The organism is Pseudarthrobacter oxydans (genome assembly GCF_034258515.1).
Classification (GTDB): domain Bacteria; phylum Actinomycetota; class Actinomycetes; order Actinomycetales; family Micrococcaceae; genus Arthrobacter.
Window position 1 is genome coordinate 1,769,986 of the sequence record NZ_CP139438.1, and the last position, 461,373, is coordinate 2,231,358.

A 461,373-nucleotide genomic window follows, 5' to 3' on the forward strand; every position below is an offset into this window, starting at 1 on the left:
CACTTTTGATCGGCGCCGGACTGGCGCTCCTCTTCGCCCTGGTGGGCACGCCGCTGTTCATCCGGCTCCTGGTCCGCCGCGGCTACGGCCAGTTCATCCGAGACGACGGCCCGACCTCCCACCACACCAAACGCGGAACACCCACCATGGGCGGGACCGTCGTGGTGGCAGCGGTCCTTTTGAGTTACGGCCTGACGCACCTCATCATGCTCATGGTGAATCCGGATTCGCCTGGCCCGTCCGCCTCCGCCCTGATCCTGCTGTTCCTCATGGTGGGGATGGGGCTTGTCGGATTCCTGGATGACTTCATCAAGATTTCGCGGCAGCGCAGCCTGGGGCTCAACGCCAAGGCGAAGCTGATCCTGCAGGCAGCAGTGGGCGTCATCTTCGCTGTGCTGGCCCTCAACTTTCCGGATGAAGACGGCCTCGCGCCGGCCTCCACCAAGATCTCCCTGGTCCGGGACCTGCCCTGGCTGGACCTCGCCTTCGGCGGAACCGTGCTGGGCGCCATCCTTTTCGTCATCTGGTCCAATCTGATCGTCACTGCCGCCACCAACGGCGTAAACCTCACGGACGGCCTTGACGGACTGGCAGCCGGGGCCTCGGTCATGGTCTTCGGCGCCTATACGCTGATGGGCATTTGGCAGAGCAACCAGGCCTGCGGCTCGCCCCGGGAAGCCGGCAGCGGGTGCTACCAGGTCCGGGACCCCCTGGACTTGGCCCTGCTGGCCGCCATCATGAGCGCTGCCCTGGTGGGATTCCTTTGGTGGAACACCTCGCCGGCCAAGATCTTCATGGGGGATACCGGCTCCCTCGCCATTGGCGGTGCGATCGCAGGTTTTGCCATCCTTTCCAGGACGGAGCTGTTGCTGGGGATCATTGGCGGACTGTTCGTCCTGATCACGCTTTCGGTGATCATCCAGGTGGGTTATTTCAAAGCCACAGGCGGTAAACGCGTCTTCAAGATGGCGCCGCTGCAGCACCACTTCGAACTGAAGGGGTGGGCTGAAGTGACCGTGGTGGTCCGGTTCTGGATCCTCGGCGGGCTCTTCGTCGCCGTAGGCCTGGGAATTTTCTACGCTGAATGGGTTGTGCTGCTGTGACCGTTTCCCCACGCCTCCAGGAGCTCGTGAGCTGGGATTCAGACTGGGCCGGGCTGCGGGTGGCAGTCACCGGCATCGGCGTGTCAGGGTTCGCCGCCGCTGACACGCTGATTGAACTCGGTGCCCGCGTGGTGGTGGTTGACGCCGCCACCAGCGATACAGCGAAAGCCCACGCTGAAACCCTGAAGATCGTCGGCGCCGCCGACGTCCTGCTCGGCGATGATGCAGTGACGCGCCTGCCAAAGATCGACGGCAAACTTCCGGAGCTGATCGTGACATCGCCGGGCTGGCGTCCGGACCAGGCCCTGCTGGCCGCTGCTGCGCGGGCGCACATCCCGGTATGGGGCGACGTTGAACTCGCCTGGCGGGTGCGCGTGCGGGAGGGCCGCAAGACAGCGGACTGGCTGGCCATCACCGGAACCAACGGAAAGACCACCACGGTGGGACTTACCGAATCCATGCTGCGCGCCGCCGGACTGAAGGCCATCGCCGTGGGCAACGTGGGTACGCCGATTCTGGATGCCATTCGGGACCCGGTCGAGTACGACGTTTTCGCCGTCGAACTCTCCAGCTTCCAGCTGCACTGGTCGGAATCCCTCTCGCCGGTGGCCAGCGTGTGCCTCAACGTCGCCGAGGACCACGTTGACTGGCACGGCTCCTACGACTCCTACCTTGCGGACAAGGCCAAGGTCTACGAACGCACCCAAAAAGCCTGCCTCTACAACGCCGAGCAGATTGAAACCGAGCGGATGGTGGAAAACGCCGACGTGGTGGAGGGCTGCCGGGCCGTCGGTTTCACTACCCTCACCCCCGCCATCAGCATGCTGGGCGTGGTGGAAGGCCTGCTGGTGGACAGGGCATTCATCGAAGAGCGAAGGGACAGCGCCGCGGAACTTGCCTCGATGGCCGACCTTGGCGCCATTGCACCCCGGCACATGGTGGCCAACGCACTGGCGGCCGCAGGCCTGGTACGCGCCTACGGCGTGGAGCCCAGGGCCGTGCGGCAGGGGATCCAGGACTACGTGCCCGGGAACCACCGCATCCAGCCGGTGGCCCGCCACAACGGAGTCCTGTGGATCAATGATTCCAAGGCCACCAACCCGCATGCGGCCGCCGCTTCGCTCGCTGCATTCAGCAACGTCATCTGGATCGCGGGAGGACTCTCCAAGGGTGTCACCTACGACGACCTTGTGCGGGAGCACGCGCACCGGCTCAAGGCGGTGGTCCTGATCGGAACCGACACTTCCGCGCTGGCCGGCGCCCTCTCGCGACACGCGCCCGATGTCCCGGTGATCCAGCCGGCGGCGGGTGACACTGAACAGGTGCAGACTGCTGCAACAGACGGCATCCAGGCCGGTTCCCCCCTGGCCGGGAAACCGGTGATGGCCCGGGCGGTTGCGTCAGCAGCCCAGCTGGCCGGTTCCGGCGATACTGTGCTGATGGCCCCGGCAGCTGCTTCCATGGATCAGTTCTCTTCCTACGCTCACCGCGGTGACACTTTCATCGAAGCTGTCCGCGAGCTGGTGGAAGGGCAGGCCCAGACCGGCGAGGAGTAACAATGGTCAGCACGCCAACACGCCCGCCTGCCCGGCAGCAGGCCGGCAAGCCGCGTCCCGGCTCCTCGGCATCGCCGGCCAGCCGTCCCGCCACTGCCGTAACCCGGCTGCGGGCCGGCTACCGGAAGTTCTGGTCGGCGCTGGAAGGAACCGGAACTTCCCGGAACGGCTCCACCTACTACCTCATCCTGGGATCCACCCTGGCGCTGACGGCGATCGGCATCATGATGGTGCTCTCTGCGTCCAGCGTCGAGTCGATCGCCGCCGGCAAGTCACCCTACGGCGATGCCCTAAAGCAGGGGATGTTCGCCGCAATCGGCATCTTCACCATGTTCGTGCTGTCCCGCATCAATGTGGTGTGGCTCAAGCGGCTCGCATGGCCCGCCATCATCGGCGCCGTGGTCCTCCTGGGACTGGTGCAGCTTGTGGGTGCGGAGGTCAACGGCAACAAGAACTGGATCGACCTCGGCGGCATCACCTTCCAGCCGTCCGAAGCGTCCAAGCTGGCCCTCGCCCTGTGGATGGCTACCGTTTTGGCCAGGAAGGGAAAGCTCCTCAGCCTCTGGCAGCACGTCGCGGTCCCTGCCGTCCCGATGGCCATCATCATCGTGGTGCTGGTCCTGGTGGGCAATGACCTCGGAACGGCCATGATCATCATGATGATCACGGCTGCCGCACTCTTCTTTGCCGGGGCACCCCTGTATCTCTTCGGTATCGCAGGCCTGGTGGCCGCCGCCGGAACGGCCGTCATGGCTGTGACCAGTTCGAACCGCATGTGCCGGATCACTTCGTGGTGGACCGGCGAGTCCTGCGCCGACGGCATCGACGCCAACTACCAGGCCACCAACGGGCTCTACGGGCTGGCGTCGGGTGGCTGGTTCGGCGTTGGGCTGGGGCAGAGCCGGCAAAAGTACAGCTGGATCCCCGAAGCCCACAACGACTTCATCTTTGCCATCATCGGCGAGGAACTCGGCCTGGTGGGGACCGTCGTCGTCCTCATCCTCTTCGCCATCCTGGGCGCCGCGATCTACCGTGTGGTAGTGGCGCAGGCGGACATGTTCCACCGCGTGCTGGCCGGCACCATCATGGTGTGGCTGCTGGGCCAGGCCACTGTCAACATGTCCGTGGTGACCGGTCTGATGCCCGTCATCGGTGTGCCCCTGCCGTTCATCTCCTATGGCGGCTCGGCGCTGCTGATGTCGCTCTGCGCCATCGGCGTGGTGCTCTCCCTGGCCAGGGAGCAGATGGCCCCGTCCATCCGGCCCAAGCGGATGCTCAAGTTCAAGGCCAAGCCGGCGCGGAAAGACGCGGCCCGGAAGAAGACTGCAAGAAAGCGTGCCTAGCCCTCCATGACCTCCAAAACCCCTTCCATCGTCCTGGCAGGCGGCGGCACCGCCGGGCACATCAGCCCGCTGCTGGCCATCGCCGCCGCCCTCCGGAGCGCGTCTCCCGCTGCCGCCATCCTTGCCGTCGGCACGCCGTCCGGGATGGAAACCAGGCTTGTTCCGGCTGCAGGAGTGGAGCTGGCGACCATCGACAGGGTTCCGTTCCCACGGAAACCTTCGGCTGACCTGGTGCGGCTTCCCGCCCGGCTCGCCGGCGCCGTGCGCCAGGCCGGAGCCATCCTGGACAAAGCGGCTGCGGACGTCCTGGTGGGCGTCGGCGGCTACGTGTGCACGCCCATGTACCTGGCTGCCCGCAAACGGCGCATCCCCATCGTCATCCACGAGGCAAATGCCCGGCCGGGCCTCGCAAACCGGGTGGGTGCCCTGATGACCCACAGGGTGGCCGTCGCCTTCGCCAACACCCCTCTGCGCCATGCCACCCACGTGGGAATGCCGATGCGTTCCGAGATTTCCGGGCTGGACAGGGCCGCGGCGCGCACCGCCGCCCGGGAGGCCCTGGGCCTGGACCCGGCACAGCCGGCGCTGATCGTCACCGGGGGATCCTCCGGGGCGCAGAGCATCAACAGGACCATCGCCGCCGCAGTGGACCGCCTTGCCGGCGCGGGCATCCAGACCCTGCACATCACCGGGCGCGGCAAGACCGTCCTGGACGCCGCCGGCAACCCCCTCGCGGCTGACGGCTACCGGCAGGTGGAATACATCGACGGCATGGAGCTTGCCTATGCCGCGGCGGACGTACTGCTGGCCCGTTCAGGTGCGGCCACGGTATGCGAGGTTGCTGCGGTGGGGGTACCGGCAGTCCTGGTGCCGCTGCCCATTGGCAACGGCGAGCAGGCCCTGAACGCTGCAGGACTGGTGGCTGCCGGGGGCGCGCTCCTGGTCAGCGACCGGGACTTCACGGCCGAATGGGTGGACAAGGAACTGGTTCCGCTGGTCACGGACCGGCCACGGCTTGCCGCAATGTCAGCCAGTTCCTACCGGCTTGGCATCCGGAACGCCGATCAGCGGATGGCTGATCTCATCCTGGAAGCGGTGAAAGCATGAACCACGCCAAAATTCCGGCCCTTGAATCGCTGGGCAGGGTCCACTTCGTGGGCATCGGGGGCGTCGGCATGTCAGCCGTGGCCAGGATCATGGTGGCCCGCGGCGTTCCGGTCAGCGGCTCCGACGCCAAGGACCTGCCGGTCATGGCCGACCTCGCAGCGGCCGGTGCCCGCATCGCCGTCGGATATGCCGCCGCGAACCTTGGTGACGCCCAGACGGTTGTGGCCGGCTCGGCCATCCGCCCGGACAACCCGGAGCTTGTTGCGGCGAGGGAAGCCGGCCTGCCGGTGCTGCACCGGTCCGAGGCGTTGGCGGCCACCATGGGCGGCGACACGGTGGTTACCGTGGCGGGAACCCACGGCAAGTCCACCACCACCTCCATGGTCACCGTCCTGCTCCAGAGCGCGGGCCTGGACCCCTCGTTCGCCATCGGCGCCAATGTCCCCGCGCTCGGCGTCAACGCCGCCCACGGAAGCTCCGGGATCTTCGTGGCGGAGGCCGACGAGTCCGACGGATCCTTCCTCAACTACCGGCCCAGGATCGCCGTGGTCACCAACGTGGAGCCGGACCACCTGGACCACTACGGAACGGCTGAAGCGGTCTACGAATCCTTTGACCGGTTCACCGCGCTGCTGCCCGCCGACGGGGTGCTGGTTGCCTGCGCGGACGACGCCGGCGCGCTGGCCCTCGCCGAAAGGACCCGGCAGCGGGGCACCACGCGCGTGGTGCTTTACGGAACCGGAGAGAGTGCGGACCTCCTGCTGCACGACGGCGGTCCCGGCGACACAGCCGTCTCCACACCGTCGGGCCGCTATCCGCTTGACCTGCAGGTGCCAGGGCGGCACAACGCGCTGAACGCGGCGGCCGCCTTCGCTGTCGCCCTTGAACTGGGAGTTGACCCTGGCATTGCGGCCGCCGCCCTGGCGCACTTTTCCGGTGCCTCCCGTCGCTTTGAGCTCAAGGGCGAGGCGAGGGGAGTGCGGGTGTTCGACGACTACGCCCACCACCCGACGGAAGTCCGCGCTGCCCTCGCCGCAGCCCGCTCCGTTGCGGGGGACCACAAGGTACACGTCCTCTTCCAGCCGCACCTGTTTTCCCGCACCCGGGAGTTCGCGCAGGAGTTCGCCGATGCCCTCAACCTGGCCGACACCGCCTTGGTCCTGGACATCTATCCCGCCCGTGAGGATCCCATCCCGGGTGTAACCAGCCAGCTCATAGCCGACCACCTGGATGAGGGTGGCCGGCTGGTGGCGGCCGGGGACGCCGTCGCACTCCTGGCGGCTTCCGCCGCGGACGGGGACATCGTGTTGACCGCGGGCGCCGGTGATGTCACCGCGTATGGACCGCAGATCGTAGAGGCCCTGCGTGGCTAGCACCCGCCGGCCCACCTACACCTCCACCGGCCGGTCCGGCGGAGGCGGTGGAGGTGGCGGGGACGATGTCATTTCGGCGTCCCGGAGTGTCCCCGAGCCTGCTCCCGAAAAACCGCAGAAGCCGAAGAAGCCCCGGCAACCCGCAAAAGCGGTCATCCGCGGTTTCGGCCGTGGCAACGGTAAGGGGAACAAGGCGGAGGCCCCGGCGCCGTCCGGGACAGCCGGGGCGAACGTGGTGGCTTTCCCCGAGCCGAAAGGGAAGCGGCGGAAACGGAATCTCCTGACGGCGGCGGGCATCCTCGTTGCGGTTGTGGCGGGGCTGCTGGCAACGGCCATTTTTTCCCCGGTCCTGGCTGTCCACACCATCTCCGTGTCCGGGACGCGCCTGCTGACGCCTGCCCAGGTGCAGGCCGCGCTGGAGCCATTGCAGGGGAAGCCATTACCGCAGGTCACCGACGAAGAGGTGGCCCGGCTGCTGGAACCGCTGGTCCAGGTCAAGTCCGTGTCCGCGCAGGCGAGGCCGCCGTCCGGCCTTGCCGTGGCTGTGCGGGAAAGGGTGCCGGTGGCGCTGGTCAAGCAGGGGGAGCAGTACCAGCTGGTGGACGTCGACGGCGTGCAGTTGGCTGCCACGGCCGATCCTGCCTCGGTGTCGCTGCCGGTGATCGACGGCGGCGCGGGCACCATCGGCCAGGATCTCTTCCGTGCCACGGCCGCAGTCCTTGGCGCCTTGCCGGCAGACGTGCTGGCGAAGCTGTCCAACGCCTCCGCCCAATCGGTGGACGCGGTGGAGCTCAAGCTCGTGGACGGCCAGACCATCATCTGGGGCAACGCCGGCGAAAGGGAACTCAAGGCCAAAGTGCTGGCCGCGCTCCTGAAGGTTCCGGCCGACCCCAAGAATCCCGTGAGGGTCTACGACGTGAGCGTGCCCCGGCACCCGGTGACCCGCTAACGCTTTATTTTCCGGTATTAATCCGACACGCGGAGCCGGTTATTGAATGTGGCAACCAGAGGAAATACCGTCACAGACATGAGTTACTTGACATAACTATAACCTTCAACTCGAAGGTTAAGGTTGCAGGCTTCAAGCTCTCCATCAGTTTTCGCAATAAGACACGAACAAGGGACACGTAACGTGGCAGCTCCGCAGAATTACTTGGCCGTCATCAAAGTCGTCGGCATCGGCGGCGGTGGCGTGAACGCAGTCAACCGCATGATCGAGGTCGGCCTTCGAGGTGTTGAATTCATCGCCATCAATACCGACGCCCAGGCCCTGCTCATGAGCGACGCGGACGTGAAGCTCGACGTCGGACGCGAGCTGACCCGCGGGCTGGGAGCAGGCGCCAACCCCGAGGTGGGGAAGCAGGCCGCCGAGGACCATGCGGACGAGATCGAGGAAGTCCTGCGCGGCGCCGACATGGTCTTCGTGACGGCCGGCGAAGGAGGCGGCACCGGCACCGGCGGCGCTCCCGTCGTCGCCCGCATCGCCCGTTCCCTGGGTGCGCTGACCATTGGCGTGGTCACCCGCCCCTTCACGTTCGAAGGCCGCCGCCGTGCGGGTTCCGCAGAAGCAGGCATCGACGCCCTGCGTGACGAAGTCGACACGCTGATCGTGATTCCCAACGATCGACTCCTGTCCATCAGCGACCGCAACGTTTCCGTGCTGGACGCCTTCCGGTCTGCCGACCAGGTGCTGCTGTCGGGCGTCCAGGGCATTACGGACCTCATCACCACCCCGGGCCTGATCAACCTCGACTTCGCGGACGTCAAGTCCGTTATGCAGGGTGCGGGCTCCGCGCTCATGGGCATCGGCTCCGCGCGCGGTGAGGACCGGGCGGTCAAGGCTGCCGAACTCGCCATCGCGTCCCCGCTGCTGGAGGCCTCGATCGACGGTGCCCACGGCGTCCTGCTGTCCATCCAGGGCGGTTCCGACCTCGGCCTGTTCGAGATCAACGAGGCCGCGCGGCTGGTGCAGGAAGTTGCCCACCCGGAGGCAAACATCATTTTCGGCGCAGTGATCGACGACGCCCTGGGTGACGAGGCCCGGGTGACGGTCATCGCTGCCGGCTTCGACGACGTCAAGGCCACTTCGCCCTCCATGGACCAGTCCCAGCCGCAGGTGGCGCCCCAGCGGCCCGCCGCTCCGGCCGCTGCTCCCGCCCCGTCCCAGGCGCCGTCCGCCGGCAGCCACCAGGCGCACGTCCAGCCTGTCCATGCAGGGGTAGGTGCAGGCCTCAGCAACTGGGGGCAGCAGCGCCCGTCCGCCGTTCCGGCTGACTCCGGCTTCGATGTGGACCTTCCCTCCGTGGTGGAACCTGACCTGACCGGCAGCCACTCGGATGACCTGGATGTCCCCGACTTCCTGAAGTAGGCCGCGGCTTGTTCCATTGGCGCGCCGAGATCCTGCCCGGGGTGTCTGCGGCGTTCACTGACACCGGTGCCGGAAACCTCGCACTCCACGTGGGCGACGACCCCCTGGCAGTGCGGCGGCGCCGTGAACAGCTGGAGGCTGCCACGGGTATCGGGCCTGACGGCCTGCGGTTCATGAACCAGGTTCACGGAACTGCCGTTGCCGTGATGGAGCGCGCCAGCGTGGCTCCGCAGGCCGACGCCATGGTTTCGCGCGGGCTGCCGCTCGCGGTGATGGTGGCCGACTGCATTCCGGTCCTCCTCGCCGGCGAGTCCGCCGACGGTCCCGTCCTGGCCGCCGTGCACGCGGGGCGGCCAGGCGTGGCCAACGGCGTTATCCCCGCGGCCGTGGACAGCATGAGGTCCTTGGGAGCTTCGGGCATAAAAGCCTGGCTTGGGCCATCCATCTGCGGCAGCTGCTACGAGGTTCCTACGGCACTGCGGGATGAGGTGGCCGCCCTTGTGCCCGCGACGCGGTCCACCACGTCCTGGGGTACGCCGGCACTGGACCTGCCGGCCGGCGCCCGGAGCCAGCTGGGGCGCGCCGGGGTAGACGTGGAGTACGCCGGTCCGTGCACCTTAGAGACGAACTCACTCTATTCATACCGCCGCGACAGGAACACGGGGCGTTTCGCCGGCTTGGTCTGGTGCCATGGGTGAGCCCTCCGCGAACGGCGGCGAGGCTGGCGGCCGGGATGCGCCCGGCAGGGATCCACGCACCGCCGAGCTGGCCGGCCGGCTGGAAGCGGTCCGCGGCCGGATCGGTGCTGCCGCCGCGGCGGCCGGACGCGGGGACCGGCTGCCCACACTGATCGTTGTCACCAAGTTCCATCCGGTGGAGGATATCCGGCGGCTCGCGTCCCTCGGCGTCACCGACGTCGGGGAAAACCGCGACCAGGAGGCAGCCGGCAAAGCGGAACTCCTGGCCGACTGCGGGCTCACCTGGCACTTTGTGGGACAGCTGCAGACCAAGAAAGCCAAGTCGGTGGTCCGCTATGCCGCCGCCGTCCATTCGGTGGACCGGCCCCAGCTTGTGGATGCCCTGGCCAAGGCCATGCGGATCCAGCAGGACAGCACGGGACGGGCGCCCCTGGACTGCTTCATCCAGGTCAGCCTGGAAGAGGACGCCGGTGCCCACCGGGGCGGCGCCGCCCCGTCCGAGGTGCCGCTGCTGGCCGACCGGATAGCAGCAGGGGAGGGCCTTCGCCTGGCAGGCCTGATGGCCGTTGCCCCGCTTGGCGCTCCGCCCGGGCCCGCCTTCGAGAAGCTTGCCGGGCTTTCGGCCCTGCTGGTTGCACAGCATCCCGGTGCCACCGCCATCTCCGCCGGCATGAGCCAGGATCTTGAAGCCGCCATAGCCTTCGGGGCGACACACCTGCGAATCGGTTCCGATATTCTCGGATCGCGTCCCCCGGTGGGGTAGCGTCGGTCCTATTGGAAGTGATGGGCGGGGGACTCCAGTGCTGTCAAGTCATTGGGCGGCCCGCATACGGGACACGATTAGGAGTCGACCATGGCCGGCGCTCTGCGCAAGACAATGATCTATCTTGGGCTCGCCGACGGCGATGAGCATTACGAGTCCGAGCACCAGTCAACACGTAAGGATGAGGACGAAACTATGGAAGCTGACCGCGAGGAGCGCCGTGCACCTGCACCCGTCCGCGAGGTCAGCCGCGAAGCGTCCTACACCCCCGAAGAGGAATACCGCGCCCCAGTGACTCCCATTAAGCGAGCGGCCTCGAGCCGCGAAGAAACCAGCGGACTTCGCCAGATCACCACAATCCACCCCCGTTCATACAACGATGCCAAGCTCATCGGCGAGAGCTTCCGGGACGGCATTCCGGTGATCATGAACGTTACCGACATGGGCGAGGCCGATGCGAAGCGCCTGGTGGACTTCTCCGCCGGCCTGGTCTTTGGACTCCGCGGGAGCATCGAGCGGGTCACCAACAAGGTCTTCCTGCTGTCGCCGTCATACGTTGAGGTCATCGGCGATGACAAGAAAGCCAGCGAAACACAGGCAAGCTTCTTCAACCAAAGCTGAGCACCAGGCGGTGCGTGGATGCCAGACAGGGACACCTGTCTGGCATCTGTGCTGAAATAGAACGGACACATCGGCAGCACGCCGCGGTGCACATATGGACATGGAGATATGAGTTAAGTCATGGGAATCGCTTTCGGACTTGTCTATCTCGCGCTGCTTCTGTTCTTTGTTGCACTGATCATCCGGCTGGTCTTTGACTGGGTGCAGATGTTTGCGCGGGAGTGGCGCCCGCGGGGCGTAGCCCTGGTGGTGGCCCACGCCGTGTATTCAATCACCGATCCGCCCCTGAAAGTGCTTCGCCGGCTGATCCCGCCCCTGCGTTTGGGCGGCATCTCCCTGGACCTTGGTTTCCTGATCCTCTTCATTGCCGTCAGCATTGCGATGGGGATCACCAGGGGACTTGCCTGATTTACCCGAAATAGACCTAGCAGCGCAGGTGGACCCGTCCGGGAACAGCTACTGTGAAGCGAAGAAAACTCGTGTTTGACACCGCAGTGTTGAATTAGAGTAACCAGACCAAATTTAGGTACCGTAGTTTTGACGGCCGGAAGGCCTACTGACTAACTAGACCAGTGAGGTGACCAGATGGCTTTGACGCCAGAAGACGTTGTCAACAAGCGCTTTCAGCCGACCAAGTTCCGCGAGGGCTACGACCAGGACGAAGTTGATGACTTCCTGGACGAGATCGTTGTTGAGCTCCGCCGCCTGAACCAGGAGAACGACGAACTTCGCAAGAAGCTCGCCGAAGCCGGGTCCAGCGTTCCGGCCAGCTCGGCCGCTTCCCCCGTTGTGGAGAAGGTCCCCGCGCCCGTCAAGGCCGACAAGGATGAGGCACGCGAAAAGGCGGAAGCCGAAGCCAAGGCTGCCGAAGCAGCGAAGAAGAAGGACGTTCAGCCGTCCGCTCCTGCCGCGGCAGCCCCCGCAGTCTCCACCGCGGTCGGAACCCCCTCCGCTGAGTCCGCAGCCGGCCTGCTGGCCATGGCCCAGCAGATGCACGATCGGCACGTCGCCGACGGCCAGGCCCAGAAGGACAAGATCATCGCCGAAGCGCAGATCGAAGCCAGCAGCCTGGTCAACGACGCACAGGAGAAGTCCCGCAAGATCCTTGGCGCCCTCGAGCAGCAGCGCTCCGTCCTGGAGCGCAAGGTTGAACAGCTCCGCGGCTTCGAACGCGACTACCGTTCACGCCTCAAGGCCTACATCGAAGGCCAGCTGCGCGACCTGGATGCCCGCGGTTCCGTTGCTACGCCGGAAGTCAGCGAAGCCAACTAATCCGTCAAGCACGTATTCTGAAAGCCGGTGGCTGAGGATTCCTCGGCCACCGGCTTTTGGCATTGACACCGGTTTTATGAATGAAAGCACCATGACTGACGAACTTGCTGCGGACCCCGCACGCCCTGTCCCACCTGCCCCGCGTCCAGGCCGCGGGGTGCTGCTCTCCGTCTTCGCGGGGTTTGCACTTTTCGCCTACATCCTGGACCAGCTCACCAAGCTGTGGGTGACGTCCAGCATGGTGGAAGGCGAACGGATCCCGGTGCTCCCGCCGCTGCTGCACTGGTACTTCATTCGGAATTCCGGCGCGGCGTTTTCCATCGGAGAGAACGTCACCTGGGTGTTTTCCATCATCATGGCCGGTGTGGCCGTGGCGATTCTCTTCCAGATCCGGAAACTGGGGTCGCTCTGGTGGTCCCTCGCGCTGGGCCTGCTCCTGGGCGGTGCACTGGGCAACCTTACCGACCGGCTCTTCCGGGAACCGTCCTTCGGCATGGGACACGTGGTGGACTTCATCCAGCTTCCCAACTTCGCGATCTTCAACATCGCCGACTCGGCGGTGGTTTCCGCCGTGGCCATCATCTGCATCCTGACACTGCGCGGCATAGCCCTGGACGGCAGCCGGCTCACCGCTGAACGCAAGGACAAGTCCGGCGATGCCTGAAACGATGCCTGAGCGGATTGTCGTTGCCGACGAATACGGAGGAACGCGGGCCGATGCCGGCCTTGCCGGACTCCTGGGCATCTCGCGTTCCCTTGCCGCGTCCCTCCTTGCCGAGGGCCATGTGCAGAGCAAGGGCAAAACGCTGGGCAAGTCGGAAAAGCTGGTTGCGGGCGACGTGCTGCACGTCAGCAGGCCGGAACGGCGTGACCCCCTGGAAGTCGTGGAGGAAGTTGTGGAAGGCCTGAAGATCCTGCTGGATGACGAGGATTTCGTCGTCGTCGACAAGCCGGTGGGCGTTGCCGCCCATCCGTCGCCCGGGTGGGTCGGGCCCACGGTGGTGGGTGGCCTGGCCGGGGCCGGCTACCGCATCTCCACCTCCGGATCGCCGGAGCGGGCGGGCATCGTGCACCGGCTGGACGTCGGAACGTCAGGTGTCATGGTGGTGGCAAAGTCCGAGCGCGCCTACACGGCCCTGAAGCGGGCCTTCAAGGAACGAACGGTGGACAAGGTCTACCACGCCGTTGTCCAGGGCCTTCCGGACCCGCTGGCGGGAACCATTGATGCACCCATCGGCCGGCATCCGGGGCATGACTGGCGCTTCGCGGTCATCGAGGACGGACGCCACTCCGTCACGCACTATGAAGTGATTGAAGCCTTCGGCAAAGCCAGCCTGGTGGAAGTCCACCTGGAAACCGGCCGCACCCACCAGATCCGCGTGCACTTTTCCGCGCTGCGGCATCCCTGTGCCGGAGACCTGACCTACGGTGCCGATCCGCGGCTTGCTGCCACCCTTGGCCTGACGCGGCAGTGGCTGCATGCCCGCGAACTGGGATTCGAGCACCCGGTGACGGGGGAGCCCGTCCGGGTCACCAGTGATTATCCGCAGGACCTCGCGTTTGCCCTGGAAGTGCTCGCGTCCGGGCAGGCCTGACGCAGGCCAGCCACACCCGGCGCATAGAATAGTGCGGTGACTTCCAGCAACGACTCGTTTGTCCATCTCCACAACCACACCGAGTATTCGATGCTGGACGGCGCCGCCAGGCTCGGCGAGCTGTTCGATGAGACGGAGCGGCTGGGCATGCCGGCCCTCGCCACCACGGACCACGGCTATCTCTTCGGGGCCTTCGACTTCTGGAAGAAGGCCACCGACAAAGGGATCAAGCCGATCATCGGCGTCGAAGCCTACGTGACTCCGGGAACTGCCCGCGGCGACAAGAGCCGCGTGCGCTGGGGTGAGGAACACCAGCGCAAGGACGATATTTCCGGCGGCGGCTCCTACACCCACATGACCCTGCTCAGCTACAACAACGCAGGCATGCGGAACCTGTTCCGGGCGTCCTCCATCGCCTCGCTGGATGCAGTCTTCGGCAAATGGCCGCGCCTGGACCGGGAGCTGCTGAACACCTACTCGGAGGGCCTGATCGCCACCACGGGCTGCCCGTCCGGTGAGATCCAGACGCGGCTGCGGCTGGGCCAGTACCGCGAGGCGCTCGAGGCCGCAGCCGAGTTCCGGGACATTTTCGGGGCGGAGAACTACTTCTGCGAACTCATGGACCACGGGCTGGACATCGAGCGGCGCGTCACCGGGGACCTGCTGCGGCTCGCCAAGGAGCTGAACCTCCCCCTGGTGGCCACGAACGACCTCCACTACACCCACGAGCACGATGCCAAGGCCCACGAGGCCCTGCTGGCCATCCAGTCCGGTTCAACCCTCCTGGAACCCACGTACGACAACGGCGGGTCCCGCTTCGCCTTCTCCGGCAGCGGCTACTACCTGAAGTCGCCCCGGGAAATGCGGGAACTGTTCCGCGACCACCCCGACGCATGCGACAACACCCTCCTGATCGCCGAACGCTGCGAAGTGTCCTTCAACACCGGGGCCAACTACATGCCGCGGTTCCCCTGCCCGCCGGGCGAGGATGAAACGTCCTGGCTGGTCAAGGAAGTGGCCAAGGGACTTGAGTACCGGTATCCGTGCGGCGTCCCCGACAACGTCCGCGCCCAGGCCGACTACGAACTGGGCGTCATCACCTCCATGGGTTTCCCCGGCTACTTCCTGGTGGTGGCGGACTTCATCAACTGGGCCAAGAACAACGGCATCAGGGTTGGCCCCGGCCGTGGTTCCGGCGCCGGCTCGATGGTGGCCTACGCCATGCGCATCACCGACCTGGACCCCCTGCGCCACGGCCTGATCTTCGAACGGTTCCTGAACCCGGACCGCGTCTCCATGCCCGACTTCGACGTCGACTTCGATGACCGGCGCCGCTCCGAAGTCATCGACTACGTGACCCGGAAGTACGGCGACGAACGCGTGGCCATGATCGTCACGTACGGCACCATCAAGACCAAGCAGGCGCTGAAGGACTCCTCGCGCGTGCTGGGCTACCCGTTCAGCATGGGTGAAACGCTCACCAAGGCCCTGCCGCCGGCGGTGATGGCCAAGGACATCCCGCTGGCGGATATCCAGAACCCGGAGGCCAAGCGCTACGGCGAAGCGGGCGACTTCCGCCAGCTCATCAGCACGGACCCCGAAGCTGCGAAAGTCTTTGAGACCGCGCTGGGCATCGAGGGCCTGAAACGGCAGTGGGGCGTGCACGCAGCCGGCGTCATCATGTCCTCGGATCCGATCATCGACGTCATTCCCATCATGCGCCGGATCCAGGACGGCCAGGTCATTACCCAGTTCGACTACCCCACATGTGAGGGCCTCGGCCTGATCAAGATGGACTTCCTGGGCCTGCGGAACCTGACGATCATTTCCGACGCCCTGGAAAACATCAAGATGAACCGCGGCATCGACCTGGACCTGGAAAACCTGGAACTCGACGACGCCCCTTCCTATGAGCTGCTGGCCCGCGGCGACACCCTGGGCGTCTTCCAGCTCGACGGCGGACCCATGCGGTCCCTGCTCAAGCTGATGAAGCCTGACAACTTCGAAGACATTTCCGCCGTGCTCGCCCTGTACCGGCCGGGCCCCATGGGCGCGAACGCCCACACGGACTATGCGCTGCGGAAGAACGGGATCCAGGAAGTCATTCCCATCCACCCGGAACTGAAGGAACCCCTTGCGGAGATCCTGGGCGGAACGTACGGCTTGATCGTGTACCAGGAACAGGTTATGGCGGTCGCCCAGAAGCTGGCCGGCTACTCGCTGGGCCAGGCAGACATCCTCCGCCGCGCCATGGGCAAGAAGAAGAAATCGGAACTGGACAAGCAGTTCGCCGGTTTCTCCCAGGGCATGCAGGACAACGGGTACTCCATGGAAGCCGTGAAAACCCTCTGGGACATCCTGCTTCCCTTCTCCGACTACGCCTTCAACAAGGCACACTCGGCCGCCTACGGCGTCATTTCCTACTGGACCGCTTACCTCAAGGCGCACTACGCGCCGGAGTACATGGCCGCGCTCCTGACCTCCGTGGGTGATGACAAGGACAAGTCGGCGATCTACCTCAACGAATGCCGGCGCATGGGCATCACCGTGCTGCCGCCGGACGTGAACGAGTCCGCGCTGAACTTCACCCCGGTGGGCAACGACATCCGCTTCGGCATGGGCGCCATCCGCAACGTCGGCGTCAACGTGGTGGAGGCCATGGTGGCTGCCCGCGAAAGCGAGGGCGCGTTTACGTCGTTCAAGGACTATCTGATGAAGGTCCCCGCCGTGGTCTGCAACAAGCGGACCATTGAATCGCTGATCAAGTCCGGCGCCTTCGACTCGCTGGGCCACCACCGCCGGGCCCTGGCCATGATCCACGAAGAGGCCATCGACTCCGTCATCACGCTCAAGCGGAACGAAGCGATCGGACAGTTCGACCTCTTCGCAGGGTTCGACGAAGCCGAATCCGAGTCATCCCTGAGCATCGAGATCCCGGACCTGCCGGAGTGGGAGAAGAAGGACAAACTCTCCTTCGAACGGGACATGCTGGGACTCTACGTTTCGGACCACCCCCTGCAGGGCCTCGAAGGGCTGCTGAGCCAGCATGCGGAGATGAGCATCACCTCCGTCCTGGGCGAAGACGGACCGCAGGATGGCGCGATCATCACCATCGCCGGCATGATCACGTCGCTGAGCAGGCGCATTGCCAAGGCCAGCGGCAACGCCTACGCCAGGGCCGAAGTGGAGGACCTGGGCGGCTCGATGGAAGTCATGTTCTTCGGCCAGGTCTACGGCCCCATCGCATCTGTCCTCGCCGAGGACCTGATCGTGGTGGTGAAGGGGCGCCTGCAAAAGCGCGACGACGGCGCCATCACCCTGAACTGCATGGAACTGTCCGTTCCGGACCTCAGCGAGGGGCTCAACGGCCCGCTGGTGATCACCATGCCCACCTACAAGGCCACGGAAGCGGTGGTCACCGAACTGGGCGACGTCCTCCGTACCCACCGCGGGAACTCCGAAGTGCGGCTGCACCTGCAGGGTGACACCCGGACGGAGATCATGGGCCTGCCGGTCCACCTGCGCGTGAACCCCAGCCCGTCCCTGTTCGGCGACCTGAAAGTGCTCCTCGGGCCCGCCTGCCTGGACGCCTGACGGAGGCACGGACGACGGCGGGCGGCAAGTACCGCCGTCGTCGTTCGGAGCTAGTGCCTCAGATCTCGTAATCCAGCGGGACCGGCTGGCCGTACGCCCCGCCGTGGTACAACAGGGGAGAGCCGTCCCCGCCCACCTGCCCGTCCACCACCTGGACCACAACAACGGCGTTGTTTTCGAAGGACAGGCGCATCTGCACTTCGCCGATCAGCCAACCGGCTACGCCCTTAAGCACCGGCACGCCGTGCGGACCCACCTCCCAGTGGTCCCCCTCAAAGCGGTTGCCGGCACCGGCAAACCTGTCAGCGAGCTGCTGGTTCTCCAGGCCCAGCATATGGACCCCCAGGTAGGTGGTGTTTGCCACGGCCGGCCACGACCGTGAGCTGCGGGCCATGTTGAAGGTGAAGCGCGGCGGCTGCGCGGAAAGCGAGGCAACGGAGGTGGCGGTGAAACCGTAGGGCTGGTCCTGGTAGTTCACCGTGATGATGGCGACGCCCGCGGCATGGCGCCGGAACATCTCCTTGAACGTCCGTTCGAACGGAACGTCAGCTGTTGTCACGGAAACTCCTGGTGGGCTGGATGGTTTGGTATTTATGTTCTCCTTCAAGGGTATGGGTCCGGCGCGCCGGTGGAGAATCCCCTGGAGCCCGCGCACGGCGGCTATCCTGCCGAAACATTTGTTAAGGTTTGTTGCATGACGAAAGCCACCCGCCGCACGCGCCCGCGGCTGTCCTGGGCGTTGTTCGCGGTCCCTGCAGCGGCGGGTGTCCCGGTGGGCATCCTGTGGTGGCTCCTGGCTCCTGGCGGCCTCAACCTGGTCACCCGGGATCCGGCCCTCTCCAGCGGCACCAATCCGGTTGTCTGGCTCCCGCGGGACCTGACGCTGGCCGGCCTGCTGGTCCTTGCCGGGTGCCTCCTGGCCGTTTTCCTGGCGGACCGGAAGCGCGCGGATCCGCAGGCGGACCTCCTGATGGGCCTGGCTGGTGCCCTGTGCGGCGCAGTGGTCGCCTGGCAGGCGGGGCTCCTCAGCGCGCAGTTATGGGCGCCCGCCGTCGATGCCTCGGCGAATGCCAGCATCGCTTTTTCGCTGCGCGCCTGGCCGGTGCTGCTCCTGTGGCCCGCCGCCACGGCCGTGTCCGTTTTCGCGCTGGAGCTTCTTAACCTCTTGGGCGGGAAGTCCGACGACGGCACCCACCAGTCGCGGCACGCTGCGGCGGGGCCCGTAAAATAGACCAGTGACCATTTCTTCGGAGAATCCCGCCAGCCCAGCCGCCGCCGTCGTAAACTTCCGCACCGTTGACCTGCGCGGCCAAAGCCTGACCCTCGCCGGCTTGCGCGCCGCTGTCCCGCGCGCCCAGGGCCAGACCGTGGCGGACGCTGAAGAAAAGGTCCTGGACATCATTGCGGCCGTCCGGCGGGGCGGCTTCGAGGCACTGGGAGAACTGGCCCTTCGCTTCGACGGCGTGCAGCAGCGCCACCCGCTGGTTCCGCAGGAGGCCCTGGCCGCCGCGCTCGAGGAACTCGAGCCGTCCGTCCGCAGCGCACTGGAGGAGTCCATCAGCCGCGCACGGCGCTTCGCCGACGGCCAGCGTCCCCGGAACATCGAGGTCCGGCTCGGCGACGGGGCCGTGGTGGCGCAGAACTGGGTGCCGGTTGCGAGGGTGGGACTCTACGTCCCCGGCGGCCTCGCCGTCTACCCGTCCTCTGTGATCATGAACGTTGTTCCGGCCCTCGCTGCAGGGGTGCGCTCGATTGCCCTGGCCTCGCCTCCGCAGAAGGAGTTCGCAGGACTGCCGCACCCCACCATCCTTGCCGCCGCCGCACTGCTGGGGATCACCGAGGTGTATGCCATCGGCGGCGCCCAGGCCATCGCCGCGTTCGCCTACGGTGTTGAGGCAACGGATGCCGGCCCGGCGCTGGAGCCGGTGGATGTGGTGACCGGGCCGGGCAATATTTTCGTTGCCACCGCCAAGCGCCTGGTCAAGGGCGTCGTGGGGATCGATTCGGAGGCCGGCACTACGGAGATCGCCATCCTGGCAGACTCCACGGCCCGGCCGGCCCTCGTGGCCGCCGACCTCATCAGCCAGGCTGAGCACGACCCCAAGGCGGCCTCGGTGCTGATCACCGATTCCGAGGACCTCGCCACGGCGGTCCGCGCCGAACTCGGCCGCCAGGCGGCGGCAACCAAGCACTCGGCGCGCGTCCTCGAAGCGCTGTCCGGCCCGCAGTCCGGGGTGGTGCTGGTGGACAACCTGGAGCAGGGCATCGCCGCCTGCGACGCCTATGCGGCCGAGCACCTGGAGATCATGACCCGGGACGCCGCCGGCGTCGCCGCCAGGATCCGGAACGCCGGCGCCATCTTTGTGGGCGACTACAGCCCCGTCAGCCTGGGGGACTACTGCGCGGGGTCCAACCACGTCCTGCCCACCAGCGGCACCGCCGCTTTCTCATCCGGCCTGAACGTCACCACGTTCCTGCGGGCCATCCAGGTGGTCAACTACAGCCGGGAAGCGCTTGCCGAGGTCAGCGGGCACATCGTCAGCCTGTCCGGCGCGGAGGACCTTCCCGCGCACGGGGAAGCAGTGACGGCCAGGTTCGCCTGAAAACCCCCAGGAACCGATATCTAGTAGCCCCAACCACAACATGTAGTATTACACGCTTGTTATTAGCGGTGCCCAGGACATAAAATGGAGGCGCTGAAGTTGCGCCTGCACTGGCGCCTGGGAAGGAGGGTGGCACTATGTACTGTCCGTTCTGCCGCAACCCGGACTCCCGGGTAGTGGACAGCCGCATGGCGGATGACGGCTCAGCCATCCGCCGGCGCCGCCAGTGCCCGGAATGCGGCCGGAGATTCACCACGGTGGAAACCACCAGCCTTTCCGTGATCAAGCGGTCCGGCGTGGGGGAGCCCTTCAGCCGCAGCAAGGTGATCAACGGAGTACGGAAGGCCTGCCAAGGGCGGCCCGTCAGCGAAGACGACCTCGCGCTGCTGGCGCAGGAGGTCGAAGAGCAGATCCGTTCCTCTGGCGCTGCCGAGATCGACGCCCACGAGGTGGGCCTGGTCATCCTCGGTCCGCTGCAGAAGCTTGACAAGGTCGCCTACCTGCGGTTTGCTAGCGTCTACCAGGCTTTCGAATCCCTTGAGGACTTCGAAACTGCTATCGCCCTGCTCCGGCAGGAAGAGGATGGCGCCCCGGGAATTGCCGCGAAGGGCGCGAAGAGCTCCGAGAAGAGCCCCCTGTAGTCTCCGGTGGCGGCAGCGGAGGGGAAGCCGCAGCCGCCACCGAAAGACTGAGCCGTGCCGCCGTCGACTGCCGGGCAGTTGGCGGCGGCACGGCTTTTGCTACTTTGCGAGCTTGTGCTTCAGGGCGATTTCGATGGCGGCACCTACGATGCCGGCCTCGTTGCGAAGGACCGCCGGCACGATGGGGGTCCGGAGTCGAAGGTTGGGCAGGTACTCGTCGGCACGCTTGGAGATGCCGCCGCCCACAATGAACAGTTCGGGCGAGAACAGGAATTCGACGTGGGAGAAGTAGCGCTGCAGCAGGACGCTGTATTCGTCCCAGGACAGCCCGTCGCGTTCCCGTGCCACCGCCGAGGCTTTGGATTCGGCGTCGTGGCCGTCGATTTCCAGGTGTCCCAGTTCAGCATTGGGGACCAGCTTGCCATCGAAGATAAAGGCCGAACCGATTCCCGTGCCCAGGGTGATCACCAGGACGGTGCCCTTGACGCCGGCCCCGGCGCCGTAGCGGGCTTCCGCCAGCCCGGCAGCGTCGGCGTCGTTGATGACCTCCACCGGCCGGCCCAGCCGGGCGGTCAGGAGGGCGTCGATGTCCGTGTTGAGCCAGCTCTTGTCCACGTTGGCCGCGGAGTGCACCACGCCGTGCTGGATGATGCCGGGGAAGGTCACGCCCACGGGCGAGCCGGCGGCCGGGGCCTCGGGCCGGGCAGAAAGCTCGGAAACCACCAGCGCCACGGCCTCGGCAACGGATTCCGGGGTAGCCGGCTGGGGGGTGGGGACCCGGAACCGTTCACCCAGCAGTTTGCCCTTCTTCAAGTCGACGATGCCGCCCTTGATTCCGGTGCCACCGATGTCGATGCCGATCAGGGGGGCGTTCTTGTTCGACTTTTCGTCATTCTTGGCCAATGGGTATCCGTTCGTGGCAGAGGCGGGCAGGGTAGGAGCGGCCGGAAAGCCGCCTGGGATTGGTGTCCGGTCAGGAACCGGGGAGGGCGTGCAGCGATCAGTACATCAGGCTGGAGGCCAGGTGAACAGGCTACGGCAGGGTCAGGATCTCCGCGCCGGAGTCCGTCACCAGCAGGGTGTGCTCGAATTGGGCAGTGCGCTTCCGGTCCTTCGTGACCACTGTCCAGTCATCCGCCCACATGTCCCACTCCACGGTGCCGAGCGTCAGCATCGGCTCGATGGTGAAGACCATGCCGGCCTCGATCACCGTGTTGTAGGCCGGGGCGGCGTCGTAGTGCGGAATGATGAGCCCTGTGTGGAAGGCTTCACCCACGCCGTGGCCGGTGAAATCCCGCACAACACCGTAGCCGAAGCGCTTGGCGTAGGACTGGATGGCGCGGCCGATCACGTTGATTTCCCGGCCCGGTGCCACTGCCTTGATGGCCCGGTTCAGCGACTCCTGTGTCCGTTCCACCAGCAGCCGGGATTCCTCGTCCACATCGCCCACCAGGAAGGTGTAGTTGGTGTCTCCGTGGACACCGTTGATGAAGGCGGTGATGTCGATGTTGAGGATGTCGCCGTCGTGGACCACGGTGCTGTCCGGGATGCCGTGGCAAATGACCTCGTTCAGGGACGCGCACAGCGACTTGGGGAAGCCCCGGTAGCCCAGGGTGGAAGGGTAGGCGTGGTGGTCAAGGAGGAACTCGTGGCCCACCTTGTCCAGCTGGTCCGTGGTGACGCCCGGCTGGATGTGTTTGCCCACTTCCACGATGGCCTGGGCGGCGATCTTCGAAGCTACCCGGATCTTTTCGATCGTTTCGGGGGATTTGACCTCGGAGCCGGTGAACTTTGCCGGGGCAGGCTTGCCCACGTACTCCGGCCGGGGGATGGACGCCGGGACGGGACGCTGCGGACCTATGGTCCCCGGGGTGAGGGTGCCGATGGGTGCAGTCGAGGCAAGGGAAGGCATAGATTGATCATATAAGGCACTGCAGAACGCCAAACAACCGGAAGCCGCGCGGGACCTGCGAAAGAATCTACGTTACGCGGATCACGCCGCTGCTTCCCCGCCGCCGGAACGAGGAGCAACGATGACTGAGTACTGGTACAACGTCAGGACGCATGAGATCGAAGAGGACCGGCTGTCCGACTGGAGCCAGCTGATCGGGCCCTACAAGACGCGGGAAGAAGCCGAACACGCCCTTGAAAAGGTCCATGCCCGCAACGAGGCGTGGGAAAAGGACGACGACGACTGACCGCGGGGATGGCAGGCCCGCCTGGTGCGGGCGTGCGTTGCCGGCGGCCAGCCGCCCGGCGGTGGAACCTGTCCGGCGCTAGAAGGAGTGCTCAGGACCGGGGAACCGGCCGGACCTGACGTCCTCGGCGTAGGCAGTGGCCGCATCCATCAGCGTGCTCCGCAGGTCCGCGTACTGCTTGACGAACTTGGCCATCCGGCCGCCCCGAAGCCCCGCCATGTCCTGCCAGACGAGCACCTGCCCGGTTGTTTCCTTGCCGGCGCCTATCCCTACGGTGGGAACGGAGACCGCCGCATCCACTGCGGCCGCAGTTTCGGCCGGAACCATTTCCATCAGCACGCTGAAGGCCCCCGCATCAGCCAGCGCGACGGCGTCGTCAATCAACCGCTGTGCGTCGCCGCCGCGGCCCTGGACGCGATACCCGCCCAGTGCGTGCTCGCTCTGGGGGGTGAAGCCGATGTGCGCCATCACCGGAATGCCGGCCTGCACCATGGCTTTTACGGTGGGGGCATAGTATTTGCCGCCCTCGATCTTCACGGCGTGCGCCAGGCCTTCCTTGAGGAACCGGACACCCGCGGCCACGGCCTGCTCAGGGGAAACCTCGTAGCTTCCAAACGGCAGGTCGGCCACGATCAGCGCGCGCTTGGCGGACCGCGCCACCGCCCGGCACAGCGGGAGCAGTTCGTCCACGGTCACCGGAAGGCTTGTTTCGTTGCCGAAGACGTTGTTCGACGCCGAGTCGCCCACGAGGAGCACCTCGATGCCGGCAGCGTCGAAGATCTCCGCCGTGTACTGCTCATAGGCGGTCAGCATCGCGAACCTGGTCCCGTCCCTCTTGGCCTGCTGGAGGTGGTGGATGCGGACCTTGGCGGGCTTCCGTTCCGAAGCGGACGCAGCCGCCTGCCCGGGCCCGCTGCCGTAGGGGGCGGGGACGTCGGCGGACATGCTGGAGTCGGAGCTGTTGCTTGAGGCCATGGCACGAGCGTAGTGCGGTACCGGCCGTCCTAGCTACCGGCGGTCATCGCCCCCGGTGGTGATAAGCGTCATAGAAAGGCGCCGGAGCAGGTCCCCGGAACCGGGCGAGGGGTGCACTCCGGAGGCAAAATCGGGCGGGGAGGTGTTAACGCTGTGTTACGCGCGGGGCAGGCTCCAGCATCCGGGCCGAATGCTTAGTACAGTGTTGGTGAACTGCTGCCGGCTTTTCCCCTCTGCGGACCCGGAGCATGGACGTTGACCGGAGAAGAGGCCATCATGGACCGCCAGCAAGAGTTTGTCCTGCGCACAATCGAAGAGCGCGACGTACGGTTCGTACGCCTGTGGTTCACCGACGTCGTGGGCTCGCTCAAGTCCGTGGCACTTGCCCCCGCTGAAGTTGAGGGCGCCTTCGAGGAAGGCCTGGGGTTCGACGGTTCCGCGATCGAAGGCCTGGCCCGGGTGTTCGAATCCGACATGCTGGCCCAGCCTGATCCCTCCACGTTCCAGATCCTGCCGTGGCGCGGCGAAACGGAGCAGACCTCCAGGATGTTCTGCGACATCCTCACGCCCGACGGCGAGCCGTCCGCGGCGGATCCGCGCAACGTGCTGAAGCGGACCCTCGCGAAGGCGGCGGACATGGGCTTCACCTGCTACACCCACCCGGAAATCGAGTTCTACCTCCTCAAGTCGCAGGAACCCGGGCCGGACGGTGCACCCGTGCCGGTGGACGAGGGCGGCTATTTCGACCACGTTCCCGGCGGCGTGGCACAGGACTTCCGCCGCACGGCAGTGACAATGCTCGAATCCGTGGGCATCTCGGTGGAGTTCAGCCACCATGAGGCAGGCCCCGGCCAGAACGAAATCGACCTCCGCTATGCGGATGCACTTCAGACGGCGGACAACATCATGACGTTCCGCACCGTGATCAAGGAAGTGGCACTCCAGCAGGGCACCTACGCCACCTTCATGCCCAAGCCGTTCACCGCCCATCCCGGATCCGGCATGCACACACACTTCTCCCTGTTCGAGGGGGACACCAACGCCTTCTATGAGGCCGGCGCGGAGTTCCAGCTGTCCAAGACCGCCCGCCAGTTCATCGCAGGCATCCTCAAGCACGCCCCCGAATTCACTGCGGTGACCAACCAGTTCGTCAACTCCTACAAGCGGCTCTGGGGCGGCGGGGAAGCTCCCAGCTACCTGAGCTGGGGGCACAACAACCGCTCGGCGCTGGTCCGGGTTCCGCTGTACAAGCCGGGCAAGGGCCAGTCCGCCCGGATCGAGTACCGCGGCATCGATTCCGCGGCCAATCCCTACCTGGCCTACGCCGTCCTGCTGGGCGCCGGCCTGAAGGGCATCGAGGAAGGCTACGACCTTCCCGCCGCCGCCGAGGACGACGTCTGGTCGCTCAGCTCGGCGGAACGCCGCGCCATGGGCCACGATCCGCTTCCCGCAAGCCTCCATGACGCCATCCGGACCATGGAAGAGTCCGAACTGATGCCGCAGATCCTGGGAGAGCAGGTTTTTGAGCACTTCCTGCGCAACAAGCGCGCCGAGTGGCAGGACTACCGCCTGCAGGTGACGCCCTACGAGCTGCAGCGCAACCTCGGCATCCTCTAGGCGGCGGGCGTGAGCCTGGCACGCCGCCTCATTGCGGCCGGTTTCAGCGACCTTGAAAAGGGTGAGCGGTTCCTGGCTGCCCCGGAGCTGGAAGGACTGGACCAGGACAGGCTGTTCGCGGGCCTGCACATGGCAGCCAGCCCGGACACTGCCCTCCAGTCCCTGGTCCGCCTGATCGAAAAGCACCCGGACCTCCGGGACCTGGCCGCCGCCGACCCCGACACCAGCGAACCGATGTACAGGGTGCTCGGTGCGTCCGAGGCGCTGGGGGAGTTCCTGATCCGCCACCCGGAACACCTGGAGGCCTTCCGGGTCCGGGCGAGCCCCGAGCCGCTGCAGTCCGATCCTGTCACCCTGCGCGAAGTCCTCCTGCAGTCCGTGGGCGCCGACCCGCGTGCCGAGCGCCCGGTGGCAACCAGCACCGGAGCCGACGCCTATGCCGCCCTGCGCACGGCCTACCGCAGGGGGGTGGTGGACCTCGCCGTCAAGGACCTGTGCGCCGCCGATCCGTTGGACTTCCTGCCGGCCGTGGGCGGCGAACTCGCAGACCTCGCCGGGGCAGCCATCGAGGCGGCCCTCGCGGTCTCGCGTGCCGAAGCCGCCGGCCAGTACGGCGCGGACGCCGTCGCCGGCGTCGGACTGGCCGTCATCGGCATGGGCAAATGCGGCGCCCGGGAGCTGAACTACATTTCCGATGTCGACGTCATTTACGTCGTGGACCCCGGCGCCCTTGAGGACGCGCAGGCGAGCACCATCGGCTCTGCCCTTGCCAGCGGCATATCCCGTGCCATTTCCTCCGTGGCGCGCGAACCGGGTCTGTGGGAGGTGGACGCCAACCTGCGGCCGGAAGGTAAGTCGGGGCCCCTGGTGCGCACCTTGGCCTCGCACGAGACGTACTATGCCCGCTGGGCCGAAAGCTGGGAGTTCCAGGCACTGCTGAAAGCGAGGACCATTGCCGGTGACGCCGCCCTGGGCCGCCGCTACGAGGAAGCCGTCGCGCCGCTGATCTGGAGTTCGGCAAGCCGTGACGGTTTCGTGGAATCCGTCCAGGCGATGCGGCGCCGGGTCACCGAGCACATTCCGGCCGCGGAGGAGCAGCGGCAGATCAAACTGGGCCGCGGCGGGCTCCGCGACGTTGAGTTCACCGTCCAACTCCTTCAGCTTGTGCATGGAAAGGCAGATGAAACGCTGCGACGGCGTGACACCACCTCTGCCATCGCCGCGCTGTCCGCCGGAGGGTACATCGGGCGCGCCGACGCTGCTGCGTTCGACAACGCCTACAGGTACCTGCGGCTGCTGGAGCACCGCATCCAGCTTTTCCAGCTGCGCAGGACCCATCTCATGCCGGTGGCTGAACCGGCCCTCCGGTCGCTGGCCAAGGCCGTGCTGGGGCCCTTCTCAAACGAGCGGCCCCATCCTGACGCACTGCTGGCCACGTGGCAGAAAACCAAGCGTTCGGTACGGGAACTGCACGAGCGTATCTTCTACCGGCCCCTGCTCAACACGGCGGCCAAGCTCAGCAGCGAGGACGCGAAGCTGACCCCGGAAGCCGCCCAGGGCAGGCTGGCAGCCCTCGGATATCGGGATCCGCAGGGCGCCATGCGCCACATCGAGGCACTCACGGCGGGGGTCAGCAGGCGCGCCGCCCTGCAGCGGCAGCTGCTGCCAATCCTGCTGGACTGGCTGGCCGAGGGCGTGGACCCGGATGCCGGGCTGCTTGCGTTCCGGCGCGTCAGTGAAGCCCTGGGAACCACGCACTGGTACCTGGGAATGCTCCGGGACTCCAGCGCCGCAGCAGAACGCCTGTGCCACGTGCTCTCGAATTCCAGGCTGATAGCCGATCTCCTGGAGGTCTCGCCAGAGTCCGTGGCCTGGCTGGGCCACGACAAGGACCTGGTCCCCTTGAGCTTCGAAGCGCAGTGGCAGGAGATCACCTCCAAGATGTCCCGGCATGCGGATCCGGAGAGTGCCATGCGGCTGATCCGGCTGATTCGGCGGCGGGAAATCCTCCGGATCGCCGTGGCAGATTCAGCCGGGCTACTGGCCCAGGACCGGGTGGGGACGGCGCTGGCGGACACCGACCGTGCTGCCGTCCTGGGTGCCCTGCGGGTGGCCGAAGGCATCGTCTCCGCCGGCGGGCCGCTTAAGACGGCCGTCCTGGTGGTGGCCATGGGCAGGCAGGGCGGCCGCGAGATCGGCTACGGTTCGGATGCGGACGTTATGTATGTGCACAGGGCCCTGCCCGGTTTCAGCCAGGAGGAAGCGCAGGAGCAGGCCGCACGGATCGTCGCGAAGGTCTCCACCCTGCTGACGCAGCCCCTTAAGCCGGCCATTATGGCCGAGCGCGTCCTGCAAATGGACGCGGACCTGCGGCCGGAGGGAAAGAACGGGGCCATGGTCCGCTCCTTGGACTCCTTTGCCGAGTACTACCGGAGATGGTCCCTGATCTGGGAAGCCCAAGCGCTCCTGAGGGCACGCCCCATGGCCGGTAACGACGATCTTGCCAAGGATTTCATCGAGCTCATTGACCCCATCAGGTACCCGGAAAGCATTGCGGATACCGACGTGCGGGAGATCAGGCGGATCAAGGCGCGCGTGGAGGCAGAACGGCTTCCCCGCGGGGCAGATCCCGCACGGCACCTGAAACTGGGCCGCGGCGGGCTGAGCGACGTCGAATGGCTGGTGCAGCTACTCCAGCTTCGGCACGCCGGCCGGCACCCCGAACTGCGGACAACCTCGACGCTTGCGGCGCTGGAAGCCGCCGCCCAGCTGGGCTTGCTGGCCCGGGCGGATGCCGACCTCCTGGCCCGTGCGTGGCGCCTGGCCAGCCGCATCCGGTCCGCCAACGTGATCTGGAGCGGCAAGGCCTCGGACCTGCTGCCCTCTTCCCGCCGCGACCTGGAAGCCGTGGCGCGGTGGTGCGGGTACGAGCCCGGCCAGGCAGCCGTCCTTGAAGAGGACTACCTGCGGGTCAGCAGGCGGGCCCGGGCAGTCTTCGAGCGGGTTTTTTACGGACAGTAGCCGCCCCAGGCAGCCGGACGCCTCCCTGGCGATGGCTGCGAGTGGCTGACACCCGCCCTGGCCGGTGCTACTTTGAGCCCATGGCAACCCAAATCTATTTCAACCTGCCCGTCAAAGACCTGAAACGCTCGGTGGACTTTTTTGCGGCCCTTGGCTTCTCCTTCAACCCGGACTATACCGACGAGAATGCCACCTGCATGATCGTCAACGAGAACGCCTACGTCATGCTGCTGGTGGAGTCCTTCTTCAAGACCTTCACCTCCAAGGACGTTGCGGACAGCAAGGGCTCCGCGGAGGCGATCATCGCCTACTCCGTGGACAGCCGGGAGGCCGTGGACCAGGCCGTCAGGACCGCCCTGTCCTCCGGCGGGTCACCGTCCGAGAAACCCCAGGACTACGGATTCATGTATAACCACAGCTTCCAGGATCCGGACGGCCACCTCTGGGAAGTGATGTGGATGGATCCGGCCGGTCCGCCGGCCGAGTCCGCAGCCGGCGGCAATTCCGCCGGGCCGCAGGCCTGAGCGGCATGGGCCGGAGCGTATGGCTCATCCCGCTCCAGGACCTCGACGCCGACGCCCGGGCTGTCCAGCTGGGAGCCGTGGCAACCCTGGAGCCGGGCCCCGGGCAGGAGCGGTTCGTCGGTGACCCGCTCCGGATGGCCCTGGCAGGACTGGCTGAGGAATCGCGGCGGCCCTACGTCATTGAGTGCGCCGGCAGGGCCGTCGGCGTGCTGACCCTGCAGGCCGGGGCAGCACGCCTGGCAGGATGGCCGGACGAGGCGTCTGCGTGGCTGCTGAGGGGTTTCCTGATCGACCGGCGGGAACAAGGCCGCGGGCTCGGCGGCCTCGCCGCAGCCGCCGCTGTGGCGGCCGCTGAAAAACTCACCGCCCGGCACCAAACCCGGGAGGCCGGCGTCGTCCTTTCAGTCAACGAAGCCAATCCTGCGGGCGTGTCCGCCTACCGCCGGGCCGGGTTCGAGGACCGGGGCCAGTACACCGGAGGGGCGGCAGGACCCCAACGCATCATGTTCCGAAGTTTTCGGCCACAATAGCGTCTCGGCGCCGGGGCGCCGTTTGCACTGAGAAAGCGATTGCCCGATCATGTGGATTGGCGGTGTTCTCCAACCTTGTTGGGGGGAAGGCTGGAACGGTCTTCATCCCGGGGGGCATTCGTCAGGGGGTCCGGTTCCCGGTCTCAGCACGTCTGGAACCGGGCCCCCACCTCCATTTCCGTCCCGGGTGCGACTTTCCCGGGCACGCAAAAGGCGGCCATCGGATAACCGGTGGCCGCCTTCGCTGCCTTAGGAGTCCTGGAGACCAGGTCCGGGACTAGACGCCGTAGTAGAGCTCGAACTCGTAGGGGTTCGGGCGCAGGGACAGCGGGCGGATCTCGTTCTCGTACTTGTACTCGATCCAGGTATCGATCAGGTCCTGGGTGAAGACACCGCCGGCCTGCAGGAACTCGTTGTCCTCGCGCAGGGCCTCCAGTGCTTCTTCAAGCGTGCCCGGAGCCTTGGGGATGTCCTTGGCCTCTTCGGCGGGGAGCTCGTAGAGGTCCTTGTCGATCGGGGCCGGGGGCTCGATGCGGTTGCGGATACCGTCAATGCCGGCCATCAGCTGGGCAGCGAACGCCAGGTACGGGTTGGAGGAGGGGTCCGGCGCGCGGAACTCGATGCGCTTGGCCTTCGGGTTGGTGCCCGTGATGGGGATACGGATACCGGCGGAGCGGTTGCCCTGCGAGTAGACCATGTTGACCGGAGCTTCGAAGCCCTTGACCAGGCGGCGGTAGGAGTTCACCGTCGGGTTGGTGAAGGCCAGGACGGCGGAGGCGTGCTTGAGCAGGCCGCCGATGTACCAGCGGGCGGTGTCGGACAGGCCGGCGTAGCCCTTCTCGTCGTAGAACAGCGGCTCGCCACCGTTCCAGAGCGACTGGTGGCAGTGCATGCCGGATCCGTTGTCGCCGAAGACCGGCTTGGGCATGAAGGTTACGGACTTGCCCCAGGCGTCTGCGGTGTTCTTGATGACGTACTTGAACTTCTGCAGGTCATCGGCAGCGTGGGTCAGCGTGGTGAACTTGTAGTTGATCTCAGCCTGGCCGGCGGAGCCAACTTCGTGGTGGCTGCGCTCGACCTCGAGGCCGGCTTCGTCCAGTGCAACACACATGGCGTCGCGGAGGTCAGCCTGCTTGTCGGTGGGGGAGACCGGGAAGTAACCGCCCTTGACGGGGGTCTTGTAGCCGAGGTTTCCGCCCTCTTCCTCGCGGCCGGTGTTCCAGTGGGCTTCCTCGGAATCGATCTTGTAGAAGCTGCCCTGCGGGGAGGACTGGTACTGGACGTTGTCGAACACGAAGAACTCGGCTTCGGGAGCGAAGAACGCGGTGTCCGCGATGCCGGTGGATGCCAGGTACGCCTCAGCCTTCTCGGCAACGCCGCGGGGGTCGCGGTGGTACGGATCGCCGGTGCGCGGGTTGACGATGGAGAAGTTCAGCGCGAGGGTCTTCTCCATGCGGAAGGTGTCCAGGAACGCCGTGGTGACGTCGGGGATGAGCTGCATGTCAGACTCAGCGATGCCCTGGAAGCCGCGGATGGAGGATCCGTCGAAGAGCTGGCCGTTGATGAAGAAGTCGGCGTCAACACTCTTCGCGGGGACGTTGAAGTGCTGCTGGACGCCCGGAAGATCGGTGAAACGGATGTCGACGAACTTAATATCTTCGTCCTTGATGAACTTGAGGACTTCGTCCGCAGTCTTGAACATCTATGCTCCTTACGCATATGTAAATATCTGGCGTGCAAGCCAGCTGATCCAGCGCAATCCGAAGGCAGGGAAACAACGCGGTGTTCCCCTGCCTTCAGTACCCTGCCGCAATAGCCTGCCGTGTACTACCTGCTGTGTCTTGCCTTCCGGCGGATTGCTTGAAACTGGTAACAGCCTATGGACGCGGCATTTCCCGTCCATGTCCGCATTGTTTCGGGCAGGTTACAGAATGCCCTGATATGGCAACGCTATCCTCTGTCCACACTGTGGTCTAACCCCATCCACAGTGTGGTCGGCAGGAAGTCGCTAAACTTGGACGGTGGTAGATCGCAAAGACATCGGCTCCTGGCTCTCCGGCCCCGACACCTCGGGCATATCCAAGTATCCGGGGGAGCGGCTGGGACTGCCGGAGTCAGGGCCGGGCTCCATTGCGCGGGCGGGCCGCAGGATCGCCGCGATCACGATCGACTGGACCGTTGCGCTGCTGATCAGCAACTTCGCCTTCGCGGGCGACGCCTGGGCCACCCTCGCAATCTTCGCCGTAGAACAGGCCCTGCTGGTAGGGACCCTCGGCTACAGCATTGGACACCGTGCGGTGGGCATCCACGTGGTGAGGGCCGGGGGTGGTGCGCCGGGTCCGCTGGCCGCACTGGTGAGGTCCCTGCTGCTTTGCCTGGTGATTCCCGCGGTGATTTTCGATCCTGACCACCGCGGCCTCCACGACAAGGCAATGAATACGCTGCTGCTCCGCCGCTAGGGGCTCGAAGCCCCGGCGGCGCGGCGCGCACCCGGCAGGCTAGACCGAACTTGGTTCCCGGACAGTGGCTGCGCCGGAAGGTGCCCCGGCAACGCTGAGGTACCGGCGCTGTCCTGCCCACCGTTCGAACAGGATGGTGGCGAACGGGAACACGGCGGACAGGCCTGCGAACAGGGCCACCACAAAGGGCCAACGCTGCAGCCGCCAGAGTCCCAGGGCGCAGACGCCATACCCCACGAACAGGGCTCCGTGAATGGGGCCCGCCACCTGGACGCCAATTTCCGTGGTGCCGGCGATCCACTTGAAGTACATGCCGATGAGGAGGGCCGCCCAGCTGAAGGCTTCCGCGACGGCCAGGATCCGGAACGCGCGGATCACTGCTTTGGTGAGGGTCATGGTGTTGTCCTGTCCTGCCTTGGGGGCTGCAAAGAAAACGCCCCGGCTGCCGGCCTAAGCCGGAACCGGGGCGGGTTCAAAACCTAGCGTCCGCGGTTGGGACGCGCCTTGTAGGGGTCAATGCCCTTGGGAATCGGGAGGCGGTTGCCCAGGGATGCAATCCGCTTCGACACGGCATTCACCTCAAGCTTGGTCAGTTCCTTCTTGAGCTTGCCCATCTTCTTGGCTACTTCGCTGAGGGGCACCTGGCCCTCGCCGCGGCCGCTTTCAATGACGTGCACGGTGACGTTGGGCAGGATGCGCGCGAGGCGCTTGCGTTCGGCCTCCAGCAGCGGCTTTACGCGGTGCGTGGGGCCTTCGCTGACGAGCACGACGCCGGGACGGCCAATTGCGCGGAAGACGGCGTCCTGCGTGCGGGGGTTGACGGCAACGGGCTGTTCCTCGGTGATCCAGCCGCGCCGCAGGGTGCCCAGGGCAGCGCCGGAGGCGCCGGGCTGATCCTCGATCTGCGCGAAGGCGGCACGCTCGGCCCGGCGCGACAAGATGAACGTGGCACCGAGCAGGCCCAGCGGGATGCCGATGATCAGGCCGGTGATCCAGTTGTCCAGCCAGAAGCCGACCAGGAAGCTGACAGCCACAACGCCAAGGAAGACCAGCAGCATAAGCCACGGAACCATGGGGTCATGACGGCGCGTCATGGTGAAGACTTCGCCGATCTGCTTGAGCCGGCTGGGCTTCTTGACCTTGGCCTCTTTGGGCTTCCGCGAGAAGAGGCCACGCTTGACTGCGCTGGAGCCAGACGGAGTGGAGTTGCTGGAATCAGGGGATTTCGCCATAGTTCCTCAATTCTACGTGACCAAAGCCCAAGGGCCGGCACCGGAGTCTTCCGGTGCCGGCCCTTGGGTGGCGCTGTGATTTTGTGGCGGTGCGCAGCTCAGGAACGGGCGGCGAGCAGTGAGCTGGCTTCCTGGCGGGTGGTGCCGGAGTCCTGGATGCCGTCGGCGATGTGGGCGAGTTCGGCGGGGATGTCGCGGCCCTTCTTCCGCATCGCGGTGGCCCAGAGCCGGCCGGCGCGGTAGGAGGAGCGGACCAGCGGCCCGGACATGACGCCCAGGAAGCCGATCTCGTTGGCCTCGTCCTGGAGGTCCACGAATTCCTGCGGCTTGACCCAGCGGTCCACCGGCAGGTGCCGCTCGGACGGGCGCAGGTACTGGGTGATGGTGATCAGGTCGCAGCCGGCCTCGTGCAGGTCCCGCAGCGCCTCGGAGATCTCTTCCCGGGTTTCGCCCATGCCCAGGATCAGGTTGGACTTGGTCACCATGCCCAGGTTCCGGCCCTGCGTGATCACGTCCAGGGACCGCTCATAGCGGAACGCGGGCCGGATCCGCTTGAAAATCCTCGGCACCGTCTCCACGTTGTGCGCGAAGACCTCGGGCCTGGAGTCGCAGATCGCTTCGATGTGTTCGGGTTTGCCGGAGAAGTCCGGGATCAGCAGCTCCACCCCGGTGCCGGGGTTCAGTTCGTGGATCTTGCGGACCGTTTCGGCGTACAGCCACACGCCCTCGTCCTCGAGGTCGTCGCGGGCCACCCCGGTGACGGTGGCGTAGCGCAGCTGCATGGCCTGGACGGAGCGGGCCACCTTGGTGGGTTCGAACCTGTCCACCGGGGAGGGCTTGCCGGTATCGATCTGGCAGAAGTCACACCGCCGGGTGCACTCGGACCCGCCGATCAGGAAAGTGGCTTCCTTGTCCTCCCAGCACTCGAAGATGTTGGGGCAGCCGGCCTCCTCACACACCGTGTGCAGGCCTTCCTTCTTGACCAGGTTCTTGAGCTGGACGAACTCCGGGCCCATCTGGACCTTGGCCTTGATCCAGTCCGGCTTCCGCTCCACCGGGACAGCCGAGTTGCGCTGTTCAACGCGCAAAAGCTTCCGGCCTTCAGGTGCCAATGTCACAGTAGAGCTCCTTCGGGGGTAGCGACCAGGGCGTCTTCATTCTTGCGCAGTTCTTCGGTGATCCGGGAAACAAGGTCAGCGGGGGCAACGTCATGGCCGGTTTCCCGGGCAATGGTTGTCACGCCGGCATCCGTGATTCCGCAGGCGATGATCTGCGAGTACGGTGCAAGATCGTTGTTGCAGTTGATGGCGAAGCCGTGCATGGTCACGCCCTCGTGCACCCGGATGCCGATGGCGGCGATCTTCCGGTCCGGGCCCTTGCTGTCCGCGGTGATCCACACCCCGGCCCTGCCCTTGATGCGCACGGCGTTGATCCCGTAGTCAGCGAGGACCGCGATGATCACGGATTCCAGGCGTTCGACGTAATCGCGGATGCCTGCCCGGTTCTTCAGTTTGATAATGGGGTATCCCACCAGCTGGCCCGGACCGTGCCAGGTCAGTTTCCCGCCGCGGTCCACCGGGACCACCGGGGTGCCGTCGAACGGCCGTTCGTGGTCCTCGGTCCGTTTTCCGGCGGTATACACCGGTGCGTGTTCCAGGAGGAGGACAGTGCTGGGTGCCATCCCCGCGACCACTTTGTCATGGAGTTCGCTCTGGATTTCCCAACCACGTGTGTAATCGACAAAATCCGGAGCAAGACCCAGCTGTGAAAACTCAAGAGTCATGGCATCCAGCTTAGACCCCGCGGCGTCCCGCGCCCGGTTTAGTGCTTAAGCTCACCCACCTGCAGGGGGCACGTCACAGGGGCTCCGGCACCAGCGCGGAGCCGGGTTGGCATGCCTGTGGATAACTTCTGCAGGCCCGGCCGGATTCGGCTAGACATGAGCTATGGAAGATTTGCAGGCACCCGAGGTGCCGGGCTTCGCCGTCGAACGCCTGCTAGGGCAGGGCGGGAGCGCGGTTGTGTGGCTGGCCAGGGAGCAGAAGACGGGGCGGAACTTCGCGGTGAAATGCTTCCGCTCAGGCCCGGCCCGGTCAATCCGCCCGGAGACGGTGACGGAAGACGCCGTGCGGCGTGAGATCCGGATCCTGTCCGTCCTGGACCACCAGCACCTGGTCAAAGCGCGTGACGCCGTCCGGCTGGGAGGACAGCCGGACGGCGGGACGGCGCTGGTCATGGACTACGCTTCCGGCGGGTCCCTGGCCGCCCTGGTGTCCAGCCGCGGCCGGCTCACTGTTGGCGAAACAGTGACGGTACTGACGCCCCTGGCCCAGGTCCTGGGCTACCTGCACAGCAAGGGATTCACCCACTCGGACGTCTCCCCGGGAAACGTCCTGTTCACCGGACAGGGCAAACCGCTCCTGTCCGATCTCGGCATAGCGCGGATGCTGGGTGACCCGGGCAGTACCGCGCTTTCCGGGACGCCCGGCTTCGTGGACCCGGCCCCGGTGGACGCAGTGCGGGGCCTCCAACCGGAACGGGACGTCTATGCGACGGCGGCACTCGGCTGGTTTTGCCTGACCGGCCAGGCTCCGCCCCGTACGGTTGACCGGCCGCCGCTTTCCCTCCTGGTTCCGGATGTTCCACGGGAGCTGGCGGCCGCCCTGGAGGCCGGGCTCAATGAAGACCGGAGGCGCCGGCCCACGGCGGCTGCCCTGGCCACGGCCGTCTACCGCAGTGCCTCGCCCCGGCCGCTGGACCTCGCGGCCTCGGTCCATCCCACGGTGATCCCGGAATTGATGACCCGCCGGCACATCCCGGCGCCGTCCCGGCGCGGAGCAGTCAAGGACAGGGCCGCGGCCGCCGGCAGGCGGTTCGCCGCTGCGAAGTGGGGGGCGCTGCCGCTTTCCAGGCGACGCATGCCCTTCCCGAATGCCACGGGCGAGGTTCGTCCTTCCCGAGGAAGGCACGCTCTCGCAGCGCCGGGCAGGGGGCGGCGCCGTTCTCCGGTGTTGCGGCGAGTGCTGCCGGCGGCCGCGGCGGTGGCTGCCGCAGGCGTGTGGTGGCTCGCTGGAACCGGTGGTACGGCCGCCGAAACTGCCCCCGCCGCCCGGGGATCAGCTGCCGCCGCTGCGCCGCCGCCCGTGGCTGCCGGTACGGCAGCCGCTGGAACAGGGAGCGGCACTGAGGGCGGGGCAGGCCCTGCCGATGCCGCCAGGCAGCAGGCCGGGGACTCCGATCCCGTCCAGGCGGTGGAGGGACTTGCCCTCCTGCGGGACCTGGCTTTCAGCAGGGGCTATTGGGAACTGCTGGCAGAAGTCAATGCCAAGGATTCGCCGGCAGCGGCCTCGGACCAGCAGGCGGTGGAGCGCCTGCGCAGCTCCGGCCACATCCTCGACGGGTTCGCCAGCAACCTTGCGGAGCTTCGCACCGAGGACGGCGCAACAGCCGAGCGCGCCGTGGTGCGTGTCCTGTCCAGTTCCTCCGCCTATGAGGAGAAGGACGCCCAGGGCGTGGTCGTTGGGGCCGGGCCGGCCGCCGGAGCGCGCCAGCTCAGGCTGGTCCTCGTAGCCGGGGACGGCAGGTGGCGGATCAGCGAGATCCTGCCGGGCTCCTGATCTTGCCGGGCTCCTGATCCTGCCGCAGCGGCCGGCTGCCTTAGCCCAGGCCGGCCCCTTCTTTGCCTGCAACCTTGTCCTGGCCCGCAACCCACTGCGCGGCCTGTGCCAGCGTGGGGTGCTGCCACTGGAATCCGGCCGCCCGAAGCACGGCAGGCTCCATGCGCTGGCTGGACAGCAGGAGTTCGTCCGCCAGCGCACGCATCACCAGCCGGAGGACCGGGGCAGGTACCCGCAGGGCCGCTGGGCGGTGCACGGCGCGGGCAAGCGCCGACACCAGGGCATTGACGTCGGCGTCCTCGGGAGCACACAGGTTGACCGGCCCGCTAATGCCGGACTCCAGCAAAAAGAGGAACGCCGCGGAAACATCCGGAAGGGTAATCCAGGGCCAGTACTGGCGGCCGTTTCCCAGCGGGCCGCCCACGCCCAGCCGGATCAGCGGCATCAGCCTGCCCAGGGCGCCTCCCTTCCGGCTGAGTACCACGCCCGTCCGGGTCACCACCACCCGCACACCCGGGGGAGCGGTGGCAGCGGCGTCCTCCCACTCCCCGCAGATCGCGGCCAACGTTCCGGAACCCCGCGGCGCATCTTCACGGAGCACAGTATTTCCCGCGTTGCCGTAGTAGTTGGAGCCGGACTGGCTCAGCAGGACATGCGGCGGGGAATCCATCTGCTGCATCGCCCGGGTGAGGGTGCGCGTTGAATCCACCCGCGAGCGGAAGAGCTCCTCAACGCGCCTGCGGGTCCATGGCCGGTCACCGATGCCCGCGCCGGAGAGATTGACGACGGCGTCAGCCCCGGCCAGGGCCTGCGGGTCCAGTTCCCCCGCGGCAGGGTTCCACCGGACTTCCGCCGCCGTGCCGGGCTTCCGCCTGACCAAGGACACGACGTCGTGTCCGGCGTTCCGGAAGGTTGCTGACATGGATTTGCCGATCAGCCCGGAGGCCCCGGCCATGACGATACGCATGGTCCATCTCACCACGCCACGTGCGCGGCGGCACCTCCCGACAGGCCGCAGGGGGGTTGACTATGATCGAACGATGACCTTTTCGAGCTACTTCCGTTTCCCGCATCTGCATGGTGATCTGGTCACTTTCGTGGCCGAGGATGACGTGTGGATTGCGCCCCTGGGCGGCGGCCGCGCCTGGCGCGTCTCGGCACTCCAGCTGCCCGCCCGCAATCCCCGCTTCACTCCCGACGGGAAGCGGCTGGTGTGGACAGTGGTCCAGGGAACGGCGCCTGAGGTGGTATCGGCAGAGGTCGACGGCGGGGGATACCGCCAGCTGACGTACTTCGGCCACAGCACCACGAGGGTAAAGGGCTTCACCGCCGGCGGTGCGGTAGTGGTCACAAGTGCCTTCCGCCAGGCCGAAAGCAGGCACACGCACGCGTACAGTGTCCCGCTGGAGGGCGGCTGGGCCGAGGAACTCCCGTACGGGCCGGTTGAGTCCGTGGCCTTTGGCCCGGAGGTGGGTGACGAGCGGCCAGTGGTGGTGGGCAGCGTGCTGTCCCGCGAACCCGCCTGGTGGAAGCGCTACCGCGGCGGCACGGCAGGGAAGCTGTGGATCGACACCGACGGCAACGGGGAGTTCGAGCGCCTCCTTCCGGAGCTTGAGGGCAACCTCGCTGATCCAATGTGGGTGGATGGCCGCATCGCGTTCCTTTCCGACCACGAGGGTTACGGCAACCTGTATTCGGTCCTGCCGGGCGGAAAGGACCTGCGCCGGCATACGGACCACGAGGACTTCTATGTCCGGCACGCCTCCACAGACGGCAAACGCGTGATCTTCGAGTCCGCCGGTGAGCTCTGGGTGCTGCACGACCTCGGTTCCGACGCCGTCCGGCTGGACATCAGCCTGGGCTCCGCATCGCAGTCCAGGCGCCCTGTACTGCTGAAGGCGGCCAAACACCTCGGCGCGGTGGTACCGGAAACCAGCGGCACTGCAAGTGCGGTCGAGGCCCACGGCACCATCCACTGGCTCCGCCACAAGGATGGTCCGTCCCGCATCATTGAGGCAACGCCGGGTGTCCGCGCCCGCCTGCCCCGGCCCCTTGGCGACGGCCGGCTTGCCTACCTGGCGGACCACGATGGCGTGGAGGCGCTGTACATCAAGGACATCGCGGCCCCTGTGCCGCACCCTGCCGCTGCAGCCGGCACAGCTGCAGCGGGCACAAAGGGGACCAGCGCGGCATTGGACAACGGCGCGCCGCCGGAGGACGCCGTGGTGCTGCCGCAGCCCGTCCCTGCTGCCGGCGCTGTCGTGCTCGCCGGGAACACGCCGGCCGCCCATGCCTCGGACGAGCAGGCCGACGTCGCGCCTGAATCCGGCGCCCCGGCTGCGGAGGCACCGGCAGGGCCGGCCGCAACCCGCATCGCCTTCCCCAAGCCGTCGCGTGCCAGTGCCCTCGAGGCGAGCCCGGACGGTCGCCGGATAGCCCTGGGCACGTCCTTCGGTGAGGTCTACGTGGCAGACACGCGCACGGGCGAGCTGACACTGGTGTCCAGCATCGGCGAGGGCACGGTTGCGGACCTCGCATGGTCAGGGGACTCGCAGTGGCTCGTATGGTCGGAGCCGGTCACGTCCTTTGGTTCGCGCAGCCGGCTGCGGCTGGCCAACGTGGCAAAGCCCGGCGCCGCCCCGGTGGAAGTCACCGACGGGCGCTTCTGTGACCAGTCGCCGGCCTTCACCCCCGACGGCAGGTTCCTGGCCTTCCTCTCCAACCGCAGCTTCGATCCGGTGTACGACGGACACTCCTTCGACCTCTCCTTCCCCAGCCCCATCAAGCCGTACCTTGTAGCACTCGCCTCGGATACGCCGTCGCCCTTCGGCCCCGCCGTGGACTCCGACGGTGCAGGCACGCCGTCCGCCGAGGCAGCCGGGCAGCAGGACGGCACGGGCCCGGAGCAGCCGGAGGTCCGGGTGGATCCCGAGGGCCTGGCGCACCGGGTCATCACCGTGCCCGTGCCGCAGGGCAACTACACGTCCCTGAAGGCCGCCGAGGGGGCGCTGCTGTGGCTCGACTGGGCCCTGGCCGGCGTGACCGGTGATGGAAAAGCCAGCCAGGAGGACAAGGATTCCCGGCCCAGCCTGGTCCGGTACGACCTTGGCCGGCGCAAGCAGGCCACCCTCGTGGACGCGCTGGACAGCTACCGGCTGTCAGGGGACCGCAGCAAGGTGGTGCTGATCTCGGACAAGCAGGTGACAGTGGTCCCGGCCGACGCCAAGGTGGACGAGGAGTCCGGGAAGCTGGTCAAGGTTGACCTCGGCCGGATCAGGGTCATGATGGACCCGCTCAGTGTCTGGGGGCAGGCTTTTGACGAGGCCTGGCGGCTGCAGCGCGATTTCTTCTGGACCGAGGACATGGCGGGGCAGGACTGGGATTCCATCCACCGGCGTTACCGTCCCCTGGTGGAGCGCCTCGGCTCGCACGATGATTTGGTGGACCTCCTGTGGGAGCTGCACGGCGAGCTGGGGACGTCGCATGCCTACGTCCGGCCGGCGCCCGTCACCGAAAACGGCAGCCACGGCCAGGGCAGGCTCGGCGCGGACCTGGCGTACGTCTCCGGCGGGTGGGAGATCACCCGGATCCTTGCCGGCGAGTCCTCCGATCCGCTGGCCACTTCACCCCTGACCAGACCGGGAGTCGGCGCAAAGGCCGGCGACTTCCTGCTGGCTGTCGACGGCGTGCCGTTGTCCGAAGGCATCACCCCGGCCATGCAGCTGGTGGGAGCAGCCGGGCGGGCTGTGGAGCTCACCCTCCTGAATGGTCCGGAACACGGGGCCGCAGCAGGCACCCAGCGCCGCGTCGCCGTCGTTCCCGTCAAGGACGAGGAGCGCCTGCGGTACCAGGAATGGGTGGCCTCAAACCGGCGCACCGTCCGCGAAGCCTCCGGGGGCAAGTTCGGCTACCTGCACATTCCGGACATGATGGCCAACGGCTGGGCACAGCTGCACCGGGACCTTGACACGGAAACTGCGCTTGACGGCCTCATTGTCGATGTCCGCCGCAACCGTGGCGGGCACACCTCGCAACTGGTCGCAGAACTGATCGGCCGCAAGGTGACCGGTTGGAGCATGCCACGCGGGGAAAAGCCGCGAACCTACCCGCACCACGCACCGCGCGGACCCGTGATCATTCTGGCCGACGAATTCGCTGGCTCGGACGGCGACATCATCACCCAGGTGTCCAAGCTCAGGGGGATCGGACCGGTCATCGGCACCCGCACCTGGGGCGGCGTGGTGGGCATCGACAACCGCTTCTCCCTTGCCGACGGCACCGGCGTGACGCAGCCGCGGTACGCCACCTGGTTCGGCGGCGGCGTGGGCTGGGGCGTGGAGAACTACGGCGTCGACCCGGACATCGAGGTCACCTACCCGCCGCATGCCTATGCGGCGGGCCGGGACCCACAGCTGGAGTACGGCATTGGGGCGCTGAAGGAAATGGTCCAGGAGCTGCCCACGGACCGTCCGCCGGCCCGGGAAGGGTACCGCCGGCTGCGTCCGGCTCCGCTCCCGGCGCGCCGACAAGGCAACTGACCGGGGCCGCGCGGAAAGCAGAAAAAGGCCCCGCCTGTCCGGAACATTCCGGACAGGCGGGGCCTTTTGCCATCAGCGCCGGATCAGGACTCCAGCGTTGCATCCAGGGTGATGTCGATGCTGGCCAGGGCGCCCGAAACGGGGCAGCCCACCTTGGCCTCGCCCGCGATCTTCTGGAACTCCTCCTCGGAGATGCCGGGGACCCGTGCCGACATGGTCAGGTGGCTGCCGGTGATTCCGGTACCGGGGACAAACGTCACGTCAGCCTTGGTGCGGACTTCCTCAGGCGCGTGGCCCGCCTTATCGAGTTCGTTGCTGAACGCCATCGAGAAGCACGCGGCATGGGCTGCGGCGATGAGTTCCTCCGGGCTGGTCTTGCCGTTGGCCGCTTCGGTACGGGCCTTCCAGGTGACATCGAACGTGCCCAGGCCTGAGGTGGCCAGGCTGGTGGTACCGGCGCCTTCCGTCAGGTTGCCGTTCCATACTGCGTTTGCTGAACGCGTTGCTGCCATGTTCACTCCTCAGATTGATCGAATCCGGGGCAGGCCGCTGCCTAGACCCCGCCGTGTCCCATCCTAGGGACTTCAGCGGCTGCTTGCACCGGGTGTCCGCTGTCAGTGGATTATGACCCGGCGGCGGGCTGCCGCCGGCGGGACCATCACTTCCAGATGGTGGCGATGGCGATGTTCAGCAGCGCGAGTCCGCCCACGGCGTGCGCCAGGCCGGTGCTGATTGGCTCGTTGTTCTTGTACTTGCGGCGGCCGATGAACGCCAGTACGCCGACGGCGAGGGCGATGACGAACTTGATGCCCAGCTTGGCGTAGTTGGCGTCCATGTCCAGGGCCGGGATCAGCCCCATCAGCGCGACCCCGGTCAGCAGCTGGAGCATGGCGCCGTCGAACTGGCGGGGGTGGACCGTGGGCTTCTTCATTTGGCCGATCCAGATGCCGACGATCATGGCGGCGCCGACGATGTGCAGGAAAACCACGATGTTATAGACGATGTTCATGGGACCAGTGTAGCCAAGGGTTCTACGGCTTGTAGTAGTCAGGTTCCGTAGCAGTTAAATGACGACGGCGGTGCAGGCCGCCCAGTGGATCCCCACCGGTGCCTGCACCGCCGTCGTGCGTTCCGGCCTGTTACAGCCCCAGGTCAGCCTCGAAGGCGCCTTCTTCAAGGCGTGCCTTCAGGGTCTGGAGGAACCGGCCGGCGTCCGCGCCGTCCACCAGGCGGTGGTCGTACGTCAGGGACAGGTACATCATGGAGCGGATGGCGATCGAGTCGTCGCCGTTCTCGTCGGCAACAACGACGGCGCGCTTGACGATGGCGCCGGTGCCGAGGATGCCCACCTGCGGCTGGTTGATGATCGGGGTATCAAACAGCGCACCGACCGAGCCGATGTTGGTGATGCTGAAGGTGCCGCCGGACAGTTCGTCCGGACCGATCTTGCCGTCGCGGGTGCGGCCGGCAACGTCGGCGATCTTGCCCGCCAGTCCGGCGAGGTTCAGGCTGCCGGCGTCGGAGATAACAGGGACCAGCAGGCCCTTGTCGGTGTCGACGGCGATCGCCAGGTGCTCGGCGTTGTGGTAGGTGATTTCCTGCTTGTCCTCGTCGTACGCAGCGTTGAGCTTGGGGTGCTGCTTGAGGGCCTCGGCCACCGCCTTGGCGATGAACGGCAGGAAGGTCAGCTTGACGCCGTTCTGCGCCTGGAAGGAGTTCTTGGCGCGGGCACGGAGCTTGGCAACCTTGGTCATGTCCACTTCGTGGACCTGCGTGAGCTGCGTGGAGACCTCAAGGGATTCGCGCATGCGGCGGGCAATGACCTGGCGGATGCGCGGCGCTTTCTGCGTGGTTCCGCGCAGTGAGGAGACTGCGCCGTTGGATGCTGCAGCGGCGGATGCTGCCGGCGCGGACGCGGCCGGAGGTGCTGCCGGTGCAGCCTTTGCCTCGGCTGCGGCAATGACATCCTGCTTGCGGATGCGGCCGCCGACGCCGGTGCCGGAGAGGGAGGTGATGTCCACGCCGTGCTGGTTTGCCAGCTTTCGGACCAGGGGAGTGACGTAGCCGGACTCGCCGCCGGCGGCGGGTGCCTCGGCTGCGGCCGGAGCGGCCTGCGGTGCCGGTGCCGGAGCTGCCGCGGGGGCCGGAGCTGCTGCCGGTGCAGGTGCTGCTGCGGGGGCTTCCTGCTTCGGCTCTTCCTGCTTGGGGGCTTCCTGGGCGGGGGCGGCCTGCGGTGCTGCGGGTGCGGGCGCTGCTGCCGCGCCTGAGCCGATGACGGCCAGGACGGAGCCCACCTCTGCGGTCTCGTCCTCGTTGACGCGGATCTCCTGGAGGGTGCCGGCCACGGGGGAGGGGATTTCGGTGTCTACCTTGTCCGTGGACACCTCCAGCAGGGGCTCGTCCACCTCGACGGCGTCGCCGACGGCTTTCAGCCAGCGGGTGACCGTGCCCTCGGTGACGCTCTCGCCGAGGGCCGGGAGGGTGACCTCGTGGCTCTCGCCGCCGCCGGCGGCCGGAGCCTCAGGCGCGGAAGCTTCCTGGGCGGGGGCCTCCTGTGCAGGGGCTTCGTCCGGTGCGGGGGCTTCAGTGGACGGGGCCTCGGCCGGTGCGGCCTGCTCAGCGGCAGGGGCCTCTTCGGCGGGGGCGCCGGCGCCGGAGCCGTCGCCGATGCGGACCAAGGGAGCGCCGACCTCGGCGGTCTCGTCCTCGGCAACCAGGATTTCCTCAATCACGCCAGCTACAGGAGAGGGGATTTCAGTGTCTACTTTGTCGGTGGAGACTTCGAGCAGCGGCTCGTCCACCTCTACCCGGTCACCTACCTGCTTGAGCCAGCGGGTGACGGTTCCTTCGGTGACGCTCTCACCGAGGGCGGGCAAGTTAACGGATTCAGACATGTCGTCCCCGTTCTCCTTATTGATCTTTAGTGCGGATGGTTGCTGCCTGTTGGCCAGCCTAGTGCACCCGGCATTCCGTGCCGGGTGCACCAGGCCCTTTGGTGCTGAGGGAAACTAGCCGTGAAGCGGCTTGCCCGCGAGTGCCAGGTGGGCTTCGCCCAGGGACTCGTTCTGCGTGGGGTGGGCGTGCACCAGCTGGGCCACATCCTCCGGGTAGGCTTCCCAGTTGACGATCAGCTGGGCTTCGCCGACCTGCTCGCCCATGCGGGCGCCGATCATGTGGACGCCCACCACGGGGCCGTCCTTCTGGCGGACCAGTTTGACCAGGCCGGACGTGCCCAGGATGGAGCTCTTGCCGTTGCCGGCGAGGTTGTATTCCTGGGTCTGCACCTGGTCCTCACCAAACTTTTCCTTGGCAGCCTTTTCGGTGTAGCCGACGGTGGCGATTTCGGGGTCGGAGTAGGTGACCTTCGGGATGTTGATGTCCTCGACGACCACCGGCTTCAGGCCGGCGATTTCCTCGGCCACGAAAATGCCCTGCTGGTAGCCGCGGTGGGCCAGCTGCACGCCCGGCACGATGTCGCCGACGGCGTAGATGTTGCCGACGCCGGTGTGCAGGCGTTCGTTGGTGATGACGAAGCCGCGGTCGATTGTGACGCCCGCTTCCTCGTAGCCAAGGTTGGCGGTGACGGGGCCGCGGCCTACGGCAACGAGGAGGAGGTCGGCTTCGAAGGTCTTGCCGTCCACCAGGGTGACCTTGACGCCGTCGTCATTCTGCTCGACGCCCTGGAAGAACACGCCGGTGGAGAACTTGATGCCGCGCTTCTTGAAGGCCCGTTCGAAGTTCTTCACGATGGTGGCGTCCTCGTTGGGAACCAGCGAGGGCAGGCCCTCGACGATCGTGACGTCCACGCCGAAGGACTTCCAGACGGAGGCGAATTCGACGCCGATCACGCCGCCGCCCAGGATGATGGCGCTCTTGGGAATGGAATCCATGGTGAGGGCCTGGTCCGAGGTGATGACCTTGCCGCCGATTTCCAGGCCCGGGAGGGTGCGGGAGTAGGAGCCGGTGGCCAGGACGATGTTCTTGCCCTTGTAGGCCGTGCCGTTAACCACCACCGTGTCGGTGCCCTGGAGCTTGCCTTCACCCTCGATGACGGTGATGCCCTTGGACTTGATGAGGCCCTGGAGGCCCTTGTACTTGCCGGCGATGATGCCGTCCTTGTACGCGTTGACGGCGTTGATGTCGATGCCGTCGAGGGTGACGTTCACGCCGTACTTTGCGGAGTCCCGGGCGTGGTCGGCCAGCTCCGCGGAGTGCAGGAGGGCCTTGGTGGGGATGCAGCCGTTGTGGAGGCAGGTGCCGCCCAGCTTGGCTTTCTCCACGAGGCCGACGGTGAGGCCAAGCTGTACTGCCCGGAGCGCGGCGGCGTATCCGCCGCTGCCGCCACCGAGTACCAGGATGTCGAATTCTTGCGCAGTTGCCTGATCGGCCACTTAGACGCTCCCTCGCGTGAACGATGACGCGGTCCTGCGCATCATCTGGTCTTGGAACCTGCACTGCTGTGATTATTCCAGCAGGCCAATTCTCTTGCATTTGTGACTACCGTGGTTCACCTTAGCGAACCACTTATCCATGCTCCACCCTGGCACCGCGATTGTGGAGCGCTTGTGTCGAGTGTCACGCGGCTTTGTGGCATAGGGATCACCGGTCCCGCAAAGCCGCGTGCCAGTCCGCTGCGGGCCGCCGGATGTCAGGCGGCAGCAGCCAGGATGTCCTCCACATAGGCCACCAGGGTCCGGACGGTGCAGCCCGTTCCCTGCTTGTGGGTGTAGCCATAGGGGCTCCCGTTGTTGAAGGACGGCCCGGCGATGTCGATATGGGCCCAGGGGATCTGTTCCCCGTCCTTGCCCTTACCCACGAATTCACGGAGGAAAACAGCTGCGGTCATCATGCCGCCATGGCGTTCGCCGATGTTCGCGAGGTCGGCGACCTGTGAGTCAAGGCTGGGACGCAGTTCCTCGGGAAGCGGCATCGGCCACACGAGCTCTCCGGCCCGGTCCGCTGCGGCCTTGAGCGGGCCGGTCACGCTGTCCGATCCCATGACACCCGCTGTCCGGTTTCCCAGGGCGATCAGCTGTGCCCCGGTGAGGGTTGCGACGTCGATGATGGCGTCCGGGTACTCGGCGCTGGCAGCGACGATGCCGTCGGCCATCACCAGCCTGCCCTCGGCATCGGTGTTCAGGACCTCAACGGTCTTTCCGCCGAACATCGTCAGGACATCGGCCGGACGTGAAGCGGCGCCGGAGGGCATGTTCTCGGCGATGCAGAGCCAGGCGGTTGCCTTCACCGGCAGGCCAAGTCCCGCCAGGGCCAGGACAGTGTTAAGGACGACGGCGGCGCCCGCCATGTCGCTCTTCATGTCACCCATGCCGAGGGCCGGCTTGATGGAGATTCCGCCAGTGTCAAAGGTGATGCCCTTGCCGACGAGCGCGATCTTTGACGTTGCCTTGGCGGGAGAGTATTCCACCTTGACCAGGCGCGGCTGGCGGGCGGAGCCCTTGCCCACGCCCATGATGCCGCCGAAGCCTTCCTTCTCGAGGCGCTTCTCGTCCCACACGGTGACCTTCACGGGCAGGCCCTTGGCCAGCTCCTTCGCGGCCTCGGCGAAGGACTCGGGGTAGAGGTGGCTGGGCGGCTGGTTCACCAGCGAACGGGTGGCGTTGACCGCCCTGCCGATCAGTGCAGCCCTTTTAAGGACCGGGGCAAGTTCCTTCTGGTCGGTCAGGTCAGTGAAAATGACCGCATTGCGGACAGGATCCTTCAGGCCTTCCCTGGAAGTGCGGAACTCGGTGAAGGAATAGGCCCCCAGGGCGGCACCTTCGGCCACGGCTGCGACGTCGGCGGCGGTCGCCGTCGGGAACGCCAAGGCAACCGTGGCGAAACCGGCGAGTTGGCGGATGGCGGAACCGGCCGCCCTGCGCAGTGTTTCCCCGGCCAGGGGCTGCGCAGCCGATACCTTGCCCACGCCGGCCAAAACCAGGACACCCGCGCCGGTCTCGGGGAGGCCCGGCAGGCGCACCAGCTGATCCGCCGCGCCCGTGACGCCGAGCGCCTTAAGGGAATCGGCCAGCGCCTCGGCGGACCTTGCCGTCAGCGGGTTCTCCAGGAGGACGGGACCGTCTGCACCCTGCCCCACGCCTATGACCACGGCGTCGCTGGGGCTCTTCTTCAGGTCCCGCGAGAGGGTACTAAGGTTGATTTCAGTATTCTTGACCACGGGGTCAGTCCTCGATTCTCGAAAGATGTTCGGGCAGGGGAGCATGTTCGGCGCTCTGCCATGGTTCCCCGGGTACGGCCGTTCGGAACGCAGCCCGGGAGTTGCAGGCCCGTCTGGCAGGCCAGTTCCGATCGTAGCCCGTGGCCGCAGCGCGCGGGGTATTTCGTGAGAGGTGCGCCACACCGGGCGCCGGAATGCGAGGCCGTCCCGGGGCGTTGTAAAAAAAGAATGTCCACCCGCACCTATGAAAGGAACATGCCGTGCTTGAACGGATCTCCGGCTCCCTGCTGGACCCCGGTGCGCTCTATGCGAGCAACATTGAGCTGTTCCACAGCCCCGGGCTTCGCGGGCTGAACCTGGTGATGGGCTTCACCGGATTCGCCGATGCCGGCCACGTGGTGAAGCAGATCAATGCGGAGCTGCTGGATTCCCTTGACGCCGAGCCGGTGGCGGTGTTCGACGCCGACCAGCTGATCGACTACCGCTCACGCAGGCCGCACCTGACCTTCGTGGAGGACCACCTCCAGGACTACCAGGAGCCGAAGCTGGCCCTGTACCGCCTGGTGGACGGGCTCGGAAAGCCTTTCCTCCTGCTGGCAGGCTTCGAACCGGACCTGCAGTGGGAACGCTTTGCCCGCGCCGTGGTGGGCATCGTGGAGCAACTGGACGTCAACCTGGTTACCTGGATCCACTCCATTCCAATGCCGGTTCCGCACACCCGCCCGGTGGGCGTCACGGTGCACGGCAACCGGCCGGAGCTGATCGAGGGCATCTCGGTGTGGAAGCCCACAGTGGAGGTTCCCGCAGCTGTGGGCCACATCCTGGAACTCCGCCTGGTGGAGGCAGGACGCAATGTTGCCGGTTATGTCATCCACGTGCCCCACTACCTGGCCGAGGCCGAATACCCCACGGCAGCCGTCGCCGGCCTTGAATACCTGGGGGCGGCCACCTCGCTGATGCTGCCCTCGGACAGGCTCCGCGAAGCCGGCCGCGAGGTCAGCCGCCAGATTGCCGAACAGATTGACGCCTCCGAGGAAGTCCAGCAGGTGGTGTCGCGGCTGGAGACCCGCTACGACGAGAAGGCCGAGGGCACGGTCCGCCGATCGCTCCTCGCCGACGAGAATGACGAGCTGCCCAACGCCGACGTCCTGGGCGCCGCGGTGGAAGCGTACCTGGCGCGGGAGAACCCGGGGCAATAAAGGCCTGCAGTGTTGTCCCCGGGCATAATGAAGTGGTGACTGCACCCCGCGCCTGGCTTATCTGGACCATCGGAATCTTTGGGTACCTGGTAGCCGTGGCGCAGCGCACGTCCTTTGGCGTGGTGGGGCTGGAAGCCACTGAGCGGTTCCATGCCAGCGCGTCGGCGATCTCGTTCTTCACTGTCCTCCAGCTCCTTGTCTACGCCGGACTCCAGATCCCGGTCGGCCTGCTGGTGGACAGGTTCGGCTCGCGCGCCATGATCGCCGGCGGCGCCGCCCTGATGGGCCTGGGCCAGCTCCAACTCGCTTTTGCCGACACAATTCCCGGGGGAGTGGCCGGCCGCGTGCTGGTGGGCGCCGGGGACGCCATGACCTTCATCTCCGTGATCCGGCTGATTCCCCTGTGGTTCGCTCCAGCCCGGGTTCCCCTGGTGACCCAGCTGACGGGCATGTCCGGCCAGCTGGGCCAGCTGTTCAGCGTCATCCCGTTCGCCTTCGTCCTCCATCTCTCAGGCTGGACCACCGCGTTCCTGATGCTGGCAGGCCTGTCCGCGCTCGCCGTCGTCCTGGTCCTGCTGCTCCTGCAGGACGCCCCGCCGGGCACGGAACGGCCGCACGCGAAACAGGGCCTGCGGGCAACCGGCGCCTCCCTGGCCCGGGCCTGGCGCCAGCCGGGGACACGGCTAGGGTTGTGGAGCCACTTCACCATCCAGTTCAGCGGCACGGTGTTTGCCATGACCTGGGGCTACCCCTTCCTCATTTCCGGCCAGGGACTGGATGCCGGAACAGTTGCCGCCCTCATGGCGCTGTACGTCGCCGCCGCAATGGCGGTAGGGCCGTTCATCGGACGCTTCGTGTCAAGGCATCCGCTGCGGCGTTCCACCATGGTCCTGCTGATTGCCGGCGCTACAGCGGGGGCATGGGCTGCCGTCCTGCTGACTCCCGGACGGGCCCCCCTCTGGCTGCTGGCCGGCCTTGTCGTGGTGCTCGCCGTCGGCGGCCCCGGCTCGATGATCGGCTTCGACTTCGCACGGACGTTCAATCCGGCGCACCGGATCGGAACGGCGACGGGCATCGTCAACGTCGGCGGGTTCATCGCAGCCCTTGTCGCGATCTTCCTGATCGGGCTGATGCTGGACGTCCTGTATGCCAGCGGTTTCTCCAACGGCGTCCTGTACGGGCTGGATCCGTTCCGTATTGCCCTGAGCGTCCAGCTCCTGCTGATCGGATCCGGTGCGGCTGCGATGCTGGTATGCCGGCGCAAGGTGCGGCGCCAAATGGCCGCGCAGGGCGTCATTGTTCCACCCCTGCGCAGCGCCCTTGCCCGCCAGCGGCGGGAAAGCCTCGCCCGGCGCCGGCAGCCGACGCCTACGGACGGCGCCGACTAGTCCTGCACAGCGCAGGGTTCCCCACATAGCCGGACCAGGTCCTTACCCGGTGCAGGCGGTCCATGAAGGCTGGAGGCATGACACCTCCAGAACACCTGACAATCCGCAGCCCGGAAGACGTCCTGGGCTTCATTCCCCACTCGCTGGGCTACTGGCCGTCCGCAAGCCTGGTTGCCATGACGTTGCAGGGCAAACGGCTGGGCGCCACACTTCGTCTGGATCTGCCCGGCCCGGACGTCCTGGCGCAACCCGCCGCCTTTGCCCGGACGGTCTGCACCTACCTTGAAGCGGACCGTAATGCCGACGGGTCGCTGCTGGCACTCTTCACCAACAATGGCTGGCTGGCAGGGCCGGACCGCTATGGCAGCCTGCTCGCGGGGCTGCAATGGGCGCTGGGCGGAGCAGGAATGCCGGTCCGGGATGCCTGGTATGTCGGCAGCGAGTATTGGCGGGACGCGTTGTGTGCTGATCCTGCGTGCTGCCCTTTTCCCGGACGTCCGGTGCAGGAGATCCGGGACAGCACCCTGAACGCAGAAATGGTGTACCGCGGAAGCAGCGTGGGCCCGGCGCCGCAGGAACAGGCGGCCGCGGTCCTGCCTGGTTCCAGTCTCCATTTTGCTGCTGTCAGGGAGGCCGAAGAGGCGTGGTTGGCACAACTGGACCTGCGCCGCGGAAGCAGGCAGCAGTTTGACGCTGTCCTGGAGGTCTGGGCGGCCCTGCTTAACCGTCCGCGGGGTGAACCGTGGCTGCCCGAGGCTGAACGCGACGGCTTCCTGCGGGCAACCCTGCTGGTACCGCGATGGCGGGATGCCGTCCTGATGATGGCTGCCGCCGGACGGGCGGCAGCGGAAGCCGGGGCCGGGCAGTTCGCCATATTTCGCGAATGCCGCCTTGAACCTGTGGCTCCGCCGGCAGAAGCCTTTGGCGCCGGCCCTGGCCGTGAAGCGGCCCCGCCCGGTGGAACTCCGAACAGCCGGGCGACGGAAACGGGTGTTCCCCGCTATGGCGATGTCCTGATGGGGATCCAGCCTGCCGCCCCGGACTGGGAGAGGCTCGACGCCTTGGATCTCGTTTTCCAGCAACTCGCACCGTCCGGAGGAAAGGCTGCGGCAGCATCGCTCACGGGAAGGGGCTGGATCGCGTGGTGCCGGGGCCGCGGCTCCTTCTCCGCGGCCTACCTCGCCCAGGCCCTGGATCTGGAACCCGGGTACCGGCTCGCGGAACTGCTGCTGGAACTGGTCCACAGGGGAACCGTCTGCGGCTGGGCGGCACGGAAGGAGGCAGCCTGGCAGAAATTCGGCCCCGACGCGGCGTGAGTGGCGGGCGAAGGGGTGGCGTGAGCGTGCAGCGGGCACGGGCCGGCGGGCTTGCCGGACGATGAGAACAGCGGAGAGGCCGTTAACCGGGAAAACATGAGACAATGGTTGCCGAGACCCGGTTGGGTCCGTGTATCGAGCGCCCAGGATTGTGCCCTTCGGGGAACATTACAGCGGCTCCGGCAGTTGTCTTAATAGACTCTGCCGGCCGTGGTAGCGCTTGGTTTTCACCACGGACTTGACAGGGTCATAGTGGTGTTGCCCGTATGGTGATTCCACAGACCACCGCTAGAAAGGTTTTCTGTGACCCCGTCTTCCACGAAGAAGGACCCCGCCGCCCAGGACGAACTGTCCGCCGAGGAGAAGCAGGCTGCGACCAACGCCAAGCGGGCAGCTACGCGGGCAGCCAACAAAGCATCTGCCGGTGAGGCCGCGGACGGCAAGCGCGAGCCCAAGAAGCGCGGGCCCAAGCCAGGCGCAAAGGCAGCTGCCGAGGCCGCCGGTAAGTCTGCGGCCGGTGGCGCGGACGATGTAGAAGAAGTCGACGAAGATCTCGACGACATCATCCTCGAAGGACCCGAGGTCATCGAGGACGACGCCGAGGCAGATCCCGCCAAGGGTGCCGCCGGCTCCGGCAAGGGCTTCGTCTACTCGGACGCCGATGACGACGACGCACCCGTGCAGCAGGTCATGTCCGCCGGAGCTACCGCCGACCCCGTCAAGGACTACCTGAAGCAGATCGGTAAGGTCGCGCTGCTCAACGCCGAGCAGGAAGTTGACCTGGCGCTCCGGATCGAAGCCGGACTGTTTGCCGAGGAAAAGATCAACGCTGACGACGGCTCCATGGATCCGAAGTACAAGCGGGAGCTTGAATTCATCATCCATGACGGCAAGCGCGCCAAGAACCACCTCCTGGAAGCGAACCTCCGCCTGGTGGTCTCGCTGGCCAAGCGCTACACCGGCCGCGGCATGCTGTTCCTGGACCTCATCCAGGAAGGCAACCTGGGCCTCATCCGTGCGGTGGAGAAGTTCGACTACACCAAGGGCTTCAAGTTCTCCACCTACGCCACCTGGTGGATCCGCCAGGCAATCACCCGCGCCATGGCCGACCAGGCACGCACCATCCGTATTCCGGTGCACATGGTCGAGGTCATCAACAAGCTGGCCCGCGTGCAGCGCCAGATGCTGCAGGACCTGGGCCGTGAACCCACGCCCGAAGAGCTGGCCCTCGAACTGGACATGACGCCCGAGAAGGTCGTTGAAGTCCAGAAGTACGGCCGCGAGCCCATTTCGCTGCACACGCCCCTGGGCGAGGACGGCGACTCCGAGTTCGGCGACCTGATCGAGGACTCCGAAGCCGTGGTTCCTGCGGACGCCGTGAGCTTCACGCTCCTGCAGGAGCAGCTGCACTCCGTCCTGGACACGCTGTCCGAACGCGAGGCCGGCGTTGTGGCCATGCGCTTCGGCCTGACTGATGGACAGCCGAAGACTTTAGACGAAATCGGAAAGGTCTACGGAGTCACGCGTGAGCGCATCCGCCAGATCGAATCGAAGACCATGTCCAAGCTCCGCCACCCGTCGCGGTCGCAGGTGCTCCGGGACTACCTGGACTAGGTCAGGACCGGTCAACAACGCGGCCCGCCGGCCGCCGCGCCCCAGGTGCGGCAGCCGGCGGGCCGCGTTGTTTCCGCCAGGTCGTGCACGACCGCTGCGGCCGGGGGAGTGCTTTGACTCTTTACTGCTTAAAAGGATTGGGACCCCACCTTGCGGTGGGGTCCCAACAGCTTCTGGAACCTAGTCGATTTCTACGACTGCCTTTTCGTGAAGCTTGCCCGTCTCGTCGTGCCAGTCGGAGCTCAACGGCTTGAGGGTCGCCTCCACTGCACGGGCGTGGTGGCCGCAGAACAGCAGTTCACCGCCGGAGGACTCCAATACAACCCGGACGTAAGCCTGAGCTCCGCAACGATCGCACCGGTCCAGTGCGTTGAGTGTGCGGTCTGCCACTGCTGTTGTCATGTCGGCCTCCTTAGTAGATCAGTACGTCTATATAACCAGCATTCGTAACAAAACCATCGCAAGGATGGGGCAAGTTCGCTGTGCGCGTATCCGCAAAGTTGGCTCAAGTTCGCCGCAGGGGCTGGCCGGCACAGTCCCGCGTGGCGCGGTCCACACCCCCGGCCAGGTGTGGCAGCCGGTCTGCCGGTACCCGGCCGACTACCCTAGAGGAAGCGATCCACGCCTGCTGTTCCCGTCCCTGAAGGAGTTCATCACCAGTGGCACCAAGTTCTGATTACACTGCCCGGCACCTGTCTGTACTGGAGGGCCTCGAGGCTGTCCGCAAGCGCCCGGGCATGTACATCGGTTCCACCGACTCCCGCGGACTCATGCACTGCCTCTGGGAGATCATCGACAACTCCGTGGATGAGGCCCTGGCCGGCTTCGGCCACGACATCAAGATCATCCTCCACGCCGACAACTCCGTGGAGATCCACGATGACGGCCGCGGCATCCCCATCGACAAGGAACCCAAGACCGGCCTGACGGGCGTCGAAGTGGTTTTCACGAAACTGCACGCCGGCGGCAAGTTCGGCGGCGGCTCCTACACCGCCTCCGGCGGCCTGCACGGCGTCGGCGCGTCCGTGGTCAACGCACTGTCCTCCCGCCTCGACGTTGAGGTGGACCGCGGCGGCAAGACCTACAAGATGTCCTTCCGGCGCGGCGAGCCCGGGCGCTTCAAGGACGTCGGCTCCAAGGTCGACCCGGCCGCACCCTTCACCCCGTTCGTGGACGATTCCGTCCTGGACGTGGTGGGCAAAGCGAAGCGCGGGGTCACGGGCACCCGGATCCGGTACTGGGCCGACCGGCAGATCTTCACCCCGGACGCAAAGTTCTCCTATGACGAACTGGCCGCCCGCGCGCGCCAGACCTCCTTCCTGGTGCCCGGCCTCAAACTGACCGTGCGCGATGAGCGGAGGTTCCCGGGAACGCCCGGCGAGGCAGGAGTGCACGAAGAGGTCTTCCACCACGACGGCGGGATCTCCGAATTCGCGGAGTTCCTCGCCGCCGATCCCGCCGTCACTGACGTCTGGCGGCTGCACGGCTCCGGAAAGTTCAAGGAGACGGTTCCCGTCCTGGACGAGCGCGGGCACAGCCAGCTGGCCGAGGTGGAGCGGGACTGTGAGGTGGATGTCGCGCTGCGCTGGGGCATTGGCTACGACAGCACCGTCCGGAGCTTCGTCAACATCATCTCCACCCCCAAGGGCGGAACCCACCAGTCAGGCTTTGAGCAGGCCCTGGTCAAGACCTTCCGCAAAGCGGTGGAAACCAACGCCCGTAAGCTCAAGGCGGGCAACGACAAGATCGAAAAGGATGACATCTTCGCGGGCCTGACCGCCGTCCTGACCGTGCGGCTGGCGGAGCCGCAGTTCGAAGGCCAGACCAAGGAGATCCTGGGCACCTCGGCGGTGCGCGCCATCGTGTCAAAGGTGGTGGAGCGCGAGATCAGTGCCAAACTCGGCTCCGCGAACCGAAACGACAAGGCCCAGTCGGCCCTGCTGCTGGAAAAAATCGTCAACGAAATGAAGTCGCGGATCTCGGCACGCGTCCACAAGGAAACCCAGCGGCGCAAGAACGCCCTGGAAACTTCCTCGATGCCCACCAAGCTTGCCGACTGCCGTACGGACGACGTCGACCGCTCCGAACTTTTCATCGTGGAAGGCGATTCAGCGCTGGGAACCGCCAAACTGGCACGGTCCTCGGACTTCCAGGCCCTGCTGCCCATCCGCGGCAAGATCCTCAACGTCCAGAAGGCATCGGTAGGGGACATGCTTTCCAACGCCGAATGCGCAGCCCTCATCCAGGTGGTGGGTGCGGGTTCCGGGCGCAGCTTCGATATCAGTGCCGCCCGCTACGGCAAAGTAATCCTGATGACGGACGCCGATGTTGACGGTGCCCACATCCGCACGCTGCTCCTGACGCTCTTCTTCCGCTACATGCGCCCCATGATCGAAGATGGCCGCGTTTTCGCCGCTGTCCCGCCGCTGCACCGGGTGGAGGTCATAAACGCCGGCCAGAAGGCGAACGAAATGATCTACACGTACTCGGAGGCGGAACTCCATGTCCTCCTGGCCCGCCTGGCCAAGGAAGGCAAGCGGTACAAGGAGCCCATCCAGCGCTACAAGGGCCTGGGCGAGATGGATGCCGAGCAGCTGGCCGAGACCACCATGGACCCGCGGCACCGCACGCTGCGCAAGGTGGGCATCGAGAACGCCAAGCAGGCAGAGGAGATCTTTGACCTGCTGATGGGCTCGGACGTGTCGCCGCGCAAGGACTTTATTATCGCCGGCGCCGCCAGCCTGGACCGGGAGCGCATCGACGCCTGACGGGGCGGTGGAGCCGCCCGGAGGTACGACGCCGGGGCTCAGCCCGGCAGCCCCGGCACCACCAGCAGGGCGGTGGGCAGCGCCAGCAGCAGTACGGATCCGGCCATCACCATGTTGCGGACCGGAGCCGGCAGCTCAGGCTGGGGTGAGAGCAGCCTGCTGACCCTGGTGGCCGTGGTGCGGGCCGGGTCCGGGCCGGGCGTGCCGGCGGCCGCCTCGAGCCCGGACAGCGCCAGGCTGGAAGCTGAGGGGCGGAGTTCCGCTCCGCCGGTGTTCCCGGCCGATCCGCTGGCCACGATGGCGATTGCCTTGATCAGCGTGGCCTTGCTCTCGGTTTTGAGGGCGACGTCGTCGGCCAGCATTTCGATCAGCGAATTCACCGACTCCTGGGCCAGGCGGGTGGTGGGCAGCCACGGCAGTGCTTGCCGCCAGGCGGCAAAAGCCCACAGCAGCAGGTGGTGCCGTTGGTTCAGGTGGGCGTTCTCATGGATCAGTACCGCCCGGAGTTCAGCCGGTTCAAGGGCCGCCATCAGGCCATCCGAGAGGACCGTCACCGAGCGGGCGCCGCCGGGAAGGCAGTAGGCCACGGGGGAGTCATGGCTGATAACGAGCGTTCCCGTTCCTTCACCGGACGGTGAGGCCAGGAGGGCCAGCAGTTCGCGGTGCCGCCGGCGCTGGCGCTCGATCTTGTAGTAGGTCAGCAACAGTGTGAACACGAGGTGGGCGGTGAGCAGGGCTGCGGCGGACAGGGCAAAGATGTGCCAGAACCCCAAAGCCGTGGTGGGGGCATTGAAGAGCACCATTCCGGCCAGCGCCCGAAGCCCCGCAATCAGGTTGTCGCCGATCGGCTCCAGGCCGTAGACCAGCATGGCGCCGATCATCGACAGCCCGCCGGCCAGGGCGATCGCCTGCCACAGGATCATGGCAGTGAACGGCGAGCGGGCAGGCCACTTCGCCCGCGAGAGGAGGATAGGCACCGGCCACGCCAGGACTATCGCAAGGACCGCCAGCAGGTATGAGGCCCAGAACATGGTGCGTTACAGGTGGCCAAGCAGTTTGCGCAGCGTCTCGGCCTCGCCCTCGGAAACGGACCCAATGAAGCGTGCCAGCACGGCCTCGCGGTCCGGCGCCGACCCCAGCACTTCATGCATCAGCTCAGCGGTGTGGTCCGCACGGCTGGACACCGCCTGGTACCGGTGCGGGCGGGTGCCGCGTTCGCGCTCCACCAGGCCCTTCTTTTCCAGCCGGGACAGCACGGTAAGAACGGTGGTCACGGCAAGTTCCTTGCCTTCATGGGCTGCCGTGCCGTCCTGTCCGGCCGACGTCTGCGCCAGCCGGTCCCGCAGGGTATTAGCGGTGGCTGCTCCCTGGCCCGCCCAGAGCAGATCCATCACTGCCCGTTCCAGTTCACCAAGACTAGCCATTGCACTTTTCCTTTGTTCCCCGCGCCACCGCGTCGAAGCGGCGGTGGCTGCATGCTTTGCTTCAACTACAAGTTCTAATTTACCCGGTTTTCACGAGACTTTCTACGTTGGGTAGAACAGTTCGCCTGCCGCCTCCCTTGCCTGCGGCTCCAGGGGAGTGGAAGCTGGTTTTTACACCGCTGCCGACGTTGTTCTACACTCGGTAGAAGTTCAGTTCTACAAAACGTAGAAGATCTGCATTTCGCTGACACGAGGGACCGCCTTGGACGCTATGGACGCGCTGGAAATCGCACGCTGGCAATTCGGCATCACCACCGTTTACCACTTCATGATGGTTCCGCTGACCATCGGCCTTGGCCTGGTCGTGGCCGTCATCCAGACCGCCTGGCACCGCACGGGCAACCCCGAGTACCTACGGATGACCAAGTTCTGGGGCAAGCTGTTCCTCATCAACTTCATCATGGGCGTGGCTACCGGCATCGTCCAGGAGTTCCAGTTCGGCATGGCCTGGAGCGAGTACAGCCGGTTCGTGGGCGATGTTTTCGGCGCGCCGCTGGCACTGGAGGCGCTCCTCGCCTTCTTCGTTGAATCCACGTTCCTGGGCTTGTGGATCTTCGGCTGGAAACAGCTCAAGCCGGGCATCCACCTGGCCTGCCTGTGGATTGCCGTCATCGGTTCCGTCTTCTCCGCTTACTTCATCATCGTGGCCAACAGCTGGATGCAGCACCCGGTGGGTGTGGAGATGATCGACGGCCGGCCCGTCATGACTGACGCCTGGGCCGTCTTCACCAACAACACCGCCCTCGTTGCAGTGCCCCACACGCTGTTCGGCGCACTGGCGGTGGCGGGCGGCTTCCTCCTCGGCATCGCCTGGTACCACCTGTGGCGGAGGCGGCGCGACGGCGTCGACACCGTGGGCGCCGACGGCAAGGTGGTCCCCGGCGAAGCAGCGGACATCCCCGGCCGTGACCTGAACGACCACAAGGTCTGGCTCCGGTCCCTGCGCATCGGCGCCGTGGTTGCCATGATTTCCTTCGCCGGCACAGCCCTCACCGGCGACCTCCAGGGCAAGCTGATGTTCGAGCAGCAGCCCATGAAGATGGCCGCGGCGGAAGCTGCCTGCCACGACGGCACCGGCTTCTCGGTCCTCAGCATCGGCAACATCGGCTCGCAGAACTGTGACGACATCGTGGCGCTGATCGAGGTTCCGGGCATCCTCTCCTACCTGGCCAAGGGGGACTTCACCACCGAAGTCCAGGGGGTCAACACCCTGCTGCCCGAATACCAGGAGAAGTACGGCACGAACCTGCCGGACAACCCGATCTACGGTGAACGCGCCGGGCAGGAGATCGACTACCTGCCGGTCATGGAGGTGACCTACTGGGGCTTCCGCATGATGATCGGCTTCGGCGGGCTTGCCGCACTGGCAGCGCTGGTGGCGCTGTGGATCACCCGGAAGGGAACCGTTCCAGAGTCCCCGTGGCTCATGCGGCTGGCGGTCTTCGGCATCCTGGCCCCGTTCGGTGCCAATGCTGCCGGCTGGATCTTCACGGAAATGGGACGCCAGCCTTTTGTGGTGGCCCCCAATCCCGACCCCAGCGGCATCGACCAGGTGTTCATGTTCACCGCCGCCGCGGTTTCGCCGGGGGTGTCGGCGGGAGAGTTGCTGGCATCACTGGTAACGCTGACGGCGGTGTACGCGGTCCTGCTGGTGGTTGAGGTCAAGCTGCTGGTCAAGTACATCCGGGGCGGAGTAGTTTCCGCCATGCCGGAACTGGCGCACGCACCCGTGGACGAGAACGAGGACGCCACCCCGGGACCGGGCGGCCCAGGCGGCGGGAAACCCGCCGACGACGTCCTGGCCTTCGCCTACTAGCCCGTACCAAGCAGAGGAAACACAGAATGGAACTGCTCCCGACCATCTGGTTCATCGCCATCGCCGTGCTGTGGACCGGGTACCTCTTCCTTGAGGGCTTCGATCTCGGCGTCGGAATGCTCATGAAGCTTTTCGCCCGCAACAACACCGAACGCCGGGTACTGCTCAACACCATCGGCCCGGTCTGGGACGGCAACGAGGTCTGGCTCCTGACCGCCGGCGGCGCCACCTTCGCTGCCTTCCCGCTGTGGTATGCCTCCCTGTTTTCGGCCCTTTACCTGCCGCTCCTGGTGGTGCTCGTTGCCCTGATCTTCCGCGCAGTGGCCTTCGAATACCGCGGCAAGGTGGACACCGATGAGTGGCGTGCCCGCTGGGACTGGGCCATCGCCCTCGGTTCCTTCTTCGCCGCTTTCGGAGTGGGCGCCGCGCTGGCCCTCACCACCACCGGGCTTCCCCTGAATGCGAACGGCGACCGTGAGGGCGGTCCGCTGGCCTGGTTCAGCGGCTACGCCGTGCTGGGCGGGCTCGCCGTAGCGGGTTTCTCACTGCTGCATGCGCTGGCTTTCCTGGCCCTGAAGACCGACGGCGACGTCCGGCACCGGGCCCGCCAGTGGTTCGTGCGGCTGCTGCCGGTGCTGTTGCTGCCCATCGCCGCGTGGGCCCTCAGCATCCAGTTCCTCGACGGCAAGCCGTGGACCTGGGCCCTGGTCATCCTCGCCGTTGCCGCGGCAGCCGCAGCCTGGTTCCTGGCCCGCAAGGCATCCGAAGGCAAGGCCTTCCTGGCCCTGGGCGCCTTCCTGGTACTCGGAACCGCGTCCATCTTCGCCGCAGTATTCCCTGTGGTGCTGCCCTCCACCCTGGACAGCGCCTTTGACCTGACCATTTCAAACGCTTCCTCCTCGGATTACACTCTTGGCCTTATGAGTGTCGTGGCCGCCTTCGGCCTCCCCCTGGTCATCGCCTACCAGGCCTGGACCTACTGGGTCTTCCGGCGGCGTGTCAGCGCGGCGCACATCCCGGAGGCGCACAGCTTCCTGCCGGCCATCGCCGCCAGGGCCTTCACCACGAAGGGCTGACATGCGGCCAAGTTTCCCGCCCGGTCCCGCCACCCGCTCCGCCCTCTACCTCCTGGGACTGCTGGCTGCGCTCAAGGCGTTGTCCCTGGTGCTCATGGGCCAGGCGGTGGCATCAGCCCTCGCCGGAATGGTGGCGGGGGACCCGGGCTGGGACGGCCAGGTTCCCCTGGGACTGGCCGGCGCGGTCCTGCGGTCCCTGACGGTCTGGGGACAAGCCGTTGCATCCCGCCGGGCCGCCCTTAGCATCAAGGAGGAGCTCCGCGCCGGGCTCCTTGAACGGGCTCTGCGCAATGGCGTAAGGGAGGCCGGACCGGCCGACGGCGGACTCGCCGTTTTGGCAACCCGCGGCCTGGACGCCCTGGACAACTACTACACCCAGTTCCTGCCCGCGCTGGTGAACTGCGCCACGATTCCGCTGCTGCTGGGAGCGCGGATCCTTTTCGCCGACTGGCTCAGCGCAGTGGTGATTGTCCTGACGGTGCCGCTCGTGCCGTTGTTCATGGTGCTGATCGGCCGGTATACCGAGGACAGCGTCCGCGAGGCGCAGGCCTCCCTCGCAAGGCTCTCCGCCCACATGCTGGAGCTCGCCAAAGGCCTGCCCGTCCTGGTGGGACTCGGCCGGGCCACGGCGCAGCGCAAGGCGCTGGAGGAGATCTCGGAGGAATACCGCGCCCGCACCATGGGAACCCTGCGCACGGCGTTCCTGTCGGCCCTGGCGCTGGAACTGATCGCAACCATCTCCGTCGCTGTGGTGGCGGTGTTCATCGGTGTCCGCCTGGTGCACGGCGACATGCCGCTCGAAGCAGGCCTGCTTGCCCTGATCCTGGCGCCGGACTGCTACCTTCCGCTGCGGGAACTGGGCACCGCCCACCACGCCAGCGACGACGGCCGGGTTGCCCTCGCCGCAGCCGCCGCTGTCACGGATGCTCCCGAGCCCCGCCCGCTTCCTGCAGCCAAGGCAGGAAGGCCCGGGGCGCCGGTCACCGTCACGGACCTTGCCGTGAGCTACGGCGGAAGGTCAGGGCCCGCCGTCGGCCCGCTCACCTTCTCGGCACCCCAAGGCAGGATCACCGCCCTGGACGGCGCCAGCGGCGCAGGAAAGAGCACGGTCCTCGGCGTCCTGGCCGGGACCATCGGCGACGGCGGCGGCACCACGGTAACCGGCACGGTCCAGGGCCTGGACCGGACCGCCCTGGCCTGGGTGCCGCAGCACCCCGCGATGCTCGCGGAAACCGTCCTGGATGAGGTGGTGCTCTACGTTTCCGGGGACATCCCTGGCGCCCGCGGCCAGGCAGGCGCGGAAGCCGCCGCACGCGCCTGCCTGGACCGCGCTGCCGCCGGCCACCTGGCCCAGCAGCACCCGGCCGAACTGAGCCCGGGCGAGCTGCGGAGGGTCGCCCTGGCCCGGGGGCTGGCGAAGATCGAGGCCGGAGCCACCGTCCTGCTGCTCGACGAGCCCACCGCCCACCTCGACGACGCCTCGGCGATGGCCGTCGAGGAGGCCATCAGGAAGCTCCGCGGCCGGGTGACGGTGATCCTGGTGGCGCACAATGAACGCACCCGCAGCCTCGCGGACCACGTGGTGGCCGTGGGACGGCCGGGCCGGACAGTACCCGCCGCCGCGCACCCGGCGGATGCATTCCGGGCACAACCTGCTGCCGCGGCCGGCTCCGCCGCCGGCGAAACGGCCGACGACTCAGCCAGCACAGCCGGCACGGCTGCCGGCGCCACAAACCCCGCCGCGGCCGAACGAGCCGGCAGCCGCGCCACCGCCCGGCTGCTCGCAGTGCTCCTTGCGCCGGTCCGCGGCAAGTTCGCGGCCGCCGCGGTGGTGGGCACGCTGGCCGCAGTCTTCGCCGTGGCGCTTTCCGGCCTGTCCGGCTGGCTGATCATCCGGGCCAGCGGGCAGCCGCCCATCCTGTACCTGCTGACCGCCATCGTGGGGGTGCGGTTCTTCGGAATCGGGCGGGCGGTGCTCCGTTACTGGGAACGGCTCCTCCTGCATGATGCGGTGTTTGCCGCCCTCACCCGGCTCCGCGGACAGCTGTGGGAGTCGCTGAGCCGCAGGGCGCTCGCACTCCGCCGCCTGCTCCAGGGCGGCAACGTCCTGGGATCGGTGATTGACGACGTCGATACCGTCCGCGACCTCCTGCCCCGCGTTGTGCTGCCGCCAGTTACCGCCCTAGCCGTCTCCGCGCTGGCGCTGGCCACTACCGGCCTGCTGGTGCCGGCCGCGCTGCCGGCCGTCCTGGCCGCCGCCGCGGCCAGCCTGTTCATGGCGCCGGCCCTGGCACTGTGGGCTGACCGGAAATCTGCCAGCGCCGAACAGGTGCTGAGGTCCGGAGTGCTGCGGCGCATTTCCGCAGCCCTTGATGCCAGGGCCGAGCTGCACGCCAACGGCGTTGCCTCCGCTGTCCTTGCAGGACTGCGGGCGCAGGACCGCAGTGCCACCCGGGCGTCCCGGCGCTCGGCCTGGGCGGACGGACTGGGCCACGCCATCACCACCGCTTCGTGCTGCGCCGCGGCTTTCGCTGCCGCCCTGCTGGCGGCTCCCGCGGTGTTCGAGGGCCGCCTCGAGCCCGCCACTGCGGCGGTGGTGGTGCTGCTGCTCCTCGCGCTGGTGGAACCTTACGCGGCGATGACGACGGCGGTACGCCAGTTCCCGGCGCTCCGGACGGTCATGCGGCGCGTCGCCGCCTCGGGCGCGCTGGACCGCGCCGCCCCCGATTCCGTGGGCAGCGCTGCCGACGGCCTGCAGGAGGTGCCTCCCCGGCACAACGGTGCTCCGGGCGTCGAACTCGAAAACCTTGCCGCGGCCTGGCCGGGCGGTGCGCCGGTGTTTGCCGGGCTGGACGCGGTTGCGGAACCGGGGCGTTGGCTGGCAGTCACCGGGCCCTCGGGCTCCGGAAAGTCCACCCTGCTCTCGGTCCTGCTGGGTTTCCTTCCAGCCGTCGCGGGGACTGCCCGGGTGACCGGCCGGGCCGCGTGGTGCCCGCAGGAGGCCCACCTCTTTGACTCGACCATCCGCGGCAACCTGCTGCTTGGCAAGCGTTCCTCCGGGGACCGGGCTGCCGGCGGCGACGCCGAACTTCGGGATGTGCTTGCGTCCGTTGGGCTGTCCGGCCTGGTGGAGGGGCTGCCGGCGGGCCTGGACACCCGGATCGGTCCCGGCGGTGCGTTCCTGAGCGGAGGGGAGCGCCAGCGCCTGGCGGTGGCCCGCACGCTGATGACGGGCGCGGAGGTGATCCTGTTGGACGAGCCGACGGCCCACCTGGATGCGGAATCGGCACAGGCCATGCTGGCGGACCTGCGCGCGGGGCTGCGGAACCGCACTGTGGTGCTGGTGACCCACAACCCCGCTGACATCGCCCCCGGCGACGCCCGCCTGGTGCTGGCCGCCGGGTCAGGGAACACAGGACGCGCACCCGCGCCTGCGTATGCCCGGACCCGTGCCTCGACGGCGTATGCGCTTACCGCGGCAGAGGGGGATCAGCCGTCCACATCGTGAAGGTGATGGACGACGTCGTGCAGGAAGTACTGGGCGAGGGTCAGGACGGTGAATTCAGAACCGTTGCTGCGCAGCCCTTTCCGTGCCCACTCCGCTTCGCGGACGCCGGCAAAGGACTCCGCCACCTGCTTACCCTCTGCGGCCAGTTCAGCGCTCACCACGGCGGGATCGGCGTTGGCGTAGTCCTTGTCCAGCGCTGTCCGGTCCTGGTCCCAGTTCTCGAACCTGGCGTCGTCCGAATCCAGCATGAGGTTCAGCCTCTGGTCAAAGAGGCTGAAGACGTCCCGGACGTGGCAGGCGTACTCCAGCGCCGACCAGGTGTGCTCGTTCGGGCGCTCGGCGGCGTCCGGCCTGCGCAGGACGGCCCGCCAGCGGGGGAGCATGTTTTCGATGGTCCCGGGGACCGTTGACGGCGTCACCGTGGAAGCGTCAAAAGAGCATTCCGGGCAGGGACGGGTCAGGACCCAGGTCCAGTCCTTCTCATCAGGAACGATAGGCATGGAAGCAGTCTAGGCTGGATCAGGCAGTCTGGGCGGGATCAGGCCAGGCCATGGCGGGACCCACCACATCCACCGGCTGGGAGAGCGGGACGCCGGATCCGTCACGCCGGCCATGCTCCTGAGGCAGGGACCTGGCGACCCCGGCTGCCGAGGACGCCTTGGCCGGGCCGTGGCCTGCCCAGGCGAGCAGCAGCGTGTCCTCGCCCTTCAGGAAGCGGTGGGCCCGCACTCCGGCTGTCGCACGCCCCTTCACCGGATACTCGGAGAACGCGGTCACCTTGGCTGTGCCGGGGGCGGTGCCGGGAAGCGCGCCGGTGGTTCCCGCGATGGTCACCACAACGGCGGCCTCGTCCTTGGGCTGGATGGCGCCGAAGTACAGTACACGGTCCCCGGACGCCAGCTTGATGCCTGCCATGCCGCCGGCCGTACGGCCCTGCGGCCGCACGCTTGCGGCACCAAACTTCAGCAGCTGCGCCTGGCTGGTCAGGAACACCAGCTCGGCATCATCGGCTCCCGCAGGCACCACGTTGACCACAAAGTCCTTGTCCTTCAGGGAAATGACGTCCCAGTCTTCCCGGTTCAGCGGATAGTCCGGCTGCACCCGCTTCACCACTCCCTGGGCAGTGCCAATGGCCAGCACTTCGTCCAGCGGGACGAACGCCACCAGGGTCTCCCCCTTCAGGAGGGTCAGGAAATCCTTGGCGGGAACCCCGCCGGCGAGGTTCGGCAGGCCCGAGACCGGGGGCAGGACCGGCATGTCCATCACCTGGAGGCGCAGCATGCGCCCCTGCGAGGTAACCGCAGCGATTTCGCCCCGCGCCGAGGTCTTGACCACGGACGTGTATACATCGTGCTTGGCCCGGGGGCCGGCCTCCGCCAGCGGCTCCTGGTTGCTGGTGCGGGCCACCTGCCCGGACGCGGTCAGGATTGCCCAGCAGGGGTCGTCGGCGATTTCCAGGGCCAGCGGCGCGGCCTTGCCCTTCTTTCCCGCGGCCAGGGCGAGGTCGGCGGCAACGGTGGGGGCCACAGCCTCTGATTCCAGCAGGACCGTCCGCCGCGGCGTGCCGTGCTCTTCGGCGATGGCGCCCAGTTCGTCGGACACCAGCGTGCGCAGCCGTTCCTCTGAGCCCAGGATGGCCTCCAGCTCCGCGATCTCGCGGCGGAGCTCGTCCTGTTCCTTCTCGAGCTCGATCCGGGAGTACTTGGTCAGCTGGCGGAGGCGCAGTTCCAGGATGTAGTTCGCCTGGATTTCCGTGAGGTCGTAGATGGACATCAGCCGGGCCCGGGCGGCGGCGGCCTCATCCGAGGACCGGATGATCTGGATGACTTCGTCGATGTCCACAATGGCGATGAGGAGGCCCTCCACCAGGTGGAGGCGGTCCTTCTTCTTTCCCAGCCGGAAGACGGTCCGGCGGCGCACCACGTCGATCCGGTGGTTCACGTAGACGGTGAGCAGCTGCACCAGGCCCAGGGTCTGCGGCTGCCCGTCCACCAGGGTGACATTGTTGATGCCGAAGGAGTCCTCCATCGGCGAGTAGCGGTAGAGCTGCTGGAGGACGGCGTTGGGGTTGAAGCCGTTCTTCAGTTCGATGACCAGCCGCAGGCCGTGCTTCCGGTCCGTCAGGTCGACGATGTCGCTGATGCCGGTCAGCTTCTTGGCATTGACGGCGTCCTTGATCTTCTCGATGACCTTCTCCGGGCCCACCATGTAGGGGAGCTCGGTGACCACCAGGCCAGTCCGGCGCGCGGAAAGCTGCTCGATTTCCACCTTGGCCCGGGTCTTGAAGGACCCCCGCCCGGTGGCGTAGGCGTCGCGGATGCCGTCCAGGCCCACGATGCGCCCGCCGCTGGGCAGGTCCGGGCCGGGCACGAAGCGCATGATGTCATCCAGCGTCGCGTCCGGGTTGGCAATCAGGTGCCGCGCGGCCGCGATGACTTCCACGAGGTTGTGCGGGGCCATGTTGGTGGCCATGCCGACGGCGATGCCGGTGGCACCGTTGACCAGCAGGTTGGGGAACGCTGCCGGCAGGACGTCCGGCTGGGTCAGCTGGTTGTCGTAGTTGGGGACAAAGTCCACCACGTCTTCATCGAGGTGGTCGGTGAGGGTGAGGGCGGCGGCGGCCAGCCGTGCTTCCGTATACCGCGGAGCCGCAGGGCCGTCGTCGAGCGAGCCGAAGTTGCCGTGCCCGTCAATGAGGGGCAGCCGCAGCGAGAAGTCCTGCGCCATGCGCACCATGGCGTCGTAGATGGCGGTATCGCCGTGCGGGTGCAGCTTTCCCATGACCTCGCCCACCACGCGGGCGCTCTTCACGTGGCCGCGGTCGGGGCGCAGGCCCATATCGCTCATCATGTAGAGGATGCGGCGCTGCACCGGCTTGAGCCCGTCGCGGGCGTCGGGAAGGGCCCGCGAGTAAATCACCGAATACGCGTACTCCAGGAAGGACCCCTCCATTTCGGAGGTGACATCGATGTCCACGATGTTTTCCGTGTAGGGGGTGCTGTCTTCCACGGTGGGGGCTGGGCTTTGGCGGCGGGCCATGGGTGGGTAAATCCTTCTGGAGTGCTGTGCAAACGGTTTATTGTGCGCGAGCGGCGGTGCTGCGGGAGTTTTTGGCTAGGCTAAGCCTATGGTGGATCAGCCCGTGGACGGCGAATATCCGGAACATTGGGAAGCCGATGTCGTCCTGCGCGACGGCGGAACCGCGCATCTGCGGCCAATCCATCCCTCGGACTCGGACGCCGTCCAGGCATTCCACATGGGACAGTCGCAGAATTCAATCTACATGCGCTTCTTCGCGTTCAAGGCCAGGCTCTCCAGCAAGGAGCTCAAGCGGTTCACCGAGGTGGATTACCGGGACCGGGTGGCGTTCGTCATCACCATCGGCGGTGAAATCGTCGGCATCGGCCGGTATGACCGGCTCGACGACCCCGCCGAGGCGGAAGTGGCGTTCAACATCGCGGACGCCCACCAGGGGAGGGGCATTGGTTCCATCCTGCTGGAACACCTTGCCGCCGCCGCCCACGAAAACGGCATCCGCCGCTTCAGCGCCGAAGTGCTGCCGGAGAACCGCAAGATGCTGATGGTCTTTTCCGATGCCGGGTATGACGTCAAACGGCATTTTGACGACGGCGTCGTGAGCCTGGAGTTCAACATCGACCCCACCGAGAGGTCCCGGGCGGTGATGGAATCCCGTGAGCACCGCGCAGAGGCGAGGAGCGTCCGCGACCTGCTGACGCCGTCGTCCGTTGCCGTCATCGGTGCCAGCCGAAAATGGGGGACCGTGGGGTACCAGCTGCTGGAGCACATCATCGAGGGCGGCTTCCGCGGCAGCGTGTACGCCATCAACCCCGAGGCGCTGGAACTGGCGGGCATGATGTCCTTCGGCAGGCTCTCCGAAGTCCCCGAGCCCGTCCAGCTTGCGGTGGTGGCCGTCCCCTACGAGGAAGTCGCCGCCGTCGTGGCCGACTGCGCCGCGGCCGGGGTGAAGGGACTGGTGGTTGCTTCGGCAGGCTTCGCGGACGACGGCGAACGCGGCCTCGCGAGGCAGCGGGACCTCGTGCGGCAGGCCCGGGCCAACGGCATGCGGGTGATAGGACCGGCGTCCCTGGGAATTGTGAACACCCACCCCGACGTGTCGCTGAACGCTTCCATGGCGCCCGCGATGCCGCTGCGGGGCAGCCTGGGGCTGTTCTCCCAGTCGGCCGCCATCGGCGTCTCGCTCTATGCCGCCTCCAGCAGGCGCCGGCTGGGCCTGTCCACCTTCCTCTCCGCCGGCAACCGCGCCGATGTTTCCGGCAACGACATGATGCAGTACTGGGAGGACGACGCCGACACCTCGGCAGTCGGCCTGTACCTGGAATCCATCGGCAACCCGCGCAAGTTCTCCCGGCTGGCCCGCCGGCTGGCGCGCATCAAGCCGGTGATCGTGGCCAAGTCCGACGCCATGGGGCTGCGCCTGCCGCCCGGGCACGCCGTCCGCACCACCCAGGCGCCGGCGGGCGCCCTGGACGCCATGCTGCGCCAGTCCGGCGTCATCCGGGTGGAAACCATAGAGCAGCTGGTGGATGTTGCCCAGGTCGTCTCCGGCCAGCCGCTCCCGGCCGGGCCCGGCCTGGCCATCTTCAGCAACTCCCAGGCGCTGGGCAAGGTGGTGGCAGACAGTGCCGCCTCGCACGGCCTGGGCATTGGCCAGGTAGTGGCCGGGGTGGACCTCGACGCCGGCCAGTCGGTGGCCCTTCCCGCCCTGCGTTCGGCCCTGCTCGCGGCGCTGGAGTCGGACGCCGTCCACGCAGCCGTCGCTGCCCTGCTTCCGGCCCGCGGGCTCACCGTGGACAGCATCGCCGAGGTGCTGGCCGAATGCTCCGTGAAGTCCGGAAAGCCCGTGGTGGCCGCGTTCACGGGGATCCTGGATCCCTCTGTCTACGTTGAGGGGATGGTGGGGGCCGGGGAGCGCGCCGTGCCCTGCTTTTCCAACCCCGGCGCCGCCGTGGCAGCGCTCGCGGCCGTGGTGCGGTATGCCGAGTGGGTCTCCCGCGACCATGGACACTTCGTTGAACCCGAAGGCTGCGATCCCCAGGCCGCCCGGGCAGAACTCGAGGCCCACCTCCGGGACGTAAAAGGCGAGCAGCTCAAACAGCTGGACCCGGCGGCCACGCGTTCCCTCCTGGGCCACTACGGCATCACCGTACTGCCCTCTGCCGGTTTTGACAGCCCCGACGAGGCGGTGGAGGCCGCGGAGGCCCTCGGCTGGCCGGTAGCGCTGAAAACCACCGACCCCTCGCTGCGCCACCGGCTGGACCTCGGGGGAGTGCGGCTGGACATCCAGGACGCCGAGTCCCTGCGCCTGAACGTGCTGCAGATGCGCCGCATCCTGTCCCGTTACGGCGACCCCGCCCTGGAGGTGCAGACCATGGCGCCCGTTGGCCAGGCCTGCACGTTCCGGGCCATCGAAGACCCGCTCCTGGGGCCGGTCATCTCCTTCGGCCTGGCGGGCGACGCCGTCAACCTGCTGGACGACTGGGCCCACCGGGTGCCGCCCCTGTCCGCGGCGGACGTGCACGATTTCATCCGCGGACCGCGGGCGGCCCGGAAGCTGTTCGGCTACCAGGGCCTGCCCGCAGTGGACGTCGCCGCACTCGAGGACCTTGCCGGCAGGCTCGCGTGGCTGAAGGACAGCCACCCCGAGATCGCGCTGCTGGAATTCAATCCGGTGCTTTGCGGCGCCTCCGGGGCGGTTATCCTGGCGGCGGACGTCCGGATCGGCAACGCGGCCCAGCGCACGGACAGCGCCCGCCGGGCCATGCTCGGCTGACGCGGTTAGCAATGTGACCGGCCCATCTGTGAAAATGGGGGAATGAGCTCACAGCCTCCCGCGTCGGCGCCCGAAACGCCCGGCAATGAAAACCAGGCAGTCCGCCACAGCTCACATAACCACGGTGCCCAGGGCCAAAGCCTGGACGGCGCACTGCAGAAGGCCGGTTTCTACCCGCGCCTTGTTGCCGACGTGGTGGACGACGCCCTGGACGGCCGCGACTGTGTTGCCCACCTGGTGCACCTGGAAACCCACTTTGACCGGGCCGAGGTCCGGCGCCACATCACCGTTCTGGTGCTGACCGCGGACATGCTGGTGATTACCCACGTGGACGACCAGCAGCTGGACGAGGCCGGTGAACAGATCGTGGCCCAGATCTCCACGGAATCCGTCCCCGTGGCGCAGATCCGCTCCGTGGTGCTCAGCTACATGTACGCCCAGCCGCAGAACTATAAGCCATCGGATCCCGTGCGCGAGGTGACGCTGTCCATCGCCTGGTCCGGCGGCCAGCGGCTGGACATGGGCCCTGCCAGCTGCGGGGATCCCCAGTGCGAAGCCGACCACGGCTATAGCGGCACCATTGCGCAGGAAGACATCGTCCTCCGGATCAGCGCTGAGGCTGACGGGCTGCAGGCAGTCCAGGACGCCAAGTTGTTTGCCCGCGCGCTGCGCGCGGTCAACACGGGCTCCGCCGCCCCGGTGCCGCACATCCAGTCCCTCCCTCCGCGTCCGCGTCCGGGCGTGTTCGGCAACCGGCTGAGCCGCGGGCACCAGCAGCGCTGAGATGCCGGAAGAACGCCGCCTGACCATCCCCGCCGCAGTTACCCCGTCGCATGCCGCTCCAGTCCAGGCCGGCCGGACGGCCGACCTTCCGCCCGCCCCCGCCTACGGCCGGCGCTCCGTCGCGGATGTGCTGACCAGTGCCGCGGCCAGCCTGGGCCTCGATGGCTTTACCAATACGCTTGGCCTTCCTGCCGCGTCGCGTGTCTGCGTCGTGGTGGCCGACGGCCTGGGCCGGAACCTCCTGAAGCAGAAGTCCGCGCACACACCCTTCCTCAGGTCGGTCATCCAGGCCGGTCAGGGGGAAGTTCCCGTGTGGCTGGATTCGGCATTCCCCTCAACGACGGCCGCCGCTCTGGCATGTTTCGGTACCGGGCTGCCCCCCGGCCAGCACGGCATGGTGGGCTACGACGTGCTTGACCCGGAGCAGGACAAAGTGGTCAACATGCTCGGCAACTGGGACGCCGGGGTGGACCCCCTCGCCTGGCAGCCGTTCCCCACCGTGCTGGAACGGGCTGCAGGCCAGGCCGCCGTCACCACGGTCAGCCTTCCCCAGTTCGGCGATTCGCCCATGACCAGGGCTGCCCTGCGCGGCGGGACCTTCGTGGCCGGCACCACTTCCCACGCCCGGACTGAGGCCGCCGCCGAAGCCCTCGCCGCCCCCGGCCCGGCCCTGTTGTACTTCTACCTCAACGAGCTGGACAAGGCCGGGCACCGCTACGGCTGCCAGTCCGAATCCTGGGAGCACCAGCTTGAGGAGCTGGATGCCACCATGAAGCGGTTGAATGCCTCCCTGCCTGCCGGCACCACCATCCTGCTGACCGCGGACCACGGCATGCTGGATGTGCCGGAACAACAGCGCATCGACTTTTCAGCCGACCCGGCGCTGGTGGAAGGCGTCCGGCACACCGCCGGCGAACCGCGCATGGTGCACCTCTACCTGGAAACCGGAGCGGACGGCACAGGGCCCGACGCCGGCGCACGCGAAAGGCTTCTCGCAGCCTGGCGCACCCGCTTCGGTACCCGCATCTGGGCCTTCACCAGGGAGGACGCCATTGCGGCGGGGCTCTTCGGCCCGGTTCGGCCCGCCGTCGAGGGCAGGATCGGCGACGTAATGATTGCAGCCCGCGATGAGCTGGCACTGTATGACACAAGACGCGTCCGCCCCACGGCGATGGAAGTCGTGGGCCAGCACGGATCCCTGACCAAGGCTGAGCGGGAGGTCCCGCTGCTGTGCTTCACGGCAGGCGGCAGGAGCGTCCGCCGTGGCTGAACTCGTCTTCTTTTCGGGCACCATGGACTGCGGCAAATCCACCCTCGCGCTGCAGATGGATCACAACCACCGTGCCCGGGGCCGGGGCGGTGTGCGCTTCAGCCGCAACGACCGTGCCGGCGCATCCCGCATCTCCAGCCGGCTCGGCCTCGAAACCGACGCAGTGGAGGTGGCGGACGGCACGGACTTCTGGGAGGAAGTCATGCTGCGGCGCACCCAGGGCCAGCGCGTGGACTACCTGATTTGCGATGAGGCGCAGTTCTATACGCCGGAGCAGGTGGAACAGCTGGCGAAGGTCGTGGACGAGATCGACGTCGACGTTTTTGCCTTCGGTATTACCGCCGACTTCCGCACCAGGCTCTTCCCCGGCTCGCAGCGGCTGATCGAACTGGCGGACCGGGTGCAGGTTTTACAGGTGGAGGCCCTGTGCTGGTGCGGCCGCCGGGCTACGCACAATGCAAGGACGGTGGACGGCGTCATGGTCACCGAAGGCGCCCAGGTAGTGGTGGGTGACGTCGACATGGCCGTTGACGGATCAGCGGCTCCGGCCGCAGGCCGCATTCCCGTGGTGGGCTACGAAACCCTCTGCCGGCGCCACTTCATGCGGCGGGTCACGGCCCATGGTGCCAACCTCATGGCTGAGCAGGACCAGCTGCTGCCGTTCGAGGTGGATGCGTGCCTGTGGCGCGGCACCGGCGGAACCGGGGCAGGCGCCTAAGCGTCCGGTGTCCGGTGTCCGGTGTCCGGCCGGCGCGCAGGCCGTGTACCTAGTCTCCGCGGGTCCCGAAGACAATCTCGTCCCAGGACGGAACGCTGGAGCGCTTGGGCCTCGAGGGCTGCCTTTCCGGTGCGCCCGTTTCCGGGAGCTGGCCGGTGGCAGGGGAGTTATCGTCAGTGCGCGGTGCCGGCCGGCGCGGGTTGCCGCCCAGCAGTTCGTCCAGTCCTGCTCCGCTGCCTGACGCGCCGGTGCCGCGTGCCGCGTCAGGATCCGCTGAACCGGAGGGGCGCTGAGGGGAGGCCACGATTGTTATCTCCCGGGTGTCTGTACTGACACCGTTGTGCAGCCGGAGGTTGTCTTCCACCGGGTCCGCGTGCGGGGGGATGAGGCTCAGCCGGGAAAGCATCGACGGGCGGGCATCCCGGCGCCGGATGAAGGAATCACCCTGGGCAGCCGGGGCACTGCCGGCATCTTCCTCCGGCTCTGCCTCCTGTTCGTCTGCTTCCGGCGTGACCTCGGAGGGCCGGGGATGGGCAGCCGGCACGCCGTGCGTGAGGAGCAGGGCCAGGGCGTCGTCGGAATCCTCATCCACGCCAAGCCGCTGGCCCCGGCGCGAGCGCAGCATGTCCAGGAGGCCGTCGGATTCCTTTTCCTTGCCCGGCGCGTGGCCGGCATTGCCTGCCTGGCTTCCGGGAACGGCGTCGGCATCGGTCTCAAAGTCAAAGGGCCGGTCGGAAACGGCCGACAGCCGGCGGGCAGGAACGGGCCCGTCCAGGGGCTCCAGTTCGCTCAGTTGCTGGGCCCAGCGGTTGGCGTTCTGCAGCGACTTCCGTGCCGGGCTGAAGGTCCACAGTGCCGGGGGCTCCTCGCCTATGCCCGGAGTGGTGCCGTTCTTGGCTTCGAAAGTGGCCGAGACAGTCCAGGTCCCATCCTGGCGACGCCAGGAATCCCACTCCACCGTGGCCGGGTCGATGCCATGGGCGGCGAGCCGGTGCCCCACCATGTCATTCAGCGTGGCAGGGTTGTCGCCGAACGCCGACCGGTAGACGTCATGGCCGGGGGAAGGCGAGGCCACTTCCACTTTGCGGGCCTGCTGGGCCACGTACTCCCGTTCAGCAAGGACCGGCCCCTCGTACCGTTCAACCTTGGCCAGCGGAAGCCCGGAAAGCTCGGCGACGTCGGCCGCAGTGGCACCGGCGCGTATCCGAGCCTGGATGTCCCGCGGGGACATCGGAACAGCTGGCCGCTCGGCCCGCGGCTTAACCGCAGGCCGGCTGGCCGTCCTCAGCGCTTCGTCGATCGGCAGCTGGAACATCTCGCCGCCGGCCCCGCTCAACAGGAGGTGAGTCCCGTCGTCGTGTACGCCTACAAGCCGTAGATCCTGCATACAAATCCTCCACCCTGGCATTACTATCACTCGAAACTTTGCCACCCGGGGGACGGGTTTTCCGTCAAGGGGCAGGGCGCGCCGCGATTTTCCGGGACAACGCTCGCAAATCCTCCGCCAGGCCCGGCCTTCACCGGGCACCAACCCGGCGCATCCCGCGTTATGAAGGGTGTTGTCCCAGACAATCGCACAGGAAGAAGGCCAGGGCCACGATGTCCACCGATTACGATGCGCCGCGCAAGTCCGAGGAGGACGCCACCGCGGACTCGCTGGAAGAGCTGAAGACGCGCCGGTCTGACAAACCGGTTGCGGTGGTGGATGAGGACGAAAGCGAGCTTGCCGCCGGCTTTGAACTGCCGGGCGCGGACCTCTCCGGCGAGGAGCTGGTGGTCCAGGTGGTTCCGGCCCAGGCTGACGAATTCACCTGCTCCTCGTGCTTCCTGGTACGGCACCGCTCCCAGATCGCCAGGGAGAAGGACGGCCGGTTCTACTGCAGGGACTGTGAGGGCTGAAGGGCTGCCGCCAGTTTGTCCGGGCGGCGGGTGGACGCCAGCCAGTACGGCGTCGGATCCGAGGGATCGGTGATGCCGATCTTGACGACGGGATCGATCCAGCCCCGGATGCAAAGGTAGGCCAGGCCGTTCAGCCGGGTGCCGCGTTCCGCCGTCGCTTCTTCACCGCGGAAGGGCTGGGCGGCACCCACGAAGCGGCGTTCAATGGTGGCCCGCCCCACGGTCAGGGTGTTTTCCGTGACCAGGATGGTGGGGGTGGAAAGGATCAGGAGGATGGCGATAATCGTGAAGAGAACCACCGCAGCCGTGTAGCCCGCAGCCGCGCTGATAGGTGCAAACACCAGGATTCCTGCACCTGAGATGCCCGCTGCGATGATCCAGATCCAGGCATTGGGCCACAGCTTTTCCCGGTAGACCACTGCGGCTTCGGATGATGGTGTGCCGGGAACGGGCGCGGCGGAACTGGATTCGGGCATGACGCAAGCTTTCCATCTTTCCCTGGCTATTTCATCCCGGCCGCTTCTGTCCCGGCGCCGGCGGCACCTTCCCCGCAGCACAGTGCCTGCCCCCGGCAGGTGCCTGCGCCTAGGTGCGCGCGGCGGGCGCGGGTTAGAGTGAGTGACTGTGACTGATCATTCCGCAGCCGTAGACACCTTCACCGCAGAACCTGCCGGCCTGGCGCCGTCGGCCACAGCCCCCACACTGCAGGTCCAGCTGAAGATGCTGGATCCAGGCCTCGAGGCGCCCTCCTACGCGCACCCGGGCGACGCCGGCGCTGACCTTCGTGCCAGGGAGGACGTTGTCCTGCAGCCGGGGGAGCGCAAGCTGGTTCCCACGGGAGTGGCAATTGCCCTCCCTGACGGCTTCGTCGCCCTGATCCATCCGCGGTCGGGGCTTGCCACCAAACACGGGCTGACCATTGTCAACGCCCCCGGAACGGTGGATGCCGGATACCGGGGGGAAATAGCCGTCACCCTGCTGAACACCGACGCGAGCCAGTCCATTGAGCTGCACCGCGGCGATAGAATTGCGCAAATGGTTATCCAGCGTGTGGAGCACGCGCAGTTCATCCCCGTCAATGAATTGAGCGGGTCCGTGCGCGGTACGGGAGGCTTCGGATCCACCGGCGGTTTCAACCCGCCGGGGGCCTAAAGAACGATTTCCGTTCCCGCAGTATTGCTGCCGGGCGCGTACAGCAGGACGGCGGGACCCCAACGGGCCGGACCGGCACATTTCACAACTAAGGAGACACCCCCATGGTCTTTGGGCTCGGCAGGAAAGCCAAGAAGGAACAGACAGCCGAACCGGACGACTCCCTGACCGCCGCGGAGGCTTCGGCCGACGCGGCGACCGCCACGGGCATCCGGGCAAACGGCCCGCTTGATGAATCCGAAATCACCAGCCGCGACGGCTACGTGGATCTGGGCGCGCTGCTGATCACGCCCAGCGAGGGTCTCCAGCTGCGCCTCGAGGTCGAGGAAGCCACCCAGCGCGTCGTGGCGGTCACGCTGGACCTCAATGGCTCCAGCCTGCAGCTGCAGGCTTTCGCCGCTCCCAAGACCGAGGGCCTGTGGGACGAGATCCGCGAGCAGATTGGCCAGTCCGTGGGTGCGCAGGGTGGCCAGGTGGAAGAGATCGACGGCAGCTTTGGAACCGAACTCGTGGCCAAGTTGCCTGCGGGGCTGCCTGACGGCAGCCAGGGCTACCGCGTGGCCCGCTTTGTGGGCGTTGATGGTCCGCGCTGGTTCCTTCGCGGAGTCCTGGGCGGACCGGCGGCCCTTGAACGTGAGGCAGCCGAGCCGCTGGAGGCGCTGTTCCGGCAGGTTGTGGTGATCCGCGGGGGCAGCCCCATGCCGCCCCGTGACCTGCTTCAGCTGCGCCTGCCCAAGGACACGGCCACCACGCCTCCTCCGCCTGCCCCCTCTCTTGGGGAACCGGAACGTGGTCCGGAAACCACACAGATTGGCTGACGCGGCCCCGGGGGACGGGCTCCAGCCCCGCCCTGACGTTCTCTCCCTGGACGAGCTTCCGGACAAGGGCCGCGTCGTCTGCCAGGGACGCATTGAATCGGTGACGTACCTCCCGGCGGACCAGGCACCTGCGTTCACCGCCATTGTTTCCGACGCCGAGCCGGGCCGGGCCGAACCAGGCAGGAGAGTCTCCGGCCAGGCCGGCCAGTCCAAGGCACATGGCAGGCTCCGGGTTGTATGGCTGGGGCGCCGCCGCGTGCCGGGCATCGAAGCCGGCGCCCGGCTCCGGCTTGAAGGAATGCTTTCCCGCAGCCAAGGCCTGCCCACCATGTTCAACCCACGCTACGAAATACTGTCCCGCCAGGAGAACGAATGACCGAGCCCCAGCCCGACCCGTCCTCCGGGCCCCCAAACCACGGCACCCCTGAGCGTGATGGAAGGCAGGGACCGGCCCGGGAGCCGTCACCGGTGGCCGGCCTTGCGGCGGAGTACGCGGCCAAGGCCGGGCTGCACCGGACACACGACGGCCGGGTGGACGTCCTGCGCAGCGCCGGCGGTGTCCAGGGCATTGCCGAAAGCATCGTGCCCGGGCTTATGTTCCTGGTGGCCTTCACCATCACCCGGGAGCTGACGCTGTCCCTGGTGGCGGCACTGGCTTCCGCCGCGGTGTTCACCGTGGTCCGGCTGGTCCAGCGGCGCCCGCTCACCCAGGCGCTGGCCGGTGTGGTGGGCGTAGGCATCTCGGCCTGGCTCGCAAACAGCACCGGCAAGGCGGAGGACTTCTACCTCCCCGGTTTCTTCACCAACGCCGGCTACATCCTGGCGATGGTGCTGTCCATCTTCCTCAAATGGCCGGTGGCCGGCCTGCTCTTCGGATTCATCCGGAACGAGGGCCTTGACTGGCGCAAGGACGCGGTCCGGGTCAGGGCCTACCAGCTTGGCACCTGGATCATCGTTGCGGTCCTGGCGCTTCGGCTCGTGGTGCAGGTTCCGCTCTACCTCATGGGTCCGGACGGGCTTGCGGCGCTGGCCACCACCCGGCTGATCATGGGCGCGCCCCTGTACATCCTGGGTGTCTGGATTGCCTGGCTGGTGACCCGGCCGGCCGCCGTCGACGCCGGCACGGACTCCAACGGGGAGGACGCGGGCCTGAAAGCCTGACGCATCGACGGCCGGATCGTCCTAGCCGTCGAAGCCGTCGTCCTCGGGCGCCTGCTGGGCGGTCCTGGCGCCGGCCGGCAGCGGAGCGTCCGCCTCGCCGGCCGTATCAAGGGCGTCAGGCGCCAACAGGGCGCGCAGGTGGTCCTCAGCTGCAATGGTGGTGACGAAGAACAACTCGTCTCCGCCGTCGATCACGTCGTCCCGGCTCGGCGTGATGGGTGCATGATCACGCAGGATGGCCACGAGGGTTGAATCCTCCGGCCACCGGATGTCGCCGACCGTCTGGCCGATCACGTGCGAGTCGTGCGGCACGGTGAACTCCACGAGGGAAGAAACGCCGGTCTGAAGGGTGAGCAGCCGGACCAGGTCGCCGATCTCCACGGCTTCCTCGACGAGGGCGGTCATGAGCTGCGGAGTGTTGACGGCGACGTCAACGCCCCAGGAATCGTTGAACATCCAGTCGTTCTTGGGGTTGTTCACCCGCCCCACGGTGCGGCCCACCCCGAATTCGGTCTTGGCCAGCAGGGAAACCACCAGGTTGACCTTGTCATCGCCGGTGGCTGACACCACCACGTCTGCGTCTTCCACTTTGGCTCCCTGCAGCGTGCTCAGCTCACAGGCGTCGCCCACCAGCCAGTGTGCGCCGCGGAGGCCGCTGCGTCCAATGACCTCCGGCTTGAGGTCGATCAGGAGGATCTCATGCTTGTGCGCCAGCAGTTCCCTGGCGATGGACGAGCCGACGCTGCCGGCACCCACAATCACGACTTTCACTGGTACTCCTTGGCGGGTGCTTTGGCGAGGATATGGGCTACCTGGGCGCTGCGGTCAACCTGCAGCATCGCGTGCACGGTATCGCCGTCCTGGTAGGCGGTGGCAGCGTCCGGCAGGAGTCCCTCACCAAAACGGGTCAGGTACGCCACCCGGATGGCGGCGGCTTTCTCAATGGTGCTCACCCGTTGTCCGATCCAGCTGGAGTCGAGATCGAGTTCGGCGAGCACCAGCCGTCCGGACGGCTCGCGGAAATCGCCTGCGAGGTGCTGTTCGGGCAGGATACGCCGCAGTACCTGGTCCGCGCTCCAGCGCACGGCCGCAACGGTGGGAATCCCAAGGCGCTGGTAGATCTCGGCACGGCCGGGATCATAGATGCGGGCCACAACGTGGGGGACGTGGAACGTTTCCCTGGCCACCCGGGTGGCCAGGATGTTGGAGTTGTCGCCGCTGGAAACGGCGGCGAACGCGTACGCTTCAGCCACGCCGGCCTGTTTCAGGGTGTCCCGGTCGAAGCCGACGCCCGTGACTTTGCGTCCGGTGAATCCTTGCCGGAGCCTGCGGAAGGCGCGGTCGTCCTGGTCGATGATGGCCACGGAATGCCCGGCGTCCTCCAGCGTGTGCGCCAGCGTTGCCCCTACCCGGCCACATCCCATGATCACGAAATGCGCCACGGTCTCTCCTCTGTATTCCTGTCAAGGTCCTGCTGCTAGAACTCTACCGCCAGCGTGCCGGCTCCCGTTGTCCCCGGTCCGTCATGACATCGTCCGGGAATCAGACTAGCTTTGTGGGGTGTTGACAATATTGAACGCCGTCAAGCGTGTGCTGGTGGGCCGGCCATTTCGAAATGACCGGCTGGCCCATACGCTGCTTCCCAAGCGGATCGCACTTCCGGTCTTCGCCTCCGACGCACTTTCCTCCGTAGCCTATGCCCCGGACGAGATCCTGCTGACGCTGGCGCTGGCGGGCGTCAGTGCGGTGGCGTTCTCGCCGTGGGTGGGCGTGGCGGTGATGGTGGTCCTGCTGACGGTGGTGGCCTCCTACCGGCAGAACGTGCACGCCTATCCTTCCGGCGGCGGCGACTACGAGATCGCCGGTGAGAACCTGGGCAGGTACGCAGGCCTCACCGTGGCCTCTGCGCTGCTGGTTGACTACGTCCTGACCGTCGCGGTGTCCATCTCCTCCGCCGCCACGTACCTCACCACCGCCGTCCCGTCGCTGCACGGCAACCAGGCCGCAATAGCCACTGTCGGCGTCGTCATCCTTGCCCTGGTGAACCTGCGCGGAATCAAAGAGGCCGGCACCCTCTTCGCCATCCCCACCTACATTTTTATGGCATCCATCCTGGGCATGACGGCGGTGGGACTGTTCCAGGCGGCAACCGGGCAGCTGGGCCAGGCGCCCTCCGCTGCCTTCACGATCGTCCCGGCCCCCGGTTTCGACGAGGGCCTTGTGGGCCTCGCCGGCGCCTTCCTGCTGCTGCGGGCCTTTTCCTCGGGCGCCGCGGCGCTCACCGGCGTCGAAGCCATCAGCAACGGAGTGCCCAACTTCCGCCCGCCGAAGAGCAAGAACGCCGCCACCACCCTGCTGCTGCTGGGCGTCATCGGCGCCACCATGCTGGCGGGCATCATCTACCTGGCCAACGCCACCAAGGTGCACATCGTCCTGGACCCGGCCACCGAGTTCCTGCTCAACGGCAACCCCCTGCCGGAGGGGTACATCCAGAACCCTGCCATCAGCCAGATCGCCCAGACCATCTTCGGCCCGGGATCCATACCGTTCTACATCGTGGTGGCCGCCACCGGCGTGATCCTGGTGTTTGCCGCCAACACCGCCTTCAACGGCTTTCCGGTGCTGGGCTCCATCCTCGCCCAGGACGGCTACCTGCCGCGGCAGCTGCGCACCAGGGGTGACAGGCTGGCCTTCAGCAATGGCGTCCTGGCCCTCGCCGCAGGCGCGCTGGTACTGATCATCGCCTTCAACGCGGACGTCACCAAGCTCATCCAGCTCTACATCGTGGGTGTCTTCATCTCATTCACCGCCAGCCAGCTGGGGATGATCCGGCACTGGGGCCGGCAGCTCAAGCTGGCCAAGGACAAGGCAGTCCGGCGCCGGATGGCCAAGTCCCGCGTCATCAACAGCATCGGCTTCGGCATGACGGCCACGGTCCTGGTCATCGTGCTGGTCACCAAATTCGAGCAGGGCGCCTGGATTGCCCTGCTCGCCATGGTCATCCTGTTCCTCATCATGTGGAGCATCAGGGCGCACTACGACAACGTGGCCAGGGAACTGGCCGTGGACGAGGACTCTTCGCCGCGCGCCCTTCCCACCAGGGTGCACGCCGTCCTGCTGGTGTCCCATGTGCGCAAGCCCGTGCTGCGGGCGCTGGCGTACGCCAGGGCCTCCCGGCCGTCCCGGCTTGATGCGGTGACAGTGGACATCGATGCCGAAGAAACCGCGCAGACCGTGGCTGACTGGGAAAAGCTCGAGATTCCGGTGCCGCTGACCGTGCTGGCCAGTCCGTACCGGGAGACGGTCACGCCCATCATGGAGTACGTCAAACACATGCGGAAGGATTCCCCCCGCGACCTGATCGTGGTCTACATCCCCGAATACGTTGTAGGCAAGTGGTGGGAGCAATTGGTCCACAACCAGACGGCCCTGCGCATCAAGACCCGGCTGCACTTTGAACCCGGCGTCATGGTGGCGAGCGTCCCCTGGCAGTTGAAATCATCCGAAGAAGCGAAAAACCTGCAGGACGTCCAATAATGGCAAACACCGAAACACAGCCGCCCCTGACCGGAGAAGCAGGCAGGGAAGTAGTGCTCGACGTCGGCCCGGTGGCCCACGGCGGCCACTGCGTTGCCAGGCACGAGGGCCGGGTGATTTTCGTCAGGCACGGCATTCCGGGGGAAAAGGTGCGGGTGCGGCTGACGGATGCGGAGGAAAAGGCCAAATTCTGGCGGGCGGACGTCGTCGAGGTCCTTGAAGCCTCTCCGGACCGCGCGGACCACTTCTGGCACCTGGCCGACTCAGCGCGGGCCTGGAGCCACGGACACCCCCCGGTGGGCGGAGCCGAGTTCGGCCACATCACCCTTGCCCGCCAGCGCAGCCTCAAAGCGGAAGTGCTTGCCGAACAGCTCAGGCGGCTCGCCGGCGTCGACCAGCTGCCCGCGGACGCCGGGAGCGTGGAAGCCGTGGGCGGAACGGCCGACGGCGGGGACGGCCTTGGGTGGCGCACGCGCGCGGGCTTTTCGGTCACCCCCGGCGGCAAGCTGGGCATGCACGCACACCGTTCCACGCACATCGTTCCGGTCCGGGAGATGCCGCTCGCTTCGGAGGCAATCAACAACCTGCGCCTCTGGGACATCGATTTGCAGGGCATCGAGCGCGTGGAAGTGGCAGCCCCGGCCAACGGTTCCCGTCCGCTGGTGCTGCTGGCGCCAGGTCCGGGAACCAAGCCCAAGCGGCTTAGCGCCATCGCAGCCCAGTTGCCCGGCGAGGTGTCCGTAGCCACTTTCGACCCCGCTACCGAGGCCGTGCAGCAGCTTCGCGGCCGCACGTGGGTGCAGGAATCAGCGGCCGGGCACGACTACCGGGTCACCGGCGCAGGGTTCTGGCAGATCCACCGCGACGCGCCCGGGACCCTTGTGGGGGCTGTCACAGAATTCCTCCGCGGCGGGGGCTTCCTCCACCCCGGGGCCGTTGTTGCCGACCTCTACGCGGGAGCCGGGCTCTTCACCGCAGTCCTGGCTGACGCGGTGGGGGAGACAGGATCCGTCCTGTCCGTGGAAGGTGCCGCCGGAACCAGCCGGGATGCACGGAAGAGCCTGCACGGGGCGCCCCAGGTGGAGATCGTCCAGGGCAGGGTGGAGCGCGTGCTCCGCCAGAAACCGCGGAGTTTTGACGCCCTGGTCCTGGACCCGCCACGGGCGGGGGCAGGGAAGGCAGTGGTGAGCCAGCTTGTTGAGGCCAGCCCCCGCGCCATTGCCTACGTGTCCTGTGATCCGGCGTCGTTCGCCCGGGACGTGGGGTACTTCCGCCAGGCGGGATGGGGGCTGTCAGGCCTCCGGGCCTTCGATCTCTACCCCCATACCCACCACCTGGAGACAGTGGCGCTGCTGGCGCCCCTTCCGTGATGCCACTGCGGTTTTCGACTACGATGGCCGTAGTAGTCCCACGTCGCGCTCCGTAATCACGGCCGGCCGTGTGCAATTTTCGGGCCCGAAACTAATTAGGGCTTCCTAACTAGCAGGCGGTCAACCGCGCGACAAAGATGAAACTGTTGCGAGAGGAGTCCTGCGATGAGCACTGTGGACAGCTTCGGTTCAAAAGGCAAACTTAATGTAGCCGGAACCGAATACGAAATTTTCCGGTTGAACTCCGTTGAAGGTGCAGAAAACCTTCCGTTCAGCCTCAAGGTATTGCTTGAAAACCTGTTGAGGACCGAGGACGGCGCGAACATCACTGCCGATCACGTCCGCGCCTTGGCAGGCTGGGATCCCAACGCCCAGCCCGATACAGAAATCCAGTTCACGCCTGCACGCGTGATCATGCAGGACTTCACCGGCGTCCCCTGCGTGGTGGACCTGGCGACAATGCGTGAAGCGGTCAAGGAACTGGGCGGCGACCCCAAGCGGGTGAACCCCCTGGCGCCCGCCGAGATGGTCATTGACCACTCGGTCCAGATCGATGCCTTCGGCAACTCCGGCGCACTGGAGCGCAACATGGAGATCGAATACCAGCGCAACGGGGAGCGTTACCAGTTCCTGCGCTGGGGCCAGACCGCATTCGACGACTTCAAGGTGGTTCCCCCGGGAACCGGCATCGTCCACCAGGTCAACATCGAATACCTGGCACGCACCGTCATGACCCGCGAAGTGGACGGCGCGCTCCGTGCGTACCCGGATACCTGCGTGGGCACCGACTCGCACACCACCATGGTCAACGGCCTGGGCGTGCTCGGCTGGGGCGTCGGCGGCATCGAAGCCGAGGCCGCCATGCTGGGCCAGCCCGTCTCCATGCTGATCCCGCGTGTTGTGGGCTTCAAGCTGAGCGGATCCATCCCGGCGGGCGCCACGGCTACCGACGTGGTGCTGACCATCACCGAGATGCTCCGCAAGCACGGCGTGGTGGGCAAGTTCGTGGAGTTCTACGGCGAAGGCGTGGCCGCTGTGCCGCTGGCCAACCGCGCCACCATCGGCAACATGAGCCCCGAGTTCGGTTCCACCGCGGCCATGTTCCCGATCGACGACGTCACCCTGGACTACCTGCGCCTTACCGGCCGCTCGGAGCAGAACGTTGCCCTCGTGGAGGCTTACGCGAAGGAACAGGGCCTCTGGCACGATCCTTCCCGCGACATCAAGTTCTCCGAGTACCTGGAACTGGACCTGTCCACGGTTGTTCCGTCCATCGCAGGCCCCAAGCGCCCGCAGGACCGCATCGAACTGACCGAGGCCAAGGACGAGTTCCGCCACGACCTCAAGAACTACGTTTCCCACGATGCCAACGCCGGTACCCTGGACGAATCGCTGGAGGAGTCCTTCCCGGCCTCCGATTCGCCCTCCTTCACGGCCGGCGCCACTCACATCTCCGACACCGACCGGGAGCCCCCGAAGTACTCGGCAGGCCACGGGGCAGCGGGCCGCATCTCCCAGCCTGTACCGGTCAAGACGGCTGACGGCCGCGAGTTCGAGCTGGACCACGGTGCAGTCACCATCGCCTCCATCACGTCCTGCACCAACACGTCCAACCCGTCGGTCATGCTGGCCGCCGCGGTACTGGCGCGCAACGCCGTGGACAAGGGCCTGACCTCCAAGCCGTGGGTCAAGACCTCCGTCGCCCCCGGCTCGAAGGTTGTCACCGACTACTACGAGAAGTCCGGCCTGACGCCCTACCTGGAGAAGCTCGGCTTCTACATCGTGGGCTACGGCTGTGCTACCTGCATCGGCAACTCCGGCCCGCTGGAAGCTGAAGTGTCGGAAGCCATCCAGGCCAACGACCTCGCCGTTGCTGCTGTCCTCTCGGGCAACCGCAACTTCGAAGGCCGCATCAACCCGGACGTCAAGATGAACTACCTGGCCTCCCCGCCGCTGGTCATCGCCTACGCCCTGGCCGGTTCCATGGACTTCGACTTCGAAACCGACGCCCTGGGCAAGGACCAGGCCGGCAACGACGTCTTCCTCAGGGACATCTGGCCCAACCCGGTTGAGGTCCAGCAGGTCATCGATTCCTCGATCGACAAGGACATGTTCGCCAGGGGCTACGAAGGCGTATTCGAAGGCGACCACCGCTGGAAGGCGCTCGACACTCCCGCCGGCGATACCTTCGCCTGGGATCCGAACTCCACTTACGTCCGGAAGCCCCCGTACTTCGAGGGCATGCAGGCGAAGCCGGAGCCGGTCAAGGACATCACGGGCGCCCGCGTGCTCCTGAAGCTGGGCGATTCGGTCACCACCGACCACATCTCCCCGGCCGGATCGTTCAAGTCCGACACCCCTGCCGGCCAGTACCTGCTGGCCAACGGCGTGGAGCGCAAGGACTTCAACTCCTACGGTTCCCGCCGCGGCAACCACGAGGTGATGATCCGCGGAACGTTCGCAAACATCCGCATCAAGAACCAGATCCTGGACGGCGTCGAGGGTGGCTTCACCCGCGACTTCACCCAGGAGGGCGGCCCGCAGGCCTACGTCTATGACGCCGCGCAGAACTACCAGGCGGCCGGCACCCCGCTGGTGGTCCTGGCCGGCAAGGAATACGGTTCCGGTTCCTCCCGCGACTGGGCTGCAAAGGGTACCGCCCTGCTGGGCGTCAAGGCCGTCATCGCCGAGAGCTACGAGCGCATCCACCGCTCCAACCTCATCGGCATGGGCGTCCTGCCGCTGCAGTTCCCGGCCGGCGAGTCCGCTGCAACCCTGGGCCTTTCCGGTACGGAGACGTTCTCGGTTGAGGGCGTCACCGCCCTGAACGAGGGCACCACGCCCAAGACCCTCAAGGTCACCGCAACTGCCGAGGACGGCACCTCGACGTCGTTCGACGCCGTCCTGCGCATCGATACCCCGGGTGAAGCGGACTACTACCGCAACGGCGGCATCCTGCAGTACGTGCTGCGCCAGATCTCCGCCAACTAGCGGGTTCCGCCAGCAGGCACCACCTCCCGAAGCCCCGGCCGGTCACCGACCAGCCGGGGCTTCGGCTTTGCATTTGAGCCGACGCGTTAGAGTTAAACGGCACGTCTACCATCCGAAGGAGGGGTCATTGGGAATCTTGGACACCATCCGGAATCCGCAGGACCTGAACGAGTTGTCCGAAGAACAGCTAAAAGAGTTGGCTTCGGAGATCAGGGAGTTCCTGATCACGAACGTCTCCCAGACAGGCGGCCACCTCGGACCAAACCTCGGCGTGGTGGAACTGACGCTGGCCGTGCACCGCATCTTCGATTCGCCGCGTGACAGCATCGTTTTTGACACCGGCCACCAGTCGTACGTCCACAAGCTCCTGACGGGGCGCCAGGACTTCAGCACCCTGCGCCAGGAGGGCGGCCTCTCCGGCTACCCGTCCCGCGCGGAGTCCGCACATGACATCGTGGAGAGCTCGCACGCCTCCTCCTCGCTGTCCTGGGCCGACGGCATCTCGCGCGCCCGGCAGCTGACCGGCGAAGGCGACCGGCACGTCGTCGCCGTCGTGGGCGACGGTGCCCTGACCGGCGGCATGGCCTGGGAAGCCATCAACAACATCGCCGCAGACAAGAAGCGCCGCGTTGTCATTGTGGTCAATGACAACGGCAGGTCCTATGCTCCCACCGTGGGCGGCTTCGCGGACTACCTGGCCTCGCTGCGCCCCACCATTGACTCCTTCCGCGCCACCCCCGCCTACGAACGGGCGCTGGACTGGTGGAAGAAGAAGCTGCAGAGCGGTGGACCCGTGGGCCAGTTCACCTACAAGAGCCTGCACGCCATGAAGAAGGGCATCAAGGACTGGTGGGCGCCGCAGGGGATGTTCGAGGACCTGGGCATGAAGTACATCGGCCCGGTGGACGGCCACAACCTTCAGGCGATGGAGCACGCCCTCGCCACGGCCAGGCACTACGCCGGCCCGGTGATTGTCCATGCCATGACCGAAAAGGGCCACGGCTACGCCCCGGCACGAGCCCACGAGGCTGACCAGTTCCACGCCGTCGGCATCATCGACCCCGAAACCGGCGAGCCCACCGGAACTGCCGGGGCACAGTCCTGGACGTCTGTATTTGCCGACGAGATCGCCGCCATCGCGGATGAGCGGAAGGACGTCGTGGGCATTACCGGCGCGATGCTCATCCCCGTGGGGCTGCACAAGTTCGCTGCCCGGCACCCGGACCGGGTGATCGACGTCGGAATCGCCGAACAGCATGCCCTCACCTCCGCCGCCGGCATGGCGTTCGGCGGCCTGCATCCGGTGGTCGCCGTCTACGCCACCTTCCTCAACCGCGCCTTCGACCAGCTCCTGATGGACGTTGCCCTTCACAAGGCAGGCGTCACGATCGTCCTGGACCGCGCCGGGGTCACCGGGCCGGACGGCGCCAGCCACCACGGCATGTGGGACATGGCCATGGTCCAGATCGTTCCCGGCCTCCACCTGGCCGCGCCTCGCGACTCCACCAGGCTGCGCGAGGAACTCCGCGAGGCAGTGGCGGTCAGCGACGCCCCCACGGTGGTCCGCTTCTCCAAAGGCTCCGTTGGCGCCGAAGTGGAAGCGCTGGAACGCCTCAGCGACGGCGTGGACGTGCTGGCCCGCAGGCCCAGCGGCTCAACCGAGAACGATGTCCTGATCATCAGTGTGGGCGCCATGTCCGAACTCGCGCTGGATGTGGCCAACCGGCTTGGCGCGCAAGGCATCAGCACCACGGTGGTGGACCCGCGCTGGGTCCTGCCCGTGCCGCGCTCCATTGTTGCACTGGCGTCCCACCACCGCCTGGTCATCTGCATCGAGGACGGCGTCCGTGCCGGCGGCGTCGGCTCACGGATCCGCCAGGAAATGCGCGCATCAGGCGTGGACACCGCCCTGAACGAGGTGGGCCTGCCGGTCGAATTCCTGGACCACGGCACCCGCGGGCAGATCCTCGAACGCGTGGGCCTGACGGCCCAGCAGATCACGCACGACGTCGTCGCGCAGGTTCTCGGGACAAAGGTCCCGTTTGCCCGTCCGTTGCCCGGCCAGCAGCACCCCACCACCGGCAGCCTTCCGATTCTGTGAGGGAAGAAGACGCACTGAAGTACCCGGGTGCAGTGGGGGAGTCCGGGCGGCCCATGCACACCACCACCACCCGGGTTCCCGCCGGGCTGAAGCCTGGCCAGCTGGTAGTGGCCAGGAACAGGAAATGGAACGGCAAGGCGCACTGGGTGGTGCCGGGGCGCTACCTGGGCGAAGACGAACATGGGTGGTGGATCTTCCAGGGAACCAATGAGTTCTGCTCCAGGCCCGGTGCGGCGTTCTACACCAAATCCGACGCCGTGCTGCTGGTTCCGCGCTCCGGCGACTGGGTTGCCACGTTCTACGATGACGTACACCCGAACCAGGTCCGGGTGTACGTGGACTTGGCTGTGGGCCACGAGTGGACAGTCATCCGGCCCGCCGTCACCGAGTTCCATGTGATCGACATGGACCTGGATGTCATCCGCACCGAAGACCGCGGCGTGTTCATCGACGACCAGGACGAGTTCGCCGAGCACAGTATCTCCATGCATTACCCGGACCGGCTGGTGGCGGACATCCAGAATGCCGCAGACCAGCTTTACCATGCCGTCAAGGCGCAACAGGCTCCGTTCGACGGCACTGACGTCGCATGGTTCACAGAGGGACGAAAATGAGCGGAATTGTCAGGGTCTACAAGCGCGACGACGAGGGCACCCTCCACTTCCGGGAGGCCTGGTATGACGGGGACTACAGCCAGTTCGTCATGAACTACGGCGCGGTGGGGCACCAGAGCAAAACGGAAGAGACCGACGTGCCCGATGCGGAGGCAGCCGAGGGGCTCCTGGACGCCTTCGCGGCCCAGTGCGCCGAGGACGGCTACGCCGAAATCCCCGACGAGGAGCAGTTCTGGGTGGTAGCCCAGTTCGCACTCAAAACCAGGGAAGGCACAGACCGGGACCGCTACCTCGAAGAGAAGGCAACGGACGCCCTCATCAGCCACCTCGCCTGGCGTGGACTGGGAACCGTGGAGCGTTCCGGGTTCACGGATTACAAGCTGAACATCTTCTGCCTCTGCCCCGACGTGAACAAGGCCGTCAACGCCATCAAGGTCTGCACCCGCGGCGAGGACCTGGACTTCACCAAGCTGAGCATCGGGGCCGCCCCGTACAACGAACCCGAGCACTTCAAGCTCAAGCACTCAGCCAAACCCGCCACCGGCTTCAGCCTTTAGGAGCATCCCGTGACCGCGTACCGCCGCGTCGGCAAATCCGGCCTGACCGTCTCCACCGTGGGCCTGGGCTGCAACAACCTTGGCCGCGCCAACACCGTCACCGAATCCCAGGAAGCCACGGACGCCGTCGTCCACGCCGCACTCGACGCCGGAATCACCCTGTTCGACGTCGCAGACACCTATGGCCGGGAACCCGGCCTCAGCGAAACGATGCTGGGCAGGGCCCTCGGCAGCCGGCGCCCCGACGTCGTCCTTGCCACCAAGTTCGGCATGGACATGAAAGGCGCCAGCGGGCCGGACTTCGGCGCCCGAGGCTCCCGCCGCTACATCATCCAGGCAGTGGAGGCGTCGCTGCGGCGGCTGGGCACCGACTGGATCGACCTCTACCAGTTCCACACCCCGGATCCGCTGACCCCCATTGACGAAACCCTGTCCGCGCTGGACACGCTCGTCACCAGCGGCAAGGTCCGCTACCTCGGGCACTCCAACCGCGCCGGCTGGCAGATCGCCCAGGCCGAGTACGTCGCCCGCGAACTCGGCGGCGCGCGGTTCATCTCCACCCAGAACCACTACAATCTCCTGGACCGCCGGGCCGAACTCGAGGTGACCCCGGCCGCCGAGGAGTTCGGACTGGGCGTCCTGCCCTACTTCCCCCTCGCCAACGGCCTGCTGACCGGCAAGTACTCGCCCGGCCATGCTCCGGAGGGCTCCAGGCTCAGCCACACCCGCACGCACCTCGTCCACGACGCCGACTGGGACCAGCTGGACAGGTTCAGCCGCTTCGCCGGGGACCGCGGCCTGAACGAAGTCCAGGTTGCGTTCTCCTGGCTGGCCGCCCAGCCCTCGGTGGCCAGCGTCATCGCCGGGGCCACCCGGCCTGAGCAGGTGCGCCAGAACGCGGAAGCAGCGGACTGGGTTCCTTCTGACAAGGACCTTGCCGAGCTGGACGATATCTTCCCCGCAGCGCCCAAGGTGGCGCTCTTCTAGGAAACGACATGGCCGCCTTCCTGCTGGATGTGGACACCGGCATCGACGACGCCCTGGCACTCGCGTACCTTGCCGCCCTCCCGGACACCGAGTTCGTCTCGGTCACGGCCACCCCTGGAAATGTGGACGCGGACCAGGTGGCCCGCAACACCCTGGCACTGCTGGAACTCTGCGGACGCCCCGGTGTGGAAGTGGCCGTCGGCGCGCGCGGACCACTGGCCATACCGCTGCTGACCACCCCGGAAACGCACGGCCCGCAGGGCATCGGGTACGCGGTCCTGCCGGAACCGGCCGGCGCTGTGTCGGCGCGCCACGCCGTCGATCTGTGGGTTGACCACGCACGCAAGCGGCCGGGGGAGCTCACGGCCCTGATCACCGCGCCCCTGACCAACTTCGCGCTGGCCCTGCGACAGGAACCCAGGCTGCCCGAGCTGTTGGCAAAGGTTGTGATCATGGGCGGAAGCTTCTACCACCAGGGCAACACCACGCCCACGGCGGAGTGGAACACGCACGTGGATCCCCACGCGGCCAAGGAAGTCTATGCCGCCTTCCGCGGGCAGCCGCCGGAGAAACTGCCGGTGGTCTGCTCGCTGGACACCACTGAGCGGATCGAGCTGCACCCGGCGCACGTCCAGCAGCTGGCCGAGGCGGCCGGCGCGACAGTTCCCGAGCTGGTGCTGCCCGGCCAGCCCGAAGGACAGCGCAGCACCTCGGACAACAAGCTCATCAGGCACCTGTCCGATGCCCTGCGGTTCTACTTCGAATTCCACCGCCACTATGACCAGGGATATCTGGCCCATGTCCACGACTTCTTTGCCGCTGGCGTGGCCGCGGGCACCCTGGAGTTCCAGGCACTGCCCGCCACCGTCGACGTCGAGACCGGGTCTCCGCTCCTGATGGGCACCACCGTGGCGGACTTCCGGGGACTGTGGGGCATTCCGCCCAATGCCAGGGTGGTGACGGCAAATCAGCCCGAAGCCGCCTTCCGGGAACTGGTGTCCGCCGTCGGGAGCATGGCCCGGCGACTGGGCTGAGCGCCCCCGAAACCTCGCTGGGCCGCGCAAAACTGCCGCGGTAGAATGGTTCGCGTCCGGCCCGGCCACACGCCGCCGGCTGCTGCCGAGGTGACATAGGCGGCGCTCCGCCCGGCCCGGGAACTCCGGGTCACCCGCGCCCCGCACCCTGAAGGAACCTCCATGTCATCGCACTCCCTGACGTTGCCGTCCCCGGCGCCCGCCGCTGCCCGCAGGCGCCGGCTGCTGGAAATCCTCGGCGCCCTGGCCATCGCCGGCACCTACGTCTACCTGGTGCTGAACCAGCCTGCAGACATCACCGGGGGACCAGGCAGCGCGTCCGCCCTGATCGCCCTTTCCGGCTTCCTCGTCGGCGCCGTGCTGCTGATTGTCGCCGTCCTGCCCACGCTGCCGGCCTCCACCGTGGTGCTGATCCCCGTGGCGCTGGTGCTGAACATTGTGTTGGGCCAGTTCGTAGGCAGCACCCTGGTCCCGTTCTACCTTGACACCATCGGCACGGTCCTCATCGCGGTGCTGGCCGGCCCGGCGGCAGGCGCGGCGACCGGTGCACTGAGCAGCATTGTCTGGTCCTTCTTCAATCCCACCGTGCTGCCGTTCGCCGCCGGGGCCGCACTGATCGGCTGCCTTGCCGGCCTCGCCGCCCGCCATGGAATGTTCCGCCGCTTCTACCTCGCCCCCGTGGCAGGGTTCGTCACCGGCATCATCGGCGGCGTGGTGTCCGCGCCGGTGGCGGCCTTCGTCTTTGGCGGCACGTCCGGCGTGGCCACCGGTGCCATCGTCAGTGCCTTCCGCGCCATGGGCGACACCCTCCTGGCCGCCATCACCAAACAGGCGCTCATCTCCGACCCCATGGACAAAGCGATTGTGTTCACCGTGGTGGCCATCCTGGCGTACGCGCTTCCGCGCCGCGCGCGGCTGCAGTTCCCGTTCATCCGCCGGCACCGCGTGCTGGCCGGCAAGATGCCGGAACAGGGTTCCTGACCAGTCTGATGCGCCTCCACCCGCTCACCTCGCTGGCAGCCGCCGGCAGTACGGCGGCCATTACGACGGCGGCAGCCAGTTTGCCGCTGTCCCTCGCCGTCGTGGCGGCGGCCGCCGTCGTGTCGGCCCGCGCGGGTACGGCGCGCAGGATGCTCCCGGCCGCCGCGGCTGTCCTGCTCCCGCTGGGGCTGTCCCTGCTGGTCCTGCATGGGCTGTTCTTTCCCGAGGGCCGGACCGTCCTGGCGCAGTGGGGGCCGGCCCGCGTCACCGCGGAGGGGCTTTCCTTCGCCGTGGAACGGGCGGCACAGCTGGGAGCGGTAATCCTTGCGCTCCTGGTGTTCTCCTTTAGTGTCAGTGTTCCGGACCTGGTGGCGGCGTTGTCCGCACGCGGCGTCCAGGGCCGGTTCGCTTTCGTGCTGGCGTCCACCCTCACCCTGCTGCCGGCCATCACCTCCAGGGCGGAGGGGATCCGGCAGGCCCAGGAATCCCGCGGCCTGGTGATCCGGCGCGGACTCCTGCACCGCGTGGCGGCCTTCCGCCGCCAGGCGGTCCCGCTGGTCCTGTCCCTGGTCGAGGACGCCGGAACCCGTGCAGCGGCGCTGGAGTCCCGCGGCTTCAGCAACCCGGGACCCCGGACCAGCTACCGCGTTGTACCGGATTCCCGACTCCAGCGCGTGCTCCGGGTTGTCCTGCTGGTGGCCGCCGCAGCGGCGGTCGGTGCCCGGCTCTGGCTTGCCGCGGAGGGGACCTAGGACATGGCTGGCGGCCGGAACGCCCTTGAAACCGCCGGACCGATACTCTCGGCCGGCATCAGGACCTTCACTTTCCATGACGACGCCGCCCCGGTCCTGCACGGGGTGGAGCTCGCCTTCGTCCCCGGAACGTTCACCGCTGTGCTTGGACCGTCGGGAAGCGGGAAATCCACCCTGGGCCGGGTGCTGGCCGGCTGGCTTCCGCCCGGAAGCGGGGGAACCCTCCATGGCTTCCTGGAGCTCGCGGGTACCCGCCTGCAGTTCGGCGGCGGCGGGGATCCACGCATCAATCCCGCGGAATGGGGACGCCAGGTCGGGTTTGTTCCCCAGGATCCAGCCGCCGTCCTGTCCACGGTGCGGGCCACGGTGGCCGAAGAACTCGCGTTCGGCCTCGAGAACAGGGCGGTGGAGCGCGCCGCCATGAAGTCCACGGTGGAACGTACCGCCGCGCTCCTGGGACTCACGGACCTCCTGGACCATCACCCCGCCCGGCTTTCCGGCGGCCAGCTGCGCCGGCTTGCCATTGGCTGCGCCATCGTCACGGAACCTCGGGTGCTGATCATGGACGAGCCCTTCGCTTCGCTGGACAGCGCCGGCACCGCCGGACTGGCACAGCTGGTGCGGGACCTCGTCAGGCGAGGCACCGCCGTCGTGATCCTCAGCCAGGTGGTCGATACGCCGCTCCTTGACGCCGGGACGTGGCATGTTGTGGTGGACGGCAGGGTAACGGCCAGCGGCACCCCTGCCGAACTGCATCCGGGCTCCGGCCTGCTGCCGTCGGGCATCCGGCGCCCCGGCAGCCTGCCGGAAGGAAAGGAGGCGGCGCGGCCCCGCGGAGCAGCGCGCCCGGCCGTGCCAGCCAGTGTGCCGCCTGGCACGGCACCAACCGTCCCGGTGCTGGAACTCCGCGGCGTCTCCTTCGACTACCCGGATGGCGGGAGGAAGACCCCTCGCCGCACGCGGCCGGGAGGCGGTCCCGGCCCCGCCAGGCAACCGCGGGTGCTGCGGGACGTCAACCTGGCGGTCAACCCCGGGGAGATCGTGGCAGTGACCGGCCCCAATGGTGCAGGGAAATCAACGCTGCTGCGCCACCTCAACGGACTGCTGCGGCCCGCCTCCGGGCAAGTCCTCGTCCGTGGCTCGGACATAGCCGGGACGCCGGCCGGCGTGGTGGCCCGATCAGTGGGCCTGCTGTTCCAGCAACCCCGGGACCAGCTGTTCGAGCGGACCGTACTCCGGGAGGTGCGCTTCGGCCTGGACAGCCTCTTCCACCCCGGTGAGGCGCCGGGCCGGGCCCTCGAGGCGCTGGCCGCCGTCGGCCTGGCAGGGGCTGCCGGTGAGCACCCCGCCGAACTGCCCGCGTCCAGCCAGCGCCTCCTTGCCCTGGCCACGGTCCTTGCCCGCAAACCCGCGGTCCTGGCCCTCGACGAACCCACCGTGGCGCTCGACGGCGACGGCCTGGCCCTGCTGGACGCTGCGGTGCGTGCCGCGGCAGGGGAGGGCGCCGCCGTCGTGCTGGTCACGCATGACCTCGCCTATGCCCGGTCAATGGCACACCGCGGTGTGGAGCTCGACGGCGGCCTGCTGGCCGGGTGATCCGGCCGGCTGATCAGGCCGGGCGGGACGCCGCTCCCGGCGGCAGGAAGCGCCTGCCGTTGACGCGTTCGGAGGCACCCACCCGGTCAAGGTACGGGGTGATGCCGCCGAGGAACATGGGCCATCCGGCGCCCAGGATCATGCAGAGGTCAATGTCCTCCGGCCCTGCAACCACGCCTTCTGCGAGCATGAGGCCGATTTCCTCCGCGAGGGCGTCCTGGGTACGCCGCAGCACCTGCTCCGCCGTGGAAGGGGAGGTGCCGAAGGACATCAGCGCCAGCGTGGACTGCGGGATTTCCTTCGAGCCGTCCGGGCCGGCCGCCCAGAGGCCCTTCACGCCGTTGTCGATGAGCTTTTGCAGGTTGGCGGATACCGTGAACCGTTCGCCGAAGGCGGCGTGGAGCGATTCCTGCACGTGCTGGGCCACGGGAAGCCCCACCATGGCGCCCAGTGTGAAGGGCGTCATCGGCAGGCCCATGGGCCGCAGGGCGTTGTCGGCCACTTCAGCCGGGGTGCCTTCGTCAAAGGCGGCCGTCACTTCACCCATCAGCCGCAGCAGGATCCGGTTAACCACGAACGCCGCGGCATCCTTGACCAGCACGGCAGTCTTTTTGAGGCCCTTGGCCAGCTCAAACGCGGTGGCGAGGACGGCGTCGTCGGTCCGCGGGGCACGGACGATTTCCAGCAGCGGCATGACGGCCACGGGGTTGAAGAAATGGAAGCCCACCACGCGCTCCGGGTGCTTCAGGTCTTCCGCCATGGCCGTGACGGACAAGGAAGAGGTGTTGGTTGCCAGGATGCAGTCCGGGGTAACGATCTCTTCCAGTTCCGCGAAGACCTGTTTCTTGACGTTGAGTTCTTCGAAGACCGCTTCGATCACAAAGTCGGCATCCGCGAAAACCTCCTTGGACACCGAGCCCGTGACCAGTGCCTTCGTCCGGTTGGCGGCGTCCTGGCTGATGCGTGCCTTGCCCAGCAGCTTGTCCACCTCAGCATGGACATAACCCACGCCCTTGTCCACCCTGGCCTGGTCGATGTCCGTCATCACCACGGGGACCTTGAGCTGGCGGGCGAACAGCAGGGCCAGCTGGCTGGCCATCAGGCCGGCGCCAACAACTCCCACTTTTGTGACCGGGCGGGCCAGCTTGCGGTCCGGGGCCCCGGCCGGCCGCTTGGAGCGCTTCTGGACCAGGTCAAGGAACGCGTAGACGGTGGCGCGGAATTCATCGGTCTGCATGAGTCCGGCCAGCGTTTCGCATTCAAGCGCGGCGGATTCGGCCTGGGTCATGGTGCGGTTCGCCTCGAGGAGGTCCAGGACCTTTTCGGGGGCGGGCGCTGCATTGGAGGTCTTGGCCTCCACGAAGGCCCGCCCGGCCGCGACCGCACCGGCCCACCTGGCGGCAGTTTCGGGTTCGGAAGGGTCGACGGCGTTGGCTCGTTCCGGGATGACGTCGCCGGAGATGACTCCCGCCGCCCAGGCCAGGGACTGCTCCAGGAAATCGGCCGGTTCGAAGATGGCGTCGGCCATGCCGAGGCTGAATGCCTGGGGGCCGGTCAGCGTCCGGTTGTTGCTGAGCGGGTTTTCGATCATCACCTTCACGGCGTTTTCCGGCCCGATGAGGCGGGGCAGGATGTAGACACCGCCCCAGCCCGGGACCAGTCCGAGGAAGGCTTCCGGCAATGCCAGTGCCCCGGCTCCGGTGGACACGGTGCGGTAGGTGGACTGCAGCGCGATTTCGAGGCCGCCGCCCAGGGCTGCGCCGTTGATGAAGGCGAAGCTGGGGACTCCAAGGTTGGCCAGGGTTGCGTAAACGTCGTGGCCCAGCTGCGCCATCCACAGCCCGTGCTCGCGTTCTTCGAGGTTCTTGACGGCGGAAAGGTCGGCGCCGGCCACGAGGTAGTAGGGCTTGCCCGTTATTCCGACGCCGACGATCTCACCGCGGCCGGCGCGCTCGCGAAGGCCCTCCAGCACCGTGCCGAGCTCAACCAGGGTGTTGGGTCCCAGCGTGGTGGGCTTGGCGTGGTCCAGGCCGTTGTCCAGGGTGATGAGCGCGAACGTGCCGGGGCTGGGTTTGCCCGCCGGAGCGGGCAGTTCGATGTCCTGGACGTAGGAGTGCGTGACGGTCTCGTTCGGGAACATTTCTGCAAGCTTGGTGAAATCTGCGGCGCTCATGCGGCTCCTTCGGAAGCGGTTTCGGTGGCGGCGGAGCCCCCGGGCCGGGCTCCGCTGTTGTCTGTGTATTCCGGGTGATGCGGGTTTTCCCAGATCACGGTGGCTCCCATGCCGAGGCCGACGCACATGGTGGTGATGCCGTACCGGACGGAGTGGTCCTCCTCGAACTGCCGGGCGAGCTGGGTCATCAGCCGAACACCGGACGAGGCCAGGGGGTGGCCCACGGCGATGGCGCCGCCGTAGCGGTTGACCCGGGGGTCGTCGTCGGGAATGCCGAAATGGTCCAGGAAGCTGAGCACCTGCACGGCAAAAGCTTCGTTGATTTCAAAGAGGCCGATGTCCGCGATGGTGAGCCCGGCATTCTTCAGCGCCTTCTCGGTGGCCGGCACGGGCCCGATGCCCATGACTTCTGGTTCAACACCGGCGTACGCGTAGCTGACCAGCCGCATTTTGACCGCCAGTCCCAGCTCTGCGGCAGCCTCGGCGGACGCCAGGACCGCTGCGGTGGCGCCGTCGTTCAGGCCTGCGGCGTTTCCGGCGGTGACGCGGCCGTGGGCCCGGAACGGGGTGCGGAGGCTGGCGAGGTCGGCCAGCGAGGTGCCTGGACGTGGCGGTTCATCCGCGGTGTTCAGCGTCCAGCCCTGGCCGGGCTTCAGGGCCGCAACGGGAACCAGGTCCGGCTGGATGCGGCCGTTGAGGCGGGCATTCTCGAACTTGGCCTGCGAGGCGACGGCGTAGGCATCTGTTCGTTCCTTGGTGATCGCCGGGAAGCGGTCGTGCAGGTTCTCGGCCGTGTTCCCCATATTGAGCGCGGCCGGGTCCACCAGCCGCTCTGACATGAACCGCGGATTCGGGTCGGTGCCTGAGCCCATGGGGTGGTTGCCCATGTGTTCCACGCCCCCGGCCACCACAACGTCGTACGCGCCGAAGCTGATCCCTCCGGCCACGGCGGTCACCGCGGTCATGGCTCCGGCGCACATGCGGTCAACGGCAAAGCCGGGAACCGTCCTGGGCAGTCCGGCAAGCAGGGCAGCCGTCCGGCCAAGGGTGAGGCCCTGGTCTCCGGTCTGGGTGGTGGCCGCAATGGCCACTTCATCGATCCGCGCGGGCGGCAGGGACGGATTCCGCCGCAGCAGCTCGCGGATGCACTTAACTATCAGGTCGTCAGCCCGGGTGCCGGCGTAGATGCCCTTGTCCCCGGCCCTGCCGAATGGTGTGCGGAGGCCGTCCACAAAGACGACGTCCCGGACAGTGCGCATGGATGCGCCGCTTCCCTGGTGGCTCACGTATAACTCCTCATCGAGACGTAGGCGCCGGTGCATGCCTTTGCTGGCAATGGCCCGGCGGCAATACGTTCGATGTTACTCGTGAGTAACTTAGCCCGCAAGGTCCCCGGATTGAATGGACCCTCTCTCACTTAATGCCCATTTTTGGCCAACGTCCTATCACTCTCTTCAAGAAAGTGAGAGAGCGTTGGCGGTTTTCACGCATCAAGTGAGAGAGCGTCTGGGGAATCGGTTTGGGAGCCGGTGGCGGTGCAGACGGCTGCGCCTACTTGCCCGCTGCGGTGGCGTCCGCCTTGGCTTCCTTGGCTTCCTTGGCGGGCAGCGGCTGCGGGTGCAGGAACGCTTCAACGATGAGGGGCGTTGCCAGTTCCACCTGCCACTCACGTGCGCCCAGGGCGCGGAGTTCGGTGGCGACTGCTGCTTCGGTGATCTCCGCCGGCGGCCGCCAGGCCACGCGCCGCAGGTAATCCGGGGTGAGCAGGTTCTCCAGCGGGAGGCTCAGCGACTCTGCCTTCGCCTGCAGCAGCGGCCGGGCGGTGGCCAGGCGGGCGGCCGCCTCCGGGTCCCGGTCCACCCAGACACGGGGCGGAGGCGGCGCGTTGGTGGGCAGGTGCAGCGGCGGGAGTTCTTCGAGATCCCGGGCAGCTGCGATGCAGCGCAGCCAGCGGGGCGCTTCACGTTGCGCCGCCCGGCCGTGGAAGCCCTTGGTGCCCAGCAGCTGCGGCACGGTGGTCGGCATGGCTTTGGCAGCCGCCACCAGGGCGGAGTCGGGAATCAGCCGTCCCGGTGCCACGTCCCGTTTCTGTGCCAGGGAGTCGCGCTCCAGCCACAGCTCACGTACTGCTGCCAGCTGCCGGCGGTCCCTGATCTGGTGCAGGCCGGAGGTCTTCCGCCACGGGTCCACGCGGGCTGGAGGCAATCCGGCGGCCAGGATCGCCGCAAATTCCTGCTCGGCGTACTCCAGCTTTCCGTCGGCCTGGAGGAGCTCGATGAGTTCCTCCCGCAGTTCCGTGAGGACTTCGACGTCCAGTGCGGCATACCGCAGCCAGGGTTCAGGCAGGGGCCGGGTGGACCAGTCCGCTGCCGAGTGCTCCTTGGCGAGTCCGAAGCCGAGCAGCTGTTCGATGACGGCGGCCAGGCCCACGCGGGGCAGCCCGGCCAGCCGGGCGGCAAGTTCAGTGTCGAAGAGCTTGTCCGGCCACATGCCCAGCTCTGAGAGGCAGGGCAGGTCCTGGCTGGCGGCGTGCAGGATCCATTCGACGCCGCGGAGGGCATCGTTGATGATGTCCAGGTTCTCGAAGGGTTCGGGGTCGATCAGCCAGGTCCCGGCGCCCTCGCGCCGGATCTGGACCAGGAAAGCGCGCTGCCCGTAACGGAAGCCGGAAGCCCTCTCGGCGTCCACCCCTGCCGGTCCGGTTCCGGCGGCGATGGCCGCAGCGCAGCGCTCCAGGCCGGACTGCGTCTGGATGACCAGCGGAACGCCCTCCCGGGGAGCAGCCAGCTCAACGATTTCGGGGACGGGGCTGTCAAAGCCTTCCACCGTGATGTGGGGTGCGGCATCAGCGGCCGGGACGCCGGCCGTGGTGTTTTCCGGAATGTTAGGGGTCATGATGCCTCCAGTTTACCGGCCGGCCGGTAAACGCCTGCCTGCCGGGCCGGTGCCTTGCCCGGCCATCCCGTCCGCGGCCCTGCGCCATCGGTCCGCCTTCGGTCCGCCACTGACAAACGGTCTCAGTTCCGGCGGCGCAGCGTCAGCGGCGTCACGCCGTCCGGCAGGGGCGGCAGGCCGGCGAAGGTGCAGACCATGTCGGACCAGGCCTCAAGATGGGCCTGGACGTCGGACGTGGCGGGTGTCCAGGACGCGCGCAGTTCGATGTCGATGGATCCGGGCCTTTCGGACAGGGTGCCGAAACTCTCCGAGAGGACCCTGGTGGCAGTGCCGCCGGCGGCCCGGTACGCCGCCTTGTGGTTCTCCAGTGCCTCCACCAGCCAGGTCCAGGCGACTGTTCCGAGCATTTCGTCGTTGCCCATCTCGGGTTCCAGCTCCGCACGGATATAGGTGACAATGCGGAATTCCCCGTCCCAGACCTCGGAGCCTTGGGGGTCGTGGAGGAGGATGAACCGCCCCGTCGCCAGTTCCAGCCCGTCCTCGTCTTCCGTTCCGGACGCCGCAGCGAGTGCCATGGCGGCGGGGCCGTGAAGCGGGGTTCCGGGAGTACCGGAGCCGGGGGCAAAAACTTCTGCGCCCAGGGCCACGGCAAAGGGCGCCAGCCGGGCCGGCGCCGGGATCTCCGCCAGGCGCAGTTCCCGGCGGCACTGGGCTTTCCTGAGGGTTCCCAGAGCGTGGAGAAACTCCGGGGGAACCTGGTCAAGTGCGTTCACCTTCGCAGGTTACGCAACTGGGCGGGGCAGGGCGGTTAGGCTCGCCGCCGGCTTCCGGCGCGGACCGTCAGTTCCCGCCATTGTGCAGTTCCCGGCGGAGTGCGGCAACGAAGGCATCCACATCCTCTTCGGTGGTATCGAAGGAACACATCCAGCGCACCTCGCGCGTGGCTTCATTCCAGTCATAGAAGCGGAACGACGCGCGCAGCCTGTCGGCCACGCCTTCGGGGAGGACGGCGAAGACGCCGTTGGATTCGGTCTCCTGGGTGGGCCGGACGCCGTCGATGGTGTCGACGGCGGCGCGGAGCCGGGCGGCCATGGCGTTGGCGTGGGCGGCGGACCGCAACCACAGGTCACCTTCCAGGAGCGCGATGAACTGCGCCGACAGGAAGCGCATCTTGGAGGCCAGCTGCATGTCCATCTTGCGCAGGTAGAGGAGCCCGTGGGCTGCTTCCGGATTCAGTGCCACCACCACTTCGCCGAACAGCAGGCCGTTCTTGGTGCCGCCAAAGGACAGGATGTCCACCCCGGCGTCGCGCGTGAAGTCCCGCAGCGGAACCTGGAGGTGGGCTGCGGCGTTGGCCAGCCGGGCACCGTCCATGTGCAGCTTCATCCCCTTGGCATGGGCATGCCCGGCAATGGACCGGACTTCCTCCGGCGTGTAGCAGGTGCCAAGTTCCGTTGTCTGGGTGATGGACACGGCCAGCGGCTGGGCGCGGTGCTCGTCCCCCCAGCCCCAGGCCTCCCGGTCAATCAGTTCGGGCGTGAGCTTGCCGTCCGGCGTGGGGACGTGCAGCAGCTTGATGCCGCCGACGCGTTCCGGCGCGCCGTTCTCGTCCATGTTGATGTGGGCGGTGGAGGCGCAGACCACGGCGCCCCAGCGGGGGAGCAGCGACTGCAGTGAAAGGACGTTCGCGCCGGTGCCGTTGAAGACCGGAAAGCACTCGATGCCTGGGCCGAAGTGGCCCTCCATCAGTTGCTGCAGCCGGGCGGTGTAGTCGTCCTCGCCGTAGGAGACCTGGTGGCCTTCGTTGGCGGCCGCCAGTGCCGCCAGCACCTCGGGGTGGACGCCAGAGTAGTTGTCCGAGGCGAAACCCCGCACGTTCGGATCATGGAGGCGGATACCGGCGGCGGTTTCAGCGGTTGTTGTCATGGCTTTGCTCACGCTTTCAGTGTAGGTAAAGTCCGGGCCGGGGACAGTGACGCCGCCAGCTGCAGCCGCCGGCCGTTCAGTTCGGCGGCCGGGGCATCAAAGAGTCCGACGACGGCGCGCGCCAGGTCCTCGACGTCGGTGGCGCCCGAGAAGGACCGTTCGGGGTGGCGGCGGCGCAGTTCCTCATCGACCAGCGCCTTGACCACCAGCACGACGGCGGCTGCCGCGCTGCCGCCGTTCCTGCCGGCGGCGCGCCTGAAGCCATCAGCGATGGCAAGGGTCCAGGCTTCGGCCGCTGCCTTCGCGGCGGCGTAACTGGCCGTTGCCGCGGTGGGCTCGGCGGCGGTGGTGGAGGACACCATGGCGAACCGCCCGCACGCGGAGGCGGCGACGTCGTCGTAGAAAACCCGTGAGACGTTGCGGAGCGTGGTAATTGCTCCGCGCTCAAGGAAGTCCCAGTCCTCGTCGGTCTGGTCCGCGATCCCCTGTGCGCCCCGCCAGCCGCCCACCAGGTGGATCACAGCATCCATCGGCCCGGCAGCGGCGGTGACATCAGCCCGCAGCTGCCGCACCTCCTCCATGCGTGCAAGGTCGCACACGAAGGGGGCAACGCCGTCGCCCGCCCGTCCTGCCGCGGACCTGATCCGCTCCGGGTCTGAGCCCACGGTGAACACACGGTGCCCGGCCTCGCGCAGTGCCCGGGCCACGGCGACGCCGGACGCGCCGCTGCCGCCCGAAACCAGGACGTTCAGCGGCGGTTTTGCCGGCTCCATAGCAGCTGTCACAGCGCGGATGCTCCAGTGATGCCGGCAGTGGATTCAATGACCGGGCGCATCTTCTTTTCCAGTGCTTCGTAGAACATGGACAGCGGGAATTCGTCATCGAGCACCTGGTCGGTGAGGCCGCGCGGCGGCCCCGCCAAGGGCAGCGCTTCCGGCCCCTTGGCCCAAACAGATGCCGGGTGGGGCGTGACGGTGGCGGAGATCAGCTGGTATGCAGCCAGCCAGTGGGCGGTTTTGGGGCGGTCGATGGAGCGCCAGTACAGGTCGTCGATGCGGGCGCCGAGGGCGATGACAGCATTGGCTACTTCATCCCAGTCGATGGTCAGCCGGGTGTCCGTCCAGTGCAGGACGCGCTGCTGGTGCAGCCACGCGAACAGCAGCTGGCCGCCCAGGCCGTCGTAGTTCCGCACGCGGCTGCCGGTGATCGCGAACCGGAAGATGCGGTCAAAGATGATGGCGTACTGCACCAGTTTGGCGTGGCGCCGGGCTTCCGGATCGGCGTCCTCGTCTTTTTCTATCCGCACGGATTCGCGGAACGCGGTCAGGTCGCAGCGCAGTTCTTCAAGGGAGTACAGGAAGAAGGGCATCCGCTGCTTGATCATGAACGGATCGAACGGCAGGTCGCCGCGCATGTGCGTCCGGTCGTGGATCAGGTCCCACATGACAAACGTGGCCTCGGTCAGGTCCTGGTCGGCGAGCATCTCCGCTGCCCCTTCCGGCAGTTCCAGGCAGGTGGTCTCGGCTGCGGCCTTGAGGACGCGGCGGAACCTGGCCGCCTCCCGGTCTGCGAAGATGGCCCCCCAGGTGAAGGTGGGGGTCTTGCTGACAGCGACGGTCTCAGGGAACAGCACGGCGGAATTGGTGTCATAGCCGGCGGTGAAGTCCACGAAGCGGATGGGAACGAACAGCTTGTTCGAGTAGTCTCCCGCCTCAAGGCCGGCAATGAACTCCGGCCAGATCACTTCGACCAGGACTGCCTCCACCAGACGGTTGCTGCTGCCGTTTTGGGTGTACATGGGGAAGACAACCAGGTGCTGCAGGCCGTCCCGGCGCTGTTTTTGGGGCTGGAATGCCAGGAGGGAGGAAAGGAAGTCGGGGGTGGCAAACCCGGCCTGGGCCCACCGCGAGAAGTCGGTGCAGGCAGCTTCCAGGTACGCCGCATCATGCGGGAAGGCTGGGCTGAGGGCACGAAGCGCATCGATGATCTCATTTACCAGGGCAGCAGCCGCTGCGTGGTGTGCGGGATCCGGAATGGAGCCGTCCTGGACCTGGAAGGCCTGGATGGCGGTGGCGGCTGCCTTGAGCCGGAGCCAGTCATTGTTTTCGGCTGAAATCCCGGTGACGGCGGTGGTCAGGGTTTCGGTCATCGTCGGCTGCCTTTCTGGTTGCTTGCTATCTATGGCGAGCGTAGCAAGCAACCAGCAGAGCTAATTGAAAAAGTAGCCAAACATAAGAATTACTTTGGCTCAGAGCCCTTTCCAGTGCCCGGAGCAGGTCTTTCCCTGCGGGATCAGGACTCCTGTTCCGGGCCTTTGACCTGCGGTTCCTCGGCGGGAACCAGCCGGATGGAGATGGAGTTGATGCAGTAGCGCTGGTCGGTGGGGGTCCCGTAGCCCTCGCCTTCAAACACGTGCCCCAGATGGGAGTCGCATGTGGCGCAGCGGACCTCCACCCGGTCCATTCCCAGCGTGCGGTCGTGGATGTAGCGGACGTTTCCTTCGGCAAGCGGGGCCCAGAAGGACGGCCAGCCGCAGTGGGAATCAAACTTTTCGTTGCTGGTGAACAGTTCCGCTCCGCAGGCGCGGCACTGGTACACGCCGGCAGTGTGGGTGTCCCAGTATTCGCCCGTGTACGGACGCTCGGTTCCCGCCTGGCGGAGCACGTGGTATTCCTCCGGCGTGAGCTCCTCGCGCCATTGCGCGTCGGTTTTTTCCACGCCGTTGCCCGGGACGCCGGCCCCGGCCGGACGCGCCTCCGTGGCCGGCGGTTCCGTGGCTTTGTTTCCGAAGATGCTGTTTCCGAAGATGCTCATAGACTTGTCAACGCTTACGAGTCGCCGATAAATCCCGAGCCTGCATACAGGTGGAGTACCGGCACGCCCAGTTGGTCCTGTGCCTTGTTGGCCCAGTCCGTATGGAAGGTGTCAGCGACGGCATGCGGCCGGGTGATCACCACGGCCTGCCCGGCGCCGGTTTCACGGACCTTGGCGACCAGCCCGTTGACGGCCCCGCCATCCACTATTTCCCCGGTGACGCCTGTGCCCAGTCCCTCCAGGGCGGCCAGGGATACGGCCAGGGTCTCCGCTGCCTGTGCCCGCTCCTGCGTGGGATCGGGGGTGTGGGCAGTGAGCTCCCTGAATGCCTTGGCAATGTCCAGCATCGAAAGGTTTTCAAGGAAGTCCACCAGCAGGTGCCGCTCGGTGTTTGCGGGCACGAGCACCACCAGGCGCGTTTCCGCTCCGTCCACCAGGCGCTCGATGTTCAGGCGGTCGTCCGCCCCCAGGGGTTCTTCGGTCAGGATGACGATCGGTTCACTCATGGCCCTAGCCTAGTCCCGGAGCCGGTCCATGCGCAGGGGGCGCCGCACCGGCGACGGGCAGGGGCAGGCCTGACGGTCCGCGGCGAAATGCGGGCTTCGGTGCCCGGGCGGTAAGAATAGTTCCATGGCACCTTTCCAGCGAACCCGCCCCGCCCCCGTTCATGGCCCCGAAACCGGTGGAATGTCGTTGCGGGCAAAATGGGCAATCGGGGGAGCGATCGGCGGGGGCGGCCTGGCCGGACTCCTGGGCGCCGGTTCGTCGGCGCTGGCGGTGTACTTCGCACGCCGGGTCATTACTCCCGCCCGGCAGCGGACGTCGGACCAGGAGATGCTTGCCGTCATCAGGGACGGCCAGGGGCAGCGGGCCATCTTTGCCGCGACTGACGACACCACGGTTGACGGCGTCTACGGATTCTTCTTCGACGGCGGCAAGGGGCACGCACGGATCGGCCGCATCGTCTCCTACTCGCCCGCCGACAGGACCGTGCTGCGCGAGGTTGAGGCGGTATACGCCGGCGATCTTTCCGCGGCGCGCCGCGGCTGGTGGAGCGGGGCCGTCTATCCGGACCCTGCTGCCGCCGGAATTCCCTATGAGGATGTAAGCATCGACGTAGAGCGCGGGCAGGCTCCCGCCTGGCTGGTCCGCGCCGGCGGCACGGCCCGAACCTGGGCGGTGATGGTGCATGGACGCGGCGCCACCCGGCAGGAGGCGCTGCGCGCGGTCGGTCCCGCGCTGGAGCTGGGGCTCACCAGCCTCCTGGTTTCCTACCGGAATGACGGCCTGGCGCCATCCGCCGACGACGGCCGCTACGGCCTGGGCTCCACGGAATGGCGTGACATTGAAGCTGCCATCGAGTACGCGCTGGCCAACGGGGCGGAAGAAATCGTGCTGTTCGGCTGGTCCATGGGAGGCGCCATCTGCCTGCAGACCGCCGACCTGTCCCGCTACCGGCACCTGATCCGGGCCATGGTGCTCGATGCGCCGGTCACCGACTGGGTCAATGTGCTGGCCCACCACGCACAGCTGAACAGGATCCCCTCCCTGGTGGGGCGGTATGGCCAGCTTATGCTGGGGCACCCCCTGGGCAGGCGGCTCACCGGACTGTCCGCGCCCGTGGACCTGAAGGTGATGGACTGGGTGTCCCGCGCAGTTGAGCTGCGGACGCCCACCCTGATCCTCCACAGCGTGGACGACGAATATGTGCCCTACGAGCCTTCGGCCCTGCTTGCGGAGCGGAACCCGGAGATGGTGACCTTCGAGCCCTTCCACCAGGCCCGGCACACCAAGGAATGGAATGTCGACCCCGACCGCTGGGAAGGCCAGGTCAAGGCCTGGCTGCGGCAGCAGCTGGCTCCCAGGCTCAACCCGGGCGCCTTGAGCTCAATGGCTTCCGGGGGCGAGTGAGCTGATGGAGGCCGTGACGGCGTCCGTGAGGCGGACCAGGTCCGCCGGTGCCAGCTCGATGTCCAGCCCGCGCCTGCCACCGGAGACCAGCAGGGTGTCCAGCGCCAGGGCGCTGGCGTCCAGCACAGTGGGGGACGGCAGCCGCTGGCCCAGCGGTGAAATGCCGCCGAGCACGTAGCCGGTGCGCCGTTGGGCCGCCGCGGGATCTGCCATTGCCGCCTTCTTGGCTCCCAGTGCTGCGGCGAACGCCTTCAGGTCAAGGGTTCCGCTGACCGGTACGATTCCCACGGCCAGCCGCCCCTCCACTTCCACCATGAGGGTCTTGAAGACCCTCGATGGATCGACGCCCAGGACCTCGGCCGCTTCCGCACCGTAGCTAGCGGCTGCGGGATCGTGGGTATACGGGTGGAGCACAAAGGGAACCCCGGCCGCGGCCAGAGCCGCTGTTGCCGGGGTTCCCTGTGCTGCGCTCTTGCGTGCCATGGGTGCTTTCCGCCGCGGGTGCTAGGAACGTCCGGCAGTAGCCGCAGCGACCCTGCGCTTGATCCTCCCCAGCATCGCGGTCATGCCCCGCATGCGCAGGGGCGTGATGGCCCTGGTGAGCCCCAGGAGCTCGGGCATGTCGTCCGGAACCGAGAGGATCTCCTCGGCGGACAGCCCGTCCAGGCCCTCATGGAGCACGCCGGCGAAGCCGCGTGTTGTGGGAGCCTCCGCAGGGGCCTTGAAGAACAGCCGCACGGCGGCGCCGGGCCCGCCCTCACTCTCCGTCTCGATGGTCAGGAAGAGCGGAGACTGGCACTCCACGACCTGTTCCAGCAGTTCGGGGTGGTCCTTGAGCCGGTCCGGCAGTTCCGGGAGGCCCTGGGAGAATTCCAGCAGCAACTGGAGCCGCTCGGGTTCAGTGAGGGCCTGGAAGTCATCCACGATTGCCGCCAGGGCGGAAGGCAAGGCTTGAGTAGTCATCAGTCCAAGTCTACGCAATTACGCCGCCGCAGGCCGCGTCAGGCGCCGACGGCGGCAGGGACGGAACCGCGTTCCGCACCCTTGGCGATCGGTACGCGCACGGCGTTGCCCCATTCGGTCCAGGAGCCGTCGTAGTTACGGACGGTGTCGAAGCCGAGGAGGTATTTGAGGGCGAACCAGGTGTGGCTGGAACGTTCGCCGATACGGCAGTAGGCCACGACGTCGTCGCCTGCCTTCAGGCCTGCTTCGCCAAGATAGAGGGCTTCAAGTTCCTCCCGGCTGCGGTAGGTGCCGTCCGCGGCGGCAGCGCGTGCCCACGGGATCGACGCAGCAGTGGGAATGTGGCCGCCGCGCAGGGCGCCTTCTTCCGGGTACGCCGGCATGTGGGTGCGCTGGCCGGTGTATTCCTCGGGGGAGCGGACATCGATGAGCGGCTTGCCGAAGTGCGCAAGGACGTCTTCCTTGAAGGCGCGGATGGGAGCGTCGTTGCGCTCAACAACCGGGTAGTCGGCCCTGCCAGGTGCCGGCTTCTCCGTGGTGAGTTCGCGTCCTTCGGCAATCCACTTGTCCCGGCCGCCGTCGAGGAGCCGCACATCCTCGTGGCCGAAAAGGGTGAAGACCCACAGGGCGTAGGCGGCCCACCAGTTGGACTTGTCTCCGTAGATGACCACGGTGCTGTCACGGGAAATCCCCTTCGACGCCGCCAGTTCCGCGAACGCGGCCCCGTCCACGTAGTCGCGGGTCACTTCGTCATTGAGGTCCGTATGCCAGTCGATCTTTACGGCGCCGGGGATGTGGCCGGTTTCGTACAGGAGCACGTCCTCGTCGGATTCCACTACCACCAGCTCTCCGTTGGCGGCAGCGCCACTTTCCAGGGCGGCAGCAAGCCACTCCGTGGAAACCAGCCGCTCCGGGTGGGCGTAGGCGGCAAACTTCTCATTCTGTTCAACGGGATAGGGCATTTTTCCTGGCCTTTCATTGAGGACACGGGCGGCCTGCTGGACCTGAAGGGGACCTGGTTCCACCCTAGCCAGCGCCCCGGGCCATGTCCGCATTCCGTTAACAGGGCGCAATGTTGCCTTCATCACGCCGGCCGCCACAGGGACCTGCGGCATTAAAAGCCCGGGCGCAATGCCGGTATCCTTTCTGGGGACCACCCACCAGCAGAACGGACCACCTTGGTACAGATCGAACAGCTTGCCGCCCGCACTCCGGCAGTTTCGGTGGATGAACTCCTTAAAGGGTTTTACCCGTCACCGCGATTCGGCCAGGTTTCCTTTGCCAGCTACCGCCCCGATCCCAAGCAGCCCAGCCAGTCCGCCGCCGTGCGGGCGTTGGAGGGCTTTGCCGACGGCGTCGGTTCCAACGGCGGTGGGGGGCTGTTCAAGAAACTGTTCGCGAAGAAGGACGGTTCCCGCGCCGGCATCTACCTTGACGGCGGGTTCGGCGTCGGCAAGACCCACCTTCTGGCCTCGTTGTGGCACGCGGCGCCCGGCCCGAAGGCCTTCGGCACGTTCGTGGAGTACACCAACCTGGTGGGTGCCCTGTCCTTTCGCAAGACCGTTGAGGCGCTCAGCAGCTACAAACTTGTCTGCATCGATGAGTTCGAGCTCGACGATCCGGGCGACACTGTCCTGATGTCCCGGCTGATGCGCGAGCTGGCCGACGCCGGGGTGAAACTGGCAGCCACCTCCAACACGCTGCCAGGATCGCTGGGCGACGGCAGGTTCGCGGCGGTGGACTTCCAGCGCGAGATCCAGGTGCTGGCGGACCAGTTCGACGTCATCCGGATTGACGGGGAAGACTTCCGCCACCGGGGCCTGCCCGCGGCGCCGGCCCCGCTGAAGAACAGCGAACTGTCCTCCCACATGAAGGCGGAGTTCGACGGAAAGACGGTTGCGCAGGACGAGTTCAGCACCCTGATTGCGCACTTGGCCGGGGTGCACCCCAGCCGCTACCGCCAGCTGATCGACGGCATTGACGGGGTGGTGTGGCGCAACGTGCACACCATCACGGAGCAGGCTGTGGCGCTCAGGTTCGTGGTGCTTGCCGACAGGCTGTACGACAAGGACGTGCCCATCCTTGCCAGCGGCGTGCCGTTCGACCAGCTCTTCACCGAGGACATGATGACCGGCGGCTACATGAAGAAGTACTTCCGCGCTGTCTCCCGCCTCACCGCGCTGGCCCGCGAGGGCCAGAACCACGAGCCGTCCTAGGCCTCAGGCGGCTGCCGGCCACCCGCCGTCGTCCTTGAATGCCGGCAGTCCTTAAACGCCAAAGGTGCAGGTGCCGCCTCCCGGCGGCACCTGCACCCCCTTGACGTGCTAGGGCAAGACCCTGGCCAAATCCTTGTTACGGAGTCCTGTCAGCCGGCGGAACCGGGTTGACGGGAGTGACCGGCGGAACCTGCTCAGCGGCAGGTGCCTGGCCCGGGGTTCCGTTCTTGTCAATGAGCTTGGAAGCGCCATTCTGGACTTTGTCGACGTGGCCCGAGTACTTTCCTCCGGTCTTGGTGTCGACGAAATCACCGGCCTTGTTGATGCCGTTCTTGATGGCCTGCTCGTTGCCGCGGATGAGACCCTGAGCCTTGCCCTTTAGGTCGTCAATCAGTCCCACGAGCACCTCCCTTCAATCGCGGAGCCAGGTCGCTCCTCCGCGTTCGATCCTAGCCCCGCGGGGAACACCCAACAAGGAAATCGGGGGCTTTGGCCGTTCGCCCGTAGCGGATGCCGGCTACCGGGCAAGAAAAAAGCAGCTCCGGGGAGCTGCTGCATGTGGGCGATACTGGGATCGAACCAGTGACCTCTTCCGTGTCAGGGAAGCGCGCTACCGCTGCGCCAATCGCCCGGAACCGGAAGCCCGGTCTTATGGGATTTTAGAGTAAGAGAGCGGACGACGAGATTCGAACTCGCGACATCCACCTTGGCAAGGTGGTGCTCTACCAGCTGAGCTACGTCCGCGTATGAAGTGCGTTCCGGCCGGAGCCGTTGCGTACTGCACGAAGCAAGTTTCCTTGCTTGGTGGGCGATACTGGGATCGAACCAGTGACCTCTTCCGTGTCAGGGAAGCGCGCTACCGCTGCGCCAATCGCCCATTGCATCCGGTTCAATTCCGGAAACCATGGTTTTCACCGAGGTGGGTACGGGATTCGAACCCGTGTATACGGCTTTGCAGGCCGCTGCCTCGCCTCTCGGCCAACCCACCGTGTAAGCGTCGGTTCCGGAGAACTTTTGCTGTGACAGTGTCCTGCGAGCGGACGACGAGATTCGAACTCGCGACATCCACCTTGGCAAGGTGGTGCTCTACCAGCTGAGCTACGTCCGCATTTTGGAGGGTTGATTCCTTGCCGTTCCCGGCATTTCCTCGCGTTCCAACGAGTAAAAACAATATAGGAGGTTCAGGGATTCTCCAAATCGCCGCCGCCAGGTGCGCGCGGCGTGACCGTGTTTCCCAGTGCTGGCGCGGAAGCAGGTGAGTTACAGGGGTGTAATTCACGACGGCGGACGGGGACCTTTTGGCTCTTCCCTTGCCCTGTTGCGGGGCCGCAGCAGGGCGGCCCGGGCGGGTCGAGGCCGGCGATTTTTGAATTACGTAAACGTCGGCTAGCATTCAAATGCATCAGGGCGATTGGCGCAGTGGTAGCGCGCTTCGTTCACACCGAAGAGGTCACTGGTTCGAACCCAGTATCGCCCACCGCACAGAGGTCCGTTTCCGCTCGTTCGCAGCGGAAACGGGCCTTTTTGTTTGCGGATCCTGCCTGCAGATTTTGTCGGCCCCCTGTGAAAGAGTTTTTCTATGACAGCTCCACTCCTCGCCCATGCCACCGAATACGGCCGGATGTACGCCCGCTCCACGTCGGAGCAGTTCTCGGTTCCCTCCATCACCACGGTCATCAGCCAGCAGCCGCACGGACTGGACGGCTGGTTCGGGTACATGGGAGCGAGCAGCCTGGCCAAGGATCCGCTGCTGGCGGACTGCCTGGGGAGCCCGGCCAAAATTAAGCAGGCCGTCAACCGTGCGGCCAAGGCTGCCGAAAACTACCGCGATGACGCGGCGAAGCGCGGGGACCGGGTACATAACTATTGCGAGCAGGTGGCGCTTCGTGCGTTGGGGCGTCCCCACGCCATGAAGGAGGCCCGCGAGGCCTTGGCCGCCAACGGGGAAGAGGCCTTCGCTGTCCGGTTCGATGAATGGTGGGAGCTGTTCCGGGTGGAACCCATCGCCCCGGAAATCACCGTCTGGAACAACGCCGTGGGGTACGCCGGCACCCTGGACCTGGTGGCCCGCATCAACGGCCGCGTCTGCCTGATCGATTACAAGACCAAGGGCACCACGCGGGACGGCCTGGTCAAGCCGCTCGATGACAAAGTGGTGATGCAGCTGGTGGCCGGCATGAAGGCCGAAGAAAGCCTGGTGGACCCCGAGGCAGGGACGTGGGAGCCCTGGCAGTACGGTGAAAACCCTGTCCTGCTGGCGGTGGCCATCGGGGAGACGGAGGTCCGTCCCGTGCGCGCCAACCCGGAAGTCCTGAAGCATCACTGGTGGAAGTTCTGCGCCCTGCGGCGGGTCTGGGAGCTGTCCGCGGACACCATCAGCGCCGGCGCGGCGCTGCTTCCCATCGCCCCGCCGCCGCTGGCGCAGGTGCAAACGGCCTAGCAGTTTCTCTGCGCCTAAACTGGATTGGTCCCCTTTGCCGTCAATCGTGAGGAACTACAGCGCATGGCTATCCTGAATATCCGCATCATTGGTGACCCTGTGCTGCGCACAGTTGCCGATCCCGTGACGGAATTCGGGCCGGAGCTGGCCAAGCTGGTCGCGGACATGACCGAAACCATGGAGGACGTGGACGGTGCAGGCCTGGCCGCGCCGCAGGTGGGCGTAAGCCAGCGCGTTTTTACCTACCGCATCGACGGCGTCGAGGGCCACATCATCAATCCTGTGCTGGAAAACAGCGAGGACTACCAGCCCGACCATGTGGAAGGCTGCCTGTCCATCCCCGGCCTCAGCTTTCCGGTGCGGCGTTTCCGCGCCACCCGCGTCACCGGCGTCGACATGCACGGCAACCCTGTCACGGTGGAGGGGGAGGGGCTCCTGGCCCGCTGCTTCCAGCACGAGAACGACCATCTGGACGGCATCCTCTACACGGACCGGCTTGAGGGTGCGGACCGGAAGACCGCCCTGCGGTCCATCCGCAACGCCAACTACGACTCCATCGCCGAACGTACGACGACGAAACGCGCCAGGACTGTCGGGTCCAGTTTCGGCGGCCCCGCCCAAGGCTCCCCGCGGGGCTCGAGCTTCGGCGCCGGGGCAGCCGGCGGCGCAGGGTGAGGGTCCTGTTTGCGGGAACCCCCGCCGTCGCCGTCCCTTCGCTGGATGCGCTCGTAAAAGCCGGCTTCGAGGTTGCTGCTGTCCTGACGCGCCCGGATGCCCCCGTGGGCCGCAAGCGCGTGCTCACGCCGTCCCCCGTCGCTGCGCGCGCGGCTGACCTGGGAATCGAGATCATCCACGCCGCCCGCGTGGACGCGGAGGCAACGGCCAGGATTTCCGGGGTAAACCCTGACGTCGCCGCCATCGTGGCCTACGGCGGACTGGTTCCGCCGGCCGCCCTCGGGATCCCGCGGCACGGCTGGATCAACCTGCACTTTTCCCTGCTGCCGGCCTGGCGCGGCGCGGCCCCGGTACAGCGCGCCATCATGGCAGGGGACGACGTCACCGGAGCGGTGACCTTCCAGCTGGAGGAAGGACTGGATACGGGACCCGTGTTCGGCACCCTCACGGAATCAGTGGGGCCGGAGGACACGGCGGGAGAGCTCCTTGAGCGGCTGTCCCACAGCGGCGCCGTGCTCCTGGCCCAGACATTGTCCGCCATCGAGGCAGGGAAGGCCTTCCCGCAACCCCAGGCGGGCGAGGTTTCCCACGCGCCGAAGTTGACCCTTGAAGATGGCCACCTTCAGTGGAACCATCCGGCGCTGGCGATCGGGCGGCAGGCCCGGGGCGTAACCCCCGAACCCGGTGCGTGGACCTTCCTGGACGGACAGCGCGTCAAGCTGGAACCGGTCCGGCTGCGGCCCGATGTCACCGGCCTTGCCCCCGGGACCCTGTTCCTCGAAGGCAAGAGCGTGCTGGTCGGCACGGGATCGCACGCCGTGGAACTGACCCGCATCCAGCCTGCGGGCAAAAAAATGATGGCCGCTGCCGACTGGGCACGCGGCATGGCTTCCCTTGAAAGTGTGGTGTTCGAATGAGCGCGTCCGGCGGCAATCCAGGCGGAGGCGGCAACGCCGGGCGCGGCGCCGCGGGCGGCGGCCGCGGCAAGGGGGGACCCCGGGACAGCAGCCGGCGGAATGCCCAGGGCCGTGAACGCAACCGCGGTCCGCAGCGCAGCTTCACGGAAAACGCGCCCTCCCAACGGACCCGCCGGGCCGATCCCGCGCGGCTGGTGGCCTTCGAAGTCCTGCGCGCCGTCGCTGCCGAGGACGCCTACGCCAACCTCGTGCTGCCGGCACGGATCCGCCACCACGGGCTGGACAAGCGCGACGCCGGCTTCGCCACCGAACTTACGTACGGTGCCCTGCGGGGCCAAGGCACCTACGACGCCATCCTGACGCGCTGCGTGGACCGCCCGCTTGACCAGCTTGACCCGGCAGTCCTGGACGCGCTGCGAATCGGAACCCACCAGCTGCTGGCCATGCGCGTCCCTGCACACGCCGCCCTCGACCAGACCGTCGGCCTGGCGCGTGCTGTAATCGGAGCAGGGCCCTCAGCGCTCATTAACGCTGTCCTCCGCAAGGTTGCCGCGCGCACCCTTGAGGAGTGGCTGGACGTGCTGGTGGCCGGAGAGACCGACGAAACAAAAATCGCTGCACTCCGCTACGCCCACCCGGAATGGATCGTCCGCGCCATGCGCCAGTCCCTGGTGGCGCATGGCCGGCAGGCCAGCGAAGTGAACGACCTCCTGGAAGCGGACAACGCCGCCCCCGTGGTCAACCTGGTGGCCCTGCCAGGCCTGGGCAACCTGGACGAGGTGCTGGAGAACGGTGCCATTCCGGGCGAGCTCGTCCAGGGTTCTGCCCTTTCCAGCGGCGGTGACCTGGGGCGGTACTCCTCCGTCCGGGAAGGAACCACCCGGGTCCAGGACGTTGGCTCGCAGCTGGTGGCCCGCGCCATGGCTGCCGTTCAACTCGACATGCCGGCAGGCGGGACAGGCGATTCGAAGGCGGAGGCGTGGCTGGACCTCTGCGCCGGCCCCGGCGGAAAGGCAGCCCTGCTGGGCGCCCTGGCCAGGCAGCGGGGCGCAACGCTGCTGGCCAACGAACCCGCTCCCCACCGCGCCAAGCTCGTCAGCCAGGCGCTCTCGGCCGTGCCGCCGGAAACCTGGCAGGTCCGGACCGGAGACGGCCGCGAGGTCGGATCCGAAGCGCCCGAATCATTCGACCGTGTCCTCGTGGACGTCCCCTGCAGCGGCCTCGGCGCATTGCGGCGCCGGCCGGAATCCCGGTGGCGCCGTTCACCCAAGGACCTCGCGGACCTCGGTCCACTGCAGCGCGAGCTGCTGGCCTCCGCCCTGGCAGCAGTTCGTCCGGGGGGAGTGGTGGCCTATGTGACCTGTTCACCGCATCCGGCGGAGACGACGGCCGTCGTGGCTGATGCCCTCCGCAAACGCGATGACCTGGAACTCCTTGACGCCGGAGCGGCGCTGGACGCCGTCAGCCTCCCCGGAAAGCTGGACGCCGGGCATGACTCCACGGCCCAGCTTTGGCCGCATGTCCACGGCACAGACGCCATGTTCCTCGCGCTCATCCATAAGAAGCCCTGACCCGTGAAAGGTTCCCCCGTGACGCAATGCTGCATCAATCCGAGCATCCTCTCGGCCGACTTCGTCAACCTGGAGGCCGAGCTGCAGCGCATCAGCACCGCTGACGCCGTGCACGTGGACGTCATGGACAACCACTTCGTCCCCAACCTGACCATCGGACTGCCTGTGGTGCAGCGCATCCAGGAGGTGAGCCCCATACCCCTGGACGCGCACCTGATGATCGCTGACGCAGATCGTTGGGCGCCGGGCTTCGCCGACGCCGGCCTGGCGTCCGTCACGTTTCACGCGGAGGCGTCGATCGCGCCCGTGAAGCTGGCGCGCGAACTTCGCAGCAGGGGGTCGAAAGCCGGCATGGCAATCCGGCCGGCTACCCCCGTGGAGCCCTACCTGGACATGCTGTCCGAGCTGGACATGCTGCTCATCATGACGGTGGAGCCCGGATTCGGCGGCCAGGCCTTCCTGGACCTCACCCTGCCCAAGATCCGGCGGGCCAGGGCTGCCATCGACGGCTCCGGGATCGGGGTGGCCATCCAGGTTGACGGCGGCATCACTGAAGAAACAATCGTCCGGGCCGCGGAAGCAGGCGCCAACGTATTCGTTGCCGGCTCCGCCGTCTACGGCGCCGGAGACCCCGCGGCGGCCATCGAGAGGCTGCGCCGGGAGGCAGGCAGGACGTTACACGCGGTGACGGGGGAATAGCCGGGAGCCGGTGCCGGTTATGGCACAATAGCAACACACATACGTGCTCCGGGGTCGGTGTAAGTCCGAACCGGCGGTGACAGTCCGCGACCCGCGAGCCGGTGGTTTCCGCAAGGAAATCCCGGCGGACGGTTGAACCGGTGAAATTCCGGTACCGACAGTTAAAGTCTGGATGAGAGAAGCACGTACAGCTGTATCTGTGGGGCCATTCCGGCGCCGCAGCCTTCTGCTGTCGTAAACCCCCGGAGCCATCGCGGTTCGAGAGGGAAGGAACGACACGGAATGAACCCCAAGCGATGGCTCTTCGATGCCAAACACCCTGCCGCTTCACCGGAGGGCGCAGCCGCCGCGCCGGTCGCCGCATGACGGCGGGCAACCCGGCCACGGCTGACGCAATCAGCACGGAGCCGCATCCGGGCCACCCCCCGGGGCACGCTGACGGGGTGGTTACCGCCTTCAGTGCTGCCGAGTCCGGAGCCATGGGGGCTGCCCTCGAGGCAGCCCTGCGGGGTCCGCGGGGGGCGAACCCGTTGGTGGGCGCCGTCGTCGTGGATCCTGCAGGCCGCCACCTCGTCACCGGTTTCCACCGCGGCGCCGGCACCGCGCATGCAGAGGCGGATGCGATCAGCCAGGCAACAGCCGCGGGCCTGGATCTCTCCGGCTGCACCATGGTGGTTACCCTGGAACCCTGCAACCACGTGGGACGCACAGGCCCTTGCGCCGAGGCCATCATTGCCGCCGGAATAACGGACGTGGTGTACGCGGTGGATGATCCGCATGACCCGGCAGCAGGCGGAGCTGCAACGCTGAGGGCCGCGGGCGTCCGCGTCCGCAGCGGGCTCGGGGCCGCGGAGTCCCTGGACCTGAACCGCCAATGGTTTGAGGCTGTGACGGCGAAACGGCCTTTCGTCACCCTCCACATCGCCCAGACGCTGGACAGCCGCATCGCGGCCGAGGACGGCACCAGCCAATGGATTTCCAGCCCGGAATCCCTGGCCGACAACCATGCCATCCGCAGCCGGATCGATGCCATCCTGGTGGGCACCCAGACCGTCCTGGTGGACAATCCGCGGCTCACCGCCCGGAACGCATCGGGAGCATTGGCAGCGAGCCAGCCGGTGCGGGCCGTTATGGGGCTGCGGGACTTCCCCGCCGGCGCCGCCGTACGCGGAACAGACGGACTGGTGGCGCATCTCCGCACCCGGGACCCGCGCGAGGCACTGACCATGCTGTACCGATCCGGGACACGCCACGTCATGGTGGAGGGAGGCTCGCGCATCCTGAGCGCGTTCCTCTCTACCGGGCTGGTCGATGAACTCATCGTGTATTTGGCGCCCACCCTGCTGGGCTCCGGTACGCCGGCCCTCGGGAGCCTGGGGATCACCACCCTCGCCGATGCCCAGCAATGGGACTGGGACGGGTCCGACGGCGGTGCCGTGCGAAAGCTGGGCCGGGACCTGCGACTTCACCTTAGACCGCAACGGACCGTTGCACTGGATCCTCAACCAACCCGCGACAGCGCGGAGCCAGCCCAGGGAGGCTACTGATGTTTACCGGAATTATTGCCGAACAAGGGCACGTCCTGTCCGTGGAGCGGGACGGGAACGCCAGCGCTACCGTGCGGCTGCACGCGCCCGGCACCACCGAAGGGCTCGCGCTCGGCGGCTCCATCGCCGTCAACGGGGTGTGCCTCACGGCCACGGAGATCAACGGCAAGGAATTCAGCGTTGACGTGATGGGGGAAACCCTGGTCCGCAGCACCATTGGCGAACTTGCTCCGGGTGATTCGGTCAACCTTGAACGCTGCGTTCCGGCCGGCGGCCGGCTTGACGGGCATGTGGTGCAGGGGCACGTGGACGGCGTCGGGGTGCTGCTGGAACGCGAGGCCCTCGGCAACTGGGAGCGGCTTCGGTTCGGCGTGCCCGCCAACCTGGCGCGCTACATAGCGGAAAAGGGCTCCATCGCCATCGACGGCGTCTCGCTCACGGTGACCGCAGTCAGTGAGGCCAGTGAGCAGGCTCCCTGGTTTGAGGTGGGGCTCATTCCCACAACCCTGGCTGAAACCGGCCTCGGCGCCAAGAGCACCGGCAGCCGGGTGAACCTGGAAGTGGACGTCCTGGCCAAGTACACCGAACGCCTGCTGGCGTTCAATGCCCCGTCGCCCGCCGCCGTTGAGGGAGGGACCCGATGAACGCCGCAGTAAAGCTGGAACAGGCAGGGCCGGCCGGATCCGCCGCCCCTGCTGCCCGAACCGGCGGGCCAGCGGCTGCCCTTGGACTCGACACCATCGAAGAAGCCGTACGGGCCATCGCCGCCGGCAGGCCTGTGCTGGTGGTGGACAACGAGGACCGGGAGAACGAGGGCGACATCATCTTCGCCGCCCAGCATGCCACCCCGGCCCTGATGGGGTGGACCATCCGCTACAGCTCCGGTGTTATCTGTGTTCCGCTGTCCGGGGACCGGGCGGACGCCCTGGCACTGCCGCCGATGGTGGCGGTCAACGAGGACGCCAAAGGTACGGCCTACACGGTGTCCTGTGATGCCGCCTTGGGTGTGAGCACCGGGATCTCCGCAACTGACCGGGCCCTGACGGCCCGCGTCCTCGCGGATCCGCAGGCCGGGCCGGCGGCCGTGACCCGTCCGGGGCATATTTTCCCGCTGCGGGCCGTTAAAGGGGGAGTGCGGGAACGCCCCGGCCACACCGAAGCGGCCGTGGACCTGTGCCGGCTCGCCGGACTGGAAGCTGTGGGCGTAATCGCCGAAGTTGTCTACGACGACGGTGAGATGATGCGGCTGGACGGGCTTCGCGCCTTCGCTGCCGAACACGGGTGCCCACTGATCTCGATTGAAGACCTGGTGGCCTACCTCGAGGCAGCGGGCACATCGGTTGGCAGCAATACCCGGGCAGGACGCGCGGGCGGAGAAGAGGAGATACGATGACGGCTTCCGGAGCTTCGGGCAACGGCCACCACCTGTCAGGGTCGGGCAACGGCCACCACCTGGAGGCGGGCAACGGCCAGATGCCCCATCCCGTCAGCGGCGGACCCATCGTGCAGCTGCCGACGGCTTTCGGCGACTTCATTGCCCAGGCGTGGACGGACCTGGTCACCGGCCACGAGCACCTTGCCGTCAGCTCCCCCAACCCGCCCAAGGACGGGAAAGCACCCCTGGTCCGGCTGCACTCCGAGTGCCTGACCGGGGATGTCTTCGGCTCCTACCGCTGCGACTGCGGGGAACAGCTTGCCTACGCCCTGGAGATGATCGGCGAGCAGGGCGGCACCCTGCTGTACCTGCGCGGCCAGGAGGGCCGTGGCATCGGCCTCGCCAACAAGATCAAGGCCTACGCGCTGCAGGAGGCCGGCTTCGACACCGTCGAGGCCAACGAGCAGCTGGGCCTGCCGGTGGATGCCCGCTGCTACAAGGCTGCCGCCCAGGTGCTCGCGGAAATGGGGCTGCACGAGGTGCGGCTCCTGAGCAACAATCCGGACAAGCAGAACAGGCTGGCGAAGGCCGGTGTCAGGGTGGTGGAGATGGTCCCCACGGAGGTGCCCTCCCGCGACCAGAACATCCGGTACCTGCAGACCAAGAAGGACCGCATGGAGCACCGGCTGACGCTCGATACCCACGTGGCCGCCGTCCCCGCCGCCGCTGATTCCTTTGACCACGAACAAGACTGACCACGAACAAGACTCACCACACCACAAGACTGACTACGAGACTGAACGGAACAGAACTGACTTATGAGCGGACACGGCGCCCCCGACATCGACCTCACCACCCTCAACCCCGCGGAAACCTCGCAGCTGCGGCTGGCCATCGTGGCAGCAAGCTGGCACACGCAGATCATGGATGGCCTCCTGGACGGCGCCCTGCGGGCCGCCAAGGACGCCGGGATTGCCGAGCCCACTGTCCTGCGCGTCCCCGGCAGCTTTGAGCTTCCCGTGGCTGCCGCGCGGCTGGCGCCGCACTTTGACGCCGTGGTTGCCCTCGGCGTCGTCATCCGTGGCGGAACCCCGCACTTTGACTACGTGTGCCAGGCCGCGACGTCGGGCCTCACTGATGTCAGTGTGCGCACCGGGGTCCCGGTGGGCTTCGGCGTCCTGACGTGCGATACAGAACAGCAGGGCCTGGACCGTGCGGGCCTGCCGGGCTCCAAGGAAGACAAAGGCCACGAGGCCGTCACCGCGGCCCTCGCCACTGCCGTTGTGCTCAAGCAGTACGGCAAGTAGCACGCCCCGCATGGCGGGCGCGTGTGTATTCGCTCACATCGCGCCCGTCATGCAACGGCCCGGGAAGCGCCCTTTGGGCCGCAGCAAGTAGGCTGTAGGGCGTGAAGAATTTCGAGACGCTGTTCGCTGAGCTCAGCGAGAAGGCAGCCACCCGCCCGGAAGGCTCCCGCACCGTCGCTGAATTGGAGTCCGGTGTTCACGGCATCGGCAAGAAAGTCGTTGAGGAAGCAGCCGAAGTGTGGATGGCTGCCGAATATGAATCCGATGAAGCCGCGGCCGAGGAAATCTCCCAGCTGCTGTACCACCTGCAGGTCCTGATGCTCGCCAAAGGCCTCACCCTGGAAGACGTCTACAAGCATCTGTAGCCACCGGCCCGGCGCGCCCCACGCCGCCGGTGCCCGCCGTGGCCTGCATTGCCTGAACACCTAGACCTCCCTCCACCCAGAAAGACCTTCCATGCTGCGAGTAGCCGTCCCCAACAAGGGCTCCCTGTCCGAAGCCGCATCCGCCATGCTGTCCGAGGCGGGGTACCGCCAGCGCCGTGATTCCCGCGAGCTGGTTATGGTGGACCCGGACAACGAGATTGAGTTCTTCTTCCTCCGTCCCCGCGACATCGCCGTGTACGTCGGCCAGGGAACGCTCGACGTCGGCATCACCGGCCGCGACCTGCTCCTGGACGCCGAGGTGGAGGCTGAAGAGCTCCTTCCGCTTGGTTTTGCTGCCTCCACGTTCCGTTTTGCGGGTCCCGTGGGAGACTTCGCCAAGGTTGAGGAACTGGAAGGGAAGCGGCTTGCCACGAGCTACGACGGCCTCCTCCGCGGCTACCTGGCCGGGCGCGGCATCAAGGCCAAGGTGGTCCGCCTGGACGGCGCCGTGGAATCCTCGGTCCGGCTGGGCGTCGCGGACGCCATCGCGGACGTCGTCGAAACCGGCAACACCCTCAAGGCTGCCGGGATGGAGATCTTCGGCGAACCCATCCTGAAGTCCGAAGCCGTCCTGATCCGCCGGACCGGCGAAGGCGGTGCCGCGAACGGCACGGCCAAGGAGATCGAGGTCCTGATCCGCCGGCTCCAGGGCGTGCTGGTGGCCCGCCAGTACGTGCTGATGGACTACGACATCCGCAAGGAGCTCGTGGAACAGGCCGCTGCCCTCACTCCCGGCCTGGAATCGCCCACGGTCTCGCCGCTGCGCGACTCGGACTGGGTTGCCGTCCGGTCCATGGTGCCCAAGAAGGAAACCAATCGGATCATGGACGAGCTGTACGATCTCGGCGCCCGCGCCATCCTGGTCAGCAGCATCCACGCCTGCCGCATCTGATTTCCAGGAGAATCCCATGGCTGTAGCTGTACGAGTCATTCCCTGCCTCGACGTGGACGCCGGGCGCGTCGTCAAAGGCGTCAACTTCGAGGGCCTGCGCGACGCCGGCGACCCCGTGGAGCTCGCCCACCGCTACGACAACGCCGGGGCGGATGAACTGACCTTCCTGGACGTGACGGCGTCCTCCGGCAACCGCGAAACCACGTTCGATGTAGTCCGCAGGACGGCCGAAGAGGTCTTCATCCCGCTGTGCGTTGGGGGCGGCGTGCGGGGAGTCGCGGAGGTGGACAAGCTGCTGCGCTACGGCGCGGACAAGGCGTCCATCAACACGGCGGCGGTGGCGCGGCCGGATGTCATCAACGAGATTACCCGGCACTTCGGTTCCCAGGTCCTCGTCCTGTCCGTGGACGCCCGCCGCACCCGCCCGGGATCCCGGCCAACGCCGTCGGGATTTGAAGTGACTACCCACGGCGGACGCACGGGCACCGGGATCGACGCCATTGAATGGGCCAGGGAAGCCGCGGACCGCGGCGTGGGGGAGATCCTGCTGAACTCCATTGATGCCGACGGCACCAAGGACGGGTTCGACCTCGAACTGATCAAGCTGGTCCGGGCCGCCGTCAAGGTGCCCATCATCGCCTCCGGCGGCGCGGGAGAGCCTGCGCACTTTCCGCCCGCCGTCGCGGCCGGAGCTGACGCCGTCCTGGCAGCATCCATCTTCCACTGGGGCCCGGACAACATGATGTCGCAGGTCAAGGACGCCATCCGGGACGCGGGTTTCGAAGTCCGCTGACCAACAGCAACGCGGGGTCACTTCCAGCCCAAAAACCTTGGTTTATTGAGCCGGATGTGACCCCGCGTTGCTTTTAGAGCCCGACTTCCGCTGACTGGAGCAGCGCGACGGCGTCCGGCTGGCCTTCGAAGGTCACCAGCGCGTGGCGGGTCCGGCCGTGGGCATGCATCAGCAGTTCGCCCGGCTCGCCCACGATGGCCACCGAAACAGGGGCCCGCTTGGCCACATGGCGCGGCCCGGACGGGCGCACCAGGACGATGCCCAGGTCCACACCGCGGTACAGGATCGCGGCGCGTTTGACGAGTTCGTCCCACAGGGCTTCCGAGTAGGCCTCGTCCAGTGCCCGGGGCGCCCAGCGGTCAACCGCCCGGCGGATATCCTCCGTGTGGACGAAGTACTCGATGAGGTTGGAGCTTTCGTCCAGCGCCTTGATGTTCATCGGCGACAGTGCCGGGGGCCCCGCGCGGAAGGTGTTGACGAGTTTCGCGTACTCCTCGGGCGTGGTGAGCTTCGCGGCGAGCCTGGCAGTCGCCTGGTCCGAGGCCTTGGCGAGGCGCTTGATGATCAGGCCCAGCCCCACGGCCGCCTTGCGTTCGCGCAGGTAAAGGTGGGCGGCAAGGTCCCTGGTACGCCAGCCCTTGCAGAGCGTGGGCGCGTCAGGTCCCGCCGCAAGCAGGGTCTCGGCAAGGACTTCTCGGGACGGTTCGACGAAATGCATCACTTGTGAAACTAGCACGACACGCGCAGGGTTGGGCAGCACGTCCGCCCCTGCTGGCGTGCCGTCGTTCACACACAATCGGGGGCCGGGTGGAGGCACTAGACTTGACCTGATGTCTGAGCAGCCCGCCCCCGTCCTGAACCCCGGTATTGCCGCGCCCGCAGCCACTTCGCCCGGCCAGTCCCCGGCTCCGCTGGCGAGCCCGCTTCCCGCGGAGCTGGCAGCCGCGCTGAAGCGTGACAGCGCCGGCCTGATGGCCGCCGTCGTCCAGCAGTACGACACCAACGAGGTCCTGATGCTGGGCTGGATGGATGACGAAGCCCTGCACCGGACCATGACCACCGGCCGCGTTACCTTCTACTCGCGCTCCCGCCAGGAGTACTGGCGCAAGGGGGACACCTCCGGGCATGTGCAGTGGGTCAAATCGGTGGCGATGGACTGCGACGGCGACGCGCTGCTTGTGCGCGTTGACCAGGTGGGGGCCGCGTGCCACACCGGCACACGCACGTGCTTCGACGGCCGGGACCTGGCTGTTGCCACAGGCCAGGCAGGCTGACCCTTTTTCTGACCGCAGCCCGCTGCGGAAGGGGGCCGGGCCACCCCCTCCAAGCACAACCACCGCCGGGATTCCCGGCCCCAGGCACCTGGCCCTTCCAGAACCGGCCCCTACCAGAACAGGCGGAACAGCATAGCCATGCAGGACCTTGGAATCATCAGCCCCGGCCTTGAGGAGTTCCGGGAACTGGCCGGCCACAGCCGCGTCATCCCCGTCCGGCTCAAGGTGCTCGCGGACGCCGAGACGCCCATCGGCCTTTACCGCAAGCTGGCGCAGGGGCAGCCTGGCACCTTCCTGATGGAATCCGCTGCGGTGGGCGGCGCCTGGTCCCGTTACTCGTTCATCGGCGCCAAATCCCGGGCAACATTGACCACCAAGGACGGCCAGGCGCACTGGCTGGGTGAACCGCCCGCGGGTGTCCCCGTGGACGGCAGCCCCGTCGACGCCATCCGCGACACCATCGAAGCCCTCCGCACCGACAGGTTCGAGGGGCTGCCGCCGTTCACCTCCGGCCTGGTGGGATTCCTGGGCTGGGAGACCGTCCGGCACTGGGAACGCCTGGTGAGCCCGCCGGAGGACGACCTGCACCTGCCGGAGATGGCGCTGAACCTGGTGACCGACATGGCCGTCCACGACAACGTTGACGGCACGGTGCTGCTCATTGCCAACGCCATCAACTTCGACAACAGCTCCGAACGGGTGGATGAGGCCTGGCACGATGCCGTGGCCAGGGTCAAGGCGCTCCTTGCCAAGGTCAGCAGCCCCGTTGCGCAGCCCGTGTCCGTCCTCGCTCCGGCGGCACTGGACTTCGCCTCCAGCGTCCAGGAACGCTGGGACGAAGCCGAGTACCTGGCGGCCCTGGACCGTGGCAAGGAAGCCATCGTTGATGGTGAGGTGTTCCAAGTGGTCATCTCGCGCCGCTTCGAGATGGAATGCAAGGCGTCCGCCTTGGACGTCTACCGGGTCCTGCGGAACACCAACCCCAGCCCGTACATGTACATTTTCAGCCTCGAGGACGCCGACGGCCGGGAGTACTCGATTGTGGGTTCCTCGCCGGAGGCCCTCGTCACGGTGACCGGTGAAGAAGTCATAACCCACCCCATCGCCGGCTCGCGCCCGCGCGGCAAGACGGTGGAGGCGGACAAAGCCCTCGCCGACGAGTTGCTGGCGGACCAGAAGGAACGCGCCGAACACCTGATGCTCGTGGACCTCTCACGCAACGATCTCTCCAAGGTCTGCGTAGCGGGAACCGTGGACGTCACGCAGTTCATGGAGGTGGAACGCTTCAGCCACATCATGCACCTGGTGTCCACCGTCGTTGGCCGGCTCTCGCCCAAGGCCAAGGCCTATGACGTGCTCAAGGCCACGTTCCCGGCCGGCACCCTGTCCGGGGCCCCGAAACCCCGCGCCCTGCGCCTCCTGGACGAACTCGAGCCGCACCGCCGGGGTATCTACGGCGGCGTGGTTGGCTACCTGGACTTCGCCGGCGACATGGACATGGCCATTGCCATCCGTTCGGCGCTGATCCGGGACGGGCGTGCGTACGTCCAGGCCGGAGGCGGGATCGTTGCTGATTCGGTCAACCCGACGGAGGCCCTGGAAACGGTCAACAAGGCAGCGGCACCGCTCCGGGCGGTCCACACGGCCGGTTCCCTGCAGAACATTTCGGCGGACTCGCTGCCCGGGGCGGACTCCCGGTGACTGACAGCGGACCGGCGGCAGCGCAAACGGGGACTGCCGGCAGGCGCACGCCGGCGTGGGCACGCAAGTCCACGCTGGTGCTGCTTATTGCGGTCCTGGCGCTGGCGGTCTTCGGCACCACCACCCAAACCTGGATGACCGTCACGCTCGATCCGAACCAGGTGGGCCAGGCAGGGGCCGCACAGGACGCGCTTGAGGTCCAGGGAAGCAAGGCTGCCACCACCGTCACTGCGCTGGCGCTGGTGGCCCTCGCCGGCGGCCTGGCGGCAGCCATAGCGGGCAGGATTGCGCGGTGGATCATCACCGCCATCATTGTCCTTGCCTCCGCTGGAATTGTTGCCGCAGCAGCAACAGTCCTGGCCAACCCGCTGGCGGCCGCCCAGGGCTCCATTGCGGAAGCGACCGGCATCACCGGAAGCCAGGCGCTTGTTGCCGTCACCGCCTTTCCCGTCCTCGCCGTCGTGGCAGGCTGCCTGCTGGCCCTCGCCGCGCTGGTTATTCCCTTCGCCGCGCGGCACTGGAAGGCGCGGACGAAATATGACGTGCCGGCCACGGGCAGCGTTGCCGCCTCCGGTCCCGTGGATGAAATCGACAGCTGGGACCGGCTGTCACGGGGCGACGATCCCACCTGACCCGGCGGGTACGCACCGCTGCTCCCGGCAGGGTCCCGGCGGATAACCGGTCACCGGCCAAAAAATGGCAGAATGTAAGCAGTATTCACCCTGAGGAGATTTCCATGAGCAAAGCACCTGCGTCCGTTTCCAAGTCCGGCACCCGAACGGTGGCCCCCGGCGCCATCGACCACAGCCAGGAACTCGGCCACGGCAACAGCCCCGCAGCCTGGACCTGCGTCATCGTCATGCTGGTGGGCGCCCTCATCGCATCCATTGCCTTCGTGATCGCCAGCACGCCCATCTTCATCGCCGGCGCCGGCGTCATGGTGCTGGGCCTGATCCTCGGATACGTCATGCGCAAGGCAGGCTACGGCGTCGAAGGCAGCAAGCTGAAGAACTCCGGCCACTGATGTCCACTGTTCTCGATGACATCAATGCTGGTGTCAGGGAGGATATGGAGGCCCGGAAGCAGCTCGTTTCGCTGGCCGAACTGAAGGACCTGGCGGAGGCGGCGGCACCTGCCCGCGACGCGTGGGCAGCCCTTGGCGGAACCTCCCCGTCACGGAACGAGCTCAAGGTCATCGCGGAAATCAAACGCCGCAGCCCCTCCAAGGGAGACCTCGCCGCCATCGGCGATCCCGCGTCCCTCGCCCGGCAGTACGCCGACGGCGGTGCCTCCGTCATCAGCGTCCTCACCGAGCAGCGCCGCTTCAACGGGTCCCTGGCCGACCTCGATGCGGTGCGCGCCGCCGTCGACGTGCCGCTGCTGCGGAAAGACTTCACGCTGGACGAGTACCAGATCTGGGAGGCCCGCGCCCACGGCGCGGACCTGATCCTGCTCATCGTTGCTGCACTCTCGGACGCCCAGCTCGCCGAATTCAGCGGCCTCAGCCACGAACTTGGGATGAACGTCCTTGTGGAGACGCACACGGAAGAGGAAATCGAGCGGGCAGTGGCCGCGCAGGCGCGCATCATCGGCGTCAACGTGCGGAACCTGAAGACGCTCGACGTCGACCGTTCAGTTTTCGCTTCCCTGGCCGGACGGATCCCGGCCGGCGCAGTCGTGGTGGCCGAGTCCGGCGTCCGCGACGCCGGCGACGTCACCCACTACGCCGCCAGCGGCGCTAACGCCGTGCTTGTGGGCGAGGCGCTGGTCAGCCACTCGACGCCGCGGGAGCGGATCGCCGAGTTCAAGGCAGCCGGCGCCGCCGCGATAGCAGCCCGGGGCTGAGGCCAACGCACCTGCGCACAGGCGGGCGGGATGGATCCCGCCCGCCGAACACGCCCGGCAGGCTGCCCTGCCGGGACGACACACTTTTGCACCACTAACTCGAACAGGACGGGACTGATGGCTGAAGCACCCTCAGGAAACGCTGACAACAACGCCGCAGAAGCATTCCTGCAGGGCGGCTCTCTCAAGCACGCCCCGGGACCCTACTTCGGAAGCTACGGCGGACGCTGGATGCCTGAATCCCTGATCGCCGCCCTGGACGAACTCGAGGAGACGTTCAACAAGGCCAAGGACGACCCCGAATTCCGGGCGCAGATCGCGGACCTCAACAAGAACTATTCCGGCCGGCCGTCGCTGCTGACCGAAGCAAAGCGCTTTTCCCAGCATGCCGGCGGCGTCCGGGTCTTCCTCAAGCGCGAGGACCTGAACCACACCGGTTCGCACAAGATCAACAACGTGCTGGGCCAGGCGCTGCTCGCCAAGCGCATGGGCAAGACCCGCGTCATCGCCGAGACCGGCGCCGGCCAGCACGGCGTGGCCAGCGCAACCGCTGCCGCCCTGATGGGCCTTGAGTGCGTTGTCTACATGGGCGCAGAGGACTGCCGCCGCCAGGCCCTCAACGTGGCCCGCATGGAGCTCCTGGGCGCGACCGTGATCCCTGTGACCAGCGGATCGCAGACCCTCAAGGACGCCATCAACGACGCCCTGCGCGACTGGGTGGCCAACGTGGACAACACCCACTACCTCCTGGGCACCGCCGCCGGCGCGCACCCGTTCCCGGCCATGGTCCGCTACTTCCATGAGGTCATCGGCGAAGAAGCCCGCGCCCAGATCCTTGAACAGGCCGGACGGCTGCCCGACGCCGTCTGCGCCTGCATCGGCGGCGGCTCCAACGCCATCGGCATTTTCCACGGCTTCCTGGACGATCCGTCCGTCAGGATCTACGGCTTCGAAGCCGGCGGCGACGGCGTGGACACCGGACGGCACGCGGCCACCATCACGCTGGGCAAGCCCGGCGTCCTCCACGGTGCGCGCTCCTACCTCATGCAGGACGACGACGGCCAGACCATCGAGTCCCACTCGATCTCCGCCGGCCTCGACTACCCCGGCGTAGGCCCGGAGCACTCCTACCTCGCCGACATCGGCCGGGTGAGCTACGAGCCCATCACGGACAGCGAGGCCATGGATTCCTTCCGGCTGCTGTGCCGCACGGAGGGCATTATTCCCGCCATTGAGTCCTCGCACGCCCTGGCCGGTGCCATCAAGGTAGGGCAGCGGCTGGCTGCCGAAGCCGCCGAGGCCGGCGGTTCCGCGGAGGACAAAATCATCATCGTGAACCTTTCCGGGCGCGGCGACAAGGACGTGGCCACCGCAGCCGAATGGTTCGACCTGTTGGACAAGGATTCCGCCGAGTCGGAAATCGGCAAAGAGGGGGAGCAGCTGTGAGCACCGCACAGACCACCAGCAAGTCAGCCGCGGCCATTGACAAGGCCCGTGCTGAAGGCCGCGCCGCGCTGATCGGCTACCTGCCCGCCGGCTACCCCAGCGTGGAGGAGACCATCGCCGCAGGCATTGCCCTGGCTGAGAATGGTGCCGACCTGATCGAGATCGGTATTCCCTACTCCGACCCCGTCATGGACGGCCAGGTCATCCAGGCCGCCACCACCGAGGCACTTGCCAAGGGCTTCTCCGTGCGCCAGGTCTTTGATGTGGTTGCCGGCATCACCAGCAAGACGGACGCCGCCGTCCTGGTGATGACCTACTGGAATCCCGTGGTCCGGATGGGCGTGGACGAGTTCTCCCGCCGCCTGTCCGAAGCCGGGGGAGCAGGGCTCATCACCCCTGACCTCATCCCCGATGAGGCAGCGGAGTGGATGGAAGCATCGGATAAATACGGGCTGGACCGGGTGTTCCTCGTGGCGCCGTCGTCCACGGCCGAGCGCATGCAGCGCACCGTGGACGCGAGCCGCGGCTTCGTCTACGCAGTGTCCATCATGGGGGTCACCGGCGCCCGGACGTCCGTCAGCACCGCAGCCAAGGACGTGGTGGCGGCGGCACACGCCGCAGGCGCCGAACGCGTGTGCGTCGGACTGGGCGTCTCCACTGCGGACCAGGTCCGCGAGATCGCCGCCTACGCCGAAGGCGTCATTGTGGGCACCGCCCTGGTGGCCGCAATCCGCGACGGCGGGGTGGACGCAGTAGCCGCCCTCACCAAGGACCTCAGCACCGGACTGAGCCGCACCGGACTGACCAGGGAAGAAGCCTAGGCCATGCAGACCCTCCTCCAGGCAGCAGCAATGGTGCCGGCCAGCATTCCGAGCCCGGACTGGTCCGGCTTCGACATTCCCCTGCCGTGGGGAACGCTGCGCATCCACGCCTACGCCCTGTGCATCCTGGCAGGCATTGTGGCGGGCCTGTGGCTCACCTCCATCCGCTGGGCCAAGCGCGGAGCACCTGAAGGAAGCGTCTGGGACATCGTGGTCTGGGCCATTCCCTTCGGCATCATCGGCGGCCGCCTGTACCATGTGGTCTCGTCGCCGGACGCCTACTTCGGCCCCGGTTTTGACGGCACAGGCGACCTTTCCCTGATCCCGCAGATCCAGCGCGGCGGCCTCGGCATCTGGGGTGCCGTGGTCCTCGGCGTCGTGGGCGCGTGGATCGGTTGCCGCCGCAGCGGCGTCAAGCTCAGCGCCTTCCTGGACGCGGCGGCGCCCGGACTGCTGCTGGCCCAGGCCGTGGGCCGCTGGGGCAACTACTTCAACCAGGAACTCTTCGGCGGGCCCACCACCCTGCCGTGGGGCCTGCAGATTGACGCAGACAACCCGAACTTTCCGGCCGGAACCCCGGCGGACACCCTGTTCCACCCCACGTTCCTGTACGAATCACTGTGGAACGTGGCCGGCGTCGTCATCCTGCTCGCTCTGGACCGGAAGTTCAACTTCCGCCGCAGCCGGCTGTTCTGGCTTTATGCCATGTACTACACCCTGGGCCGGGTCTGGATCGAGGCGATGCGCATCGACGACGCCGAGCAGATCTCCCTGTTCGGCATCACCACCCGCCTGAACGTGTGGACCAGCATTTTCGTGTTCCTGGCCGCGCTCGTGGCGTTCATCCTGCTGGGCATGAAGAAGCGGACAGAGCCGGACAGCCCCTATCTTCCGGGCCGGGAGCCCGCCAGGGACGATGATCGGACGGCGGCCGTGGAGGGCGGCGACGAGGTCCGGGATCCGGACCCTGTTGTCTCAGATAGTGAATCGCGTGATAATCTCCCTGATAACCAAAGCGGTTCCCGGCATGCTTCCGTCCCAACGGAAGAGGCCGCGGCTGCGCCGGCGGGCCCCACGCCCGGACCGGACGCAACAGTTGCCGGAAAGTCCGGCAGCACAGCCACAGGAAGCGCGCCGGAAGCCGGCACTACCAAGTAGCGCGCGGGCCAGGCAGGGCAGCAGAGCCACCGCTCGAAGCGCCCAATCACCACAGCGTCGTGGCAGCGGGGCCGCCCCGGACAGCATGGAAATGCTGTCAGGTGTTGCCCGGGGCAGGGGCCTGCGTAACTGTTAGTTCAGCAGGCCATGCTGACCTACAATTTCCAGTAAATAACACTTTGTTGTGCCCATGTGAGCGGCGCCCGACGAGTGGGGCCAACGGTGTCCCTTCCATACGCACGATCAGGAGGAAGGACGTCTCCCATGACCCAAACTCTTCACACTCCCAGCTGGTCTGAACCAGATCAGCCTGAGACTGCCATGTCGCCGTTCAAGCGCTTCGCGGCCCTTCCGGAGGCACGCGGGCTCTACAACCCGGAGCAGGAGAAGGACGCCTGCGGTCTTGCGATCATCGCCACCCTCCGCGGAGAGCCCGGCTATGACATCGTGGACGCCGCCCTCACCGCCCTGCGCAACCTTGAGCACCGCGGTGCGGTGGGTGCGGACGAGGGCACCGGTGACGGCGCCGGCCTCCTCATGCAGATCCCGGACGAATTCTTCCGTGCAGTTACGGACTTCGAACTTCCCGCCCCCGGCCAGTACGTGGCCGGCACCGCTTTCCTTCCCGCCGAACAGCGCGAGGCCGACGCCGCCAAGGCCGGGATCGAGGGCCTCGCGGCTGACGAGGGCCTGAAGGTCCTCGGCTGGCGCGAAGTGCCTATCGTCGCCGACCTGGTGGGTGCCATGGCACGCGCCTGCATGCCCTACTTCTCCCAGCCGTTCCTGGCCTCCGCCACCGGCGAGGAGCTTGACCGCAACGAACTGGACTCCCGCGCGTGGCGGATCCGCAAACGGGCCCAGAACAAGTTCGGCGTGTACTTCCCGTCGCTGTCCTCGCGCACCATTGTCTACAAGGGCATGCTCACCACTGCACAGCTTGAGCCGTTCTACCCGGACCTTTCGGACAAGCGCTTCAAGACCAAGCTGGCGATCGTCCACTCGCGCTTCTCCACCAACACGTTCCCCTCCTGGCCCCTGGCCCAGCCGTTCCGCACCATCGCCCACAACGGTGAAATCAACACCGTCAAGGGCAACCGGAACTGGATGCGCGCCCGCCAGTCCCAGCTCGCCAACCCGCTGCTGGGCGATACGCCGGAAGAGCTGTACCCGATCTGCACCCCGGGTGCCTCGGACTCCGCGTCCTTCGACGAGGTGGCCGAGCTGCTGTGGCTCTCCGGCCGCCCCATCACGCACTCCATCATGATGATGATCCCCGAGGCCTGGGAAAACCACGCCACCATGGATCCGGCCCGCCGCGCGTTCTACGAGTACCACTCCCTCCTGATGGAACCGTGGGACGGCCCGGCGGCCGTCTCCTTCACCGACGGCAACCTCGTGGGCGCCACCCTGGACCGCAACGGCCTGCGCCCTGGCCGCTTCTGGATCACCGAGGACGGCCTGATCGTCTTCGCGTCCGAAGTGGGCGTCATCGACGTCGAACCCTCCAAGGTGGTCAAGAAGGGCCGCGTCTCCCCGGGCAAGATGTTCCTGGTGGACACCGACGCCGGCCGCATCATCGACGACGAAGAGGTCAAGGCCGAAGTCGCCGCCGCCAACCCGTGGGCGGAGTGGGTCAAGGATAACCTGATCGACCTCAACGATCTTCCCGAGCGCGAGCACGTGGTCCACACCGCCGCGTCGGTGAACATTCGCCAGCGCACCTTCGGCTACACCACCGAGGAACTGAAGATTCTGCTCGGCCCGATGGCCCGCACCGGCGCAGAGCCGCTGGGCGCCATGGGCTCGGACACCCCGGTGGCCGTGCTGTCCAAGCGCCCGCGCCTGCTTTTCGACTACTTCGTGCAGTCCTTCGCGCAGGTGACCAACCCGCCGCTGGATGCCATCCGCGAAGAACTTGTCACATCGCTGACCTGTGCCATCGGCCCCAACGGCAACCTCCTGGATACCAAGCAGGTGCGCCAGCCGCAGGTCCAGCTTCCGTTCCCGGTCATCAACAACGACCAGCTTGCCAAGATCGCCAACATCGAGAACGCCGACGGCGACAAGGTGGCCATGAAGGTCCGCGGGCTCTACCGCCCGGAGGGCGGCGAGAACGCGCTCCGTGCCCGGCTCACCGAGATCTGCGAGCAGGTCTCCGGCGCCATCAACCGCGGAGTCCAGTACGTGGTGCTGTCCGACCGCGACTCCAACGCGCAGTGGGCGCCCATCCCGTCGCTGCTGCTTGTCAGCGCCGTGCACCACCACCTGCTCCGCAGCGCCAACCGCACCAAGACCGCACTGGTGGTCGAGGCCGGCGACGTCCGCGAGACGCACCATGTGGCTGTCCTGATCGGTTACGGCGCTTCCGCGGTCAACCCGTACCTGGCCATGGAATCCGTGGAGCAGCTCATCGCTGCCGGCGACGTCACCGGTGTCACCCCGCAGGACGGCGTCTATAACCTGATCAAGGGCCTCGGCAAGGGCGTCCTGAAGATCATGTCCAAGATGGGCATCTCCACGGTGGCCTCCTACACCGGCGCCCAGACATTCGAAGCGCTTGGCCTGGGCCAGGACCTCGTGGACGAATTCTTCGCCGGCACCCACTCGCAGCTGGGCGGCGTGGGCCTGGACGTCATCGCCGCGGAAGTTTCGGCCCGCCACCAGATGGCCTACCCCGAGGGCGGCATCGAGCAGCCCCACCGCCCGCTGCTGGGCGGCGGCGAATACCAGTGGCGCCGCGACGGCGAGCCCCACCTGTTCAACCCGGAGACCGTCTTCCGGCTGCAGCACGCAACCCGTGAGCGCCGCTACGACATCTTCAAGGCCTACACTCGCGGCGTGGACGACCAGTCGCAGAACCTGATGACCCTCCGCGGCCTCCTCAAGTTCAAGAACGAGCGCCCCGCTGTTCCGCTTGAGGAAGTTGAGCCGGTGTCCAGCATCGTCAAACGGTTCTCCACGGGTGCCATGAGCTACGGCTCCATCTCCCAGGAGGCCCACGAAACGCTGGCCATCGCCATGAACCAGCTGGGCGGCAAGTCCAACACCGGCGAAGGCGGCGAGGACGTGGACCGCCTGCTTGACCCGAAGCGCCGTTCCGCGGTCAAGCAGATCGCGTCCGGCCGTTTCGGCGTGACCAGCCTGTACCTGACCAACGCCGACGATATCCAGATCAAGATGGCCCAGGGCGCCAAGCCCGGCGAGGGCGGCCAGCTGATGGCGCAGAAGGTCTACCCGTGGGTGGCCCGCACCCGCCACTCGACCCCCGGCGTCGGGCTCATTTCCCCGCCCCCGCACCACGACATCTACTCGATCGAGGACCTCGCGCAGCTGATTTATGACGCTAAGCGCGCCAACCCCTCGGCCCGGGTGCACGTCAAGCTCGTCTCCGAGGTGGGCATCGGCACAGTTGCCGCCGGTGTCACCAAGGCGAAGGCCGACGTCGTCCTGGTCTCCGGCCACGACGGCGGAACCGGCGCCTCGCCGCTGAACTCGCTCAAGCATGCCGGTGTCCCGTGGGAGCTCGGCCTGGCCGAGACCCAGCAGACCCTGATGCTCAACGGCCTGCGCGACCGCGTGGTGGTGCAGGTGGACGGCCAGCTCAAGACCGGACGCGACGTTGTGATCGCCGCGCTGCTGGGCGGCGAGGAGTTCGGCTTCGCCACCGCCCCGCTGGTGGTTGAAGGCTGCATCATGATGCGCGTCTGCCACCTGGACACCTGCCCGGTGGGCGTCGCGACGCAGAATCCTGAGCTGCGCGCCCGCTTCACCGGCAAGCCGGAGTTCGTGGTCAACTTCTTCGAGTTCCTGGCCGAGGAAGTCCGCGAGATCCTGGCGGAGCTGGGCTTCCGCAGCCTGGAGGAGGCAATCGGCCACGCCGAGGTGCTGGACGCCCGGGACGCCGTCAACCACTGGAAGGCCGACGGCCTGGACCTGGACCCCATCCTGCACGGGCTGGAGTTCGACGACGACGCTCCGCTGCGGAACCTGACCGGCCAGAACCACGAGCTGGACAAGCACTTCGACCAGCGCCTGATCACCATGGCCACGGAGGCGCTGACCGACCGCAGCCCGGTGAAGATCGCCGTCGACGTCATCAACACCGACCGCTCGGTGGGCACCATGCTGGGCCACGTCGTGACCAAGACGTTCGGCACGGATGTCCTGGCGACGGACACGATCGACATCACCCTTAGCGGCACCGCCGGCCAGTCGCTGGGCGCCTTCCTGCCCGCAGGCATCACGCTGCGGCTGTACGGCGACTCGAACGACTATGTGGGCAAGGGCCTCTCCGGCGGCCGCATCATCGTCCGCCCGGACCGGACCAACGTGTTCAAGGCGGAGACGAATGTCATCGCGGGCAACGTGATTGGCTACGGCGCCACCAGCGGCGAGATGTTCCTCCGCGGCCAGGTGGGCGAACGCTTCCTGGTCCGCAACTCGGGTGCCACCGCCGTCGTCGAAGGCATCGGTGACCACGGCTGCGAGTACATGACCGGCGGCCAGACGCTGATCATCGGCCGCACGGGCCGGAACTTCGGCGCCGGCATGTCCGGCGGAACCGCCTACGTCCTGGACCTGGACACCGCCCGGGTCAACAAGGAAGCCCTGCAGTCCGGCGAACTCCAGCTCCGCGAGCTGGATGCCGAGGACCGCGACATTGTGCACGGCCTGCTGGTCAAGCACGTTGAAGAAACTGATTCCCAGCTGGCTGCGCGCCTCCTCGAGAATTTCGATGACACCGCAGCCCGCATTACCAAGGTGCTGCCGCGCGACTACGCGGCCGTGCTGCAAACCCGTCTCGACGCCATCGAAGAGGGCCTGGACCCCGACGGCGAAGAAGTATGGTCTCGAATCCTGGAGGTGACCGGTGGCTGATCCACGCGGATTTCTGAAAGTACGCCAGCGGGAAACCCAGCCGCGCCGTCCCGTTTCCGTCCGCATCATGGACTGGAAGGAAGTGTACGAGGCGCAGGAAAAGGGCACGCTGAAGGCGCAGGCCGGCCGCTGCATGGACTGCGGCGTCCCGTTCTGCCACCAGGGCTGCCCGCTGGGCAACCTGATTCCCGAGTGGAACGACCTCATGTGGCGGGACAAGGGCGAGGAAGCGATCGAGCGCCTGCACGCCACGAACAACTTCCCGGAATTCACCGGCCGCCTGTGCCCCGCTCCGTGCGAGGCGTCCTGCGTCCTGGGGATCAACCAGCCTGCCGTCACCATCAAGCAGGTGGAAGTCTCCATCATCGACGAGGCCTGGGACAACGGCTGGGTGGAGCCGCTGCCTCCCGCCCGGTTGACCGGCAAGACGGTGGCCGTCGTTGGCTCCGGACCCGCCGGCCTGGCGGTGGCCCAGCAGCTGACTCGCGTGGGCCACACCGTCGCGGTGTACGAACGCGACGACAAGATCGGCGGCCTGCTGCGCTACGGGATCCCCGACTTCAAGATGGAGAAGGAGCAGGTGGACCGCCGCGTCGAGCAGATGAAGGCGGAAGGCACCCGCTTCCGGACCGGCGTCGCCGTGGGCACCGACGTGACGTGGGAGCAGCTGCGCCGGCGCTATGACGCCGTCGTGGTCTGCACGGGCGCCACCGTGCCGCGCGACCTGCCCATCCCGGGCCGGGACCTTGACGGCGTGCACTTCGCCATGGACTACCTGGTCCCGGCAAACCGCGCCGTCGCGGGGGAGCACATCGAAAACCAGATCCACGCCCAGGGCAAGCATGTTGTGATCCTCGGCGGCGGTGACACCGGGGCGGACTGCCTGGGCACCGCGCACCGCCACGGTGCGGCATCGGTGACCACCCTCGCCATCGGCAAGCAGCCGCCGGCCGAGCGTGCCAGCCACCAGCCGTGGCCCACGTTCCCCAACCTCTTCGAGGTAGCCAGCGCCCACGAGGAAGGCGGTGAGCGCACGTACCTTGCCTCCACCGTCGAGTTCGTGGGCGAGAACGGCAAGCTGACCGGCGTCAAGGTTGCCGAGACTGAATTCGTGGACGGCAAGCGCCTGCCCAAGGCCGGCACCGAGCGGATCATCCCCGCGGACCTGGTGTTCCTGTCGCTGGGATTCACCGGCGCCGAGCCCGCCGGGATCACCGAACAGGTCAAGGCTGAGTTCGACGGCCGCGGCAATGTGTCCCGCGACGGCTACTACATGACCAACACCGAGGGCGTCTTCGTGGCCGGCGACGCGGGCCGCGGACAGTCCCTCATTGTGTGGGCCATCGCCGAAGGCCGCGCCGCGGCTGCAGCAGTGGACAAGTTCCTGATGGGGAGCACCATCCTTCCCGCCCCCGTGGCCCCCACGGACCGCGCCATCGCCGTGCTCTAGGCATGCATCGGGGGTTCACCTCCACGACAACTAACCAATGCAAGAGACCAATAGGGTAGGTATATGAGACGCGCAAAAATTGTGGCTACGTTCGGCCCGGCAATCGCCAGCTACGAGAACACCCTCGCGGTGCTGGAAGCCGGCGTTGACGTCGCCCGCATGAACATGAGCCACGGCGACTACTCCGTGCATGACAACACTTATGAGAACGTCCGGAAGGCAGCTGCAGACCTCGGCAAGGCCGTGGCCATCATGGCTGACCTGCAGGGTCCCAAGATCCGCCTGGGCCGTTTCGTTGACGGACCGCACTTGCTGGCTGTTGGAGACACCTTCACGATCACCACCGAGGACGTTCCCGGCACCAAGGAAATCTGCTCCACCACGCTGAAGAGCCTCACCGAGGACGTCAACGTGGGCGATGCCCTGCTGATCGACGACGGCAAGGTGGCACTGCGTGCCATCGCCGTCGACGACGTCAAGGTGGTCGCCGAGGTGACCGTTGGCGGCATGGTGTCCAACAACAAGGGCATCAACCTTCCCGGCGTGGCCGTCAACGTGCCCGCGCTGAGCGAAAAGGACGAGGACGACCTGCGCTGGGCCATGCGCCGCGGCGTTGACCTGGTGGCCCTGTCCTTCGTCCGCGATGCGTCCGACATCACCCGCGTGCACGAGATCATGGACGAGGAAGGCCGCCGCGTGCCGGTCATCGCCAAGATCGAAAAGCCGCAGGCAGTGGAGCAGCTGCCCGAGATCATCGACGCGTTCGACGCCATCATGGTGGCCCGTGGCGACCTCGGTGTGGAGCTTCCGCTGGAGGAAGTGCCGATCGTGCAGAAGCGTGCCATTGAGCTGGCCCGCCGCTGGGCCAAGCCGGTCATCGTGGCCACCCAGGTCCTCGAATCCATGATCGACAACCCGCGCCCCACCCGCGCCGAGGCCTCCGACTGCGCCAACGCAGTGCTGGACGGTGCCGACGCGGTCATGCTCTCCGGTGAGACTAGCGTGGGCAAGTACCCGATCGAAACCGTCAAGGTCATGGCCCGGATCATCGAGTCCACCGAGGTCCACGGCCTGGAGCGCGTCCCCCCGCTGGGCACCAAGCCCAAGACCCGCGGCGGCGCCATCACCCGTGCCGCCGTCGAAATCGCCGACCAGCTGGACGCCAAGTACATCTGTGCGTTCACCCAGTCCGGTGACTCCGCACGCCGGCTCTCCCGCCTGCGCCCCATCAAGCCGGTCTTCGCCTTCACCCCGGTGGAGCAGGTCTGGAACCAGCTTGCGCTGACCTGGGGCATCCAGCCGGTGCTGGTCCAGATGGTGGACCACACCGACGAGATGACCGCGCAGGTGGACCGCAGCCTGCTGGAGATGGACCTCGTTGAGGACGGTGACCTGGTGGTCATCGCCGCCGGTTCGCCTCCCGGAAAAGCCGGCTCCACGAACTCGCTGAAGGTGCACAAGGTGGGCGACCTCGCCGACTCCACCCGCGTTGGCGAAGCAGTCAGCAACAGGGAAAAGCTCGGCCCCTGGCCGGAAAAGAAGAAGAAGGCCTAGGCTTTCGGACCCCGAAAAGGACCCCTGCCGGTTGGCAGGGGTCCTTTTCGGTTTGCTCTGTGCTTTGCGGCTGGACCTGCCGGCCTTGCGGCAGGCCCAGCCGGCGGCAGTCAGTTGACCTGGTTGATGATGGTCTCGGCGACTTCGCGCATGCTCAGGCGGCGGTCCATGGACGTCTTCTGGATCCACCGGAAGGCTTCCGGCTCCGTGAGGCCCATCTTGGTGGTGAGCAGGCTCTTGGCGCGCTCCACAAGCTTGCGGGTGGCGAACTGCTCCTGGAGGTCCGAGACCTCGCTTTCGAGGGCCTTGATCTCCTCGTGGCGGGAGAGGGCGATCTCCAGCGCGGGGATGAGGTCCGCGGGGGTGAATGGCTTCACGACGTATGCCATGGCGCCGGCGTCGCGGGCACGCTCCACGAGTTCCTTCTGGCTGAATGCGGTCAGCAGCACGACGGGGGCAATGCGGGCCTTGACGATCTTCTCGGCTGCCGAGATGCCGTCCATGACGGGCATCTTGACGTCCATCAGGACCAGGTCCGGCTTCAGTTCCTCGGCGAGCTGGACAGCCTTCTCGCCGTTGTCTGCCTCGCCCACAACGTCATAGCCTTCGCCGCGCAGGATTTCGATGATGTCGAGGCGGATGAGGGTTTCATCCTCCGCCACAATGACGCGGCGCGCCGGCTGGGACGTGGGTTTTGACTCCGTCTGTTCAGTCACGGGATCTCCTTGGAAAGGTACGGCGGGGACATCACTATCTTAGGTGCGCCCGGTCCGGTACTTGATCTGCATGGTCGGTTGCGGCGTCAGCGGCGCGATTCTGGAATTCAGCCTATCTGGATGTAGAGTAATTCCGCGTACGTGAAGCGATCGCGTTGCTCACAATCAGCTGTGGGCGTACCGGTTTGCGTCATGTATTCCGCGCCCGAGTGGCGGAATTGGCAGACGCGCCGCACTCAAAATGCGGTATCGAAAGGTGTGTGGGTTCGAGTCCCACCTCGGGCACGGCATATCCCCTCGTCAGAGGGGTTTTTGCTTTAACGTGTTGACATGGCTTGTGGGGGCGTCCCTCTGACGCCAGGTTTGCGGGCTGTGGCCTGGCTGCCGCTGAGCCTATTTAGGTGTGTGGGTGGCGGGTTCAAGACCCTGGCTGGTGGGCCCTCCGCCTGCTGTGGCTGCGGTTATGCGGTACCTCGTCCTGGTTGTCTCGGGTTGGCCGGGGGTGGCCGACACCTATTCATGGTTCACGGTTACGGGCACGACATGACCTTGCCGAACTGACGAGGAAATTCTCGGAAAGCTTCTTCCGGCGGTCAGCGAGGGGCCGCGTTTACCCCTATTTGTCCTGCCAAATTGGATGTGGACAGTGTCCACACTTAAGTCTGCTTTTTCGTGCTATAGGGCGGTCGCCCAATTATGCGCTTCGTGCCTAGTTTGGAGTGGGGGCGTTGTTCGCCTTGTTGATGTGCTCGAAACTCGCGCGCGCGGTTGAGATAAGGACCTCTGGGCCTGGGATGTGTCGGGCAGCGTCGTCCGGCTGTGTTTGGTTTAGGGAGCCTTAGGAGCGGGAGAGGGTCGCAGCGTGAGTGTGGAGCTGATGCGTTCGGTGCTGGTGAACCAGGAGAGTAGTTGAGGGTCGATGGCGCCGATGACGGTTCGCATGTTGGTGAGTTGTGCACGAACATTGCTGTTGATGATGGGTTCCAGGTGGGCCACCCGGTTCCTTAGCTGGTAGACACCCTCTACTGCACGCTCCAGTTCGCGTGGTGCTCGACGCAGGTGGGGAAATGCTTTATGAACTGCTTCGTCCCACAGGCGTTGTTTGCCAGCGTCATGGCGGCCGGGAAGGATGAAGCGCCAGGTGCCAAGTGACATTGCTGCGAGGATGTCTTCGTGGAGCGGTTCTCGTTGGCCATGAGGTCTGCGCGTGGTTGATTTGAGCGCGCGGCGCCGGGCATCGGGGATGTCACGGCCGGCGACGCGGAGGAGCAGGGCGCTGGGCTCGATGAGCCAGTCGGATGAATGCAAGCGGCCGGTGTCAGGATTTGTCTGTGAGGCGTTCCAGCGGCAGAGCTGCTCGTCCATGGCGTTCCGCAGGACGACTTCGAAGACGTGCAGGGCCTCGTACACGGCACCGGAAAGGTCGATGTTCCACCTGTAGAGTCGGATGGCCTCGTGCAGGGTTGGTGTTTCGCGGATGTAGGGTGCAAGGCGCTCGGGGCTGATCCTGTGTTGGAGGACCAGTTCGATGGGTTTTTGGTGCGCTGCGGGCATAGGACTAAACTGTAGAGGAAGACAGGGGCAGGTTCCCTGTTATGGATTACTGAGGGTCCCGCGGCCAGGTGCTGCGGGGCCCTCAGCCGTTATGGGCGAACGCAAGCATCTCGCGGAATAGATCAACCCTGCGAGTCATCCGGAAGGATCGGATCACTCGGCCGAGCCCAGTTATCCGGGGACGATGTGTCACCCTACGACCCGGTTGGTGTCACTGGTCCGCTGTTGTCAGAACTCCCCTGTACGCTAACGGCGTGAGTACACTCAGTGCCGCCTACGCCGCCGAGCGCCTGATTAGGGACAGCCCGGCGTGGTCACTTTTGCGCGGACGCAATGCGGCGGCGGCCGTCGCGCTCCTTGGCAGCCATCTGGCTGGCGAAGAACGCCGACTCTCCGCGCCCGTCCTATTCGATCTCGTTGACGGCGACCTCCAGGACTTGCGGGACAACGGCTTTGACCTGCCGCAGACTGCGCAGGCGTACTGCACCGAATGGCGTACCGAGGGCATACTGATCCGCCGCGCGTCAGGGGAAGCCCGCGAGGAAACCTTCGAGCTGTCCCCAGGTGCGTTGGCAGCAATCCAGTTCGTGTCTCAGCTTGCCGAGCCCCGACAAACAGTCACGGAGTCCCGGCTATCGAACATCTTCGCAGCGCTGCGGCAGCTGGCGCAGGACACGGACCCCAACGTCACGTCACGGCTGGCGGCACTGCGGGTTGAGCAGGACCGTATCACCGCAGAAATCGAGCGCGTCCAAGCCGGGGATTTCGAAGTCCTCAGCCCGGATAGGGCGCTCGAACGGGCCAGAGAACTGCTCGCACTTGCGGACGAGATCCCCAGCGATTTCGCCAGAGTACGCGCTGAGCTGGAGTTGATCAACAGAGATCTGCGCGAGCGGCTCATCAGCCAGGAGGGTTCAAGGGGCACGGTTCTGGAGGACATATTTCGCGGCGTGGATCATCTCTCGGAGTCCGAGGCCGGCCGCAGTTTCAATGCTTTTTATTCCATGATCTTGGATGCCGAACAGAGCGCCGAGTTTGAGGAATCCGTTGGCAGCGTCTTGGAACGGGACTTCGCAGGGAAACTCACTGCGCGGCAAACCCGTTTCCTGCGCCGGATGCTGCCACAGCTGCAAGATCTCAGTGGTGAAATCCACGAAGTCATGACCAACTTGTCCCGAAGCCTGCGCCGATTTGTACAGAGCCAGGAATTCCAAGAGGACCGGCGAATCAACGAACTGCTTCGTGCCACTTTGAAAGAGGGCGTTGAGCTCAGCAGCCAAGTTCGCGTCTGGCAGTCGACGCGGCTTAGCCTCGATCTGACGTCGCTGCCGCTGGGATCCGTGTCTGCCTTCAACCTGCACAACCCGGCCGATTTGGAAACCGTGACACTCGTGCAGACCCAGCAGCCGGAGACCGTGGACCTCAGGGATCTGCGTGAGCTCGCACGGGCCTCGGAGATCGATATGAAGGAAATCATCGTCAACGTTAACGAGTCCTTGCGGCGTCGCGGCGCCGTCACCATCTCTGAGGTCCTGGCCGAGCATCCAGCCACGCAGGGCGTGGCCAGCGTGGTCGGTCTGCTGGTGTTGGCGGAAACCCACGCGAGGTCGCTTGCGGGCGACGAGCCAGTCAGCTGGTTCTCCTCCCAGGGCGTGGCCCGGCACGGGTTGGTGCCCAGGTTTATGTTCACGAAAGAGGTGTCATGACAACCTCCGCGAATGAACCCGAGCTGGATAGCAGCCCACTATGGGACTCGGATACCGGCAGGCTGCGGGCTGACTCGAGGCGCGCTTTGGTGCAGCTGTTGAGGGGACCATTCCTGTCGGCGGCCCGGCATGGTCATCTGTGGGCTGCCCTGTTGAACGATGAAACAGAAATCAGGTCGCGACTGGCCGACTCGTACCTGGAGCTGGTAATCGATGCCGAAAGCCAACTGGCGTTCGCCAAAAACGTCAGCGCACCGGATTCAGACGCGCCTAAAGTCATGCGAAGCCATCCGCTGACATTCATGGACACGGCCATGCTCCTCCATCTGAGGCAACAGCTGCTGCACAGCAACGGCAGCGAGCGGGTGATCGTCGGCAAAGACGAAGTTGCCGACCAAATGCAGGTATATAGGGGAGCGGATGACTCGGATCCAGCTGGTTTCGCCAAGCGAATCAACGGCTCGTGGACCAAAATGATCAGCCACGGCATTCTTGCCTCCACCACCACCGAAGACCGTTTTGAAATTTCCCCCGTTCTAAGACTGATCTTCGGTGCTGACGAGATCGCCGCGGTGCAGGCCGAGTACCGGCGACTCGCCGGTCGCTGACAATGCTGGCAAATACTGAGCACGCGCGCGACGCGTGGATGGAAGGAGGGGCACCATGACTGCTGAGGCGCTCCCGGGCCTTGAGTTCGACGACGATGCAACGGCTGTTCGTGCATCCGGTTTACCGCCAGCCGAATCAACTCACGCCGGCCAGTGGCGGCTGGACAGCCTGGAACTTGTCAACTGGGGTACGTTCCAGGGCCACCACAAGGTGGACCTTTCCCGCCAGGGCTTCCTGATCACGGGGCACTCCGGCTCCGGAAAATCATCAATGCTGGACGGGATCGCCGCTGTGCTTACTCCCAGAAAGTGGCTCAGATTCAATGCTGCCGCCCAGGATGCGTCGAGCCGCGGGGAAGATCGATCAATAGTTAGCTATATCCGTGGTGCCTGGCGGCGCCAGGCGGATGAGGTCACGGGGGAGGTAGCCAGCGACCACTTACGTCCTGGTGCCACTTGGAGCGGTATCCTCCTCCGTTACAAGAACGGATTGTCCCAGGAGCCTGTCGTGTTGGTGAAGCTCTACCACCTCAAGCGCGGTAGCAACTCCCCGGCCGAGGTCAGCGAACTGCACGTGGTGCTGCAGGAGGAAGCCTTACTGACCGACTTCCAGGAGTTCGCCCGCAACGGCCTGGAGACCCGGAAAATCAAGTCCAGTTGGCCAAAAGCCGCCGTGGTGACTGACCAGCATTCAGCCTTCTCCCGCAGGTTCCGCGGCCTACTGGGAATCTCCAGCGACAACGCTCTGCTTCTGCTTCACAAGACTCAGTCAGCGAAGAGCCTGGGCAACCTGGACGAACTGTTCCGTAATTTCATGCTGGATGAACCGGCCACCTTCAAACTCGCCAAAACCGCGGTCGACCAGTTCTCCGAGTTGGCTGAGGCCCATCGTTTGGTAGTTGAAGCGCGTCAACAGGTGGAACGCCTCGAACCCCTCGTTGCTCACTGCACGGAATACGAGGAGGGCAGAAAAACTATCGCCCGAGCCGCAGGGCTACGCCAAGCCTTGGAGCCCTTCAAAGACGAATGGAAGCTCAGGCTCGCCCGGCAGGAAACGGATGCCGCAGAGCTGAAGCTGAAAATCGCGGTGGGTGAGCTCGCAGCCGCCACGGCCGCAATCGAAGAAGCCGATAAGGCGCACGCGCTTGCCCGGGCGCAGGTGGATAGCAGCGGCGGCCAGGCTCTGGCCCAGCAGCGCGAGTGGCTAAATCTGGCCGAAGCCAAAGAGCAGGACGTACGGGACCGGCAGACCGAGTTAGCCCGGGATCTTGCTGCTGTTGGTATAGAGTTTCCCGCCACCCTTGAGGAGTTCGAGGAGTTGCGGTCCACGGCGCGGCGCGAGCGTGAGCAACTGGAAACGGCTCGAGCGGAGGGCAGCGACCTGCTGATGGGCCTGCAGGACAAACGTGCAGACCTGAACCGCCGGCGGGAGACGTTGACCGCTGATATCCGCACGCTCAGCAAGCAGTCCTCCAACATGGACAGCCGCTACCTGACCGCACGGCAAAAGATTTCATCCGCAACAGGATTGCCGGTTTCTGCACTTCCCTTCGTAGCGGAGCTGCTAGAGGTCAAAGTCGAGTATGCGGACTGGACTGGTGCCCTCGAGCGTGTTCTGCGTCCGTTGGCCACCATCATGTTGGTGCCGGCTGCGCATGAATCCGCCGTGTCGGAAGCCATGGATAGACACGACTTGGGAACTCGGCTCGTTGTTGAAGCTATCGGGCGGATGGAAGCACCGCGGACGGCACGGTCGGAGCGATCCCTGATCCACCGCGTGCATGTCCAGAAGGGCGCCATGGCTGAGTGGGTCCACAGTCAGCTGTCCCGGCTGTATGACTATGAATGCGTCGACGAACCTTCCGAGCTGAAACCCTTAGAGCGGGGAGTTACCAAGGCCGGGCAGGTGAAGCGATCGAGGACGCGGTACGAGAAAGATGACCGCCGGCGAATAGATGACCGCGAATTCTGGATCCTAGGCTTCGACAACCAGGCCAAGGTGGATCATCTCCTGGGCTTGCTGAACGCAGCCAACACGGACCTGGTCGCCGTCACGGCCAGGATCTCTAATGCCGAGCGCATGCGTGAAGCGGCAAGGCGGCGGGTTGACGCGCTCGAGGTTCTGTCCCGTCGCACTTGGGTGGACTTGGATGTTGCCGCCGCGGAGGACGCCCGGACGCATCAGCAGCAACGTCTTGACGCCCTGCGCGCTGCGAGCAGTGACCTCCGTCTGGCCGAGAAAGCTGAGAAAGATGCGGCTGCAGCCCTAGAGGCGGCAAAGGAGCGTGAGACAGCAAAACGGACCGCCGTTGCCGGTCATCAGAGCCATGTCGATGGACTTTCAGCACTCATCAACGAGCTCAAAGCGGAGAAACGCAGGCCCGTCAGCGGCGCTGACGCCGCTGCGCTGGAAGATCGCTTCCACTCAATCCGTCGCAGCATCACGCACTCGGTGATTGACGACGTCGCGCTCAAAGTCAGCGGCCAGCTCAGCACGGAGGAGAACTCGGCCCGAGGGGAAGCCCAGGCTGCGGAGCGACACATCGTGTCCATCCAGAACGCCTTTCTTACGTCATGGGCCGTCGCGGCCGGGGACCTGACTGCAGACATCGGAGACCGCAGCGGTTACCTTGCCATTCTGACTAAGCTTCGCGCGGACCGGCTGCCCGATTTCGAGGAGAAGTTCTTTGAGCTGCTCCAGAACCAGGCGCAGCGGAACATAGGCCAGCTGCATAACGAGATCCGGCGGGCGCCGGCCCAGATCCGGGAGAGAATCGACCCCGTCAACCGGTCCTTGCAGCGCTCCCCCTTTGACCAGGGCCGTTTCCTAAAAATTATGGTCAAGGACAATGCCTCCTCGGCCAAGGCGCAGTTTATGCAGGACCTTCAGACTATTTCCGCCGGTTCCTGGGCTGACGAGGACCGAACGGTGGCTGAGCGGAGGTTCGATGTCATGAACCGGGTGATGAAGCGGCTGTCCTCCAGCGAAGCTGGGGACCTGAGCTGGCAGAGACTATGCCTCGACACCCGTCTACATGTGCGCTTCACCGGAATCGAGCTCGACGAATCCGGAACCACGGTGAACATCCACGATTCCAGTGCGGGCCTTTCCGGCGGCCAGCGGCAGAAACTGGTGATCTTCTGCCTCGCCGCGGCCCTCCGTTATCAGCTAGCCGAGGACGAGGACGACACTCCGCGCTTCGGAACCGTGATACTGGATGAGGCCTTTGACAAGGCGGACAGTGCCTTCACCAAGATGGCCATGAACGTGTTTCTCGAGTTCGGCTTCCACATGATCCTGGCCACACCGCTGAAACTCCTCCAGACCCTGGAAGACTATGTGGGCGGCATTGCCCTCGTCGTGTGCCGGGACTTCAAGGAATCCCGCGTCGGCGTCGTCTCCATTAACGACGGCGAGTTGCTGACGGCTATAGATGAGGATCAGAGCTGATGGCCCGCGATGTGGCTTCAACTGAGTCCTCGAACAAATGGGTCTCCGTTGACGCGGCACGTTCGGCTGCGGCAGCCAAGTACGAGCGGAACTTTGGTGACTGGGCCGTCGGCGCCGCCAATGCCATTGTTGACGTGCCCTTGCATCCTCCCACGGAGGCGGCGGCTCTTGCTGACCAGGCCAAGGCGATTGCCTGGGTGAAATCCTGGCGCGAGGCCGGCATTAGCCGTGCCGGCCGCAGTGATTTTGTGGTGTGGGTGGAGCGCCGATGGGCAAGCCTGGGCACGCAGCAGGTTCCCGAACGACTGCGGCTTGAGGGTGCTCCGGCGGTTGCTGCATTTGCCCGCAAGGGCCAGCACTGGGCCAGGATCCGGCAGCGGGCCCAGGCACTCGTATCTTCTTTCGGTGTCGGCGAGGTACTGGCGGACTGTGTACGTCGGAATGCCGGGGCGGTCTCCGAGTTGGCCGAACAGGATTTCGATCGGTTGCTGCTGGTGCTGCAATGGCTTGAAAGGAATCCGGATTCCGGGCTGTATATCCGCCAGCTGCCTGTGCGTGGAGTGGATACAAAATGGGTATCCAAGCACCGTCGGCTGGTGGAACGACTTTTTTCGGCCATCACCGGCCGTGAATCATTTGGCCTCGCCAAGCCGCCCGTGCTGGTGCGAGTCAGATTTCTTGACCCGGCTTTGAGTCCGGACGGCCTGGTGGATGTCTCGGTCCCCGTGGCGGAACTTGCCGCAATGGAACTGTCGCCGCAGACGGTCTTTGTATTTGAGAATTTGGAGTCGGTGGTCGCCATGCCTCCGGTACCGGGTGCTGTAGTGATCCACGGCTCCGGCTACGCTGTGGACAGGCTGGGCCGGATCCCGTGGGTGCGCGAAGGCAGGGTTGTTTATTGGGGAGACCTTGATTCGCACGGCTTCGGAATTCTCAATCGTGTCAGGGCAACTTGCGGCGACGTTTCCACCGCGCTGATGGATCTCGCGACACTGGCTGATTTCGAGGATCTGTGGGTGAATGAACCCTCTCCCAATCCCGGTTCCTTGAACCACCTTCTGCCCGCTGACCTTGCCGTTCTCGATGAGCTACGGATGCAGGGCAACATACGGCTTGAGCAGGAAAGAATTAGTTGGGGTTACGCCCTGCAGAAGTTGCTGAAAGTGGCACGTCTCTAGGCTCCGGAGCTGACTCCAGCGCTGGAGGCAAACTCCGTGCGGAGCAGGGCTTCAGCCTTGCTCCTTGGAGGCACTGGCATCGTTGGATGGTGAATCCCTGAGCATGGAAACCGAAGGGAAAGTGCCGTTATCGGCGCCGGCGGCTCATGTTCAGTCGGCATAGATCGGTTTCTTGGTTCGAACGAACGCGAGAATTCAGAGCTGCCGCGTGCTTGCTTGGGGCGCCACTGCCATTCAGAGTTTACTTGGAAAATGCCAGATAGGGCTGTGGATAATGTCCACACTTTTCGTCTCGGACTGCCTTGTAAAGCATTCGAACTGCCCCGGATTCCGTATGTTCTCGCGGCTTCCCATTGTTTGCAAGGTCGGGAATGCAGTTCGAGTCCCACCTCGGGCACAGTGTTTTCGCAGGTCAGAGGCTATTTACCCTATTGAGGGTGTACAAAAACTTGCCATATTGGCAGTTTCAGGCGTATACGCAGCCCGACTCTATGTGATGGCAACGTGGCTATGGCCCTATCCAGGTCCGCTTCATAGCCCTGCAGGAACAATCTTATTTCCAGGTCCGTAAGATGCGTACGCTAGGTGAAAGGACGTCCTGGCGATTTAGTCACCTCCAGCTACACGGTCGGCAACGCAGGGTCGTCGCACGAACTCACGCCGCCTTTGGGGGACAGCGAACAGCGTTCCGCCTGGAAGGCCGATAATGAAGATTCCATCAAGTTATGGCGACGTGGAGATATGGCATGATGTCGGCGCAAGCAGGGGAGTGGCTCAGGCGATGACCTTGTGACAGCCCTGCGTTCACTCATTGAAAGCTCCATGGCTCACAGGGCCGAAGCGGAAGATACCGCCCAAGCGGACATGCCGCCCCGCGGGCATTCTCAAATGATTCTTCGATACCCTCTACGCGGGCGTCTTTCATGAGTCAACGCGGACTCTTGATTCCCCCGACACAAGGGATCATAGTGCTGACTACGGGGTCCGACTGAACTCGTCCACAGTAAATGTTTGGGCGCTTTCGATGGATGTTCTAGGAGGCGCATGATGTCGGGTTGGAACGCCGACAACGGTGCAGGTCCGGCAGGCGCCGGAGCTGTCACAGTCCTTGATGGCTCCTCGTTTTGTTTGACATCGTCCAATGGTGACATGCACCCGGGCAGTCCCCACGGCGCGTTTTTCCACGATACCCGGTACATAGCTGAATGGAACGTCAGCGTTGATGACGCTCCGGTCGAAGCTCTCGCGGCGACCGCATTGGAACCCTTTCGGGCCCTGTTCATCGGCAGGGTAGGCGGCCACGCCGGCAGCGCTGACGTGCCGTCGCTGATTGAACGGGAAAGGATTATTGGGGCCGGCCTGACCGAAACCATCACCATTGAGAATCATCTGGCCGTGCCGAACACGTTCAAGCTTGCCCTGACCGTAAGAGCGGACTTCGCCGATCTCTTCGAGGTCAAGGATGGGACGCCAGCCAGTCCGGGGAAGCAGCAGGTTCTCATTGAGGGCGATAGCCTTATTCTCGAATGTGTCGGGGCCGGTCGGCGCTATGGGCTGGTCATCCGTGCACCAGGGGCGGCCGTCGAGGCGCATCGGCTTGTCTTCACTCCAACAATTCCTGCACACGGAAAATGGACTCAAAGGTTTACAGCCACGCCCTATCTTGACGGGCAGGAAGTGATTTCGACTGCCTCATACGGCACGACTGAGGTTTCCGCCATGGCCCGGAAACGCCTCTCCTCCTGGCGGATGTCAATGCCCATACCCAATCTCGGCGACACGTCCGTCCAAACTACAATCCTTCGAAGCCAGGAAGATCTCGGTTCACTCCGGATCTTTGACCCAAACCATCCCGACCGCATCGTGGCCGCGGCCGGAGCTCCGTGGTTCATGGCCCTGTTCGGACGGGACAGCCTGCTCTCATCCCTCATGTCCCTCCTACTCGACCCCTCCCTGGCACTTGGCACCCTTCAGACACTGGCCGACCACCAAGGCAAGGAAGTGAACCCCGCCACGGAAGAGGAGCCCGGCCGAATACTCCACGAGGTGCGTCTGGGTAACACCACGGAGTCCGTCCTCGGTGGCAGCAGTATCTACTACGGAACCGCTGATGCAACCCCGCTGTTCGTAGGGATCCTCAGCGAACTGGGACGGTGGGGTCTGGAACCGGAAGCTGTTCACGCGTTGCTGCCGGCCGCGGACCGTGCTCTGGCCTGGATTGAGAATTACGGAGACCGTGACGGAGACGGCTTTGTCGAATACCAGCGTCAGACTGAACACGGGCTGATAAACCAGGGCTGGAAGGATTCGTGGGACGGCATCAATTTCGCTGATGGTTCCCTCGCCCGAGGGCCCATTGCGCTGTGCGAGGTACAGGCCTACACCTATGGCGCCTATGTGGGGCGCGCCCTCATGGCACTCGACGAAGGCGACACCGAAACCGCTGATCTCTGCAGCGCCAAGGCCGTCCGCCTGAAGGAGGCGTTCAATGAGCGGTTCTGGCTGCCGGACCGGGGATACTTTGCCATCGCCTTGGACGGTGACAAGGAACCTGTAGATGCACTTGCCTCCAACATGGGTCATTGCCTGTGGATGGGAATCGTTGACACAGACAAGGCAAAACAGGTAGCCGAACGGCTGATGTCCCCGGACATGTTTTCCGGCTGGGGCATCCGCACTCTGGCAAGTAACATGGGCGCCTACAATCCGCTGAGTTATCACAACGGCTCTGTCTGGCCGCATGACAGCACTCTCGCAGCGCATGGGCTGATGCGATACGGCTTTATCGAAGAGGCCCAGCGAATCGCCTACGGACTCTTCGAAGCAGCCGAACACTTTGGCGGCAGACTTCCGGAACTGTTCTGCGGACTGGACAGGACGCGATTCCCAAGCCCGGTACCGTATCCCGCAGCCTGTTCACCCCAGGCGTGGGCCGCGGCGGCACCGATCCACCTGATCCGTATGCTGATGCGGTTCGACCCGGTCCTTCCCTGGCATGAGCTGTGGCTGGCACCGGAACTGCCACAGGGCTTTGGCCAGTTCAGGGTTGATAACGTGCCGCTGGCAGGCCACAGGCTGGCCATTGATATCACCCAGGACACCATCAGGGTCGATGGCCTTCCGGACTCCATAAAACTGCGGCTCGAAGCCCGGCCTGCTCTTCGCGAAATCCTGAACCTGACCCGGATGAAGTGACTGCACATGAGCAATTAGCGCCGCTGCCTGGCCTGGGAAGGATACCTGCGAGGACCGGTGGCCTCCGATCGGATGATTCAGTTGCAACATACGCGGACGATGCGGAGGGCTACGTCCGGAGCGTTTCTGAAATGAGGGGAACATACAACCGGAACAAGGCACAGCTACCACCGTGCTGAGCTGTTCTGATCCCCGGAGTTTGCGGCAAGGCGACCGGTGCTGGCGGGGAGCAGTTCTGTTTTGGCCGCCCCTGGTTCTCTGAAGCTACTGCGGCTGCTTTCCACCAGCCCTGCTGGACTCGTATTCTCAACGGGTGCTCGCTCGACACGTGCCCAAGCCATGCATTGCCAAGTTTCACTGATGTCACTGCTCCGAAGGAACGAGCAGGACGGTGTAGAGTCCCAGTCCGGCAAGGACGACGACGCTGGCCGCGACGGCGGCGGCTGAAACCAGATCGGGAGTAATGGCTTCCTGGTTGATGCCGCTGATTGCGCGATGGAAGCGTCGCTTGCGGGAACTGTGGATGGCGAGTGCTGTGATGAGTGTTGCCGCGACAAGGGTGCCGGCAAACCAGCCGTGGTGCGGCATCCAGCGAAGGAAAACGGCGGCCGCAACCACCATGGACAGGGTGGTGCGCCCCCATGCCAGGTCCGTGCGTTCCGGCTGCAGCCCTGGGTCACCATGGGTTGGTGTTTGACGCATCGAGGTCACGGGTCAGAGGGGGCGCGCGAGGAAGAAGACCATCATCGTCGCGGCGACGAGGGCACCGCCGATCGCCAGGATCGGGGCGGTCCAGGGCAGCGGGAGCGGCTCCTGTCGGCGCATGGAGCGTTCAACGTTGAGCCAGCGGAAGAACGACCCGCCGCCAATCAGGAGTGCGAGCACGAGGAGTAAAACGGCGACCGATTGACGCAGTCCGTCGTTGAAAAGGTCGGCCGTGAAGGCTTCGATAGCTACACCTCCGGCAAGCAATGCCAACGACGTTCGGATCCAGGCCAGAAACGTGCGTTCATTTGCGAGCGTGAACCTGGGGTCAGGTTCGGTGCCGCCGCGCAGGACTCGTTCCGAGAAGCCGGATCGTCCGCCGTCGGCCTTTAGGTCCTCCATGATTGTCCTTCCGGGTCCGTCGTGTGTTATGCAGTGGGCGTTGATGCGGAGGCCTCAGTGCCGGTGACCGGTTCATGTTTCCGAGGCGTGCGGTCACCGCCCGGTCTCCAAATCCATGCCGGCGACAGGAGGGCAGGTAAGCGGAAGAGGGGCTGTTGGCCTCTCTTCGGCTTACCTGCCCTCGGACTTATGCCCGGGTGCCCGCTTCCAAGGAGCCAGGCTCCGCGACGACAGGGGTGGCGGAACCAGTGGGCAGTGAAGCGGCCGCGGGGACGGCAGTTGTATCAAGGCCGAGCCGGCGGCGGTCGCGCTGTTGGTTGACGAAGATTAGGGCAAGGACGCCGGATGTCAGCAAGAGGCCGCCAGCCAGGGCGAAAGCTGCACGGTAGCCTTCAGCGGGGGTGGCCGCGCCGCCGATCAGAAAACCCGACACTGCCGGTGCGAACACACCGCCGGTGGTGAGGACTGCATTGGCGATTGAAAGGTTGGCGCCGCGCTGGCCGATGGTGGTTAGCTCTGCGACCACGAGGTAGGTGATGGCGAAGAGTGCCGGGGCGGTGCCGAAGCCGAAGACCATGAGGACGATGGACAGCACGGGGGAGGCGGTCATGGTGGCTGCGACCAGGCAGGCTCCGGCGAAGGTTCCGGCGCCGCCGAGTACCCAGCCGCGTGCCTTCCTGGTCGGGATTCCCTTCAGGTGCAGGCGCTGGGTCAGCGCGCTCAACCCTACTGTGGCAATGGTTCCCCAGGCCGCGGGGAGGGCGATCATGGCGCCGGACTGCTGTCCGCTGAAGCCCAGGACATTCTGGAAGTAGGCCGGTCCCCAGGACATGGCCAGGGTAAACGTCCAGTAGCCGAAGAACGAGGCAAGGACCGCGAAGATCCAGCTGGGGGAAAGAATGGTACGCCAGTACCGGACCTTGGCCTCTGCCACGACAGGAGCTTCCTTCGGAGCGATACCGTCGATCTCCTGCTCGGCCTTCCGGCTTGTGTACGGGCCTTCCTTGCCGACAATGACCCAAAAAACAGACCAGATCAGCCCTACGATTGCCAGTACCGCGAACGCGGTCTGCCATCCGAATTGCCCGATGACCCAGGCCAGGACGGGGGCGAATGCCACAATGCCCAAGGTCACGCCGGATGATGCCAGGGCCGCCGGGGTGGCACCCTTCTTCTCGGGGAACCACTTGTAGATGCCATGCATCAGAACCGGTGCGAGCGGGCCCTCGCCGGCTCCAAGCAGCAGGCGACTTGCCCAGAGCGCAGGCAGCGACGCGAACAGAAGGATGGGGACCTGTGCCACAGACCACAGCAGGCACAGGACCAGCAGGATCCACTTGCTGGAGACCCTGTTGGCGATGGGAGCCGCCACGAGCTGGGCCACGCCGAAGGTCAGGAACATGGCGCTGCCCACCAGGCCGAACTGTTCGGGCGTGATGCCCAGCTCTTTCATCAGCGGCACGGCGGCAATGCCGAGCACCGCCTTGTCAGCCCAGCTGAGCATCATGAGGAAGAGGAGGCTGAAGGTCATGAACCAGCCGTAGCGGTTGCGCTTGGCCCGCGACCAGGTGCGGGGATCGCGCGACGTTGCGGAGCCCGGCGTTATGGTGAGGGGAGTTTCAAACACGGTATGCCCAATCGTTGAAGGGGAGATCTTGCCGTTGGAGCGGCATTTCCTTGACTCTAAGCTTGTGTGATCCGCCTTACAGTTCAGCTTTCCGTTGGGTGGAAAGCGGCTTTCCGGAACGCCGCGCGACTCCGTGAATGTTGGCATCACCTTTTCCCATGAACGCCAACAAGGCCATTCCCGCAGTGCTCAGAGCGCAGGTCAGCCACCACGTGGTGCCCCAGCCGCCGGTGCTGGTGGCGAGCAGAGCAAACAGCATGGGGCCCAAGAAGTTTCCCACGTTGAAGATCTGCTGCGTCAGGCCCAGTACGGCGGTGACAGAACCGTCTGCGGGGGCAATGCGGACAGAGTACCTGGTCACCGCGGCAGGGATGAGGCCGCCGACGGCGGAGAACACAGCGATGAACGCGAACTGGAAAAGGACGCCATTTCCGACGGTCTCCCAGCCCACGGCGAACGTCGCAACGGACGCTGCAGACATAGCCAGGAAGGTCCAGAACATGATTGTCCGCTCGGAGAGGCCGCGCTGGATTAGAGGTCCTGCGCTGAGTGCGCCGACCGCGTTGACCCCGCCCACAATAGCGCTGAGGATGCCAGGCAACGGGCCTTCCAATCCGGCTGACCGGTAAATTGACGGCAGGAAACCGAGCACAGCAATCCACTGCGCGGTATAGCAGGCGAATACCACCCCAGTGATCCATGGTTGGCGAGTGACCACTGTTCGCCCCACCTTGCGGAGCGCGGACTGCAGTCCGGGGACGGCAGGGGGCATATCCCTTGGTACCCGGCGCAGCAGCAGAGGCACCGGCAAAAGCGTGAGGACGGCCATTACCAGCCACCACTCGCGCCAGCCCGCGGCCTGCAGGAAGAGGGCCCCAGCGGACAGGCCTATCAGCGTTGCCACACCTTGAAATGCGCCCCAGCTTGCCAGCGCAACGTTCAACTGCTTGGGCGGAGTCACCTTGCGGATAAGTGCAGGGGCGACGACGACGGCCAGCAGGAATCCCACGCCTTCCACGGTCCGCGATGCCATCAACAGCTCGGTGGTGGGGGCAAGCGCTCCGAGCACAGAGGCGACACTGAGCAGGGCCAACCCGGTAAGCAGAAGCCTGCGCAGTCCTACCAGTTCACCACAAACGGCCGTTGCCAGCCCTCCGACGACGCTGGCAAGCTGGATGATGCCAAGCAGCAGGCCGGCCTGGATCAGCGTTGTACCTAGATCGGCTTGGATGCCGACCAAGGCGGCAGGGAGCTTCCAGATATGCATGGCAGCAGTGATGCCCGCCGCGAGGACGGCAAGCCAGGCGCTGCCCGCCGTCGTCCTTTTGTTATCTGGTGTCATTGCGGGCGGCGGCAGTCTCAAGAGTTGTCCTTGCGGCAGGTGACAGGGCGGGAGTCCTTGTTCGCCCTCCTCAGGCCGGCGCCAGCACCGGGGTGCCGATGGGAAATCGCTGGCCGCTGACTGCGACGTCCACGGGGCCGTCAAATGCTGAGGCGGCGCGGCTGCGCCACCATTGCGGCTCCGCGCGGCCCGCCAGGTGGGACAGGACAAGGCGGCCCACCCCTGCGGCGGACGCTATCCGGCCTGCCCCTTCCGGCGGGGTGTGTGCGATCTGCTGGTGGTTGAGGAATTCCGGCGAAAAGCCTTTGTCCGCATAGAAGCCAAGATTTACCGCTTCATGCACCAGGACGTCCGCGTCCTTGGCGAGCACCACCATGGCCTCGCATTCTGCTGTGTCGCCGGAGAACACCACTGAGCCGGCGTCGGTTTCGAAGCGGAAGGCCAGCGCGGGTCGCACGGGAGGGTGCTCCACCAGGATGCCGGTGACTTTGAGCCTGTCATCCTCGTAGACGTCAAAGGGGCGGTCCGCTTCAGGTGACCTGTGCGCGGGGGTGGCCAGGTCCACGGTGCGCACCAGAGACGTCAGGTCCGGGCGGGCCTCGTCGTGGACCCGGATGTCGATGTCATAGGAGAAGGCCTTCAAAGAGTGGGACACCAGCTCACCCGTCCCGGAAAGCCCTGCACCGCCGGTGCGGGTGGCATCCTTGCCCGGACCCACAATGGAGACGGGTCCGGTGAAGCCCTCCACCGGATTGCCCCAGTTCCACAGCAGAAAACCGGGCAGTTCCACCACATGGTCGGAGTGCAGGTGGGTGACAAAACCTGCCACGAAATCCTTGCCCCGGAGTCCCGCCTCGTGGGCTGCGCGGGAGCAGCCCAGACCGAAGTCCACCATGTAGAAGGCATCGCCCACTACCAGTGCGCTGGAGATACCGTTTTCCGGCCCGCGGATGGCCGGTCCGGCGGCGGTGCCAAGAGTGATCAGTTCGACGCTCACGGGAAGTCCTTCTGCAGTGTTGCGGGGTCAGGAGTGGGGGCGGGCATTGATGACGCGGGTTTCCAGGTATTCCTCCAGGCCCCAGCGGCCACGTTCACGGCCGACGCCGGACGCCTTCCAGCCGCCGAACGGGGCGTCCGGTTCCACCAGGGTGTGCTGGTTGACCCACACGGTTCCGGCCTCAATCCGCGAGGCGGTTGCATAGGCACGCTCCTGGTCGGGGCTCCAGACGGAAGCGCCCAGGCCGAATTCCCCGGCGTTCAGGCCGGAAATGGTCTCTTCGAGGTTGTCGTAGGCCACGATCGGCAGGGCCGCACCGAACTGTTCCTTTTCCACCAGATCCATGCCCGGCTCGGCATCAATGACCACCGTGGGGGAGAGGAAGTAGCCGGGCAGGTCGCAGCCGGCGCTGCCGCCGGTGATGACACGGGCGCCGGCACCAACTGCGGAGTCCACCAGGGCGCGGACGAGTTTAAGCTGTGACTCGTTGTGCATCGGTCCCAGGGTGGTGCCGTCCGCGATGCCGTGGCCCAGTACGTGACGGGAAGCCTCGGCGGCGACGGCCTCGGCCAGTTCCGCGCTGCGGCTGCGGGGAACATAGACACGCTTGACCGCCATGCAGACCTGGCCGGCGTTGCGGAAGGCGCTGGCGACGATTCCGCGGGCAGTAACAGCTATATCAGCATCATCCAGCACGATGGCAGGATCGTTTCCGCCGAGCTCCATGGTGACGCGCTTGACCGTGGAGGCGGCCTGCTGGGCGATGGAGATGCCCACATCCGTGGAGCCGGTGAAGGAAATCTTGCGGATGCCCGGAGAAGTGCTCAGGGCAACATTAACGGTCCGCCGCGAACTCGTCCGGACTTGCAGCACCCCTGCGGGGAGGACCTCATTGAGCAGGTCCACCAGCGCAATGGTGGACAGGGGAGTGGAGGGGGAGGGCTTGGCGATAACGGTGCAGCCGGCTACCAGGGCGGGGGCGAGTTTCACACTGAGCAGGGAGATGGGGAAGTTCCACGGTGTGATGGTGCCAACGACCCCCACCGGCCGGTACTGGACCTCCAGGCTGCGGTCGGCGCGCGGTTCAAGCTGCTGGGCTTCGTCCCATTTGAGATCCGCATAATATTCGAAAAGGCCAGCAGCCACGGAGAATTCACCCTCAGCGTCCGCCTTGGGCTTGCCCTGCTCCCGGGAGAGCAGGGTGGCCAGGGAATCCAGATCGCGGCGGATCAGGGCAGCGCCTGTGCGAAGGGCAGCACGGCGGGCTTCGCGGTCGGCAGCCCAGCGGGGCGCGGCCCGGCGGGCGGCGGCAACCGCCTGCTCGACATCCTGGCCGGTGTTTTCCGGAGCGTGCCCCACGAGCTCAAGCGTGGCAGGGTCCAAAACCTGATAATGGGCTGCCGTCATGGCCTGTCCTTTCGGCGGAATGGGATTTCTCATCCCAGTCTCATGGCACCGATCACACTCTGCCCGGACCTTTCCGTCCAACGGAAAGGCTGCGAGAATGGATTGGTTCCCGTTGTCACTATGGAGTGAATCACGTCACGCACTAACGAGGAGTCTCCATGTTCCAAGAGCAGCTGCCCATCGTCCTTACGGGGGTTTCGTCCGGCATCGGCGCCCGGACAGCACAGATTCTCAGCAAGCGAGGTGTCCCGCTGATCGGCATTGACCGCAACGCTCCCACCGAATTCAGCGGCACATTCGTGCAGGCGGACCTGTCGAGCCAGGCCGGCATCGAGGCGGCCGCCGCAGCTGTCACGGCTGCCGCTCCCAACGGCATCGCGGGCCTGGCAAACATTGCCGGAGTCCCGGGCACCGCCCCGTGGCGCACTGTGCTCTCGGTCAACGTCTTCGGCGTCCGCGGGCTGGTCCGTGCGCTTGCCCCGCTGCTTGGCGAGGGTGCCGCCGTCGTGAACCTTGCCTCCAGCGTTGCCGTGAACTGGCGGGACGTGAAGGCGAAATGTTCCGCTTTCGCGCTCGCGGACGATCAGGCGGCCGCCCTGGAAGCGGTTGCGGACGATGACGAGATCACGCGCGAGTCCTATCTCTTCTCCAAGCAGTGCGTGCGGGTGCTCACCGAGCACCTCGCAGCTGAACTGCTCCCGCAGCGCATCCGCGTCAACAGCGTCAGTCCGGGACCCGTGGCCACCCCCATCCTGGAGGACTTCAAGAAAGACCACGGCCGCGACAAGGTGGAAGGTGCCGGCGCCCTGCTGGGCCGTTTCGGTGACCCGGGGGACATTGCGCCGGTCATCGACTTCCTGCTCCGTCCGGAGTCGGGATGGGTGAACGGCTCCGACATCCGCGTGGACGGCGGCCTGGGTGCGTACCGCGGCTCCGGCCTCGCCTCTGTGCCCGGCTGAGTTCCCTCTACCGGAGCATGCATTAGATCACGACGACGGTGTCTCACCGTTCGCGCTAGGGGGCGCCGGCGTCGGGCCTTAAAATGGCAGGTGCGGCGTCGCACCCAATACGGCGCCGAGCTCGCCAGTACTCAGAAGGGTGACTCATGGCAAACCCTGCCCCGGCCGGCCGGTCCACCCGCCGCCCGGGTACGACGGCGGCCCACAGACGTCCGGCTGACGACGGCGATGCTGCCGCCCATCAGGCAGCCAGTGTCACCTCACGGGCCCTGGCCTTGTTGGGCACCTTCGACACCGAACACTCGGTTCAAAGCCTGAGCGCAATGGCCCGGCGGGCAGGGCTGCCGGTGGCCACCGCGCACCGCCTTGCCGGTGATTTGGTTGCCTGGGGCGGCCTGGAGAAGCTGAACGCCGAGTACCGGGTGGGGCAACGGATCTGGCGGCTTGGCCTGCTGGCCCCCGCACAGCAGAACATCGCGGAGGTGGCTGCCCCGTTCATGCAGGACGTCCTCTTCGTCACCCACAACGTGGTGAACCTGTTCATCCTGGAGGGGCACGAGGTTCTGCTGGTGGAGCGGATGTCCGGCACTGGCGCCGGCCAGCCCTTCCGACGGGTGGGCGCGCGCCTGCCACTGCATGCCAGTGCCGCCGGAAAGATCATGCTGGCCTACGGGCCCGAGGACCTGTTTTCCGCGGCCGTCCAGCACCTGGAGCCGCACGCGCCCCGCACCATTACCAAGCCCGCAGCGCTGGCGACCGAAATCGAACGTGTCCGGGCCAACGGCTACGCCACCACTGCCGAAGAAGCCGGGCCGGACAACTACGGCCTGGCCGTTCCGGTGTTCCTGCCCAACAAGCAGGTGGTGGCCGCCTTGGGCATCGTGACCCGGGGCCGGCCCGCTCCGGTGGGGAGCGTGGTTCCCGTGCTCAACATCGCGGCGCGGGGCATTGCCCGGCGGCTCGGCGTGGAGCATCTCCCGAAGTAGCTCGGGCTTGCGACAGCTTCCAGCAGACACCCTTTCCGTTGGATGGAAAGCTTCCGGCGGCATGTGTCGTGGAACACCTAACCTCAAGTAAGCGCATAGTCCGGCCGGAGATCCGGCCTAAACCTGCATTGCCAGGCGAGCCGTTCCAAAGGAAGTGAAGACTGATGACTGCATCTGCAGGAGCCACCATCGACGCTGTTGTCGACCAGGTGGACATTGTGGCGGACCAGGTGGTTTCCCTGGTGCTGCGGCGCGAGGACGGCCAGCCGTTCCAGCCCTGGCAGCCCGGCGCGCACATTGACGTCCATGTGGGCGACGGTTTGGTGCGTCAGTACTCCCTGTGTTCCTCACCGCAGGAGCTGGACCATCTGCGGATCGGCGTGCTACATGTGCCTGAATCCCGCGGCGGGTCAAAAGCGGTGCATGCCCTGCTCGCCGGTACCCCGATCACCATCTCTGAGCCGCGCAACAACTTCCCCATGCGCGAATCGCGGCGCTACCTTTTCCTCGCAGGCGGCATCGGTATTACGCCGCTGATCCCGATGCTGGAGGCAGCCGAGGCCGTCGGCAAGGAATGGACGCTGATCTATGGTGGCCGAAGCCGGAACACGATGGCGTTCGCGCAGCAGTTGGAGGACCGGTACGGCACTGACCGTATCCGTATCGTCGCCGAGGACGAGGTTGGCCGCCTGGACCTCGACCAGATACTCGGCATGCCCCGGGCTCACATGCTGGTGTACGCGTGCGGTCCCGGGGGACTGCTCGGCGCGGTGGAAGAGCGCTGCATGGGCTGGCCTCCGGGCGCACTGCACACCGAACGCTTCGTCGCCTCCACGCTTGGTGCTGCGGCGGCCAACGCGCCGTTCGAGGTGGAATTGGCCAGGACCGGAACAACCGTGACAGTGCCGAACGACAAAACTATCCTCGAGTCCGTTGAAGAGGTGGGCGTGCGCGTCCTGTCCTCCTGCCGCGGCGGGTTGTGCGGCACCTGCGAAACCCAGATCATTTCCGGTGAGCCCGAGCACCGCGACGCTGTGCTTTCGGAAGAGGACCGCGAGGCCGGTGAGGTCATGCTGGTCTGCGTCTCGCGCGCTGCCGCCGGCTGTCCGCGCCTCGTTCTGGATTTGTAGAAAAGCTCTGCCTTTTCGCGGTAGCCCACCTGTGGTCCAGTCGCTGACTGGACCATCCCAGCCAAGTTTCGTCACCAGGAGTGATTCCAATGACCGTAACCACCCATGAAGCCAATGTATTGGGCGAGGACCCCTTCGAGACCGCAAATCTCCTTGATCCGTACCCGTTCCTGGGGCGGCTTCGCGATGCCGGCGCCGTCTCCTATCTGGAGAGCACCGGCAGCTACGCTGTGGCCGGCTACCAGGAGGTATACGAGGTCCTCACAGACTTCGAAACCTACATATCTTCCGGTGGCCTGGGTCCGCGGGACATCCGGAAAGACACGGGTTGGCGCCCGCCGAGCATCCTCGAATCGGATCCGCCCATCCACACGGTGATGCGCCGCGCCCTGACCGGTGTCATCAACCCCTCCACAGTCCGTGCTCTCAGGGAACCGTTTACGCCACCGGCCGTTGAGCTGACGGAGCAGTTGGCCCGCAGCGAGCGCTTTGACGCCATCACCGACCTCGCCGAGAAGTATCCCCTGCGTGTCTTCCCGGACGCTGTGGGAATTCCCGACGTCGGACGTGAACATCTACTGCCGTACGGCAACATGGTGTTCAACGCTTTCGGTCCGGAAAATTACATCTTCAAGCAGGCTTTCGCCCAGGGCGATGAGCACGCTGCCGCTGTAATGCGGAACTGCCAGCGCGAGAACCTCGACGACATCGGCTTTGGTGCCCAGATCTGGAAGCGCGTGGAGGACGGCCTGATCACCGAGCAGCAGGCCACGCTGCTGGTCCGGGCACTGCTGTCCGCCGGCGTGGACACCACGATCTTCGGCATAGGCAATACATTGTCGGTGCTGGCCCGTTACCCTGAGGCGTGGGCCCGGCTGCGGGAAAACCCCAAAATGGCGAAATTCGCCGTCGATGAAGCTTTGCGTCTGGAATCTCCGTTCCAAAAGTTCCACCGAACCGTCGCTGTGGACACCGTCCTGGGAGGCGTGCATCTCCCGGCCGGAGCGAAAGTGCTGGTCTTCCTGGGCGCCGCGAACCGGGACCCACGCAAATGGGGGGACAATGCCGACGAGTTCGACCTCGACCGCAATGCCTCCGGCCACGTCGCCTTCGGCATGGGCCTTCACCAGTGCGTGGGGCAGCCGATCGCCCGACTCGAAATGGAAATAGTGCTCCAGCAGCTGCTCCAACGGGTAGCAGCAATCGAACCGGACGGCGCGCCCGTGCCGATCCTGCACAACGTTCTCCGAGGGTTCGAGTCCCTGCCGGTGCGGATCACGGCGGCTTAGGCTTCGATTCGGGGCAGAGCATGGGCCTGCTCTTTCTGGCGTCGTTTGCCATCAGGGATTGAAGTTCAGCATCAGTCCGGCTAACAACAGGGCAGCTTGAAGTCGACGCAGCCGCAGTGCTGGCACCAACGTCAATCGCCAAGATTCCGGGGAAAAGATACGCGAGGCCATATCTTCCATATCGAGCCTTCTGCCACTGCCAACTCCGCCCAATGTGGATGGGGCGGAGACGGAACGGCTTGCGACTCGGACGGAAAGGAAAACCATGAATTGCCTGGTTCGCTACCTGGGACTGATGTTCCAGCTGTCCCGCATCCAGGACTTGGCGTTGTGGGAGACGGAGATGACGGAACCCACGAAGGCATTGACCTCGTCCGCTTGGATCGGCTGGTACGAGGAGGACGCTGCGGTCTGACCTGCCTCAGAGATCGAGATTGTCCCTGTGCGCAAGCGTCTCGGAAGAGCATCAGCACGTCCAGGTACCGTTGGTCCCTTCGTCTGCAAAGCCCACACATATCATCGTTGAAACGAATCTTCGGTGAGATGCTCCGACAACACCACGCCCGACTACTCACATCGTTGACGACGTAAGTTCTTCCACTTCGGCCGCACCAACAGTGTCCGCCAAGGGTCGACATACGGCTGTGGACATTGTCCACACTTTCAGCTTCAGATTGTGTCGTACTTCCGTCGAACTGCTTCGGATTCCGCATGATTCCGCGGGTTCGAGTGTTATCAAGGGCGGGGATGCAGTTCGAGTCCCACCTCGGGCACGACGTTTTCCCTCGTCAGAGGTTTTTTTGCTTTGACGTGTGTACAAAACTTGATTCGCGTCGCTCTGACGGGTTGGGTCGCGGGCTGTGGCCTGGCCGCCGCGGGGCCTGTGCAGGTGTGTGGGGTGGCGGTGTCAGTGCCTTGGCTGGTTGGCACTCCGCTTTGCTGAGCTGGAGTTATATGGTTCCTCGTTCCGGTTTTGTCGGGTGGGCCCGGGGTGGCCTACACCTATTCATGGGCCGTTGGAGCGGGGACGACATGATGAACCGGTTTTAGTGCCGAGAATTGTTCTTGGAAGGTGCCTTTACCCGGTGCGTGGAGCCCACTCCGCGAGTTTGTCCTGCCAAAGAGGGTGTGGACACTGTCCACACTTACGTCTGTCTTTATCGAACGCTGGTAACGGCCATTGGCATGTCCGGCTTGGGGTAAGAGGGTCTCCTCCGGCGGTGGCACGGAAAGGTAGGTACTGAACCCGACGGCTGACAGCCCTGCCTTGACGTCAGGTTGGGGTGTGCTTCAACTTGTTTAGAACGTAATCGTCCCGCGGCACCGAGCCATTCAGCTGCTGCACCGTTTGGGTATGGATTAGGAGGGTTTGATAGTGGACACTGTGTGTCATCCGTTTGGTGAGCTCTTTTCCGAACCGTAGGAGGTTGCTTTGGGTAGAGAGCAGGAAGATCTCAGTTTGGGCCAGCTGATTTGGGTGGTGCGCCGCGAGTTGGAGTGGGCCCGGCAGGTGGACGAGGGACATGCGCTGCGATTCGACGTCGATTCGGTAGAACTCGACGTAGAGGTGGAAGTCGGAAGGACCACCGTCGGTAAGGGTGGATTGGAGGCGAAAGTGCTGGGCGTGGGCGCCTCAGGTGATATCTCACATGAGCGGTTAAAGGGATCTACTACGAGAGTGCATTTAGTCTTGAACGCCAGGGAGACCACAGGCGGCAAGTATGATGTATCGGCGCACGACAGCGAGCCCCCTCCGTCATGGGCGACAGGCATGGGCGGACCCGATCAAATGACGGGAGATTCCGGGCAACCGCAATGACCGACGACCGCCATGAGTGCAGTGTACGAGGAACCAAGATTAGTTGAGCGCCGTTTGGTGAAGGTCCGGTCGGCAGGAGCATCCGGGGACAGCAAACGCGGCTCCGGGTGGGCCATCGGTTCACGCGGAGTCCTCACGGCGCGGCATGTGGTGACCCCGTATCTCAGCAGTTCCGGGCAAGTCGGGTACTGCGCGGCTGTGCCAAGCCCACACCCCGATGCCGCAGCATTCAAGTGCAGTGTGGTGTGGCAAGACGAGGAATCAGATATCGCGCTACTGGCAATCGATCCGGCACAGGCAGCATCGTGGGTCGCTGCCGTGGGAAGCGGCCCCGGACCTCGGCTGAGCGCACCGGGCACGGCCACGCTGAACGTCGTGGTCGTCGGTTACCCGGACGCCACTGTCAACGATAATTTTCCCCACCCCGAACTAGCCCCGGCGCTGCTGCTGCCAGCTGGTGGCGCGGTCAACGGCCACATGCCGGTGGACATCGAAGACGTCAGCGTACCCGAGGACTCCAAGCTCTGGGAGGGCGCATCGGGAGCTGCCGTGCGAGAACGTGGGCCTGAAGGACGTATCGTCGGGGTCATCTGCAGAGCGGACACGACACGCCAGCAGCGACGGCTCTACGCCAGCCCGCTGCCCAACCCTGGAACTAATACTGAGTTTGCCAAAGCCCTCGCCGAAGTAGGGGCTCAACCTGTGCTCGAAGCAACCAACGCCCCGCAGGTGCGGCGACTGCTCGCGCATTGGGACGAGACCGGCCGTCCTTTTAGTGTGGGAAATGTTCCAAAGTTGAGCTACTTCGGTGCCCGGATAGCCCGCACTGATGTTGACACAGGTGGCAACCCTTACTTTCCTTACGTATACCGCCCTTTGGACCAGGACCTCGCGATCACCTTGGGGCGCAGGGCGGCCGGGACCGAGCGGCGCATGCTGCTACTCCTGGGTGATGCTATGAGCGGCAAATCCCGGACCGGGGCCAACGCACTCGCTGCGGACCCGGTACTGTCAAACTGGCCCCTCTTGATACCGGACACCCATGCGGACCTGCGCGAAGTCGCTGACCTGGCCACCGGGGAAGGCGCTGTGCTGTGGCTTGACGACGTAAACAGGTACCGCGCCGGCATTAGCGAAGGGCTGCTGCGCTACTTTGCCGATCGAACCGGACTCGTCGTTGTCGCCACCCTTCGCTCCGACGTCCTCACTGACGCATTGGCAGACCGGGATCTCACGTCTGTTTGGGAGTGGGTCGACAAGAAAGAGTTTGTAGAGCAGTTCGTGCTGCCGAACGAATGGTCCCCGCAGGAGCAGCAGGCGTTGGCCGGTACTGCGGACGTGATCCGGGAAAAGGTCGCCGCCGGCCTCACGCTGGGCGAGGTCCTCGGCTCCGCCGAAGAACTACACAAGCGTCTTGTGCACGCCGACTCCCACAGCAAGGCCGTTGCCTTTGCCGTCATCGACTGGGCACGCACCGGGCTGACAGGCGGAATCCCGGTGGAAACCGCCGAGCAGCTCTGGACTGGCTACCTGACCAAGAAGGACATCTTGGTGGCGAGGACCAAGGACGTCGCCGAATTGCATGAGGACTTTCAACGGGCTGTAAATTGGGCACGTCAGGCGATTCCCCAAACCACCACGACGCTGATTACAGCCCACGGAGGGCTCCTACAACCGGAAGACTACCTCGTCGCTCATCCCCTCCCGGAACAGACCAGTGTACCCCTGCATGTTTGGGAAGCAGCATTGCAGTACGCCACGGCGTGCGAGACCCCGACAACGATTAACTGGTTCGCATACAACGCAGTCAACGCCGATCAAGTCGACATCGCAAAGAGGGGATGGGAACGTCTCGCCTATGGCACTGGCAATGGAGACCCCTTGGCCTTGCTCAACCTCGGGATCATGTACAAGAAGAAGGGGGACTGGAAGGAAGCCGAGAAGGCCTACCTGTGCGCTGTCGCCAGCCGTCACCCAGCCTACGCCCCTGAGGCAGAGCTCCGTCTCGGGGACGTGTACAACGAGTCGGGGGACTGGGAGGGAGCTTTGACCGCCTACAGGAATGTCATCGCCAGTCGTGACCCCGAAGTAAGCCCTGTGGCGCTGCTCAACCTCGGAGTTCTACTCGAGAAGAAGGGGAACTGGGATGAAGCGGCTGCGGCGTATCGAAGCGCCATCGATAGCCACTATCCGGAAACCGCCGCCCGGGCCGCATTCAACCTCGGACTCGCGCTAAAGTCACGCGGATTCTTTGAGGGCGCGGCCGAGGCCTACCAGATCGCCATCGATAGCCACCACCCAACAGCATCTCCCTCAGCCGCACTCAATCTTGGGCTCCTCCTCGACGAAAAGGGGGAGTGGAAGGAGGCCGAGGAAGCCTACCGGATAGCGGTCGATAGCAATCTTTCAAGCGATGCCCCTGCCGCCGCACTCCGCCTCGGATTCCTGCTCAAGAACAGGGGTGACCTTGCTGGGGCGGCCGAAGTCTGGCAGGCCGCCGCTGACAGCCAGCACCCTGACTACGCACCCCAGGCCGCGCTCCGCCTTGGCAACCTACTTAAAGACAAGGGCAATCTTGAAGAGGCGATCGCCGTCATGCAGACCGTTATCGACAGCCATCACCCCGACGCTTCACCCGTTGCATCGCTTGGCCTCGGGATGCTGCTAGAAAAGCTAGGAAACACTGAGGGGGCGATCATCGCCTGGCAAGAGGCTGTTGACAGCCACCATCCCGAGGCCGCGCCGGCAGCATCGGTCCCTCTCGGGTTCCTGCTCAAGGAAAAAGGAGACTCTGAGGGAGCGGCTGCCGCTTGGCGGGCCGCAATCGCAAGTGGTAACCCCGAAGCCGCTCGTTTAGCCTCGATCAACCTAGAAAGCCTGACCGAGAAGGGGCGGTCACGACCAGCCAAAGAGGTGCCAACGGCTGCCAACTTGCCGAGGCAGTTCAACACGAAGTCTCGCCCTGAGGTATGAGCGTCTAATCGCCGGCGTCTCATGTGTAATTCCCTCACATAACGACGGCACAGATCGACCGCCGATAACAGATCTGTCGTCAAGCTACGGAACTATCAGAAGTGTCGGGCCTAGCTGCTCGTTGATTTCCAGCGGCGCGATGCACAGGTGCGCCCGCGGCCCCGCTCCTGATGGAATGAGCAGCTCTTTACAGTAACCTCATGCAGATGGCTCTTCGTTAGACCGCTCAGCGCCCACTGCGTCGTAAAGGTCAGTAAGCTGCCGCTCGGAAAGGTCGACAAAGAGTGGTATAGAGTTGATCGCCATTTCCGAGAGAAAATATTTGGCATTTGAATTGCCATGGCTGGTGGACGTTTGCAAATTGCAGCTCAAACGCCTATCAGCTGCGCCGATTGCTGCGGTTACCGAGACAACTTCTGCAGCGCTTCCCAGGGCAGAGGCGACGTTCCCAAGTTGAGGATCGGAGCTTATATCGATATCGGCAACTGCCGCATAATCAATCCTGCTCTCACGAGCCGCGATACTTAAAGCAACAATCCGGATGTCAGCGGCCTGGGCTCGCATGCTAACGGAGGATACGGGCTGAATCGAACTAATGCCTTCCTCTGTAATATCCGCAATCTTACTGTTCGTAAAAATTGCCGAGGATGAGCCGAGGGTCAACCCAAGGCCGCCATCGCCCAAAAACCACTCATTTTCGCGGAATTTTCCGGCGTCAGATGGAACTACCCGGCAAACTCGAGCGCGAAGTCGACCAGCGTTCATTCTCATCAGACGCTGCAGGTTGGGCGTAGCGCCAGTCAGGTTAAGCGACAAGATCTTTTCGATTTCGATGTTGCGACCAATCCGCAGCCAGAACTCGTCATCGTCTAGTTCTGGCATGTCCAAAAGAAACGAAAGTGCAGCCGTGTCCAGTGAAGGCTGCGAAGCCACGAGGACTGGAAAGGTGTCCGCTCTTTCGCCGGAGGCAATCCAGAGAGCTTGCATGAAGCTGCTGATCGCGTTCGAGCGAGGTGTATCAAGAACACCCTGGGCAGCTTCCACAGCTTCGGGGATGTGTTGTGTCCGAGAGTGGCTTGCGTCCTGAAAACCGTCAGAGACAGAACCGACGACGTGCTCCGCGCGTTCTCTGCGTACGAGTCCCTTCCCGCCCTGCAGTAATGCTCGAGACACCAGGGTGGCATAGGGGGATGCCTTAGCCTGTTGTATCAGTGCTGACACGCTATCTGCATTGGCTATCAGAACGCTTTGCTTGGCGGAATCCCTTTGCAAAGTTTCATCGAGCTTCGGATCTTCCGATGGGCGCGACTGAGCCAGGGGCATCAAAATGGACTGCTCATCGCCGACGATCTCGATGTCTTCTGCAAGATACCGAGGATTGCTGTCCGCACGAAGAAAAACACGTCGGGTTTCCTTTTCGCCGGGCCATTTTAGAATGAAGTCGGGGGAGTAGGTGTTGTTGAAATACTCCGTATCACGGACTTCTATGCCTGGATCTGCTTCTTGAAGCCTTCCTCGGACTTCATTCTTTATCCCTGCAACGGATGCACTCTGGGTCTCGATCGACATGTCAGCCGCCGTTCTGTTCGTTGAACTCACGCAGAAGCATAATTTTGGCTAATTCGGAACGATCTTCACCTGATATGACCAATTGCTCTTGCTTGGGTGAGAGGACAATCATCCAAATGCTGTCGGTGATATAATCCACGATTTCCGGATCAATCAGCGCGTCGACCTTTTCTGGTTCTGTCACATCGAAGATCTTCTTGGCATGAACGTGTATTGCTTCGCGGATCTTCTCAGCGGATGCAAGCTTGGACCAAGTCTTAATCCGGAAGGGCGACCAAGTAATCCACATGAAATGGTCTGCCATGCGCGAGTAGTTGTCTAGGGTGCAGTAAGTCTGGGCCAAGAACTTATCAAAGTGCGTTCCTTGATCGCCGGAGTCGGTGTAATTCTTGGACTCCGCAACAAAAGTCTGGTTGTTAAAGGGTGCTCCGCGAAATACGCCCCCGAGGTCGTATGAATACGGCTCACCGCCATAGGGCCACGTGAAGGCGAGCTTACTTGGCCCGTTGTCGTCCATGTTGGTGTAGGAATGCCTGACCCGCATGGTTGAGTCCAACCAGAGCTTGGCTCGGCGCGTTCCGTCCTCGCCGGCCTTATGCTTTTGTTCTCCAGGCGCGGGCGGTTTATCGATCGGCATGCCTCATAGTAGTCACAGCCCCCAGACAACTCGATATTTGGGCACTCGGCTGTTTCTTCACACCTTTATTGCCTCACTCTTGCGCAACTAACAGGAGAAGCCGCTACCCCGGCTGCGCACAGTCGCTTCCAGCGGGACCAGAAGGCTTTGACATCCCGTAGCCGCCTGAATCAGGCCGCCTCCCGCGGCCTCTCTCCCGGGGATTCCGGACTGGCAGCCGATAATTGCGATTCCGTCAGCCTGCGCGGGCCACGGCTTTAGCGGAAAAAGGAGTGTGGACATTGTCCCCACTCTTGGCGTCGGATCCAGTCTTACTTCCTTCTTACTGCCTCGGTTTCCGGATGTTTTCGCGAGTTCCCCGTGTTTTCAAGGGCTGGAATGTAGTTCGAGTCCCACCTCGGGCACAGTGTTTTCCCCTCGTCAGAGGCGATCTTGCTTTGACGTGTGTACAAAGCTTGTGGTCGCGTCGCTCTGACGGCTGGTTCGCGGGCTTTGGCCTAGCCGCCGCGGTGGCCTATTCAGGTGTGTGGGGTGGCGGGTTCAAGACCCTGGCTAGTGGGCCTTCCGTCTGCTGTGGGCTGGGTTTTGCGGTTCCTCGTTCCGGTTCTGTCGGGTTGGTCGGGGGTGGCCAACACCAGTTCATGGTCCGGGGGAGCGGGCGCGACATGACGTCGCTGATGTTGATACGAAAGTTCCTTGGAAAGCTCCTTCCTTTACGGCACGGAAGTTTCGGGGCGCTCGGTTTGTCCTGCCAAAGGGGGCGTGGACAGTGTCCACACATATATCTGCTTTTTAAGGCAGTGGAGCCGGACCCCCAGCGTCAGTTGTTAGCGCCCATGAAAAACCGCCCGTGGGCGGCCATGATCGCCCATTGACGGCCAGTAGGACTGCCCATCGGCGGCCATGAGATCTGCTGAATTCCTCGGCGGTCTTTTCCACGCCTCGCATCGACTGTCTGACACAATGGATCCAGCGGTGGTCGAGTCACCACCAGCGCAAAGCTGAGTAGCGAGTGACGTCCAAGCGGAACAGTATTACGCTTTCAAATTACTCACTTTCGTGAACTCGTATGGATACATTCGGTGTTATGTCGCCAGTCAGGATTGAAGTCGTGGAAATGAAATCGAGAGGAACCGCAAGGGCAGCAGGTGCTCGGATTGCAGACCAGCTCCGGACCATGATTATCAGCGGCGAGCTGGCTCCGGGAGACAGGATCGGTCAGGAGATGCTCGCTGAAAAATTCGGCGCGAGCCGCATTCCCGTGAGGGAAAGCTTGAAACTCCTCGAGGCTGAGGGGTTGGTTAGCATTGTTCCGAACAGCGGAGCTTGGGTCTCAAAGCTTGAGGCATTCGAGTTCGACCAGATCTACAAGCTCCGTGAACAGGTTGAATCCCTGGCTATTAGGGAGAGTATTGATGGCCTCTCCGAGGCGCAGGTGCGGCGCCTAGACGAATTGGTGGAGGAGATCGCCCAAGCTCCGGACATTGAAACATTTTTGAGGGTTGACCGGGAATTTCACCTCTTGACCTATGCGGGAGGCAGCTTCTCGCTCCTCCGTGAGCTCATTGAGCGATTCTGGAATTCAACCCAGCACTACCGGCGGGTGTTTGCTCAGGGCTTCAGCGCCGAGCGGCAGTGGGCCACCGACGCCGAACACCGATTGATTGTTGACAGCATCAAACGGCGCGATCACGACGTAGCAGCTAGCCTCGTCAGGGGCCATATCCGGAGGACACGTCTCGATCTGGCTGCTAGGGGGGATATTTTTTCCTAGTATCCACGGTCGCCACTCTTAAATTCGGATGCGGGTCGGGACACTGCAGTATCGGACGTTGTGTTGCCGTTCGTCGTCAACTTGAGTGGACGGCGCTGGCCGCCGTCGGAGCCTAGAAGTGGTGAGGATATGTCGGCGGGCTGGGCATCAACTCAACCAGTTAGACTCGGGGGTCCTCGGCAGGTGTGGTAAGTCAGATGTCTCGGCTCCCTTTAAGGAGCTACTGGACCTGCGGCCGCCTTTCCCTCGGCGAACATTGAAGCTCCGAAAATATGTGGTTTCCCCCGCGTGCCGGCGGCCGACAAAGCAGCACGCCCGGGACAGGAACCACTACGCGGCCGCCGACTTTCGCGGCCAGGCCCGGACCAACGGTCCGCGGAAGCGGGGCCATACGGCTGCCGGGGTCATGATGTTCATAAGTCATAGAAAGACGTCAGTACGTGGCGTAAAAGCTTGGCTTGGAGTGGGGCAACAAGTCATATTACTGCTTGTAGCTCGCGCTGGCCGCGGCCTAATGAGGGGGTGCCGGTCTACGGCAGTTTGGCGATCATCCTCTCAGGCAACTTGGGGGCTAACGTCGAACTTGCCACTCTTGGGAACCCGACCGAGGACAGCGCATGCCAGCCAAAGGTCGCAGTGCAGGTTTTCGGCAAGACAGACGCCCAGGGGCGAAGCAGCCTGCTACTTTTGGAGTGACTCTTCATCAAAAAGCGGCCTCTGACTGTGTAACCCCCGTTGTTCGTGCTGAGCTCGAATAAACAAACTTGCCCCCGAGCAGTCCGCCCACCAGTCCGCCCATCCTTAAGGACGTTCGGCCTCGACGAGGGTTACTACCAGCGGTTAGCCGCTCTCACGCAACCTCCTTCAGCGCGGGTTGATTCTGTCGCCGCTAGACGGGCAAGACCGGGTTCAAGCTTGCATCGGATCCATTATGACGCTCACGTGCGGACTATATCTCTGTGGCGGGTGGTACTTTGACGGCCGCCAAGCGATGGTCTACTCGCCCGCAGTCAACCAAGTTCCTTGATATCTAGCCCAAATTCGCGCTGCTGTTCACTTTGTGCGGCCAATGTTTCGAGCTTGCCCGATCAATCTCGTGTATTGACGTGCATCACACTCTGTGATTATGTTCTACCAATTGTATCCAATCTGAAGGTGACGAAGATGTCGAAACATTGGTGGCCGGGCACGGATTCTGCCTCGGCGTTCCTTGCCCCAGCCGTGGTTATTGGTGGCCGCGGAAGCTTGAGCAAGATCGCGTCTGTTCTGCAATCCCACCTAAAGATCACCTCCGGAAGTGTTCTGGTGGCGGTCGATGATGCTGTGCTCAACACGGGCCTTGCAGATGAACTCATTCGGGATCTTGAAGACACTGGCTACGAGGTGACGGTTGCAAGCGGTTTCGGCAGCGAGCCCTCCAGCGAGATCGTCGATGCCGCTGCAGAGATGGCCCGCAATGCCAATGCGCGGGTGGTCATTGGCTTGGGCGGCGGATCGGTACTCGATTCGTCAAAAATCATTTCGCTTCTTCTTTGCAATGAAGGAAAATCTGCCGATTGGCTGGGCGTTGTTGAACCGCCCAACGGCGTCGCTCCACTAGTGCTCATTCCGACGACCTGTGGCACCGGTGCTGAGGCGACAAGGGTTGCGATGGTAACCGTTGCAGGCTCCAAGAGGGTCTCCTCATGCGCTCTCTATGTTCCTTCTGTTGCCCTTATTGATCCAAACCTTGTTGCTTCACTGCCCACGAGCGTCATAGCTGCCACCGGCATGGATGCCCTTGCCCATGCGGTTGAATCACTCATGGCGACGACGGCATCCGTCCTGTCCGCCCACCATGCACTCCGGGCTATCGAGCTGCTCGCGGGGAATCTTGAGAACGCTTTCAATGGGGATCAGGAGGCATTGGCGAACTGTCTATGGGGATCGCATCTAGCCGGCCAAGCACTCAACGCTGGCGTCGTGGTGGGCCATTCGTTGGCCTACTGTCTGGCCCATGAGCGGCCCATGCCGCACGGGATGTCGTGCGCACTCGCGCTACCGTACTGCATTGCCTACAACCGGACTATGGATCCAGGACTTGCTTCGACCCTGGCATCCGTTATCACGAGGGGAAACAGCAGTGAGCTCTCTGATGCGGCACGGTGGATACAGGACCTGACGAAGCGGCTAGGCCTGCCCACAACGTTGGACGAAGCCATGATTGCCACGGGCACGGAAACAGCCATGGCGGCCCGCTGCGTTGCGGAATACCCCCGTCCAACAAATCCTGTTCCGCTCGACGAAACGAAACTGGCAGAACTTCTGATAGCAATGCGAACTGGCGATTTGCCCGCTGCGTTTGGATTTGTAGCTTCAACTGCCCACAGCAACCAGTAGGTCCCACGCCGGAAATCGCGCCAAGAGGAACCGAATAAGGAGTATTTAGAAATGACATACGGACTGGTCAAGAACCTGGTAAATGGCGGTTTTGCTGACGCTTCAGACGGCGGGACTATTGACGTTACGAACCCCGCAACCAATGATGCGCTCATTGCCCAAGTGCCTGCAATGACTCGTAACGACCTCGACGCTGTCTTCGCGGCTGCAGAGACGGGAGCGAAGGTTTGGAAGGGCACCGGCCATCTTGAGCGCGGACGCATCCTCATTGAGGCATCAAGGCTCATCCGCGTTCGCTGTAGCGAGCTCGTGGATGTGATCGTGGCGGAAATGGGTAAGACCCAGGCGGAAGCAATTGGAGAAGTCGGAAAGTCCGCTGAATTCTTTGAATATTATGGAGGACTCGCGCGGGCATCGTTCGGAGAATACCTTCCCGACGGAAGGCCCGGCACATTCGCCAGCCAGATCCGGGAGCCCGTCGGTGTCGTCCTGCTGATCACGCCTTGGAATGATCCCCTTCTGACCCCGGCCCGCAAGATGGCGCCAGCCCTCCTGGCAGGCAACGCAGTCGTGGTCAAGCCGGCAACGGTAACACCCATCATCGCACTGAAACTGGCTGAAATCCTGCACGACGCGGGGGTGCCGGCGGGCGTTCTTGGAACCGTAACAGGTCGTGGTTCAGACATCGGCGATGCATTACTTTCCTATGGCGCGATCAAAGCCGTTTCCTTCACCGGGTCCACGGATGTCGGCCTTGGACTGCAGCGCAGACTCGCTGGGACAGGGGTTCGATTGCAGACAGAAATGGGCGGAAAAAATGCAGCAGTGGTGCTGGAAGACGCTGACCTTGACCTCGCAGTGCCCGCGATCGTTGCCGGTGCGTTCGCCCAAGCCGGTCAACGCTGTACAGCGACAAGCCGGCTGATCGTTCAACGAGGCGTTGAGGCCGAGGTTGTAGAGAAAGTCAACGCGGCGGTTCGGGCTCTGCGTGTGGCGGCGGGCAACATTCCGGGAGCGGATCTGGGACCGGTTGTTTCACGGGAAGCCCAACGGGACGTTCAGGAACATGTAGCTAAGGCGTTAGCGGAGGGTGCGCAAGTGCTGGCCGTGGCCGACGCGGCGCATGAGCTTGAATCCGAGGGGTCGTTCGTGGAGCCTACGTTTTTACGGATCGCCAGGGATAGCTCCATCTGGCGCGAGGAAGTTTTCGGGCCGGTGCTTTCGATGGTTGTCGTGGATACGCCCGAGGAGGCCATCGAAGCCGTCAATGATTCTTCATACGGCCTTTCCAGCGCGGTCTTCACCAAAAATCTCTCCAAGGCTTTTCAGTTCGTGGAGGGCGTCGACACGGGACAGGTATCAGTAAATCAGCCAACGACGGGATGGGATATTCATCATCCGTTTGGTGGCTTCAAAGAATCCGGCTCTGCGTTCAAGGAGCAGGGCACCGAGGCACTGAATTTCTACAGCCGAACCAAAACCGTCGCCATCAGAACGCACTAGCGAACTAACAAAAGGATCAACGTGACAGAGGTAAACATGTTCTCGCTGGGGGGAAAGCGTGCCCTCGTGACCGGCGCCGGCAGGGGCTTGGGACAGGCCATCGCCCGCGGCTTGACTGCCGCGGGAGCCCACACCGCACTCATCTCCAGGACTCGCGGGGAAGTGACGGCCGCGGCGGCGGAGATCGGTCCTAATGCCTTTCCCTTTGAAGCCGACGTTGCAGACACCGACGCCCTTCCTAAATTGCTCGACGACGTGGAAATGCGCCTCGGCGGTTCAGTGGACATAGTTGTGCATGCAGCGGGCGTACAGCACCGGCAGAGCGCAGAAGCTTTTCCGATAGCTGAATGGGACCGGATAATCAGCGTGAATCTCACAGCTCCGTTCATGCTGAGCCAGGAGATTGGTCGGCGCCAGCTCCAACGTGGGCAGCACGGCAACCACATATTTATCGGTTCTCTAACGAGCCACCTCTCGGTGCCAGACGTGGTGGCCTACACAGCCAGTAAGTCCGGCGTTTATGGCGTTGTGCGGAGTCTAAGCAGCGAATGGTCGGCGAGGGGGATCCGCGTCAACGGAATTGGTCCCGGATATTTCCGTACCCGATTGACGGAATCCGCGTTCCAGGATGTCTCGAGGAAGCAGAAAATGCTTGACCGGATACCGATGAACAGGTTCGGGGACCCGGAAGACTTGGTGGGTGCCGCAGTTTTCTTGGCGTCGGCGGCATCCAGTTACATCACCGGTCAACTGCTCATGGTAGATGGCGGATGGACAGCCAGTTAATAAGAGCAACAGCAATCCCACGCATGGTTATTGGCAATCGTCTGTAAAACTGGAGGAAAAATGGTAAGAGATATGAACGTGGACCGCAGGCAGTTCCTGAGGTTGTCTGGAATCGGGGTCATCGGCATTGCCGCGGTTCCAACGCTTGCAGCCTGTGGAACAGCGGCTGCAGGAGGCGAAAAACTGAAAATTGGGGCGTTTTTCCCCGTTTCAGGGCCTCTGGCTCTCCTCGGGGAAGAATCCTGGCGGGGAGTACAAATCGCAACCGACCTGCGCAACAAGGCCGGCGGCGTCGCAGGTAAGAATATCGAACTGATGTTCGCAGACATTCCGGATGTCAACGCTGCTACTTCAGAGTCACGCCGTCTGGCATCGAGCCCGGACGTCAAGCTTGCGATCGGGTCCTATTCGTCGGCTCTTTCCCTGGCTGCTTCCGAAGTATTTGCCCGGGGCGGGCGCAGCTTCGTTGAACTGGGCGCGGTGTCCGAAGAAATCACGGCCCGCGGCTATGAGAACGTGTATCGCTTCAACCCGTCCGCCGGTGACTTCACCAAGATGCAGATGAGGTTCATCAGCGAGTACTTGTCGAAAAAACTGGGTAAGCCGGTGTCAGAGCTCCGGGTGATCCTTGCCCATGAAGACTCGGCCTACGGGCAGTCGGTTGCCGAGAACGCCAAGAAGGACGCGGCCGCCGCAGGTATTGCGAATTTTTCCACGGAACCTTACAACGCCAAGTCCACGGACCTTTCGTCGACTGTCTTGAGGATGAAGGATAAGGCCCCCGACATCGTCATGGCCGTTTCTTACGCGGCCGACGCCGTCCTGCTCGGCCGGCAGATCCGAGACAACGGACTCAAACTTGGTGCGTTCATTGGAACCGGCGGCGGCCACAGCCTGATGAGTTTCCGCGAAGCGCTGGGGGACGCAGCAGACGGTATCTTCGATGTCGATTTCACCCAGATCTATGTCAACGAAAAATTCACTCCCGGCATTCAGGACTTCACATCCCAATACAAGGAGCGGTACAACGGACTCCCGGCCTCAGGGCACGCCCTTGCGAACTTTACTGGCGCCAACCTGCTCTTTGACCTCCTGGAGAAATCAGGTGGAAAGGACGCTCCGGCCGAATTCCGCAAAGCTGCAACATCTTTCAAGCTGGACCAGGGTAAGACCGCAGCAGGATGGGGTTTTGAACTTAACGACAAAAACCAGAACGAGCGTTCGGACGTATACATCATGCAGTGGAAGGGCCCAAGGCTCGAAACTGTTTGGCCACCGGAAGCCGCAGTTCGTGAACCGGAAATCGTCACGCCGTTCGGCGTTTGAACGCTCCCGAAGGACAAAATGAGTCTCATTATGCAAGCGCTAGTGGCGGGGCTACTGCTAGGTGGCGTGTATGCACTGATAGCGGTCGGCCTGAATCTAATCTTTGGCGTTGTCAAGATCATCAATTTTGCCCACGGTGAATTTGTGATGATGGCAATGTACGCCACATTCTGGATGTGGACGGCTTGGAACTTAAGCCCCTATCTTTCCATCTTTATCATCACGCCGTTGATGTTCGTGTTCGGTATGGTGTTGCAGAGATTCATTCTGCAGCCCATGCAGAATTCGTCTCCGACAATGAAGATCTTCGTCACGCTGGGCCTGTCGATCCTGCTGCAGAACCTGGCACTTGTCCTCTTCGGTGGGCAATTCCGTAGCACCCAGTTTCCGTGGGCGGAGAAAAATGTGACGGTGATCGGCATCAGTGCAACGTATGGTCGTGTCGCCGCATTTGTGGTGGCGCTGGTACTGGTTGCTGTCCTGTTTTACGTCATGAAAAAAACCCTGATAGGCAAGGTTCTGCGAGCCCTGGCCGAAGACCGCGAGACCTCCGGACTTATCGGGATCCCGGTGAAGAAGTACTACCTGGTGGCAATGGGACTGGGAACAGCTATTACTGCCATCGCCGGTGTTCTAATCGCGCCATTTCATTCTGTATTCCCGCTGGCGGGTGCACATATCACTTTGTTGGCCTTCGTCGTCGTTGTACTCGGCGGCCTCGGGAACATGGTCGGATCGTTGGTTGGGGGGCTGCTCTTGGGCGCGGTTGAGACCGTGGTGGGTACGTTCATTGATCCGGCACTGCAGCTGGTGGCTGTTTTCGCGGTGTTCATTATCGTGCTGCTCGCGCGTCCGCAGGGCATCTTTGGCGGCTCTGCAAGCAATGCGGAAGTTGGTTTGAAGTGAAAAAGAACCATTACATCTGGTCTCTCGGCGCAGTCGCTATCGCTGCACTGTTGCCCTTGGTCACCGCGGACCAATTCTTCCTTCACATTTGCGTCATGATCCTTATATACGTAGGGATTACTGTCGCATGGAACATTCTCGCATTCGGTGGCATCCTTTCACTCGGCCATGCCGCTTTCTTCGGGATCGGTTCATACACCGTCGCCCTACTTTACGTAAACCTGAATATCAATCCTTGGCTGGGGATTCTTGCCGCAATGGTTACAGCAGGCATCGGTGCGTTGTGCCTGGCGATTCCCTTGTTGCGCTTACGCGGGCCGTTCTTCACGCTTTCCACGTTGGCCTTTGTGGAGGTGCTGCGTCTGATTGCAATCTACTGGGTCGGCCTAACGAACGGTTCGGTGGGCATTACGACTCCTCCTGCCGAGGGCTTCGCGCTTCTCTCTTTCCAGGACCGTCAGCCGTACTACTACATTGTGCTCGTCATGACACTAATCGCCATCTGCATCTCCGTCTGGATCTATCATTCGAAAATGGGCTACCACCTGCGGGCTGTAGCCTCCGATGAAGATGCCGTTCGCGCCCTGGGCGTTCGGACCCCACGTCTGAAATTGACCGCCCTGGTCATCAGCGCGGCGCTAACGGGCGCATTCGGCGCATTTACCGCAATGTACTTCTTCGTAATCGAGCCAGAGACCAACTTCTCAGCAACGCTGTATTCGATTCAGCCGGCGTTGAACGGGATCATCGGCGGTATGGGCACGCTGCTCGGGCCGGTAGTCGGTGCTCTCATCATGACGCCCCTGGGTGAATGGCTGCGGACCACATTCTCCGGCGCTACTCAAGGTCTGAACTTTGTGATCTACGGCATTGTGCTCATCGTTATCGTACGGGTGATGCCCGGTGGGATTGTTACGGGTGCCAACAAACTATACAGCCGGTTCCGCCCGGCGGAAGGAACCTCTGGCGGCGGGGACAGCCAAAAGAGGTCCGCGGAGGAGACGGTGGACGATGACCATACTGCCAACACTGCAGGGAGGCGCAGCTAATGGGCAACACCCTCTTGAAGGTGGATAAAGTATCGAAACGGTTCGGCGGCGTTCAGGCAGTCGGGGGAGTCTCCCTGGAACTGAAACACGGTGAAATTATCGGCCTCATCGGAGCGAACGGAGCGGGTAAGACATCCTTCTTCAATCTAGTCTCCGGGATGCATTTCCCCGACGCCGGGAGAGTCGAATTCGACGGCGATGACATCACTAAGCTGGACACGGCCAGCCGCGCGCGCTGCGGTATTGGCCGTACCTTCCAAGTGGTTCGGCCGTTCAAGGGCATGACAGTCGCGGAAAATGTCATGGTGCCGTTGTTGGTCAATGATGCGAGCGTCAAGACGGCGAGGAAACGGGCGGCCGAGCTGCTGGAAGAACTTAGCATTCCCGGCCTGGCGCACAAGCCGGCGGAAAGCCTGACTCTCGCCCAACGCAAACGTGTCGAGGTGGCGCGTGCACTGGCAACGGGTCCGAAACTTCTGCTTCTGGACGAGGTTCTTGCAGGGTTGAACAGTCGCGAGGTTATCGACGTCCTTCCGTTTGTTGCGAAAGTCAGGGAACGCGGCGTATCCATCTTGATGATTGAGCACCTCGTATCGGCAGTCATGGAGGTTTCCGACCGGATTCTCGTCCTTGACCACGGTGTGGTGATCTCGGAGGGGCTGCCCAGTGAAGTTGTGAACGATCCGAAGGTCATCGCGGCCTATCTGGGTAAGGAAGACTAATGCTTGAGGTAAAAAACATTTCCGCCTTTTACGGCGACGCGCAGGCTCTGGAAAACGTAAATCTCACACTCGGAAAATCCGGCATCGTGGCACTGCTCGGACCCAACGCGGCCGGCAAGTCCACCACCCTTCGGGTAATTAGCGGAATTGTGCCGGCCGCGAGCGGAACTGTGCACTTCGAAGGGGAGGACATTACTGCGGCGTCGCCCCAAGACCGTGTTGGCCTGGGCATCGTCCACGTTCCGGAAGGGCGGAAGCTGTTCGGGACTCTCAGCGTGGAGGACAACCTCATCCTCGGCGGCTACAGCAGGCGCAAGGACCGAAAAACAACAGCCAGGCTGGACGGGATCTATGACCGGTTTCCAAGGCTACGGGAGCGCCGCTTTCAGGACGCAGGGCTGCTTTCCGGTGGAGAGCAACAAATGGTAGCCGTCGGGCGCGGTCTCATGTCGGAGCCCAAGTTGCTAATGATCGACGAAATGTCCCTGGGATTGGCGCCGATGATCGTGAAACAGATGTTTTCGCTGGTCCAGGAGATTGCGACGGGCAACATGTGCGTGCTCCTAGTTGAGCAGCATGTGCAGAATGCGCTGGCCGTCGCAGACCACGGGTTCATCATCGATGGCGGCGTGACGCGTGTATCAGGACCTGTCCACGAACTGCTCAGCAGTACTCTGGTTCGCGAATCGTACCTAGGCCAGTGACACGCCTCTCGGAAGTTAAGGTCCGCGGCAGCATGAGCGCACAAATGACGGCGTTCCTGAAGCAAAGTCGGAAGAAGGGAGACATAGCACTTAGGCAGGTTCCAGTTCCCATACCGGGGCCGGGTCAGGTTCTTATCCGGACGGAGGCTGTAGGACTGTGCGGAAGCGATATCCATGCGGTTAACAGTCATGCGGGATATGAGTGGCTACCGGAACAGGTGGTATTGGGACACGAAGCTGTTGGCACAATCCATGCGGTAGGACCGGATGTCAGCAGTACACGGATCGGCGAACGCGTCGTTCCGTTGGCCATAGACGGTTGCCGCAACTGCTCCGTCTGTGCTGGCGGAACGCCACAGCTCTGTCCGCAGCGGGACTGCCTCGGGCTGTCCTTCGACGGTGCTCTCGCGGACTTTTTTGTTCTCGATGCTGGCAGGACGGTGACCATTGACAATGAACTTTCCGCGTCCATGGCTGCCCTTATTGAACCCACCGGCGTCGCCGTACATGCCGTCCGGCAGCTGGGCGAAAATCTGCAGGGACAACGGATCGTTGTTTCGGGGCCAGGCCCCGTTGGGCTTCTCTGCGGCCTGTTCGCCGAAGAGCGAGGCGCCGACGTCGAGTTCGTAGGGCCGCTGGAAGGCTCCCAGGCGAGACTGGACTTTGCGTCGCAACTGGGCTTCGCTACTGTCCGCGGCCACGAAGGTATCGAGAGGACAAGAAACGGACGCCCCATCGATGCCTGGATAGAGGCCAGTGGCGGCGCCGTTGTTCTTGAAGACGCTGTTACAGGAGTCCGCCGGGGTGGCACGATTGTCATTCCCGGACTCTTCGGCGTACTTCCGCACCTTGACGTGAACGAATTAGTGCGAAGGGAGGTGCGGCTTCAGGGGACCTACGGCTACACACGCGATGACTACAGGGCTGCAACAGACCTTCTGCTGGGCAACCAGGAACGGCTGGCCTCGATGGTTACAGAATTCCGGCTGGAAAGAGTACTGGCGGCTGTAGAAGCTACGGAGCAAACAAAGGTGATCAAGGCTGTGGTTGTCGCCGAATGGCCGGCCATAGAAAAACGATTTTAGGGGTTACAGCATGATTTTTTTATCAGAACACGATGTTTCCGAATTGGTGGACATGGACGATGCTCTCCGAGCCGTCGAAACCGCCTTGGCAGGCCAGAGCCGTGGAACGGTGCATAACGCCATTCGCTCGCGGGCAACCCTGAACGGAATGAACCTGAACCTTTTGGGCGGCGCGGTCGGCCCGGTGAACAGCCTGGCTGCGAAAATCTACGTCACCGGTGGGGGAGCGGCCAAATTCTGGCTGCTGCTGTTTGCCGCTGATGGGGACTGCGACGCCCTCATGGAAGCCGACCGCATCGGTCAACTGCGTACCGGGGCCGCCTCCGGAATCTCTGCGCGTTACCTTGCCCGAAAGGACGCGACGGTACTGGGCTTGATCGGTTCCGGGTATCAAGCTTGGACCCAAGCCGAAGCGATTGTCCGGTCCACAGGGATTAAAACCATCCAGGTATTCAGCCGGAACTATTCGAAGGCTGAGGATTTCGCGAAGCGTTTCGCAGAAAAGTTTCCTGTCGAGGTCCTGGCTAAGCACACAATTGACGACGCACTTGATGGGGCGGACATCATCGCCACTATGACGTCGTCCAAAGAGTCTTTGGTTGAACAACGGCACATCAAAGCCGGAACCCACTACGTTTTCGCAGGGTCAAATAACCCGCATAACCGCGAAGCGTCTGGAGATGTATTGGCGGCGGCGGACCTCCTTGTCACCGATGACCGGGGGCAGGCAAAGATCGAAGGTGGAACGCTGCGGCGGGCCGTCGCAGAAGACGCAATCACATGGGACAACGTGGGGCTCCTAGGCGACATTGTCTCGGGCGAGCAGTCCGGGCGTACCTCCGATGCTCAGATTACCGTCTTTGTGTCCCAGGGGGCGGGCTCCTGGGACACAGCTCTCGCACGCACCGTTTTCGAGAAGGCCGCGGCAAAGAACACTGGGACCCTGCTGCCGATTGCTGGCGGCATTACAGAAGGACGACGGTAGTTGTGACAGACCACATTGGCATCATCGGGGGAGGCATCGTCGGGGTTGCCATAGCCCGGGCCCTCGCGGAGCGTGGCCTGATGGTTACTGTGGTGGAGAAGGAACACCGCGTGGCCATGCATCAAACCGGCCGCAATTCGGGAGTGGTGCACGCGGGTCTTTACTACGCACCGGGTTCCCTGAAAGCGACTCTTTGTTCCACCGGGCGGGAGCTGACCAAAGAGTATTGCCAGGACAAGAAGCTCCCCTACCGCGAGGTAGGGAAGTTGGTCGTTGCCGTCACGGACAAGGAGACTCCCTATCTCGACGCCATCGAAGCCCGTTCCGTTGCAAACGGAGTTCCCGGGCTTCGGCGGTTGAGCGCTACTGAGATGAAGGATGTCGAACCTCACGTGGCAGGGGTTGCCGCCATCCACTCTCCCCGGACCGCAGTCGTCGACTATGCCTCTATCACTGAGGCGATGGCCGAGGACGTGCGGAAGGGAGGGGGCACCATCCTTCTGGGACACGAGGTCACCGGCATTGTCAGTCAATCAGGCAAGGTCAGGGTTATCACTACCGCCGCGGAACTTACCTTTGATCGGCTTATCGTTTGCGCGGGCCTGCAGTCTGACGTGGTTGCCCGCCTGATCGGTGCTCCGGCCAGCCCCAAGATTCTGCCATTCCGTGGCGAATACTGGGGTCTGGCAAACGCAAAGCAACATCTGGTTCGCGGAATGATCTATCCAGTGCCGGATCCACGGTTTCCCTTTCTTGGCGTGCACTTCACCCGCGGGGTGTATGATGACGTCCACGTTGGCCCGAACGCTGTGCCGGCGATGGCGCGCGAAGGCTACAGTTGGGCAAAAGTTTCCCTGAAAGACACCTGGGATTCCCTCTCATGGCCAGGCGCACCGGCGCTCGCAAAGCAGCACTGGCGGATGGGGCTAAAGGAAATCGCTTCGTCCCTACTCAAGCCTCTCTACTACAAGGAGGCGCAAAGGTTCATCCCAGAACTTCAGCTGTCCGACCTTACGTCCAAGACAGCCGCCGGAGTTCGGGCGCAGGCCTGGAGTGCGGACGGTTCCCTGTTGGATGACTTTGCGGTGGACCAGGTAGGACCGGTCACGCTGCTGAGGAATGCGCCCTCCCCCGCAGCGACGGCCGCAATGTCCATAGCTGACTACGTGCTAGCTAAGTACATCTTTATTAGGTCCTAGCGTTGGGTGCCGCATCGGCCCCGACCCCGGCGAATTGAAGGTAACCATATGTCAAAGGAAAATTCCAGTCTGGCCGGCAAGCGCATTCTTGTGACCGGTGCCGGACGCGGTCTAGGACGGAACTATGCATTGCACCTCGCCAAAGCCGGCGCGGATGTTGCCGTCACGGACATTAATCTGCACTCCTATCGAGACTTTAGGCCTGAAGCAGATGACATGAAGAACGACACCGTCGTCCGGGAAATCCAGGACCTGGGCAGGGCTGCCTTGGGCTATGAGCTTGATGCCACTGACCAAGACGGCATGAGCGACGTGATGGAGTCCATCCGCTCTGAATGGGGCGGGATTGATGTCCTGGTCAACAACGTGGGTGGTGGCAGTTATTCGGCGGGTGCGAACACCCTGCCCAGCACCCTCCCGATCAGCGATCTGAGGGAGAACATGGAGCGGAATTTCGTCACCACGGTCCTGGCCTGTCAGCTTGCGCTTCCGATCATGGAACAAGGAGCCAGCATTATCAATGTCGGGTCCCAAGCGGGGGAAGCCGCGGTGGAACCTATGTTTTCGGCGTATGGAAGCGCAAAAGCAGCGGTTGCCCACTACTCACGCTACCTCGCTAACGAACTAGGGCCACGGGGAATCCGGGTCAACGTCGTGGCGCCCGGCTACATAGCCACGGAACGTCTGAATACCGTTTTCGCTGAGATGGGCGAAGAACGAATACACAAAAATGTGGCGCTGGGCCGGATTGGGAGCCCGGCGGAATGCGCCAGTGTCATCGAATTCCTCGCCGGCGCTGCGTCTCGCTACGTCACCGGTCAGATCCTCGTTGTCGACGGCGGCGCCCTGAATTTTGCTACTTCACGACCATAAGTTTTTCTACACTCTAAAGGAGCACGTCATGCCCACAGTTGCCGAAATAATGGTCGCCGCTTTCCGCAGGCATGGAGTGACCGACGTCTTCGGCCAGTCCCTGCCATCGGCATTCTTTCTTGCCGCCGAGAAGGCCGGTATCCGCCAGATCCCGTACCGGACCGAGAACGCAGGCGGAGCCATGGCAGATGCCTTCGCGCGGGTGTCAAACAGGATTGCACTGGTGGGAGCTCAAAACGGGCCCGCCGCAACGCTGCTCGTACCTCCATTAGCGGAGGCCATAAAAGCGTCCTCACCGGTCATCGCCATTGTCCAAGAGGTACCTGTCAGCCAGCGCGGTCGAAATGCGTTCCAGGAATTCGACCACGTAGCACTCTTCGCCTCGTGCACCAAATGGGTGAAGCAGCTGGATGATCCGACGCGGATCAACGACTACGTTGACATGGCTGTGACGATAGCGACGACCGGACGCCCCGGTCCAGTGGCGTTACTGGTCCCGCGGGACGTACTTCTGATGGAAGTCGAACAGACTGAGGTTACCCCCCGGACTTCCGAGCTGGGCGGTTTTCCTCTGGACCGCTCCCGTCCCGACGGCGCCCGTGTCGCTGAGGCAGCCAAGCTGCTGGCAGACGCCGTTTCGCCTCTCATTGTCGCCGGCGGAGGCGTACACCTGTCCGGCGCGGTCAAAGCCCTTGAACAGCTTCAGGAGCTCAGCGGCATCCCGGTGGCAACCACCAATATGGGGAAGGGCGCTGTAAGCGAAATACACGAGCTCTCCCTAGGCGTCATCGGCAACGCGCTGGGCGCGAAGGCACCCAACTACCTGACCCGCCCGCTCGTGGAAGATGCCGACGTCGTGCTGTTCGTCGGGACGCGCACCAACGAAAACGGGACGGACGCCTGGAAGTTGTTTCCTCGTGATGCGACCTACATCCATCTCGATGTTGATGGCATAGAGATCGGCCGCAACTACCAAGCCCTACGTCTTGTCGGTGATGCACGCCTCGGGCTGGAGGACATCAACGCCGAGTTGGGCAAGCTCGACCTTTCGAGGCGGGTTGAAAGCCGGGCCAGCGCTTCGGCCCGGATTGCATTGGCCAAGACAGCAGCAGCGGCAGACGTGCAGCAGCTGGGCGTTAATCAGCCCCCAAACAAACTCACGCCGCAGTACGTGATGTCGGTCTTGGACGGGCATCTGGAAGCCGATGATATCGCGGTAGCTGATGCCAGTTACTCGACTCTGTGGATGTCCAACTACTTGACAGCTAAATCCGCCGGGCAAAGATTTATCTCTCCGCGCGGCCTTGCCGGACTGGGGTGGGGCCTTCCCATGGCTATGGGAGCGCAGGCAGCGTTCCCGGACAAGCGTGTTGTTTGTATCAGCGGCGACGGCGGCTACGGCCACGTGTGGGCAGAGATGGAGGCAGCGGTCCGAAACAACCAGCCCATCGTGTCCGTACTGTTAAACAACTCCATCCTGGGGTTCCAAAAACACGCCGAGTTGAACTCATTTGCTGAATACACAACGGCCATTCCATTCTCGACGGTGGACCATGCGGCCATTGCCCGCGCAGTTGGTGCGGAGGCAACCCGCGTGACAACGCCCGCCGAACTCGAGACCGCCCTAAAAGCGGCCTTCAGCGGGAACCAATTCTTCCTCATTGAAGTCATCACGGACGCAGACTCCTACCCGGCGATTGCGGCCTGGGACTCCAACCCTCCGGAAAGCATCAGATAGAGCCCGCTGGCTGTACTGACCACGGTCGTTGAGGACGCTCGGGCGGTGGTTTGGTGACACGAAGAAGACCTCCGGGTGGAGTGGGGCTTGTCTAGAGTCCAATTCCACGTACGGAGGTCTTCGTGTGCCACCCTAACGCTTTTCTAACGGCTCGTGGCAGGCTGCGGCTCGCGGAATGTGCCGTTGATCAGTGCTGGAGCCTGCGGCGGGCCGCGGAACGGTTCCTGGTCTCGGTCCCGACTGCTGCACGCTGGACAGAGCGCTGCCGCGAGCACGGCCCGCGGAATGGAGGACCGTTTCAGCCGCTCGCACTCGCTGGCGAAACTAACCTGGCTCCATCGTGGTGATCTGACCTTACGAACACAACAGGCCCGGGACCTGGAGCATGTCGACATCACGAAGCTCTGTGAGTCTTATCAGCGGCTGGTCTGGGACTGGCTGGCAGGATGGTAACGGTCCTCCGCCTCGTGGTTGTGACTCAAAGAAACAATGACCATTAGTGTCTTGCGCCCGCCCTGTCCTTCCGTAGGGGTGGTCTGCCGGTACCTGTCCGGCCACTTCGGGGACTTAGATCAGAACATTGTCCGCGTCTTGGGCGCGTGACTCTTCACAGTGCTGTTCCGATGTGATTGCTACCCGGACCGAGACCAGGGAGCGCGGTGCATTCGACAAGGCTTCGTTTGCGGCAAGAAACAGCGGTGGAAGCCATTGATTTTTCTGTGTGGTTCGGCGCCCTAATCGGTTCAGAAATGCTAAAACTGCAGATCAGATAAGTATGGACAGGGGGTTTTCCATACGCTGCTTGAATGCAGCCATCAGGCGAGCAGCGACTGCCCCATCCACCACCCGGTGGTCAGCAGAGAGGGTGCAGGTCATGAGAGTGGCGACGCCCAGTTCTCTGTTGACGACGACGGGTCGTAGTTCAGCAGAGCCGATGGCCAGAATACCGGCCTGTGGGGGGTTGAGGATCGCCGTGAATTCCTTCGTCCCGAACATTCCCAGGTTGCTGACGGTGAACGTTCCTCCCGACAGCTCGCCAGGGCGGATCTTTCCAGCCTGGGCCCGTGCGGCGTAGTCGGCGATGGTGGAGCTGATCTCGGTGATCGACGCGGTGTCGACACTGCGGACTACGGGGGTAATTAGGCCGCCGTCGGTGGCGATGGCGACGGAGACGTCGGCGTGGTTGTACCTGATCATACTGTTCCCGTTGAAAGTTACGTTGGCGTCGGGTTCATCACACAAAGCCAGACCGATGGCCTTCACGACGAGGTCGTTGACCGTGATTTTGCGCTGTGCTGTGGCATTGACCTGCTTACGGAGGGCGAGCAGGTCATCCATGCGCACGTCCGCAGTGAGGTAGAAGTGCGGGACTCTTGTTTTGGATTCGGTCAGCCGGCGTGCGATGGCTTGGCGCATACGGGTGAGGGGGACAGTTTCGCCGACCGGCTGAACAAACCCCCGTGCAAAGGCCGGGGCGCCGGACAGGGGAGTTGTCAGCGCTGCCGGGACGGGGGCCGCGGCAGTCGCTGCGAGTTGCGCCGCGATTGCTTCTTCGACGTCTTTGCGAATGAGTCGTCCGTCGGGTCCGGAACCGTTCAGCGCGGCCACGTCCAGCCCGTGCTCACGGGCGAGCCGCCGGGCCAGAGGGGAGCTAAACACCCGCGGGGTGTCGGCGGCAGGCACGGAAGCGGCGTCGTCGTGCTGTTTCGACGTTCCGGCGGGTTGGGAGAGCGCGGTGGCCAGGATAGCGTCGATGTCCTTCTCGGCGTCGCCGACGGCAGCGATGACGGCGATCGGCGCGCCCACGGCAACGGTGTCACCGGGCTGGGCGATGAGCCGGGCGAGGATGCCGTCCCCTTCGGCCTCCATTTCCACATTGGCCTTTTCGGTTTCGATTTCCGCTATGGGCTCGCCTGCGGTGACGGAATCACCGGCGGCTTTGAACCAGGCGTAAAGCACAGCCTCGGTTGCGTCAGCGAGGATGGCTGGCATGTTCAGCAATGTTGCCATAAGAGTTTCTCCAGAAACGGGTAGCCGGGGATCGGCGGGAGGTAGGGGAGCGGTGAAGGGGAGGCCTCAACGGGCAAGGTTATGGGCGGCAGCGGCCAGACCCCTGTCAATTTCGGCACGGCCGGCGAAGGCTGCCCGTTCCAAGACCCTGGAGATGCTCGGCGAGGCTTCCGCCCCGGTGACGCGTTGGACGGGCTGGTCCAGGTAGTCGAAGAACCGCCGTTGGATTTCGTCACTGAGCCAGTTGCCGTAAGAGGTGCCGCGGGCGCCTTGCTCCGCGATCAGGACGTTGTTGGTCTTCTTGATGGATTCGCCGACAGTCTCCCAGTCGATGCTTGCCGCGTCCAGCCAGCGCAGGTCGATGACCTCAGCGTCCAGCTCGGCGTCCGCGGCTGCGTCGAGTGCAGGCTGGACCATGGCCAGGTAGGTCAGCACCGTGATGTCTCTGCCCGCCCGTCGCACGGCGGCCTTGCCGAACGGAATCTGATAGTTAAAATCATTGACGGGGGCCGGGCCACTCGTGGCATAGAGGTCCACATGCTCGATGACTACCACCGGGTCGTCAAGGTCGAGCGCGGCGTTCATCAGGCCGACGTAGTCAAAAGGGGTCGACGGTGCCACAATGCGCCAGCCAGGCTGGGTCGCGAAGATGCCGGCCGGGTCCATGGAGTGTTGGGAGCCGTAGCCGGTTCCCACGGCCACCTTTGACCGCAGGACCAGTGGCATCCTGCCCCTGCCGCCGAACATGTGGCGTGCCTTGCCGATCTGGTTAAACAATTGGTCGGCGGCGACCCACATGAAGTCCGCGTACATGAACTCGACGACGGGCTTGTAGCGGCCGTCCATGGCCATACCGCCAGCGAGCCCGGCGAACGCATTTTCGCTGATCGGTGTGCCCAGAATGCGTTCAGGGTGAGCGTCCATGAGCCCGCGGGTAGCACCGTTCGTGCCACCCTTGAGCCGGTGGACGTCCTCGCCCATCACCACGACCGATTTGTCGGCGTCCATACGCGCGTGCATCACATCAGCGACGGCGTCAATAAACTTACGCTGGGTCAGCGACCCTGTGAACGTGGCTTCCTCCTCGGTGCGGGCCCCATCCAGTTCGGAAAGGTCCCCGCGGATGCCCACGTCCACGAATCCGGGATCGGGCCACAGCTCGGGTCGGATCCGGCGAGTTCCCTGCTTCGCTCCGGGGTCCTGCTCGGTGAGGGCCTCGACCGCGTCTTGGCAAGCCTTTCTGATCTCGACAGTCATGTCCTTGATTGCAGTGGCATCCATGAGTCCGAGGTTCTGCAGCTCCGAACCGACACGAAGGATGGGGTCACGGTCCCGCCAAGCCTTCTCCTCTGCCTTGCTTCGGTAACCGAAAGCGCTGCCGGGGAACGGGCCGTTCTGATGGAAATAGCGGTAGACCTCTGCTTCGATCAGTGCGGGGCCCTGCCCAGTTCGAATGTGATCAGCGGCCTGTTCCATTGCCAGGTGCACGGCCAGCGGGTCCATGCCGTCAACCCGCCAGGACCGGATCCCAAAACCGGGGCCCCGACCGGACAGGCGGGACTCCCCGGTCACGTCTGCTATGTGCGTGGAGACGGCATAAAGGTTGTTCTCGATGAAGAAACACAGTGGAAGCTTCCATGCTGCGGCGAGGTTCATCGTCTCCAGAGCCGAACCTATGTTCGTTGCCCCGTCTCCGAAATACGTCACGGTGAGGTCAGTGTCTCCGCCGGTGCGGGCACCATCGTGCTTCTGCGCCCAGGCATTGCCAGCGGCCAGCGGCACACCGCCGCCGACGATTGCGTTCGTGCCCAGAGCGCCGGCCTCCATCCACTGAAGGTGCATCGATCCCCCGCGGCCACGGCTGAAACCCTGCTCCAGCCCCAGGATCTCCGCCAGCGTCCGCTGCAGCAACGATCGGACATCTTCTCTGAGAGGAGAAACCGGATCCATACGCCCGTCCGTCTGTCGCGCCAGATAGGCAAGCGCCTTGGCCAGGAACTGATGATGGCCTCGATGAGTTCCGTTGACACCATCGCCGGGACGCAGATCAACCGCAGAACCCACGGCGCCGCCCTCCTGCCCGATGCTTGAGTGCGCCGGCCCATGCACCAGACCCTCACCGGCAAGCTCAAGGACGCTCTCCTCGAAGGAACGAATGATCTGCATCTGCACCAACATGGTCTTCAGCAGCGAAGGGTCTGCCTTCCTCCAATCATCTTCAGTAGTGCGCAACTCGACCCATTCGACGTTGGGTGTGAGCGGTGTTGTTTCAGCCATCGGAAATCTCCACGGAAGGTATTTGGGACCCCGACGGACTATGAATCCGGCAGGGTGACTTAGGCCACTAGGTCCTAAGATACTGAGTCTTCGGATCCAAAGCAAACAACTAGCCGAGGAAAATATCCCGAAATTGGGCCGAGTGGCCTATTATTGGATCCAATTCGGCGATGCGTAACGGCAAGCCTCACTCGAACAGGAGTTTGATCAATGAAGAACAATCCGCAACTCCCTGTTGCTGCTATCACGGGAGGGGCTTCCGGCATCGGCCTAGAGTCCGCCAGGCGCTGGATTGCCGACGGAGGAAGGGCTGTGCTGTTGGACCTTTCGCGGTCGGCCCTGAATAAGGCGCTGGCAGAGCTTGGGGGTGGCGCCCGGGGAGCCGTTGTGGACGTCACTGACAACGCCAGCGTCCTCGCCGGCTTTCAGGGCATCCGCGAAACCGAAGGCCGACTGGACGCTGTCGTCAACTCGGCTGGGATCGCCCGACCAGGCCCGAGCAGCGAGGTCAGCGACGAGGATTTCACGCGCATGCTGGACATCCACCTAACTGGTGCCATGCGTTCGTGTCGGGCGGCATATCCGCTGCTGAAGGAAAACGGGCGCGGTACTATCGTCAATCTGGCATCCGTTGCGGCGCTGACAGGCATGCCGGGCAGGGCCAGCTACACCACTGCTAAGGCTGGCATAGCCGGGCTGACAAGGACCCTTGCTGTGGAGTGGGCACCCTTGGGAATTCGTGTGAACGCGGTAGGGCCCGGCTACGTGCGTACGGCGCTGACAGACGCATTGGTTACGGAGGGGAAGCTTGACGACGCCCCGATCAAGGCGCGTACCCCCTTGGGCCGTTTTGCCGAACCCGCCGAAGTCGCCGAGGTTATTCACTTTCTCTCCACACAGGCATCGTCGTACGTTAACGGGCACCTCCTGATGGTCGACGGCGGCATGACAGTGGACGGGAACTGGTACTCATGACAAGGATCGTTTTTAACTTCATGGGCAAGACCGCACTGATTACAGGCGCGTCAGGCGGCATCGGCAGGGAGGTGGCGCGCGTGTTTCATAACGCTGGGGCCAGCCTGGTGCTAATGGACCTGCACGAAGGCCCGCTGCTGGAGCTCACTGCGGACCTCGGCGATGCCCATCGAGTGGTTGTGGCCGCTGGCGACGCGTCCAACCCTGCCGGAATCGCGGCTGCGCTGGAACTTGCACGTACGCAGTTCGGCGGACTGGACTTTGTCATTCCCGTCGCAGGGATCTACCCGGAGTCTCCGGTCATCGATACGACCGATGACGAATGGCGGCGGGTGATGTCAGTGAATCTCGACGGCGTGTTCCAGTTGTTACGCGCGGCTATTCCGGTTGTGCGCCAAGGCGGGGCGGTGGTGAATTTCGCGTCCGTGGCGGGACACCGCGGAAGCAAGAATCACGGCCATTATGCGGCCAGCAAAGCCGGAGTCATCGCTCTGACCCGAAGTTTGGCCCATGAGGTCGGACCGAAGGTCCGGGTCAACGCGATTTCGCCCGGCACTATAGAGACCCCTATGGTTACGGACCTAGTTAAAGCGCGGGGCGCTGAAATGCTTGCGGAGACCCCACTCGGGCGGCACGGAAAGCCGGAGGAGGTGGCGGCTGTAGCCGCCTTTCTTTGCAGCGATGCGGCCAGCTTTATCACAGGGGAGACTATCCATGTCAACGGTGGCCTCTTCATGGCTGGCTAAGAGGAATGCAGACTCTTCCGGCGCCAACACCCTAAGGCTGAGTGACATAGCTTTGAACCTAAGAACAGTCCGGTGAAAGAAATTATCAGTCCCCGAATCCCTGACACTCCGCGTGCGGAGATCCTCAACGGCCGTCTCCAACCCGGTCAGCGCATCCGGCAGGAGATCTTCGCTGAGGAATCCGGCGGAACCGGTCTGCCTGTCGGGCCTATACGCAACTAATTAGCTGGGACGGGTTACGGTTGACGCGCCGGCTGTTGGGGGATGAGGTCAGGCACCGAAACGGTGAAGGGGCCGAACGACGACTTGCGGCCACACGACTGGAACTTGGCCATCCCGACAGTTTTTACGGAATGACTAACGGATCTTCAGTCGCGGGTGTCCCACAGTCGGACAATGGCTTCTCCTTCATAGGCCTTGCCCTCGGGGAAACTGACGAGTTCACATTGCATTCCCCAAGGGGATAGGAAATACACCCAACGCTGGCCCGAGCTGGGTCCGGTGCTGGCAGTCGGATTGCCCAGCACACGAATGCCTTTAGACTTCAGATAGCTTACTGCTGCCTCCAAGTCGTCTACATAGAACGCCAAGTGGTGTCCGCCGACGTCGCTGTTGCGAGGCAGCACGGTGTTCTGCACAGCCGTCTCGTATTGGAAGACCTCAAAGTTGGAGCCGTTGGCGCATCGGTAGAATCGGAGCTCCCGCATGGTGGTGTTGGGGTCGACATTGAGATGCTCGGCCATCCAGTTTCCATTAGGCAGGAATGGGCCGAGTGTATAGACGTGGTCACAACCCAGAACGCCGACGAAGAACTCGTGTGCCTGTGCCATGTTCGGAACGGTTAGCCCGATGTGGTCTGTGCCTCGAAGGCCAGGCAATCCTAAGTCGCTCATGTCTCTCTCCCTCATGGAATCCTCAGCACAGGGTATCTCGATTGGATCCATGTTTCGTGTAACTTGCAGACGAATTGGGTCAATTTCGGCTCCTCTGATTGTTGATGGATCCAAATCGTGGAAGTCTAGTTCAATGTAACGCCCGTCACCAGTGTCGGTGACCATCCCGAGGAGCCTTGATGTCAGACTTCCCGTCTTCAACGACGATCCAAGACCGTCCCCGCGTTCTTCTCGCGCGGCCCGCCCGCGGATCCAAAGTCAGGTCCCTCGTCGCCACCACGGTTGGCAACATCCTTGAATGGTACGAGTGGAGCGCGTATGCAGTATTCGCGCCGTTCATCGCCCAGATAATGTTCGAGCCGTCCAACACGGCGTCCGGCATCCTGGCCACGCTCGGCGTCTTTGCCGTCAGCTTCCTGTTCCGTCCCCTTGGCGGCGTCGTTTTCGGCTGGATTGCCGACCGCAAGGGACGCAAATTTGTCCTCGTAACCACGATGCTCATGATGGCTGCAGGAAGCCTTATCATTGGGGTCATGCCTACCCACGACAGTGTGGGCGTGTGGGCCGCGGTCATCCTTCTTCTTGCCCGGGTCATCCAGGGCTTCGCCCACGGCGGCGAGTCGGCAACCTCCACCACCTATATCGCGGAAATCGCGCCGAATCACCGCCGCGGACTGTGGTCCTCGGTCATTCACATCGCGATCGTCGGCGGATCCATCCTGGCCTACCTTCTAGGCGCGGTCATCACCGATGTGCTGGGCAAAGACGCCGTCATGGACTGGGGTTGGCGCATCCCCTTCCTGCTTGGCGCAGTCCTAGCCGTTGTAGCCTTGCTGCTGCGACGCAACATGGACGAGTCAGACGTGTTCGAAGAAGGAGTCGCTTCCCAAGATCAAGTTCAATCCGAAATCAGGCCATGGCCGAGGCCTCGCATTGTCAAGACGGCCGCCCGGATGGTCCTTTTCACCGCAGGCATCACGGCCGTGCACTACACGTGGAGCAGCTACATCTCCACCTATGCCATCACTAGCCGCGGTATGGACCCGTCCTTGGCATACTGGATGAGCCTGTCCGCGCAGGCCGTGGCTCTGGTCAGCCTTCCGCTCTTCGGTCTGTTGTCGGACCGAATCGGACGTAAGCGCCAAGTGCTGGTCTTCGCCGTCGCCTCCTCCGTGCTGGTCTTCCCGCTTTCGGCCATGGTCTCCGACACTTGGTGGTCCCTATTCATCCCGCAGGCTATCGCACTGACCCTGTGGGCGCTGGCCTCGTCCATCTTCGCGGCAATGCAGGCCGAAAATTTCCCCACAAGTATGCGCACACGAGGGATAGGCTTCGCCTACTCGCTCGGTGTTGCGCTCTTCGGCGGCACGGCACCGTACCTGAACCAGCTCTTCGTAGGCTGGGGCCTAGGCTGGATCTTCAGCATCTACATCATCCTGCTGTGCGTTTGCACGCTGGTGGCAACACTGACGATGAAGGAAACGCGCGGCATAGACCTTCGCGAACTGGACGCCGCTGAATAGTCCGAGCGACCCCGGCAGCGGTACATTGGTCGGACTCTGACATCGTTGGGCCTCGGCGCGGGGGAAAAAACACTCACTCGCGCCAGGGCCGACAGTTCCAGGTGAGTCTGGGCTCTTGAACACGGGGCGCGAACCAGCAATTGAATGAGAAGGATTTTCTAATCCTAAGCTCCCATTGCGGAACCCGAAGGGCTGGCCGCCGGCGTGGCCTTCCTCGCCAGCGATGACTTTTCCTTCATAACCGCCTCCACCTTCCTAGTCGAATGTGGTATCTCTGGCGCGTTCGTCACTCGAGAGTGATTCAACTCGAGCCGCCAACCGGATGCCCGATTCCACCTGATGTATGCCACCAGGCAGAAGAGGGCGCGTGGATACACAAGCGCCGGTTAATCGATGAGGCTCGGTCCATAGCGTTCAGCGCGGAGTATCATGCGGGCCGTCGATTTTCGAGTATGTATTCGAGTGCTACCTGTCTACGGCTCTATCTATAGGCCTTACGGCCTGATGTCAGGCCCTATGGCTAGAGTGGGGAGGCCAGATAGTTAGCAAGTCTTAGGGGATCACGTGTCCATAGTTGAATCGCTGATTCAGTCACAATCCGGACTGCGTCAGTTGCGCCTCGTTGAAGTCCTGTCAGGTCTTGCACCAGTGGACGACCATCACCAGGTCGACATTGAGGCGCTCGAGAATGACCCCGGTCAGTATGGATTTTCGACCGCCTCACTTGAGAGCGACCTAGAAGTTATGAAGGGTTGGGGTTGGGTGGACTTCTGGGCCTCCTTCGGTGGCATCGGCTCGGTCATCTTGAAGCAGGATGGTCTGGATGTGGCCAAGGAATACCGGACCTTCATGAAGAACAAGGTTCGTCGAAACAAAGCCTGTCGTGACGCTTACCTCCGCTGGCTCTACGAGGGCGACGACGCTCCTGGTGATTTCCACAGCGAGTGCACGTTTTACGGCTCGCCGTACAGCGAGCAGGAACTCAAGGACGCCAAGAACTGGCTGGATGAAGAGGGCTTTATCGTCGGCAAGAAGACCGCCGATAACGACATCTACTACGCAGAAATCACCTCAAAAGGTACTCGCGCCGTTGAAAGCGGTCGCTCCGTGAATGACTGGCACCTAGGAGGAATCTCAATGACAGACCGCAGCATCAACATCACCGGCTCCAACAATGTCAACGTAGCGCAAGACAGCTCCAACGTAACTCAGAGCAATACCCTGACTCAGGAGCAGCTGGGCAAGATCACTGATGTGATTGAGTCCTACCGGGCCTTGAGCGGCGCTCTCAATTTGCCGGAAGAGCAGTTGGAGGCGGCTGAAACCCTCGTGGGCGAGATTGAGGAAGAGACTGCCGATGTCAACGCTGACCCCGGAAAGATTCGCAAAGCGTTGGAACGGTTGACGGGGATAGTGGCCGAATATGGCGCGAAGGGTGTATCAACCGCTGTCATCGGTGTCATTGAACAGGCGATGCAGTTCCTAGGGTAATGCCGTGAGGAAGTTGCCAGAGTGCGAGCAACGGTTTCTTATCGCTGCCGCCAAGGATGGTGTGACTTTAGTGCCGGCTCCTCATTACGAGTGGATCGGCACTAGATGGCCGTTTGTCTGGCGACTCAATCCGGACCGCTCTTTGACAAGGTCCGAGAGATGGCGATGGCTCTTGATGGCTACCTGGACGTCATGCGGTCACCAAGACACGTTAAGCGCGCTGACTTCGATCTAATGCACTGGTTCATGGAAATCCCGTTGAATTTCAGGTCGTTCAATCCGTGGCGCAGATGGCCAGCTATTTCAGCCGCAAAGCCTTACACGATGGATTGGAGTCCTTCGTGAGCGGTGTGGGTGTGGAAAAAATCCTCAGCGACGAGCAACAAGCCTCGCTGCCCCTCCTCAATGGCACGTCTGTCGCGGACCACTGGCGAGCAAGGGCCGCCCACCTCGTCGACGGACCCGTCACTAAAGCCTAGCCCTTCCAAAGCCACGTCCATCGGCGAAAGGCCACATCACGTGGACCCTTGTTGTCGACATGAACCGGAACGGATGGCAGCAACTCCGAGCAGATCGGCTAGGCGGAGAAGGTTATGACGGAGGAAATGCCGCGCCTTCAGTCCCCGGGTTTATCGGTGAGCAGGCTGGACTCTTTCCCCAGCACGAGTGGCAGAACCGTCGATTGGGCAGGAAAAATGAGACTGCAAATCTTGATGACTTCATGAATCACTCCCTCGGCGAGCCCGCCTAATCCCAGGACACTTTCGCCGCATGATTGACTTAGTGCTGATCGGGGGAGATAAAACATGACGGTGCGTGGGGATGACCCGATCAGTGGGCCCAATGAGGATCTACTGAATCGTCATGAAGTAGCGCGTCATTTTGTCGCCCAGATCATGGCTTTGGATCAGACGCAAGGGTTGGTCGTCGGGGTTATGGGACCCTGGGGGAGCGGTAAGACGTCTTTTCTCAACATGGTGCGGCCGCAGTTGGAAGAAAGCGGCGCCGTGATCCTCCGGTTCAACCCGTGGATGTTTAGTGGTGCCCAACAGCTTGTGGACGCCTTCTTCGTTGAACTCGCCTCTCAGCTGAAGACCCGAAGGGGAATGGCGGAGATCGGCCAACTTATCGAAGACTATGGGGAGATATTCTCCGGCCTAAGCTGGATCCCGTTCGCCGGCCCCTGGATCAATCGCAGCCGGGATGCGACCAAGGTAGTTGGGCGCCTTCTTCAGCGGAGGAAGGAGGGAATATCTGGCCGTTCGGCTCGACTTCGCAAGGCCCTTAGAGAAGCTGGCCAGCCTATTGCCGTTATTTTGGACGATATCGATAGGCTCTCCTCAGCCGAAATCCGCGACGTTTTCAAGCTTGTACGGCTTACGGCTAGTTTTCCAAACATTGTGTACGTCCTGGCCTTCGATCGGGAACGGGTTGAGGCAGCATTGGGCGAAGAGAAGGTGCCGGGGCGGGACTACCTCGAGAAGATTTTGCAGGTAAGCATGGATCTTCCCTTCGTTCCCGCCGAAGTCTTGCTGAGGCAGACCACGATGGCTCTCGACACTGTGCTGGGAGAGGTTGAATGGGTCAACGACGAGGACAGTGCAGCATGGCCAGATGTGCTTGCTGAAGTCATACTTCCTCTTATCCGCCACATGCGGGACGTGCGTCGATATACCGTGTCGGTGCGGGGAGTCGTCGGGGCACTCGGTGGTCGGGTAGCACTCTCGGACCTTCTCGCGCTGGATGCGATTCGGCTGTTTATGCCAGAGGTTTTTAGCAAGCTCCATTCAAGCGCTCACGCCCTGACTGCCGTTAGTACCCGCTACGGGTCGGACTCCGAAGATCCTTCCATTAGTGCGCTTCGCGCTGCAGGTCACGAGAAGCCTGATGTTGTTAAGGCCCTTATCTTGCGGCTTTTTCCAGCTGCGGCAAGGCACATGGGAGGCACGAATTACGGATCCGATTGGCTGCCGCTGTGGTTACGTGGCAAGCGCGTCGCGCACCGGGACATCCTCCTGCTTTATCTGGAGCGGGTGGCGGGTCCTTCCTTGACTGTTCACGACAGGGCAGAAATCGCTTGGGGTTTAATGACCGACCTCGTTGCTTTCGACGACTATCTACGCCGGGTTGAGCCGGAGCATCTTCAAGAGGTCATTGCGGGCCTCGAGACTTTTGAGCGCGACTACCGACCGGAGCAGGTGGTTCCGGGCAGCATTGTGCTACTTAACCTCGGACCCGACATTCAGGAAAAGCCGCTGGGGATGTTCGAAGTCGGCAAGTCGATGGTTGTCCGACGGGTTGTTCTTCGGTTGATGAAGTCCCTGGAAGATGAATCTGAAGTCGAGAGGGCAGCCGAACAAGTGCTCCCCGAGTTGACGTCATTGGCCGCACAGTGGTCGTTGATCTCCCTTTTAGGACATCGCGAAGAGGAGGGCCATAGTCTTGTCTCCAAATCTTCAGCCCAGCTTTACGAGTGGTCGTGGCGGAAACAAGTTATTGCGGCGGAGCCCAAGGATCTAGCACGGGAAGAAGAGCTGCTGAGGATTCTCATCGTCGCCAGTCGTGGCGTGGCTGACGAGGGAGGTCAGCTTCTCGTAGCGGACGATCGAGACCTTACAATCGCACTGGTGCGATCGGCACGAAGTGAAATTCGGCGCCAAAGTGTGGGCAGCCGCACCGTGAATCGAACGCCCACGTTGGCTTGGGATGCGCTCGTAAGTCTTGTGGGCGACGAAGCAGAGCTGGTTCGACGCGCTACCGTGGCACTCGAGGAAGTGGGCGATGCGGAGCATCTAACGCTTCTCCACAAGTACGCGGACGGTTGGCGTCCGGACAGCTTTGAGTAGGTCCGCTGGGCGCTATTCGAGTACTACCGAGGAAGGCAACTTTGGCCAGACTTTCAGAAATCACATGGGCTTCTGTAGAACAAGCCACGGAGGCGTTCAGGGTCTCTATGGCGAACCTTTAGGCGGAGGCCGTTATGTCGAATCCAGCAAGCTGCATTTCTGGGGTGTTGACGGTCATGTTTCTGATACTAAGCTCCATTTGCGAAAGGAAAAGTACGGTTTCTAGCGGACGGGTAGCTATGGTGGTGATCGCAACTGGAGCACCCAGGGTCGGTCTGTGGATTCACACTCTCTGGACTGAGGAAAACTCGTCTGAGCATGTCTATGAGCGTCGCTTATTAATGGGCGAGCGAGACCGCGATCCTACCGCCCGGGAAATCCGTCCCATAAAAGCTCCACTTTCGAGAGGCAGTCGCATTTCGATGTCATCGAGAAGGGAACTCTCGAAGGGCCTTGCGGCGGTTTGCTGGAGACGGGTGTACACGTCGTGGGCTGCGGCAGCATCGTCAATGACGGAGAGAGCGACTCCTTCGCCGATCGGCGTACCAAGTGCGACCTTATCGTTGACGACAAGCGCGCATGCTACAGATCCAGACTCAGGGAACCCATAATGCAGCCGCCCGTTATAGCTTCCAGAATCATACGCACGAAACTCATCAAGAGTGTGGTGGCGTGCATAGTCATGCGCTCGGCTAAGCGCCTCCTGCCGCGTCAAATGTGCGTCATAAATGTGGGTGAATTCGAGCTTCGACTTTGATTTTCGAACGTTGCCGACAAACTCCTTTAGCCTCTCAAAGCATTTTTGTTCCGGTCGGGAGTTGCGCCGGGGGCCGAGCAATAGCATTGATGTCCTCTGCCCAAGACCAATTCGATCGATTCGGCCCTCGTCTAACCACTCCAAGAAGAACTGGTAGACTTCAGGGCCGTCGCGGAAAGAGAACCTCTTAGTTGTCCGGGTCAGGAAGTGCGCTAAGGACTTCCACACTTCGTGCTGGAGTTCGGTGATGCTGCTTACGGCCTTCACAAAGCCGTTTGCTTCCCTCAAAAGGTTTTCTTCTCGAGTCGTCTTCCAGGGAACGTCTCCGTTGAAGGGAGGGTAGTCGAGCCGAAAGCCAGCGATATGAGCCCCGGCCTTCATGCCGGCCTGAAGCTCCTCGAATACCGCTGGCCTTGTATCTTGAGTCAGCAGTGCAACAATAAAATTAGAAGCGCGTGCATCTTGTAAGTATGCGGTCGCTTGAGAGCCGCCCGCAGACTCCTCGGGCGCGCGAGTGACGCGATCGAAAACGTTCAAGAGCTGCTGTGCAACAAGCAGGCGCTCGGCGTGGACACTGGCCGCCGAACTAACCATCGCTCGGGTTTCCATAGACGCTACCCCCAAATGCTAATTAAATGATGTTAAAGTAAGCGCCTCGTCAAGGCTTCTCTTGCGCAGATCGTCCGAGAACCCGGTGATCCATGCCACGATTCGCGAAGTAACACCCTGTTCCATTCCATTGCCTGGCTGGACTTGTCGCACGATGTTCAGCGACCCATCAAGGTAATCATGTGCAGCTTGTTTCGATTGTTCCAACGAGTCGCGCCACACCTTTTCGTTTGATATCTGCATCGGGTTCATCACATCAGGTGAAGTTGCAAGTGCCAAAATCACCGGGAGCGTATAATTGCCGGTCTTAATGTCAAGGTCAGACTCTTTAGACTGATGGAGGTTGTGATGACTCAACCAGGAAGTCACGTCCTCGATGTCATCGAGGATCTGAAAGCCGAGGCCCAGGGCCGTGATGGCGTGGCGCAGTTCTTTCGTCTGCCAAGGCTTTGCCCCTGCGAAGTACATCCCTATTTCAAGCGACAGTTGCATCATTGCCACCGTCTTATCTTCAACCACGGACAGGTAGTTATCAATTGTCCGCTTTGTGTTGAAGCGAGACGATATCTCACACGCTTGCCCGCGACTAACTTGATAGTATGTTTTGAAGAATATCCTCTGAAGATATTTTGGCATACATTCCACTGCAACCTGAGCAGATCTTGCTGCAATCATGTCGCCTATCATCATCGCCGAGGCGTCACCGTGTAGTGCGGATATTGTTCTGTGGCCACGCCGTGTGGATGAATTGTCGGCAATATCATCATGTACTAGGGTTGACGTATGCAGGAGCTCCATAGCCAGGCATGCTTCGACGAGCTTTGGTGATAAGAGGCCAGCTGCGGCGCGAATGAGGTCTGAGCGCATGAGTCGGCCCGACGTTAAAACTTGGAGTCCTGCCAAGAGATGCGCTTCTTGCAGAACGCTGCTGCATTCTTCTTCCAGGCGCTTTTTTAGTGCAGAGTAGAAAGTCTGCCACTCGTCTTGAGGCCAGGATTGGTCATTCATGCCCGAATTCTAGCACCGGACCTAAAAAGCTGCGGGGCTCAGCGAGGTGGCGAGTTGTCGTGCATATCAACCAGGAAGTAATTGCGAACTATCACCTGGCGCCCTGCCGGAGGTGTACCGAAGCGCTTCCGCTCACGTAAAGTACGTCCGGCTCAATATGCATGACCGGCTGCGCTAGGAATCGCTCGTGGTCATCTATATCAGCGATGCGGACAAGCGTCTTTTTCTTCTTGCCGCCTGATTTAACGATGGCATCTATGGTCCATCCGTACTTGCCCACCAATGTAGTGAGAACCTTGACTTCCACGGCCAGCAGGAGGCCAATCATGTACGCGAGAAAGCTGAGCACGATCACTACGACGGTGCCGGAGAGGTACTCTGTCAGCGCGTTGACAATGCCTAAGAGACCGTCCTTGCGCGCTTTGCTTGACAGCAGCTTGCCGATCAAGATCCAGGTGGGCCAGCAGCCACAGGTACCCGGTGACGAGGGGAGTTCGGAAATCGCGGAATCCCGGGAGAATCTGGGCAAGCTCGGAGGTATCACTTTAGGTGGGCTGAGAAGAACGCCTGATCGTAACACTGGAAGCAGTGCTGGGAAGAAGCCTGTCAGACTGCTCCGGCGCGGCGGGAGCAGAAAGCCGATTACATCGAAGCGGTCTTCTTGGGGTAGTTGTCTTCTGGAATGGCATCAAGCCGGGTGGTCATCTGCGACTCGATAGTCCCTATCTCCAGAGCTGTCACGACGACGTTGACGGAGCTGAAGCGCTTCTGAAATCCCTTGACGATAAGTGCGACGACGGCGATCAGTCCGACGTACCCTGCCCATGGCCACAAGAGGAACGACCTATCCAATCCCAGCACCACGAATTGAACCGAGAGGAATGCGAGTGGAGGAGCGATGCTAAGGCGAAACTCCGACTCAGATTTGTCCCGGTCATAACTGCCGAATAGCACGGCATTCTTATCTTGGAGCTTGATGGCCAAGGAGGGTATTGACTTGATGATTTCCTCGACCATTGGTTCCTTTAGCTGCCTGAGGGCATATTTACGCCACTCCTCGTTCATCGACGGCTCGTCTTCTTGATGGTCGATACGGAAGTCGTTGTAGGCTTCTTCCGTCGTGAGCATCGGTTCTAGTCGGAACTCGCGCTGTATTTTGTACCCGTCGGCAGCCCGTATACGTGCCCTGTGAAGCGCCGCTTCGACGTGGCCCTCGACGACGGCGCGATCAGTCCTGGAAACGTAGGGAAGCTTGAGCCTGGAACCCAGTCGGATAGTAGAACCTTGCTTGATGTCGACCATCAGCAGCATCCCGATTACATACGCAAGAAAACTCAAAGCGGCTATATAGACCGTTGGAGTGAAGAACTCTCCAATGGAGTTGATGGCGCCCATGACCCCGTCCTTCGTGTTCTTGTCAGGTAGGGGCATACCGATGAGGATCCAGAGCACGACGATCCACAGATAGCCGGTGACGAGCGGCGTCCTGAAGTCCCTGAAGCCGGGCAAAATCTGAGCGAGCAAGAGTCCCCCTAGTGATACAAACAACTTCCTCGTAGCCTAGCTGCCCAGGGCACAGCCACTAAGGTAGGCATTTGTTCTCGTCCTTCGCGGCAAGCGCCTTTCAATTGGCGACGGCGCTGAAACCATAACTTCGTCGCTCAACGATACTGGCTTGGCCTGCTCAAACGTATCCTCAGCGAACAGGTCTATGGTGGCGGGGAAAAGAGCGACAACGCGACGCTACACCTAAGTGCCCACGCCTCCAAAGAGCGTGGGACAGATCCAAGGCCCAGCTTTGCAGTGTTACTGGCGGATCGAACGGGAAATTAAGGCACCATGGGCAGGCCGCAGGTAAACACGCAGCGGTATGTGGAGGAGCCACTGCAATATCCATTTCGGACCGTTCTACTCAAGCGTTCCGCTGGCGCGGTCTAGAGCCCGGTCGGCATCCGGCTATTGACCTCGTGCGCTCCTGCCATGTCCCCGGACCTCGCCCACCCGCGGGGCATGCACCCGGGATTGACGCCCGGATAGTCGAACGGAGCTACTCAAGATTTCCAGGGCTAGGTGTTGACAATGTCAACAGATTTCTCCTCGGTCCGGATCGTACAGCTCTCGGACTGCTTCGGATTCCGTATGTTTTCGCTGGTACAGAGTGGTTTCAAGGGTGGGAATGTAGTTCGAGTCCCACCTCGGGCACAGTGTTTCCGCAGGTCAGTGGCTTTTTAGCTTTCGAGTGTTGACAAACCTTGACGTGACTCTGCATGAGTCGTATAAGCGGGTGTCCAACCGGTCGCGTTTTGCATGACAGTTCTGCCGTGCCGTCCTCGCCCCAAGGCAAAGTGCCAACACCATTCGGCAGTTATGGTTTTGGTTTAGGCTTCGTTTTCCTGGCAGTCTCATAGTCCTCGGCAAGTGTCGAGGGGATATTGGCCTCGTCTGCAATACGTTGAACCTCGAAGAGACGGTTAGGTTCCTCTCGGAGGCTTTCAATGATCCAGCAGGCCATGGCTGTCGCCATGCCAAGGTCCAGCAGGTTCACCACTGGAAAGCGGTCGACGGCCTGTTGAAGAAGCGAGGTTTCCCCTGTCAATTCATCGACGGCGAGGTAGCCCGTAATCGTGCTACTGGTGACGTGGGTAGCTTGAGAGAGTCGAACGAATTCAAAGCGCAGCAGCCCACTTTTCGGTTCCCGGGTGTTAGCGGCCAATGCCGAATTCCAGGCACAGCTCACGTTCCGGCGGCAGCAGGGACTAAGGCATGAGTTCACCGGAATTGATGTAGATTCGCCAGCACCCAAGACCGCCCGGCTTCGGTGTTGAGTCCGGTTTTGCTCCGGTCCACGAGGCCGCTTTGGATGCGTCGTATCAGAAGGGGACCTGACCGAGGAACAGCGCTTTTGACAACGAGCGTTCGGCGCCAGGCCGCCTGGATACATGTCGGGGAAGCTGTGATCGATTCCCCGATCGTCCGCGATCTGGTGCGGTGTAGCTGGCGGGATGTACCGCATCAATGCCAGCGGCGACTTCCCAGGACGGTCACCGCGGCGGTGATGGCGATGCCGAGGCCGATCGGGACGCTGAAATGTGTCTGGAGCAGGATCGCTCCGATGGCGGCCCCGGCGAACATAGCGAGGACAGCGCCCAGCCGTCGGTTGAATAACCGGGGCCGTTGCTTGCCCACAAGTGACTCCCCGGCGAGGGTAGTCATGGTGGAAGTAATGACCACGGTGGTCATGTCTCGTACGCCCAAATGCCGCGCAATCAGGGCCTGGGAGCCCATGTGCATGGCGATAACGGCGGCAACAATGACACCAATGGACTGCCGGCCGACGTCTTCCACGATGAGAGAGATGGCGGCGGTTCCCGTCAACGCGATACAACCCGCTGTGAGAAGGAGCGTCACCCGGCGGTTCCAGCCTTTCGGGCTTGACTGGAGCGTAGATCCGGCAACTGCCGCGCCAAGGAGAAAGGCGCCAAGTGCTACCAGTGGGCCCAAAGTTGGCAGGTTCGCCGCCCCGGCCAACGCCATCGCAAGAATCACCACGTTGCCGGTCATGTTTCCGGTGAAGACGCGGTCAAGTCCAAGGTAGCCGACCGCGTCAACGACACCTGTAACGAGCGTGAGGGCCATCATGAGCATCAGTCGGAACTTTTCCGGAGACGACGCATTTTCTTGTGGGGTAGAGGCGGTTTTGGTACCTGGGCTGGCTACGGCTGATGTCATGGTTTACGGGATCTTTCATCGTGAGGGATGGTCTCTATGACCCCCCCGACATGCTTATGGGTGGTTTTAGGCGGACCGGCTGGCAACTACGGCGATGCCGTCGCTCCGGGGATCTGCGCCGGCGGCTAGGGCGCTCAGCCTTCAAGCTTGGAATGCTCGCCCAGACGGTGCCATGAACGGTTGTGGTAGACCAGTGCGTCGCCGGGTTCGCCCGCCTGGACGTCACGCATCACGCGGGACTCCAAGGCGTGAACGGCGATGATTGTGGAGGTCCCCACCTCCATGCGATTGATGACGGCGCAGCGCACCCAGGCGCGGACGTCGTCATACACTGCTTCGCCGGTTGCAAGGGGCGACCAGCGGTGCGTCTGGTCAAACCGGTCGGCTCCAGGGGTCGCTCCAAACTTCGCCAGGTCGACGTCGTGTGCGTCCAGCAGGTGCACGACGACGGTATCGGCGCGCGAAAGCACTTCGGACGCAGAGGACAGTGCCGAGACCGAGAAAATCAGCAATGGAGGTTCCGCACTCACTGACACGACCGACGATACCGTCAGGGCCACCGGTCCTTCGCCGGCATCCGCCGTGACGACGGCGACACCTCCCGGGTGCCCACGGAACAGTGCCTTGAATTCGTCAGCCGAGAGGGAGGACGGGAAGCTTTGCTTGGGAGCCTCGAGCCAAGTCTCTGCGGGGTAGGCGTGAAACATCGCTAGGACACGCTGGGGGCGGAGCGGGCCAGTTCCTCGCGAATGATGTTCGTCCCTGCGCTGAGAGCACTCAGCTTGGCCAGTGCGACGTCCCGGGGGAACGGTGCCATGCCGCAGTTCGAGCTGGGGAGGAGCTTGTCCGCATCGACGAACTGCAGGGCCGCACGGAGGGTGTTGGCGACCTCCTCCGGGGTCTCGATGGTCTCGCTTGCGACGTCGATTGCCCCGAGCATGACTTTCTTGCCGCGGAGGAGCTCGATGAGGTCCATGGGCACTTGGGAGTTCTGGGATTCCAGCGAGATGATGTCGATGCTGGAGCTTTGCAGCAGCGGGAACGTTTCCTCGTACTGCCGCCACTGTGAGCCGAGCGTCGCCTTCCAGTCATTGTTCGCCTTGATCCCATAGCCGTAGCAGATATGCACGGCGGTCTCAGCGCGCAGTCCTTCTGCGGCTCTCTCAAGCGCAGCCACTCCCCAATCCTTGACCTCATCGAGGAAGACATTGAACGCGGGCTCGTCGAACTGGATGATGTCAACGCCGGCCGCCTCGAGTTCTTTCGCCTCCTGGTTCAGGATCGTGGCGAACTCCCAGGCCAGCTTCTCGCGGCTCTTGTAGTGGTCATCGTAGAGCGTATCCACCATCGTCATTGGACCGGGAAGAGTCCATTTGATCGGCCGGTCAGTGGTTGCGCGGAGGAATTTTGCGTCGTCGACGAATACCGGCCGCTCACGGCGCACTGGTCCGACGACGGTCGGTACGCTCGCGTCGTAGCGGTCGCGGATGCGCACGGTCTTGCGTTGTTCAAAGTCGACCCCGCTGAGATTCTCGATGAAGGTCGTGACGAAGTGCTGGCGGGTTTGCTCGCCGTCGCTGACGATGTCGATGCCGCGCCGGCTCTGCTCGTGGATGGCGATGCGCAGCGCATCCTGTTTGCCCTCGAGCAGCGCATCTCCCTCCAGCTTCCACGGGGACCAAAGAGTCTCCGGCTGTGCGAGCCACGATGGTTTCGGCAGGCTACCGACGACTGTGGTGGGCAACAGTGTGTTCATGATTGACGATTCTCCGTGGGTCAGTTGACGAGGGCAGGGTAGTTGGCGGTCCACTGGTCCAACAGATCCCTGTGGGGCGTGATGAAGTGCTCCTCCGTGTACTTCGCCTGCGTGATCGCGAGCTGACCGCGCTCGACGCGGTCGTAAGCGATCTGGGTCCGCGAGTAGTCCTGCTCGCCCAGGCTCGGCTGGTAGACGGCGGCGGCGGCGGAGTTCGCATTGTAGACCTCCGGGCGGTAGATCTTCTGGAACGTCTCCATGGTGCTGATGGTGCCGATGAGCTGCAGGTTGGAGTAGTCGTTGAGCAGGTCGCCCCGGAAATAGAAGGCGAGCGGCGCAACGCTGCCGCGTGGCATGAAGTAGCGCACCCGCAGTCCCATCTTTCCGAAGTACGCGTCCGTCAGGGAGTAATCGTCCTGCTGGTACTCGACGCCCAGGACCGGGTGGCGGTTCCCGGTTTGCCGGTATGTGTTGCTCGTGGAGACGCTGATGCAGACCACTGGCGGTTGCGGGAAGCGTTCCTGACCTACCGGGGAATCGAGGAAGTGCTGGAACAGCTTGCCGTGAAGATCGCCGAAGTCTTCGGGAACGGTGGGCTTGCCTGAGTCCCCTGCTGCCGCCGGCAGTACGACGCTGAAGTCGAAGTCACGGACGTAGGAGGAGAAGTTGTTCCCGACGATTCCTTGGTGGCGCATCCCGTTCAGCAGGTCGACGATCTGGATATCGAGAACCTCGAACAGGGGGAACTGCTGATCCGTACCATTCGCAGTGAACTGAATCTGCACGGAAACGATCTCAAGCTCGAGCGCGTAGCGGTCCCGGTCCGGGTTGTCCCAGTCTGCGAGATCGTTGAAACGGCGCCGAATCATGGTCAGGGCGTTGCGGAGGTTCTCCTGGCGGTGCTCGCCCCGTGCCAGGTTGGCGAAGTTCGTGGTGATTCGGGAGTCTTCCGACGGGGAGTAGTCCTCGTCGAAGCGGGTGGTGGTGATGCTGAAGGTGAAGTCGTCTGCCATGGGCTGCCAATCCGTTGATGATGGCCGGAGACGGCCTTTCAGAAGGGGTTGTATCCATGGTGCTAACTTAAGGCAGATATCGGGTAACTAGGCGTTGCTATGCATTCATATAGTATTTTCCTATGCCACAGCTTTCCAGCGGATTGACCCTGCAGCAGCTGCGCTACTTCATTGAAGTTGCAGCTGAGGGGTCGATCTCCGCGGCTGCCGACCTTCTTTATGTAGCGCAGCCCACAATGTCCGCAGCGATGAAGGACCTGGAGTCACGGGTGGGCCGTGCACTCCTGGTTCGCTCCGCCCGCGGGGTCACTCTCACCGCCGACGGGGCAGAGTTCCTCGGCTATGCGAGGCAGGTCGTCGAGCAGTTCGCTCTCCTCGAGCAGCGCTACCTTGGTAGGCCACCGATGAGACGTCTGCTGGGGGTGTCAACGCAGCACTACTCGTTCGCGGTGGACGCCTTCGTCCGGATGGTCAAGGCCACTGAGGTGGCCGAATACGAGTTCTCGCTCCGTGAAAGCCGCACCTGGGACATCATCGAGGATGTCCGGACGCTCCGCAGCGAGATAGGCATCCTCTACCGGAACGATTTCAACCGGAAGATCATCGACAAGCTGCTCCGCGAATCCGGGCTCGCGTTCACTCCGCTTTTCCTCGCCGATCCGCACATCTTCATTTCACGGAACAACCCGCTCGCCTCAAAAGAGCGAGCGACTCTAGAAGATCTTGCCGGCTTGCCGCGGCTGACCTTCGATCAAGGTGCGAACAACTCTTTTTACTTCGCCGAGGAGATTCTCTCCACCTTGTCCAGTAAGCAGGAGATCCGGGTCTCTGACCGTGCGACGATCTTCAACCTCATGATCGGGCTCCACGGCTACACGATTTCGACGGGAATCATCAGTGGGCAGCTCGACCCGGAGATCGTCGCCATCCCGCTCGACGTTGACGAACGCATCGAAATCGGCTGGATCGGCCACGCCGCGATTCCGCTCACCGACCAAGCGCAGCGCTACCTCAGTGAATTGCGGGCCGTCGTCGCTGAATTCGGCGTAGCGCTACTCGGCTGACTGCAGTTGAGCGGGCGGTCTACCCCTTCGGTGATTGGACGTGTTTGTTGCAGCCGGGCGGGTTGCTGGTATCGCACATGCCCGTCGCCGTCGCCGTCGTTGGCATGGCCGGGGCGGACGTCAGCTAGGAAACCGGCCTGTTCCAGGTGGTGACGATCCAGCCCGGGGACATCACGCAGGGCTTGTAAGGCCGCGGTGCCGTACTGGCCGCCACCTGTGGAGGCCGTTGAGCCGCAAACTGATGTTGGCGCGATTCTCTGGTCACCAAAGTTGATCAGTTTGCGGCTTCGCTGAACCTTCCCCCGCAGGCCTCACAAAACTACGGTGGCAGTTATCACGCTCTGATGAGATGTATCGGCCGAGTTATGACTGCGTTTGTTCAACTGCGCAAACACTAAAAGACTGACTGGGACGTACCAAACACATCCGCTACGACAATCTCACCAGCGCGGTCACCGCCGTGGTGTTCGGGCAGGGCCGGCAGGGCTGGGAGAACGACCGGTGGGTGTTGTTCCGTTCGTTCTATGGCTTCGATCCCATGCAAGCACTCCGAATCTAGGCGCCACCGTGATCTCCTTAGTCATCGTCCGAACCGGTAAGCTGCCGGCCTGACCGGAGTATAGGCTTGCGCCTGCCGAGCAGGCAACGATCCCTCCGCCAAGCTTCCTGGCCGTTGGAATTGCGGGCGCCCGGCTGGTTTGGGGGCTAGATTGTTCCAGATCGGTAGAGCTCGGTGGAGAGGTAACGGAGTCCGGAGTCGCAGAGGATGGTGACGATTGTTGATCCGGGGCCCATTCGTTCCGCGGTCCGAAGAGCGGCGACAACATTCGCCCCTGAGGAAGTGCCGGCAAAGAGCCCCTCTTGCCGGGCCAGGCGCCGCGCCATATCCATTGCCTCGTCGGCGGATACGGTGAGGATGCCGTCGACGGCATCCGGTTCCCACAGCGGGGGAACAAAACCGATACCGATGCCTTCGATCCGGTTGGGGCCGGTCGGTTGACCGGACAGGACAGCGGATTCGGCCGGTTCGACTGCAAAGACGCTGATGTCTGGATTGTGCGCGCGGAGCGAGCGCGTGACCCCGTGAATGGAGTGAGCGGTTCCGACCGTGTGCACGAACGCGTCGATCCGGCCTTTTGTCTGTGTCCAGATTTCTTCCCCTAGGGGCAGATACCCGGTGACCGCGTCATGGTTATTCAACTGGTCACACCACCACATGCCCGGTTGTTTCGATACTTCAGCGGCCCGGGCGATCATCCGCTTGATCAGCGTTTCGGTGATTGCGCCATTGTCACTTGGAACATCCTCGACGGTGGCGCCAAAGGCAAGCATCGTCCGGCGTTTTTCGTCACTGAACGCGTCGGAGAAGACGACGTGGAGGCCGAAACCAAGCACAGCGCAAGCAAACGCAAGCGAAATGCCGGTCGTGCCAGCGGTGTATTCGACGACAGTTCCTCCCGGGATAAGGCGACCGTCGCGCACGGCGCCTTCGACCGCCGTGCGTGCCATCCGGTCTTTCATACTCCCTGTCGGGTTGGCCCACTCCAACTTGACGAAAATCCGGGCACCGTTGGCCGGCGCCACCCTCCGCAGCTCCACGAGGGGCGTGTTCCCAATTCCCGCGAACGCACCCATTGAATCGTTCATCTCCGAAGACCCTCTGCTCGTGTGGCGGCTGATAGAAGATATCGTGGCACCCTGGTAAGCCCACTACAACAGAACACGGAAGGGACCGCGACCATGCGCTCTGAACGATGAGAGCGAGCGCATTTTCAACCGCAGCGACCCGGCGAAGAGATCTATGGAAACACCCCATCGAGATCAGACTTACACCCCTAGCGCTGCCGGATTCATCCTGTATTGCCAATGCTCTTCGGAATGCCTCCGCTACTCACAGCCGGGGACAAATCCTCATGAGTTATCCACCGCTACCGCTGCCGAGGGAGCTCTCCAAACGGCTCCCAAAAGAATCAGCCATGGATAATCCGAATTGACCCCAGCCACGGATAGCTTTAGGGGCACCTTGGGTGCCGCGCAGCACTGCTGGAAACGATGATTGTCCTTGACAATCCCTATTGAGATTCCTTACGGCCGTCGCCGTCCTTGAAACCCTCGACAGCGGGCGTGTGATGCTGGACGGACAGGATCTTGCCGCGGTCCGCCCTGAACGGCGCGGCATGGCGATGGTCTTTCAGCGTCCGCTGTTGTTCCCGCACCTGAACGTGCTCGACAACGTGGCCTTCGCAGCGACCGTGAGCGGCGCGCCACGCAAGCAGGCCCGAGACGATGCGCCGGCCTTCCTGGATCTGGTCCAGATGCAAGGAACGGGCACGAGGACGGTGACAGAACTTTCCGGCGGGCAGCAGCAGCGGGTAGCTATCGCCCGGGCACTGGGCGCGGGCCCTGCGGTGCTGCTGCTCGATGAACCCTTCAGCGCCCTGGACCCCGAACTGCGGGACACCATGCGCGAGCTGCTGGCGCAGGTCCGGGAGAAACTGCACCCGACCATCCTGATGGTCACCCACGACCGTGACGAAGCCGCGGCCGTCGCCGATCACATCGCCCTGGTCAGCGACGGCAGGCTGCTCCAGCACAGCACCGTGGAAGCGATGTATTCCCGGCCCGCCTCACTGCAGGTCAGCCGCCTGATGGGCGGGACCAACGAAGTCCCCGGGACCGTGCGCGATGGGGTCCACTGGGGTCCTCGGCGGGCACCGGCTGCCCGAAGACCACCCCTGGCCGGAAGGACCTGCCACATTGGTGATCCGCCAGGAACGCATCATCCTCCTTGAGGAACACGGCGCGGGCGTGCCCGCGGTGGTCACCAGGATCCGCGTCCGGGGACCACGTCGCCTGATCAGCATGGACGCCAACGGTGCAGTCCTGCACGCCGAAGCGTCCGGAAGCCAGAGCCTGACCGTCGGCGGTATGGTCCGGATCCAGCTGCCCACCCCGGCTTTGGCGGTCATCGCCGACGCAGCAGAACCCTCAGCCCGGCCCTTGTCTTCCCCCAACTGGAAGGTTTTAGCGTGAGAAGTGTCGGAACCGACAAAGGACTGAGAGGAAGGAAACCAGCCACGGCACTGCAGGAAGGCGAGACCTACCGCTGCCCGGACGAGGCATGCGGTTGTGAAATCACGGTCACCAAAGGGGCGGCCCCCGGCCACGGCGGGGACCAGGACGCGAAGTGCTGCTGCGGACACAGCATGGAAAAAGTGACCTAAAAGAGGGGTCAGCGCGCCACCCCGGCCTTCACTCCGGCAGGGAAGACGCCCGTTATGTGTCCCGGTTTACAGTGCAGAGCGGGACATAGGGCCTACCTTTCGAAGGTAAGCAGTTCCGATTTGTAAGAAAGGCAGCACACGATGTCCGCTACATCTCCGGTGGCACGGCCGCCACACGCCTTTACCCTTCATCTGGGCCGCCGCGTAGCGGCCGGCGCTGCCGGTGGCGTCGCCGGGGGCCTGGTCTTCGGAGTCCTGAAGGCCATGATGGGGATGCTGCCCATGATCGCCATGATGGTCGACTCCGACTCTGCCGTGGTGGGGTTCGGGGTCCACATGGTGATTTCGGTCCTGATCGGCCTTGGCCTGGCCGTTCCTTTCGCCGGGCTCCTGACCTCCTATGGACGCGGCGTGCTGATCGGGCTGGCCTACGGTGCGCTCTGGTGGGTCCTGGGTCCGCTGGTTATCATGCCCACCATGCTGGGCATTCCGATGTTCATGATCGATACCGCCGCGATGTGGTCCCTGATGGGCCACCTGGTCTATGGGGCCGTCCTGGCCCTTGCCGCCGTTCGGGTCCTGAAGCCGGCTCATGAGCGATAACTGGGAGAAGGGGCTGGAGGCCGCCGCTGGTGGCCTCCAGCCTTGGTCGCCGCGGCAACGTGAACAGGATCCCCTTACCGCCGGTCCCGATGATCCGTTCAACTGCCTGGACGAAGTTGAGCTGTTCGCAGACCTGACGGCCGAGGAAGTGGCGGCCATGCACATGATGGCGCCCGGCCGGGTCTTCCGCCGCGGCGAGCTGGTCTTCAGCCAGGCCCAGCCCGTCACGGCGCTGTTCATTCTCAAATCCGGCAGGATCCGGATTTTCCGGGTCGCCGAAGACGGCAAGGCCTTGACCATGGCCATCCTGGAACCCGGAGCCGTTTTCGGGGAAATGCTGCTGGTGGGCCAGCGCATGTATGACAACTATGCAGAAGCCATCGAAGACTCCGACGTGTGCCAGCTCGGGGTCGAGGACGTTGAGCGTTACCTGATTTCGGACCCCCGGATCGCGATCCGCATCTCGCGCCTGCTGGGGGAACAGGTGGCACGGCTGGAAGAGCGATTGACGGACCTGGCGCTGCGGCCGCTCTCGGCCAGGGCTGCCTCCATCCTGCTCAGCCTTGATGCCGCCGCACCCAGTGGCCGTTTCGGACAAGGCAAATCGATCCGGCTGACCCACGAACAGATTGCCGGGCTTTTGGGCGCCACCCGGGAAGCCACCAGCAAAGCCCTGGCCGACTTCGCTGCCAAAGGATTCATCAGGCAGGGCCGCGGGCGTATCACCATCCAGAACCCGGCTGCTTTGCGGGCCGCGGCGGGCAGTACCGTCCTATGACCGGCCAACAGACACCGGCGCCGCCCGTGCGGGCCTGCCGGGGCCCGCCCCGGCACGCAGAAGCCCCGACCGACCTGAACATTTCACGAAAACAAGGAGCCACCATGCCCCGCATCCCAGCACACACCCTCGACAGCGCCCCTGAAGGCTCGAAGGAAATAGCCGGCAATCTTCAGCGCCGGATGGGTAAGTTCCTGAACATCCACGCCGGGATGGCCCACTCACCGGCCGTCCTGGGCGCCTATGACGGGATTTCGCAGGCGATTACCGCCCATGGATCCTTTGATGCGCGGACCAAGGAAGCCATCGCCCTGGCGGTGGGAAACCAGAACGGCTGCGATTACTGCCAGGCCGCCCACACCCTGTCTGCCCGCAAGGCAGGCCTGGACGATGACCAGATCCTCGCCGTGCGCGCCGGCGAGGTGGACTTTGATCCGAAGCTCGCCGCAATCACCGAGGTTGCACGCGAAGCGGCAGCCCGGACCGGACACGTCTCCGACACCGTCTGGCAGGCAGCCTTGGACGCGGGCTGGACCGATCAGGAGCTGACCGAAGCTTTCGCGCACATCGCAGCGAACCTCTTCACGAACTACTTCAACCACTATGCCCGGACAGACCTCGACGTCCCCGCCGCGCCGGCCCTGGCCCTGTGATATGTAGGTTTGGTTGTCAATAGCGCGTAGGTGAGCGGCTCCTGGATTGTGGTTCCGGGGGCCGCTCATTTGGTGCCCGGTCCGGTGCTGGTGTTTGTGCTGGGCGGGTCGATTTCGACTGGCAGTGTCAGGCTGATATGCGCGGGTTGGTTACCGTATGACGATGTATTCGGCTGGAGGCGTTTCGGTGTCTAACATCGAGCGTCCAACGGGGTGATCCGTGTGCTCATAGAGGGCGTCCCGAGTTGGCTCCGCGTGCTGCCCATCGCAGTTGCACCGTGTTCGGGGGAGGGCACGTTCAGGTCAGGCCGCGTTCATGCCTTCTCCTTGTTGAAGTGGGGCGGCCAGCGACCAGCACCAGCCGGCTAGTTCCCGGGCGATCGCGGTTTTGGCTTTGACTGACATTTTGTGGCGGTCATCGAAGTGTTCCCACTTGTGATGAAGCCTGTGGTTTCCTTCCAGGGCGCGGATGCGGGTTGCCGGGCTGACGCGATCAAGTTGACGCAGCAGCCGTTGGCCGGGCCGGGCGTAGGGGCGGCGGTGCTGCCAGGCGGCTTCGATCAGCAGCTTACGGGCGTAGGTGTTCCCGGCCTTGGTGATCGGGCCCTGGTGCCGGGACTGGCCGGAGGAGTTCTCACTCGGTACGAGTCCGAGGTAGGAGCCGATGGTAGAGCCGGTGAAGCGGGTCCAGTCCCCTATTTCGACGGCCAGCCCGAACGCCGTGGTCATCTGGATCCCGCGCAGACACATCAATGCCTCGATCACCGGTGAGTAGCGGCAGCCCGCGGCGGTGGCAGTGACTTGTTTGTCGATGCGGGCCAGATGCGCGGCGAGTAGTTCGGCCTGCTCAACGTTGGCTTGATAGGTGAATTGCAGCGCCGGTTCGCCAAGATGTTGGCGATGTAGCCACTGGATGTGTTCCTTTGTCCACCGGGTGTCCTTGGGATAGCGGATGCCGTGCCGCAGCAGGATGGCGTTCACGTGCTGCCGGGTGTGGGCAAGGTCATTTGTCGTGCCGGAGCGCAGCCGGGACAGGTCCCGCAACGCTTCTTCCTCAGGATCCGGGATGCGCACCTCGGTGACCGATTCCACGGCAAGCATCTCAGCCAATATCCGGGCATCCCGCCGGTCAGTTTTAATGCGGTCCCCAGGAGCACGCAATTGTTTCGAGGACGCTGTGACCACACAGTTGACGCCCGCACCCTGAAGGTAACGGGCCAGGACGAAACCGGTAGGGCCGGACTCGTAGACGACCTTAATGCCCGGTTCAAACCGACGTATCCACTCCAGCACGATGGCCGGGTCGGCAGCCATAGTGTGGGTGCTGATTTCACCGGTGGCCGGGTTCAGCGCGTGGCCGACAACGTTGACCGCGTGAACATCCAGACCAATGAAAGTATGCTCAAACATAGCCGGGACCTCCCAAACTTCACATGTGGCACTACCATTGCACTCCCCGCCGAGCCGTCAGGCCAAGGAAGGCGTTAATGGCAACCCACGACCCTGTGAAACAGAAGGCCCCGGCCCTCTCCTGCCCGTCCGGGATAGAGGACATTACCGCCGGGTACGAGGTTCCGGCCAGCGCCACCCTTTCCAGCAAGAGCCAAACGCGACACCCTAGGCCCGGCGCTGGCGGGACCGCCCGGCGACAATGGCCGGCCCGGACGCGCAGCACCACGACCCGGTTGTCACTTCATATCGTCTAAGCCCTGACAGGCTCGCTGCTGCCCTCGGCCCTCAGGCCAGGGCGGCAGCCAGCCGGTCCAGCCCGGGAACGGTGTAATCCGGAGCCTGAAAATATCCGGGGTACTGCCCGCCGGACCGGTTGATCCACGCCGTGCCCAGACCGGCCCTCGCCGCCCCGTGAATATCCCACGGATGAACGGCCACCAGCAGCAACTCCCCGGGCGCTGCGCCGCACGCCGACGCTGCGTACTCATACGCGGCCCGTCCAGGTTTCCAGGACTGGGCGCCCTCCACGGAAAGCAGCAGTTCAAAGCTGTCCCTGATCCCGGCCTCCGTGAACAGTTTTTCGGCAACGCCGGTTGAGCCGTTGGTCAGGGTCACCAGCCGGAAACCCGCAGCCTTGAGTGCCTTCACTCCTTCCGGGACGTCCGCATGCAGTCCCAGTCCCGTCAGGCCGGTCATGACATGGTCCACGGCGGCGTCCGGCGTCCTGTCCACATCCATGCCGGCGAACAGGCCGCGGAGGGCTTCGGCGCCGATCCCGGCGAACGATCCATTGTCTCCGGCAGCTGTGAGGGCGAACCCGTCGCGCAGCAGCGTGGCGAACCACAGCTTCGCCAGTGATGCCGGGGCACCTACCTCTTCGAACCGTTCGGCCAAGGGCGACATATCCGACAGGGTTTCGTTGACATCAAAAACAATGATCGAGGGTTTCATGCAAGGTTTCCCTTCATCCGTGGGTGGACGTTCAGGCACCGCCCGTCCACCCTGTTTCCTGCTTCCGTGCAACCGCGCAGTTGGCGGTGGTCAGCGCAAATATTCGGCAAACTCTTTTTCCAGGTAGTGCTTGGGCCGGGCGCCGACCACTGAGGACTTCAGGGCGCCGTCCTTGAACAGGTAGATGGCCGGGATGGAGGTGATGCCGTATTCTGCCGCTACCCGTGGATTTTCGTCGATGTTGACCTTCACGACGTCGACCGTTCCGGCGTGCTCGACCGCAATCTGATTCAGGACGGGGGAGACCATCCTGCAGGGCCCGCACCAATCCGCCCAGAAATCCACGATAACCGGTTTGTCCGATTGCAGGACCTCCTGCTCAAACGTGCCATCGGTGACATCTTTTGTGGTGCTCATAGCGTTTCCTTTCTGTATTTGAGGTTGTCGAGGGCCATTTGGAAAGCCTCGCTGTAGCTGGGAAACTGCGCGACCTGGTCGTGAAGGACGGCAATGGGTATTTTGGCGCGGATCGCGAGGGAGGCCTGGTGGATCCATTCCCCGGCCAGGGGCGAGACAGCCCAGGCACCGATGAGAATCCCCTCATCGGTGTCCGTGAGCAGTCCAAGATGCCCGCGGGGTTCCTGCTCATAGGTCCAGGGCGGGCGAGCGATTTGGCCAGGTCCAGTTCAGCGAACGCAGTTGACCGTCCCTGCTCATCGGCTTGGGCCTGGGTGAGTCCTGCAGCCGCGATCTCCGGGTCCCCGAAAACCACCCTGGGAATGCCCTCGTAGGTGGCCGGGCGTGGCCGGTCCAGGATGGCGTCTGCGACGATGCGCCCCTGGTACTTGGCAACGTGGGTGAAGGGCATGACGCCGGTGACATCGCCGATCGCCCAAACGTTGTCCCCGGCCCGGCAATGGTCGTCGATCTGCACCGCGCCGCGGGCATCGAGGGACACTCCTGCCGTTTCGAAGCCCAAATCGCTGCTTCGTGGCCGGCGGCCGGTGGCGAAAATGACGACGTCGGTACCCACCGATGTGCCGTCGTCGAGATCCAGAAAGCTGGTGTTTCCTTCCCGTCTGGCCCAGACGGCGCTGGCGCCCAGCCGCACGTCGACCGCTGTCTCTTTGAGATAGAGGCGCGCCAATTCACCGATCCGGGGTTCTTCGCGTTCCATCAGGTTCTTGCCGCGGTGTACCAGGGTGACGGCGACGCCGAAGCGGGCCAGGAACGTGGCGGTTTCGATGCCCACTGCGCTGCCGCCAATCACCACTGCCCGTTCGGGCAATTCGGTGGTTGTGAATGTTTCCCGGTTTGTCCAGGTGGTGACGTTCTCCGCGCCTTCCAGTTCGGGGACGACCGCTTCTGAGCCGGTGGCGATGATGATGTGCTCGGCAGTGATGGTCCTGTCGCCGGCCTGGAGGGTGCCCGGCCCGGTGATCCTGGCCTCGGTTTTGATGACTGTCGCGCCCTGGCCCGTGTAGCCGTCAACCTGCGCTGTGTCGTCCCGGTGCCGGATCATGTAGTCGCGGTAGTCGCTGGCCGCTGCCCAGTCCAGTTCGGCGCCGGTGACGCCTGCGGTGCGGCCGGCAGCCGTCCTGGCCTCCGGGGCCCGGAGCAGTGTCTTGGACGGGACGCAGGCCCAGTAGGCGCATTCGCCGCCGATCAGTTCGCGTTCGATCACGACGACCTTCTTGCGGGCTTTCAGCAGCCGGTCCGCTGCCACTTCACCCCCGGGGCCCATGCCCAAGGCAGCTACATCGAAGTGTTCCTCCATCAGTTCCTGCCTTTCGCGTTGTGTCGGCCTGCCTGGAGCGTGGTCATGTTGCACAACAGGAGAGCCGGGAGACGTCGGTGGTGTAGGACTGTGCCGCGATCCTGATGCCCTCAGCCATGGTCAGGTAAGGGCTCCAGAGGTTCGCGACCTGGTCAACGGTCATGCCTGCTTCCAGGATGTAGACCCCGGCGGCAGCCAGGTCGCCGGCTTCCTTGCCGACAGCGGTAAGTCCCAGGATCTTCCCGGTCCCATTCTCGGCCACAAGCTTGATGAAGCCCCGGGTGTCCCGGTTCACGAGGGCGCGCGGAACGTACTCCAGCGGCAGGACTCGGCATTCACAGCTGATGCCCGCACCGTTGGCCTCCCTATCGGTCAGCCCGACGGCGGCCACGGCCGGGCTGGTAAAGGCCACCCGGGGAAGGTACCGGTAATCAACTTCCCGGCGGGCGCCGCTGAAAGCGTTGTCGACGGCGAGGGCGCCGTGGGCTGACGCCACATAGACGAACTCACGGTGCCCGGTGACATCGCCCGCGGCCCAGATCCGCGGATTGGTGCTGGCCAGTGTCTTTTGGACCAGGACTTCACCGCGGTCCCCGGTCTTCACGCCGACCGTATCCAGCTTCAGTCCCTCGGTGACCGGACGGCGCCCGGTGGCCATCAGCAGCCGGGCGGCACGGAAATCCTCCCGGCTGCCGGCGACCTCGGCCACCACCGTCACATCGCCCGTGCTTTCATCACGGCTTACCGAGGACAAGATGGCGCGGCGGATGACACGGATGCCTTCATCGGTGAAGACACTCATCAGGGCCAGTGACACTTCAGGTTCCTCCGCCGAGGCGAGCCGGGAGCGGACCAGCATGGTCACCTTGGACCCAAGACGAGCGAACAGCTGGGCCTGCTCCAGGGCCACATAGCCGCCGCCGACCACCAGCAGCGAATCCGGGACCTCCTCCAGCTCCATGGCAGTGGTGGAGGTCAGATAGCCGGTATCCGAAAGTCCGGAAACCGGCGGAGCCCATGGCGTGGAACCCGTGGCCACAAGATAATGTCCGGCGATCACTGACTCCCGGGCACCGTCGGCCGAAGTGATGTCCAGCACTGGTTCCTCCGGCGTGCCCGAAAAAGCGGCAGTGCCATGGCGGAGATCCCAACCGTAGTCCTCAATCAGGTCGACATACTTGTCCGAGCGCATCCCTTCCACCAGGTCACGCTTCCCGCCGATCAACGCTGGCATGTCCACCGGCCCGGCGCCCGCCGCGATCCCCGGAAACCGACTTCCGGCGTCCAGGGCCACGTGGCGGGCCTCGGCCGCGGCGAGCAGCGCCTTGGAGGGAACGCACCCGGTGTTCACGCAGGTCCCGCCAATTGTCGACCGCTCAACCATCAGGACACTCTTGCCCAGGTTGCTGGCGCGGATGGCCGCAGCGAAGGCACCCCCGCCAGAACCGATGATTGCCAAATCAAAGTCAAAATGTGGTGCGGCAGACATGAAACCTCCAAGTACGGCATTTGACAACGCCCCCGGCCCGCAGATCTCTACCGGCGACTCCTCGTCCTTCCTGGTCCCACCCTGCACCTTCCCCTGTGGGGGAAGGTCAAGAAAAACCGGGATCCCCTGACGGCAGACGGTTCGGCCGGCCAGGAGAACCTTCACCTATGCTGGAATGTAGAGGTCGTCCAGAAGCCCCAAACGGGCCGGCCCAGGATCGTAGAAAAGAGGACAATACATGCGTATCGGTGAAGTTGCCGACGTTGTGGGCATGACGCCCAAGACCCTTCGGTTCTACGAGGAGCAGGGCCTTCTCCCGCCTGCGCGACGGGGTACCAACGGGTACCGGCAATACGACCACGACAGCGTGGACCGGCTTGATTTCATCGCCCGGGGCAGGACGGCCGGGCTGTCCGTAAACCAGATCCGCAACATCCTCGCTGTCCGGGAGCCCGGAAGCGCCCCGTGTGCCCACGTCAGGGACATTCTGGCTGGCCAACTGGCTGAACTGGACCAGAAGATTGCGGAGTTGACTGCACTGCGGGCCGGGGTGGCCGCCTCCTATCAGGCCGTGGCGGCCGGAGACCCGGCAGCATGTGACCAGTCCAGGATCTGCAGCTACCTCTGACCGCCCCGGCAAGTCATTCCTCGATCCGCACGCCCCGGCAGAAAGCAACACGGTCTTTAATCGGGGCAGCGCGCTTCTTGGGATCGCTGTAGAACCAGGCCGCATCCGCGTTAACCTGCCCGTCAACCTCCAGCGTGTGATAGCTGGCTTGCCCCTTCCACGGGCAGACGGAATACATGTCGCTGTCTTTCAGATACAGCGGATTCACCGCCTCACGCGGAAAGTAGTGGTTGCCCTCAACGATCACCGTGTCCTCCGACTCGGCAATGACTTTTCCGTTCCAGATTGCCCTCACCATGTTCTTTACCTTTCACCGTTCTCTCGGCCGTCCGGAAACGCAGGAACAACGGCCCCTATCGCCCCGGCATGCAGATGCTTCAGTTCTGTAGCGCCACCATAGGCGGACTGCGGCCGGGACTCTGCGATCTCGAACACACACCCCACCGGGCCTTGCTGTTGAGCCTGTGGCACGCCGACAACAGTCCAACACCTTGTTGGGCAGGCTAACGTGGTCCCTCAAAGGATCCGCTTCATTACGCTCAATGAGATGGCCATGACCGAACGTCAGCCCATGCTGGAAAACGCTCAGGGCCGGTGGACCGAACAAGGGACCGGCGCCCCGGTCATCCTCGTTCACGGCATCCCCACCTCACCGCGCCTCTGGCGCCACGTCATGCCTCTGGTGCAGGGCCGATGCCTGGCATGGGAAATGCCCGGCTACGGCACAAGCATCCCTCAAGATGCCAACAAGGATCTCAGCCTTTCCGCCCAGGCAGGCTACCTCCTGGAGTGGCTCGACTCCCTGGACCTTGGCCAGAAGCCTGTGCTTGTTGGCCATGACCTGGGCGGGGGAGTGGCCCAAATCGCCGCCCTGCGACAGCCGGATGCTTTCGCCGGGCTTATGCTGACAAACTCCGTGGCCTACGATTCCTGGCCGGTCCCCAGCGTTAAGATGATGCAGCGCCTTGCCCCTGTAATGGCCCGCCTTCCTGCATCCCTGATCTATCCCACCATGGTCCAGCTCCTTCACCGCGGTCACGACAACCGGCAGCGGGCACTGGAATCCATCCGCGAACATTGGGCGCCATACAGTACCCATGGAGCTGCGCGTGCCCTGATGAGCCAGGTCCTTCCGCTGACAGCCTCGGATACGAAGGAAATTTCCGCCCAGCTGCACACACTTGGATTGCCCGCACGCGTAGTTTGGGGCGCGGCCGACCGGTTCCAAAAAATCAGGTTTGGTGAACGGCTGGCAGCGGAACTGGGCTGTGACATCATCACAATCCCCGAAGGGAAACACTTCACACCCGAAGACCACGCGGAAACGGTCGCAGCCGCCATCAACTCGCTGCTCGCCGAAGCCCAGAAGCACTAGCTCCGCGCGGCTACTGGCGCTGTCGCACGGGGCATTCCGGGGTTGTTACCGGCTTCGTCCTGACCGGCCCGGTCTGTCCCGTCGAACGTGTTGGTCAGGAGTGTCCACCGCGCCCCGTGTCAGGGGCCGCGGTTGTGGCCATGGACGGGGATGCCGCCCGGGGCTCAACACAAACCGATAGCACCGGGGCCTTCCACCTGACGCTGCCTGACGGTCGCTACGTGCTCAGAGCGACCAACATCGGCGGTTACGCATCGACGGCTACCGAGTTGGTGGTCATCTCAGACACGCCCGTTCACGTCACGCTGGTTGTCGACACCGGGATTCGCTAAGCCTGATCCACGCAGGGCTGGTAGATTTTGCCGTCACTCAATGCCATGAGTGATCACAGGCATCCTCGTTTCTGTGGCGGCTAGGTGAGCGTAGGCCCGCGGAGCCTGTTAACAGAGCCCACGAGTGCGCTGTCTAGTCTGTGAGCCTACTGCTCGGTGAAGGGGCGGATCAGTCTTCGGGCTTGAGGGTGGCGGCCGCGTCGAGGGCGGCGTCGACAACGATGAGGTAATTGTCGCGTCCGGCGGCGAGCGGAATGGAGTGTTCGCCGTATTTGTCGTAGGCGAGGTCTACGGCGTCGGCGGCGCTGGTGACGTTGAGTCGGCGCAGGAGCCGGGCGATGTCGAGGGTGTCTTTGTCGCGTTCGGCGGCTATTTTCATGGCAAGGAGCGTTTCGGTGTCTGCGGCCTGGATGGTGAGGCGTCGAGCTGTTCGAGGGCGACCCAGGTGGCGTTGTCTGGGACGAAGGCTGCGGCGTTGGTGTTGAGCCAGTCGGGGGAGAGGTCGTAGTCTGCTGCCATGTCGGCGACGACGGCGTGGATAGTGGTTGGGTCGGCGTAGCTGGCGTCGATGTCTGCGGTGGGGCGGTTGCCGATGCCTTGGAGGATGAGGGCGGCCCCGCCGACGAGTTTGACGTCGCCGTGGGCGCCGGCGGTCTGCAGGCGCCTGCCGAGTTCGTGGAGGAGTGCCCTGATTTGTGTGGCGGTGAGTTCTCCGCCGGTCATGCGGTGGCCAGGCTGCGTTCGCGGATGAAGACGTTCAGGTCGGCGAGTTCTTGGGGTGTTTCGGACATGGTGAGTTTCTTCATGGGTTCTCGGATTGTGCGGTAGGACTGGGCTGGCATCCATGCCTCGTCGAGGGGCTTGATTCGTCGCGTCCATGGTGGTGCGGCTTGGCCGAGTCGGTGTGCGGTGTAGTTGGTGATTCCGGCGAGGGCCGCTGACCAGTGCGGGTCTTTGAGGCGGGGGCTGCGCTGGAGGAGCGGCATGCCGGCAGTGAGGGATGCGCTGGCATAATCGGCGAGCATTTTGATCGCGAACTCAAAGTCCCGTTCGGCGATAAGGCGCGTGAAGGTTGTCGCGTAGTCGCGCCGTGCCGGGTCGAAGTCTCTGCCGCGGGGGATGGGATCTGTGGCGGCCAAGGACAGGCCGAGGGCGGCCATGACGGCCAGGGTTTTACCGAGTTCGGCGCGGTCGTGGCCGGCTTCCAGATCGATGAGGAACTTCCGTGACACCCCGGCCATGTCGGCAAGGGTTCGCTGGGACAGCCCGCGGGCTGTGCGGTGGGCGCGGATGAAGGCGCCGGCTGCCGCCGGGGTCTCGATGGTGCTTTCCAGTGTCATGGTATCCCCTCCTACCGTCGATTATGTCACCGAATGGTGACACTTGCATTTCCTGCTGCAGGGTTCGGCGGTTAGCTGACATTCCTTCGGTTTGTACCGCGGTGCCTCTCTGATGGTGCAGGCCCGCTGGAGCCTCGGACTCTTGTCAGCACAACGAAGAACAGCATCTCCAGATGACGCGCGGTGGGTGGCAGGAAGGCTTGAAGCGGAAAATTTGGGGGTGTGGACAATGTCCACACTTTGCTCCTCGGACTGGGTGGTATGGGGGTCGGACCGGGCCGGATTCCGCATGTTTCCGCGGGTTCCCAGTGTTCGCACGGGCTGGAATGCAGTTCGAGTCCCACCTCGGGCACAGCAGATCCCCTCGTCGGAGGGGCTTTTTGCTTTAACGTGCTGACGTGGCTTGTGGTGGTGTCCCCCTGAGGGCTGGTTCGCGGGCTTTTGGCCAAGCTGCCGCTTTGCCAATTCAGGTGTGTGGGGTGGCGGGTTCAGGTCCCTGGCTGGTGGGCCTTCCGCATGCCGGGGCTGGGTTATGTGGTTCCTCGTTCCGGTTCTGTCGGGGGTGGCCAACACCTATTCATGGGCCGGTGGAGCGGGGACGACATGCGGCATCCTGGTCAGGGTGCGCGGCGCCGGCAGCGTCAGCGACGTCACCGAGCGCGTGCTCGAATCCCTAAGCGACGTGGTGGGCGCCGCCTGAGCCATCGTCGCGTCGGCGATGACCTACGGTCCGCGTAGGGGAATGCATACTCCATGGTTCTGCCAACCCGAGCCTAGAGTGGGGCATTCGTGCCGGCAAGGGCGGCGGCGACCACAACCTGATCCGTTCCTTGGGCCTGGTCATGGTGTTCTTCGGGCTTCTCTTTGGCGTCGCAATGGTCCAGGGATACTTCAACGTCACTGAAGAGTGACGGGGGCGCAAGGCCCGGAAAGGCAGCGGGCTGCCGAAGCCCTGGTGGGAGACCGACGATGACCGCGCCAACGAGTAGTTCCTGGAGCACTCCGATCCATGCCCTGCCGGCGGACCTGAGTTCACGGAGCTCTTCCAGCCGCTGCTGCCAGCGTGCCGCGTCGTCAGCCTTGCGCGTCGAGAACTTATCCCAGTCAGGAATGGACTCACGGGAGTCTCCGTAGGCGGGGAGAGGGCCCCGGCCGCAACCTCGCGGCGGCGCCTATATAGCCACGCGCCCAGCGCCCTCTCCCGTGGCGTCTTCCCGCCAGGGCTGTGGAGCCGCCCCTTGGCCTCGTGGAAAGCGATGACGTCGGCAAGGTTCCGCAGACCCGACTTTGAGGGCCTCGTAACTGGGTCTACCTTCGCGGATCGGTGTTGGGCCAGCAGCCCGGCGTCTGCCCGTTTTGCGATGGAGCTTCTTCCAGCGCGGCAATCCTGGCCGCAAAAAGGCCCCGGTGGTACATCTCCACCCATTCAGCCCGCGGTGCTGGCTGCCGTGCGGGTCTCCCTGGCGCCTGGAGTCTCCTGCAGGAGGGGCGGCACGGCGCATTTCGGCGATGCGCAGCCGCAGGAACGTGATGACCAGGATCAGGACGTAGATGGCCAGGCCCGTCAGCACCGCCATGAACACGAAGTAGAGGCCACCATGAAGTCGAATCGCGGAGGGTAGTTCAAGGGTCCCCCAATGGTTGCGTCCTACGAGCCTAGCGCGGCTCTCCGTACTCTTGGGGCAGCGCGACCGGGGGAGTGGTGAACGACGGACGTTGACCACGACGACATACTGGGGATCGTCCACTGGGGCTATGCCCACGAGCGAGGCGGTGTACCCGTCCAACACGATGCCATCGTCGGCGACGGCTTTCGCGGTCCCGGTCTTCCTGCCGACCCGGTAGCCGGGGACCTCGATGTCTTTGGTTCCGCCGGCGGTGACGACGCTTTCCAAAATATCCACGTGCCTGTCGTGCTTGGTGTCGCTGACGGCCCGGGCCTCCGGTTGCACTGGATGCTTGCGTCATCGGGGTCGGTACAGGACTTGTCGCACTTGACTTGCACATCATTTTTAAAGCCCCTAGGTTGTCCCGGACAGGGTTCCTAACAGACTTGTGGGCCCTGACGCCTGCTCAGCAGGGCGGGTGATATCTAGTTATTTGGGGGTTTCTAGAGTGGTTTATTTATCTACGTCTTGGTCGAGAGTTTCTTGGATATTAACGACCATTGTTGCGGTAATTGGGCTCGTTTTTGTTTCGGTGGCGCCCGCTGACGCTTCGGGGAGTAAAACGATAAGCGCGGGTGGATCTGGAGTTGTGTTGCACGAGCCCACGGCAGCTTAAAAGGCAGAGGCCATGCGGCGTTTGGATCAGGCGCAAAAAGCAGACCCCGAGGGCTTCGACGAGCGGCTCCGCCTGATCAAGAATTCCAAGGAGCTTATGACTTACCTCTCCTCGGATAGTCGTTTCGACGCCGGACTCCAACAGAAGTTCCTTGCTGCTTCCATGCCTACTGAAGTTCTTCAGTCGCTGGTTTCATTGACAGAAACAGGGTACTTAACTCTTGAGGTAAAAGACGGTCCTAACAACACCAAGGTGGCCAAGTTCAGCAAGGCTGAGCCGACCCTGGTAGGCGGCGGTAAGGGAAGCATGGCCATGAAGCCCATGTTCCCACAGTGTCCCTCGGCCTGGGCCGCTATGTGGGCTTGGTGGGGAACAAATGCAGCTTTCTGTGGCGCCATGGGCTTCTTCGGGCCGGGTGCCGCTATCGCCTGCTCCGGCTTCATGATGCTTGCCGGCTCCGCTATCGATTTCAACAAAGGGTGCTAATGACGACTACTTCTAAATCAACCGAGCGCAACTACTGGCTGGCGTTGTCGGCCCTGTTCGGAGTGACGGTTAGTGTTGTGGCCATGACGGACCCGCCATGGTCCGTGGCGATGGTCCTAGCCTTCGTTCTGTTCGTGGTTCTGCAAAGCATCCACTACAGACAAATCGGTCACCACGTACAAGGGAAACTTGCTACCGCCAACCCAGGGGTTGGCATCCTCGGGGCTGTCTTCGGAGGCGCAGCAGTTCTCATCCATGGCAGCCCGATAGCTCTATGGGCAGGGCCCGTCCTCGGCCTCGTGACCTTTGTCGGTCTGTTCCTGTTCCTCCAGCGGTTTGGTCGATTCCACCACAGTCACAACACGAACTCCATCTGGACCAATTAGCCTGTGTTGAGGGCCGTACGAGCGGGCATTATCAGCCCCGTACGGCCCTCAACTCGTTTCCCGTTGAAGTGGCAGTTCATTCCTATCACCGTGAAACCTGCTGGTTAAAGAAAGAGAGCCTTCCAAGACTGAGCAGCAGCGGCTCGTGGACGTACGCCACAGATGCCCAGTACAGGGTGGCCGGGTCCACCAACGTCTGGACCCGCAAAGCACCCAGGCCAGCGTCTACTGCTGAGTGTTGCCCTGAAATGTCCGCTTCACTCGGACGGGCCTGTCGATATGGAAAGGAGCCGGAGCTGCCCCGGCCGTCACCAACGCTGCATCGCCCCAGTGGAACGGTTCCCGGATCTGCCTGGATTCGGTCACACCGAGGTCCGGACGGGTTCGTCTAGCCGGGTCAACGGCAACGTCTATTAACAACTGGTGAAGTCGGGTGGCCTTGGAGAGTAATTCAAAGGTGGCGTTCCTAAGCACCAGCTCGGGGGAAAAGGAGTGTGGACAATGTGCACACTCCTGGCCTCGGAGTAGCCCGTAAAGCCGCCGGACTGCTTCGGATTCCGCATGTCTTCGCGGGTTCCCAGTGTTTTCAAGGGTGGGAATGTAGTTCGAGTCCCACCTCGGGCACGACATATCGCCTCGTCAGAGGCGATCTTGCTTTGACGTGTGTACAAAGCTTGATTCTCGTCGCTCTGACGGGTTGGTTCGCGGGCTGTGGCCTGGCTGCCGCTGAGCCTATTTAGGTGTGTGGGTGGCGGGTTCAAGGCCCTTGCTGGTGGGCCTTCCGCCTGCTGTGGCTGCGGTTATGCGGTACCTCGTGTTGGTTGTCTCGGGTTGGCCGGGGGTGGCCTACACCTGTTCATGGACCGGGGGAGCGGGCACAACATGACTTCGCCGATTGCGGTGCGAAACTTCCTTGGACGGCCCCGCTTTTTGGGCGCGGGAACTGGGGAACCGCTGTTTTGTCCTGCCAAAGGAGGTGTGGACAGTGTCAACACTTACTTCTGCCTTAAGGGCCGCTGGGGCCGACTTGTGGGCGTTGCAGCAGATTCCAGATTGCCGGCCGAGCATACCGCCTCGATTCCGCAGGGGAGTGGCCCCATCCAGGTGCTGGAAATGACAGACAGCGACGCTGGATCTGGTTGTACAAAAAGTGCAGGGAGGGGCCTGGCCGCTCTGAGTTCTTGGGGCACTAGCTGGCGGCGCGGCAGCCCTGGCAGTGTGAATTTGTTTGCCTTCCTATGTGCCCATTGACCGGCTGCAGTACGTCCGGACGGGCATGAAACCGACGAATGACCTGGCCGTGTCCTTTTGAGTGGCGTGGCGGTTTGAGCGGAGTCAGAAGTGTCCGGTTTGGGTCTACGAGTTTCTTGAGCCATCGCCACAAAAATGGAGGAGGGGCCCTACTCTGACACCTGGCACACGCCAGCCTGACGTGTGCCTCATCATGGAGCCGGCCCCGGCCGGGAAGGGGAAAGCCCTCGACCGGAGCGGGTCGAGGGCCTTCTTCATGTGCAGTGCTGGGGAGGAGATGGAGGTCTACGCCTTGGAACTGTTCGCCTGGGTCCCGCCGTGTGGAGTCTCGAAGAGCAGGTGCTCTCCTTCGAGCACTTCGGGGTCTGCCGGTGCGACGGTGGCACGTGGGCCCTTGCTGCCGGTCTCGGGGAGCGTGAAGTAGACGAGGAGGGAGAGGGTGACAATGGCGATCATGTAGTACGCAACGAACATGGGCTGTCCGGCGCCGACGAATGCAGCGGCGATAAGTGGTGCGGTGCCACCGAAGACGGCGATGACGATCTGGTGCGCGAAGCCGATGCCTGCTACCCGGACTGAGGCCGGAAAGAGCTCGGCCTGGATTGTCGGGTAAACGGCCTGCCAAATACCGAGAACTACCCACCCGGATGCCGAAACTAGAACGTATACCCAGAAGCCTGGCTGGTTCAGCAGCAGAAGCAGTGGGTAGAAGAGCACGATCATGCCGATGGCACCGATGATGGGGAAGATCTTGCGTCGGCCGAGGCGGTCGGAAAGGTATCCGCAGACCGGCACGATGACCACGAGCAATACCAGCCCGATAACGCTCCCGGCCAGGGTGGAGGACAGGTCCCGGCCGGTGGTCAGCTTGGCATAGGTGGGGAGGAAGGTGGCCCAGGTGTAGTAGGCCACTGCCGGGGCAGAGAGTGCCGCTGCCTGGAGCAGAGCCTTCGGGTGTTCGCGGATAAGGTCTTTCAGGCGCGCCCAGGCGGACTTTTGATCGACGAGGGCAGCTGCCTCAAACTCAGGGGTCTCATCCGAGCGGGCCCGCAGGATGAGACCGGCGACGCCGAGAACGCCGCCGATGACGAACGGGATTCGCCAACCCCAGGCTGCGAGTTCGGCGGGAGCAAAGGATGATGTCACGATTGCGGCGGAACCGGTCGCTGCGAGGGTTGCGAGGCCGCTTGCCATGTTGGAGAACGAGCCGAACAGGCCCCTCCGGTTCGCGGGAGCGTGTTCGACCATGAACGCGATGGCGCTTTGCTGCTCGGTGCCGGCCGAGATTCCCTGGAGGATGCGTGCAACCAGGAAGAGAACAGGTGCTGCGTAGCCGATCGTCGCGAATGAGGGGGTGAGGCCGATGATGAGAGAGCCGAGCGCCATTCCGGAGATGGACAGCGTCAGGATGAGCCGGCGGCCGTAACGGTCGGCCAGCGGCGAGATGATGATTCCGCTGAGCGGGCGTATAACAAAACCGACGGCGTAGGTGAGCAGCGCTGCGACAAGGGACGCGAAGGGGTTCTCGCTTGGGAATATCTGTCCCGCGAACACCGCTGCCAGCAGCCCGTAGATGTACCAGTCGTACCACTCCACAAAGTGGCCGATCGTGCCTGCCACCATGTTGACGGAGCGCCGGGGCGGCTCCGGCACTTCCAAAAATTCAGAAGGGCCCGAGCTGTCGAGCGCATCTTTTGAGGTCTTCATTGAACTCTCCATACTTTCACGTTTGCTGAGGAGGGGTTAGGGATTGCACCGGAGGCAATCGGTCCTCCGGCTTTTCACCGGAACCAATAAGATCGATTGCTGAGATCGGTTGCAGAGATCGGTTGCAACAACACTAAGGGTGGCAAAAGAGACTTGTCAACGTCTTTTTGTGAGTCGCGTCGCAGATTCTGGCATTGCCGCCTCCGGAGGAGAGCAACCACTTTGTGCACTGGAGGCCTGCCTCGGTCGATTTAGGGGTGGTGTGGCCAATTCATGCTGCAGGCTGAAAGAGCGGCCCGCGTAGAACTGGCCGAAATGAGCGGCTCTGGCGGCTGAGCCGTCACCCCTCTGCCGGAAGGGGTGTCTCGTTGTTGAAGTCCAGGTACTGCACGCCTGACCACGTGCATTCCAAACTCCCATAGACGGACCAGTACTCATCCCAATGGGAAAGCTTCCACTGGTCCCGTTCCAGGCCGCGGCGGGTCAGCCGGTCCCGCAGAAGGTCCTGGGGGACCCTTACCCGCACCACCGTGGTCTCAGAAGGTGGCCAATGGAACTTTTCTGCCGCGCGCGTCAGAAAATCCGGATCGTCAAAGTAGGCTCCGAAAGGGGCATCGAGCACGACGGACCGGCCCAGACGCAGGTTGGCTCCGGCCACGTCCATGAGTGTCTCGTACTCGAGGGGCAGCAGGTTGTCGCGATAGTAGTCGTTGGATTCCCGGTCGGTGGGGTCGTGTCCAGTTGCCTTCAGCGCGAACTCGACGAAGCGTCCGCATATCCGGTCTTTGTCCAGGTATGCCGCGTTGTTTTCTTGTGCTGTTCTCTGCGCGATCGTGGTTTTCCCGGAGCCCGCCGGGCCGATGACAATAAAGACGCTGGGGACTGTCATCGGCGGGCCTCTGCCACTGCGGAAAGGAACTCTTCGGCGGCTTTGGTGACGCGGCCAAAGTCGCCATCGGGCTGCCAGGCTTTGGTCACATAGCTGCCGACGCCGACACCTGCAACGCCCGCGGCAAACCATTCGCTGACGTTCTCCAGCGTTACGCCGCCTGCCGGCATGATCGGCAGGTGTGCCAGCGGAGCGAGCACGGACTTGGCGTAGGGGATGCCGCCAGCCTCGGTGGGGAAGAGCTTGAGGATGTCAGCGCCCGCCTCTGCGGAGTTAACAAGCTCGGTCGGCGTGTAGGCCCCGCTAATAGTGGGTATCTGGTAGCGGTTCGCTGTCCGGATCATCGCCGGGTTCAGCTGGGGACTGACCAGGAATTCAGCCCCGGCGCGGATGCACTCGTAGGCCGAGTGCTCGTCCAGTACCGTTCCGGCGCCGATCGCGACTCCATTGGACCCATGTTTGGCGGAGAGCCGGCGGATTACCTCGACGGCGCCCGGGATCGACAGTGTGATTTCAAGGGCGCGGAAGCCTCCGGCGATGGCAGCTTCCGCAACGCGTTCTGCCACGTCGGCGTTCTCCAGGCGGACGATGAGGACGGCGCCTGATTCGTCGATGGTCTGCAGGGTGCGAAGTTTCTTATACATGGTGGCCTTTCTTGGGCCCAAGCGGGTTTGGTTTTGCTTATCGTCTGGGCCGCTGTTGTGGTGTCGTTGACAAACTCTCCCACCATCCATAGTGTTATTGCAACCGATCTCAGCAACCGATCTCATACAAGGGGGTATCGCGGTTGACTCACGAACGCACAATCATTCTTGGTGCTTCCCACTGGCACGTTCCGCTGTACGCACAGGCGATTGCCGAAATGCATCAGGTCGTCGGCGTCAGTGACGACGACGTGTCCCTCGTCCAGGGCCTGGCCGATGGCTGGGGAGCACCGGTGGAAGCTGACTGGCGGAAGCTGGTTGACCTTCCCGACATTGGGCTCGCCTACGTTTTTGGCCCCCATTCCGACATGGCGGAGAAGTGTCACGCCCTGATCGAACGCGGTATTCCCTTCGTGGTGGAGAAGCCGCTGGGAACTTCCCTTGCCGAACTCTCTGCTGTGCGCAAGGCCGCCGATGCAGCCGGCGTCCCTGCCACCGTCCCGCTGGTCCAGCGGGACGGTCCAACCGACCGATGGCTTGCTAAGGCAGGGCGGCCGACGTACCAGCGAACGTCATTCATTGCCGGACCGCCGTCCCGCTACCTCGACAACGCCAATCCCTGGATGCTCGATCCTGTCAGCGCAGGCGGGGGATGCCTGGCGAACCTGGGCCCCCACTTTGTCGACCTGTTCCTGCAGAGCTGCGCAGAACCGGCGGCACATGTCGACTCGCGGCTTTCGTCGGTTCTGCACGGCGGAGCCGTTGAGGACCACGCCAGCCTCATCATCTCCACGCCGGAGGGGCGGGAAGCCATCGTGGAGGTCGGTTACGCATTTCCCGGCTCCCCGCTTAAGCGCTACTGCAGCTACACCTCGGTCGGTGAAGCAGGATTCGCCTCCGTTGACTCCGATGGCTCTGCTACCTTCACCGCCGTGGACGGGACCACGGAGTCCGCCAAAATCGACGTGGACAGCGACCCGTTGTACGGTCCGTTCGTACGGCGTGTGGCTCAGACACTGGAAGATGGATTCCGGGGCCTGCCGACGCTGGCCCAGCTCGAAAACGTCATGCGCCCCATTTGGCAGGCATATGACGACCAGCACGGAGGAAAAGAACATGCCTGACCTGAGTATTGACGTTGTCGCGAAAGCCGCCGGTGTCCACCGGTCCACCGTCTCCCGGGCATTCTCCCGCCCGGAAGCTGTGAAAAGCGAAACACGCGAGCACATCCTCCGGGTCGCCGAGGGGCTGGGCTACACGATGAGTCCACTCGCCCAGGCGCTTCGACGAAAAACCAGCACCTTCATCCCGCTGATCGTCCCTGACATCACCAACCCGTTCTTTGCAGAACTTGCCAAGACGATGACGCAGGCGGCGGACGAGCGCGGCTACCAGCTGCTGCTCTGCGTAACCAATGGTGACCCTGCCAAAACTGAGGGTTACTTCACCGCCATGCAGGCCATGTATGCCCCGTTCGGGATTGTCGCGCCCTCCACCAAGGTCGATACCGAGGCCTTGAAACGCTTCGACTTCGGACACAAGGTGGTCGTGATCGACCGGGTGGAAGGCGACGATGCGGTCCCAACGGTCACCGTCGACAGCCGCCGCGGAATCATGCTCGCCCTGGACCATCTGCATTCACTGGGGCACACCTCGATCGGCTACGTCTCCGGTATCGCCGGTACACACACCGCCCAGGACCGGATAGAGGCGTACCTGGAGCTGTCAGCGGAGAGCGGCAGCACGCCCGTCGTTTTGGACAGTGGATCGGACTTGGATGCTGGCACGCGTGGGGCAGAGCATTTCCTCGAAATGGACAACCCGCCGACGGCGATCATCGCGGCCAATGACATGGTGGCCTTTGCGGTCATCTCGGCCCTCGGCAAGAGCGGCGTGCGTGTTCCGGAGGACGTGTCGGTCATCGGTTTCGATGGTCTGGCCCTAGGAGCCCGGTTCAACCCTCCTCTGACAACGGTGCGGCAGCCGATCGCCGACATGGGCCACATCGCCATCGAACTGGCTGAGAAGCAGAATATCGACGGCTCCGTGGGCCACATCGTCCTCGAGCCTGAGCTTCTGGTCCGTGGCTCCACCTCGGGACCGCGCGCATGACCGCGCAAATGGATGGCGCCCCGGCAGAAACACTGCGGCGGCTGCCGGGGCTCCAGCACACGGACCACGTCGGCCTGACCGTCCCCAACCTTGAGGAAGGTATCCGGTTCTTCGTCGACGTGCTCGGGGCCGAGGAACTGTACCGCTCAGAGCGGGGTCCCGACGAAGAATTCATGCCCACAAACTTTGACGTCCCGGCAGACGCGAAACTCACGCTGGCCATGCTGCGACTGCCCCCGAACCTCAATATTGAACTCTTCGAATGGAGCAGTGCTGAGCGGCGCGAAACCCCGCCGCGGCATTGTGATGCCGGCGGACACCACCTGTGCTTCGTCGTGGGCGACGTCGATGAAGCGCTCGCCGTGCTCCGGGAAATACCTGGGGTACGGGTGCTCGGTGAGCGCAAAGAAGTCGCAGGCGACAGCCCGCGCGTAGCCGGCAACCGCTGGACTTACTTCCTTACCCCCTGGGGCCTGCTGATGGAGATCGTCGACCGGTCCCGCGTCGCAGCCCCACCGAGGCTGGTCGGTCCCGCGGACTGGGCAGCGGCTCCAAACACTTCCAGAAAGGACACTCAATGATGCGGCTTGCAGGTCACACCCTCGGAACCCCGGACCACACGGTTCCCCAGGCACTGGCGCTCTTCAAAGCTGCCGGCCTCGACGCCGCGGAGGTTATCTACCAAGACGACTACCTGTCAGGGCTGCCTCTGGGAGATCGGCGCGCCGCGATGGAGGCATTGAAGGCTTCCGATAGTGAAGGCGTGCCGATCGTAGGCCTGACGCCATACACGACAGCCATCAACTCCCTTGAGGACGTGGAGTGGCGCGGCGCGGTCGATGAATTTCGGGGTGCCATTGAAACCGCGCATATGGTCGGGGCCGATCGGGTCCGTGTCTACGCCGGGTCCTGGCATGCCGGGGACTCCGACCTTGCCCGGCGGTGGGCAAAGCTCGTGCATGCGTTGCAGACCCTTGCGCCTGAAGCTGAACAGGCAGGCGTACGGCTGTGCGTTGAGAACCACTTCGGCACAATGACCCAGTCCGCGGCCGAAACCGCAGCCCTGGTCCGCGAAGTCGCGCACCCGGCCATCCGCGTTCTGTACGATCAGGCGAACCTGACGTTCACCCACGACGAAAAGTTCGAGCAGGCCCTCGCCGTCCAGGGCGACTTGATCGGCCACGTGCACGTGAAGGACCTTGTCTTCACCGATCCCAACGCAGCATTCCGCGCAACCGAAACAGCGCGTGTCAACGCTTCCGAGCGGGCCGTACGGTCCCGCGTCGTAGGAAGCGGCGTCGTTCCCTGGCCCCAAATCCTCTCCGGGCTGGTGCAGCACGGCTACAACGACGTGCTCAGCATCGAACTTGAATACCGCTGGCACCGGCAAGACCTTCCCAAGCCCGAGGACGGATTCAGGGAATCAGCCGACGTCCTGCGCGCCATGCTCTCCGATCCCGCCCATGTAAGGAACGCCCGATGAACACCAACCGCCTCCGCGTCGGCGTCATCGGCGCCGGAAACATCGCCACCATTGCCCAATTGCCCACACTCGTACAGCGGCATGACGTTGAGCTTGCCGCCCTGGTATCACGCCGTGAGGATCCGAGCAGCCTGGTCCGACGCTGGGGCTTCGACTCCGCCTACAAGTCGGTCGAGGACATGCTGGACTCACAGGATCTGGACGCAGTGTTCGTCCTCACACCCCGGTCCGAACACGCACACGCGGTCCAACTGTGCCTGAACCGCGACGTCGACGTGTTCTGCGAAAAGCCTCTGGCCCCGGCAACCGAGGAGGCAGAACGTCTGGCAGACCTCGCCGACGAGCGCGGCCGCATCCTGATGGTCGACTTCAACCGCCGCTATGCCCCCGTTTACACCGCCGGCCGGGAGCTGTTTGGCACGAAGGGCGCTACCTTCTGCGTGGCCCAGAAGAACCGCCCCGGATCGGAATACCGCGCAACCTTCGAGAACGCCATCCACATGGTCGATCTGCTCCGCTGGTACTGCGGTGGCGAACCTGTTGACGTGGCGGCGCACGCAGCGGGCGACGACCCGTGGGAGGAAGACGGCGTCGCGGCCATGATCCGCTTCAGCACCGGCAACACCGGAGTGCTCATGGCAGCCCGGACAGCCGGTGCCTGGAGCGAAAAACTCGATGCCTACGGCGACGGCAAGACCGTAGAAGTGAGGGCCCCGGAAACCGTCTCGACCACTGTCCAGGGAGTCACCACATCACGCGAGCTCAGCGCCGAGGCGTACGGCTGGGCAACGGCCACCGACACGCTCGGATTCTCCGCCGCCGTCCATCACTTCCTGGACCGCGTCGCCGACAGGGCCCAGCCACTGACCTCCGGCCGGGAAGCTGTCCATACCCAGAGGCTGCTTGACCAAGTCCTCGCCGCCTCGGGACTGCCCACAGAAGAACAAGCAGGCCGGGAATGGGCCAGCCACGCCACCAGCGGCAACAGCTAGGCAGCACGGGCACCTGCGCCATTCTGGACCGGGGTCGGCAGAGAACCTGGGCTTCAACAGTGCGGCAGCAGGTCAGGGCGCGGAGCGGCGCTCACTGAAGCAGCCGCGCCCGGAGCGGGGACACCCTTTGAAACACCTCAACTAAGGAGCTGGAAAGATGAAACGAGCAGCCCACCAGCCAGTCGCTGGGCAGCAACGGACAAGCGGAGTTATCAGATGAGCCTTAAAGACCAAGTCGTTCTGGTAACCGGATCAAGCGGCGGAATCGGCGACGCAGTCGTCGACGCCCTCACAGCCGAAGGGGCCATCGTCATAGGTGCCGACCGCGGCGCGAAGGAGGGCCAAGAACTAGCCGGCTTCTTCACGCTCGACATCACCTCCGAAGAACAATGCGCCACCGTCGTCCGTGATGTCACAACCAGGTACGGGCGCATCGACGCGCTTGTCCATGCAGCTGGAGTCCTGGGTGCCACGCCGGACATCATGAAAACAACGACCGAAGAATTCGACTCCATCATGCGGATCAACGGTTCGGGCACCTTCTCCATGGTCCGGGAAACCGCGCAATCAATGATTGGGACCGGAACTGCCGGCGCGATCGTGATCCTCTCCTCCGTTGCAGCCAAAGAGGCCCGACTCAACTATCTGCCGTACAACGCAAGCAAACTCGCAGTGCTCCACATCATGTGGTCCTTCGCCGAGCTGCTCGGCCCCAACGGCATCTCGGTCAACGCCATCGCGCCGGGCCCGGTAAACACTCCCATGTGGGCACAATTCGCGAAGGACTCGGGCCCGGATGCAGCCGCCAACCGGGCCAAGCGCGCCGCCCAGCTTCCCATGCGCCGGTTCGCCGAACCCGACGAAGTCGCCCGCGCCATCCTTTTCCTCGCCGACCCGGACAACCGCTACATCACCGGCGTATCCCTCGATGTGGCAGGCGGAGCACACTTGGGAATGGGAACCTAATCCAGGAATCCACCGAAGGACGATGCAGGGCTCCAGGCTGGCTTTGCCTGGCGCAGGAACTGGTAGCGTCTCCCTGCTAATCCCGGAGACCTGAGTGAAGCAACCTTTGATACTCCGTTGCGTGCTTTCTGGACGAACCTCGGTGCCGGTTCCCGCCCGTTGTTAGCGCCGCGCTGTTTTGCAGATGCGATGTCGCCCAAGGACCCCCGCGCTCTTCTCGACCTGATTTACGAACGGACCAAAGGCGCCGGCAAGACCCCCGACAGTGAAGCCTTCGTGACCATTGCGGACGGCCTGCGGACCGGTGCCGTTCCAGCCGAACTTCGCGCCGCCCTCTACAAGGTCGCCGCCCTCATTCCAGGTGTCACACTCAGTGACCGGCAAGCAACCATTGACGGCAGGACGGGCACCGCTATCGGCATTCCATCACCTGATGGTGCGGCAAGGACCGACATCATCATCGACCCGGATTCGGGTCTGGTCATCGGCGAACAAAATGTTCTCCTGAAGGACTACCCAGGCTCTCCTGCTGGCACCGTCACCGGCTGGACCTCGGTACGCACATCCGTGGTGGACTCCGCGCCCTAGCGAACTGGGCGCATGAACACCCCGGAACGGTCGGTCATCATTGGGGGTGACCGGCCGTTCCGGCATCTCCTCGGCTCTTCATTGCGTCTAATGCATCAGAGTACGCACTAAAAGGCCACGCTCAGATCGCGTTCCGGTGAAGGATCCTTTACCCGGCTCCCCACGTGGGGAAGCCGGGTGCTAGGACTCATTGAGGAGTGGTCGTCCCGTCTTAGTAGTAAAGGAACGGTTTCTGAGACAGCCTAAGCGGCCTTGGCCGGAAGGACGGTTCCTTTGATATGTGGAGTTTCCCGATAAATGGCGGCGTTTTGTGATCCCTCTTGTCGCACCATTGCGCGCCGGCTCTCTTGAATCTCTAGGGATTCGAGGCGCAGAGGTTTCGAGACAGATCCTTAGTGTGCTGCAAACCTCAGGCGTTATCCCATGTTGGGAAGATGAACTGTTGCCTCGATCTGCACCTTCGCACCCAGCGGCAAACCAGCCGCTTGGACGGTGGTCCTGGCCGGAAACGGTGGGGTCAGTCGTTGGGCATAGACGGTATTGATGGCGTCGAAATCCTGGTAGTCAGTGAGGTAGATCGTCATGCGGATAATGTGGCTCATCCCCAGTCCCAGTTCATTGAGCAGCGACTCCAGATTGGCCAGCATTGCTGCGCATTGTTCGGTGACGTCACTGGAGACCAAGGCACCGCTTGAAGGGTCTTGGCCGATGATGCCCGCCGTGTAGCCGGTGTCTCCATGCCGTACGAAGTGCGAGAACGGCGCAGTGGACTGATATAGCTGGCTGCTGAAGTGGTGACTGATCGCTGTATCAGACTGCCTGATCAAAATGCGCTCCTTCCCGCGCAAGGGTCAGGGACGGCCGCTGGAGGCGGGCCAGGGCTGTGGCAGTTTCGCTTCCCGGTTCTGCGGTGTAGGTGAGGACGCGGTGGCCGGAATCGTCCGGCATGGTCAGGACCTCGAACCCCAGCTCCAGTGATCCGATCTGGGGGTGGTTGAGTGTCTTGTGTCCCGACATGCAGTTCTCCACGGGGTGTTCGGCCCACATGTTCGCGAAATCCGGGCTTTTGAGGGTCAGTTCTCCAACGAGGGCAGCCAGCTCGGTGTCATCGGCGAACCGTCCGGAGAGCAGCCGCAGGGATGCCACCGCACGCCCGGCTTCGGTGCGCCAGTGCGGGTACAGGCTGCGTGTGGCCTCGTCGAGGAAGAGCATCCGGGTCATGTTCGGGCGTTCAGATGGCGTGTCCGGGGCGTCGAAGCCCAGGTGGGAGGCGACCAGCCGGTGTCCGGCCCGGTTCCAGGCCAGGACTTCAGTGCGCTTGCCCAGCACCACCGACGGGACATTGCCCATGGACTCAACCAGGCGCTTAGTTCCGGGCCGGACGCGATCCGGCCTGCTCCGCGTGGTCTTGGCTGTGCGGCGCTTGGCCCCGGACAGATCCACAAGGTGTTTCCGTTCGACCTCCGTCATAGCCAGGGCGCGGGCCAGCGAGTCGATGACAGCGTCGGAGGCGTTGACGTGCTGGCCCTGTTCCAGCCGGGCGTAGTACGTCACGCTCATGCCCGCCAGCATGGCCACTTCTTCCCGGCGCAGCCCCGGCACCCGGCGCGTGCCGTAATCCATCAGGCCCACATCCGCCGGCGTCAGAGCCGCCCGGCGCTTGCGCAGGAAGTCGCCCATCGCTGATTCGTTCATATCCCCCGAGTATTCACGATCAATCGAGAACCTGGGTAGCACTGCCCGTGCTACCCACAACACGGCGTAGCTGTTACTGCCGGCCGTCGGCAAGGTGGAGAGGAAAACCCGCTCACGCCCCCCACGGATTGGATACTCGCGCGATGACAACCAAAGACACCACGCCCCTCCCTCAATTCACCGCACCACCGGAACCACCGATCCAAGACACCCCTGTCCGGATGACGGGGCGGCAACGGCTGATCATGGTCCTGCTGCTGACCGCGAGCTTCACCCTCGCAGTGGACTTCTCTATTCTCAATGTCGCCCTGCCGCGGATCGGGGCAGACGTGGGGTTCTCCCTGGAGCACCTGCAATGGATCGCCACGTCCTTCGCGCTGTGCGCCGCAGGGTTCACCCTGTTCTTCGGTCGGGTCGCTGACCTGTTCGGCCGCAAACGGCTCTTCATCGCCGGCATGGCCCTGCTCGGCATCGGATCACTGGTCGGCGGCCTCGCCACCGACCTCGGCCTCCTGCTCGCCGCCCGCGTCGCCCAGGGCCTCGCGACCGCAGCTGTCACGCCGGCTGCACTATCGCTGCTGACCACGTCCTTCCCGGAAGGCCCGCTGCGGGACAAGGCCCTGGGCCTGAATGGGTCACTGATGGCTGCCGGGTTCACCGCCGGTGCGATCCTCGGCGGGCTCCTGACTGATCTACTGTCGTGGCGGTGGGCGTTCTTCATCAACGTCCCCATCGCCGTCTTCGTCCTAGTGCTTGCAGCCAAGCTTCTCACCGAGTCGGCCCGCGGCAACAGAACGAAGCTCGACGTCCCTGGAGCGGTCACTGTGACACTGGCGCTGCTGCTGCTCGTCTTCGGCCTGACCACTGCCGGCGAAAAGGGCTGGGCCAACAGCCTGGCCTGGGGACCCCTCGCCGGGGGCCTGTTCCTGTTCGTCGTGTTCTTCTTCATCGAGAAAAACACAGCACACGCGCTGGTGCCCGTGGCCATCCTGCGGAGGAACAACATCGCCTGGGGCAACATCGCCGGAATCCTGGCGTTCGCGACTGAAACGTCCCTGGTGTTTGTCCTGACCCTCTACCTTCAACAGGTCCTCGGCTACACACCGCTCGGCGCCGGGCTGGCGTTCGCCGTCCTCGGGGTCGGCACCGTGGTGGGTGGCGTCATCGCCCCGAAACTGATCGGCAAACTCGGCAACAAGAACACCATCATCACCGGCCTGACCATCCAGGCTGCAGCCACCGGCTCACTGCTCTTCATCAACACCGACCAGGCTTCGCTAGTGATCGTGCTGATCGCCACGTTCGTCGGCGGCGTCGCGAACCTTGCAGCGATCGTCGGGTTCATGGTCACCGCCACCACCGGGCTCCCCGACACTGAACAGGGCCTCGCCACGGGGCTGACGACCATGAGCCAGCAGATCGGCATCACGATGGGCATCCCCGTCATGAGCACCATCATCGCCGCGTCCCTGCTCCAGCACGGTACCAGCGACGCCGCCCCGGGACGGGTCCTGAGCGCCCTGCTCCCGGCGATTGGCATCAATGCCGCCCTCTGCCTGGCAGCGGCCGTGATGGTTGCCCTGTTCCTCCGGAAGCCCGCACCCGTCACGGCTTAAACCCCCATCCCGGCGTCCGGCTGGTTGAGGCTTTCGCCTGGCCGGCCGGGCACCACTACCCGGCAGAAAGAAGCGACACAATGCCCCTAGGCTTGATAGCCCTCGCAGCCGGCGGATTCGGGATCGGGCTCACCGAATTCGTCATCCTCGGGCTCCTTCCCGAAGTCGCCTCTGACTTCAATGTCAGCATCCCGGTCGCGGGCTACCTCGTGTCCGTCTACGCGCTCAGCGTCGCCTTCGGCGGAATCTTCGTCACAGCGGTCGCGGCCGGACGGAATCCGAAAAATACCCTCGCCTTGCTCATGGTCTTGTTCATCACGGGGAACCTCATCTCGGCACTCTCCCCCGACTACACCGTGATGCTCATCGGCCGGATCGTGGCCGCGCTGTGCCACGGGGCGTTCTTCGGGGTCGGGGCCGTGCTTGCAGCGAACCTCGTGGAACCGCACCGGAAGGCCGCCGCGGTCTCCATTATGTTTGCCGGGCTCACTACCGCGAACGTCCTCGGCGTCCCGTTCGGTACCTTCCTCGGGCAGAACTTCGGCTGGCGGTCCACGTTCTGGGCCATTACCGGCATCGGGATCATCGCCCTGATCGGGATGCTCGCGTTCATCAGAACCCAGCCCGCCAACCAACCGGCTAATCTCCGGCTGGAGCTCAGTGCGTTCACCAACGTCCAGGTGTGGCTGTCCATCCTTGTCACCGTTTTTGGTTTCGTCTCGGAAAACAAAAGCTATTCAACACCCTGCCTCCGCTCTAAATAGCCCAGTTGGAGTGGCGTCTGGACAGGTGTCTTGATGTCTTGGAAAGTTGTCTCGCCGTGTCTTGTCTTAAATAGATGCCCGAGAGGGTTTTCTGAGGCACGATGCCTCCAGGCGAGGTCCGATCCGTATCGGCCACTGAGGTCCAAGGTCTGTCTACCCGACATGGCGTCCAGCAGCGACGTGGGTACCGGTTTGGTACCATAGGGGATGGCTATGAATCTCCGTGTCCCTGAAGACCTCGATCGGCGGCTGGAGAAGTTGGCTGCTGAGGAACATACGTCCAAGTCCGCGCTTCTGTTGCAGGGGGCAGAGTTGGTTCTGCAGCGCCACGCGCGCCGGCGTGAAATCAGCGCAGGTCTTGATTTTGTTATGGGTCATGACGCTGATCTGCTGAAGCGCCTTGAAGACGCGTGACGGCGTACCTGGACATTGAGGATGCCCTTCAGGTAGTTGATCGGTACGGCTTCCATATCCGTGATGTCGGGTTGTTGGCCTCAGCATTGGTCAGGCCGGCTACGACTGTCCTGGGCGCGGAAGCCTATCCGGAGCTCGTGGTGAAGGCGGCAGCCTTGTTGGAGTCGGTCGCCCGGTTCCGTCCACTCGTTGACGGCAACAAACGGACGGCTTGGACGCTCATGGTGCTGCTGCTGTGGATCAACGGTCACCGGCATGACTTCACCACGGATGAAGGCTTCGACCTCGTCGTCGGAGTCGCCGCGGGCGCTATCGACCTGCCGAACGCTGCCGCCGAGATTTCCAGGCATCTGGTGCCCCGATAGGCAGATTGCTCGCCTGTTCCCCGGGTATCCCGGGGGGGGCTATGGCTATGAGCAGGCCCAATTTCCGCCGAGACGCGTTGTATGGGTGTTCCGCTTGGCCACGTGGCATTGTGACCAGCTTGGCCAGGCGCCCCGAACAGCTTTGAGGTATGTAATGGCTATCTCGAATCGAAGGTGATTGTGAGCGTGTCCTGGCAGGTCTTTCTGCGGACCATGAGCGCGGTCTACGGAAAGACCTGCCGGACAGTCAGGACCTGGACTAATGCGTTGCCTTGATTTCGTGAATGGTCAGGTCCCGGAAAGTGGCGGCTCCTTCGTGGGCGTAGAGGCGGATTGCGTTGTCGCCTTTAAGGGGGAACACCCGGTGCGAGTGCACCAGCCGTCCTTCTCCGAGGAACATCTCCACGCTTGTGCTGTCCACGAGGATGCGGATTGTGAGCCGTCCTGCCGAGGGGTCGATCGGGGTCTGGGTTTCGCCTCCTGTTGGGTTGATCGTTGGACGCCTGTTGAGGTAGGCGAAGGGGCCCCGCAGGAATGCACCGGCGGCAACGTGCCTGCCGCCGCCCTCTGCCCGGCATACTTCAAGGCCAACGTTGGCAGGTGGGGAAGCGGGGTCCCAGACGAGCTCGCAGGTGAGGTCGTAAGCGGTCGCACGGACGTCGAGGTCACGGGTGCCCTTTACAACTATGTCGCCCAGGAGGTGGGTGCGCTTCACGTGGTTTTCCAGTGCTGACGTGGGCGCGGAGACCAGGTAGTACCCACCGTCCGCCTGTTTGAGGCGGATGTCGCGCACAATCATGTCATCGCCGTTGTACGCGTCCGTCTCAAGGGTCGGTGTGTTGTGGGGGTAGTCCCAGAAGTTCGCCCACCCGATTGCCCGGCGGAGCGTCTCATCTTCCGCACCCGAGGCGTCGTGATGTGGATAGGTGACTGCCCCGTAAAAGTCGTAGCCGTGGTCGAGCCATTCGGGCTCGGGCTGATCAGGCTTGAACGATGTTCCGTCGAAGGCGCCAGTCCAGTACGCGTAGGTGGCGGGCAGGCCACGGGCTTTGCCGTTGGCACTCGTACCGAGGATCCAGCGGGAGGTGCCGTCGTCAGCGGTCATGCGGAAGATGTCAGGGCATTCCAGAAGCCCAAGATCGGTGCGTACAAACTCGCCAACGCGCCGCCAGGAGCGCAGGTCGGCGGATGTGTAGAAGCCGAGCTTCTGCCCCTCGGCGTTCGCCATGAACCAGCGTCCGCGGTCATCGTCCCAGATGACTTTGGGATCGCGGAAGTCGTGCACTCCGGGGTTGGGCAGCACCGGGGCCGGACCGGCGGCCCGGAACGAGCGCCCCCGGTCCGTCGAGTACCAGAGGTACTGGGCCTGGCGGCCTTCGGGCGCCTGCGTCACGAGGGCAATCACCGCACCCTCGCCGTATCCGGCGGTATTCCGCTCGTCCACCACCAGAGACCCTGACCAGCAGTCGCCGTTGCCATCGCTGAACTTCGGGATCGCGACGCCGTGGTCAGTGAACGCGACGTGATCCGTAGTGGTCGCGCGGCGCCACGACGTGCCTCCGCCGCCGCGCAGATAGTCGGCATTGTACAGGTAGTAGTAGTGGTATTCCCCGTCTATGTAGACGGGGCGCTGGGGGTCGTTCTTCCAGTTGTCCGGGACGCTGAAGTGAAAGGCGGGACGCATCCGGCGTGATCCTTTCGAAATTGAGCCGTTTGATGCTGGATCTTGTGTCCTGGCCGGTGCGGCTGCGGCGGGTCCGGCGAACGCCGCAGACAGTGCGAGTGATCCGCTGAGTGCAGCCGCCCCGCTTCCGGTGAGGAGTGACCGACGGGAGACCGCGGGTGAATCTTGCATGGGTTCCTTCTTCTTGCTGGGCAGCTTCGATGCTGCTGTAAAAGTTGGTGGTGGTGTATGGCCCCGGTTCAGGGAAGGAGGCTCCGAGCACCGTCAAAAATGTCGGCCATGGTCCATGCGTCGAGGGAGACTACCTGTGTCGTGCCCTCGGCGGCAAGGCTGACATGGTCCCCGCCCAGCGTGGGGTAGACGCGGGCGGTGAGCGGCATTCCGTTGGCAAAAATTTCGACGGCGGACCGGTCCAGGAGGACACGAAGGTGCACCCGTCCTTCGGGCATGGGGACGGGTCCTGACTTGTCTTCCGCATCAACGGCTGGATCAAGGCTGCTGTGGGTGCGGTCCAGGCGGAGCGTGCCATTGACGGTGTCGTCAGCCGCCCTGCGCAGCTCGATGACCGTCTCCTCGCTGGGGCCTCCGGGACTGCCAGGGACAGTGGAGCCCAGTACACCGAGCCGCACCACTGCGCCAGGTGCCAGCTGAAGGTCCAGTTCGAGGTCGAGTTGCCTGCCCGAGACACCGGTTTCCAGGGGCACCAGGTCACCGGTCAGCACCTGCCCGCGCAGACCGGCGTGGTCCCGGCGCAGCTTCTTGATTTCCGGTACGGGTGCGAAGCGGAGGGTCCCGTCCTCGGCCGCCGTGACGGTACGCGGCAGGCTCATCACCCCGGACCAGCCGGCCTCCACCATCGCGAGATCACTTCGGCCTTCCTGCAGCCAGCCGAACATGACACGCCGGCCGGACTCATCCTGGAACGACTGCGGTGCGTAGAAGAAACGGCCGCCGTAATCGAGCCGATGCAGCGCCGCGGGTTCGAAGCTGTCCCCGGCGTACCGGCCGGTCCAGTACAGCGGGTGGCGGGTGTCGCCGTCGTTCCATGCCGAGAAAACCAGCACGTCCGGCGAGCCGGCGGAGGGTGCGGACCCCAGCGAACCCTGTCCCGCCCGGAAAAGGTCCACGCATTCCCACATGGTCCCCGTCCAGTCAGCGTCCGCAGGATCGCCCTGCGAGGCGTCGCCGATGAACAGCGGCCCGATGTAGTCCCATCGCCGCAGGTCCGCTGACTCGTACAGGAACGCTGTACCGCCGCGCTGGCTGATGCCCGAACCCACCAGCTGCCGCCACTTTGTTCCTTCCCGCCAGACGCAGTGATCGCGGTACGCCGTGATGTCTACTCCAGCCGGCGGCGCTGCGATCACGGGATTTCCGGTGTCCTTGGTCCAGTTCAGGAGGTCCGGGGATCCGACGGCGACGCAGGGCAGCTCCTTGCCCTCGGACCGCCCCGAATACACCAGGGTGGGCTTGCCGCCGTCGTTCACCAGGACCCCGGACCAGCAGCCCTCGGCGTCCGGTCCTGGGGACGGTTCCAGGGCAACGGGCTGGTCCTTCCACGTGACCAGGTCCGTGCTGGTGGCGTGGCCCCACTGGATGCGGTGGTGGAACGCGCCCTCCGGGTTGTACTGGTAGAAGAGGTGGTACGTGCCGTCCCATTGGCTGACGCCGTTGGGATCGTTGAGCCAGCCGGCCGGTGAGACGAAATGGAAGCGGGGCCGGAGGGGGTCGGCTTCGGCCCGGGCCACCAGTTCATCCTGTGGAACCGTTGCGAGCGGGTGGGTCAGTTCAGTCATGCGGAAGCCCCTTCGTGAGCGTTCGACGCCGGACGGCTGGGCTGGGTTGGTTCGCCCGCCAGGGCATGGCCGGCGGCGCCGGCCCACGGCCGGTAGAGGTGGCAGCGCACCCAGTGGCGGTTTTCGGGGTCTCCAACCTGGTGGCGCACGGGTTCTTCGGCTGAACAGGCCTGGTTCGGGTCGCCGTCAAAAGCGCACGTGGTCGAAGCCATCACCGCCTGCCGTAGTTCGGCCCGGCGGACGGGATCGTAGGAGCCTGCCCGGGCCGGGTCCGGGACAGCCGAAACGAGGAGTTGGGTGTAAGGGTGTGCGGGGTTGGACAGCAGGTCCAGGGACTCGCCTTCCTCAACGAGTTCACCGGCGAACATGACGGCCGTCCGGTCCGCCAGGTATCGGGCGGATGCGAGGTCGTGGGTGATGTAGAGCATGGAGATTCCCTGCTCGTCGCGGAGCTTCCGCATCAGGTTCAGCACACCGATCCGGACGGAAACGTCAAGCATGGAGGTGGGCTCGTCGGCGAGGATGACTTTGGGTTCCACAGCGAGGGCCCGGGCAATCGCAACGCGCTGGCGCTGGCCGCCGGAGAGCTCGTGCGGGTAGGAGTTCAGCATGTCGGCCTGCAGTCCCACGGTGGTCATGAGTTCTTCGAGCCGCCGCACGGTCTCCTCCGCGGAACCGCCGCCTTTGCCGTGGATCGCCAGCGACCTCCGCAGGAAGTGCTCGATCCGGTGGGCCGGGTTCAGTGAACCGAAGGGGTCCTGGAAGACCATCTGCAGTTGGGACCGGAACGCACGCGACGCCTGGAACCGGTCGCGCTTGAGGATGTCGACGCCGTCGATCAGGATCGCGCCGCTGCTTGGCTTCTCGAGCCGGGCAACGCAGCGGGCCAGGGTGCTTTTGCCGGAACCGGACTCTCCCACAAGCGCGACGATTTCGCCGCGGTTGATTGTCAGATCCACGCCGTGCAGGGCGCGGACTGAGTCGCGGGAGAACAGCCGTCCAATGGGGAACGATTTGCCGAGGCCACGGATTTCAAGGGCGGGGGTGCGTGTGGAGGCCGCAGCCACCGGGGATGTCAGGGAGTGGCTCATCGTGCGGCTCCTGCCAGGTCTGCGGAATCAATCACTGGAGCGTCGGCACCAAGCGGAGCCACGAAATGGCCGGGTGCCGCCTCGGTGAGGTCGGGGATGTTACGGAACTTCATGCCGTCGGGCAGTCCCGTCAGCAGTACCCGCGGGCCGGTGAGCGGCGGGAATGCGCCCATCAGCGCCTGGGTGTAGGGGTGGCAGGGGTTGGTGTAGACGTCCTGCGCTTTTGCAGTCTCCACGATCCTGCCGCCGTACATCACGGCCATGCGGTGCGAGAGTTCCACCATGAGTGACATGTCGTGGGTGATAAAGAGGACAGAGAAGCCGAGCTCGCGCTGGAGGTCTTTGATCTGGGCCATGATCTCCTGCTGCACCACCACGTCCAGCGCGGTGGTGGGTTCGTCCAGGATCAGGAGGGATGGCTTGAGCGCCACGGCCATCGCTATCACTGCACGCTGACGCATGCCGCCGGAGAGCTGGTGCGGGTAGGACTTGAGGCGTGCGGGGTCTATCCTCACCAGTTCCAGCAGTTCGCCGGCCCTCCGGAGGGACTCCTTGCGGGAGTAGCCGGCGTGGGTGGTGAAGATGTCCACGATCTGTTCGCCGATGGTCAGCACGGGGTTGAGTGAGTTCATGGCTGACTGGAACACCATGGCCACGTCCTGCCAGCGGAAGCGCCGCAGCTCCTCCGGGCTCATGGCCAGGACGTCCTTGCCGCCGAAGGAAATGCTGCCGCCTGCGATCTTCGCGGGATCCTTGAGCAGCCGCATGATCGAGTTGGCAATGGTCGATTTTCCGCAGCCTGATTCCCCTGCGAGCCCGAACACCTCACCGGTGCCGATGCTGAAGGAAACGCGGTCCACGGCGGTGGTGGAGCGGGTGTCGCCGATGTACTTGACGGTGAGATCCTTGACGTCCAGGACGGGTTCGTGGGAGCCGAAGGACACTTGGGAGATGGTCATTTGGAGGCGCTCCTTTCGGTATCTTTCGGGGTTTTGATCTTCCGCAGGCGCGGGTTGGTGACCTCGTCCACGGCGTAGTTGATGAGGGCCAGGGCGAAGGCGACCAGTGCGATGCAGACGCCCGAGGGAACGAACACCCACCAGCTGCCGGTCAACAGGGCGCCTTCGTTGCCTGCCCAGAAGAGGTTGTTGCCCCACGAGACCGTGCTGGCGTCGCCCAGGCCCAGGAACTCCAGGCCTGCTTGGGCACCGATGCCGTAGATGACGCAGGCAAGCAGGGTGCCCATCACGATCGAGGCCATGTTGGGCAGGATTTCGCGGAACATGATCCGGCCGGCCCGTTCGCCGGAAACCACGGCCGCGGCCACAAAGTCCTTCGAGCGGATGGACAGGGCCTGGGAGCGCAGTACACGTGCCGACCCAGCCCAGCCCGTCACAACGAGGACCAGGATCACGGTTCCCAAACCCGGCGGCAGGAACGCGGCAAGAATGACAAGGAGCGGAAGCCCGGGCAGGAGCAGGAAGACGTTGGTCACCAGAGACAGGGCTTCGTCAATGAACTTGCCAAAGTACGCCGAGGCAAGGCCCACCAGAATGCCGATGAACGTGGATGCGAAGCCCACGGTGAGCCCCACGAAGAGGGAACTCCGGGAGCCGTGGACGGTCAGGGCGAGCACGTCCTGTCCCTTGGCTGTAGTTCCCAGCCAGTGCTCGGGAGACGGTTCCAGCGACGCCATCGCGGTGATCCGGGACGGGTCGCCGGGGAACAGCACGGGGGCCAGCAACGCAAGCACGATGAACACGACCATCACGGCCATGCCTGCCAGGGCCTTCTTGTTGGTGAGGATGCCGTGGACGAAGCTGCGGTTGGGCTTGCGGGCCGCCGGGGTTTTGGCGGCCGTTGTGCCGGGTTGCTTCAGGATTGCGGTTGTCATGATCGCTCCCTCTAGTTGCTGCGCACGCGCGGGTCGAGGCGGACGTAGAGGATGTCCACCAGGAAGTTGGCCAGCAGCACGGCGGCGGTGATGGTCAGGAACAGGCCTTGCATGAGCGGGTAGTCGAGGCCCTGGACGGCGTTGAGGAGCTGGTATCCGACGCCGGGGTAGGCGAAGACCACTTCGGTGAGCAACGCACCGCCCACCACGAACCCCAGTCCCATGCCGAAGCTTGTGACCGACGGGAGCATGGCGTTGCGGGCTGCGTAGCGGAGCATGATGCGGCTTGGGCGGAGCCCCTTGGCTTCGGCCATGGTGATGTAGTCCTCGGAGTTGGTGGCGATCATGGTGTTCCGCATGCCCAGCATCCAGCCGCCGATGGAGACCAGCACGATGGTGAGTGCCGGAAGCACCAGGTGGGCGCCCACGTCGCCGATGAACTCCCACGTGAACCCGGGCTCCAGGCCGGCGGTGAAGGCGTGGCGGATGGGGAACCAGTTCAGTACTACGCCGAAAAGGTACAGGGCGCCCATTGCGAGCCAGAAGTACGGGAACGAGCCGATGAATACGAGCAGAGGTGGAAGCGCGGAGTCGATCGCGCCGCCGCGCCGCCAGGCGGCGAGGACGCCCAGCAGGTTACCCACGACGGCGGCAATCACCAGTGCGGTTCCGCCGAGCAGGAGGGTCCAGCCGATCTGGGACGAGATGACCTCGGTGACCGGGGTGGGGAACCGGGAGATGGAGACGCCCATCTGCCCGGTGAAGATGTTGGTCATGTAGCCGATGTACTGCTCCCAGAGGGGCCGGTCGTCAACACCCAGCAGCTTGCGCAGGGCCTCAATCTGTTCGGGCTGCATTCTGTCCTGGGAGCGGGCGAACATGCGGGAGACGGGGTCCCCGGGCATGAATCGGGGGAGCAGGAAATTCAGGGTGATGGATGCCCAGAAGGCGATCAGGTAGAAACCCAGGCGGCGCAGGATGAAGCGCACGGTTTCCCTCCATTCGGGAATTACGGAAAAGTTTGGGGGCTGGCCGCCGGATGATCCGGCGGCCAGCAGTGGTGCGTGATGGGCCCACGCCGCCCGGGTTCCCTGGCCGAAGCGGAGCGAGGCTAGGGAGGCGGTGGGGAGTTACCTGCGCGGTTCCAGCGTGGTCAGCACAAGCACCGTAGAAGGTGAGCGGACCGAAAGGGTTGCGTAAGGGTTGTCCTCGGTGGGCCAGCCGGTGAAGCGGGTGTCATTGAAGGCGCCCCACTCCGGACCGGAGAACAGCGGCACCAGCGGTGCGGCGTCGTCGTATTCTTCCTGCAGCTTGTTGGCGATGTCCTTCTGCTTGGACTCGTCGGACTCTGCAGCGAACTCTGCCAGCAGGGCGTCAGCCTCGGCGTCGCCGAAGCGGTGGTAGTTGTCGAACGTCTTGGTGCCCACAGGCTTGACGGTCGACGTGCCCATTGCGGCGTTGAAATACTTGTACGGGCTGGGGTCGTTGGCGCTCCAGACGATGCCGGAGTCAAAATCGCCCGTCTCGTAGCCGGCAACCACGGCAGCCCAGTCCGGGGACTCCACCTTTGCCGTGACGCCGACTTCTGCCAGGTTCTGTGCGATCACGTTGGCCACGGACAGCCAGTCGGAAGAGGATGCGCCCACGGAGATCTTGAACTCGAACGGCTTGCCGTCCTTGAGCGTGCGCTTGCCGTCGGCACCCTTCGGGTAGCCCGCCTTGTCCAGCAGCTCATTGGCCTTCTGGACGTCCAGCTTGGTCCAGGTGCAATTCTCCTTGACCTCGTTGTTCTTCCAGGTCTCGTAGTTGCCGGAAAGCCCGGTGCAGTCCGCAGGCTCGGCGTAGCCGCTCATGCCGATCGTGGTGACCTGCTCCCGGTCAACGGCCATGCTCAGGGCCTTGCGGACGTCGACATCGTTGAAGGGTGCCTTGGTGGTGTTGAGCTGCCAGTTGATCATGGCGCCGGTGGCCGGGAACCAGTAGTGGCGGTGTTCCTTGTCCTTGGAAACGAACGTCTTTTCGATGTTCGGAATGTATTGCGGGGCCCAGTCCACATCGCCGTTCGCGGCGGCGAGGTTGGCGCCGTCGTTTCCCGCAAAAGCGAGCATCTTGATACCGGCGATCTTCTGCTTGTCCGGCTGCCAGTAGTTGGGGTTCTTTTTCAGCACGAACGACTGGGCCTGGAAACTGTCAACCTCGGTGTAGGGGCCTGTGCCGACGGGTTTGGCGTTGGCGTCCTTCTCCGGATCGGCGAGGGCGGACCAGATGTGCTTGGGCAGGATGGTGAGGTGCCCGACGTCGTACAGGGCCGGCGACCACGGCTTGTTGAAGGTGAAGGTCACCTTGTTGGTGCCTTCGGCGCTCACGGAGTCCAGGTACTCGAAGCCACCCTTGATCTTCTTCTGGAGCTCGAAGGTGTAGGCGACGTCCTCGGCCACGAAGGGCTGGCCGTCGGACCACTTAACGCCGTCGCGCAGGGTGAAGGTGATGGACTTGCCGTCGTCGGCGGCCTTCCATTCAGTGGCCAGCCACGGCACGGTGTCACCCTTGGCCGGGTTGAAGATCAGCAGCGACTCGTAGATGGACTGCTGGACCATCGGGTTGACGGTGGGGGCGAACGGGTTGAAGTTCTGCACGAACGTGCCCATGTCTTCACGCGGAATGGTGAGGAAGGCGCTGGCGTTTGCTGCGGCGTCGGTGCCGGCGGCCTTGTTGCCGTTGGCCGCACAGCCGGTCAGCAGCAGTGCGCCCACCGCCAGCCCGGCCGCCGTGGTGCGGGCAGCCCTCAGGAATCGGGGTTGTGTCATGATGGTTATCTCTTTCCTATCTTCATCAGCAAGGTGAAGGGGTGGGGGAGGGGTTGCTCTTCGAAAGTGATTTCGCGGTCAGACCGAAGAGCGTTCTAGCAGCGGACAGCCGACCAATTGCTGGTCGGCAATAATCGGCTGTCCTGCTGTCAGAGCTGCGAGCGTCTGGACTCCCAGGGCGCCCATTTTTTCAAACGGCAACGCAACCGTGGTCAGCTTGGGCCTGAGGTAGGCCGCAATCAGTTCCTGGTTGTCGAAGCCGATCACGGCGATGTCTCCGGGGATGGTCAGGCCCCGTTCCTTGATGGCGTCGTAAGCGCCCATCGCCATGCGGTCGTTGAGGCAGAACAGCGCGGTTGGCCTGTCCTCCTGCGGGTAGCGGTCCAGGATGCAGCACGCGGCCTCATACCCGCCGTCGGCCGTTGCATATCCGGGCACCACGAGCTCGGGGTCCAGCTCGAGTCCGGCATCGGCGAGTGCTTCGCGTGCACCCTCCAAACGCCCGATTGCTGCGGGAATGGCCGGGTCCAGGTTGATGACTCCGATCCGGCGGTGGCCGGCCCGGAGCAAGCGTTCGACGGCGGTGCGGCCGCCGGCGCGTTCGTCCGGGACGATCGAGGGCAGCTTCCCGTCGGCGTCGAAGCAGTTGATCAGTACGGTGGGTACTTCCTTGGCGGTTTCGGGCACGTGCACGCCACGGTGGAATGTGGCTGCGTACAGAAGTCCTTCCACGCGCTGCTCCAGCAGCTTTTCGGTTGCTGCGTCCTCCAGGCCCTGGTTGGGTCCTACGGCATCGGCCTGGTCGGAGGGCGCGATGAGCAGGAACTTGCGGTCGAGCCAGGCTTGGTCTTGTGCACCTTTGATGATGTCGACGGCGAACGGTGCCGTGACGATCTCGGTGACAATCCCGTACCAGTCACTGCGCTGGGATGCCAGTGCACGTGCTCCGGCGTTCGGGCGGTAGCCCAAGGCCTGGACAGCTTCGTTGATCCGGGTGCGGGTCTCTTCGGAGATGCTGGCATTTTCGCGGTTGCTCAGCACGAACGAAACCGCAGTCCGGGAAACCCCCGCGTGCTTGGCAACATCATTCATGGTGACACCCCGCTGCCGCGCGGCCCCGGCATGGTTCGAGGTGGTGGTTTTCGCCATTGAATGCTCCGGTGATAATCGGTGGTGCTGCCAGGTGGGTAACGCGCGTTACTTGCGCATAGATAGAGGTTACGCGCGTTACTAGATCTGTGTCAAGGGTTACATTTTCGCGTGCGAGGTGACCGCTGCCGACGCTCAGAGCAGCCGCACCGAGGGCTCGTGCTAGGCGTGCGAATGCAGCTGGGACTGATGCTGATGCTGGAGCTGTGTGCGGAGTTCGTCTTCGGTGGGGGGCCGGGCGCCGGCCCGGGATACGGTGATCGCGGCCGCGGCGGCCGCCGTGCATCCCAGCTGGTCGAGGACGGAAGGGGCCAGGCCGCCGGTTCCGCGGGTGAGGAGTCCCAGGATCAGGGCCGACATATAGGAGTCGCCGGCGCCGATGGTGTCGACCACGGGGGTCTTCACTGCAGGAATGCTGAGGGCGGTGGTGGATGTGGCAAGCAACGAGCCTGATGAGCCCCGGGTGATGACAGCCAGCTCTGCTCCGAGACCCAGGAGGTGTGTGGCGGTTTCCTCCAGGGCCTTCCTCGGGTAAAGCCATGCGGCGTCCTCGTCGCTTAGTTTGACGACGCTGGTGAGCTGCACCAGTTCCTCGAAAGTGTGCCGTGCTTCGGCTTGGGTTCCGAGCAGGGCCGGCCTGATGTTGGGATCGTAGGTGATGATGCACTCGCCGCGGAGTTCCTGGAGGATGGCTTTGACGCAGTTGGCGCCCGGTGGCAGGAAGCTTGCGATCGAACCGGTGTGGACGATTCTGGGCGGAGTAAGGGCAGGATCCAGCGGCGCCACATCCCAGTCGATGTCGAAGGCGTAGCTCGCCGAGCCGTCGCGGGCAAGTGTGGCGGTCGCCGTCGACGTTCTCTCCAGTGACCGGGAGCCTGGCAAGAGCGTCACCCCGGCGCCCGTGAGGCGCTCCTCAAGTGCGTCACCGCGGCGGTCCGCGCCGATTGAGGTGAGCAGTCCGGTGCTCACCCCCAGGCGGGCCAGGCCGTAGGCGACATTGGCCGGTGATCCGCCGGGGTGTTCTGTGGTGCCGTCGGGGGTGGTGACGACGTCGATCAGGGCTTCGCCGATGACGACGACGTCCGGCACCTGCCCGGGAGGGTGGGGCTTGCCGTTGTTGTGCATGTCTTGTTCCTTGAATTGGGTGCTGCCTTACGCGAGCTGCGTGACCTGAAGGCTGTTGATGGTTGCCGCGCCGCCGACGGCGTAGATTGCGAGGTCGGTGCTGGTCTCGGCCGGGAAGATCAGTTCGGTCATGGTGACCTGGCCGTCCTGGGCGAAGACTTCAACGGAGCAGCGGTCCACGTAGATGGTGAGGGTGTAGGACCCGTGCGTTTCCTGGATGGGGGCGGTGTCGATGGAGGGGAAGGATTCGTGGAATCCTGTCTGTCCTGATTCGCGCCGGTCCACGAGGAGTGTGGCTTGCTCTGGCCGGATGCCCACACGGGTTCCCTTCGTGCCGTCCCCACGCAGGATGAGGCCGAATTCCTCTGCGCCTCCGGGCGTGAAGCTGACGTCAATCCGCTGGACGGTGCCGGCCGCGTCCGCCAGGACCTGGGCGCCGTCGTGGATGGTGGTTCCGGAAAGGTGGAACGACTCCGTGCCGGCCAGGGCAGTCCAGTCGCCCGCGGGCTGCTGGGCCAGGCACAGTTCTCCGTCGCGGGCCTGGAGTGAAATTTCCCGGGCGAGGCTCATGGGGCTGCGCCAGGGCGTGGTGGGGATGTGGTTGGCGTATTCCCAGTTGTTCATCCAGGCGATCATCAGGCGGCGGTTGTCCGGGACGTCGCTGAAGGAAACGGCGGCGTAGTAGTCCCGGCCCCAGTCCAGCCAACGGTAATCGCCCAGTCGGGCCGGGTCCTGCGGGCCTTCGGTCACGGTGCTGGCGGAGGTGAAGGTGGTTCCGTCGAAGTCACCGATGAAGTACTGGCCGGCTGAGCCGTTGTTGGGCCCGCCGGGATTGAGGTTGACGGTGAGGACCCATTTGAGGTTGTCCGGGTCGCCGTCCACGGGCAGGGGAAACAGGTCCGGGCATTCCCAGACCCCGCCGGTGGCATTAGCCGGCCCGAAGGTGCTCAGCAGTTCCCAGTTCTTCAGGTCTCGGGACTTGTAGAGGACCACCTGGAAGTCTGTGGCTTCGACGGCGACCATCACCCAGTAACTGTCCGCGCCGCCGTCGTACCAGATGACCTTGGGGTCACGGAACTCGGCGGAGCCGCGGTTAAGAACAGGGTTGCCTCCGTGTTTTGTCCAGCTGTAGCCCCCGTCCAGGCTGTAGGCCAGGGACTGGGCCTGGACGCCCTCGTGCAAGGAGCCCGGTTTGAAGGCGCTGGTATAGATCGCCACCAGGGGCGCAGGGGATCCGTTGCCGAATCCGCTGGTGTTGTGACGGTCATGGACGATGCTTCCGGAAAAGATGTCTTCGTATTCGTCGCAGGCGATGGCGACGGGGTGCTCGGTCCAGGTCAGCAGGTCGGTAGAGGTTGCGTGTCCCCAGGACATGTTGCCCCAGACGTTTCCCAGCGGGTTGTTCTGGTAGTAGAGGTGGTAAACGCCGTTGTGAAAGATCAGGCCGTTGGGGTCATTGAGCCAGGTGTCCTTCGCCGTGTAGTGCAGGGCCGGGCGGTAGCTGTCTGTTGTGGCTGCCGTACTGGCCGAGGTGAGTGTATCCATGAGGTTCCTTTTGGAAGTGCGTGCTATTTGCTCGCGCCGGCTGTGAGGCCTTCGCGCAGGGTGCGTTGGCCGAAGATAAAGACGACCAGTGCGGGCAGCATGGACAGGATCACTCCAGCGAGGACCACCGATATGCTCCCGGTGCCGAGGTTGCCTTGGAGTGTGACCAGGCCGAGGGGGAGGGTGAAATTCTGTTCGCTGATAGTGAGGATCAGTGGCCGGAAGAACTCGTTCCAGTGGAAGTTGAAGGCAAGGATCCCGACGATGGCCATGCCCGGAACGGCCAGCGGCACGTAGACGGAACGGAAGATCCGCCACGGTCCGGCACCATCCAGGGCGGCCGCTTCCGCAAAATCATTTGGCAGGCCAAGGAAATACTGACGCATCAGGAACGTGCCGAAGGCGGTGGGAATGGCCGGCAGGATCAGTGCCAGCAAGGTATCGGACAGACCCATCCCACGGATGAGCATAAAGACGGGGACGATGGTGACCTGCACTGGAACCATCATCGTGGCCAGCACCAGCGAGAAGATGGCGTTCTTGCCCCGGAAGTCCAGGCGGGCGAAGGCGTAGCCGGCCAGAGTGGCGGAGGCCATCTGGCCAAGCGCGATCAGCCCGGTCACCAGGGCGCTGTTCAGGACCAGGAGGCCGACATTGATCTGCTTGAACACCTCCCGGTAGGCGGTGAAGTCAGGGTTGATGGGCAGGAAGGACGGGGGCAAATTGAAGGATTCCGAGGGTGTTCGCAACGAGGTGGACAGGGTCCACAGGACAGGGCCGAGGGTCAGCGCCGCAGCCACCGCCAGCGCGGCGTATCTGCCGACGGTTCCTGGAGCCGGCAGGCGGCGGTTGCGGTAGGGCTGTGGGGTGGCCGGTGTGCCGGCGGTGGAACCCGGATGCTCGTTGGTCCCGGTGTTCAGGGTCTGGCTGGACATAAGGGACCTCACTGGTAGAAGACGAAGCGGCGGCTGAGGCGGAATTGCAGGGCGGTGACGGCAAGGATCAGCACGGTCAGTACGAGGCCGATGGCCGAGGCTTCGCCGAATTCCAGTTGCTGGAAGGCGGATTCAAAGATCACCATGACTGCGGTGCGGGTGGAATCCCCTGGACCGCCGTTGGTCAGTACGTAGGGCTGGTCGAAGACCTGCAGTGCGCTGATGATCGCCATGACGGAGGCGACGAGCACGGTGGGGCTGATCAGCGGAAGGGTGACGTTGCTGAACTGTTTCCAGCCCGTGGCGCCGTCCAGGTTTGCTGCTTCGTGCAGTTCTTTCGGGATGTTGCTCAGGGCGCCGAGGAAGAGGAGGAAGGAGAACCCGAAGTTCTGCCAGACGTACACCAGGACGACGACGGCGGCGGAGGCCACGGGACTGGTCAGCCAGGGTACTGCGGGAATGCCGATGAGTGACAGGAGCCAGTTCACCACGCCAAACTGTTCGTTGAACATATACCGCATGAAGATGGACACCGACGCGGCAGACAGCACCAGGGGAAAGAAGAAGGTGGAACGGAGGAATACCCTGAGCCAGGACGGCATCCTGCCCTGGAGCATGGAAGCCAGGCTGAGTGCAATGCCGAGTTGAAGGATTACTGCGACGACCACGAACACGATGGTGTTAAGGAAGGACACGCGGACGGTGGGGTCCTGTGCCAGGGAAGCGAAGTTGGCGAAACCGACGAATTGGGGTGCCGAAATGATGTCCCAGCGGAAGAAGGCCAGGACCAGCGAGCCGATGATCGGCAGGAAGGTGAACAGGGCCATCCCCAGCAGCGTCGGGGCAAGGAAAATCATCGCCAACCGTCGCTCGACGAACGAGCGGCGCGTGGCCGGTGGTTTTACGGTGTGGCGTGGGGTAGTAGAAGTGGTGGTCATGCGTTCCTCCTGAGGGCCAGTTCGAGATCGCGCTGCAGGGTGCCCATCGCTGTCCGTACGCCGGCGGAGCTGCCGCTGACAGCGGTGGAAACGTTTTTCATCAGGGCAGTTTCGACGGCGGCCTGCTGCGGCGGCGCGGGTATCGGGCCGGACGTGGGGAACCTGTCGAGGGTGTCGTAAAAGACCTTCCAATGCCGGGGCCCGGTGGCGGCGTAAAAGGACTCATTTACCATCGAACGGCGGGTTGGAGTGGTGTTCGGCTTGGGAATGGCCAGCTGCATCGCTTCGCGGCTGGAGCAGAACTTCACCCATTCCCAGGCTGCGTCCTTATCCTTCGCCGTACGCATGATCGCATAGCCGGCAGCGCCGAACTGGTGCCGCTGCGTCCGCCAGCGGGGGAAGAACTGCACATCGAACTGATCGGCCGTCATGCCTGCATCGTGCAGACCTTGCGCCCAGTAGCCACCCGCTGGCGTGGTGCCGATGCGGTTGTTCCCGAACAAGCCAACGAGGGCGTTGCCGCCCCCCGATTCAGGCCGCACGCCCAGTCCTTCGGACACGAGTTCGCGCAGGTAGTCGAAGGTCTCGATAACCCGGCCGTCCTCGGCGTTGGGAGCCAGCCATTGATACCCGCCGCCGCGGGTCGCCCGGGCAGGGTCCTTGGGATAAAAGCGGTCCCAGAGCCACTCCCCGCCGGGGGCCTTGCTCTCGGTTAGGAAGCTGGTGTCGTTGGCGTACAGCCATGGCACGACTCCGCCAAAAAGCCGGTTGGTCCAGTAGTACGGGGTGAAGTCGGCCGGGCGCGCTTTCCGCAGGGCGCGGAGCGTGGCGCTGAAGTCATCCTGTGTCCAGTCGTCCTTTGGCCGGTCAAGGCCGGCCTGGGCGAAGGTGGTGGTATTCAAATACATGTTCGCCGCGTTCCAGTCCAGCGGAAGCTGGTACAGGCTTCCCTGGTACATGAAGGCTTCCAGCAGGCTCGGATGAACATCATCGAAGTAGTCGCTCATGTCCCCAGCGTCCCGGCGGACATAATCATCCAGCGGCTCGGCGAGCTTGTCGGCGAACAGCTGGGCGCCCTCGGTGGCTACGTAGACGACGTCCGGCGGTGTTCCGGCGGCTGCCATGGTGAGGATCTTGGAAAAGAAATCCTTCCAGTCCGCGCCTTGGATCGCCTGCAAGCGGACCGGAATATCTGGGTGGGCGGCGGTAAAGGCGTTAACCAGGCCCTGCCGGGCCGCGGCATCTGCTGCCGTTCCAAGGATGGCGATGTTCAGTGCCTTGCTCCCGCGGCCCGGAATGTCACTCCCGGTCAGTCGGGGCCAGGCGCCCACCGTGGCTCCCGCAACAGCGAGGCCAGTAAGGCCCAGCACGGAACGACGCGTGAGCTGCGAAAGTCCGCTGCCGGACCGCGGCGCATACGAGGGGGGTGTGTTCCCCGGTGTCTTTTCAGACGTCATTGTCGGCTCCTCCTAACACGTGTTAAGTAGGGTAAATAGAGCACCTAACACGTGTCAAGTGAGACTTTTGCTGGAGCTTAGATGAACTTGAATTACGAGCGTGAGCTGCTTGACGAAGCGCGGACAGTGGGCTCCCGCGGAGGCTGGGCGAGTCATCCCTGGCATAACTTTTCCGCAGCCAGGCGCTGCGGAAACGGTCCGCCAGGTTAGCCGGCCGGGACCGCTGCAGTGGACGCCCGCGGTATGATCCGGCAGGGCATGTAAAGAGTGCCTGCTTCAACTTGCTCAGCTGCCGGGGCTTTTCCTTCGACCGCATCCAACAGCAGGGACATGGCCGCTGCTCCGATTTCGGCGTGCGGAAGTGCCACCGTGGTAAGGGCGGGAACAAGGTTGGCAGCGAGGTTCTGCTGGTCGTCGTAGCCCACTACGGACAGATCCTGCGGTACGCGCAGTCCTGCGGTCGCCGCGTAGAGCAAAACGCCGGTGGCAACCCGGTCGTTGGAGCAAATGATCGCCGTCGGCCGGTCTCTGCCGCCCAGGACGGAGGAAGCGGCCCGGTAGCCCTCGTCGATGTCCCATCCGGTCGCGTGGACATGCTGTTGTTCGAGGCCCAGCCCCGCTTCGGCCATAGCCTCACGGTAACCCTGTTCACGCTGCGGGGCGGCGGGGGAGCTGAGAGTTCCGGTCAACAAGGTGATGCGGCGGTGGCCCAGGTCAAGCAGCAACTGCGCCGCCGCGCGTCCGCCGTCGATCTCTGCCGGTATCACCGAATGGAGCTGCGAGCCGGTATCAGTGCAATTGGCCAGAACGGCGGGCACGGTGAGCATCGCCGGCGGGGCCGTAATTTCGCGCAGGCTGCCGGTGGCGTACATGATCCCGTCGACCTGTCGGTGCACGAGTTGCTGCGCCGCAGCGCCATCACGGGCCGTGTCATGTTCTGTGTCGACCACCAGGACCATGTATCCGCGGGCCAAGGCCGTGCGTGAGGCGCCGCTGATCAAACGACCGGCGAAAGGGCTGGTAACGATGTCATCCGTGATGATGCCGATCGTCGATGTCTGCTGGTTACGCAGGCTGACGGCAACGGAGTTGGGCGTGTAATTTAGCTCCGCCGCAGCGCGGAGCACCCTCTCCTGGCGTTCGGCGGTGACGTTGCCGTCTGCCCTGCCGTTTAGTACCAGTGACACTGCACTGCGGGACACCCCCGCCCGTCGTGCCACATCCAGTGCTGTTGCTTTACGTTTGGCCATGCCGATCCATCCCCTGCCTTTCGGCCCAGCATACCTAACTCGTGTGAGGTTGAGAGATGCCGTGTTTGGGTCTGCTTTCTGGCGAAGACGAAACGGATGAACGTCTTGTTCGGAGGAGCCGCCGGTAATGGAATTCGATGCGCACTGGAGGAGTAGGTGCTGCGGAACTTAGAAGTACTGCTCCGCTCGTGCCCCAGAGTCGCATCCCTGACCAGGTCACTGTCGTCTTAGCGGCCATGATCTCCTTTAGGTGCCTTCGTCGTAGACGTATGGCAGGGGGCCGAAATTGGGTGTGGACATTGTCCACAGTCTTCGTCTCGGATCGGGTTGTACACTGGTCCGGGGTAACGTGGGAACGCCGCGGCAAGTTTTCGAAGTTCCGACCGAGCGTACGATTTGGTTGCGCAGGGGAGCGACGCCAGGACCGAGAAGTACTGACGAGCGACCGGGTCGATGAACGTTGAAGTGGCGCTGAGTTTGAGCAAATCATGAGTCGCATTTCCGAACTTAAAGCTGCTCCGACTTCTCAGTAGTGGAGGATAAGCGAACCTCAGTCTGACTATCCCCGGCGGTTTCGTGACGTCAGGTTTGGGTGTTTCAGCCTCATACCAGCCATTCGGGTTCCGGTTGCTCGGATCACGTCTTCGCGGATTCCCAGTGTTTGGTAGGACTCGAGTGCAGTTCCATGCTTCCGCTGCGTTTATGGAGAAGTGTCCGAAGCCGCCGCCGCCAATGGTGTCGGCGCCGGCCAACCTCCCGAATCGGGACTCCCAAGGGGTAGGGTATGCCCTAGCCGACGAAGGAGTCACGATGAGCTACAAATATCGAACTGTTCGGATTCGTGGTACCGAGCTGGTTGGAACAATTGCCAGGAAGCACGGGAGTTCGGCTGAAATCTACGAAACGTCCAAAGACCTGAGCACATCAGTAGTTCCGGTGTTCTTCGAGGCAACGGGCGAGATCCGTTTCTTCGACAGGTCAGTGTTGGAGGACGTTGTGGCACCAGCTAATTAAGCCGTCTGGGCATACCGGGGCAGTCCCTGGCGGGTGGACCCCTTCTAGGGCAAACGGGGGTGTGGACAATGATGCTCCTATTGGTGTCAATGGTCCTGAGCGCCCCCGTGCCGCGAAGGTTACCGGGGCCGGCCACTCCGGCCTCAAGGGTCTGCGATCGCTGCGCGACGGCCTGCGGCCGCCCTTGACCCGGAAGCCTCTGCCGCCCCCCGGTCGGGTATGCATAGGCCTGGGCGCGACCGAACAGACGGTCGCCCCCGTGGTGGGTGGCCGCTGGGCCGAAGCTTGGGGTCTACCCGCGGGGCGTAGCTTGAGTTGTAGGGGATTGCCTGTCGAGCCAGGTTTCGTAGCGGTGGTGGGAAGTCTTCGCCGAGATGAAGGCCCTCGGGTATGCGGCCGTGTCCAGCCCAGTTACGCCAACGTCCGGCCCTAACGCAGGGGGCCTGCTGGTCTACCTACTCGATCCGGACGGCAACCGTTGGAAGGATGCCTCCTGCGCCCAGAAGTGCCCGCAGGTCCTGGCGGACACTGTCCACGCCGCTTCGAACTTCACCGGCTCCGCGTCAGTGCCAAAGGCCGGGATGAAGGCCATGCGGGGGGAGTTCGCCGATGGCGCGGTCGATGACTACCTCCTTCAGCTCTGGCTGGCACCTTGGAAGCCCGATGCCATACTCCGGACCGGGACTCCAGGTACTGGCACCAGTCGGTCGGCAACCATCGTCGAGTGTGCGATCCGATGTCTTGGATCGTGGGCACCAAGGTTCACCGGTGCGTCGCCGAACGTATTGCTACCGGGCGACCTCAGGACGAAGGCTAGACCGGGGAACCGGAGTAGCTAGTCCGGGGCCATGCGGGCCCTGATGTTCAGGCCGACTTTCTGAGGTTCCCCCGGGCCGGGGCTGGCGACAGGGAGCCAGTAGGTGAATTCGCCGTCCTTTCCCGTGAAGATGCAGATGGTGCTGTTCCCGATGACGTTGGACTCTCGCTTGCACGGTCCGTCGGCAGTCATCGCGACACCAACCCCCGAGACTACTGCCGCGACGTCGTTATCGGTGAGCTCTTTTCCGGTCTCCCAGCGGCGCGACAGACTCGGGCACGGGTTGGTGCTGATGCACATGAACCGCTCGGGGCGGACAATCTCGTCGGCCGGTTTCCAGTCGGCCGGGATGGCGAATCGCCCGGCGCGGGAAAGCATGTCGGCGGTGACCTTGTCCTCGGCGGAGCGGACCATGAAGTGCGCCGTGACCCCCAGCGCCAGGACCACGGCGAAGACCAACCAGATCCTGCGTTTCACTGGATCCCCCAATCCGCGCCTGTTCCGGTCAGCCTAACCCGCGACTGCCCCCGCTCCCAGGACACGCCCGCCGTCGTCCACCATACTGTCGGTGCCCGGGAGCACCATGGTCCTATGACGGCTCCAACAGTTGAGGCGGCGATCCACGAACTGATGGATCTCGCCTGGAATGTTGTCTACGACCTGCTCGAGGGGGCGGGGCCTGCTCGGTGACGGGTTGTTCGTCGAGGAGTACACCGGGATCCGTTCCTGGGTCGAAGACCTGACTCGCTACACCGTGGTCCACTACAGGGATGTGGCGATTCTGTTCGTTGACACCCGGCCCGTGGACGCCATTGCCTTCCATCATGACCTGCTGGGTACCGATGATCCGAAGGCCTATTTCAGGCTCCCACGGGCTTAGTGCCGGTATGCCGTAGTCTTGCTTGCCCATGCAATGAGTCGGCGCCACAGGCGGGATCGCCTATCGCATCAGCTGGTCACTTGCCGGACCTGAACACGATGGAGTCGAAGACGGCGCGTGCCTCTCTCGTCAGCTCCGGGTTGATCGATTCGTGGAGTTGGCTCACCGCGATCACAGCGCGCTGGCCGTTCAAGTCGACCACCCGGTAGGTTTCGCGTTCAGCCACGCTTGAGTACCAGCGTGAGCATTCGTATGAGGATCCTGAGTGGATGCATAACTTGCCGCCGTCGCAGGCTGTGATGTCCGCGTCGCCCTCGACGGAGTGGTCGAACTCGAAGCCGGAGTAATTGCCCACCATGACCTCGACGGCAGGGGTGCTTGCCGTTGACGCCTGCGACGCCATCGCATCGACGAAGGCCTTAGGCGACGAGTCGACCTCGGCGAGCTTGCCCACCCACGTGCATGCGTCCGTCGCCACATAGTCGGCGGGCCAAAAAGTGAGGTAAACGGCCCATTCATCCGGGTGATCCGGGTCGTCCTTGATCACGCTGTCGCCGTCGAAGGACTTCCAGCCGTCTGGGACGGTGATCTCGAAAGGCTCCGTGTAGCCGGGGACGAGGACGAGGTATGTGCCGGCGTCGATGTCGCCATTCTTCGGCAGAGGTGGGACCGTGCGAGTGTCGCCGCCGTTCGGCAGCGGTGGGACCGTGCGAACCTCCGTAGTCGGAGTACTCGCGGACGGGAGAGAGACGTCGTCGGACTCATACTGGCACCCGCCGAGACATCCAATCAGTGCGATAGCCACCAAGGGCAAGAGATGGCGCGGCCGCTGAGCGGCCAGTTCGAGGGGTGTCATGGAACTCATCGATCCACCAAGCCGCTGCAGGGGTACTGTGAGGCCCTGCAGCCGGGTGGCCCCCGCGGGCGGTCCGGGATGGGATGCCGTCGCCTCAAGTCTCCTCCGGCACAGAACCCGTGACAATGAAGAGTTGCACGGAGATCAGTTTCGACTCAAGTAATCCCCGAAATGACAGGAACGCGCTGAGGCAGTGTTGAGGAAACGCCAAATATTGGGCAGCTTTTCGCTGCGCGGGTCTAAGTAGCCCGAGACGTCTAGGCGCGGAAGCAAACAGAATCTCTCCTGTGGCCGAAAACCCAGGGTGTGCCCCATAAAGCTGAGGACCTCTGATGGTGTTCTAATCGTAAGCTTTTCCATAATCCCGTTGATTCCCCTCACCTGGTGTTGCCGGGCTTTTCTCCGGTTATTGGTTGTGGGTGTCGTTCTGGTAGGGGGACCACCCGCTGGGCTAAGGGGCCGAAGTACAACTTGGGAAACCTGTGTCGGGAGCGAAACTTCGTTTCGAAGCCATTCCCCTCCGGTCTGGCAAGTTTTCGGTCTTGGGGTCGGCGCGGTAGCGCCCTGGTTGCGCGGAGGACCCGCCCAGCGATCGTGGGGGCATATCAGAATGACAAGCAGTTCGTACTTCTGCTCATTCATCTGGGTGCGGAGAACAGGCAGCATGACTTCTACGGTGGTTTGATTGGTTGGTGCTTCGTCTCGGACGCCTCGTGGTTCTAATCGTGTTTGCAGTTTGTGTCACAACCGCTTCATTGTCCTGGGCGCTTGGGCAAGCTGGCGTTGAAGCGCGGCGTGCCTTTTCTCCACCGCCGCGAGCGGAGGCTGAGCTCGAGATGCTGCCTGGCGGCATGACCACCGCCGTGAATGTCACCAGAAACCCGGATGCTGACTGGGTTGTCCGGGCTGCTGGGCAGACCGGGATCCCTGAACGCGCGCTGCGGGCGTATGTTGCCGCGGCCGTGGATGTTGCTGCTCCGACGTGCGGGATCGGTTGGAACACTGTGGCGGCCGTTGGTTTCGTCGAAACAGCACACGGGACGTACGGCGGCGGCAGCCTGACCGCCGCGGGGGAGGTGAGCCGACCGGTTGTGGGCCCGGTTCTCGACGGTGCCGGTTTCGCCGCTATCGCCGACACAGATGCGGGTGCCCTGGACGGGGATTCCCGTTGGGACCGTGCTGTGGGACCGATGCAGTTCATTCCCTCCACGTGGCAGCTCGTCGGGCGGGACGGGAACGGGGATGGCACGGCGGATCCATTCAATATCGATGATGCCGCCCTCAGTGCGGCGACGTATCTGTGTTCCGGTGGCCGTGACCTCACCACTACGGACGGGTGGACCGAGGCGATCTACGCCTACAACCAGTCCGACGCCTACATCCGTCAAGTACGTCACCAAGCGACTGAATACGCCTCGAAGACTGGCACCAGGGGATGAGCAGGAGTGTGGAGAGCCCATCCCCTCCTTCGTATGAAGAAAACGTCGGACGTGCCTATATGGCGTCCTGGCGGGACCCGAAGAGTCGCGAGCAGCAGGGCCTAACAGTTGCCTCCGAAACTGAGGCTGAAACGCTCAAACGGCTGCTGGACGCGAATGGTCAGTCCTACGAGGTCGCCCAGCATGCGATCCTGCCAAACGAGACCCGCGTTCCCACAGTTGCCGAGGTCGTCCAGGAACACATCGATCTTTTGACCCGTCCGTCCAGTGGAACCACCAGGACGTACCAGGTAATGCTGGACCTGCACATCCGGAACATCATTGGTCGACAAAATCGACTACCGGCTCCTCAATCACTGGGCCAAATCGATGATGGCCAAGGAAAAGGCGCCCAAGACTATCCCCAGCGTTCACGGCCTGATTTCGGCAGCCATGAATACCGCGGAGATGCTCGGCTATATCGCGCGGAACCCTTGCCATGAGGTGCAGCTTCCGGGCCACTGTGGCGGACGGTGATCTGCTGCCTTGTCCAGTGTCCTAGCGGACGATCTTGAAGTTGAAGGCAGGTGTGCCGAGTGCGCCCCAAAGGCGGAGCCAGACGGGGAGGAGCATTTCGGTGCCCCGCGCTGTCGTGATGTCGCCGAGGTCGATGACATCCTGGTGGCCGAACTCCTTTAGCAGTTCCGTGACGGTTTGCTTGGCGGCAGAATCATTCCCGGAGACAAAGACCGTGCTGGCTTCGGGAAGGTTACCCGGACGGGCCATGAGATCGGCGTTGAGGGTGTTGAGCGACTTCACGACTCGGGCGGCGGGGAAAGCGCGCTGGATCTGCTCGCCGAGTGAATCAGTGTCCTTGACGAACAGGGTCGGCGGCATGCCCTGGCTGAAGTCGAGGGGGTTGGCGATGTCCAGAATGACCTTGCCGTCGAGGTGTTCCACCCCGGCCTGGGCCAGGACGTCCAGGGAAGCGGCGCCATTCGTGGCGTTGACAATGAGTTCAGCCCCTGCTGCGGCGTCCGCGAAGCCGGCCAGGGCGACGCCGGGGTTCTCCGCTGCCCAGTCGGCGAAAGGTGCGTTGCCCATGGCGTCGGCCTCCGTGCGAGCAAGTGTGGCCTCACGATCGCGGGTGCCGATAGTGACACCGTGTCCGAGTTCGACCAGCCGTGCGGCGATAATGCGGCCTACGGTGCCGGTTCCGAGAATGGCGGTCTTCATGGGCTGTCTCCCGTTGTCGATGACTGGATCCGATGTGACGGATCGTTCTCCCACAGTTTGTGACGGATCGATCCGTCTGTCAAACTTGAAGCAGCAAGTCCTCTGGTGAGAGTTCAAATAGGAGTGGGATTTCCGTGGCACGCAAGACCGGCGAAGAGAACCGGCGCAACGTTCTCGAAGTGGCGACCCGCCTGTTCTACCAGCGCGGCATCCGGGCCGTCGGGATGGACACGGTGGTCAAGGAATGCGGCGTCGGCAACGCCACCATTTACCGCCAGTTTCCCACCAAGGACGCTCTCGCCACCGCCTACGTGCAGAGCCGCGCGGAAGCCTGGTTCGAACGGATGCGGCAGGCTGCCGAGGAATTCCCGGACCCCCGCGACAAGCTCGTAGCCGTCTTTGAGGTACTCGCCGGTGACACAGCCGGAGCCTCCTATCGCGGGTGCCCGATGCTGAACACGAACACCGAGTTCCCGGAGGGGGAGCACCCGGCGCATTTGGTGGCCGTGGAGCACAAGCAGAAGGTACGGGACTGGTTCCATTCCCTCGCCGCCGAGGCCGACGCCAACGACTCCGACCAGCTCGCGGATGAACTTCTTCTTATCCTCAACGGCGCCTATGCCACAGGCTCCGTACTCGACGGCGCTGCCTACGGGACACGCGCCCTGGGCCTGGCCCGACGCATCGTCCACGATGCCTGTCCCCGCCCCTAAATCCCGGACTGCTGCTCTGCTGGCCACCCCGGTCGACGCTGGCCGTCTCCAGCAAATCGGCACGGATTGCGTAGCTTTGAACCTGATTGTGAAAGAACACAACCCTTCATGAACCCCGCATCGCACCCTCGTCGTCGTTGCCCGCCCTGATCTGGAAAATTCGCGGATCACCGCACAGCTCACCGCAGCCACCACGGAAATGGATCACGTCACCGTCTGTGTTCTCTCCGCTGCCTATCCGGCGACTGCGTGAAGTGAAATCAGAATGATCCAGGACGAAAGTATGGTCCGGAGCCTAGCGGAAAGTGCCGCAGAGGGTTCCGCTAACGGGCACGAACGGTGCGGTGATCCATGGGCGTGTGACTCGCAGCGAATTGGAAATCCCTCGATCAGGCATGTGGGGCGGGTTCCGCGCCGTGGAACCGGGCCGCTTAGGGTCGGGGGTCATGAGGCGCATGCCCCGGCCGGGATGCTAGCAGAGCGGAGCCATTTCAAAGCCTCCTGCTCGTCTGTGAAATACCTGCTCGGGCACTTTGGCAGGGGCAGTCCGCGCCGCCCGTGGGCGATGACCCGGTCCACCGACGTGCTGCCGAGGATTGCAAAGGCTGTGACGGTTACGGCTTCACTGAAGACACGGACGGCATCGCGGCTGACATGCTCAACGCCCGTGACCTGCAGTAAGACCGCGCAGCCCGCGCCTCCGGTCAGGGTCAGGAAGCGCTCCCGCACGGAGGTTCCGTCCGCGGCAGTAATCTGACTTCCGGGACGCAACGTAATCCGGAGAATCCGTTCGCTTTCAACGGTGAGGGTGAAGTTCGTCGAGCCGGGCTCTGAGGTTGCGGGTCCGTCCCCGGAGCTTTCGTCTGCCAGAGAACGCTGTTCGTCTTCGGCACGGACCGGTGTGGTCATCGAATCCCCCCGGATGCGGTTCAACGGCGTCCCCGCCGGCGCAGTGAGCCCCGTTTTACCCCAGAGCTTTGCAGGCCAGAGTACCTCGGGGCGGGCCCAGGGTCCATGAAAGACCGGATACTGGTCCGAAGCCGCGATCTGGGACCTTGCTCACGGCGACGTCGTGCTGCTCATCGGCTCGCTCCTGGCAATCTGCCCTATGCGGGCGACGGCGCGTGCGTTGGGGGAGTTCCTGGCCGGGTTGGCGGGGGATGTCGATGCGCGGGGTCGGTCCGATGCTGTTGTCCTTCATGGTGATGCGGACGAGGCTTTCCTGGGGCCAGAAGCCAACTGATGCATGTCCCCGTTGGATCCCTTCACCCTTTGTGTTGTTGTGGTTTTCTGCGGTTGTTGATTGTGGGCGTCGTTCTGGTAGGGGACCACCCGTGGGCTGAGGGGCCGGAGTGCAACTTGGGGACCGGCGCCGGGGGAAACTTCATCTGCAGGCAATGCTTCGCTGTTTGTGTGATGAAGTTTCGGTTCGGGGTCGGCGCGGTAGCGCCCTGCTTGCGCGGAGGACGCGCCCGGCGATTATGGGGGCTTATCAGAATGACAAGCAGCGATGGAACTTCTGCTCATTCATCGGGGCACTGAGATCAGGCAGCATGACTTCGGGGGGAATTATCACGCGTCAAGCATCCTGGCGGAACTTCGCGCCCTGGTACGGACAGAAAGATACAGTCCCGGCTGGCAACTTGCGGGAAATGGACGCAAGCTGAGTAGGGGGTAATGAGGGTGTGCCTGATCGCACTCCCGTTGCACAGGAAGGACCTGGGATTCCACAGTCAAAAAGGCAACGCAGTCCGTTGTTGCGCAAGTACCTTAATGCGGGCCGCCCCGCCGATGCGAGAGCCGGTGACCTCGGCGTGCCCAAGCCGATCGAGCCGGCCGCCTGGCGGGAGGGGATGCCCCTCCTCGGCGATGATCAGGTCTACGTGATGAAGTACGGGAACGAGTACCACCCGGCGTGGTGCCACGTTGTGGCCGACAAGTGGGCTCACGCACCCAGGGGACTGCTGGTGACCATGGTGGCCGACGTCGGGAGGCGCACCCGTTGCCCGGAATGCGACCGGGTATTGAAGGCAGCCAGGACGTCGTCTGCCCGGCACTATCAGGTGCAAGCTCCGCCCTCTCCCGCACACCCGCCGCGTGACATGGTGATTCCCCTGCGCGTCGTTGGGGCCGCCCATGGAATCCTCTTCCTGGCGGCCACGGCGGAATTTCAGAACCGCCTGAGGGAGACCGCGGTAGAGCCGGCCACACCGCTGCTCGTGGACGGCCGGCGTGAGGGAATAGTGTTGAGGGTGGACGCGGCCCGCGAAGAGCCCCTCTTGGTTGTCCAGTTGGATCCCCGCGTCACGTTCAGGGATGGTTTGTACCAGGTCCGCCTTCGTCGTCCCCTGCAGCGCTCGGCGGCCAAGCCATTCGCGGTGGACTCGGTTGAATCGGTCCCGTGGGCGTAGCAGGCGCACACCTGTGTCAGTGCTGAGGACTGACAGGATCTTTCTGTCTTTTGGTGTAGTACACGGTGGTCCACTCCAGGAGGTCGCGGTCCTGTTCGTTGACGCCCGGCCCGTGGACGCTATTGCCTTCCACCACGCCCTGCTGGGCGCCGACGACCCGAAGAGCTTCTTTCGGCTCCCGCGGTAGCAGTCAGTCCATTGCGGTAGTGGCCGAGTCCGGCTGCACTGATTCCGTGTTCTATTGTGGAGACGCGACGGCCAGTATTGGATCATGGCGCGCTGCCAATCAGATCGGAGTCGACAAGGATGGGGGGCGGCGCCAGAGATGGCTGGGCGCTCTCCCAGTGGTGGTAAGCCAATCGTCCTCTCAGGGCAGCGCAAGGATGGCAGGCGACGAAGGCTCGGATCCGTGTGCGGTTACTTCTGAACCTGGATTAGTGCCAAGGGCCTGGCGCGCGGGTTCCCGGCGACGGGTCAGCCGATCGGATGACCCTGGCTGCAGGTTGTCTCTCCCGGCAGAAGCTCGTGTCCCTGAATGCAGGTAGCCGACGGAGGAAGCGGAGTATCGTGGGCCAGGAAGAAAAGGCTGCTGTGGCCGTGGGCTATTGCTGAGTCTTCGCGCTTAAGCCAGGATGATCGATGGCCATCCGGCTTCATCCTGTCACCGTGTGCATGGTGGGTGTTCCTGAATGGGTTTCTGACCACGGCTGTCAGCGACCTTCCTGCGTGCCCTGCGGTGCAGTGATTTTCGGTACAACAATTATAGGCTCGCGTTCCTCGTGGCGACAGGAAAACGTCACCCGCGGGAGGCTCAACGTGAGTCCGTTCCCCGCGAGTGGTGCGCCAGGTGATCGGAGCTGTCACGTAGGCGTCGACGGGATCAAGAGAACTTCACGGCTGATCTCTATCCCGTTTGCCCCGCCGGCTCGAAATCAACCGGGGGCTCATCGCCCTCTACGCCGATGCCGACGCCATCCTACTGAAGCAGTTCATCATCGACTGCCAGCTAGAGTGTTGAGTCGCAAGTAGATTCCTACGTGTTCCACGGGATTTCCTGCGTGGCATCACCCGGGTCATCTGTGAGGACCGTGAGGTGCTCTTTACTATGCCGTCCTGGAGCGCCCGCCGGCTGGAAGAATGGGCAATTGCCTACCTTGAGGGAAACGTCCGGGACGGGGTCATCAGGTTGGTCAGCGGCGTTCCAGTTACCGAGCGTAGAGCGGAGCGGACTATCCGTCCCTTAGGGGCCGCCGAAGGCGTCTCTCCTCGGTTACCTTCTAGTAACCTTCGAGCGCAAGGCTGGGAGCATGGACGACAATTCCGACCTGACCGATTCCCGCGGCGCAATCATTCGCTCCAACAGTGAGCTCACCTCCGGTGACTACCTAGAGGCCTACTACAAGGGCACCCTTGTCCACCGCGGTGAGGTGACGGAGATTGCCCCCAATCATGAGTTGTTTTGGATGATGGACGTGCTCACCGGGAGCCGGCGGCTTGTGGACATTGCTGAGCTTGAGGTCCTCCGCGCCGAGGCCTCAGTGCATCATCCAGACGGTTCCCAGAGCTTCTTCACTCTGCCCAAGTAGCTGCCAAGTGTTCCTGAGCGGGCAACCCTCTAGCCGGCCGATGCTACGCTGCCTCGCCATCAGTCGTTTGGGCCTCCACGTGGACTTCGTGCCTGATTTCAGCCGGAGGCTGGCGCCGGGGTTTGGCCAGGGCAATCAACAAGGCCAGGGTGGTGACCATCCAGGCAAGCCCGGTAAGGAACACCAGGCCAATTGCCGCTAAGGGGTGCATGGCGAAAGTCTAGGACGGCATGACCGGAGACCCGGGCGCAACTCCGTAACGCTTGCGCACGAAAAAAAGCGCGCCCCGTTCGCTGAGCGCGCCCTCCTCGATTCTCCGTGCCGTTCGCATTTGGCTGCACCTATCATAAGCATGCTTACGATATGGTTCGCAAATGGTGGCCTTGACTCGTAGCGCAAGCCCTACCCGCAATCCATGACTACCCGGCGTTGCGTGGATCTAGATGCTGGCCCCGAGGACATTGAGCTGCGGGCGTTGAGAGCGGTGGGGAGGCCCCGGGCCCAGAACTCGAACATCAGCCCGGCCGTGGCGGTCCCGCCGGCGAACGTCCAAGATGAGGACCATGAGCCTTCCGGGGTGGGAACAGTGAAGGCAGCCACGACGGCGGTCACGGCCAGAATAACTTCCACGGCCGTCTGTAGTGGCTTGGCCCTGTAATCGGGGGTAGGCGGCCCGGATAGGGCTGGCCGGCGGCGAAACCGTCCTGGACCTGCAGCCGGCGCGCCCGGAAACCATTCCGGCGCTGACCGTGCAGGACCTTGAGGAACAGCTTCCGCCGTTCGATCTGGGCACCGCGGAGAAATACCGCAACGGCCAGAAAGTGGTCCTCAACGGCCTCGAATACGGCCAGTGGTACTACGTCTACCTCAACAAGCACAGCCACCGCATCGGTTGGTTCTTCCCCACCACTCACAACACTGTGGAGTTCATCCTGCCGGCTGACGTCCAGAACGGACGCGACGACGTCGTGGTCCTCGACCAGGACGGCAAACAGGCCTCCTTCGACAGGCTGCAGGTGACCCCGAAGGGATAACCGGCCAGAATTCAAGGAGAGCAGAGTGGACAGGAACGGCCGGCGGTCACGCCGGCCGTTCCTGTCCAGAACGATGAGAAAAGATGGGACAACCGACACAACAACCCGGACCTTCGGCTGGAAATGTAGCCGGATTGTCGATCCTCCTGGCCCTATTCGTCAGGTTCTGCGGTCTCGGCTGGCTTGTTCTACGAGCTCGGTGATCCAGGGACGGTGCCCTCGGTGGAAGGTTATTCCTTCGGGTAGGCCCTCCATGCTGGGGACTGCGTTTGTGATGTTGATGGTGACGTGGTTGCTGCCCAGCGGCGCGTTGGTGATCTGAAGGTCGCCGTAGGATTTCGGCAGTACGGGGTCCAGCCAGACTCCGCCGCGGGAGACGTGGGCGTCGTAGCGCATCAGGCTGGTTAGCAGCAGGATCGGTGAGGTCGCTGCCCATGCCTGGGGCGAGCACGCGGTGGGATAGGGGACGGGTTCGGTGAACTGGTCGCGGCTGAACCCGCAGAAAAGTTCCGGCAATCGGCCGCCGGAAAAGTCGGCAGCTTCCAGGAGCGCCGTGGAGATCCGCTGTGCCTCCTCCACGAACCCGTACCGGACCAGGCCCGCCTGGATGATCGCGTTGTCGTGCGGCCACACGGAACCGTTGTGGTAGCTGGCGGGGTTATAGGCGCCCATGTCGCTTGCGAGCGTGCGGATACCCCAGCCACTGAACATCTCCGGGGACATCAGGTGCCCGGCCACCTGCGCGGCCTTGTCGTCGTCCACTAGTCCCAACCACAGGCAATGGCCCATGTTGGAGGCACATGCGTCGACTTTTTGCTTTTTCCCGTCGAGGGCGACGGCGTAGTAGCCGCGTTCGGGTATCCAAAACTCCTCGTTGAACCGCTTCTTCAGGACGGCTGCGCGGTCAGCGTAAGTGTCTCCGACCTCATAGTCGCCAGCGTCGTATGCCATCCATGCTCGGGCCAAGTATGCAGCGAAGACATAGGCCTGGACTTCGCAGAGCGCGATAGGCGGCTCCGCCAGCCGCCCGTCGGCGAAATTTATGCCGTCCCACGAGTCTTTCCACCCTTGGTTGATCAGGCCATTGGGGTTGAGCCGCTGGTATTCGACGAAACCGTCGCCGTCTTTGTCGCCGTAGTCGCGGATCCATTCCAGTGCCCGGTCCGCATGGGGCAGCAATGCGTTGATGGTTTCCTTGGCAAATCCCCAGCGGCTGACGGCCCCCAGGACGTCAACGAACAAAGGGGTGGCGTCCACGCTGCCGTAGTAGGTGGATTTTCCGCCCAGGGAGAGCCCGCTTGAGACATCGAGCCTTACTTCGTGGAGGATTTTGCCAGGTTCCTCTTCGCTGACGGGATCAACGACGGTTCCCTGGCGGTCGGCCAATGTCTGCAGCGTGCCCAGCGCCAGGGAGGGGTCCACCGGAAGCGCCATTTCAGAGGCCCAGAGCGAATCTCGGCCGAAAATGGTCATGAACCAGGGCGCTCCGGCGGCCACCACCACGCGGTCCGGATGGTCTGGGTCCTCGATTCGCAGCGCTCCCAGGTCGTCGTAGCTGCGCTGGAGGGTCCGTTCGATTGCGGGATTTCCCATCCGCAGCATCGGGATTCTGGCTACCCATTCCCGGTGGCGCCGATCGCTGGGAGACAACTCCCCGCCCGTGTGGCTGAAGGCTGGCTGGCCGGCCTTTCCCGTGGCCGGCACGGCGATGACAGTCGTGGACCATTCCGACCTTGGCTGGATTATGACCCGGCAGGTAATGGCGTCGGTGGTCACGTCAGCATCGGGAGCATTGATGACGATGTCCTTTTCGACGTCCCTCCACCGGCCGTGGATTCTCAGCACTCCAACGTCAGCGCGCCGGTGCTCCTCCCATTGCCTCTGGTTCCTGGCTTCCTTGACCTCAAACAAATCGGCAAAGTCCGACCCAACCACCAGCTGGATGACGCACTCCATGGGTATCAGGGAAAAATTCCGGACCGTGAGTTGTTCCCGGATGCCCGCACGCACTTCGCGCAGCCGTTCGACAATAAGGGGACTGTCCGCATAACCATCAGAACGCGGGACGCGTCCTGCAAAAAGGGCGCGGTAGGGCTCCTTTACCTCGGCCGCGAGCGGCTCCAGCGGCTGCCCATTAACCGTCAGGGCCCAAGTGGAAACATACCGGGTGTCCTGGACGAAAAGGCCGTGGGGATGCTCCGGATGGATGTCTCCATTCGGCATGGAGATACAGAAGGACGAGCCCTCCACCAATGTGACTGTTCCAGCCCCTAAGGGCCCGGCCGCAGTGTCGGCGTTCCACCCTGCCATGCCTGCCTCCTTGGGAAAATCCCATGCTGCCGGAACTGGCCAACAGGCCTTGCCCACCGGCCCGGCTGCCTTTGTGATCGACGCTACGCCTCCTGCCCTTTGGCCGCCAGAGCCTCAAACGGGAATTCTGGCTTGAGCCGTCAATGCGAGAACCGGCCCACAAGCGCCAGAGGGCGATGCCCGACACCGTTGAATGCGGGCATCTCTAACTCTTGAGGCCGTCAGGCCTTAAGGACGGTGCTTGAGGCGGCGGAAATGGAAAGGGCAGCTGGCCATGACTCGATTGGAGTGTTCAGCAATCCGGTCTTGTCCCGTGCGTGAGCGCGGCGCGGGCATCCCGGCATAGATAGCATCGTGGGTTCGACGAACGCGAGAACCTGGAGCTGCTCGCCCTTGCTTCGGCGGCGCCGCTGCCATTCGGAGTAACCTGAAAATGCCGGAAAAGGGGAGTAGCCAATGTCCATACTGTTCGTCTTGGACGGCCTTGTGTAGCAGTCACAGTGCTCCGGATTCCGCATGTTTCGCGGGTTCCCAGTGTTGGCACGGCCAGGACGACAGTTTCGAGTCCTACCTCGCGCACAATGTTTTCCCTCGTCAGAGGCGATTTTGCTTTGAGGTGTGCAGAGCTTGGGGTGGCGTCCCTCTGACGCCAGGGCGCGGGCTCGGGCCTGGCCGCCGCAGCGGCCTATTGAGGTGTGTGAGATGGCGGGTTCAAGACCCTGGCTTGTGGGCCTTCCGCCTGCTGTGGCTGGCGTTCCGCGGTTCCTCGTTTTGGTTCTGTCGGGTTGGGCGGGGGTGGCCAACACCTGTTCAGGGTCCGGGGCTGCTGACTCCATATGACGTCGCCGATGTTGGCGCGAAAGTTCCTCGGAAAGCTCTTTCCTCTAAGGCACGGGAGCTTCGGGGTGCGCCGTTTGTCCTGCCAAAGGGGGTGCGGACAGTCTGAAGTCGTCTGCACGAATGTCCAAAGCCATCGGCACTGCTAACTGCGGTCGTAGATGGAGCGGCCGACGACGCCGTCGCAGACCGTCAGCCGATGCTGCTGTTGACGATGAGCTGGTCGGAGTTCTCGCAGCCGGGCTTAATGTCGGCGATCACTTCACCCGTTTAGGCGACGACGTTCGGAAGTCCCTCGGGGAAGTAGCCATGATGGCGAACAGCTTGTGCTCTTCGATGCTGCCGACAATGTACTTGTCGGCCCGCTTGCTGGTCCTCGGATCCCGGGACGTGGTCAGGCCGCAGGGCACGATGGTCTGCCTGGCTTACCCGGCCGTTCTTCACCGCCACGAGAGTTCCTTGAGGATCACGGACGCGGAACTGAGTACCTCGGAACCCTTAGCACGTTTAGATGGGTGAGCCCTCGACGACGAGGGTGCCGATGGTCTCGGCCGAGAGCAGGTCGACAAACCATGCATTAAATTGCCCGTGATGCTCAATCCTGACTTGGCGGGCTAATGGTGACGCTTGACACCGCTGCAAAAACTGAACATGCTAGATAATGCATTATTACGGTTGATGATGCATTACTTTTCGGGGCGGCATCAGGGCCGAAGCGCTTTGCACAACGATGCTCCGGAGCGGTTCAAAGGAGAAACGATGAAAGGCATGACCACGGTCCTGGCGGCTCCGGACGAAGTGGATCAGCGGGAGTACGAGCTTTCGGATCCGGTTGCAGGCGGCATGTTGATGAAGATGATCCGCGCGAACGTTTGCGGATCGGAGGTGCACATCCTGCACGGGCACCATCCGATTGTCCGCTCTGGCTGCGTCCTGGGCCATGAGGGCGTGGGGAGGGTTGAACGCCTCGGTCTCGGAGTCACGCGGGATTTCGCAGGCAATGAACTCCACGAGGGCGACAGGGTGGTTGCCACCTATTTTCAGGCATGCCGACGCTGCCGAGAGTGCAACGCGGGACAAGGAAACCTCTGCCGTAACGCGTACGACGGGTGGGCCACCCAGGCCGACGTTGCGCCGCATTTTCATGGCACGTTCGGCACCCATTACAGTGTCGGTCCGGACCAATACGTGTACAAGGTTCCCGACAGCATATCGAGCAAGGCCGTCTCCTCTGCGAACTGCGCACTGTCTCAGGTGTACGCGGGCTGCGAAACCGGAGAAATCAGGCGTGGACAAAAAGTCATCGTTCTCGGCGCCGGAGGCCTGGGAGTCTGCGCAGCAGCTGTCGCGAGCCAAATCGGCGCAGAGGTTTTCGTGGCAGAAATGGCACCCCAGCGCCTGGAAAAGGCCCGCGAATTCGGTGCCCACCACACCATTGACCTGTCATTTCCCGACGATGGAAACGGCCGTGTTGAACTGATGAGGGAAACTACCCACGGCGGCGCGGATGTCGTCATTGATCTCACCGGCGTTCCCGGCGCATTCTCCGAAGCAGTGAAATCCGTAAGGCCTGGCGGCATCATGGTTTCCATCGGCAACATCAGCCCGAACAAGTTCACCGAATTCGACCCGGGCCTGTTCACCCGTTCCGGCGTCCAGATCCGGGCATCCATTCGTTACCCCGCCAATGTCCTCGGCAAGGCTGTGTCCTTCATCGAATCCACACCGCAGTTCCCCTGGGAAGACCTGGTGGATGCGGACTTTGCCATCACCAATGTCCGGGAAGCGCTGAAAGCCGCCGAGGCGCGCGAAGTGACGCGCGCCGGCCTGGTCATAGACGAGAACTAGTAGATTTCGAGCCAGAAAGAACCATTCATGTCGCACACCAAGAGCTTCATCAACGGCGAGTTTGTAGATTCTCCCGAGTCCTACCTGAACATCGATCCTTCTACCGGACAGTCGCTGGGCGCCGTGGCCCGGGGAACGGACGCCGAGGTGGATAGGGCTGTCCAAGCGGCCCGAGGTGCGCAGAAGGCGTGGTCACGCACCTCCCCAGAAGAACGCGCTAACCTGCTGACTCGGCTCAGTGAACTGATTCTGCAAAATCAGGACGAACTGGCCAGGATGGAGTCCGAGGACGCGGGCAAGCCGCTGAGCCAGGCCCGGGCCGATGCTGCGATTGCCGCCCGGTACTTCCAGTTCTACGGTCGTGCCATCGACTCCTACTACGGCCTGACAATCCCGCTGCAGTCCGACATGCATGTCTACACGCGCCGCGAGCCCTTTGGCGTCACAGGCCACGTTCTTGCGTGGAACTACCCGATGCAGCTCTTCTCCCGCGCGGTTGCGCCGGCCATCGCGACGGGTAACTGCTCAGTGGTCAAGCCAGCTGACGAGACGCCCCGCACCGCCGTACGGATCGCTGAACTGGCCATTCAGGCAGGGGTCCCGCGCGGGGTACTTAACGTCGTCACCGGAATCGGATCCGAGGCCGGTGCAGCCCTAAGTGCGCATGCTGATGTGGATCACATCGGGTTTGTCGGCTCCACACAGATCGGCTCGGTAATCGCCGCAGCCGCCGCAGAACGTGTCGTCCCCGCCATGCTGGAACTGGGCGGCAAGTCGGCACATCTGGTCTTTCCAGACGCTGACCTGAACGCTTCAGCCTTCTATGCCACCAAGGGCATTCTGGCGAATGCCGGACAAACCTGCAGTGCCGGGTCGCGCCTCCTGGTTCACTCCAGCATCTATGACCAGATGCTGGAGAAGATCGCCGACAACTTCCGCAAGACCTCCATTGGACCCGGACTGGAAGACAAAGACCTCGGCCCGCTGGTGTCGCTCAAGCAACAGGGAAGGGTTCGCGGTATGGTCGACGCGGCTGACGGTGAAATCGTCTTCGGCGGTGGCATTCCCGAGAATCTTGGGGAGGGGGCCTTCTTCCAGCCCACTCTCATTTCCGGGGTTGATCCATTGTCCAAGATCGCCCAGGAAGAGGTTTTCGGTCCGGTGCTGGTTGCCATGGCCTTTGACACGGAAGAAGAAGCCGTCGCCCTGGCCAACGGAACCGAGTACGGGCTCATGTCCGCCGTCTGGACCCGCGACCTCGCCCGCGCCCACCGGCTGTCGGCCGACATCCACGCTGGTCAGGTCTACGTCAATGCCTACGGCGCCGGCGGTGGAGTTGAACTGCCATTCGGCGGATTCAAAAAGTCCGGGTACGGTCGGGAAAAGGGCTACGAGGCCCTCGACGCCTACACCGAAACCAAGACCGTCATCATGAAACTCTAGGACGGGGCATGCCTGAAACACAGTCCACAGTTATACCCGGCTGGACAGGCCGGCTGTATGAGGACTTCAATCCAGGGGAGATCTATTACCACCCCTTTGGTAAGACAATCACCGAGTCAGACAACCAATGGTTCACCTTGGTCACCCAGAACGTATCCAAGACCCACGTGGACAGCCACTTCGCCAAGGAGACGGAATTCGGCAGACCCTTGGTCAACTCGGCCTTCGTCCTGGCATTGGTGACCGGCCAATCCACCATCGACCTTTCCATGAACGTCTTCGCCAACATGGGCTGGGATGAGGTTCGCATGCCCAACCCCGTATTTGCGGGCGACACCATCTATTCACGGTCCAAGGTGCTCGCGACAAGGGAATCGCGCTCACGGCCGAGCCTTGGTCTGGTGTCGGTCGCGACGGAAGGTTTCAACCACGAAGGGTCGATCGTCATCTCCTACCGGCGTACGTTCATGGTCTACAAGCGTGGGCACCTGCCTGACGTTTCCCAGGCCCGCCCCTCAGAGACCACGCTGCCGGCGATCGAGGATCCGCGATGAGCGGGCGGAACGTCTTGTCTGCGGCGGTGGCACCGGCAGACGTGACCGCCTCCGGGATCACGGCATTGTTCGTTCCCGGGGACAGGCCGGAAAGATTCAAAAAGGCGGCGGCCGCCGGTCCAGACATGGTCATCATCGACCTTGAAGATGCCGTGGCTCCGGCCGCCAAACCCGCAGCCCTGTCGGCAGCGGTGACAGTATTGACGCCGGACCAGGGGACACCGTTTCGCTCGTTGGTACGCGTCAACGCCGCAGACTCGTGCTACTACTCCGATGACATCGACCAGTTGCTCGATCTGGCGAGGGAGCCGGGCCACGGATTGTTGGGGGTGATGCTTCCAAAGGCTGAGGAGCCGGAAGTCATTGAGCACCTCGCGAAGCGTCTGCAGAGTGCAAGCGCCCCCTCGCTGGCCCTGGTTCCGCTGGTTGAGTCGGCCCGTGGCGTCGTCAACGCGCTGAGCATTGCCCGGATACCGGGCGTTACGCGCCTTGCCTTCGGCGCCATTGACTACGCTCTTGACATCAACGCATCCGGACAGGAGCGGGTACTGGATTACGCCCGTGCCGCTCTTGTGAATGCGTCACGAGCCGCAGGTATCGCCGGGCCCCTGGATTCTCCTTCAATGAACATCAAGGACCTCGTCAAGGTGGCGGGATCCACGCGTTTGGGACGTGATTTCGGCTTCGCGGGCAAGCTATGCATTCACCCGGCACAGGTGCCGGTAGTGAGGGCCGAGTTCACCCCAAATGACGCCGATGTGGCATGGGCGAAGTCTGTGCTCGATGCAGAAGGCGGCGCTGCCCAGGTTGATGGGCAGATGGTCGACCGGCCGGTCACTGAGCGTGCCCACCGGATCCTCCGGCGCGCAGGTCACGACCGCTAATTCCCGTTGTCCGGCCCCGCCCGCCGTCCTGTGGGTCAGGGCCGCATCTCCCACTGGAGTCCATCATGAGCAATGAGAGCATTTCGAGGTTGTTGGCGAGGCATATTGTCTTTAACCGGCGGCTGTCGCCGGAGATCAGGCAGCGTATGCAACTGCTCCTCCTCGACTACTACGCCGTTACGGCTGGAGGAGCCCAGCGTGACTCGGCAGCAGTAGCCCGTTCTGCGGTCACCTGGGCCACCGGGCCGGTTGACCCGAGGACCTCTGAGCTCCACGGCTTGGCGTCATGGGCAACGGCTGAAGACGCAGCCCTTGTCAACGGGATCACCGCACACGGCTTGGAACTGGACGACACCCACGAAGAAGGTTCACTGCATCCGGCCGTGGCAGTGTTTCCTGCGGCGCTTGCGCTGGCCGATGCCAACCGCTGCAGCGCAGGCGCCGTCCTGGTCGCTGCCGCCATCGGATATGACGTTATGTGCTCTGTTGGCGTCCTGCTGGGCGCAAGCGAAAGTTACGGACGCGGATTTCACCCGACCGGGGTTTCCGGCGCCGTGGGCGCCGCAGCCGCCGTGTCCTCGCTGTTGGCACTGGATGAAAACAAGACAGTTAACGCCCTCGGCCTCGCAGCAAACATGGCCTCCGGCAGCCTGGAGTTCCTCTCCGATGGATCATGGACAAAACGCCTAAACGCAGGGCAGGCGGCTGCGAACGGGCTGCGTGCGGCCAGGCTTGCTGCGGCAGGTTTCACCGCGCCCGAGCGGGCCTTCGAAGGGCGGGATGGATTCCTGAGGCAATACGGCGCCGGAGAAGTGCCAGGGCGACGCCTTGAACTGACCCTTGGTCAGGGAGCGGCAGAGACGAGTATTAAGTTCTATCCCTGCTGCCGCTACATGCACGGAAACATCGACCTGCTACGGGAAATACATAAGGAGCTGGGACCGTTGCAGTCCGGCGCCATTGCATCCGTAGATCTTGCAGTCATCGGGGCAGGAGCGGCGCTGGTCTCAGAACCTGCCGAACGCAAACTCCTCGTCCATACCACCGTCGATGCACAGTTCAGCATGCCGTTCGGGGCGGCAGTTGCCCTCACCACCGGTGAGGCCACCGTTGCCCAGTTCGACGATGCCCCGGTACTGGCGCAAAACGTGCGGCCCCTCATGGACAAGGTCAGGTGCTACACCTCCGATGAACTTGAGGCCGCGTACCCTGCACGGTGGAAGGCCGAAGTAACGGTGCAGCTGACCGATGGCCGGACAATCCGGAAAACAGCGGACTCCTTCAAGGGCTCACTCCATAAACCGGCCACATACGAGGACGTCGCACACAAAGCGGCCGGCCTGGTCGGTGCCGTGGCGGCCGAAGAATTGGCCCACAGCATCCTGCATCTGGATTTGGACCTTCCGATCGGAGGACAGATCAAAATCCCGGTCCTGCCGCAAACCAGCTAGCAGCGGCCGCAAGCCAAGGCGGGTAGCCACGCAGAAGCGCTGGCACCCGCCTTAGTCGTTGTTAATATCGAACGGATCCGCGGAACGTCCGCCCGTGAAACGCGCGGTTAGGTCTGAAAAACTGCGGGCCAGATGCGACTCGAGGGCTGAGGCAGCCTGCTCTGCGTCCCCCGCCCGGACCGCCTCAAGGATGGCCCGGTGCTCCGCCTCGGACGCGCCAGCGGGCTCAGGGTGTGCTAGGAGAAGATCCCAGGGAAAGGCCCGCCACAGGGTGTCGATTTCTTCAAGCAACGTTGGGATTCCACAGCGCTCGTAGAAGAAGAAGTGAAACTTCTTGTTGAGGTCACGGACCAGATCCGGGTCTTTGAGCCTGGCCGCCTCATTGAGGTCCTCCAGCAGGCGCTCGGCGCGCCTCAGCTCGTGGGGAGAAAGCCTGATGGCAGCCCGACGCATGGCGTAGCTTTCGGTGAGCCTGCGCACTATGTAGGTGGCCTTCACGCGCTCGAAATCGACGCCGGCAACGCGTACGCCACGGTGCGGCTCGGAGATAACCAGGCTTTCGGCCTCCAGTGCACGCAGGGCTTCCCGGACCGGGGTGATGCTGCTGCTGAACCTTTTGGCGAGCTCATCCTGTGGAAGGCGAGAGCCGCGGGGCAGATCGCCGGACAGGATGAGTGCCCTAAGTTCTTCAACAATCTGATCCCGCTTAGTCGGCGTGCTCGCCTGCATGGCTGTCCCTCCTCGAGGAAATCCTACATATTGTGTTTGATTTTACATGAAAAGTGCATTTTTTATGTAAAAACGTAAGAGGGCAGCTGCCGTCGGCAACTGCCCTCTTACGTTTTTGCGCTTACATGCTCTCGGAGGCGCCGTTCTTGGAATGGTCTCGGGCAATCAGAGCACTGACGAGGGTGACCAGGCCTGCGACGATGACCATGAGGGCGACCGGCCAGTAGGCACCGCCGTTGATGGACAGCAGGTAAGTGGCCAGAAGCGGCGTGGGTGCGCCTGCAATGAGCGATCCCATCTGGAAGCCCACGGAGACGCCGCTGTATCTGACGCCGGCACCAAAGAGCTCAGAGAACCACGCGGACAGGGGAGCGAAGACCATGGAGTGGGCGCCGGCGATAGTGATCGTGCAGGCGATGATGATGGCCAGGCTGCTTCCGGTGCCGACGAGCCAGAAGAAGGGAAACGCCATGGCCACCATAATGACGGCACCCATCAGGACTACGGGGCGGCGACCGATTCGGTCCGACAGCGCTCCAAACAGAGGCATCGTTATCAGCTCGATGGCGGACGCAACCAAGACCCCGGCCAGGGCCATGCTCTTGGGGAGCCCGAGTTCGGCTGTCATGTACGTCAGCCCGAAGGTGGCAAAAACGTAGTAGAGGACGTTGTCGGCAAAACGGATACCTGCGGAAAGGGCGACTTCTTTGGGATAGTTACGGAGCACTTCCATGATGGGGTGCTTGACCTGCGTCTTGGACTCAAGAATCTTCTTGAAGGCGGGCGGTTCACTGATTTTGGCACGGATGATCAGTCCGACGATTACCAGGACGGCGCTAGCGAGGAAGGGTACGCGCCAGCCCCAGCTGAGGAAATCGCCCTCGGGCAGGGCCGTGACCAGGGCGAAGGCGCCTGATGAGAGAAGGAGGCCGGCAGGGATGCCCATCTGCGGCCAGCTGCCGTAGAAACCGCGCTTGGAGGCCGGTGCGTGTTCAACGGCGAGCAGGGCAGCGCCCCCCCACTCTCCACCGACACCCAGGCCCTGGCAAAGCCTCAGCGCGACGAGGAGGATCGGCGCCCAGGCGCCCACAGCGGCGTAGCTCGGAAGAATGCCGACTGCTGCCGTGGCTGCGCCCATGAGCAAGAGCGTGCCGACCAGCGTCTTCTTTCGCCCGATTCGGTCACCGAGATGACCGGCAATGATGCCACCGAGGGGGCGGGCAAAGAATCCGACGCCGAAGGTGGCGAACGCCAGAAGCGTGCCTGAGAGTGGATCCGCGCCGGGGAAGAACAGTTTGCCGAACACGAGCGCGGCAGCCGTCCCGAAGAGGAAGAAGTCGTACCACTCGATAGCAGAGCCGATGAAGCTGGCCGCGGCGATCTTTGCCATGCCATCGCGCTTCACCGCCCGGGTGGTGCTGGAAGTTTCTACGCTCATGATGCTGATTCCTTTCACAGGTCCACTAGGCTGCACTGCCTCGGGATGGTGGGGAGATGAAGTTGGGTTCTTTGTCGGCCTGCGCTCTTAACTGTGCCGTGAGTCACAGGATCACTGTCGTCCAGAATAAACGACACCATGCCTGAAGTAAAGAAATAATGCATACTTTGAGAGTGAATGCATCTTTATGGCACGCGAGCTGCTTGCATATGGTTCCGCAAATCATGCATTACCCTTGCTGATTAGGCATTATTCAGTATCATTGAACTAGTGACGAGCTGGCGGTTGCCGGCAGTCCCATCCCGAATCGCGTCGTCAAGACGTGAGCGGCCATGACGAAGGACAAAGAATGCAGACCGAACTTCCGCTTGCGGGGCTGACCATCGTTTCCTGCGAGCAAGCCGTGGCGGCGCCATTTGCAACCCGGCAGCTCGCCGACATGGGCGCACGGGTTATTAAGGTAGAGCGTCCCGGCGATGGCGATTTCGCACGAGGCTACGACGAAACAGTCAATGGACTGTCCAGCCACTTCGTTTGGCTGAACCGCTCGAAGGAGAGCCTGACTCTTGACCTAAAGCAGCAGGCTGCCCTGGATGTCATGCATGAGCTCCTCGCCGATGCTGACGTTTTCGTCCAAAACTTTGCGCCAGGGGCAGCTGAAAGGCTAGGACTTGGCGCAGAAGAGCTTCGGAAGCGGTACCCCAGGCTCATCACGTGCTCCATCAGCGGTTATGGCAGCAGCGGCCCCTACCGCGATGCCAAGGCCTACGACCTGTTGATCCAGTCTGAGGCCGGCTTGGTGTCAGTTACCGGCTCGGAAGCCGAGCCTGCCAAGAGCGGCATACCAGCCGCCGACATCGCTGCAGGTATGTACGCCTTCTCGGGAATCCTGTCCGCCCTGTACAGCCGTGAACGCACAGGAGCTGGCTCAGCGCTGGAAATCAGTTTGTTTGACTCCCTTATCGAGTGGATGGGGTACCCCATGTACTACACGGAGTACGGCGGAACTGCTCCTGTCCGGGCGGGCACCAGCCACGCTGCGATCGCACCATACGGAACATTCACTGCAGGCGACGGAGTGGACCTCGTGCTCTCCATCCAGAACTCCCGTGAGTGGGTGGCTTTCTGCACGCAAGTCCTTGGAAACCCGGCGTATGCTGAGGATCCGAGGTTTGACACCGGAAGCAAACGGGTGCAAAACCGGGGAGAGCTTAACGACGTTATCAACGCTGTCTTCGCGGCCCACACCGGGTCAGTGATGGAAAAGCGCCTGGCCAACGCCAAGATCGCGCATGCACGCCAGCGCGAAGTCGCTGACGTCCTGGAACATCCTCAGCTGGTGGCAAGGAACAGGTGGCAGAAGGTGGACACCTCGGCAGGACCTGTCCGGGCAGTGTTGCCGGCGATTACCACCGTCGGCGTAACTCCACGGATGGGCTCCGTTCCCGACGTGGGGGAGCACACGGTGCGGATCCTCGAAGACCTCGGCTACGGTGCTGATGCCATCAGCAGCATGCGCAGCGCGGGTGTCTTCTAAGACTGCCCGACGATGACGAGAGAGAAATTCATGAACACGAAAATCTTCCAGTACGTCGACCAGCTTCCTGTTGGCGCGGATGAAACCCCCATGCGGTTGATAGCACGGGAGGGCATCCGCCTCCGGGGCGCCGGCGAGGAAGTCGTTCTGGAAATCGACCCTGCCGTACTCACGCAAATGGCTTACGAAGCATTTAGGGACGTGTCCCATTACCTGCGCCCCGCTCACCTGGCCCAGCTGCGGCGAATCCTTGAGGACCCCGAAGCGTCACCCAATGACAGGTATGTAGCCTTGGACCTTCTAAAAAACGCCAACGTCGCCTCCGGCGGTGTCCTGCCCATGTGCCAGGACACGGGGACTGCCATCATCTCCGCCAAGCGGGGGCACCGGGTGATGACAGACGGCGATGACGCCAGGCACCTGTCCCGTGGAATCTATGACGTCTTTCAGGAACTGAACCTTCGTTATTCGCAGATGTCGCCGGTGACGATGTGGAAAGAAGCCAACACGGGCACAAATCTTCCCGCACAGATTGAGATTTCGCTCGCCAAGGGTCTGGAGTACGAGCTTTTGTTCATGGCCAAGGGCGGCGGCAGTGCGAATAAGTCCTTCTTGTTCCAGGAGACAAAATCGATCCTGGACGAGGACAGGATGCTGGAATTCCTTCGGGAAAAAATCGAGAGCCTTGGCACCGCAGCTTGCCCGCCTTACCATCTGGCCATCGTTGTTGGCGGTACGTCCGCCGAGTATGCACTCAAGACCGCCAAGCTGGCATCAGCCCACTATCTTGACACCCTGCCGTCCGAAGGCAGCGGCGCAGGCCATGGCTACCGCGATCTGGATTTCGAGCAGAAGGTATTTGATCTGACCACGAAGATCGGATTTGGTGCCCAGTTCGGGGGAAAGTACTTCTGCCATGATGTGAGGGTTATTAGGCTTCCTCGCCATGGAGGATCCCTGCCGATCGCCCTGGCCGTATCCTGTTCGGCTGACCGGCAGGTCCTTGGCAGAATCACGCCCGAAGGCGCCTTCCTTGAAGAACTCGAAAGGGACCCGGCCCGCTACATACCCAGTACAGGCCTTGAAGACATCACCGACTCCGGTGCCGCCATTGCAATTGATTTGAATGCGCCCATGGATCAGATCCGGCAGCAGCTGAGTCTGTGCCAGGTCAGCACAAGGGTGTCGCTTACGGGGACAATGATTGTGGCCCGTGACATCGCCCATGCCGAATTCCGCAACCGTGTCGAACGGGGCGAGGGCCTACCGCAGTATCTGCTCGACCACCCGGTCTACTATGCCGGGCCCGCAAAAACGCCGGAAGGCTTCCCGTCCGGCTCCTTTGGGCCGACAACTGCAGGGCGGATGGATGGCTACGTAGCGGACTTCCAGGCTTTGGGGGGTTCCCTGGTGATGCTGGCCAAGGGCAACCGTTCGCGCGCAGTAGTCGAATCATGCCGTGCCTATGGCGGGTTCTATCTCGGTTCAGTAGGGGGGCCGGCTGCACGGCTGGCCCAGGATTGCATCCGGTCGGTGAAAGTTATCGATTACCCGGAACTCGGGATGGAAGCTGTCTTCAAAATCGAAGTCGAGGATTTCCCGGCCTTTGTGGTCATCGACGACAAGGGCAACGACTTCTTCAACAAGGACGACAAGAAGCTCGTCGGGCTCGGGGCCACGCGGCTGATCGGGGATGCATCGTAGGTTGGGGGGAAAGCGTGGCAAGGCCCACTGGCTCGCCGCCTCCCGGTGAGGGCCGGGAACGGAACTAATCCTCAATTCAAAAAGCGGGGCCTCTGACTTGGGCGTCTCACGTTACAAGTTTGGTGCCGTGGCCGCCTGCTTCGCCGCGACAGGTGGTAGCCCGGCCGTTCCCGTCTATCAGCCCCGCGGAGGGCAGTCGCGTCTTTCATCGCACCTTGCCATTGTGAACATCTTCCGCCCCCGGTGCCCGTGTAAAGGCTTCGAGGGTCCCGCCCACAACTAAGGCGCTTGTCATCCCACCTCTCGTCATCGAGTCTGAGCGCCGCACGCCGGGCAAAAGACGAGGGCTGGCTGTATTGTTTGTGGTCCCGGCGCCGATCCCGACTTTCGGGTGGCCTGTTGCGGAAGGAAGGGTGCCGGCGCCGGAATTCTGCAACGTCAGTAGGAGCGGGGCATGCCGAGGACTTTGGTGGCGACAAAAGCCTTGATCATGTTGTTGTTCACCGGTGCGACCTGGAACATGCGCGTTTCCCGGAACTTTCGCTCGACGTCGTACTCGTCAACAAAGCCGTAGCCGCCATGGGTATCGAGGCAGGCATTGGCAGCAGCCCAGCTGGCCTCGGAAGCAAGGTGCTTGGCCATGTTGGCTTCGGCGCCGCACGGCTCCCCGGCGTCGAAGAGCCGGGCTGCGTCCCAGCGCATCAGGTCCGCGGCCCGGAGCTTCATGTAAGCATCCGCTATGGGGAACTGGACGCCCTGGTTAGTCCCTATTTTCCGGCCGAAGACTTCGCGCTTGTTCGCGTAGTCAGTGGCCCGCTGCGTGAACCAGTAGCCGTCGCCGATGGCTTCCGAAGCCAACAGAATCCGTTCCGCGTTCCAGCCATCCAGCACGTACCGGAAGCCCTTTCCTACTTGGCCGATGACAGTCGATGCTGGCACGCGAAGTCCTTGATAATGGATCTGGTTGGTGGCGTAGTTGAACATTGTGCGGACTTTAATGACCTTGAGTGCATCCGGCTGTTCTTCCCTCACTTGCCGTAGATCTACCAGGAACAAGGTGAGCCCGTGTGTCTTGTCCTTGCCCTTCTGGGAGGTTCGGGCCAGGACAAACGCGAGATCGGATTCATCGATCCTGCTCGTCCAGCTCTTGTGCCCGCTGATGATGAAGTCCTCGCCCTGCCGCACTGCCTGGGTCTCAATGCTGGTGGTATCAGAACCGGCCTTGTCTTCTGTAATGGAGAAGGCCTGCAGGCGTAGCTTTCCGGCTGCGATCTGGGGGAGGTAGGCGTCTTTTTGCGCCTCGTTTCCGTGCCGAAGCAGTGCGCCCATTGTGTACATCTGGGCGTGGCAGGCAGCCGAGTGGCCACCGGATTTGTTGATTTCTTCCATGATAATGCTGGCCTCGGACAGCCCCAGGCCCAGCCCGCCATAGTACTGGGGAATCAGCGCCGAGAGCAGGCCTGCCTGCGTAAGCGTGTCGACAAACTCCTGCGGGTAGCGGCGGTTTCGATCAGTCTCCCGCCAGTATTCATCAGGAAATGAGGAGCACAGCTCCTGCGTCTGCTGGCGAAGCCGGTCAAGGTCAAAAGCGGAGGAGATCATCGTTGGTCCCTAGTGTCAGGGCTACATCCCGAGGACGTAACTGAACAGTATAATCCATTATAATGCATTATACTGCATTGTAAAATTTTAGTTGTTGAATCATGCATTTTCAAGGGGAGTGCCTGGTGAACCGGCTTCTGCCCACGCAGGCCACTGTCAAATAAGCAGCTACTACTAATGGGCAAGGCGAGGCTGGTGCCGGGTTCCCCGTCGCAGGGAGGGAAGGTCTCGTCTCGGACGAAGGGTCCGTCCTGAATTCCGGCGCAGCGCATTCGGGGAGAATCTCAAGATAGGCAGGGGGATTCGTAGGGCCGCATTTGTCCTGCCAAAAAGGGTGTGGACAGTTTCCACACTTACGTCTGCTTTTATTGCATGGCAGTAGCGACCCCGTCCAGTGTCAGGTTTGGCTCTGTCAGGTTTCAGCGAGGGTGCCGGAAAACGAAGAAACCGAGCCCAACCTGTCGCTCTGGCACCATAGCCACATCCAGTTGGCAAGCGCCATCCTCGTGCTACCGGGCGGGGGACACAAGCGGAGGTTTGTGGCATTGCCGGCCCCTTAATTTGAACCGGGCCGTGATTCGTTGGGGCGGAGCGCCTGGCCCTCCGCATATGCTCTTTAAACACCACGAACGATTGGATGCGCATGAGCCGCCGTTATGTCATCGATGCGATTCCCGGCGACGGCATTGGCGTGGATGTCACCGACGTCGCGATGCAGTGCGTCGACGCCGTCGCCGGAATGTACGGCTTCGACGTCCAGTGGCGGGTCCGCGACTGGAACAGCCACTTTTACCGCAAGGCGGGCCGCATGATGCCTGTTGACGGAATAGAGCAGCTGAGCAGCGGTGATGGCATCTACCTGGGAGCCGTCGGGACACCGGACGTGCCCGACGATGTCACTCTTTGGGGGCTCCTCATCCCTATCCGCCGGGAGTTCGACCAGTACATCAACCTCCGGCCCATGCGGTTGCTGCCCGGCATCGTCGGTGCCATGCCCGGCATCGAGGACCTGGACATCGTGGTGGTACGGGAGAACGTTGAAGGCGAGTATTCCCAGATCGGAGGAAGGTTCGGCGCCGGAACCGAAGGCGAGTTCGCGGTTCAGGAGAGCGTCTTCACCAGGCGCGGTATCGCCCGGGCGGCGCGCTATGCCGCTAACGTCGCCACCGAACGCGGCGGCCGGCTCGTCTCCGCAACAAAGTCCAACGGCATCATCCACACCATGCCGTTCTGGGATGAGGTGGTGGCGGAGACAATCACGGCGTTCCCCGGCGTCGTCGTCGAAAAGGTGCTCATTGATGCGCTGGCGGCACGGCTGGTGATGAAGCCGACGAGTATCCGGACCATCGTTGCGTCGAACCTGTTCGGGGACATTCTTTCGGACCTGGTAGCTGGTATTGCCGGGTCCATCGGCATTGCACCCAGCGCCAACCTCAACCCGGAGCGGCGGCACCCGTCGATGTTCGAGCCCGTGCACGGCTCTGCTCCGGATATCGCAGGCAAGGGTATCGCCAACCCGGTGGGCGCTCTGTGGGCCGCTGCAATGATGCTCGACCATCTCGGTGAGGCGGAGGCCGCCCGGTCCCTGACCTCTGCCTTTGAGGGAACGCTCGCGGACGGCACTGCGACGCCGGACCTGAAGGGCACCGCCACCACCGTGGAGTTCGCCGCCGAAGTGCTGTCGCGCCTGTCCTAACCAACTAGCTGGTGCGCAATCGCTTCTCCAAACGGAACGCGACCAGCGAGGCAGCCGCCCCGGCACCTGCGACCAGCGCTGCAAGCGTCCATCCAACGGCGGGACTGAAATGGGAGAAAACGATCCCGAACAGCAACGGCCCCAGCGTTCCGCCGATGTAGGTACCGCTCTGAGTGATCCCGGTGGCCCGGATGGTGAACGGATGCGCCGTGCGTGAGACCACGTAATGGGCCAGGCCGTTCCAGCCCCAGCCCAGACCGAACGCGACGACGGCTCCGGCTGCATAGGCGATCGGGAAACCGGACGCCATGCCGAGCAGCCCCAGGCTCCCGGCCCCCATCATCAGGGCCACCGTGGCCATCGAGCCGCCGATCCCCCGGTCCGCGGCAATACCCACCAGCGGGCGGGCCAGAATCCCGGCCACACTGGCGGCGCCCAGCAATAGGCCCGCACCGGCGGCATCGAATCCCGCCTGCACAGCCATGGTCACAGTGAAAGCACCCACTACATTGGCCTGCCCGGCTCCCAGGGCACTGGCCACGGCGGTGGCAAAAAGGAATGGTTTCAGCCTCCGGGGGAGCGGTTCCCTGGCGGCTTTACCGGAGCGCCCTTGGAACGGGGCAGTGCGTGGGAGGGTGCGGAGCAGCGCCGGGATCAGGGCCGCCGCCAGCAGTGCTGCCAGCGCAAAGGTCCAGTTCCACCCCACGGTAAGAGCGAATAGCGGGACGGACAGGCCGGCGGTGAGCGTCGCCGTCGGAATGGCGGCCTGCTTGAGGCCAAACGAGAAGGCGCGGTTGCGTACCGCCACCTGGTCCACGATCAGGCCGTTGGACAGCGGGTGGATCAGGGCGTTTGCGGTACCGGCGAAACTGAGCCAGACGATCAGCCACGCCCAGTGCGGAGTGACAAAGGCGATGCCGGCCAGTGCAACAAAGCCCAGCCCGACGGCGAGCGGGACTCCGCGGCGGAGCCCCAGTCCGCTCGCCACATACCCGGCCGGGGCGGACAGCAGTGCTGAGACAGCCCAGAAGGTGGAGACCGCGACTCCGAGTGCTGACGCCGTCATGCCCAGGTCCTGCTCAAGCTGGACAGCCAGCCCGCCGACGAGGAAGACCGGCAGCACCGCCACCACCGTTGTCAGCGCCGCGATGGCCGTGGCGCGCTGTCCCGGTCGACGCGCCGGTGTTCGAACGGGGCCGACGGCGGCTGGCCTCACCGTGGAGATCGGCTCTGCGAAACGACTGCCGCGTTGTCCTGTACGACGGCGTCGCCGGCCAGCATGGAGCGCCCGCCGGTCCGCACCTGGGCCAGCAGGCCGCCGGCAGTGAGGACGGCACGTTCGGCCGGCGAGAAGTCGAGCCCGAGCGTCAACTCGGTGCCTCCGTCCACTCGGGCAGTGACGGAGCGGCGACCATCGGCCAGGGCGTCAGCAAGCCCTTCGATGACCCACCGCTGCCCGGTTGAGCTTTGCGCGTCGGAGGGCAAGATCAGCGGCACGATGCCGGCGGCGATGAGGTTGCGGCGATGGATCCGCGCGTAGCTGCGGGCAGCGACCACCCGGACCCCCAAGTACAACGGGATCAGGGCGGCATGCTCCCGCGACGAACCCTGCCCGTAGTTTTCCCCGCCCGCAATGATTCCGCCGCCCCATTCGAGGGCGCGATCGTGAAAACCGGGGTCCAGGCGGCGGAACATGAAGCGCGCGCAGACGGCGATGTTGGACCATACAGACATGGCGATGGCGCCGTCGGGAGCCATGTCACCAGTGGAGATGTCATCACCGACGGCGATCAGCACCCGGGCGTCCAGGTCAGCCGGCAGCGGTGTGGGCTGTGGCGGCGGGACGAGGTTGCTGCCCCGCTCGATCTCGATGTTGCGACGTGCCTCAAGGGGCAGGACACCGGCAATATGCAGGTCATGGACTTCCGGATGCGGAGGAGTGGCAGGGCGGAGCTCGCCGCGGCTGACGGTGGAGGCGTCGACGATGGCGCCTTCCAGCGCGCTGGCAGCAGCGGTCGACGGCGAACACAGGTACACGGAGTCCTCGGCTGTACCGCTGCGGCCCGGGAAGTTGCGGTTGAACGTGCGCAACGACGGCGCACCCTCCGTGGGTGCCTGCCCGATGCCCACGCAGGGGCCGCATACCGGCTCGAGCATCCGCGCCCCGGCCCCCATAAGATCCTCATAGACGCCGGAGGCGATGATCGTCTGCAGGATCTGGCGTGATCCCGGCGTCACCGTGAGCTGGACGGACGGATGGACGGTATGTCCCTTGAGGATGGCAGCCACAGTGGCCAGGTCCTCGTACGAACTGTTCACAGAGGAACCCACGCAGACCTGGACCACCTCAGTGCGCGGCAGTTCGGACACGGGACGGACGTTGCCTGGTGAGTGGGGCAGCGCCACGAGCGGAACGAGGCTTGATAGATCAATCTGCTCGTCGTCGTCGTAGCCTGCGCCGGCGTCGGCCGCCAGGGGGACGAACTGATCCTCGCGGCGCTGGGCCCGGAGCCACGCGCGGGTCTGGTCATCGGAGGGAAAGATGGCTGTGGCGGCACCTGTTTCGATGATCATGTTGCAGATGGTCGCGCGCGCCGAGACTGACAGGGAAGCCACACCCTCCCCGTAGAACTCGAACACCTTCCCGCGGCCGCCCCGCACGCCATGGCGGCGCAGCAGCTCCAGCACCACGTCCTTCCCTTCGGCATTGGGTCCGAGCGTGCCCGTCAGTTCCACCCCCACGACGGCGGGGCACACAAAGTCGAACCCGTAGCCCGCCATCGCCACGGCGACCTCCAGCCCGCCGGCGCCGAGGGCGAACATGCCGAGGGCACCCGCCGTTGAGGTGTGGGAGTCCGCGCCCACCAGGACCTGGCCCGGCCTGGAGAATTTCTCAAGGTGGATGTAGTGGGAGATGCCGTGCCCGGCGGGGGAGTAGCGCAGCCCGTAGCGGGCGGAGAAGGTGCGGAGGTAGTGGTGGTCCTGCATGTTCTTTTCATCGATCTGCAGGACGTTGTGATCGACGTACATGACCGCCAGCGGCACGGCGACGGAGTCCATGCCGAGCATTTCGAACTGCATGGCGGTCATGGTTCCGGTTGCGTCCTCGATGAGGATCTGGTCAACGGCGATGGTGATGTCGGCGCCGTGAGTCAGGCCGCCGGACGCGAGATGGCTGGCCAGGATTTTGTGGGTCAGTGTCTCGGGCATTCAGAGCTCTCCTCAAGCAGGAAGGCGGTGATGGCGGCAGAGGCACGCCATCTCTTGCGGATGGCGTGCCTCTGCCGGTTGGTGCTACTTCAGGAATTCGTTCGTGTAGGTGTCCGCCAGCTTGATGTCCTTATCCCCGACCTCCGGGTTGGCCACCCGCTGTGTCTTCAGGACCGCCTGAACGCCGTCCTCGGTAAAGGATCCGTCCTTGCTGAGCGTCTTCTTCAGGTCCTCAATGACCTTGGCGTAGAGCTGCTTGTCTCCGCCGGCGAACTTCTCAGGCATTTTCGCGGCAATCTCCTCGCCGGAGTGGCCGTCGATGAATTCGAGGGTGCGCTTGATCGCCTTGGCGAGCTTGCCTGCGGTTTCCTTGTTCTTGTCCAGCCATTCAGTCTTGGCGTAGAGGGAGGAGGACGGCCAGGAGTCGGTGTCGAATACTTCCTTCAGACCCTCCACGGTCCGGACGTCTTCCAGCAGCACCGGATCGTGGCCTATCCGCTTTGCGAGTACGGAGATGTCAGGTTCGAGCATCACTGCGGCGTCCACCTGGTTCTGCTCCACGGCGGCAACGGCAGAGGACCCGGCGCCGATCGCTGAAACTGCGGCATCCGCCTGCTGCATGCCATTCTTGGCCAGCAGGAACTTTACGAACATGTCGGTGGAGGACCCCGGTGAGGTCACTCCGACGTTCTTGCCCTTGAGGTCCGCAATGGACTTGATCTGGCCCTCATTCTTGGGCGCCACGATGAGGGCAAGCCCCGACGACTCGCCCATGTCGACGAACGCCTTGATGGGCTGGTTCTTGGCCTGCATCTGGATGGTGTGCTCGTAGTATCCGCTGGTGACATTTGTGCTGCCGCCCACCATCGCAGTGAGCGCTTTCGAGCCGCCCTGCAGGTCCTGGAGTTCGACGTTCAGGCCCTCTTCCTTGTAGTAGCCCAGTTCCTGGGCCAGCGTGGTGGGAAGGTAGGTCAGGAGAGTCTGGCCGCCGACGCCGATGATCACCTTGGTGCCTTCCCCGCCGCCGGCAGCACCGGTCCCGCCCTGGCCGGGAGGTGCAGCCGAAGGGGCGCCGCAGGCGGAGAGAGCCAGGGCAACGGAGGCAAGCAGGGTCAGGGGGCGGAAGAGCCTACGGCGCCGGGTTTCTTTCTGGGTCATGAGAGTTCCCTTTCAGGCGGTGATGGTAATAGTTACGAGGACCGGGCCGGGCGCCACCTGAGGAGGTGCCGTTCGAGGCGGTTGACGAGGAGGTCGATGATCAGGACCACGAACATCAGGATGAACATGCCGGCGAAGACTCCCTTGGTATCGAAGACACCCTGGGCCTGGGCTATGGCGTAGCCCACACCGGCGGAAGCTCCGAGGTATTCACCCACCACTGCGCCGGTGATGGCAAAACCTACGCTGATATGCAGGCTGGAGAAGATCCAGGTCAGGGCGCTGGGGATGAAGACGTGGCGGAGGAGCTGCTTCTCCGACGCCCCCAGCATGCGTGCGTTGTCCACGAGGACCCGGTCCACGCTCTTGACGCCCTCGAGGGTGTTGAAGAAGACGATGAAGAACACCAAGGTGAAACCGAAGGCGACCTTTGACCAGATCCCCAGGCCGAACCACAGCAGGAAGATCGGGGCCAGCACCACGCGGGGAAGGGCATTGAACATCTGCAGGAACGGGTCCAGGAGCCGCTCCAGGAAACGGACCCTCGCCAGGAGGAAGCCCAGGACCAGGCCGGCCGCCGCGCCCGTCAGGAAGGCGAGGATCGATTCCTGCAGGGTGATCCACAGGTGCGGGAAGACGAAGCCGCTGGAGATCCAGACCCATACCGTCATCAGGATGTCGGAGGGGAGGGGGAAGAAGAATGGGTCGATAACGCCAACGCGTCCCAACAATTCCCACGCGCCGAGGACAATGACGGCGAGGGCCAGTTGTCCCATCCGGATGGAGAAGTTGGACGCTTCACCCCGTTTGCGCCGGGGGCGCTCAACCATGGCCGGACCCCGCTCCTTCCGGAGGGGAAAGCGCTGTGTCTTCTTGGAAACTGGTGCCACCGTCATGCTGCGTCGCTCTCTTCCTCTTCCCGCGCTGATTCGTAGGTCTTGGATACCTCAACCTTGAGGCGCCCCCAGATTTCTCTGTGGAGCTCGACGAACTTGGGATCGTCCCGGATGTCCAGGAGGTCACGGGGGCGGGGGATGTCGATCTCGTAGCTGCCGACGACGGTGCTTCCCGGCCCGGCCCCGAGGATGACCACCTCGTCGGACAGGGCAATTGCCTCATCCAGGTCGTGGGTGATGAACACGACGGCCTTGTCCGATTCCTGCCAGAGCTGGAGGAGTTCGTTCTCCATGATCTGACGGGTCTGTACGTCGAGTGCGGAGAAAGGCTCGTCCATCAGCAGGATGTCGGGGTTGACGATCCAGGCCTGGGCGACTGCGGTGCGCTTGCGCATGCCGCCGGAGAGCTGGTGGGGGTACCGGTCAGCGAAGTTCTTCAATCCCACCTTCTCGAGCCAGCGGCGTGACTCGTCGTAGGCCTCGGCCTTGGAGACCCCGGCCATGGTGAGCCCGAGGCTGACGTTGTCGATGACCGACTTCCAAGGCAGCAGGGCGTCCTGCTGGAACATGTAGGAGGCGCGGCGGTTCACCCCATATACGGGCTCACCGAAGCTGTGGACAGTGCCCGAGGAAGGATTCAGGAGTCCCGCTGCCATGTTGAGGATCGTGGACTTACCCGATCCCGTCGGCCCAACGATGGAGACAAACCGTCCGGGCTCCACCTTGAGGTCGATGTCCCGGACAGCGAAGTACGATCCACCGCCGGGAGTTGCAAACTCCTTGGTGCATCCGTTGAGCTCAACCGCAAAATTCGATGATTCAGGCTGTGAGGGCTGCGTCATTGCTATTCTCCCGCTAACCACATTGTGAGTTGTTGGCCATATAGTGGGCACTACGCTAACAGTAACGTCTGTCACACTACAAGGGGGCTTCAAATAGGCGCCACCCCGCCCTGACCGAGAAGAAGGAACCTGGAATCGAGCCATGAGCGCAACCGAAAACGCCGCCGCCCCGTTGCTGGTGCTGAAGAAGATCACGGCCATCCTTGATGCCTTCTCCCTGGTGCGGCCAGAATTGAGCCTCGCCGAAATACGCGCGGAGACCGGGTTGCCGCACTCCACGGTGCAGCGCCTGGTCGCGAATATGGTGCATGAGGGAATGCTCGATCGGCGTGATGACCAATTCCGGGTCGGGTTGCGTATGACCCACTGGGCGGCGCCCGCCCGGCAGGGCCTGGACTTCCTGGAATTGCTGACACCGGTAATACGGCGATTGCGGGATGAGCTGGGCGAGACGGTCTGCATCTTCAGGGAATCGCAGGGAAGCAGGGTTTGCGTCGCGTTGGCCGAGACCCGACGGGTTCTTCGAAGGGCGGTCGAGGTCGGCGATATCATGCCGCTCCACGCCGGTTCGGCGGGCCGCGTATTGCTCGCCTGGAACCCCGACCTGGCGGAGAAGGTCTACGGGTCAGGGCTCCGGTCCATCACCGACCAGACCATCACGGACGCAGCAAGCCTTGATGCCGCCGTCTCGAAGACTCGTGCGGACGGTTTTGCCATCACTACCGGGGAGCGGGTTTCCGGGGCCAGCGGCTTGTCTGTTCCGATCTTCGGCCCGCAGGCTGAGCTCTACGGTGCACTCACCGTCATGGGGCCCACCATGAGGATGCCTTACGACGTGTGTGCTTCCTGGATAGAGCCGGTCATCGCCGCGGCAGCTGAAGGTACCCGGCTGATCGGCGGAAGTCTTCCCTCCGAGGTGGAGCCCATATCGTGATTTCATGTTCACAATATGAGGACAGGAGTGCATACTGGTTCCTGTACGACGGGGAGCTCATGAACCTCCGTCCGTGTGTACGTCGCCCACTGGGTCCGCATCAGGAATCAGGAGTTGAGATTTGATGAAGGTTGTCGAAACCGGCACAGCGAAGCTTGGCAAGGACGCAGAGGACGGGGCCGGCCACGGGATCGCTGAAGAAACGCCACCAGCCGTCGCAGGCAGGCCCAAAATCGCGGGCGATGGTGCGGGTCCTCTGTCCGGCGTGCGCGTCCTCGAACTGGGATCCCTGATCGCCGGCCCTTTCGCGGGACGGCAGATGGCAGACTTCGGTGCCGAAGTCATCAAGGTCGAATCCCCAAACAGGCCGGATCCCATGCGCGAATGGGGCCGCGCGCGCGTTAATGACCACACCCTGTGGTGGTCGGTGCAGTCCCGCGGCAAAAAGTGCGTCACTATGGACCTGAAAGCCCCCCGCGGCCGGGAGCTCTTTCTTGAGCTCTGCAAGGACGCCGACGTCATCCTCGAGAACTTCCGCCCGGGCACTATGGAAAAGCTTGGCCTCGGCCCTGAAGAGCTGTGGAAGATCAATCCCGGCCTCATCATCGCCCGGGTCTCGGGATACGGACAGACTGGTCCGGAAGCATCAAAGCCGGGTTATGCCTCCGTCGCCGAAGCGCGGAGCGGATTGCGGCACCTGAACGGCTATCCCGACCAGCCGCCACCCCGCACAGGTATTTCACTGGGGGACAGCCTCGGCTCGCTGTATGCCCTGCAGGGGATCCTGCTGGCGTTGTACTGGCGGGATGCCCGCGGGGGGACCGGCCAGGTGGTCGATGTGTCGCTCGTTGAGGCGTGCTTTTCACTACTGGAGAGCGCGGTGCCGGACTACGCCGCCACCGGTATTGTTCCCGGACCCAGCGGCTCGGGACTGAAGGGGATCGCGCCGTCGAACATCTTCCGCTCCAGCGACGGCAAGTGGGTTGTCATAGCGGCCAACCAGGATTCGGTCTTCGTGCGCCTGGCCACAGCGATGGGCATGCCCGGGCTCGCGGAGGACCCGAAATACCGTGATCATGCGCAGCGGGGCCGCAACCAGGAGGAGCTTGAAAGCATCATCGCCGATTGGGCGGTGCACTACTCCGCCGGCGAGCTGGTCAGCCTGCTCGATAAACACGCTGTTCCGAACAGCACCGTGAGTACCGTTGAAGATATCTTCGAGGATCCGCAGCTCAAAGCCAGGGACATGCTCGTGGAAGTGGCTGACGACGAGCTGGGCGCCGTGGTCCAGCCGGGAATCGTTCCCAAGCTCACGCGCTCCGCCGGCCGGATTAGCTGGAACGGGCCTTTGGTGCATGGATCCCACAATGCCGATGTGTACCAGGGCCTCCTGAACCTCACCGAAGAAGAGTTTCAGAATGCACGTAGCGAAGGAGCAATCTGATGGCGTTTGCCCACGGAACCAGGCCGGTCTCGATCGTGGACGTCAGCCCGCGCGACGGGCTGCAGAACGAGAAGACCCCCGTGAGCACGGAAGATAAGGTCCGGCTCATCGAAGAGCTGATCCGGATGGGTGCGCGGCGGATCGAAGCCGTCAGCTTTGTGAATCCCAAAGCCGTACCCCAGATGGCTGATGCCGACGCCGTGATGGCGTCGGTCCCGCGCACCGACGCCGTGAGCTATATCGGCCTGGTGCTGAACACCAGGGGTGCCCTCCGGGCTGTCGATGCCGGGGTGGACGAGATGAACTATGTACTGCCGGTGACCGACGCATTCGCCTCAGCCAACCAGAACACCACAGTTGCTGCAGCGCTTAGGGCTCTGGAGGAAGTGTCGGACATCGCTGCCGCCGCATCCATTCCACTCAGCGTCACCGCAGCTGTCGCTTTTGGCTGCCCCTACCAGGGAGACGTCCCGATCGAGCAGACCCTCGAGGTCGTCCGCAGTGCAATTGGCCGCGCGAACCTGGCTGAAGTGGCGTTGGCCGACACGATTGGTTGCGCCGTGCCGTGGCAGGTGGGCGAGACTTTCGCCACGCTGCGCCAGGAAACCGACCTGCAGTTGAGGGCCCACCTTCACGAGACCCGCCACACTGCGCTGGCCAATACTTATGCGGCGATGGCGTCGGGTGTCGATGTGTTCGACAGTAGCGTCGGTGGTCTCGGAGGATGCCCCTTCGCTCCCGGCGCGGCCGGAAATATCTCCACGGAGGATCTCGCGTGGATGCTCGGGCGTGCAGGCTTCCCGACAGGCATCGACGTGCACAAAGCAACGGAACTGGGCCGCTGGATTTGCGGCCTCGTCGGTACCAATCCGCGTTCCGGACTGGCAGGGGCAGGAGTGTTCCCGGCGGCAGCGTAAGGCGCAGTACTTCGGCTGCACCTCGCGTCGCCTGGTTTGAGTTCAAACATAATGCCCGGCGATTCGAACGGCGGCGCTTTTAAGTCGAAAGCTATGGGCTAGATGTCAATGTGGGAATAAATCGCCCTTGTTCGCGGCCTGGGTGCCAGGTACCTACCGCGTCAAGCGATGGGATAAGGCACACATGATGTTCTGGAACTTGCATCCCCAGCGCAAGACACTAATAAAAAATCTTCCCTGAGTGGACGAAGATGAACCACAGGAGGAGGGGTGCGCCGTCCCGGTGTAAATGGCGTGGTAACGGTCGCGGGTTTCCGTGAGCGTTGTCGAGCTTCATGGCTTGAGCCGTCTTCACTGCCGGGCAACTGGCAGTGAAGACGGCTATCTTGCTTTCCGGGCCTAGGGGGTTGGCCTTATGGCTGTATCGGCGCTGTAGGAAGTGACCTTTGAAGCGGGGCCGCTGTCAAGCACTTTTGATCGGACTGTGGAAGCATCCAAAACGACGTGCTGTGTTTCGACGTTGCTCACAACATGGTTGGTGGCCACTACGTTGCTGTCACCCCCGGCGACAAGGATCATTGTCGGCTGGGCGTTCGGCGGTACGATCCTGTCGGGCGAGACGTCGTAAGCGATGAGGTTGTTGGCGAAAAAGTTGTTGTCTCCCGCGATGTGAACCACGCCGTAAAGATCGTCCAGGCCGTTGGATGTTCCGAGGAACGGCGGGAAGCCTTCCATACCGCGCCGGAAGTGGTTGCCAGTGATCAGGTTTTCCTTGCAGTTGTTAATGAGGCGCATTATGCCGGGGAAGAAACCCTGGAACCTGTTCGAGGTCACCGAGCATCTGTTGCAGCCGGTCAGCTCGACCAGGCTCCTGCCCCGGGGGAACAGGTTGTTACCGGTGATGAGAAGACCTTCGTGATTCTCCGCCAGCAGGGTGGCCCCCTCCGGCCCGGCCCCCATGAGGTTGTTGCTGACGATCGTCGCCTGTCCGGCGCCGGTGAGTTCTACGCAGTTGCCGCATTCGGCGATCATGTTGTCGTGGACACGCAGGGCGTCGGCGCCACGGACTATGAGTGCGTGTTCGAGATACACAAAACCCATGCCGGTGATGTGGAAGGAGTCGTTGTCTGAGGCGACTTCAATGCCGGTTCTGCCGTTTCGGTAGCTGTTGCCGTCTGGCGGGAACTCCACGCCATCAAGGCAGAAGTCGCGGAAAACAACTCCGGACAGGCGGGGGCTCCCCGCCCGACGTACCAGGAAGGCCTGCGGAGCTGTTGAAGGAGTAAGGACACGGATGTGGCTGCCGCCGGGCTGCAGTTCGAGCCAGCCGGACGTGTCCACATTGTCCTTTATGCTGCGGGAGAAGAACCCGTGGCCAAAGCCTGCAATGGTCAGATAGCTGACGTCCACGACAACTTGAGTCCGAAGGTCGTAGTCGCCCGGGGGGATGGTGATGACGGCGCCCGGCCGGGCGTCTGCCGTGGTCTGGCGCTTTTTGACGTCCGCGATGATGTCATTGATCACCGCACCAATGTCTATCTGGGCCGTCACCTCGGGCCGGCCCTTGATCTTCCAGGACGTGACGTCGTATCTGTTTGTTTCTTCCGTGCTGTCCGCGGCCTGCGCCGGTGCTGCAGCGCCAAGAGCCAGCGCTCCGGTAAGCGTGGCAACAGCGCCAGCGCCTAATAGTCTGCGTCGGCTCGGGTCCATCATCAGCGAATTTTTGTCAGTCAACGCTTGTCTCCTCAATGCACTGTGGAATGTGTGGGCTATCCGGGACCGCAAAGCATCGGTTTTCGCAGCACAGGGCGGCAGGTTTCAACGAGAGCTCCGCATACGCGTGGAAGATGTCCCGACCGCCATGGAGTCGGGAGTCCCAAGTGGTGCCAAAACGATTTGGTTGGCCGGATACATTGAGGCTAGGAGGGCGGAGCAACAGCTGTCAACGCCAAAATGTCCCACGGTTTTTGGCAAAGCAGCGACCCTTGACACCTGAACCTGCCCAGTCCTATCGTGGATGCCAAATCGTTTTGGCAAAACGATTTTTCAGTCCAAGTCACTCTCACCATTCCGTTCAAGAGAAAGTGAGTCGACAGCGATGTCCACTCGTAAATTCATCGGCAGGCTCGCCATCGGCGGCATCTGCAGCGCCGTCGCACTGGCCGCCTCGGCCTGCGGCGCAGGTGGCCCGGCCCCGTCTACAGGAACTGCCGGAACCAACACCGTCAACGTCCTGGTCGAAGCCGGCGGCCACGCCGAACTGACCGGCGTCGCCGCACAATGCAAGAAGGACGCCGGCGTAGACGTCAACTTCGTTGAACTGCCCTACGACGGCATGTTCAACCGGCTTTCCAGCGAATTCTCCTCCGGCAACGTCTCCTTCGACGTGGCCGCCCTGGACTCCGTGTGGCTGCCCAGCTTCAAGGACGCCCTCCAGCCCATTGACGAGATCTTCACTGACGAGGCGAAAAAGGACATCTTCCCGGCCCTGGTCAAGGAAGCCAACGTCGACGGGCACTTCGTGGGCCTGCCCGCCTGGACCAACGCCGAAATTATCCTGTACCGCAAGGACCTGTTCGAGGACGCCAAGAATAAGGCCGACTTCCAGACAAGGTACGGCTATGAGCTGGCTGCCCCCACCACGTGGAAGCAGTACCAGGACATCTCCGAGTTCTTCACCAAGGACGGCATGTACGGTACGGATGTCAAGGGCGGCGTGGAAACCGAATGGCTGGCCCACGTCCTGCAGGCCGGCTCGCCCATGGTTCTGGACGGCGACAAGGTGGTCATTGACAACGCCGCGCATAAGGAAGCCCTTGACTTCTACGTGGGCCTCGCCAAGTACGCTCCGTCCGGCGCAGCGCAGGTGGACTGGGCTGCAGCCCAGAACCTGTTCAACCAAGGCCAGACCGCCATGACCAGGTTCTGGGCCCACGCCTACCGGCAGATTCCCAAAGACTCCCCGGTGGCGGGCAAGGTGGGCGCAGCCCCCATGATCGCCGGTTCCGCCGGCGTCGGCGGCGTTCCGGGCCCCTGGTACCTCACGGTGCCGAAGGCCACCAAGAACACCGAGGCGGCCAAGAAGTTCGTGAAGTGCTCCTACGACTACAACGACAGGGGCATCGAATCCAGCCTGGGCCTGGCCTCCCGCATCTCCGCGTTCGAGAAGTACCAGGACAAGGAAGGCTACGAGAGCTTCAAGCCGCTGATCGAAACTCTCAACGGTGAAGCCACCGCCACCCGTCCGGCCACCGAGAAGTGGCAGCAGATCGTGGACACCGTCCTGGTTCCCATGCTGCAGAAGGCCGTTGCCGGCGGTGACTCCGCCGCCCTCCTCGCCGACGCCAAGAAGCAGATCGAGGACCTCCTCAAGTAAGAGCCCCCGCGGCCGGCATCTGCCGAAGAGGCACAGCAACTCCGGTGCCGGCCGCGGCCCCAACCAGCGGAAGAGAAAACCGTGCGCATCTCCGATCGCCGCTTCGCATTGTTCCTGATGACACCAGCGGCGCTGTTCCTGGCAATATTCGTGGCATTCCCGCTGTTCCGCCTGGTGGCGGACAGCTTCTACAAGATCTCCCCAATCGCTGGCGGCCCCCGCGACTTCGTCGGCATGGACAACTACTTCCGCGCCTTCGCATCCGAGGCCTTCACGGGAGCGGGCTGGCGGACCCTGGCCTACACCCTGGTGGTGGTCACCCTTGAGTTCGCGCTGGGCCTGGGCATGGCCCTGCTGTTCACCATGCTGGGCCGCAGTTCCCAGATCTGGCGGACGGTGTTCATGTACCCGCTCATGATCGCCCCAATTGTGGCAGGCCTGCTCTGGAAGTTCCTGATGATCGACAACTTCGGCCTCATCGGAACGCTCCTGCACCAGGCAGGCATCCTGGACAACCCTAACCAGATCGGCTGGCTGTCCGACCCCGGCATCGTGCTCTACTCGGTGGCCATACCGGACATCTGGCTGACCACCTCGTTCATGTGCCTGGTACTGTTCGCCGGGCTGCAGAACATTCCCGGCGACCTCATCGAAGCCGCACGGCTGGATGGTGCCCGCGCACCGGCCCTGCTGTTCCGGATCATCCTTCCGCTGCTCCGCCCCGTCATCGCCGTCGCGTTGGTGGTCCGCGGCATCGACGCAGCCAGGGCATTTGACACCATCCTCATCCAAACCAACGGCGGCCCTCAGTCCGCCTCGGAAACCATGAGCCTGCTGATCTACCGCACCATGATCCGCTTCGGCGATCCGGGCCTCGCCAGCGCCATGGGCACCATCTACCTGCTGGCGATGCTCGCGGTCGCATTCTTCGCAGTGGCTACCATCTGGCGGCCAGGAAAGGACAGCTGATGCGCGTCGCCGAAAATACCAAGCACCGCTCCGGGACTCCGGCTTTGACGTCCGCGGAACCTGCCGTCCGGGCGAGGTCACCACGTCCCCGCAAGCGCCGCAGCGTCAACCGGGAAGGGCTGGAGGCCGGCCGGCGCAGCACCAGGACGCTGCTGTGGATCCTCCTCGCAGCAGCCATGGTGCTCTACGGATTCCCGTTCCTCTACCTGCTGTTCACGTCCTTCAAAACCCCGATCGATACCATCGCCGTGCCGCCCACAATCCTTCCCAGGGAATGGACGCTGGAAAACTATGCCAACGCGCTGGGCCGCAGCGGTGTACCGGCCTCGTTCATCAACAGCATCCAGACGGCAATCATCAGCACGGTGCTGTCCCTGGTGCTGGCGGTGCCGGCGGCCTACGGCATCACCCGGTACAAGACCCTCAGCGGCCGGATCTTCATCATGGCCGCATTGGTGACCCGCATGGTCCCGCCGGTGGCAATCGGCATTCCGCTGGCTTCCATGATGGCGTCGATGGGCCTATCCGATACCCCCATCGCGCTGTCCATTGCCCACACCACCATCTCGCTGCCGCTCTCGATCTGGCTGATGTCCAGCTTCTTCGAGGCCGTGCCGAAAGACCTGGAGGAGGCTGCAACGGTGGATGGCTGCAGCAGGCTGGGGGCCCTGTGGCGGGTGGTGATCCCGGTGGTTTCCGGCGGCATCGCCGTCACCGCAATCTTCGCCTTCCTGGCCTCCTGGAACGAATTCCTGTTCGCCCTGCTGATGACGGCCATCCGTTCCCAGACAACGCCAGTGGTGATCGCCAACTTCCAGACCCAATTCGGCTTGGATTGGGGATCCATGACGGCGCTGGCCGCCGTCTACTCCATCCCGGTTATCCTCCTCACCCTCCTGCTGCAGCGCAGGATCGTGGCAGGTATGACGCTCGGCGCCGTCAAGGGCTAGGCCACCAAGCAACGAGTAGCCTACTGGTAACCCCCAGGGGCATCACCGACCAAAGGACGTGGGACGCAGATGAGTAACAGGAACATCGGAATCAAGGACGTGGCCGTCGCCGCCGGCGTGTCCGTGACCACCGTGTCCCACGTCCTCAACGAGGTCTCCTATGCGCGGATCAGCCCCGAAACCCGGGACAAGGTCAGGTCCGTGGCGGAGCAGCTGGGGTACGGCCCCAACCGCCTCGCCCAGGCCCTCCGCACGCAAAGGACCGGAATGCTGGGCCTCGTCAGCGAGGACATCGCCACCACCCCCCACGCGGGCAGGATCATCCTGGGTGCCGACGAGGCCGCCAAAGCCCGGGGCTATGGCCTCATGATCATCAACACCTCAGGCTCGGCCAGCCTGGAGTCCCGGCAGGCCGACGTCGAGGCCCTCCTGGAGCGCAGGGTTGACGGGATCCTTTACGCCACCATGTACCACCGCACCGTGAAGCTCCCGGCCAACCTCGGCAGCGTGCCCTCCATCCTGGTGGACTCGGTGGCTACCGACGGAAACATCACCGCCGTGATCCCGGACGAAGACGGTGGTGCACGTGCCGCCGTGGGCGCGCTCCTCGGAGCGGGCCACACCCGGGTGGGATTCATCAACAACACCGATGATGTGCCTGCGACCCGGCAGCGGCTCCGGGCCTTCCGGGCCATGCTGACTGAGGCAGGGCTCGACGGCGGCGCGGCACCTGTGGAGTCGGCAGTCTCAGAGGTGCATGGCGGCTATGAGGCCGCCCTGCGGATGCTGGCCAGCGAGGACCGGCCTTCGGCATTGTTCTGCTACAACGACCGGATGGCGATGGGCGCCTATCGGGCCGCCGCGGAACTGGGACTCTCCATTCCGGCAGACCTTTCAGTGGTGGGCTTTGACGACCAGGAACTGATCGCCGCCAACCTTTACCCGGGCCTCACCACCGTGGCCCTGCCCCACTACGAGATGGGTGCGTGGGCCACCGAACACCTGATTGACGCCGTCGAAGGGAAGACAGACCTGACCCTCATGGCACTTCACCCGACCATCCTGGGCTGCCCGCTGGTGCGCCGCGATTCAATCGCGGCCCCCCGCCACTAAGCAGCCAACCCCTTCCAATTCCCAAGAGGATCGCACAAAACATGTCCACCTTCCTTAGTGCCGCACGCCCGGAAACACCTCCGGCCGCAACCACTAGGTTCCGGCCTGCCATCCACTTCACGGCCAGGGACACCTGGCTGAACGACCCCAATGGCCTGGTCTTCCATGACGGCCTTTACCACCTCTTCTTCCAGAACAACCCGTACGGCAACGTGTGGGGCAATATGTCCTGGGGCCACGCCACCTCCCGGGACCTGCTCCACTGGACCGAACACCCTGTAGCCATTGCCTGCGACGAAACCGAGGACATCTACTCCGGCAGCGTGGTGGTGGACCACGGAAACACGTCCGGCTTCGGCACCGCGGACGCACCTGCCCTCGTGGCCATCTACACCAGCGCCTACAAGGCCGCGTCCGAACACCACGGCACGCAGGCGCAGTCCCTGGCCTACAGCACCGACGCCGGCATGACCTGGCACAAGTACGGCGCCAACCCTGTCCTTGCCCGGAGCTCCGCGCACTTCCGCGACCCCAAGGTCTTCCGCTACCAGGGCGAACATGGTGACTTCTGGGTCATGGTCGCCGTCGAAGCGCAGCACCAGAAGGTGGTCTTCTACCGTTCGGAAGACCTTAAGACCTGGGACTTCCTGAGCGACTTCGGCCCCATGAACGCGGACCAGGGCGAATGGGAGTGCCCCGATCTTTTTCCCCTGGCCGTGGACGGGGACCCGGACAACGTCAAATGGGTCCTGATCGTCAACGTCAACCCGGGCGCGGTGGCGGGAGGTTCCGGCGGCCAGTACTTCGTGGGCCAGTTCGACGGCGCCCGGTTTGTCCCGGACGCCTCTTCAGTTGCAGCGCCGGCCGGGGTGAGCGCCCTGGGTGACTCCGCGGCGGCCGATGCGGCCCTGCAGCAATGCCTGTGGCTGGACTGGGGGCGCGACTGCTACGCCTCCGTCTCTTTCGGCAACGTCCCGGATGGGCGGCGGATCATCATCGGCTGGATGAACAACTGGGACTACGCCAACCTGCTGCCCACCGCCCCCTGGCGGTCCTCCATGACCCTGGCCCGCGAAGTGCGCCTCACCGCAGCCAACGGCTCCGCCCGCCTGGTCCAGCAGCCCGTCCTGCCCGGCCGCCCTGCAGGAGAAGAGCCGCCTGCCGCCGCCGTGCAGATTATCGCGGAACCGTCCGAACTGCAGGATTCGGTCCTCCGGCTGCCGGCTGCGGCACGTGGCAGCGCCCAGGTCATCGAGGCGGAGATCCTGCCCGGGAGCGCTGGACACGTGGCCTTCCATTTCTTCGCCAGCGAGGACGGAAGCACGGGCACGGTGCTGGGCTACAACGCCGCCACCGGCCGGCTCGTCCTTGACCGCAGCCGGTCAGGGGACACGGGCTTCCACGAAAAGTTCTCCTCCGCGGAGTCAGCCCCGCTGGTCCTTGAGGACGGCGTGCTCAAGCTGCAGATCGTCGTCGACCATTGCTCGGTGGAGGTCTTCGCACAGGGCGGCGTGGTGGTCATGACAGACCTCGTCTTCCCCGGCGCGGAAAGCCAGGAGAACTGGCTGGCGGCCGGGGGAGGGCCGGCAACAGTCCAGAAACTTACGGTCTCAACCCTTACCTGACGGCAGGTTGGGTAATCCAAGAAAGGTCCGAAAAGAATGCACACGAACGATGACCCCCAGCCGGGCCTTGACGTCGTCGTAGTCGGCGAAGCCCTTGTGGACATTGTTGTCTCGTCCGGGGGCTCTGTGGAGCACCCCGGCGGGTCACCGGCCAACGTGGCCTACGGGCTCGGGCGGCTGGGCGCGGCCACCGCCCTGCTCACCTCGATCGGCGACGACCCGCGCGGCGCGGCCATCGAGCAGCACCTGCGCAGCGCCGGCGTCGAACTCCTGCCCGGTTCCAAGGGGCCCGGCCGTACCGCCACGGCGACGGCGACGCTGGCGTCCGACGGGTCGGCGCACTATGACTTCGACATCCGCTGGGACCTTCCGCGGATCGCCCCGGCCACGCTGCCCAAGGTCCTGCACACCGGCTCCCTCGCCACCTTCCTGGCGCCGGGGGCGGCAGCGATCAGGGATCTCCTCGAACAGTCACACGAGCGATGCCTTGTCACCTACGACCCCAACATCCGTCCCGCCCTGCTCGGCAGCCACTTTGAGGCGAAGACCAACTTCGAGCAACTTGTCCCGTTCACCGAGGTGGTCAAACTCAGCGACGAGGACGCACTCTGGCTCTATCCGCGGTTGTCACTGGAGGACATCTCACAGCACATCCTGGACCTTGGGGCCGGACTCGTCGCCGTCACCATGGGAGCGAAGGGATCCCTGCTCACCACGGCGGGCGCGCAGGTGGCCGTCCCACCGGTCACGGCCGAGGTGGCGGACACCATTGGTGCCGGCGACTCCTACATGTCAGCCCTGATCTGCGGACTCCTCATGCGCGGGTCGGACGGGCTGGCGCCGTCCGTGCTGGAGTCGCTGGGCCGGATGGCCTCCCGGGCAGCGGCCATCACGGTCAGCCGCCCCGGCGCCAACCCGCCGACGGCAGAGGAGCTGCAGGCCGAGCTCCCGCAGCATCAAACAGTGGCACCATGAGAAACAGGACACAAAGGGAAGAGCCCATGCCAAGCAACAACTGCTACGACGTCACCACGTGGCCGGTCGGCAATCCGGCCAAGGACGTCGGTGAAGTCATCAACAGCATCATCGCCGACGTCAAGGAACGGCAGGCCGCCACCGATGTGAACGACGGCGGAAAGCCGGGCGCAGTGATCTACATTCCGCCGGGGGACTACCACCTTCGCACCCAGGTGGTGATCGACGTCAGCTTCCTCCGGATCGAGGGCTCCGGGCACGGTTTCACGTCGTCGAGCATCCGCCATAACGTGCCCGAAGACGAATGGCCGGACCTGCACGAGTTGTGGCCCGGCGGGAGCCGGATCATTGTGGACCTTCCCCCTGCCGAAAACGGGGAGGAGGCCAAGGGCGCAGCCTTCTACATTGAGCGGAGCGGGAGCCCGCGGATCAGCTCGGTGGAGTTCTCCAACTTCTGCATCGACGGGCTGCACTTCGTTCCGGACGGCTCCGGACTAAAGGCGGAGAACACCTACGTCAACGGCAAGACCGGCATCTACGCCGCGACTGCCAACGACTCGTTCCGCGTCACCGGCATGGGGTTCGTCTACCTGGAGAACGCCCTCACCATCTACAACGCCGACGCGCTTTCCATCCACGACAACTTCATCGCCGAATGCGGAAGCTGCATCGAGCTGCGCGGCTGGGGACAGGCATCAAAAATTACCGACAACTTGGTGGGAGCTGGCCCCAAGGGCCACTCGATCTACGCTGAGAACCATGGTGGCCTCCTGATCACCGCGAACAACGTGTTCCCCCGTGGCGCGAGCAGCGTCCACCTTAACGGTGTGACGCGGTCAAGCGTCACCAACAACCGCTTGCACTCGTTCTACCCCGGGATGGTGGTTCTCGCGGAGAGTTCGGAAAACCTCGTGGCCACAAACCACTTCCTGCGTGACCATGAGCCGTGGACGCCCTTTGTGGGAGTGGACAATGGACTGGACGACCTCAACGGGCTTCTCCGGGTCAGCGGCAGCAACAACACTGTTGTCAACAACCACTTTTCGGAGGTCATCGACTCGGAGAGCATCCGCCCGGCAGGGGCGACGCCCGTCATCATCCGGCTTACGGCGGGGGTGGGCAACTTCGTCTCCAACAACCATGTGGTGGCGAAAGACGTTCACTCCACGTCAAGTGATTCCTGCTTCGAGGCTCAAGTGGACGCCCTGCTGACCACCGAAGAGTCGGAAGGATTCGCCGTTACGGCCGTCATGGTCGATCCCGCATCATCTCGGAATACCATCCTTGATTCCGGAAGCGACGCCCAAGTCATTGCAGACAGGGCTGTTAATGCCTTTAGGGCTACACCCTCGATCGGATTCTAGGCGGCACGCAGTAAATGAGGTCTCCTCGTCCGAGGCGGTTTTGCTTTGTGGTCGGTTGAGTTCTCTCGCCGCGGTTAGAGGAGGTCGTGTTTGAGTAGCGTCAGCGCCGCTCGGGGAACCCGCCTCGTTCAGTTTGTGTTGCCTGCACACGTGGCCGGGCTCCACAGGCCCCGTTCTGCAGTACGGGCGGCCTGTTCGGCCTCACGGAACCTGTCCTGGTATTTGTAGGGGGTCTCATAGGTGTATTCGTGGGCGAACCCTTCGGCCACCATTTTTTCGTTGACGAGTACGCCTGCAGATTGCCAGACGTAAGCCAGCGTCCGGCCGTAACGGTCGCGGCGACTCTGGCTGGGATCGTATTCCAGCCAGACCTGGGTTTCGTCCATGAGTTCGGTGGCTCGCCGGGATGCTTCGAGTCCGAAGCACTGGACCGTCTTCCTTGGATCGCTGACTTCCGGGGTGTCAATGCCGATGAGGCGGACGCGGGTCGATTTTCCATCGATGGTGACTCGGACCGTGTCCCCGTCAGTGACAGAGGTCACGGGAAAGGGTCCTTCCGCCCGTGTTGGCAGGGTCCGGTCAGGCGCCGGCGTGGTTGGATTCGGGCCGTTTCCCGGTAGGGAGCACCCGGCCAGCGAAACGGCGAAGAGGGCAGCTGTCGCCGTCGTGCGCCAGGCGGCCCGTATTCGGGTGGCCATCGGATGGCACTTTCAGTCGCAACAGTCGGGCCAGATTTGGTCTGCCTCTTGAAGGCCGTTGCCGGAGGTCCATGTCGGCGGAACAGCGGATGGAGCCCGCCGCCCCGTAACGGGGTAACTGATGCGGGTCGACGCATTGGCTTCGCCAGTGCGCGAGGGGCTGCCGAGGGCATTCAGCGGTGCGATTCGTTTCACGTCAGGCTCCCGCGGTGAACCGTGCCGCTACCGCCGACGACGGAGGCGACGTCCGGTGTGGGTGCTTGATTCATGGCTACTCCTGTTCCGCGCATCCAGCTGGGTGCCTGCTGGACCAGTGGCTCGGTGCGGCTGGTGCTGCTGCTGGGTTAACCATGCCGCGGCTGGATCAAGACTTCCCATGGTTTTGCCCAGCTCAGGTGAAATTCTTGGGCAGGGACACCCTAGGGGCGCCTTCGCCGGGTACTCGCCGGTCCGCTTTTATGATCCTGCATGGTCCGGACGCTCCAGCAGCCGTGAGGCGGAGTATCCGATGACCAGGCCCCAGAAGGCTGCGTGGATGTTGAACAGATCCAGGCCGGAGATGGTCACCACGAAGGTCACCAGCGCTCCCAGGGTGAAGGTGGTGGAGAAGGCGGTCACGAACGCCTGCTGGAGTGCCCGCAGCATCGCGATTCCGCCCAGGACCAGGACGAATTCCTTGGGCGTGGCCAGCATCAGCCGGGTCAGGGTGGGAGCCAGCGCTGCGCAGCCCAGTGCGAGGCAACCGTAGGTCACCGCCGCTGTGTACTGCCGTTCCTTAACTCCCGACGACGTCAACAGGGCGTTCGTAGGGCCCGTCACGCATGCTGATACCGCGCCTAAGCCGGCGTTCAGCAAGGAGAACGCGCCGGACACGATGGCGAAAGCGTTGACGGGCGGCCGGTGTCCTGCGGCCCGAAGCACGGCGATGCCCTGGCCGTTCTGGACGAACAACACCGTCAAGGCCAGGGGAACCAACAGTTCCAGCTGCGACGCCCACGTGAACACCGGAGGGGTGAAGGCCGGGACGGCCAGGAGCGGTCCCGGCTCCCCGGGAACATACTGCCCGCTGACCGCCACCGCCAGGCAACCGGCCACCAACGTCCCCAGGACCGGGGGAAGGAATTTCCCCAGGGCCGGCACGGCGGTCAGGAGCAGGAAGGCGCCCACCATCGGGGCGGCGACGGCCGGATTGGCCTGGCTTGCGGAGATGATGTCCGTGCCGAAGCGGAGGAACACGGCGGCGACCATGGCCATGACGATCGGCATGGGGATCATCGCCATGATCCGACGGACCACTCCGGTGGCGCCCAGGGCCAGGACGAGCAGGCCGGCTGTGAAGAACGTGCCCACCACTTCCGCGAAGGAAAGATGGTGCAGCGACGGCCCGAGCAGAACCGTGCCTGGAATCGACCAGGCGAACCCCAGCGGCTGCCGGTACAGCAGCGACATGATCAGTGTCGCTGCTCCGCCGGAGAACAGGATGCCGAAAACCCACGAGGCGAGCTGTTCCTGGCTCAGCCCGCCTGCTGCCCCGACGGCGAGGGTGACGGCGATGGGCCCGGAGGCGGTGAAGACCAGGCCAATGGCACCGTTGGACAGGTAGGTCGGCGCCACGTCCCGAAGGAAACGGCGTGGTCCGGCGGGGCGGCGTCCGGGCCGTTCCAGCAGCGGTTGCCGCGCGGGCGGCATCTCCGCGGCCGACAGTCCGGGAGCCGGCCCTCCAGTGACGGGTTCTGCTGCGGCTTCCGGCTGGGCCGCCGGGTCCTGGCGGAAAGTGGGCATCCTGGCTCCTGGCTGCGTGGTTGGAACAGGCAGGCGCCCCGAAGATGCAGCTCCGGGGCGCCATGTGGCCGGGTCCTGGCGCCCGGCCTCAGACAGTAGGGGCAAAGGCCTACTTGGTCTCGCCTTCCTTGGCGAGGACGTAGTTGTACACGGCGTCCTCTCCGGCCCCGCCGTCCGTGCGGGGTTTGGGGTCCAGCATCAGTTCAGGCTTGACGGCCGAGGCGATGTCGTCAGCGTTGTGCGGGTCGCCCGGGAAGTAGAGCTGCTGGGTGACGGGCTGGTAGCCGGGTGCCGATACCTTGATGTGGATGTGGGCCGGACGCCAGGCGTGCCAGCCGGCCGCCTCAATGAGCTGGCCGCAGGCGCCGTCCGTGGGGATCTGGTACGGCGCCGGACGCATGGTGTTGATTTCAAAACGGCCTTCGTCGTCGGCTTTGACCGTGGCCCGGAAGAGCCACTCCGGCAGGCCCGGGGCGTACTGCGAGTAGAAGCCGGCGGCGTCCGCGTGCCAGATCTCCACCTGTGCGCCCTGCAGGGCATTGCCGTTGGTGTCCGTGAACTGGCCGGTGAAACGCAGGGGGGTGCCCTCTTCGCCGTCGCGCATGAGGACGGTGGCCGGCGTCGCAAGCTCCGGCGATCCGGGCACGTAGTACGGGCCTTCAATGGTGCCCCTGGTGCCGGGGCGGTCCTGGGAGTTGACGTCCTCGACCGTGTGCTCGAGCCACACGTCAAGGAACAGCGGCCACTCACCGTCGGTACCCACCTTGATCAGCCAAGCCTTCAGCGCGTTGTACTCCTCGTAAGTGACCTGGTGCTCAACGACGATGTCGTTGGCGGCCTTGATGAGCGCGCCGGCCAGCAGGCTCACGCGCTCCTTGGGCACGCGCAGTTCCGAAAGCTTGCCGGAAGCGGCGAAGCGTTCGGTGGCCTTCGAGCCGGCTTCAACGGCTGTGCCCTCGTTCTCGTTCCTGGTATCCACTTGGGTCTCAGTCATGGCGGTCTCCACCTTCGTCTTTGAAATTGGGGCCCAGAAAGGTCTCCTGGACCCGCCGCAGGACGCCGGTGCAGAGTGCCTGCCGATCGTGGCGTCGCGTGATGTCTGTCTCATCGTAGGTCCGAAGATAATGACGAAACAAATATTGATAATGCTGCTTTTTAGTCATGATCGATACATAAAGACACCCTTGGTCGACCCTAGGTGTTTGCCTGATGTGAGACCAGTCACGAGGGGGAAGAATTGCCTCTAACGTCCACCGCCGGCAACGACGCCAGCCCGGACCTCCCGCCCATCCGTCCAGCAATCTCCAATGAGGGAGCACGCCATGACCGAGAACCTGATCCATGCCCGCGAGGTCCTTGCCGACGCCGTGATCGACGACCGTGAGAACGGCATCATCCGGGCCAAGCGCGAAATCTTCACCGACCAGGAGATCTTCGAACTTGAGATGAAGCATATTTTTGAAGGCAACTGGGTGTACCTGGCCCACGAGTCCCAGATTCCCAACGTAGGCGATTACTTCACCACGTACATAGGCCGCACCCCGGTGATGATCACCCGGGACAAGGACGAGAAGCTCAACTGCATCGTCAACGCCTGTTCCCATCGCGGCGCCATGCTGTGCCGCCGCAAGACGGACAACCGCACCACCTTCACCTGCCCGTTCCACGGCTGGACGTTCAAGAACTCCGGCGAGCTGCTGAAGGTCAAGGATTCCCGGAACGCCGGCTACCCCGAGACCTTCAACAAGGAAGGATCGCACGACCTCACCAAGGTGGCCCGCTTCGAGTCCTACCGCGGCTTCCTGTTCGGCTCGCTGAAGGCCGACGTGCTGCCGCTCGAGCAGCACCTGGGGGATGCCACCAAGGTGATCGACTCGATCGTGGACCAGTCACCCGAAGGCCTGGAAGTGCTGCGCGGCTCCTCCACCTACACCTACGACGGCAACTGGAAGGTCCAGGCCGAAAACGGCGCCGACGGCTACCACGTCACGGCCGTGCACTGGAACTACGCCGCCACCACGGCCCGCCGCAGCGCCGGTGACTCGGCCAACAAAACCAAGGCCATGGATGCCGGCAAGTGGGGCAAGGTCAAGGGCGGCTTCTACTCCTACGACCACGGGCACCTGCTGCTGTGGCAGGAGTGGACCAACCCCGAGGACCGTCCGCTCTGGGACCGCCGGGAGGAACTGGTCCAGAAGTACGGCGAGGAGATGGCCAACTTCATGATCAACATCTCGCGCAACCTGTGCCTGTACCCGAACGTCTACATCATGGACCAGTTCTCCTCGCAGATCCGCCACTTCCGGCCGATTTCCGCGGACCAGACCGAGGTGACGATCTACTGCATCGCACCCAAGGGCGAGTCCCAGGAGAACCGTTCCAAGCGCATCCGCCAGTACGAGGACTTCTTCAACGCCACCGGCATGGCCACCCCGGACGACCTGGAGGAATTCCGCTCCTGCAACAAGACCTACTGGGCCACCAGCGCCCCCTGGAACGACATGACCCGCGGCTCCACCCACGAGATCGCCGGCCCGGACGAGCAGGCCCAGGCCCTGGGCATGACCAAGGTCATCGCCTCCGGAGTGCGCACCGAAGATGAAGGGCTCTACCCCATCCAGCACGGGTACTGGAAGGAAGTCATGGACCGTGCCCTGGCGGAGGAAGAGGAGCGTTCCGCGCTGGCCTCCGTCCCCGCCTCCGCCTGACAGAGCCCACCGGAACCACAGAGAGCGCAGACACAATGACCAGCCTGACCCAAACCGCCCCGGTCCTCAAGGCCGCGGAGGACATTGCAATCCTCGAAACCGTCCGTGCCTTCCTTTACCGGGAAGCCCGCCTGCTGGACGACCGCCAGTTCGATGAGTGGCTCGAGTGCTACCACCCCGACTCCGAATTCTGGATGCCGGCCTGGGACGTGGATGACCAGCTGACGCAGGACCCGCAGAACGAGATCTCCCTGATCTACTACGACAACCGCGGCGGCATCGAGGACCGGGTGTTCCGGATCAAGACCGACAGGTCATCGGCCACCTCCCTCCCCGAGCCGCGCACGGGGCACAACATCACGGACGTTGAGGTTTTGGCGAACGACGGCGGCCGGGTCGAGGTGCGCTTCAACTGGTTCACGCTCTACTTCCGCTACAACACGACGGACACATATTTCGGCACCAGCTACTACACGATCGACCTTTCCGGCCCGGAACCGGTGATCCTGAAGAAGAAGGTAGTCCTGAAGAACGACTACATCCACCACGTGGTGGACGTCTACATGATCTGACCTGCCCGAACCGGCGCCCGGAAGTCCCGGGTGCCGTACGGCAGTTCCCATCCCGTGCCCGCCGGGCACGCCAGAACTTTCCCGGGACGCGACGACGCGCCCGCCCAGCCAGGAGGACACCATGGGCCATAAAGTAGCCCTCAGCTTCGAAGACGGCGTCACCAAAGTCATCAAGGTCGGCGACTATGAGACCGTCATGGACGCGGCCTACAAGGCGCGCATCAACATTCCGTCCGACTGCCGCGACGGCGCCTGCGGCACCTGCAAGGCGTTCTGCGATTCCGGCACCTTCGACCCGGGCGACTACATTGACGACGCCATGACCGAAGAGGAACTCGAAAAGGGCTACCTGCTGACCTGCCAGGCCGTCCCCGAGTCCGACCTTGCCATCCAGATCCCGGCCACGTCGGAGTCGGCCAAGACGGCGGCGGCCACCTTCAGCTCCACCATCAAGGAGCTCAACCGGCACACGGACACCACGGTGTCCTTCACCCTCGAGGTGGATAACCGGGACGCACTGGCCTTCCTTCCCGGCCAGTACGTCAACCTCAGGGTCCCCGGCACCGACGCCGAGCGCTCCTACTCCTTCAGCAGCGGACCCGAGGTGCAGGACGCGTCCTTCATGGTCCGCGTAACCCCGCAGGGCGCCATGTCCGAGTACCTGCGGGACCGCGCCGCAGTAGGCGACTCCATCGAGTTCACCGGCCCCTACGGATCGTTCTTCCTGCGCGAGCCCAAGCGGCCCTTGCTGCTCCTGGCCGGCGGCACCGGCCTGGCCCCGCTCCTGTCCATCCTGGAAAAGCTGTCCGAAAACCCGCCGTCCACCCCGGTCCACCTCATTTACGGGCTCACCCGCGAAGCGGACATCGTGGGCCTGGACTGGCTGCGGGCCTACGAAGCGAAGCTGCCCGGTTTCACCTGGGATTACATCGCCTCCGAGCCCGGCACCTCCGCCCCGCACACCGGCTACGTCACACAGATCATCGAACCGAAGCACCTTAACGAAGGCGACGTGGACATCTACCTCTGCGGCCCGCCCCCCATGGTCAACGCCGTCTCGAAGTGGCTGGACGCTGAAGGCATCCAGCCCGCCAACTTCTACTTCGAGCGGTTCGCGCCGAAGGAGACTACCGGAGGCGACGCCGAGACGGGAGCCCCGGCGCCGGCCGGGAAGATCCAGGCCGAAGGTGACACGATGAGCCGCAGCGAGGCCGTGTCCTCGCTGGAGACCGGCCGGCTGGACTTCCGCAAGGAGGACAGCTTCGCCCAGCTCGACGCCCGCATGGGCCTGGAGCTGGCGGTCAGCGAACTGCTGCTGGGCAGGCTCAGCGAGGAACAGCTGCGGCAGTTCCGCCGGCTCGCCCAAGCCACCACGGCGTCAGTGGAAGGCGGGAACATTACGGACCCCGAGGAGTTCGCGCGTACCAACGAGGAATTCCATGAGTACCTCTTCATGATCTGCGACAACCCCATGCTGCTGGAGTCCTACCGCCGCCTGGACGTGCACGCCCAAATGGCCGCGGCGTTCGAAACCGGAACGCCGATCTTCGAGCGGGTCACCCAGGACCACCTGGACATCGTGGACGCCTTTGAGCGCGGGGACAAGGACCGCCTCCGCGCCGTCATCACCGCGCACGCCCACGATGCGAAGGACACCATGGCCGGCGCCATCGACGCGAAGGCCGCCCTCTGATGGCTGAACCGTACGCCGGGCAATTCGTGACCCCAGGCAGGTTCGGCGGCAAGGTCGCCGTCGTCACCGGTGCCGCCCAGGGGATCGGCCGGAAAGTGGCCGAACGCATCGGCGCCGAAGGCGGGGCAGTGGTCCTGGTGGACCGCGCGGAACTGGTTCACGATGTGGCCCGCAGCATCGAAGAGGCCGCCAAGTCCTCCGGTTCCGGAGGGTCGGCCACATCCGTTACTGCGGACCTGGAGACCTTCGCCGGCGCCACCCAGGCCGTCAAAGCTGCGCTTGCCGCACACGGACGCGTGGATGTCCTGGTCAACAATGTAGGCGGCACCATCTGGGCACGCCCCTACGAGGAGTACGACGAGGACAAGATCGAAAAGGAGATCCGCCGCTCGCTCTTCCCCACCCTCTGGAGCTGCCGGGCGGTACTGCCGGCGATGCTGGAACAGGAGTCGGGGACCATCGTCAATGTGTCCTCGGTGGCCACCCGCGGCATGCACCGCGTCCCGTATGCCGCTGCGAAGGGCGGCGTCAACGCACTGACCCAGGCCCTCGCCATGGAGGTGGCCGGGCGCGGAATCCGCGTAGTTGCCACGGCGCCAGGCGGTACCGAGGCGCCGCCGCGGAAGGTCAAACGTGGCCCGGAAGCCGAGTCCGCCACCGAGAAGGCCTGGTACCAGGTGATCGTGGACCAGACCGTGGAATCCTCCTTCATGAAGCGCTACGGCACCCTTGACGAGCAGGCAGCCCCCATTGTCTTCCTCGCCTCCGACGAAGCGTCCTACCTCACCGGCAGCATCCTTCCGGTGGCCGGCGGGGACCTGGGATAGAGCTTGGACACCGCCGCAAAGGGCGGGCAGGCCGCTCCGGTAGACTGGCGGCCATGACTGCGGGGTCCGTCCAAGGCGATATCGGTGCGGATTCGCCGCTGGTGGGCCGCGACGCGGTGTTCGAGGAGCTCCTGGACATCCTCCGCGCCGTCCGCAAGGGCAAGGTGGTCACGGCCGTCCTCACCGGACCGGCCGGCTCCGGGAAAACGGCGGTGCTCGAGTCCTTCCTGGAACATTGCCGCACGGGCGTCCGCGGCGTCCGCGTCCTCTCCGCCATGGGCGATGACTGGGAAGCTCAGTTCGCGCTCGCCGGCTACTCCCAGCTCATGCTCACCTCGCCGTTGCGTTCGGCAAAGGCGTACGACGGCGGCCCGCACCTTCCGGCGGGTCCCCTCGCCTCCCTGAGCACGGACCAGGTGGTCAACTACGCTTCGACGCTGGGCACCCACCTCGAAGGGCTGCAGTCGCACGGGAGCGTCGTGGTCGCCGTCGACGACGTCCACAAATTCGACGTGGAAAGCCTGCGCATCCTTACGTTCGTCATGCGCCGGCTGCACGGAAAGCGGATCCTTTTCCTGCTCACCTTGAACCCCGCCGACGCGCCGCGCATCCCCGCCGGCGTCCTGGACTACCTGACCGGGCACCAGGTGGTCCGCATTCCCATGGAGCCGCTCACCCCGCAACAGGTCCAGGAAGTGGCCCGGCGCCTGCACGGCATCGACCTCAGCGTCACCGCGGCGCACGGGCTGGTCCGGCACACGGGCGGCCTGCCGCAGCCAGTGGTGGAGCTGTTGCGCGAGCTGCCCCCGGAAACCTGGCTGGCCTGGTTCCCCTCGCTGCCGCCCACCTCCCGGCTGCGCGCCAGGGTGCACAGCGTCCTGGATGCCGCCTCGTCCGGACTCGTTGCCGTCGCCGAAGCCGCGTCCGTGCTGGGCCGCAGCGCGGGCCTGTCGGAAGTAGCCTCCGTCAGCGGAGTGGAGTCCGTCCTCGAAGCCCTGGATGAAGGACACCGCGCCGGCCTCCTGCGGCTGTCCGTCGACCAGGCGCGTTCCGCCGTCGTGTTCGTTGAGCCCGGTACTGCCGAGGCGATTTACGAACAGATTGTTCCCAGCCGCCGCATCGCGCTGCACCGCCTGGCTGCGGAGGCCGTGGAGCCTGAGGGCGAAAAGCTGGGGCATCGGGTCTCGGCAACGCCCGCCGCGGACCAGGCGCTCGCCGAAGAACTCGAGGATTTCGCCGGCCGCCAGGCGGCCGTGGGTGCATGGCAGGACGTGGCGACGGCGTTGTTTTCCGCGTCGCGCCTGTCGTTGGATATCCGGGCCCGCAACGACCGGCTCCTGCGCGCCGTAGACGCACTGGTGGGGGCCGGCAATGTTGCCGAGGCGCAGACCTGGTCCGCCGCCGTGGACGCCCTGCCGCCCTCGCCGCTGCGCTCCTCAGTGCTGGGCTACCTGTCCACCGTGTCCGGCCAGAACGACAGCGCCCAAAGCCAGCTGGAAATGGCGTGGCGCACCAGCAACCCGGACCGCGATCCCAAGGCCGCCGCCCAGGTTGCGCAGCGTTTCGTCCTGCACGGGGTTGCATCCTGGGACGGGCCGATGATCACCGGCTGGGCGGAGCGCGCGATGGCCCTGACTGAACCCGGGACGCCGGCGCACGTCGAGTCGGAAGCCATCTACGGCCTGGGCCTGTACGCGCGGGGCCGGCTGGGGGAGGCGGAGGTTTCCTACCAGCGGGCGTTCGCGCACGCCGCCGAGAACGCGCAGAAGCAGCGTGTGCAAATGGGGGCAGGCTGGCTGGCGCTGCGGATGGACAACGTGGAAGCGGCCCTGGTGAACTTCGAGTCCGCCGCCCCCACCGAGTACCGCGGCGGGTCCCTGCGGATCTCGCTGTGGGCCGAGGCATGGCTGGCCCGCACCCATCTGGTGCTGGGGAACTGGGATGCCGCGGCGGCCACCATCGCCCGCTCCAGCGTCCGCCTGGAAACCTCCCGGATGCCCCTGATCCGGCCCCTGCTGTACTGGACCGCCGCGGAGCTCTGGTCCATGCGCGGCGACTGGGACCGCGCCCGCTATTACGTGTCCCAGGCCGCGGTCCAGCCGGGAACCTACCGGGCCATGCAGGTGCCGGCCAGCCTTGCCCGGGCCCGGTTCCACGAGGCGCGGGCTGATTATGAAAGCGCCCTCGCCGTGCTGCAGCCGCTGACCGAACTGGACCCGTGGACCGAGGACCGGGTGTCCTTCTGGCCCTGGCAGGACACGTACGTTAATGCGCTGGTGATGACTGATCAGCTGGATACCGCTGACGCTTTCCTGACCTCTTTCGAGGGGTTGCGGCGCGAACGCGAAGTCCCTTCCGACATGGCACGGATGGCCTGGGCCCGGGGCCGGCTGCTGGCGGCCCAGGGAGATCCCGACGCTGCCAGGGAGCATTTCGAGGCCGCCTTGGGCCACCTCCGCGGGCTCAACCGGCCTTACCTGCGGGCCCGGATCAGTTTTGCGTTCGGGCAGAGCATGCGCCGCGCCGGCAAGCGGCGGCTGGCGTCCTCGGTGCTGCGTGCGGCGCGGGACCTCTACGACTCATTGGGCGCGGCCACCTATGTGGAGCGCTGCGACAGGGAGCTCAAGGCAACCGGCCTCGACGTCGGCAATCTCCCTGACCCTGCCGATTCGGTACTCACCGCCGCCCGGGACCACCACGTCCAGCTCACCGCGCAGGAGCAGGCGGTGGCCGAACTCGTGGCCGGCGGGGCGACCAACAAGGAGGCGGCCCGGGCCCTGTTCCTCGCCGAGAAGACGGTGCAGTACCACCTCACGCGGCTCTACCGGAAGATGGGCATCCGGTCCCGCAGCGAGCTCGCCGCCGCGTTCCGGGCCAGCGACTGACCCGGAACGGCGGGCTGGTACCTACTTAACGTCGGAGGGGTGCTTGGCCAGCGGCACCACCGAGATCTCCATGTACGGGAACAGCGGAAGGTTCTGCAGGATGTCGTGGAGTTCGTCGTTTGAACCCACATCAAAGACCGAGTAATTGGCGTATTCACCCACCACGCGCCAGATTTCCGGCCATTTCCCCGAGCGCTGCAGCTCCTGCGAGTAGGCCTTCTCCTTGGCCTTGATCTCAGCAGCCTCGGATGCCGGCAGGTCTGCGGGCAGTTTGACGTCCATATGGACCAGGTACTTCATTGATGTTCCTTTCGTGGAAGGGGTGGCTTAGCGGTCGCTGCGGTAGCGTTCGAGCTTCTCCTCGTTGACCCCGGCGCCCACGCCGGGGCCCTCGGGGACGCGGATGCGCCCTTCGATGATCTGCAAGGGTTCGGCCAGCAGGTCGTCCGCCATGTCCAGGTAGTTGGACAGTTCGGCGGCGCGCTTGGCAGTGTGGGCGAACGCGGCGCCGAACACCACCGAAGCCACCGTGCCCACCTGGGTGTCGATCTGGTTGCCGATGTACACGTCGATGCCCATGCCCTCGGCCATCCCCACGATCTTGGCCGCCTCGGTAAATCCGGAGCGGGCGGTCTTGACCGCCAGCAGGTTGGCCCCGCCGTTGAGGATTTCCCGGGCGGCCTCGCCGAGATTCGGGGCGGATTCGTCCGCCGCGATGGGGATGGGGGAGTTGGCAACGAGCCGACGGCGGCCCAGGACTTCGCGGGCGTCGTCCGGCTCCTCGAGGAACTGCAGGCCCAGGTCCGCGGTGCGGCGCAGCACCTCCGCAGCTTCATTCGCGGACCAGCCCCGGTTGGCGTCCATGTACAGTTCGGCGTCCCCGCCGAGGCCCTCACGCAGCGCGCGGGCCGCCTCGATGTCCAGGTGCAGCGGGCGCCGGCCGGTCTTGAGCTTGAACGTGTTGATGCCGTAGGTCTCGCGGAACTCCAATGCCAGGTCGAGCAGCTCCTGGGCGGGCTTGAAGCCAAGCATGTGGGAGACCCGCAGCGAGTCGGTGTAGCCGCCCAGCAGCTTGGTCACCGGCTGCCCCAGCGTCTTGCCGATGACGTCCCACAGGGCGATGTCCACGGCACCCTTGGCGGTCTGGTTGTGGATGGTGCGGTAAAGGATCTCCTGGATCTTCTCGCGGTCAAAAATGTCGACGCCGATCAGTTGCGGAGCGAACACGTCCTGCACCACCGCGGCGATGGACTTTTGCGTCTCACCGTAGGTGTACGGGCGCGGCGGGGTGTCCGCGAGGCCCACCACGCCGTCGTCCGTGCGGAGGCGGACCAGCACGTGGTCAGCCTCGTGGACGGATCCGGAGGCGAAATGCAGCGGGTGGCGGTAGGGGATCGAGTAAGGAATCGCCTCAATAGCTGCGATTTTCATGACGGGGAAGGCCTTTCATCGGTAGGAAGCGGGACGGGCCCGGAGGCCGGGTCGGGCAGCGGCTGTGCGGCTGTAGCGGCGCCGACGATGTCCAGGAAGTTATGCAGCAGGGTGGAGTGGTTGCCCCGCAGCCAGGCGACAGCGAGTTCCACGGAAGGGACGTTTTCGATCTCCCGGTAGGCAACGCCGTCGAGCTGGAAAGCCCGCACCCGGGACGGCATGACCGCCACGCCGCCGCCGGCGGCAACGAATGCCAGCATGGTGGAGGTCTCGCCGACAACTTGGGTGATGCGCGGTTGAAAGCCGGCCTGCCGGCACAGGTCGGCGGTGATGCGGTAGAGCACGGACTCGGGCGCATATGCGATGAAGTCCTGATCCTGCAGTTCATGCATCGCCACGGACCTGTCCTCCGCCAGCGCGCTGAAGGAGGGAACAGCGACGACGAGCGGCTCCCGGGCGACGACGCGGTAGTCAATCTCCTGGGATGAGACGGGGGGACGCAGCAGTGCTGCGTCCAAAGTTCCGTCGCGGAGACCCGCTTCCATGGACGGGGTGAGCATTTCGCCGTTCAACGCCAAGGACAGGCCGGGAAGGACCTGTTTGGCAAGGCGCGCGATCTGGGGCATGACGCCATAAGTTGCGGACCCTGAAAACCCCACCCGGAGGACGCCGGTGGCGCCCTTGCCGACCTGGTACACGTCCGCCTCCAGCGTTCCTATTTCGTTGACGATCTGCCGTCCCCGATCAAGCAGGAGCTGCCCCGCGGCCGTGAGGTCCACGCGCCGTGTGGTGCGGTTGAGCAGGCGCACCCCCAGCTGCTCCTCAAGCTGGCGGATCTGCTGGGAGAGGGGCGGCTGGGCCATATGGAGGCGCTTGGCCGCCCGGCCGAAATGCCGCTCCTCCGCAACAGCGATGAAGTAGTTCAGCTGCCGGAGCTCCACAGTGTGCCCGCCCTTCCGTTGGCGCACGCCGGGGCTGCCCTGGCCGCGCGATTGATTCACAGAATAACCCTAAAACGCTCTACTGGTTTATTAATGTGACTCAATTACGCCAGAACAGCCTCCGCCGGCTACTTGGGCTGAGGGGCCGCCAGCTTTTCCTCCGTCCGGCTCCCGGCCAACTCCTCCACCTTGTGCCCGGCCTCCTCAAGCTTCCGCTGACGGGGGACCAGCACGGTGACCAGGGCGCCCAGGAGCGCCACTGTGCCGTAAATGTAGAACGCCGTGGAGCCGCCGATGCCCGCGGCGGCAAGCCAGCCGCCGATGATCGGACCCAGCACGCCGCCCAGCCGCCCTACGCTGGCGCACCACGCGACGCCCGCTGCGCGGGCGTTGGTAGTGAAGTAGTTGGATTGGAACCCGTACACCAAGACCTGGGTGCCGAGGGTTCCCACGCCGGCAACCGCGATGAAGGCAAAGAGCATGGGCAGCGGAAAGCTGAAGGTCATGAGCACGAGCGAGACGGTGGCAAGTCCGAACGTGGAGGCGATGATGCGCTGCGGGGCGCTCTTGTCCGCCAGGCGGGAGGCGACCAGGCCGCCCACGACGGCGCCAAGGTTCAGTGCAAGGGGGAAGAACAGGGCGTAGGTCCGTCCATAGCCGTAACCCTCCATGATCTTGGGCAGCCAGGTGTTGAGGCCGTAGGTCAGCAGCAGGCCGCAGAAGGACATGAGGCCCAGCAGGATGGAAGCCGCGGCGAACTGCCGGGAGAAGACGGCGGCAAAGCCGGACTTCCGGGGCGCTGCGCCCACCTCAAGGATCACGCGTTCCTCGAGGAGGGGTACGCCAGTGCGCTCCGCGACGGCCATGGCGTCCTGGTCGCGACCGCGGGCCAGCAGCCAGCGCGGGGACTCGGGGAGCTTGCGCCATGCAACAGGCAGCAGGATAACCAGCGGCAGGGAACCGATGATGAACAGTCCGCGCCAGCCGAGGCTGTCGTGGAACAGGATGCCCATTATGGACGCGAGGACGCCGCCTGCCGGGACGCCGGAATAGACAATCGCGTTGTAGAACTGGCGCCTTCCTGACGGCGCGAACTCAGCCATGGTGGCTCCTGCAGTGGCGATAACCACGCCCAAGCCGAGCCCCGTTACGAACCGCATGGCCCCAAATGCAGGCACGCTTGCCGTCAGGGCCGTGACGAACATGCCCATTGAGAACCAGGCGATGCCCAGGAGCATCAGCCGGCGCCTGCCGAAGAAGTCGCCCACGGCGCCGCAGACCAGCGAGCCCACGAGTACCCCGATCAACGCCCAGGAACCGAGGAGGCCCGCTGTGGCCACGTCGAACTTCCCGATCTGGGAGGGATCGGCGAGCAGCCCCGGCAGGACGGTGCCGTAAATGACCAGATCGTAGCCATCGAACACAAGGGCCGCGCAGATGATGAAGGCCACCCAATTGGCGGTGCGTTTTTCTTTTCCTGGATTTTCGGCGATAACGGCATGCGGTTGTGTCATGGTCCCCAAGTTCCTCTCTAGGTGATGGCGGGGGTGGGCATGCGCGTAAAGATGGCATCCGACCCGGTTGTTTCAGCCTGACAGAGGTGTGATGCAGGACATATGAGGCAAATCCCCGGGATTCTGCCCGGGGGGTATTAGGAGCGCAGAACTACTGAAAGGTGCGCTTTAGGTAATAGATCCTACAAATCCGCACGAACGTAGGGACCCTCTGCCGCGCTGCCCTGATCCGCGTGGATACGCCTATCAGTCCAGACGATTCCGGTATGGAAGAGAGCCCTTAAACGGTGGTGTTACTGAGAAGGCCGCGGCTAGGCTGGCCGGATGATCAATACCGCCCGCCTATATTCGGACCTGTCCCGCCTGGGCAGGGAAACCGACATGTTTCTGGCCACAGTAGCGTCCCTCTCCGATGCTGAGATGGCGGCTCCGTCACTGTGCGAAGGGTGGAGCCGGGCTGACGTCATCGCCCACGTGGCATCAAGCGGCCGCGCCTTGGTGAACCTCATCGACGGCGCTGCCTCCGGCGTGGAACGGCAGCTTTATGCCTCACCCGAGGCGCGCTCCCAAGAAATTTCCGCCCTGGCCGCACTGCCGCGCGAGGAGCTCCTGGACGAACTGCGGGAGTCGGCCCGGAGCTTCGCGGAGCAGGCCCAACGGCTCAACGCGGAGCTGGCTGCCCCGGATGTCAACGTGAACGGCAAGGTCATCCCTGCGACGTCCATCGTTGCACTTCGCATCGCTGAAGTTGTCGTGCACCACCATGACCTTGACACGGCGTGGACCATCGAGGAAGCCGACCCTGATTCACTCCTGAACGCCATCGAAGCCGTGGTTCGTTCGCTGCGCGCCAAGGGCGTTCCGGGAATTACCGCGGTCACCGAAGAACGGGATGAATGGGTGATTGGTGACGGCGCCCTGCACGTTAGGTCGGACCGGGAAGGCCTGCTCTTATGGCTTGCCCGGGGGGACAGTGAGCATATAGAGGCCGACGGACTCTTGCCTGCCCTGCCAGCTTGGTAGCCGGGCCGAGAATCAGCAGTGCGGCAAGCCCGGGACGCGGAAGCCATCGGTGCGGGACCACTAGGCGGACGGCTCCAGATTCCTCGGGTTTCGCGGGTTGGCACTGTTTTCACACGCCGCACGCCCTGTTCGGGGAGGGGCGGAAGGAGTATTTCTGCCCGAAGCCCAAGTGGCGCACCTGCATGTCGTGCGCAGGTGCGCGCACGACGGCAGGCCTCTCCCATAGGATTTCATCAACTATGCTCGGGTTGGCCGGCCGGACTTTGCTTCCGGTAGTTCCGGGCTTTGGGGGGGGATTGTTATGGTGAAAATCGGCGACACTGTCGTGGCACGGAAGCATGGAGGGAAAGCCCGTTGGGCAGTTGCGTGCATGACGCTATTAGCGGTGGGGCTGTCCGCATGCACGCAAACTGAACCCCCCGCCGCATTACACCCGACCACCGCCGCGCCGGAAGTGACAACGGCCAGCGACGAAAAGCCTTCCCTGCGTGGGGAAGCGGTGACCGACTCGTTCGGCAATGTGGATTACTACACCACCGTCTCTGGTGACACCCTTGCTAGCGTGGCTGCCGCTTACAACCTTTCAGAGGCAAAGGTCGCTGAATTCAATGAAATCCAGCCAAGTTCACCGGTGAGTCCGGGTACAAGACTCCGGTTGATTCCAGCTAACCCAGTAACGGGGGCAAAGGGAACGGCCACCATTGACGCCAACGGGATCCCGACCAGTTACAAGGTGGAAACCGGTGACACCTTGAGTGGCATTACGTACCGGTTCAATCTAACCCAGGAGCAATTAGCCGAAGCGAACAAGGTCCCGTTCACCTACGAAAAAGGTGGCACCTACTTCATCCGGTCTGGACACGTTATCCAGCTGCAGAAAAAACCGGTGGACAGCCGATCAGGCACGGGAAAAACAGTCAACAACTCGTTTGGCCAAGCCGTCTATTACACCACCGTGGACGGTGACTCGTTCGACGGCCTCGGATACAAATTCCGCTCCACTACCGAACAGATCCTGCTTTACAACCCGTCACTCGCCGCAAACGAGCCGATCCCGGCGGGAAGCAAACTGCGGTTGATACCCGGCGAACTCAAGATCGAGGGTGCGCAGGGCACGTCCACTGCCGATGCTGAAGGGATTCCACTCACCTACACCACAGCCCCCGGTGACACGGAGCGCCAAGTCTCGTTCCGATTCAGCATCACCGACCTGCGAGCAGCGAACCGCCCGACCACCGGAACAGGCGGAGCATGGTACGAATTTGCTGACCTGCCAACTGTCGAACTAGCGCCCGGACAGACCATAAGCCTCGCGCTGGACAAGCCGATCAACAAACCGGGCCTTTAGGCTGCGGCGGGCATTCACTGCCCGGCAGGTGGCGTATGAGACGGCAAGAAGCACTGCAGCATCCTCGCGGAACCAGGCGGGACGCCGGTCCCTAAGCTTCGCGACCTGGAACGCCAGGACCCGCTTGCCGTTGGGAAGGAGGTTACCCGCGAAGACAATTGCACCGTAGAGGTAGAACAGCGCGATGCTGCGGGCATTCTTTCGACCTCCAGCGGTAGTGCCGTAGTGTCCGTACATCACGAGTCGTCCGCGTCGACGGAGGGCACGGTAGGATCCGATCGAGACCTTCCCGCCGATGCCGTCGAGCACGACGTCCACCCCATCGCCTGTGAGTTCGCGGATCCGCTGGACAAAACTTCCACCCGTGTAGTCGATGGGCGTCGCGCCGAGACCTGAGATCACGCCCGTCTGGCTTTTGGAGCCCGTGCCGAACAGCTCCAGACGCGCGATACGTCCGAGCTGGAGGACGGCCGTACCCACACCTCCTGCTGCGCCGTGGACGAGTAGTCGTTCTCCCTTCCTGACCCAGGCGCAGCGGTGCAGCATCTGGTGTGCAGTGACATAGTTAAAGATCACAACCGCCACCCCGGCGGGGTCCAGGCCTGCCGGTACCGGCACCAGCCACCAGGACGGAACACACAGATAGGTGGCATGGCTGCCGTACACGGAAATCGCTGCTACGCTCTCGCCCAGCTCAAAACCAATGACTCCTTCACCTATCTTGTCGACAGTTCCGACGAACTCGTAGCCTGGCGTAAAGGGAGGTTTTGGCCCTCCTGGATAGGTTCCTTCGCGGATGAGAACATCAGGGTAGCCGACGCCCGATACGGCGATCCGCACGCGGATCTCTCCCGGGCGCGGTTCGGGGACTGGTTCTTCGACAAGTGTCATGACCTCAGGTCCGCCGTAGCGGGGCACGACGATCCGTCGGTTGTATTGAGACGCCTGCATTGCCCGTCACTTCGCGTTGTCGGTCCGGATGCCAGGATCCGAGGATATTTTGATGCGAGACGAACGAGTAGAGGCAAACGGCACCCCAGCCAGGCTGTCTAGTCTGGAGCCGAACGCTCGATTTGGATCCATGTCCCCTGGGAAGGACGGAAGAACGAACGAGGAGGCGGCGGTGCCGCCTGGTCTGTAACTTGCTGACACTTGCATGACTTTCGGCACTGGGCCGCGGGATCCTGTGGTGTGCAGCATGGAGGCATGCACGGCGCCGTGACCCTCGCATTTCACCCTGGGGTTGGTCTGGCAGGGCGCCCCGGGGATGGCCTCGGCCTGGATCGGCATCGCAGCGCACAGCGTTCAGGGCCTGTTTTTTGCTGTTCTGATGCTCCCTCTCGTACGTGGATGAGCCGGAAGGAGCTGTCATGACTGCTTCGACAAGGCAGATGTTTCCAGTGGCGCGTATTCTCGCTCTCGCGCTCATCGCGGTTATGACAGCCGGCCTGGTATACGTCGGTCTCGCCTCCCGCGACGAGCGGATCTCTCCGCCGCCCGGTGCAGCGGCTGGTGATCTGACCCTGGAACCTTGCAGCTACGACACTGAAAGTGGCCCCGTGGCCGCCGACTGCGGCACTCTGGTCATTCCCGAGAACCCCACCGATCCCGAGGCACGACTGATCGCACTACCCGTAACCCGCATCCACGCCCGCTCGGAGCAGCCCGGCGAACCGATCTTCTGGTTGGACGGCGGCCCCGGCGGCACGAACATGGAGTTCAAGCAGGCGAACCGGCTCACAGATAAACACGATCTTGTCCTGGTGGGCTATCGCGGCATCGACGGCTCGGTCCGCCTGGACTGCCCCGAGGTGGAGGCAGCGCTCGGCGGCTCCGACGACCTCCTTGGCGAAGAGTTCCTCCGGGCGTACGCCGAAGCGTTCGGGAGGTGTGCGGACCGGCTGACCAACGAGGGCGTCGACCTCACTCAGTACGGGCTCGTGCAGCAGGTCGATGATATGGAAGCCGCCCGCGCGGCACTCGGCTACGACCGGATCGATTTGCTGAGTCAGAGCGCCGGCACGCGGACCGCGATGATCTACGCCTGGCGCTATCCCGACAGCATCCATCGCTCGGTCATGATCGCGGTCAACCCACCCGGTCACCTGCTTTACGACGTCCATATGACAGACGAGCTGATGGACCGGCTCTCGGCCTACTGCACCAAGGATGTTGCGTGCCGGGCGCGTACCGACGACCTCGCTGCAGCGATTCGGCAGACCGCGGCTGACATGCCAGACCGGTGGGGGTTGCTGCCGGTCAAGGGTGGCATTGTGCGGGCCTCGTCGTTCGTCGGCATGACGCAGCCGAACTCGGCGTTACCGCCGGGACGCGACGCGACGCTCGAAGCATGGATGACGGCTGCCGCAGGTGATCAAAGCGGGTTCTGGCTGATCTCGCTGCTCAGCGAAACGATGTACCCGAAGTTCTTCGTCTGGGGCCAGTATGCCGCGGCCGCCAGCCTCGACACCGTGGCGGCGCGGGAATACTTCGCCTCCACGGACCGGGACTACTCGAACCTCGGCTACGCCGCCAGTGCGAGTAGCTGGGGTGAGGGCCGTTGGCTGGACCTATGGCCCGTCGCAGCAGAGAAGGACGAGTACCGCCAGGTGCGCACCTCGGAGGTGCAGACCCTGCTCATCAACGGCGAGCTCGACATGGCCACGCCACCGCAGGCGGCAACGACCCAGTTGCTGCCGTCGCTACCCAACGGGCAGGAGGTCGTGCTTACCGGGTTCGGACACTCACCCACCTTCTGGGCCGACCAGCCTGAGGCCGGCACCCGATTGATCACGACGTTCCTCGACAGCAGCCGGGTCGACGACTCCCTTTACGAGCCACAACCGGTCAACTTCACTCCGTCGACGACGCTTGGCTGGACCGCGAAGAGCGTGCTGGGCGTGATGGTCGCCGTGGCGGTGCTCACTATCGGGTCGCTGGTCTGGATGGCCCGACGGACCCTTAAGGGTGGCATCGGACCCAGGGCCAGCGCCGCACTGCGATCGGTGTATCCGATCGTGCTTGGCCTCGGCGGATGGTTCCTCGCCATACTGTCTTTCCAGGTTGCCCGGATGAACGTGCCACTCGACAGCGAGCCGCTCGTCGTTCTCGCGGCGGGCTCGCCGATCGGTTTGGGGGTCTTCCTGGCCTGGACCAGCCGGACCCGGTCAGCAAAGACTACGCAGACCGGGTTCGCCGTGGCCGTGCCGGGTGCCCTCGTTGGCGCCTGGCTTGGCTTCAACGCCTCGACGGCCCCGTTCGTCGGGATCGGGTTCGCAATCGTGGGTTCCATCGCAGCTGCCAACCTCGCCCTGATTTTCCTCGACATAGCCACCGTCCCCTCCACGGGGTCGATCCCAAGTAAGCTGCGGGGCCCTGCGGACCATTCAGGGAGTGCAAAACGGATCTCTACGAACCGGAGCCCGAAATAGACGATGCACCGATGTGTATCACCCGCGCGTCGGCTACGCCAGCGGAAGCTCCAGGCACCCTTCGCCGGCATTCCAGCTGCTTCCGGTGCCCAAGTCGCTGCAGAGGCGGGCCATCCGGTCCGCGGTATCGCGGGCGCTCCGGACTGCCAGCCGGACCCGGAAGCCGGCGATGATGGTGGGAAACAAGCGCAGGGCCCGCGGCGTTCCGCCGTCGGTTTCCATCAGGAAGATGAAGGACAGGTCGTTGCGTTCCTCAGGGTCCACGGCGTAGTCATCGACGAAGTCCCCGGCGCTGTAGATGATGGGCCGGCCCCGGTAGACCTCGACGCCGCGGAAGACATGCGGTGAATGGCCGAAGACGACGTCGGCGCCCGCCTCGACCAGCTGCCGCGCCAGTGCCCGGTGCTCTGGTGGGGCGTCGGAGCCCCAGTTGCCACCCCAGTGGGCCGATACGATGAGCAGTTGCACACGTGCCTTGGTCCGTCGGAGCAGCGCCAGCAGTTGGTCGACGCGCTGCCCGTGGGTTGTCACGGGGACGTAGTACACGCCGGGGGTGCCGGGAGCCGCCTCCCATTCCGGCTGGTTGTCCGTGAACGCCACGAACCCGACGGCGGTGCCTCCCACGCGGCAGACGGCTGGCCGAGCGGCTGAGGTCAGGTCCGTACCCGCGCCCGCATGCAGGATTCCGTGCCGGTCCAGTGTGGGAAGCATTTCCTGCAGCGCGTCCGTTCCGTAATCGAGCACGTGGTTGTTCGCCAGGGAGACCAGGTCGATCTGCGCCAGGAGCAGGCTGCGTACGTTCTTCAGGTCGGTGCGGAACGTGAAGACCTTGCCCGGGGCGGGTTTGCCGCCGTCGGCCAGCACGCATTCGAGGTTGGCGATCCTCAGGTCCGCCCGCCGCAGGACCGGAAGGATGTCACCCCAGGGATAGGCGGGGGCAACGGTCTGCAGGTGGTCGTTCACCAGCCGGCCGAGCATGACGTCGCCGAGGAATGCGATCTGCATGGCACCAGCATGGACTGCCTGTCCGGGAAGCGAAAGAGCGACCGTTGGAGCGTCCCGCCCGGCGCGCGGCGGGAATTTTCGGTCGGGGCCGGCGTTAGGTCTGAGTATGAAAGCTATCGTGTACCGTGCCACCGGCGATCCGTCTGTTCTCGAGCTCGTAGACCGCGAGATCCGCGACCCGGGGACCGGGGAGGTGCGCGTGCGGATCATGGTGTCCGCGGTGAACCCGACCGACTGGAAGTCGCGCCGCGGCTCCAAACCGGGCGAACCCTTGCCTTTCGCGGAGGTCGTCCCGAACCAGGACGGCGCCGGAGTGGTGGACGCCGTGGGACCCGGCGTCGAGCGTTTCCATGTGGGTGACAGGGTTTGGCTGGCGTTGGCCGCCTATCAACGCGCCGACGGCGGGACGGCGCAGGAGTTCACCGTCCTGCCGGCCGAGCGGGTCTTTCCGCTGCCGGAGAACACCGGGTTCGACGTCGGCGCGAGCCTGGGCGTTCCCGCGGTCACCGCCCATCGGGCCCTGACCATCGCCGAAGACGGCCCGCTGCGGCTGCACCCGGGAGCCCTGGACGGCAAAGTGATTCTCGTCGCGGGAGGGGCCGGCGCCGTGGGCCATGCGGCGATCCAGCTGGCCAAGTGGGCCGGCGCCGTCGTGATCACGACCGTGAGCGGACCGGCGAAGGCTGCGCTGGCCACGGCCGCGGGCGCCGATCACGTGATCAATTACCGGGAAACCGACGCGGCCGCGGAGATCCGCCGGATTGCTCCCAACGGCGTCGACCAGATCGTGGAGGTGGCACCGGCGCGGAACGCCGAACTCGACCTGGCAGTGATCCGCAACCGCGGCTCCATCGCCGTCTACGCCAACAACGGCGGCGATCAGATGACCCTGGACGTACGCAGGCATTTCAGCCTCAATGTCCGCTACCAGTTCTTGCTGCTCTACACCGTTGGCACGGCGGCGGTGCAGGTCGCCGCCGAGGACATCAATGCGGCCATCGCCGACGGCGCCCTTCCGGTGGGAGAGGCCGCAGGCCTGCCGCTGCATCGCTTTGACCTGGCTGACACGGCTGCGGCCCACTCCGCGGTGGAAGAGAGCATCGTCGGCAAGGTCCTGATCGATATGTCAGCGGGCTAACAAATGACGCATCGGGAGCCTCGCGCGGGAGTCATCACCCTGCAGCCGGGACCGGGCGGGGTGGCTCTCAGCATGCGACGGTTGTACCGGGCAGGGGCTGCCCGATCCAGGTGTTCCCTCCCACTGTGGGATAAAGTCCTCGAACGTTATAGGGCCTGGGCGCCCTTCCCCCTGAGACTCTCACGGTGATCGGGCTGAGGTCATTTTGGGCCCTGTCCACCACAAACTGCGGCGCCGTGTCGGTGGGGTCACGAAAGATCTCGACACGGAACGCGCTGGCGCGGGGTACGTAACCATAGTTGGTGAAGGTGATCGTCAGGTCCCTGCCGTTGCAGTTGGAGGCAGCCACGGTACCGACAGGCTGGGCCAGGCTTAACGTCGCTGCATTCATCTGGCCCGTGGCCCCGGCTGTAAACGCTGCTTCCGCAATCCCGGGTGCGAGGAGCAGTACCGCGGCCGTTGCCAGGACCCCGGCGGAACGCGCGAAACCGGAGGGCCGGCCTGACTCGGTCTTTCCGCTGGTGCGCACGGCCTGGGCTCTCCTTGTCAGTCTCGGGGTCGGGATCCATTCTTGCCTGTCCACGGCGTCTGGGCCCGCGGGACCCGTTTCGGGCTCAGGGCCTAGACCAGTACCGCACGTACGGTACTCATCGCCGGTGGTCCGTGACGGGCGGGGAATTCACTCCAGGTTCTTTCTTCCAAATCGACACCAGGACCATGCAGACCAGGACGGCGGGAGCGCCATACATCAAGCCCTGCAGGAGCACCGGTTCGCGCAGGACCCGGATGGCCGCGCCGAGGTAGGGGATGGTGGCGGCGTGGACATGGACGGTGCCGCCCTGCAGGGCGGCGGTCCAGGGGTCGGCACCACTGTTTGCGTCGCCCTTTGTGCGGATGACCGTGGTGCCGTTGTCGTTCCGGCTAATCTCGACGATCCGATGGGTTTCGACGCGGTGGTCCTCGACGGGGATCCCGTAGGTGATGACGTCCCGGTTTTTCAGCTCGCTGACAGGCTTCGGGACCGATACCACGACGTCGCCGGCGTTGATCATGGGGGCCATGGATCCGGTGAGCATCGTGCTGGTCTGGTACCCAAGAACCCTGGGCCCAACGGCCAGGAACAGGAAGAGGGCCGCGGCGCCGATCATCACGGACGTGGTGGCAGCCCTGGTGATGCCCCGGAATGCCTTGGCCCATCGTGTGGTCCGCGCAGTGGTGGGGGAGACCGCCGTCGTTGACCGGGTGCATTGGGTTGGTGATGCCGTCATGGCAGTGTCCGTTCCGGGTGGTATTCCTCCGCCGCCCGGTTTCGGCAGGCGGCGGAGGAAGCTGTGGTTACTTGCTGGCGCCGGAGCGCTGGGTTCCGGTGAAGGACAGGTCGATGGAGCTGCTCTTGGCCTGGAAGCTGTTGTCCGCTGCACCTGGCAGGGACAGGGTCACCCGGAGGTTATCGGTGTTGCCGGCCGCGGTGGAGCTCAGGCCGGCCAGGGCGAGGTCCGCGCCGATGACGGAGCGGGAGGCCAGGACCTGGGTGACGGAGCCCCCCGAGCACGTGTAGGTGTAGGCCGGGGCGGTGCCGGCCTCGGTCCACGGCACGGAGCACTTGTCGATCGCGAGTTGCAGGCCCAATGCCAGGTCCGTGTCCAGCTTGGATGTGGCGGTCGCCAGCGTAGTCAGCGTGATGGCGGACACCGACTGGTTGCCTGTGGCATTGGTGAGCGTTACGGCTCGCTGCACCGTGTCCCCTGGGACAAGACCGGTGGCGGCGACGCTGAGCCGGTTGGCTGCGCCCGAGGCGCCCAGCGAGATTGCCACGGTACCGGAGGCAACATCGGTGGAGGCGGAGGTGCTGGAGGTGAACGCGCCGTACGTGCCCAGGCCTGCGACGCCGGCGGCGGTGCCGACCAGGGCCAGGGAGGCGACGACTTTACCGGTGGTGGTGTTCAGGCTGAGACCCATGATGACGAACTCCCATTTCTTTGACGGCGGCCCGCCTTCTTGCGGACCTTGTGGCTGCCGGTTCTCCTGCCGACAACGCCAACAATGCCGGTCCCGTATCAAGTTGCTGGGTCGAATACGGCCAAGATCCCATCAAAAAACGGCCCGCATGCACAAGGTTCGATCAAGGTCCACACTCTGAACCTTCGCGAGGGAGCCGCGATGCTCGCGGGCGGCATGCGGGTGGGGCTCGCACTATGCTCTGAAGATGGCGGTTCGAGATCCGGAAGCTACAACCAGGAACATCAATCAAGAGCTCACTCAACGGCGCGGGTGGATTCTGACCATCGCGGTCGGGTTCGCGCTGCAACTGCTGAGTTTTGTCATCGGCCTGAAACCAGTGGGGCCGCTGTGCGGCAGCCCGCTGCTTCCGAATAGCCGTGCGGCTGAAATTTCCGACGCGCAGGGACAGACTGTCGGGCTGGCGACAGAGTGCTACCGGCAGATCGACTCCGCGTCGGTTTCGGTCTGGATTGTGATGGCGCTGGGGATCGGCCTGGTCCTGACGGGAGTCGCGGTCAGAATAGTCGGAATCCGCCGGTCCGTTGCCCGAGCCGGGAACCTTGGGGAGCCTGTGCAGGGTTAGCGGCGCTGCTGCTTTCCGGCCCACTGGTGCTGGCTGAACACCCCGCCGCTGACGCCCCCTGGCAGCGGGGGGATCGCCGATGGCGCGGGCTCTTCCTTCGCTGGCGCTGCCGCCCGCCGGGCCGGCTAAAGCGTTTCGGGGATCGGCCGTCCCGGGAAGAGTGCCGCGTATTGCCTGCGGTACATCCTGCGGCCGATGAGTCGGTAGCCGAGGCGGGCGAGGGCCGGGATCTCCTCGAAGAAGATCGCCCTTCGGTCCTCGGGCGGGTTGGTGGCCAGAATCAGTCCGAGGTACGTGACCAGGAACTTCTTGTCGTGCTGCCTGACGCCGTGCTGCACCATTGCGTTCAATTCCTCCTCCGTCATTACGCGATCGACGGCGGGCATCACCTCGGTGACTTCGCGGCGCAGATGCTCGCTGAGAACGGAGTGAACGTCTTCGTAGCCTTTTGCGAGTTCGTCCCTGGTGCCTGCCTCTGCAGTCTGCATCCAGCGCTTGCGAACGGGCCCGATGCTCTCCACTCGGTCTTTGATCCCTCGGTGTTGTTGGAGCATCTGCTCCACGTGTGACGCGCATGCCGGAGCCCGTTCGGCGAGTTGCGGGTACATGAACTGGTTCTGGCCTTCCTGGTGGACTAGGAGCACCTTGTCGAAGTTGCCGAGCACTTCCCCCACGCGCGCGGCGCGGGCGGTGTCTCCCGCCGCGGTCGAGCGCACCAGGTTGGGCGCCTCCCGGTATGCCCAGAGGAGGAAACGGTGAACGCGCCGGATGCCGGTAGAGCCCGAACTCAGGACCGGTCCCGGGGGCACGGGAGCTGCGGTTTCGCCGGGCAGCATCGTGAAGAAGTCAGTCATTTGGATTGCCTCCATTTCGGGAATCGGGCGGGACCGCCCGGGTTGCGGCTGGTGTTTGTCGGCGGGCCCGGTTGCGTTGGGTCCAATCGGCGTAGAGGACGCCGATGTGCACGGCGGCTTCCGCGCCTGAAGGGGAGGGCGTCGCAAGGCGCTCGCTGGTTGTTGCCCTGGGGCGATTGCAGGAATGGGCGCCCAAGTCCGCGGGGATGACGGCTGTGCCGGTCATGCAAATAATTTACTACAAAAGTAGTGGGATGTCACTACTTTTGTAGTAACGAGGCGCCGGAGCGCCTCTTACAGCTGCAGGTCCTCGAACGTATGGAGTTCCCTGGCCGGGGTTGGAGTGGCAAGGGCTTCCTGGGCCTTGGGGAGGGGCGTGAACTGGTCGTTCATCGGGTCCCAATCGAACAGGTGGGCAAAGTCCAGGCCCGTGAGTTCGCTGACCCTGCGGACTGGAACCTGGAAGGTTGCCGGGGTGAACGCTTCCCGGAGTATTTCCTCCACGAGTTCATGCTGGCTGATCATGTAGGCACTGGCTGAGTGGCTCCCGTCCGGGCGCCGGAACACCGGAATTTTCCAGAAGGCCAGCGGGATGGGGGTTCCCTGGAAGTCCGGATCGCGCGCGGTGAAGACCGGACCGGTAAACACCGTGAGCCGGAGCCCTTCGGCCTTCGCGGTATCCAGCAGGTAATCTTCCAGGCCGGCCCACAGCGACGCACCCTGGTTGAACTTCTTGTGCTGGGGTGAGCAGTTGGTGAAATGGAAGGTATCGTCATTGGCCGCGCGGGCAACGTCGGCCGGGCCCCAGGCCGGATCGAGGCGGCGGACCAGGTGCCCCCGGTCGAAGTCATTGTCCGTATAGAGCTCGTCGCCCGTCTGCTCAGACCGGTCCAGGCGTGGGTCGAAGTACCACTTGTCCCGCTCACGCTTGGGTGACTGGCTGAGCTGGCCGTCGACGTTCACGGCCGTGTAGAGAGCCAGGCGCCTTGTCCGCTGCATGACGAGGCTGAAATGGTGATAGTTGAGCACCGCTGGATCCTGCCCGGCGGCTGCGCCACGGTTCAGGGCAGCATCGGCACGCTGCCCGGCCGTGAGGACCGGCAAAGGCACAGCCGTGCCCAGGAAGCCGGGATCGTACCCCTTCCTCCCGGAATAGTCCGGATCTATCGCCACTGCCTCTTCAGCGACTGCACTTCCGGTACCCGGAACCGCGCGGCTCGGGTCCGCGGACGTCTGGGCCACTCCCTGAGCTGCCTGCACCGCGCCGAGCCGCACTGTGATGTGCAGGGGAATGGTGAGGGAAACCGCTCCGCCTTCGACTGTGGCGGGCTGTTGCGCTGCGGGTTGCGTCCGGACCTCAGCCCGTTGTTCCGCAGCTGGGACTTGGGGGAGTGCGGGCGGCGGCGGATTGAGCGCCTCCCCGAGCAGGGCGCGTTCGCCCTCGTTCATGCCTTCAGCGCCCTTCTCCAGCCACGTCAGGATGCTGCTGATCCTGACGCCCTCGTTGGCTATCCACCGGATCTTCAGCTCATCCTGCGTTCTGTCCCACACCGTGCCGTCGACGGTCAGGATCTCTCCTGCTTCGTTCCGCGCGGGGACACCGGAGTGGTGGAGGCCCAGGACCTCCCACTGGTTGTTGAAGAGCGGTGACCCGGAAGAACCCGGCGATGTGTCGGTGTGGTAGTGCAGGAACTGGTCGAACCGGTCGAGGAGTTCGTTTTGCTGCAGGGCAAGCTGCTTCTCCTGGCCTTCGGGGTGCTGGATGATGTTGATGGATTCGCCGAGCAGGATTTTGCCCTGCTCCTTGGTGGTGCGGTTGAAGCCGAAACCCGCCAGCGGCACCGGCGGCGAAGTTCCGTCGGGCCGGGACTGCGCCGCCACCGCCACCACGGTGACGTCAAGGCCGGTATCAGTGCGGAAAAAGGTGTCCGGTTCCAGGTCGAACTGTGATGTTGCCAGGGGAAGGCCGCTGATGCCGTTCTGGAAATTGAACTCCAGCCGGGAGAACCGGGCGGACTGGGCGTCGGGCAGGACGTGGTTGTTCGTCAGGGCAAGGCGGGGCGAGATCATAAAGCCGGTGCCGAAGGAACGGACCTGGAACCGGTCGCGGACGATAACCCTGCCCACAGTGCGTGAGACCGCCGTACCCAGTTCCAGGAAGGCGATGCCAAGCAGGTTGCTTCCGCCGATGATCCGTTCCAGCACCAGGTCTCCCAGCACCTGGTCTTCCCGGACCTGGCCCGGTTGGACGGGGGAGGTATCCGCCGTCGCCTTCAGCGCGTCCATGACCACCGGCTGGCGCAGGACCCGCCGGCTGCGCAGCTCCACCCGTTCGGGGGCATCGACGTCGAGGATACTTCCCTGCGGAGTTTGGGCCGCCGCAATCTTTTCTTCGGTTCCCGCGCGGGGAACCTCCCGCGCTTCGAACCGGGCCTGGGTGGCCGTGAGCACATCTTCCGGTATTACCATCAGTCCGCTCCTTTAGCGCTGTTCGGGCGTGGCATCAACTGCGGTTTCGCCAAGAACGCGGAATCACTTAGTTGGCGTTCGTGGGTGCCTGGACCAAGCCTGCGCCCACGTCCACTGGATCCGTTCCGGCCGCAAGGGGCCGGAACGTTCCCGAAGCGATCAGTTTGGCCTGCAGGAGTACCGGACTGAGGGGGCCTTGAGCAAGGAGCTTTTCAGCCCATAGCGCCGCCACGCCGGCCACGTGGGGTGTTGCCATGCTGGTTCCGCTGATGGTTTTGGTGCCGCCGTTGAGCCAGGCGCTGAAAACCCCGACGCCGGGACCGGCCACGGTCGCCATCGTATTGGAGAAGGGGGCTACGGTGAGCCCGCTGGCGCCGTCAGCGAGGGCGGCCACGGACGTGATTCCGTAGGCCGCGGCCGGCGGGGCAACGTTGATCTCGTACGCGGGATTGCCATTGCGTTCGCTTTCGTTCCCGGCCGCTGCGACCACCACTGTGGTCTGGGCGACGGAGGCGCGGGCGTTGAGAAGGTTGGCGAGCTGCTCGAAAAGCCTGACGTTGGCGCGGTAGCCCTCAAGGGCTATTGATGTGGCGGCGGGGATGGTCAAGCCGTTCACTTTGACCAGTTCGTCCACCCACCCGGGAAAGTCCATTCCCAGGGACATTGAGATGACCTGGGCACCGTTGTCGGCCGCCCACAGCATCGCCGAGGCAAGTATGTCGCTGCTGCCGCCGTTCGGGCCTCCAAGGACTTTGCCGATTACCGCCTTCTGAACGCCGGGTGCGACGCCGATCCGCTGGCCTGAGAGGTCGCGGCCAAAGATGGTGCCTGCGCAGTGGGTGCCGTGGCCGTTGTCGTCGTCAGCGCTGCCCGCCCCCGTGAAGTCCTTCGTGACCAGGTTGACGCCGGCGAAGGCCGGATGGGTGGCGTCGATGCCGGTGTCCAGGACCGAGACGGTCACACCGGCGCCTGTGAACGGCGATTTATCCGCGCCCACGGCCTTGACGCCCCACGTGGCGGCAGCGGCGGGTGCAGCATCGGCCGCGAGGGGCTCAATGAGTTTCATTGGCATGGCAGGGGCGAAGCCAAGGACAGTGGGATCGTTCCGCAGTGCGGTGAGGGTGGCATTTGAGGGGTTCTCCTCCCGATCCACCGTCAGCCCCACGGCGCGTTCAGCGATGTTCTGGGCGGTGCTTTCGAGTCCCGGGGCTGCTCCCGGTCCATCGAAAGGGTCACGGGTAGCGCCCAGGGACGGGGCGCGCAAAATGACGATCTTCTGGTTGGGTAGCTGTGACATCTTGGGCTCCTTGGCCTTTCCACGGACGGGGTTGCGCTTGGGCGCATCGGCTGCAGCAGTTGTGTTGGCAGTGCCGGGCGGGGAACCGCGCTCCACATGGCGCTAGGTTTACGTCTGGTGGCGTTACTCCGGCGTTACCGGATCGAACCCAGTGCCTTCGGGACGGCAGCCAGGTTCACGATGAGGACATGGAGGTCTCCCGCGTGGATGTTCCCCTCTGCCGGGGACTCGCCGCGCTATCGTTTCCCGTAATGCCTGACGCCCGCCGGCCGGATCGCCCCGGACGAGGGCACGGGCGTGCGAAGGCTGGAATGCGAAGGGGCTCAAAAATGGCTGAGGGACTGACAGTAGGCCAGTTGGAATGCCTGTTTACCGGCTCGGTGTGGGCCGAGGGGCCCGTTTGGGTGCCCCGCTCACGCACTGTGCGCTGGAGCGATATCCCCAATAACCGCATCCTCGAATTCAACGCAGCCACGGGCACCACCAGGGAGTACGCGGTGGGGGTCGAGTTCACCAACGGACGGACGCTCGACGCCGACGGCAGCGTAGTGCAGTGCAGCCATGGCCGCCGCCGGGTCGAGCGCGACCAGGAGGGCACCGTGACTGGCCTGGTGGATTCCTTCCGCGGCCGTCGCCTGAACTCACCCAACGACGTCGTGATTTCGCGTGACTCCAGCATCTGGTTCACCGACCCGCCGTACGGAATTCTTCCGGGCACCACGGAGGGACATGAAGGTGAGCAGGAGTACGGAGGCTGCCATGTGTTCCGCTTCGAGCCTGCTGCCGGCACACTCACGGCCGTGATCACGGACCTCGTGTACCCGAACGGCCTGGCCTTCTCGCCGGACGAGTCGGTGCTTTACGTTTCCGACACCGCAGGGCCAAGCCATGGAGTACCGCTGAGGATCGTCGCCTATGACGTGAGCGGCAGCGTATGCAGCCGCCGGAAGACCGCCGTCGAGCTTGAAGACGGCCACGCCGCTGACGGCCTGCGCGTTGACGTCCAGGGGAGGATCTGGACCTCTGCCGGACCCGAAGTCCGGGTCTATTCCCCGGACTTCGAACTCCTGGGGACCCTTGCCGTACCCGAGACGGTATCGAACCTGTGCTTCGGGGGCCCGGACGGCCAGGACCTTTACATCACCGCGACCACAAGCCTTTACCGGATCCGCACCACCACCCGGGATGCGGCCGCCTTCACGTTTGATGCCACCGCCAACTGATCACGAGGATAACCATGCACTACAGAACCCTGGGCCGCAGCGGCACCGTCGTTTCCAGCTACGCGCTGGGAACCATGACCTTCGGTGCGGAGGCCACCGAAGAGTCGTCCTACGCAATCCTGGACAGCTACTTCGCTGCGGGCGGCAATTTCATCGACACCGCCGACGTCTACAGCAAGGGCGTTTCCGAGGAGATCATCGGCCGCTGGCTTGCCAAGCGGCCGGAGGAGAGGGACAGCGCGGTGGTGGCCACCAAAGGTCGCTTTCCAATGGGGACGTCACCGAACGACGTCGGAACGTCCCGCCGGCGCCTGACCCGCGCCCTGGACGATTCCCTCCGCCGCCTGGGAGTGGAGCAGATCGACCTGTACCAGATGCACGCCTGGGACCCGATCACACCGCTGGAGGAGACGCTGCGCTTCCTGGAAGACTCTGTCAGCCGCGGCAAGATTGCCTACTACGGCTTCTCCAACTTCCTGGGGTGGCAGCTGACCAAAGCCGTCCACGTTGCCAGTGCCCACGGCTGGAACCCGCCGGTCACCCTGCAGCCCCAATACAGCCTCCTGGTCCGTGAGATCGAATCCGAGATTGTTCCGGCTGCGCTTGACGCCGGGGTTGGCCTGCTTCCGTGGTCTCCGCTCGGCGGCGGGTGGTTGTCCGGCAAGTACAGGAAGGACCAGGCACCCCAAGGTGCCACGCGCCTTGGGGAGAACCCCGAACGCGGCATGGAGGCCTGGAAGGCGCGCAATGACAATCCCCGTACCTGGGCCGTCATTGATGCCGTGGAAGGCATCGCCGCCGCCCGCGGCATCAGCCCTTCCCAGGTGGCGTTGGCCTGGCTGGCGGACAGGCCGGCCGTCACGTCGGTGATCCTGGGTGCGAGGACCACCGAACAGCTCGCGGACAACCTTGCTGCCGCCGACGTGCAGCTCACCCCTGACGAAACCAGCCGGCTGACGCAGGCCAGCGAGCCCCAGGCCGGCGTCTATCCCTACGGCCCGCTGGCGCAGGAGCAGCGGAGCCGCAGGATTGAAGGGGGAAGGTAGCGCCTAGCGGATCATGCGGTAACGCACGTGAGTAACTAACCGGGTTCCCAGCACTTCCGTCGGTTCCAGCTTCAGGTTCCCGACGCGGTCCAGGAGCCGCTCGCCCGCGCCGAGGGTCAGCGGCGCGATGTGCAGTCGCAATTCGTCGATCAGGCCGGCCGAAAGGTATTGGCGGGCAGTCTCCGCGCCGCCGGCAACGGCGACGTCCTTGCCGGCCGCGGCCTCGCGTGCCTGGGCCAGCGCCGCTTCGATGCCGTCACTGATGAAGTTGAAGGTGGTGCCACCCTCCATTTCCAGGGGAGCACGCGGATGGTGCGTGAGGACAAAGACAGGAGCGTGGTAGGGCGGCTCCTCGCCCCACCAGCCGCGCCAGTCCTTACCCCACGGTCCGGCTCCGGGACCGGCGAACATGTTGCGGCCCATGATGTAGGCACCCGCGTAGAGGATGCCCTTCAGCGCTTCGGCATTGGCCTCGGCTTCTTCGAACTGCCACCGGTGCAGGTCCTCGCCACCCTCGCCCAACGGGTTGTCCGGGGTCTGGTTCGGACCGGCAAGGAATCCGTCGAGGGATACGGTCAGATCGCACGTGACGCTGCTCATGGTTTCCTTAGGGCACTGGGGGCTTGCGGGGGGTTTTATCGAAAGAGGGCGGCAACTGCACTGATCCCGATCAACGTGCCGGGCACGGTGAGCCCCTCGGGACGGAGCCGGTGAAGGCGTTCCATCCGCACATGATCTCACGCCGGCCGGCGGAGGGGGAGTCCGGGGAGTCCGCCCGAAATGGGGTGGCCGGCAAACCGCCCTGGCGCAGGCCCTTGAAGGCCCGATTGCAGCAGGGATAGCATGGCCGGCACCTGCCATCAAAGGAGACGGCCATGGGCGAAGCAACCCCGGAGGCGCCATCAGCAGAGCTGATGGTTGACTTCATCATTTCCCTGGACGGGTATGCCTCTGCGGAGGGCTGGCCCGGCTGGTGGGGACTGGAGGGGCCGGAATACCTGGCCTGGCTGGACCAGGAGGGGAAGGAAGACCGTACGTATCTGCTCGGTGCCAATACCTACCGGCTGATGTCCGGCATGTCCGAGGAGGCGGCTGCCGGCGGCTCAGCGTTTTCGGAGGAAGAAGGGGCCAGCCTCACGGGGCTTGCCGCGGTGCCGAAGGTGGTCTTCTCCTCCACGCTCCAGGGGCCGCTGAGCTGGCCGAATTCGGAGTTGGTCAACGGCGACGCCGTCGCGGCAGTGAAGGAGCTGAAACGGACCGGGACCCGGCCCCTGAGCACGCTCGGCAGCCTGCGGCTCTGCCGGTCGCTGCTCGCGGCGGGCCTGGTGGACAGGTTCCGGCTGGTGGTTTTCCCGGTGATTACCGGGCGCACCGGCCGGGAGCGGATCTACGACGGCTATCCCGACATCGCCCTGAAGCTGGTGGAGAGCCGGACGTTTGACGGCAGGCTGCAGCTGCTCGAGTACATTCCCACCGTGCTGGACGGACCGCCGGAGTGAATGACGACGGCGGGACGGTCATAGGTCCTGGCGGTGTCGCCGGCCGCGGCATACCTGCCGGGGACAGGGCACACTTGATGGCATGACTGATTCGGCTGCTGTGACCACCCAAGGCTCAACTGTTGAGCAGTGGACGCGTGCCCTGGCGGAGTCAAAGGGCTCGCCCGGCGGAGGGGCAGGGACGGGAGTTATGCTGGCCATCGCAGCGTCGCTGGCGTCAATGGTCGCCGGCTACACGGAACCCAAGGAGCACCAGGGGCCGGAACTCGCTGCCCTGCACGAGCGGGCCTGCGCCCTTCGCACCGATGCCCTCAAGTTGGCCGACGACGATGCTGCCGCCTCCGAAGCGTTCGGCGCCGCCTTCCGGCTTGAACGCGGCCCGGAACGGGACCGGGCTATACACCGGGCCTCCGTTGACGCAGCCAAGGCCTCCGCCGTGCTGGGCGAAAGGGCCGTTGCTGCCATTGATGACCTTGGCTGGCTCACCTCCAACGGGAACCCGGCGCTCATAGCCGATGTCGTCGTCGGATTCGGCGCCTTAAGGGCAGCGGTTGCGGGGGCACGCACGAACGTCAGTTTCGACCTCGCCACCCTGAGGTCTGCCGGTGCCACGCTGGACCAGGTCAGGGAAGAGCATCCGGCGCTGTGGGCGGCAGTGGAGCAGCTTACCTCGGCGCTCGAACGCATCGACCAGCTCACGGCCGCGGTGGATCACCGTGCCGCCCCCACCGACGCCGGCTGAACCGCCGCACTTCCCGCCGCCGTCGTACCTGCAAACGGTCCAGGCGGCGCCGCAGCGGCGCTTCTTCCCGGAACTCAACGCGGCACGTGGTCAGTGTCATGGCCCCGTGGCGGCGGAAGGATGCCCAGCTGGTAAGCGGCCGGGACGAGACGCCTACGGTGAGGGCGGGGTCGTAGATGACCGTCATCCCGGGGCGGAGGCGGTAGGAGATATCGACGTCGTCATGGACATCCGCGTTGTCCCGCACCACGCTGCGGCTGATCTCCCGCCACACTTCCCGCCGCAGTGCGAAGTTTGAACCGAAGACCGGGGGATGGCCCAGCAGTAGCCGGAAGACCCTGAAATAGCCGCTCAGGAACACATGCCTTCCGGCCCAGCGGACCCACGGGCTTCCGCCATAGAAATCGGCCGGCCCGGTCACAAGGGTCATGGGGCCCGCCGCCGCCAGGTCGGCCTCCACCCGTTCCAGCCAGTCGGCCGGGGGCCTGGAGTCCGTGTCCAGCCGGGCGATGATGTCCCCTGCCGCCGCATCAAAGCCGGCGGCGGCCGTGGCAGGAATGCCCTGCAGATCCACGGGGATGCGGCGTACCCCGGCGGCGGTGCAGACGGCGGGCGTGTCGTCGCTGCTGGCGTTGTCCACCACGATGATTTCGTGGGCCGGCCTGGTTTGCCGGGAGAGCAGGTGCAGGCACGTCCTCAGCATTTCCGCGTCGTTCCGGGTGGGGATCACCACCGAAACGGCCGGGGCGTCACCGCCCGCATACCCGCTGTCCACTGCAGCCCCCTCGACCTTCAGCACCCTGTGCATTCGTGGCCTTCGCCCTTGCCCCAATGCTGGCGCAAGAAGGCCCCGGGGGTCCAACTGCCCTACCGCACTGCCTGCGCAACCTACTAGCGTGGCTGGCGTGGCAGGGACTCTGGAAAGGGTAACGGCGTGGCTGCTTGAGGGCGATCCGGCGATCAGGTGGCAGGTGCTGCAGGACCTGCGCGGCGCCGGAGACGACGAGGTCCTCACCGAACGCCGCCGCGTGGCAACGGAAGGATGGGGCGCCCGGCTCCTGGGCGAACAGGACGGGGCCGGCACCTGGTCCCGGGGGCTCTACCTGCCCAAGTGGACTTCCACCACCTACACGCTCCTGCTTTTGCACCGGCTGGGCCTTCCGGAGGAAAACCCGCAGGCGGTCCGCGGCTGCCACTGCCTGTGGGACGGCGCCAGGTATTACGACGGCGGACCCAGCCTGTGGCGCGGGCCCCCGGACACGTGCGTCGTAAGAATGCTTGTCCTCCTGGCCTCCTACTTCCGTTACGGGGAGCCGCGGCTGGACGCGGCCGTGTCCTGGCTGCTCCAGGAACAGCTTCCCGACGGCGGGTGGAACTGCCAGACCAGGCGGACAGGCTCCCGCCACGGTTCTTTCCACACCAGCATCACCGTCCTCGAGGCACTCGATGCCTACGGGCGGTTCGGCGGACCGGCCGAGGTGCGGGCGGCAGCCGCGAAGGGACGCGAATTCTTCCTGGCCCATCACCTGTACCGCTCACACACCACCGGCGAGGTGGCCGACGGGGCATTCACCCGGTTCCCGTTTCCGCCGCAATGGCACTTCGATATCCTCCGGGGGCTCGAGTACTTCCGGGCGAGCGGAGCAGCGCCCGATCCCCGGCTCGCGGATGCCGTGGAAAGGGTCCGCGCGGCCCGGAATCCTGATGGCAGCTGGAAGCGGTACGCGCCATATCCGGGCAGGCAGTGGTTCCCGCCAGAACCGCCGGGCCCCAGCCGCATGACCACCCTGCGGTGCCTTCGCGTGCTCCGCTGGTGGGACAGTACCGGCGGGGCGGGATGAAATTGGCCTCAGAGCAGCGGCCACGGGCGGCGCATCCCGGTCCCGTCCACCGGCATGACGCGGCCCCGCCCGGGTTCCCGGGGGAAGGGGCAGCCGCCGTGGAACGGGTGTTTGGCGAAAGTCCTCGATTCACGGCAAGGGAGGGGGCTACCGTGGAGGGGTGACTGATCGTCCCGATATCTTCACAGTTGGCGAGCTGCGCGCCGCCGGCCACGCCCGCAAGGACCTCCGCCAGGAAATCCGAGACAACCTCCTCGCCGCGCTCGCCGCCGGCAGGGATCCGTGGCCAGGTTTGTACGGGTTCAGCCGCACGGTCATTCCCCAGCTGGAGCGCGCCCTGATTGCCGGCCACGACGTGGTGCTGCTCGGCGAGCGCGGGCAGGGCAAGACCCGCCTCCTCCGCACCCTGGCGGGGTTGCTGGATGAATGGTCGCCGGTCATCGAGGGCTCGGAACTGAACGAACACCCCTTCGAGCCCATCACCGAGCACTACCGTGCCCTCGCCCTCACCGAGGGTGACCGGCTGCGGGTGGCGTGGCGCCACCGGTCGGAGCGGTACGTGGAGAAGCTGGCCACGCCGGACACGTCCGTCGCTGACCTGATTGGCGACGTGGACCCGATGCGCGTGGCGGAGGGCCGCCGCCTCGGGGATCCGGAGACCATCCACTACGGCCTGGTTCCGCGTTCCAACCGGGGCATCATCGCCATTAACGAACTGCCGGACCTTGCGGAACGGATCCAGGTGTCCATGCTGAACGTGATGGAGGAGCGCGACATCCAGATCCGGGGCTACGTGCTCCGCCTGCCGCTGGACGTGCTGGTGGTCGCGTCCGCCAACCCGGAGGACTACACCAACCGGGGCCGGATCATCACGCCGCTGAAGGACCGCTTCGGCGCCGAGATCCGGACGCACTACCCAATCGAGCTCGACGACGAGGTGGCCGTCATACGGCAGGAGGGGCAGCTGGTGGCCAACGTCCCGCCGGTCATCCTTGAGATCCTGGCGCGTTACACCCGCGCGCTGCGGCAATCCCCGGCGATCAACCAGACCTCGGGGGTTTCGGCGCGGTTCGCCATCGCGGGAGCCGAAACAGTGGCTGCCGCGGCGCTCCGCCGGGCGAGTGTGCGCGGCGAGGCCGAGGCTGTGGCCCGGATAGTGGACCTTGGGACAGCGGTGGAAGTCCTGACCGGCAAGATCGAGTTCGAGTCGGGTGAGGAAGGCCGCGAGCAAGCCGTCCTTGACCACCTCCTGCGCACAGCCACTGCCGAGGCGGTGCGCGCGCACTACCAGGGCCTCGATCTCGGCCCGCTCGTGGCAGCGCTCGACGGGCACACCACAGTCACCACCGGAGAGCACGTCACGGCGCAGGAGTTCCTGGAGAACCTGCCGTCCCTGAATGGATCGGGCCTTTACGACGAAATCGGCATCCGCCTCGGCGCAAAGACCAAGGGCGAGCGCGCCGCCGCGATCGAACTCGCCCTGGAAGGCCTTTACCTTGCCCGCCGGATCTCCAAGGAGTCCGACGACGAGGAAACGGTCTACGGCTAGGGGCACCATGGACAGCCACCACCACTCCGCCAGGTACGGCCGGTACACGGGCGGACCCGATCCCCTTGCCCCGCCCGTCGACCTGGCGGAGGCGTTGGACGCCGTCGCCGACGACGTGATGGCAGGTTACTCACCCCGCCACGCCCTGCAGGAATTCCTCCGGCGCGGCGGCCGGAGCCGGGAAGGCCTGGACGACCTCGCCCGGCGCGTCCAGCAGCGCCGCAGTGAACTGCTTGGCAGGCACCGGCTGGACGGAACCCTCAGCGAGGTCAGGCAGCTCCTGGATACCGCCCTCCTGGAGGAACGCAAACAACTCGCCCGCGACGCGATGATGGACAACACGGACCGTGCCTTCCGGGAGATGCAGCTCCAGAACCTGCCCCAATCCACCGCGGCGGCCGTCAACGGGCTCGCTTCCTATGATTGGCAGTCCGGCGCCGCCAGGGAAGCCTACGAGCGGATCAAGGACCTGCTGGGCCGCGAGGCCCTGGACCAGCGCTTCGCCGGGATGAAGCAGGCGCTTGAGAACGCCACGGAAGAGGACCGGGCAGCCGTCAGCGGTATGCTCCGGGACCTGAACACGCTGCTGGACAAACACCGCCGCGGGCAGGACACGGAGGCTGACTTCCAGGAGTTCATGGCGCGGCACGGCCACCACTTCCCGGAAGATCCGCAGTCCGTGGAGGAGCTGATTGACGCACTGGCCAAGCGGGCAGCTGCGGCCCAGCGGCTCCTGCAGTCCATGTCGCCGGAGCAGCGGGAGGAGCTGATGCGCCTGTCCGCACAGGCTTTCGGGTCGCCGGAACTGATGGCCCAGCTCGACCGGCTCGACGACACCCTTCGGGCACTGCGTCCCGGAGAGGACTGGACCGGGTCGGAGCGGTTCGAGGGGCAGGAGGGGCTGGGCCTCGGCGACGGCACCGGCGTCCTCCAGGACATCGCGGAACTGGACGAACTCGCCGAGCAGCTTTCCCAGTCCTACAACGGATCAACCCTCGGTGACCTGGACCTGGATGCCCTGGCCCGCCAGCTTGGGCAGAACGCCGCCGTCACCGCACGCACGCTGGCGGAGATCGAGCGGGCCATGCAGGACGGCGGGTACCTGCGCCGTGGCGCGGACGGGGACCTCCGGCTTTCGCCCCAGGCCATGCGGCGGCTCGGGAAGTCACTCCTGCGGGATACCGCGAAACAGTTGTCCGGCAGGCAGGGGCGCAGGGACACCCGCGTGGCGGGAGCTGCCGGCGAGCAGACCGGCTCCAGCCGCCAATGGGAGTTCGGGGACGCCGAGCCCTGGGACGTCACGCGCACGCTGACCAACGCGATCAGCCGTACCGCGGCCGACGGCGGGACCCCGGGCGCCGGACTCCGCCTCACCCCCGCGGACATCGAGGTGAGCGAGACAGAGGCCCGCACCCAGGCCGCCGTCGTCCTCCTTGTGGACGTTTCATTCTCGATGGCCGCCGAGGGGCGGTGGGTGCCCATGAAGCGCACTGCCCTGGCGCTGCACCACCTCGTGTCCACGCGCTTCCGCGGGGACAGGCTGGAGCTGATCACGTTCGGCCGCTATGCCCAGGCGATGGATATAGGCGAGCTCACGGCCATGCCTCCCCGGCGTGAACAAGGAACAAACCTGCACCACGGATTGCTGCTGGCCGGCCGGTTCTTCCGCAAGCATCCCTCCATGCAGCCCGTCCTCCTGGTGGTGACCGACGGCGAGCCCACCGCCCACCTGCTTGCGGAAGGCGAACCGTGGTTCTGCTGGCCACCGGACCCGGAGACCATCCGGGTGACGGTGGCGGAACTGGACCGGCTGGGCCGTGCCGGCACGCAGGCCACGTTCTTCAGGCTGGGCAACGACCCCAGCCTGGAACGGTTCGTGCAGCGCATGGTGCGCCGGGTGGACGGCCGGGTGGTGGCCCCCGAGGCCGGGGACCTCGGAGCCGCTGTGGTGGGGGAGTACTTGCGTGCGCACTTCCGCGGACGCGCGTTCGGAGACTCCGACTGGGCCTCCTAGTTACAGCACGGGATGGGTGCCCGGTCGTGGACGCCGGGCGTGGAGAACCGCGGAATCGTGGCCCGGGCTGATGGCCGCGCAGGGCTGATCCGTGTGAGGATCGGAGTATGCCTGACCGCCTGATGCTGCTGGACACTGCCTCGCTGTACTTCCGCGCCTTCTACGGAATGCCGGATACGATCCGGCGCGGGGACGGCACACCGGTCAACGCCGTCCGGGGACTGCTGGACATGATTGCGCGGCTGACCACTGATTATCAGGCAACGCACCTGATCGCCTGCTGGGACGATGAGTGGCGCCCGCAATGGAGGGTGGACCTTCTCCCCACCTACAAGGCCCACCGGGTGGCGGAGGCCGTCGCGGGCGCACCGGACGTCGAGGTGGTCCCGGATGCGCTGGAGGCGCAGCTTCCGATGATCCGCCGGGTTCTTGGGCTCGCCGGCATCGCCATCGTGGGCGCGCCTGACCACGAGGCCGACGACGTCGTGGGCACCTACGCGAGCCACGCGGACCTGCCCGTGGACGTGGTGACCGGAGACCGTGACCTCTTCCAGGTCTGCGACGACGAACGGCAGGTCCGTGTGATCTACACCGCCCGCGGCATGAAGAACCTCGAAGTCATCACTGAAGAAGTGGTGGTGGCCAAGTACCGGGTGCTGCCCCGGCAATACGCCGACTATGCGACCCTGCGCGGCGACGCCTCTGACGGGTTGCCGGGCGTCGCAGGTATCGGCGAAAAGACCGCAGCGTCGCTGCTGCTCAAGCACGGCACCCTGGAGGGACTCCTGGAAGCGGCCGGGCATTCCGGCAGCGGACTCTCCGCACCGGTGCGGGCCAGGTTGGCCGCCGCCGCGGACTACCTCTCGGTTGCCCCCGCCGTCGTCAGGCTCGTGCGGGACCTTGACCTGCCCAGCCCCGATCAGGCTGGCGCCAAGCTAAGCCCCGTTGCGGGGGAGCCGCGCACCGAACTGGAGCGCCTCGCCACCGAGTGGAACCTGGGCGGCTCGGTCCGGCGGCTCCTGGCGGCCCTCGACCTGCGGCAGTAGGGACTGCAGTTCCTTTTTGTGGCGCTCCCTCAACGCACCACGCCGCACACTCTCCCTTGCGTCCCGCTTGCGTAGCCCGGATCGGGTAGTAAGCTTGCTGACCATTAGTAGTAAGCTTGCTGATTAGTCGGAGAAGCGGGAGCAGGTCGAACACATGAGTGCAGTTATTGGTGCCATCTGGTCCCTGGTGGCCGCCGCCGGAGCGGCGCTGGCGGCCAGCGCGCCATTCGGTGCTGCAGGTCATGGCGCCCAGTACCTCGCCGGTCACGTGCTCTTGGGCGTGGGTCTGGGCCAGCTGCTCGCCGCAGTACTTCGCGCAGCCGTGCGCCGGGTTCTCCGGAATGCCCCCCGGACAACGCCGGTACCCCTGGCAGCAGGTCCTGAAGCATCACCTGCTGCGGCCCTGACACTAGCAGCGGCTGTCCCTGCACCGGCAATTGACGCAATCGAAACCACTGCCGTGACGGTCCTGTACCCCCGGCCGGCCGCAGTCCTGCCCCTGCAGGGCAAGCATGCCGCCTGAGATTCCAGGGCCCCGCAACTCGGGGAAGGCTCTCCCGAAGCCCCAGCGGCGGACGGTTTGGCCCGCGCTGGCCGCCGTACTCGCAGCTGCCGCCCTGGTGGCCGGAGCATTCCTTGCCTCCGCAGGTCTTCGCGGCTCCGACTCGGATGAGGCAACCCTTCAGGGCTTGCAGATCCGCGTGCTCAACGTGAGCCAGGCCGCCGCGGAGAACAGGCTGGACGGCGCCCTCGCTGCCTTGGACGCGCTCGAAAATGACCTGGAGGCTGCCGCCGCAGGGGGCCTGGTCTCGGCGTCCAGGTATCGTGGCATCGAAGCCGCATTGTCGTCGGTCCGGGCCGAGATCACCCGCCACATCGAAGCCCAGGCCGCTGCGGCTTCCGCAGCCAAAGCAACGGCTGTCGCAGCCGAAACCCCCACCACGGACGCTTCCGCCACGCAGTCGCAGCCCGTCCCGCCCCAACCGGAATCGCCCGCCGCCGCCCCGGCGCCCGAATCCGCACCCCAGGGACCGGGACTGCCCGAAGCCGCCAAAGATTCCAGGGGCAGGACCAAAGGTACGGGAAAGCCCTGATCCCGGTGTCAGGCCGGGCCTCCGTCACGGCGGCAGCGAAGTTCCGGGCAAAATGGAGGGATGACTTCTCCGAGCGGCCTGAAGGTGCCGCCAGCCGGCAAGGCCTTCAACCTGGCGGCCATCGGCGCCGGACTGCCCTTCGCTGACTCGCTCGCGGCTTTGGCTGAAGCCCTGGACCGCAGCGGTGCCGGAGGAACGGCAGTAGTGCAGGCGCCGCCCGGAACAGGCAAGACCACCCTGGTGCCGCCGCTCCTCGCAAACCTCCTTGCGTCCGCCACCGGCCAGCCGGGCCGGGTGGTCGTGACCCAGCCCCGCCGCGTCGCCGCCCGTGCCGCCGCCCGCAGGCTGTCCGCCCTGGACGGCAGCCGGCTGGGAAGCCGCATCGGGTACACCGTCCGCGGCGAACGCCAGGCAGGACCCGAAACCCTCATCGAGTTCGTCACGCCCGGCATCCTGCTGCGCCGCCTGCTGGCCGCTCCGGACCTCCCCACGGCCGGCGCAGTGGTCCTGGACGAGGTCCACGAACGCGGGCTGGAAACGGATCTGCTCGTCGGCATGCTCGCTGACGTCCGCCAGCTGCGCGGCGACCTGGCCGTCGTCGCAATGTCCGCCACCCTCGATGCGCCCCGGTTTGCCGCCCTGCTGGGATACCACGACGGCGGCGGGCCGGCACCCGTCGTTGACTGCCCTTCCGCGCTCCATCCCTTGGGCATAGAGTGGCGGCCGGCTCCCGCCGCCAGGCTGGACGGCCGGGGAGTAACGCCCGCGTTCCTGGAGTTCGTGGCCGGGACGGCCGCGGAAGCCCACCGGCGTGAACTGGCACAGAACAGCGCCGCAGATGCCCTGGTCTTCCTCCCCGGGGCGAGGGAGGTTTCCCAGGTCGCGGCGAGGCTCCGCAGCCTGCTTGGCCCAGGGACGGACGTGCTGGAACTCCATGGCCAGGCAGCGCCGGCGGAACAGGACCGCGCGGTATCCGGCCGTCGCCCGGGCGACAACGCCAGGATCATCGTCTCCACAGACCTCGCCGAGTCCTCACTGACCGTCCCCGGCGTCCGGCTGGTGGTGGATTCAGGGCTTGCCCGTGAGCCGCGGCGTGACGCTGCCCGCGGGATGAACGGACTGGTCACAGTCTCCTGCTCCCGGGCCTCGGCGGACCAGCGTGCCGGGCGGGCAGCCCGCCAGGGGCCGGGGACCGTAGTCCGCTGCTACAGCCAGCAAGCCTTTGGCGCCGCGCCGGCCCACGTGACCCCGGAAATCAACGTGGCGGACCTGACGGGCGCCGCCCTGCTGATGGCGTGCTGGGGGTCCCCCAGGGGGAAGGGCCTCCCCTTGCCTGACGCGCCGCCGCAGCAGGCCATGGATGATGCGATGGAAGTTCTGGCGGAGCTCGGGGCCGTGTCCGGCAGCGGCCAGGCCACCCGCGCAGGCAGGACCCTCGCCGGCATTCCCGCCGATCCGCGGCTGGCCCGTGCCCTGCTCGACGGCGCGGCAGCGGCCGGCTCCAGCGCGGCGGCTGAGGTGGTGGCTGCCGTGGCCGGTGATGGCCGCGCTCCCGGCGCAGACCTGGTGCGGCTCATGTCCCAGTTGCGCAGTGACAGCGGGCCGGCCGGGCGGCGTTGGACGGAGGAGAGCCGCCGCCTCCAGGCGCTGGCCGGGCAGGCAGGCCCGCTGTCCGAAGCTCCCGCGCTTCCTGCCCTCACCGGCGGCACTGAGGTGGTGGGCGCCGTCGTCGCCCTCGCTTTTCCCGACCGCGTGGCACGCAGGGTCCCCGGCGACGGGCCGGAGCGCTATCTGCTGTCATCCGGGACCCGGGCAGGCTTGCCGGCCGGAAGCAGCCTGGCAGGGCAGGAATGGCTGGCCGTTGCCGAGGTGTCCCGCGCCGAAGGCAGGGACTCCGCCGGCACCGGTGCCGTGATCCGCGCCGCGGCTCCGCTCTCGGCCGGCCTTGCCGAGGCGGCGGCGTCACACCTTCTGGCTGAGGCCGTTGAGGCGGCCTTCACGCAGGGCCGCGTCACCGCCCGCAGGGTCCGGCGATTGGGCGCCATTGGGCTCGCGTCCACTCCCGTGCGTCCGTCGCCCGCGGAGGGAAGGGCTGCGGTAGCAGCAGTGCTGCAAAAGGACGGACTTTCCGTCCTCAAATGGTCGACGCCGGCAGCATCCTTGCGCAGCCGCCTCGCCTTCCTGCACCGTGAGCTGGGCGGACCGTGGCCGGACGTGTCGGAGGCCGGGCTCCTTGTCCGGCTGCAGGACTGGCTGGGACCCGAGCTCGAGGCGCTTGCAGGGGGCGCGGACGCCAACACCATTGACCTCACCGGGCCCCTCCGGCGGCTGCTTCCCTGGCCGGAGGCAGCCAGGATGGATGAGCTCGCCCCGGAATGGCTGGAGGTCCCCAGCGGCTCCAGGGTGCGGATTGAGTATCCGGAACCTTCAGCGGGGACGGAACGGCCCGTGGTTGCCGTCAAACTCCAGGAGTGCTTTGGGCTGGCAGAGACGCCCCGCCTGGTCCATGGCCGGGTGCCGGTCCTGTTCCACCTGTTGTCACCGGCCCGGCGGCCGCTCGCCGTCACCGACGACCTGACATCCTTCTGGTCCGGACCCTACGCACAGGTCCGCGCCGAGATGAGGGGGCGCTATCCCAAGCATCCGTGGCCGGAAGATCCCTGGACCGCACCGGCCACCGCACGGACCAAGCAGCGGAAATAGCCCGCTGCCGCGTTCGCCTCCCCGGGCCCGCGGCCCCGCGTGAGATCTCCGATACACGCCCGTTACGTACCGTCGACGCGCTGAAACATGCACCGCATAGGCTCGTTTCCACTTGGACAGTGTTGTCCTCAACAGGAAACGGAAGGACGTAAAGATGTTTCTCTTCACCAGCCTTAACCTCTTGCTCGACGGCCGGCGCAGTGATGACAGCCGGTCACACGGCGGCGGCAGCGGACAAACCGAATTCCCTGAAGGCCAGCTCAGTTCCGCAGCCTGGGAAGGCTGGTGGCACGAGGAAGCCGCCTGACACCCGGACTCCCTGGCGCCTGGTTCCGGGCAGCGGCCCCGTCAAAGGCCGCTGCGAATCAGCCGGAGGCGCGGATGAAGCCAGCCACCGGCTCGGCAAGGGACGCGCCCACTTCCGCGGCTGAACGCTTCACGCCGGCCACCGCAAACGAATGGTCGCCGCCCTCCACCCACTGCAGGACAGCTGAGGGTCCTATCCGGCGCACCACGTCCTCCAGGATGCCGGGAGTAGCGAACGTGTCGCGGCTGCCCTGCAGGAACAGCATCGGTGAAGTAATGCCGTAGAGGTGTTCGTCCCGGACTTTGTCGGGCTTTCCCGGCGGATGCAGGGGATACCCCAGGTAGACCAGTCCTGCAGCGTCCATCCCGTCCGCCACGGCCATCGAGGCCATCCGTCCGCCGAAGGATTTGCCCGCCGCCCAGATGCGGCCGGTGGCGCCATGTTCCGCCGCCTTGCCTGCCGCCGCAGCCATGGCTGCCCGCCAGGCTGCGATCGCCGTGGGTGGGCGGTCCGGGAACTTCCTGCCGGCCTCCCGGTAGGGGAAGTTGAAGCGGAGGGTGGCGAGGCCGAGGGAGTTCAGCGCGTCGGTGAACCCGCGCAGGAAGGGATGCTCCATGCCCGCACCCGCACCGTGCGCCAGCACCACCGTGGCGGACGGGCTGTCAGGGCACGCGTAGGTGCCGGAGACCATGACTTCGCCCACCGGGATGCTGAGGGCGGTTTCAGAAGCTGACATGCGTCCATCATGCCGGACCGGCCGCCAAAATCTGCCCGCCTCCTGTTGCAGGGGTGTACGTTGTCCCCATGGCGAGCGAACAGACCACCATCACAGTCCAGGGGCCGAACGGCGAGCGGGAAATGCGCATTTCGAGCCCCAGCCGGGTCATTTGGCCTGAGCCGGGAATCACCAAACTCGACCTGGCGAAGTACATCTGCGATGTCGGGGAAGCGTTCATCGCTGCCAACGGTGGCAGGCCTGTGGCCCTGCAGAGGTTCTCGGGCACCATCGACGGCGAGATGTTCTTCTCCAAGAACCCGCCGAAGGGCGCGCCGGCGTTCGTCCGGTCCACCAAGGTGGTCTTTCCGAGCGCACGCTCCCATCCCATGCTGATCCTCGATGAACCCGCAGCTGCCGTATGGGCGGTGCAGATGAACACCATCGTTTTCCACCCCTGGCCCTCCCGTGCGGAAAACACGGACAATCCCGACCAGCTGCGCATCGACCTCGACCCCCAGCCGGGAACCGATTTCGACGACGCCATCCCTGCCGCGCTGGCGCTGAAGGAGGTCCTGGCCGAGGCGGGCCTAGACTGCTTCATCAAGACCTCGGGGAACCGTGGACTGCACGTTTACGCGCCAGTGGAGCCCACGCGGGAATTCCTTGACGTCCGGCACGCTGTCATCGCTGCGGCCCGGGAACTGGAGCGCCGGATGCCGGAAAAGGTCACCACCGCCTGGTGGAAGGAAGAACGCGGCGAGCGGGTATTCGTGGACTTCAACCAAGCCAACCGGGACCGCACCATCGCCGGCGCCTACAGCCCCCGGCCGCTGCCCCACGCCCCGGTGTCCTGCCCGATCACCTGGGATGAACTGGAAAACGTGGATCCGAAGAACTTCACCATCCTCACCGTCCCGGACCGGCTCAAGACGCTCGGTGACCCCTGGGCGGACATGGGCAGGAAACCCGGAACCATCGACACGCTCCTTGGGTGGTGGGAGCGTGACATCAAGGCCGGGCTGGGCGAGCTTCCGTTCCCGCCGGACTACCCCAAGATGCCGGGCGAGCCGCCCAGGGTGCAGCCAAGCCGGGCGCGCAAGCAGGAGTAGCGGAAGCGGAAGGCAACCTCCGCCGTCGCCCCAAGTCCTTACCCGCGCGCACTTTGCCAGCAGCTATTCGAACCGGGAGGGATCCCCGGTACCGCGCCGGACAACCTCCGCCACGCCGCTGGAAAAGTCCACCACTGTGGTGGGTTCTGATCCGCAGTCGCCCGCGTCGATTACGGCGTCCACCTGGTGGTCCAGGCGCTCCTTGATCTCCCACCCCTGGGTCAGCGGGTCCTCCTCGTCAGGGAGCAGCAGGGTGCTCGAAAGCAACGGCTCACCGAGCTCCGCGAGCAGTGCCTGAACCACCCGGTTGTCCGGAATCCTCACGCCAACCGTTTTCTTCTTCGGATGCAGCAGGCGCTTCGGAACCTCCTTGGTGGCCGGCAGGATGAAGGTATAGCCGCCCGGGGTTACGGCCTTGATGCTGCGAAAGACATCGTTCCCGATGTGCACAAACTGGCCCAGCTGCGCGAAGTCACGGCAGACCAGCGTGAAGTGGTGCTTGTCGTCCAGCCGGCGGATGGTCCTGATCCGGTCCAGGGCGTCCCTGTTGCCTATCTGCGCGCCCAGCGCGTAGCAGGAGTCCGTGGGATAGGCGATCAGCCCGCCGTCGAGCACTATCTTGACTGCCTGGGTGATGGCGCGGGGCTGGGGGTCCTGGGGGTGAACGTCAAAGTATCTGGCCATGACCCTGAGCCTACGGCCCAGGCGGTCCCTTGCGCACCACCGTTCGGCATCCCCTACCACCCGCCCTTCGTTTGAGGCAGGATGTTGTCTGGTTCCACCATGTTCCGTCCCCATTCAAGGAGATCCACCATGCCGACCACTCTCAACCCCTACATCAGCTTCCGCGACAACGCCCGCGAGGCGATGACCTTCTACCAGGCGGTCTTCGGCGGCGACCTGGCCCTCAGCACTTTCGGCGAGTTCCAGGCCAGCGACGATCCGGCCGAATCGGACAAGATTATGCACGGCATGCTGACCACCACCCAGGGGATGGTGCTGATGGGGGCGGACACGCCGAACAGCATGGGGTACGCGCCGGGATCATCCATTTCGATCTCGCTCAGCGGTGACGATGAAGCGGAACTGCGCGGGTACTACGAGAAACTCAGTGGCGATGGCGGAACGGTGACCGTTCCAATGGAGCAGGCGCCCTGGGGTGACATCTTCGGCATGTGCACCGACCGGTTCGGTGTGGCCTGGCTGGTCAACGTCAACAACCCCCAAGTTGCCACGGGAACACCCTAGGACGGTAGCTTCTTTCGGGCCGGGAGGCAGGCGCGCTGAACGGTCCTCGCCCAGGCCCAGCAGCCCCGGGTCATTGAGGAGAATCCGGGCCGGTGCGAGGATGTAGGCGTGGAGCCAGACGTCAGATTCACCGGCCCGGAACATGAGCGGCCCGCCACTGCCAGGCCACCGGGCCTCCGGCAGGGCTAGGTTCCCGGTTCGGATCAGGAATGACCCGCACGCTCTATCTCGACGTCGACGGCGTCGTTTGTCCGTTCGGGCCAACCGGAGCCAGCGCTTGGGGATCCGGCTGGAAGTACGCCGATGCGGGCCTCCTGCCCGTGGCCTATGCGCCGGAACTCGTGGACGGGCTGAACGGCATTGCCGCGATGCCGGGGGTGCGCTGCGTCTGGCTCACCAGCTGGGAGGAACTTGCCCCGCAGTACCTGTGCCCGGCCATTGGCCTGGACGGGGCACGGTGGCCTTACCTGACTTCAGGCGGGACAGCCGCGGGGGAGGGCTGGTGGAAGCTTCGCGCCATCCAGGAGGACGTGGAAGCCGCCGGCCTTGAGGCTGTTGCCTGGATCGACGACCAGTTGGCATTCGAGGCGGCGGCCCAGGCCTGGGCCAGGCTCCTCGGCCGGCGCATCCTGGCCGTTTCCCCCGATCCGAGACGCGGCATCTCGCCCATGGAACTGGAGCGGATACGGTCGTTTCTCGGACAGCCGTTGTTTTGACCTGTTGTTGGGTACGCGTACGATCGATAAGGTTTCACGCCGGTCTGGTTACCGCCACAAGTCATTCCAAGCGAACAGCTGGTGAATTATCTGTGCAGGGCAGCCGGCGGAAAAGAAACTGCTGGACGTCGACTCTGCAGATTGGGCAACAGGTGGATATCACCTTCATGGTGGCGCTGGTTATCGCACTGGCACTATTTTTCGATTTCACTAACGGTTTCCACGACACCGCGAATGCCATGGCCACGCCCATCGCAACCGGCGCCATCAAACCAAAAACCGCGGTGGCGCTGGCAGCCATCCTGAACCTCGTGGGCGCATTCCTTTCCACGGAGGTGGCCAAAACGGTGTCCGGCGGAATCATCCGTGAGGGATCGGACGGCGTCCAGATCACGCCGGACATCATCTTTGCCGGACTCATGGGTGCCATCCTTTGGAACATGATCACCTGGCTAAAAGGCCTTCCCTCAAGTTCTTCGCATGCCTTGTTCGGCGGGCTCATCGGTGCAGCCATTGCCGGCATCGGCTTCAACTCCATCAACCTTGAAGGCCTCCTCCAGAAGGTCATCCTCCCGGCGATCTTCGCACCGCTTATTGCCGGCGTCGTTGCCTACATCTGCACGCGCCTCGCCTACGCGCTGACCTCGCGCCACGATCCCGAGACCGGCAGCAAGCTCACCCAGAAGCGCGGCGGCTTCCGGACCGGCCAGATCTTCACGTCCAGCCTGGTTGCACTGGCCCACGGCACCAATGACGCCCAGAAGACCATGGGCATCATCACGCTGGTCCTGATTGCCGCCGGAACCCAGGAGGCCGGCTCAGGACCCCAGTTCTGGGTTATTGCAGCCTGCGCCCTGGCCATCGCCATCGGCACGTACGCCGGCGGGTGGCGCATCATCCGCACCATGGGTGCCGGTCTCACCGAGGTTAAGCCCGCCCAGGGCTTCGCGGCCGAGACCAGCACGGCGTCTGCCATCCTTGCGTCCTCACACCTCGGCTTTGCGCTCTCCACCACCCAGGTTGCTTCCGGTTCCGTCATCGGCTCCGGCATGGGCCGCAAGGGAACCAGCGTGCGCTGGAACATGGTGGGCAAGATCGCCCTGGGCTGGCTGTTCACCCTTCCCGCCGCCGGAATTGTGGGGGCATTGACCGCCCTCCTGGTCAAGACGGGCGTGGTTGGCGTTTTGATTGCCGCCGTTGCCGGCACCGCAGCCGTGCTGCTGATGTTCTTCTACTCACGCAAGTCCGCCGTCGGCCATCACAACGCCATCGAGGTGGAAGAAGCCGGACAAGCCGTCCGTTTTGCCAAGAAGAAGGCCCTGGCACGTGCCCGTGCGCGCGCCAAATCCAAGGCAAACGCCCAGACCGAGCCAAACACCCAGCCCACTAACAAAACCGAAGCCGGCACCCAGGCGGAAGCCGAAGCCGTCGACACGAAGGATGCCCAACGATGAAGTGGTTGGAACTGCTGACCGTAGCCGGTGCCACCCTGGCGGCCGCTGTGACTGTGGTGGTCCTCTACTCCCTGGGCGTCAGGCTGACCGCCATCGCCGGTGACCCGCAGCAGGTGTCCCCAGGAACCAAGCGTGCGTTCGCATACGTCTGCTTCGGCCTGTGCGGCCTGGCAGTGCTCTTCGGGCTGTACCTGATCATTCCGTACTTTTCCGGCTGACCTGCCTCTGGCAGGCGCTGATGCCGTTGGCTAGGCTGGCTCCATGCCACGTATCCAGTACTTCGTCGCCGCGTCCCTGGACGGCTTTATTGCCACGCCCACCGATGACCTGGGCTGGCTGCTGCAGTTCGACGGTTTTGAGGGCGGCAAGGAAAGCTACGAGTCGTTCATGGCAGATGTCGGCTGCATCGTCATGGGCGGCGGAACCTACGCCTGGCTCCTGGAACACGAGCCGGGCAACTGGCCTTACCCGGGCACACCCTCCTACGTGTTCACCCGGCATGAGTACACGGCTCCGGCAGGTTCCGACATCACCTTCGTCCGCGGCGAAGTCACCGAGTTCCTCGCAGACTTCGAACGGGCCGCCGGCGGCAAGAACATCTGGGTGGTGGGCGGCGGGAACCTCGCCGCCCAGTTCGCTTCGGCCGGACTGCTCGACGAACTTATCCTCTCCGTCATCCCGGTGGTACTGGGGGATGGCAAGCGGCTGCTTCCGCTGGCAGGCCCGACGCCGCCACTCGAGTTGGTGGCCTCGCGCACCATGGGCAGGGGAATCGTGGAGCTGCGGTACCGGCTGGACGGAATTGCCGGCTCCTGAGCGGAAGGCCAACCAACATTCATCCGTCGCGGGCGTGCAGGAACTGCTCGAGGGCTTCTTCTCCCGGGGAGAGCCCGATGTAGGCGAAGTCCGTACAGCCTGCGATTGATCCTTCCAGGCGTTTCACTTCCGCAGCCCGATCCGGCCACTTGGGTGGTTCCCAGTCCTGGTGTTCGGTTGTGTAGTGGCGGCCGGTGGGTGAGGTCCAGCCGGGTGGTTCGGTTTTTGTTGCCGGGGTGGGTTTCCAGCCGCTGGTGTGGCGGAGTTTGTGGTGTTTCGGGCACGGCTGTCCGAGGTTCGAGACTCCTGTGGTGCCGCCGTTGTGCCAGGCGAGGAGGTGGTCGGCTTCGTTGTCGAGGGAGTGGTTGTTGCAGCCGGGGAAGGGGCATTTTCCGTCGCGCAGCCTGAGCCAGTTCCGCATGGCTTTGGTGACCCGGTAGCTGGTGCGGCCGATTTCCAGCGGCGCCCCGTCCCGCGGGTCCACGAGGACGCGGTGGAACGAATCCGCGCCCGTCGCGACGAGGTCCCGGGCCATGGAGGGCGGGACGGGTCCGTACCCGTCCAGCAACGCCGGCTCGTCCGTCAAGCCCAGCAGGGCGAACACTGGCACGGTGACCAGCACCTCGGCCCGGGGCAAGGCGGTCCCGCTGCTCCCGCTGGTGTTGCTTCCTGGCTTGAGGACCGCTTCGGTGAAGGTGTCGGCCCGGAGCTGGGTGAGGGTGCGGTGCTCGTTCGGTCCCTGCATGGTCCGGGAGAGGGCGGTGAGCTTGTTCCAGAGGGCCGTGGCCTGGTGGGCGGGCAGGTAGGCGGATAGCCAGACCATCCCGTCCTGGTCGGGCCGGTATTCGACCCGCCGGTCCGAAACTCCTTGGGCGTGGCGTTGTTCGATGGAGTCGGCGTGGTGGCGTTCGCGCCAGGTGCGCGCCTTGGCCCGGAACCTGTACGCGGGGATCTCCCCGATCGGGGCGGCGGTGGCGGGTTTTGGTGTGTCCGGGTCCAGGAAGTGGGCTTCCAGGGCGGCGGCGCCGGCGGGGTCAAGGGTGGCGGCCTCGTCCACCATGACGGTGGCGTGCTGCCAGGAGATGGTTCCGTTGTGCAGGGCTGCGAGGGTCCGGGGCAGGGAGGTGGTCAGGGCGTGGGAGCGGGCCAGCAGGGCTCCGGCTGCCCGGTCACCGATGGCCATGACACAGCTGATCTCGGCGGCGATAGCCCTTTCGAGCGCCTGCACGGGCGGGTCCGGCGGGGCGGCCGCCCGTGCGGTGACGGCGTATGTCCCTGCAGCGCTGACCACCAGCCCAGCAATTCTGGCCTGGACCCCGGCGGCCCCGGCAAGGATGTCCAGGCACCCGTCGGCCAGCCCGGCCAGCGGATCAGCAGCGGAAAACGGCTCCGAACCGCACCCGTCCGCCTCGGCAATGAGCACGGCAAGAGCGGCATTCATGTCCGCAAACGCCTTCGCCACCGCCGCTTTTCCCATACCAAAATCATCGCGGGAGGGTACGACATTATTGGGGCCGGGAAGGGCACAGGATCGAAAAGGGGACTCGCCCTACTCCTGCCGGGCCGGGACGTTGTCCCGGATCATGTTCGTTATACGGGCGGTGGACAGCCGGCGGCCCTGCTCGTCCGTAATCAAAATTTCGTGGGTGGCCAGGGTCCTGCCCAGGTGGATGGCGGTGCAGGTTCCAGTTACAGTGCCCGCCGCAATGGAGCGGTGATGCGTGGCATTCACCTCGATGCCGACGGCGTGGCGGTCCGGTCCCGCGTGCATCCCCGCGGCAAACGAACCAAGGGTCTCCGCCAGCACTACGTGGGCGCCGCCATGCAGAATGCCCGCAACCTGGGTGTTGCCCTCCACGGGCATGGTGGCAACGCTCCGCTCGGGACTCATTTCCAGGAAGTGAATCCCCATTTTCACCACCAGGGCGCCGATCCCGAACCGGCCCAGCCAACCGTGCAGGTGCTCAGGGATTCCGGCGGCCGCAAGCTCCCCGGCGAAAGGGCCGGGCGTGAAATTGTCCATCATGGCAACTAGGCTGGCACCTGTGAGTGAAACAACCAAACCGGCCCCTTTCCCGTCCCAAACCTTGCAGGAGGACAAAGCACCGCAGGGTTCCGCCACCCTTGAGGACGCGCCAGTCGGGGAAGGCGCAGGCCGGGGCAATGTCCCGGCACAGGCCAGTGGCTCGGTTTCTGCGACGGAAGCCCCGGTGGTTCCCATGACGGGACAGCCGCGCCTTTTGGTGCTGGACGGACATTCCATGGCATTCCGCGCGTTTTTTGCGCTGCCCGCGGACAAGTTCTCAACCACGAACGGGCAGCACACCAACGCCATTCACGGATTCACCTCCATGCTGATCAACCTCATCAAGGAGCAGCAGCCCACCCACATCGCGGTGGCCTTCGACGTTTCGGACGAGTCCACCCACCGCAAGACGGAGTACAGCGAATACAAGGGTGGCCGCAACGAGACTCCGCGGGAGATGAACAACCAGATCGACCTCATTGCGCAGGTCATGAAGGCCTGGGGCATCAAGACCATCACAATGCCCGGCTACGAGGCAGATGACATTCTTGCCACCCTCGCCACCATGGGAGAAAAAGCAGGGTACGAAGTGCTGCTGGTCTCGGGGGACCGCGATGCGTTCCAGCTCATCACCGACAACGTTTTTGTGCTGTACCCCAGGAAGGGCGTCAGCGACATTCCGCGGATGGATGCCGCTGCCATTGAGGCGAAGTACTTCGTCAGCCCCAGCCGGTACTCGGATCTTGCTGCGCTGGTGGGCGAAACGGCGGACAACCTTCCCGGCGTGCCCGGGGTCGGGCCCAAGACGGCCGCCAAGTGGATCAATCTTTACGGCGGGCTCGACGGCGTCCTGGAGCACCTGGATGCGATTGGCGGGAAGGTGGGCGATGCGCTGCGCGAAAACGTCGAGGCCGTCAAGCGGAACCGCCGCCTGAACCAGCTGCACACGGACCTTGAGCTTCCCGTCACGCTGGATGACCTTTACCAGCCGCGGCCGGACCAGGCCGCCCTGGAGGACCTGTTCGACAAGCTTGAGTTCAAGACCATCCGCAGCCGGCTCTTTGCGCTCTACGGCGATGCGGACAAGCCTGCCGCGGAACGGGAAAGCATCGACACGCCGCAGTACGTCGTGCCGGGCAGTGCCGCGGAGCTGTCAGCGTTCCTCGACGCCGGCGCGGGGCAGCGCTCCGCCGTCTCCGTCGACCTTGTCCCCGGCCGCATCGGCGAGGACGCCGCGGCGCTGGCGATTGTCCGGGACGGCGCTGCCGCCTATGTCGACCTGTCAAGCCAGGACGCCGAGTCGGAGAACGTCCTGGCCGGCTGGCTGCGGGACCCGGAAGCGCCGAAGGTCCTGCACGGTTTCAAGGCCGCACTGAAAGCCCTGACGTCCCGTGGACTGGAGCTGGAAGGCGTGGTGGATGACACGTCCATCTCCGGTTACCTCATCCAGCCGGACCGGCGCACCTACGAACTCGCGGAGCTGGCCCAGCACCACCTCAACGTGGGGATCCCTGCCGCCACGGCCAAGGCAGGCCAGCTAGAGCTCTCCTTCGACGGCGAGGACGACGCCGCAGCCGACGCGCTGGTCCAGGCGGCCGCCGTCGTGCTGGCCCTGAGCCGCTACTTCGAGGACGAACTCAAGGAGCGCAAGGCGGAGGAACTGCTCTCCACCCTCGAGCTGCCGGTCAGCCGTGTCCTCGCCGACATGGAGCTCGCCGGCATTGCCATTGACATGGCGCGCATGGATGACCAGATCGCCGATCTGGCCCGGGTCATCGACCAGGCGCAGGAGCAAGCGTTCGCGGCGATCGGGCATGAGGTGAACCTGGGCTCTCCCAAACAGCTCCAGACTGTCCTGTTCGAGGAACTCCAGTTGCCCAAGACCAAGAAGATCAAGTCGGGCTACACCACGGACGCCGCATCTTTGAAGAACCTGCTGGAAAAGACGGGGCACGAGTTCCTGGTGCAGCTGATGGCGCACCGGGAGGCCGCCAAGCTGAGCCAGATGCTCGAATCCCTGAAGAAGTCCGTGGCCGAGGACGGCCGCATCCACACCACCTACGCCCAGAATGTGGCAGCGACAGGCCGGATCTCCTCCAACAACCCGAACCTGCAGAACATCCCTATCCGCAGCGAGGAAGGCCGGCGGGTCCGCGGGATCTTCGTGGTGGGGGAGGGCTATGAGTGCCTGCTGTCCGCCGATTATTCCCAGATCGAAATGCGCATCATGGCCCACCTGTCCGGTGACCAGGGCCTGATCCAGGCCTACAGGGACGGTGAGGACCTGCACCGGTTCGTCGGCTCGAACATCTTCCATGTGCCCACCGAAGAGGTCACCAGCGCCATGCGCTCCAAGGTGAAGGCAATGTCCTATGGCCTGGCCTATGGCCTGACATCGTTCGGCCTGTCCAAGCAGCTGGAGATCTCCGTCGATGAGGCACGGACCCTCATGAAGGACTACTTCGACCGGTTCGGCGCTGTCCGCGACTACCTCCGCGGCGTGGTGGACCAGGCCCGCATTGACGGGTACACCGCAACCATCGAGGGACGCCGGCGCTACCTGCCGGACCTCACCAGCACGGACAGGCAACTCCGGGAGAACGCCGAGCGGATTGCCCTGAACAGTCCCATCCAGGGCTCGGCCGCGGACATCATCAAGCGCGCCATGCTGGGAGTCCACGCCGAGTTGAAAGCCCAAGGGCTGAAATCACGGATGCTGCTCCAGGTCCACGACGAACTGGTCCTGGAAGTGGCAGCCGGTGAGCGCGCGGCCGTGGAGAAGCTGGTTACCGAGCAGATGGCCGCCGCCGCGGACCTGAGCGTCCCGCTGGAGGTCCAGATCGGCGTCGGCCCCAGCTGGTACGACGCCGGCCACTAGCGGGTGTTGATGCTGGCCAGGCGCCGGGGATCTTGACTAGGCTCAGGTGCGTGGCTGATCTGAGTGGAAACTATGAAATCCGGCGCTTTGACGCTGTGTCCAAGGGCAAGGACGGTTACGCCGAGGCCGAAACCTGGAGCCGCGCCGTGTCCTTCGGCTTCCACGAATCCACCCGGACGCCGGAACACCTCGCCAAGACCCTTGAGACGTATGAGGCCGACCGGCGCGTCCTCACCGGCGCCTACCAAACCGGCCCGGTAGCGCCGTCGTCGCTGCCCGCCGACGTGCCGGTGGCCACCTTCGGCACCATGCGCAACACGCTCAACGTCGGCTTCGGGCACCTGGTGGAAGCCCACCTGGTCACCGCTGTCACCGTCCGCACCTCGCACCGGCGGCGCGGCCTGCTGCGGCGGATGATGAGCGAGGACCTGCAGCTCGCGAAAGACGACGGGGTTGCGGTGGCGGCGCTGACCGCGTCAGAGGGAACCATATATGGCCGGTTCGGCTACGGCGTGGCCAGCTTTGAACGCAACATCAAGGTTGACACCACCGCGCGGTTCAGCCTGCCGCACCAGCCCGCCGGCACCGTGGAGGTCACCGATCCCAAGGCATTGCTGCAGCTGGCTCCGGAAGTCTTCGACCGGGTGCACCGGCTGACCCCGGGGTCCGTAGGGCGGCAGGACTGGTACCGGCAGCTTGCGTCGGGCTCGCTCGGCCGCGACGGCAAGGAGGACCCCGCCATCAAGGTGGCGCTCCATTACGGGCCCGCCGGAACCGTCGACGGCTACGTCTCCTACAAGTTCCTCGGCTGGGACACCGAGCCCTACACCGTGGAAGTGGTGGACCTGCTGGCCGGCACCAATGATGCCTACCTGGAACTCTGGCAGTTCCTTGGCGCCATCGATCTGGTGGAGCGCGTGTCCTGGACGGAAGCCCCGTTGGACGACCCGCTGGCCTGGGCCCTGGACGATCCGCGCTGCATCGACTCCTCGGACAGCCGGGACATGCTCTGGCTGCGCATCCTCGATGTCCCGAAGGCACTGGCCGGGCGGCACTACCCGGCAGGAGGCCGCCTGGCGCTGAAAGTCCTGGATCCGCTCGGCCTAACGGCCGGAACGTACGTTCTTTCCGCCGACGGCGGCCAGGCCGCCGTCGAGCGCCTGCCGGAGACGGCGGAGGCGGACCTGACCCTGGACGTCTCCGCGCTGTCCTCGATGTACGTCGGCGGGGTCAGTCCGGTCACGCTGGCGGCAGCGGGCAAGGTCCGGGAGCACACGGCCGGATCCGCGCTGAAGGCCAGGCAGATGTTCGCCGTCGAGCGCTCGACGCATTGCCTTACCCACTTCTGAGGTCACTGGCAGCCTGGGGTCCCCTTCCCGGGTGGCCGCGTCATGCGCGTGCCCTGCCTCGCCGCTTTTGACCCGTGTTGCGGGCAGCGACTAGAATAAACGGGCGTGTACTACGTGCACGTATTTGCAGTTAAATATTTTCTCAGCAATCCACAAAATCAGGATGACCCGGAGGATCCGTCGGATTCACCGCAAATCGCGCCTGCGTTCCATAACGCGGGCGCGCCGGTTTGCCTGACCGACTAACTATCCACAACGGAGCCCCTACTACATGACCATCACCTCCACCGAGAAGCCCGGTACCCCCGTAGTCGCCATTAACGACATCGGTACCGCTGAGGACTTCCTCGCAGCAGTCGACGCGACCATCAAGTACTTCAATGACGGAGACCTCGTCGAAGGTACCGTCGTCAAGGTCGACCGCGACGAAGTCCTGCTCGACATCGGTTACAAGACCGAAGGTGTCATCCCCTCCCGCGAGCTTTCCATCAAGCACGACGTTGACCCCGGAGACGTCGTCTCCGTTGGCGATCAGGTCGAAGCCCTGGTGCTCACCAAGGAAGACAAAGAAGGCCGCCTGATCCTCTCCAAGAAGCGCGCGCAGTACGAGCGTGCCTGGGGCGACATCGAGAAGGTCAAGGAAGAAGACGGTGTCGTCACCGGTACCGTCATCGAGGTCGTCAAGGGTGGTCTTATCCTCGACATCGGCCTGCGCGGCTTCCTGCCCGCATCCCTCGTCGAGATGCGCCGTGTGCGCGACCTTGCTCCGTACATCGGTCAGCAGATCGAAGCCAAGATCATCGAGCTGGACAAGAACCGCAACAACGTTGTGCTGTCCCGCCGTGCATGGCTCGAGCAGACCCAGTCCGAGGTCCGCTCCACCTTCCTCAACAAGCTGGAAAAGGGCCAGGTCCGTCCCGGCGTCGTTTCCTCCATCGTCAACTTCGGTGCATTCGTGGACCTGGGCGGCGTAGACGGCCTGGTTCACGTTTCCGAGCTGTCCTGGAAGCACATCGACCACCCGTCCGAGGTTGTCGAAGTTGGCCAGGAAGTCACCGTCGAGGTTCTCGAGGTCGACCTGGACCGCGAGCGCGTCTCCCTGTCGCTCAAGGCTACGCAGGAAGATCCGTGGCAGACCTTCGCCCGCACCCACGCCCTGGGCCAGGTTGTCCCGGGTAAGGTCACGAAGCTCGTTCCGTTCGGTGCGTTCGTCCGCGTCGAAGACGGCATCGAAGGCCTGGTCCACATCTCCGAGCTGGCTGTCCGCCACGTGGAGCTGGCAGAGCAGGTTGTCTCCGTTGGTGACGAGCTGTTCGTCAAGGTCATCGACATCGACCTGGAACGCCGCCGCATCTCGCTGTCCCTCAAGCAGGCCAACGAGGGCGTCGACGCCGACAGCACCGAGTTCGATCCCGCTCTGTACGGCATGGCCGCAGAGTACGACGAAGAGGGCAACTACAAGTACCCCGAGGGCTTCGATCCCGAGTCCAACGAGTGGCTTGAAGGCTACGAGAACCAGCGCGCCGCCTGGGAGCAGCAGTACGCTGACGCCCAGACCCGCTGGGAAGCACACAAGAAGCAGGTTGCCCAGCACGCTGCCGACGACGCTGCAGCTGCAACGTCCGGTGAGAGCGACTCCGGCACCACCAGCTACTCCTCGGAGCCGGCTGCTGAGTCCAACACCGGTGCAGGTACGCTTGCATCCGACGAGGCTCTCGCCGCCCTGCGTGAGAAGCTGACCGGCAACTAAGTGCCAACGGTCCGGACTTTTCCGGGCTGACACAACGGGCCCCCGCAAACGCGGGGGCCCGTTGTCGTTAAAGCAGCAACTGACTGGCACTTAGCGCTGCCAAACGCGATTTTCGGTGCGCTTGCTGCTAGTCAGTTGGGAGTGCGACGACGGCGCGGACAGTTCCGTCGTCGTCAGGCGTGAGAGTGGCGCCGGCGCCGGCAAGGATCCGCTGGGCGGCGGGGTTTCCGGCCAGGGTGCGGGCCGTCACCTCGGCGATTCCGGCGTTGCGGGCCTCAGCCAGGACCAGGCGAAGTGCCGCGCTTCCGATGCCGCGGCCCCGAAACCTCCTGCCGAGCCAGATCCCGGTCTCCGCGGTGTCCCGTCCGGTGCCGGCATCCACGCGCTTGAGCCGGATGGAGCCGGCGAGGGCGCCATCGGCAAGGATCCCCCAGGATTTCTCGCCGGCCGTCCCGTTGAGGCCTTCCGCGGCGGCGCGGTGGTAAGTGAAGAACCAGGCTGTCCGTTCAAGGTTCCAGCCCGGGCCGCCAAGCGGGGGAGCCACCTCATCCGGCGAAGCGTCCCGCTTGGCCAGGTCCAGGAGCTGTTCCAGCAGCTGTTCGTCGACGTCCAGCAGGGACACGTCAGGCAAGCGGGACATCCACCCACTCCGTTCCTTCCATCGTCAGGGCGGCGCTGCCGGCGGTGAGGAGCTGCACGCGCCCGGCCGCAGCGGCAATGGCTGCGGGCTCGTCCGGCACGGCCACGCGCAGGACGGTGTGCCCGGCGGCGTAGCTGGTCCCGGCCATCACGAATCCCGCGGAGCGCAGGTCGTTTTCCAGCCGGCCGGCAGCAGCGTGCGGCACTTCGGCGGCACCGATGCGCAACCTGCTCCGGCGCACCATGGGCACCAGGGACAGCGCCGAGGAGACGGACTCCGAGTAGGCGCGCACCAGGCCTCCGGCACCCAACAGGACGCCACCGAAATAGCGCACGACGACGGCACTGACGTCGCTGAGGTCGGCCACCCCGGGGAGTGTCTCCCTTTTGGCGAGGGCCTCAAGCATCGGAAGGCCTGCCGTCCCCGAGGGCTCACCGTCGTCATTGGAGCGCTGGATGTTCCGGTCCGGGCCGATGATGAACGCTGAGCAGTGGTGGCGTGCGTCATGGAATTCGCGGCGCAGGCCGGTGACCAGGTCACGTGCCAGTTCTTCGGTGCCGGTGCGGCGCAGGACGGTGATGAACCGGGAGCGCTTGATCTCGATCTCGTGGCGGAAATCGGGTCCGGCCGCCAGGGTGGTGTAACTCGTGGCCCTGCTGTCTTCCTCTTGCACCCGGCCCAGTCTAGGCCCAAGTTCCCCTGGCCCGGCAACGGCTGGAGTAGGGGTTGCGGCTCGTGATTAAGGATCGATTAAGGCGTCAGCGGGAATCTGGGAACACCAGGAAACGGAACCAGCAGAGTATTCCGAACAGGAAGGGTGGGCCTGACCATGAAGCGGGTAGAAGCCTCAAGCCGCAGCACGCATCAAACAGGTCTTTTCCGGATTGAATCGCCGGAAATCCTTCCGCAGCCTGGCCGGCGCGGCACGCCAGGTTCCGCCTACGGCAACAACTGGGTTGAAGAGATTTGGCCGGACTGCCTGGTGGACCGCACCAGGTCCAACCCGGCAGCCCTGGAGGACCTCCGGGCGCCAAGGGCTGGTTCGCCTTACTGAACTCTTCGCCGAATCCGGCGCAATGCCTGAACCGAAGACGGTCAGGAAAAAACCCTGTCATCCATCCGGGGTGGCACCGCAAGAAAGGAGCAGTACATTGTTCACATCCAAAGGAAATCACCGGATTCCTGCCCACATGGCCGGACCTGCGTCAGTGGATGGCAAGCGGTCTGATGGAACCAAAAAGAGGAAGCTGTTCCTTTCCATCGCAACTGTTGCCGCAGCCGGTTTCTCAGGAGTGATTGCCGCGCCCGCGACTGCATCTTCGACGACGGCGGATGGCGCGACGGACCTGCAGGCACACTCGATAGCCGCGCCTTACGGTGAAGAGGAAATCCGCACCCTGCAGCAGCTCGGCGACTTTCTTGGCGCCAGCTCCCGCATCACGGCTAACCAATACGCCCTGGGCCATATGTACTAGAACTGTTAGGGCATGACCCCCGGGCGCCGGGGCGGTTGTCCGGATGAATTCCGGCCGGGTCCGGTCCATGGCACGACAGGAGACGCGCCGTGGACCTGGACCGGACCTGAACCTGGACCCGGACCGGGGGGATTAGGGTGGGGGAGTGCTCAAGATCGGGTTGACGGGCGGCATCGCCTCAGGAAAATCAGTGGTTGCCTTGCGCCTGAAGGAACGCGGCGCGGTGCTGGTGGATGCTGATGCATTGGCGCGGGAAGTGGTGGAGCCGGGCTCCGAGGGCCTGGACAGCGTTGTGGCTGAGTTTGGCCGGGATGTCCTTGGCCCGGATGGCCGCCTTGACCGGCCCAGGCTCGGGGACCTGGTCTTTGGAGATCCGGCACGGCTCGCGGTGCTGAATGGAATCGTCCACCCCTTGGTCCGTTCGCGTGCGGCCGCCATCGTGGAAGCTGCAGCAGGAGATGCCGTCGTGGTGCAGGACATTCCCCTGCTGGTGGAAACCGGACAGGGGAGCGACTTCCACCTTGTGGTGGTGGTCGACGCGCCGGACGACGTGCGGCTCCAGCGAATGCTGGAGCACCGCGGGATGACGCGCGAAGCTGCACTGTCGCGGATGGCTGCGCAGGCAACGCGGGAGGAACGGCTGGCCGCTGCCGACGTCGTCCTGGACAACTCCGGCAGCGTGCAGCACCTGCTGGACCAGGTGGACCGGCTCTGGGAAGACCGTCTGGTGCCCTTCGTCCGCAACCTCGCCGCGGGCAGGCGTGCGCCGAGGAACTGCGGTCCTGTCCTGGAGCCGTTTCGGGAGGAATGGGCCAAGGAGGCGGCCAGGATCTCCGCGAGGCTGAAGACCGCGGCCCCCGGGCTCATCCTGGCGGTGGACCACATTGGCTCCACGTCCGTCCCCGGGCTCGCTGCCAAGAACGTCATAGACCTGCAGGTTGCGGTTTCCGGCCTGGACGCTGCAGACACTGCTGCACCCCTGCTGGCGGCAGCCGGGTTCCCCTTGGTGCCCGGTGCCGGGTCCGATACGCCCAAGCCGTCGGCGCCGGATCCCGGGCAGTGGCAGAAACGGTTCCATGCCAACGCGGACCCCGGGCGTCCGGTCAACATCCACGTCCGTGTTGCCGGCTCGCCCGGATGGCGCTATGCCTTGATGTTCCGGGACTGGCTGCGTGCCGACCCGTCCGCACGCACGCTGTATGCACGGCATAAGGCAGGCCTTGCGGGACGTTTCGCCGGGTCGGCGGGCACCAGGGCGTACGCAGAGGCCAAGGAACCGTGGTTCACGGACGTTGCCTGGCCCCTCATGTCCGCCTGGGCCGAGGAGACCGGCTGGGCGCCGCCGTCGTACGCGTCCTGAAGGCATCCGCGGACCGGCGGAGCTGTTCGCCCGTAACGGACGGGCCGCAATACTGTCGGTGCCCGGTTGTAGATTAGATCCATGAGCCTTGCGCAGGATATCAACCGTGTTGTGGCGCCCTTTGAGGTCATCAGCGAATTCAAGCCCGCCGGCGACCAGCCCGCCGCCATTGCCGAACTGACGGAGCGCATCAGGAACGGCGAGAAGGACGTGGTGCTGCTCGGTGCCACGGGTACGGGCAAGAGCGCCACCACCGCCTGGCTTATCGAGCAGGTGCAGCGGCCCACCTTGGTGATGGTCCAGAACAAGACCCTTGCGGCGCAGCTGGCCAACGAATTCCGCGAGCTGCTGCCAAACAACGCGGTGGAGTACTTCGTTTCCTACTACGACTACTACCAGCCCGAGGCCTACGTCGCCCAGACGGACACCTTCATCGAGAAGGACTCCTCCATTAACGAGGAAGTTGAAAGGCTCCGCCACTCAGCCACCAACGCCCTGCTGACCCGCCGGGACGTGATCGTCGTCGCCACTGTCTCCTGCATCTACGGCCTGGGCACGCCCGAGGAATACATCGCAGGAATGGTCACGCTCCGCAAGGGGGCGGAGATGAACCGTGACGACCTCCTCCGCAAATTCGTGTCCATGCAGTACGCCCGCAACGACATGGATTTCCATCGGGGCACGTTCCGCGTCCGCGGGGACACGGTGGAGATCATCCCGATGTACGAGGAACTGGCTATCCGGATCGAGTTCTTCGGGGATGAGATCGAGAATATCCAGACACTCCACCCGCTGACCGGTGAGGTGATCCGCGACGAAGAGGAAATGTACGTCTTCCCCGCGTCGCACTACGTGGCTGGACCCGAACGGATGTCCCGGGCCATCAAGCGGATCGAGGATGAGCTCGCTGATCGGCTGAAGGTACTGGAAAGCCAGAACAAGCTGGTGGAAGCGCAGCGGCTCCGGATGCGGACCATGTACGACCTCGAGATGATGCAGCAGATGGGCTTCTGCAACGGCATCGAGAACTATTCGGCGCACATCGACGGCCGCGCCCCCGGAACGGCCCCCCACTGCCTCCTGGACTACTTCCCGGACGACTTCCTCCTGGTGGTGGACGAGTCCCACGTGACCATCCCGCAGATCGGCGCCATGTACGAAGGCGACATGTCGCGCAAGCGGAACCTGGTGGACTTCGGCTTCCGCCTGCCCTCGGCCATGGACAACAGGCCGCTGAAATGGGACGAGTTCCTGCAACGCGTTGGCCAGACCGTTTACCTGTCCGCCACGCCGGGCAAGTATGAACTGGGCAAGGCCGACGGTTTTGTGCAGCAGATCATCCGGCCCACGGGCCTCATCGATCCCGAGGTGGTGGTGAAGCCCACCAAGGGTCAGATCGACGACCTGCTGGGCGAGATCAAGACCCGCACGGACAAGAACGAGCGCATCCTGGTCACTACCCTGACCAAGCGGATGGCCGAGGACCTTACGGACTACCTCCTCGGGCATGGCATCAAGGTGGAGTACCTGCACTCCGACGTCGACACCCTGCGGCGCGTGGAGCTGCTGCGCGAACTCCGGATGGGCAAGTTCGACGTCCTGGTGGGCATCAACCTGCTCCGTGAGGGCCTGGACCTTCCTGAAGTGTCCCTTGTCAGCATCCTCGATGCGGACAAGGAGGGCTTCCTGCGGTCGTCCACGTCCCTGATCCAGACGATCGGCCGCGCTGCCCGCAACGTCTCCGGCCAGGTGCACATGTACGCCGACCGCATCACGGACTCCATGGCGCAGGCCATCGACGAGACAAACCGTCGCCGCGCCATCCAGGTTGCCTACAACACCGAACACGGCGTGGACCCGCAGCCGCTGCGGAAGAAGATCGCCGACATCACGGACCAACTGGCCAAGGAAGACGCCGATACCCAGGAGCTGCTTAAGAACAACCGGCTGGCCAAGGGAGGAAAGCGGAAGTCCGCCGCAAAGGGTGCCGCCCAGGTCCGCTCGGACGGCCTGGCAGCGGCCCCGGCCGAGGACCTGGTGGGCCTGATCGAACAGCTGACGGAGCAGATGCACGGCGCTGCTGCCGAGCTGCAGTTCGAAGTGGCCGCCAGGATCAGGGACGAGGTCAGCGAGCTGAAGAAGGAGCTCCGGCAGATGCAGGCTGCCGGGCACGCCTGACACAAACATCAACAGGGGACGGGCGGGCGGCCCGCCTGGGGTAGAGTTAACGTCACGTAGGGGAGTATCCCGAGCGCTACGATCGTCAACACGCAGGGCATGGTTGCCCCGCCGGGCGTAGCGGGCCGCCGTTTCAGCACCAAGTGCGCAGGCAGGCCGGAGAGACTTACACCGCATCTCTGTACCCTGCGAAAGGCTACCCTGTGCTCGAATTGCCCGTCTGGTTTGAGGTCGGCTCCTTTGTCGTCCTTGGCCTGATCCTCCTGACCGACCTTCTCCTGGTGGTCCGCCGCCCGCACGAACCCTCCATGAAGGAAGCCGGACTCTGGGTGGCCTTCTACGTCACCCTGGCCCTGGTGTTCGCCGGCGCCATGTTCGCTTTCACCGGCCCGGAATTCGGCGGCCAGTTCGTCGCCGGCTGGGTGACGGAATACAGCCTCAGCATCGACAACCTGTTTGTCTTCATCATCATCATGGCCAGGTTCTCCGTGCCCCGGAAGTACCAGCAGGAAGTGCTGATGGTGGGCATCATCATCGCCCTGATCCTGCGCGGCATCTTCATCCTGCTCGGCGCGATCGTGATCGAGCAGTTCAGCTGGGTGTTCTACATCTTCGGCGCGTTCCTGCTCTGGACCGCATGGAAGCAGGCCCAGGACGAGGGCGAAGACGAAGAAGACCGGGAGAACCCGCTGATCGCCAAGATCCGCAAGGTCATCCCCATGTCCGAGAAGTTCGACGGCGGCAAGCTGCGCACCACCGTGAACGGCAAGAAGGTCTTCACGCCCATGCTGATCGTGTTCATCACCATCGGCCTCACGGACCTGCTCTTCGCCGTCGACTCCATCCCGGCAATCTTCGGCCTCACCCAGAGCCCCTTCATCGTGTTCACGGCCAACCTGTTCGCCCTGATGGGCCTGCGCCAGCTGTACTTCCTGCTCGGCGGCCTCATGAACCGCCTGATCTACCTGAAGCACGCGCTGTCCTTCATCCTCGCGTTCATCGGCGTCAAGCTGGTCCTGCACGCCATGCACGTCAACGAGCTTCCGTTCATCAACGGCGGGCAGCACATTGAATGGGCCCCCGAAATCCCCACGTTCGTTTCCCTGGGCGTCATCGTTGGCACCATCGTCATCGCGGTGGTCGCGAGCCTGGTCAGCTCCAAGGCCAAGGAAGCGCACCTGGACCCCCGCCTCGAGGAGGACGTCCGGAGGAGCCACAGCGACGCCGAGTAGGCGTCCCTGGTCCTCCTGACCCGGACAATCCCGGCCGTATCCTGCGGCCGGGATTGTCGCTTTAAATCCCCTCTGCAGGAGGCGCATGGGGGACTATGCTCGGACCATGGCCCCCACCCTGATATCGGACCAACAGGTGCGCCTCGTGCAGCGGCGCACGGTGGTGCTGCTGAGCGCGGCCCAGATTTTTGGCGGAATCGGCACCGGTGCCACGGTTTCGATCGGGTCCATACTCGCCGTCGAACTGTCCGGATCGAGTGCCTGGGCCGGCGCCGTCGCCACGGTCATGACCCTCGGCGCAGCCCTGGCTGCCCTGCCGCTTGCCTCGCTGGCGGACCGCCGGGGACGCCGGATCGGCCAGGTGGCCGGGCTGTCCGCGGCCCTCGCAGGCACGGTCCTGATGGTGCTCGCGGTGGTGTCCGGCCTTTTCGTCCTGCTGGTGCTCGGCGCAGCCGGGATCGGTGTGGGTACCGCCGCCAGCCTGCAGGCCCGCTTCGCCGCCGTCGACCTTGCGGACCCGGAGCACCGCGGCAGGGCCCTGTCCGCCGTGGTGTGGGCCGTAACCGTTGGCGCCGTCGCCGGACCCAACCTCATCCAGCCCGGCACCGTGGTGGGACAGGCGCTGGGCCTTCCGCCGGTGGCAGGGCCTTTCGTGATTGCCGGCGCCGGGCTTCTCCTGGCGAACGTCCTGCTTTTTACCGGCCTGCGGCCGGATCCGCTGCTGCTGGCCAGGGAACTTGCGCCGCAGCAGGCGGGCACCGGCGCCCCCGGCACGGCACAACAAACGCCGGCAGCACCGGAGGGCAGCGGCGCGGGGGCAGGCAGCAACGGGCACGCAAAGCGCGACGGCGGCTCGCTGGTCCGCGGGCTCCGGGCCATCCGCGGCTCCCGGACCGCGCTCCTGGCAGTGGCCGCCGTCGTCGGGGCCCACGCGGTGATGGTGGGCGTGATGTCCATGACGCCACTCCACCTGCAGGAACTGGTCGAAGGGCCGGGCGCGAGCCACGCCGGCCACACGGCGTCCGGTGACGTCCTGGTGATCATCGGTTTCACCATTTCGCTGCACATCGCCGGGATGTTCGCTTTGTCGCCGGTGATGGGCTGGCTGACGGACAAGGCCGGCAGGGCGCAGACCATCATGATTGGCTTCACCCTGCTGATCACCGCCGTAGCTGTTGCCGGATTCGGCCAGGCATCCACGGGGGCGGTGGCGGCAGGCCTGGTTTTGCTGGGCCTGGGCTGGTCCGCGGCCACGGTGTCCGGTTCCACCCTGCTTGCCGAGAGCGTCGGCCGGGAGGCCCGTGTAGTGGTGCAGGGGGTTTCGGACATGCTCATGGGTGCAGCGGGGGCCGTGGGCGGGGCGGTGTCGGGGCTGGTCCTCAGCTGGATCGGCTACCTGGGCCTGAACCTGCTGGGCGGCGTGGTGGGCGCAGCCGTCCTGGCCGCGGCGTTCGTGACTGTGGTGGCCGGCCGGCGCGAGTCAGCGCCCGCCTGACCTGGCCATACCCAGCAGCCTGGCGAAGATCGCCTCCCCGTCGTCGGCGATGCCATCATGGTGAAAGTCGCCGGTCTCCCAGACCTGCAGCCCGCGCACCGCGGACGCTGTTTCCAGGGAGAGTTTCCGGTCCACATAGATGTCGTCCGAGTAGACGGCGGCCGCCGCCGGAACGGTATTGGCCCCCAGCCGGGCAACATCGTAGAGCGGCTTCCAGTCCGTTTTGGCTGCAAGCAGGTCCGCCACGTCCCGGAGGGGCTGAAGCGCGGGGTCCTGTTCGAAGTACCACGGATAAACCATCTCGCCCGTCAGCAGCAGCGGCTCGGCGTCCGGCCGGAACTCCGGGTAGTCCGCCAATACCCGCCAGGCGGACCAGCCGGTCGCCTGCCCCTGGCCGTAGATGGATTCATGCATCAGCGCGTAGAGGGGATTGGACCGGCGCGATACGATGCCCTGCACCTGGTCCAGGAAGGCATCCGAGAGCCGGGTGCCTTCCGCTGTTTCCGTGAAGGCGTCCTCCAGCAGGTGATGCAGGCTGTCCACGCGCGTATTGCCGCCGAGGAAGGAACCCACCATCTGGAAGCGCTCCACGGTGAGCGGGCCGCCGTCGGGAAGGAACTCCGGGGTGCTCCTAAGGTGGCGGGCAATCCGGTCAACCATGTCCCGGTCCTCCGGGTACCAGCCGAAGTACTCGGCGTTGCGGGCCGCAACGCGCTGGAACGTAGCCCGGTAGACGTCATCGGCCGGGCCGGTCAGCGGCGCAAGGCCGCCGGTCACCAGGACCTCCTTCAGGCCCTCCGGTGCAAAGGACAGGTACGTCAGTGCGCAGAAGCCGCCGTAGCTCTGGCCGTACACCGTCCACGGGCCCGCCCCCAGGGCATCCCGGATCAGCTCGGCGTCGGCCACGATGGAATCCGCACGGAAATGCTCCAGGTACGCGGCCTGGTCGGCGGCGGACCCCCGCAGCGGCAGGGTGTTCCGGTCCGCAGGCGTGGAGAGCCCCGTTCCGCGCTGGTCCAGCATGAGGATCCGGAAGTCCTTGGCAGCCGCTTTGCTCCAGCCGCCCAGCGAGCCAAACCTGTTGCCGCGCCCGCCGGGACCGCCCTGGAGGAACAGGAGCCACGGAAGACCCGCGGCCTGGTTCTCGCTGTGCGCGGCCGAAACGTACTCCCGGGCAAAGACGGTGATTGTTTCGCCCGAGGGGGAAGAATGGTCCAGCGGCACTGTGAAAAAGTGCTCCGTGGTCCGCATCCCGCGGAACTGGTGCTTCGCCCTTACCTCATGCCTTGCCCGGACCGCCGGGCCTGCCGGCGATGGCATCCCTGCACTAGCCATTGGCAGGGGCGGGGACGGCACTGCCGAACTGTTCGAGGGCCTGGCCGGTGAGCCGGAACGTGGACCAGCCGTCCATGGGCCTGGCGCCGAGGCGCCGGTAGAAGTTGATGGACGGCTCATTCCAGTCAAGGACGCTCCACTCCACCCTGGCGTAGCCGTTCTCCACGGCGATGGCGGCAAGGTGCTGGAGCAGGGCCTTTCCGTGTCCTTCGCCGCGGGCTTCCGGGCTCACGTAAAGGTCCTCCAGGTAGATGCCGTGCACGCCTTCCCAGGTGGAATAGTTCAGGAACCACAAAGCGAACCCCTGGACTTCGCCGGCCCCGTTCTCTGCCATGGCAGCGAACACGCGCGGGTTCTCTCCGAACAGCACCTGCTGCAGCATCCCGGGGGTGTTCCGGACGGCGTCAGGTTCCTTCTCGTAGTGCGCCAGTTCGTGGATCATCCGGAGGATTGCGGCTACGTCTTGCGGGGTTGCGGGGCGGATTACACTCATTGTTCGAGCTTACCGCCGGCACCCGGCAGGCGCTGGCAGCGTTTAGAGCCGGTTGACCTCAGTCACCCTGATCACCGCCGTTCCGGTTTCGTCCGAGGCAGCCAGGTCCACCTCGGCGGAAATCCCCCAGTCATGGTTGCCGGCGGGATCGTCGAAGATCTGCCGGACCTTCCACCGGTCCTTTTCCTCCGTGATGATGAGCAGGGCCGGTCCCCGGGCGTCCGGCCCGGTCCCGATGTCGTCGTGTTCGTCAAAGTAGTCGTCCAGGGCGTCTTCCCAGCGCTCGGCGCCCCAGCCGGCTGCGGCGTCGAGTTCCCCCAGCGCGGCCGCGTCCTCGTCGGCGAACAGCTCAACGCGGCGGAACAGTTCGTTGCGCACCATCACCCGGAAGGCCCGGATGTTGGACGTGAGCGACGGCGGGGGCGGCGGCGGCGCGTCGTGCGGTGTCGGGGCGGCGCCCGAGGCCAGTTCCTCCCATTCGTCCAGGAGGCTGGAGTCCACCTGGCGGACCAGCTCGCCGAGCCAGGCAACCAGGTCCTCCAAATCCTCGCGCAGCATGTCCTGGGGAACGGTCTGCCGCAGGGCCTTGAAGGCGTCCGCGAGGTAGCGCAGGACTATCCCCTCCGAACGGGCCAGCCCGTAGAACTGCACGAACTCGCCAAAGTTCATGGCACGCTCGTACATGTCCCGGACCACGGACTTGGGGGCAAGCTCGAAATCGCCCACCCAGGGCGCGGCCTTCCGGTACACCTCGAAGGCTTCCCCGAGAATCTCCGCCAAGGGCTGGGGGTAGGACACTTCCTCGAGCATGGCCATCCGCTGGTCGTACTCGATGCCGTCGGCCTTCATGGCGGCCACCGCCTCGCCGCGGGCCTTCTTTTGCTGGGCGGACAGGATCTGCCGCGGCTTCTCCAGGGTCGCCTCGATCACGGACACCACGTCCAGGGCGTACGACGGCGACTCCGGGTCCAGGAGTTCAAGTGCGGCCAGTGCGAAGGGGGACAGCGGTTGGTTGAGTGCGAAGTTCGGCTGGAGGTGGACAGTCAGCCGGACGGTCCGGCCGTCGGGTCCCTGCTCTTCCGCAGGGATCCGCTCCACCACCTCGGCCGCGAGCAGTTCGCGGTAGATGCCCAGTGCCTTTTTCATGAGCTGCAGCTGGGAGGACCGGGTCTCGTGGTTTTCCGTCAGGAGGCGTCGGGCCGCCGCAAACGGGTCCCCGGGCCGTTCCATCAGGTTCATCAACATTGCGTGCGTCACCGTGAAGCTTGACGTCAACGGGTCCGGCACCGATTCGACGAGCCGCTTGAACGTGGGCTCGCCCCAGCTGACGAACCCCTCCGGCGGCTTCTTCTTCACCACCTGGCGCAGCTTCTTCTGGTCGTCACCGAATTTGGCCACGGCCTTGGCCATTGCCTTGACGTTCTCCGTCACGTGTTCGGGTGCCTGGACCACCACGGTCCCGGCGGTGTCGTAACCTGCCCGCCCGGCCCGGCCCGCAATCTGGTGGAACTCACGGGAGTTAAGCAGCCGGGTGCGGACGCCGTCGTACTTGCTCAGTGCCGTGAGCAGGACAGTGCGGATGGGCACGTTGATTCCCACGCCCAGGGTGTCGGTGCCGCAGATGACCTTCAGCAGCCCCGCCTGGGCCAGCTGCTCCACCAGCCGCCTGTACTTCGGCAGCATGCCCGCATGGTGCACGCCAATGCCGTGGCGGACCAGCCGGTTCAGGGTCTTGCCGAAACCGGCGGCGAACCGGAAGTTGGCGATCAGCTCTGCGATCTTGTCCTTCTCCTCGCGGGTGCAGACGTTGATGCTCATCAGCGTCTGTGCGCGGTCAATTGCCTCGACCTGGCTGAAGTGCACCACGTAGACCGGCACCTGCCTGGTGGAGAGCAGCTCCTCCAGCGTCTCGTGCACGGGGGTCTCGTGGTAGTAGTAATGCAGCGGAATGGGCCGTTCCGCGGAGCTCACCGTGGTGGTGGCGCGGCCCGTCAACGTTGTCAGGCCTTCCTCGAACCGGCTGACGTCCCCCAGCGTGGCGGACATCAGGAGGAACTGGGCCTGGGGGAGTTCCAGCAGGGGAACCTGCCACGCCCAGCCGCGCTGCGGGTCCGAGTAGAAATGGAACTCGTCCATGATCACCGTGCCGAGTTCCGCGGCTGCGCCTTCACGGAGGGCGGTGTTGGCCAGGATCTCGGCCGTGCAGCAGATGATGGGCGCATCCTGGTTGACGCCGGAATCGCCCGTGATCATTCCCACGTTCTCGGCGCCGAAGATATCGCACAGGGCAAAGAACTTCTCGGAGACCAGCGCCTTGATCGGCGCGGTGTAGTAGCTCCGCTGGCCCTGGGCCATGGCCTGGAAGTGGGCGGCGATGGCCACGAGGGATTTTCCGGACCCGGTGGGGGTGGCCAGGATGACGTTGGACCCCGTGGCCAGCTCCATAATGGCTTCGTCCTGTGCGGGATACAGGGCCAGTCCGCGGCTTTCCGTCCACTCAACGAACCGCGTGTAGAGGTCGTCGGGATCCACACCCACAGTACGGACGGAGGCGGGCAGATGGGGCAGCTGGTCAACGAGTTTCATTGATTGCCAGCTTAGTGCCCTGCCGTGCCCGGGATTCCGCCCCGCCCGGGTTAAGCTTCGCGGTACAGAAGACGGCACCAGTATGCGGAGATGGATATGAAGTGGGACCCGGCGAAATATGCCCAGTTCGGAGACTACCGGGACCGGCCCTTTTTCGACCTGACCGGCAGGGTCCGGGCGGACCGGCCCGTCCAGGTGGTGGACCTTGGCTGCGGGCCCGGGAACCTGACCGCCACGCTCGCGGACCGCTGGCCCGGTTCCGACGTGGTTGGCCTTGACTCATCGGAAGAGATGCTCGCCAAAGCCGCCGGACGGGCGGAAAGGAACCCGTCCCTGCGCTTCGAACTGGCGGACATTTCGGAGTGGAAACCCTCCGGGCAGACCGACGTTGTGGTCAGCAATGCGGCCCTGCAGTGGGTGCCGGGCCACCAGGACATGATGCGGACCTGGCTGGATGCCCTCCGCCCCGGTGCCTGGTTCGCGCTCCAGGTCCCGGGGAACTTCAACGCCCCGTCCCATGCGTTGATGCGCGGGCTGGCGGGGTCACAGCGGTGGGTGCGGCAGCTCGGCGGGGTGCTGCAGGGCGGCGAGTCGGTGGGCGAGCCTGCGGACTACCTTCATCTCATGCTCGACGCCGGGTTCTCGGCTGACGCCTGGGAGACGACCTACCTGCAGGTGCTGGCCGGCACGGACGCCGTCCTGGAATGGGTCCGCGGCACAGCGCTCCGCCCCGTCCTTGCCGCCCTTTCCGCGGCGGAGGGGGCGGAATTCGAGGCGGAGTACGCAGCCGTGCTGCGGGAAGCGTATCCAGAAACGGGGCATGGCACCGTCTTTCCCTTTCGAAGGATCTTCGCCGTGGGGTGCAAGAGCCGGTGACGAACCGGGCCGCTGGACGCTCTTCACACTCCTGTCACACGCGTGACAACTCTGGAATGTGATCTGGCCTACAATGACGGGGTGGCTGATGGGGGAGAGGCCGCCGCAGGCTGTTCCCTCCGCCGACTGACCCAACTGGAGGTACGTTGCTGATCGGACTGATGAGCCGGCTGCTTGGGGGCCACAAAGCCCATGTGGCTGCCATCGTAGTCCTCCAGCTGGTCCAGGCTGCGGCCACCCTGCTGCTGCCCACGGTCAACGCAGCAATCATCGATGACGGCATCGTTGCCGGAAACCACACAGTCATCCCGCGCCTGGGAATCACCATGGCGGCGCTGGCCGTAATCCAGGCCGTTGCCGCCATCGCCGCGGGGTACCTCGCCGCTGTGGCGGCCATGAGGATCGGGCACCAGCTGCGGGCGGAGATCTTCTCCAAGATCCAGTCATTGTCCTCCCGGGAGGTGGCGGCCTTCGGAACCCAGAGCCTGGCCACCCGGGCCACCAACGACACCCAGCAGATCCAGGCCTTCGCGGTCCTCGTGTTCACCATGCTGGTTGCCGGCCCGGCCATGGGCCTGGGCGGCATTGTCCTGGCACTCCAGCAGGACCTGCCGCTGTCCGCGGTTGTGATCGTCATTGTGCCCCTGCTCCTGATCATCATGTACTTCATCGTGGGCCGCCTCATCCCGCTGTACCGCGAGGGGCAGGAACACCTCGACCGTGCAGGGGGCATTCTCCGCGAGCAGATCATGGGCGCCAACGTCATCCGGGCCTTTGTCCGCCAGGACCACGAAGTCCGGCGCTTCGCCCGGATCAACAGCATCCTGACAGCCAACAACCTCCAGTCGGCGCTGCTGGTGGCAGGAATGCTGCCTCTGGTCATGCTGGTGGTGAACCTTTCCTCCGTGGCCGTCGTCTGGTTCGGCGGGCAGCGGATCCAGGCCGGACTGATGAACATCGGGGCGTTGGCCGCCTTCATTGCCTACATCCTGCAAATCCTCCTGGCCATCATGATGGCCATGTACGTGCTCATGACGGCGCCCCGGGCTGCAGTGTGCGCGGAGCGCATCGGTGCCGTACTTGATGCCGAACCCTCCGTGCGCGACCCGCAGCAACCCAGTCTGTTGCTTCCCGCGCCGGCGGGCGGTGCGCAGCATCCTTCCGCCAAGCCGGGGGTTCTCCAGTTCAAGGGCGTGGGTTTTTCCTATCCTGGAGCGGAGGCCCCCGTCCTCGCGGACATCAGCTTCACAGCCGTTCCGGGCACCACCACCGCCATCGTGGGGTCCACTGGCAGCGGAAAGTCCACGCTGCTGAACCTCATTCCGCGATTCCTCGACCCGACGGCAGGAACCATCACCCTAGACGGCGTGGACATCCGGGAGCTGCGGCTCGAAACCCTTCGTGCTGCCATGTCCATAGTCCCGCAGCAGTCCCACCTGTTTTCGGGGACCATCGCGGACAACCTCCGGATGGCAGCACCGGACGCATCGGACGCAGAGCTTTGGCGCGCCCTCGAAACGGCCCAGACCATGCGGTTCATGAGCGTGCTGCCGTTGGGGCTTGCCACCCCCGTTGGCCAGGGCGGGACCAACCTGTCCGGGGGGCAACGGCAACGTTTGTGCATCACCCGCGCGCTGCTGAGGAAGGTGCCGCTGTACCTTTTTGATGACAGCTTCTCGGCACTGGACTATGACACGGACGCGAGGTTGAGGCAGGCCCTGGCCGCGGAACTTGCCTCCAGCACAGTGATAGTGGTGGCAGAACGGATTGCCGCAGTGGAAAGCGCAGACCGCATTTTGGTCTTGGACGGCGGGCGCCTGGTGGCGCAGGGTACGCACGCCGAACTGCTTGAGATTTCCCCCACGTACCGGGAGATCGCGGACTCGCAGCTGGCCCTGGAGGGGCGGTCATGACGCTTCCGGCCGTTGCCCCAGGGGTGCCAGGGAGGTTTTGGCCAACAACTGGACGGCTTCTGGGCCTGCTCCTCCCGTTCAGGCGCTTCATGGTGGGCGCCGTGGTGGCTACCTGCACCTTTGCGGGGCTCAACGTGGCCGCGCCGAAATACCTCGGTGACGCCACCGATGTGGTGGTGGACGGCGTCATGCTGGGATCCCTTGACCAGGGACGTCTTGGCCTGTTGCTGGCGGGGGTGGCGCTGATGTATGTCCTGGCCTCGCTGTTCAACTGGATCCAGGGAGCGCTGACAGCCCGGTCGGTACAGGGGCTCATGTATAACTTGCGGGCCTCGCTCGAGGACAAACTCCACCGCCTGCCCTCCACCTATTTCCAGGAACGCTCCCGGGGCGATGTCCTGAGCCGCGCCACCAATGACATCGACAACATCGCCCAGGCCCTGAACCAGCTCCTCACCCAGCTGATCATGTCCTTCCTCATGCTCTGCGGGTCCCTGGCAATGATGCTCTGGATCTCGCCGCTGCTCGCCGCAATCGCGGTGGCGACTGTTCCGCTGTCCACCCTGATCACCGTGCTCGTGGCCCGGCGTTCGCAGGCGCACTTCGCCAGACAGTGGACCGAAACCGGCCAGTTGAACGCGCACGTGGAGGAGCTCATAACCGGACACGAGGTGATCAAAGCCTTCGGACACCAGGACAAGGCCGCCGAAATATTCGCCGGAAGCAACGGTCGGCTGGCGCGCGCAGCTACCAGGGCCCAGTATTCAGCCGGTGTGGTCCAGCCGCTGATGGTGCTGATGTCCAACCTCAATTACATTGCCGTGGCCGTGGTGGGCGCGCTCCAGGTCCTTGCCGGCGCCATGACCATCGGCGGGATCCAGGCGTTCATCCAGTTCAGCAGGCTCTTTAGCCAGCCGGTGGGCCAAATCGGCGGGATGCTCAACCTCATCCAGTCCTGCGCTGCGTCCGCTGCACGTGTTTTCGACCTCCTGGACACGGAGGAGGATCCCGCGGAGCCGTCCGCGGGATCCACCGCGGCCCTGGCCGGCGGCCCGATCGTCTTTGACGACGTGACTTTCGGATACCCGGAATCAGCCCCGGCGGTGCGCAACCTTTCCTTCTCCGTCGAGCCGGGCCAGACCGTAGCGATTGTGGGGCACACCGGTGCAGGGAAGACGACTGTGGTGAACCTCCTGATGAGGTTCTACGGGCCCGGATCGGGCCGCATAACCATGGGAGGACAGGACATTGCCGGGATTCCCCGGGACCGCCTCCGGGAGCAGTTCGGGGTGGTGCTCCAGGACGCGTGGCTCTTCGCCGGCACCATCAGGGAAAACATTGCCTACGGCCGGCCGGACGCCACGGACGCCTGCATCAGGGCGGCCGCCGAGGCCACTTACGTCGAACGGTTCGTCAGGGCACTGCCCGACGGCTATGACACCGTCCTGGAAAACGGCGGGGAACCCCTTAGCCAGGGTCAACGGCAACTGGTCACCATAGCCCGGGCACAACTGGCCGGCAGGGCTGTCCTGATCCTGGACGAGGCCACCAGCTCGGTCGACTCCCGGACCGAACTGCTCATCCGCCAGGCAATGCAGCGCCTGCGGCAGGGCAGGACGAGCTTCGTGATAGCCCACCGTTTGTCCACCGTCCGCAACGCTGATCTAATTCTGGTCATGGATCACGGCCGCATTGTCGAGCAGGGCACACACCGAAGCCTCCTGTCCGCCAACAGCTACTACGCCCGGCTTCACAACGCACAATTCTCCGTCCGGCCCGGCCGTGCGGACGCCCTTGAGGCCGGCCTTTGATGCCCGCATCCGGCTTCCCCGGAACATGGAAACCGAACACTGCCAGCTCCGTGGCGCTGTTTGAACAGCTGCGGCTCCAGGTCATCCACCAGGTGGACAACGGAGCCCTCCCGCCGGGGACCCGGCTGCCCGCCGTCAGGGCCCTGGCCGAGCGCCTGGATGTGGCTCCGCATACAGTGGCCCGCGCCTACAAGGAGCTCGAAGCCGCCGGAATCGTTGCCACCCACGGCAGGAACGGAACAACGGTGTGCGCACGTGACGAACGTCTCGGCGGGCTCTCAGCCGCCGCAGCAGCCTACGCTGCCGCGGCCAAAGCGCAGGGCGCCACGTTCGCCGAGGCGGTGAAGCTGCTGGCCGCCGCCTACGACGCCGGCTGACCGCCCCCGCGTGGATGTTCGAAGAAGTTTTCGATTAGCATAGTGGAGTGCCTAAAGCCGTAGCCGAAGAAACAGCCGTCCACCCCGTTTCCGTCGCAGCAGCACCCGCCGCCGCACCACACCGTCCGGACCTCTCCCGCCTGGTCGTCAAGGGCGCGCGGGAGCACAACCTGCGGAATGTGGACCTCGACCTGCCCCGGGATGCGATGATCGTCTTCACCGGGCTGTCAGGATCCGGGAAGTCCTCCCTGGCTTTCGACACCATCTTCGCAGAGGGCCAACGGCGCTACGTGGAATCGCTGTCCGCCTACGCGCGCCAGTTCCTGGGCCAGGTGGACAAGCCGGACGTCGACTTCATTGAGGGACTGTCGCCGGCGGTCTCCATCGACCAGAAGTCCACCAGCAAGAACCCCCGTTCCACGGTGGGCACCATCACCGAAATCTACGACTACATGCGCCTGCTCTGGGCCCGTGTCGGCCGGCCCCACTGCCCCGTGTGCGGCGAGCCGGTGGCCAAGCAGACTCCGCAGCAGATCGTTGACCAACTGCTGGAGCTTGACCAGGGTACCCGCTTCCAGGTCCTGGCCCCGGTGGTGCGTGGCCGCAAGGGCGAATTCGTTGACCTCTTCAAGGAACTGACCGCAAAGGGCTACTCCCGTGCACGCGTTGACGGAAACCTGGTCCAGCTAAGCGACCCGCCCAAGCTGGGCAAGCAGTTCAAGCACACCATCGAGGTGGTGGTGGACAGGCTGGTGGTCAAGGAAGGCATCAGCCAGCGGCTCACCGACTCCATTGAGACCGCGCTGGGCCTGGCCGAGGGCCGCGTCCTGGCCGAGTTCGTGGACCTTGAAGCGGACGATCCCGGCCGGCTGCGGGCCTTCTCCGAAAACCTGGCCTGCCCCAACGAGCACCCCCTTGCCATCGACGAGATCGAGCCCAGGTCCTTCTCGTTCAACAACCCCTTCGGCGCCTGCGCGGCCTGCAGCGGCATCGGCACCAAGCTGGAGGTGGACGAGGAACTCATCGTTCCCAACCCGGAACTTTCGCTGGCCGAGGGAGCCATCGCCCCGTGGTCGCTTGGCACAGCCACCACTGAATACTGGAACAGGCTCCTGGAGGGCCTCGCCAAGGAACTCGGCTTCTCCATGGACACGCCGTGGGAGAAGCTTGGCAAGGACGTGCGCCAGACCGTGCTGCACGGCAAGGACCACAAGGTTGTGGTGCAGTACCGCAACCGCTTCGGCCGGGAACGGAAGTACAGCACCGGATTCGAAGGCGCCATCCAGTACGTCCACCGCAAGCACGGCGAAACGGACTCCGACTGGGCCCGCGACCGCTACGAAGAGTACATGCGGCAGATTCCCTGCCCGGCCTGCAACGGGGCGCGCCTCAACCCTGCCTCCCTGTCGGTGCTGATCAACGGCAAGTCCATCGCCGACGTCGCTGCCCTGCCCATGCGTGACTGCGCCGCGTTCCTGAACAACCTTGTCCTGACGGGCCGGGAAGCGCAGATTGCCCACCAGGTGCTCAAGGAGATCCAGGCCCGGCTGACCTTCCTGCTCGACGTCGGGCTGGAATACCTGAACCTTGAGCGTCCGTCCGCCACCCTATCCGGCGGTGAGGCCCAGCGCATCCGCCTTGCCACCCAGATCGGCTCGGGCCTGGTGGGTGTCCTGTATGTGCTGGACGAACCGTCCATCGGGCTGCACCAGCGCGACAACCGGCGGCTGATCGACACCCTTACCCGGCTCCGCGACATGGGCAATACGCTCATCGTCGTTGAGCACGACGAAGACACCATCCACGTGGCTGACTGGATCGTGGACATCGGACCCGGCGCGGGCGAGCACGGCGGCCAGGTGGTCCACTCCGGCTCCTACAAGGACCTGCTGGAGAACACCGCATCCCTCACCGGCGACTACCTGTCCGGGCGCAAGAAGATCGAAGTCCCGAAGAAACGCCGCAAGTACGACAAAAAGCGTGAGCTGAAGGTGGTGGGCGCGAGGGAGAACAACCTCCTGAACGTGGACGCGGCGTTCCCGCTGGGGCTCTTCACCGCGGTCACCGGGGTGAGCGGCTCCGGCAAGTCCACGCTGGTCAACGAGATCCTCTATAAGGTGCTGGCCAACAAGCTCAACGGCGCCAAGCAGGTAGCCGGCCGGCACAAAACCGTCCAGGGCCTGGAGCACCTGGACAAGGTGGTCCACGTGGACCAGAGCCCTATCGGGCGCACCCCCCGTTCCAACCCCGCCACCTACACGGGGGTGTTCGACAACATCCGCAAGCTGTTCGCGGAAACCACTGAGGCGAAGGTACGCGGGTACCTGCCCGGCCGGTTCTCGTTCAACGTCAAGGGCGGCCGCTGCGAGGCGTGCTCGGGTGACGGAACGCTGAAGATCGAGATGAACTTCCTGCCCGACGTCTACGTCCCCTGCGAGGTGTGCCATGGTGCGCGGTACAACCGGGAGACGCTCGAGGTGCACTACAAGGGCAAGACCATCGCGGACGTGCTGAACATGCCCATCGAGGAAGGCGCCGAGTTTTTCGCTGCCTTCTCGCCCATCGCCCGGCACCTCAACACCCTCGTGGACGTTGGCCTGGGCTACGTCCGCCTGGGCCAGCCGGCCACCACGCTGTCCGGCGGCGAGGCGCAGCGCGTGAAGCTGGCCGCCGAACTCCAGAAGCGGTCCAACGGGCGCAGCGTCTACGTGCTGGACGAGCCCACCACGGGGCTCCACTTCGAGGACATCCGCAAGCTGCTGATGGTCCTGCAGGGGCTGGTGGACAAAGGCAACACCGTGATCACCATCGAACACAACCTGGACGTCATCAAGAGCGCGGACTGGATCGTGGACCTCGGGCCGGACGGCGGTTCCGGCGGCGGCCAGATCGTGGCATCAGGAACGCCGGAGGAGCTGGCCAAGTCCACTGCCAGCCACACAGCCGCGTTCCTCGCTGAAATCCTGTAGAAGCGCGGCGAGGTCTCCTGACGTAATCCAAATGTATGCCGCTGCGCGTATGCGAGTTTCAGGCATGAGTGGTGTCGTGAGAAACTAACCCGGTGACTCAAACAACAGTGCCCGTGATCTTTGACCTGGACGGCACTCTTGTCGATCCGGCCGGGGGAATAACAGACGGAATCTCCTTTGCCCTGAACGCCATGGGGCTTCCCGTTCCCGGGCAGGACCTGCTCCACGCGATGATCGGCCCGAAACTCAGCGATTCCCTGCTGAATGTGGCTAACGTGCCGGCGGACCTGCTGGACGAGGTCATCCGCCTGTACCGCGAGTACTACGTCGCCACCGGGATCGCGCAGGGCCGGATCTACCCGGGCGTCCGTGAAGTCCTGGAGTCCTTCGCGGAAGCCGGGCTCCCGGTGGCTGTTGCCACCCAGAAGCCGCAGCGCCTTGCCCGCACTGTGCTGGCACACCATGGAATCGACGGGTTGTTCCACGGCATCCACGGCTCTGAGGATGACGAAAGCGCGGTGCAGGGGGTTCCGCTCGGCAAGACAGGGATCATCGCCGCTGCATTGAAGGACCTGAACACGCAGCATGCCGTGATGGTGGGGGATCGGGCACAGGATGTTTCAGGGGCCATCGCCAACGGCCTGGACTGCATCGGCGTGGCTTGGGGATTTGCGCCCGACGGCGAGCTGGAGGAGGCCGGTGCGGTGGCCGTGGTGGAAACCGCGGAGGGCCTGGTGGAGCTTCTCCGGCAGATGCAGGCCATCCACTCCGCGGCCCTGGGGGAGGTGACCAACGATGGCAATGTTTGATGCTGTCCGCTGGACCACGCGCAGCCTGATCTCGAGCACCTGCCGGCCCACCGTCGTCGGCCTCGAAAACGTTCCTGCCGACGGGCCGTTCATCGTCGCCCCGAACCATCTGTCATTCTTCGACAGCGTGATCGTCCAGGCCCTGATGCCGCGCCCCGTTGCCTTCTTCGCGAAGGCCGAATACTTCACAACCGGAGGCGTCAAGGGCAAGGTCATGAAGGCCTTTTTCGAGTCCGTGGGTTCCATTCCCGTGGAGCGGGGTGAGCAGGCCGCAAGTGTCCAGGCACTCAAGACGCTGCTGGACATCCTGGAATCCGGCAAGGGAATCGGCATCTATCCGGAAGGCACCCGCTCCCGTGACGGCATCCTCTACCGGGGACGCACCGGCGTGGGATGGCTGGCGCTCACCACCGGGGCACCGGTGATTCCCGTTGGACTTATCGGTACGGAAAACCTCCAGCGCGCCGGTGAGAGCGGGGTACGCCCGCAGCATTTCACCATGAAAGTGGGGGAGCCGCTGTACTTCGACAAGACCGGGCCGGACCATTCGCTGCCGGCCCGGCGGGCAGTGACTGACCGCATCATGGACGCCATTGCCGAACTCAGCGGACAGGAACGCTCCACCAGTTACAACCAGAGCAAGGCCACGGAATAACCCCGGTTCCAGCCGGATTTAAGGGCCGCGAGGACCGCCGGGTGGCAAAGGCACCCGGCGCGCCTCAGTAGACTGGATAGGTGGCAAATCCAGCAAGTTACCGGCCCAAGACGGGGGAGATTCCCACCAACCCGGGGGTGTACCGCTTCCGTGATGCGCACGGCCGCGTCATCTATGTCGGCAAGGCCAAGAGCCTCCGTTCCCGCCTGAACTCCTACTTTGCCAACCCTGCCGGCCTGCTGCCCAAGACCTACGCCATGGTCCACGCCGCCAGCAGCGTCGAGTGGACGGTGGTGGGCAGCGAACTCGAGTCGCTGCAGCTGGAATACACCTGGATCAAGGAATTCAAGCCGCGGTTCAACGTGGTGTTCCGTGACGATAAGACCTACCCCTACCTGGCCGTCACTGTCGGCGAGAAGTACCCGCGCGTGCAGGTGATGCGCGGCGACAAGCGAAAGGGCACCCGCTACTTCGGCCCCTACACGGCAGGCGCCATCCGGGAGACCATGGATACCCTGTTGCGAGTCTTTCCGGTCCGCAGCTGCAGCGCCGGGGTGTTCAAGCGCGCCGAGGCCAGCGGCCGGCCCTGCCTCCTGGGCTATATCGATAAATGCTCTGCCCCATGCGTGGGAAGGATCTCCCCGGAAGACCACCGGGCACTCGCTGAGGACTTCTGCGCCTTTATGGGCGGCGAGGCCAAGCGCTTCATCGCGAAGCTGGAAAAGCAGATGGCGGAAGCAGTAGCCGAACTTGACTACGAGCGTGCTGCCCGGGTCCGCGATGACATCACCGCCTTGCGGAAAGTCTTTGAGCGCAACGCCGTGGTCCTCGCGGAGGACACCGACGCCGACATCTTCGCCCTGCACGAAGACGAACTGGAAGCTGCGGTCCAGGTTTTCCATGTCCGCGGCGGCCGCATCCGCGGCCAGCGTGGCTGGGTAGTTGAAAAGGTGGAGGATTCCACCACCCCGGACCTCGTGGAGCACCTCCTGCAACAGGTGTACGGCGAGGACGGCGATAGCCATGGCAGGCTGCCGCGCGAGGTCCTGGTGCCCGTCGCCCCCAGCAATACCGAGGAACTGGCGCTGTGGCTGGGCGGACTGCGCGGGGCAAAGGTTGATATCCGGGTCCCGCAGCGCGGGGACAAGGCCGCGTTGATGTCCACGGTGCGCGAAAATGCCGAGCACGCCCTGAAGCTTCACAAGACCCGGCGCGCGGGGGATCTCACCGTGAGGTCGCAGGCATTGCAGGAGCTCCAGGAGGCGCTGGACCTGCCGGTGCCGCTGCTGCGGATCGAGTGCTTCGACGTCTCGCACGTCCAGGGCACCAACGTGGTGGCCTCCATGGTGGTGGTGGAGGACGGGCTGCCCAAGAAAGCGGACTACCGGAAATTCTCGGTCACCGGACCGGCAGCGGCGGACGACACCGCCGCGATGCATGACGTCCTCACCCGCCGGTTCCGCCACTACCTGCAGGACAAGTCCGCGCAGGTGGGTGAGGCTGCCCTGGCCGGCGTCCCGGCGGAGGCCGAAGAGGGGCTTGGACAGGAACAGGAAGCGCAGGCCGGCCTGCTGGATACCACCACGCCTGCACCGCGGGCCAGGTTCGCCTACCCGCCCAACCTGGTGGTGGTGGACGGCGGCAAGCCCCAGGTCAATGCTGCAGCCCGTGCCCTCGCCGATCTCGGCATTGACGACGTCTACGTGGTGGGCCTGGCCAAGCGGCTCGAGGAAGTGTGGCTGCCGGACAGCGACTTCCCGGTCATCCTCCCCAGGACGTCCCAGGGGCTGTACCTGCTGCAGCGGATCCGTGACGAAGCCCACCGCTTCGCCATTTCCTTCCACCGGCAAAAGCGGGGGAAGGCCATGACCGTGTCCGCCCTGGACGGCGTGCCGGGACTGGGTGCCTCCAAACGGAAAGCCCTGCTGGCCCACTTTGGTTCCGTGAAGGGCGTCAAGGCCGCCTCGGCGGCTGAGCTGTCCCAGGCGAAGGGCATCGGCCCTGCCCTTGCCGGCGCCATCGTGAACCACTTCGCGCCGGACGGACCGGAAGCTGCGGCTGTCCCTGCCATCAACATGACCACCGGCGAAATCATTGAAACTTAGCGGAGTCCCCTGAAACTTGGCTAGGGTAATGAACGGGGTTTCCGCCAACGCGGCAGCCTGCAGGACAACAACAGGAACGGGGCGGACTTAATGGCAGAGACGACGGCGGAATCCGGGGCCGGGGAGGACGGGCTGCAGCCCGTCAAGCCCCTCGAAGCGGAGCTGCTGGTGGTCACCGGAATGTCCGGAGCCGGGCGGAGCACGGCTGCCGATGCGCTGGAGGACCACGGCTGGTATGTCGTGGAGAACCTTCCGCCGCAGATGCTCGGAACCTTGGCCGACCTTGTGTCCCACGCCCCGCAGTCCATTCCGCGGCTGGCGGTGGTCATCGACGTCCGCAGCAAGGGCCTGTTCGCCGACATCCGGGCCGCGCTGGGAGCATTGGCCTCCAGCGGAGTGGCTTTCCGGGTGCTCTTCCTGGACGCCAGCGACAACGTCCTGGTCAGGCGGTTCGAGCAGGGACGCCGGCCGCATCCGCTGCAGGGCGGCGGCCGCATCCTCGACGGCATTGCCGCCGAACGGGAGTTGCTCCAGGAACTGCGCGACAGCTCAGACGTCGTCCTGGACACCTCCGGCTACAACGTCCACGGCCTTGCCACCGCCATCACCGAACTCTTCAGTGAAACGGGGCCCGTTGCCCTGCGGCTGAACGTCATGAGCTTCGGCTTCAAGTACGGCCTGCCCGTTGACGCCAACTACGTTGCGGACGTCCGGTTCATCCCCAACCCGCACTGGGTGCCCCAGCTGCGCCCGCACACCGGGCTGGACAAGGATGTCAGCGACTACGTCCTGGAGGCGGAAGGGGTCAAGAACTTCGTGGACCGCTACGTCATGGCCCTCGAGCCCGTCCTGGACGGTTACCGCCGCGAGAACAAGCACTACGCCACCATCGCCGTGGGCTGCACGGGCGGGAAGCACCGCTCAGTGGCCGTCGCCGTCGAGCTTTCCAAGAAACTGGCACAGTTCCCCAGAGTCACGGTGACCACCACGCACCGGGATCTGGGCCGGGAGTAATGTCGCTTTTCACCGGGGCCCTGCCGCTGGTTCCGCCCGCCGGAGCAGCGGGCGGCCAGCAAAACAAAGGCCCCAAGGTAGTTGCCCTGGGCGGCGGCCACGGCCTGTCGGCGTCGCTGTCCGCGCTGCGCCTCCTCACTTCGGACCTGACGGCGGTGGTGACGGTAGCGGACGACGGCGGCTCGTCCGGGCGCCTGCGCGAGGAGTACGGTGTCCTGCCGCCGGGGGACCTGCGCATGGCGTTGGCCGCCCTGTGTGACGACACTGACTGGGGACGCACCTGGCGGGACGTCATGCAGCACCGGTTCCGTCCCGGCAAGGGCCCGGGCGGCTCCCTGGACGAACATGCCATGGGCAACCTGCTGATCGTCACCCTCTGGGAACTGCTGGGCGACGCCGTCGCCGGGCTCAAGTGGGCAGGCGCGCTCCTTGGAGCACGCGGCCAGGTCCTGCCCATGTCCACCGTGCCGCTCACCATCGAAGGTGACGTCCGGATCACCGCCCCTGACGGCGGCTCCGCCCTGCACACCATCCGGGGCCAGGCGCGCTGCGCGGTAGCGGGATCCCTGGAGGAGGTGCGGCTCCTGCCCGGAGCCGCCCCCGCCTGCGTTGAGGCACTTACTGCGATCGAGCTCGCGGACTGGGTCATCCTGGGGCCCGGCTCCTGGTACACCTCCGTGCTGCCGCACCTCCTCCTGCCCGAGATGCGGGAGGCACTGTGCCAGACGCCGGCGAAGCGCTGCCTCACCATGAACCTGGCCACGGATACCAAGGAAACGTCCGGCATGACCGCCGCGGACCACCTTGACGTGCTGCGAAGATATGCCCCCGGGTTCAGCGTGGACGTTGTCCTGGCAGATCCCGCCTCCGTCCCTGACCGGCAGGAGTTCGAGAAAGCCGCCGGGATGATCGGCGCCGAGGTGGTCTTGGGTAAAGTAGGGGCGTCGGGCCGCCGTCCCGTCCACGACCCCCTGCGTCTGGCGACGGCGTACCACGACGTTTTTGGGAACAGTTAGGAAGGTGCCATGGCACTGACAGCATCGGTCAAAGAAGAACTGTCCCGTCTGGACATCAAAAAGTCATCAGTACGCAAGGCCGAGGTATCCGCCATGCTCCGCTTCGCGGGCGGGCTGCACATCATCTCCGGCCGGATCGTCATCGAGGCCGAGGTGGACCTGGCGTCCACCGCGCGGCGCCTCCGGGCAGCAATCGCCGAAGTGTACGGCCACCAGAGCGAAATCATCGTCGTTTCTGCCGGGGGACTGCGGCGCGCCAGCCGCTACGTGGTCCGGGTGGTGCGTGACGGCGAGGCGCTGGCCCGCCAGACAGGCCTCCTCGACGGCCGCGGCCGCCCCGTGCGCGGGCTGCCGTCCGCCGTCGTCAACGGCTCAGCGGCCGACGCCGAAGCGGTGTGGCGAGGGGCTTTCCTGGCGCACGGCTCGCTGACCGAGCCGGGGCGCTCATCGTCTCTGGAAGTTACCTGCCCCGGACCGGAATCGGCCCTGGCGCTCGTGGGGGCGGCGCGCCGGCTGGACATCCAGGCCAAGGCCCGCGAAGTCCGCGGCGTGGACCGGGTGGTCATCCGGGACGGCGACACCATTGCGGCGCTGCTGACCCGCATGGGTGCCCATGACGCCCTGATGGTGTGGGAGGAACGGCGGATGCGCAAGGAGGTGCGTGCCACCGCCAACCGCCTGGCCAACTTCGACGACGCCAACCTGCGCCGCTCCGCCCAGGCCGCCGTGGCAGCAGGGGCGCGCGTGGACCGGGCCCTGGAAATCCTCGGCGACGACGTGCCGGACCACCTGAAGTACGCCGGCGAACTGCGGGTGGCGCACAAGCAGGCCAGCCTGGACGAGCTCGGCCGCCTGGCGGACCCGGTGATGACCAAGGACGCGATTGCCGGAAGGATCCGCCGGTTGCTGGCCATGGCGGACAAACGTGCGCTGGACCTGGGCATCCCCGGGACGGACGCCAATGTGACGCCTGAAATGCTGGACGAGTGACAGCCCCATAGAATCAAAAAGATTCCGGGCGCCAGCCGCCCGGATGCATAATCCGAGAGTTACCAACCGGACCGAATGTCCACGATATTGGAGGATTTTGTGACCGAGTACGTATTGCCCGAACTCAGCTACGATTACGCCGCCCTGGAGCCGCACATTTCCGCGCGGATCATGGAGCTGCACCACAGCAAGCACCACGCAGCCTACGTGGCCGGCGCCAACAACGCCCTGGCCCAGCTGGCCGAAGCCCGGGAGAAGGGCGACTTCGCCAACATCAACCGGCTCTCCAAGGACCTCGCCTTCCACACCGGCGGCCACGTCAACCACTCCGTCTTCTGGAACAACCTCTCCCCGGACGGCGGCGACAAGCCCGAGGGTGAACTCGCTGCGGCCATCGATGACGCGTTCGGCTCGTTCGACGCGTTCCGCGCGCAGTTCTCCGCTGCGGCACTGGGCCTGCAGGGCTCCGGCTGGGGTTTCCTCGCCTACGAGCCCATCGGCGGCAACCTGGTCATCGAGCAGCTGTACGACCAGCAGGGCAACGTTGCGCTCGGCACCACCCCGCTGCTGATGCTGGACATGTGGGAGCACGCCTTCTACCTGGACTACGTCAACGTAAAGGCCGACTACGTCAAGGCGTTCTGGAACATCGTGAACTGGGCCGACGTCGCCAAGCGGTTTGAGGCTGCGCGCACCAACGCCACGGGGCTCATCACCCTCCCGTAGTGAACACCGCCGCACCGCGGTGTAACAAACTTCACATTTCGGACATATGACGGCTGGGATGTGGACGGTCCGCCCCCGCACTTGCGGGGGCGGACCCAGTTAAACGTAAGATAGGTCACGGAAGGCGGTTAGCCTTCAGCAATGAGGCTGGTCGCCCTCCGTATGTAAATCATCTCTGCCCAATGGCGTGCGGGATCTGTTAGTTGGCTTGATAGCCCGCTCAACTAGTTGTGCTTCTGAAAGCACCAAGGAGACTGAACAAGTGACGACCCGTATTGGTATCAACGGCTTTGGCCGTATTGGCCGCAACTACTTCCGCGCAGCACTCGCACAGGGCGCGGACCTGGAGATCGTTGCAGTCAACGACCTCACCAGCCCCGAAGCACTCGCGCACCTCTTCAAGTACGACTCCGTCGGCGGCCGCCTGAAGGAAACCATCGAGGTCAAGGACGGCAACATCGTCGTCAACGGCAACGTCGTCAAGGTCCTCGCCGAGCGCGATCCCGCCAACCTCCCGTGGGGGGAACTGGGCGTTGACATCGTCATCGAGTCCACCGGCTTCTTCACCAAGGCCGCCGCTGCACAGAAGCACATTGATGCAGGCGCCAAGAAGGTCCTGATCTCCGCCCCGGCGTCCGACGAGGACATCACCATCGTGATGGGCGTAAACCACGGCCTGTACGACAACGCGACGCACCACATCATCTCCAACGCTTCCTGCACCACCAACTGCCTCGGCCCGCTGGCCAAGGTCATCAACGACGAGTTCGGCATCGAGCGCGGCCTCATGACCACCGTGCACGCCTACACCGCGGACCAGAACCTGCAGGACGGCCCGCACAGCGACCTGCGCCGTGCGCGCGCCGCGGCCATCAACATGGTTCCCACGTCCACCGGTGCGGCCAAGGCCATCGGCCTGGTGCTGCCCGAGCTCAAGGGCAAGCTGGACGGCTACGCCATCCGCGTCCCGGTCCCCACCGGCTCCGCCACCGACCTCACCGTCACCGTCTCCCGCGAGACCACCGTGGAGGAAGTCAACGCAGCCCTCAAGCGCGCCGCCGAATCCGAGGAACTGCAGGGATTCCTGACCTACACGGACGAGCCCATCGTGTCCTCCGACATCGTGGGCGACCCCGCATCCTCCATCTTCGACTCCGGCCTGACCAAGGTCATCGGCAACCAGGTCAAGGTTGTTTCCTGGTATGACAACGAATGGGGCTACTCCAACCGCCTCGTAGACCTTACGGAGCTTGTCGCATCCAAGCTGGGCTAGGGTTAGACACATGACATCTCACACCCTCAACGAACTGATCGCTGAAGGTGTCCGCGGGCGGTACATTCTGGTTCGAAGTGACCTGAATGTGCCGCTCGACGGCTCTACAGTCACTGATGATGGCCGCATCAAGGCCTCCCTGCCAGTGCTGTCAAAGCTCACGGACGCCGGTGCCCGCGTGCTGGTAACAGCCCACCTCGGACGCCCCAAGGGCGCTCCTGAGGACAAGTACTCCCTTCGCCCCGCAGTAGCCCGCCTGGCGGAGCTGGCCGGCTTCAAAGCCACCCTTGCCGCGGACACCGTGGGCAGTGCCGCCAAGGAAGCAGCAGCCTCCCTGCAGGACGGCGAAGTGCTTGTCCTGGAGAACGTCCGCTTCGATGCCCGCGAAACCAGCAAGGACGACGCCGAGCGCGGCGCCTTCGCTGACGAGCTGGTTGCCCTGACTGGCGGCAACGGCGCCTATGTGGACGATGCCTTCGGAGCGGTGCACCGCAAGCACGCCAGCGTGTACGACGTCGCCACCCGGCTTCCGTCCTACCTTGGCGACCTCGTGCACACCGAGGTGGAGGTCCTGCGCAAGCTGACGGCCGACACGCAGCGCCCCTATGTGGTGGTGCTCGGCGGTTCCAAGGTCTCCGACAAGCTGGCAGTCATCGAAAACCTGCTGGGCAAGGCCGACACCATCCTGGTGGGCGGCGGAATGCTGTTCACGTTCCTCGCCGCGGCCGGGCACAAGGTCGCCTCCAGCCTGCTCGAGGAAGACCAGATCCCGGTGGTCCAGGACTACCTCAAGCGTGCGGCAGGCGCCGGCACCGAATTCGTGGTGCCTACGGACGTCGTGGTTGCGGAGAAGTTCGCCGCCGATGCCGCGCATGAGACTGTCCCCGCGGACAACATCGAAGGCAGCAGCTTCGGTGCCCAGGGCATCGGCCTGGACATCGGCCCCGAGTCCGCCGCAGCATTTGCCGAGCGGATCAAGGGCGCCAAGACGGTCTTTTGGAACGGTCCGATGGGGGTCTTCGAGTTCGAAGCTTTCTCCGCCGGGACGCGTGCCATCGCCCAGGCCCTGACTGAGACCGAAGCGTTCACCGTGGTGGGCGGCGGCGACTCTGCTGCGGCCGTACGCACGCTTGGCTTCGCTGACGACCAGTTCGGACACATCTCCACTGGTGGAGGCGCAAGCCTGGAATACCTCGAAGGCAAGGAACTCCCGGGGCTCAGCGTCCTCGACCGCTAACGCCTTTCCGGCAGCAGTACCTGTCCCTCCGGCCGGCAGGTTGCCCCGCGGCAGCCTGCCGGCCGAACACATATCTAGAACTTTTTGGAGAATACGTGACTACGTCAACGAACGGCGCTTTCGACCGCAAGCCCTTCATCGCGGGCAACTGGAAAATGAACATGGACCACGTGCAGGGCATCACCCTCCTGCAGAAGCTCGCCTGGACCCTCTCGGACGCCAAGCACGACTACAGCCGGGTCGAAGTTGCCGTCTTCCCCCCGTTCACGGATCTCCGCGGCGTCCAGACCCTTGTCCAGGGCGACGACCTGGACATTGCCTACGGCGGGCAGGACCTCTCCCAGTTCGATTCGGGAGCGTACACCGGAGACATCTCGGGCCAGTTCCTTAACAAGCTGGGCTGCAAGTACGTCCTGGTGGGCCACAGCGAACGCCGCACCATCCACAACGAAACCGACGACGTCCTCAACGCCAAGGTCAAGGCCGCCTTCAAGCACGGCATCACGCCCGTGCTCTGCGTCGGTGAAGGCCTGGAGATCCGCCAGGCCGGCACCCACGTCAGCCACACCCTGGAGCAGCTTCGGGCCGGCGTTGCCGGGCTTAGCGGCGAGCAGGCCGCCGACCTGGTCGTCGCCTACGAACCTGTCTGGGCCATCGGCACCGGCGAAGTAGCCGGCCCGGAGGACGCCCAGGAGATGTGCGCCGCCATCCGCGCTGAGCTCGGGACGCTGTTCGGCGCCGATGTTGCCGCCAGGACGCGGCTGCTCTACGGCGGCTCGGTCAAGGCCAACAACGCCGCCGCAATCCTCAAGGAACGCGACGTGGACGGCCTGCTCGTGGGCGGGGCAAGCTTGGATCCTGCCGAGTTTGCTAATATTGTCAGGTTCGAGAGTCACTTGGTGACGGACTAGTCCGTCCGCCCAACTCCCGCAATCCCCAACTTCCGGAAAGGCCGTCGTGGACGTTCTTCATGTCATTCTGCAGATCCTCCTGGGCATCACCAGCCTCCTGCTGACGCTGCTCATCCTCCTTCACAAGGGCAGGGGCGGCGGGATGTCGGACATGTTCGGCGGCGGCATGAGCTCAGGCCTCAGCTCGTCGGGCGTCGCCGAACGCAACCTGAACAGGTTCACGGTGGTGCTTGGCGTGACGTGGGGCATCGTCATCATCGCGCTGGGACTGATCATGCGGTTCAGCGGCGGCGGGGACTCCTGACTACCTAATCAGCGAAAAGTGCCGTGGCGGAAACTGCCGCTGCACAGGTCTGCCAACTAAACTGTGGCTGTCGGTTCCCGACAGCCACAGTTCTGTTTAAGCAGGCAGGAGTCCCGATGATTCATCCGTCGTCAGGCTTCCGGGGCACCCGCGCGGGCGTCACGGAAGGAACGGGTTTCAGCTTCGAGTCGGAGGACCATGGGAAGCCGTTGCCGCGCATCCGGGTCTCGTACTGGTGCGCGAAGGGCCACGAAACCACCCCGGTATTCCTCAAACTCCCCGAGGACCAGATTCCGCTCGTCTGGGACTGCCGGAAGTGCGGCGGCCCGGCATCCCGGGATGGCGAGGCAGCGGCCGCCGACGCCTTGGACGACGGCTATAAAAGCCACCTTGAGTACGTTAAAGAGCGGCGCTCCGACCAGGACGCCGAAGATGTCCTGGCCGGAGCGCTGGAAAAACTACGCGCCCGCGGCGTCCTTCCGGACGAGCTGCTGGGGGACACGTGAGGCCGCGTTTTCGTCGATAAGCCACAGGGTCCGGGACGTCCCCCGTGGTCCTGCGGCCGGGACCTGGACGGGGTTGGCGCCTGCCAGTGCCAGACCCACGGCGCCGGCCTTGTCCTCGCCCGCCACCACCATCCACACCTCGGAGGCCGTATTAATGGCCGGCAGCGTCAGGGATACCCGCAGGGGCGGCGGTTTTGGCGAGTTCCTGACTCCCACCACAGTGCGTTCCTTTTCGCGGATGCCGGCCTGCTCCGGGAACAGCGACGCGACGTGCGCATCCGGACCGACGCCCAGCAGGACGACGTCCAGGCGCGGCAGCGCGGACGGCTCCTCCGGCCGGTCGTCGGACATGTCGGCAGCGTGCTCGGCGGCTGCAGCTTCCCGCAACCGCCGGGCGTAATCCTCGGCGGCTTCTTCCGGGGTGCCGAAGTCATCCGCGGACCCCGGTTCGTGGATCCGTTCAGGGTCCACGGGGATGTGCGACAGCAGGGCGTCGGACGCCTGCTTCGTATTCCGTTCCGGGTCCCCGGCGGGGAGGAAGCGCTCGTCGCCCCACCAGAAATTCACCTTTGACCAATCGACCGCCGGGGCAGCCGGGGAGTCAGCAACAGCCTTTAGCGTGCCGATACCCACGGTTCCCCCGGTCAGCACCACGGTGGCCTCGCCGAACTTGTCCTGCACATCAACGAGCTTGGTGATCAGGCGGGCCGCGATCGCGGCCATCAGGACGGACGAATCAGGATGAATGCTTACTCTTGGGTCAACGCTCACTGGGTCGGACGCTCCTTAGATTGGTTCGTGGCAGTCCCATAGTAATCACTTCCCCAAACACCTCGTCCGGGTCCAGGCGCCGCAGTTCCTCGGCAAGGCAGTCACGCAGGCTGCGCCGGGGCAGCGAGATGCGCTGGGCGGGCTGGCCGGGCTGCGTCAGTTCGGCGACGGACAGGCCGGGCCGGAAGAGCTGGATGTCGCCACCGGGCCGGGAAAGCCGGACCCGGCGGATGCCCGTACCGGCCGGGTCGGCGACGATGGTCACGGGCGCGTCCAGGGTAAGCGTCAGCCAGGCTGCCAGCAGGATGGTGCTCGGGGAGTCCGAGGCCCCTTCGACCGCGACGGCCGTGACGGGGGAAGAGTCCACCTGGTCCAGGACGGCCGCGAGCTGGATCCGCCAGTTGGTCAGGCGCGTCCAGGCGAGGTCCGTGTCTCCGGCCTTGTAGGTGGACCGGATGTTCTCCAGCGCACGCTGTGGATCCGGCTCATTCGCGGAGTCGGTGATCCGGCGGTGGGCGATTCTCCCGATGGAGGTTTCGCACGCGTTTTTCGGCGCGCCGTGCGGCCACCAGGCCACGATCGGTGCGTCCGGGAGGAGCAGCGCGGCTACCAGGGATTCGCTTTCGTGCGCGAGCTCGCCGTAGCCGCGCAGTACGATCACCTCGGATGCGCCGGCGTCACCGCCGACCCGGATCTGGGCGTCCAGGCGGTCAGGCGCCGTGGCCCCGGCGTCGGCCAGGACGATGATCCGGCAAGGGTGCTCGCGGCTGGCCTCGTTGGCTGCCTCGATAGCCTCTTCCTCAAGCCCGGACTTGGTGACCACCACGAGGGTGAGCACCCGGCCCAGGGCAATCACGCCGCCCTGCTCGCGCAGGGACATGATCTTCTTGGAGACAGCGGAGGTTGTGGTGTCCGGCAGGTCTACAATCATGGCCTTCTCCAGGTTCGTCCGTCGCGGGCCAGCAGCTCGTCAGCCGAGGCGGGGCCCCAGCTGCCCGGGGCGTAGGGTTCGGGCTGTTCGTCCAGGGTGGCCCAGTATTCCTCGAACGGGTCGAGGATCTTCCAGGACAGCTCCACTTCCTCATGCCGCGGGAAGAGCGGCGGCTCGCCCAGGAGCACGTCCAGGATCAGCCGCTCGTACGCCTCCGGGCTGGATTCGGTGAAGGAGTGGCCATAACCGAAGTCCATGGTCACGTCCCGGACTTCCATCTGCGTGCCGGGAACCTTGGAACCGAACCGGATGGTCACGCCTTCGTCGGGCTGGACGCGGATCACCACGGCGTTCTGTCCGAAGTCGTCCTCGGCGTGGTCGCGGAACAGCAGGTTGGGCGCACGCTTGAAGACCACGGCGATCTCTGTGACGCGGCGGCCCAGGCGCTTTCCGGCGCGGAGGTAGAACGGGACGCCGGACCAGCGGCGGGTGTGGATGTCCACCCGGATCGCGGCGAAGGTCTCGGTGGTGGAATCGGCCGGGATGCCTTCCTCCTCCAGGTAGCCCTGGACCTGTTCCCCGCCCTGCCATCCTCCGGTGAACTGGCCGCGTGCCGAGTGCGTGGAGAGGTCGTCCGGGAGCTTGACGGCGGCGAGGACCTTTTCCTTCTCGGCGCGCAGGTGATCGGCGTTGAAGGAGATGGGCTCCTCCATCGCGGTCAGCGCCAGCAGCTGCAGCAGGTGGTTCTGGATGACGTCGCGGGCCGCTCCCACGCCGTCGTAATAGCCCGCCCGGCCGCCGGTGCCGATGTCTTCGGCCATGGTGATCTGGACGTGGTCCACATAGTTCGCGTTCCACAAAGGCTCAAACAACTGGTTCGCGAAGCGCAGCGCCAGGATGTTCTGGACCGTCTCCTTGCCCAGGTAGTGGTCGATCCGGAACACGGCGTCCGGCGGGAACACCGATTCCACGATGTCGTTCAGCTGCCGGGCAGACTCGAGGTCGTGCCCGAAGGGCTTCTCGATCACCACGCGGCGCCACTTGTCACCCTCAGCCTGTGCCAGGCCGTGCTTGGACAGCTGCCGGCATACCTGCTCGAAGGCCTTGGGCGGAATCGAGAGGTAGAACGCGTGGTTGCCGCGGGTACCGCGCAGCTCATCAAGCTCATCGATGACTTCACCCAGCCGCTCGAAGGCGTCGTCGTCGTCGAACTCTCCCTGGACAAAACGGATGCCCTCGGAAAGCTGGTTCCACACCGCCTCATCAAAAGGCGTGCGCGCATAGGACTGCACGGAAGCCTTCACCTGACCGGCGAAATCCTCATCAGTCCATTCCCGGCGTCCGAAACCCACCAACGCGAAGCTGGGCGGCAGGAGCCCGCGGTTGGCGAGGTCGTACACGGCCGGCATGAGCTTCTTGCGGGCGAGGTCGCCGGTCACTCCGAAGAGCACCAGCGATGACGGGCCGGCGATCCGGTTCAGGCGGCGGTCACGCGGGTCGCGCAGCGGGTTCCGCAGCGTTCTCCCGGAACGCGTCCCGGGCGTCCTGCCGTATTCAGTTTCTGGCATGTTGCTTCTGTGCCTTAGCTTTCGGTAACGGAGGCTGACCTGGCGGACAGCGCAGCAATAATGTCCTGCAACTGTGCCACACCGGCGGCACGGTCGGTCAGGTGCAGGCGCAGCACGGGCCGGCCATGCCCTTCCAGGACCTGCGCGTCGCCGGCTGCCTGGGCGGCAATGAGTTCCCCGAAGGTGAAGGGACGCTCCGGGATGGCGACGTCTTCCGCTGAGGCCGCAGTGACCTGGAGGAACACACCGATGGCCGGCCCGCCCTTGTGGAACTGCCCGGTGGAGTGCAGGAAGCGCGGTCCCCAGCCGAATGTCACGGGCCGGCCGGTGACGGCTGCGAGCTCGTCGCGGACGCCTTCGAGCTGCGCGAACGCAAGGCGGTCGAAGTAGGCCTGGACGCTGAGGTAGCTGTCCGGCTGGAGGGTATCCAACAGTGCGCGCACTGCCTCTTCCGCCGTTGCCGCGCTGCCAAGCCAGTCTCCGCCGCGGACCTCGATGGAGCCGTCAATGAAAGCTGCGGGCGTGGGCTCGGGCTGGGCGTCCAGCAGGCCGCGCGCTGCGACCTTGGCGGCTTCGACATCGGGCTGGTCGAAGGGGTTGATGCCCAGCAGGCGGCCCGCCACGGCAGTGGCAAACTCCCACACCATCATCTGGGTGGGAAGTCCGCCGGCGATGGCCACTTCGTTGTCCCCGAGTTCGACGTCGGCATCGGCGGCTACCAGCCGGACCACCAGAACGTCGTCGGCGCCGGAAGTCACTTCGGGCGAGTTGGGGCCGGCCACCACCGGCAGGACGCCGGTGCCGAGCTTGCCGGTGGACTCGGCGATGAGCTGCTCGGCCCAGTCCGCGAAGCCAACAATCCCGGAGCCGTCCTCGGCGATGACAATCTTGTTGCGCAGCGGGCTGGTTCCGCCCAGCGCGGTTCCGAGTGCCAGCCCGATGTTCTCAGGAGCATCCTCGTTCAGGACTACCGCCGCTTCCTCGGCCTCGTCCAGAAACGCCTGGATATCCACCCCGGCCAGGCCCGAAGGCACCAGTCCGAAGGCAGTCAGGGCGGAGAAGCGGCCGCCGACATTGGGGTCGGCGTTGAAGACGGCCCGGTATCCGGACTCGCGGGATGCCTTGTCCAGGGGCGAGCCCGGGTCCGTGACGATGATGATCCGGCTGACGGCATCGATGCCGGCGTCGTTGAACGCCTTTTCGAAGACCCTCCGCTGGGAGTCTGTTTCAACGGTGGAGCCGGACTTGGAGGAAACCACAATGGCGGTTTCCGCCAGCCGGTCCGCCAGGGCAGCACGGACCTGGTCCGGGTCCGTGCTGTCCAGCACAGTCAGCTCGACGCCGGCGGTGCCGGCGATGACCTCCGGAGCCAGCGACGATCCGCCCATGCCGCAAAGCACGATGCGGGTCACACCCTCGGCCCGGAGGGCGTCGCGCAGTTCGAGGATCTCTTTAACGAGCGGCTGGGAGACAGTGGCAGCCTCAACCCAGCCGAGGCGGATGGCCGACTCTGCTTCGGCGTCCGGACCCCACAGCGTGTGGTCCTTCGCGAAGATCCGGGTGGCGATCCGGTCCTCCACCAGGGCGGGAAGGTGCTGTTCGAGTGCCTGCTGTGCGGCACCGGTGGCTTCGTAGCTGAGTGTGCTCATGGTGGGTTAGGAAGCCTTCCGTGCGGAGGCGAGGGCGCCCTCGACGTCGCCGAGCAGTTCCTTCCAGCTGGCCACGAACTTGTCCAGGCCTTCGGATTCAAGGATTGCGACGACGTCGTTGTAGGAAATGCCAAGCTTCTCAAGGGCATCCAGGGTGGCATTGGCCTCGGCGTAGGTGCCGGTGACCGTGTCCCCGGTGACCACACCGTGGTCGAAGGTGGCGTCCAGCGTCTTCTCGGGCATGGTGTTCACGACGCCCGGGGCCACGAGCTCGGTGACGTAGAGGGTGTCCGGGTAGGCCGGATCCTTGACGCCGGTGGAGGCCCACAGCGGGCGCTGGGGGAGGGCGCCGGCTTCGGCCAGCAGGGCCCAGCGTTCAGTGGCGAAGAGTTCCTCGTAGACCTGGTACGCCAGGCGGGCGTTGGCCAGGCCGGCCTTGCCCTTGAGTGCCTTGGCTTCGTCGGTGCCCAGGGCGTCGAGGCGCTTGTCGATCTCAGAGTCCACGCGGGAAACGAAGAACGAAGCCACGGAGTGGATCTTGGAGAGGTCGTGGCCGTTTTCCTTGGCCTGCTCCAGGCCGGACTGGAAGGCGTTGATGACTGCGCGGTAGCGCTCGAGCGAGAAAATCAGGGTCACGTTGACGCTGATGCCCTCGGCCAGGGTGGCGGTGATCGCTTCCAGGCCCTCAAGGGTGGCCGGGATCTTGATGAGGACGTTGTCCTTGTTGACGCGCTTGTACAGGTGCTTGGCTTCCGCGATGGTGCCTGCCGTGTCCCAGGCCAGGCGGGGGTCGACCTCGATGGACACCCGCCCGTCCACGCCCTTGGTGGCTGCGGCGACCGGTGCGAACAGGTCGCAGGCGTCGGCGACGTCGGTGGTGGTGATCTCGAAAATGGTGTCCTCGACGCTGGCGCCGGCTGCTGCCTGCTTCGCGATGGTGGCGTCGTAGTCCGTGCCGGCGGTGATCGCTGCGTGGAAGATCGACGGGTTGGTGGTTACGCCAACCACGTTCTTCTCTTCGATGAGCTTGGCCAGGGTGCCGGTTTCCAGGCGTCCGCGGGAAAGGTCATCAAGCCAGATGGAAACTCCGGCGTCGGAGAGCTGCTGGGTGGGAGTAGTCATGGTGTTTATCTCCTCGAAAATTGGGGTTATGCCTGGAGGCTGGCGAGGGAGTCCTTGGCGGCCGCGGTAACTGCTGCTGCGGTGAGGCCGAACTCCTGGAAGAGGCGCTTGTAGTCTGCGGAAGCGCCGTAGTGCTCGAGGCTGATGGAACGGCCGGCGTCGCCGACGAATTCCTTCCAGCCAAGGGCCAGTCCTGCTTCAACGGACACGCGTGCCTTGACGGCGGCCGGCAGGACGGATTCGCGGTAGGCGGCGTCCTGCTTGTTGAACCACTCAACGCAGGGCATGGAGACGACGCGGGCGGCGATGCCTTCGCCCTGCAGTGCCTTGCGGGCCTGCACGGCCAGCTGGACCTCGGAACCGGTGGCGATGAGGATGACGTCGGCCGGGACGGTGGCGCCGTCCTTGGCGGCCTCGGCCAGGACGTAACCGCCCTTGGCGACGCCCGCAACGGAACCGAACGTGTCGCCGTCGGCCTCGCCTTCGCCGCGCTCCCACGTGGGGATGTTCTGGCGGGTCAGCACGATGCCGGCAGGGTTGCTGTGGTTCTCCAGCATGGTCTTCCACGCAACGGCGACTTCATTGGCGTCACCGGGACGGACAACATCCAGCCCCACGATGGCGCGCAGCGAGGCCAACTGCTCCACCGGCTGGTGGGTGGGTCCGTCCTCGCCCAGTCCGATGGAGTCGTGCGTCCAGACGTACAGGGACGGGACACCCATCAGCGCGCCAAGGCGGATGGCCGGGCGCTGGTAGTCGCTGAAGATCAGGAACGTGCCGGAGAACGCACGCGTGCGGCCGTGCAGGCTGATGCCGTTCACGATCGAAGCTGCGGCGTGCTCGCGGATGCCGAAGTGCAGGACCCGTCCATAGGGGTTGCCGGACCAGGCATCAGTCTGCTTGGAGGCGGGAACGAACGACGGCGAACCCTCGATGGTGGTGTTGTTCGACTCGGCGAGGTCGGCCGAGCCGCCCCACAGTTCCGGCAGGACCGGGCCCAGGGCGTTCAGGACCTTGCCCGAGGCGGCGCGGGTGGAGACGTCCTTGCCGGCGGGGAACACCGGAAGCGCTGAGTCGAGGCCTTCGGGAAGTTCCTTGGCCTCGATGCGCTGCAGCAGGGCCGCGCCCTCGGGGTTGGCTGCCTGCCATGCGTTGAAGGACTCCTCCCACTCCTTGCGGGCAGCGGCGCCGCGGTCGACGACGGCGCGGGCGTGGGCCAGGACATCCTGGTCGACGTCGAAGGACTTGGCGGGATCGAAGCCCAGGACTTCCTTCAGCGCTGCGACTTCCTCCGCACCGAGCGCGGAACCGTGGATCTTGCCGGTGTTCTGCTTCTTGGGTGCCGGGTAGCCGATGATGGTGCGCAGGGAGACGATCGAGGGCTTCGAAGTCTCGGCCTTGGCGGCGAGGAGTGCGGAGTACAGCTCCTGCACGTCTTCCTTGTACTCGCCGGTCTTGGTCCAGTCCACGCGCTGGACGTGCCAGCCGTAGGCCTCGTAGCGCTTCAGGACATCCTCGGTGAAGGCGATGTCGGTGTCGTCCTCGATGGAGATGTGGTTCTCATCGTAGACAACGACAAGGTTGCCGAGCTCCTGGTGGCCGGCCAGCGAGGAAGCCTCTGCCGTGACGCCTTCCTGCAGGTCGCCGTCGGAGGCGATAACCCAGATGGTGTGGTCGAACGGGCTCTCGCCGGCGGGAGCATCGGCGTCGAACAGTCCGCGCTGGCGGCGCTGGGAGTAGGCGAACCCGACGGAGGACGCCAGGCCCTGGCCCAGCGGGCCGGTGGTGATCTCGACACCCGCGGTGTGCTTGTACTCGGGGTGGCCGGGGGTCAGCGAGCCCCAGGTGCGCAGTGCCTGCAGGTCCTTCAGCTCCAGGCCGTAGCCGGAAAGGAACAGCTGGATGTAAAGGGTGAGCGAGGTGTGGCCGGGGGAGAGGATGAAGCGGTCACGGCCCAGCCAGTCAGGGTTGCGGGGATCGTGGCGCATCAGCTTCTGGAAAAGAAGGTATGCGGCCGGCGCCAGGCTCATGGCCGTTCCGGGGTGGCCGTTGCCCACCTTCTCCACCGCGTCCGCGGCCAGCACGCGGATGGTGTCCACCGCGCGCTGGTCCAGGCTGGTCCAAGACAGTTCTTGCTCTTCCAAATGTGGCACGAAAACCGGGCCCCTCTCTGTGCTGATGGCAGGCGGCACACGGGATCCGTACAAAGGCACGCTGTGTGGCGCCCGCTCGGTGTGTACCAGCCGTTCACCATCGAAACGTTGATCTTTTCACTCAGCCACTGGCCAGTCAGGGAATGCGTTTTCCACTGCTTCCTCGCTGCGTGCTGATCTTGTGACAGCTTAGCTCTATTCCATCCTTTGGGCGCTGCAAATCTCACGTTTTGGACGCAATTTCCGCTTATATGAATGCGTCTGAAGTGAGGTTGAGTTAATCTGCTCGAATCGGTGCGCGAGCAATCACCAGCACCTAATGGCGGGCCGTCGGGAGCAGGCCGGCGCGGTATGATATTCGGAGGCCAGCGCCGGGTCGGGGAATAATTCCAGCCGCCCGCACTCCCGGCTGTTGCGTGGATCACTGTTCCGCGGGCGCCCGGTTGGACCGGGCCGCATGACTAGCTGGACAGCCAGACAGAACTGCCAACAGAACGGGTGACTGCCACCGTGAGCACAACAGATACGCCGCTGAACGCATCCCGGGCCTCACGACCCGGGATCGCCCGTAAGGCAAAGGCGTATCTCGCCCTCACCAAGCCCCGCGTCATTGAACTGCTGCTGGTCAGCACGCTGCCCACCATGATTTATGCGGAACGCGGCTTTCCGTCCATCGGGCTCATCCTGGCCACGCTGGTGGGCGGGGCCTTCGCTGCCGGCAGCGCCGGAGCCTTCAACTGCTACATCGACCGCGACATCGACAAGCTGATGCACCGGACGGAGAACCGGCCGCTGGTCACCGGTGAGGTCAGCCCGCGCGAGGCGCTGGTCTTCTCGTGGATCCTCGGTGCCGCCGCCATCGCCATCCTCTGGTTCGGCGCCAACCCGCTGTCCGCGTGGCTTGGGCTTGGGGCGATCTTCTTCTACGTGGTGATCTATACGATGATCCTCAAGCGCCGCACCGCGCAGAACATCGTGTGGGGCGGGGCGGCCGGCTGCTTCCCCGTGCTGATTGCCTGGGCCGCCGTCACCAACTCGGTGGAATGGCCCGCCGTCATCCTCTTTATGGTGATCTTCCTCTGGACGCCACCGCACTACTGGCCGCTGTCCATGCGCTACGGCGAGGACTACCGCAACGCCAAGGTCCCCATGCTCGGCGCCATCGCCGGCGCCCAGGTGGTTTCCGTGCAGGTGGTCCTCTACGCCTGGGCCATGGTGGCCTGCTCGCTCCTGATGGTTCCTGCGGGCGGTGCCGGCTGGGTCTACACCGTAACCGCCGTCCTGGCCGGGGCCTGGTTCCTTTACGAGTCACACGCCCTCTACAACAGGGCACAGCGTGAGGACATCTCCGACAAGCGGGCCATGAAGGTCTTCCACGGCTCCATCAGCTACCTCACCCTGCTCTTCATCGCCCTGGCGGTAGACCCGTTCGTCGGGCCCGCCGTCATGGCCGGCTAGCAGGGGAAAGCGGTCCGGCGGGTTCCTTTCGCACCCGCAGCGCTCCATTACTTTCCGCGGGACTTTCCGCAACGCCCTTGCACTTTGGACTCAGCCCCACGGGGGGCCGCCTTCTGTAGCGCCCGGGCGTATGACATTTTTGTCATGTCGATCACGTTTCCTGTCATTTGAAATGACGGCGCGGTTACGGTGGAGGGGATCCTGCCCGCTAGCAAAGGAAGTTCCATGGCACAGGCACCCGATCCATCCTCCGTCCGCACCGCGGCCAGTCCGCCCGGACCAGGGAGCGGGGGGATGGGACGGCGCCGCCTGAAGTTCCCTGGCCATCTGGGCGCAGACATCCCGGCGTCACTCGTGGTGTTCCTCGTGGCACTGCCACTTTCCCTTGGTATTGCCGCGGCATCCGGTGCGCCCATCATGGCGGGCCTCATCGCGGCCGCCATCGGCGGCATCGTTGCCGGCAGCGTGGGCGGGTCTCCGCTGCAGGTCAGCGGACCGGCGGCCGGACTCACCGTCGTCGTGGCCGGGCTGGTCCAGGAGTTCGGCTGGCAGGTGACGTGCGCCATCACCGCAGCGGCCGGCGTCGTACAGCTGCTGCTGGGCTTCAGCCGCGTGGGGCGCGCCGCGCTGGCAGTCTCACCGGTGGTAGTGAAGGCGATGCTGGCCGGCATCGGCGTCACGATCATCCTTCAGCAGATCCACGTACTGCTTGGCGGCCAGCCGGCCGGCTCGGCCGTTGAGAACATCGTGGGCTTGCCTGCAGCTATCACCAATGTCGAACTGCACGCAGCCCTCTTGGGACTGGCCGTCGTCGTGATCCTGCTCGGCTGGAAGCACCTCCCCGCGGCGGTGCGCCGTATTCCGGGGCCGCTTGCCGCCGTCGCCGCCGGCACCGCGCTTTCCATCGCCTTCGCTCCCGGGGTGGGACGCATTTCCCTCGAAGGGTCGATCTTCGACGCCGTCGCGCTGCCGCAATTGCCCGACGACAACTGGCGCGCCGTTGCCTTCGCCGTCATCTCAATGGCGCTGATCGCCAGCATTGAATCGCTGCTGTCCGCCGTCGCTGTGGACAAAATGCACCACGGCCCCCGCACCAACCTGGACAGGGAGCTCGTGGGCCAGGGCGCAGCCAACATTCTTTCCGGGTCCTTGGGCGGACTGCCCGTGACCGGCGTCATCGTCCGCAGCGCCACGAACGTGGAAGCCGGCGCCGCCACCCGTTCGTCCGCAGTCCTGCACGGCATCTGGGTCCTTGCCTTCTCCGCCATCTTCGCCGGACTGATCCAGCTCATCCCGCTGGCCGTCCTTGCGGGCCTTCTTGTGGTGATCGGCGCGCGCCTCATCAAAATTGCGGACATCAGGATCAGCCTCCGCACGGGCGACCTCCTGATCTACTCCGTGACCCTCCTCTGTGTCGTCTTCCTGAACCTGCTCGAAGGTGTCATGATCGGCCTCGTGCTGGCGGCGGCGAGCGTGCTTTGGCGTGTGTTGCGGGCGGCGGTCCACGCACACAATCCCGTTTCGTCGTCGGATCCCTGGCGCATCACCGTCGCGGGGTCCTGCAGCTTCTTCGCCCTGCCGCGGCTCAGCCGCGTGCTGCATTCCGTGCCGAACGGCAAGGGGGTTGTGGTGGAGCTGAACGCGGACTACGTTGACCACGCATTCCGCGAGGCGCTGATCGCCTGGCAAAGGCAATACGAGGCGGCCGGCGGAAAGGTCCGCCTTGAGGAACACGGCAACAGCCTGTTCCAGGATGCTGCTGACCGCACGCCCAAGCGCCAGGACGCCAGGGAGCTTCCGCTGCCGCCCAGGACGTCATGGCAGTCCGCCATGCCAACCCGGGAAGGGGCCGGGGAAGCAGCCGGACGGCAGGCCGGGCCGCTGGATTCGCTTCTTCAGGGGATCAGCAAGTACCACCGGCGGTTCGCCCACCAGGTCCGGCCCCTGGTCCGGGATCTGGCAGAGGGCCAGAACCCGGACACCCTGTTTATCGCCTGCGTTGATTCCCGCGTCAACCCCAACCTGATCACCAGCAGCGGCCCGGGCGACCTGCTGACCCTGCGGAACATCGGGAACGTGGTGTGCCACGAGGGCCAGGATGCCTCGATTGACTCGGCCCTGGCCTTCGCCGTCAAGGGCCTGAACGTGGATTCGATCGTGATCTGCGGGCACTCCAACTGCGGTGCCATGAAGGCGCTGGTCGAGGAGGCCAACGGCAAGGGGAATGGTGTTTTGGGGGCGGCCTTCGATTCCTGGCTGGACCACGCGAGGCCCAGCTACGCCGAGCTTCTCGCGGAGCATCCGGTTGCATTGGAAGCTGCAGCCGCAGGCTACAACGAGGTGGACCAGCTGGCCATGGTGAACGTTGCCATTCAGCTGCGCAAGCTGGAACGCCATCCGGCGGTTGGCCCGGAACTCGTTACCGGCAAAGTGCAGGCAACAGGGCTGTTCTATGACATCGCCACGGCGCGGGTGCTACTGGTGGAACCCACCGGCATCCGGTTCCTGGACCCGGCCCGGGCCGCCGCCCCGGTGTGTGCCGGGTGACGCGCACGGCAGGACCAAGGAGCCAGCGCTCCGGCGCGGAATGAAGAGTGAATGTTTCCCTCAGGTGTCGCGAGGGGAGTCCCGGCGAAAGGTTCAATTTTTCGGGCGGACGGCTTTGACCACCAGGACGACGGCGGCGATCGCCCAGAACGCCATGCCCCAGGCCAGCGAGGGAACCAGGATGGCAAGGCCGGCTCCAGTGCCGGAGGCCGCCATGAAGGAGAGGATGAAAGCGGCCGCCGAAAGTGGCGCATGCATCGCCATCGCCAGGGGAAGGCTCCCCGTCCGCTCGTACACCCACACCATCAGCACCCTGTACGGGGGAAGCCACGCGAAAAGGTACACGGCCACCACCAGGGCGGCGGGTACGGCTCCTGACGGATCAGCGCTCCCGGCGAACATGGGGTAGTGCCAGGCGCCCCACAGCAGGCCCATGATGAGCCCGGTGGAGAGGATGCCGAACCGCTGCCGGAGCCGGGGAAGCGCAAAGCCTGTCCAGCCGAGCTCTTCCAGGCTGCCGACCACGGTCCCCACCACGACGCCGGCCAGCACGATGATGGCCAGTTCACCGGGGGTGGCAAAGCTCCGGTAGAACCCCGGGAACGCCCATGTGACAGCAGCCGCAGTGGCAGCCATGACCAGGGGTCCGGTCAGGAGCGCAACCGCGTACCAGCGTGCACCGGCCGGCCATGTACGGAGCCGGATTCCGAGCTGCCGCAGGCCGGCTTTTCCGTGCAGGAGCCAGGTGAGGAGGACGCCTGCGGCCGCCGGGCCCAGCGGGCCTGCCGTTAGCGCGACCCCCATCGGTACCGGCCCCACACCCTGGATGGCAGCTACGGCGCCCCAGGAGATGACGAAGGTCAGGAGGTAGTAGGCAGGGGCGGGATGCCGCCGCATGAACGCTGTTGCTCCGTTCCCGCTGCCGGCAGGTACCCCTGGCAGCGGGACTCCGGGCTGTGGCTGGCCTGCCATCGCGGATCCTCCTGCCCGTAGCCCCCTGGGACCGCCTTTCGGCACCAGGGAGCAAGCCAAAGTGTTTCAATACCCAGCCTGATGGCGCAGAGGTCGGGGGAGTAGGGGCGTTGGTCACAGATTGGCAGCGGCCGGACCGATCCGCTGCAGGGGGTTATTCCACCGGACTTGCTTTTGCGAGATCCCAGGCGTTCGTGGAGGCAACCATCAGCAGCGCGGCCCCCAGCATGTGGGCGGCCACCAGCAGGGCCGGGATGCCGTTGTAGTACTGGGTGAAGCCGATGACGGCCTGGAGGACTGTCACGCCAAGGAGTCCCAGGACTGCCGTTCGGATGGGGCCTGTGATCCGTCGCAGCAGCACCAGCGCAAGCGCAACCAGGGTTCCTGCGGTCACCAGGTAAGCCGGCACGGCGTGGATGTGGGAGAACAGGTCCCAGTCGAGCCCATTGCGCGGAGCGTCCGCGTCGCCGGCGTGGGGGCCGGCTCCCGTTACCACCACGCCCAGCATGACCGCGAGGGCGGAAAAAAGCGCGACGGCGGCGGTCACCGGGCGCATGGCCCCGGGCAGGACGGCGAGGGGAACGGTCCGGAACCGGCCGGTCCGGCCGAATGCCCGGTTGACCAGAAGCGTGGCGAACACCACCAGCGCCATGGATACCAGGAAATGAAGTCCGACTACCCAGGGGTTCAGGTTGGTGAGGACGGTGATGCCGCCGATCACGGCCTGGGCGGGGATGCTGGCCAGGAGGCCCAGTGCCAGCAGGAAAAGGTCGCGCCGCTCCTTGCGGAGGTTCCACAGGTAAACCAGCATCAAAGCGGCGACGGCGGCCAGGGCGAAGGTGAGGAGGCGGTTGCCGAATTCGATGAAGCCGTGGATGCCCATCTCGGGGGTGTTCACCAGGGAGCTGTCAGTGCAGCGGGGCCAGGTGGGGCAGCCCAGGCCGGACGAGGTCAGCCGTACGGCGCCACCGGTGACTACCAGCAGGGTCTGCCCGATCAGGGAAGCTACGGCCAGTCGGCGGACGCTGGTGTCCACAGTGCGGGGCAGCCGCGCCGCCAGGCGGCCGGCGAACTCAGGAAGGCGGAAGGCGGTGCTCACGAATATCTCAATTCCACTTGAACCAACGGATTGCTGCTGCGCCGGCTATGACTGTCCAGAGCACCAGTATGAGGGCGGCGGCGCCATTCACCGCACCGTGCAGGAAGGCGTCCCGCAGGGCTTCGCCGAGTGCGCCCGAGGGCAGGTATGCAACGATCTGCTGGGCCCCGGCGGGGAGCCTTTCCGCGGGAATCACGATGCCGCCGAGGGCCCCCAGGAGGATCCACAGCAGGTTGGTGATGGCCAGGGTGGCTTCCGGACGGACAGTTCCGGCCACGAGGAGGCCCAAGGCAGTAAAAGCCGCCGCCCCCAGCGCAAGGAGCAGGAGCCCCGGAATCCAGCCGGCCGCCGTCGGCCGCCACCCCAAAGCCAGCCCAACGGCGGCCACCACGGCAACCTGCAGGCACAGCACCGCCAGGACCGAAAGCACCTTGCCCGCGATCAGCCCGCCGCGGCCCAGCGGCGTGGTGGAGAGGAAGCGGAGCACGCCATAGCGCCGGTCGAATCCGGTGGCGATGCCCTGCCCGGTAAAGGCCGTGGACATGGCGCAAAGGGCGAGGATGCCGGGCACGGCCACATCGATGCGGGTGGGTCCAAGCCCGTCCAGGAAGGGTGTCACGGTCAGGCCGGCAAGCGCCAGCAGCGGCAGCACCACTGCGAGGATCAGCTGCTCGCCATTGCGCAGCATAGCCAGCGCTTCGTACTTGCCCTGCAGCAGTATGCGCCGCAGCAGGGGTGCGGGCGACTGGCGGCCGGGGCCTGGAGCGGTGCCTGCGGCACCCGCGGGAGTCCCGTTCATCGGAGGTCCTTTCCCGAGATGTCCAGGAAGACGTCTTCAAGGCTACGCGCCTGCAGGGTCATGGAAGCGGGCATGATGTCGTGGACGGCCCACCACTCTGCCAGGGCTGCAAGGTGGCGGGGGGTCAGCGTACCGGTGGCGGTGTAGCTGCCGGCCCGTTCCTCGGAGATGACGACGTCGGCGGGCAGCACGGCGGACAGGTCCAGTCCCGGCTTCGCCTCGAAGGAGAGGGTCCGCACGTGGTGGGCGCCTGCTTCCAACGCGGGTCCGCGCTGAAGGAGTTCCTGGACTGTCCCTTCGGCGACGTTCCGGCCGCCGTCGATGATGTAGACGTAGTCGGCCAGCCGCTGGGCGTCGTCCATCAGGTGCGTGGTGAGGATGATTCCCAGGCCGGCATCCCGCAGTTCGCCGATCAGCTCGAACACCAGCTGGCGGGACTGCGGATCCAGCCCGGCGCTCGGCTCGTCGAGGAACAGGACTTCCGGCCGGCCGATCAATGCTGCCGCGAGGGCAAGGCGCTGCTTCTGGCCGCCTGAGAGCCGCCGGACGGTGGTCCGGCCGAACGCGTCGATCCCCAGCCGCTCAACCAGGTCCTCCACGGGCCAGGGGTGCGCGTAGAGTCCGGCAATGTGCCGCAGCAGCGGCAGCGGCCTGGCCGACGGCGGGAGGCCGCCGTCCTGGAGCATCACGCCTACGCGGGACCGCAGGTCGGCCCCGGCCGACGCCGGGTCCTGGCCCAGCAGGGTGATGCTGCCGCCGCTGCGCTTCTGCAGGCCCTGGGCGCATTCGAGCGTGGTGGTTTTGCCTGCACCGTTGGCACCCAGCAGTGCAGTGACCTGCCCGCGCTCGGCGACGAGTGAGATGCCGCCCACCACCCGGAGCATTTTTCCGTCCAGGCTGGAAAGCGGACCTACATCCTTGATGAGCCCGTTAATGGACAGGACGGGGGATTGGGGCGATCGCACCCCAGTATTCTACGGGAAGTAGTATTGCCGGCAGTCCGCTGTTGCGGGTCAGGTCAGCCTCGCCTTACTGGAACCCGGGACTAAATTACGACACTATTGTGTTGTGTATTCCATGACCAACGCTACTGCTGTGCCTGTTGTCCGGCACGGGGCTTCCGCTGTTTCCGCGGAAGGCGGCGTCATGCCCGCAGGGCCGGTGGCTGACGCAGATGAGCGTACCCGCGACCGCGTCCTTGCTGCGGTCCTGGAACACGGACCAGTAAGTGCCGCCGAACTGGGCGACCTGCTGGGATTCACGCCCGCGGCAGTCCGCCGCCACCTGGACCATTTGTCCCGTGCCGGCGTTATCGAGGTCAAGCGGGTGGCCAAGTCGGGTGCAGGGGCAGGCCGCCCCGCCCGGCGTTACGTCCTTAGTTCCCAAGGCCAGTCGAGCCTTGGCAACGACTACCTTGATATTGCCGCCCTCGCCCTCCAGCAGCTCCAGGAAATGGCAGGCCCGGACGCGGTGCGGGCCTTCGCCGTCGAGCGCTTTGCGGACATGGAGCGCCGGTACGCGCCCGAGATCGAAAAGGCGGGTCCGGACATCACCGACCGCGCCAAAGCGCTTGCGGACGCCCTGAGCCGGGACAACTTCGTGGCGTCGGCAGCCTCCATCGAGGCCAAGGCTCCGTTGCCGGCAGCCCTTTCCAGTGTCCAGCTGTGCCAGGGCCATTGCCCCATCCAGCAACTCGCCGCCCGTTTCCCCGTGTTTTGCGATGTGGAGACCGAAGTGTTCTCGAGGCTGGTGGGCGTAGACGTACGCCGGCTCTCCACACTTGCCCGCGGCGGCCACGTCTGCACCACCCACATTCCCACAGGAAGGCTGTCTGCCGGAGGGCCTAAACCGCTCCCGGCAGCCCCCGCCCGCCTGAATGAAGTAACCAACCATCAGCAAGAAAGGCCGTGATGACGGACCAACTATCAGAGAAAGCAGTCGCCGAAAACACTGTGATCTCGGAGATTCTTGAGAAGAATCCCGAGCTTCACGGCATCGGCAACTACGAGTACGGCTGGGCTGACAAGAACGACGTCGGCGCCAACGCCCGCCGTGGGCTCGATGAAGAGGTAGTCCGGGACATTTCGGCCAAGAAGAGCGAGCCGGAATGGATGCTCGACCTGCGCCTCAAGGGCCTGAAGTACTTCGACCGGAAGCCCATGCCCACCTGGGGTGCGGACCTCTCCGGCATCGACTTTGACAACATCAAGTACTTCGTCCGCTCCACGGAGAAGCAGGCTGCCACCTGGGAAGACCTGCCCGAGGACATCCGCAACACGTACGAGAAGCTGGGAATCCCGGAAGCCGAGCGCAGCCGCCTCGTCTCCGGTGTTGCCGCACAGTACGAGTCCGAGGTTGTCTACCACCAGATCCGCGAGGACCTCGAAGCCCAGGGCGTCATCTTCCTGGACACCGACACCGCCCTCAAGGAGCACCCGGAGATCTTCCAGGAGTACTTCGGCACGGTCATCCCCGTGGGCGACAACAAGTTCGCGTCGCTGAACACCTCGGTGTGGTCAGGCGGTTCCTTCGTCTATGTGCCCAAGGGCGTCCACGTGGACATCCCGCTGCAGGCATACTTCCGCATCAACACCGAAAACATGGGCCAGTTCGAGAGAACCCTGATCATTGCCGACGAGGACTCCTACGTCCACTACATCGAAGGCTGCACCGCGCCGATCTACACCTCGGACTCGCTGCACTCGGCCGTCGTGGAGATCATCGTGAAGAAGGGCGCCCGCGTCCGGTACACCACCATCCAGAACTGGTCCAACAATGTGTACAACCTGGTGACCAAGCGTGCCATCTGCGAAGAAGGCGCCACCATGGAATGGGTCGACGGCAACATTGGCTCCAAGGTCACCATGAAGTACCCGGCCGTCTACCTCGTAGGCGAGCACGCCAAGGGCGAAACCCTGTCCATCGCGTTCGCCGGCGAAGGCCAGCACCAGGACACCGGCTCCAAGATGGTCCACATCGCGCCGAACACCAAGAGCTCCATCATCTCCAAGTCCGTGGCCCGCGGCGGCGGACGCGCAGCCTACCGCGGCCTGGTCCAGGTCCGCGAAGGCGCCAAGCACTCCGCAAACACCGTCCGCTGCGACGCGCTGCTGGTGGACACCATCAGCCGTTCGGACACCTACCCGTACATCGACATCCGCGAGGACGATGTCGTGATGGGCCACGAGGCAACTGTTTCCCGGGTCAGCGAAGAGCAGCTCTTCTACCTCATGTCCCGCGGCATGCGCGAAGACGAAGCCATGGCGATGATCGTCCGCGGCTTCATCGAGCCGATTGCCCGCGAGCTCCCCATGGAGTACGCACTTGAGCTGAACCGCCTGATTGAACTGCAGATGGAAGGGTCCGTCGGATAACGATGACTGAAATCACTACTGAAAAGGCACGCATCGGCGCGCCCTCAGCCCAGCCGTTCATTGACGGCTTCACGGAGGAAGGCGAGAGCCTTTCTCCCATCAATGCCGGCAACAAGGCACCGCTTGCCGGCGCTCCCGCCAAGCGCCACTCCCACGGCGGCGGCGTCGGTGTCCCGGACAGCTCACGCGCCGGCCGCCTGACGTCCTACAGGCTTGCCGATTTCAAGCCGCTGACCGGCATGGAGGAAGACTGGCGGTTCACCCCGCTCAAGCGCCTCCGCGGCCTTCACACCGAGGTCCTTTCCGGCGCGGCGCCCGCAGTGGTTGTCACCGGTCCGGAGCAGGTCATCGTTGAGAGCGTCGGCCGTGACGACCAGCGCATCGGTACGGCCGGCATCCCCGAGGACCGCGTGTCCGCCAACGCCTGGGAGAACTTCGCCGGCGCGACGGTGGTAACCATCCCGTCCGAGTTCGAAGCCACGTCGGAGATCAACGTGGACATCGAAGGCACGTCCCTCGAAGCCGCCGCCCAGCACCTCGTGATAGTCGCAGAGAAGTTCTCCAAAGCGGTGGTTGTCCTGAACCACAGGGGCTCCGCCGTTGTTTCGGAAAACGTCGAGATCATCGTGGAAGACGGCGCCAACCTCACCGTGATCACGCTCCAGGAATGGAACGACGACGCCGTCCACGCCTCCTCCCAGCAGGCGAAGATCGGCCGCGACGCCAAGCTCAAGCACGTCATGGTGAGCCTCGGCGGCGACCTCGTCCGCGTCACGCCGTCGGCCCGCTTCACCGCCCCCGGCGGCGAAGCCGAGATGTTCGGCCTGTACTTCGCCGACGCCGGCCAGCACCTGGAGCAGCGCCTCTTCGTTGACCACGCCGTGGCCAACTGCAAGTCCAACGTGCTGTACAAGGGCGCGCTGCAGGGCCGGAACGCCCACGCAGTCTGGGTTGGCGACGTCCTGATCCGCAAGGAAGCCGAAGGCACCGATACCTACGAGGCCAACCGCAACCTGCTGCTGACGGACGGTGCCCGCGCCGACTCCGTGCCCAACCTCGAAATCGAGACCGGCCTGATCGAGGGTGCCGGCCACGCCAGCGCCACCGGCCGCATGGATGACGAGCACCTGTTCTACCTGATGGCACGCGGCATCCCCGAGGACGTTGCCCGCCGCCTGGTGGTCCGCGGCTTCCTGAACGAGATCATCCAGCAGATCAAGGTCACCTCCATCGAGGAGCGGCTGACCGAGGCTGTTGAGCACGAGCTCGCCCTCACGGACAACTAGGAAGCACGGAGCACGGTTTACAGATGACTGACCAGCCAAAGGGCGAGCTTGTCTGCAAGGTGGATGAAATCCAGCTGAAGCAGGCGCTGCGGATCCTGATCGACGACTACCCTGTGGCCATCGTCAAGGACTCCATGGGGGAGATCCACGCCATCGGCGACACCTGCTCGCACGCGGACATTTCGCTGTCCGAGGGCGAGGTCGAGGGCTGCGCCATCGAGTGCTGGGGCCACGGGTCCCAGTTCGATCTGCGCAGCGGGCAGCCGCTGCAGCTGCCGGCCTACGATCCCGTCCCGGTGTTCGCCGTCGACATCCGCGGGGACGAGGTCTACGTGGACGTCACCACTGTCCTCAACGGCGCCGAAGCTCCGAACTTCAGCTAGCACCACAGAATCACGAACCAACTTCCAGACAGAGAGCGCACCGCGGCCGGCAGGCACGGTGCAGAGGAGAACAAGACACATGTCTACTCTTGAGATCAAGGACCTGCACGTCAGCATTGAGACGGAGCAGGGAACCAAGGAAATCCTGAAGGGCGTCAGCCTGACCATCCGGACCGGCGAGACCCACGCCATCATGGGCCCCAACGGCTCCGGCAAGTCCACGCTGGCCTCCACCATCGCGGGCCACCCGCGCTACAACGTCACCAGCGGCTCCATCACCCTCGACGGCGAAGACGTCCTGGCGATGAGTGTTGACGAGCGCGCCCGTGCAGGCGTCTTCCTGGCCATGCAGTACCCGGTGGAGGTCCCCGGTGTCAGCATGACCAACTTCCTGCGCACCGCAAAGACTGCCATCGACGGCGAAGCGCCCAAGCTCCGCACCTGGACCAAGGACGTCAAGGCTGCCATGGAGAAGCTGCGGATCGACGCCGACTTCGCCCAGCGCAACGTGAACGAAGGCTTCTCCGGCGGCGAGAAGAAGCGTGTGGAAATCCTGCAGCTGGAACTCTTCAAGCCGAAGTTCGCCGTCCTGGACGAGACCGACTCCGGCCTGGACGTCGACGCCCTGAAGGTCGTCTCCGAGGGCGTCAACCGCGCCCACGCCGAGGGCAAGATGGGCACGCTGCTCATCACGCACTACACGCGCATCCTGCGCTACATCAAGCCTGACTTCGTGCACGTGTTCGTGGACGGCCAGGTTGTCGAGGAAGGCGGCCCGGAGCTGGCCGACCGCCTGGAAGAAGAAGGCTACGACCGCTACGCCAAGGGCGCCGGCGCGGCCACCATCGCGGCCTCCGCCGCAGCACAGGCCTAGTAAAGGACACTTGCCATGACCGAAATCAACACGGCACGCACGAGCCTTGAGGACGTCGAGGAGGCGCTGAAGGATGTCATCGACCCCGAACTCGGCGTCAACATCGTTGACCTGGGCCTGCTGTACGGCTTGAAGTACTCCGATGACGACGGCGCGCTGCTGATCGACATGACCCTGACCACCGCGGCCTGCCCGCTCACCGACGTCCTGGAGGAACAGGTGGGCAAGGCCCTGGACGGCGTTGTTGACGACTGGCGCCTGAACTGGGTCTGGATGCCGCCATGGGGTCCTGAGCGGATCACGGACGACGGCAAGGACCAGATGCGGGCACTCGGCTTCAACATCTAAGGGCTTCACAAGTACGACGACGGCGGGTCATCTTTCCCAGGAAAGGTGACCCGCCGTCGTCGTTCCCTCATCGAGTGCTCCGTATATGCCGTTTTCAGACCTCAAAACGACACGTACGGAGCAATCGATGGGGCTAGAGCTGCAGAGCGCTCGGCGGAGTTAGAGCGAGGGTGCCGAGAACGTGTCGCACTGGTTGATGTCCCCGGTCTCGTAGCCGCGGTAGAACCAGCGCTGGCGCTGCTCGCTGGATCCGTGGGTCCAGGCCTCGGGCGTGACACGGCCGGTGGCCGCCTCCTGGATCCGGTCGTCGCCAACCGCAGACGCGGCGGACAGTGCATCGTTCAGGTCGTGCTGCGTGAGGGCTTCCAGGAACGGCTGGCCGTCGGGGCCCGGCTGGGTGGATGCGTGTTTTGCCCAGAGTCCGGCGTAGCAGTCAGCCTGCAGTTCAACCCGGACTGCACCGGACTCCGGCCCCTGCGGATCCTGCTGGGCTTGGTCGAGGCTCCCCAGCACGTTCTGGATGTGGTGTCCGAACTCGTGGGCCACCACATACTCCTGCGCCAGCGGCCCGCCTGAGGAACCGAACCGGTCCACGAGTTCCTGGAAGAACCCGGGATCGAAGTAGGCGGTGGTATCGGTGGGGCAGTAGAACGGTCCCACCGCGCTGGAGGCCGTGCCGCAGCCGGTGCTGACAGCCTGGTCGAAGATCACGGTCTCCGGCTGGGGGTACTGCACGTTGTACTGCTGCAGGTAGGCAGGCCAGAAAGCGTTCAGGCTGTTGACTGTGCCGGTGATGCGGCAGTCCACGCGGGCGTCCGCATCCGCCCCGGTCTGGCAGGCAGGAGCCGTGCCCTGGCTCTGCGGTGCCTGGCCCGCACCGGCCAGGCCCTCCAACAGCTGGGGATTGACGCCCAGCAGCGCGGCAATGAGCAGGATGAGCCCGCCGCCGATGCCGCCGCCCACTTTGACTCCGCGGCCCATGCCGCGCCGGTCCTGGACCTGCGAGGGGTCCAGCTGCACATTGTCATTGAAACTCATAAAGTCACAATACCCGCGGGCCCGCGGCTCAATCCGTGCCGGCCGGTAAAGTTGATGCGATGCCTTTCCTCAACCGAATCCAGCGCTGGGCCGATGAACGGCCGCACGACACCGCCGTCGTGATTGCAGGACGGCGCCTTTCCTGGTTGGAGTTCCGGGATTCCGCCGCCGCGCTGGTAGCCCACGCCAAGTCCGTCACGGCCCTCTGTGAGGCCAATTCGGTTGACTTCGCCACCAAATTCGCCGCCGCGGTGGCGGGCGGGCGCCAGTGCGCCGTCCTCGACCCGGCGTGGGCCGCCCAGCTGCAGGAGGACATCAGGCGGCGCGTCGAAGCATCCGCACTTCCGGCACCGGTGTCCCCGGACGATGAGCTGGCGGACGGCGTGCCGGAGGGCACCTTCCTCATCGGACTGACGTCCGGCACCACCTCGGTTCCCAAAGCCTTCACGCGCTCCCGGCGGTCCTGGCAGGAATCCTTCGACGCCTCGATCGAGTTCTTTGGGCTCCGCCAGGATGATGTGACGCTGGCGCCGGGGCCGCTCGCCGCGAGCCTCAACCTCTACGCCCTGGCAGAGTGCCTTTATGCGGGGTCCGAGTTCCAGACCCTCGAATCCTTCGACGTCGGGGACGTCCATACCGCCATCGCGCATGACCGCGTCACCAGGCTGGTGCTGGTGCCCACCATGCTAAGGATGCTCAGCGAGCGCGGCCTGACCGGATGCGTGGACGCTTCCGGGGTCCGCACCATCATCTGTGCAGGCTCGAAGCTGGACGCGCGGACGCTGGAAGCCGCGCGCCGCTGGGCCCCGAACGCCACCATCTTCGAGTACTACGGCGCCTCGGAGCTGAGCTTTGTGTCCGGGGCCGGGCTGCCGGCCCGCCAGCCTGCCGTGCACGGCGGCACCGGAATTGGCCGGCCCTTCCCGGGCGTGGACGTCCGGATCCTCGATGACGCCGGCATGCCCCTCCCGGACGGTGACGCCGGGAACATCTGCGTCCGGAGCCCGATGGTCAGCAACGGCTACCTCTGGGGCGACGACGGCCAGGCCCTGAAGTCCTTCGGCGGCTGGTTCACAGTGGGGGACCAGGGGTATCTCGCCGAGGGGGAACTGCACATCCTGGGCCGCCGCGCGGACATGATCCTCACGGCCGGCAGGAACGTCTATCCGCACGAGGTTGAACTGGCACTGTCAGCGGTGCCCGGGGTCTCCGCCGCCGTGGCTGCCGGAATGCCCGACGACCTGCGCGGCCAAAGGGTGGTGGCCGGCGTCGTCCCCTCCCATGGGGCGGTCACTGCAACGCAGCTCCGGGCCGGACTCGAAGAGCTGCTGGCACGGGACAAGCGGCCGCTCCAGTACTACCTGCTGGCCGAATTGCCCGCCACGGACCGCGGCAAGGTCAACAGGAGCCTGCTGCTGGACTGGATAGAGTCCCGGGACCCGAGGGTACGCAGCCTTGGCGGCTGACCAGCTCCCTCCGGACCGGCAGCCCGTCATCATCGCGGCCCTGCGGACGCCGGTTAGCCGCACCAACGGCGCCCTCCGGAAACTGCGCGCCCACGAGTTGCTGGCGCCTGTCCTGCGCGGCCTTCTGGCCGGCGCCGGGGTTGAGCCCGGTGCCGTTGCCGACGTAGTGATCGGCAACGCCGTGGGCGGCGGCGGAAATGTGGCGCGCCTGGCCCTGCTCGAGGCCGGAATGCCCGTAAGTGTTCCCGGCATCACCGTGGACCGCCAGTGCGGTTCGGGGCTGGACGCGATCGTCCTCGCGTCACGGCTGGTGGCAGCGGGCGGTGGTCCGCTGTTCCTTGCCGGAGGTGTTGAGAGCACCAGTACGGCGCCATTGCGCGCGTACAGGAACGACGACGGCAGCCCGGAGTTCTACCGGCGGGCCCAGTTTGTGCCGGCGGCCTTCGGGGACCCGGACATGGGCGTGGCCGCGGAAACCGTGGCGCAGAAGTTCAGTGTCAGCCGGGAGCGGCAGGACGCCTTCGCCCTCCGGAGCCACCGGCTGGCGCTTGGCGCCTCTCAAGCAGGGTATTTCGACGGCGAGCTGGTTCCGCTGGACACCGGCGCCGGGACTGTTGCTGCTGACGATGGTCCACGGCGGGGGTTGAACGCCGCGGTGATGTCCCGGTTCCCGGCCGCCTTCGTGGAGGGAGGAACTGTCACCGCGGGGAACTCATGCTTCGACGCGGACGCCGCCTCCGCCGTCGTCCTGACATCCCTTCAGCGGGCGCGGGAACTGGGCGCGGCGGACGCGCTGCTGGTGCTGGGCGCCGGGACGGCAGGAGTGGACCCCGAGGTGCTGGGCGTCGGTGCCGCCGCCGCGGCGAAGAACGTGCTCGGTGCCGCGCAGGTGGGCGCCGGAGAGCTGGACCTGGTGGAGTTCAACGAAGCCTTCGCCTCACAGACGCTTGCCTGCCTGGATCTGCTGGGGATTGACGGTGAGCGGGTAAACCTCGACGGCGGGGCGCTGGCCTTGGGCCACGCGTACGGTGCGTCCGGCGCTGTCCTGGTGACGCGGCTTCTCGCCCAGGCGCGCAGGAACACGGCGCCGGGAAGCCTGGCACTGGCCATGATCAGCAGCGCCGGAGGCATGGGTACGGCAGCGTTGCTGCAGTACGAGCGCCTCTAAGGAAGTTCCCGGGCTTCAGTCCTCCGCTTCGCCCAGGCCGCGGGCGGCAAGCGCCTCGCCCGTCTGGCGGGCGAAAGCCACCGAGGTGATGAAGACGGGCAGGATCAGGGCCCTCGGATTTCGTTCCAGGCCCCGGGCGCGGGCGGAATCCCGGACGTCGGCAAAGGTGCCGGCGATATACGGGATGCTGCGCAGCATGATGCCGATGGTGAGGGCGAACCGCTCGGGATCGGCACCAAACCTCCTGAAGGGCGTGGCTGCCCTGACTACTCCATCCAGGAGCTGCTGCACCGGGGTAGTGGCTGTGAGCAGCGAGGCCGCCACTACGCAGATGACGATGTTCAGGACGATCCTGGCCGCAGTCGGGGCTCCCAGCTGCCACCACTGGAACAGCCCGATGACCAGCAGGACGGCAGCGAGCGGGCGGATGGCTCCCCAGAGCCGTTTCAGGCCCGCACCGGTGAGCAGGAAGAGGCCGCAGAGTCCGCCAAGTACCGCCGCCGAGATGAGCCAGTCCTGGATGATGAACGAGGCCAGGCCGCAGCCGAACACCAGGAGGAACTTCAGCGCGAGCGGTGACCGGTGGAGCAGTGAATTCCCCGGCACGTAGTTGGCCAGGAGGAAGCCGTGCCCCCTCATCGGACGCCCGGCTCCGTGACACGGAGGCCTTCCATGCACAGGGAGCGGTACCCTGCCACCGCTTCCGCCGGGGCACCGTCGAACGCGACTTTTCCCTGGTCGATGACCAGTACGCGGTCCATCTCCAGTGCAAGGTCAAGGTCGTGGGTGGACATGATGACCTGCTGGTCCAGCCCCGCCAGGGTCCTGCGGAGAAGCTCCCGGTTGCGAAGGTCCAGAAGGGTGGAGGGTTCGTCGAGCACAAGGACCTGGGGTTTCACCGCCAGGACGGCCGCGAGGGCCATCAGCTGCCGCTCGCCGCCGGAGAGTTCGTAGATGCTCTGGTCCGCCAGATGCAGCAGTCCCATCCGCTCGAGGGCCGCTTCGGCCTGGCTGCGCCGCTCGGTGCCGTTCTTCACCGAGCGGCGCAGCGAAAGCTCCACGTCCTCCCGGCCGGTGGGCATCACCAGCTGGGAGAGGGGATCGGTGAAGACAAAGCCGACGTTCCGCCGGACTTTCCGGACGGCACGTACTGTGTCCTCGCCGTCGACCGCAACGCTGCCCGCTGTCGGCTGGATGAGGCCGTTGACCAGCCGCAGCAGCGTGGACTTCCCGGAGCCGTTGGCGCCGATGACGCCCACGCGCCGTTCCGTGAGTTCGAGGTTGACGTCGGCGAGGAGGACCTTGGGCTCAGGGGAGTGGTCCGTTTCGACGGCGACTGTTGCCTTGTCAAAGGTCACGGAAGGCATGGCGGTTGTTCCTAGGCTTCGGTGGTCTGGACGGTGCTGCGGCGGACGCGGCGGACCAGGATGTCCGGGAATGCGCGGTGGAGGGCGACGGCGATGATGGCGGCGAGGATGTTCTTGACGATGTCTCCGGGGTAGAAGACCAGGTCGCTTACGAATGCCTGCGCCAGGGTTGCCTTGGTGTTCAGGGCAATGCCGGCGACGCCGAGCGAGTGCACCACCAGCACGCTGGTGGCCATGGCGGCCAGGAAGAGCCAGAGGGCACGGACTTTGGTGGTGCGGCGGATCACCAAGGTGGCGAGCCAGCCTACGACCAAAGCTGCGATGGGGAAGGCGATGATGTAGCCGGCGGACGGACCGGCGAGGATGCCCAGTCCGCTGCGGCCCTGGCTGAAGATCGGAAGGCCGGCGAGGCCCAGCAGGGTGTACAGGCCGACGGCGGCGAAGCCCCTTCCGGGGCCGAGCACCAGGCCGGTGAGCATCACGGCAAGGGTCTGGAAGGTGATGGGGACGCCGAAGCCGTTCACGGCAAGGCCGGGAACGAGGGCCGCGCCGGCCACGAGGGCGGCGAAGACGGCAATCAGGCCCAGGTCGGTGGCGTTCCAGCGGTGGCGCTTGGTCTTGCCGGTATTGCTGACGGCAGTGTCGGTGTTGCTCATGGTGGTCCTGTCGGGGTAGTACAAGCGGGATCTGGTGTAGTCCCGACGTTACCGGGGCAGGGCAGGGGGTATTTTGTAGGGGCCCTACTAAAGCAGGCCCCGGCGGATGAGGTCTGGGCACAACTGGCCCACCGTTCATGCCAGTAACGGTTCTGGTTCCTGGGGGCCGCGATGGGTTCTGTGAGCTGTGAGCTCCTACGGTTATTGCAGCTGAAGCACCAGCTTTGGCGGGGTGCTTGTCTCCCTTGAGCCGAAGTCGGCCCCGTCGCTGCTGGTGGCGTTGATGCCAAGCGAGAGGATGCCGCCGAGCTCGCCCTGCAAAGCTGACGCACTCAGCGTCACTTCATAGTTGGTGTTCGACGCGACGGGTCCGAGGCTGCCCAGCACACTGCTGCCCAGGGCCGGCCTTGTGCTGTACGTGAGGCCGCTCTCAGTCCAGGTGTCGTCCGTAACCAGCCTGACGTTCTGCGTACCCACTGAGCCGCTGGTCGTCGCCCGCAGTTGGAGCTTCGCGCTCACGATCGTCTTTCCTGCGAGCGCCGACATATCAAACTTAAGGTAGGCATTCTCCACCGGACTGTTGTCCACAGCGAGCTTCGGCGCCGTCCCGTAATTCGCCGTCGCCGCCCCGCTGGAAACATAAGCGTCCGCTGTGGCCGTCAACGTCACCGTCACCGTCTCCGGGGGCGTCGTAGCCGCGGCTGTCGTGAAAGTCCACGTCTTGGCAATGACTGCATTTCCGGAGAAATCTTTCGCTCCGGTGACCCTCGCGGTGTACTGCGTACCAGGATTCAAATTGGCGGTGGGATCCAGCGTGGCGGTGTTGTTGCTGAGGGTCACGACCGCATTCACAGGAGTGGTTGAAGTTCCCTCGGCCAGCGTGAACGTCGTGTTGTTGACCGTCGTCGAGTCCATTGCCTCCGAAAACGTAGCCGTGACATTGCCGGTGACCGCTGCGTCTGCTGCATTTTCTGCAGGAGTCACCGAGGTCACCGTAGGTGCGGTGGTATCTCCGGGCGGGGTCCCCGTGCCCGATCCCAGCTGGAGCACCAGCCTGGGTGGGGTGGTTGTCTCTCTTGAGCCGAAGTCAGCCCCGTCATTGCTGGTGGTGTTGATGCCAAGCGAGAGGATTCCGCCGAGCTCGCCCTGCAGAGCTGACGCAGTCAGTGGCACTTCATAATTGGTGTTCGACGAGACGGGTCCGGCGGTGCCCAGGACGCTGGTGCCCAGGGCCGGCCTCGTGCTGTACGTGAGGCCGCTCTCAGTCCAGGTGTCGTCCGTAACCAGCCTGACGTTCTGGGTTCCCACTGAGCCGCTGGTCGTTGCCCGAATCTGGAGCTTCGCGCTCACGATCGTTCTTCCTGCGAGTGCCGACATATCAAACTTAAGGTAGGCATTCTCCACCGGGCTGTTGTCCACAGAGAGCTTCGGCGCCGTCCCGTAATTCGCCGTCGCCGCCCCGCTGGAAACATAAGCGTCCGCTGTGGTGGTCAAGATCTCCGTTTGCGGCGCCGTGGTGTCGATCAGCCAGGTTCGCTCCGCGGGAGTCGGGTCCGCGTTGCCGGCCGCGTCGGTCGCCCGCACCGTGAAGACGTGCGAGCCAACCGCGAGATCAGCGTATCTCTTCGGCGAGGCACATCCCTCGAAGGCACCTCCATCCAAGGCACACTCGAAGGTCCCGGGCTCCGTGGCAGTGAAGGTGAACTCGGCCGAAGTGCTGCCACTGGTCCCTGACGGACCACCTGTAATCGATGTATCGGGCGGGGTGGTGTCCGGCACGGGGTCGCCGCCTCCGTCCTCTGCTCCTATTTGCCGCGGGTCAAAAGTAGTGTCCACAAGCAGGCGGGGGCTGAACGCATCGGCAATCTGCTGCCAGGAGACAAGCTTGTGGTTTTGGTTACCGCTGTTACCGTTGCCCGCATCCGTGTTGTTGTGGTCCTGGCTCGTGAAAAGGCCAGCGGGATAGGAGGGTCCAAGTGGGAAATTGGTGACATCAATCCCGTCTTGGCCATTGACACCGTCGACGCCGCCTCCAGCGACGATCTTGAAGGAGCCGACGAACGCGTTGTCACCGCGGTTGTAGACAACGAAGTTGGATCCGCCCTGGCTCGACACAATCAGATACCCGGTCCCCTGCCGGCCATAGTAAATGGCGGAGTTTTTGACGTTCTCCACTATTCGTCCGCCGGTCGCCACCGTGCGGTCCACGAGCGACCGCGTTGAACCGTCCCCCGGCTCAGCTCCGTAGCGCCAGAGGCCGACTTTCTCCTCGGACACGTATAGACGTTGCAGCTCATCATCTGCCGAAATACCCTCGGAGCTGTCGCCGTTGTCGAAAGAACGCACCGCTGTCCCGCGAACCGATCCGTTGGCGCCATCCAACTCGAACTGGGTAATCACATTCGTATTGAAGTCATGCACAAAGGCGTAGTACTTCCCCGACGCCGGGGAGTGATACATTCCAAAGCCACGGGGCCTGCCTGGAGTGCTGATGCGCCCCACCTCTGTCAGGGACCGGTCCGCGACGTTCACCTTGTAGAACCGAACGCCGGTCGACTCCACATTCCTCTCCGTCACGCCGACGAGGGCGACGCGCTCACTGCCCAACGGAAAGTTGTACCGGAGATCGACGTTGTTCATGCTGCCGTGCAGGTAGAAATGCAGCTGGCGCCCGGACAGGTCGTAGACCCCCACTCCTCCGGTACTTAACTTGTCTGTGCCGATCACCACGCTCTGCGACGGATCCGTGGGGTGTATCCAGATCGCGCTGTCGTCTGCCGCGTCACTGGAGCTCGGAACGGGTGTAGTCTCTCCCGACGGAACCACGAGGACGTCCGCCGCATGCGCCTGCGGGGCGATGAGTACGTTGAGGCCTGCGAGGGCGGCGGCTAAAACCGCGACAAGCAGGATCCGGAACAGCGTGGGAGCGTGGCGCAAGGATCCGCCAGCGGCCCGCGTGCGTCGAGCAGCAACCGTGTGAGCCATGGACTTCCTATCCGTTGGCCGGTGCTGCATAAATGCACCGGATGTCCGATACGGACGCCCCGGGCCCCCAGCAGCATTCAGCGTCGTAGGGGAAGCCTACGCGCGGCCGGACCAGGCAAGAATAAGGGCGATCACCCATTTCACTCATTAGGTATAGGTGTTTTGTCAGTCCCGAAAACTTGGGTATAGGGGATCGATTGCTCCGTTATTGTTCCAGGCTTACGCTTTGAGATAACTCGCATTTAGCCGTCGTTGTTTCTGGGGTCGACACTCGCGCGGGCAGCCGGTACATCAAAACCCCTAGTAGAAACAGCGACGACCATGAAGGCTACGAGCGTTCAAGCGCTGCAAACTCAGCAGAAGCGGCGTGGCATTGACTTCCAGCGTAAATGCGCAGCGGTTGCTTCGTCCATTCTGATTATGTTCGCAATTATCACTCCGACATCCGCAAGCGCCGCAGCGACAACCTCGTTAGTCATGGATACTTACGTGCAGGCCGACAAAGCGAATTCGAACTTTGGGACCAGCATCCGTTTATCTACGGAAGGCCGGGCGTATATCTGGCGGAACTCGCTCCTACGATTCTCCGTGCTGGTGCCCGCAGGAGAACATGTCGTATCAGCCAAACTTCGGGCGTATTCCGAGGCATCTGCAAATTCCACTCAGTTCGTTGACGCCTTTACTACATCTGGCGGCTGGACCGAGAGGGGCGTCACGTGGAATAACGCACCGGCACGCGGGACATGGCTCGGGAAGGCCGGCGGATTCGCCAGCGGCTCCTGGGTTGAATGGGATGTAACGAAGGGCGTCAATCCGAAGGGCGGCGAGCAAAACTTCAAGCTGGAAAGCAACGCGCAGAAGTGGATCGGGTTTAAGTCCAGGGAATCGTCGAACTCCGCCCTGCGCCCAAGACTGGTGGTGACGACAGCGCCTGACACGGTGACCTCCACCGAGGCGGCCGTAGTCCAGGGGTGGGGCGCGAGCGTGGCCGGGGACGAGTTCAATTATTCCGGCGCGCCCGATGCCGCGAAGTGGAATGTCTACAACAGTGCCGGCCACGCAGGAAACGGTCTCCGGAGTCCTCAGCAGGTAACCGTGAACGGGTCCACAATGGTCATGACCGGAACTCCGGATGGCACGACTGCCGGGATGGGCGCCAAGTTTGCTAACCAGAAGTACGGGCGGTGGGAAGTCCGGGCGGCCGGGTCCGGTGATAACGAATACCACCTGGTGTCCATCCTGTGGCCCGACAGTGAAAATTGGCCGTGTGACGGCGAGATTGACTATGCGGAGACGACCGGCGACTGGAACGTCATCCAGTTCTTCCACCACTATGGATGCTCGAACCTACAGACCGCGGCGTCCAAGCCTCTGGATGTGACCCAGTTTCACAACTACGCGGTCGACTGGACGTCGCGCGGGATCGTCGGCTATATCGATGGCATAAAGTGGTTCGAAGACACCGACCCTGCACATCAGCCTCCCGGTCCGATGCATCAGACCTTACAACTGGACTGGTTCCCTGACAGCAGTGCCGACGGAGCCGGCGAGATGCGGGTTGACTGGGTCCGCGTGTACGCGGCAGGGTGAACATCCAAGCGCAAGCAACGCCGGACAATTCCTGGTGGACATACCGGTTCCCGTCGTGCCTTCGAACGTGACAGCCATGGTCCGGGTACTCCAGTCCGTGAGACCCGTCTCGAAGTAGCCCTCCCCGGCGCGTTGAACGGTAGACTTGGATGGGCCGTTCTCCGGCCATTGCCGCCCACGCCCATCACAGATACTTGGGGCTGCGGCTTATCCCTGCTGTGAAAGGCTTTACCTGCTGTGATTACTGTCCAGGACCTCGAACTGCGTGCCGGCGCCCGGCTCCTGATGGATCAGGTGAGCTTCCGCATCGACAAGGGAGACAAGATCGGGCTGGTGGGCCGGAACGGCGCCGGGAAGACGACGCTCACCCGCGTGCTCGCGGGCGAAGGGCTTCCGGCAGCCGGCAAAGTTACCCGCACCGGTGAAATCGGCTACCTTCCCCAAGATCCGCGCACGCCGGACATGGAGCAGCTCGCGCGGGACCGGATCCTGTCCGTCCGGGGCCTGGACATCGCCGTCGGCAAGCTCCGCTTGGCGCACGAAGAGATGGCCAGCGAGGATGCTGCCGTGCAGCGCAAGGCAATGAACCGCTACGACCGGCTCGAGTCCGAGTTCCTGGCGGCCGGCGGTTACGCCGCTGAAGCCGAGGCCGCAGCTATCTGCTCCAACCTCGCCCTGCCGGACCGGCTGCTGAACCAGCCGCTCAAGACCCTTTCCGGTGGCCAGCGGCGCCGCGTGGAACTGGCGCGCATCCTGTACTCGGATGCGGAGACCATGCTCCTCGACGAGCCCACCAACCACCTCGATGCCGACTCCATCGCGTGGCTCCGTGACTTCCTGAAAAACCACCAGGGCGGGCTCATCGTGATCAGCCACGACACTGAACTCCTCGAAGCCACGGTTAATAAGGTGTTCCTGCTGGATGCCAACCGTGCGCAGATCGACTTCTACAACATGGACTGGAAGCGCTACCTCACGCAGCGCGAAACCGACGAACGTGCGCGCAAGCGCGAGCGGGCCAATGCCGAGAAGAAGGCCCAGGTGCTGTTCGACCAGGCTAACAAGATGCGGGCAAAGGCCACCAAGGCCGTTGCCGCCCAGAACATGGCCAAGCGCGCCGAGCGCCTGTTGAGCGGCCTGGAGGCTGTCCGCGAGCAGGACCGGGTGGCAGCGCTGCGCTTCCCGGATCCCTCGCCGTGCGGCCGGACCCCGCTTACTGCCGAGGGCCTCAGCAAGTCCTACGGTTCCCTGGAGATCTTCACTGACGTGGACCTGGCCATCGACCGCGGCTCCAAAGTGGTCATCCTGGGACTCAACGGTGCCGGCAAAACTACCCTGCTGCGGATGCTCGCGGGCGTGGACAAGCCCGACACCGGTGACGTGATTGCCGGGCACGGCCTGAAGGTGGGCTACTACGCGCAGGAGCACGAGACCCTCGACGTCGAGCGCACCGTCCTGGAGAACATGCGCTCCGCTGCACCGGACATGAAGGACGCGGAGGTGCGCGGCATCCTGGGCTCGTTCCTGTTCTCCGGCGACGACGTCGACAAGCCTGCCGGCGTCCTCTCCGGCGGCGAGAAGACGCGCCTCGCCCTGGCCACCATCGTGGCCTCCAGTGCCAACGTGCTCCTCCTCGACGAGCCCACCAACAACCTCGACCCCGCCAGCCGTGCCGAAATCCTCGGGGCCCTCAAGAACTACAGCGGAGCCGTCGTCCTGGTCAGCCACGACGAGGGGGCTGTCGAGGCCCTCAACCCCGAGCGCGTCGTCCTGCTGCCGGACGGTATCGAGGATCACTGGAATGAAGACTATTTGGACCTGATTACGCTGGCTTAGTCCCGCCGCGGTGCGGCTTGCGTTCGCTGCGCGACGCCGGTGGGTTGCGTCCGCTTCGCGGCGTGGGCGATTTCCCGCGTGCTGGCTCCTTCGTCGCCTTTGACGCACGCTACATAAATCGCCCACGCCGCTGCGCTTGTGCCCCGGACACCTTTTGTGTCAGCGCACCTTCAGTTCCCTGGCTTCGGTGATTCTTCGCAGCTCTGCATACGTGATGCTGAACATTGAGTTGTGGTCTCCTGCTCCGGCCCAGAGGAGTTCCTGTTTCTTGAGGGAGCTGTCCAAGAGGGCCCTGATCTTTTCCGGGTGGCCCACCGGGGCCACTCCGCCTACCGCCTGGCCGGTATGCTGCAGGACGAACTCGGGGGAGGCGCGGCGGATTCTGCCTTCACCCAGCTGCCCGGCCACCAGCCTTGTGTCCACCCGTGCCGCCCCACTGGCAAGGATCAGCAGGGGCTCCCCATTGAGGTCGAAGATCAGGCTGTTCGTGATCGCCGCGAGGTCGCAGCCGAGCGCCTCAGCTGCCGCGGACGCCGTCGGAACGCCCGCCGGAAAAGTCCGCACGGTGTCCCCAACTCCGGCAGCCACCAGGGCCGCGCGCACCAGGACCACCGGGCCGCCGTCGTGCTCCGTCATCCGTCAGTACCCCTGGGCGTCGAGGAGTGCGTCTTCCTCTTCCTCGGATGTCGCCTTCTTCCGCTTCCTGGGAGGTGACGGACGACGGCGTGGTGCCCCGGCCGCCGCGCGGGGCGTGCCGTCCGCAAACGCATCGTCGTCCTCTGCGTCAATGGCCGCGTTGCGCGCCTGCTGGCGGGCGGCGTAACCGAAACCGACAAACATCAGGACGCCGAACGCGAACCACTGCAGCGAGTAGGAAAGGTGCGTGCCTTCCTCTGTGGAAGGCTTGGGGAACGCCATGGGCATCTCGGCGGCCGGGGGAGTCTCGGAGGCGAGCTGCCCGTAGGCTCCGGTCAGCAGCGGGTACCCAAGCTGGGCGGAGTAGGCGGGAAGGTCGATGGACGCCAGCTGGCCGTCGGGGGCGCCGCGCTTGAGTTCAGGCTCGGGATGCTTCAAGCGGACGACGGCGGTCACCTCACCTGGAGGGGGCGCCGGCACGGAGTCGGGGCTGCCGGGATTCCTGTTGCCGATGGGCAGCCACCCACGGTCGATCACGACGGTTTCACCCGTGGTCAGCCGGAACGGGACCACCACTTCGTAGCCAGGCTGGCCATTGAGCGGACGGTTCCGAACCACGCGCTGGCCGTCAACAAGATAGGTGCCCCGCAGCTCCACCTGCGTCCACTCCAAGGCGGAATCCAGCCGGCTGAATTGTCCTTTGGCGTCCTCGAACGGAATGGGCGCCGCAGAGTAATTGGTCACCACCCGGTTGATCTCGGCGAGGGTCTCGGCGCGGCGGTCCATCTGCCAGCGGCCCAGGAACACGCAGGCGGTGGCGAAGATTGCGGCCAGCAGGAGATAACCCAGCCACTTGCTGGAAAAGAGGAAACGGTACATTCAGCTGTCCTGCTCCGGGGCACCAAAGATCCGGTAGTCCTCAAGCGGCAGGGTTTCCTTCCACAGCCCCCTCGTCTGGAGGTAGTCTTCCAGCCATTCCCGGTGGTCCGCACAGGCGAGCCAGGTCTTGCGCCGCTCGGGGGTGTGGATTTTAGGGTTGTTCCACAGGAGCTGCCAGGAGGCCTCGGAGCGGCAGGCCTTGCGTGAGCAGATGGCAGCGGATTCCGCGAGCGTGGGATCGGATCCCGCCGCGAAGTCGAAAATACTCATGATGCCCTCCGCTCCTGCCCGGTTGTTGTTTCGTCGTCGTCATTGATGAGTTCGCCCTGAAGGACCTCGTTGCCGTGTTCGTCATTGGCCGAGCGTGCGGGGGGACTCTCGAGTTCCGCCAGCGGCGCGGAGTCCAGCAGCAGGTCACTGTGCCCCTCCGCCTTGTCGCTGCCGTTCGCTATGACCACCGCAATCCACGGCAGGAACACGGCTCCGGCCACCGCGATAATCTTGAACCAGCCGTCCACCACGAAGATCAGGATCAGGCACACCATGCGGATACCCATGGCCAGCGCGTACTTGATCATGCGCTGGCGCATATCCTCGGAATGGGCCGCCGCAGCATCCGTGATGCTATGGACTTCCGCATCGCCGGAGAACCGGCCGGGTTCTCCAGTCGCGGATTGTCCCGCATGGTTTTCAAGGGTCACGGTGATTCATCACGCTCCAAAGGCTTAGCTCAATTCTCTCACCATCGGCAGTGGCACCCAAACCCGGGCCGGGCCGGACGCTAAGATCGAAGTCAGCCAAATTACCCCTACCTACCGCGGCCCCAGCGCGCCGCAGAATACCGGAGCCCCTCCATGACTGAAGCAGCCACCGCCCCCCGCAGCGTCCTCATCACCGGCGGCAACCGCGGCATCGGCCTGGCCATCGCCGAGGCGTTCCTGGCCAACGGCGACAAGGTTGCCGTCACCTACCGCAGCGAATCGAAACTCCCGGAGGGTATCCTTGGGGTCAAGGCCGACGTCACGGACGAGGCCTCGGTGGACGCCGCCTTCAAGGAAGTGGAAGCGGCGCACGGTCCCGTGGAGGTCCTGGTGGCCAACGCGGGCATCACCAAGGACACCCTGCTGCTGCGCATGAGCGAGGACGACTTCACGTCCGTCATCGACACCAACCTCACCGGCGCGTTCCGCGTCATCAAGCGCGCCTCCAAGGGCATGATCCGGCTGCGCAAGGGCCGCGTCGTCCTGATCTCCTCCGTGTCCGGCCTGTATGGGGCTCCCGGCCAGATCAACTACTCGGCGTCAAAGGCAGGCCTTGTGGGCATCGCCCGTTCCCTGACGCGTGAGCTTGGATCACGGGGGATCACGGCCAACGTCGTCGCCCCGGGCTTCATCAACACGGACATGACTGCCGAACTCCCCGACGCCACCCGGAAGGACTACCTTTCCAGCATCCCGGCGGGCCGCTTTGCCGAGGCCTCCGAGGTAGCCAACGTGGTCCGCTGGATCTCCAGCGACGAGGCCGCCTATATCTCCGGAGCTGTCATCCCCGTCGACGGCGGCCTGGGCATGGGGCACTGACCGGCGCCGGCGAACTAGCAGCCCGGCGCTTCTTTGTGTAGGTCACACAAGGGAATTGGCCGGGGGCGCTGGCATGATGGACTGCAGGCCATCAGCAATTTAGACGTTTCAGACAAAGGAGCCCGCATGGGACTGCTGGATAACAAGACTGCCATCGTGACCGGATCCTCGCGCGGAATTGGCGCGGAGGTAGCCAAGAACCTTGCCCGCGAGGGCGCCGCCGTCGTGGTGAACTACCGCCAGAAGGCACCGCGCGCCAACAAGGTGGTGCAGGGCATCGAGGCCGCCGGCGGCCGCGCCGTGGCCGTGGGCGCCGACCTCACCAGCCAGGAGGGCGTGCAGGCCCTGGCCAGCGCCGCCATGGAGAACTTCGGGTCCCTGGACATCCTGGTGCTGAACGCTTCCGGCGGCATGGAAACCGGCATGGGCGAGGACTACGCGCTCAAGCTGAACCGCGACGCCCAAATCAACATGCTCAACGCCGCCGTGCCCCTGATGCAGGAAGGCTCCCGCGTGGTGTTCGTGACCAGCCACCAGGCCCACTTCATCAACACCGTGCCCACGATGGAAGCCTACGAGCCCGTTGCCCGCAGCAAGCGCGCCGGGGAGGACGCCCTGCGCGAACTCATTCCCGGCCTCGCCGAGAAAGGCATCACCCTGGTGGTTGTGTCCGGCGACATGATCGAGGGCACCGTCACCGCAACGCTCCTGGACCGCTCCACGCCTGGTGCCATCGAGGCCCGCCGCGCTGAAGCCGGAAAGCTGTACTCCGTGGAGGAGTTTGCCGAAGTGGTGGCCAGCATGGTCACCGCCGACGTCGAATCCGGCCACACCGAATACGCCGGCGGGGCAGACTACTTCGGCAAGGGCGCCGGCCAGGCCACGAGCTAGGTCCCAGCCAAAACGCCGGATGGCACGTTGCGGCGCGACGTGCCATCCGGCGTTTAAGGGGAGGCGCCGCTCAGACGCCGGCGACGTACCGGACGGCGTCGAGGTACGGCATGTTGACGGCGGCGTCAGCCACGGCGCGCACGGCGGGTTTGGCGTTGAAAGCGATGCCAATGCCGGCCGCACCGAGCATGTCCAGGTCATTGGCGCCGTCACCCACGGCCACCGTGTGCTCCAGCGCGATGCCCTCCGCTGCTGCCCATTCACGCAGGTATTTTTCCTTGGCTGCCCGGTCCACCACGGCGCCGAGCACCTTGCCCGTCAGCGCGCCGTCGACAATCTCCAGCTCGTTCGCCTGCCAGTAGTCCAGGCCCAGCTCATCGGCGATCGGCTCCAGGATCTGGTTGAAGCCGCCCGACACAACTGCAACCACGTGGCCGGCAGCCTTGAAGGCGGAAACCAGTTCCCCGGCTCCCAGGCTCAGCTTCACTTCCTGGCGGACGGAGTGGACGACGTCGGCCGGAAGCCCCGCGAGGACTGCCACCCGTGCGTGGAGGCTTTGGGCGAAATCCAGTTCCCCGCGCATTGCGGCTTCGGTGACAGCGGCCACTTCTTCGCGTTTCCCGGCGTAGGCGGCCAGGAGTTCGATGACCTCCTGCTGGATCAGGGTGGAGTCCACGTCCATGATCAGGAGTTTGCGTTCGGCTGACCGCAGGCCGGCAGGGACCAGGGCGGTGTCCAACCCGCCGATGGAGGCCCCGGCCAGGGCATGGCGAAGGGCGGCAAGTCCGGCGGCCGTCGCATCCGGGAGCGCCAGGTCCGCGACGTGGACCTGGTACCGCTCGTCGCCAAGGCTTGCCTCTGACAGAATGGCGGCGCCGTGCGCGGTGAAAATGGAACGGAGCTGCTCCAGCCCGGTTGTGGTTACATTCAGGCCGTAGCTGACCGCAGTCACGTTCGAAGTCATGCCTGCAATCTTAGCCAGCGGGGGAGGGGTCCCTTGAATTCATTTCACGGCTGCTGAAAGGTGGCAAGCGGACAGCATAAACGGTCGCACCTGGAGGAACCCATGATTGAGCTGCTCACGCCCCGCGAGGTTGACGAGGCCCGTGTTTCGGGCCAGTTCGTGGCGAAGACCTTGGCGGCGTTGAGGGAGAGAGTCGGGCCGGGAACGAACCTCCTGGAAATAAACGACTGGGCTGCCTCCATGATCCAGGCCGCGGGCGCGCGCTCCTGCTACTTCGACTACGCCCCCTCATTTGGGCGCGGCCCCTTTGGGAAAGTCATCTGCACGTCCGTGAACGACGCCGTCCTGCACGGGCTGCCCCATAACTACGTGCTGATCGACGGGGACCTGCTGACGCTCGATTTCGCCGCGAGTGTCAACGGTTGGGTGACGGACTCGGCAATCAGCTTCGTCGTAGGGAATTCGTCCGCGCCCGAAGACCGGCACATGATCGAAACCACCGAGAAGGCCCTCCTGGCCGGCATCGGCGCAGCGCAGCCGGGAGCCAGGATCGGAGACATCTCCCACGCGATCGGCTCGGTGCTTGAAGCGGCACAGTTCCAGGTCAATACCCAGTTCGGCGGGCACGGCGTCGGGAGCACCATGCATCAGGACCCGCACATCCCCAATACCGGTAAACCCGGCCGCGGATACGTGCTTCGCCCGGGACTGCTGTTGGCCATAGAACCTTGGGTCATGGACGGCACCAGCAAGCTCGTTACCGATCCGGACGGGTGGACGCTGCGCAGTTCCAACGGCCGCCGGACCGCGCACTCGGAGCACACCATAGCCGTCACCGGATCCGGTCCGCTGGTCCTCACTCAACTGGCATGACGGGCATGCGGGGAAGCTGCCCATCCAGGGTTTCGCTGTTACCTGCGCCGGTTATCAGTCGGCCTCTTTTTTGTCCTAGTGTCTACTCCTATGAGTGATGTTCTGGAATTGGCTTCCGTCAGCGTTGTCCGCGGCAAAAAGACCCTGCTGGACAAAGTCGATTGGGAGGTCAATGAAGGCGAACGCTGGGTGATCCTCGGACCCAACGGCGCCGGCAAGACGACGCTCCTGCAGATCGCTGCAGCCCGGCTCCACCCCAGCAGCGGTAAGGCCGGCATCCTTGACGAAATCCTCGGGCGCACGGACGTCTTCGAGCTCCGCCCCCGGATCGGGCTTTCCTCCGCCGCGCTGGCCACCCAGATTCCTGAACAGGAGAAGGTCCTCAACGTCGTGGTCACCGCCGCCTACGGTGTCACCGGCCGCTGGCGCGAGGGCTACGAGCGCGACGACGAGCGGCGGGCTTTCCGACTGCTCAACGACTGGGGGATGGGCCCGCTCCTCAACAGGACCTTCGCCACCCTGTCGGAGGGGGAGCGCAAGCGTGTCCAGATCGCCCGTGCCCTCATGACCGATCCCGAGCTGCTGCTGCTTGATGAACCGGCGGCCGGCCTGGACCTTGGTGGCCGCGAGGAACTCGTCCACAAGCTTGGGGAACTCGCACAGGACGAGGCCGCGCCGGCCATGGTCCTGGTGACGCACCACCTGGAGGAAGTCCCGCCGGGCTTCACGCACGCCATGCTGCTGCGTGACGGCGGCGTGGTCGCCGCGGGTGTGATCACGGATGTCCTGACAGCGGAAAACCTCAGCAAGACTTTCGGGCTGGACCTGGACGTGAGCGTCAACGCCGGCCGGTACACCGCCGTCGCCCGCCGCTAAGGCGGCACTGCAGCACCTTGGATCTTCTCAGCAGCATCTTTGTGACCATCGCCGGCCTCTGGGCCGGCACCATCAACGCCGTCGTGGGCTCCGGCACCCTGGTGACGTTCCCCGTGCTCATCGCCCTCGGGGTCGCCCCGGTGGTTGCCTCCATGAGCAATGCCATGGGCCTTGTCTTCGGCACGGCGGCTGGAGCGTTCGGTTACCGGCGCGAACTGAAGGGCCGCGGACGGCAGCTGATGAGGCTCCTGCCGGCCTCCCTTCTCGGCGGCATCTCCGGCGCCTGGCTGCTCCTGCACCTCCCCGAAGAGGTATTCCACTACGTTGCGCCCGTCCTCATTGTCCTGGCCCTCCTGATGGTGGTCTTCCAGCCCCGCCTGCAGGCCTGGGTGCGCACCCGGGAGGCGAACCCGGAACACGCCGTACGGGACAAGGGGCACGGCATCCTCCTGGTGGTGCTGGTCTACCTCGCCGGCGTGTACGGCGGCTACTTCGTTGCGGCCCAGGGAATCCTGCTGGTGGGCATCCTGGGCGTCTTCCTGACGGGCACCATCCAGAACGCCAACGCCATGAAGAACATCCTGGTCCTGGGCGTGAACCTCGTGGCCGCGGTGTCCTACGTGCTGTTCGCGTTCGACCGGATCAACTGGCTTGTGGTGCTGCTGATTGCCGTGAGCTCCAGCATCGGCGGTCTCATCGGGGCCAAAGTGGGCCGCCGGCTCCCACCCGCGGTGCTGCGGGCCGTGATCCTTGTCCTGGGCCTGGTGGCCCTCGGATTCATGATCGCCAATCTGCTGAAATAATCACCCGGTGACAATCCACTATCTTGAATCGGCCGCGGACCCCCGGGTCTCCGACTACACGCAGCTCACTGACGTGCACCTGCGCAAGCTCCGGGAGCCGGCTGAAGGCATGTACATTGCCGAGTCTTCCCGCGTGCTGCGCCGGGCGCTGGCCGCCGGACACCAGCCGCGGTCCTTTTTCCTGGCGGAAAAGTGGCTGGACGACCTCCAGGACGTCCTGGCCGCCCACCCGGAGGTCCCCGCCTTCATTGGCAGCGCCGCCCTGCTGGAGGAGATCACCGGTTTCCACCTGCATCGCGGGGCCATGGCGGCGATGCATCGCCCGGCTCCGGTCCCGCTGCCGGAGCTGCTGGCCGGTGCACGCAGGGTGGCCGTCCTCGAGGACATCGTGGACCACACCAACGTGGGCGCCATCTTCCGGTCGGCAGCCGCCTTGGACATCGACGCCGTCCTGGTCTCACCCCGCTGCGGCGATCCGCTGTACCGGCGGAGCGTCCGGGTGAGCATGGGCACGGTCTTCCAGGTGCCGTGGGCCCGGCTGACCAGCTGGCCGCAGGACCTCCTCCTGCTCAAGGACCACGGCTTCACGGTCGCGGCGCTGGAGCTCACCAAGGACGCGGAGGACGTGGACGCGGTGGCTGCCCGGAACCCGGAAAAACTCGCCCTGGTGCTTGGCACCGAAGGTGCCGGAATGAGCCCTGAGACCCTCGCCGCCGTCGACCTCGCCGTCAAGATACCCATGCGCAACGGCGTGGATTCCCTGAATGTTGCGGCCGCATCGGCGGTGGCGTTCTGGGAGCTGCGCCCCCGGGACCACGCCGGGCACCCCGTTCGCGGGCACCATGGTTATCCGCTATGATTGATAGCTGGCTGCCCTGCGCTTCACCGCACAGAACGCGGCCATCCCATTCATACCTGGCAGCTGGCAAAATCCAGTTGTGCGAACAAAGGTCCCATTATGAAGTCTGATATCCACCCGAAGTACGAAGCTGTTGTTTTCAACGACCTGGCTTCCGGCACGAAGTTCCTGACCAAGTCCACCGTTTCCTCCTCGAAGACCATCGAGTGGGAAGACGGCAACACCTACCCGGTCATCGACGTCGAAATCTCCTCTGAGTCCCACCCGTTCTACACGGGCAAGCAGCGCATCATGGACTCCGCAGGCCGCGTCGAGCGCTTCAACGCCCGCTTCAAGGGCTTCGGCGGCAAGAAGTAACATACTTCCGCAAGGTTCTTTGGGAAAGCCCGCACCGGCAACCGGTGCGGGCTTTCTGCGTTCCGGCACCGTATTACTTGGGTGCGCCGCTCCTGGGGCAGGATGGAAGCATGACCGGCACACCTGTTCCAGAGCATCCTTCCGCCGCCCGCCTGCACGGTGAATATAAGGTACCCGGCGGCAAGCTCGTGGTGGTTGACCTGGACGTCATTGGCGGCCGGCTCGCCAATGTGAGCGTCAGCGGCGATTTCTTCCTGGAGCCGGACGAGGCACTCCTGGACATCAACCGTGGCTTGACCGGACTGCCTGACACGACGACGGCGGCCGAGCTTGCCGCCGCCGTCTCGGCTTCGCTGCCGGCCGGGGCAGCCCTGTTCGGCTTCTCCGCGGACGCCGTCGCGGTCACCGTCCGCCGTGCCCTCGCGAAGGCGACCTCGTGGGCGGACCACCAGTGGAACGTCATCGCACCCACCGTCCTGCCGACAGAAATCAATGTTGCCCTCGACGAGGTCCTCACAGAGGAAGTCGGCGCGGGCCGGCGCAACCCGACGCTCCGCTTCTGGGACTGGCAGGAGCCGTCCGTGGTCATCGGCAGCTTCCAGTCGGTCCGCAACGAGGTGGACCCGGCCGGCGTGGAGAAGCACGGCATCACGGTGGTCCGGCGCATCAGCGGCGGGGGAGCAATGTTCATGGAGGCAGGCAACTGCATCACCTACTCCCTCTACCTGCCGCAGACCCTCGTTGACGGCATTAGTTTCGCCGACTCCTATCCCTTCCTGGATGCCTGGGTCATGGCGGCACTGGAGAATCTCGGCATCAACGCCTTCTACGTACCGCTGAACGACATCGCCACGGACCAGGGAAAAATCGGCGGGGCAGCGCAGAAACGCCTCGCCAACGGCGGCATGCTGCACCACGTGACCATGAGCTACGACATCGACGCCGACAAAATGGTCGAAGTGCTGCGGATTGGCAAGGAGAAGCTCTCGGACAAGGGCACCCGCAGCGCCAAGAAGCGGGTGGACCCGCTCCGGCGCCAGACCGGCCTGGCACGCACCGCCATCATTGCCGCCATGAGCGAGGTATTCACCGGCAGGTACGGCGCAATTCCCTCACAGCTGACCGAAGCCGAACTTGGCGCGGCCCGTGAACGCGTCGGCAGCAAGTTCGGCACGGCAGACTGGCTGCACCGCGTCCCGTGAGCCCATCCATCGCTCCGTAACTGCCGTTTTCACCGGCGAAAACGACAGTTACTTGGGCCCACACCCGTGGAGTTCCCTGGCCGAGCCTGCGAGGCGAGGGCACGGGTGGGGAGCAGCCGATGGTGAATTCACGACGGCGGCCTGTGCGTTGAGCGCCCGCAGCAGGTGGCTGCGCTGCTCCACGACGATGCGCCGCAGGGCGCGGGGAGCGTCTCCGTTGTCCGCCAGCCACTTGTCAGTGCGAAGGATGACCGGATGCTCCGCCGGTGCCGAGCCCTCCGCCACGTCCTGCGCCAGGGGATAGAGGCCCCGGACGATCCGGCCGGCGATCTCGATGCTGCGGCTCTCCCATACGCTGCGCAGGCACTCGAAATAAGGTTCAACATAAGGCTCCAGCAGCTCCGCGGGGGACGTCATGAAACCGCTGATGGTGGCGCTCAGGAGCTGGTTGGAGAGCTCATGCCCGTGCACCGCCGCCGTCCAGGCCGCTGCCTTCACGTCCGTACCAGGACGGGCGGCGATCGCTGTGGCATGCCCGGCGCGTCCGGAGGCCGTGGTGTCCCGGGCGAGTTCGGCGTCCAGTTCTTCCACCGTGGCCTGGCCATGTGCTGCCAGGGCATGCCAGAAGTGCCAGCGTAGTTCGGCGTCCACTGCCAGCCCGGCCACCTCGGCGGTGCCGTCCAGGAGGCCGCGCAGCCGGGACGCCATGGCGTCATCATGCCGGCTGAGGGTGGCCAGGGTCCTCGCCCATGCCAGCTGCTGGTCCGAGCCGGGCCTGGCTGCGTCCAGTTCGCCGGCTGCGGCAGCCAGGAAGGAGGACCGTACGGCGCTCCGGACGGAGGCGGGCGTGTAGCGTTCGACGGCGGTGCCGGCGTTCTCAAGGACATTCAGCAGTACGCCGATGCCGGTTTCGGCAGGTGCGAACGCTGCGACAGCCTCGACGTACCGTGATGCCGGGCTTTCCCCGTCGCGGGCTGAATTCCAGAGCGCCGTCCAGCACAGCGCCCGGGCCATGGGGTCGGCGAGCCGATCCAGGGAGGAAAGGACCGTGGCTTCGGACGCCGGATCGAGCCGGACTTTGGCGTACGTGAGGTCCTCGTCATTAACGAGCAGGAGCCCGGGCCGCGGCCGGCCGGACAGCTGGGGGAGTTCGGTCCGCGCGCCCGCCACGTCCGTCTCGAACGTCCCGGTCCGCACCAGGGCCCCGTCGGCGTCGAAGTTGTAGGAGCCGACGCGGAGCCGGTGCGGGCGCAGCTCCTCGCGTCCGGTGACCGGGTCCACCGCTTCCTGGACGATGGCCGCTGTGCCCAGCCGGCCGTCGTCGCCCGCTGCATCTGCTGCGATGTCCAGGGACAGCGTGGAGATGCCCGAGGTCTGCAGCCACTGCTGCGCCCAGCCGGCCAAGTCCCGCCCGGAGGAGGCACTCAACGCGGCCAGCAGGTCGTCAAGCGTTGTGTTGCCGTAGGCGTGCTTACGGAAGTAGGCACGGGAGCCCTCAATGAACGCCTCGAACCCTACGTAGGCCACCAGCTGCTTCAGCACCGAGGCGCCCTTGGCGTAGGTGATGCCGTCGAAGTTCTGCTTGGCGGCCTCGAGGTCCGGGATGTCCGCCACGATCGGGTGCGTGGTGGGCAGCTGGTCCTGGAGGTAGGCCCACGCCTTGCGCTTGTTGGCGAAGTTCACCCAGGCCGTGTCCCAGTCAGTGGCCTGGTCCACGCCCAGGGTTCCCATGTAGTCGGCAAAGGATTCCTTGAGCCACAGGTCATCCCACCACTGCATGGTCACCAGGTCGCCGAACCACATGTGCGCCATCTCGTGCATCAGGGTGTTGGCCCGCCCCTGGTACTGGGAGTCGGTGGCGCGCGAGGTGAAGACGTAGCTTTCGGTGAACGTGACCAGGCCCGGGTTCTCCATGGCGCCGAGGTTGTACTCCGGCACGAAGGCCTGGTCGTACTTGCCCCAGGGGTAGGGGTAGTCGTAGAGCCGGTTGAAGAAGTCCAGGCCGTCTTTGGTGAGCCGGAAGAGTTTGTCCGTGTCGAAGGAGTGCGCCATGGAGGCGCGGCAGTAGAGGGCGAGCGGCACGTCCAGGGAGGTCCCGTCGTCGAGCGTTGCCTGCCAGCGGTCCTGCGCCTTGAAGTAGGGGCCGGCCAGCACGGTGGTGATGTACGTGGACATCGGTTCCGTGGCCGCGAAGTCCCAGCGTGCCGAGGCGGGGTCGTCGGGAAGGACGGTCCGGTCAACCTCTGCCCCGTTGGAGGCGACGTGCCAGCCGGCGGGGGCCGTCACGTGGAAGGTGTACGTGGCTTTGAGGTCGGGCTGCTCGAAGTTGGCGAAGACCCGGCGTGCGTCCGCGGGCTCGTACTGCGTGTAGAGGTAGCACTGCCCGTCGGCAGGATCAACGAACCGGTGCATGCCTTCGCCGGAGCGGCTGTACAGGGCAGTCCCGGCCACTGCCACCTGGTTGTGGGGCTGCAGGCTGTCCAGCCTGATCCTGGCGCCGTCCGCCACGTCCTCAACGCGGAGTTCCCTGCCGTTCAGGACAACGCTGTGGACCTCCCCGATGAAGTCCAGGAACGTTGCTGCCCCGGACTCGGCGGCGGTGAAGGTGATGATGCTGCGGGTTGGATAGCCGGCGGCGTCCGGGTCCGCAGCCTGCCGGACGTCCAGCGAAACGTCGTAGCTGGTGGTGCTGATCAGGACTGAGCGTTCAGCGGCTTCGTCGCGCTGCAGATTCTCATGTGACACCCAGCTATCTAATCACGGGATGGGTGACCGGAATCATGCGGCGATCAGCAGGGCAGCCGCCAGTCCCAGGACGGCAATCAGGAACCATGAGGCGAGGGCCGCCAGAAGTGCCCGCCCGCCGGTGTGCAGGAGCGTCCGCATCCGGACAGCGGACCCCAGCCCGAACAGCGCGGCGCCGAGCAGGATGTCCTGCAGTGCGCCACCTGCCTCCAGCCATTCCGGCGCCAGCCAGCCGGTGGAACGAAGCCCCACCATGGCGACGAAACCCAGGACGAAAAGCGGCACCACCGGCGGCAGTTTGGCGTTCCCGCCGTCCCCGGGAACTGCCGGCCCGGGGGCGATACGGTGGTGCGCGCCGGCTATTGCTGAGACCGGCGCCAGCAGGAGCACCCGGGTGAGCTTAACCACGACGGCGATGCCCAGCGCCGCAGTCCCCGCCGTTTGCGCCGTGGCCACCACCTGGCCGACGTCGTGCACCGATGCGCCCGTCCAGGCGCCAAAGACCGGCGCGCTGAGCCGGAGGGGATGAACCAGCAGGGGAAGGACGCCGATGGCAAGGGTTCCGCAGAGCGTCACGAGGGCCACCGGCAGGACGGTGTCCACATGCCGGATCCGGCGGACGGCCGCCATGGCGCCGATGGCCGAAGCGCCGCAGATTGAGAACCCGGTGGCCACCAGGAGCGACGTCACCGGCGGGAGCCGGAAGAGCCGGGAGATGGCGTATGTCCCGCCGAAGCTCGCCGCCACGACGCCAATGATCAGGACCAGGGACAGCCAGCCCAGTCCCAGCACGTCGGTGATGCTGACCTTCAGCCCGAGCAGGACGATTCCGCCGCGCATAAGATGTTTCCCGGCGAAGTCCAGTCCGGGCCGGGCCCTGCCGGCTGTCCATGCTCCGGCCGCCGGCAGGTTCGCGGCAAGGACGCCCAGGGCCACCGCCAGTGTCATGGCCGGCAGCGCGGGCACCAGCCAATGGACCAGGAACGCGGCGGCCAGCGCAACTGCCGCTGAAGCCAGGCCCGGGAGGAGCCTCTCCGGCCGTCCGGGCAGGTCCGGACCGGGGTTGCGGAAGGATCTGCTGACGGGCACTCACCTACTGTGCCGGAAAAGGGGCGGAATCCACGAATAGGGGGACCTCCGCCAACACGCCACAATGGATGGCAGTAATGAATTCGAAACAAAAAGATGGTTGGCTATTGGACATGTCAGACCTATTCCAGGATTACTCCGTGGCCGCCGGCCGGTCCGGAGCCTATGACGAGATGTTCGCCCCCGGGCAACAGGCCCGTGACTCGTACGGGCAGGTGGCGGACGCCCTTCGCAAGCTCTCCCTGGCCGATGTCAGTGCGCGCGCCGACTCAATGGCGCGCACGTTCCTGGACCGCGGCGTGACGTTCGATTTCGCGGGGGAGGAGCGCCCGTTCCCGCTGGACATCGTTCCCCGCGTCATTCCGGCCGGCGAGTGGGATGTACTGGAGCGCGGGGTAGCCCAGCGGGTACGCGCCCTCGAGGCGTTCCTCAACGACGTGTACGACAAGATGACCGTGGTGGCAGACGGCGTGATCCCGCGGCAGCTGGTCACCACCAGCGCGCACTTCCACCGGCAGGTCCATGGCTTCGAACCGGCCGGCGGCGTCCGGGTCCACATCTCCGGCATCGACGTTGTCCGTGATGCCGCCGGAACGTTCCGCGTGCTGGAGGACAACGTCCGCGTTCCCTCCGGCGTGAGCTACGTCCTGGAGAACCGCCGGGCCATGGCCAAGGGCCTGCCGGAGGCTTTCGGCCAGCAGCTCATCCGGCCGGTCGAGGAGTACCCGCGGCGCCTGCTCTCTGCCCTGCGGAAGACCGCGCCGTCCGGCGTGGACGATCCCACCGTCGTCGTCCTGACCCCCGGCGTGTTCAACAGCGCCTACTTCGAGCACACCCTGCTGGCCGGACTGATGGGCGTTGAGCTGGTGGAGGGCCGCGACCTCATCTGCCGCGGCAACCGCGTATACATGCGCACCACGGCGGGCGAGCAGCGCGTGGATGTCATCTACAAGCGGATCGACGACGATTTCCTTGACCCCCTGCAGTTCCGCGCCGACTCCATGCTCGGCTGCCCCGGGCTGGTCAACGCGGCCAGGGCCGGCGGGGTCACCATTGCCAACGCCGTGGGCAACGGCGTCGCGGACGACAAACTGGTCTACAGTTACGTCCCTGACCTCATCCGCTACTACCTCAGCGAGGAACCCATCATCGCCAACGTGGACACATACCGCCTGGAGGAGAAGGAATCCCGCGAGTACACCCTGGACAACCTGGCCGAACTGGTGGTCAAGCCCGTGGACGGTTCCGGCGGCAAGGGCCTGGTTATCGGGCCGGATGCCTCCAAGGACGAACTGGACGCCCTCCGCCAGCGGATCATCGCTGACCCCCGCGGCTGGATCGCCCAGCCGGTGCTGCAGCTCTCCACGGTCCCGACGCTGAGCGGGGACAAGTTCGGCCCCCGCCACGTGGACCTGCGCCCCTTCGCGGTGAACGACGGCGAGAACGTCTGGGTGCTCCCGGGCGGCCTGACCCGCGTGGCACTCAAGGAGGGCTCGCTGATCGTGAACTCCAGCCAGGGCGGCGGATCCAAGGACACCTGGGTCCTGGCCGATTCCCCCCAGGTGCCGGTGGAAACCGTGCCGCGGCCGTCCATCTCCGTCCGGGAGCGCGTTTCCGTGTGGCCGGTGGAGAGCAACTGGCGGGACCGCCAGTCGGAGCAGCAGCAGTGAGCCGGGCCGTAGGCCGGACAGTTTCTTATCCAGGTTCGGGCACGCAGGAGGTAGCCGCGAATGCTTAGCCGTATTGCCGAGTCCCTTTTCTGGATCGGCCGCTATGTGGAGCGGGCGGACGGCACCGCCCGGATCCTTGACGTCCACCTGGAGCGCCTGAACCACCTCCCCATGGAGGAACGCAAGAGCGTGGCGCAGGAGCTTCTGGCGGTCATGGGAGCCAGGCCGCAGAGCGATGATTTCGGGCTGCCCGAACTGCTCCACGCACTTGCCTATGACAAAACCAGCGCCACCTCCATTGCCGGTTCCCTCGGGGCGGCGCGGGAGAACGCCCGGCGCGCCCGGGAGACTGTCTCCTCCGGTCTCTGGGAGAGCCTGAACACCACGTATTACGGGCTGAGCCAGCACCGAAAGGACGTTGTGGGCACGTACCGGTTCTGCAACTGGACCCTTGAACGGACGGCCATGGTCAGCGGCCTGGCGGACACCACCGTCAGCCACGACGAAAGCTGGCTCTTCCTGGTGCTGGGCCGCTCCCTGGAACGGGCGGACATGACGGCCCGCATGCTCTCCACCCGGGACGTGCTGTCCGCCGGCATGTCATGGGTCAACATGCTCCGGTGCGCCGGGGCGTACGAGTCCTTCCTGCGTACGCGGCGTGCCGCCTTTGGAGACCAGCACGCTGCCGAGTTCCTGCTGCTGGACCGCCTCTTCCCGCGGTCCATCGTCTATGCCCTGCGGGATGCCGATGAATGCCTTGCAAAACTTGATCCTTCCGCCCAGCGGGTGGGTTTCATCAATGATGCGCGGCGGATTGTGGGGCAGGCGCGGACGTTCCTCGAGTTCCACCGGACGGACGATCTCATGTCCGAGTTGCCCGAACACATGGAGCGGGTGCAGAAAGCCGTCTCACAGGCCTCGGACGCCATTTCCCGTAAGTACTTCAATCAGGCGGATGAACTGGCCTGGGTGGGAGAAGTTTCATGACCCGGCTGAGCATCGTCCACAAGACGGCCTACAAGTACAACAAGAGGGTCACGCTGTCCTACAACGAGGCCCGCATGACGCCGCTGACGGATTCCCAGCAGGTGGTGCTGGAGTCCGTGGTCAAGGTTTCGCCGTCGCAGGCTGCCGTGAGCACCTACCGGGACTACTGGGGCACCCGGGTTACTGCCTTCGACATGCAGATGCCGCACGATCACCTTGAAGTTGTTTCCAACATCACGGTGGAGGTCCACCGGGCCGAGAAGATCCCGTCGGAGTCGGACATTGCCGGCTGGGACGTCCTGGCCTCGCCCGAGACGCTCAACACCTTCAGCGACTGGCTTCCGCAGTCCAGGCTGAGCGGCCCGGGAGACGAAGTCCTGGGCATCATCCCGGGAGTCGTGGCCGGGAAGAACCCGCACGAGGCCGCCATGGCAGTGTTCGAGTGGATGCGCGGCGAAATGACCTACATGTCCGGTTCCACCGCGGTCACCACCAACGCGGAAGAGGCCTGGGGGCAGCGCCAGGGCGTGTGCCAGGACCTTGCCCACCTGGCCATCGGTGCGCTGCGCAGCTGCGGCATCCCGGCGCGTTACGTCTCCGGTTACCTGCACCCCCGTTCCAGCGCCGGAATCGGCGAAACCGTGGCCGGCCAATCCCATGCATGGCTGGAGTGGTGGGACGGCGACTGGCGCAGCTGGGACCCCACCAACCACAAGCCGGCCGGCGACTTCCACGTGACGGTGGCCCGGGGCAGGGACTACCGCGACGTGCCGCCGCTGAAGGGCATTCTTTCCGGCGGGGGCGGTTCAGCCCTGAGCGTCAGCGTGGAAATCACCCAGCTCGCCTGACGGGCCCGCGGGCTTTTACTCCTGCGCGGTCCTCACAGCGCCGCTGAGCTGGGTCCACCAGGTCATGGGTTCCGTCACCTTGAAGCGGCGGCCGGTGATGGAGTCCGGCGTGATCCGGACGAAGATGTCCTTTTTCCCTGCCTGCCAGGGAAAGAGGAAGAGCTGGGTGGTTTCCAGGACCTGCTCCGTGCCGGTGACGACGGCGGCAGTGCCCTTCACCACCACGCTCCAGGCCAGTCCCGTATTGGGGTCCACCCCGTCCGCCTCCAGCGCCACCGGGGCGTCCTCCGAAGCGCCGGAAAGCTTGGTGCCCTCGCTGGTGCGGAACACCAGGGTGCCCCGGTCAACCGTGTAATTGATGGGGAAGATGTCCGGGCGTCCCGCCACCAGCACCGCCAGCCGGCCGACGGACACGGTGCGGAGCACGGCCCAGCACTCATGGTGTTCAAGATTCTGCACTTCAGATACGGGTTCGGCACTCATGCGGCGAGCTTACCCTCACCAAGGGCTGGGTTTGTAGTCCTTGAGGAACACGCCGTACTGGTCCTCGCCGTTCTCCCCCATAACGATGGGATCGTAGACGCGGGCGGCACCATCAACGAGGTCCAGGGGCGCGTGGAAGCCTTCCTCCATGAGCCTGACCTTGGTGTAGTGGGGACGCTCGTCGGTAATCCAGCCGGTGTCCACGGCGGTCATCAGGATGCCGTCACTGTCCAGCATCTCCTGGGCGCTGGTGCGAGTCATCATGTTGAGCGCCGCCTTGGCCATGTTGGTGTGCGGGTGGCCCGGACCCTTGTAGGCGCGGGAGAACTGGCCTTCCATCGCCGAGACGTTGACGATGTATTTCCGGCGGGCGGTGGATCGCTTCATGGCTCCCCGCAGCCGGCTCACCAGCAGGAAGGGCGCGGTTACGTTGCAGAGCTGCACCTCGAGCATCTCGAGCGGATCCACCTCGTCCACCACCTGGGTCCAGCTGTTGATGGTGGCCAGGTCCGGTACCAGCCCGCCCGCGTCGATGGCCGTTCCTGACGCAATGCGCTCCAGCGAGGCCGATCCGGTGGACAGCGCCAGCGACGTGATGGCGTCCCCGGCCAGGACCGGGTGTTCTGTCACGCTGCTGGCAAGCGCCAAGGGGTGCTTGTCATGGGCGTGGCCGAACGTCACCAGTTCCGGACCGCCGTTGGCCTGCTCCAGCGCGGCCGGAAGCGGTTCATCCTCGGCGTCCACCAACGGCTTGTAGGCATTGCCGGAACGGCGGACCGTCTGCGCCGCGTTGTTGATGATGATGTCCAGCGGGCCTGCCTCATTGAGCGAGTCCGTGAGGGCCATGACCTGGGCGGGGTCGCGGAGGTCGATGCCCACGATCCGGAGCCGGTGCAGCCATTCGCCGCTGTCCTCCATGGCGGCGAACCTGCGGGCGGCGTCCTTGGGGAAGCGGGTGGTGATGGTGGTGTGGGCACCGTCGCGGAGCAGTCGAAGCGCGATGTACATCCCGATTTTGGCCCGCCCCCCGGTCAGCAGGGCGCGGCGGCCGGTCAGGTCGGTCCGGGCGTCCCGCTTGCTGTGGCTGAAGGCAGCGCACTCCGGGCACAGCTGGTGGTAGAAGGCGTCAACCTGGGTGTAGTGCCGTTTGCAGATGTAGCAGGGGCGCGAGCGGATCAGGTGCCCGGCAACCTTGCCGGTGGCCGAGGTGGCCAGCTTGTTCCCGCGGGTCTCGTCGTCGATCCGGTCCGGCGCGGCGGTTGCCGTCCGGGCAATGACTGCCCGGTCCGCCTCGGAGATCAGGTCGCGCTTTGTGACCCTGCGGTGCCGCTTGACGGCCTTGAACATTTTCCCCGTGGCGCGCCGCACCGAAACATAGTCCGGGTGCTCCTCGTCATAGGCATGGATGGTATTCAGGACCTTGAGGCAGGCCTGGATTTCCTCAGGGGTCAGATCGGGGGAGCTCACCGTATCGATTTTACAGCCTGGGATCAAGCCGGCCGCACCCCCTGGGGGATGGGCCGGCCCGCTGAACGATGTCAGGAAATCCGCGCCCCCTGCGCAGAGTCTGCAGCAGCCGCTGCGTGGTTCTGGGCGACCCTGTCCACGGACTCCCGCACTCCGGGGTGGAGGTCTGCAGCCGCCTTCACGGCGTTCGGGACGAGGTGGAGGTTCCTGGCAGCGAGCGTCCGTTCCTCCTCGCCGGGCTCGGGAACGTTCTGTCCCTTGGCGAGCACCGTGATGCCCGAGTCGGTGACCTTGAAGCCGCGGGCCCGGTCCAGCTCCGCGTCCAGGCCAATGGCCGCGCCTGCCGGTACCTTGACGTTCTTGTCGATGATGGCCCGGTTGATCACCGCGCCCTCGCCCACCTGCACTTTGTCCATCAGGACCGAGTCGATGACACGGCTGCCGGTGGCCACGTAGACGTCGTTGGACAGGACGGAGCCTTCCACGATGCCGCCGGAGATCACGACGCCGCTGGAGACGATCGAGTCCAGGGCCGTGCCCACCGTGTTGTTCTGGCCGCGGACGAACTTGGCGGGCGGCGAGATGCTCTGCCGCGTGTAGATGGGCCATTCCGAGTTGTAGAGGTTGAAGACCGGGAGCGGGGAGATCAGGTCCATGTGGGCGTCGTAGAAGGAGTCGATGGTGCCGACGTCGCGCCAGTACGTGCGGTCGCGTTCGGTGGAGCCGGGAATGTCATTGAGCGTGAAGTCGTACACGCCGGCCTCGCCCTGGTTCACGAAGTAGGGGATGATGTCTCCGCCCATGTCGTGCTTGGTGTCCAGCCGCTCGGCGTCCACGTGCAGCGCCGCTACCAGGGCATCGGCGTCAAAGACGTAGTTGCCCATGGAGGCCAGGAACTGCGACGGGTCCGCGGCCAGTCCGGGGGTGGTGGCAGGCTTTTCCACGAACGCGGCAATCTTTTGGGGATCGTTCTGGTCCACTTCGATCACGCCGAACTGGTTGGCCATGTGCAGTGGCTGCCGAACAGCGGCCACTGTTGCCTTGGCGCCGCTGTGGACGTGCTGGGCCACCATCTGGGCGAAGTCCATGCGGTAGACATGGTCCGCGCCGACCACCACAACAATGTCCGGGTTGGCGTCGTGGATCAGGTTCAGGGACTGGTAGATGGCGTTTGCGCTGCCCAGGAACCAGCTCTTGCCCACGCGCTGCTGGGCCGGAACCGAAGCCACGTAGTTGCCCAGCTGGGTGGACATGCGCCAGGTCTCGGAGATGTGGCGGTCCAGGCTGTGCGACTTGTACTGCGTCAGCACCACGATCTGCAGGTAGCGGGAGTTCACCAGGTTGGACAGCGCAAAGTCGATCAGGCGGTAACTCCCGGCGAAGGGGACCGCGGGTTTGGCCCGGTCCGCCGTCAGCGGCATCAGCCTGTTTCCCTCGCCCCCTGCGAGGACAATGGCCAGGACTCTTTTGTTCAACGGCATAATGGTCGCTCCTGTACGCCTTCGTATCTCCCCAAGACAGTCCGGCATGCCCGGACTCCTTCACACTAGAACAGTTAAGCGTGAAGGACTACCTTGGGTCTTGTGCGAATAGACATTGTGACTAAAGAGTTCCCGCCGGAGATCTACGGTGGCGCCGGAGTCCACGTAGCCGAATTGAGCAGGGTGCTTAGTAAGCATGTTGACCTGCAGGTTCGTGCTTTTGGCGCTCCCCGCGATACCGACTATCATGGCGCCACCGTGACGTCCTACCAGGTGCCTGAGGACCTTGGCGGGGCCAACGCCGCGGTGCAGACCCTCGGGGTGGACCTCCGGATCGTCCCGGACGTGGAAGGCGCGGACCTGGTCCATTCGCATACCTGGTACGCCAACATGGCAGGGCACCTGGCATCCCTGCTGCACGGCATCCCGCATGTCCTCAGCGCCCACAGCCTGGAGCCGCTGCGCCCCTGGAAGGCGGAGCAGCTCGGCGGCGGGTACGCGCTCTCTTCCTGGGTGGAGAAGACGGCTTATGAGGCTGCGGCAGCCATCATCGCTGTTTCCGAGGGTATGCGGCAGGACATCCTGCGCAGCTACCCGGACGTTGATCCCGCGAAGGTCAAGGTGGTCCACAACGGCATTGACGTCGAGCTGTGGCAGCGCGACGAGAATGACGACGCCGTCCGCGCCTTGGGCATTGATCCGGCCAAACCCAGCGTGGTTTTCGTGGGCAGGAACACCCGCCAAAAAGGCGTTCCCTACCTGCTGCGGGCTGCCGCGAAGCTGCCCGCCGATGTTCAACTGGTCCTGTGCCTGGGCGCAGCGGATACCCCCGAGCTCGCTGCCGAGACTGCCCGCCTGATCGAGGACCTGCAGAGCCAGCGAACCGGCGTGGTGCTCATTGAGCGCATGTTGCCCCGGCACGAGCTCATCCAGGTCCTCAGCCACGCCACCGCGTTCGCCTGCCCCTCGATCTACGAACCCCTCGGCATCGTGAACCTGGAAGCAATGGCCTGCGGCGCCGCAGTGGTGGCCAGCGCCACCGGCGGCATCCCGGAGGTGGTGGAGCACGGCCAGACCGGCCTCCTCGTGGACCTTGAGCAGGTCACCGACGGCACCGGGACCCCCCTTGATCCGGAGAAGTTCGTCACCGAATTCGCGGCCGCCCTCACCGAGGTTGTGTCTGATCCGGAGCGGGCACGCGCCATGGGCCAGGCCGGCCGGCTGCGCGCCGAGAAACACTTCTCCTGGGAGTCCATCACCGAGACCACCCTGGACGTGTACCGCTCGGTGCTGCCGTCCCACGGCTAACGACCCCTCGCTATTAATTACGACGGCGCCGCTCCCCTCACGAGGGGGCGGCGCCGTCGTTCATTAGGCCGTTGGCCGTCAGTTCCGTTTCGCCGCAGCGGTCCTGGCCAGCAGGACCTTCTCATCCACCGGGGACTGGCCGCTTGCCCGCTGGCTGCGGAAGTAGGCCCGCGCCTCATCCTGCCGCTTCTTCTCCGCACCGGTCGCGATTGCGGCGCGCACGTGGTCGCCGCCGTAGCCAAAGGCGTCCACGAGGTCCAGCGCATGCGGGCGGATCTTCACCAGCAGCCTGTTGATGTATTCACCCACCGTTCTGGCCCGCTGCATGGAAAGGCGGCCGTTCATGAGGTACCAGGACAGGTTCTTTTCAATCAGCGACAGGCCGAAGAGGTCACGCAGCCACGTCAGCACCGTCCTGGTGCCTGGGTCCTCCACCTCGCGAAGCGCGTCGGTGAAGGCCTCCCATTGCAGCAGTTCGGCGTGCGCCTGGGCGGCATCGATGAGTTCGTTCTGGTGACGGTTGAACAGTGCCGCGCCCTTTTCCTGGGAAAGCCGGTTGCTGCCTTTAAGGGCTGTTGCCGCTTCCGCCACCATGGTCTGCACCCTGTCCGTAAGGAGGGCACGCTGGCCCTCCTCGTCACGGAGGGCGATGGCGGCTTTCTGCACCGAGCCGGTGTCCGCCATGAACTGGGCCACCTGCCGCAGTCCTGTCCGGTGGATTGCAGCGCCGGTTGCCTGGCCCACCACATAGCGGGCCAGTACCCCGAAGTCCACGTTCCGGAACTCCTTGGCGTAGTCGGCCAGGAGGCGCTTGGCCACCAGCTGCAGCAGCACGGTGTTGTCGCCCTCGAACGTGGCGTAGACGTCAAGATCGGCCCGCAGCGACGCAAAGCGGTTCTCGATCAGGAAGCCGGCACCGCCGCAGGCTTCGCGGCATTCCTGCAGGGTGTCCAGCGCATGCCAAGTGCTCAGGGCCTTCAGTGCGGCGGCGAGTGTTTCCAGGTCCTGGCGGTCGGCGTCGGTGTCGTGGGCGCCGGAAAAGACGTCGTCGAACTTCTCCAGGAGCTGCTCATGGGCGAACCCCGCTGCGTAGGTAGTGGCGAGCCGGGTGAACAGCCGGCGCTGGTGGCGCTGGTAGTCAAGCAGGACTTCTTCGTCCGTATGGGAGGAGGCGTTGAACTGGCGGCGCTCGGTTGCGTATCGGATGGCCGCCGTCAGGGCCACCCTGGACGCAGCCACGGCGGCGCCGTCCAGCGACACCCGGCCCTGGACAAGGGTTCCCAGCATGGTGAAGAACCGCCGGCCCGGGCTGGCGATAGGGGAGGTGTATGTGCCGTCCGGGGCTACGTCGCCGTAGCGGTTCAGGAGGTTCGTCCGGGGGATCCGGACGTTGGTGAAGTGCAGCCGCCCGTTGTCGATTCCGTTGAGTCCACCCTTGATGCCGTCGTCCTCGCCGCCGATGCCGGGCAGGAACTCCTTGGTTTCCGGGTCCCGCAGGTCCACGTAGAAGGCATGTACGCCGTGGTTGACGCCGCGGGTGACAAGCTGGGCGAACACCACGGCGCCCAGTCCGTCGTTGGCCGCGTTCCCGATGTAGTCCTTCCAGGCGGCGCGGAACGGCGTGTGCACCACGAATTCTTCAGTGGACGGATCGTACGTGGCCGTGGTCGCGATGCTGGCCACGTCGGAGCCGTGTCCCGTCTCGGTCATGGCGAAGCAGCCCGGGATATCCAGGTTCATGATGCCGGGAAGCCATTTCGCATGGTGTTCGGCGGTGCCAAGGTGCATGACGGCGGAGCCGAACAGGCCCCACTGCACGCCGGCCTTGATCTGCAGCGAGGGATCGGCCACCACAAGTTCCTCGAAGCCGGCGATGTTTCCGCCGTGGTCGTCGGCGCCGCCCAAGGCTGCCGGGAAGGCGCGGTGCACCGCCTCATTGTCCACAAGGTACCTCAGCTGTCCGTACACCCTGGTCCGGTGCTCGGTGTGGGTCAGGCCTTCAATCTTGTGAAGCTCGGGGCGTGCGGCAAGGTCCCGGGCCTGCAGCCGGACGGCCGCCCACTTGCCGAGCAGCTGCTTGCCCAGCGTTTCGACGTCGACGGCGGGCTGGGGCCGGGCGGCGGTGCCGGGGACCGCTTTTTGCGGTGCTTCCGGGCGCTTCCCCTTGCCGGTGGGACGGTCCACTACTTCAGTCATGTCAATGTCCTTCGTTGGTGCTGACAGTGTTTGGTGGTTTGCATTGGAGTTAGGTCATTCCCGCGCGGCCGGGGTGAGCTCGGGAGCTATGCCGACGCAGAGCCAGGCCGTGATCTGGCGTGCCATTGCTTCCTGGTCAGGTTTGGCGGGGGAGTCCGGCGTGCTGAGCCATTGCTCGCCGGCATTCCGTACCAGTCCAATCGCGGCCTTCGGCCAGTAGCCGATCACGGCGTGCTTGCCGTCCCCCAGGTGGGACCGCATGGGCGTAGCGATCATCTCCGCGATGGCGTCGAAGAAGTGCCCCAGCGCCCCGGAGACAGCTCCCGATGAACCCTCCGGGTCGCCGCTGCCATGCCGGGTGACAAACGTATAGACGTTGGGGCTGGTCTCCGCCATTTGCAGGTAGGCCGAGACCATGGCCAGAAGCCCTTCACGGGGGGTATGGGCGCTCTGCGCGGCTTCCTTGATCCTGCGCTGCATCTGGCTTAAGACCACTTCACCCACTGCCTGCTGGAGCCCGGCCTTATCGCCAAAGTAGCGGTAGAACACGGACTTTGAGGTTCCTGCAGCAGCGGCAATCTCCTCCATGGAGGCGTCACTTCCCAGCAGGTGCACAGCCCGCCGTGCCGATTTGATCAGCTCCCTCCGGCGCTCCTCCCGATGGCTCTGCCAGCGCGAAGAACGTCCGTCGGGGCTGCCTGGCACAGAGGCATCCGGGGGGTTCGTGTGGGTGATGTTCACGATACCCAGCGTATCAGGTACGCTGGGTATCGGTAACCGAACGTGACCCGAGGAGAGCCCATGTCCATTGACGGACAGTCCAGCACCGGACCCGAAGACCCAAACACCCGCACGGCAGGCACCCCTGCCACCCGCCGGGCCGTGATCGTCGGCGGGAACCGGATCCCGTTTGCCCGCGCCGGCGGATCCTACGCAAAATCCTCCAACCTGGACATGCTGACCGCCGCCCTTGACGGCCTGATCGCGCGCTTCGGCCTCCAGGACGAGCGCATCGGCGAAGTGGCCGCAGGCGCCGTCCTCAAGCACTCCCGGGACTTCAACCTCACCCGCGAAGCGGTCCTGGGTTCCGCTCTCTCCGCCGAGACCCCTGCCTATGACCTGCAGCAGGCGTGCGCCACAGGGCTGGAGACCGTGGTGGGCCTGGCCAACAAGATCAAGCTGGGCCAGATCGATTCCGCAATCGCCGGCGGGGTGGATTCGGCGTCCGATGCTCCGATCGTGGTCAGCGAGGGCCTCCGCGAGGTGATCCTGGACCTCAACCGGGCCAAGACCCTTACGCAGCGCCTGCAGGTACTCGGGCGGCTGCGGCCGAAGGATCTCGCCCCGCTGGCACCCGGCACGGCCGAGCCCCGGACCGGACTTTCGATGGGCGAGCACCAGGCCCTGACCACGGCGCAGTGGAAGATCTCCCGCGAGTCCCAGGACGAACTGGCCTACAACAGCCACAGGAACCTCGCCGCCGCCTACGAGTCAGGGTTCTTCGATGACCTCGTCACGCCCTACCGGGGACTGGTGCGGGACGGCAACCTCCGTGCAGACACCTCGCTCGAAAAGCTCTCTACCCTGAAGCCGGTCTTCGGCAAGAACCTCGGTGCTGCGGCCACTATGACTGCCGGCAACTCCACCCCCCTCACCGACGGGGCGTCCACGGTCCTGCTGGCTTCCGAGGCCTGGGCAGACGCCCGCGACCTGCCCAAGCTCGCTGCCGTGGTGGATGCGGAAGCCGCGGCCGTGGACTTTGTCCATGGCAAGGACGGCCTGCTGATGGCCCCCGTGTTCGCCGTGCCCCGGCTGCTGGCCCGCCAGGGCCTCACACTGGCGGACATTGACTTCTTCGAAATCCACGAGGCATTCGCAGCCACGGTCCTCGGCACCCTGGCGGCCTGGGAGGACGAGGAGTTCGGCCGTACCCGCCTTGGCTTGCAGGGCGCCTTCGGCAGCATTGACCGGTCGCGCCTGAACGTAAACGGGTCTTCGCTGGCTGCCGGCCATCCCTTCGCCGCCACCGGCGGCCGGATCGTGGCTTCGTTGGCCAAGCAGCTGCATGCCACGGGCAGCACCGCCGGCCGGCCCGCGCGCGGACTGGTCTCGGTCTGCGCGGCCGGCGGCATGGGCGTCGTCGCTGTTCTCGAATCACTGTAGGAGGTTCCGGTGACAGACAAGTACGCACAACTGGTTAACCAGGGCCCGGGCAGGAATGTGGCCAAGAAGCTCGGCCTTCCCCAGCCCGCGGTCCTTCGCCGCTACGAGCCCGGGCAGCCCTTGATCAACGGCCCCATCCTGGTCCAGGGAAGCACGGCGGGTGCCGATGCCCTGTCCGCGGAACTGCTTTCCTGGGACCTTGATGTCCGGCGGCACGCCGTACCGCGGGAAAAACTCGGTGCCATCATCCTGGTGCTGGATGAAGTGGCGCACCCCGGGGACCTCGAAAAGCCGATTCTCCCGGCAGCGGCTTCCCTGCGGGACCTTGCCGCCGGCGGACGCGTCGTCACGGTCTCCCGGCCGGCGTCGGACGCCGATTCGCCTGCAGCTGCCGCTGCCAGGCAGGGGGTTGACGGGTTCCTCCGCTCGCTGGCCAAGGAACTTCGGGGCGGCGCCACGGGCAACGGCATCATCCTGAGGGACGGTATCGAGCCGACCAGCCCCAGCGCCCTGGCAGCCCTCCGATTCTTCCTCTCCGGCCGTTCGGCATTCGTGGACGGGCAGTTTGTGACCGTGTCCGGCACGTCCGGAGAACTTGCCGGGGACCCGGACAAGCCGCTGGCCGGCAAGATCGCGGTGGTGACCGGAGCGGCACGCGGCATCGGAGCGGCCATCGCCCGCACCCTGCACCGCGACGGCGCAACCCTGGTCCTCGTGGACGTCCCCGCGGCCGGCGACCAGCTGGCAGCGGTTGCGAACGAGGTGCGGGGGACCGCGCTCCAACTGGACATCAGCAGGGAGGACGCGGGACAACGCATTCTTGAGCACGCCGCGCAGCGCCACGGACGACTGGACATCATGGTCCACAACGCCGGGATCACCCGGGACAAACTGCTGGCCAACATGGACCAGCCCCGATGGAACTCGGTCATCAGCATCAACATAGCCGCGCAACTCCGCATCAACGAGGCTCTCCTTTCCTCAAAGCACTTCCGGGAATCGCCGCGCATAGTGTCAGTTGCTTCAACCAGCGGCATTGCCGGCAACCGGGGGCAAACCAACTATGCGGCGTCCAAGGCCGGGGTGATGGGAATGGTCAGGGCCACCGCTCCGCACATGGCCGCGCTCGGCGGCAGCATCAATGCGGTGGCCCCGGGTTTCATAGAAACCGAGATGACCGCCAGGATCCCGTTTGCCCTCCGCGAGATCGGCCGGCGGCTGAACTCCCTGCAGCAGGGCGGCCTGCCATCGGATGTTGCCGAAGCCGTGTCCTTCCTTGCCAGTGATGCAGCGGCCGGCATCAACGGCGAGGTGCTCCGGGTCTGCGGGCAGAACATGGTGGGGGCATGATGTCCGCCCAGCCGGTCATCCTGGGGGAGATGCCCTCGCTGTCCAAGCTCTACGTCAACGCCGCTGCCCAGGCCGCACGCCGCCGGCTGCTGGGCAGCCAGGATGGATCCGTCCTGCCGGCCGAAAGCCATGAAGTACGCGGGGTCAGCGTGGACGTTGCCACGCTCACCGCGTACCAGCACCTGATCGGCGAGACGGCCAGCGACGTGCTGCCTGCCGGGTTCATCCACGCACTCGCCTTTCCGCTGGCCATGAGCGTGCTGAACAGGGACGACTTCCCTTTGCCCCTGCTCGGCATGATCCACCTTCGGAACAGCGTGCAACAGCGTTCCCCGGTACTCTTCACCGACAGCCTGGACGTCTCCGCCAGGGTGGAAAATCTCCGGGGTCACCGTGCGGGGACGGTGGTGGATGTGGTGGCGGATGTGCGGTTGTCAGGGGCACCCGAGGCCTCCTGGCG

The 461,373-nt window shown here is 64.8% G+C and carries 399 protein-coding genes, 7 tRNA genes, 4 pseudogenes and 1 riboswitch (2 of these 411 cut by a window edge); of the genes and pseudogenes, 245 read left to right on the forward strand and 165 right to left on the reverse strand.

All coding sequences use genetic code 11. The annotated features are described in order from the left end of the window. From mraY to dnaE, 15 genes are all read left to right on the forward strand, one after another. Nucleotides 1-1,103, forward strand: the 3' portion of a protein-coding gene (gene mraY / locus SMD14_RS08030; RefSeq protein ID WP_321215926.1) for a phospho-N-acetylmuramoyl-pentapeptide-transferase. It extends 7 nt beyond the left edge of the window; the window shows 1,103 of its 1,110 coding nt (coding positions 8-1,110); its start codon lies beyond the left edge, outside the window; it ends in the stop codon at nt 1,101-1,103. Then, complete coding sequence (gene murD / locus SMD14_RS08035; RefSeq protein ID WP_157238510.1) at nt 1,085-2,659, forward strand: UDP-N-acetylmuramoyl-L-alanine--D-glutamate ligase; 1,575 nt, start codon at nt 1,085-1,087, stop codon at nt 2,657-2,659. The genes mraY and murD overlap by 19 nt, the downstream gene beginning before the upstream one ends. Nucleotides 2,660-2,661: 2 nt before the next feature. Next, nucleotides 2,662-4,002: a putative lipid II flippase FtsW gene (gene ftsW, locus SMD14_RS08040; RefSeq protein ID WP_157238509.1), complete on the forward strand. Its 1,341-nt coding sequence runs from the start codon at nt 2,662-2,664 to the stop codon at nt 4,000-4,002. Between the two features lie 6 nt (nt 4,003-4,008). Continuing rightward, complete coding sequence (murG, locus tag SMD14_RS08045) at nt 4,009-5,109, forward strand: undecaprenyldiphospho-muramoylpentapeptide beta-N-acetylglucosaminyltransferase (protein WP_321215927.1); 1,101 nt, start codon at nt 4,009-4,011, stop codon at nt 5,107-5,109. Further along, complete coding sequence (gene murC / locus SMD14_RS08050) at nt 5,106-6,482, forward strand: UDP-N-acetylmuramate--L-alanine ligase (protein WP_321215928.1); 1,377 nt, start codon at nt 5,106-5,108, stop codon at nt 6,480-6,482. Before murG ends, murC begins: the two co-directional genes overlap by 4 nt. Continuing rightward, nucleotides 6,475-7,431, forward strand: coding sequence for a cell division protein FtsQ/DivIB (locus SMD14_RS08055; RefSeq protein WP_321215929.1), 957 nt, complete (start codon nt 6,475-6,477; stop codon nt 7,429-7,431). The genes murC and SMD14_RS08055 overlap by 8 nt, the downstream gene beginning before the upstream one ends. Before the next feature lie 183 nt (nt 7,432-7,614). Beyond that, nucleotides 7,615-8,850: a cell division protein FtsZ gene (gene ftsZ, locus SMD14_RS08060; RefSeq protein WP_321215930.1), complete on the forward strand. Its 1,236-nt coding sequence runs from the start codon at nt 7,615-7,617 to the stop codon at nt 8,848-8,850. A gap of 8 nt (nt 8,851-8,858) precedes the next feature. Continuing rightward, a complete protein-coding gene (locus tag SMD14_RS08065; RefSeq protein ID WP_321215931.1) occupies nt 8,859-9,548 on the forward strand; it encodes a polyphenol oxidase family protein in 690 nt (229 codons plus the stop codon). Next, a complete protein-coding gene (locus SMD14_RS08070) occupies nt 9,541-10,311 on the forward strand; it encodes a YggS family pyridoxal phosphate-dependent enzyme (protein ID WP_321215932.1) in 771 nt (256 codons plus the stop codon). The genes SMD14_RS08065 and SMD14_RS08070 overlap by 8 nt, the downstream gene beginning before the upstream one ends. A 90-nt stretch (nt 10,312-10,401) precedes the next feature. After that, nucleotides 10,402-10,932: a cell division protein SepF gene (locus SMD14_RS08075; protein ID WP_104997513.1), complete on the forward strand. Its 531-nt coding sequence runs from the start codon at nt 10,402-10,404 to the stop codon at nt 10,930-10,932. A gap of 120 nt (nt 10,933-11,052) precedes the next feature. After that, a complete protein-coding gene (locus tag SMD14_RS08080) occupies nt 11,053-11,340 on the forward strand; it encodes a YggT family protein (protein WP_139028864.1) in 288 nt (95 codons plus the stop codon). 177 nt (nt 11,341-11,517) lie between these two features. Next, nucleotides 11,518-12,204 carry a DivIVA domain-containing protein gene (locus SMD14_RS08085; protein WP_157238503.1) on the forward strand — a complete coding sequence of 229 codons (687 nt, stop codon included), beginning with the start codon at nt 11,518-11,520 and terminating at the stop codon, nt 12,202-12,204. Between the two features lie 91 nt (nt 12,205-12,295). Further along, a complete protein-coding gene (gene lspA, locus SMD14_RS08090; protein WP_157238502.1) occupies nt 12,296-12,868 on the forward strand; it encodes a signal peptidase II in 573 nt (190 codons plus the stop codon). 4 nt (nt 12,869-12,872) lie between these two features. Further along, nucleotides 12,873-13,799 carry an RluA family pseudouridine synthase gene (locus SMD14_RS08095; protein ID WP_157242536.1) on the forward strand — a complete coding sequence of 309 codons (927 nt, stop codon included), beginning with the start codon at nt 12,873-12,875 and terminating at the stop codon, nt 13,797-13,799. 36 nt (nt 13,800-13,835) lie between these two features. After that, nucleotides 13,836-17,393 carry a DNA polymerase III subunit alpha gene (gene dnaE / locus SMD14_RS08100; RefSeq protein ID WP_321215933.1) on the forward strand — a complete coding sequence of 1,186 codons (3,558 nt, stop codon included), beginning with the start codon at nt 13,836-13,838 and terminating at the stop codon, nt 17,391-17,393. A 58-nt stretch (nt 17,394-17,451) separates the two neighbouring features. Here the strand turns inward: dnaE and SMD14_RS08105 are convergent, their stop codons facing one another. Further along, nucleotides 17,452-17,910, reverse strand: coding sequence for a flavin reductase family protein (locus SMD14_RS08105; RefSeq protein WP_104999690.1), 459 nt, complete (start codon nt 17,908-17,910; stop codon nt 17,452-17,454). A gap of 177 nt (nt 17,911-18,087) precedes the next feature. Here SMD14_RS08105 and SMD14_RS08110 point away from each other — a divergent pair, with 177 nt between their 5' ends. The 3 genes from SMD14_RS08110 to nrdR all read left to right on the forward strand — a co-directional run bounded on the left by SMD14_RS08110 (nt 18,088) and on the right by nrdR (nt 20,637). Then, entirely contained in the window at nt 18,088-18,624 is a 537-nt protein-coding gene (locus SMD14_RS08110; RefSeq protein ID WP_321215934.1) for a hypothetical protein, read from the forward strand. Nucleotides 18,625-18,628: 4 nt separating this feature from the next. After that, entirely contained in the window at nt 18,629-19,996 is a 1,368-nt protein-coding gene (gene hisD / locus SMD14_RS08115; protein ID WP_321215935.1) for a histidinol dehydrogenase, read from the forward strand. 137 nt (nt 19,997-20,133) lie between these two features. Continuing rightward, nucleotides 20,134-20,637, forward strand: coding sequence for a transcriptional regulator NrdR (gene nrdR / locus SMD14_RS08120; RefSeq protein WP_157238500.1), 504 nt, complete (start codon nt 20,134-20,136; stop codon nt 20,635-20,637). 99 nt (nt 20,638-20,736) lie between these two features. Here the strand turns inward: nrdR and ppgK are convergent, their stop codons facing one another. Beyond that, nucleotides 20,737-21,540, reverse strand: a complete 804-nt coding sequence (ppgK, locus tag SMD14_RS08125; protein ID WP_157238499.1) for a polyphosphate--glucose phosphotransferase — start codon at nt 21,538-21,540, stop codon at nt 20,737-20,739. Between the two features lie 130 nt (nt 21,541-21,670). Then, complete coding sequence (gene map, locus SMD14_RS08130) at nt 21,671-22,549, reverse strand: type I methionyl aminopeptidase (protein ID WP_157238498.1); 879 nt, start codon at nt 22,547-22,549, stop codon at nt 21,671-21,673. A gap of 121 nt (nt 22,550-22,670) precedes the next feature. Here map (SMD14_RS08130) and SMD14_RS08135 point away from each other — a divergent pair, with 121 nt between their 5' ends. Beyond that, complete coding sequence (locus tag SMD14_RS08135) at nt 22,671-22,835, forward strand: SPOR domain-containing protein (RefSeq protein WP_321215936.1); 165 nt, start codon at nt 22,671-22,673, stop codon at nt 22,833-22,835. Nucleotides 22,836-22,913: 78 nt separating this feature from the next. Here SMD14_RS08135 and panB read toward each other — a convergent pair whose 3' ends face one another. Next, nucleotides 22,914-23,810 (reverse strand): 3-methyl-2-oxobutanoate hydroxymethyltransferase, encoded by an 897-nt coding sequence (gene panB, locus SMD14_RS08140; protein WP_157238497.1) that lies wholly within the window; start codon nt 23,808-23,810, stop codon nt 22,914-22,916. Nucleotides 23,811-24,086: 276 nt separating this feature from the next. Between panB and glnA (SMD14_RS08145) the strand changes: the two genes are divergently transcribed. The 4 genes from glnA (SMD14_RS08145) to SMD14_RS08160 all read left to right on the forward strand — a co-directional run bounded on the left by glnA (SMD14_RS08145) (nt 24,087) and on the right by SMD14_RS08160 (nt 29,502). After that, entirely contained in the window at nt 24,087-25,427 is a 1,341-nt protein-coding gene (gene glnA / locus SMD14_RS08145) for a type I glutamate--ammonia ligase (RefSeq protein ID WP_157238496.1), read from the forward strand. A gap of 9 nt (nt 25,428-25,436) precedes the next feature. Further along, on the forward strand, nt 25,437-28,448 hold the full coding sequence (locus SMD14_RS08150; protein ID WP_321215937.1) for a bifunctional [glutamine synthetase] adenylyltransferase/[glutamine synthetase]-adenylyl-L-tyrosine phosphorylase: 3,012 nt from the start codon (nt 25,437-25,439) through the stop codon (nt 28,446-28,448). A gap of 80 nt (nt 28,449-28,528) precedes the next feature. Continuing rightward, nucleotides 28,529-28,972 (forward strand): VOC family protein, encoded by a 444-nt coding sequence (locus SMD14_RS08155; protein WP_157238495.1) that lies wholly within the window; start codon nt 28,529-28,531, stop codon nt 28,970-28,972. A 5-nt stretch (nt 28,973-28,977) separates the two neighbouring features. After that, nucleotides 28,978-29,502: a GNAT family N-acetyltransferase gene (locus SMD14_RS08160; protein WP_157238494.1), complete on the forward strand. Its 525-nt coding sequence runs from the start codon at nt 28,978-28,980 to the stop codon at nt 29,500-29,502. 277 nt (nt 29,503-29,779) lie between these two features. Here SMD14_RS08160 and glnA (SMD14_RS08165) read toward each other — a convergent pair whose 3' ends face one another. Then, complete coding sequence (glnA, locus tag SMD14_RS08165; RefSeq protein ID WP_139028876.1) at nt 29,780-31,204, reverse strand: type I glutamate--ammonia ligase; 1,425 nt, start codon at nt 31,202-31,204, stop codon at nt 29,780-29,782. A gap of 319 nt (nt 31,205-31,523) precedes the next feature. Here glnA (SMD14_RS08165) and SMD14_RS08170 point away from each other — a divergent pair, with 319 nt between their 5' ends. Further along, a complete protein-coding gene (locus tag SMD14_RS08170; protein ID WP_321215938.1) occupies nt 31,524-31,961 on the forward strand; it encodes an RDD family protein in 438 nt (145 codons plus the stop codon). A gap of 39 nt (nt 31,962-32,000) precedes the next feature. Here SMD14_RS08170 and SMD14_RS08175 read toward each other — a convergent pair whose 3' ends face one another. The 4 genes from SMD14_RS08175 to lipB form a co-directional block, all read right to left on the reverse strand. Continuing rightward, on the reverse strand, nt 32,001-32,357 hold the full coding sequence (locus SMD14_RS08175) for a DUF3817 domain-containing protein (protein WP_157238493.1): 357 nt from the start codon (nt 32,355-32,357) through the stop codon (nt 32,001-32,003). 83 nt (nt 32,358-32,440) lie between these two features. Beyond that, a complete protein-coding gene (locus SMD14_RS08180; RefSeq protein WP_157238492.1) occupies nt 32,441-33,193 on the reverse strand; it encodes a DUF4191 domain-containing protein in 753 nt (250 codons plus the stop codon). A gap of 98 nt (nt 33,194-33,291) precedes the next feature. After that, nucleotides 33,292-34,311 (reverse strand): lipoyl synthase, encoded by a 1,020-nt coding sequence (lipA, locus tag SMD14_RS08185; protein WP_321215939.1) that lies wholly within the window; start codon nt 34,309-34,311, stop codon nt 33,292-33,294. After that, the gene (gene lipB, locus SMD14_RS08190) at nt 34,308-34,976 is read right to left on the reverse strand and encodes a lipoyl(octanoyl) transferase LipB (protein WP_321215940.1); all 669 of its coding nucleotides are present in this window, start codon (nt 34,974-34,976) and stop codon (nt 34,308-34,310) included. Before lipB ends, lipA begins: the two co-directional genes overlap by 4 nt. A gap of 163 nt (nt 34,977-35,139) precedes the next feature. Between lipB and SMD14_RS08195 the strand changes: the two genes are divergently transcribed. Continuing rightward, entirely contained in the window at nt 35,140-36,810 is a 1,671-nt protein-coding gene (locus SMD14_RS08195) for a serine/threonine-protein kinase (RefSeq protein ID WP_321215941.1), read from the forward strand. Between the two features lie 40 nt (nt 36,811-36,850). Here the strand turns inward: SMD14_RS08195 and SMD14_RS08200 are convergent, their stop codons facing one another. Next, nucleotides 36,851-37,777, reverse strand: coding sequence for a TIGR01777 family oxidoreductase (locus SMD14_RS08200; protein WP_321215942.1), 927 nt, complete (start codon nt 37,775-37,777; stop codon nt 36,851-36,853). A gap of 73 nt (nt 37,778-37,850) precedes the next feature. Between SMD14_RS08200 and SMD14_RS08205 the strand changes: the two genes are divergently transcribed. Then, on the forward strand, nt 37,851-41,348 hold the full coding sequence (locus SMD14_RS08205) for a S41 family peptidase (RefSeq protein ID WP_321215943.1): 3,498 nt from the start codon (nt 37,851-37,853) through the stop codon (nt 41,346-41,348). A gap of 83 nt (nt 41,349-41,431) precedes the next feature. On the opposite strand, the gene SMD14_RS08210 is transcribed toward SMD14_RS08205, so the two are convergent. The 5 genes from SMD14_RS08210 to SMD14_RS08230 form a co-directional block, all read right to left on the reverse strand. Beyond that, on the reverse strand, nt 41,432-41,860 hold the full coding sequence (locus tag SMD14_RS08210) for an OsmC family peroxiredoxin (protein ID WP_157238487.1): 429 nt from the start codon (nt 41,858-41,860) through the stop codon (nt 41,432-41,434). Nucleotides 41,861-42,006: 146 nt separating this feature from the next. Then, complete coding sequence (locus SMD14_RS08215; RefSeq protein ID WP_157238486.1) at nt 42,007-42,357, reverse strand: hypothetical protein; 351 nt, start codon at nt 42,355-42,357, stop codon at nt 42,007-42,009. Between the two features lie 130 nt (nt 42,358-42,487). Next, on the reverse strand, nt 42,488-44,242 hold the full coding sequence (gene sucB, locus SMD14_RS08220; protein ID WP_321215944.1) for a 2-oxoglutarate dehydrogenase, E2 component, dihydrolipoamide succinyltransferase: 1,755 nt from the start codon (nt 44,240-44,242) through the stop codon (nt 42,488-42,490). A gap of 114 nt (nt 44,243-44,356) precedes the next feature. Then, nucleotides 44,357-45,739: a dihydrolipoyl dehydrogenase gene (gene lpdA / locus SMD14_RS08225; RefSeq protein ID WP_321215945.1), complete on the reverse strand. Its 1,383-nt coding sequence runs from the start codon at nt 45,737-45,739 to the stop codon at nt 44,357-44,359. 257 nt (nt 45,740-45,996) lie between these two features. After that, nucleotides 45,997-47,523, reverse strand: a complete 1,527-nt coding sequence (locus tag SMD14_RS08230) for a leucyl aminopeptidase (RefSeq protein ID WP_321215946.1) — start codon at nt 47,521-47,523, stop codon at nt 45,997-45,999. Between the two features lie 260 nt (nt 47,524-47,783). On the opposite strand from SMD14_RS08230, the gene SMD14_RS08235 reads away from it, so the two are divergent. From SMD14_RS08235 to SMD14_RS08250, 4 genes are all read left to right on the forward strand, one after another. Further along, a complete protein-coding gene (locus SMD14_RS08235) occupies nt 47,784-48,722 on the forward strand; it encodes a PAC2 family protein (protein WP_321215947.1) in 939 nt (312 codons plus the stop codon). A 35-nt stretch (nt 48,723-48,757) separates the two neighbouring features. Then, the gene (locus SMD14_RS08240; protein WP_321215948.1) at nt 48,758-50,110 is read left to right on the forward strand and encodes an MFS transporter; all 1,353 of its coding nucleotides are present in this window, start codon (nt 48,758-48,760) and stop codon (nt 50,108-50,110) included. A gap of 77 nt (nt 50,111-50,187) precedes the next feature. Further along, nucleotides 50,188-51,426, forward strand: coding sequence for a DUF4192 domain-containing protein (locus SMD14_RS08245; protein WP_321215949.1), 1,239 nt, complete (start codon nt 50,188-50,190; stop codon nt 51,424-51,426). Nucleotides 51,427-51,729: 303 nt separating this feature from the next. After that, nucleotides 51,730-53,040: an RNA polymerase sigma factor gene (locus tag SMD14_RS08250; protein ID WP_321215950.1), complete on the forward strand. Its 1,311-nt coding sequence runs from the start codon at nt 51,730-51,732 to the stop codon at nt 53,038-53,040. 180 nt (nt 53,041-53,220) lie between these two features. Here the strand turns inward: SMD14_RS08250 and SMD14_RS08255 are convergent, their stop codons facing one another. Next, on the reverse strand, nt 53,221-53,442 hold the full coding sequence (locus SMD14_RS08255; protein ID WP_139028897.1) for a hypothetical protein: 222 nt from the start codon (nt 53,440-53,442) through the stop codon (nt 53,221-53,223). A gap of 257 nt (nt 53,443-53,699) precedes the next feature. On the opposite strand from SMD14_RS08255, the gene SMD14_RS08260 reads away from it, so the two are divergent. Next, nucleotides 53,700-55,808 carry a DNA topoisomerase IV subunit B gene (locus SMD14_RS08260; protein WP_321215951.1) on the forward strand — a complete coding sequence of 703 codons (2,109 nt, stop codon included), beginning with the start codon at nt 53,700-53,702 and terminating at the stop codon, nt 55,806-55,808. A gap of 38 nt (nt 55,809-55,846) precedes the next feature. Here SMD14_RS08260 and SMD14_RS08265 read toward each other — a convergent pair whose 3' ends face one another. Both SMD14_RS08265 and SMD14_RS08270 read right to left on the reverse strand, forming a co-directional pair. Continuing rightward, on the reverse strand, nt 55,847-56,839 hold the full coding sequence (locus SMD14_RS08265; protein ID WP_157238482.1) for a M56 family metallopeptidase: 993 nt from the start codon (nt 56,837-56,839) through the stop codon (nt 55,847-55,849). A gap of 6 nt (nt 56,840-56,845) precedes the next feature. Continuing rightward, nucleotides 56,846-57,232 carry a BlaI/MecI/CopY family transcriptional regulator gene (locus SMD14_RS08270; protein WP_157238481.1) on the reverse strand — a complete coding sequence of 129 codons (387 nt, stop codon included), beginning with the start codon at nt 57,230-57,232 and terminating at the stop codon, nt 56,846-56,848. Nucleotides 57,233-57,503: 271 nt separating this feature from the next. Between SMD14_RS08270 and SMD14_RS08275 the strand changes: the two genes are divergently transcribed. From SMD14_RS08275 to cydD, 3 genes are read left to right on the forward strand one after another with little or no spacing between them, the layout of a single operon-like run. Beyond that, on the forward strand, nt 57,504-59,108 hold the full coding sequence (locus SMD14_RS08275) for a cytochrome ubiquinol oxidase subunit I (protein WP_321216241.1): 1,605 nt from the start codon (nt 57,504-57,506) through the stop codon (nt 59,106-59,108). Between the two features lie 26 nt (nt 59,109-59,134). After that, nucleotides 59,135-60,184, forward strand: coding sequence for a cytochrome d ubiquinol oxidase subunit II (gene cydB / locus SMD14_RS08280; protein WP_321215952.1), 1,050 nt, complete (start codon nt 59,135-59,137; stop codon nt 60,182-60,184). Nucleotide 60,185: 1 nt separating this feature from the next. Next, complete coding sequence (cydD, locus tag SMD14_RS08285) at nt 60,186-63,692, forward strand: thiol reductant ABC exporter subunit CydD (protein WP_321215953.1); 3,507 nt, start codon at nt 60,186-60,188, stop codon at nt 63,690-63,692. On the opposite strand, the gene SMD14_RS08290 is transcribed toward cydD, so the two are convergent. Further along, nucleotides 63,674-64,192, reverse strand: a complete 519-nt coding sequence (locus tag SMD14_RS08290) for a DinB family protein (RefSeq protein WP_321215954.1) — start codon at nt 64,190-64,192, stop codon at nt 63,674-63,676. The two genes, cydD and SMD14_RS08290, sit on opposite strands and share 19 nt — an antisense overlap. A 19-nt stretch (nt 64,193-64,211) precedes the next feature. Further along, nucleotides 64,212-66,731: a DNA topoisomerase IV subunit A gene (locus tag SMD14_RS08295; protein ID WP_321215955.1), complete on the reverse strand. Its 2,520-nt coding sequence runs from the start codon at nt 66,729-66,731 to the stop codon at nt 64,212-64,214. 88 nt (nt 66,732-66,819) lie between these two features. Between SMD14_RS08295 and SMD14_RS08300 the strand changes: the two genes are divergently transcribed. From SMD14_RS08300 to SMD14_RS08315, 4 genes are read left to right on the forward strand one after another with little or no spacing between them, the layout of a single operon-like run. Beyond that, entirely contained in the window at nt 66,820-69,504 is a 2,685-nt protein-coding gene (locus SMD14_RS08300) for a GNAT family N-acetyltransferase (RefSeq protein ID WP_321215956.1), read from the forward strand. A gap of 42 nt (nt 69,505-69,546) precedes the next feature. Next, nucleotides 69,547-70,287, forward strand: coding sequence for a DUF5998 family protein (locus SMD14_RS08305; RefSeq protein ID WP_157238476.1), 741 nt, complete (start codon nt 69,547-69,549; stop codon nt 70,285-70,287). 1 nt (nt 70,288) lies between these two features. Continuing rightward, nucleotides 70,289-71,557, forward strand: a complete 1,269-nt coding sequence (locus SMD14_RS08310; RefSeq protein WP_321215957.1) for an alkaline phosphatase family protein — start codon at nt 70,289-70,291, stop codon at nt 71,555-71,557. Beyond that, nucleotides 71,550-72,275, forward strand: coding sequence for a thymidine kinase (locus tag SMD14_RS08315; RefSeq protein ID WP_321215958.1), 726 nt, complete (start codon nt 71,550-71,552; stop codon nt 72,273-72,275). The genes SMD14_RS08310 and SMD14_RS08315 overlap by 8 nt, the downstream gene beginning before the upstream one ends. A 49-nt stretch (nt 72,276-72,324) precedes the next feature. On the opposite strand, the gene sepH is transcribed toward SMD14_RS08315, so the two are convergent. Then, complete coding sequence (gene sepH / locus SMD14_RS08320) at nt 72,325-73,662, reverse strand: septation protein SepH (protein WP_157238475.1); 1,338 nt, start codon at nt 73,660-73,662, stop codon at nt 72,325-72,327. Nucleotides 73,663-73,874: 212 nt separating this feature from the next. Here sepH and SMD14_RS08325 point away from each other — a divergent pair, with 212 nt between their 5' ends. Then, a complete protein-coding gene (locus SMD14_RS08325; protein WP_157238474.1) occupies nt 73,875-74,174 on the forward strand; it encodes a DUF4193 domain-containing protein in 300 nt (99 codons plus the stop codon). Here the strand turns inward: SMD14_RS08325 and SMD14_RS08330 are convergent. Continuing rightward, nucleotides 74,150-74,650, reverse strand: coding sequence for a DUF3093 domain-containing protein (locus SMD14_RS08330; protein ID WP_157238473.1), 501 nt, complete (start codon nt 74,648-74,650; stop codon nt 74,150-74,152). The two genes, SMD14_RS08325 and SMD14_RS08330, sit on opposite strands and share 25 nt — an antisense overlap. Nucleotides 74,651-74,798: 148 nt before the next feature. Between SMD14_RS08330 and dut the strand changes: the two genes are divergently transcribed. The 4 genes from dut to SMD14_RS08350 all read left to right on the forward strand — a co-directional run bounded on the left by dut (nt 74,799) and on the right by SMD14_RS08350 (nt 77,305). Beyond that, nucleotides 74,799-75,326: a dUTP diphosphatase gene (gene dut, locus SMD14_RS08335; protein ID WP_370460321.1), complete on the forward strand. Its 528-nt coding sequence runs from the start codon at nt 74,799-74,801 to the stop codon at nt 75,324-75,326. 104 nt (nt 75,327-75,430) lie between these two features. Continuing rightward, nucleotides 75,431-76,144 (forward strand): DUF3710 domain-containing protein, encoded by a 714-nt coding sequence (locus SMD14_RS08340; protein WP_321215959.1) that lies wholly within the window; start codon nt 75,431-75,433, stop codon nt 76,142-76,144. Further along, the gene (locus SMD14_RS08345) at nt 76,137-76,520 is read left to right on the forward strand and encodes a hypothetical protein (RefSeq protein ID WP_231754784.1); all 384 of its coding nucleotides are present in this window, start codon (nt 76,137-76,139) and stop codon (nt 76,518-76,520) included. Before SMD14_RS08340 ends, SMD14_RS08345 begins: the two co-directional genes overlap by 8 nt. Beyond that, on the forward strand, nt 76,517-77,305 hold the full coding sequence (locus SMD14_RS08350; RefSeq protein ID WP_157238471.1) for a DUF3159 domain-containing protein: 789 nt from the start codon (nt 76,517-76,519) through the stop codon (nt 77,303-77,305). The genes SMD14_RS08345 and SMD14_RS08350 overlap by 4 nt, the downstream gene beginning before the upstream one ends. Nucleotides 77,306-77,326: 21 nt before the next feature. Here SMD14_RS08350 and SMD14_RS08355 read toward each other — a convergent pair whose 3' ends face one another. Both SMD14_RS08355 and SMD14_RS08360 read right to left on the reverse strand, forming a co-directional pair. Continuing rightward, complete coding sequence (locus tag SMD14_RS08355; protein ID WP_321215960.1) at nt 77,327-78,076, reverse strand: NAD-binding protein; 750 nt, start codon at nt 78,074-78,076, stop codon at nt 77,327-77,329. Next, the gene (locus SMD14_RS08360) at nt 78,073-78,747 is read right to left on the reverse strand and encodes a TrkA family potassium uptake protein (RefSeq protein ID WP_321215961.1); all 675 of its coding nucleotides are present in this window, start codon (nt 78,745-78,747) and stop codon (nt 78,073-78,075) included. The genes SMD14_RS08355 and SMD14_RS08360 overlap by 4 nt, the downstream gene beginning before the upstream one ends. Nucleotides 78,748-78,865: 118 nt before the next feature. On the opposite strand from SMD14_RS08360, the gene SMD14_RS08365 reads away from it, so the two are divergent. The 11 genes from SMD14_RS08365 to SMD14_RS08415 all read left to right on the forward strand — a co-directional run bounded on the left by SMD14_RS08365 (nt 78,866) and on the right by SMD14_RS08415 (nt 93,825). Next, nucleotides 78,866-80,842, forward strand: a complete 1,977-nt coding sequence (locus SMD14_RS08365; protein WP_321215962.1) for an APC family permease — start codon at nt 78,866-78,868, stop codon at nt 80,840-80,842. Continuing rightward, nucleotides 80,842-82,212 (forward strand): TRAM domain-containing protein, encoded by a 1,371-nt coding sequence (locus tag SMD14_RS08370; protein ID WP_321215963.1) that lies wholly within the window; start codon nt 80,842-80,844, stop codon nt 82,210-82,212. Before SMD14_RS08365 ends, SMD14_RS08370 begins: the two co-directional genes overlap by 1 nt. A gap of 165 nt (nt 82,213-82,377) precedes the next feature. Continuing rightward, nucleotides 82,378-85,203: an aconitate hydratase gene (locus tag SMD14_RS08375; protein ID WP_157238469.1), complete on the forward strand. Its 2,826-nt coding sequence runs from the start codon at nt 82,378-82,380 to the stop codon at nt 85,201-85,203. Nucleotides 85,204-85,330: 127 nt separating this feature from the next. Beyond that, nucleotides 85,331-87,304, forward strand: a complete 1,974-nt coding sequence (gene dxs, locus SMD14_RS08380) for a 1-deoxy-D-xylulose-5-phosphate synthase (RefSeq protein ID WP_321215964.1) — start codon at nt 85,331-85,333, stop codon at nt 87,302-87,304. After that, nucleotides 87,301-87,918, forward strand: coding sequence for a DUF402 domain-containing protein (locus SMD14_RS08385; protein WP_321215965.1), 618 nt, complete (start codon nt 87,301-87,303; stop codon nt 87,916-87,918). Before dxs ends, SMD14_RS08385 begins: the two co-directional genes overlap by 4 nt. Continuing rightward, complete coding sequence (locus SMD14_RS08390; protein ID WP_157238467.1) at nt 87,915-88,475, forward strand: hypothetical protein; 561 nt, start codon at nt 87,915-87,917, stop codon at nt 88,473-88,475. Before SMD14_RS08385 ends, SMD14_RS08390 begins: the two co-directional genes overlap by 4 nt. Before the next feature lie 9 nt (nt 88,476-88,484). Further along, nucleotides 88,485-89,462 (forward strand): aldo/keto reductase, encoded by a 978-nt coding sequence (locus SMD14_RS08395; RefSeq protein WP_321215966.1) that lies wholly within the window; start codon nt 88,485-88,487, stop codon nt 89,460-89,462. 8 nt (nt 89,463-89,470) lie between these two features. Continuing rightward, entirely contained in the window at nt 89,471-90,496 is a 1,026-nt protein-coding gene (locus tag SMD14_RS08400) for a nucleoside hydrolase (RefSeq protein ID WP_321215967.1), read from the forward strand. 162 nt (nt 90,497-90,658) lie between these two features. Further along, nucleotides 90,659-91,477, forward strand: a complete 819-nt coding sequence (locus SMD14_RS08405; protein ID WP_157238465.1) for an ECF transporter S component — start codon at nt 90,659-90,661, stop codon at nt 91,475-91,477. 8 nt (nt 91,478-91,485) lie between these two features. Further along, nucleotides 91,486-92,229 (forward strand): energy-coupling factor transporter transmembrane component T, encoded by a 744-nt coding sequence (locus tag SMD14_RS08410; protein ID WP_157238464.1) that lies wholly within the window; start codon nt 91,486-91,488, stop codon nt 92,227-92,229. Nucleotides 92,230-92,232: 3 nt separating this feature from the next. Continuing rightward, complete coding sequence (locus tag SMD14_RS08415) at nt 92,233-93,825, forward strand: ATP-binding cassette domain-containing protein (protein ID WP_321215968.1); 1,593 nt, start codon at nt 92,233-92,235, stop codon at nt 93,823-93,825. A 13-nt stretch (nt 93,826-93,838) separates the two neighbouring features. Here SMD14_RS08415 and SMD14_RS08420 read toward each other — a convergent pair whose 3' ends face one another. The 9 genes from SMD14_RS08420 to SMD14_RS08460 form a co-directional block, all read right to left on the reverse strand. Then, nucleotides 93,839-95,998 carry a 3-hydroxyacyl-CoA dehydrogenase NAD-binding domain-containing protein gene (locus SMD14_RS08420; RefSeq protein WP_321215969.1) on the reverse strand — a complete coding sequence of 720 codons (2,160 nt, stop codon included), beginning with the start codon at nt 95,996-95,998 and terminating at the stop codon, nt 93,839-93,841. Next, complete coding sequence (locus tag SMD14_RS08425; protein ID WP_321215970.1) at nt 95,995-97,284, reverse strand: acetyl-CoA C-acyltransferase; 1,290 nt, start codon at nt 97,282-97,284, stop codon at nt 95,995-95,997. Before SMD14_RS08425 ends, SMD14_RS08420 begins: the two co-directional genes overlap by 4 nt. A 265-nt stretch (nt 97,285-97,549) precedes the next feature. After that, nucleotides 97,550-98,893 (reverse strand): HRDC domain-containing protein, encoded by a 1,344-nt coding sequence (locus tag SMD14_RS08430; protein ID WP_321215971.1) that lies wholly within the window; start codon nt 98,891-98,893, stop codon nt 97,550-97,552. Nucleotides 98,894-99,015: 122 nt separating this feature from the next. Next, entirely contained in the window at nt 99,016-99,666 is a 651-nt protein-coding gene (locus SMD14_RS08435) for a DUF3000 domain-containing protein (RefSeq protein WP_321215972.1), read from the reverse strand. Between the two features lie 67 nt (nt 99,667-99,733). Continuing rightward, on the reverse strand, nt 99,734-100,819 hold the full coding sequence (locus tag SMD14_RS08440) for a low specificity L-threonine aldolase (RefSeq protein ID WP_321216242.1): 1,086 nt from the start codon (nt 100,817-100,819) through the stop codon (nt 99,734-99,736). An 8-nt stretch (nt 100,820-100,827) separates the two neighbouring features. Next, entirely contained in the window at nt 100,828-101,592 is a 765-nt protein-coding gene (locus SMD14_RS08445; protein WP_321216243.1) for an SDR family NAD(P)-dependent oxidoreductase, read from the reverse strand. A gap of 8 nt (nt 101,593-101,600) precedes the next feature. Then, nucleotides 101,601-102,968 carry a DUF6421 family protein gene (locus SMD14_RS08450; RefSeq protein WP_321215973.1) on the reverse strand — a complete coding sequence of 456 codons (1,368 nt, stop codon included), beginning with the start codon at nt 102,966-102,968 and terminating at the stop codon, nt 101,601-101,603. Between the two features lie 143 nt (nt 102,969-103,111). Further along, the gene (gene msrB / locus SMD14_RS08455; RefSeq protein ID WP_157238458.1) at nt 103,112-103,633 is read right to left on the reverse strand and encodes a peptide-methionine (R)-S-oxide reductase MsrB; all 522 of its coding nucleotides are present in this window, start codon (nt 103,631-103,633) and stop codon (nt 103,112-103,114) included. Between the two features lie 14 nt (nt 103,634-103,647). After that, complete coding sequence (locus SMD14_RS08460; RefSeq protein WP_157238457.1) at nt 103,648-104,139, reverse strand: hypothetical protein; 492 nt, start codon at nt 104,137-104,139, stop codon at nt 103,648-103,650. Nucleotides 104,140-104,263: 124 nt separating this feature from the next. Here SMD14_RS08460 and SMD14_RS08465 point away from each other — a divergent pair, with 124 nt between their 5' ends. Beyond that, on the forward strand, nt 104,264-105,544 hold the full coding sequence (locus SMD14_RS08465) for a S9 family peptidase (protein WP_157238456.1): 1,281 nt from the start codon (nt 104,264-104,266) through the stop codon (nt 105,542-105,544). On the opposite strand, the gene ybaK is transcribed toward SMD14_RS08465, so the two are convergent. From ybaK to SMD14_RS08480, 3 genes are read right to left on the reverse strand one after another with little or no spacing between them, the layout of a single operon-like run. Next, nucleotides 105,521-106,027 carry a Cys-tRNA(Pro) deacylase gene (gene ybaK, locus SMD14_RS08470; RefSeq protein ID WP_157238455.1) on the reverse strand — a complete coding sequence of 169 codons (507 nt, stop codon included), beginning with the start codon at nt 106,025-106,027 and terminating at the stop codon, nt 105,521-105,523. The two genes, SMD14_RS08465 and ybaK, sit on opposite strands and share 24 nt — an antisense overlap. Nucleotides 106,028-106,048: 21 nt before the next feature. Then, nucleotides 106,049-106,507 carry a SufE family protein gene (locus SMD14_RS08475; RefSeq protein WP_197432387.1) on the reverse strand — a complete coding sequence of 153 codons (459 nt, stop codon included), beginning with the start codon at nt 106,505-106,507 and terminating at the stop codon, nt 106,049-106,051. Between the two features lie 38 nt (nt 106,508-106,545). Next, on the reverse strand, nt 106,546-107,469 hold the full coding sequence (locus tag SMD14_RS08480) for a sulfurtransferase (RefSeq protein ID WP_321215974.1): 924 nt from the start codon (nt 107,467-107,469) through the stop codon (nt 106,546-106,548). 216 nt (nt 107,470-107,685) lie between these two features. Between SMD14_RS08480 and zapE the strand changes: the two genes are divergently transcribed. Continuing rightward, the gene (gene zapE, locus SMD14_RS08485; protein ID WP_157238452.1) at nt 107,686-108,723 is read left to right on the forward strand and encodes a cell division protein ZapE; all 1,038 of its coding nucleotides are present in this window, start codon (nt 107,686-107,688) and stop codon (nt 108,721-108,723) included. A 136-nt stretch (nt 108,724-108,859) separates the two neighbouring features. Here zapE and SMD14_RS08490 read toward each other — a convergent pair whose 3' ends face one another. The 6 genes from SMD14_RS08490 to SMD14_RS08515 form a co-directional block, all read right to left on the reverse strand. After that, nucleotides 108,860-109,123, reverse strand: a complete 264-nt coding sequence (locus tag SMD14_RS08490; RefSeq protein WP_321215975.1) for an antitoxin — start codon at nt 109,121-109,123, stop codon at nt 108,860-108,862. 159 nt (nt 109,124-109,282) lie between these two features. After that, nucleotides 109,283-109,354 (reverse strand) — tRNA-Val (locus tag SMD14_RS08495). Between the two features lie 40 nt (nt 109,355-109,394). Beyond that, nucleotides 109,395-109,467, reverse strand: a tRNA-Gly gene (locus tag SMD14_RS08500). A gap of 58 nt (nt 109,468-109,525) precedes the next feature. Continuing rightward, nucleotides 109,526-109,600, reverse strand: a tRNA-Val gene (locus SMD14_RS08505). Nucleotides 109,601-109,640: 40 nt separating this feature from the next. After that, nucleotides 109,641-109,711 (reverse strand) — tRNA-Cys (locus SMD14_RS08510). 47 nt (nt 109,712-109,758) lie between these two features. Further along, a tRNA-Gly gene (locus tag SMD14_RS08515) sits at nt 109,759-109,831 on the reverse strand. Nucleotides 109,832-110,128: 297 nt separating this feature from the next. Between SMD14_RS08515 and SMD14_RS08520 the strand changes: the two genes are divergently transcribed. The 14 genes from SMD14_RS08520 (at nt 110,129) to hisF (ending at nt 121,364) form a co-directional block, all read left to right on the forward strand. Continuing rightward, nucleotides 110,129-110,200 (forward strand) — tRNA-Val (locus SMD14_RS08520). 102 nt (nt 110,201-110,302) lie between these two features. Next, nucleotides 110,303-111,163 carry a cytochrome gene (locus SMD14_RS08525; protein ID WP_321215976.1) on the forward strand — a complete coding sequence of 287 codons (861 nt, stop codon included), beginning with the start codon at nt 110,303-110,305 and terminating at the stop codon, nt 111,161-111,163. 63 nt (nt 111,164-111,226) lie between these two features. Then, nucleotides 111,227-111,838, forward strand: a complete 612-nt coding sequence (def, locus tag SMD14_RS08530) for a peptide deformylase (RefSeq protein WP_321215977.1) — start codon at nt 111,227-111,229, stop codon at nt 111,836-111,838. Beyond that, nucleotides 111,835-112,755 carry a methionyl-tRNA formyltransferase gene (fmt, locus tag SMD14_RS08535; protein WP_321215978.1) on the forward strand — a complete coding sequence of 307 codons (921 nt, stop codon included), beginning with the start codon at nt 111,835-111,837 and terminating at the stop codon, nt 112,753-112,755. Before def ends, fmt begins: the two co-directional genes overlap by 4 nt. After that, entirely contained in the window at nt 112,752-114,326 is a 1,575-nt protein-coding gene (locus SMD14_RS08540; RefSeq protein ID WP_321215979.1) for a transcription antitermination factor NusB, read from the forward strand. Before fmt ends, SMD14_RS08540 begins: the two co-directional genes overlap by 4 nt. Before the next feature lie 18 nt (nt 114,327-114,344). Beyond that, entirely contained in the window at nt 114,345-115,025 is a 681-nt protein-coding gene (rpe, locus tag SMD14_RS08545) for a ribulose-phosphate 3-epimerase (RefSeq protein ID WP_321216244.1), read from the forward strand. Nucleotides 115,026-115,064: 39 nt separating this feature from the next. Beyond that, nucleotides 115,065-115,214, forward strand: a riboswitch (FMN riboswitch). Nucleotides 115,215-115,504: 290 nt separating this feature from the next. Next, on the forward strand, nt 115,505-116,572 hold the full coding sequence (gene ribD, locus SMD14_RS08550) for a bifunctional diaminohydroxyphosphoribosylaminopyrimidine deaminase/5-amino-6-(5-phosphoribosylamino)uracil reductase RibD (RefSeq protein WP_321216245.1): 1,068 nt from the start codon (nt 115,505-115,507) through the stop codon (nt 116,570-116,572). Next, nucleotides 116,572-117,216 (forward strand): riboflavin synthase, encoded by a 645-nt coding sequence (locus SMD14_RS08555; RefSeq protein ID WP_157238447.1) that lies wholly within the window; start codon nt 116,572-116,574, stop codon nt 117,214-117,216. Before ribD ends, SMD14_RS08555 begins: the two co-directional genes overlap by 1 nt. Beyond that, nucleotides 117,213-117,965, forward strand: a complete 753-nt coding sequence (ribB, locus tag SMD14_RS08560; protein WP_321215980.1) for a 3,4-dihydroxy-2-butanone-4-phosphate synthase — start codon at nt 117,213-117,215, stop codon at nt 117,963-117,965. The genes SMD14_RS08555 and ribB overlap by 4 nt, the downstream gene beginning before the upstream one ends. After that, entirely contained in the window at nt 117,962-118,702 is a 741-nt protein-coding gene (gene ribA / locus SMD14_RS08565) for a GTP cyclohydrolase II (protein ID WP_321215981.1), read from the forward strand. Before ribB ends, ribA begins: the two co-directional genes overlap by 4 nt. Nucleotides 118,703-118,765: 63 nt before the next feature. Then, nucleotides 118,766-119,254, forward strand: a complete 489-nt coding sequence (gene ribH / locus SMD14_RS08570) for a 6,7-dimethyl-8-ribityllumazine synthase (RefSeq protein WP_157238444.1) — start codon at nt 118,766-118,768, stop codon at nt 119,252-119,254. 101 nt (nt 119,255-119,355) lie between these two features. Then, complete coding sequence (locus SMD14_RS08575; RefSeq protein ID WP_009358176.1) at nt 119,356-119,619, forward strand: phosphoribosyl-ATP diphosphatase; 264 nt, start codon at nt 119,356-119,358, stop codon at nt 119,617-119,619. A 91-nt stretch (nt 119,620-119,710) separates the two neighbouring features. Further along, nucleotides 119,711-120,571, forward strand: coding sequence for an ATP phosphoribosyltransferase (hisG, locus tag SMD14_RS08580; RefSeq protein ID WP_157238443.1), 861 nt, complete (start codon nt 119,711-119,713; stop codon nt 120,569-120,571). 16 nt (nt 120,572-120,587) lie between these two features. Then, nucleotides 120,588-121,364, forward strand: coding sequence for an imidazole glycerol phosphate synthase subunit HisF (gene hisF / locus SMD14_RS08585; RefSeq protein WP_157238442.1), 777 nt, complete (start codon nt 120,588-120,590; stop codon nt 121,362-121,364). A gap of 73 nt (nt 121,365-121,437) precedes the next feature. Here the strand turns inward: hisF and SMD14_RS08590 are convergent, their stop codons facing one another. Beyond that, on the reverse strand, nt 121,438-122,082 hold the full coding sequence (locus tag SMD14_RS08590; RefSeq protein ID WP_157238441.1) for a TIGR03085 family metal-binding protein: 645 nt from the start codon (nt 122,080-122,082) through the stop codon (nt 121,438-121,440). A 112-nt stretch (nt 122,083-122,194) separates the two neighbouring features. Here SMD14_RS08590 and hisI point away from each other — a divergent pair, with 112 nt between their 5' ends. The 11 genes from hisI to pyk all read left to right on the forward strand — a co-directional run bounded on the left by hisI (nt 122,195) and on the right by pyk (nt 137,491). Continuing rightward, entirely contained in the window at nt 122,195-122,638 is a 444-nt protein-coding gene (gene hisI, locus SMD14_RS08595) for a phosphoribosyl-AMP cyclohydrolase (RefSeq protein WP_321215982.1), read from the forward strand. Between the two features lie 138 nt (nt 122,639-122,776). Beyond that, complete coding sequence (locus SMD14_RS08600; protein WP_321215983.1) at nt 122,777-124,339, forward strand: anthranilate synthase component I; 1,563 nt, start codon at nt 122,777-122,779, stop codon at nt 124,337-124,339. Continuing rightward, nucleotides 124,336-124,971 (forward strand): Trp biosynthesis-associated membrane protein, encoded by a 636-nt coding sequence (locus SMD14_RS08605; protein WP_321215984.1) that lies wholly within the window; start codon nt 124,336-124,338, stop codon nt 124,969-124,971. The genes SMD14_RS08600 and SMD14_RS08605 overlap by 4 nt, the downstream gene beginning before the upstream one ends. A 104-nt stretch (nt 124,972-125,075) precedes the next feature. Next, nucleotides 125,076-125,363, forward strand: a complete 288-nt coding sequence (locus SMD14_RS08610; protein WP_157238438.1) for an HGxxPAAW family protein — start codon at nt 125,076-125,078, stop codon at nt 125,361-125,363. Then, complete coding sequence (gene trpC, locus SMD14_RS08615) at nt 125,363-126,184, forward strand: indole-3-glycerol phosphate synthase TrpC (RefSeq protein ID WP_321215985.1); 822 nt, start codon at nt 125,363-125,365, stop codon at nt 126,182-126,184. Before SMD14_RS08610 ends, trpC begins: the two co-directional genes overlap by 1 nt. A 117-nt stretch (nt 126,185-126,301) precedes the next feature. Continuing rightward, nucleotides 126,302-127,630: a tryptophan synthase subunit beta gene (gene trpB / locus SMD14_RS08620; protein WP_321215986.1), complete on the forward strand. Its 1,329-nt coding sequence runs from the start codon at nt 126,302-126,304 to the stop codon at nt 127,628-127,630. Beyond that, a complete protein-coding gene (gene trpA, locus SMD14_RS08625; RefSeq protein WP_321215987.1) occupies nt 127,627-128,451 on the forward strand; it encodes a tryptophan synthase subunit alpha in 825 nt (274 codons plus the stop codon). The genes trpB and trpA overlap by 4 nt, the downstream gene beginning before the upstream one ends. A gap of 3 nt (nt 128,452-128,454) precedes the next feature. Next, nucleotides 128,455-129,609 (forward strand): prolipoprotein diacylglyceryl transferase, encoded by a 1,155-nt coding sequence (gene lgt, locus SMD14_RS08630; protein ID WP_321215988.1) that lies wholly within the window; start codon nt 128,455-128,457, stop codon nt 129,607-129,609. Nucleotides 129,610-129,873: 264 nt separating this feature from the next. Further along, nucleotides 129,874-134,487, forward strand: coding sequence for a glutamate synthase large subunit (gene gltB, locus SMD14_RS08635; RefSeq protein ID WP_321215989.1), 4,614 nt, complete (start codon nt 129,874-129,876; stop codon nt 134,485-134,487). Next, the gene (locus SMD14_RS08640) at nt 134,480-135,937 is read left to right on the forward strand and encodes a glutamate synthase subunit beta (RefSeq protein WP_321215990.1); all 1,458 of its coding nucleotides are present in this window, start codon (nt 134,480-134,482) and stop codon (nt 135,935-135,937) included. Before gltB ends, SMD14_RS08640 begins: the two co-directional genes overlap by 8 nt. Nucleotides 135,938-136,000: 63 nt before the next feature. Further along, on the forward strand, nt 136,001-137,491 hold the full coding sequence (gene pyk / locus SMD14_RS08645; RefSeq protein WP_157238433.1) for a pyruvate kinase: 1,491 nt from the start codon (nt 136,001-136,003) through the stop codon (nt 137,489-137,491). A 110-nt stretch (nt 137,492-137,601) separates the two neighbouring features. On the opposite strand, the gene SMD14_RS08650 is transcribed toward pyk, so the two are convergent. Then, nucleotides 137,602-138,207: an ANTAR domain-containing response regulator gene (locus SMD14_RS08650; protein WP_009358190.1), complete on the reverse strand. Its 606-nt coding sequence runs from the start codon at nt 138,205-138,207 to the stop codon at nt 137,602-137,604. 203 nt (nt 138,208-138,410) lie between these two features. On the opposite strand from SMD14_RS08650, the gene SMD14_RS08655 reads away from it, so the two are divergent. After that, nucleotides 138,411-138,492: transfer RNA gene (locus SMD14_RS08655), tRNA-Leu, on the forward strand. 543 nt (nt 138,493-139,035) lie between these two features. Here SMD14_RS08655 and SMD14_RS08660 read toward each other — a convergent pair. Continuing rightward, nucleotides 139,036-139,761: a hypothetical protein gene (locus tag SMD14_RS08660; RefSeq protein ID WP_321215991.1), complete on the reverse strand. Its 726-nt coding sequence runs from the start codon at nt 139,759-139,761 to the stop codon at nt 139,036-139,038. 254 nt (nt 139,762-140,015) lie between these two features. Here SMD14_RS08660 and SMD14_RS08665 point away from each other — a divergent pair, with 254 nt between their 5' ends. The 5 genes from SMD14_RS08665 (at nt 140,016) to SMD14_RS08685 (ending at nt 149,899) form a co-directional block, all read left to right on the forward strand. After that, nucleotides 140,016-141,467 (forward strand): DUF3375 domain-containing protein, encoded by a 1,452-nt coding sequence (locus SMD14_RS08665; protein ID WP_321215992.1) that lies wholly within the window; start codon nt 140,016-140,018, stop codon nt 141,465-141,467. Further along, nucleotides 141,464-142,075 (forward strand): DUF4194 domain-containing protein, encoded by a 612-nt coding sequence (locus SMD14_RS08670; RefSeq protein WP_321215993.1) that lies wholly within the window; start codon nt 141,464-141,466, stop codon nt 142,073-142,075. Before SMD14_RS08665 ends, SMD14_RS08670 begins: the two co-directional genes overlap by 4 nt. A 55-nt stretch (nt 142,076-142,130) precedes the next feature. Continuing rightward, nucleotides 142,131-145,526, forward strand: coding sequence for an SbcC/MukB-like Walker B domain-containing protein (locus SMD14_RS08675; protein WP_321215994.1), 3,396 nt, complete (start codon nt 142,131-142,133; stop codon nt 145,524-145,526). Further along, nucleotides 145,526-146,704: a Wadjet anti-phage system protein JetD domain-containing protein gene (locus tag SMD14_RS08680; RefSeq protein WP_321215995.1), complete on the forward strand. Its 1,179-nt coding sequence runs from the start codon at nt 145,526-145,528 to the stop codon at nt 146,702-146,704. Before SMD14_RS08675 ends, SMD14_RS08680 begins: the two co-directional genes overlap by 1 nt. Before the next feature lie 1,011 nt (nt 146,705-147,715). Then, nucleotides 147,716-149,899: a glycogen debranching N-terminal domain-containing protein gene (locus SMD14_RS08685; RefSeq protein ID WP_321215996.1), complete on the forward strand. Its 2,184-nt coding sequence runs from the start codon at nt 147,716-147,718 to the stop codon at nt 149,897-149,899. Nucleotides 149,900-150,262: 363 nt separating this feature from the next. Here the strand turns inward: SMD14_RS08685 and SMD14_RS08690 are convergent, their stop codons facing one another. The 6 genes from SMD14_RS08690 to SMD14_RS08715 form a co-directional block, all read right to left on the reverse strand. Further along, on the reverse strand, nt 150,263-150,601 hold the full coding sequence (locus tag SMD14_RS08690) for a DUF202 domain-containing protein (RefSeq protein WP_321215997.1): 339 nt from the start codon (nt 150,599-150,601) through the stop codon (nt 150,263-150,265). 12 nt (nt 150,602-150,613) lie between these two features. Continuing rightward, on the reverse strand, nt 150,614-151,006 hold the full coding sequence (locus SMD14_RS08695; RefSeq protein WP_321215998.1) for a DUF202 domain-containing protein: 393 nt from the start codon (nt 151,004-151,006) through the stop codon (nt 150,614-150,616). Between the two features lie 187 nt (nt 151,007-151,193). Next, entirely contained in the window at nt 151,194-152,633 is a 1,440-nt protein-coding gene (locus tag SMD14_RS08700; RefSeq protein WP_321215999.1) for an MFS transporter, read from the reverse strand. A gap of 76 nt (nt 152,634-152,709) precedes the next feature. Then, on the reverse strand, nt 152,710-153,975 hold the full coding sequence (locus SMD14_RS08705) for an MFS transporter (protein WP_321216000.1): 1,266 nt from the start codon (nt 153,973-153,975) through the stop codon (nt 152,710-152,712). Nucleotides 153,976-154,045: 70 nt separating this feature from the next. Beyond that, on the reverse strand, nt 154,046-154,972 hold the full coding sequence (locus tag SMD14_RS08710; protein WP_321216001.1) for an MBL fold metallo-hydrolase: 927 nt from the start codon (nt 154,970-154,972) through the stop codon (nt 154,046-154,048). 27 nt (nt 154,973-154,999) lie between these two features. Beyond that, complete coding sequence (locus tag SMD14_RS08715) at nt 155,000-156,379, reverse strand: aldehyde dehydrogenase family protein (RefSeq protein ID WP_321216002.1); 1,380 nt, start codon at nt 156,377-156,379, stop codon at nt 155,000-155,002. Between the two features lie 158 nt (nt 156,380-156,537). Between SMD14_RS08715 and SMD14_RS08720 the strand changes: the two genes are divergently transcribed. The 7 genes from SMD14_RS08720 to SMD14_RS08745 all read left to right on the forward strand — a co-directional run bounded on the left by SMD14_RS08720 (nt 156,538) and on the right by SMD14_RS08745 (nt 165,535). Continuing rightward, nucleotides 156,538-157,338, forward strand: coding sequence for an SDR family oxidoreductase (locus SMD14_RS08720; RefSeq protein WP_321216003.1), 801 nt, complete (start codon nt 156,538-156,540; stop codon nt 157,336-157,338). Nucleotides 157,339-157,484: 146 nt separating this feature from the next. Beyond that, nucleotides 157,485-158,324 (forward strand): IclR family transcriptional regulator, encoded by an 840-nt coding sequence (locus SMD14_RS08725; RefSeq protein WP_321216004.1) that lies wholly within the window; start codon nt 157,485-157,487, stop codon nt 158,322-158,324. 164 nt (nt 158,325-158,488) lie between these two features. Further along, nucleotides 158,489-159,454 carry a PDR/VanB family oxidoreductase gene (locus SMD14_RS08730; protein WP_321216005.1) on the forward strand — a complete coding sequence of 322 codons (966 nt, stop codon included), beginning with the start codon at nt 158,489-158,491 and terminating at the stop codon, nt 159,452-159,454. An 89-nt stretch (nt 159,455-159,543) separates the two neighbouring features. Continuing rightward, nucleotides 159,544-160,743, forward strand: coding sequence for a cytochrome P450 (locus tag SMD14_RS08735; RefSeq protein WP_321216006.1), 1,200 nt, complete (start codon nt 159,544-159,546; stop codon nt 160,741-160,743). Between the two features lie 265 nt (nt 160,744-161,008). Further along, nucleotides 161,009-161,158 (forward strand): hypothetical protein, encoded by a 150-nt coding sequence (locus tag SMD14_RS08740; RefSeq protein ID WP_321216007.1) that lies wholly within the window; start codon nt 161,009-161,011, stop codon nt 161,156-161,158. A gap of 1,095 nt (nt 161,159-162,253) precedes the next feature. After that, the gene (locus SMD14_RS20260) at nt 162,254-162,562 is read left to right on the forward strand and encodes a trypco2 family protein (RefSeq protein ID WP_409339722.1); all 309 of its coding nucleotides are present in this window, start codon (nt 162,254-162,256) and stop codon (nt 162,560-162,562) included. 12 nt (nt 162,563-162,574) lie between these two features. Continuing rightward, nucleotides 162,575-165,535: a tetratricopeptide repeat-containing serine protease family protein gene (locus SMD14_RS08745; protein ID WP_321216008.1), complete on the forward strand. Its 2,961-nt coding sequence runs from the start codon at nt 162,575-162,577 to the stop codon at nt 165,533-165,535. A gap of 198 nt (nt 165,536-165,733) precedes the next feature. On the opposite strand, the gene SMD14_RS08750 is transcribed toward SMD14_RS08745, so the two are convergent. Continuing rightward, the gene (locus SMD14_RS08750; protein ID WP_321216009.1) at nt 165,734-167,104 is read right to left on the reverse strand and encodes a hypothetical protein; all 1,371 of its coding nucleotides are present in this window, start codon (nt 167,102-167,104) and stop codon (nt 165,734-165,736) included. A 1-nt stretch (nt 167,105) separates the two neighbouring features. Beyond that, complete coding sequence (locus SMD14_RS08755; protein ID WP_321216010.1) at nt 167,106-167,741, reverse strand: hypothetical protein; 636 nt, start codon at nt 167,739-167,741, stop codon at nt 167,106-167,108. A 1,117-nt stretch (nt 167,742-168,858) separates the two neighbouring features. Between SMD14_RS08755 and SMD14_RS08760 the strand changes: the two genes are divergently transcribed. From SMD14_RS08760 to SMD14_RS08835, 15 genes and pseudogenes are all read left to right on the forward strand, one after another. Then, on the forward strand, nt 168,859-169,515 hold the full coding sequence (locus SMD14_RS08760; protein WP_321216246.1) for a GntR family transcriptional regulator: 657 nt from the start codon (nt 168,859-168,861) through the stop codon (nt 169,513-169,515). Between the two features lie 1,080 nt (nt 169,516-170,595). Next, nucleotides 170,596-171,894, forward strand: a complete 1,299-nt coding sequence (locus SMD14_RS08765; protein ID WP_321216011.1) for an iron-containing alcohol dehydrogenase — start codon at nt 170,596-170,598, stop codon at nt 171,892-171,894. A gap of 51 nt (nt 171,895-171,945) precedes the next feature. Then, nucleotides 171,946-173,397 (forward strand): aldehyde dehydrogenase family protein, encoded by a 1,452-nt coding sequence (locus SMD14_RS08770; RefSeq protein ID WP_321216012.1) that lies wholly within the window; start codon nt 171,946-171,948, stop codon nt 173,395-173,397. Nucleotides 173,398-173,418: 21 nt separating this feature from the next. Then, nucleotides 173,419-174,183, forward strand: coding sequence for an SDR family oxidoreductase (locus tag SMD14_RS08775; RefSeq protein ID WP_321216013.1), 765 nt, complete (start codon nt 173,419-173,421; stop codon nt 174,181-174,183). A 72-nt stretch (nt 174,184-174,255) separates the two neighbouring features. Continuing rightward, nucleotides 174,256-175,509, forward strand: coding sequence for an ABC transporter substrate-binding protein (locus SMD14_RS08780; RefSeq protein WP_321216014.1), 1,254 nt, complete (start codon nt 174,256-174,258; stop codon nt 175,507-175,509). 18 nt (nt 175,510-175,527) lie between these two features. Beyond that, nucleotides 175,528-176,415: a branched-chain amino acid ABC transporter permease gene (locus tag SMD14_RS08785; RefSeq protein ID WP_321216015.1), complete on the forward strand. Its 888-nt coding sequence runs from the start codon at nt 175,528-175,530 to the stop codon at nt 176,413-176,415. A 95-nt stretch (nt 176,416-176,510) separates the two neighbouring features. After that, complete coding sequence (locus SMD14_RS08790; protein ID WP_321216016.1) at nt 176,511-177,464, forward strand: branched-chain amino acid ABC transporter permease; 954 nt, start codon at nt 176,511-176,513, stop codon at nt 177,462-177,464. Continuing rightward, on the forward strand, nt 177,464-178,186 hold the full coding sequence (locus tag SMD14_RS08795) for an ABC transporter ATP-binding protein (protein ID WP_321216017.1): 723 nt from the start codon (nt 177,464-177,466) through the stop codon (nt 178,184-178,186). The genes SMD14_RS08790 and SMD14_RS08795 overlap by 1 nt, the downstream gene beginning before the upstream one ends. Further along, a complete protein-coding gene (locus tag SMD14_RS08800; protein WP_321216018.1) occupies nt 178,186-178,890 on the forward strand; it encodes an ABC transporter ATP-binding protein in 705 nt (234 codons plus the stop codon). The genes SMD14_RS08795 and SMD14_RS08800 overlap by 1 nt, the downstream gene beginning before the upstream one ends. 44 nt (nt 178,891-178,934) lie before the next feature. Then, a complete protein-coding gene (locus SMD14_RS20265) occupies nt 178,935-179,975 on the forward strand; it encodes a zinc-binding dehydrogenase (RefSeq protein WP_409339723.1) in 1,041 nt (346 codons plus the stop codon). 10 nt (nt 179,976-179,985) lie between these two features. Beyond that, entirely contained in the window at nt 179,986-180,960 is a 975-nt protein-coding gene (locus SMD14_RS08815; protein WP_321216019.1) for an ornithine cyclodeaminase family protein, read from the forward strand. Between the two features lie 2 nt (nt 180,961-180,962). Next, a complete protein-coding gene (lhgO, locus tag SMD14_RS08820) occupies nt 180,963-182,159 on the forward strand; it encodes an L-2-hydroxyglutarate oxidase (RefSeq protein ID WP_321216020.1) in 1,197 nt (398 codons plus the stop codon). A 48-nt stretch (nt 182,160-182,207) separates the two neighbouring features. After that, a complete protein-coding gene (locus SMD14_RS08825) occupies nt 182,208-183,032 on the forward strand; it encodes an SDR family oxidoreductase (RefSeq protein WP_321216021.1) in 825 nt (274 codons plus the stop codon). A 28-nt stretch (nt 183,033-183,060) separates the two neighbouring features. After that, nucleotides 183,061-184,770 carry an acetolactate synthase catalytic subunit gene (locus tag SMD14_RS08830; RefSeq protein ID WP_321216022.1) on the forward strand — a complete coding sequence of 570 codons (1,710 nt, stop codon included), beginning with the start codon at nt 183,061-183,063 and terminating at the stop codon, nt 184,768-184,770. A 122-nt stretch (nt 184,771-184,892) separates the two neighbouring features. Next, nucleotides 184,893-185,082, forward strand: a pseudogene (locus tag SMD14_RS08835) (leucine zipper domain-containing protein); the annotation flags it as partial. A 453-nt stretch (nt 185,083-185,535) separates the two neighbouring features. Here the strand turns inward: SMD14_RS08835 and SMD14_RS08840 are convergent. Then, the gene (locus tag SMD14_RS08840; RefSeq protein WP_321216023.1) at nt 185,536-186,762 is read right to left on the reverse strand and encodes a dihydrolipoamide acetyltransferase family protein; all 1,227 of its coding nucleotides are present in this window, start codon (nt 186,760-186,762) and stop codon (nt 185,536-185,538) included. An 84-nt stretch (nt 186,763-186,846) separates the two neighbouring features. After that, nucleotides 186,847-189,057: a thiamine pyrophosphate-dependent enzyme gene (locus SMD14_RS08845; RefSeq protein ID WP_321216024.1), complete on the reverse strand. Its 2,211-nt coding sequence runs from the start codon at nt 189,055-189,057 to the stop codon at nt 186,847-186,849. Between the two features lie 210 nt (nt 189,058-189,267). Here SMD14_RS08845 and SMD14_RS08850 point away from each other — a divergent pair, with 210 nt between their 5' ends. After that, nucleotides 189,268-190,032, forward strand: a complete 765-nt coding sequence (locus SMD14_RS08850) for an SDR family NAD(P)-dependent oxidoreductase (RefSeq protein ID WP_321216025.1) — start codon at nt 189,268-189,270, stop codon at nt 190,030-190,032. After that, on the forward strand, nt 190,029-190,778 hold the full coding sequence (locus SMD14_RS08855; protein ID WP_321216026.1) for an SDR family NAD(P)-dependent oxidoreductase: 750 nt from the start codon (nt 190,029-190,031) through the stop codon (nt 190,776-190,778). The genes SMD14_RS08850 and SMD14_RS08855 overlap by 4 nt, the downstream gene beginning before the upstream one ends. A 368-nt stretch (nt 190,779-191,146) precedes the next feature. Here SMD14_RS08855 and SMD14_RS08860 read toward each other — a convergent pair whose 3' ends face one another. Next, a complete protein-coding gene (locus SMD14_RS08860; protein ID WP_321216027.1) occupies nt 191,147-191,608 on the reverse strand; it encodes a VOC family protein in 462 nt (153 codons plus the stop codon). Nucleotides 191,609-191,850: 242 nt separating this feature from the next. Between SMD14_RS08860 and SMD14_RS08865 the strand changes: the two genes are divergently transcribed. From SMD14_RS08865 to SMD14_RS08880, 4 genes and pseudogenes are all read left to right on the forward strand, one after another. Next, nucleotides 191,851-193,194, forward strand: coding sequence for an MFS transporter (locus tag SMD14_RS08865; protein ID WP_321216028.1), 1,344 nt, complete (start codon nt 191,851-191,853; stop codon nt 193,192-193,194). 177 nt (nt 193,195-193,371) lie between these two features. Further along, a pseudogene (locus SMD14_RS08870) lies at nt 193,372-193,494 on the forward strand (short-chain dehydrogenase); the annotation flags it as partial. Between the two features lie 264 nt (nt 193,495-193,758). Further along, nucleotides 193,759-194,685 carry a hypothetical protein gene (locus SMD14_RS08875; RefSeq protein WP_321216029.1) on the forward strand — a complete coding sequence of 309 codons (927 nt, stop codon included), beginning with the start codon at nt 193,759-193,761 and terminating at the stop codon, nt 194,683-194,685. 806 nt (nt 194,686-195,491) lie between these two features. Further along, the gene (locus SMD14_RS08880) at nt 195,492-197,531 is read left to right on the forward strand and encodes a P-loop NTPase fold protein (protein WP_321216030.1); all 2,040 of its coding nucleotides are present in this window, start codon (nt 195,492-195,494) and stop codon (nt 197,529-197,531) included. Nucleotides 197,532-197,853: 322 nt separating this feature from the next. Here SMD14_RS08880 and SMD14_RS08885 read toward each other — a convergent pair whose 3' ends face one another. The 9 genes from SMD14_RS08885 to SMD14_RS08925 form a co-directional block, all read right to left on the reverse strand. Beyond that, a complete protein-coding gene (locus tag SMD14_RS08885; RefSeq protein ID WP_321216031.1) occupies nt 197,854-198,897 on the reverse strand; it encodes a hypothetical protein in 1,044 nt (347 codons plus the stop codon). An 18-nt stretch (nt 198,898-198,915) separates the two neighbouring features. Next, entirely contained in the window at nt 198,916-199,905 is a 990-nt protein-coding gene (locus tag SMD14_RS08890) for a polyprenyl synthetase family protein (protein WP_321216032.1), read from the reverse strand. 91 nt (nt 199,906-199,996) lie between these two features. Beyond that, nucleotides 199,997-200,353 (reverse strand): hypothetical protein, encoded by a 357-nt coding sequence (locus SMD14_RS08895; RefSeq protein ID WP_321216033.1) that lies wholly within the window; start codon nt 200,351-200,353, stop codon nt 199,997-199,999. 194 nt (nt 200,354-200,547) lie between these two features. Continuing rightward, nucleotides 200,548-201,429 carry a hypothetical protein gene (locus tag SMD14_RS08900; protein ID WP_321216034.1) on the reverse strand — a complete coding sequence of 294 codons (882 nt, stop codon included), beginning with the start codon at nt 201,427-201,429 and terminating at the stop codon, nt 200,548-200,550. Between the two features lie 841 nt (nt 201,430-202,270). Continuing rightward, nucleotides 202,271-202,618 (reverse strand): hypothetical protein, encoded by a 348-nt coding sequence (locus SMD14_RS08905; protein ID WP_321216035.1) that lies wholly within the window; start codon nt 202,616-202,618, stop codon nt 202,271-202,273. Nucleotides 202,619-202,917: 299 nt separating this feature from the next. Further along, on the reverse strand, nt 202,918-203,544 hold the full coding sequence (locus SMD14_RS08910; RefSeq protein WP_321216036.1) for a YoaK family protein: 627 nt from the start codon (nt 203,542-203,544) through the stop codon (nt 202,918-202,920). 224 nt (nt 203,545-203,768) lie between these two features. Continuing rightward, a complete protein-coding gene (locus SMD14_RS08915) occupies nt 203,769-204,341 on the reverse strand; it encodes a flavin reductase family protein (RefSeq protein WP_321216037.1) in 573 nt (190 codons plus the stop codon). A 2-nt stretch (nt 204,342-204,343) separates the two neighbouring features. Continuing rightward, entirely contained in the window at nt 204,344-205,390 is a 1,047-nt protein-coding gene (locus SMD14_RS08920; RefSeq protein ID WP_321216038.1) for a methionine synthase, read from the reverse strand. Between the two features lie 20 nt (nt 205,391-205,410). Next, entirely contained in the window at nt 205,411-206,403 is a 993-nt protein-coding gene (locus tag SMD14_RS08925) for a DUF1852 domain-containing protein (protein ID WP_321216039.1), read from the reverse strand. A gap of 122 nt (nt 206,404-206,525) precedes the next feature. On the opposite strand from SMD14_RS08925, the gene SMD14_RS08930 reads away from it, so the two are divergent. Next, entirely contained in the window at nt 206,526-207,467 is a 942-nt protein-coding gene (locus SMD14_RS08930; RefSeq protein ID WP_321216040.1) for a LysR family transcriptional regulator, read from the forward strand. A gap of 705 nt (nt 207,468-208,172) precedes the next feature. On the opposite strand, the gene SMD14_RS08935 is transcribed toward SMD14_RS08930, so the two are convergent. Then, nucleotides 208,173-209,114, reverse strand: coding sequence for a PLP-dependent cysteine synthase family protein (locus SMD14_RS08935; RefSeq protein WP_217432079.1), 942 nt, complete (start codon nt 209,112-209,114; stop codon nt 208,173-208,175). 428 nt (nt 209,115-209,542) lie between these two features. Between SMD14_RS08935 and SMD14_RS08940 the strand changes: the two genes are divergently transcribed. The 5 genes from SMD14_RS08940 to SMD14_RS08960 all read left to right on the forward strand — a co-directional run bounded on the left by SMD14_RS08940 (nt 209,543) and on the right by SMD14_RS08960 (nt 212,725). After that, nucleotides 209,543-210,259, forward strand: a complete 717-nt coding sequence (locus SMD14_RS08940; protein ID WP_321216041.1) for an ABC transporter ATP-binding protein — start codon at nt 209,543-209,545, stop codon at nt 210,257-210,259. Continuing rightward, nucleotides 210,228-210,500 (forward strand): hypothetical protein, encoded by a 273-nt coding sequence (locus SMD14_RS08945; RefSeq protein WP_321216042.1) that lies wholly within the window; start codon nt 210,228-210,230, stop codon nt 210,498-210,500. The genes SMD14_RS08940 and SMD14_RS08945 overlap by 32 nt, the downstream gene beginning before the upstream one ends. A 332-nt stretch (nt 210,501-210,832) precedes the next feature. Further along, nucleotides 210,833-211,294, forward strand: coding sequence for a hypothetical protein (locus tag SMD14_RS08950; protein WP_321216043.1), 462 nt, complete (start codon nt 210,833-210,835; stop codon nt 211,292-211,294). Then, on the forward strand, nt 211,284-212,072 hold the full coding sequence (locus tag SMD14_RS08955) for a Crp/Fnr family transcriptional regulator (protein ID WP_321216044.1): 789 nt from the start codon (nt 211,284-211,286) through the stop codon (nt 212,070-212,072). Before SMD14_RS08950 ends, SMD14_RS08955 begins: the two co-directional genes overlap by 11 nt. A gap of 104 nt (nt 212,073-212,176) precedes the next feature. Further along, nucleotides 212,177-212,725: a carboxymuconolactone decarboxylase family protein gene (locus tag SMD14_RS08960; protein ID WP_321216045.1), complete on the forward strand. Its 549-nt coding sequence runs from the start codon at nt 212,177-212,179 to the stop codon at nt 212,723-212,725. Nucleotides 212,726-213,028: 303 nt separating this feature from the next. Here SMD14_RS08960 and SMD14_RS08965 read toward each other — a convergent pair whose 3' ends face one another. From SMD14_RS08965 to merA, 6 genes and pseudogenes are all read right to left on the reverse strand, one after another. After that, on the reverse strand, nt 213,029-214,135 hold the full coding sequence (locus SMD14_RS08965; protein WP_321216046.1) for an IS110 family transposase: 1,107 nt from the start codon (nt 214,133-214,135) through the stop codon (nt 213,029-213,031). Between the two features lie 327 nt (nt 214,136-214,462). Next, complete coding sequence (locus tag SMD14_RS08970) at nt 214,463-215,128, reverse strand: haloacid dehalogenase type II (RefSeq protein ID WP_321216047.1); 666 nt, start codon at nt 215,126-215,128, stop codon at nt 214,463-214,465. 90 nt (nt 215,129-215,218) lie between these two features. Continuing rightward, nucleotides 215,219-215,545 (reverse strand): thioredoxin, encoded by a 327-nt coding sequence (gene trxA / locus SMD14_RS08975; RefSeq protein WP_321216048.1) that lies wholly within the window; start codon nt 215,543-215,545, stop codon nt 215,219-215,221. After that, the gene (locus SMD14_RS08980) at nt 215,542-215,799 is read right to left on the reverse strand and encodes a hypothetical protein (protein WP_321216248.1); all 258 of its coding nucleotides are present in this window, start codon (nt 215,797-215,799) and stop codon (nt 215,542-215,544) included. Before SMD14_RS08980 ends, trxA begins: the two co-directional genes overlap by 4 nt. Nucleotides 215,800-216,023: 224 nt before the next feature. Further along, nucleotides 216,024-216,905: pseudogene (locus tag SMD14_RS08985) on the reverse strand (FAD-dependent oxidoreductase); the annotation flags it as partial. Nucleotides 216,906-216,948: 43 nt separating this feature from the next. Then, complete coding sequence (merA, locus tag SMD14_RS08990; protein ID WP_321216049.1) at nt 216,949-218,394, reverse strand: mercury(II) reductase; 1,446 nt, start codon at nt 218,392-218,394, stop codon at nt 216,949-216,951. Between the two features lie 238 nt (nt 218,395-218,632). Here merA and SMD14_RS08995 point away from each other — a divergent pair, with 238 nt between their 5' ends. Then, nucleotides 218,633-219,022 carry a heavy metal-responsive transcriptional regulator gene (locus tag SMD14_RS08995; protein WP_321216050.1) on the forward strand — a complete coding sequence of 130 codons (390 nt, stop codon included), beginning with the start codon at nt 218,633-218,635 and terminating at the stop codon, nt 219,020-219,022. Nucleotides 219,023-219,035: 13 nt separating this feature from the next. On the opposite strand, the gene SMD14_RS09000 is transcribed toward SMD14_RS08995, so the two are convergent. Further along, nucleotides 219,036-219,320, reverse strand: coding sequence for a DUF427 domain-containing protein (locus tag SMD14_RS09000; protein WP_321216051.1), 285 nt, complete (start codon nt 219,318-219,320; stop codon nt 219,036-219,038). Nucleotides 219,321-219,575: 255 nt separating this feature from the next. On the opposite strand from SMD14_RS09000, the gene SMD14_RS09005 reads away from it, so the two are divergent. Together SMD14_RS09005 and SMD14_RS20270 are read left to right on the forward strand one after the other, a co-directional pair. Then, entirely contained in the window at nt 219,576-220,397 is an 822-nt protein-coding gene (locus SMD14_RS09005; protein ID WP_321216052.1) for an alpha/beta hydrolase, read from the forward strand. Between the two features lie 140 nt (nt 220,398-220,537). Beyond that, nucleotides 220,538-220,729 carry a hypothetical protein gene (locus tag SMD14_RS20270; RefSeq protein ID WP_231754919.1) on the forward strand — a complete coding sequence of 64 codons (192 nt, stop codon included), beginning with the start codon at nt 220,538-220,540 and terminating at the stop codon, nt 220,727-220,729. Between the two features lie 169 nt (nt 220,730-220,898). Here the strand turns inward: SMD14_RS20270 and SMD14_RS09010 are convergent, their stop codons facing one another. The 3 genes from SMD14_RS09010 to SMD14_RS09020 are packed head-to-tail and all read right to left on the reverse strand — an operon-like array spanning nt 220,899 to nt 222,069. Further along, complete coding sequence (locus SMD14_RS09010; RefSeq protein WP_321216053.1) at nt 220,899-221,108, reverse strand: hypothetical protein; 210 nt, start codon at nt 221,106-221,108, stop codon at nt 220,899-220,901. Beyond that, nucleotides 221,105-221,452: a DUF6036 family nucleotidyltransferase gene (locus tag SMD14_RS09015; RefSeq protein ID WP_321216054.1), complete on the reverse strand. Its 348-nt coding sequence runs from the start codon at nt 221,450-221,452 to the stop codon at nt 221,105-221,107. The genes SMD14_RS09010 and SMD14_RS09015 overlap by 4 nt, the downstream gene beginning before the upstream one ends. Further along, complete coding sequence (locus SMD14_RS09020; RefSeq protein WP_157238289.1) at nt 221,449-222,069, reverse strand: helix-turn-helix domain-containing protein; 621 nt, start codon at nt 222,067-222,069, stop codon at nt 221,449-221,451. The genes SMD14_RS09015 and SMD14_RS09020 overlap by 4 nt, the downstream gene beginning before the upstream one ends. A 532-nt stretch (nt 222,070-222,601) precedes the next feature. Between SMD14_RS09020 and SMD14_RS09025 the strand changes: the two genes are divergently transcribed. After that, nucleotides 222,602-222,769 (forward strand): hypothetical protein, encoded by a 168-nt coding sequence (locus SMD14_RS09025; RefSeq protein ID WP_321216055.1) that lies wholly within the window; start codon nt 222,602-222,604, stop codon nt 222,767-222,769. A 73-nt stretch (nt 222,770-222,842) separates the two neighbouring features. On the opposite strand, the gene SMD14_RS09030 is transcribed toward SMD14_RS09025, so the two are convergent. Together SMD14_RS09030 and SMD14_RS09035 are read right to left on the reverse strand one after the other, a co-directional pair. Further along, nucleotides 222,843-223,070, reverse strand: a complete 228-nt coding sequence (locus SMD14_RS09030) for a hypothetical protein (RefSeq protein ID WP_321216056.1) — start codon at nt 223,068-223,070, stop codon at nt 222,843-222,845. 171 nt (nt 223,071-223,241) lie between these two features. Further along, the gene (locus SMD14_RS09035; protein WP_321216057.1) at nt 223,242-224,021 is read right to left on the reverse strand and encodes a penicillin-binding transpeptidase domain-containing protein; all 780 of its coding nucleotides are present in this window, start codon (nt 224,019-224,021) and stop codon (nt 223,242-223,244) included. A 343-nt stretch (nt 224,022-224,364) separates the two neighbouring features. On the opposite strand from SMD14_RS09035, the gene SMD14_RS09040 reads away from it, so the two are divergent. Both SMD14_RS09040 and SMD14_RS09045 read left to right on the forward strand, forming a co-directional pair. Continuing rightward, nucleotides 224,365-224,838, forward strand: a complete 474-nt coding sequence (locus tag SMD14_RS09040; protein WP_321216058.1) for a hypothetical protein — start codon at nt 224,365-224,367, stop codon at nt 224,836-224,838. Then, nucleotides 224,838-225,224: a hypothetical protein gene (locus SMD14_RS09045; protein ID WP_321216059.1), complete on the forward strand. Its 387-nt coding sequence runs from the start codon at nt 224,838-224,840 to the stop codon at nt 225,222-225,224. The genes SMD14_RS09040 and SMD14_RS09045 overlap by 1 nt, the downstream gene beginning before the upstream one ends. A 1,536-nt stretch (nt 225,225-226,760) precedes the next feature. On the opposite strand, the gene SMD14_RS09050 is transcribed toward SMD14_RS09045, so the two are convergent. From SMD14_RS09050 to SMD14_RS09060, 3 genes are all read right to left on the reverse strand, one after another. Then, on the reverse strand, nt 226,761-228,182 hold the full coding sequence (locus tag SMD14_RS09050) for an MFS transporter (RefSeq protein ID WP_321216060.1): 1,422 nt from the start codon (nt 228,180-228,182) through the stop codon (nt 226,761-226,763). A gap of 340 nt (nt 228,183-228,522) precedes the next feature. After that, nucleotides 228,523-229,071 (reverse strand): AAA family ATPase, encoded by a 549-nt coding sequence (locus SMD14_RS09055; RefSeq protein WP_157238238.1) that lies wholly within the window; start codon nt 229,069-229,071, stop codon nt 228,523-228,525. Then, nucleotides 229,068-229,715, reverse strand: a complete 648-nt coding sequence (locus SMD14_RS09060) for a bifunctional 4-hydroxy-2-oxoglutarate aldolase/2-dehydro-3-deoxy-phosphogluconate aldolase (protein ID WP_321216061.1) — start codon at nt 229,713-229,715, stop codon at nt 229,068-229,070. Before SMD14_RS09060 ends, SMD14_RS09055 begins: the two co-directional genes overlap by 4 nt. A 143-nt stretch (nt 229,716-229,858) precedes the next feature. Here SMD14_RS09060 and SMD14_RS09065 point away from each other — a divergent pair, with 143 nt between their 5' ends. From SMD14_RS09065 to SMD14_RS09095, 7 genes are all read left to right on the forward strand, one after another. Continuing rightward, nucleotides 229,859-230,839, forward strand: a complete 981-nt coding sequence (locus SMD14_RS09065) for a Gfo/Idh/MocA family oxidoreductase (RefSeq protein WP_321216062.1) — start codon at nt 229,859-229,861, stop codon at nt 230,837-230,839. Then, nucleotides 230,805-231,827 (forward strand): LacI family DNA-binding transcriptional regulator, encoded by a 1,023-nt coding sequence (locus SMD14_RS09070; protein WP_321216063.1) that lies wholly within the window; start codon nt 230,805-230,807, stop codon nt 231,825-231,827. The genes SMD14_RS09065 and SMD14_RS09070 overlap by 35 nt, the downstream gene beginning before the upstream one ends. Beyond that, the gene (locus SMD14_RS09075) at nt 231,824-232,408 is read left to right on the forward strand and encodes a VOC family protein (RefSeq protein WP_321216064.1); all 585 of its coding nucleotides are present in this window, start codon (nt 231,824-231,826) and stop codon (nt 232,406-232,408) included. Before SMD14_RS09070 ends, SMD14_RS09075 begins: the two co-directional genes overlap by 4 nt. After that, a complete protein-coding gene (locus SMD14_RS09080; protein ID WP_321216065.1) occupies nt 232,405-233,310 on the forward strand; it encodes a sugar phosphate isomerase/epimerase family protein in 906 nt (301 codons plus the stop codon). Before SMD14_RS09075 ends, SMD14_RS09080 begins: the two co-directional genes overlap by 4 nt. Then, on the forward strand, nt 233,307-234,302 hold the full coding sequence (locus SMD14_RS09085) for a Gfo/Idh/MocA family oxidoreductase (RefSeq protein WP_321216066.1): 996 nt from the start codon (nt 233,307-233,309) through the stop codon (nt 234,300-234,302). Before SMD14_RS09080 ends, SMD14_RS09085 begins: the two co-directional genes overlap by 4 nt. Nucleotides 234,303-234,518: 216 nt before the next feature. After that, nucleotides 234,519-235,268 carry an SDR family oxidoreductase gene (locus SMD14_RS09090; RefSeq protein WP_321216067.1) on the forward strand — a complete coding sequence of 250 codons (750 nt, stop codon included), beginning with the start codon at nt 234,519-234,521 and terminating at the stop codon, nt 235,266-235,268. A gap of 189 nt (nt 235,269-235,457) precedes the next feature. Continuing rightward, a complete protein-coding gene (locus SMD14_RS09095; protein WP_321216068.1) occupies nt 235,458-235,856 on the forward strand; it encodes a hypothetical protein in 399 nt (132 codons plus the stop codon). A 416-nt stretch (nt 235,857-236,272) separates the two neighbouring features. Here the strand turns inward: SMD14_RS09095 and SMD14_RS09100 are convergent, their stop codons facing one another. Together SMD14_RS09100 and SMD14_RS09105 are read right to left on the reverse strand one after the other, a co-directional pair. Then, the gene (locus SMD14_RS09100; protein WP_321216069.1) at nt 236,273-236,683 is read right to left on the reverse strand and encodes a RidA family protein; all 411 of its coding nucleotides are present in this window, start codon (nt 236,681-236,683) and stop codon (nt 236,273-236,275) included. Continuing rightward, entirely contained in the window at nt 236,667-237,551 is an 885-nt protein-coding gene (locus SMD14_RS09105) for a helix-turn-helix transcriptional regulator (protein WP_321216070.1), read from the reverse strand. The genes SMD14_RS09100 and SMD14_RS09105 overlap by 17 nt, the downstream gene beginning before the upstream one ends. Before the next feature lie 143 nt (nt 237,552-237,694). Here SMD14_RS09105 and SMD14_RS09110 point away from each other — a divergent pair, with 143 nt between their 5' ends. From SMD14_RS09110 to SMD14_RS09125, 4 genes and pseudogenes are all read left to right on the forward strand, one after another. After that, nucleotides 237,695-239,167, forward strand: a complete 1,473-nt coding sequence (locus SMD14_RS09110; RefSeq protein WP_321216071.1) for an MFS transporter — start codon at nt 237,695-237,697, stop codon at nt 239,165-239,167. Between the two features lie 80 nt (nt 239,168-239,247). Then, nucleotides 239,248-239,883, forward strand: a pseudogene (locus SMD14_RS09115) (MFS transporter); the annotation flags it as partial. A gap of 261 nt (nt 239,884-240,144) precedes the next feature. Continuing rightward, entirely contained in the window at nt 240,145-240,345 is a 201-nt protein-coding gene (locus SMD14_RS09120) for a ribbon-helix-helix protein, CopG family (protein WP_321216073.1), read from the forward strand. Next, nucleotides 240,342-240,710, forward strand: coding sequence for a Fic family protein (locus SMD14_RS09125; protein WP_321216074.1), 369 nt, complete (start codon nt 240,342-240,344; stop codon nt 240,708-240,710). The genes SMD14_RS09120 and SMD14_RS09125 overlap by 4 nt, the downstream gene beginning before the upstream one ends. Before the next feature lie 259 nt (nt 240,711-240,969). Here the strand turns inward: SMD14_RS09125 and SMD14_RS09130 are convergent, their stop codons facing one another. The 14 genes from SMD14_RS09130 to SMD14_RS09195 all read right to left on the reverse strand — a co-directional run bounded on the left by SMD14_RS09130 (nt 240,970) and on the right by SMD14_RS09195 (nt 258,381). Further along, the gene (locus SMD14_RS09130) at nt 240,970-242,394 is read right to left on the reverse strand and encodes a glycoside hydrolase family 32 protein (RefSeq protein WP_321216075.1); all 1,425 of its coding nucleotides are present in this window, start codon (nt 242,392-242,394) and stop codon (nt 240,970-240,972) included. Nucleotides 242,395-242,633: 239 nt separating this feature from the next. After that, a complete protein-coding gene (locus tag SMD14_RS09135) occupies nt 242,634-244,190 on the reverse strand; it encodes a glycoside hydrolase family 32 protein (protein WP_321216076.1) in 1,557 nt (518 codons plus the stop codon). Next, nucleotides 244,187-245,281, reverse strand: a complete 1,095-nt coding sequence (locus SMD14_RS09140) for an ABC transporter ATP-binding protein (RefSeq protein WP_321216077.1) — start codon at nt 245,279-245,281, stop codon at nt 244,187-244,189. The genes SMD14_RS09135 and SMD14_RS09140 overlap by 4 nt, the downstream gene beginning before the upstream one ends. Further along, nucleotides 245,278-246,240: an ABC transporter ATP-binding protein gene (locus SMD14_RS09145; RefSeq protein WP_321216078.1), complete on the reverse strand. Its 963-nt coding sequence runs from the start codon at nt 246,238-246,240 to the stop codon at nt 245,278-245,280. Before SMD14_RS09145 ends, SMD14_RS09140 begins: the two co-directional genes overlap by 4 nt. Next, entirely contained in the window at nt 246,237-247,175 is a 939-nt protein-coding gene (locus tag SMD14_RS09150; protein WP_321216079.1) for an ABC transporter permease, read from the reverse strand. The genes SMD14_RS09145 and SMD14_RS09150 overlap by 4 nt, the downstream gene beginning before the upstream one ends. 11 nt (nt 247,176-247,186) lie before the next feature. Beyond that, complete coding sequence (locus SMD14_RS09155) at nt 247,187-248,164, reverse strand: ABC transporter permease (protein WP_321216080.1); 978 nt, start codon at nt 248,162-248,164, stop codon at nt 247,187-247,189. Between the two features lie 141 nt (nt 248,165-248,305). Continuing rightward, nucleotides 248,306-249,982: an ABC transporter substrate-binding protein gene (locus SMD14_RS09160; protein WP_321216081.1), complete on the reverse strand. Its 1,677-nt coding sequence runs from the start codon at nt 249,980-249,982 to the stop codon at nt 248,306-248,308. 78 nt (nt 249,983-250,060) lie between these two features. Further along, nucleotides 250,061-251,131 carry a LacI family DNA-binding transcriptional regulator gene (locus tag SMD14_RS09165; protein ID WP_321216082.1) on the reverse strand — a complete coding sequence of 357 codons (1,071 nt, stop codon included), beginning with the start codon at nt 251,129-251,131 and terminating at the stop codon, nt 250,061-250,063. A gap of 162 nt (nt 251,132-251,293) precedes the next feature. Next, the gene (locus tag SMD14_RS09170; protein ID WP_321216083.1) at nt 251,294-252,256 is read right to left on the reverse strand and encodes a carbohydrate kinase; all 963 of its coding nucleotides are present in this window, start codon (nt 252,254-252,256) and stop codon (nt 251,294-251,296) included. A gap of 27 nt (nt 252,257-252,283) precedes the next feature. Beyond that, complete coding sequence (locus tag SMD14_RS09175; RefSeq protein ID WP_321216084.1) at nt 252,284-253,801, reverse strand: glycoside hydrolase family 32 protein; 1,518 nt, start codon at nt 253,799-253,801, stop codon at nt 252,284-252,286. Between the two features lie 23 nt (nt 253,802-253,824). Next, the gene (locus tag SMD14_RS09180; RefSeq protein WP_321216085.1) at nt 253,825-254,736 is read right to left on the reverse strand and encodes a carbohydrate ABC transporter permease; all 912 of its coding nucleotides are present in this window, start codon (nt 254,734-254,736) and stop codon (nt 253,825-253,827) included. Nucleotides 254,737-254,744: 8 nt separating this feature from the next. Then, nucleotides 254,745-255,674, reverse strand: coding sequence for a sugar ABC transporter permease (locus SMD14_RS09185; RefSeq protein WP_321216086.1), 930 nt, complete (start codon nt 255,672-255,674; stop codon nt 254,745-254,747). After that, nucleotides 255,671-257,131, reverse strand: a complete 1,461-nt coding sequence (locus SMD14_RS09190; protein ID WP_321216087.1) for an extracellular solute-binding protein — start codon at nt 257,129-257,131, stop codon at nt 255,671-255,673. Before SMD14_RS09190 ends, SMD14_RS09185 begins: the two co-directional genes overlap by 4 nt. Nucleotides 257,132-257,337: 206 nt before the next feature. Then, complete coding sequence (locus SMD14_RS09195) at nt 257,338-258,381, reverse strand: LacI family DNA-binding transcriptional regulator (protein ID WP_157238220.1); 1,044 nt, start codon at nt 258,379-258,381, stop codon at nt 257,338-257,340. An 810-nt stretch (nt 258,382-259,191) separates the two neighbouring features. Between SMD14_RS09195 and SMD14_RS09200 the strand changes: the two genes are divergently transcribed. Next, a complete protein-coding gene (locus SMD14_RS09200) occupies nt 259,192-259,395 on the forward strand; it encodes a hypothetical protein (protein WP_157238219.1) in 204 nt (67 codons plus the stop codon). An 835-nt stretch (nt 259,396-260,230) separates the two neighbouring features. On the opposite strand, the gene SMD14_RS09205 is transcribed toward SMD14_RS09200, so the two are convergent. Next, nucleotides 260,231-260,689 carry a hypothetical protein gene (locus SMD14_RS09205; protein ID WP_321216088.1) on the reverse strand — a complete coding sequence of 153 codons (459 nt, stop codon included), beginning with the start codon at nt 260,687-260,689 and terminating at the stop codon, nt 260,231-260,233. Nucleotides 260,690-260,858: 169 nt separating this feature from the next. On the opposite strand from SMD14_RS09205, the gene SMD14_RS09210 reads away from it, so the two are divergent. Then, complete coding sequence (locus tag SMD14_RS09210; RefSeq protein WP_321216089.1) at nt 260,859-261,092, forward strand: hypothetical protein; 234 nt, start codon at nt 260,859-260,861, stop codon at nt 261,090-261,092. Between the two features lie 76 nt (nt 261,093-261,168). Here the strand turns inward: SMD14_RS09210 and SMD14_RS09215 are convergent, their stop codons facing one another. Then, entirely contained in the window at nt 261,169-261,948 is a 780-nt protein-coding gene (locus SMD14_RS09215; RefSeq protein WP_409339714.1) for a hypothetical protein, read from the reverse strand. Nucleotides 261,949-262,799: 851 nt separating this feature from the next. On the opposite strand from SMD14_RS09215, the gene SMD14_RS09220 reads away from it, so the two are divergent. Together SMD14_RS09220 and SMD14_RS09225 are read left to right on the forward strand one after the other, a co-directional pair. After that, entirely contained in the window at nt 262,800-263,387 is a 588-nt protein-coding gene (locus SMD14_RS09220) for a lytic transglycosylase domain-containing protein (protein ID WP_321216091.1), read from the forward strand. A 321-nt stretch (nt 263,388-263,708) separates the two neighbouring features. Beyond that, complete coding sequence (locus SMD14_RS09225) at nt 263,709-263,903, forward strand: hypothetical protein (protein WP_321216092.1); 195 nt, start codon at nt 263,709-263,711, stop codon at nt 263,901-263,903. A gap of 21 nt (nt 263,904-263,924) precedes the next feature. Here SMD14_RS09225 and SMD14_RS09230 read toward each other — a convergent pair whose 3' ends face one another. Continuing rightward, nucleotides 263,925-264,602, reverse strand: coding sequence for an NAD(P)-binding domain-containing protein (locus SMD14_RS09230; RefSeq protein ID WP_321216093.1), 678 nt, complete (start codon nt 264,600-264,602; stop codon nt 263,925-263,927). A gap of 134 nt (nt 264,603-264,736) precedes the next feature. Between SMD14_RS09230 and SMD14_RS09235 the strand changes: the two genes are divergently transcribed. Beyond that, nucleotides 264,737-265,315: a TetR family transcriptional regulator gene (locus SMD14_RS09235; protein ID WP_321216094.1), complete on the forward strand. Its 579-nt coding sequence runs from the start codon at nt 264,737-264,739 to the stop codon at nt 265,313-265,315. 444 nt (nt 265,316-265,759) lie between these two features. Here SMD14_RS09235 and SMD14_RS09240 read toward each other — a convergent pair whose 3' ends face one another. Continuing rightward, nucleotides 265,760-266,224: a hypothetical protein gene (locus SMD14_RS09240; protein ID WP_321216095.1), complete on the reverse strand. Its 465-nt coding sequence runs from the start codon at nt 266,222-266,224 to the stop codon at nt 265,760-265,762. Between the two features lie 848 nt (nt 266,225-267,072). On the opposite strand from SMD14_RS09240, the gene SMD14_RS09245 reads away from it, so the two are divergent. Both SMD14_RS09245 and SMD14_RS09250 read left to right on the forward strand, forming a co-directional pair. Further along, complete coding sequence (locus tag SMD14_RS09245; RefSeq protein WP_321216096.1) at nt 267,073-267,726, forward strand: hypothetical protein; 654 nt, start codon at nt 267,073-267,075, stop codon at nt 267,724-267,726. Nucleotides 267,727-269,033: 1,307 nt separating this feature from the next. Then, nucleotides 269,034-269,312 (forward strand): hypothetical protein, encoded by a 279-nt coding sequence (locus tag SMD14_RS09250; RefSeq protein WP_321216097.1) that lies wholly within the window; start codon nt 269,034-269,036, stop codon nt 269,310-269,312. Between the two features lie 43 nt (nt 269,313-269,355). On the opposite strand, the gene SMD14_RS09255 is transcribed toward SMD14_RS09250, so the two are convergent. Further along, a complete protein-coding gene (locus tag SMD14_RS09255; RefSeq protein ID WP_321216098.1) occupies nt 269,356-269,523 on the reverse strand; it encodes a hypothetical protein in 168 nt (55 codons plus the stop codon). 538 nt (nt 269,524-270,061) lie between these two features. On the opposite strand from SMD14_RS09255, the gene SMD14_RS09260 reads away from it, so the two are divergent. After that, nucleotides 270,062-270,346 carry a hypothetical protein gene (locus SMD14_RS09260; RefSeq protein ID WP_321216099.1) on the forward strand — a complete coding sequence of 95 codons (285 nt, stop codon included), beginning with the start codon at nt 270,062-270,064 and terminating at the stop codon, nt 270,344-270,346. Between the two features lie 159 nt (nt 270,347-270,505). Here the strand turns inward: SMD14_RS09260 and SMD14_RS09265 are convergent, their stop codons facing one another. Next, nucleotides 270,506-272,656 carry a glycogen debranching N-terminal domain-containing protein gene (locus tag SMD14_RS09265; protein WP_321216100.1) on the reverse strand — a complete coding sequence of 717 codons (2,151 nt, stop codon included), beginning with the start codon at nt 272,654-272,656 and terminating at the stop codon, nt 270,506-270,508. A gap of 1,464 nt (nt 272,657-274,120) precedes the next feature. Here SMD14_RS09265 and SMD14_RS09270 point away from each other — a divergent pair. From SMD14_RS09270 to SMD14_RS09290, 5 genes are all read left to right on the forward strand, one after another. Further along, nucleotides 274,121-275,341, forward strand: coding sequence for a zinc-binding dehydrogenase (locus tag SMD14_RS09270; protein WP_321216101.1), 1,221 nt, complete (start codon nt 274,121-274,123; stop codon nt 275,339-275,341). A gap of 27 nt (nt 275,342-275,368) precedes the next feature. Beyond that, nucleotides 275,369-276,784 carry an aldehyde dehydrogenase family protein gene (locus SMD14_RS09275; protein WP_321216102.1) on the forward strand — a complete coding sequence of 472 codons (1,416 nt, stop codon included), beginning with the start codon at nt 275,369-275,371 and terminating at the stop codon, nt 276,782-276,784. An 8-nt stretch (nt 276,785-276,792) separates the two neighbouring features. Then, nucleotides 276,793-277,338 (forward strand): MaoC family dehydratase, encoded by a 546-nt coding sequence (locus SMD14_RS09280; protein ID WP_321216103.1) that lies wholly within the window; start codon nt 276,793-276,795, stop codon nt 277,336-277,338. Next, nucleotides 277,335-278,222: a CoA ester lyase gene (locus SMD14_RS09285; RefSeq protein WP_321216104.1), complete on the forward strand. Its 888-nt coding sequence runs from the start codon at nt 277,335-277,337 to the stop codon at nt 278,220-278,222. The genes SMD14_RS09280 and SMD14_RS09285 overlap by 4 nt, the downstream gene beginning before the upstream one ends. A gap of 65 nt (nt 278,223-278,287) precedes the next feature. Further along, nucleotides 278,288-279,673 (forward strand): MmgE/PrpD family protein, encoded by a 1,386-nt coding sequence (locus SMD14_RS09290; protein ID WP_321216105.1) that lies wholly within the window; start codon nt 278,288-278,290, stop codon nt 279,671-279,673. 51 nt (nt 279,674-279,724) lie between these two features. On the opposite strand, the gene SMD14_RS09295 is transcribed toward SMD14_RS09290, so the two are convergent. Beyond that, nucleotides 279,725-280,402 (reverse strand): GntR family transcriptional regulator, encoded by a 678-nt coding sequence (locus SMD14_RS09295; RefSeq protein WP_321216106.1) that lies wholly within the window; start codon nt 280,400-280,402, stop codon nt 279,725-279,727. A 121-nt stretch (nt 280,403-280,523) separates the two neighbouring features. Next, on the reverse strand, nt 280,524-281,840 hold the full coding sequence (locus SMD14_RS09300; protein WP_321216107.1) for an MFS transporter: 1,317 nt from the start codon (nt 281,838-281,840) through the stop codon (nt 280,524-280,526). Between the two features lie 349 nt (nt 281,841-282,189). Here SMD14_RS09300 and SMD14_RS09305 point away from each other — a divergent pair, with 349 nt between their 5' ends. Beyond that, entirely contained in the window at nt 282,190-283,377 is a 1,188-nt protein-coding gene (locus SMD14_RS09305) for a CaiB/BaiF CoA-transferase family protein (RefSeq protein WP_321216108.1), read from the forward strand. 30 nt (nt 283,378-283,407) lie between these two features. Next, on the forward strand, nt 283,408-285,081 hold the full coding sequence (locus SMD14_RS09310; RefSeq protein ID WP_321216109.1) for a FumA C-terminus/TtdB family hydratase beta subunit: 1,674 nt from the start codon (nt 283,408-283,410) through the stop codon (nt 285,079-285,081). 438 nt (nt 285,082-285,519) lie between these two features. Here SMD14_RS09310 and SMD14_RS09315 read toward each other — a convergent pair whose 3' ends face one another. After that, on the reverse strand, nt 285,520-286,683 hold the full coding sequence (locus tag SMD14_RS09315) for an acyl-CoA dehydrogenase family protein (protein WP_321216110.1): 1,164 nt from the start codon (nt 286,681-286,683) through the stop codon (nt 285,520-285,522). 643 nt (nt 286,684-287,326) lie between these two features. Between SMD14_RS09315 and SMD14_RS09320 the strand changes: the two genes are divergently transcribed. Further along, complete coding sequence (locus tag SMD14_RS09320) at nt 287,327-288,379, forward strand: tartrate dehydrogenase (RefSeq protein WP_157242441.1); 1,053 nt, start codon at nt 287,327-287,329, stop codon at nt 288,377-288,379. Between the two features lie 4 nt (nt 288,380-288,383). Here SMD14_RS09320 and SMD14_RS09325 read toward each other — a convergent pair whose 3' ends face one another. The 5 genes from SMD14_RS09325 to SMD14_RS09345 form a co-directional block, all read right to left on the reverse strand. Continuing rightward, the gene (locus tag SMD14_RS09325; RefSeq protein WP_157242440.1) at nt 288,384-289,595 is read right to left on the reverse strand and encodes an MFS transporter; all 1,212 of its coding nucleotides are present in this window, start codon (nt 289,593-289,595) and stop codon (nt 288,384-288,386) included. Then, on the reverse strand, nt 289,592-291,589 hold the full coding sequence (locus SMD14_RS09330; protein ID WP_321216111.1) for an aconitate hydratase: 1,998 nt from the start codon (nt 291,587-291,589) through the stop codon (nt 289,592-289,594). The genes SMD14_RS09325 and SMD14_RS09330 overlap by 4 nt, the downstream gene beginning before the upstream one ends. Nucleotides 291,590-291,673: 84 nt before the next feature. Beyond that, the gene (locus SMD14_RS09335; protein ID WP_321216112.1) at nt 291,674-292,747 is read right to left on the reverse strand and encodes an ABC transporter substrate-binding protein; all 1,074 of its coding nucleotides are present in this window, start codon (nt 292,745-292,747) and stop codon (nt 291,674-291,676) included. 32 nt (nt 292,748-292,779) lie between these two features. After that, on the reverse strand, nt 292,780-293,577 hold the full coding sequence (locus SMD14_RS09340) for an ABC transporter permease (RefSeq protein WP_197432532.1): 798 nt from the start codon (nt 293,575-293,577) through the stop codon (nt 292,780-292,782). Between the two features lie 62 nt (nt 293,578-293,639). Then, nucleotides 293,640-294,485: an ABC transporter ATP-binding protein gene (locus tag SMD14_RS09345; RefSeq protein ID WP_321216113.1), complete on the reverse strand. Its 846-nt coding sequence runs from the start codon at nt 294,483-294,485 to the stop codon at nt 293,640-293,642. A 142-nt stretch (nt 294,486-294,627) separates the two neighbouring features. Here SMD14_RS09345 and SMD14_RS09350 point away from each other — a divergent pair, with 142 nt between their 5' ends. From SMD14_RS09350 to SMD14_RS09360, 3 genes are all read left to right on the forward strand, one after another. Then, nucleotides 294,628-295,419 carry an IclR family transcriptional regulator gene (locus tag SMD14_RS09350; RefSeq protein ID WP_321216114.1) on the forward strand — a complete coding sequence of 264 codons (792 nt, stop codon included), beginning with the start codon at nt 294,628-294,630 and terminating at the stop codon, nt 295,417-295,419. A gap of 124 nt (nt 295,420-295,543) precedes the next feature. Then, nucleotides 295,544-296,863, forward strand: a complete 1,320-nt coding sequence (locus SMD14_RS09355; RefSeq protein ID WP_321216115.1) for a CaiB/BaiF CoA-transferase family protein — start codon at nt 295,544-295,546, stop codon at nt 296,861-296,863. Next, complete coding sequence (locus SMD14_RS09360; protein WP_321216116.1) at nt 296,863-297,780, forward strand: hydroxymethylglutaryl-CoA lyase; 918 nt, start codon at nt 296,863-296,865, stop codon at nt 297,778-297,780. The genes SMD14_RS09355 and SMD14_RS09360 overlap by 1 nt, the downstream gene beginning before the upstream one ends. Before the next feature lie 399 nt (nt 297,781-298,179). Here SMD14_RS09360 and SMD14_RS09365 read toward each other — a convergent pair whose 3' ends face one another. Then, complete coding sequence (locus tag SMD14_RS09365; RefSeq protein WP_321216117.1) at nt 298,180-299,514, reverse strand: NosD domain-containing protein; 1,335 nt, start codon at nt 299,512-299,514, stop codon at nt 298,180-298,182. A 364-nt stretch (nt 299,515-299,878) separates the two neighbouring features. Between SMD14_RS09365 and SMD14_RS09370 the strand changes: the two genes are divergently transcribed. The 7 genes from SMD14_RS09370 to SMD14_RS09400 all read left to right on the forward strand — a co-directional run bounded on the left by SMD14_RS09370 (nt 299,879) and on the right by SMD14_RS09400 (nt 308,152). Then, nucleotides 299,879-301,156 (forward strand): sugar ABC transporter substrate-binding protein, encoded by a 1,278-nt coding sequence (locus SMD14_RS09370; RefSeq protein WP_321216118.1) that lies wholly within the window; start codon nt 299,879-299,881, stop codon nt 301,154-301,156. A gap of 81 nt (nt 301,157-301,237) precedes the next feature. Then, nucleotides 301,238-302,125 (forward strand): sugar ABC transporter permease, encoded by an 888-nt coding sequence (locus SMD14_RS09375; protein ID WP_321216119.1) that lies wholly within the window; start codon nt 301,238-301,240, stop codon nt 302,123-302,125. Then, entirely contained in the window at nt 302,125-303,075 is a 951-nt protein-coding gene (locus SMD14_RS09380; RefSeq protein ID WP_321216120.1) for a carbohydrate ABC transporter permease, read from the forward strand. Before SMD14_RS09375 ends, SMD14_RS09380 begins: the two co-directional genes overlap by 1 nt. Before the next feature lie 69 nt (nt 303,076-303,144). Then, a complete protein-coding gene (locus SMD14_RS09385; protein WP_321216121.1) occupies nt 303,145-304,188 on the forward strand; it encodes a LacI family DNA-binding transcriptional regulator in 1,044 nt (347 codons plus the stop codon). A gap of 41 nt (nt 304,189-304,229) precedes the next feature. Continuing rightward, entirely contained in the window at nt 304,230-305,813 is a 1,584-nt protein-coding gene (locus SMD14_RS09390; RefSeq protein ID WP_321216122.1) for a glycoside hydrolase family 32 protein, read from the forward strand. A gap of 36 nt (nt 305,814-305,849) precedes the next feature. Further along, nucleotides 305,850-306,788, forward strand: coding sequence for a carbohydrate kinase (locus SMD14_RS09395; RefSeq protein ID WP_321216123.1), 939 nt, complete (start codon nt 305,850-305,852; stop codon nt 306,786-306,788). Nucleotides 306,789-306,814: 26 nt separating this feature from the next. Further along, nucleotides 306,815-308,152: a right-handed parallel beta-helix repeat-containing protein gene (locus tag SMD14_RS09400; protein ID WP_321216124.1), complete on the forward strand. Its 1,338-nt coding sequence runs from the start codon at nt 306,815-306,817 to the stop codon at nt 308,150-308,152. Between the two features lie 128 nt (nt 308,153-308,280). Here the strand turns inward: SMD14_RS09400 and SMD14_RS09405 are convergent, their stop codons facing one another. The 3 genes from SMD14_RS09405 to catA all read right to left on the reverse strand — a co-directional run bounded on the left by SMD14_RS09405 (nt 308,281) and on the right by catA (nt 311,626). Next, entirely contained in the window at nt 308,281-308,694 is a 414-nt protein-coding gene (locus SMD14_RS09405) for a thermonuclease family protein (protein WP_321216125.1), read from the reverse strand. A gap of 612 nt (nt 308,695-309,306) precedes the next feature. Beyond that, nucleotides 309,307-310,632: a benzoate/H(+) symporter BenE family transporter gene (locus SMD14_RS09410; RefSeq protein ID WP_321216126.1), complete on the reverse strand. Its 1,326-nt coding sequence runs from the start codon at nt 310,630-310,632 to the stop codon at nt 309,307-309,309. Between the two features lie 109 nt (nt 310,633-310,741). Then, nucleotides 310,742-311,626 (reverse strand): catechol 1,2-dioxygenase, encoded by an 885-nt coding sequence (catA, locus tag SMD14_RS09415; protein ID WP_157242424.1) that lies wholly within the window; start codon nt 311,624-311,626, stop codon nt 310,742-310,744. A gap of 328 nt (nt 311,627-311,954) precedes the next feature. Here catA and benA point away from each other — a divergent pair, with 328 nt between their 5' ends. The 5 genes from benA to SMD14_RS09440 all read left to right on the forward strand — a co-directional run bounded on the left by benA (nt 311,955) and on the right by SMD14_RS09440 (nt 319,317). After that, nucleotides 311,955-313,340, forward strand: a complete 1,386-nt coding sequence (gene benA / locus SMD14_RS09420; RefSeq protein ID WP_321216127.1) for a benzoate 1,2-dioxygenase large subunit — start codon at nt 311,955-311,957, stop codon at nt 313,338-313,340. Nucleotides 313,341-313,375: 35 nt separating this feature from the next. After that, nucleotides 313,376-313,912 carry a benzoate 1,2-dioxygenase small subunit gene (benB, locus tag SMD14_RS09425; protein WP_321216128.1) on the forward strand — a complete coding sequence of 179 codons (537 nt, stop codon included), beginning with the start codon at nt 313,376-313,378 and terminating at the stop codon, nt 313,910-313,912. 121 nt (nt 313,913-314,033) lie between these two features. Continuing rightward, the gene (gene benC, locus SMD14_RS09430; protein ID WP_321216129.1) at nt 314,034-315,605 is read left to right on the forward strand and encodes a benzoate 1,2-dioxygenase electron transfer component BenC; all 1,572 of its coding nucleotides are present in this window, start codon (nt 314,034-314,036) and stop codon (nt 315,603-315,605) included. After that, the gene (locus tag SMD14_RS09435; RefSeq protein ID WP_321216130.1) at nt 315,605-316,432 is read left to right on the forward strand and encodes a 1,6-dihydroxycyclohexa-2,4-diene-1-carboxylate dehydrogenase; all 828 of its coding nucleotides are present in this window, start codon (nt 315,605-315,607) and stop codon (nt 316,430-316,432) included. Before benC ends, SMD14_RS09435 begins: the two co-directional genes overlap by 1 nt. Nucleotides 316,433-316,485: 53 nt before the next feature. Beyond that, nucleotides 316,486-319,317, forward strand: coding sequence for an AAA family ATPase (locus SMD14_RS09440; RefSeq protein ID WP_321216131.1), 2,832 nt, complete (start codon nt 316,486-316,488; stop codon nt 319,315-319,317). 21 nt (nt 319,318-319,338) lie between these two features. Here the strand turns inward: SMD14_RS09440 and catC are convergent, their stop codons facing one another. The 4 genes from catC to SMD14_RS09460 all read right to left on the reverse strand — a co-directional run bounded on the left by catC (nt 319,339) and on the right by SMD14_RS09460 (nt 323,203). After that, nucleotides 319,339-319,617 (reverse strand): muconolactone Delta-isomerase, encoded by a 279-nt coding sequence (catC, locus tag SMD14_RS09445; protein WP_157242418.1) that lies wholly within the window; start codon nt 319,615-319,617, stop codon nt 319,339-319,341. 27 nt (nt 319,618-319,644) lie between these two features. Further along, entirely contained in the window at nt 319,645-320,748 is a 1,104-nt protein-coding gene (locus SMD14_RS09450; RefSeq protein WP_157242417.1) for a mandelate racemase/muconate lactonizing enzyme family protein, read from the reverse strand. Then, entirely contained in the window at nt 320,745-321,689 is a 945-nt protein-coding gene (locus tag SMD14_RS09455; protein WP_321216249.1) for a LysR substrate-binding domain-containing protein, read from the reverse strand. The genes SMD14_RS09450 and SMD14_RS09455 overlap by 4 nt, the downstream gene beginning before the upstream one ends. 128 nt (nt 321,690-321,817) lie before the next feature. Next, entirely contained in the window at nt 321,818-323,203 is a 1,386-nt protein-coding gene (locus SMD14_RS09460; RefSeq protein WP_321216132.1) for an aromatic acid/H+ symport family MFS transporter, read from the reverse strand. Nucleotides 323,204-323,527: 324 nt separating this feature from the next. On the opposite strand from SMD14_RS09460, the gene SMD14_RS09465 reads away from it, so the two are divergent. Next, nucleotides 323,528-324,226, forward strand: coding sequence for a maleylpyruvate isomerase family mycothiol-dependent enzyme (locus SMD14_RS09465; protein ID WP_321216133.1), 699 nt, complete (start codon nt 323,528-323,530; stop codon nt 324,224-324,226). A 370-nt stretch (nt 324,227-324,596) separates the two neighbouring features. After that, entirely contained in the window at nt 324,597-325,574 is a 978-nt protein-coding gene (locus SMD14_RS09470; RefSeq protein WP_321216134.1) for a LysM peptidoglycan-binding domain-containing protein, read from the forward strand. On the opposite strand, the gene SMD14_RS09475 is transcribed toward SMD14_RS09470, so the two are convergent. After that, nucleotides 325,512-326,465 carry an alcohol dehydrogenase catalytic domain-containing protein gene (locus SMD14_RS09475; protein ID WP_321216135.1) on the reverse strand — a complete coding sequence of 318 codons (954 nt, stop codon included), beginning with the start codon at nt 326,463-326,465 and terminating at the stop codon, nt 325,512-325,514. The two genes, SMD14_RS09470 and SMD14_RS09475, sit on opposite strands and share 63 nt — an antisense overlap. Before the next feature lie 479 nt (nt 326,466-326,944). Here SMD14_RS09475 and SMD14_RS09480 point away from each other — a divergent pair, with 479 nt between their 5' ends. Continuing rightward, on the forward strand, nt 326,945-329,005 hold the full coding sequence (locus SMD14_RS09480; protein ID WP_321216136.1) for an alpha/beta hydrolase: 2,061 nt from the start codon (nt 326,945-326,947) through the stop codon (nt 329,003-329,005). A 33-nt stretch (nt 329,006-329,038) separates the two neighbouring features. On the opposite strand, the gene SMD14_RS09485 is transcribed toward SMD14_RS09480, so the two are convergent. Next, entirely contained in the window at nt 329,039-330,010 is a 972-nt protein-coding gene (locus SMD14_RS09485) for a CapA family protein (protein WP_321216137.1), read from the reverse strand. Nucleotides 330,011-330,116: 106 nt separating this feature from the next. On the opposite strand from SMD14_RS09485, the gene SMD14_RS09490 reads away from it, so the two are divergent. Next, complete coding sequence (locus SMD14_RS09490) at nt 330,117-331,148, forward strand: NADPH:quinone reductase (RefSeq protein WP_321216138.1); 1,032 nt, start codon at nt 330,117-330,119, stop codon at nt 331,146-331,148. 67 nt (nt 331,149-331,215) lie between these two features. On the opposite strand, the gene SMD14_RS09495 is transcribed toward SMD14_RS09490, so the two are convergent. The 3 genes from SMD14_RS09495 to SMD14_RS09505 all read right to left on the reverse strand — a co-directional run bounded on the left by SMD14_RS09495 (nt 331,216) and on the right by SMD14_RS09505 (nt 333,107). After that, on the reverse strand, nt 331,216-331,677 hold the full coding sequence (locus SMD14_RS09495) for a hypothetical protein (protein ID WP_321216139.1): 462 nt from the start codon (nt 331,675-331,677) through the stop codon (nt 331,216-331,218). A gap of 118 nt (nt 331,678-331,795) precedes the next feature. Then, nucleotides 331,796-332,416 (reverse strand): signal peptidase I, encoded by a 621-nt coding sequence (locus SMD14_RS09500; protein ID WP_321216140.1) that lies wholly within the window; start codon nt 332,414-332,416, stop codon nt 331,796-331,798. A gap of 67 nt (nt 332,417-332,483) precedes the next feature. Then, on the reverse strand, nt 332,484-333,107 hold the full coding sequence (locus tag SMD14_RS09505) for a TasA family protein (RefSeq protein ID WP_321216141.1): 624 nt from the start codon (nt 333,105-333,107) through the stop codon (nt 332,484-332,486). A 247-nt stretch (nt 333,108-333,354) separates the two neighbouring features. Between SMD14_RS09505 and SMD14_RS09510 the strand changes: the two genes are divergently transcribed. Then, complete coding sequence (locus SMD14_RS09510; RefSeq protein WP_157242406.1) at nt 333,355-333,732, forward strand: hypothetical protein; 378 nt, start codon at nt 333,355-333,357, stop codon at nt 333,730-333,732. Between the two features lie 125 nt (nt 333,733-333,857). On the opposite strand, the gene SMD14_RS09515 is transcribed toward SMD14_RS09510, so the two are convergent. The 3 genes from SMD14_RS09515 to SMD14_RS09525 form a co-directional block, all read right to left on the reverse strand. Next, the gene (locus tag SMD14_RS09515; RefSeq protein ID WP_321216142.1) at nt 333,858-334,586 is read right to left on the reverse strand and encodes a hemerythrin domain-containing protein; all 729 of its coding nucleotides are present in this window, start codon (nt 334,584-334,586) and stop codon (nt 333,858-333,860) included. Between the two features lie 294 nt (nt 334,587-334,880). Next, nucleotides 334,881-337,055 (reverse strand): DNA/RNA non-specific endonuclease, encoded by a 2,175-nt coding sequence (locus tag SMD14_RS09520; protein WP_321216143.1) that lies wholly within the window; start codon nt 337,053-337,055, stop codon nt 334,881-334,883. A gap of 67 nt (nt 337,056-337,122) precedes the next feature. Then, entirely contained in the window at nt 337,123-338,352 is a 1,230-nt protein-coding gene (locus SMD14_RS09525) for a S8 family serine peptidase (protein ID WP_157242403.1), read from the reverse strand. 329 nt (nt 338,353-338,681) lie between these two features. Between SMD14_RS09525 and SMD14_RS09530 the strand changes: the two genes are divergently transcribed. Both SMD14_RS09530 and SMD14_RS09535 read left to right on the forward strand, forming a co-directional pair. Further along, nucleotides 338,682-339,575 (forward strand): SMP-30/gluconolactonase/LRE family protein, encoded by an 894-nt coding sequence (locus SMD14_RS09530; protein ID WP_321216144.1) that lies wholly within the window; start codon nt 338,682-338,684, stop codon nt 339,573-339,575. 14 nt (nt 339,576-339,589) lie between these two features. Beyond that, nucleotides 339,590-340,621 carry an aldo/keto reductase gene (locus SMD14_RS09535; RefSeq protein ID WP_321216145.1) on the forward strand — a complete coding sequence of 344 codons (1,032 nt, stop codon included), beginning with the start codon at nt 339,590-339,592 and terminating at the stop codon, nt 340,619-340,621. 3 nt (nt 340,622-340,624) lie between these two features. On the opposite strand, the gene SMD14_RS09540 is transcribed toward SMD14_RS09535, so the two are convergent. Beyond that, nucleotides 340,625-341,221 (reverse strand): dihydrofolate reductase family protein, encoded by a 597-nt coding sequence (locus SMD14_RS09540; RefSeq protein ID WP_321216146.1) that lies wholly within the window; start codon nt 341,219-341,221, stop codon nt 340,625-340,627. A gap of 275 nt (nt 341,222-341,496) precedes the next feature. Here SMD14_RS09540 and SMD14_RS09545 point away from each other — a divergent pair, with 275 nt between their 5' ends. Both SMD14_RS09545 and SMD14_RS09550 read left to right on the forward strand, forming a co-directional pair. Next, nucleotides 341,497-342,120 carry a dihydrofolate reductase family protein gene (locus tag SMD14_RS09545; protein ID WP_321216147.1) on the forward strand — a complete coding sequence of 208 codons (624 nt, stop codon included), beginning with the start codon at nt 341,497-341,499 and terminating at the stop codon, nt 342,118-342,120. A gap of 82 nt (nt 342,121-342,202) precedes the next feature. After that, on the forward strand, nt 342,203-342,862 hold the full coding sequence (locus SMD14_RS09550; protein ID WP_321216148.1) for a cyclodeaminase/cyclohydrolase family protein: 660 nt from the start codon (nt 342,203-342,205) through the stop codon (nt 342,860-342,862). Here SMD14_RS09550 and SMD14_RS09555 read toward each other — a convergent pair. Then, complete coding sequence (locus SMD14_RS09555) at nt 342,816-343,670, reverse strand: glycosyltransferase family A protein (protein WP_321216149.1); 855 nt, start codon at nt 343,668-343,670, stop codon at nt 342,816-342,818. The genes SMD14_RS09550 and SMD14_RS09555 overlap by 47 nt on opposite strands. Before the next feature lie 97 nt (nt 343,671-343,767). On the opposite strand from SMD14_RS09555, the gene SMD14_RS09560 reads away from it, so the two are divergent. From SMD14_RS09560 to SMD14_RS09595, 8 genes are all read left to right on the forward strand, one after another. Next, a complete protein-coding gene (locus SMD14_RS09560; protein ID WP_321216150.1) occupies nt 343,768-344,703 on the forward strand; it encodes a hypothetical protein in 936 nt (311 codons plus the stop codon). Nucleotides 344,704-344,863: 160 nt separating this feature from the next. Further along, nucleotides 344,864-346,252: a sigma 54-interacting transcriptional regulator gene (locus SMD14_RS09565; RefSeq protein ID WP_321216151.1), complete on the forward strand. Its 1,389-nt coding sequence runs from the start codon at nt 344,864-344,866 to the stop codon at nt 346,250-346,252. Nucleotides 346,253-346,259: 7 nt separating this feature from the next. After that, nucleotides 346,260-348,266: a VWA domain-containing protein gene (locus SMD14_RS09570; RefSeq protein ID WP_321216152.1), complete on the forward strand. Its 2,007-nt coding sequence runs from the start codon at nt 346,260-346,262 to the stop codon at nt 348,264-348,266. Nucleotides 348,267-348,373: 107 nt separating this feature from the next. After that, complete coding sequence (locus SMD14_RS09575) at nt 348,374-349,312, forward strand: 5'-3' exonuclease (protein ID WP_321216153.1); 939 nt, start codon at nt 348,374-348,376, stop codon at nt 349,310-349,312. A gap of 154 nt (nt 349,313-349,466) precedes the next feature. Beyond that, on the forward strand, nt 349,467-349,835 hold the full coding sequence (locus SMD14_RS09580) for a hypothetical protein (protein WP_321216154.1): 369 nt from the start codon (nt 349,467-349,469) through the stop codon (nt 349,833-349,835). Beyond that, a complete protein-coding gene (locus SMD14_RS09585) occupies nt 349,825-350,406 on the forward strand; it encodes a hypothetical protein (RefSeq protein ID WP_321216155.1) in 582 nt (193 codons plus the stop codon). The genes SMD14_RS09580 and SMD14_RS09585 overlap by 11 nt, the downstream gene beginning before the upstream one ends. A 60-nt stretch (nt 350,407-350,466) precedes the next feature. Next, nucleotides 350,467-353,109 (forward strand): ATP-dependent helicase HrpB, encoded by a 2,643-nt coding sequence (gene hrpB / locus SMD14_RS09590; RefSeq protein ID WP_321216156.1) that lies wholly within the window; start codon nt 350,467-350,469, stop codon nt 353,107-353,109. Between the two features lie 154 nt (nt 353,110-353,263). After that, nucleotides 353,264-353,416: a hypothetical protein gene (locus SMD14_RS09595; RefSeq protein WP_197432528.1), complete on the forward strand. Its 153-nt coding sequence runs from the start codon at nt 353,264-353,266 to the stop codon at nt 353,414-353,416. A 58-nt stretch (nt 353,417-353,474) separates the two neighbouring features. On the opposite strand, the gene SMD14_RS09600 is transcribed toward SMD14_RS09595, so the two are convergent. Further along, nucleotides 353,475-354,152, reverse strand: a complete 678-nt coding sequence (locus SMD14_RS09600; protein WP_321216157.1) for an alpha/beta family hydrolase — start codon at nt 354,150-354,152, stop codon at nt 353,475-353,477. Nucleotides 354,153-354,220: 68 nt separating this feature from the next. Between SMD14_RS09600 and ligD the strand changes: the two genes are divergently transcribed. Then, nucleotides 354,221-355,243, forward strand: coding sequence for a non-homologous end-joining DNA ligase (gene ligD / locus SMD14_RS09605; protein WP_321216158.1), 1,023 nt, complete (start codon nt 354,221-354,223; stop codon nt 355,241-355,243). 63 nt (nt 355,244-355,306) lie between these two features. Here the strand turns inward: ligD and SMD14_RS09610 are convergent, their stop codons facing one another. Further along, nucleotides 355,307-355,927, reverse strand: a complete 621-nt coding sequence (locus SMD14_RS09610) for an L-threonylcarbamoyladenylate synthase (RefSeq protein ID WP_321216159.1) — start codon at nt 355,925-355,927, stop codon at nt 355,307-355,309. Between the two features lie 129 nt (nt 355,928-356,056). On the opposite strand from SMD14_RS09610, the gene SMD14_RS09615 reads away from it, so the two are divergent. The 5 genes from SMD14_RS09615 to SMD14_RS09635 all read left to right on the forward strand — a co-directional run bounded on the left by SMD14_RS09615 (nt 356,057) and on the right by SMD14_RS09635 (nt 359,477). Next, entirely contained in the window at nt 356,057-356,491 is a 435-nt protein-coding gene (locus SMD14_RS09615; protein WP_157242388.1) for a VOC family protein, read from the forward strand. Between the two features lie 209 nt (nt 356,492-356,700). After that, the gene (locus SMD14_RS09620; protein ID WP_321216160.1) at nt 356,701-357,207 is read left to right on the forward strand and encodes an HAD domain-containing protein; all 507 of its coding nucleotides are present in this window, start codon (nt 356,701-356,703) and stop codon (nt 357,205-357,207) included. 152 nt (nt 357,208-357,359) lie between these two features. Next, the gene (locus SMD14_RS09625; protein ID WP_321216161.1) at nt 357,360-358,661 is read left to right on the forward strand and encodes an inorganic phosphate transporter; all 1,302 of its coding nucleotides are present in this window, start codon (nt 357,360-357,362) and stop codon (nt 358,659-358,661) included. Beyond that, nucleotides 358,658-358,879 (forward strand): hypothetical protein, encoded by a 222-nt coding sequence (locus tag SMD14_RS09630; RefSeq protein WP_104997881.1) that lies wholly within the window; start codon nt 358,658-358,660, stop codon nt 358,877-358,879. Before SMD14_RS09625 ends, SMD14_RS09630 begins: the two co-directional genes overlap by 4 nt. 43 nt (nt 358,880-358,922) lie before the next feature. Beyond that, nucleotides 358,923-359,477: a dihydrofolate reductase family protein gene (locus tag SMD14_RS09635; protein WP_157242386.1), complete on the forward strand. Its 555-nt coding sequence runs from the start codon at nt 358,923-358,925 to the stop codon at nt 359,475-359,477. A gap of 19 nt (nt 359,478-359,496) precedes the next feature. Here the strand turns inward: SMD14_RS09635 and SMD14_RS09640 are convergent, their stop codons facing one another. Further along, a complete protein-coding gene (locus SMD14_RS09640) occupies nt 359,497-360,954 on the reverse strand; it encodes a DUF222 domain-containing protein (RefSeq protein ID WP_321216162.1) in 1,458 nt (485 codons plus the stop codon). Between the two features lie 72 nt (nt 360,955-361,026). Then, entirely contained in the window at nt 361,027-361,503 is a 477-nt protein-coding gene (locus SMD14_RS09645) for a hotdog fold thioesterase (RefSeq protein WP_321216163.1), read from the reverse strand. Between the two features lie 235 nt (nt 361,504-361,738). Between SMD14_RS09645 and polA the strand changes: the two genes are divergently transcribed. The 3 genes from polA to rpsA all read left to right on the forward strand — a co-directional run bounded on the left by polA (nt 361,739) and on the right by rpsA (nt 367,480). Continuing rightward, complete coding sequence (gene polA, locus SMD14_RS09650) at nt 361,739-364,381, forward strand: DNA polymerase I (RefSeq protein ID WP_231755138.1); 2,643 nt, start codon at nt 361,739-361,741, stop codon at nt 364,379-364,381. 50 nt (nt 364,382-364,431) lie between these two features. Continuing rightward, the gene (locus SMD14_RS09655; RefSeq protein ID WP_321216164.1) at nt 364,432-365,730 is read left to right on the forward strand and encodes a GNAT family N-acetyltransferase; all 1,299 of its coding nucleotides are present in this window, start codon (nt 364,432-364,434) and stop codon (nt 365,728-365,730) included. 271 nt (nt 365,731-366,001) lie between these two features. Continuing rightward, entirely contained in the window at nt 366,002-367,480 is a 1,479-nt protein-coding gene (gene rpsA, locus SMD14_RS09660) for a 30S ribosomal protein S1 (RefSeq protein ID WP_157242382.1), read from the forward strand. Between the two features lie 127 nt (nt 367,481-367,607). Here the strand turns inward: rpsA and SMD14_RS09665 are convergent, their stop codons facing one another. Both SMD14_RS09665 and SMD14_RS09670 read right to left on the reverse strand, forming a co-directional pair. Then, the gene (locus tag SMD14_RS09665) at nt 367,608-368,120 is read right to left on the reverse strand and encodes a GNAT family protein (protein ID WP_321216165.1); all 513 of its coding nucleotides are present in this window, start codon (nt 368,118-368,120) and stop codon (nt 367,608-367,610) included. Continuing rightward, nucleotides 368,104-368,793 (reverse strand): YigZ family protein, encoded by a 690-nt coding sequence (locus tag SMD14_RS09670; protein ID WP_321216166.1) that lies wholly within the window; start codon nt 368,791-368,793, stop codon nt 368,104-368,106. The genes SMD14_RS09665 and SMD14_RS09670 overlap by 17 nt, the downstream gene beginning before the upstream one ends. A 156-nt stretch (nt 368,794-368,949) precedes the next feature. Here SMD14_RS09670 and SMD14_RS09675 point away from each other — a divergent pair, with 156 nt between their 5' ends. The 6 genes from SMD14_RS09675 (at nt 368,950) to SMD14_RS09700 (ending at nt 375,860) form a co-directional block, all read left to right on the forward strand. Continuing rightward, entirely contained in the window at nt 368,950-369,174 is a 225-nt protein-coding gene (locus SMD14_RS09675; RefSeq protein WP_321216167.1) for a hypothetical protein, read from the forward strand. 22 nt (nt 369,175-369,196) lie between these two features. Beyond that, complete coding sequence (locus tag SMD14_RS09680) at nt 369,197-369,595, forward strand: hypothetical protein (RefSeq protein ID WP_321216168.1); 399 nt, start codon at nt 369,197-369,199, stop codon at nt 369,593-369,595. 145 nt (nt 369,596-369,740) lie between these two features. Then, on the forward strand, nt 369,741-370,955 hold the full coding sequence (gene coaE / locus SMD14_RS09685; RefSeq protein WP_321216169.1) for a dephospho-CoA kinase: 1,215 nt from the start codon (nt 369,741-369,743) through the stop codon (nt 370,953-370,955). An 81-nt stretch (nt 370,956-371,036) separates the two neighbouring features. Further along, a complete protein-coding gene (uvrB, locus tag SMD14_RS09690; protein ID WP_157242378.1) occupies nt 371,037-373,133 on the forward strand; it encodes an excinuclease ABC subunit UvrB in 2,097 nt (698 codons plus the stop codon). A gap of 203 nt (nt 373,134-373,336) precedes the next feature. Next, nucleotides 373,337-374,365, forward strand: coding sequence for a TerC family protein (locus tag SMD14_RS09695; RefSeq protein WP_321216170.1), 1,029 nt, complete (start codon nt 373,337-373,339; stop codon nt 374,363-374,365). Nucleotides 374,366-374,471: 106 nt separating this feature from the next. After that, the gene (locus SMD14_RS09700) at nt 374,472-375,860 is read left to right on the forward strand and encodes an MFS transporter (protein WP_321216250.1); all 1,389 of its coding nucleotides are present in this window, start codon (nt 374,472-374,474) and stop codon (nt 375,858-375,860) included. On the opposite strand, the gene SMD14_RS09705 is transcribed toward SMD14_RS09700, so the two are convergent. The 3 genes from SMD14_RS09705 to SMD14_RS09715 are packed head-to-tail and all read right to left on the reverse strand — an operon-like array spanning nt 375,846 to nt 380,274. Continuing rightward, nucleotides 375,846-377,180: an alpha/beta fold hydrolase gene (locus SMD14_RS09705; protein WP_321216171.1), complete on the reverse strand. Its 1,335-nt coding sequence runs from the start codon at nt 377,178-377,180 to the stop codon at nt 375,846-375,848. The genes SMD14_RS09700 and SMD14_RS09705 overlap by 15 nt on opposite strands. A gap of 7 nt (nt 377,181-377,187) precedes the next feature. Beyond that, nucleotides 377,188-377,688 (reverse strand): GNAT family N-acetyltransferase, encoded by a 501-nt coding sequence (locus SMD14_RS09710; protein ID WP_321216172.1) that lies wholly within the window; start codon nt 377,686-377,688, stop codon nt 377,188-377,190. A 42-nt stretch (nt 377,689-377,730) separates the two neighbouring features. Continuing rightward, nucleotides 377,731-380,274, reverse strand: a complete 2,544-nt coding sequence (locus SMD14_RS09715; RefSeq protein WP_321216173.1) for a DUF3516 domain-containing protein — start codon at nt 380,272-380,274, stop codon at nt 377,731-377,733. A 96-nt stretch (nt 380,275-380,370) separates the two neighbouring features. On the opposite strand from SMD14_RS09715, the gene SMD14_RS09720 reads away from it, so the two are divergent. From SMD14_RS09720 to SMD14_RS09800, 17 genes are all read left to right on the forward strand, one after another. Continuing rightward, nucleotides 380,371-381,150, forward strand: a complete 780-nt coding sequence (locus SMD14_RS09720) for a trans-aconitate 2-methyltransferase (protein ID WP_321216251.1) — start codon at nt 380,371-380,373, stop codon at nt 381,148-381,150. A gap of 161 nt (nt 381,151-381,311) precedes the next feature. Next, nucleotides 381,312-383,063, forward strand: coding sequence for an ABC transporter ATP-binding protein (locus tag SMD14_RS09725; protein ID WP_321216174.1), 1,752 nt, complete (start codon nt 381,312-381,314; stop codon nt 383,061-383,063). Continuing rightward, nucleotides 383,060-384,874 (forward strand): ABC transporter ATP-binding protein, encoded by a 1,815-nt coding sequence (locus SMD14_RS09730; protein WP_321216175.1) that lies wholly within the window; start codon nt 383,060-383,062, stop codon nt 384,872-384,874. The genes SMD14_RS09725 and SMD14_RS09730 overlap by 4 nt, the downstream gene beginning before the upstream one ends. Beyond that, on the forward strand, nt 384,874-385,251 hold the full coding sequence (locus SMD14_RS09735; RefSeq protein WP_157242372.1) for a GntR family transcriptional regulator: 378 nt from the start codon (nt 384,874-384,876) through the stop codon (nt 385,249-385,251). The genes SMD14_RS09730 and SMD14_RS09735 overlap by 1 nt, the downstream gene beginning before the upstream one ends. 47 nt (nt 385,252-385,298) lie before the next feature. Then, the gene (gene uvrA / locus SMD14_RS09740; protein ID WP_321216176.1) at nt 385,299-388,220 is read left to right on the forward strand and encodes an excinuclease ABC subunit UvrA; all 2,922 of its coding nucleotides are present in this window, start codon (nt 385,299-385,301) and stop codon (nt 388,218-388,220) included. Between the two features lie 92 nt (nt 388,221-388,312). Next, entirely contained in the window at nt 388,313-389,029 is a 717-nt protein-coding gene (locus SMD14_RS09745) for an HAD hydrolase-like protein (RefSeq protein ID WP_321216177.1), read from the forward strand. After that, a complete protein-coding gene (locus SMD14_RS09750; RefSeq protein WP_321216178.1) occupies nt 389,016-389,684 on the forward strand; it encodes a lysophospholipid acyltransferase family protein in 669 nt (222 codons plus the stop codon). The genes SMD14_RS09745 and SMD14_RS09750 overlap by 14 nt, the downstream gene beginning before the upstream one ends. A gap of 80 nt (nt 389,685-389,764) precedes the next feature. Next, entirely contained in the window at nt 389,765-391,789 is a 2,025-nt protein-coding gene (uvrC, locus tag SMD14_RS09755) for an excinuclease ABC subunit UvrC (RefSeq protein WP_321216179.1), read from the forward strand. A gap of 90 nt (nt 391,790-391,879) precedes the next feature. Next, the gene (gene rapZ / locus SMD14_RS09760) at nt 391,880-392,803 is read left to right on the forward strand and encodes an RNase adapter RapZ (RefSeq protein ID WP_157242370.1); all 924 of its coding nucleotides are present in this window, start codon (nt 391,880-391,882) and stop codon (nt 392,801-392,803) included. Continuing rightward, nucleotides 392,803-393,819 carry a uridine diphosphate-N-acetylglucosamine-binding protein YvcK gene (yvcK, locus tag SMD14_RS09765; RefSeq protein ID WP_321216180.1) on the forward strand — a complete coding sequence of 339 codons (1,017 nt, stop codon included), beginning with the start codon at nt 392,803-392,805 and terminating at the stop codon, nt 393,817-393,819. Before rapZ ends, yvcK begins: the two co-directional genes overlap by 1 nt. Nucleotides 393,820-393,828: 9 nt before the next feature. Continuing rightward, nucleotides 393,829-394,809: a DNA-binding protein WhiA gene (gene whiA / locus SMD14_RS09770; RefSeq protein ID WP_015937022.1), complete on the forward strand. Its 981-nt coding sequence runs from the start codon at nt 393,829-393,831 to the stop codon at nt 394,807-394,809. Between the two features lie 99 nt (nt 394,810-394,908). Further along, nucleotides 394,909-395,535: a superoxide dismutase gene (locus SMD14_RS09775; RefSeq protein ID WP_188808970.1), complete on the forward strand. Its 627-nt coding sequence runs from the start codon at nt 394,909-394,911 to the stop codon at nt 395,533-395,535. A 262-nt stretch (nt 395,536-395,797) separates the two neighbouring features. After that, a complete protein-coding gene (gene gap / locus SMD14_RS09780) occupies nt 395,798-396,808 on the forward strand; it encodes a type I glyceraldehyde-3-phosphate dehydrogenase (protein WP_321216181.1) in 1,011 nt (336 codons plus the stop codon). Nucleotides 396,809-396,818: 10 nt separating this feature from the next. Next, nucleotides 396,819-398,045 (forward strand): phosphoglycerate kinase, encoded by a 1,227-nt coding sequence (locus SMD14_RS09785; protein ID WP_157242366.1) that lies wholly within the window; start codon nt 396,819-396,821, stop codon nt 398,043-398,045. Between the two features lie 95 nt (nt 398,046-398,140). Beyond that, a complete protein-coding gene (tpiA, locus tag SMD14_RS09790; protein WP_321216182.1) occupies nt 398,141-398,956 on the forward strand; it encodes a triose-phosphate isomerase in 816 nt (271 codons plus the stop codon). 46 nt (nt 398,957-399,002) lie between these two features. Continuing rightward, nucleotides 399,003-399,260: a preprotein translocase subunit SecG gene (secG, locus tag SMD14_RS09795; protein ID WP_104997906.1), complete on the forward strand. Its 258-nt coding sequence runs from the start codon at nt 399,003-399,005 to the stop codon at nt 399,258-399,260. A gap of 116 nt (nt 399,261-399,376) precedes the next feature. Continuing rightward, nucleotides 399,377-399,766 carry an RNA polymerase-binding protein RbpA gene (locus SMD14_RS09800; protein WP_157242365.1) on the forward strand — a complete coding sequence of 130 codons (390 nt, stop codon included), beginning with the start codon at nt 399,377-399,379 and terminating at the stop codon, nt 399,764-399,766. Here the strand turns inward: SMD14_RS09800 and pgl are convergent. Genes pgl through tkt form a run of 6 tightly spaced genes read right to left on the reverse strand, consistent with a single transcriptional unit; the run spans nt 399,719 to nt 407,951 of the window. Then, nucleotides 399,719-400,489, reverse strand: a complete 771-nt coding sequence (gene pgl / locus SMD14_RS09805; RefSeq protein WP_157243216.1) for a 6-phosphogluconolactonase — start codon at nt 400,487-400,489, stop codon at nt 399,719-399,721. The genes SMD14_RS09800 and pgl overlap by 48 nt on opposite strands. A 37-nt stretch (nt 400,490-400,526) precedes the next feature. Further along, nucleotides 400,527-401,468 carry a glucose-6-phosphate dehydrogenase assembly protein OpcA gene (locus tag SMD14_RS09810; RefSeq protein WP_157242364.1) on the reverse strand — a complete coding sequence of 314 codons (942 nt, stop codon included), beginning with the start codon at nt 401,466-401,468 and terminating at the stop codon, nt 400,527-400,529. Then, a complete protein-coding gene (gene zwf / locus SMD14_RS09815; protein WP_197432524.1) occupies nt 401,465-403,036 on the reverse strand; it encodes a glucose-6-phosphate dehydrogenase in 1,572 nt (523 codons plus the stop codon). Before zwf ends, SMD14_RS09810 begins: the two co-directional genes overlap by 4 nt. A 14-nt stretch (nt 403,037-403,050) precedes the next feature. Then, a complete protein-coding gene (locus SMD14_RS09820; protein WP_321216183.1) occupies nt 403,051-404,685 on the reverse strand; it encodes a glucose-6-phosphate isomerase in 1,635 nt (544 codons plus the stop codon). Between the two features lie 6 nt (nt 404,686-404,691). Then, nucleotides 404,692-405,807, reverse strand: coding sequence for a transaldolase (gene tal, locus SMD14_RS09825; protein WP_157242362.1), 1,116 nt, complete (start codon nt 405,805-405,807; stop codon nt 404,692-404,694). A 26-nt stretch (nt 405,808-405,833) separates the two neighbouring features. Beyond that, nucleotides 405,834-407,951, reverse strand: coding sequence for a transketolase (tkt, locus tag SMD14_RS09830; protein ID WP_157243214.1), 2,118 nt, complete (start codon nt 407,949-407,951; stop codon nt 405,834-405,836). A 507-nt stretch (nt 407,952-408,458) separates the two neighbouring features. Between tkt and SMD14_RS09835 the strand changes: the two genes are divergently transcribed. Then, nucleotides 408,459-409,418, forward strand: a complete 960-nt coding sequence (locus tag SMD14_RS09835) for a heme o synthase (protein ID WP_321216184.1) — start codon at nt 408,459-408,461, stop codon at nt 409,416-409,418. Between the two features lie 294 nt (nt 409,419-409,712). Next, a complete protein-coding gene (locus SMD14_RS09840) occupies nt 409,713-411,965 on the forward strand; it encodes a SulP family inorganic anion transporter (RefSeq protein WP_409339724.1) in 2,253 nt (750 codons plus the stop codon). 93 nt (nt 411,966-412,058) lie between these two features. On the opposite strand, the gene SMD14_RS09845 is transcribed toward SMD14_RS09840, so the two are convergent. The 4 genes from SMD14_RS09845 to SMD14_RS09860 all read right to left on the reverse strand — a co-directional run bounded on the left by SMD14_RS09845 (nt 412,059) and on the right by SMD14_RS09860 (nt 415,800). Then, entirely contained in the window at nt 412,059-412,937 is an 879-nt protein-coding gene (locus tag SMD14_RS09845; protein WP_321216186.1) for a CPBP family intramembrane glutamic endopeptidase, read from the reverse strand. A 154-nt stretch (nt 412,938-413,091) separates the two neighbouring features. Then, nucleotides 413,092-414,036, reverse strand: a complete 945-nt coding sequence (locus SMD14_RS09850; RefSeq protein WP_321216187.1) for a COX15/CtaA family protein — start codon at nt 414,034-414,036, stop codon at nt 413,092-413,094. Between the two features lie 7 nt (nt 414,037-414,043). Next, nucleotides 414,044-414,835, reverse strand: a complete 792-nt coding sequence (locus SMD14_RS09855) for an ABC transporter permease (RefSeq protein WP_157242358.1) — start codon at nt 414,833-414,835, stop codon at nt 414,044-414,046. Then, nucleotides 414,832-415,800 (reverse strand): ABC transporter ATP-binding protein, encoded by a 969-nt coding sequence (locus tag SMD14_RS09860; protein WP_321216188.1) that lies wholly within the window; start codon nt 415,798-415,800, stop codon nt 414,832-414,834. Before SMD14_RS09860 ends, SMD14_RS09855 begins: the two co-directional genes overlap by 4 nt. 103 nt (nt 415,801-415,903) lie before the next feature. On the opposite strand from SMD14_RS09860, the gene SMD14_RS09865 reads away from it, so the two are divergent. The 6 genes from SMD14_RS09865 to SMD14_RS09890 all read left to right on the forward strand — a co-directional run bounded on the left by SMD14_RS09865 (nt 415,904) and on the right by SMD14_RS09890 (nt 421,100). Next, on the forward strand, nt 415,904-416,746 hold the full coding sequence (locus SMD14_RS09865) for a helix-turn-helix transcriptional regulator (RefSeq protein WP_370460741.1): 843 nt from the start codon (nt 415,904-415,906) through the stop codon (nt 416,744-416,746). Further along, entirely contained in the window at nt 416,746-418,209 is a 1,464-nt protein-coding gene (gene sufB / locus SMD14_RS09870; RefSeq protein WP_104997916.1) for a Fe-S cluster assembly protein SufB, read from the forward strand. The genes SMD14_RS09865 and sufB overlap by 1 nt, the downstream gene beginning before the upstream one ends. Before the next feature lie 2 nt (nt 418,210-418,211). After that, entirely contained in the window at nt 418,212-419,495 is a 1,284-nt protein-coding gene (gene sufD, locus SMD14_RS09875; RefSeq protein ID WP_321216189.1) for a Fe-S cluster assembly protein SufD, read from the forward strand. A 23-nt stretch (nt 419,496-419,518) separates the two neighbouring features. Further along, nucleotides 419,519-419,878, forward strand: coding sequence for a non-heme iron oxygenase ferredoxin subunit (locus SMD14_RS09880; RefSeq protein WP_321216190.1), 360 nt, complete (start codon nt 419,519-419,521; stop codon nt 419,876-419,878). A gap of 79 nt (nt 419,879-419,957) precedes the next feature. Further along, a complete protein-coding gene (gene sufC, locus SMD14_RS09885) occupies nt 419,958-420,752 on the forward strand; it encodes a Fe-S cluster assembly ATPase SufC (RefSeq protein ID WP_104997919.1) in 795 nt (264 codons plus the stop codon). Between the two features lie 15 nt (nt 420,753-420,767). After that, nucleotides 420,768-421,100: a metal-sulfur cluster assembly factor gene (locus tag SMD14_RS09890; RefSeq protein ID WP_157242355.1), complete on the forward strand. Its 333-nt coding sequence runs from the start codon at nt 420,768-420,770 to the stop codon at nt 421,098-421,100. Between the two features lie 159 nt (nt 421,101-421,259). On the opposite strand, the gene SMD14_RS09895 is transcribed toward SMD14_RS09890, so the two are convergent. After that, nucleotides 421,260-422,138 carry a neutral zinc metallopeptidase gene (locus SMD14_RS09895; RefSeq protein WP_321216191.1) on the reverse strand — a complete coding sequence of 293 codons (879 nt, stop codon included), beginning with the start codon at nt 422,136-422,138 and terminating at the stop codon, nt 421,260-421,262. A gap of 59 nt (nt 422,139-422,197) precedes the next feature. On the opposite strand from SMD14_RS09895, the gene SMD14_RS09900 reads away from it, so the two are divergent. Next, nucleotides 422,198-423,604 carry an AMP-binding protein gene (locus tag SMD14_RS09900; protein ID WP_321216192.1) on the forward strand — a complete coding sequence of 469 codons (1,407 nt, stop codon included), beginning with the start codon at nt 422,198-422,200 and terminating at the stop codon, nt 423,602-423,604. Then, complete coding sequence (locus tag SMD14_RS09905; RefSeq protein ID WP_321216193.1) at nt 423,594-424,772, forward strand: thiolase family protein; 1,179 nt, start codon at nt 423,594-423,596, stop codon at nt 424,770-424,772. Before SMD14_RS09900 ends, SMD14_RS09905 begins: the two co-directional genes overlap by 11 nt. Nucleotides 424,773-424,787: 15 nt before the next feature. Here SMD14_RS09905 and SMD14_RS09910 read toward each other — a convergent pair whose 3' ends face one another. The 4 genes from SMD14_RS09910 to SMD14_RS09925 all read right to left on the reverse strand — a co-directional run bounded on the left by SMD14_RS09910 (nt 424,788) and on the right by SMD14_RS09925 (nt 429,780). Next, a complete protein-coding gene (locus SMD14_RS09910; RefSeq protein ID WP_157242351.1) occupies nt 424,788-425,411 on the reverse strand; it encodes an energy-coupling factor transporter transmembrane protein EcfT in 624 nt (207 codons plus the stop codon). Continuing rightward, entirely contained in the window at nt 425,408-426,139 is a 732-nt protein-coding gene (locus tag SMD14_RS09915; protein WP_321216194.1) for an ABC transporter ATP-binding protein, read from the reverse strand. The genes SMD14_RS09910 and SMD14_RS09915 overlap by 4 nt, the downstream gene beginning before the upstream one ends. 11 nt (nt 426,140-426,150) lie before the next feature. Then, on the reverse strand, nt 426,151-426,795 hold the full coding sequence (locus SMD14_RS09920) for a biotin transporter BioY (RefSeq protein ID WP_321216195.1): 645 nt from the start codon (nt 426,793-426,795) through the stop codon (nt 426,151-426,153). 201 nt (nt 426,796-426,996) lie between these two features. Beyond that, nucleotides 426,997-429,780: a phytase gene (locus tag SMD14_RS09925; protein WP_321216196.1), complete on the reverse strand. Its 2,784-nt coding sequence runs from the start codon at nt 429,778-429,780 to the stop codon at nt 426,997-426,999. A gap of 321 nt (nt 429,781-430,101) precedes the next feature. On the opposite strand from SMD14_RS09925, the gene SMD14_RS09930 reads away from it, so the two are divergent. Beyond that, on the forward strand, nt 430,102-431,370 hold the full coding sequence (locus SMD14_RS09930) for a DNRLRE domain-containing protein (RefSeq protein ID WP_321216197.1): 1,269 nt from the start codon (nt 430,102-430,104) through the stop codon (nt 431,368-431,370). 237 nt (nt 431,371-431,607) lie between these two features. Next, complete coding sequence (locus SMD14_RS09935) at nt 431,608-433,206, forward strand: ABC-F family ATP-binding cassette domain-containing protein (RefSeq protein WP_321216198.1); 1,599 nt, start codon at nt 431,608-431,610, stop codon at nt 433,204-433,206. 159 nt (nt 433,207-433,365) lie between these two features. On the opposite strand, the gene SMD14_RS09940 is transcribed toward SMD14_RS09935, so the two are convergent. Genes SMD14_RS09940 through SMD14_RS09955 form a run of 4 tightly spaced genes read right to left on the reverse strand, consistent with a single transcriptional unit; the run spans nt 433,366 to nt 435,422 of the window. Further along, nucleotides 433,366-433,842, reverse strand: coding sequence for a YbaK/EbsC family protein (locus SMD14_RS09940; protein ID WP_321216199.1), 477 nt, complete (start codon nt 433,840-433,842; stop codon nt 433,366-433,368). 3 nt (nt 433,843-433,845) lie between these two features. Next, complete coding sequence (locus SMD14_RS09945) at nt 433,846-434,721, reverse strand: SURF1 family protein (RefSeq protein WP_157242345.1); 876 nt, start codon at nt 434,719-434,721, stop codon at nt 433,846-433,848. Then, nucleotides 434,722-434,991: a hypothetical protein gene (locus SMD14_RS09950; RefSeq protein WP_321216200.1), complete on the reverse strand. Its 270-nt coding sequence runs from the start codon at nt 434,989-434,991 to the stop codon at nt 434,722-434,724. Further along, a complete protein-coding gene (locus SMD14_RS09955; RefSeq protein WP_321216201.1) occupies nt 434,988-435,422 on the reverse strand; it encodes a DUF3099 domain-containing protein in 435 nt (144 codons plus the stop codon). Before SMD14_RS09955 ends, SMD14_RS09950 begins: the two co-directional genes overlap by 4 nt. A gap of 153 nt (nt 435,423-435,575) precedes the next feature. Between SMD14_RS09955 and SMD14_RS09960 the strand changes: the two genes are divergently transcribed. Together SMD14_RS09960 and SMD14_RS09965 are read left to right on the forward strand one after the other, a co-directional pair. Next, a complete protein-coding gene (locus tag SMD14_RS09960) occupies nt 435,576-436,301 on the forward strand; it encodes a beta-ketoacyl-ACP reductase (RefSeq protein ID WP_157242343.1) in 726 nt (241 codons plus the stop codon). 126 nt (nt 436,302-436,427) lie between these two features. After that, nucleotides 436,428-437,192, forward strand: coding sequence for an SDR family oxidoreductase (locus SMD14_RS09965; protein WP_157242342.1), 765 nt, complete (start codon nt 436,428-436,430; stop codon nt 437,190-437,192). A 70-nt stretch (nt 437,193-437,262) separates the two neighbouring features. Here SMD14_RS09965 and serB read toward each other — a convergent pair whose 3' ends face one another. Beyond that, entirely contained in the window at nt 437,263-438,156 is an 894-nt protein-coding gene (serB, locus tag SMD14_RS09970) for a phosphoserine phosphatase SerB (protein ID WP_157242341.1), read from the reverse strand. A gap of 102 nt (nt 438,157-438,258) precedes the next feature. On the opposite strand from serB, the gene map (SMD14_RS09975) reads away from it, so the two are divergent. From map (SMD14_RS09975) to SMD14_RS10000, 6 genes are all read left to right on the forward strand, one after another. Then, entirely contained in the window at nt 438,259-439,029 is a 771-nt protein-coding gene (gene map / locus SMD14_RS09975) for a type I methionyl aminopeptidase (RefSeq protein WP_321216202.1), read from the forward strand. A gap of 90 nt (nt 439,030-439,119) precedes the next feature. After that, entirely contained in the window at nt 439,120-439,905 is a 786-nt protein-coding gene (locus SMD14_RS09980; protein ID WP_157242339.1) for an ABC transporter ATP-binding protein, read from the forward strand. Between the two features lie 17 nt (nt 439,906-439,922). Further along, entirely contained in the window at nt 439,923-440,708 is a 786-nt protein-coding gene (locus tag SMD14_RS09985; protein ID WP_321216203.1) for a sulfite exporter TauE/SafE family protein, read from the forward strand. A 7-nt stretch (nt 440,709-440,715) separates the two neighbouring features. Beyond that, on the forward strand, nt 440,716-441,567 hold the full coding sequence (locus SMD14_RS09990) for an RNA methyltransferase (RefSeq protein ID WP_321216204.1): 852 nt from the start codon (nt 440,716-440,718) through the stop codon (nt 441,565-441,567). A gap of 99 nt (nt 441,568-441,666) precedes the next feature. Next, nucleotides 441,667-441,924 (forward strand): type B 50S ribosomal protein L31, encoded by a 258-nt coding sequence (locus tag SMD14_RS09995; RefSeq protein WP_066275740.1) that lies wholly within the window; start codon nt 441,667-441,669, stop codon nt 441,922-441,924. Between the two features lie 110 nt (nt 441,925-442,034). Then, a complete protein-coding gene (locus tag SMD14_RS10000) occupies nt 442,035-443,126 on the forward strand; it encodes a biotin/lipoate A/B protein ligase family protein (protein ID WP_321216205.1) in 1,092 nt (363 codons plus the stop codon). 48 nt (nt 443,127-443,174) lie between these two features. Here SMD14_RS10000 and pepN read toward each other — a convergent pair whose 3' ends face one another. After that, nucleotides 443,175-445,871 carry an aminopeptidase N gene (gene pepN / locus SMD14_RS10005; protein ID WP_321216206.1) on the reverse strand — a complete coding sequence of 899 codons (2,697 nt, stop codon included), beginning with the start codon at nt 445,869-445,871 and terminating at the stop codon, nt 443,175-443,177. 33 nt (nt 445,872-445,904) lie between these two features. After that, complete coding sequence (locus SMD14_RS10010; protein ID WP_321216207.1) at nt 445,905-446,960, reverse strand: putative sulfate exporter family transporter; 1,056 nt, start codon at nt 446,958-446,960, stop codon at nt 445,905-445,907. Nucleotides 446,961-447,073: 113 nt separating this feature from the next. Between SMD14_RS10010 and SMD14_RS10015 the strand changes: the two genes are divergently transcribed. Genes SMD14_RS10015 through SMD14_RS10025 form a run of 3 tightly spaced genes read left to right on the forward strand, consistent with a single transcriptional unit; the run spans nt 447,074 to nt 450,465 of the window. Continuing rightward, nucleotides 447,074-448,630, forward strand: a complete 1,557-nt coding sequence (locus SMD14_RS10015; protein WP_157242336.1) for a circularly permuted type 2 ATP-grasp protein — start codon at nt 447,074-447,076, stop codon at nt 448,628-448,630. Between the two features lie 60 nt (nt 448,631-448,690). Next, on the forward strand, nt 448,691-449,617 hold the full coding sequence (locus tag SMD14_RS10020) for an alpha-E domain-containing protein (RefSeq protein ID WP_015937078.1): 927 nt from the start codon (nt 448,691-448,693) through the stop codon (nt 449,615-449,617). After that, entirely contained in the window at nt 449,614-450,465 is an 852-nt protein-coding gene (locus SMD14_RS10025) for a transglutaminase family protein (protein WP_157242335.1), read from the forward strand. The genes SMD14_RS10020 and SMD14_RS10025 overlap by 4 nt, the downstream gene beginning before the upstream one ends. 15 nt (nt 450,466-450,480) lie before the next feature. Here SMD14_RS10025 and SMD14_RS10030 read toward each other — a convergent pair whose 3' ends face one another. The 3 genes from SMD14_RS10030 to glgC form a co-directional block, all read right to left on the reverse strand. Beyond that, a complete protein-coding gene (locus tag SMD14_RS10030; RefSeq protein ID WP_157242334.1) occupies nt 450,481-450,948 on the reverse strand; it encodes a pyridoxamine 5'-phosphate oxidase family protein in 468 nt (155 codons plus the stop codon). Between the two features lie 15 nt (nt 450,949-450,963). After that, nucleotides 450,964-452,415, reverse strand: coding sequence for an SDR family NAD(P)-dependent oxidoreductase (locus tag SMD14_RS10035; protein ID WP_321213533.1), 1,452 nt, complete (start codon nt 452,413-452,415; stop codon nt 450,964-450,966). A gap of 71 nt (nt 452,416-452,486) precedes the next feature. Continuing rightward, complete coding sequence (gene glgC, locus SMD14_RS10040; RefSeq protein ID WP_321213534.1) at nt 452,487-453,896, reverse strand: glucose-1-phosphate adenylyltransferase; 1,410 nt, start codon at nt 453,894-453,896, stop codon at nt 452,487-452,489. A gap of 102 nt (nt 453,897-453,998) precedes the next feature. Here glgC and glgA point away from each other — a divergent pair, with 102 nt between their 5' ends. Beyond that, the gene (gene glgA, locus SMD14_RS10045; RefSeq protein ID WP_321213535.1) at nt 453,999-455,204 is read left to right on the forward strand and encodes a glycogen synthase; all 1,206 of its coding nucleotides are present in this window, start codon (nt 453,999-454,001) and stop codon (nt 455,202-455,204) included. Nucleotides 455,205-455,282: 78 nt separating this feature from the next. Here the strand turns inward: glgA and SMD14_RS10050 are convergent, their stop codons facing one another. Both SMD14_RS10050 and SMD14_RS10055 read right to left on the reverse strand, forming a co-directional pair. After that, nucleotides 455,283-457,400, reverse strand: coding sequence for an acyl-CoA dehydrogenase (locus tag SMD14_RS10050; protein ID WP_321213536.1), 2,118 nt, complete (start codon nt 457,398-457,400; stop codon nt 455,283-455,285). Nucleotides 457,401-457,454: 54 nt separating this feature from the next. After that, on the reverse strand, nt 457,455-458,141 hold the full coding sequence (locus tag SMD14_RS10055) for a TetR/AcrR family transcriptional regulator (RefSeq protein WP_321213537.1): 687 nt from the start codon (nt 458,139-458,141) through the stop codon (nt 457,455-457,457). A 60-nt stretch (nt 458,142-458,201) separates the two neighbouring features. Here SMD14_RS10055 and SMD14_RS10060 point away from each other — a divergent pair, with 60 nt between their 5' ends. The 3 genes in view from SMD14_RS10060 to SMD14_RS10070 are tightly spaced (at most 9 nt apart) and all read left to right on the forward strand, a layout consistent with a single transcriptional unit that may run on beyond the window. After that, nucleotides 458,202-459,563, forward strand: a complete 1,362-nt coding sequence (locus tag SMD14_RS10060; protein ID WP_157242330.1) for an acetyl-CoA C-acetyltransferase — start codon at nt 458,202-458,204, stop codon at nt 459,561-459,563. Nucleotides 459,564-459,572: 9 nt separating this feature from the next. Continuing rightward, nucleotides 459,573-460,913 (forward strand): 3-oxoacyl-ACP reductase, encoded by a 1,341-nt coding sequence (locus SMD14_RS10065; protein ID WP_321213538.1) that lies wholly within the window; start codon nt 459,573-459,575, stop codon nt 460,911-460,913. Continuing rightward, on the forward strand, nt 460,910-461,373 hold the 5' portion of the coding sequence (locus tag SMD14_RS10070) for a MaoC/PaaZ C-terminal domain-containing protein (RefSeq protein ID WP_321213539.1). Its footprint extends 448 nt past the window's final position; 464 of the gene's 912 nt are visible here — the first part of the coding sequence; it begins with the start codon at nt 460,910-460,912; its stop codon lies off the right edge, out of view. The genes SMD14_RS10065 and SMD14_RS10070 overlap by 4 nt, the downstream gene beginning before the upstream one ends.

Excerpts from the sequence above, each read along its gene's own strand:
- SMD14_RS08205 (WP_321215943.1), top strand. The coding sequence starts at position 37,851 with ATGACCTTTTCGAGCTACTTCCGTTTCCCGCATCTGCATGGTGATCTG.
- SMD14_RS09090 (WP_321216067.1), top strand. The coding sequence starts at position 234,519 with ATGAGCCTTAAAGACCAAGTCGTTCTGGTAACCGGATCAAGCGGCGGA.
- SMD14_RS08705 (WP_321216000.1), bottom strand. The coding sequence starts at position 153,975 with ATGACACCAGATAACAAAAGGACGACGGCGGGCAGCGCCTGGCTTGCC.
- SMD14_RS09730 (WP_321216175.1), top strand. The coding sequence starts at position 383,060 with ATGACGCTTCCGGCCGTTGCCCCAGGGGTGCCAGGGAGGTTTTGGCCA.
- SMD14_RS09370 (WP_321216118.1), top strand. The coding sequence starts at position 299,879 with ATGTCCACTCGTAAATTCATCGGCAGGCTCGCCATCGGCGGCATCTGC.
- murD (WP_157238510.1), top strand. The coding sequence starts at position 1,085 with ATGGGTTGTGCTGCTGTGACCGTTTCCCCACGCCTCCAGGAGCTCGTG.
- SMD14_RS09635 (WP_157242386.1), top strand. The coding sequence starts at position 358,923 with ATGCCACGTATCCAGTACTTCGTCGCCGCGTCCCTGGACGGCTTTATT.
- SMD14_RS09145 (WP_321216078.1), bottom strand. The coding sequence starts at position 246,240 with ATGACCATCTCCCAAGTGTCCTTCGGCTCCCACGAACCCGTCCTGGAC.
- SMD14_RS09280 (WP_321216103.1), top strand. The coding sequence starts at position 276,793 with ATGCCTGAAACACAGTCCACAGTTATACCCGGCTGGACAGGCCGGCTG.
- SMD14_RS09080 (WP_321216065.1), top strand. The coding sequence starts at position 232,405 with ATGATGCGGCTTGCAGGTCACACCCTCGGAACCCCGGACCACACGGTT.
- SMD14_RS08915 (WP_321216037.1), bottom strand. The coding sequence starts at position 204,341 with ATGTTTCACGCCTACCCCGCAGAGACTTGGCTCGAGGCTCCCAAGCAA.
- SMD14_RS08290 (WP_321215954.1), bottom strand. The coding sequence starts at position 64,192 with ATGCCTATCGTTCCTGATGAGAAGGACTGGACCTGGGTCCTGACCCGT.
- SMD14_RS10000 (WP_321216205.1), top strand. The coding sequence starts at position 442,035 with ATGACCGGCACACCTGTTCCAGAGCATCCTTCCGCCGCCCGCCTGCAC.
- trpC (WP_321215985.1), top strand. The coding sequence starts at position 125,363 with ATGTCCACTGTTCTCGATGACATCAATGCTGGTGTCAGGGAGGATATG.
- SMD14_RS08720 (WP_321216003.1), top strand. The coding sequence starts at position 156,538 with ATGTTCCAAGAGCAGCTGCCCATCGTCCTTACGGGGGTTTCGTCCGGC.
- SMD14_RS09515 (WP_321216142.1), bottom strand. The coding sequence starts at position 334,586 with ATGACTGACTTCTTCACGATGCTGCCCGGCGAAACCGCAGCTCCCGTG.
- SMD14_RS09710 (WP_321216172.1), bottom strand. The coding sequence starts at position 377,688 with ATGAGTGTAATCCGCCCCGCAACCCCGCAAGACGTAGCCGCAATCCTC.
- SMD14_RS09360 (WP_321216116.1), top strand. The coding sequence starts at position 296,863 with ATGGCGTTTGCCCACGGAACCAGGCCGGTCTCGATCGTGGACGTCAGC.
- SMD14_RS08445 (WP_321216243.1), bottom strand. The coding sequence starts at position 101,592 with ATGGAGCCGGCAAAACCGCCGCTGAACGTCCTGGTTTCGGGCGGCAGC.
- SMD14_RS08195 (WP_321215941.1), top strand. The coding sequence starts at position 35,140 with ATGGAAGATTTGCAGGCACCCGAGGTGCCGGGCTTCGCCGTCGAACGC.
- SMD14_RS08275 (WP_321216241.1), top strand. The coding sequence starts at position 57,504 with ATGGACGCGCTGGAAATCGCACGCTGGCAATTCGGCATCACCACCGTT.
- SMD14_RS08405 (WP_157238465.1), top strand. The coding sequence starts at position 90,659 with ATGTCATCGCACTCCCTGACGTTGCCGTCCCCGGCGCCCGCCGCTGCC.
- SMD14_RS08610 (WP_157238438.1), top strand. The coding sequence starts at position 125,076 with ATGAGCAAAGCACCTGCGTCCGTTTCCAAGTCCGGCACCCGAACGGTG.
- SMD14_RS09320 (WP_157242441.1), top strand. The coding sequence starts at position 287,327 with ATGAGCCGCCGTTATGTCATCGATGCGATTCCCGGCGACGGCATTGGC.
- SMD14_RS08740 (WP_321216007.1), top strand. The coding sequence starts at position 161,009 with ATGAATTGCCTGGTTCGCTACCTGGGACTGATGTTCCAGCTGTCCCGC.
- SMD14_RS08715 (WP_321216002.1), bottom strand. The coding sequence starts at position 156,379 with ATGACGGCAGCCCATTATCAGGTTTTGGACCCTGCCACGCTTGAGCTC.
- SMD14_RS09505 (WP_321216141.1), bottom strand. The coding sequence starts at position 333,107 with ATGGGTCTCAGCCTGAACACCACCACCGGTAAAGTCGTCGCCTCCCTG.
- SMD14_RS08730 (WP_321216005.1), top strand. The coding sequence starts at position 158,489 with ATGACTGCATCTGCAGGAGCCACCATCGACGCTGTTGTCGACCAGGTG.
- SMD14_RS08590 (WP_157238441.1), bottom strand. The coding sequence starts at position 122,082 with ATGCATTTCGTCGAACCGTCCCGAGAAGTCCTTGCCGAGACCCTGCTT.
- SMD14_RS09185 (WP_321216086.1), bottom strand. The coding sequence starts at position 255,674 with ATGACCACCACTTCTACTACCCCACGCCACACCGTAAAACCACCGGCC.
- SMD14_RS08400 (WP_321215967.1), top strand. The coding sequence starts at position 89,471 with ATGGCCGCCTTCCTGCTGGATGTGGACACCGGCATCGACGACGCCCTG.
- SMD14_RS08410 (WP_157238464.1), top strand. The coding sequence starts at position 91,486 with ATGCGCCTCCACCCGCTCACCTCGCTGGCAGCCGCCGGCAGTACGGCG.
- SMD14_RS08780 (WP_321216014.1), top strand. The coding sequence starts at position 174,256 with ATGAACGTGGACCGCAGGCAGTTCCTGAGGTTGTCTGGAATCGGGGTC.
- lgt (WP_321215988.1), top strand. The coding sequence starts at position 128,455 with ATGCAGACCCTCCTCCAGGCAGCAGCAATGGTGCCGGCCAGCATTCCG.
- SMD14_RS09355 (WP_321216115.1), top strand. The coding sequence starts at position 295,544 with ATGAAGGTTGTCGAAACCGGCACAGCGAAGCTTGGCAAGGACGCAGAG.
- SMD14_RS09665 (WP_321216165.1), bottom strand. The coding sequence starts at position 368,120 with ATGTCCCGCTTGCCTGACGTGTCCCTGCTGGACGTCGACGAACAGCTG.
- whiA (WP_015937022.1), top strand. The coding sequence starts at position 393,829 with ATGGCACTGACAGCATCGGTCAAAGAAGAACTGTCCCGTCTGGACATC.
- SMD14_RS09040 (WP_321216058.1), top strand. The coding sequence starts at position 224,365 with ATGCGGCGTTTGGATCAGGCGCAAAAAGCAGACCCCGAGGGCTTCGAC.
- SMD14_RS08555 (WP_157238447.1), top strand. The coding sequence starts at position 116,572 with ATGTTTACCGGAATTATTGCCGAACAAGGGCACGTCCTGTCCGTGGAG.
- SMD14_RS09925 (WP_321216196.1), bottom strand. The coding sequence starts at position 429,780 with ATGGCTCACACGGTTGCTGCTCGACGCACGCGGGCCGCTGGCGGATCC.
- SMD14_RS10030 (WP_157242334.1), bottom strand. The coding sequence starts at position 450,948 with ATGAGTGCCGAACCCGTATCTGAAGTGCAGAATCTTGAACACCATGAG.
- SMD14_RS09330 (WP_321216111.1), bottom strand. The coding sequence starts at position 291,589 with ATGCCCGAGACACTGACCCACAAAATCCTGGCCAGCCATCTCGCGTCC.
- SMD14_RS09400 (WP_321216124.1), top strand. The coding sequence starts at position 306,815 with ATGCCAAGCAACAACTGCTACGACGTCACCACGTGGCCGGTCGGCAAT.
- SMD14_RS09240 (WP_321216095.1), bottom strand. The coding sequence starts at position 266,224 with ATGACCACACCGGTCCGTGCCGAAGACGAACAGCGTTCTCTGGCAGAC.
- benA (WP_321216127.1), top strand. The coding sequence starts at position 311,955 with ATGACCGAGAACCTGATCCATGCCCGCGAGGTCCTTGCCGACGCCGTG.
- SMD14_RS08890 (WP_321216032.1), bottom strand. The coding sequence starts at position 199,905 with ATGAATGACCAATCCTGGCCTCAAGACGAGTGGCAGACTTTCTACTCT.
- SMD14_RS09440 (WP_321216131.1), top strand. The coding sequence starts at position 316,486 with ATGACTGCGGGGTCCGTCCAAGGCGATATCGGTGCGGATTCGCCGCTG.
- SMD14_RS08965 (WP_321216046.1), bottom strand. The coding sequence starts at position 214,135 with ATGTTTGAGCATACTTTCATTGGTCTGGATGTTCACGCGGTCAACGTT.
- SMD14_RS08955 (WP_321216044.1), top strand. The coding sequence starts at position 211,284 with ATGAGCGATAACTGGGAGAAGGGGCTGGAGGCCGCCGCTGGTGGCCTC.
- nrdR (WP_157238500.1), top strand. The coding sequence starts at position 20,134 with ATGTACTGTCCGTTCTGCCGCAACCCGGACTCCCGGGTAGTGGACAGC.
- SMD14_RS09285 (WP_321216104.1), top strand. The coding sequence starts at position 277,335 with ATGAGCGGGCGGAACGTCTTGTCTGCGGCGGTGGCACCGGCAGACGTG.
- SMD14_RS09305 (WP_321216108.1), top strand. The coding sequence starts at position 282,190 with ATGCAGACCGAACTTCCGCTTGCGGGGCTGACCATCGTTTCCTGCGAG.
- SMD14_RS08950 (WP_321216043.1), top strand. The coding sequence starts at position 210,833 with ATGTCCGCTACATCTCCGGTGGCACGGCCGCCACACGCCTTTACCCTT.
- SMD14_RS09500 (WP_321216140.1), bottom strand. The coding sequence starts at position 332,416 with ATGACGGCATCACCAACCCAATGCACCCGGTCAACGACGGCGGTCTCC.
- SMD14_RS08525 (WP_321215976.1), top strand. The coding sequence starts at position 110,303 with ATGACAGCTCCACTCCTCGCCCATGCCACCGAATACGGCCGGATGTAC.
- SMD14_RS09930 (WP_321216197.1), top strand. The coding sequence starts at position 430,102 with ATGAAGGCTACGAGCGTTCAAGCGCTGCAAACTCAGCAGAAGCGGCGT.
- panB (WP_157238497.1), bottom strand. The coding sequence starts at position 23,810 with ATGGCCTCAAGCAACAGCTCCGACTCCAGCATGTCCGCCGACGTCCCC.
- SMD14_RS09810 (WP_157242364.1), bottom strand. The coding sequence starts at position 401,468 with ATGATTGTAGACCTGCCGGACACCACAACCTCCGCTGTCTCCAAGAAG.
- SMD14_RS09575 (WP_321216153.1), top strand. The coding sequence starts at position 348,374 with ATGCCTGACCGCCTGATGCTGCTGGACACTGCCTCGCTGTACTTCCGC.
- SMD14_RS09150 (WP_321216079.1), bottom strand. The coding sequence starts at position 247,175 with ATGACAACCGCAATCCTGAAGCAACCCGGCACAACGGCCGCCAAAACC.
- SMD14_RS09580 (WP_321216154.1), top strand. The coding sequence starts at position 349,467 with ATGAGTGCAGTTATTGGTGCCATCTGGTCCCTGGTGGCCGCCGCCGGA.
- SMD14_RS09840 (WP_409339724.1), top strand. The coding sequence starts at position 409,713 with ATGGGACGGCGCCGCCTGAAGTTCCCTGGCCATCTGGGCGCAGACATC.
- gltB (WP_321215989.1), top strand. The coding sequence starts at position 129,874 with ATGACCCAAACTCTTCACACTCCCAGCTGGTCTGAACCAGATCAGCCT.
- SMD14_RS08270 (WP_157238481.1), bottom strand. The coding sequence starts at position 57,232 with ATGGCTAGTCTTGGTGAACTGGAACGGGCAGTGATGGATCTGCTCTGG.
- SMD14_RS08935 (WP_217432079.1), bottom strand. The coding sequence starts at position 209,114 with ATGAACGATTCAATGGGTGCGTTCGCGGGAATTGGGAACACGCCCCTC.
- cydD (WP_321215953.1), top strand. The coding sequence starts at position 60,186 with ATGCGGCCAAGTTTCCCGCCCGGTCCCGCCACCCGCTCCGCCCTCTAC.
- SMD14_RS08995 (WP_321216050.1), top strand. The coding sequence starts at position 218,633 with ATGCGTATCGGTGAAGTTGCCGACGTTGTGGGCATGACGCCCAAGACC.
- SMD14_RS09610 (WP_321216159.1), bottom strand. The coding sequence starts at position 355,927 with ATGGCCAGATACTTTGACGTTCACCCCCAGGACCCCCAGCCCCGCGCC.
- SMD14_RS08215 (WP_157238486.1), bottom strand. The coding sequence starts at position 42,357 with ATGAACATCGTCTATAACATCGTGGTTTTCCTGCACATCGTCGGCGCC.
- SMD14_RS09015 (WP_321216054.1), bottom strand. The coding sequence starts at position 221,452 with ATGACCGGCGGAGAACTCACCGCCACACAAATCAGGGCACTCCTCCAC.
- SMD14_RS08930 (WP_321216040.1), top strand. The coding sequence starts at position 206,526 with ATGCCACAGCTTTCCAGCGGATTGACCCTGCAGCAGCTGCGCTACTTC.
- merA (WP_321216049.1), bottom strand. The coding sequence starts at position 218,394 with ATGTCTGCCGCACCACATTTTGACTTTGATTTGGCAATCATCGGTTCT.
- SMD14_RS09010 (WP_321216053.1), bottom strand. The coding sequence starts at position 221,108 with ATGAAAATAGCCGCCGAACGCGACAAAGACACCCTCGACATCGCCCGG.
- SMD14_RS09335 (WP_321216112.1), bottom strand. The coding sequence starts at position 292,747 with ATGACCCAGAAAGAAACCCGGCGCCGTAGGCTCTTCCGCCCCCTGACC.
- SMD14_RS08695 (WP_321215998.1), bottom strand. The coding sequence starts at position 151,006 with ATGGAGGACCTAAAGGCCGACGGCGGACGATCCGGCTTCTCGGAACGA.
- SMD14_RS08210 (WP_157238487.1), bottom strand. The coding sequence starts at position 41,860 with ATGGCAGCAACGCGTTCAGCAAACGCAGTATGGAACGGCAACCTGACG.
- murC (WP_321215928.1), top strand. The coding sequence starts at position 5,106 with ATGAACCACGCCAAAATTCCGGCCCTTGAATCGCTGGGCAGGGTCCAC.
- SMD14_RS09345 (WP_321216113.1), bottom strand. The coding sequence starts at position 294,485 with ATGACGCAGCCCTCACAGCCTGAATCATCGAATTTTGCGGTTGAGCTC.
- SMD14_RS09160 (WP_321216081.1), bottom strand. The coding sequence starts at position 249,982 with ATGACACAACCCCGATTCCTGAGGGCTGCCCGCACCACGGCGGCCGGG.
- SMD14_RS09180 (WP_321216085.1), bottom strand. The coding sequence starts at position 254,736 with ATGTCCAGCCAGACCCTGAACACCGGGACCAACGAGCATCCGGGTTCC.
- SMD14_RS09890 (WP_157242355.1), top strand. The coding sequence starts at position 420,768 with ATGACCGAAATCAACACGGCACGCACGAGCCTTGAGGACGTCGAGGAG.
- polA (WP_231755138.1), top strand. The coding sequence starts at position 361,739 with ATGGCATTCCGCGCGTTTTTTGCGCTGCCCGCGGACAAGTTCTCAACC.
- SMD14_RS08670 (WP_321215993.1), top strand. The coding sequence starts at position 141,464 with ATGACAACCTCCGCGAATGAACCCGAGCTGGATAGCAGCCCACTATGG.
- SMD14_RS09050 (WP_321216060.1), bottom strand. The coding sequence starts at position 228,182 with ATGAAGACCTCAAAAGATGCGCTCGACAGCTCGGGCCCTTCTGAATTT.
- SMD14_RS09895 (WP_321216191.1), bottom strand. The coding sequence starts at position 422,138 with ATGAGTTTCAATGACAATGTGCAGCTGGACCCCTCGCAGGTCCAGGAC.
- SMD14_RS09640 (WP_321216162.1), bottom strand. The coding sequence starts at position 360,954 with ATGGGAAAAGCGGCGGTGGCGAAGGCGTTTGCGGACATGAATGCCGCT.
- SMD14_RS09190 (WP_321216087.1), bottom strand. The coding sequence starts at position 257,131 with ATGACGTCTGAAAAGACACCGGGGAACACACCCCCCTCGTATGCGCCG.
- SMD14_RS08925 (WP_321216039.1), bottom strand. The coding sequence starts at position 206,403 with ATGGCAGACGACTTCACCTTCAGCATCACCACCACCCGCTTCGACGAG.
- SMD14_RS09800 (WP_157242365.1), top strand. The coding sequence starts at position 399,377 with ATGATTCATCCGTCGTCAGGCTTCCGGGGCACCCGCGCGGGCGTCACG.
- SMD14_RS08295 (WP_321215955.1), bottom strand. The coding sequence starts at position 66,731 with ATGGCCCGCCGCCAAAGCCCAGCCCCCACCGTGGAAGACAGCACCCCC.
- murG (WP_321215927.1), top strand. The coding sequence starts at position 4,009 with ATGACCTCCAAAACCCCTTCCATCGTCCTGGCAGGCGGCGGCACCGCC.
- SMD14_RS09310 (WP_321216109.1), top strand. The coding sequence starts at position 283,408 with ATGAACACGAAAATCTTCCAGTACGTCGACCAGCTTCCTGTTGGCGCG.
- benB (WP_321216128.1), top strand. The coding sequence starts at position 313,376 with ATGACCAGCCTGACCCAAACCGCCCCGGTCCTCAAGGCCGCGGAGGAC.
- SMD14_RS09275 (WP_321216102.1), top strand. The coding sequence starts at position 275,369 with ATGTCGCACACCAAGAGCTTCATCAACGGCGAGTTTGTAGATTCTCCC.
- SMD14_RS08690 (WP_321215997.1), bottom strand. The coding sequence starts at position 150,601 with ATGCGTCAAACACCAACCCATGGTGACCCAGGGCTGCAGCCGGAACGC.
- SMD14_RS20270 (WP_231754919.1), top strand. The coding sequence starts at position 220,538 with ATGGACGGGGATGCCGCCCGGGGCTCAACACAAACCGATAGCACCGGG.
- SMD14_RS09255 (WP_321216098.1), bottom strand. The coding sequence starts at position 269,523 with ATGCACCCCTTAGCGGCAATTGGCCTGGTGTTCCTTACCGGGCTTGCC.
- SMD14_RS09995 (WP_066275740.1), top strand. The coding sequence starts at position 441,667 with ATGAAGTCTGATATCCACCCGAAGTACGAAGCTGTTGTTTTCAACGAC.
- SMD14_RS09475 (WP_321216135.1), bottom strand. The coding sequence starts at position 326,465 with ATGACACTTGTCGAAGAACCAGTCCCCGAACCGCGCCCGGGAGAGATC.
- SMD14_RS09900 (WP_321216192.1), top strand. The coding sequence starts at position 422,198 with ATGCCTTTCCTCAACCGAATCCAGCGCTGGGCCGATGAACGGCCGCAC.
- SMD14_RS08430 (WP_321215971.1), bottom strand. The coding sequence starts at position 98,893 with ATGACCCCTAACATTCCGGAAAACACCACGGCCGGCGTCCCGGCCGCT.
- SMD14_RS09595 (WP_197432528.1), top strand. The coding sequence starts at position 353,264 with ATGTTTCTCTTCACCAGCCTTAACCTCTTGCTCGACGGCCGGCGCAGT.
- benC (WP_321216129.1), top strand. The coding sequence starts at position 314,034 with ATGGGCCATAAAGTAGCCCTCAGCTTCGAAGACGGCGTCACCAAAGTC.
- SMD14_RS09630 (WP_104997881.1), top strand. The coding sequence starts at position 358,658 with ATGAAGTGGTTGGAACTGCTGACCGTAGCCGGTGCCACCCTGGCGGCC.
- SMD14_RS08105 (WP_104999690.1), bottom strand. The coding sequence starts at position 17,910 with ATGTTCCGGCGCCATGCCGCGGGCGTCGCCATCATCACGGTGAACTAC.
- SMD14_RS09600 (WP_321216157.1), bottom strand. The coding sequence starts at position 354,152 with ATGTCAGCTTCTGAAACCGCCCTCAGCATCCCGGTGGGCGAAGTCATG.
- ribB (WP_321215980.1), top strand. The coding sequence starts at position 117,213 with ATGAACGCCGCAGTAAAGCTGGAACAGGCAGGGCCGGCCGGATCCGCC.
- SMD14_RS08245 (WP_321215949.1), top strand. The coding sequence starts at position 50,188 with ATGACACCTCCAGAACACCTGACAATCCGCAGCCCGGAAGACGTCCTG.
- SMD14_RS09480 (WP_321216136.1), top strand. The coding sequence starts at position 326,945 with ATGACTGCTTCGACAAGGCAGATGTTTCCAGTGGCGCGTATTCTCGCT.
- zwf (WP_197432524.1), bottom strand. The coding sequence starts at position 403,036 with ATGCCAGAAACTGAATACGGCAGGACGCCCGGGACGCGTTCCGGGAGA.
- SMD14_RS08415 (WP_321215968.1), top strand. The coding sequence starts at position 92,233 with ATGGCTGGCGGCCGGAACGCCCTTGAAACCGCCGGACCGATACTCTCG.
- SMD14_RS09070 (WP_321216063.1), top strand. The coding sequence starts at position 230,805 with ATGACGACCAGCACGGAGGAAAAGAACATGCCTGACCTGAGTATTGAC.
- catC (WP_157242418.1), bottom strand. The coding sequence starts at position 319,617 with ATGAAGTACCTGGTCCATATGGACGTCAAACTGCCCGCAGACCTGCCG.
- SMD14_RS09105 (WP_321216070.1), bottom strand. The coding sequence starts at position 237,551 with ATGAACGAATCAGCGATGGGCGACTTCCTGCGCAAGCGCCGGGCGGCT.
- SMD14_RS08080 (WP_139028864.1), top strand. The coding sequence starts at position 11,053 with ATGGGAATCGCTTTCGGACTTGTCTATCTCGCGCTGCTTCTGTTCTTT.
- SMD14_RS10025 (WP_157242335.1), top strand. The coding sequence starts at position 449,614 with ATGACCCGGCTGAGCATCGTCCACAAGACGGCCTACAAGTACAACAAG.
- def (WP_321215977.1), top strand. The coding sequence starts at position 111,227 with ATGGCTATCCTGAATATCCGCATCATTGGTGACCCTGTGCTGCGCACA.
- catA (WP_157242424.1), bottom strand. The coding sequence starts at position 311,626 with ATGACTGAGACCCAAGTGGATACCAGGAACGAGAACGAGGGCACAGCC.
- SMD14_RS08095 (WP_157242536.1), top strand. The coding sequence starts at position 12,873 with ATGCCTGAGCGGATTGTCGTTGCCGACGAATACGGAGGAACGCGGGCC.
- SMD14_RS08255 (WP_139028897.1), bottom strand. The coding sequence starts at position 53,442 with ATGACAACAGCAGTGGCAGACCGCACACTCAACGCACTGGACCGGTGC.
- lipB (WP_321215940.1), bottom strand. The coding sequence starts at position 34,976 with ATGACTCTTGAGTTTTCACAGCTGGGTCTTGCTCCGGATTTTGTCGAT.
- SMD14_RS09735 (WP_157242372.1), top strand. The coding sequence starts at position 384,874 with ATGCCCGCATCCGGCTTCCCCGGAACATGGAAACCGAACACTGCCAGC.
- SMD14_RS09530 (WP_321216144.1), top strand. The coding sequence starts at position 338,682 with ATGGCTGAGGGACTGACAGTAGGCCAGTTGGAATGCCTGTTTACCGGC.
- pgl (WP_157243216.1), bottom strand. The coding sequence starts at position 400,489 with ATGGCCGCGATCGCGGCCCGCCTGATCACCAAGCTCGTTGATGTGCAG.
- SMD14_RS08755 (WP_321216010.1), bottom strand. The coding sequence starts at position 167,741 with ATGCCGATCGATAAACCGCCCGCGCCTGGAGAACAAAAGCATAAGGCC.
- SMD14_RS09570 (WP_321216152.1), top strand. The coding sequence starts at position 346,260 with ATGGACAGCCACCACCACTCCGCCAGGTACGGCCGGTACACGGGCGGA.
- SMD14_RS08475 (WP_197432387.1), bottom strand. The coding sequence starts at position 106,507 with ATGACTACTCAAGCCTTGCCTTCCGCCCTGGCGGCAATCGTGGATGAC.
- SMD14_RS09340 (WP_197432532.1), bottom strand. The coding sequence starts at position 293,577 with ATGGTTGAGCGCCCCCGGCGCAAACGGGGTGAAGCGTCCAACTTCTCC.
- sufD (WP_321216189.1), top strand. The coding sequence starts at position 418,212 with ATGACTGAAATCACTACTGAAAAGGCACGCATCGGCGCGCCCTCAGCC.
- SMD14_RS09980 (WP_157242339.1), top strand. The coding sequence starts at position 439,120 with ATGAGTGATGTTCTGGAATTGGCTTCCGTCAGCGTTGTCCGCGGCAAA.
- SMD14_RS08075 (WP_104997513.1), top strand. The coding sequence starts at position 10,402 with ATGGCCGGCGCTCTGCGCAAGACAATGATCTATCTTGGGCTCGCCGAC.
- glnA (WP_139028876.1), bottom strand. The coding sequence starts at position 31,204 with ATGTTCAAGACTGCGGACGAAGTCCTCAAGTTCATCAAGGACGAAGAT.
- trxA (WP_321216048.1), bottom strand. The coding sequence starts at position 215,545 with ATGAGCACCACAAAAGATGTCACCGATGGCACGTTTGAGCAGGAGGTC.
- pyk (WP_157238433.1), top strand. The coding sequence starts at position 136,001 with ATGAGACGCGCAAAAATTGTGGCTACGTTCGGCCCGGCAATCGCCAGC.
- SMD14_RS09535 (WP_321216145.1), top strand. The coding sequence starts at position 339,590 with ATGCACTACAGAACCCTGGGCCGCAGCGGCACCGTCGTTTCCAGCTAC.
- SMD14_RS09680 (WP_321216168.1), top strand. The coding sequence starts at position 369,197 with ATGCCTGAACCGAAGACGGTCAGGAAAAAACCCTGTCATCCATCCGGG.
- SMD14_RS09300 (WP_321216107.1), bottom strand. The coding sequence starts at position 281,840 with ATGAGCGTAGAAACTTCCAGCACCACCCGGGCGGTGAAGCGCGATGGC.
- map (WP_157238498.1), bottom strand. The coding sequence starts at position 22,549 with ATGCCTTCCCTTGCCTCGACTGCACCCATCGGCACCCTCACCCCGGGG.
- SMD14_RS09450 (WP_157242417.1), bottom strand. The coding sequence starts at position 320,748 with ATGAAAATCGCAGCTATTGAGGCGATTCCTTACTCGATCCCCTACCGC.
- ybaK (WP_157238455.1), bottom strand. The coding sequence starts at position 106,027 with ATGGCACGCAAGAGCGCAGCACAGGGAACCCCGGCAACAGCGGCTCTG.
- SMD14_RS09395 (WP_321216123.1), top strand. The coding sequence starts at position 305,850 with ATGCACACGAACGATGACCCCCAGCCGGGCCTTGACGTCGTCGTAGTC.
- SMD14_RS08310 (WP_321215957.1), top strand. The coding sequence starts at position 70,289 with ATGCCGGAAGAACGCCGCCTGACCATCCCCGCCGCAGTTACCCCGTCG.
- SMD14_RS09020 (WP_157238289.1), bottom strand. The coding sequence starts at position 222,069 with ATGACACTGGAAAGCACCATCGAGACCCCGGCGGCAGCCGGCGCCTTC.
- SMD14_RS09585 (WP_321216155.1), top strand. The coding sequence starts at position 349,825 with ATGCCGCCTGAGATTCCAGGGCCCCGCAACTCGGGGAAGGCTCTCCCG.
- SMD14_RS09915 (WP_321216194.1), bottom strand. The coding sequence starts at position 426,139 with ATGCCTTCCGTGACCTTTGACAAGGCAACAGTCGCCGTCGAAACGGAC.
- SMD14_RS09290 (WP_321216105.1), top strand. The coding sequence starts at position 278,288 with ATGAGCAATGAGAGCATTTCGAGGTTGTTGGCGAGGCATATTGTCTTT.
- SMD14_RS08970 (WP_321216047.1), bottom strand. The coding sequence starts at position 215,128 with ATGAAACCCTCGATCATTGTTTTTGATGTCAACGAAACCCTGTCGGAT.
- SMD14_RS09175 (WP_321216084.1), bottom strand. The coding sequence starts at position 253,801 with ATGGATACACTCACCTCGGCCAGTACGGCAGCCACAACAGACAGCTAC.
- SMD14_RS08325 (WP_157238474.1), top strand. The coding sequence starts at position 73,875 with ATGTCCACCGATTACGATGCGCCGCGCAAGTCCGAGGAGGACGCCACC.
- SMD14_RS08725 (WP_321216004.1), top strand. The coding sequence starts at position 157,485 with ATGGCAAACCCTGCCCCGGCCGGCCGGTCCACCCGCCGCCCGGGTACG.
- SMD14_RS09540 (WP_321216146.1), bottom strand. The coding sequence starts at position 341,221 with ATGAGCAGCGTCACGTGCGATCTGACCGTATCCCTCGACGGATTCCTT.
- rapZ (WP_157242370.1), top strand. The coding sequence starts at position 391,880 with ATGGCAGAGACGACGGCGGAATCCGGGGCCGGGGAGGACGGGCTGCAG.
- SMD14_RS09195 (WP_157238220.1), bottom strand. The coding sequence starts at position 258,381 with ATGGCCAAACGTAAAGCAACAGCACTGGATGTGGCACGACGGGCGGGG.
- SMD14_RS08440 (WP_321216242.1), bottom strand. The coding sequence starts at position 100,819 with ATGACAACAACCGCTGAAACCGCCGCCGGTATCCGCCTCCATGATCCG.
- SMD14_RS09940 (WP_321216199.1), bottom strand. The coding sequence starts at position 433,842 with ATGACGGAGCACGACGGCGGCCCGGTGGTCCTGGTGCGCGCGGCCCTG.
- SMD14_RS09525 (WP_157242403.1), bottom strand. The coding sequence starts at position 338,352 with ATGTCACAGCTACCCAACCAGAAGATCGTCATTTTGCGCGCCCCGTCC.
- SMD14_RS09920 (WP_321216195.1), bottom strand. The coding sequence starts at position 426,795 with ATGAGCAACACCGACACTGCCGTCAGCAATACCGGCAAGACCAAGCGC.
- sucB (WP_321215944.1), bottom strand. The coding sequence starts at position 44,242 with ATGTCTGAATCCGTTAACTTGCCCGCCCTCGGTGAGAGCGTCACCGAA.
- SMD14_RS08175 (WP_157238493.1), bottom strand. The coding sequence starts at position 32,357 with ATGACCCTCACCAAAGCAGTGATCCGCGCGTTCCGGATCCTGGCCGTC.
- SMD14_RS09705 (WP_321216171.1), bottom strand. The coding sequence starts at position 377,180 with ATGCCATCGCCGGCAGGCCCGGCGGTCCGGGCAAGGCATGAGGTAAGG.
- SMD14_RS10060 (WP_157242330.1), top strand. The coding sequence starts at position 458,202 with ATGTCCATTGACGGACAGTCCAGCACCGGACCCGAAGACCCAAACACC.
- SMD14_RS08350 (WP_157238471.1), top strand. The coding sequence starts at position 76,517 with ATGACCGAGCCCCAGCCCGACCCGTCCTCCGGGCCCCCAAACCACGGC.
- SMD14_RS08800 (WP_321216018.1), top strand. The coding sequence starts at position 178,186 with ATGCTTGAGGTAAAAAACATTTCCGCCTTTTACGGCGACGCGCAGGCT.
- SMD14_RS08815 (WP_321216019.1), top strand. The coding sequence starts at position 179,986 with ATGATTTTTTTATCAGAACACGATGTTTCCGAATTGGTGGACATGGAC.
- hisI (WP_321215982.1), top strand. The coding sequence starts at position 122,195 with ATGTCTGAGCAGCCCGCCCCCGTCCTGAACCCCGGTATTGCCGCGCCC.
- SMD14_RS09520 (WP_321216143.1), bottom strand. The coding sequence starts at position 337,055 with ATGGTAATACCGGAAGATGTGCTCACGGCCACCCAGGCCCGGTTCGAA.
- SMD14_RS08680 (WP_321215995.1), top strand. The coding sequence starts at position 145,526 with ATGGCCCGCGATGTGGCTTCAACTGAGTCCTCGAACAAATGGGTCTCC.
- SMD14_RS09350 (WP_321216114.1), top strand. The coding sequence starts at position 294,628 with ATGAGCGCAACCGAAAACGCCGCCGCCCCGTTGCTGGTGCTGAAGAAG.
- SMD14_RS09950 (WP_321216200.1), bottom strand. The coding sequence starts at position 434,991 with ATGAGTATTTTCGACTTCGCGGCGGGATCCGATCCCACGCTCGCGGAA.
- SMD14_RS08830 (WP_321216022.1), top strand. The coding sequence starts at position 183,061 with ATGCCCACAGTTGCCGAAATAATGGTCGCCGCTTTCCGCAGGCATGGA.
- SMD14_RS08735 (WP_321216006.1), top strand. The coding sequence starts at position 159,544 with ATGACCGTAACCACCCATGAAGCCAATGTATTGGGCGAGGACCCCTTC.
- SMD14_RS09265 (WP_321216100.1), bottom strand. The coding sequence starts at position 272,656 with ATGGCAGGGTGGAACGCCGACACTGCGGCCGGGCCCTTAGGGGCTGGA.
- SMD14_RS08660 (WP_321215991.1), bottom strand. The coding sequence starts at position 139,761 with ATGCCCGCAGCGCACCAAAAACCCATCGAACTGGTCCTCCAACACAGG.
- lspA (WP_157238502.1), top strand. The coding sequence starts at position 12,296 with ATGACTGACGAACTTGCTGCGGACCCCGCACGCCCTGTCCCACCTGCC.
- SMD14_RS08540 (WP_321215979.1), top strand. The coding sequence starts at position 112,752 with ATGAGCGCGTCCGGCGGCAATCCAGGCGGAGGCGGCAACGCCGGGCGC.
- SMD14_RS09005 (WP_321216052.1), top strand. The coding sequence starts at position 219,576 with ATGACCGAACGTCAGCCCATGCTGGAAAACGCTCAGGGCCGGTGGACC.
- SMD14_RS08085 (WP_157238503.1), top strand. The coding sequence starts at position 11,518 with ATGGCTTTGACGCCAGAAGACGTTGTCAACAAGCGCTTTCAGCCGACC.
- SMD14_RS09620 (WP_321216160.1), top strand. The coding sequence starts at position 356,701 with ATGACCCGCACGCTCTATCTCGACGTCGACGGCGTCGTTTGTCCGTTC.
- sufB (WP_104997916.1), top strand. The coding sequence starts at position 416,746 with ATGACGGACCAACTATCAGAGAAAGCAGTCGCCGAAAACACTGTGATC.
- SMD14_RS09055 (WP_157238238.1), bottom strand. The coding sequence starts at position 229,071 with ATGACAGTCCCCAGCGTCTTTATTGTCATCGGCCCGGCGGGCTCCGGG.
- SMD14_RS09390 (WP_321216122.1), top strand. The coding sequence starts at position 304,230 with ATGTCCACCTTCCTTAGTGCCGCACGCCCGGAAACACCTCCGGCCGCA.
- SMD14_RS08460 (WP_157238457.1), bottom strand. The coding sequence starts at position 104,139 with ATGAGTGAACCGATCGTCATCCTGACCGAAGAACCCCTGGGGGCGGAC.
- SMD14_RS09075 (WP_321216064.1), top strand. The coding sequence starts at position 231,824 with ATGACCGCGCAAATGGATGGCGCCCCGGCAGAAACACTGCGGCGGCTG.
- sufC (WP_104997919.1), top strand. The coding sequence starts at position 419,958 with ATGTCTACTCTTGAGATCAAGGACCTGCACGTCAGCATTGAGACGGAG.
- SMD14_RS08865 (WP_321216028.1), top strand. The coding sequence starts at position 191,851 with ATGTCAGACTTCCCGTCTTCAACGACGATCCAAGACCGTCCCCGCGTT.
- SMD14_RS09025 (WP_321216055.1), top strand. The coding sequence starts at position 222,602 with ATGTGGTTCCTCGTTCCGGTTCTGTCGGGGGTGGCCAACACCTATTCA.
- SMD14_RS09250 (WP_321216097.1), top strand. The coding sequence starts at position 269,034 with ATGGACGACAATTCCGACCTGACCGATTCCCGCGGCGCAATCATTCGC.
- SMD14_RS09000 (WP_321216051.1), bottom strand. The coding sequence starts at position 219,320 with ATGGTGAGGGCAATCTGGAACGGAAAAGTCATTGCCGAGTCGGAGGAC.
- hisF (WP_157238442.1), top strand. The coding sequence starts at position 120,588 with ATGGCTGTAGCTGTACGAGTCATTCCCTGCCTCGACGTGGACGCCGGG.
- SMD14_RS09545 (WP_321216147.1), top strand. The coding sequence starts at position 341,497 with ATGGGCGAAGCAACCCCGGAGGCGCCATCAGCAGAGCTGATGGTTGAC.
- SMD14_RS09215 (WP_409339714.1), bottom strand. The coding sequence starts at position 261,948 with ATGACACCCCTCGAACTGGCCGCTCAGCGGCCGCGCCATCTCTTGCCC.
- SMD14_RS08920 (WP_321216038.1), bottom strand. The coding sequence starts at position 205,390 with ATGAACACACTGTTGCCCACCACAGTCGTCGGTAGCCTGCCGAAACCA.
- SMD14_RS09550 (WP_321216148.1), top strand. The coding sequence starts at position 342,203 with ATGACTGATTCGGCTGCTGTGACCACCCAAGGCTCAACTGTTGAGCAG.
- SMD14_RS08180 (WP_157238492.1), bottom strand. The coding sequence starts at position 33,193 with ATGGCGAAATCCCCTGATTCCAGCAACTCCACTCCGTCTGGCTCCAGC.
- SMD14_RS09210 (WP_321216089.1), top strand. The coding sequence starts at position 260,859 with ATGTTGTCTACGACCTGCTCGAGGGGGCGGGGCCTGCTCGGTGACGGG.
- SMD14_RS08465 (WP_157238456.1), top strand. The coding sequence starts at position 104,264 with ATGGCACCTTTCCAGCGAACCCGCCCCGCCCCCGTTCATGGCCCCGAA.
- SMD14_RS09085 (WP_321216066.1), top strand. The coding sequence starts at position 233,307 with ATGAACACCAACCGCCTCCGCGTCGGCGTCATCGGCGCCGGAAACATC.
- SMD14_RS08745 (WP_321216008.1), top strand. The coding sequence starts at position 162,575 with ATGAGTGCAGTGTACGAGGAACCAAGATTAGTTGAGCGCCGTTTGGTG.
- ligD (WP_321216158.1), top strand. The coding sequence starts at position 354,221 with ATGGCGAGCGAACAGACCACCATCACAGTCCAGGGGCCGAACGGCGAG.
- hrpB (WP_321216156.1), top strand. The coding sequence starts at position 350,467 with ATGACTTCTCCGAGCGGCCTGAAGGTGCCGCCAGCCGGCAAGGCCTTC.
- SMD14_RS08070 (WP_321215932.1), top strand. The coding sequence starts at position 9,541 with ATGGGTGAGCCCTCCGCGAACGGCGGCGAGGCTGGCGGCCGGGATGCG.
- SMD14_RS08480 (WP_321215974.1), bottom strand. The coding sequence starts at position 107,469 with ATGCCCTATCCCGTTGAACAGAATGAGAAGTTTGCCGCCTACGCCCAC.
- SMD14_RS08850 (WP_321216025.1), top strand. The coding sequence starts at position 189,268 with ATGAAGAACAATCCGCAACTCCCTGTTGCTGCTATCACGGGAGGGGCT.
- SMD14_RS08340 (WP_321215959.1), top strand. The coding sequence starts at position 75,431 with ATGGTCTTTGGGCTCGGCAGGAAAGCCAAGAAGGAACAGACAGCCGAA.
- SMD14_RS09060 (WP_321216061.1), bottom strand. The coding sequence starts at position 229,715 with ATGTATAAGAAACTTCGCACCCTGCAGACCATCGACGAATCAGGCGCC.
- SMD14_RS09700 (WP_321216250.1), top strand. The coding sequence starts at position 374,472 with ATGGCCCCCACCCTGATATCGGACCAACAGGTGCGCCTCGTGCAGCGG.
- SMD14_RS09555 (WP_321216149.1), bottom strand. The coding sequence starts at position 343,670 with ATGCACAGGGTGCTGAAGGTCGAGGGGGCTGCAGTGGACAGCGGGTAT.
- SMD14_RS08450 (WP_321215973.1), bottom strand. The coding sequence starts at position 102,968 with ATGACCGAAACCCTGACCACCGCCGTCACCGGGATTTCAGCCGAAAAC.
- SMD14_RS08855 (WP_321216026.1), top strand. The coding sequence starts at position 190,029 with ATGACAAGGATCGTTTTTAACTTCATGGGCAAGACCGCACTGATTACA.
- SMD14_RS09095 (WP_321216068.1), top strand. The coding sequence starts at position 235,458 with ATGTCGCCCAAGGACCCCCGCGCTCTTCTCGACCTGATTTACGAACGG.
- sepH (WP_157238475.1), bottom strand. The coding sequence starts at position 73,662 with ATGCAGGATCTACGGCTTGTAGGCGTACACGACGACGGGACTCACCTC.
- SMD14_RS09200 (WP_157238219.1), top strand. The coding sequence starts at position 259,192 with ATGAGCTACAAATATCGAACTGTTCGGATTCGTGGTACCGAGCTGGTT.
- SMD14_RS10015 (WP_157242336.1), top strand. The coding sequence starts at position 447,074 with ATGTCAGACCTATTCCAGGATTACTCCGTGGCCGCCGGCCGGTCCGGA.
- SMD14_RS09715 (WP_321216173.1), bottom strand. The coding sequence starts at position 380,274 with ATGAAACTCGTTGACCAGCTGCCCCATCTGCCCGCCTCCGTCCGTACT.
- yvcK (WP_321216180.1), top strand. The coding sequence starts at position 392,803 with ATGTCGCTTTTCACCGGGGCCCTGCCGCTGGTTCCGCCCGCCGGAGCA.
- SMD14_RS09230 (WP_321216093.1), bottom strand. The coding sequence starts at position 264,602 with ATGAAGACCGCCATTCTCGGAACCGGCACCGTAGGCCGCATTATCGCC.
- SMD14_RS10020 (WP_015937078.1), top strand. The coding sequence starts at position 448,691 with ATGCTTAGCCGTATTGCCGAGTCCCTTTTCTGGATCGGCCGCTATGTG.
- SMD14_RS09820 (WP_321216183.1), bottom strand. The coding sequence starts at position 404,685 with ATGAGCACACTCAGCTACGAAGCCACCGGTGCCGCACAGCAGGCACTC.
- map (WP_321216202.1), top strand. The coding sequence starts at position 438,259 with ATGATTGAGCTGCTCACGCCCCGCGAGGTTGACGAGGCCCGTGTTTCG.
- glgC (WP_321213534.1), bottom strand. The coding sequence starts at position 453,896 with ATGCCGTTGAACAAAAGAGTCCTGGCCATTGTCCTCGCAGGGGGCGAG.
- SMD14_RS20265 (WP_409339723.1), top strand. The coding sequence starts at position 178,935 with ATGACGGCGTTCCTGAAGCAAAGTCGGAAGAAGGGAGACATAGCACTT.
- SMD14_RS08265 (WP_157238482.1), bottom strand. The coding sequence starts at position 56,839 with ATGTTCTGGGCCTCATACCTGCTGGCGGTCCTTGCGATAGTCCTGGCG.
- SMD14_RS09295 (WP_321216106.1), bottom strand. The coding sequence starts at position 280,402 with ATGCAGGCGAGCACGCCGACTAAGCGGGATCAGATTGTTGAAGAACTT.
- SMD14_RS09315 (WP_321216110.1), bottom strand. The coding sequence starts at position 286,683 with ATGATCTCCTCCGCTTTTGACCTTGACCGGCTTCGCCAGCAGACGCAG.
- SMD14_RS08155 (WP_157238495.1), top strand. The coding sequence starts at position 28,529 with ATGGCAACCCAAATCTATTTCAACCTGCCCGTCAAAGACCTGAAACGC.
- SMD14_RS09385 (WP_321216121.1), top strand. The coding sequence starts at position 303,145 with ATGAGTAACAGGAACATCGGAATCAAGGACGTGGCCGTCGCCGCCGGC.
- SMD14_RS08845 (WP_321216024.1), bottom strand. The coding sequence starts at position 189,057 with ATGGCTGAAACAACACCGCTCACACCCAACGTCGAATGGGTCGAGTTG.
- SMD14_RS09460 (WP_321216132.1), bottom strand. The coding sequence starts at position 323,203 with ATGACACAACCGCATGCCGTTATCGCCGAAAATCCAGGAAAAGAAAAA.
- SMD14_RS09220 (WP_321216091.1), top strand. The coding sequence starts at position 262,800 with ATGACCACCGCCGTGAATGTCACCAGAAACCCGGATGCTGACTGGGTT.
- SMD14_RS09750 (WP_321216178.1), top strand. The coding sequence starts at position 389,016 with ATGGCAATGTTTGATGCTGTCCGCTGGACCACGCGCAGCCTGATCTCG.
- ribH (WP_157238444.1), top strand. The coding sequence starts at position 118,766 with ATGAGCGGACACGGCGCCCCCGACATCGACCTCACCACCCTCAACCCC.
- ftsW (WP_157238509.1), top strand. The coding sequence starts at position 2,662 with ATGGTCAGCACGCCAACACGCCCGCCTGCCCGGCAGCAGGCCGGCAAG.
- SMD14_RS09720 (WP_321216251.1), top strand. The coding sequence starts at position 380,371 with ATGAAGTGGGACCCGGCGAAATATGCCCAGTTCGGAGACTACCGGGAC.
- SMD14_RS09045 (WP_321216059.1), top strand. The coding sequence starts at position 224,838 with ATGACGACTACTTCTAAATCAACCGAGCGCAACTACTGGCTGGCGTTG.
- hisG (WP_157238443.1), top strand. The coding sequence starts at position 119,711 with ATGCTGCGAGTAGCCGTCCCCAACAAGGGCTCCCTGTCCGAAGCCGCA.
- SMD14_RS09725 (WP_321216174.1), top strand. The coding sequence starts at position 381,312 with ATGAGCCGGCTGCTTGGGGGCCACAAAGCCCATGTGGCTGCCATCGTA.
- SMD14_RS08135 (WP_321215936.1), top strand. The coding sequence starts at position 22,671 with ATGACTGAGTACTGGTACAACGTCAGGACGCATGAGATCGAAGAGGAC.
- SMD14_RS09965 (WP_157242342.1), top strand. The coding sequence starts at position 436,428 with ATGGGACTGCTGGATAACAAGACTGCCATCGTGACCGGATCCTCGCGC.
- ribA (WP_321215981.1), top strand. The coding sequence starts at position 117,962 with ATGACGGCTTCCGGAGCTTCGGGCAACGGCCACCACCTGTCAGGGTCG.
- SMD14_RS09170 (WP_321216083.1), bottom strand. The coding sequence starts at position 252,256 with ATGCACAACAACGGCAAGCCCCACCCTCCCGGGCAGGTGCCGGACGTC.
- serB (WP_157242341.1), bottom strand. The coding sequence starts at position 438,156 with ATGACTTCGAACGTGACTGCGGTCAGCTACGGCCTGAATGTAACCACA.
- SMD14_RS09165 (WP_321216082.1), bottom strand. The coding sequence starts at position 251,131 with ATGGCGAAAACCACCACCTCGAACCATGCCGGGGCCGCGCGGCAGCGG.
- SMD14_RS08330 (WP_157238473.1), bottom strand. The coding sequence starts at position 74,650 with ATGCCCGAATCCAGTTCCGCCGCGCCCGTTCCCGGCACACCATCATCC.
- SMD14_RS08420 (WP_321215969.1), bottom strand. The coding sequence starts at position 95,998 with ATGAGCGCCGCAGATTTCACCAAGCTTGCAGAAATGTTCCCGAACGAG.
- SMD14_RS09110 (WP_321216071.1), top strand. The coding sequence starts at position 237,695 with ATGACAACCAAAGACACCACGCCCCTCCCTCAATTCACCGCACCACCG.
- SMD14_RS08880 (WP_321216030.1), top strand. The coding sequence starts at position 195,492 with ATGACGGTGCGTGGGGATGACCCGATCAGTGGGCCCAATGAGGATCTA.
- SMD14_RS08160 (WP_157238494.1), top strand. The coding sequence starts at position 28,978 with ATGGGCCGGAGCGTATGGCTCATCCCGCTCCAGGACCTCGACGCCGAC.
- SMD14_RS09510 (WP_157242406.1), top strand. The coding sequence starts at position 333,355 with ATGGCGGTTCGAGATCCGGAAGCTACAACCAGGAACATCAATCAAGAG.
- SMD14_RS08795 (WP_321216017.1), top strand. The coding sequence starts at position 177,464 with ATGGGCAACACCCTCTTGAAGGTGGATAAAGTATCGAAACGGTTCGGC.
- SMD14_RS09645 (WP_321216163.1), bottom strand. The coding sequence starts at position 361,503 with ATGATGGACAATTTCACGCCCGGCCCTTTCGCCGGGGAGCTTGCGGCC.
- SMD14_RS08825 (WP_321216021.1), top strand. The coding sequence starts at position 182,208 with ATGTCAAAGGAAAATTCCAGTCTGGCCGGCAAGCGCATTCTTGTGACC.
- SMD14_RS08390 (WP_157238467.1), top strand. The coding sequence starts at position 87,915 with ATGAGCGGAATTGTCAGGGTCTACAAGCGCGACGACGAGGGCACCCTC.
- SMD14_RS10050 (WP_321213536.1), bottom strand. The coding sequence starts at position 457,400 with ATGACTGAAGTAGTGGACCGTCCCACCGGCAAGGGGAAGCGCCCGGAA.
- SMD14_RS09410 (WP_321216126.1), bottom strand. The coding sequence starts at position 310,632 with ATGCCCACTTTCCGCCAGGACCCGGCGGCCCAGCCGGAAGCCGCAGCA.
- SMD14_RS08375 (WP_157238469.1), top strand. The coding sequence starts at position 82,378 with ATGAGCACTGTGGACAGCTTCGGTTCAAAAGGCAAACTTAATGTAGCC.
- SMD14_RS08305 (WP_157238476.1), top strand. The coding sequence starts at position 69,547 with ATGAGCTCACAGCCTCCCGCGTCGGCGCCCGAAACGCCCGGCAATGAA.
- SMD14_RS09120 (WP_321216073.1), top strand. The coding sequence starts at position 240,145 with ATGAATCTCCGTGTCCCTGAAGACCTCGATCGGCGGCTGGAGAAGTTG.
- SMD14_RS09465 (WP_321216133.1), top strand. The coding sequence starts at position 323,528 with ATGATCAATACCGCCCGCCTATATTCGGACCTGTCCCGCCTGGGCAGG.
- SMD14_RS09435 (WP_321216130.1), top strand. The coding sequence starts at position 315,605 with ATGGCTGAACCGTACGCCGGGCAATTCGTGACCCCAGGCAGGTTCGGC.
- SMD14_RS09880 (WP_321216190.1), top strand. The coding sequence starts at position 419,519 with ATGACTGACCAGCCAAAGGGCGAGCTTGTCTGCAAGGTGGATGAAATC.
- SMD14_RS09785 (WP_157242366.1), top strand. The coding sequence starts at position 396,819 with ATGACATCTCACACCCTCAACGAACTGATCGCTGAAGGTGTCCGCGGG.
- SMD14_RS08910 (WP_321216036.1), bottom strand. The coding sequence starts at position 203,544 with ATGATGGCCCTCACGCTCGTTACAGGTGTCGTTGACGCGGTCGGCTAC.
- SMD14_RS09855 (WP_157242358.1), bottom strand. The coding sequence starts at position 414,835 with ATGAACGGGACTCCCGCGGGTGCCGCAGGCACCGCTCCAGGCCCCGGC.
- SMD14_RS08110 (WP_321215934.1), top strand. The coding sequence starts at position 18,088 with ATGACGAAAGCCACCCGCCGCACGCGCCCGCGGCTGTCCTGGGCGTTG.
- SMD14_RS09845 (WP_321216186.1), bottom strand. The coding sequence starts at position 412,937 with ATGGCAGGCCAGCCACAGCCCGGAGTCCCGCTGCCAGGGGTACCTGCC.
- SMD14_RS08675 (WP_321215994.1), top strand. The coding sequence starts at position 142,131 with ATGACTGCTGAGGCGCTCCCGGGCCTTGAGTTCGACGACGATGCAACG.
- SMD14_RS09140 (WP_321216077.1), bottom strand. The coding sequence starts at position 245,281 with ATGAGCCACTCCCTGACATCCCCGGTGGCTGCGGCCTCCACACGCACC.
- SMD14_RS09485 (WP_321216137.1), bottom strand. The coding sequence starts at position 330,010 with ATGCAGATCGCATTCCTCGGCGACGTCATGCTCGGCCGGCTGGTGAAC.
- uvrB (WP_157242378.1), top strand. The coding sequence starts at position 371,037 with ATGAGCCTTGCGCAGGATATCAACCGTGTTGTGGCGCCCTTTGAGGTC.
- tal (WP_157242362.1), bottom strand. The coding sequence starts at position 405,807 with ATGACTACTCCCACCCAGCAGCTCTCCGACGCCGGAGTTTCCATCTGG.
- SMD14_RS09470 (WP_321216134.1), top strand. The coding sequence starts at position 324,597 with ATGACGCTATTAGCGGTGGGGCTGTCCGCATGCACGCAAACTGAACCC.
- SMD14_RS08840 (WP_321216023.1), bottom strand. The coding sequence starts at position 186,762 with ATGCCAGCCATCCTCGCTGACGCAACCGAGGCTGTGCTTTACGCCTGG.
- SMD14_RS08370 (WP_321215963.1), top strand. The coding sequence starts at position 80,842 with ATGGCAAACACCGAAACACAGCCGCCCCTGACCGGAGAAGCAGGCAGG.
- SMD14_RS08770 (WP_321216012.1), top strand. The coding sequence starts at position 171,946 with ATGACATACGGACTGGTCAAGAACCTGGTAAATGGCGGTTTTGCTGAC.
- SMD14_RS08750 (WP_321216009.1), bottom strand. The coding sequence starts at position 167,104 with ATGTCGATCGAGACCCAGAGTGCATCCGTTGCAGGGATAAAGAATGAA.
- SMD14_RS08760 (WP_321216246.1), top strand. The coding sequence starts at position 168,859 with ATGAAATCGAGAGGAACCGCAAGGGCAGCAGGTGCTCGGATTGCAGAC.
- msrB (WP_157238458.1), bottom strand. The coding sequence starts at position 103,633 with ATGAGCATCTTCGGAAACAGCATCTTCGGAAACAAAGCCACGGAACCG.
- SMD14_RS09490 (WP_321216138.1), top strand. The coding sequence starts at position 330,117 with ATGAAAGCTATCGTGTACCGTGCCACCGGCGATCCGTCTGTTCTCGAG.
- SMD14_RS08200 (WP_321215942.1), bottom strand. The coding sequence starts at position 37,777 with ATGCGTATCGTCATGGCCGGGGCCTCCGGGCTGATCGGCAAATCCATG.
- SMD14_RS08600 (WP_321215983.1), top strand. The coding sequence starts at position 122,777 with ATGCAGGACCTTGGAATCATCAGCCCCGGCCTTGAGGAGTTCCGGGAA.
- SMD14_RS08790 (WP_321216016.1), top strand. The coding sequence starts at position 176,511 with ATGATCCTTATATACGTAGGGATTACTGTCGCATGGAACATTCTCGCA.
- SMD14_RS09130 (WP_321216075.1), bottom strand. The coding sequence starts at position 242,394 with ATGCGTCCCGCCTTTCACTTCAGCGTCCCGGACAACTGGAAGAACGAC.
- trpB (WP_321215986.1), top strand. The coding sequence starts at position 126,302 with ATGGCTGAAGCACCCTCAGGAAACGCTGACAACAACGCCGCAGAAGCA.
- glnA (WP_157238496.1), top strand. The coding sequence starts at position 24,087 with ATGGACCGCCAGCAAGAGTTTGTCCTGCGCACAATCGAAGAGCGCGAC.
- SMD14_RS09910 (WP_157242351.1), bottom strand. The coding sequence starts at position 425,411 with ATGAGGGGGCACGGCTTCCTCCTGGCCAACTACGTGCCGGGGAATTCA.
- SMD14_RS08885 (WP_321216031.1), bottom strand. The coding sequence starts at position 198,897 with ATGGAAACCCGAGCGATGGTTAGTTCGGCGGCCAGTGTCCACGCCGAG.
- SMD14_RS09960 (WP_157242343.1), top strand. The coding sequence starts at position 435,576 with ATGACTGAAGCAGCCACCGCCCCCCGCAGCGTCCTCATCACCGGCGGC.
- SMD14_RS09675 (WP_321216167.1), top strand. The coding sequence starts at position 368,950 with ATGAAGCGGGTAGAAGCCTCAAGCCGCAGCACGCATCAAACAGGTCTT.
- SMD14_RS09945 (WP_157242345.1), bottom strand. The coding sequence starts at position 434,721 with ATGTACCGTTTCCTCTTTTCCAGCAAGTGGCTGGGTTATCTCCTGCTG.
- rpsA (WP_157242382.1), top strand. The coding sequence starts at position 366,002 with ATGACCATCACCTCCACCGAGAAGCCCGGTACCCCCGTAGTCGCCATT.
- cydB (WP_321215952.1), top strand. The coding sequence starts at position 59,135 with ATGGAACTGCTCCCGACCATCTGGTTCATCGCCATCGCCGTGCTGTGG.
- SMD14_RS09380 (WP_321216120.1), top strand. The coding sequence starts at position 302,125 with ATGCGCGTCGCCGAAAATACCAAGCACCGCTCCGGGACTCCGGCTTTG.
- SMD14_RS08300 (WP_321215956.1), top strand. The coding sequence starts at position 66,820 with ATGGTGGATCAGCCCGTGGACGGCGAATATCCGGAACATTGGGAAGCC.
- SMD14_RS08785 (WP_321216015.1), top strand. The coding sequence starts at position 175,528 with ATGAGTCTCATTATGCAAGCGCTAGTGGCGGGGCTACTGCTAGGTGGC.
- ribD (WP_321216245.1), top strand. The coding sequence starts at position 115,505 with ATGGGGGCTGCCCTCGAGGCAGCCCTGCGGGGTCCGCGGGGGGCGAAC.
- SMD14_RS09135 (WP_321216076.1), bottom strand. The coding sequence starts at position 244,190 with ATGACTGAACTGACCCACCCGCTCGCAACGGTTCCACAGGATGAACTG.
- SMD14_RS08960 (WP_321216045.1), top strand. The coding sequence starts at position 212,177 with ATGCCCCGCATCCCAGCACACACCCTCGACAGCGCCCCTGAAGGCTCG.
- SMD14_RS09615 (WP_157242388.1), top strand. The coding sequence starts at position 356,057 with ATGCCGACCACTCTCAACCCCTACATCAGCTTCCGCGACAACGCCCGC.
- SMD14_RS08860 (WP_321216027.1), bottom strand. The coding sequence starts at position 191,608 with ATGGCACAGGCACACGAGTTCTTCGTCGGCGTTCTGGGTTGTGACCAC.